This is a genomic window from Sulfuracidifex tepidarius (assembly GCF_008326425.1).
In the GTDB taxonomy this organism is placed as follows: domain Archaea; phylum Thermoproteota; class Thermoprotei_A; order Sulfolobales; family Sulfolobaceae; genus Sulfuracidifex; species Sulfuracidifex tepidarius.
The window spans coordinates 1-461,373 of sequence record NZ_AP018929.1; the positions used below are offsets into that span (position 1 = coordinate 1).

A 461,373-nucleotide genomic window follows, 5' to 3' on the forward strand; every position below is an offset into this window, starting at 1 on the left:
TTTTTTTACTGTAAATTTCTTCCGTTTCCATGTTCTTTAAACCCTAATAGAGAGACCCCAAATTTCGTCTGTTCTTTATTGTCCGTTTTATCTTAATCTTCCTGAAAAACATGGGCTTTATGCATTATTATACAAACAAGTAAGTTCCTTGTCATTTTATTTTTAAAAAACACTGCATATGAGCTCACTGTCTAGTTTTTAAGCGATTATACCAAGTTTTAGTTTCTAGTTCCGTATATCTTTTAACTAAAATTCTCTAAAGATTTTATTTTATTTAAAAAGAATTAGTTAGGGAAAGAAAAACGATAGAAACGACGGAAATTTACAGTAAAAGAATTTGCCGTTTCACGGATATTACTGATAGATCAATTTCCTTTAATAATACCATGTAATATCTTGAAACAGTTTTAACAGAAGAAACATTAGAAATAGTCGTGATCAGAGAAGCGCTGAAAGGTGGCAAAGGAGAGGTAATAAAGGATCCTAAGGTCTTTATAGAGCCTCTCACCGTATTCACTGACATCCCTTTTAGGGAAGATATACTGAGAGACACTGCGATAGCTGTTAGGTACTTTGTTAAGAATAACGTGAAATTTTCTACTCTTTTCCTGGGGCTTACGGGTACAGGGAAGACTTTCGTTACTAAGTACATGTATAATGAAATAGAGGAAGTAAGTAAAGAAGATCCAGAATATAAGGACGTGAGACAAGTATACGTTAATTGCAGAGAAGTGGGAGGTACTCCTCAGGCGGTTCTCTCGGTAATAACCGAGAGGGTAACGAGTGGGATAGTTCCCAGACACGGGATAAATCTGGGGGAATACATGGAGAAAATTAAGAACAGTATGAGGACATGGAGAGCATTGATCTATCTGGACGAAGTGGACACTCTCGTAAAGAGGCGAGGAGGTGATATAGTCCTTTATCAGCTACTTAGATCAGATGCAAATATTTCAGTAATAATGATAAGTAATGATATAAATGTTAGAGACTATATGGAGCCTAGGGTATTGTCTTCCCTAGGTCCTTCAGTTATTTTCAAACCTTATGACGCTGAGCAACTTAAGTTCATTCTTTCAAAATATGCTGAATATGGTCTACACATCGGTACTTATAATGATGAAATTCTAGCTTACATTGCAGCCATATCTGCAAAGGAGCACGGAGATGCTAGAAAAGCTGTAAATTTGCTTTTTAGAGCTGCCCAATTAGCTCTGGGAACTGGCTTCATAAGGAAAGAGCACGTAGATAGGGCCATCGTGGAATACGAGCAAGAGAGGCTTTTAGAGGCTGTGAAAGCTCTTCCGTTCCACTATAAATTAGCGCTTAGGTCCGTGATCGAAACTGAAGACGTAATGACAGCGCATAAAATTTATACTGACATGTGCATGAAACTGAAACAAAGACCTCTTTCTTACAGAAGGTTCTCAGATATAATCTCTGAGCTCGATATGTTTGGAATCATCAAGATAAAAATATTGAATAGAGGACGTGCTGGAGGAGTCAAGAAATATGTAGAAGTGGAAGATAAGGAAAAAGTTATGAGGGCTCTGAATGAAACCTTTGAATATGAGGACGACGTGAGCCCAGATGATTTGGGAGAAAGTTAAGGAATTGGAGGAAAAGTTAGATCAGCTCAATAAGCAGATAAGAGAAATAGAAGAGGAGTTAGAGTCTTTGCCAAGTGGTCATATAGATTCTAAGAAGGTCAAAGGTAAGCAATATTATTATCTTAGGTATTGGGAAGAAGGGAAATTAAAAAGTAAGTATTTAGGTAAGGATCCATCCGAAGAGAGGGCTAAGCTGGACAAAGCTCTAAAGCTTAGACAGCAGTTGACGTCCTTAAAGGAAGAGAAAGTGAGAATAGAAAGAGTTATGCAGAAAATTCAGTCTGCATTATTTTCTATAGTATTTTAGTGAAAATGTATAGCGAAGTAGAATTTCCTTTTTAATAATGTAGAAGGATTAATAGATATATCTTATTTTGTTAAGTACCCCAATACTTTTAAGTTTAAATAAGATTAGCTAGTCATAGGGAATATGTTCTACACGTCCATATCTTCTGCGCTAAACGGGCTAGCCACTAGCATAATAAATGCCATACCGTCGATAATTGAGTTCATCATTATAATATTAATAGGATACATAGTAGCTAATATCGTAGCGTACTCAATAAAAGTTTTCCTAGGAAGACTACCTCAACAGACCCATATAACTATGAGTATTGACTTAGTAGCTGGTGCTGTAAAAGCTCTTATCATTATTATTGCGTTGTCGATTGGTCTTCAGGTCCTCAATCTTGCAGCGGCATCTTTCTATGTTCAGTACATAGCAGATTACTTGCCTAAGTTAGCTGGAGCTATACTGCTCTTAACCCTTGGAATAACGTTAGTGAACATCTTAATTGACTACATAAAAGGTCAAGTAGGAAACGTATCAGACGAATTCACTGGTGCCATCTTCAATATACTAAGGTTTGGCTTCTATGGTATAATCATCACCCTGGCTCTGATCTTAGCTATATTCAGCGTAATACCAGGAGTTAACCCGTATATTTTCTATAGCTTGATTATTGGTTCTATTATAATTTACGCTGGCTTCACGATAATAGACAAAGTACTGCAAGGTCTCCCAACGAGTCAGGAGTTCGCATTCCTCCCGATATACGGAAAGTTCATTCTCTACATAGCTGTCCTCCTAATAGGTATCGCAATTATAGTTCAGCCTTTCGCCAACGTGACTGGAATTATCAACACGATAGCATGGGGAATCGCGATAGCATTTGCAATAGCTCTCATTCCAATAGTAGCCTTCGTAACAAAGAAATTCTTGGCAGAAATAAAGTGAAAAATCTTTTTTTCTATCTAGATGGAATTAAATTTAATTATTAAAATGATTTTTCAATCAGCACTTAAAGGACTCCTCATCGATCGGTCTGGAGAATAGTCCTCATCAGGATAAGGTATTTTTGTGAGATAATATAACTCTTATTATGGCAAAACTATCCGAACAAGAAATAAAGGAAATGGTAAGGCAACTCCCAGAGGGATGGGAGGTAAGAGATCAGAAATTAAGAAAGGAGTTCATTTTCAACGACTTTAAGGGGTCAGTGGATTTTTTAAAGAGAATACAGCCTGTTGCAGACTCCATGAACCATCACCCGGACGTCTGTATTTACTACAGTAAAGTGATAATAGAGCTAACAACACACGATGAAGGTGGGATCACTAAGATGGACTTCGATCTAGCCATGAAGATTGATTCCCTTAGTAAGGTGTCATAACTCTGCTCTTCCAAAACTTCTTGTATAAAACAATAGCAGATATTGCAGTGGGGACGAGAAGTAGCAGTATTGGTATCCTGAAGTAGAGGAATGAGACTAGCACTCCGTAAATAGGAGGTAAAACAGTGAACAGCACGTTATTGTAAGCTATAAAGTAGGAATTTGCTGCGTTCCTCTCTCCAGGTGATGTGGCTCTTGATATCATTACAGTGGTCATTGGAAATACTGAACCGTGAGGAATCCCCAGGATCAACATACCCAGTACCATTACATAGAAAGACGGAGCGAGTCCAACTACAGTAAGTCCTATTGCAGTAAGGAGTATGCTAACCGCTAAAGGTCTTCTCAAAACCTCGAATGGTCTTATAGACATTATCAGTCTTGTAGTAAATGAAACCAAGTAGAACGGTATGAATATAGAGTAAGCCAAAGCCCTCGGTACGTCAAATACCTCTTTAGCATATATTGCAAAGAAGGTTGTTATTATTCCAAACGGCACGTTATACGTGGTTATAGCTAGGATAGCAGAAATCAGACCTTCATTTTTAAATACGGAAGATTTCTTTTCGGTTTTTACCGGTTCAGGGAAGTGGAATTTCCATGATAGCAGAAAGAGAGGAACAGAGAGAGGCAAGAATAGGATAAAGATGTCTCTATATGTAAATCTCGTCAGAAGTAAAGTTTCGAGTACCGGCCCTATTACCAAGCTTAGGCTTAAGCTCATGGAGTAAATATTAAGTAACCTCTCCGACGACCTTCTGTCCTCTCCGAGTGAAGCTATTGTTATTAAATTAGGAAGGATAATCCCGTAAATAAATCCAAATATAACGGCATTTATCCAGATAATAATTGAGTTGGATAAATAGAAAGCTATTAGGAGAGGAATCGCAATCCCTGCCGAGGTTATGAATAGTTTCCTCCTTCTGGAGGAACTGAGGAAAGGGTTGACGAATGATGTAGAAATAAACGTCGTGACGAATCCTAGGGCCGAAAGTGCCCCTACTTCGCTGTTAGTGAACAAAAGTTGATATCTTGACAGTAAAGGTACCGTAGTGGAGATCATGTTATTTACTGATCTAGCCGATATCGTAGCTAGAATTACAATAGCTATTAAGTATAGAGAAGATTTAGCGCTCCTGTTCATGGCTGAAAAATACTTTTCAGGAACCTAAAAAGTTACTTGTTTAATTTTTTAGGTATAGAACTATACATAAGAGAGCTTAGGTCTAACCCATCATTTAGCAGATTAAGCCTTGTTAGTTCTATATATAATAATCTTTAGTTTGTCCTCTTTTTTACATGTATATATTTCTCTATGAGTTATGAACTTACTATATATAAATAATACTAATAGACTCTTTTTTACATAAAAAAGTCATTTTTTTATTTAAAACGAAGTATCTATATAGGTATAAGCCTATTTATACTTTATATTGTTTTTAGTAAATAATGTTTTTTAAGTTAAAGTGAGAAATGTTAATAGAGAACCATGCCAAAACCGTATGTAGCTATAAACCAAGTTATAGTAAAGAACGAACCAAAAACTTTTGAAATGTTTCAGAGCGTAGGACCAAAAGTATGCATGACCACAGCGAGGCATAAGGGATTCGTTGGATTCCAGAACCATATAGAGATCGGAGTAGTTCCTATGGGAACTAGGTACGGAGCAGCTAAGATGGATATGTTAAAAGAGAACACGACAATGGGGTTATTCCAATATACAATGTGGAAGGACTGGAAGGATCATGAGGAGATGCACAAACAGAATTGGAGCTCTTTATTCAGACTCTGCTACTCCTGTATGTCACAAGTCGTATGGGGACCTTGGGAGCCTCTCTACGAGGTAACTATGGCAGATATGCCTCTTAACACTGAGATGACAGACTTCACTGTAATGGTAGGACAGAAGTTCGCGTCTGGAGACGCTTTATCTCTTCCGCCGATCTCACAGCCTTACGGGAAGAGAGTTGTAACTTACGGCGAGCACGTAGTCAAAGAAGGAATGGAGAAAGAATTTGAGGAGACACTAGGAAAGCTTCTACCCATGTTCAAGAGGGCACCTGGATTCCTAGGCTATATGGTACTTAAAGAGATAGGAGCTTCAGCATTGGGTAGCCTTCAGTTGTCAGCCAAGTCATGGCACCAGATGTTGGAGAGTGCTAACGGAATGGACGTACCAGACCCCAACGGGAACTTTGCTCCTGAACAAGCAAGGAACAAGCCTCAGAGATACGTAGTTCACATGGAATGGAGCAGCACTGACGCAGCAATGTTTGGATTAGGAAGGGTATTCCTCTCACCAGAGTACAGGGAAATCCATGATCAAATAGTGGATACGCTCGTATACGGACCATACATAAGAGTGTTGAATCCAGTAATGGAAGGAAGCTTCTGGAGAGAATACCTTAACGAAGTAAATCTACAGAAGGCTACTTGGTAAGCTACAATTTCTTTTTCCTCTTATTTTAATTTTCTATTTTCTTACTTTTAGCAACATATTGTTATCTAGTTTATGTTGGATGTGAAACTTAGATTTTATCACTAAAATGCTATAGAATGGTAGCTTCTTCCACTCAAAGTGATTCTTAAGCATAAGTGAGTAAAACTAAAAACCTCAAATAATAAGAACTATGATATGGATAGTATCCAGGAAGCTAAGCTTCAACTTAAACAAGGAAACTTGAATTATGCATACAAGATTATCAAGGACGAGCTAGAGAGACACGCATCAAAAGAGGCTTACGAAATTTTAGGTGATGTCTTGATGGAGATGGGTGACTTTGAAGGAGCGTTAGACGCATATCAAAACTCTGGAATCAAGTTAAAGATGGGAAAAGCTTTGGTAGCACTTGGTCTTTATAAGGATGCTTTGTCGTCTTTGAACGGAATTGAAGGTAAGGAAGCCCGTAAGTTAAGAGCGTTTTGTTTGTTTAAACTGGAGAAATATGAAGAAGCTCTGTCTGAGATCAGTGACGTCGATGACTCAGACGATCCTTTACTCTACAAGGTGAAGGGAATCGCTGAGTTTAAGTTAGGAAACTTCTCCGACGCGCTAAAGGATCTCTCTAGAGCATTGATGCTTTACCACGATGATGCTGACATTTACTATTATAAAGCTCTTGTGGAAGAGCAACTCGGAGAGAGCAGTAGAGCCGAAAAAGATATCGATATAGCAATAAGTCTTAATCCCTATTACGCTGGGACATACTTAGCAAAAGGAAGGCTGATAGAGTCTAGAGGTAAAATAGACGACGCGATATCATTCTATGGTAAAGCCATATTTCTAAGTCCTTCAATGAGGGAAGCTTACGTCAGAAGAGCTAAGGCTTACATGAAGCTAGGGAAGGAAGAGCAGGCTTTATCTGACATTAAGAAAGTAAACGAGTTAGAAGAAAAAGAAAATAATAGTAGCAACAAAGATAAGGACAGTGATCACAATTAGAGGTTATGTATGTAAGGGACTCATAGAGTAGGAAATGATCATTTAATTCACCTCTATTTGTTTGGCCCTTTCTACTTTAGCCTTAAATTTTATCATAAATATTTCTCTATTCCAGTGCTTATTTTTCCGTCTCCAAATCCTCTTTTAAGTCCTTCCTTTATGATCTCTATATATTCTTTAGATGGGTTTTTCTCCTCTTTCATATCAGAGATGTAAGCCATTGCATAGTATAGTTTCCCTTTCATGTCTCTGATTTCGAATATTTCTCGTTTATATTTAAGCATATGTTGTTCTGCTCTGTCTAAAGAATTTAACTCATGAAGGAAGGTCTTTACGTTGTAACCGTATATTTTTCCTTCAGGGTCTTCCACTAAATTAGCACAAAAGCCGTATTTACAAGGCACGCTAAAGATCATCTTGTACCCATTCAACACCGCAGGGAATTCGTCTAAGATCTTGTTTACACCTCTACCTTGAATTACCTTCGTGTTAGTGTTCTCAGCGTACGAGAAGTAGTTCACGATTTCAGGCATCCCAGCCCACATGGAATAGTTTCCTGATTCGATTAGGTCTCTACAGTTTATGTCCATGTTGTATCTGTAGAAATATACGTCATTTAGTCTGAACCTCCTTCTCTCGTCGAAGAACACTGTAGTCGTTTCTCTGACGTATAAATCGTCTTCCCTACCCATGTAGCCCTCGATTATATCGAATTCCTTTATGAGTTTTTCATCTACCTCATAAACTTCTCCCCAAATAGAATTTTCTCCTTTCACTATCCCCGGGTAACTTCCAAGATCGTACATGTTATAACCTTCTATGTGACCTAGTCCAACGAATCTAGAATCTTTTAGAAAATGGTGAAGTTCGAAACCATATCTAAAGGTTCCATATACGAAAAGGAACATGTTTTTCTCAATTCATATCTACATACTCTAACCAAAAATCTATTTCTTCTGTGACGTCTCTCTCCTCTTTACCGTCAGTTAGTTTACAGGAATATAGGATAGCCTTATCATCTTTGATCAAGAAAACAATGGTATAGATCTTGTTGGATTCTCCCTGCCCTCCTGCTTCTTCTATTGAAGGTGGCAGAAAATTGACAATTATCTTATCTCCTTCCTTTACCCATGAGTAGGAGGGATTTCCATTTAGAAACCTAATTAGCTTGTCTAGTCTTATTTCCTTCAAATGTGTCAGCCCTTTTCACCACTAACTTCAACCCCCGTCTTTCTAGGACTACTACTGATTCTCCTTTATGAATGTTCTCATCACTTATTGCTTCCCAGATTTCTCCTTCAACTCTCACGAAGCCCGTGTGACCAGGAGTTATATCTCTTTCCACTTCCCCGATCTTTCCTATATATGTGTAAATATCACGGTGTCTGGTCTTCAGGATCACGTAAACCATTCTGTAGCTCAGATAGCCTATTATAAATAAACTGGGCAGGGAAACTATAGGATCAAATATATATCCAGTCAAGACTAGGACGATGACTAGAACAAGAATAATTATTACGGGAATTACAGCAGGGTGTGCCATAATTTTAATATAACGCGATCTTAAATATAAACAATGCTCTCGAATAGAGCTATAGCATTATTTATTATAACTCTACTATTTATTCCTTTGTCGTCAGCCTTTATGGTCCACTCTCAAGTTGGTGCCAGCTTTCCTATGGGAATATCTACTTTTCCATTGACCGGCGTACACTACACGAATCAAGTTGAGGGTATCATAAACATTTCTTCTCTCAGCATTGGTCAGTCTTTCTTCTCTAATGGTCAACCATTTCAAACTGGGAATGCCTCGCTTCAGCTTAACTCTATGGTTGATGGACTTTTCTGGGCTCAAGATGTAGCCCTAATTTGTCAAGAAAGCCCGAACACTTTCGGGATAAGAATGGTAGTTAACTTTTGGAACTTAACAGGACCATTTACAATAAAGGTAAATAACGGTACCGTAACCTCCTTCCAAGGATTGGGTGTGATATGTTATTTAGGTCCTAATATAACTGTCAAAACTCCATTTGAGCTTGGTCTGTTCATGACTGAAAATAGCTCTGGAATAAGCTTTAGTTTTTCGTACAACGGACATAATAGAACTTACTATTTCGTTCCTGTTACTGGTTCATTTCAAATAGGAGGTTATTCGAAGTTAAATTTGCCAAACGATCTTGAGTTTGTGTGGGGAGGACCGGGCGGGGGTAGTATCGTACCTCTTTCAATGAACTCAAGCGCGGCGATTCTTTATGAGCAAGGAGGGAAGATGGTGTTGCCAAGAGAAACTTACTCTATTGGTTTCGACACCGGAGAGTCGGCTGAAGGAGTGAGCGTAAACGCTGACCTATCAAGCGTCTTTTCACCTAAGGTAAATGAGGTTTCCGGCACGGATGATCCTAAGGTGTTGTGGCCGGTTCCACCATCAATTTCAATATCCCAGAAGAACAGTACTGTAAACGTTTCTGTTTCCATTGATGGTAAAGTAATTCCGAATCAAAAAGTCGAGATAGAAAGTGGCTTTCCACTTTCTCCCATAGCAGAATCTGTAACAGACAGTCATGGGATTGCTGTTTTTAGAAATATAAGTTCCTCATTGTTTGTGGTGTACTATCCAGGGAATTTTACGCTTTCATATAGCTATGCCTTGTCCTCGCCGGTTCTCAATAGCGTATACTCATCCCTCCAGTCTTATTATCACAAACTCTTGAATTTTCTGCAATCAGAGGAGTATTCCTTCAAGAAAGGTCTAACTTCCTTCTTTAATAACGGGAAGTATGTAAGCCCTCCAACTACGGTAAATTACCTTCTTTTAGAATATATTGCAGCAATATCACTTGGTGTGATAATTTCAGCTCTTTTAGTAAAGCTTAAAACTTAATAAAAAAATATATACGTTATGGCAAGTGGATTACCGGCTACAGATATAATAGGATTGGTTTTCCTGTTAATTGTAATACTAGTATTCGTAGGCCTGTCATTCAGAGTAGTCAAAGAATGGGAGAAAGCTGTTGTATTGAGGTTAGGAAGGCTTCTTGGACTGAAAGGGCCAGGGATAATTTTCTTAATTCCATTTGTAGATAAACCAATTATAGTAGATTTACGCATAAATAGTGTAGATGTTCCCTCTCAGTCTATAATAACTAGAGATAACGTAAGCGTTGCGATAGACGCTGTAGTTTACTATAAGGTTGTAGATGCTCAAAAGGCTGTTACAACAGTGTTCAACTATAATGTCGCTGTTCTAAATTTAGCTCAAACGTCACTGAGAGATATAGCAGGTCAGATGGAGCTAGATGAGATATTAACCAAGAGGGAGAGCATTAACCTGAAGTTACAGGAGATACTTGATACGATTACGGAAGGATGGGGAATAAAGGTCACTCAAGTTACAATAAGGGATATAAGAATCTCACAGGATCTGCTTTCTGCCATTGCTAAGCAAGCAGAGGCGGAAAGGCTTAGACGTTCTAGAATAATAATAAGTGAAGGAGAGAAACAAGCTTCAACAATACTTGCAGACGCTTCTAAGTCATATAGTTCTAATCCCGTTGCAATGCAATTAAGGTTCTTAGAAACTCTATCTGATGTCTCTCAGCGTGGATCCCTTATAGTGGTAGTTCCAGCTGGAAGCGAAATATATCCAACTCTAGGTACAGCGCTTTCGGCTTATGAATTGAAAAAGGGAGGAAATGGACTAGCGGGACAAACTGATATGAATCAGAGGAAATAACTCCTTAAAGAGTTAGTATCATATAAGGTTACTATTTAGAAATTCGCTTAAGTAAAAACTCATCATCCAATAACTCTTTACTGATAATCATATTATATAGTGAGATAAGCCTTTCACTCTCGTTCCTGGAAACGTTAGATAGGTCGTCTGCAAGTTTATTTATTATAGTTATTTCCCTGAGCCCAGGCAGAGCCCATCTGTCCACAAAAGTTAAATCTTTTTCAGGATCCTCTCCCTTTTTTGAGAGGACATCAATCCTCCCTATAGGAGAAGCTAAATCTCTTTGGTAATAGAACGAGGTAATTTCCAGCTCGTCTTGGAAGTACCTCTTATAAGCACTGTACGCCACTTCCAGTGAGTCTAACTCATTCACTCTCCTGTCCCTTAAGGAATCCTCCCATCTTATAGGTCCTAGATATAGTGAAGAATCATACATATTTTTGTACTTGCGATATTTTAAAAATAACATTGACACTATGAAATTTTCTGTTGCCTTAGAGATTTGTTTCAAACCTCTGTTCATGAGGTAATTTATTAAGAACCTCTGTGAAAACCTCTTAGATATTCCAATTATTGCAGAGTTTCTCTTTTTTTGCATTAAAACGTCCGCTCTGAACTTTACATAATCTGAAAGGTCTGGAAAGTCGTCCACGTGAGGATCTTCGTAGTACGTAGGTGGATCTATAAGGGGCCCGTCTATCATTATCACGTCCGAGCCTTCGCATTTGTTCAGGAGCGTAGTCTCTAGATAAAGCATCAACAATATTGACTTATTCCCTATGACGTTTTCGTCATAGTAATTGCTTGCTATCTTGAACTCCTCCTCTATTTGTGGGGGTATGTCTTTCTCTCCTTCCTTGTCTTCGCCCCTGACAGCAACTGCCCTGGCTATCACGAAGACGCTATCTCGTAATGGAACTATGTATCTGCTACCGTCTATTGCGCACGCATTGTGGGGAGTAGATCTCTCCTTGACCTCCCTGAACTCAAGGTCTAAGTTACCGTCCCTGATGTCTTCAAATGCTATTTCAATGAGAGTGTTCACTTTTTCCCTCTCTTTCATGTTCCTTTCAGCTAAGTCCGTAATCCTTTTCACTAAGTCGTCGTTCTTCATAACGACATCTCCACTTGAATCCCTTTCTCTATTAAGAGGCTAATTATCCTCATAATGTCATCATAATTGGATTTATTTACCTTTATCTTACCGTTTTCGATTAAGTCTATCATGATATTAAGACTTCTTTGATCCATGTTCCTTTCCTTTATTTTTTGTATCACGATCTCCTTCACTCTGTTGAGGTGAGCTTCAGCTTCCTTTAGCGTCGAATATAGCTCGGTAACATAAGTTGATGAACTATAGAAAGTCCTTACCTCGACGTCTTCTTCTAGAAATTGGTTCAGTACTCTAGCGTAAACTTTAAGCGCCTTGTTGTTTTCTTCTAATTTTTCCTTTAGGCTGTCTTTCGCTTTCCCCGTGGTCGCCTCGACATCTTTTACCAACTCTAACGCTTCACGATTTACGTAGGCTACCGTGTCCACTATGTTGTCAGGATTATCTAGCCTTGAAATTTTCCTAAGCTCAGAAGTTAATCTCTCCAGTCTTTCAGATAACCTCTTGTCTTCGAAATCTATTTGTTGCAAACTCCTGATCATCTCCCTTGCCTTGCTTAATGCTTTTAACGTGGAATCCAGTTTATCTGAAGTCTCGTGAAGCCTCCCTGCTATGCCCTTGAGTCTTTGGAGTTCCCCTTTCATATAATCAATGTTTAGTGTATCTTTGGTCTCCTTAAGTTTTATATAGAGTTCCTCAATTTTCATATTTACTCACCTTCATTTTTATTTCCTCCATGGTTTCTTCTATTTCCTGGGAGACCTTAGAAGTCTCTTTTCTGATCAAAGGCAACTCTGGCATCGCTTTATTTAAAGAATCAAAGAGTATTTCAATATCAGCTATTATCCTAGACGAGTCCTTCAGTTTATTAATATCGTTGAAAATCTCCATGTCCTTCAAGAAGTCGATTAGGGGTACTCTCATTCCGTTCAATGTGGATCTGAGCACCTTCATTACGAATAGCTTCAGGTGTACCGGTTGGTCCTGTGGCATCGAGATAGCTGATAACGTCTCGTCCATGGCCTCTTTGAACTCCTCTCCTTTTCCTTCATTATATAAATTTCGTATTATTTTCTCTATTTCTCTTGAAATTTCGCCTATGTGATTAACCTTTGCTATAATAGTCTCTATGAGCCTTTCCTCCTCCGTTGGTTCCTCTATCCCGAGGAATTTCCTCACTTTAACTATAACATCAATCTTGTTTAATATTTCAAGTTTAACTTGGTTTTCAGTCTGGTTGTTGCTCTCTTCTGCTAAGGACGATAGCTTATCGTAGATAGAAGAGAGTGCAACGTAAGCTGAACAGAACCTGAGGAAACTTAAATCCTCTTCGGCTTTCATGCACATGTCCTTGTAGCGTAACATTACGTTTCTCATCTCACTTAGGCTTCTAATTCCCGCGTCTCTCCTCTTCGCCGTTAAGAAGTAGTCGTCTATGTTATTTTGGCTGATCTCTGAAATTTTGTTTAAAATAGATTTAATTATCTCATCTTTCTCTAAATTTTTGAAAAGTTCTCCCGAAACTAATGAAACATAAGTTAGGAAGTTCAGGCTCTGGTCTGCCTTGGTCTGAAATAGCCTTGCTACTGTGTTAACGAGCTTCTCGTCAGGCGTGCCTGAAGCCGAGGAAATGAATGAATTGACTAACATGGGAACGTATTCGCCATATTTCTGCCTGATTAAACCGGCAACTATTGAGGAAATTCTTCGGGGTACTTCTCCGTTTAAGTCTCTGAAGTCCAAGAGTCCGTTCTTTTCTTTGATTACTCCGTTTGAGACCAGGTAAGGTACTATTTCCTCTTGAAGTAAGCTCTCGGTCTCGAAGTCCTCCAAATGAAATTGTTTCGATCCGAATATTCTAAACTTCTGGTTAACTATCGAGTCGGTTTTCTCGAAAACGTCCTTTACTTCAGCTACCTCATTCATGGGGTAGAAAATCAACCAATTGAAAGACTGGATGAGCCTCTGTTTCGTTGCTGGGAGCTGAGGAAAGATAAGTGTGTCATAAGCTTTATTAACAGTGTTCTCTATCTCTCTCTTTAATTCGCCCAGCTTTATTTCAATGGAGTCGTATCTTATGTTAGCACCTTCTCTGAGCTTGTTAGCAAATAGCAAGTAGAGAAGCTGTCTTCTAGTAGGGACTGGGATGTCCAGAAGCGTTGATGATATTGATAATTTATCCATAGAGCCCAAGAGTTTTCCAATCATGTCCTGATTATCAGTTACGAAATCGTTCTTTATCACTATCACGGAATGAACTACGTCGTTTTGGGAACGTTCGAGAATGGACTCGTCTACCTCAGAAGTAGGGTAAAGAAGAAGAACATTAATTCTCTTTTCATTTATAGAGATCTGTAATGAAGCTAGCTGTGAGGACATTACGTTAACTTTGTCAACCTTCCATTCTGTTTTTGCAACTTTGATGAAGTTCACTAAAGATTCCATCAACTTCTTGTTGTCAGTTATGTTCTCGTTGACGAATCTCAAAGCCATTTCCTTCTCTTCTCTAGATTTGAAGTCTACTATGAGCCCACCAACGTTTGCGTTAACTATCCTCTCATAAAAGTCCCACCTAAGGGCATAGAACTCTCCTGAAGCTAAGGGCAAAGTCCTTTCTTTAAGTTTCTTCAGGGTGTCGGTATCAGCCGAGATCCCTTCATATACCACCTTCTCTAATTCTTCGCTTACGAATATGTACAGCGAATCCTCTACACTTCTCGATCTACTTATGGTTAGGAGGAAATCCTCCAAGTTTGAAGCCAAAGGTAGATCGGAAGTAGCTTGCAACCACTTACTGTAGGGTATCAAACTTCCCTTAACTACTACCTTCTTTAACGGTTCAATGATTTCATCTTCAGTGAGACCTATTCTCTTCATCAGTGTAGAGTATATTCTCTTTCTCTCACTAACTTCTACTTCATCTTCAAGCTTCAAGAGCTCCTTCTCCTTTACTGTCTCCTCTTCGTCGTTCAGCACGTTTTTCGACGTTCCCCTAGCTATCTCTTGGAATGTTTCCTCAACTGAAGGGAAGTTACTAAGTATAACGTCGTTTATAAGTCTGGTATATTTCCTCCTCTCTGGTTGCGTAACCCAGAACGGTAGATCCATGAACTCTAGATATTTTAAAATATCCGGATCACCGAATCCGTTCTGTTTAAGGGAACAGTTTATCATGAGCAGGAACTCAAGTTTCGATGGAAGGCTCAAGGATACTTTCTTAATTCTTTCAAGGAATGCAGGAAAAGTCTCTTGGAACAAGTATTGGATTTGCCCTCCAACACTGAATATCTTACTGAATGCACTTGGAGTCATAGATAGATAAATGATTGAATTTCCTTGACTATTAGCTAATGTTTTTAGATTAATCCAGAAATCGCTTATCTCCTCTCTGTGCCTAGAGAAAACTATGGGGTCTACTAAGTTCTCTACTTCGTCTATCAGGACGACTCCTTCCTTTGGCGGTACCCATTGGTCGAGAATGTCAGAGAAATTTACCTTTTTTATGTCTATATGATACTCTTTTCCATATTCCTGTATTATATCGAGAAAGAAAGATTTCCCCTGTCCCCAATCTGCCACGAGAGCAATAATTTCAGGCGACTCTCTGTCGCTCTTTATTCTCTTTAACTCATGTTCTACCTCGCTAAAGAATTTCAACCTATTAACGTATCTGATGTTGGAAACGCATCTAAATAGAGAAAACGCAGATTGGCTATCAGCCGCAGTCTCACTGAGTCTCTTTGCCATAGTATTTTAATCTGCAGACAATACTCTTTCAACTCTTTCCACGCTACCTGCGTATGATCCCAACCTAGCATCCCAAGGTATTTTCACCAACACTGGACTACGCATGGCAGACATCAACCCGTTGACTATCACGTATCCTGTGTCGAGCGATGTCAAAGCGTGTGACAAAGACTCTGGTAGACCTCCTGAGGCAGACATTACATACCTGACGTCCTCGTGATAGATCCTGTGGAAGAAGAATGTGTTCAACATGGAAAGGACGTACTTATCTATGAATGCAGGTCTCTGGCTGACAAGGAAGAGGGAGAGACCGAACTTCCTCCCTTGAGTGGCTAAGGTGACTAGGATGTCCTTAGTTAAGTTTGCATTTACGGGATAATCGTTAGAGGGAATATAGTTTTGGGCTTCCTCGATTATGAACGCTAAGAAACGTTGCGAGCCGTTATATTTAGTTCTTGTAAGGTAGTTATAAGTGATTCTAGATATGTAACTCACTATTAGCTGTTTTGTGGTTATGTCTATCCCTGGTGAGGCGTCGGCGGAAAAGTCAACTGTAGCTAATCCACGAGACCTCCACATGACTTCGAGCGTGTTTTCAGTCAAGGATGCGTTGGAGCTCACCAAAGCTAACTTATTTACTACCTTATTTCTGAATATCTCCAGTGCGCTTTGTATGCTTCTAGAGGTACTGTAATTGAAACCCAGCTCCTTGTTGGAGGCAGCTTCATTTATCTCCTGTTTAAGGTTATCCAGACCGGTGGGAGTACCTAGGAGGAAGTTGAAGTCCTTTTGGTCATGGAGGGAAAGTATGTACTCTAAGAAATTAGATTGAAGGGCGTTCCCTCCAGATTGGCCATACTTAAGGGAGGTTATGAATTCTGCAAGATCTCTAGGAGAAAACAGGGAGAGATCTATAGTTAGCCTCTGGTCGTTCGGGAAAACTGGATCTCTGAGGACGTATCTCTTTATCCATCTCCTTCCGGTTAACATGTTTGAATTTGTATATGTAAAGTCAGCATAATCTCCGTTAGCGTCGATTAGCATAACTGGAATAGCTTCATCTTTTTCTCCTATTCGAATGCTAGATAAGTTGTAGAGAAGGTATCTCATGTTGTAGCTCTTTCCGCTACCGGTCTCTCCGAAAATTCCTACGTGCATGGTGATCGAGTTCAGGTCCAATAGAAGCGGTATATTTGAGCCAGCTAGTCTACCGTATTTTATATATCCATTGAAGTCAGGTAGTCCATAGAAATCGGGTAAATCACTGTCGTTTATTTCGGGTAAGGTTTTAATTAATGAACCCGGCTTTGGCGTAGACGAATGCCCATATCTCCTTATGATCGAAAGATCGGCTCTAGTTACTGTCCCTGAACTTAGTAAGCTATAGATCTCCGATGACCCGCTTAAAGGTCTTATAAGCTCGGAGTCCTCCGCGAAGAAGTTATTTATATACTCAAAGGACTCTATTCTTCCTAGTGATATTTTTTCATGATCTTGAACTACTAAAAGTTGTCCCATACTGACGTCTAGGTTCTGAGCTAAAATCGCTCTGACGGCGTTGTTCTGTCCTTTCTGTAATACTATCCCAACAGGTTCGTTCTTGTCCAGATCCATGAAGACAACTCTATAGAGGGAGCTTTTAACTTCATGATCTAAGTTAGACTTCCTCTAACAATTAATTTAAAACAAATATAAAGTATACAAGCCTTTTCTAAAGTGGTCCCTTCATGCGACTCGTTAAGATATAGCAAGAAAATGCAGCAGAGGCTGTGCTCATATCATGTGTTGTTTATCGCATTTATTTCTTTGCCTTTTGTTTCTAAATTTTCTATAGATTCACTGATAGACCTAAATGCCAATTTCCCATATCTCATGAGGTATAACTTTAAGCCTTCCTTCCTCGAGGCTCTGTCGACTATGGAATAGTGATGAGTAGGAAGAACCCCAACTATAACTTTGTGTTGTTTGGCAATTTTTGCTAGAGGCTTTCTGAGCAGTTCAACGAACTCATCTTTTTCCTGCACTGTCATGACCTTTGGAGAATACTCATAGGAACTAAAAGGATAGCATTCCTCGACTTCTCTGGGAACTAACAGCATCGGTTCAGATACCGAATAAACCTGAACGTGGTTATCTAGATTTTTCCTCTTTAAAATAGAATAAACTAGTCTATGTGTAGCTGATCTACTATAAGGTTTAACAGACGTACAAGGTAACAGCAAAGCCAACGGTTTAGTAGACTCATATGATTGAAAGAAAAACTCGTGCCATTTCTTAACTGTTGGATTAATGAAGAGGTCTTCCCCTTCTCTCTTTATAATAGGTTGAAAAGAGTTAATCTTAAGCTGATAATAAAGAGTTTGACAGTTTATCACATTGCTCACCTATTTCGTCTTCCATCTCAGAAAGGTTCATCTCTGGCTCTACCTCTTGCCTTTTAGAGCTATAAGACGATTTAATAAGAACCCACGCGTTTATCAGGCTCCTTTGTTTCCAATGTGATAAGTCTACTCTGAAAGGAAAGCTTGTCTTTTCAAGGAATGAAAGTAACGAGTCCAACTCCTCCTGAGAAGCTCTCTTGACCCTCCATACTATTTTCCTCTCTCCCACATATCGTTCACCTTTTCCAGGTATTATCACCATGCCATGAATGGCTTTTATTCTGTAAGTAGAAGTATCTACGCTGTTTGCGTCATAGAAAATTGTCCTCATATAAGGGGATCCAGCACCGAGAACGTGTATCCATGTAGAAGATAAATGCTTTCTAATTACCTTGTATATCTTCCTGACAAGGTCTCTACTTCCTCTCTGTCCCATCGTTGGAGGGACTATTCCCCCGTAAGCTATCTTCTTTACCCCGTAAGATTTGTAAAAGTCAATTGATTCCATGAGACTCTCTCTGTTGTAGGCGTGGATCACAGGGACTATTTCCCTGTCCTCGAGTTTGTGATAGAGGAACTCGAAGTTCTGAAAGTTTTCCCGCGGAACAGGAGAACAAGGGGGAACGGGTCTGTCCAGACTCATGAAAACTTTTGCATTCAAATAAGTGTATTTCTTATAAACTGTCTCTAAATTTACATCCATCCTTCTCATCATGATCTGGTAACCGCCAGAGTCCACCCACGTTTCGTTCTCCCAGGGGATCTTCTCCCACGTAAGTTGGTTTATCATTAGGGGAACTCCTAGTTCCCAGATAGGCAGCCTACCGTCAGGTATTCCTAAAACGATTTTCATTCAACTAATGATCTGGTAATACTCATTATATCCTATTCCAAGATAATACCCATTAACATCAGGTAAACAACCCATCATCACTCTTCAGGTAAGGTTGGGATCTTCATCGTATAATCATTAGCAAAAAGCTATTTAAGGTTAAGAATTTCTTTCACTCTCTACTCTCTAAGTTTTCTAGATATCTTATCTTTAGTCATGAGGATAGCTGTTTTCATAGGACTAGTTCTGATCTCTTCGTTGTTTCCTCAAATCTCACCTGTAGTTTTTTCTTCTACGTCAACTACACCTAATGTGGATTTCCACATATATGGCGATACCTCAGTTTCTGTATCTTATGGAGAGAATGTAGTACTGGTCTCCAGGAACGAATCCATGTATATACCAGCGGGATCAGTAGTAGGACTTCAAGTAGATAGCGTTAACGAAAACCCATGCATAGAGATCAATGGGATGAAAAGCCAGGGGAGTGTAACGTTCGTGGTGAACGGATCCGAGATCTATAATGTGACTATCGTGATGGAGCCTGTAACGGTTTTCATAAAAGTGATTTATCAGGGGAACGGGTATGTTTCGATTATGTTTCAGAATGGAACAACAAGACGGGTAAATAATGGAACACCTATTTACTTACCAAAGCTCTCCGTGGTGAGACTGGACGCGCATCCGTCAAACGGGTATGAAGCTAATTGGTCAAACGGGCTCTCAACTGATCAGGTATGGTGTTTCATTTACCAGAACCAAACGCTGTTCCTATCATTTCACCGCGACCCATCAAGTCATAGCTTAATAGGAGGCTCAAATCTAATTCTTAACAGTGCTTTGGGACTCCTCTTGTTGGGATTATATCTCCTTCAGAGGCATGAGAAGAAGAAAGAAGGTGAGTTCTAGCCTATAGATCGAAGTTAATAAAAAATAACATGTAAAATCTAATCATTAACAGACTAACGTATTTTAATAGGTAAAACGGAAAATAGAGTGTGGTTAACAGACTTCATAATGCTAAAAGTGCTTTCCTCAGAGAAGCATCGGAACAGCCAGTTGATTGGAGAGAATGGTCCCAGACATCATTGCAGGAAGCTAAAGAGAAAGACTTACCGATACTGATAGACGTAGGAGCAGTTTGGTGCCACTGGTGCCATGTCATGGACAGGGAGACATATTCTAATACTGAAATTGCGAAGATAATAAATGATAATTTCATACCTATTAAAATAGATAGAGATGAGAGGCCTGACCTAGATAGACAGCTTCAGAACGCGGTATCTGCCATCACTGGTGAGAGCGGATGGCCTCTGACTGTTTTCATGACGCCATCTGGAAAGGTGTTCTTTGGCGGAACTTACTTTCCACCCGATGACATGTATGGAAGAATAGGTTTTAGACGTCTACTTATGAATATTGTTCAGCTGTGGAAATCTAAGAGGCAAGAAGTAGAGAAGTCCTCATTTGACCCTTCTTCAATAGCGTTTAAAGGAGAAACCTACGAAACGTCCGCACTTATAGACCAGATTATCTCAGAGTATGACCTAGAGTACGGTGGGCTGGGCTCTTCGTCCAAGTTCCCTCACCCTTTAGTTGATACATTAATGCTCGATTACTCAGCTATATCAGGGGACGATATAGGTAAGAAGCTCGGCATCTTTACTTTAAAGAGAATGTACAGTGGAGGAATCTTAGACCAAGTGGGAGGCGGGTTTCACAGATATACAGTAGATAGAGAATGGAAGTTGCCTCATTTCGAGAAACTGCTTATAGACAACGCTGAGATTTTAGACGCGTTTTTCAAATATTATTTGATAACAAAGGATCAGGACATAATGGACGCAATGGAACTGACATATTCCTTTGTTAAGAGGGAAATGAGTGCTGATTCGAGCTTCGCCAATAGTCTCGACGCTGATAGCGAAGGTGTAGAAGGACTCTTCTATACATGGACAGAGGAAGAGATCGATAGTTGTCTAGGGCAAGATTCACAGTTAGGAAAGAAAGTGTTCGGCTTCTATGAAGGCGCTGACGTGGAAGGGCGAAAAGTACTAATGAGAGGGATGGATAATGAACAGCTATCCAAAAAGTTAGGAAACGAGAGCCCTTTCCCGAAATTGAGGGAACTCAGGGGAAAACTCTTAGAATGTAGAAAATCTAGGAAACCTCCGTTCAGGGACACGAACGACTACACACACCCTAATGCGAGGATGTCGGAGTCTATGATAAAGGTCTCATTCCTGCTTAAGGATCAATACGAGTTACCTTTCGATGTGCTAAGGAAAGTCGGTTCGTCCCCATTTAGGAGGATCAGCGGGAACGAAGATCCTAATTTAGACGACGTCTCATCCTTAGTACTTTCTAACATCACCGCTTATGAAGTGACATCAAGGAGAGAATTTCTAGACAGAGCTCGTGGGCTAGCTTCCACTATGGCTGAGATGTTGAAACAAACAAAACCTAATACATTGGACTCTCCTAATGAGAGCACGGCTTCACTTGTTTCGAAATCGTTAATAAAGCTCTCCGTTCTGGAAGGAAAAGAAATTAAAATTGATGATATTGAAGTCGCAGGGTCTCCTTCCTTTTATGCAGGTATTATAGGAAATAGGCTGTCTGTCGAAAGCGGTAACTTCGCCCATGTAGTTGTCGTAGATGAAAACGACAACGCATCCGAAAATCTACATAGAGAAGCATTTCTTACATATTACCCTTTGAAAGTAGTGGAGAAGGTTACTGACTCTGAGAGAGACTACCTTCCTTCTTACATAAGGTCTATGTTTGACGTGAAGAAAGGTGTGAGCAGAGTCTTCATTTGCAAGGGCAGTACATGTAGTCAGCCTGTAACAGATCCTCAGTCGATTAAACAGATTCTTAAAACTAAGATTTGATAAATTATATCCCATGGATCAGCTTCTTTCTGGCAGGAAGGTGGGAATAATAGGGGTGAGCGAAGGGCTAGGATATGCGTTAGCCTACTTCTTACTTAAAGACGGAGCGAAGGTTCTGATAAACGCTAGGAACAAAGAGAAGCTCGATAAGATCGAGTCTAGTCTTCGAAAATACGGTACGATAGAGAGCTTTGACGCCTCGATGGAAAATCTAGAAAACGTAGACAGACTATTCAATTTCGCTAAAGAGAAGCTCGGAGGTCTTGACGATCTAGTAGTTGCTATAGGAGGATATATTGAGGATGACATAGCAGATCCTAAGGGATTGGATGCAATGATAGATTCCCAAGTCAAGCTTCAGCTCAGAGTGATATCTAAGAGCCTCAACTACCTTCATTCAGGTTCAACTATAGTGATGATATCTTCAATGAGAGGTATAGACAAGGGTCTTTCGAATCAACTCTCTTATGGGGTGGCGAAAGCTGCAGTGGCTAAATCTGTTCAGATTTTGGCTTCTTTCCTCCTAGAGAAAGGAATAAGAGTTGTAGGTATAGCGCCTAGTGTCATAGACGGTAAATTCGAGCCTGAAAGAGAGTGGAGGAAACTGAGGAAACTGGGAGAATGGAAAGCGCCTCCTGAGGACTTCGCCAGTGTAATCTCGATCCTTTTAAGCGATAGAATGGAATGGGTTAATGGAGTCGTCATACCAGTGGATGGAGGTGCGTTCTTGAAATGAATGATAATTTCAGTTACCTTAAGGCAAAGTATGGAGAGCTATGGAAATCCTATATACAACACGAGTTCGTACTGAGAATGAAGGAAGGATCCCTTCCGCGAGATAGTTTCAGATATTATCTGATTCAAGACTCTAAATATGTAGCAGAAATGCTTAAGGCCTTAACAGCAGCCGCAGCCAATGCCATGGACGACAAGGTATCGTCTTTCCTAACCCGTGTACTCATTTCAAAGGATAAAGGCAGAGAGGTACACAACAATCTCTTGGCTAAGCTAGGCATAGAAGAGAACGAGATAAAGAGGACTAGATATTCTCTAGTAAATTTTGCCTATACTAGACATTTACTTCTGAGCTCCAAGAGTTGGGATTCCTTCATCTTTGCTTGGACGCCATGCATGGTAGGTTACCATGAGGTAGGTAAGATAGTTAAGGACAGCGAAGACGAGTTATACAGAGAATGGGCTTCATTTTATGCGTCTGACGAATATCGTGAGAGAAGCGATGCTATATTGAAGGAACTCAACTCTATAACAATGACGGAGTATCTAGAGTCATTTTTCGAAAACAGTGTAAGGCTTGAAATCCTTTTCTGGGAATCTTCACTGAGGCAGAGCGAGCTTCTCTTTAGGTGACTAAATTGTCATGGGTTAATGAAACGAGTTTTACGTTATTCTGCGATGGAGATTCTCTTCTATTTAATTGTAACTCTGGTAGATTCATAATTGAGATAAAAAAAGAGAAAAATAAACTTTCAGTCTTTATATTCTCCAATGGGGTGAGAATGACATTCGATGGAACCCGGCTATTTGATATGCACAATTTAAAGGTGATGAAAGGAGACGATGGGAAAGAAGAGTTAAGGAGAATTCTAAAGGAGGCATCGACGGACCTGAAGGAAGGGATTTCCTCTATCAACAATTATTATGGAGTTCCAGTTAAACTAATAGGAAAAGTGATAGACGAGTTTCTTGAGAGTTGTGACGTAGATCCAGCTAAGTACCTCAGTTTTGACATTAATAAGATAAAGGTCTCTTACGGAAAGGAATTTTCCAAGGACTCTGCTACCTTCGAGAGCAAGAACTTCGCTGAGGTTGTTCTAGGAAATAACGGCTGTATTAAGGCGAAAGTGTATTTCGATTCATCAAAACCCTCTTTTATGGTATCCGAGGATTGCGAAAATTTCATAGAGAATAAATTAGAATTTGAGGAAAAAATAGATAATATAAACACCCTGATCGAGGAATATAAGGAAATCGTTGACTCGCTTAAGAAATGGTTAAATGAATAAACGTACTCTCTATTACTGTTGAATTTGAATCTTCAGCCATAAGGAAGAACTTTAAGATGCTTCTCAGATAAGATGGCTAAATACAAAAGATTCAAACTAATGAGTTTATGATGCAGGAGATGAGCCTAAGAATTTAGTTATATAAAGCGAGAATTATTAAAATCAAATGAATTAAAAAAGATATCTTCATCCAAGACAGTATGCTAGGACTTAATCATGTCATAAGGTGAATAATTTAAACTATCATGAAGATATATCTGTCATGACTAGCGGGAACTCAAAGGAGTTCTATGTAAAGCTCTTGAGTAGTAGTAATCTTTACGACAGATTAGACGGATGGAATAAGATAGATTACTTAATATCAGAGGGTATATTTAAAAGAGAAGAAATATTATCACTAATTAATAATTTTCAGGAATTATTATACAATCAAGACGTAGTTGTTGCACTCCATGCCTTCAAATTGCTAGATAAGTTTATTGCATTGAATTTAATTAAAGTAGATTCTAACCTTAAAGAAAGGATTAAGGAGCTTGTACTGAAACCGGAATTAGACAGTTGGTGGGTAGCAGAGGAGCTTGTATCAAAGAAGATTTTATCGCCCGAGGATGTGTCTGAGAAAATAGACGTCTTTCTCAAGTTCCTTGAATCCACAGGGGCAGATCAAATTGATGCATGGAACCTAGCCAAAAACCTTGTTCACGACGGTGTAGTTTCCAAGTGTTCGCTGAAACCATATGCGAGAAATCTCTTGGTTCTCCTTAAGTCCTCCGACATGCATTTAAGGTTTAACTCATGGCTCATGGCTTCAGATCTGATAAAAGAAGGGATAGCAGATGCAAATGACTTCAGGGAAGCTAAGGACTATTTACTTGAGCTGTTGAAGAGTGACTATTTCGACGATCTATCGAGGATTTACGAGAAATATGCTACGGACTTCATTGATATTATGAGGCAAGTTGGAGTTATAAACAAGGTGTAAAGTAACAAGGTTGTAAAATTTGGATTCCCTTTATGCTCTTTATATTCTTCTAGTTTCTTTAGCTTTTATTTCAGATGTACTCATTGCTTTACAGATTTTATCCGAGAGAAGGCTTTCCGTCCATTACAGTGGGGACAATCCGAAAGCATCAGTTATAATACCGATAAGGGGTTCAGATGAGTGCTTAGCGTCAAACGTTAAGTCTCTCTTGGAGCAAGACTATCCAGATTATGAGGTCATTTATGTTGTAGATACTGACCAGAAGGCTTTAGCCGAGAGGCTAAGTGGAATGGGTGTGAAAGTCGTTTTCTCCGACTTTCAATGTGAAATGTGTAGTGGGAAGATAAGAGCCCAGCTCTCAGGTCTCAAGTCAAGCGATGGAGACGTTATAGTCTTCGGTGACTCTGATACTAGATATGACAGAGGATGGCTGAAGGAAATGGTCGGAGGATTAAAGGAATTCGATGCAACCACGACTTACCCTTGGCCTTCTCCTACCAAGCTAACGTTAAAAAATTTGGTTAGATCAGGGTTCTGGACCCTAGGTTTTGAATCTCAGTTCTCTGAAAAGAACAGATTCCTTTGGGGAGGTTCAATGGCATTCAGAAAGGAATTCGTGTCCAGACCCGACGTTATAAAGGAGTTATCGGAGGAGTGGTGTGACGATTGCACGTTAACTAGGATAATCAAGAGGAACAAAGGTAAAATAGGGTTTCTCATGAGTGCGATGCCACTTAACGTCTTTAACGAAAACGATTTAATTAGGTGGTCTTCAAGGCAACTAATTACGATAAGAAAGTACTCTCCTAAGGGAGCCAAAGCATATTTGTTCGCTGGCACCTTGTTTTTGATTTTCCTGGTTTCGTCTCCTCTCATTCCGTTTAATTTTACACCCTACATTATGTGGGTGATTAAGAACTTGATTAGAGGCAAAAGATACGGTAGGCTCGCAATAGTCCCATCAATCATGACTATCCTTGCAATACCTTATGCATTGTTTTTACTGGTATATAATTGGAACAGAAGCGAAGTTACATGGAGAGGAAAGAAATATGTGGTGAGCAACAGAAGCTAAAAACATACATGATACTCTAACAAGCTTTTAATTAATCAATTAATCCTCAAATGTTCTTGAGAACGACAGTCTCTAGCTACGCTGTTTAAGAACTTGATCTTATTATGATGCATCCATAATAATATCATGAATGATGAAGTTCCACCCGTTTGAGCAATGAAATGGGCGTTGATATACTCTGAACCTTTTTAAGTTACGTTGAAGTGATTATAACGCATGGAATTCTTTAAAGCTACAGTGGATTCAGTGCAAAGAGAAGAGGTAAAGATAGGTGACACTAAAGACACATTCATTCAGTGGCTCGTGACCAAGGCTCAAGGCTCAGAAAGCTATGCGCTGAGGAGGTTTACTATGAAACCTGGGGGCGTAATAACTTGTCATAATCATAAGTACGTAGAAACTGTATATCTTCTGCAAGGAAAACTGGAAGTATCTGTGGGTAACCAAAAATTACAAATGGAGAAGGACTCTTATGTTTTCATCAATAAGTTTGTCCCTCATGAGCTCAAGAACATCGGAAACGAAGAGGTAGTTTTCTTGTGTGTTATCTCATATGAAGACGACATGAAAATCAAAGCTCTTGACAAATGCCCTGAGGACTGATGTTGATGTTGAAAGATTTCTTTTCTACAACAGATAGGATTACCCTTGAGATATATTTCAACCCATATGCCTTTCATGAAAGCATCACGAGATATCAAGTTGAAAGTGATGGGGATTGGACTAAAACTAAGAACGGGTATATGATGAAGGAGTTTGGGAATTACGCTATCATTCTCTATCCTATACTTCCAGAGGACAGTGATCTGATAATTTCGTTGTCACAGAAGATCGAGAACTTAGATAGATTCAGAGAGACGTTAATGAAGCCTGGTAGATTCAAGGACTCTATTACAATTCACATACAAAGTGATGAGCTGAGCACTTCACCCGAGCTAGACCTTGAGGAACTAGTGGGCTTGTCTCTTGTAAACGACGTTCTTTCTCAGAAGGGCATATCATTCAAGGAGAAAGACGGTCTTATTCTGGTCTCAATTAAGATAGAGAGGCCCTTCACTAACAGTAAGCTGAGCGAGTATTTATCCAAGTTAGCGATAGCTCTTAAACTTTACTACAAGATAAAGGAAGAACAAGAAGATATAGCACTGAAGACTTCACTGAACTTTCTTCAGCTTCTTTAATGCGGAGAAGAAAAGCCCGATTATAAATAGAAAGATACCGACGGTCATAGATATATACTCATATTGCATATAAGCTGGTACTACTATCTCCTCTGCTTGGACTTCCTGAGTGTAAGAGTAGTTATTTGTTATAACGAAGGCTGTAGCTGAAGCTATCTTTTCAGTCCTCACATCAAAGACCGGACCTCCATAGTAAGTTACGTTAAGTGGTTTGCTATACTTTATATCAATAAGTGTACTCTTACCTACTGTTCCATAGTAGGTCGAGTGAGGCGATATAGTCACGTTTTGATAAAACGTATTTGAACTTAACGTAAAGTCACTTATCATAATTGTACCTAGCATTAGAATTATACCTATTATCGTTATTAGTTTAGCTGATATTAGCTTCAATCCAATTTATTTGTACGTTTACCTCTATTATAAGCATATCTTTTTAAGAAAGTATGTCTTCCCTTCTTTGATGTTATGGCTTCTGATGACTACTGGTAAATGTAACTTAGTTTGTGATTATTGCGGAGGATCCTTTCCACGGGATGTGGTATCTTGGTCTGTAAAATACGATATTTCAAAGCTCAAATCAACGATAGAGACTAGAGACAGATCTCCCACAGTAATCTTCTATGGAGGAGAACCTTTAATGAATCCCAAATTTATAATGAAGACCATGGACAGCCTGAACGCCACTAGGTGGGGCGTTCAGACTAACGGAACCGCGGTGAGGATGCTCCCTGAATCGTACTGGAAGAGAATGAACGTAGCGCTTCTTTCCATAGACGGACGTGAACAAATTACAGATAAGCATAGGGGTAAAGGTATATATAAGAGGGTAGTTGAAAACGCTTCGTACTTGAAGTCTTTAGGAGTAGAAACCATAGCTAGGATGGCAGTTACTATGGACTCTGACATATACGAGGAAGTTAAACATTTGGTGGAATTAGGAGTTTTTGACAAGATACACTGGCAACTTAACGTGATATGGTCTGAGAGATGGGATTTCGAGAACTGGGCAGAAAAGTCCTATCTACCTGGACTGGAGAAATTGATGGATATCTTCATGCAGAATCTTAGCCAGGGCATACTCATAAAGATAATACCTTTCCTAGGAGTAATCAGCGCTCATTTCACTGGAGGATATAGGGGATCTCCTTGCGGAGCTGGATATTCATCAATAACTGTGACTCCAGAGGGCAGAGTGCTATCCTGTCCGATTGCAGTCAGGGAGAAGTGGGCTGAATTAGGTACTGTGAACGAATTCAGGCTTCTTGAGGACCCTCTTCCAGACTACTGTAAGACTTGTGATGTAAAGAAGTATTGCGGTGGCAGATGTCTTTATGCTTCTAATGAGAAATATTGGGGAGAAGAGGGGTTCCAGCTCGTCGACTCAGTCACTAAGAAATATCTCAGGATGGTGATCTCTAAGTTACCTGAAATAGAGAAGCTAATAGACGAGGGGGTAATCAGTAAATCTAGCCTTATTTACGATCCAGTTCAGGACTCAACAGAGGTAATTCCTTAACACTTACTCTATTTCTATGGAAAGTTCAACCTGGCCCTTGAGGCTGAAATTTTTCTTAATCTTTGGACTTCTTTAGTCCTTCTAAACGGCCGAAAAGACATACTTGCTTTAGAACATCTTTACCTTCTTTTTATTCTTAGATATTATAAAGAATACTAGAGTAATTTCATTTTCTTCTTTTATTTGTTTCTACCTATCTTTGAGCCAAAGCAAACGTTTAATTGAGATAGCATAATATTAACTATTGTAATGGTAAGCGTTGAGTCTTCCAGCAAGATATATGACGGATTATCTTCATCAATAAATAAGGCATCGACAGAGATTATCGTTGTCACACCTAAACTAGACCAAGAACTGGCCGAATCCCTTCTTTCTAGATCTGCCAGTGGGGTTAACGTGAGGTTAATAACCTCTGACAGGGTGTGGTCTAAATGGCTTGAGAATTCTAGAGCGAGTTATAGGGTCGCAGATGAGAAGAAGATAGAACAGAATCTACAGGAATTAGAACATAACATGAGTTTATTTTCAAGACTTCCATATATTATTGCAGTGATTCTTTACGCCATTTCTTCTATTGCCTTTCTGAGAGTCGGTTATATCATCTCTGTCTCGTTATTTGTGATTTCTACTGCAGTTTTTTTATTTTCTTTCTATTTTATTAGAATTAAAAAGCTCAAGGACGTAAGCAATCAATATAACATAAGTAAAGAGAGTCTGAATAGTTTCCATGAACAATCTAAAAGTATAAGGGAAGAGATAGCGAAACATTTGAGAATAGACGAATCAAGAGAGATAGGTTTCTCCGTAGTATGTTCGGATTCCGAATGTTATCTTACTTCCATGCCCTTAACGAGGTCTAAAGAGGATCAATATCACTTCTTCTACAAGGTAAATTACGAGGAAGTTATTTCATTGATCTCGCAGATCTCCATAGCTCAATGAAAGATGTCCAAATTCTTGTTCAAGTATTTGCATTATTTCTACCGAATTAGATTCGAAATTCTTCTTATAGAAGTCAATAGCACCTTCCTCGGCCTTTCTGTTAATAAATTTAACAGCACTTTGTCCTAAAATAGACGATAATATGCCAATTATTAGAAAAGTGTAGAACACAGGGGACTCAAGGACAGATCTCCTGAAATTTTTGAAGTAATTCCAATGACTCTTCTCTTCTTCATAGGCGTGTAAGAAAACCTTGTACCTGAAGCTGAATCCTTTAGCCAGTCCTGTTGCGCCTGCCTCCCCAAGAAGTGCTAAGAAATATTTATCCATGAGAAAAGTGATATTTCCTTATTTTTAAAAAATGTGTTAAGACAACCTCGATAGAGAGGAAAGAATCTCAAGCCCTATCTTTATTCCTCTTTCACCCTCTTTGATTTGTTTAGCCTTGAAGTAATTTGAGATCTCCTCTTCCATACCTATTCCCAGGAGAGGTATAGTATCTGATAAGACTCTACCGAATATCCCTGTTCCACTATATATCTCTCTGATTCTTTCTATATTCAATTTCAACCATGACCAAACTGCCTCCCTTGCAAAGGGATTTGATGAAGCGCGAGGAAGAATTCTCACTATATCCTGCTTCTTTATTTCGCCCGTGGAAAACAGACCTAAGGTTAACGTGACTAGATATCCTTTTCTAAAGCTCAACATTGCATTAAGCAGCCTAAGTTTCTCCTCGTCTAAGTTAGCCTTTCTGAACTTGTTTAAGAGGACTTCAAAAGCGTTGTCCTCCTCTGACACTGCAAATGAGATGGCTACTGGTTGCCTCAAGTCTCCATCTAGGTAGTCGTAGTTATCCATGAGCCTCGACAGACCGAGCGCAAACCCCTCATCTGCCATGGCTAGGGTAGAAGCAACATTGGAGAACGCCATCTTCTCAAGTCTTTCTTTAGGTCTCACCCATAGTTTCAAGGACGTTTGAAGGACTTCCCTTACTATGTCTCCGTATTTAGATGGGTTAACAGCGAATAGAGTCTTCATCTCCTCTGCTATTTCGTTCGATACCAAGGGAGACCTATAGCTTGCAAAAGCTTTCAGTACCTTTTCGTAAGTTTCAAGACCTATTTTCCCGCTGATCAGGAGATAGAAGTAATCGTTAAGTAGTTCCCAAGCTTCTAGGGGAGTCCTTACGCTTTTGATTGCTAGATTCAAATCCTCGTAAACAACTCTATAGAAACCCGTTCTATCTATGTTGACAAGCAACTCATTAGGATACGATTCTAGCTCTCTTTCGTATGTTCTCTCCTCCAGCAGCGACGTCTCTTTCCTTCCATTTAGCCTGAAAGTCAAAGGTACAATGTAGGTTAAATCGTCTTTTCCATTGAGTAGGAATCTGTCCTGTCTGACAGCTAATCTGTAACCTCTTGTTCCCTTTATTATTTGTACCGTCAAGAGAGGATAACCAGGTTTCTTAATCCAGCTATCCATGATCTGGTCAAGTTTCTCTCCAGAAGCTTCTGAGAGGGAATTCCAGAGATCTTGTCCGCTTGCATTGGAGAACTGGAACTTCTTCAAATATGAGGAAATGCCTTTTCTGAAATTCTCTGGAGCTAAGTAAGCCTCTATCATTCTAAGCACGCTTGCGCCTTTACCGTAGCTTATATCATCAAACATTTGCTCTATCTCAGCTTCGTTTTCTACATGAGCCTCTATCGAATGTGTTGTGTTTAGGGCGTCCTTAAGCATGGCAGGAGAAGTCTCACCTATTAAGAAGCTTTCCCACATCCTCCACTCAGGGAAGGTCTCGTTCACCGCTTTATGACTCATGAACGTCGCGAAGCTCTCGTTCAGCCACAGATCGTCCCACCACTTCATTGTCACTAGGTCGCCGAACCATTGGTGTGCAAGCTCATGGGCCACTACTTCAGACACTCTTATTTTCTGTTGTGTGCTAGAGCTTTCATCAGCTAAAAGCGCGTTTTCCCTGAAAGTTATCGCACCCCAGTTCTCCATTGCACCGAAAGCAAACTCTGGTACAGCTATTAGGTGCTCTTTAGGCAGTTGATATTTTATCCCGAAGTAATTCTCGTAAAAGGATATTGTTTTCCTAGCTACCTCGATTGCAAACCTACCCTTGGCCGATTTCCCTGGAGTAGTAGCAACGATGATTTTAGGGGAGGAGGAGTTGTCCTCTACTTCCTCGAAATCTCCTATGCCTAGGTAGAGGAGATAAGTGGACATCTTCGGAGTTTCCTTGAAGGAATACAGAACTTTCTCTCCTGACTTGGAAATTTCAGCATCCATGTTGGAGAGTACCTTCAATCCTTGGTCAACCTTCACTTGAATTCTGAAAATCGACTTGTAGGACGGCTTATCAATGCAAGGTATGAAATCCCTTGCATGAGTAGCCTCAAACTGTGTAGAGATAACGTATTTATCCTGATCGTATTTAGCTTTGTAAATCCCTGTAAGTTGCTTGTCATCAACTTTCTTTGAGAACCAAATCTCTATGATATTTTCCTCTCTTGTTGCATTAATTTTAATTGTTTTTCCATCATATTCAAATTCAGTGGTTTCTCCGTTGACTTTAACTTGATGCAAGTTGAAGTCTACAGCATCCAGCTCTACGTTCCCTTTTCCTTCCAACGAAATCTTTTCGTACCCGTCATATTTTAGATTTTTAAAATCGAAATCGAGGTCTATATCATACCTTTTTACTTGCATGAAATGACTTCATGAGAACAACTAATAAATCTAAAGAAACATATCAGTAGAAACAACCTTAGGTTAGATTTCTAGGCTAATGAGAAGGTTAGGTGGAAGTATTTTCTAATAAGTACACTTTCAGTACGAAGAAAATAGTTATTCTATAAATAGGTTCAAAAATCGTGCAATATATTTACATCGAGATTTTCCTTCTCTTCGCTAGAATGTCATAGGCCTTATTATTAACAGATTCCTAATTTGGTTTTGCACCTCTTAGACAATACTTCTATCAGGGTATATCTAGGAAATTTAAAAACATTAAAAAATACAAATTTTACCAAAGATTGAAAGCCTCGCCCTTTAGGGCGGGGAGGAAGTCAGGTATGTTATCAGCCAAGCTTGACAACTAGTAAGTTTAATTTAGATCTAAAAATATCGTGCCACTCTAATCTATTAGAGTGTATTATGAATAGCCTTTAAACCATAGATAATCAATTTAGCATATGTCGTTATTTAAAATGGTTGCTATAACACTGCTTTTCTTAACATTCTCAGAAGCCGGGCTATTAGCCTCTTCCTTCTCTGTTCAAGTCCAGAGCCCGCAGATGGAGGTATCTAACCATGGTAGTCGAATATCACCAAACTCGTACATTACAATGTCTATCGTGTTTCAACCTAAGAATTTGGACTTGTTACAGATCTTGCTTGAAAACCATACTGTGTTAAATGAAAGCGTGGTGTCGAAGCTTTTCGTTCCTCAGGAAGAGATAAGTTCTGCAATAAATTACCTTAGAACTTACGGTATAAGTGCCAATCAAACTTTAAACGTAATTACGTTCTCTGCCAAAGCTTCTTTAATAGAGAAAGCACTCCATGGAAAGGTCTACGAGTCTAATTTCCATGGCGTATCGTACTATCAGTTCCTCGGAGACTCGCCCTTTCAGAACGCAATAGTCACAGGAACTAACGTTACTGCTTCACTACTTTCTAAACCAATTACCGTGTATAATACAACCCAGCTTTTAGCTTACAACGAGATAAAGCCTTATCAATTGTACGAAGCCTATAACGTAACATATCTTCATTCTATTGGAATAAATGGGGAAGGGACATCAATTGGAATATTGGATTTCTATGGTGACCCCTACATACAGTCCCAGCTTAAAGCTTTCGATTCTAAATACAACATTTCCAACCCTCCTGTGTTTAATGTAGTTCCCATAGGTCCCTATAATCCAGAGTCAGGAGTGAGCAGTGGCTGGGCATTGGAGATCTCTTTGGACGTTGAATACTCTCATTTAATTGCACCTAAGGCTGGAATCTACCTTTATGTCGCAAATCCTAACCTTTCTCTCCCTGCCATACTGGCTAAGATAGTCCAAGACGATCAAGTGAATGTATTGTCGGAGAGCTTCGGAATACCAGAGATCTATGTCTTGCTCGGTATGATTCCATTGAGTTACATACAAAGCATGGAGTATGAATATTGGCTCGGAGAAGTAGAAGGAATAACGTTCCTTGCAGCCTCTGGTGATGCAGGAGGAACTGGCTACAATTTCTACTTATCTTCACAAGGGAATTTGCTCTTTCCGGCCTCAATTCCTTACGTTCTTTCTGTAGGCGGAACCACGCTTTACGTATCTGGGAATAACACGTTACAGACTGCATGGAGTGGGGAGAGCTTATTCGGTGCTACCACAGCAGGGGTTAGCTCTATATTTCCTTCTCCTCCGTATCAAGGTAGCGGATTTCTGAAGGTTCCCGATGTAGCAGCATTAGCAAACCCATATACTGGAGTTCCAGTTTTATACTACTACAACATCAGCGAGATGGTAGGCGGGACGTCTGTAGCTACTCCCTTAACTGCAGGGATAATAGATCTCATGACGGAAGAGTACGGAAAGTTAGGTTACATTAATCCTCTACTCTATCAATTAAAGAACACTGACGTGTTTGGGAAAGTAGACTTCGGTTACAACACACCTCTTGATGCGAGTAACTTCAACATAGATGGTCTAGGGTATATAAACGCTGGGAATCTATTTACTGCTTTGCCATCAGTCCTTCATGGGAAAGAGATCATGGTTTCTACGTATAACACAACCTTCAGCGACGGAGAGCAAGTCACAGTGATTGCCAAGTCTAACTTCCAGACATCAGCAATGGTAGGGGAAGTCTACAATGGGACCTCAGTAATTAGCCATTTTAATCTACATTTCAACGGTACTTACTGGATAGGTCACTTTGACGCTACCGGATCAGGAGTTTATGAGATAACAGTGAACTCAGGCAGTGTGACAGGGTTCTCCTATATCACTGTAGGTTACCAAGCAGTTTTCATATCTCCTGAAGTCGCCATATATCCAGAGCCAGAAAACATACCAGTAATAGTAGAGCTTACTAATGCCAATGGGTCGGTTGTCACTCCGTTTAACAGTATTAACCTAGACATCATGAAGTACTATCCTGAGAATAGTTCATCAATTCAAGTAGCTCAAGTGGGTGCTTCAATATCTCCTATACTAAATATTACAATATTTGGTGAAACATTTCAGCTTAACAGTACTCTTTACCTTGGGTATTACAATCTAAGTAGTTACAGTAAGATAGGCGGGATCTATGAAGCTATGATACCTAATGTCTTCGGAATGGACGAGTTCGTAGAGGGAATTTACGTTGTTCCAGCCGTTTTCCCACCGGTTGCTACAGAACCTTTAGTTGTTTCTCCCGGCCAGAACGTCACAATTGAAGTAGCTCAAGAGTCTCTTGGTTCACCTAATATTACAGTTTCGTTCATAAACAACGATAAGGTCATGTATTCCACTCCAGTGAACATGATCACTTATGATGGAGGAGATTACTACATAGCTCAAGTACAAATGCCAGATATTCCCCCTGGTTACTACACAGTTGAAGCGAAAGCCACTTGTTTCTCCAGTAACTTTACAGCTAGCGGTGTAGGTTTCACACAAATTTATGTGGCTCCACAGAGTTTAGTGCAGAACGTGAAAGTTGAACCTTCCAACGTGTTATTTGAGAACGATACTGCTACGATAGAGGCGAACATAACTTACTTTAATGGTACACCAGTCAAATTCGGGACTTTCGACGCGATATTAGTACCCCAATTCCTTCTAACTCAGGTTTACCAAGACCAAATTGTGGTTCCTCTGCACTACGACAAGGGCGAGTGGATAGGCAACTTTACAGTCCCTGTTGATGCATTCCAGAGCTCACAGTTTGGGAGTGCAGGATATTGGAACGTCTACTTAGAGGGCACGTCGTTTAACGGTTTTCCAACCTTTTCTCCATCAACTTTGAACGTGAGTGAGCTAGAGGTCCTTCCAATTTCCGTTAGTTCAAAGATATATGTATTGCCATATATTCATATAAAGGAGTTTAAAGGCAACTTCACAGCTTATTCCTATATTTCAAATGCGGTTATAAAGAACCATAACGCCACAATAGTCGACAGTATTGTAAATAACCTTACTGTTATAAACGGCACTGTGACCCTAGTTAACACTAACGTCACCCACCTTAACGATAAGCTTGGGAACGTGCATTTAGTAGGTCTTTCAAGCATAAATCCAATACGTCTCTCTTCATCTCATGCTAATGCACCGTCCAAATTACAGGAAAACTACACATCAAATCAGGAAGAAAACTACACTTCGCATCAAGCTTATACTAATACAACTATGCCCACAGGGGTTTCCACTTCACAAAGTAGTACTTCTAGTACTAATATTTACATTATACCTATAATTTCGCTTCTAGTAATTGCTGTGATGATTATAGGTGCTATAGCTATACTTACGAAGAAGAAGTTCTCATAAATTGTTTTTAAGGTATCTTTTTTTAAAAAGTGAGCATATATATATACACACACTTTTCTCTTCTCCTTATTTTATCGATGTTATTATACCCATCCATCCCTGATCATAAGTTACGTTCATGAACTGTACTTGTATTGTAATTTTCTTTATAGAGATCTTGGTCTTAACCTTTATGTCGTATTCAAAGTAGTATATATCGCCTTCTATCTCTGTTCTAGCTCTCTCCGGAAATTCAATTTCGTAACCATATTGAGATGCAATTTCCTCTAGCTTTACAGTTAGCTTCGCTATTATGTCCTTTATTCCATTTCCGTAGAAAGGTTCAAAAGTTATTGCCTTCAGTTCCTTCTTAAATGCGGTTATGCTCTCGTTAACTCTCTTCTTCTGTGTTAGCTTTCTAGTTTTCTGAGTCACGATTAACTTCTCTCAATCCCAAGCTTATAAAGAAGGGGGTTCAAGGCTAAATCATCTCAAGATTTCAAATTAATACAGTAGAATTGATAAAGAACAAAGATTTATGAGGAGAATTAAGTTAAATTTCTAATGAATTTTCTTTTATAATGCTTAATCTACTCCTTTTACATATGGATGACGCGATTAAGCAGTTCCTTTTCAGTAACATGAAACAGGACTTCGTTCCTTTCCCCGTAGATAAATCTATATGTACTGGTTGGGCTGAAGGAGAGAAGAAAGGAGGGGAAACTATCCTTTATACTGGATGTATGTATCAACTTGCACCACTTTCCGCTATTTTCAACAGAGTTTCTCGCGTGGTATCAAGGGTTAGCTCTCCACAGTCAATCTTAAGGATGGCAAAGAGAGTTCATCCCGAAAAAAGGGAATTGGAGAGATCCTACAAGATACTAAGGAACATCTCCTCGATCCTAAGAAAGAACGGAGTTAATTTCGGTTATCTTTTTGAGGACGAACCTTACAGTGGGGCATTTCTTCTAGAGTTAGGAATGCTAGATGAGTTCGAAGAGTACGCTAGGCTAGTGAAGGACAAGCTTCTTTCAATGGGAGTCAAGAGGATAATTACTGTAGATCCGCATTCACAAAATGCGCTTTCAAGATACTCAGAGTTCTTCACTTTTGACATTGAGGTGGTAAGTTATCTAGACTTAGTTAAAGATATAGTGAAGTCGAGCAAGAAGGGAACTTACGTCATTCATGACTCTTGTCTATACTCGAGGTTTATGAACAAGCGTGACGTTTATAGGTCGATTTTGGAGAAGGGCGGGATCTCCGTGAAAGAGGACTACATGGTGACTTCCAGGGAAAACTCCCTTTGTTGTGGAGGACCTCTAGCTCCTATAAACGAGAGCCTCAGCTCCGAGATCGGTAAATATAGAGCAACTCAGTTGAAGGGAGTTTCAGATAAAGTAATAGTTCAATGTCCTTTCTGTTACATGAACTTATCTCCTTACGTAGAAACATATGACATAGCTGAGGTGATCTCTTGTGAGTGAGAGCATCTGGTATGTTGCGATTGAGAGAGCTGTAAATAATAACATACCTAGGGTAAAATCAATTCTAGAGAGACATCAGTACATCTTAGATGCTAGATCAAGGCTTAGGCAAGCGAAGCTTGAGGTGATTCGTAACCTTAAGGAATATGTTGGTATGACCATGGAATCAGTGAGGAGGAATGGTGGAAACGTTTACCTGGCTAAAGACGGCGGTGAAGCCAGATCTATAGTCGAGAAGATAGTAGGAGATAGAAGTACCATAGTCATGGGAAAATCAATGGTGGCTTATGAATGCGGAATCAGACAACATTTGATAAACAAGGGTAAGGAAGTTTGGGAGACCGACCTAGGTGAGTTCCTGATCCAACTATCCAACGAACCACCGTCTCACATCATAGCTCCTGCAATACATATGACTAGAGAGCAAGCTTCGAAGGTAATAAAGAAAATAGACTCTACCTCAAGTGTACAATCTCATGAAGAGATAGCGGGAGAGGCGAGGAAGTTCCTCAGGCAGAAGTTCATTAACGCCGAAGTAGGAATAACTGGAGCCAACGCGATATCCGCAGATACCGGTTCTATTCTCCTCATAGAAAATGAAGGTAACATAAGGATGACCTCTATCATGCCTGAAGTCCATATAGCCATAGCCGGCGTAGAGAAGATAGTTCCTACCTTAGAGCATGCCTTCCTTGAGGTAATGGTACAGTCAGCTTACGCTGGTCTTTATCCTCCCACGTACGTCAACCTCACTTCAGGGCCGAGCTCCACAGGTGATATAGAGATGAAGAGAGTTTCTCCAGCCCACGGGCCTAAGGAATTTCACCTGATTCTTTTAGATAATGGAAGATTTAAGACCGCAGACGATCCAATCCTGTCAGAAGCCCTCCTTTGCATAAGGTGCGGTAGATGTCATTTTCATTGTCCTGTCTATAGAGTTATGGGTCAAAGGTGGGGAGATCCTCCATTTACTGGACCAATGGGAGCCATGTGGTCTTATGTAGTCTATGGAGACTCTAAACCATCCCTATTGTGTGCTCATTCAGGAGGTTGCAGGGAAGTTTGCCCTATGGATATAAACATACCTAAGGTGCTGGAAAGAATCAAGTACATAGCTCAGAAGTAATTGATCTGGGAGTTCACATCTTCTTTTAATTTCCTTATAGATTCGGCGAAAACGTCAGTACCTTCCTCTACGTTCATTAGGGCGCTATGTCCCTCCTGGATGAGGAAATTCAGCCCGTCTCTTATACCATGCTTCATGACAAGTCTGTCGAACTCGTTTGTGAGCACACTTCCTGCAACAATCACAATTAGGAAATTTAGAAGCGTGATCAGTTTCTCTGGATCTCTAGACAAAGAAATAGCCTTAAGTGAGGTCTCTCTGGTTAGCGTCCTAGCCCAAGGATATTTCTCCTTCATTTTCTGCATCTCATCACTGTCGTAGATCGCGTCAGAGAGTATCGACAGATAGTTCATTTCTCTCTCTTTCGACCTCTTCTGGAGGAGATCAGGTATAAGCCCAGAGGCGTCAGTACTTACCGATGTCCTTATGGGATAGTCAGGTATGCCATGTTCCTCTGCAATTTCCTTGATTTTGAGGAAAATTGAGTCGACTTCTCTCTCTATTGAAGACATAGACAACGATTCGCCTGAAATCGAAGAACTCATGCCCAGGATTGCAAACACATCAGTGAAGACCAGCATTTCAAATGCTTCATTGTACTTAGGTCTTGCTAGGATAGGGAAATCCCTAATTATCTTCTTTGTGTACCCATTGGGCCAGTACCTAAGCTTAGCTATCATAGGAGGCCTTGCGTAATAAAGTCTAGTGAAATACCCTCCGTTACAGACCCTGTAAACCTTAGTTGCAACCTCCTTTGGAATGGCTAAATTCCTTACAAGTTTAAAATAGTCCATGACTAGAAGAGAGTAAAGAAAGACAATTAAAAAGGATTTACTTAGGTAGGTATCCCTTTTCTGTAAGGAGCTCTGCTGTTAGAACACCTCCTCCAGCAGCTCCCCTTACAGTGTTGTGAATTAGTGAGACGTACCTTACAGTCTTCTTGTTTACTTGGTTCACTCTACCCACTACTATGCTCATTCCTGGTGGGTCTCCTGCCCATCTATCGAAGAATACCTGAGGTCTATTGTCCTTATTAGTCATTAGAATTGGCTTCTCTGGAGCTGAAGGTAACTTGAGCTCTTGTGGTTCTCCCTTGAACTGATCCATGGCTTCCTTGACTTTCTCAGCGCTTGTCTCTTCCTTGAATGTTACGTAAGCCACTTCATAATGTCCTTGGATAGTCGCTATTCTATGTGTGGTAGCAGAAAGGCTTACCTCCTTTATGTCAGGCTCCTGTACGTTTCTTTTAGTCTCGCTGAGAAGTCTATATACTTCCTTTACGGTTTTAGCGTCGTAAGCATCTCCCAGAGGTAATATGTTATCTACTATGTCTAAGGATGGAATTCCAGGATACCCTGCTCCAGACAAAGATTGTATCGTAGTTATGAAAGCACCTTCCATCTTGAAGTTCATGAAAATGGGAGCTAGGGGTATTGCTGCGCCCTGAGCTGTACATAGAGGAGTTGTAACTATGAATCCCTTCCAATCTCTCCTCTTTCTCTGCTCATCTATTAGGGTTACTGTATGGGAGTTTATTTCAGGAACCATCATTGGGACGTCCGGGTCAAACCTGTGATCGGGAGAGTTACTTATAACTGGGAATCCTTGCTTGGCGAATTCTTCCTCTACTGGCCCAGCTGCTCCTGCTGGTAATGGTGAGAATATCAAGTCAACATCATCCATCATCTTTGGATCCGTGGGCTTGACTTCCATGTCAGCTATTTCCTTAGGTATTTGCCCTACTGTTTGCCACCTTGTAATTTCTCCGTACGGTTTGCCAACAGATCCTTTGCCCGCTAAGTAAGCCGGTTTGATGTAAGGATGCTGTGATAATATCCTAACGTATTCTATACCTACTAGCCCAGTCGCACCTAAAATTGCGGCTTTAAGTACTCTTCTCATAAGTCTCTCCATATACTACTTTAAATTCAGGAATATAAACTTGTTTTAACAATATAAGTGACCCACTTTATACCCATTTTTATTACTATAAATGTAGATAGCTAATATATTATAATTTAGCGTTTTATTTTAGTAAATTAGCCCGAAAAATCAGATCTTTAGCGCTGTTTCTAGGTTTATGAAGCTGGCCTCAACGTAACCGCTTATCAACAAGGTTATTCCTACTCCTATTACTATAAAGAGATAGTTTCTAAGAAGTAGTTTGTTGATATTTCCAGTTAATATGGATTTAGAGAGAATTAAACTTTCTCCCATCATTACTGAGTAGCAGATGAACTCAAACCAGAAGAAAGGGAGGAAAGCTTCATTTGAAACTAGGAAAACTCCGGGTATCTTGTCCATAGCACCTAACGACGCAAAAGCGTATGCAGTAAGAGAAAGTGAGAAAATCCCCCAGAACACTCCTACAAATGGAATAGACATACCTAAAGCAATCAGAAAGTTATGGGCTCCTATGTAAGCTCCTGAGACCAGGTAATCTGATGAGGGAGAAGGTACTTCGGATTTCAGCTCACTATCTATGGTATTTCCAAAGAAACTCGACCCAGGAAGGGAAGATATTAAGGTTGTAAGGAGTATGTTAAAGATTAACACTATGAGAAATATCTTGACGTTATTCAGATTAGGCATAAAATAATTATTTCGCGGAAAGTTATAACCTCATTCGTCAGCTTGTAACACTGCACCCTTTGATGAGGACGACACTAGGCTTGCATATTGAGCTAGCAATCCTCTTCTATAGCGTAGGGAAGGAGCCTTCCATGAGGATCTCCTCTTTTTGATTTCCTCTTCGTCTAGCTCCACTTGGAGAACCCCCTTTTCTCCATCTATTTCAATGACGTCTCCGTCGTTAAGTAACGCTATAACACCTCCTACTGCTGCCTCCGGTGCCACATGCCCTACCATGATTCCTCTGGTGGCGCCACTAAACCTTCCATCAGTTATTAGGGCTATCTTCTCTCCAAGACCTTGACCGACTATCGCGCTAGTTACGGCAAGCATCTCCCTCATTCCTGGTCCTCCCTTAGGTCCTTCGTATCTTATGACAACCACATCTCCTTCGACTATTTTCCTATCCAGCACTGCGCGGAATGCCTCCTCCTCCGAGTTGAACACCTTAGCTGGGCCCTTGTGTCTCTTTACTTTACTCGCTGACACTTTCATTACTGCCCCTTCTTCAGCTAAGTTTCCCTTCAGAATCCTTATTCCACCTGAAGGCAAGAACGGTTCTTTAACGTCTCTTACTACGTGACTGTAACTCACGTTAGGTAACTGAAATTCCTTGAGGTTCTGCTCCATTGTTTTTCCCGTTACTGTCAGAGCGTCACCGTGTAAAAGTCCTGCCTCGAGTAGTTTCTTCAGGATCAGAGGAGCCCCTCCGACTCTGTGTAGGTCGTACATGGCATATTCTCCCTCTGGCTTCAGGAAAGCTATTGTGGGAGTTTTCTTACTAATTCTATCGAAATCGTCTAAAGTGAGCTTCACGTTAGCCTCTTTCGCTATTGCCAGTAAGTGAAGCACGGCGTTAGTTGATCCCCCGGTTGCCATCAACATTGTTATAGCGTTCTCAAACGCCTCGAAAGTCATTATGTCCCTTGGCTTTATTCTGTTCTCTATTAATTTCCCGATCGTCCTGCTAGTCTCCTTAGCGTACCTGACTCTGGCAGAGTCGACTGCAGGGGGAGACGAGCTACCTGGTAACGCAACTCCTAAAGCTTCGGAGAGTATCCCCATCGTGTTAGCTGTGTAAAGTCCGGCACAAGTCCCTGGGCCAGGTATAGCGTTATCCTCCATTATTCTGAGATCCTCAGCTGACATTTTCCCCGCGCTATAAGATCCCACCGCCTCATAAACGTCTTGTACAGTGATAGGCTTCCCTTTGAAAACTCCAGGGAGAGCAGTTCCTCCGTACATGTAAATTGAAGGTATGTTGATCCTAGCCATGGCCATCATCATTCCCGGGCCGGTCTTGTCACAGCCTCCGAACGCTACGAAAGCGTCGTACCCATGTGCATTTGTAACCAACTCTATAGTGTCCGCTATCACTTCCCTACTTACTAGTGAGTACTTCATTCCTTCGCTTCCCATAGCTATGCCGTCTATGACGACAGGGGCAGTAAATACTCTCGGTGTCCCACCGGCTTCCCTTATCCCTTCTTTAGCTACTCCCGACAATCCAAGTAAGTGTATGTTACAAGGTCCTGCCTCGTCCCACGCTATTGCAACGCCTACAAGGGGTTTAGAGATGTCGTTATCGTTTAGGCCCATTGCCTTCAAGAATGCTCTATTGGGAGCTTTCTCGTATCCTCCGTAAATTAGATTCGATCTTCCCTTTATAGAGCTCATAGAGAATTCTTACTTGCAAATAGTTTAAAAGCTCATGATATGCTCGAATCTAAGAATTTTATATTTTAATTTCTAGAAAGAAATAGAACGTTCTTAGAGTTTTTCTATCTGAAAGTACATGAGACATTATATCTTCCCGAAGCTGAGAAGATCTAGGGACAGAAATCATTTGGTCTCATTTATATGTTTAGTTTGGTACGTGTTAACTATCTTGCTAAGAATCCCGACGTAGTCCTTTAATATTGGAACATGGAAATTTAAAAATTCCTGTCCATCTTTTGTTAACTGATAATACTTAGTGCCCTGATTATCGTAGGACGATATTAAACCGTTTCCCTCCATTTTTTTAAGTGTGATGTAGACTATATTTCTTTTAACTTCCTTCTGCAATAGGGAATCCAGATTCTTCTTTATTTCGTATCCGTACATGTCACCTTTGTTCCATAGCAAATACGCTATTAGTATCTGTATTAATCCTTTCAGTATCATCATCTTTGGTTTTTCTCTAAAAGGCATATATGACAGTAAGTCAACCTAATTTAAAAAATAAACTATCTATTCATCCTGACGTGCAGTCATCATTAATTTCAGTTAAGGCCAATTTAATCATCTTTATTTATTTTTCCTATACATCCTAGCTTACACTCGATATTATAGTCATTTCTGAATCGTCTATGCTAAAATTCTTCCATGAATGCCCAGCTACTACTTCGACAGGCTTTAGCCCGGCTTTCTTCACTATAGCAAGGACTTCATGAAGACTGTAAAGGCGTTGACTATACTCTATTTTACCTACTTCTTTGTCGTCCATGAAATAGGTTCTTTTCACAATTAGCCTTGATGTCGTGGGGTCGAAGGTCTCTTTCGACAAAACCAGATAAGGCGGAGCGTAGGTATAGTACTCGCTTGGCTTATTGTATATTGTATAATCTCTATTGTCCAGATTTATTATGACAAGGTTCTTAGTCACCTCCCTTAACTGCTCCAGTATCCTTACATCTTCTTCTTCATTATAGTATCCGAGGCTGTTGTTTATGTTAATCGCGATGTCGAACTTCTCTTCATTAAAAATATTCGTCAGGTATCTCATGTCTCCTATCCTAAATGAAGCCTTACTTGTGTTCTCAGACGCTGTCTTTATCATCTTCTCAGAGATGTCCACTCCCACTACGTCAAAGCCCTTCTTCGATAAGAAATGTGATATTCTTCCTATTCCGCAAGGGACATCTAAGATTTTCTTTCCAGCGTTATACTTGTTCGCAACTTCTGAGATCCAGGAGGCCCACTTCTCGCCTTCGTCCCATAGCTTCATAATCTGCTTAATGTAGAAGTCTGACTCGAATACAAGTTTCTTCTCTGTTTCCATAACTTTAAACTGTGCTCTGACAATAAAATATGATATGAATGTTGGTCTCTCTTTGATTTTGCTAGCGATCTTCTTAGTGTCTTTGACTCCTACTGCTCTATCGCAGGGGAGTAGTTATATTTTAGATGCCACAATAGCAGACGGAACCTCGCTTTTCTCTTATACTTATAATTATACAGTTGAAAAGACGAACCCTCTTGTCTACTCCTTGCAAGTAAGTACACCAAATGGCTCGCCAGTCCTAAATGGAACTTACACTGACAGCTCCAGATGTTTCCCTAATTACATCCCTATAGATGGAGAAAACGTTTCAATGAAATATAAAGGTCAAGTTCAGATAGAAGGGAATACTTACCAGGAATTCGTAGGAGATGCGTACGTGAGAGGAGAGCAGATACCTATAGACGCTTACTTCCTTGGTGGTGTTCTGTTCAAGCTAAATGGATCTTACGAAAACATCACGATTAACATGATAAACATCAGCGTGAACACTCAATCCAAGCCTTCTTCCAGTATAGATTACGTTCCGATCATAGTCGTAGCTGTTGTAATAGTCCTTGCTATAGTAATAATGATAAAATTAGGGAAGATTTAACATCAGAGGTAGGAATATGGGGATGAACACGGTAAGTGTCACTCCGCTGAAGACTGCAGTCATAACGTAGTCGTCGCCCAAGAGCAGAGCGTACAGAGGAAGTGTCGTGTCCATGGAGGTAGCTCCACCGACTGCTATAGCCGAGTAAGGGTTGTATCTTATCCTAAGAAGGAAGGGAAGGATCACGTAGGAAAGCTGTTCCCTAAAGAAGTTTATCAAGAAAGCTATAGATCCGTAATAAGGGGAATAATACGTTGAAACTAAAGGTCCAGTAAAAGTATACCATCCGCTTCCCATGGCTATTATTTCGGTTAGCTTGAGGCTTCCCATTCCTATGAAATGAAATATCACGCCTGCTATCAAGTTCCCTATTATAACAATTAGAAGTGATATACCGCCCTTACTTAGAGACCCTCTTATTACCTTTATTGTCATAGAGTTAGCTGTCGAGTAACCTAAGAAAACTGCTAGGGCTAAAAGTTCCACGTCAATTATTGTGGAATATGCCAAATCAGGTTTAACAATTAACCCCACGATCCAACCTAATAGAAAGGGAATTCCGTATTTATACTGAAGTTGGTTGGTTTTCCTGCTATCAACTTTAACGTTTCCCCTCATTTTCCAGATAGTTCCTATTTCATAAGTCACGACAATGATTATCACTGAACCTAACACTGAATACAAAACTAGGCTAAGTAATTCGTTAATTGAGACCGAAGAACCAGCCCATAAAGAAATAGAGAAAATTAAAATGTAAACGACTATATCATTTACCTTCGTTATGTTCTCGTTTCTCTTTAGCTTACCAATTAAGCCGAAACTCACGTAAAGCGATATGAAAGCGAGAGAGAACTCTACCTCGTCAAGCACATTTTTACTGCATACTTTCCTCACTTAAATATTTCTCAATTGTCTTGATATTTTTAGTTGTTATATATACATTTTTGTGTTTACTGGGTTTCCTAGTTATTATTCCAAATTTCTCTAATAGTTCTAGATGATATTTTACTGTAGAGTAATTTAAACTAAGTTTTTTGGATAATTCGTACGCAGTGCATGGTTTAGTTTCCAATTCAAAAATAATTCTTTTTCTTGTTTCCCATCCTTTATTTTCGAGGAGCTCTTCAACCTTTACTAACATGATTAGAAATTTGGAGACAAACCTCTTAACTCTGAACATTTTAATGAGAGTTCAATGCTTTTTAACTGAATTAAAATACTTATATATTAATAAAATGGTTCTTTTTAGAAAGAAATTATAATGATAGGTTCTTAAAATAGTTTTTTATAAAAATTACTATTATTATGAATGCTGTAATAAAAGACCCTATAAAGTAATAATCGGCTTTCAATCCTAAGATTAATATAAGAATAAAATAGAATGGAATTACTAACTTATAATTAGGACCTGCGAGTAGAAAACTTATAGAGATAGAAGGAATAAGAAATAAAGGACTGATAAATGATAATAAAAGGAATATAATGAATAGTATTATTAAAATAAAGAATATTGTAGAGTGCCTTTGAGCTAGCATTTCTTTCCGTATAATAATCTTGAGTAGTAAAGTAATATATCTAGACAAGATTTCTCCAATTCAGATGGAAAAAAGTCCGAAGTCCTTTGTCGTATAGATTGCTTTATGTCGAAAAGAACCAAGAGAATCAGTAATGATATAAGTATTTATGTAGTTCTTTTCGATGGTCTTTGGCACCAGAGCTGAACCTAGCCCTTCTGTTTTCTTCAGCGTTGATCAAGAAGGTTCTTGTTTCCTCTTTCATGTCGTCCATTTTCATTACCACTTTTCCAGAAGGAGAAGAAATCATGGATCCTCCCCAGAAGTATTCCTCTTCGCCTTGTCCTACCATATTGATGAAGACTATCCATACAGAGTTCATTAGTGAATGAGCAATTATTAGTGATCTCCAACTATCTCTGATATCTATCATGGAAGACCTAAAAGGAGACGCGGATATCACAAAGACTATGTCTGCTCCTTTCCTGGTGAGAAGCTCTATTGGTTCCGGATGCCAAGCATCTTCACAGACTACTGTGCCCATAGTCTCTCCTTTATACTTGAACGTCCTCAGGTTCTTCACGTCTCCTTCTTGGAAGTATCTTTTCTCGTCAAAAAGGTCGTAGTTAGCAAGATATAATTTATCGATGAATAGAGGTTTCTTTCCTTTTCTGAGGACTACAGCGGAGTTCCTCAGTATGCCCTTCCTCACTTCTCTTGGGATTCCTAGGACGACACACTTATCAATATCATCTACTGTAGTCATAAGTTTCTCTAAGGCTGAGTCCACACTGGGAGTAACATTGAAGAAATAATCCCTAGTCGTATACCCGGTCAAAGAAAGTTCTGGGAAGACAACGCAGTCAGCTACGCTTTTCCTCATGATTGACAAATGTTTCTCTAAGTTGTCCTTTACATTACCCGGTTTGACGTGGATCTGAGCAAGTTCTACGTTTATTCCCATATCCTTGGATACCTCCAATCTGAACCTACAGTTCTCCCAGATATTTTAAATATTTCAGGCATCTTCCTCTTATGCTCATTATTTCTGACTAATCTAATCACCTTATCCACGTTCTCTCTTGATGTTTTTACTTCTTGAGCTACCTTCTGCGGGTCCATAAATTTTTCATAGAGAAGATAAAGAATTTTATCTACACTTTCATAATCAATTCCTAATTCGCCCTCCGCAGTCTGTCCCTCCCATAAGGCTGGGGAGCTTGGTTTCTCGATTATGTTCTTGGGTATTCCAATTTGTTGTGCAAGTTTCTTTACTTGAGTCTTATATAGATCCCCTATGGGCAAGACGTCTACTCCACCGTCACCGTATTTTGTGAAGTAGCCTAGCAGAATCTCGCTCTTGTCTCCAGTTCCTATTACTAAGTAATCAAGTTTCTGTGCATATGCGTAAAGTAAGGTCATTCTGACTCTTGCCTTTATGTTCCCAACCAATACCTTGTCGTCGCTGTCCACCTTGGAGGAAAAAGACTTCACTAAGTCATCAATTTTAATCTCAGAGTAAGGCGCTCCCACACTTCTTAGCATCGTGTAGGAATCTTGTATGTCTTTTGCCGGAGTACTTTCAGACGGCATTAGAAGGACGTGAACGTTCCTGGTAGCTTGAGTCAATAGTTTTAGAACTACGGAGGAGTCTATCCCCCCGCTCAGTCCTATAACTCCTCCCTTTTTCCCAGAAGCTTGGATGTACTCCCTAAGTCTTGTTATTAAGTAATTTGAGACGAAATTCCAGTCCATTTCTAACTCTTGCATCATCAAGATATGTTACTGGAAGTAGACATATTAATAGAGGTTAAATTCAACTTATATTCGCTGATATAGTAAGACGAATAAACCTGAACCGTTATACAGGAACCGTTTATCTCTAGAGCGTGTTGATCCGTGTAAGCTTTAATCGTTGCGTTCGATCCGGGTTTAATAGGATAGTTTGGACTATAATTCCAAACCATGTTAAGGTGATCTGGAACCGAGACCCTAACTAATGTTATATTTGTACTAGATTTTCCTATGTTCTCTACTGTTATGTTTAATGAATATATGGGGCTTCCTTTGCTGTCTAGACTGACTGAAACTATTCTAAGCGGGTCTTGTGAAACATATTGAGTATGTGCGATAACACCAAGGCTTCCGGCAACTGTGAATAATAAAAGAAATATTGTGCCTATCTCCTTTTTCGGAAGTCTTATCTCAGGGAAGTTAGTTTGCACAGTACTGAAGTCGTATAGCCTGAAAACTGAAAGGAACATCAGCATAGGCCATATCATGAAATATTCTGTTAAGGTTCTCCAAGAGAACCACATTACAAGCATGGGATATATCCATAACGTCTCTCTTAGGGTCTTAAAAGCCTTGTAATAGAGATAGAGAGAGAATAAGCCTATTGCTCCCATCATTATCGTGAAATACCATGGTTCTACCTCAAAGATTCCCGTGAAGTTTAAAAGCGTCATTCCTGTAAATCCTACTGGAATAGTATTCAAGTCTGTGGTAAAAATGTGAAGAAAAGCTTCAGGGCTCCACAGCATAAAGGGTAGAAAGACTCCAGTTAAGGTTCCTAAAAACCACTTCAGATTAGTAAAGAAGGTACCTCTTGAGGTTCGGAACTTGTACAGAAGAAGGAAAGGTGTGATCAGCCATGAGATCTGGCTGAACGAATTCGCTAGAGCTAAGGCTATTCCGCTTCTCTTATCGTCATATAGGTAGCTTATTGCCAGAAATGTACCCCAGACTGAGGCGGACACGCCGCTAAATCCTGGAACTTCAACGTCTGCTATTATGAACAGAAATATTACAGGAAGCGTGGCTATAGGATCCTCTCTTTTTAAGCCTGCTCTAAAAATGAGAAATACGAGTGCATCCTGGAAAAGGATGTTAACTACATTGCTATAATACAACGGCAACTTTGAGAGGCTAAGCAATAGAGCTATGGGTAAATATATCAAAAATGAGAGTGGAGGATAGACGAAGTTATGCACTACGGTTCCGTATATAGTGTAAGTTGGTCTAGCATCTACGGGATAGTATAAGCCTAAGTACGGGTTTTGTCCCTTCATAAAGTAGGACAAAGCCTCCATTATATACTCTTGGTCATCTGTTCCATAGTTGTGGATCAACCCTATGGAGATTAATGTGTAAATCGTAATTGAAATATAGAATATCACTTTATCGACTGAGCCTATTTTTCTGGTTGAAGATAGAAGGTTTGGGCTGAGGCTGAACATGAAAATTGCTATAACTCCAAAGAACGAAATTGAAATAAGTCCTGCCTCTACTGGGTTATTAAGTATATTGAGCTTGAAGTTGAGGACGAAAAGCGAAGATAGTATTACTGTTCCGACTAATATGTAAACTACGCTTCGCCTCAGCATCATCAGCTAGAATAGTAGAAGAACATGGTTTTAAGCATTATGTGATGTATAGAGTGTTTTTATTTTGTAAAAAATTGATATCCAATTTCCCCAAGTTAATCTACCAGAAACAAAGTTCTGCTGACTGGGATGATATGAAGCCACGACGGTTAATCTATTTGTACTGTAAATTGCCATGTGACTGAACTTTCCATCTATTCCAAGGATATTTGTCGTTGTGTCAAAGGCTATTCTTCCCAAGGTAAGTATGACCTTCAGCTTGGGTAATGATTCAATCTCTTTTTTCAGAAAGTACGAGCAAGATCCAATTTCTTCCTTATTTGGTTTATTCTTCGGGGGTGCACACTTGACTGCGTTAGTTAGGTAAACTCCTTTTAATTCTACTAGGTCGTATCTACTTTCACTTTTAGGGGAAGAACTGAGTCCTATCTCGTATAGAGCTCTGTAAACTCTTTCTCCTGACATGTCCCCCGTAAATACCCTTCCCGTTCTGTTTCCTCCATGGGCTGCGGGAGCCAGGCCTACTATTAAAAGCCAAGCGTTTGGGTCTCCAAAACCAGGTAATGGTTTTCCCCAATATTGATAGTTTCTATATTTTGGTTTTTTCTCTATTGCAACCTTTCGTATATAATCGATAAGCCTGGAACAGCGAGTACAGCCTAATATTTCGTCCTCAAGGTCTCTAATCACAATTTATTTTTATATCGACTTTTATTTAAGTATCCCTGTATTTTCGCTAGTAGGGATAAGGTTTTTCTACTATGTGATGCTATTAAGGTTTAAAGAAGGTTTGATCAAAGTGAAGATATTACAAGTACTTTCCAACGAGAGCGAACCAAAGGTATCTTGTTCTCTACTAGACAAGGAAGGACAGCAGAAGGAAATCCTTCATATCGAGTTGCAGGATAACGGTCTTCACATTTACAAGAGAACTATGGAGGACGAAGATCACTATATTCTTCCTCCAATACCAGAAATAGATTCCTTGATAAAAGAGATCATAGAAGAAGTAGCCGATGAGCTAAGTGTGGAAACGATAATATATAAGTTCGGCCAAGATAATGAGACCGAAGACCTAATTCTCTCTAGCATATGGCATGACCTAGAGAAATTGGCGCTTGCAGCTTCCAAACATGCTGCCGTGTCATCTGAAGTTGAAACGAAGGTCGTCATAGGGATAGTCAAATTTTCCAATTTTATTCAAGCTGCAACGATATTAAGGAAAGAGGACTCTTTCCCTTTAATGCAGATTTTCGCAGACTTCTCTACTGAACCTCATTCAATTAAATTATATAATGAAATGGGCCAATTGATAGAGAACAGGAAAGAGAAGGTAGATGACTTCGAGGAGTATGTTAAGTCATTAGTTAACGAGGACGACTTCATAGTGATCTATAGGGAGTCAATAGGTCGCTCTCCATCGCCTATAGAAGTTAAGTACTCTAACGGAGCTACACTTTACGTTGGGGTGATCTTTAAGTACATTATAGGTTTCAATCCCGACGATGCGCTGATGCCAAAAATTAAGAACAAGAGAAGACTTTCAACGGTCATAAGAGGAACCACGTACGTAGACAGACTTTCAGAGAGCAGTGGAGTTGACGTAGTAATAGGGAACCCGGTAACTCTAGATAAGCTAGATATAGAGACTCAGAAGGTCAAGAAGAGAATACGAAGGACTCTTCTTAAGCTAGGCGTGGCAGATTCTGAGATAGACTACTTCGGAGCAGATCAGACTGTGCTTAGAGAGATAAAGGAGAGCAATCCGTGGATGCTCCTAGTTCCAGTAGGTTTCCTTATCTTAGGTTCTACTAAGAAGGAATTCGAAGATTTCGCTTCTAGAATAATGATGGGTCCTACACCTGACGGGATGGAAATTCTAGACGAGGAGATCAAGAGGAACTTGTCGAACATGTTTGTTGGATATTTAGCAAGCCTTGAAGAAGCTTTAATCCTCTATAGCGATATAGACGAAGAGGTGTCCAAAGACGAATGAAGCATTCATGTATGTCATGTCATTAAAGTTAGATAACTCTTGGTGGTCTAAATCAAAGGAAGAACGCGCATCTCTCATTAACGGATTGGAAGAGACTGAGAAGAGCTTAAAGACGCGTCTTATCTCTATAAAGAGATTTGTATCGATGAGATGGAAATCTGACTTGCTTTATTGGTTGAGCTCTGAGGATACTAGCTCACTTAACGACGCTAAGTTCTCTCTCATTTCCTCGCTTAGGGGTAACGCGTCTGAGAACTACTCCATGATATCAGTATTCAGGCCTTCTCCATACGAAATGGGGAAAGACATGGACGTTAGAAAGATACTGGACTTACCACAGCTAAAGTATTTCGTTGCATATCCTATGAAGAAGTCTCCCGAATGGTATTTGCTGAACTTCGAAGAAAGGAGAGACATCATGATGGAGCATATAAAGATGGCTAAGACGCACCCTAAAAACGAAGGTATAAGGTCGTATACTACTTATTCCTTTGGAATTCAGGACGACGAGTTCGTTGTCTTATATGAGATGCCTTCCCTCTCAGATTGGACAGTTGTGGTAGAGAAGTTGAGAGAAGCTAAAGCTAGAAAATGGATTACAAATGAGGAGCCTATACTTGTAGGGGAAACTGCAGAGCTCACATCACTCTTCTTGAAATGAAATATATTCCTATTATAGTCTTGGCATCAACTATTTCTTTTCTCTCTATCATAGAGAGGGCTTCATTCACTTTTACCTTGATGGGCTCTATAATCTCATATGGTTCTGGTCTTGCCCCAACGTATTTCAATCCTTGAGCTAGGAAGAGATGCATCTCCTCGTTCGTTATACCTGGAGAAGGATAGAAGCTGAGTACCTTCTCCATGGTTTCGGCTTGATAACCTACTTCTTCCTCCAATTCTCTTCTAGCTGTGATCTCTACGTCCTCTCCTTCCTCTACGCTTCCTGCAGGTATTTCGTAGATGTACTTCCCGATTACCGGTCTGTATTGCCTAATCAGGATCATCTCATCGTTCGAGATCATAGGCAGTATTGCAGCTGAACCTCTGTGCTTCACGATTTCAAGCTCCCTTTCTACCCCGTTTGGTAGCGTAACTTTCTCGACCTCCAGATCGAACTTTCTTCCATGATATATCTTCATTTTTATCTTACGATAGATTACTCTGACTATATTTTAATCTGATATGCGCAAGAGAATAAGTCCTACAAAAGAATGAACTTATGTTAAAGCGGATAAAGTCTAATATATCATAGAAATTCTGATTGTCTAGATATAGCTGAAGATTAAAAATATCTTAGAGGGATAACTTTTGATAAGGATATATATTTTATTACTCGAAGAAAATTAATAATAAATGTTTTAGCAACTAAATTTCTATATATCTCCTTATGTATCCGCCATTATTTGTTAATATTTCCAAGATGTTTTTACCTTTTCTAGGAATAGCTCCAATATCCATTATGAGTCTCTGCGAAGTTATCCTTGTTGGAGCAAACGATCTGATATCCTCTCCGTTTAGCCTTACCTCGAGTATTTCACCCTTATACTCGGGATTTTCTAGAATAACTTTCATAGGTTATTGCTTTGCTCTGATAGAACTTTTAAGCGATAAGCCTTAATTATATTAAATGCTATCACTAGCGTTGTTTGTCTTTCTCTTTGCAATCTCTTTTCTGTTCAACGCAACTCCATTCTTCGGAGGACCTTACACCCTGATAGCTGCGACTGCGCTCCTTCAAAACGGAGTGAATCCTTTGTCTTTTCTCTTAGTATGCATCTTCACTGGATTAGGTGCAGCGCTCTCCAAACCAGTAATGTATTTAATAGGGCTATCCGTCAAGAAACCTCTGCAGAAGAACAGAAACGTAATGTTAGTTAAACGTATAGGTGTAAACAGAGGATTTTCGGCTACTTTGTTCATAGCTTCAGTGATGCCATTTCTTCCTATGGACGACTTTCTTTATTTAGCTGGAGGTGCAGCGAAACTTAACGTCCTTTCGATGCTTCAAATCAGTATTGTAGCCAAGATAATTAAAAGTTCAATTGAAATAAGTACCGAGATACTTGGACTTAAAGGAATTTCCGAGGTAACTAACATAAATCCAGTAGAGATAGGAATAATCTCTATCGTGGTCTTCTCAGTCTTAGGCTATATTATTTTTAAAATAGATTGGGAAAAGACATATCAAGAGGCCATGAAGTACGTAAGGCGGTTAACTCAAAAATAAGGTATTACATGATATTCTTATATTCGCGAGCTTGTCGATTACATAGTTAGTGGATTTCATACAAAGGCTTTTATGGAACTAATAAGAAGAAATCATGATATCTTATATGTGTCTATTCTGCGATATTGTGGAACATAGACAAAACGCATTTATAGTCTATCAAGACGATTATGTTACTGCTTTCCTTGACAAGTTTCCTATAAACCCAGGACATACCTTGGTGGTTCCGAACATTCATTCTGAAAACTTTCTAGAAATGGATAAGGACACGATCGGGAGGGTATGTTCAGGTCTTAAGTTAGTAGCGAACGCTGTAAAGACTGCCTTGAAGGCTGATGGAATAAGACTAGTTTCTAATATAGGAGAGAGCGCAGGACAAGTGATATTTCATACTCATTTTCACATTATGCCAGCTTGGTCTGACGATCCCGAATTTCCATCCTTTGTTCCAAGAAAGCAACAAGCGGAAGATTATTATAGATCCATGCAAAACATTATTACTGATACAATTAAATCTATATTATCAAAAAGTGAGATTAGTGGTGAAGTAAATGGGTCTTCGTGAAGAACTTGAAAAACTATTTGGAGATGACTTCCGAGATGATCTAGCCAGCAGGCTTTCTCATTCATCAGACATGGGTTTTGTCCCTGAGCTAGTCTGGAGCGGGATCAAGCTTAACATAGTTCCAGATTACGTAGTTTACCCACAGAGTATAGAGGAAGTGAGTGAGTTAGTGAAGGTAGCTCTTAAGTATAACGTGCCTATAACCCCCTACGGCAGAGGTACAAATAGGTACGGCAACGGTATCCCTGCAGATGGAGGAATACTGATTGACTTCTCGAAAATGCAGAACGTAACTATAAACGAGAACGAGAGGACGGCAATAGCAGATCCTGGAGCAACGTGGAAGATAATTGACATTTACGCCCAACAGAAGGGATTGCAATTGAGGACTTTCCCTTCTAGTTACGATTCAACTGTAGGAGGAGGAATAGCTAGTGATGCTCTAGGTGTTGGATCCTATGAGTTCGGTTTCATTTCCGATAACGTGAGCTTCGTAGACATGATAAACACAAAGGGGGAATTAGCTCATTTAGAGGGGAAGGACCTAGCCTTAGTTTGCGGAGCAGAGGGAATAACTGGTATCATTGTAAAAGCAGGAGTCAAGCTCAAGCCTTCCTCTCCTAACGAAGCGATGGTTATATCGTACGACAACATAGATCAGACTGTTAACGCGATAGGAGAGTTCTACAGAGAAGTCGTACCTGCATGGCACATTCAAGTGAGAGGGCCAGGGATATCGTCCTATATAGCTGAGAAGTTCAAAGCTAAGTTGGAGCCAAACAAATGGAATATGGTCATACTTTACCCCTCAACTAGGTCTACGTTAGTAGAACCCAAGCTATACAGGATAGCCCAGTCTACTGGAGGAAGGATCTCAGAAGGGGAGTGGACGGGTTGGTGGTCTTTCAATCATGGTGTCAACGCTGCTCTGAGGACTAAGGGAATGCTTGTTCATCAGCACGGTTTGATTCACTACACTAAACTGAAGGAGCTCTTGGAAAGCATGGAGAAGCTTTTAGGTAAACTTGGTACAATAACCCCAGACGGAGGGTATGACGTAGATATAGACCTGGAGAAGAGAGAAGTACTTCTAGTTAATGCGTTTACCGAGGTTAGCGTTAGTCCAATAGATAAGAAGGTGATCTATGATCTTGCTAAAAACACTCTTATGATGGAGGAATTCATCAAGGCTGGAGGGTCACTTCTGTCTATAGGAATTTTTGCTCATAAATATACTAAAAACAGACTCAGTGTTATGAGCAAGACGTTTTCCGACTACGGGGTAGATAGGTACGAGTACATCTCCAAATACAAGGAAGAGACCGACCCAGACGAGATAATGAACCCAGGGAAGGTTCTGGATCCTAAGAAGAGGGCCAAGGAAGTATTAGAGATACCTAAGAAACAAAACGAGGCACTGAAGTTGAGGTTCGGCATAGGTTTAGCCAAAAAGCTTGCCCCAGGAGGGGAGGTAGACGGATATAAATTTGTGAGCAATTATTTGGGAGACTTTGCAGACTTCGGGTTGAAATGTATTGACTGTGCGATGTGTGTAACTGTATGCCCTCAGTATAGGCTCATCCCAGAGTGGCCTTATGCTCCGAAGGGTATGTTCGATATGGTAAAAGGTGCAATAGCATACTATTACCTTAAGGGATCTATTGATATACCAGATAGTACTATAGCCGAGATATCTGGATGTCACAAATGCGGACTATGTGACGGCGTATGTCCAGCTAAAATACCCATTTCTACATTGCTCATAAAGCTGAACGCAGCAGTAGCTAAGAAATCTCCAGACGAGCCTCCTGTAGACTTACCTCTGTTAAATGATCCGTCTATTTCTGAGGTAGTGGACAATAATAGCGAAAGTGTGTTATTTGTTGGCAAGAACATAATAGCAAATCCTAGCGTTGCAGTGATTGCATTAAAATTCTTGAAACTACTCGGTCTAAAAGTTCGTCTAATTGGAACTACTGGAGATAGCGGTTTCATGGACTACATAAGCGGGAATGGTTCCCTGCTAATGGATAAGATGAAGAAGAACTTTGATGTATTTTCAAATGCTTTGGAAGTAATAACCTTAGCTCCAGAGGACTACAAAACGATGGCAGTGGCGTATAAAGACTATTCTAACTTTGCGAAAACCGATACAATTTTTGATGTAGTTCCATTCGACATGAGAGTTTTGAAGACTGTGAATATAGATGGTAAGAACGAAGAGGTAAACCTTCATGTAGCGTGCTTCTCAGCAGACTATGCAGACGAGGTAATGAAAAGACTGAGAGATAAAGGTTTCAAAGTAAAGAAGATAGAAGGCTGTTCTGGTGCGATACTTGAACGCAACCTGGGCAGAAGGGCGGATACCATGGCTAGAACATTAGGGGAGAGATATGGCAAAATTGTTACTCTATGTCCATTGGCCGCAGCCAAGTTTAGAAGCGTGGGAATACAGGCTGAGACCTTAATCGAATTCTTGGCCAGAAAGGCTGGACTTACAGTTGACGAGTATACCGTTACCTCGTTTAAATTGTCCGATGAGGATAGAAAGCAACTCCAGAACTTTGTATCTGCATCAATTCTCTCGTCCCTTATGGAGAGAGCAGACGTAATGGCAGAGACATTGAGCTTCTCCTCCTCAGGGATAGATGAATACAAGAAGATAATTGAACCTCTGATTAATGATGCTATAGATGAAGTAGGTTCTTCCATAGCAATGAGATTGACAGACCAAATAACTAAATCTGCGTCGGAATCAAACATGAATAAGGTTTCTGTAGCCGCGTCTTTCGTTAGAGCGTTATCTGATGTGATCTCCTCAATTCAAATGGATCAAGTAATTCAACCATTTCTCTCTACTTTGAGGTCGAAGACAACTGAGGAGTTCGACGATAGAACTGTAATATCATCTATAGTGACCCTGATAAGACAGAACGAGGCAAAAATAAAGGATATAGTTGCACATAAGATAAATATTAGTTAATGTAATTTAATTTATATGTAATTTTTAAGTGAAACTCTATTTTTGAGTACTTGAAAAGAATAATAATTGAAACAGCTGATTTAAAACACATTTCTGGTTTCTCATCTCACGTCAAAGATAACCTTGCTTTATGGCGAAGCCTTCTTGTTCATTCTCATGTTTCAACGCAATCTAGCATAAAGTTAAAACCAAAACTAACTCTAGTAGCTCCATGGCAACGATTTTCCTCGGTACTGCAGGGGTTCCATTCTCAGCTAAGAAAGGAACAACGATTGACGGAGTGAAGGCAATAAGGGAAATGTCCCTCAACGCGATGGAAGTTGAGTTCGTTCAGGGAGTAAGAATGAAAAGGGAGACTGCTGAGGAGACAGGGAAGGTAGCAAAGGAATTAGAAGTGAGGCTATCAGTTCACGCCCCTTATTTCATCAACTTATGTTCGAGCGAAGAGGAAAAGGTTAAAGCGTCTAAACAGAGGATCCTTGATACGGCAGATAGGGCTGAAGCAATGGGTGCGGACGCTATAGCGATTCATGCTGCGTTCTACGGTAAGATGAAACCTGAAGAGTGCTATCAGAAGGTCAAAGCTGAGATGACAGACATTGTAGATAGGGCTAGAGAAGGAGGAATAAAGAACGTCAAGTTCGGGATAGAGACCATGGCTAAGGAGACTGCTTTAGGTACTTTAGACGAAGTCATAGGAATATCCAAGGAAGTGAAAGGAGTAATCCCCTACATAGACTGGGCACACACCTTTGCCAGGCAAGGTGGAAAGATAGACTATAAGGAAATCATAGAAAGGCTAAAGAGGGAACTTAACCTAACTCACATCAATTCTCACTTTGAGTCGTTGAAGATGAGTAAGGGGAAGTACGTTGACGTCCACGTGCCTATAGAGGCTGAAGCGCCTCCGTTCAAACCTTTAGCCGAGGTCTTAATCAAGGAGGACATATCGATCTCTTTGGTCTGTGAGAGCCCAGAATTAGAGAGGGATGCCTTAAAAATGAGAGATATATTAAAGAACTATGGTTACGTCATTAAATAAGGTCCTGGTTGTATCTGACTACGACCGGACCCTTGCCCACGAGAAGGATGGTTTTTTCCTGGATGATAGAGTTAAGGAAAGAGTAGAGAACTTCGCTAAGAACAATTTCTTTGCTGTAGTCTCTGGGAGAGAGAAGAGATTGATAGATGTTTTCGCTAGAGGGTTCACCCCTACTGCATGGGTACTTGAGAACGGGGCTTTGATTTTCGTTAAAGGGGAGGAAAAAGTTAATGCACCTGAATGCTGGTTTCACGAAAGGGAGAAAATTTCGTCAACCCTAAAAGAGATGAATATACCTTACAGCTTAGGTAAAGTGATAATCTACATTAATAACAGGAAACTAAGCCACGAGGAGATCTCGTCGTTGAATGAGCTGTGCGATGTGGAATATAACAGAGGAGATGCCATGTTGCTACCCAAGGGAGTAAACAAGGCAAGCGGGATCTTGAAGTTGAAGGAGATCCTCAAATTCGGTGGGCTAACGGTAGGAGTCGGAGATGGTGAGAACGACCTAAAGATGATGGAAGTAGTTGACGTAAAAGTCGCTGTTAAGAACGCTGTTCCCTGTATCAAGGAGATAGCCGACGTAGTTTTGACACATGAGGACGGTGAGGGTATAATGGAGCTATTAGACATGATAGAGAAAGGAGAGTTGAAGTCAAGTGAGGCCTAGCTCTCGTCCATCTTGTCTATGACTTTAAGCGCCCCTCTCAGGTCCTTAACTTTCTTGCATTTCAGGTCATCGTAAAAGTCATCACGATCTAGGAGGATAGGAGTAACGAAAGACCTCTTAGCCCCAATGTAGTCTATCTCGTAAATATCCCCTATGTGTACTCCATTTCTCCCTCCGACACTACTCATCGCGTAGCTGAATATCTTGGGGTGCGGTTTCATAATACCGAGTTCGTAAGAGGTCACTATAGAGTCAAAGTACTTCTCTATTCCAGTTTCCTTGACTATCCTGAATACGCTATCCGTAGAGTTAGTTACAAGAACGAGTTTCTTACCTCTCTTCCTAACTTCCTCAAGAAAATACAAAGAGTCCTCGAATAGACCCCATTTACTTGATAGGAGCTGTGAACTGTTCAACTTCTCCACAATTCTCGGCTCAGGGTACAGTCCTAACTCTAGGAAAATGTCCCTGAAGTCTGGCTGAGAAAGTCCCCAGATCTCAGGGTGGGGATAGTGATGGTTCCCCAGAACCTTGTACACTGCCCTGAATACCTTCTTCTCATCTATCTTGTACCCGAAATTATTCAGGAGGATCGCCACGTTCTGGTGATACTTAGGATTGAATGAGACAAGGGTCTCTCCCATATCAACTAAAACTGTATCAATAGTCATTTCTGTGATAAGTTACCTTGGAGAATTATTACATTTTCCGTTTGTGGTGCATGAAAAGAACAACTCAACATTAGTATTTTCACAAGATATTTATACTAAATACCTTTGGTCCCTGGTTAATAGCTTACAGAAAAAGGGGGTTAAGGGGGCGGAAAGCCTCGCCTCTCTGAGGCGGGGATGGATAGTCCCCTTTGTTTAAATATTAGTTTTTTTTCGAAATTCTTTTTTTAATGGCTGGGAGGGTTAAAGCGATCAGAGCTACTGTTTCTATGAAGATCGCTCTCTCTGAACCCCTCCTAGCCCTCGTGAACAACTACGTGAAAGCAATATGTTTCACCATATTTTGGTTGAAGGAAAATGTTCCGAACCCAGAAGAGAAGGGAGTGTTAGGAAAAGTCCACGAGGAGTTATACACGAAGTTAAGAGAGGAATACGACCTACCTTCAAAGGTTGCTGAGGACTGTTATAGAGACGCTCTCGCGACGTACAAGGGTTGGTACAATAACCCGAGAAGAGGACGTTTCCCGAGAGTTTATAAGCCCTCTGTATGGCTAACTCCTAAAGCAAGTTATAATGTGGACTTAGATAACATGACTGTTAGGATAGCGAGTGTTGGTGAAAACTACCACTGGGTTATCCCAGAAACCTCAAGACTACATGAGTTGGAGGATGAAGGAGGCTAGGTTAGTAGTCAAGGATGATAAGGCTTTCCTCAAGGTCGTTTTGAGAGACCGTTGGAGAAAGTCGAAGCTAAGTCTAGTGTCGCTGTGGACGTCAACATGAGTGAGATAGTAGTAGGGAAGGACCACAAAGACTACGTCAGGATCCCGACTCGCCTTCATGAGGTTCACCACTGGAAGTCTTTGACCGAGAGGTTGCAGAGTAGTACCCAAGGAGGTGGAAGGAGAACGAGAGGATCCTCAATAGGATTCGCTCGTTTCATCAAAAGGCTAGGCGTATTGTGGAGGACTTCGCCAAGAAAGTTGGGAGGTGGGTCGTCGAAGAGGCTGAGAGGATGGGTGTAAACGTCATCAAGCTCGGGAGTCTCAGGAACCTCATCAAGAACGTGGACAAACTCCCTAAGGAGTACCGTGACAAGTTGTACTTCGTGCAGTACCGTCTTTTGCAGTACCGGATTTCTTGGCAGGCTAGGAAGCGTGGCGGTCGTAGAGTTTGTTATCCCAGTTATTCTTCTGTTTCATGCCCTAAGTGTGGTAAAATGGAGGAGAAAGAATATCGTTGGTTTAGGTGTGCTTGTGGTTATGAGAACGACCTTGATGCTATTGCTATAGTTAATTTGAACAGGAGGGGGTCTCTGACCCTCTCGTCTGCCCCTCAAATGAGGGATGTAAACCCGAACCGATGAGGGGAACCCTCGCCGTGGCGGGGAGGAAGTCAGCGGAAACACTAAAGTTCGCTTTGTATTTCACGACATGCAAATTCACGTCTCTCCTATAGCCTTCCTTTCAAGTAGTTTGAGGAAGTCTTCCCTTCCGTCTATCTTTATTCCCAATGCTCTCAAGAGCCAATCGTCCAGCGAAAGGTCCAAATAAGGCGTTTTTATACTTTCTGCATCATTTCCAAAAAGATCCGTTATCTTTACGCAGAAATCGTAAAGAGAAACTCGTGGGCCCGAGACATTGACGAAACCCTTAATCCCTTTCTTTATGAGCTTTGCTAAAGTAGAGGAGAACGTGTAAACGCTTATAGGAGAAAGATAGATGTCTTGTGAGCACTTTATTCTCTTTCCAAGGAATGACGCCTTAATGAAAGGCTTCAGGACCCCGTCATAAGAAAGGGAATAGAGAGCACCCACCCTCATGATTAGGTAATTTCCAAGTGAAGCTATACCAGTTTCAGCTGCTAGCTTGCTAATTCCGTAGTAGTTTAAAGGATTAGGAGTGTTGTGCTCTAGATAGAATCCCTTCCTTCCGTTGTATACCATGAATGTTGACGGATAAACGTTGACCGCGCCTACTTTGCTTCCTGCTCTCGCTATGTTTATTGCCATCCAAGTGTTTGTACTCCAAGCCCTAGGAGGGTCTAGGTTGCTCTCCCAAAACGGGATCTCTGCTGTGTGGACAATAATGTCAGGCCTTTCCTTTATTACAGAAGCTGGGGTAGGAACTAGGACGAAATTCTCCTCTTTCATTACCTTGGATATCTCTCGGGAAATTTCTCCCTCATCTGTAACTCCTATCTTCACTTACAGCATTCCTCTTCTCATTACGAAGGATAGGTTAAATCTTTTCGTTTCTAGCCTCTTCATAGACCTTCTCAACTTCTCTCATGACTTCTTCCTTCGTGAAACCCATCTTCATAGCCAGCAGGGACAATCCGCCTGCTCCTACTCCTTCCTTAACGTAACCTTTATCATAAGCTTTTAGACCATCTATCTTGGAGCTTGAGAAGTCGAGTTGAGATACGTCTACTTTAACTCCGACCTCGGAAGCTAACCCTATAATATCGGATCTCTTATCTTCAATTATCCATCTGGTAGTCCATATTGACAAGTCCTTCACTTTCCCCGGAGAGAACTCCTTTATCACTGCGGCTACGGCTGTCATCTGCGTTCCTCCCGCCAGCACTACCCTGTTCTCAAAACCCTCAGCCAAGGCAGAAGCCGTGATAATCATTGGGTCAGAGACCCTTGACAGTTTTTCTATTTTATCCTCTGGAAGATCAATTAAAGCTTGTTTTACTACACTTTCCTTTATCTCGACTGGGTTATTTGGAGAGGCTGAGCTGACCTTTCCAAAGGCTTTATACCCTAGAGCGAGGAGGGTGCTTAAGGCTGTCGTAGTCCCTGCAGGAATGGATTCTCCTATAATGAGAGTATCAAAACCTCTGGAGAGCTGCCTCCCGAGTCTCTCAGCGTTTTCTCTCATTCTAATCATGACCTCCTTGTCTAATGCTCCTTCTCTAATGTCCTTCCCTGGTTCTCCTCCCACTTCTATGAAGGGTATGCCAGTTGGTTTAATCCTAGTTCCTCCGTTGACAACTAGAGAGGGTACCCCTGTCAAATTGAGCGAAGCCCTAGATATTATTGCAGGACTAGGTATTCCATCGGGGGTTATAGGTACTCCGTTTATGACTTGACACCTTCCGTTAATTAGGAACTCAGCGTCGGCAGCCGGTGTGAACATGGTAAGCTCCGGAGTTGCCCCTGCTATAGTTATTCCAGGGATTAGGCTCACATCGGTTGTACCTATAATCAAGGTGAAAAGCACTTTGTCCTGAAGCATAACTATTTGTGGAACCTCAGGTATAAGAACCTCATGTTCTGGGACTATTACAGCATGGTAGAGGATGGAACCAAGGTTACTTTGGAAGAGTTTCTGAACAACCCAGAACTTAGAAGAAGAGTGAAAGATGGGATAAGAGGCCTTTTCAACTGCTTCCTTAAGGTCTGTTCTTGGAAAGGAGAAGATCCTCTAGACTTGATATGGAAGTTAGGAAGGAAGGGAGTTTTCCCTGCGTATCTAGTCCAAGAGATGGACGATTTGTATAACTTAATTTTCAAGGACGTTGATAGTGCAGACGATAAGATCGTTTACTCTATGTTAGTGAGAATAATGGAGGACATAGAAGAGGCGATAAATTACGTGAAGGGTGAAGGTCATAAAATGCCTTCGTCTTAATTCATTGCTCCTTACGGGTTCATCTATCTTATGAAAGACTAGTTTCTCGGCTTCGAGGTTTAATTACAATGATCTTGTAGCTTAGGAATGTGAGTTCTCTAGGCAGCAAATGAATGACTCAGTTTCATCAGTACTCTCTCAATGTTCCTTCTCCTTTAGGGCTTCACATGCAAATATTTACTCTAATTTCCTTCATGCATAGTCTCTCCCAATAAAGTTAAAAGCATCAAGATTACATCGCTAAAGTGCAAGACCTGAACAAGCTTGCTATTATAGGCAGTGCAAGAGCATTAGGTACATCAATTGTGTGGCCGTTCATAGGTTTTGCATTGCTCTCAGTATATCATTTTTCACTAGCGTTCATATCTCTCTTTTATTTACTTCAAGGGATAGTCAGCATTTTAGCCTACATAGTTTCAGGTTTCTTCACGGACTTCCTTGGCAGAACGAAAACAATGTTAACATTCTCGTTTCTGTCTTCGGTGAGCTTGCTATCAGCGTATTTCATACCAGTTTCGTTCTATATCACTTTAGCTGTATTGTTACAGACTTTCTTCAATTCTGGGTATAACGTAGCTAACACCTCATTAGTAGGGGATATAAGGAAGAAGGATATTTCTTCCCTGATTAGGGCATTCTCCAGGTTAAGGGTCGGCATAAATATCGGGTGGGCTCTCGGTCCTACTGTAGGCGGCTTCGTCTTTTCTCTATACGGTTTCAAACCCTTGCTTTTAATCTCAGCTTTGATTTCCCTTTTTCCAGCTTTCTTCATAAAATCCCTTCCAGATCTGAAGACTAAGATAGAGTTTTCCTTAAAGGTTGAGAAGAACTTCGTAAAGTTTTTGATACCCAGTTTCTTCACTTTCGTCCTTATGGGCCAGCTTGGGTTCTCATACCTTACGTATTATGCTTCCGTTTTGAAATTTTCCACTTTTCAAGTAGGTATTCTCTTCATGATAAACGGTCTTCTAATCGCTTTAATTCAAGATTTAATAGGGAGAAAGATAGAACCGCGCCATATAGTGTACGGGATGCTAATTTACTTTATTTCTTATTTCTCTATAAGCTTAGTCACAAATTTCATAGAGGCTGCTTTGGATATGATAGCAATAACTATAGCCGAAATGGTAGTCGCACCTCTATCGCAAGCACTGGCTTCATCTTTCTCCGACGATTCAAGCAGAGGAAGAACGATGGGAATATACGGTATGGTTACTTCTCTAGGTAGGGTTTCAGGATCGTCGATAGCAGCTCTTATAATGGACGATTTTCTCTACAGACCTATAGCTTTCTGGGGGATCATATCCTCATTCGGCCTCATCTCATCAATTCTATATTTGGTTATAGGAAACAAGGCGATCTTCTCCTCACGGAAGTAGAGACTTTCTGTATATAAATCAGGAATGATACAAAAGATATTATTTGCGGAGATTCTTTATCTTAATGGGGACACGCGGAGTTGAAGATTCCTTCTGTGAGGGCGGAGTATTTTGCAGTTTGAAAAGTAAATAAGCCTTTCTATCCTCTCTCTCCTTGCTCAGAAAGTTATGACAGCAGAAAACAGACATCTCTTATCGGAAAATCCTTGCAGAGTTACGTGACCTTAAGAATAATTTTATAGTGACGTGATAGACATCAAACAATTAGCTATAGGTTCTAAGATATCCTTACTATAGAATGGATAAAATTTATTTTATCACACTACCAGGTGAAAAACATTTGGACTACAGGAATTCCCGTAGACTGCTAAACACAAACTACTTAACATTTATTTTAATTAGCATTAAGTTAAATCCATTAATTATCAGAATAATTTAACCAGTCTTAAAAGCTTTAATACTAGAAACCGAACATATGTTCGGAATGTCATCCGACCTCATAAAGGAGATACGAGAATTGAAAAAGGAAAGGAACGCTATCATTCTAGGTCATAACTACATGGACTATGGGGTGCAGTTAGTTTCAGATTTCACAGGGGACTCTTATGACCTCGCAGTTAAGGCAATGAAGACTGACGCAGATGTAATAGTGTTCGCCGGAGTGTACTTTATGGCGGAACAAGCTGCAGCGTTAAATCAGAACAAGACCGTTCTCTCTCCGGATCCCAATGCGGGTTGCACACTTTCCGATTCTTTGGACGTGGATACACTAAGCGAGTTCAAAAAGATGTACCCGGACGCTCCAGTAGTCCTTTACATTAACACGAGCATATATACTAAAGCGTTAGCAGACTACATAGTCACTTCATCAACTGCAGTGAAGGTAGTAAGTAGTTTAGACAGTGACGTTGTTCTTTTCGGTCCAGACGCAAACTTAGCCAACTTCGTTGAAAAGAAGACTGGCAAGAAGATCATCAAGGTTCCTCCAAACGGCAGATGTATGGTTCACGCTAGCTATACCAAACAGTTGATGGAGGTAGCTAGAAGGAAATACAAAGGTGCAGTCCTCATGGCCCATCCGGAGTCTCCCTTGGAGATTTTGGAAGCGTCCGACTTCGTAGGTTCTACAAATCAGATGATAGAGTTTGCAAGGAAGTCTGAGTCGAGAGATTTCATAGTAGCTACGGAAATAGGAATGATCAATGCCCTCAAATTACAGGTACCGGAAAAGACATTCTACCCTCTAGTTACTACAGAGGCCTGCGGATGCGCAAGATGTCCGTATATGGCAATGGTAACACTCAAGAAGATAAGGGACTCACTGGTGGAAAACAAGCACGTAGTCAAAGTGGACTTAGAGACAGCTGAAAGAGCTAAGAGGGCCTTCGAGAACACTATGAAGATTCTGGGGAAGACATGAGATAAGTTTCCTCTCTCTTTGACAACAGATTGAAGGGCAAGCAAATACTATCGAAAACAAGGAAGTATGTAAATAGTGGATAACTTTTTGATTATGGATTTGAGAGGTGACTTTATTTGATTATGAAACGTTGCCAAAAGTATTTTTAAAAAAAAGAAAACTCTTTTTTACTTATCACGCCTTGATAGTCTGTTCGTTTCTTCAGTTACAAGTGCTTGAAGATTTCGAGACTATGTCCTTATCTTTAGATATTGCGTGTTCATAATTAGATCCTATAGAGTTAGCTAACCTTACTAGAGCTCGAAGATAGTTCCGTCCCTGGCTATCAAGAACTTGTTACCTATTGCTTCGTAGATCTCCTTTTCTGAGTGGGCAGGAATGTGAGTTAGAATCATCTTTGCCTTGATGTCGCTGAACATAGACATGATTTCCTTGGCTGAGGTGTGCCCGAACTGCTTACAGTTATCCACGCAAGAGGCTTCATGTATCACCAGATTCGCGTCACGGATTTCCTTGACGACATCCTCGCATGGCTCTGCGGTGTCCCCTGTATAAACTATCTTCTTTCTCCCGTCGGTGATGACGTAAGATACAGCGTATATCGCATGACAAGCTTCGACGCTGTATACCTCCAGTTCTCCAACCTTAGCTCTAGGAAGGTCGAGCTCCTCGACGTTAGCACTGACTTGGTTTCCGACCTCCCTAAAGGAGGACAATACATGTCCGAAACCTGGAGGAGAATGCACATACAAGTCCTTCAAACCCTGAACCTTCCTGGATACCATGTAGTCGAAAACTCCGTCGAAGTGGTCTATATGAAGGTGTGTGAAAAACACGTGATCCCCGTGAACGTGAAAATCTTCAACCCTCAGGTTTGATCCAGGCCCCATGTCAAGGAAGACTGAGTCGTACCCGTTACTCACATGTACTCCAGCCTTGAAACGTCTGCTATCCCTAGAGCTTCCAGATCCAGTACCGAGAAAGAGAACTCTCATAAGAGGAATGTATATGCGAGATTCATAAGCTTTCCTAGGTCTCTCGGCTCTAGCCGAAAGTCATTTTGAACCTATACTCTACCCCTGACTGGGGACGGAGTATCGTGAGCCCCATCCCGTTATTGTAAGCGTCTGGAGCACCGCTCATCGGCTCCAAGGCTACGGCACCTTCAACTCCGTTAAATATTTGCAAGTACTTCATGTTGTCGCTCTCCACTTCGACTCTTGACCACTCTGAAGTTAAGGTTACCTTCCCGTCAAACAGAAAACAGTCGTCTATATGTGATGATGCGTCCACCCTCCATTCGTACATCTTGCCGTTAGGTATCTTGTTCTCAAGTTCTAACCTAGTGAAGACCTCTGGATTCAGACTCCACTTACCCTTCACGACGAAGTAAGGATGGGCTCCCACGGTTAAAGGCGCATCGTTATCTCCCACGTTGTTTATCTCTATGGAAACGCTTATTGAGTTTCCTGAGAGGGCGTAGATAACTTTACACTTTAAGGTGGAGGGATACCCCGCGTTCTTTAACGTAACGCTCAACCTAGCCGTATCCACGCTGGCTTCGTCTATGTTCCATTTGACATCTTTAGCGAAACCGTGGATTGCATTTCCCTCAGAATTTACTGGTAAACTGTAGGTCTTTCCCTCAAAGGTGTACTTCCCCTCTTTGATCCTATTTGCGAACGGTATGAGAAGAGCCATTCCTCCTCTCGTCTTTCTTTCCATATTGCCTTGAAGTATCAAGTCTTTGTCCCCGCGTTTCACGCTAAAAAGATAAGCTCCCTCTTCAGATATTTTAGCATTTAGTATATTATTGTATAAATTTATCATAAATGACATATCCGTAGTCTATAACTAAAGTTTATCTTAATGAGGGTTTAAGGGGGCGTAAGATCCTATCCGTGAGGGTGGGGACGGATAGCCCCTTCCTCCTCATTTCCGTAGTAAAAGATAAATACCCTTCTCTCCGCATGATTAATGCCTACCTTGGCGTTCCGTTTCAGGACTTACGTAAACGCCCAAACCATGAGGGAGTTAAAGTCCCAGTTGAAGTTGTCGTGTCAGCTTACAACACGTTAAGGTGGGCTGACTCCTTCTTTTACTCAAGAGATGGGAAAGGTTTAACACACACTGAGTTGAGCAGCTCGCGTTAGACCTGAGGAAACAGGACAAGGAGTTCAAGAGGCTACACTCACAAGTAGCACAACAAGTAGCTGACCGCTTCCACTGCGCCAGGCAAAGGTTCTTCGACAAGTTAGCACGTTACCCCAGGGAGAAGAAAGCCCATAAGTGGTACTCCTTGGTGTACCCTCAGTCTGGATGGAAGGTCACTTACGTCAGGGAAATCAGGAAGGGAAAGAAGAAGTTGATGACCTTGACCCTGTCTCACCTCGGCATCTTCCACGTGGTAGTGCACAGGGACTTCCCCCTAGACAGAGTGAAGAGAGTGGTCGTGAAGCTCACCAAGTCAGAGAAAGTGTATGTGACCTTCATCGTGGAGGACGTCACTATCCCTTCCCTGCCAAAGACTGGCAAGGTCGTTGCTCTCGACGTTGGTGTGGAGAAACTCCTTGTCACCTCAGACGGGGAATACGTGCCCAACACGAGACCTTACGAGAAAGCACTCTGGAGGGTGAAACACCTCCGCAAGGGGCTGTCCAGGAAGAAGTTCCTGTCACATAACTTGTTTTTAGCCAAGGTTAAGGTTGCGAGAGCGTACGAACACGTGAGACAACTCAGGAGAGACCTCTACATGAAGCTAGGTAAGTACTTAGCCACGCATTACGACATGGTAGTCATGGAGGACATCCACGTCAAACAGATGGTGGGTAAATCCCTCCGAAAGACCAGGGCAAGTCTCCACGACGTAGCCTTCCACGAGCTCAGGACGGTGGTCCATTATCAACTACAGAAGTACGGCAAGTCCCTCACCTTGGTCGACCCTGCTTACACTTCCAGAACATGTGCTAACTGCGGTTACGTGAAAGAAGACCTTACCCTTCAAGACCGCGTCTTTTCCTGTCAAAGGTGCGGTTGGGTCGCTGGCCGCGACTACAACGCTTCCCTGAACATTTTGAGGAGATCAGGGTCGGAACGACCCGCAGGGCCTGTGGAGTTCCGCCCTCTACCCTTCGTGGGCAAGGTGGGGGGCGTGAATCAGGAAGCCCCGCCGTAAGGACGGGGTAGTTCACCTTAATAGAGGTGGGATGGAGACCCACCGGTGAGGGTGAGTAGTCCACCCTGAGAAGACCTCGATATTCGCAGGCATTAGAAAATCTGAACGAATTAAAAGTGTGGGCTTTTCATAATGGCTTGTCTGAATTTTAAAGCCTTTGATCGCTACCTGAGGAGACCATAGAGCGTGTCTCTATTTTTCTTTTACTATCCCGTACGTCGCCAAAAGGAAGATACACGCTATCAAGTCGTCTATAGGTATTCCTCTAAAGACGGGATAAAACCAAGCCCAACTATACGGCTTTTCCATAGCTATAACCCAATAGAGAACGTCCTCCAAGGTAGAGGCGTAAACGAAGTACTATAAGGTAGAGAAAGAAATAAGCTTTCCTGATGCGAGCCAAGAAGGGTAAAGGAAAATTACGTCATATATCACTCTGTAAAAGTACAGTGATACTGTGGGCGAGAAGATTCCTTTCATCCAGGAGGTGATAAGGGATCTGTCGAAGGGTCCCATTGCATCCCCAATTCCAGAAGAGCGTAAAAAGCGGAGAAAATTCCCAGTAATAATAACTTCCTTCTCATGTTAAACGCTCTTGGCACTCCTCACGAATTCCTCCACGACTCTCATAGGGTCCTTAGCCTTCATCACAGCACTTGCTACTCCTATTCCTGAAGCTCCTAATTTTATCGCTGTCGCAACGTCTTCCCCACTGGTTATGCCTGCCCCGGCAATTAGCATGACCTCTGGGAACTCCTTGATCTGTTCTACCGCTTCAGTTATTACCTCTGGTCTAGCCTTTGATACAGATATCCCACTACCTATAAGCTCTGGAGGCTCTATCAAGATTGATGTAGGTTTGAGAGTCCCTATAGCCCTAACTAGTTCGTTTCTATCCACGCATACAACTGAATCCAGATCGAGTTTTCTCGATCTGTTGATAGCTTCAGCTATCTCGTCAATCCTTATTCTCCTCTCGCTGTGGTTGAGGAGAGTCCCTTTCCCTCCAGCCTCCTTCACCATTTCAGGTGTAACTGAACCAGTGTAAGCTCCCAAAGAGTTAGAATCAACATGTTCAGCGAAGACCGGTAACGACACCTCGCTTGCTATCCTGTAGATCTCAGTTGGAGGGACTGAAATGATGATCTCGGTGGAGTACTCCATGCTTATTTTCTCTATCTGTTTAGCTATTTCAACGCCCTTCTTCCCGAAAGAGGTGTCGTATGCCTTGAAGTTAATTAGAATTACAGGTTTCTTCATAAAGTAAAGACAAACGTGTAAAATATATGGCTTTCTGCGGGATAGATCTGGCGGTGAAAAGGGAGACCGATGTAGGTCTGATGATCGGTAACTCGGTGAAGGTTTACGAGGTCATGACAGACGAGGAAATCGTGTCAATTTGTATGAACGCTAAGGCATCAGCCCTAGACTCACCTTTCAATTACTACTATCGTGAGATAGACAGAGAAATGCTGAAGCATGGGTATAAAGTCCTTCCTCCCTCTTTCATGAAGTCCCTTGTAGAGAGAGCTATGAGGCTGAGAAATAGCCTTAAGTTAGTCGAAACCCACCCCACATCGTCCTTGAAGAACGCTGGAATAGATTGGAGGTCACTATCCCGCAAAAAAGACGTGATCGACGCTGTGATTTCAGCTTTAACAGCTCGCCTTTACTATGAAGGTAAAGCTCAGGTTATATACGCTCACGATGGAATAATTGCCTTGGCACCTAAAAGTAAGGTGAGCATAATTCCGCTAAGTGATTTTGATTTCATAGTTTTTCCTTGATCAATAGAGGAAATCTTAACATTGTCCAGACTTAGACGGATCTGGGATCAAGACAGTTAGTGGGAATAAACCGGGGAAATATTACTTTTTGCTACATATAATTAAGAAAATTTAATGTAACATGTGAGTTTAAATGCAGTTATGCCCATGTTTTGGGCAATTCAGGTTTCCATTGCAAATTGTAATTATAGCAAAAATAGATCATATATAAGGAAATTGTTAAGCATGAATACCTACCTAGTCCGTAAGAGACCGTTTAATTAAATTCACTCTACCTCAATAAATAAACTGAATTCGCAAAAGAGACGTGAATTACCCCATATTTTTCACAAAGCTAATTTATCAGTTTTTTATGTAATTTGTATCTAAAATATAAAATAAATCAAAGTAAAACACCTGCTCTTTGAAAGAAAGGCTATCCGAAAATTCGTCCTCTTATGAACGGGAAAGTTTTATTATGTGCGGAACGCCTCTTTACAGAACCCAAAATGAAAGTAAGTGAATTGAAGCCCAGAGCTTCAGCTACAGTAACCGTAAAGGTATTGAAATTAGGAGAAGCAAAACAAGTTACAAACAAGGACGGTTCATTGCACAAGGTGTCAGACGTTCTTGTTGGAGATGACACAGGTTCAATCCTTATGAGTTTGTGGGATGACAACATAGGAAAAGTTAGCGAGAACGACGTGATAGACGTAAATAACGGTTATGTATCAGTAGTTAGGGGCTCTATGAGGCTAACCCTAGGTAGGGAAGGAAAAATGGAGAAATCCACACAGACAATAGAGAACGTAAACACTGAAAATAACCTCTCTGATAAGAAAGTTGAGGATACAGGCTATCGTGGAGGAGGCTTTAGGAGAAGTTATAGGAGATATTGAGATCTAAAACAATTTAAGTAATATTTTCCTGTTATATTTATTTTCTCCTTAAAAAGAAATGTAACCTTTTACTTTTTTAAAAAAGTAGTTTTCCATTATTGTTTTGCAGCTTGAGTGAGCGGAGATCCACAGTCGCCGCAGAACTTTGAGCTGGGAGGATTCTCTTTCCCGCACTTAGGGCACTTTATCGATGTAAGTGAGGCTCCACAGTTTTCACAGAACTTCGCGTTATTGTCGTTCTCATAACCGCACTTCCAACACTTCACTTTTTGAGCCTGAGGCTGAGCTTGCGTTTGAGAGGGCTGTGGCTGAGTTGGTTGTGTTTGTGCCTGAGGCTGTTGCGGATGCGGTTGCCCGTACTGAGGTTGCTGCCCATATTGTCCTTGTTGATAAGGTTGCCCTTGATAAGGTTGTGGTGGTTGCCCGTAACCGTAAGGTTGTCCATACTGGCCGTAAGGTTGCCCATAGCCTTGTTGTCCATAAGGTTGAGAATATGACTGTGCACTCATTATGGCCATCATTACAGTGTTCATGAGCTGTTCTTCTCCTGCATAGTCTTTATAGAGCCCGTATGCGTCCACACCTCCGCCTGCAAGAGTTAGAAGTTTATTGTGTAAAAGTTCGTCCGAAACCCCCACTGTAGCTCCAGCAGTAAGTAATTCTTGCATTAAGTTGGCAATCCCAGTTTCCACCATTACGAACTCAGGTCCGACACAGATTCTAACGGTGTAAGATTTGTTCTGATCGGTTAACGTGCCTAATATTGAACTGTGCTGAGCCTGTATTACAGCCATGTTCTGCCCAACCATGGGGAACGTTTGAAAACCTTGCCCCATGAGGTACATTGTAACTTGCTGGACTACCATTTGAAGATTTATTGGCCCGTTTATTGGAACCATTTGCTGCTTTCCGCCTAGACCAACTGACTGCGAACACATCATCATGGTCATCATTGGGTTTCCTGCTGGCTGTCCATACGGCTGTCCATAAGGTGGTTGTCCATAAGGTGGTTGCCCATAGGGTGGCTGAGAACCGTAAGGTCCTCCATATGGATATGACATAAAGATCTCTATAGTCAATTATGATGAACCAACATTTTAAATTTTTAAGATGACTTCTCTTATCTCATTCGATTTTTTTAGAAAAACTGAGTTTTAAGTTGAAATGTCTTCCTCCACATCAATTTTGCTTGTGAGACTATGATAATTCATTTTCTTGTCTAAGGGTGGAACTCCTGATAAAGACTCTGCAAATTCAATGAGCTTAACTGCTTGTTCAGATATTACGTATACCGAGTTTTTGCCAATGCGTTTCTTATTCACTATCCCTGCCTTTCTAAGGGTTGACAAGTGATGAGAAACTAGAGATTGATAGTTGTTGGTTGCCTTGGCTATTTCTCCTACAGAAGCTTCTCTCCTTTGACTTAAGTAAAGAATTATTTTCAATCTGTTCTCATCAGCCATGCATGAAAACAACTTTGCTAGTTCGTTTATCATTACTATATTAGGGTAACCCTAATGTTTAAATTTTTTTCTTAAGAAACTTCGTTTAGGTTATCCCTATATTTTTATACTAGTTGCCTCAATTGAAAGTATTCAGAAATGATATGAAGATAAAAGAAATTGCGTAATGTATAATAAAATGTAGTATACATTAAAAACAAAATATTAGTGCTAAGGTGTTAAGCCGGTAACTTCATTCATAATAAGCATCAAGAAGTTCCTATGGGCTTCCTTCATGTTTGACGTTCTAGAGGCGTGGTTGTAAAGGGAAGCCGAACTGAAGAACTCCTTTCCACATACAGGACAAGTGTTGTTGTTCCTTTCAAGTTCTTTCTCTAGCCTAGAAAAAACAACTTGCTTCTTAAACTCCCTTAAGATGTCGTTCAGTGTAGACCTATCTATGTTCTCATTTTCGTTCTTCTTCTCTTCCTTCATGAAGTCCATGAAAGCTTTAGTGCTCTTTTGTTCTATCTTGTTTATGGTTTTTTCGTAGTTGTCCAGCTCTTCCTGAGCGTAGGTGAAGCCGATTTCAGCCATTTTCTTAAGGTCTTCAACGTCAACAGCGAACCTCAATACCAATGCGTGGAGAGCATCCTTTGAACTAGAGTAAATTCCGCCTCCAAAAGGTGTATCAATGTACCACTTTCCTGTACCATCTGAGAATTTTAGTTGAACTAAGTTATTTCCTCTAGAAAGGGTTCGTGGGGCAACCCTCAAATAACCGACGTGAAGAAGAGCTTTAAAGAGGGTTACCTTTTGGGGGTTCATAGTAATCTCTCTCATGGAGACGTTTTAAAACTAATTTGACTGGCAAATCTGAATGCGGAAAAATATCATGGTTTAGTTTTAGTTTTCTTTTAAAGTAACCACGGTTCTTAATAGAATATTTTCATCGATCTCTCCTCCTTTTTTATTGCTTCCGATTAGATTTTGCCTTAATGTTTAGGTTTATCCTTGCGTTGACTTTAAAAGAGTTTAATTAAAAATAATAATAACCCTAAGAGGGGCGTTGAAGAAAAAAGTTTTACCTTTAGGGGAAGGTTAAAGCCAACTCCTCTATTTCACTTCTTTGAGGGTTGTTGGCTTTCTTTCTTCTCGCCCTTCTTCTTGCCTGCCATTTTTTTAAAACCTAAATTTTAGTTTACTCCTTAATCTTTTAAAGTATTTCTTACTATGATTTCAATCTTTTCTTAAAGATCTAGTTGAAGTGTTAAAGATGTGTAGTAACTGTAAGAAAAATTTAATTAATCTATTATTCATTTAACATTAGTATTCATAAAAAATAGGTATCTCTTTAATATCATACCAAAATAAAGGATAAAACTGAAATTATTAACAATATTCATTATACGGAACAATGAAAATACGTGGCGAAATTCCTCAAATATAAGGAGGAACGCCGAGCTCATTTTGGTGAAAAATGAAAACAAAGCTGTTGGTATCGCTCATAATAGCTTTATTTGCATCTGGATTAGTTTTTTCCAGTGCTGCAGTATCGAGTGGTATAATTCATTTAAATGGAATCAATTCAAATTCAGCCACAACAAGTTCAGCTGCTAATAACTTATCTCAGATAAATAATAATTCTGTAATAGTATCTCATCACAGTCACGAACATGGCAAATCTAACGGTAGAAAACATGGGGTTGCATCAAATCATGAAAGACATGTGTTAAACCTGCTCTCAATGATACCTAACTTCAAGTTCGTTGGGTACAACTCGTCCTTCCTTAAAATAGGTAAGTTCTATGCATACGACCTTTACGGAAAGAATTTAGCATTGAATAAAACCGGCGGAGATCTAGTTCTCATGACTAACGATTCAGTGATAGCATTTGGAGAGATTCCACCATTAAAGGCTCAATACGTCATTATTAACTATTCTTCTGATATGACAGGACCGGTCGGAGTATACATGAAGATATTCAATAAATCTACTCCTGGTACTAATGATATGAAAGATTCAATTGTGATCCCCTTCTACGTTCCATCTAATGTAACTCCTCCCAACTCTACCTTTGTGAGATATGTCTACGCCAACGTTACTATAAATTCCACGTCTGAAGAGATCAAGTTCGCAGAATATGTTAGCGAAGACCACGTGTTTTTCCTGCCAAATACAACCCTGTTTGGGGAAGTTAAGATCCCGCTTAATCTCTTCGAAAGGTACTCTAACTACACGGGAAAATATCAAGTAGGGATCTTCGTACACTCCAAGTTGGTTGGGAACTCAACAAAGGTCTCCTATATGAGGATCAGTGAATGGAAGTTAGTTGGTGTTACTCAGATACACCATTGGAAACGTGATCATGAGGTTGCCATAATTAGGGATGGATGCCTTACTTTCAAGGGGAAAAAGTTAAACGCATCTAATTCCATCATGTTCATCCACGGGAAGAACCTAACGTCAAGGTCATACAATGGCACCGCATATGTTACCTTGAAGTCTAAAGACGTGAAGTTCTCCTTCTTAGTTAAGGGAAATTCTACAATAGGAATAAGGATAAACTCGAATGTATCAGTAGTCCTGCTACTTCACTCTTCACCGAACTTCACCAACTTCATCAACGTGACCATTCACCTGCGTTATGACGGTAAAGAGAGATCGCTTACTTTCCACGAGGTAAAGGAAGGAAACGTGTACTATCTAATTTCAGCTAGGGAGTTCTATAGAGGTACTATAGACGTGAATGCGGTTCAAGTCCTTAAGGAATTGGGTCTGAAAGTACCAGTTGATAGTGTTTCCATAGGCACGCTCCTTCCATCATATGGGACCGTCATGTTTAAGTTATCTTCCTCTATTTTTTCGTAGATAGAACATGGGAGGTCTGGCTTTGTTTTTCTTGCTGGTATTTTCTTTAACTGCAGCTTCAGCCCACGTTCAGGTTATAGACCAGACCTCTCACGAGTTGATAATTCCTAACAACGCTAGAGTGATCTCTTCTAACGTCTCTTTCTCCTTGAGAGGTAATTCAGTCTACCTTTCCTCACTTCCAGCAGAGGTAGAGCTCTCTTACAGCGGAGGATCTGTAGGCCTAGATGAGAATTTTTCGTTCCTAGCATCGGTCTTCCTCCCTGAAAACTCCGATATAGTTTACATGTCGTCCGAGCCTGTAGGATTTTCAGCAAACAGCAGTCTTTATAACATAACTTTCTACGGCCGAAATTTCACGTTGCTTTACTATTATAATAACGACTCTTCTCCAAGGTCTAGTCTGTCGACCTTTTATCTAGGTGGCATGGTAGTTACCTCAATCACAACTGTAGCTCTTTTAGTCCTCTTGTTCAGGAGCAGGGTTAAGAGAGTAGAGGTAAGCGAAGTTCCGCCGAATGAATTAGATGATAAAGACAAGATGATCATAGACAAGATAAAAGAAGGCAACTATAACTTAACTAAGATAGCTGAGCTCACTGGTATACCTAGAACTACTGTGTACAGGAGGATCAGGAGGTTGATAAAGCTGGGCTACTTAGTTGAGGAAAGGAAGGACGGTAAAGTTAGGTACGTAGTTAAAGGTGACGGGGGATGAACGTTAAAGTACTTCTCTTTCTCTTAGTACTGTCATTGGGCGTGTTTACGTTCCTTACTGTAAGTTACATTAACGTTACTCATTTTTCTCAATCGAGTAAGACGTGGGAGTTTAAGAACAGGGTAGTCTTGATAGTTTATCCCAAGGAAAGAGGACTCTATAACTTCTCCTTTACTTCGATTTATCACGGGCGTGTAGTGATTTTGCTTAAGATTGACCATTCTAAATCTACGTTGAATAGAAACGTAATTACCCTTAGCTCCAACTCAAGCGAAACTGTTTTGCTTCACCCTGGCAAATATATCGTGGAGGAATACGTGTTCATAAACTCTAACTCACCTCCATCACCATCCTCTTATAATGTGGAAATATACAAGGTAGGAGATTGAGTTTAGGAATTTTGAATTCTATTTTCTACACAGCCTCTTTATGGTCTGATATAGACTGGTATAGATCGACTCTTTTTTCCTTTCATATTCATCGTATTAGCATCATTCAAAGCTATTCCCTTGATCTTCTGAGTAGATTGACACCTCGTCCTGAGTATACAAGGACTCAGTGAGATGATCAGTTAGATCACCAAGAACGTCATGAGATTACCTCACGGCTATTCTCTATCAACCTTATCACTCGAAACGTGGAAAAACGACTTTCCCTATTACCTTATTACCTTTTTACAAAAGTTTGAAAGCCTCGCCCCTTCTAGGGGCGGGGAGTAAGTCAGCTTAATGTATCAGCTTTCTAGAAAACGCTTCGTTCCTTTTCTCTGTTTCTAATTTTCTAGTTTAACGGACGGGGAGAAAGAGAGACGTTATTAACTTGTTTCTCCTCTTCATCTCCTCACTGTCAAGACGATCGCTGATGCTATCAATGTCATCACTGCAGCGAAAGAATATGAGTAGAAAGGAGAGACCACATACAGGAACCCCATGACTAGGTTTCCTATGGATATTCCTAGTGCCCTTCCTAAAGATAGTGTACCCATCCCAGTCGCTACCTTATCGGAACTTGTGAACTTGGAGATGATTGACGGTTCAAAAGTCTCTATCGCACCTACAGCTATTCCCATCAAAGCACTGAACACGTAAAGCAGTGTTAAGGACACGTCGTAAGTCAACGCAAAACCGAAGCTGGCTATCGCCGCAGTAGCGTAGCCTAGGAAGGCCAGCCCCTTTATCTCTCCTACCTTGCTCCTCCCATAGAAAAAGGCTGATAAAGCAGAAGTGCCGGAGAATATGGCGAAAGCCAATGTACCCAAATATTCCTTATGGGTCAGCTGAGCGACGCTTATTACAGGGAAGCCGAAGCTGAAGAAAGTGAAACCAAAGAAGAGGGTAGATAAGGTTATCGTTACAACTACTTTCACGTTAGTATTTCCTCTCCTTTCCACACGTGCGGTCTTGGTCGTGGCTATCAGCAAGGTCGAGATCGCTAATGGGATCATTGTTCCTAGGAGGGCATATTTCACGGGTAAACCGAAGAGAAGGACTATAGAGATGTACACTATTGCCAGGAAAGCCCCAGTCTGGTCAAGCAAATGCATTATTCCGTACGCCTTTTTCCTCTCTTCTGTGGACGTGACCTCTGACAGGAGCGCTCTCCTTGCGGGAGTCCTGAAGTTCCTTGACCACCAACCCCCCACTATCAGCAACAAGGCTATCAACGGGTTCCCCACTATCCCTGAAAGAGACATGAGTGCAATCAGGGAGTTCCCTACACTTCCAACTAGTCTTCTTCCATACTTGTCAGCTGCCAACCCACCAAGGAAAGACATCACTGCACCTCCTCCGTAATTTACAGCCTCTATTATCCCGTAAACTGCAGGAGAAAGGCCGTAGTACACAGTGATGAGGAGAGGAAGGAAAGACATCACTGCCATGTAACCAAGGTCTGCAAAGAAAGCGGAAAACGACAGCTTGTATACCTCTTTCTTCATGGGAAGAATGAACTTTACCTCATTAAAAACATTTTTAGAGAAGTCACGGGTTCTCTGACCCTAGACTTTTAAGGGTTATCTTGAAGAACCCTCCCTTCCTTTCGACGCTCTCAAGTACGTCTATCTCCCTGGCGATCTTCTCGAACAAGTTTATCAAGTTCTCGGCAGTCTCATCGTCTACGCTGGTCAAGTTCCCCCTCAACACGTTTTTCTCCACCGAGATCTGCAAGTTAGTGAACAACCTAACTAAGGTAGACACTACACCGATGTAGAGTTTATCCTTCCCTGTCCTCCTTTCCTCCTGCATGGAGGAGATCGTGGCTGAAACAACTCTGACTATTTCATCGTTGTCTATCTTCCCGTTGGACTTCAATACCCTGTAAAGTAGAAACGAAGAGGAAATTACGTTGATGCCCGTGAACTCATACCTCCTGCTCTCTTCGCTTATGTCTTCTCCAGACTTTATGAGCTCTATGGAGTACTTAAGGATCCTGTCCGAACATCTCTCTAGCTGTGTTATCCCGAGATCTTGACAGACCTCCTCTAGTTCCTTCCTAGTCTCCTCTCCTATATGCCAAGGTATTCTCTTCCAAGGTTCTTCCCTCATATCAGCTTCAGGGTCATTATATGACCTTTACAAATAACCTTTTCCCTTAGGTTACTTTCTCCCAATATCTCAGATATCTTGTTCCCTATTTCGTTACACTCGTTCTCGATCTGAAACGGAAAAGCAAGCAAAATGTCCTTGTGGTTTATGTTCACTCTCACTCCGGGGTAAATAGACTCTATAAATGCCTTAGCCTTTGGGATATCGTTTATAGACCTCATTTTGAATGCTGGGTCATCGTATCCTTGACACGGAAGCATCGAGTATCCAGCGTCGGAGAAGTCCACGAAAACGCTGAAAATCTGGCTTATGTTTTCCTCCCCCGTCATATCGTATATTCTTATAGATTGAGATAAAGCCGTGCTGGAGAAAGCAGATTTGTAGTTAGCGTCAACGTTGAACTTTCTCATCAACCTATCTCTTGTGTCTGCTACTGTCTCTGATACAGGTACGGTTTTTATGCCTTTAGCTTTAGTCCCTTGATTGTTAACGCCCTCAGCAATAAGGACACTGTGGAAGCCAGTGACGTTGTCTACCTTTAAGGTCAAATGCTCTCCTAGAAGTGACACAACGTAGTCTATCATTAACTTGAACTTTTCCTCGCTGACGTCCGCGGTCTGGCTTATTGAGATAACGCATCTATCCCCTTCAACTTTTGAATTAATTAAGGACGAGTTCCTAGGGAAAATGAAGGACAGTACTGTAGGTAAGTCTTCTGCCCTCACGAAGTCAATGTATCGTGACACGGAATCCCCATGATAAATTAGATCCTCCCTTTTCACGTCCCTCAGTACCTTCACGTAAGGAACGAACCTATAGTAGAACTGGCGAGTTAACTTATGAATTAAAATAAAGGAAGAATCGAGCCCAATATAGCTTCTGTTATATCTTTCTATTGAATTGAAAATTTCTTGGAAGAGCCACGTGTTGAACGCCCTCTCGGATTTCTGTCCACCATTAAGCACTTCATATTTTCTCCTTATGAAATCTAGAAGATTTGCCACTTCGCTGTTCACTGTGGTAAGCGATCCCTTGTCATTGTTGTGGCTCTTCGTCACGACTATAAAACTTGTAAGCATTTTTTTAAAAACTTTTTATCTTAATGGAGTTCAAGGGGGAAAAGGAAGACCTCACATGCAAGGAGATGGATAGCCTCCTTTGTATAAGCTTATGTGGTCACGATTCCGAACTCTCTCAATGCCGGACGTGGGTTTAGATTTAGAGCCTAGATGAGGAGTTAGTCCTTTTGCTCTATCTTTCCCATCTGCAACGCCTTGTAATATTTGCTGTTCCTCAGCATCTCCCTGATTTCCTTTGGTTTCAATCTTTCCTCTATCCCCGTTAAGGCAATACTTATGCCTTCCTTAGCCACCTCCCAATCTACTTCCTCCATGAACGATCTTAAGAGCTTAACGTCGATGTTGAAACCCAACAAGTTTACCGCGTAAGGCAACACGAACTTCTCGAGAGCTAAGTAGTTCGCTGTATCTCTGTTTTTAGTTCTGGATAATGATTCCCTATCCTTATGGTTAACCTTAGCACCTTGGAAGACCACTGAATGTAGACCCTTCTTGATTCCGTTCAACGCTATCAAGGTCTCGTTATAAGCCCCTCTCAACGTGAAGGTTAAGGGGGAATATCCTTCTATCGCTTTCCTCTTCACGCTCATGTTAACTCCCGCTACTGCGAGAGTCCTGTAGGTTCTCAGCGTCACTTCATTATCTTTATCAACAGATAGACCTACCTTCGTTAAAAAACCTTGGTAATCTTCGAAAACATCGCAGTAAGGCTTCATGTATTCCTTATCCCTAAACTTATCGAAGAGCAGGTTGGGGTAATTTACCCACTTCTGTCCCTCTATTTCCCCAGTTGCCACTCCTATCTTATCCTTCTCCATGATTCTTAGGTGGTCCTCTATCCAGCTAGGCGAAACAAAAGCGTCGTCGTCTGACGTCAAATAGACGTCAGCCTTCTCCTTGAAGAGAAGTGCCAGAGCCTCCTCGAAGAGCCCTTCTTTTTGTTCTATCAATTTGACATCAAGGGTCTTGGATAATCTTTCAATAGCTTCAAGTGTCTTCTCATCTCCTTCAGGATCTCCCCTCTTCATGATTATTACAACCCTGAAGTCTGTATAAGTTTGCCTAGTCAAGGAATCCAACAGATTCCCTATCGTAGAACCATTGTTCCTGTAAGTAGGTATTCCTATTATTACCTTCATGCCTCTTCACTTTCATGGGGAATTAAATGTTTTTGTAATGAATTATTTTAATATCCATGATGGTTGCTGTACCTCCTAGATCTTAACAGATATTTAAAAGTCAAAATGATATTATCATTAGCATATCTATTATTGAAAGAGAGCCAGACTTCGTCTACTGTACATGTTGTATATACACGCGTTAGCCTGTCCGACGAAGAAATACTGAAGCGTCCTAGAGTTTCTCCGAAATGTCCTTGTAAGGACATATCAAAGACGAACTTAAGTTTATCCTCACGTTAAGATTTAAGCCCGTTTTCCCTTAATATGTATGGTAATATTGGACCTGATAGACAAGAAGCTAATCTTTTACCTCTTCAAAGACGGCCGAATGTCGCAGAGGAGTATAGCTAACGAGCTGGGTCTCACAGCGCCCAGCTTGAATTATAGATACAAGAAGCTCGAGGAAGACGGTGTAATAAAGGGTTTCAAGTTATACCTGAACCCTAATATCAACTTCAAGTACCAGATGTTCATAGCGTTCAAGAACTATGATGACTTTTCAGCTAACTGGATCTCGTTTAAATTGAAGTGCGTTGAATGGCTAAACGTTTATAACATTATAGGGGACTCTTTACCTGACCTCAAGGATAAGGTAGGGCAAATGACCTCTAAACTTGGAGAGCCGGCTATGTCCTACCTTCCTGTTCAATCAATGATCAAGATTTCATCTCTGTCAAGAAAGATCATTGATTACTTAGCTGAAGACCCTAGGAGGCCTCTTTCCGAAGTCAGCGAAAGGCTCAAGGTCAATACCAAGACAGTTGAGAGGCATGTGAAGTATCTGATCTACAAAGGTATAATAATGATAATCCCCATGATAGACCTACCTAAGGCAGATGTGGTCATGTTCTCCATGTTCAGTAAGCAGATAGACTCCTTAGATGACGTACTTCAGAGGTGCAAGGTGTGGAAGTTCAGCGATGGCACTGCAGGAGTTACCACTTGCGTATCTGAGAACATGGAGCTAGCTAAGAGGTTCATAGACGCTTCCAGACGTGTAGATCCTAAAGCGGATGTGATGATAGTGTACGACTACGAATTCAATTGATATATATAAAAAAGGTCTACATAATCTAGCTTTCACGGATCTTAGTTTAGGATAGGAGATGAACTACACGTAAATATATATGACTGTTTCTAACTACTAGTCAGGCAAGTATAAGCGGTAAATTTTGTAGTGGATTCTCACTTTTAACACTTGCTGAGATAAATAAAATACAGAAAACGAAAATAATATGATACCTTAACTTTTCATGTAGTTAAAATAAAGAGGACTGAATTTTTATTTTATTATATATATAAATAAAAATATTTATTTCTTTCCATTTAGTAATAATACCTTACGATCTTCTTCTTTCTACCTTGTGTCTTGTTCATGTTCTTCAGTGCTCTGTACTCGTCTATTCTGGTGATCGCTTCTTTTACATCAGTAACTCCTTTCAACATCTCTGCTAACCCTTTCTCGCCTATGTAGCCCAACCACGCCACGATATGGCCTTCCCTTAGGTGATACTCGACGCAAGCAGGATCGTTCTTATATAGTCTCGTCATCTCCTCCTTGAGTTCCTCAACATTATGCGCTACACCGACTACTTTCTCATACGACTTGAAGTAGAAAGGTTCCATTTTCCTCATCCTACTGCTTGCTCTAGCTTAGGTAAAAAGGAAAAACGCTTAATCTCTTTCTCAAAAATTGCGAGGACAGTTTCTTCCTCCTACCTTACTCTATAAGCTAGACACGTTTCAGAAAACACGACGAGGAGAGTAGAAAGCTTTTTAATACATTCGTTTGTATACGTCTTTGTATAATTAAATAAATGTTTTTATAGTGGTTCGGTATAATTATTCATGTTGGAGTCAAGCCTGAAGAAAAGGATAGGCGACTACATAAAGTACTCTGAGGTATACTACGAGATAATGAGGGCTGACCACGAGTCAGAGCTGAGGTTGCCCAGTAACGACAAGCTAGGCCAGATATTTCACTCTTTCGTGCAATACACTCTGACCGGAAGGAAGGTTTCCCTTTCCTCTTGGGTCAAGCCCCTCGAGGGTAAAATGGTGAAGGCAGTAGAAATCCTCAAGGAGGAACTTAGAGACCAACCAGTAGACGAGTGCGATAAGCTCACCGAGATAATTCACGGGGTTAAGGTAACGGGACAAGCTGACTTGTGTTCCTCTGAATACGTAGTCGAAATAAAGAGCAAGGAAGACATGAAGAAGGAAGACTTAATGCAGGCATTGATCTATACGTTCCTTTACAAGAAAGACGTCATCCTGTTCATGTTCAACATCTACACTGCAGATTACTGTTTAATTAAGGTATTCCATAACGACGAGAATGCCTCCCTGTTAATTGATGCAATTAGAAGAATGGAATCTGATAGAAATTGTGGAAGATTGTAAGTCGAAAGAGTATAAAAGGATATTAATAAGGGTAACAAATTGTAGTTATGGATGAAATAGACAAGCAGATAATCAAGATCATGTTAAAAGACGCGAGAACACCGCAGAGGAAACTCGCCCAGAAGCTCAACATTTCCCCTCCTGCAGTCAGCTACAGGGTAAACAAACTCATGGGCGACGTAATAAAGAGGCTTGTCCTTTACGTGAACCCTAACTTTTACGGTAAATACCACGGGTATGTGGCTTTCAACAACATCAAGGACTACGAGGGAGAGTACCTTGCGAAGATAAGGTGTATAGAGAGGTTGAACATATACGAAATAGAAGGGAGGAGCAGGGAAGAGCTGAAGGTCAAGATAGAGGGGATGTCAGAGGAGTTAGGGGAACCCCACATGATCTATATACCCTCTCAAACACCTTATAACCCATCCAGGTTTGACCTCAAGCTGGTCAGTATATTGAAGGAAAGACCTCTAGTCAAACCTGTAGAGTTAGCTGAGGAGCTGGGGGTTTCCTCTAAGACAGTGAGGAGACACATGAGGTACATGTTCGGGAAGAACTTCTTCAGGCTGATACCTATAGTCGACCTCGAAAAGGCGGGAATACTGATGTACGCTGTGTTCACAAAGAAAGTGGAAATTGCACAGAAGTTCTTCTACAACACTACGGTAAGGGAGATATCCGATGATAACGCTGGTATCTTCGTTAACGTTGCTGACAACGTAGACGAGATAAATAACATGACTTTGAAGTTCAGGAAGGAGTTCGACCAAGAAGCCGACGTAATGATAACCTCCAAATACGAGTTCCTCTGATTGGCGAGAACTCCCTCACTGAATATATTTCGGAGGAACTTAGAGACAGCTGATTCCTTTTTTGATCGAGAACCCGACTACGTGTGTATTTTTAGCAAAATTAAGATTAATGGTGCGGGCGGAAGGACTTCAGGCGAGGTTAGATCCCTCATGGGATCCTTTCATAGATTGACGGGAAGGTCATCCCTAGCTTCCTTGCGGTGTTGAAGTCCTCTTCTATTACTTTTCCCCGTCTTTATGTAGAGGTATAAACAGCCACTATATTACATCTTATTACGTAAAAAAACAATTAAAGTACAAACACAAAATTAAGCGTGGAGAAAATAAAAATTATTATCTTATCTTGTTAAATAAGCGTGGAACTCGGTGAAGCGTTCAGTTAGAGCTCCTATCAGCGAAGAACTTCTGAAAGCGTTTCGGTTTCAACACTCCTACCAAGTAGTCGAACGCTGCTTGTGGGTCGCTGTTCTCACCGCAAGTATATACGTCTAGAGTAGCGTAGTTGTACTCGTTCCACGTGTGTAACGCTATGTGGCTCTCCTCTATCAGGGCTATCACTGATACGCCTCCCTTATTCCCCTCGAACTTCCAAGCCTTCTCTTCAACTAGATGCATGTTAGCTATCTTAATTGCCTCCCTGACAGCCTCTTCGAGCCTATCTTTGTCGGTCAGAATGCTTTCATCTATTTCGTACAAGTTGCCAAAAACATGCTTCCCGATTATCTTTTCATTTAAGAGCTCTACTTGCATCTCTCTAAAGATACGTGCGTGATGCGTGGGAAATAAAGGTATTCATTCTCGTTTAAAGTGTTATCTGGCTAATAGAAGTCTCCTACCTTAGAAAAAATTTGAAAGTAAAAGAAAGCTCATTTTAAATGTAATAAAAAGGTGCGTGCACTTTAAACCCATTTGTAAATTCAAGGAATGTCATCTAAAAACTTTACAAGAACATTGAGGTTTCTTCACGAGACATTTTTAGCAATAATGAGATAGAAAAAAAGGATGTTGTCGCACTTTCTAGGTTTAATCCAGGAGTCACCACCTTCCTCTTGATGTGCAGGATGTGAAGCAAGTCTTCCGGAATGATGAGCTTTTGACTCACGAAAAGAGTCATATTTATGAACTTTTGACTTGAATTTTGGTATAAGGAGCAGTTCGTCGGCTATCCAAGGTGCTACGCCGAGAAAGTATTAGAAGTAATGGACTCAGGTTTCGTAGCTGATGTCGTAGGGGTCAAGAGGAGGGTAAGTCAACAATTTTCAACTAGGTAGTTCATATCCTAGTGAAGGAAAGGGGGGTTGACCCTCTCTCTACCCTCATAGTTAACTTTGAAGACGCTAGGCTGTCGGAGGTAAGTTACGCAGATAAGCTCTTCGAACTCCTTAAAATATACAAGGAAGAGACAGGGGTAAAGGGGAAGCCTTATATTTTCTTAGATGAGATCCAGAAAGTTGAAGGCTAGGAGGGCTTAGTCCAGTCTTTAGTGGACAGGAAAGAGGCTTAAGTGGCTGTATCAGGGTCAACCCGAATGATTAATAAAGGGGAAGTAAGGGAAGTCCTGTCGGGTAGACATATCTCCCTGGAAGTACTCCCCCTCTCTTTCAGTGAGTTCCTTTCGTTCCATGGGGTTAGGATGGGTTCTACCCTTGATGTCTTAGCTAAAGAGAGAGAAGTGAAGAAGCTCTTCTTGGAGTTCCTCAAGTTCGGCGGCTACCCTTCCGTGGTAGGGAGTAACCTTAAGGAAAAAATTCTTCTGGAGCTCTACAACGATATTTTAACTAGGGATATAGTACAGGCATGCAGGGGTCAAACGACAGGGAAGATCGAGGAGCTTTCGTCTTTTTATATTTCGAACATAGGGAACAGGGTTTCTTTCAGGAGGATATCACGTTCCTTAGACATGCCGTTGAGGATGGTAGAGAGGTTCACGTCTTGCATTTCTGACTCCCTCCTGCTCTACTTCGTGTCGCCTCTGTCCCCTTCGTTTTAAGAGATGGTGAGAGGGGAGAAGAAAGTATACTCAGTAGACCAGGGGTTGTCAAATGGGGTGGGTTACAGACTCAATCAGAATTTAGGCTCCCTCCTTGAGAACGCGGTCTATCTGGAGTTGAGGAGGTATGGGGAGAAATCCATTTTCTATTATTACGGCAAAAACGAGGTCGACTTCCTGATAGTACAAGACAACGAGGTGAGGAAGGCTTATCAAGTCTCCTTCACTCTGAACGACGAAAAGGAGGTGAAAGGTCTGCGGGAAGTCTTGAAGAGGAGGAAAGTTGAAGCATATGTGTTAACCTTCGACGATGATGAGAGGGAAATCGAGGACATCAAGGTCAGGAAGGTATGGAAGTGGATGCTGTCTTTGTAACCTCCTTTCTCTACCTCATGAATCTCGTGCTTCGTGAAGATTTGCTTTCGCAACAATTACTGTAAAATACCTTGTACTCTAGAGGCTCTATAACCGTTCCCCTTTTCCTATATCACGAGAAAAGGAAGGCGGTTCTGTTTATCTAACCTGAGCTGGAAAACCATATATTTCATCTCGCTCTCCATACCACTCTATTAACTTTCCAACAAGTTGGTTAATTCAATTCTAAAATATTATCGCTATAGGGATTATTAAGTGAGGTGAAAGAATCTCTTTAATAGAGACAAATAGATATAATAAAAACATATACTAAAAAATCTCAAGCATTTTATCTTCTATTTTTAACAATCAATTTAGTCTCCTTCAGTGTTTCAACTCCTGTTACGTTTACAGTATATACACAAGGCTATCCGAACAGATGGGCTCTAACCTAGGTATTCCGTGATGTCTCGTGTTTCCCTCCCATTTCATAGCGTTTCCCCATTCTAGAACGCAGAGATGAAAGAGAATACTCATTTTCCCTGACTGAGAGGCTCATCCCTTCTTTACCCTTTCATCTCCTTCATTTTCCTGAATAACTTGTTTACTTCCCTCTGGTTCACTTTCTTTCCGTGTGGCCTCAGTCCTCCGCTGAATTTACTTGGGATATGAAGGAGTTCGTGTATCATTACCTTGTCCTTGGTGTCGTCGTTTAACAAGGAGTACCTTTCCCAGACTAACTCTATGGCGTAAAGAGTACCTAGACCGAACCCGAATGACACAGCACGCGGCACAGACCAGATCCTAGCAATAGCCCTTCCTTTAGAACCGAGCGATCCTACGACTCTGACCTTGCGCGGATCTATATATTCCATTTTCAATAGCCTAACGATTCTCCTCATTCTTTCCTCTTCTTCCTGAACCTCGAAATACCTGATCAAGGAGACCTCACTTATGTTTCCATTAACAAAATAAAATACTTAGGAATCCCTACCTCTAACAGTTTCTGAGATCAAAAGATCAGGTGACGATATGGTTAGCAGAGGTATGAATGCGTCTGGAGTCCTTCCTCACGATTTTCAGCTGACATATCACCTTCAGGTGGAAGATACCGAGCCTCTTGTCATGACCTCTAACCTACAGTGGAAAGTACGTGTCCTCAGTTGAATTTAATCTAACCTAATTGGTCTCATTTTTTTTCTGTCTGTTTTGATATGGAAAATGCCGTTATAGTAAAAGGGAAACGTCAGCAGACCAGCATTTAAACTTGAAAAAAGAGAAAAGATGATAAAGATCAAACAAAGCTGCAAGGGTCTATCCTGTTTACTCTATCGAAATCTTTGTCCGCGGATTACTATAGCTCTAAACCTTTTTACTACATATGCATGTAGCGCGTCGTAAGGTGATAAGGTAGTTGATAAACTCTCTACCACTTCCTCCTTTCTTGGCTCTATCATCTTGATCGGGAGCGACAAGATAGGATTCAGCTCTTCTATGTGCTCGTAACTCTTGAGGAATTTAGCTAATGAGTTAGCCACTTCTAGGAGGACTACCGTATCTATGTATGGATCTACCTCTCCCTCGAAAACCTTTTTGATAACTCTCTTACAACACTCTCCATATTTTTATCTCCAATTTTAGCATAAAAAATACATTGCTGTCTATGAAATACCTATCTTTCTGCAATTTCGTCTACCTTTTCTGGATCTATCTCTAGTTCTATCTGCTCTCCTATCAGAACTGATAGAGGGTCCTTCATTTTCTTAATTTTCCTCTTTATTAAAATTTCATTGTCGCTGACTGCTCGTACCTCAACTTCTTCTCCCGGCTTCAACCCAAGTTGTCTCCTGACTTCTTCTGGGATCGTTACTTGGAACTTCTCTGTTATCTTAACCATGAGAGGGTATACGTATACGTTATTATATAAACTTGAAATGGATAGACTGTGCCCCTATACCGGGAAGAATTATTGATAGAATTATCATAAAATTTCTAAATAAGTGCAAAGTTATGTAAACTATTAAAGGATAGGAAAGAAAGTGATGCGGACTACCACGCCCTTCGGGCTTCCTGCTTCACTGTTGAGGCTTGCCAAGGGTAGAGGCCTCAACTCCACAGACACTGTCGTCTCCCTCAGTAAGTTGAGGGAGCGTTGTAGTCACAATCGGAGACTCAACCGCAATAACACACGGTAAGCCAAAGTTAGGTCTCTCCTCACGTGACCGCACCTAACACAAGTCATGGACGCGAAAGCGAGTTCATGAAACGAGCCTCCTTACCGTAATTCCCTGACTGATACTCCATGAAGCTCCTAAGTTCGTGGAAGGCGTCGTGTAGTATCAGCCTCCGAAGGGACTTACCAACAATTTACTTAACACGAATGTCCTCCGTGACTAGGACGTCGTAATGCTCAGCGAAATACTTACCGAGTTTCATGTACGTGCCCATCCTAATGTTCTTCAAGTGTTAGTAAATAGATTTGTGACCCATTGGACTAATTTGTCCCAGACCCGAGACCCACGTGTGCCTCATCTGAACGATAAAACGCTCAACATCGAAGTGCACATGAGAGACTCTCTTTAGTTAAGCTCTAGAATTCAATGCGAATCAAGGGCACTTATCATCTGAAGGAATTGAAGGATCTACAAGTCAAACGAAACAGAAATCTAGTGCCTTAGTTTTCGAAATTATGAAAGACCCACTTGATTGAGTTCTTATTTCGTATTTATTTCTAAAACTGGATGCGTAGTTAAACGAGAGCGATGTTGATAGAGATGATAGCTATTAGTGCGCTTAAAATAAGATCATACTAAAGTCTGCACGATATTAGATCTTATAATTATTTCATATTTTGAAAGGATTCCTTTGTGTTATAAATAATCCAATTTCCCTTTAAGGCAGATTAAAAACTATTTATCATGGTATTCCACTGGTTAACGGGTTCACCTATTAAAACGTGTGGAAAGAGAGAGCGTAATGTTGCCATCACATATAAAATTACGGGGGAATCTACCACATCTAAAAATCACGTTTTATTAGATGTCCTACCAAGTTTACAGCTTAGCGACAGCACTATGAGAAAGACTTCATCTAAATTTTCCTTAATTTAAGCCTATCCTTGTGGAATCTGTAAGGAAAAATGAGAGAACTCTGTGAATTATTTGCCTTTATTTAAATAAATATTACATATATGACCTCGGCTATTATTTATTCTTTCATCTTAAATTTCTTTTGATTGTTAAAGATTCATAAACTTTAATCAAAAAGCTATAGATATTTAAGAATGTATTTATTTCTTAGAATAGAGTTCAGCTATCATTTATGGCAGGGAAAATCGACTCTTACCTTAAATCTTAGAGAACTACTTTACCTTATAGTTTGTCATATGTGACAAACTTTTTACGTCTTAGTTTGTCACAAGAGACAAAATTCATATTACATGGAGCGTTCCTCTATAAGAGGAAAATGGATGAGAATGAATTCCTTTCTATGATGGTGGAGCGGAACGCTTGGAGAAAGCCTTTAGAGACAGGGAAGCCTAGGGAAGCCTACACGGAATACATCACCCGTCTACTGGAGAACGTAAGGATAGTTGCAATCACGGGGATAAGGAGGGCAGGTAAGTCGTTCATAGCTAGGCAAGTAGTGAATAACCTCATCAAACTAGGGAAATACGAACCTGAAGACACACTGATCATTAGACTGGATGACGAGAGGCTTCTTACTCTGGAGTATGACATACTATTGAAGCTATACCAGACGTATCTAGACAACGTGAAGACGGGGAAAAAGAAACGCTCATAGTGATAGATGAAGCTCAAGAGGTAGGCCAATGGGAACGGTTCGTAAGGGGATTAACGGAAAGGGGAAAGGCGAGAGTAGTGGTGAGTGGTTCCTCAGCTAAGTTACTCTCCTCAGAGTACGCTTCCCTCCTCTCGGGGAGGCACGTCGAGGTGCGCGTCTTTCCTCTGTCTTTCAGGGAGTTACCAAAGATTGAATGCCTCGCCCTTTAGGGCGGGGATGGAAATTTAAATACTTCTTTCTCGAAATTCTTTTAATGGCTAGGAGGAGTAAAAAAGCGATCAGAGCTACTGTTTCTATGAAGATCGTACTCTCTGAACCCCTCCTAGACCTCGTGAACAACTACGTGAAAGCAATACGTTTTTCGTTATTCTGGTTGAAAGAGGACGTGAGAAATCCGGAAGAGAAGGGAGTTTTAGGAAAAGTCCATGAGGGGCTGTACAGGAAGTTAAGGAAGGAATACAATCTACCCTCAAAGGTTGCTGAGGACTGTTATAGAGACGCTCTCGCGACGTACAAGGGTTGGTACAATAATCCCAAGAGGGGTCGTTTTCCTAGGGTATATAAGCCCACTCTATGGTTAACTCCTAAAGCGAGCTATAGTGTAGACTTCGAGACAAGGAGTGTTAAGATTGCTGGTGTTGGTGAACTACCAATTCTGGGTTATCCTAGGAACTTGAAGGAATATGCAGACTGGAGGATGAGGGAGGCTAGGCTAGTAGTCAAGGGTGATAAGGCTTTTCTAAAAGTAGTTTTTGAAAGAGAGGAAGAGAAGGTTGAGGTGAAGGGGAGTATTGCCGTAGACGTTAACATGGGTGAGGTAGTTGTTGGCAAGGATGGTACCCATTATGTTAGGATTCCAACAAGGCTTGAGGAAGCTCACCGCTTCAAGTCTTTAGCTGAGAGGTCACAGAAGAAGTATCAAAGAAGGTGGAAGGAGAATAAGAGGATACTGTATAGGATTCACTCCTTCCACCTAAAGGCTAAGATGGTCATGGAGGATTATGCTAGGAAAGTGGGAAAATGGGTTGTTGAAATAGCAAGGATGATGGGTGCCAACGTCATAAAGTTAGAGAACCTTAAGAACCTCATCAAGAACGTGGATAAATTATCTAAGGAGTTTAGGGATAAGTTATATCTAATGCAATACCGTCGTGTTCAGTACTGGATAGTGTGGCAAGCTAGGAAGCGTGGCGGTCGTAGAATTCGTGAATCCCAGTTACTCTTCCGTTTCATGCCCTAAAAGTAGGAAAAGGATGGAGGAGATCTCTCATAGGTATTTTTCCGCTTTCCGTCTTGTGGTTATGAGAACGATCGTGACGTTATTGCAATTATGAATCTTAATGGGAGGGGTTCTCTGACCCTCTCGACTGCCCCTCAAATGAGAGATGTAAACCCGAAATCGATGAGGGGAACCCTCGCCCTTTAGGCGGGGAGGAAGTCAGTCCAATTTAAGGGAATAGAATTTCAAGGGAAGTTGGACTATTCTCTGCATTTAGAGAAGATAAAGCAGACCTTGGTCGACATGATGACGAACGGAGGGTTCCCAGACGTTGTGCTTCGAAACGAAATTAGAAGGGAAATCCTATCCAGCTATTTTGAAACCGTCGTAATCAAGGACGTTGTCTCTAGGTACGGGTTAAGAAGGGAGGACAAGGTTAGGTCCCTTTCTAACTTCTACTTGTCAGCCACTGCGTCCAAGGTAACTTTCAACAGCACGTCTAAATTCCTCAAGATACCCGTGAAGAGCGTGGAAAGGTACTCTCGTTACTTAGAGAATTCCTATCTCTTGTTCTTCCTGAAGGAGTTCTCTACCTCGCCTAAGGCTTTGGAGACCTCACCCAGGAAAGTTTATGCGGTAGATAACGGGTTTCTTCAACCCTTCAACGTCTCTATAGGGAGGAGGTTGGAGACGTTAGTTGCACAGCACTTGTATCGTCATGCTCTCAAGGAACACTGAGAGCTATTTTACTGGTCACAAGGGAAGAGCGAGGTCGACTTCGTATTCAAGGGTAGGAAGGTCACTGCGATTCAAGTGGCGTACGTACTGGACGAGAAGAACGTGAAGAGGGAGCTAAAGGGTTTCGAGGATTTTAGGAAAATGATCAAGGTCGACAAAGAGTTGCTACTTATATTCACGAATGAAACCAAGGTTGATTCCACACCAGTGTACGAGTTTCTCGCTAAGGACGAAGACATTGACGAGAGTTGACTTGCAATCTCCTTTTCATGAAATCAGTTAGAGTAGATGCGTCCTGTCCTTCAATCCCTGGAGAAAAACGTGTCTTATATGTGTATCCGTTAGTCTGCAAATTTCTATTTATATAAAATCTCTATGAAAAATCCAGAACTTACGTTAAAAAATAATTGGTAAAATGCAATGTAAGATAAAAAGTGTTATATAAATTATAAGATTTCTGGAATAAATTCATAATGTATCCCTTTGGTATAAGTGTTCGAATGAGGTGTTACTTATGGGTAAGTCATAATTAAGCTAGACTTTCGTGCTCTTACCATGATAAACATGTGGTTGAGCATGAAGTCTGGGGTAAAGTATTCGTGTAGGTGAGGTAAGCGTTTAGTGAAAGGTGTAAGTCCTTACATTTACCAGGCCATGGAGATAACTTGACGATCCTGAATGTAAAGATGAGACATCCGAGGTTTTAATGCTCTTGTGTCTTGTTCGCTTGTAAGAATCGTGAAGAGAAGTACGAGGAGCCCGTGAAGGCGTGAGAGGTCGGACTTGGTGAAGGATAGTGTGGCCATTAAGGTAGTTGACGGGTTGACTTTCTTTCACAAGCCACGCTTTCCAGAGATCTTCAGTTGTTACATAATGTTGGGATTTGCTCTATCTCAGTTAAGTAGATGAGAACGGTTTCTGAAGTCTGAAGGTTATATCGAAATTATGAATTAATAATTCAAAGATAATACTAGAAACATTGTATTTCTAGATCAATCTTCTAGCTCTTCGTATTAAAATTTTATATACTACTTCTTCAAAATGCAGTTGAATTGTCAAGTCTTTCTCTTGGAGTCCTAGTAACAGTATACAAAAGATACGACTTCATAAAAGATGCTTTATCCTCTTTGAAATCTCAGGACGTCCTTCCAGATAAGGTTGTAATAATGGCTGACGATAAGAGTAAAGTGCCTAAAATAGACGGGCTTAACGTAGAAATAATAGAAAATATCAGGAAAAAGAATTAGGTCCTGAAATCATGACTGGCGTAGAGGCATTGGATACTGACCTTATATCCTTCCTAGATGACGACGATATTTTCATGCCCTGCAAGGTAAGAGTAGTAAAGGAGATCTTCAACGAAAGACCATACTTGACAGGGGTCCATAACTTCCAGAAGTTTATCACTCCAACTGGAGCGGAGATAAATAAACCCTTTAACAATACTCTAGTAAAGCAGTATGTTAAACTACAACCTTCTAGGGACGTAGAAATCAACAAGGATAATGCACTATCTCTTTATAAAAAATATCCAAGTATTCATCATAATAATAGCTCCTTTACAGTGAGAAGATATCTCATTGAAAAATACAGAGACCTATTTGTTAATCTGTCCCTTATACTTGATTTACTCCTCTATTTCATAACGGCTAAGGAGGGACTCTTTTACAACTTTCTAGGCCATTGACGAAGTATAGAGTCGGGGTAGGTACGAGTAATTCATTCTTAGAAGATCAGCAACAAATATCCATTAGAATCAGGGAAAAGTTAGAGTTTTGTTGTAGAAGCTTACACGATGAATACCTCATTGCCACTTATTTTGATAGATCTTGGCCAGAACTATCCAGTTATATGAAAAAAAATTATCGGCTTATAGAGCTATTTATATCAAAAGAATGGAAAATACTCTCGATAAATTCGAGTGTAGTTTGGATATTCGTCAACTTAATCTAGTTAAATTGTATTTCAGCTACTTATATACTCTAAATATAGTAAGGACATTCTTCTTTATTCTAAGTCTCATCAGTTTGAGAAACAATTGGCTAAGAAATAAGTTGAATTACTACTCATTAAAAAGAGAATTCAAACTAAAATAATACTATAATATAAAATACTTTTTCAAATATAAAACAATTTTAGTATTAACTATAAAAATTTTACTGTTTCGAGATTCTCATTAATAGTCTTAGTCCTCTCGAAACCTACAAGCTTGTTCCTATACTTCCTTGATTTTTAAAAGGCAAGGTGACTGTATAATGATCTTAAACCAATGACCTTGGTGGAACATGTCTATACCGCATATCGGCGAAAGTTCTTGCTCTATGAAGTTAAGAAAGTATAAGATGGTTTAGAGTAATAGATAGAGAGGCCGTGCCTCAATCTTTATAACCGTATAAGTTATTCCTTGCCCCCGTCTAGAGTAAGGAATAACTTGATATGACAGAAAGTTTTCTAGTCTTTATCAACGTTATGTAATCTCACTCGTGTAGACATAACATAGTGAAGGTATAGTAGAGTCACTTGTAAAATATCTTAGCTCTACAAGCAAATCTGTATCTTATCAACAGTCTCAGCAACTTAGTTATAACTATCTCGCAAATCTACATTTAAGAATAATAATTTCACTTCTCACAATGGCTCATTAACAGGACACTATACCTCTGCAGGCTCAGATATCGGGATAAGCTATCATAACTTAAACCACGACAGTTAGATTTTGAGATGTCTCTCACTTTTTCTATCTATTACTATCAAGGATCATCTAAATCTCTGCAGCACATCTATCTGAATCCCGAACTTGGTCATATGGTCACTGAAAGAAGGACAGAGTAAATCTTTCCTAATTATTATCTCTGCTTGTAAGTAATACTTATCGCTAAAATATATCGGTGTGAACGCTTCTAAGAGATTTAAAAAAATGCAAATGAAACAGTCTTATAACAGGATATTATTATAGAAGCTAGTCCATGAAGGAAATAGCTCGTCTGTTTTAAACTTCATCTCCTAACTCTGGAACATGACTCTGATCAGTCTTGCTAGTGGGGATAACCTTTCGGGCAACAACGCATTTATTAAGGTTATCTCCTCTTCCTCTATTATTCCTGCAAGTTTAGTCACAACGATAACTAGCAGGAGGGAGATTATCCATGAGACTAGGGAGAGTGGTGCGATCAGGAGAAGCGAGAATGCTAATGCCTCTTTCTTCCCTAACGTAAAGGTTCTCTGCTTCACGGATATGATGGTAATCAAAGCTGAAAACGTCATATTGCTTACAATCTGTGAGAGCGCCGCTCCAAGTATGCCCATCTTAGGAATGAGCATGAAAGAAAAGAGCACTATCTCCATAGCTATGCCCACACCTAGAAGAAAGAAGAGCATGTAACTCTTCCTAGCTACTACTGTAATTGATGGGAGAAATTGAAAGGGAATTAGGGACATGGTAGTAAGGAATAGGAGCTGAAGTGGTTCTATCCCTTCAACGTAGGCAGGGAAAAGGTAATGAATGATGAAGGGAGATAAGCCGTATCCTAGTATGGCTATGATGACGCTCAATGGCATAATAGTCCTCAGAAATAGTGAGCCCATAGAGGTCAAGTCCCTCCCTTTGGTGGTATGATAAGATAAAGACGACACCAAGGCGTTAGCTATAGAATTTAACAAGAAGGTGGGGATTGTGGCTATGAGCGCTATGAACTGATATAACCCTAATTCGTATGTACCAAGCAAGTACACGGTTACTACTCTGTCACCTTGCCCAGAGAAAAACCAAGAGACTGCAGATGCGTATAGCGGTAAACTTGATCTTATTAACTCCTTTACTTTTCCCCACTCTAAACGAAACCGAAAGGGTATGTGGTGGTTATAGTATAATGCCCTGATCAGGGCTCCCAAAGTCCAGAAAAAAACCAAGAGGGCCACGTTGTCAAGGAAAATCGATATTAGGGATAAACCCCATCTGAAAATGAGGATCAATACATTCCCTATGTTTATCTGGTCGAACTTGCCTAAACCTGAAAGGATAGCCATCTGGTAAGTGGAAAAAGTGAAGACGACGAAGTAGGGGATTGAGATCCATAAGTTTTCAGGCATAAAGAAGACGAAAAGCAGGAATAAAGGTGACTCAAGAACAGAGAAGGAAAGTACTACACTAGAAAGGCTATCCCTTTTCCCCAGAGCTAGATCCCTAGCTATATCCCTGACTATGACGGGTTGTGATATGATACCTAGAAAGCTCTTGCTTAGAACTTCCACCAGTTGTAGGATCGCTATTTCACCCACAAACTCAGGCGAGACTAATCTAGTAGCAAAGAGGAAGAAAACGAAGATAATGATAATGTTGAAGGTACTGGTAGCAAGGAACTTGAGCGACGCTGTGAGCGGGTTCATGGACAATGTACTTCATTTTCCTTTAATTAAAAATTTACTAGAAGAGAGATGTCATGTCTAGATTAGAAAAACCTCATGCATTCTAGCTATGACTTTCATTGCTTTATTATTTAATATAATTATGTAGAAAATTCTATCTCTCTTTTTCTACTTTCTCTTCCTTGATAAGGCATAGCCATTGTTTCACTATTGAGTCTTTACTATACCTCTTTGACTTCATCATCGCATTTATTCTCATCTTTGGGTCATATCCCTTCTTCCATATCTCAATTGCCTTCTTTATCATCTCATCCCTGCTCGCCACAAGCCAACCGCATTTCTCACAAACGCTTTCAGAAGGACCTTGTTTATTATAACTCAGTACTGGAGTACCGCATGCCATACTCTCAATTGGTACGTAGCCGAAAGGTTCATGGTTGAATACCACCAAAGTGAATAGAGCGTTTGAGTAGAGGTCTACCAGCTTTTTCTCATCAACGAAACCCAAGAACTCTACGTTCTTTCCTATCTGTTTCTCAACCTTCATCCTTCCAAATGCCTTCACCTTTACTCCGGCGTCAGAGAGACGTCTAAGTACTTCAAGGTCAGTCTCCTTTCCCTCAACGCCAACGTATGTGACTACGTAATCCCCTTCTGGGTTTGTCGTAGGCCTAAAAAGCGTATCATCAACTGGTGGATATATTACGTCGTCTACCTTTATACTCCAACTTTCGTAAAGTTTTCTAGAGTAGTTAGAATTTGCTATAAAAAAACTAGTCATACCTCTAAGCTTGTTAACATGCTTCATCTCGAGCCTCCTGAAGATGGGCCCGAAAGAGTTATACACAATTCTGTATCTCCAGGGGAAGTCTTTCGCCTTTACTATGTCGTCTAAAGCCTTAGTTATTTGTCCTTGTCCATAGTAAACGGTAGAGTTAACCAACACGGAACTAGAGGAGTTCACCACCACGTCGCCTTCGACCTCAATCTCGGAGGGAAGTATCATAGCCTTCATCCAATCCCTGAGTATAGGTATAGAACTGAATAGAGAGTTACCTACCTTCTCCCTGAGTATAGGTATAGAACTGAATAGAGAGTTACCTACCTTCGTCTTTCGCTTTATTAAGGTTACGTTAGCCCAGCTCAGTTCTTCCTTTGCTTTCTCGCTTATCTGTGTGCTAACAAAAGAAACCTCATGACCCATCTTGTTTAATTCCTTCCCTACGATAACCGCAGGCTTAACAGCACCATAGATAGAGGTGAGTGGGTCAGTTACAAATGTAAATAACATTGACAGTGGAAAGATTTTTCTCTATTTAAATTTTACTAGAATAGGTATATCAAGGAATACTTCACAGATAAATTCAGTGAATATCTGGTATCCTTATACGGAACCATGTGAGAAGTTACCAAAATGACGTGAAGAGAATTATCATCTGCAATCTTGAGCATTGCGATCCAATTAAAAGTAGTTGATAAAAGTCTTAGTTATGCGGGCTATACTTATTTATTCTCCTGGCTGGAGCAACTTTTTTAATAATTTGTTAATAGCAGTATAATTATAATAAAATTGAAAATATAAGTTTTTGAGAGCTTAGACTAAATATCTGTTATTGGGGAATATGGCGAATAATACTTTCTGTTTCATCAAAACATTTACTGAAAAGCAAAGTTATTTAGTAGTGCTTTTTCATTTTATATTAGATGGTTCCAGCTATTTCTGTAATTATTACTGCACATAATAGGAAAAAGTTTATTGTTGATGCAATTAGTTCTGTGTTAAATCAGACATTGCAGAAGAGTTTCTATGAAATTATAGTTGTAAAGAATTTTGAGGATAAGACTATAGATAATTTTATTTATAGAAATAATATTAAAGATATATATTTAAGTGAAGAACCGATAGGTCCGAAATACGTTAAAGGTATTCAGAATTCGACGGGCGAAATAACTTGCATCCTTGAGGATGATGATAAATTTAAGGTAGATAAGTTACAAAAAGTTTATAATAAGTTTAAGAACCAACAATTAGGTTTCTATCATAATAATTTTGAGTTAATAAATGAGAGTGGTAACTTAATGAAGAGTAAATTCTATAATAACTACGAGGGCCCTACCTTATATATAAAAAATAGTGAAAAAAATAAGTATTATAAGGAAATAGTAAATCATGATCAAATTTTTAGAAATAGTAGTTCTATCTGTTTTAGACGTCAACTGGTAGAAGATAGAATGTCTTCTCTTAAACAGATGAGGATTTCCCCTGATTATTTTCTAATGATGTTAGCAATGGATAGCAACCTAGATCTTTTGTTCGATAATGAAATCCTTACTCAATATAGATTTCACACTGAGAATATGTCGATAATTAAAAAATCTAATTTTAATCAATATTTATCCAATTTAATTCAATATTATAGTAATCTTATAGAAGATAACAACGTACTCATGAGATCTCTTAATAAAAAATATCTTATTGATGCAACTAGGTTCAAATCATTTTTATTTGAAATAGAGGTTACTGCATTTAATCAACTTCTTGGGAAGAAACAGAAAGAAAACAAGACAGTAGGTTATGAAAATATTTTATTTCTTTTTAAGAAATCTATAGAAATGAGATATAAACATGGTTTCATCTCATTATTTCTTTATTTAGCTCCTATTTTTATAAAGAGAAGAATAATGGAAACATCGTACAGAAGGTCGTTAGAAAGGTAGAGAAAGATGCTCTTTTTATATTAAAAAGAGTTTTTTCCTATGTGTGATATCTTTAAATGCCTAAGAGGGCACTCTTCATCGAAGAGTTCACCAGACTGGGAGGTGGGCAAATAGCTTTCGTTAACGTGTACAATGCTTTAAAGGAGAGATTTAACACGATATCGCTTTACACGGATAGGGATCATCCTAGGCTCCCTCCGTTACATTTTGATAAGGTGATAGAGGGAGGTTACTCCTACTCGGAGGACGATCCTATCTATAAGGTCGGATTCAGGATCCTCAGGGAAAGAAGGAGGCTATCTAAAGTCAAGGAGGAATTCACTTTCAACAATCACCCTAATGTTTTCGTGTATAACGCCACACTTAACTTCGTACATGAGAACTTTCTTACACCTTTCATGGACGAACATGGCAACCTCAAGAAGAAATTTATGGTATATGCACTGAAGGCATCCAAGCTATATAAGGTATATGACCGCGCTAATATCGTTGTTGCAGGGGAGTACTCTAAGAGCGTGGTGAACAAGTCTCTCTCGATTTTAGGCGTGAAACCAAAGAGGATAGCAGTGGTTAACCTACCCGTAGAACAACCACGTGATGTAGACCTGGAGGGTAAAGAAGGTTTAGTTCTGCTTTTTGGCAGGATAAACAGAGAGAAGAGATTGGAGGTTGGGCTTGAGGTTGCAAGAAGGTCTACCCAGAAGTTCATTATTGCGGGTTCCGTGAATAGAGGGGACGAGACATACCTAGAATTCCTAAAAGCTCACGCCCCCCCTAACGTTAATATCATACCTAATCCTACAATAGAAGAAAAGGATGCCCTTTTTAGGAAAGCCTCAGTTTTCTTACAAACTAAACTATTGGAACACTATGGCTTAGCAGTGGCCGAAGCTGTCTCTTACGGTCTTGTGCCCATAGTGCCTAAGGTAGGCGGGCCTTGGGTAGATATAGTCATGGAAGGTAAATACGGGTTAGGTTACTCGAGATTAGAAGACATCCCAGCTTTGATAACTCAAGCTGTGCACTCACCTCTTTCGATTAGGAAAGAAATATTTGAATCCAGAGAAAGGTTTTCATTTAGTAAATTTAAGGAGAGTATTAATAAAGAGGTAGATGCTGTAATATAAATAAAAAGGAGAGAGGAAATCTCTCTAGGAATAAACTACGATTCTCCGAATGATAAACAAATAACATGTAATAGATCTGCAATTGTTTGCCTTTTCGCTAGTTTCTATTTATCTTTTCCACGATAATTTCAATCTCCTGTTTTTTAGTAGTGCATAAATAATAGAAATATTCCAAAGATTAGTGATGTTGAGAGTCCTACTGGTAACACACGGAGAACTTAGCATAAAAAAGATGGGATACATAGTAAGGGTAAATAACTTGATCCATTGTTTGAAACAGAGAGACGACGTTTACTTAAAAATTATAGAATATCCTAACCTTATGGTGGCAGAAGGGAAACAAGTTCCGCAAGAGGACACAATAAGACTGAATGCCCCAAGGAACTGGTTCGTTTTCGGCCCAAAACTAATTTTTGATTCCATACTTAAAATGCCATTTATAAAAAAATTTGATATAATAGTAATAGAAGGCTCTGTATTTTTCCCTTATGCCTTCATTGGCAGGATATTAGGGAAGAAGGTGGTTTATGACTCCCACGCGTTCATCTCGATGATCTCAAGGAAGACGGCGGGAATATCAAACTTCATTAAAAGGAGAATTATAGGAGAATCACTTGATTGGTTGGCAGTTAAAACTTCACACTATACCATAACAGTATCTAACTATGACCTAGAATATGCAAAAAATTATTTTAAAATAAAACCAAATAAGATTTTTACTATTCCCAACTCAGTGGAAATAAAGGCTTGCCACCCAGTCAATAACGTAGGAAAGTATTGGCTGTTCGTGGGAGACATGACATTTGAGCCGAACTACCTAGCTGTCTTGGAAATATTTAAGATCGCTGAGAGACTTAGAAACGAGAGGTTCGTGATAGTGGGCAGGGGAAATGAGAGGTTCTTACACCACCCTAGCAACGTCGATTTCACGGGAATGGTAGACAGTCTAGATGAACTTTACATGAACGCTAAAGGTTGCCTTATTCCTTTGTTCATAGGCGCTGGAATAAAAACTAAGGTCATAGAATGCATGAGTTACGGTAAAAGGGTACTGACTACAAGGGTAGGCGTGGAGGGTTTAGAGAACTTGCATGAAGTAGAAGGTCATGGTTTGACCGTAAAGGACGATATTGATGGCTTAATCGAAGAGGTCTCGCATGATGATAAAACAAACATCTACTTGGAGTTGATCCAATATGTAAAAAAATACTATTCATTATGCGTAATGTGCAAAAAGCTAGACGAGTTTATAGACGTCGTAAAACAGTGATGAAGTAAAGCATTAGTGATTATAATTCTAGGTTATAAGGCAAAAAGTTGCCACCTTTTAATGCAATTCAAAAAGAATCATGGCTGAAAGGGTATGGCTAGAGTCTGGCTTTAAGGACTTAATAAATACACTTAATAAATACAAAACTGGAGAGAGTGATAAAGAAGGAATTAAGTTGATTTAATTTGGTCTTTATCTAAGTATACTGATAACATTTAATTGACTCATAAATAGAAACTAGGAAAAAATTTAAAGGTAGTGCACTGTCTCTATTTTTGAATGTATTCGATAAGGATTAAGGTTAACTATCTTTTGTTGCTTATGGGCTCCACTACTTTCATGGTCACTCTTAGGTCTTGGTACATGGTTTACCAGACCTTCATGCTTAATAACGGTAACGTAATAGACACTTCAACTTTCATACAGTCGCTCTCAAGCGCGCTTTTCTCTCATCTCCCTTTTGTTAACACAGTCCCTGGTGGATCATTCTTCTCGGTTCACGGATCGCCCATACTCTTCTTGTTGTTACCTTTCTATGCTGTCTTACCCAGTTTCGTGTCCCTTTATATCATACTTAATATAGTGAATTACTTCCCTTCTATACCCCTCTTCCTCATGGCTAAGAAGTCCTTAAGGTCGGAAAAGTTAGCCTTCCTTTACGGTTTTTCATACCTCTTTTACCCGTTCATTTACACTTATCCATTTGAGGTCCTGACTCTCTTCTCAGGACTTTTCATATTCGCCTTCTATTTTTACACAGAGAGGAAGTGGGTACAGTTCTTTATCCTGTTTGCTCTATCCCTTTCCACTATAGAGTTTTCTCCTATAGTGGGAGCATTCTTCACTTTTTACCTTATTGCAGAGAGGATATCTAAGAAGGAACTAGTCTTGAAGAGGAGTTTAGCGTTAATGCTAAAGAGTTACTGGCTTGAGATATCAGTCTTCCTGGTAAGCGTAATTTTCTTTTTGATAGAGAAGGACATGATAAGTTACTTCTCCCTCTCATCCCATTCAGTCTTCTCTAACATTTATGGGACCGACCCGTTCTCACTTAAGAGCATAATTAACGGCATAACCGACGACCCGCAGGGAAAACTAAACTACTTGGTGTTGCTTAACATGCCATTCCTCTTCCTGTCCTTCCTTGACCCAATTCTCATCCTTGAGTTACCGTGGCTTTTAGTGACCTTTATCTCGGTTTTCGGACCTTACTGGGACCCGTATGTGTATTACGCCAGTTATGTAACGCCTTTCGTTGTTTTAGGTTTCCTTAAGGGCGTAGACAGGATAAAGAACATGATGAACTCCAAGGCTATAAAGAAGATATTCCAGCTGTCCTTGGCGATAAACGTGTTGGTGTGGGTAGCGGTAGACGGGTTAACCATGTTCTACAGTTCCCCGGTTTACCCTGTCTCACCTCAAAATCAGGGCGTATTCCAGTTAGCCGATATGATACCTCAAAACTCATCCGTTTACACTTACACTGGATGTTTACCCATTGCAAGTTCCCACTCTTGGAACTCGTGGTTTTACGGTTACACCAACAAGACTTACATCCTTTTTAATTCCTATAGCGGTCCTCCTTCAAACCTCTCAGGCTATGGGTTATACGGGGTTCAGGGCGACTTCATGTTGTACAGGCAGAACTTCACCGGTTCCCCCGTTATCGATAGCTATTACTTGAACGCCAGCGGAGGGCAGACTAGCCCAGGTCAGCCTTATGTGGAGTCGTATTCCTTCTTCATACCTAAGGGTAATTACACAGCTCAGGTCTTCGTAAAGAGTAACGGAACGTACCCGAAGTTGGTTAACTACAATTTCGGTAACGTAGACGCACAGTTCCAAGCTAATGACTCTTACGCCGTTGTGCAAGAGTTCTCCGTTAGCGAGCCAATCACGCTGGGACAAGTTGTGATATTCGGGATACCCACATATGGTTACTATGGGTTTACGGCAGAGATAAGCACGTCATTAGACCCCACCACGGTGATCCAGTCTTCTTCTTTTGCGCAATACGCGTACAAGCTAGACGGCTACGAAGTCTTCTCCTTCAGTAACTTGGAGCTTGAGCCAGGCAGGACTTACTACCTTTGGGTATACACGGGTGGAGATCCCGGAGGTCTGTTTCTACAAGGGAAACATGTAGGCAACGGTCTTTATTACGTGAAGCTGAGCTCTAACGCGGTTTCCCACGTGAGTGGATCAATGAAGTTCTCACTTGTGGCCTCAAACATAATGTGCCCCGTGATACACCCTAGCAATATCACGATCACTATAAACAACGTCTCTCATTTCTTCACAGTACAGCAGAGCAACGTGTTCACGGTCCACTTCAGAGTGCAGAACTCGTCCTTCGTGGGAATAACCCTCCACGTTAACGAACCGTATTCGTATTTCCTTCTCACGCTGTCTGTGCATAACCACGACAAAGAGCTTCATTCCTTCATGTTACAAGAACCTTACGAGGTACTTCTGATCTTCTTGATTCCAAGCGTAGCATTGATGTTCGCTTCGCTAAAGCTTAGGAGACTGTCTATACCCTTCTCAAGGCTTTCCTGGTTATCTCTAGTTGTGCTTTTAGGGATTTTCTACATAACGTTCATGTTAGACTATTTTAACTTGGCTGTAGTCAGTCCCACGTTGTTAGCTTTGGAAGGGATAGCGGTTACCGTGAACTTAGCGTTCTCGTTCTTCTCTTCCATAAGTAAGAAAGAGGTAACTTGATATTTTTAGCGTGAAAAGTGACAATTTATGTTGTATGAAATTGCTGTTAGAGCAAGGAACATGATATGGCGTTACCCTTTAGGTGGAGCGGAGAACGTTACGCTTAACTGGTTGTCTAGATTCAGGCGTATTAAGGTACACATGATTCCCGTGGTAGATGATATTTACGTGAGGATGTGCTTCAATGGTAAGGTAAGTAGAGAGGAGGTCGAAGAGATAGCGAAGGGTCAGCCTTTCTCTTACGACCAAGACATCCTGAGCATGTACTTGGATTGCAAGTTACACCTAGATCCTGGCGGGTATAGAAAACTGGACTACAATTACGTATTTGACCCAGTCCTTTTTCCGGATACATTACCTTTGAGGAAGCAATTCAGTAAAGAAACCGGTAATCCCTTAGTCTCCTACGCGCTTAAGAAAGGATCAATTCTGATCTCATCGCTTATAGGTATAGGTGACATTAACCTGACTAACACTTACCTTTTGAAGAACGCATTCTACATGTCCCTCTACGGCGGTCTAAGCGATAACTTACTCCTGAAATTCCTTTACTTAAGAACGATAGAAAGGCACCTTTTTCTAAACCTCAGGAAATACAAGGACAGAGTGCTGCTTCTGTCAACCTCCGAAGGCGTTAAGGACAAGCTACCTAAGGGTATGGAAGCCAAGGTAGTTTTCCCCCATTTCGCCCTTGATGAGGACGTGAGGAAATACAAGACTAGCGACAAGTGCGACTACGCTGTCTTTTTCGCCAGGGTTACCACACTCAAGGGAATATATGAGGCAATAAGAGCGTTCAAGCTCATTAAGGGAGAGAATATAAAATCGCTCCTAGTTATAGGTGAGAACTTTTCATCCGCACGTTCAGAGGAAGACGTTCAGTTCCTCGGAAGGATAAAGGACCGACAGGAAGTCTATAAAATCATTTCCCATGCTAGGGTAAGCATATACCCCTCCCATTCTGATGCCTTTGGGATTTCCGTGCTAGAGACCTTGGGTGTTGGAACTCCTGTGTCGATGTACTATAATCCTGCAAATTATGAATATTTTTCGAAGTCAAAAATGGTGAAGATTGCAAGAGAATATGACGTCAAGGGGCTGGCTAGGAACGCATTGGAGCTGAATTACAATGACGATGAGTACACGGATTCATTGATAAGCTCTCATCTTAACTGGGAAACAGTAGCACAGAAAATAGAGGGCATAATCACGAAGTGGTTAGAAGGTAAGAGTCAAACCTGGTGACATTAGTTTACACCTTAACCAAGGTAATGCTGCAAGAAAGAGTGGGAGAAAGGGCCTACGCCCGAAGCGTAGGTATAAGGACTGGCTTCTAATTGTTCAAATAATTCAAAGGTCTTAATGAATTAAGAGCGACTAGCCATTAAAGTCAGATTCTACTCTCCCAATAAGGGGAGCCGAGCAAACTCTTATATGCTCCATGGACAGTGAAAAGGATTTTTCTCTTCCTTCATGAATAATATCTAGAACAACCATAGTGCCTATACTGAGCTACTATATTCGAATACTAAATTATCTCAATTTATTATAAAGTTAAGGTTGTAATACTCTATAAGCTCATCACGATGAAATTTTTCTGTAGTTAATCCAAATAAATCCTAGATGGTGGAAATCGTGTAAACCAGGAGAAACCATCATACAGCAGGGAGTAATTCTTTGCATGATTATCTAAATTACATACTTCTATTGAGTTTAAGCCTTTCTCTTTTCCTTAACTCTTGTTACGAGTGTAATTTCAGTTATTTTTAATTCTACGAAAGATATATAGACAAAGCTTTATATAGACAATAAATGAAAGATATGTGTGGTTCAGAGAAAGAATAGAAGGGGTATATCAGGTTCCCTAACTTCTTTTATCCTTATTGCTGCATCAGTTGTGATCTCACTTGTGGTCATAGGTTTCGCCTTTGGGACTCTTACATACACCTCCACGCCAACAGTGAAACAGGACGGGGAAATGTTGATATTGAGCAAAGGTGAAGAGTACTGTCTAACTGGAGTCGTTACCTCCTCTGGGAACGTGATAATAGATTCTGTAAGTGTTAATGGAAATATGGAGTCGATAAGCGTGAAGATAAATCAGGGGCAGAACAACCTTGATATTCCTTTACCTTCAAGTTTCAACCCACAACAAGGGCAGCACTATAACGTGATCCTGGGTTTGAGTGATGGGACTAATCTAAATGCTTACGCTTACTATAGTTAGGATCTTACCACTTTATGGTTTACTTTTTCCGTTATCCACCCTAGTGGTCCGTTAGGATCTTTCACCTTATGATAATCTCAATAAATTAGAAAAATGCGTCTAGCACTTTCCCACTGTTTTCCAGTCTTAGGATTCCTTCTAAATACTACTATGAAATAACTTGATAATCTCTATAAGTTTTAAGGAAATATTAAATGTGTGCAGTCACTTCTTTTATCCATTTAATGATATGTTTCCTCAACACGAAAAGCATCAGGGCTAGCGTTGTGACGCCGTTGAGTGAAAGCTCTAGATCAAGGTGTGACATGCTAGTTGGTTCAGAGAAGCTTCTTCCAAGAAGCGACCCCGAGTTGGGGTAAGACGTAATCGGAACGGCATTCATGGTACCGTTAAGCTTCAGGTTAACCGGTATCAAGATAACACCAGCTAAAAGGGAAATAGAGTCCCCCGTGAAACGTAGCTGAAGCTCTCCGCTGTCCCTGATCTCGCCGGCGCAGTAGAAGTTCAAGTTCATGGAGGAGTTGGTATTCACAGAAACAGAGGTGGTTCCGTTGAAGACGCTGAACACCCCTCCTCCGGGGAGAGAGACGTATTCGAATATGACGCGGTAAACCCCTTGGCTGACGTTAAGGTTAAGGAAAGAGTTGTTTCCTACTTCATAAAAGAAGAGGTAAGGGTATGCGTTCTCCACGTCCAATATCTCATAAGTGGTGTATATAGAATCCGTAAAGTTGGTAGGATAAGGTAGGTGTTTGACTTCGAGGCTAACAGGCTTTATTCCGTACTCTTTGTAGTAAAGGAATGCAATTCTCTCCGCTTGGTTACCTCCCAGGATTCCTCCTAAATACTTGGGACTGATGGAATACATCAAGTATTCAGGCAAAACATTGACGGATTTGTTAAGCCCCAAGAGTTGGTTGAAGCTGGTGTAAACGTAAACTGGTGAGTTTATCTCGTAAGTGAAGTCCATGTTTTTGTACACCGTTATGTTTCCTTCACTCCACACCGGGATCAAGTTAGTGACATTGGGTTTCATTCCTTCCGTAACCACGTACTGGAAACCTAGGGCGTTTAGTTCCTCCGCCGAAACCTGCGTGAAGGGGAGGGAAGCTTGTTTGTGATTCATGAAACCGTACGGATCCAGATCGTGGGGTAGATCGTCAAGATACGAAGAGTAGCCAACTCCGTAACCCAGGAAAGCTACGTCCCCTTGACTTCCCTTCAGGAAGTCAGCTAGGTTCATCATGATGGGAGGTGGGTCATGTGTCACGTATTCCCCGAAGTAATTTCCCGACAGGACTGCTGGGGACGAGAATATCCCCTGAGATACCAGAACCATCACTAGTACCGGTAAAAGTATCTTCCTCTTAGACATCTCCCCTAATACCATGGCTACCAACAAGAATAGGGGAGCCATGACCATCTCAGAGATGTAAGTCGGTAAGATAATCCACAAGTATCCGTATGCGAAGGTGTTCTGTAGCACGTGTAGTAAGGGATAAATCAAATCAAGAGTTATCGTGAACGGACCTAGAGGTACAGTGGACGTGATGAAAAGCACAGTGAAGAGATAAAGGAAGAGAAGGTAAGTGGAGATGGACTTTCTCTTTTTTAAGAAGAGGTATCCCAGGATTCCTGTCTCAATGAAGATAAAGGAAATAGGGTAGAAAAAGAACAAGTTCCCCGTGTAGAACGTCACGTCAGGATTGAATACGCCTATACCCCTCATCGACTCTAGGATAGAATAAGTCTGATAGTTTATCCAAAGCTGACCGCTTTCTATATCAAGACTGAGCTGGGAATAATAACTATGGCCAAGGAGAAGGTAAAGGAAAACTCTGCTCTCCAGGAGGAGGTACGGGATCACCGATTTCAGGAAAGTATAGAAACCTCTTTTATACAAGGTCATGGTCAGTACAATGAAGAGAGTGAAAACGAAACCTCTAGGGTCAGTTGATGAAACTGCCGAAATGATGGCTAGGAGAAGGTAGTTTCCCTTCTCGAGGGCGTAGTCCGCTCCCGTTATTGTCGCTGGTAGGAAAGCGTAGAAGGAGGCGTAGTTATACCAGTGTGAGAAATAGAAAGCCGTAGGTGAGATAGCGTAAAGGAAAGCCAAGGAGGCTGAAATCAGGATTACCCTAATTCCGTAAAGCCCCGTTTTCCTAAGTAAGTATCTCGATGCGAAATACATGGAAGGCACAGCCAAGGCAAACGGGAAAATGAACTGTCCGATGTAATCGAACATCATGAAAGAAAGGATGCCTACTCTCATCAACCCATCCATGAAAAGTATGAACACATCCATGTCTAACGGGAAACACGATAAGGCATATGATGCTCTCTCTGGAGTAGCGTAGAAAGGAGGGTAATAATCTCTATCAAATATGAAACCAGGCTTTCCTACTATCGAGTGAAGCGCAATGATAGGTGTTATCACAGTAAGTACAGTGACGATGGCTAAGTCGAGTTTCAATGAGAGCGTAAAGCGTAGCGTCTGCTTAAGCATGTTTTATCCTCCTAATTACAATAATTAGAGGTATTGCAATTAAATTGAAAGGTATTATGCAATCGCGTATTAAGAACAAGAAGTTCTGGTTTTCTTTGATATTTTCTAGGGCAGAAAAGGGTTTAAGTCCTGGAGGTATTACTGGTTCTTCATCAAGGAAACTTGTTGGAATAAGGTTGTAAGTAGCGTTTCTAATTAGATCTCTTTCATCATTAGTTTGGGTTATTATAATTTTGGATGGAACACCGGAAGAATTTACAAAATATGTGCACTGAATAATTGCTCCACAAAAGCGTTCGGTTCCATAGTATGTAAACACTCCGTTGTCTTCACCATTTAGACTTAAATTTAAAACCCTTTGGAGATTCCCCTTACCTAGCAGGTAAGTAGGTATATAATAGAATGACTTTGGGTATGACAAATTATCTAGTTCTGACGACGTAGGGAATTCTATGGAGTTATTCATGCATATTATGTTAACGGAGAAAACGAAAGTACCGTTGTTATTGATCTTTGTAACGTTTTCTATTAGTAATTTACAAATTATTTTGCTCTCTCCAGCTTCCGGAGAGATCAACGATCTTATCTTGTATTCTACGAATGATCCCTGGCTTAAATGCGGTATTAACGACGGATTTGTTAAGACGGAAATTACCATCAAAGTGACTGTAAGGATGATGGTAATTCGCATAAAATATATAGAAAAACTTGTCTAAAAATCTTTACCTACTATCTTACTAGAAAATAAAAATTATGTTTCTCTTATACTCATTATTAATTTCCTTTTCTAAATATAAAAATAATAATTATAGCAATAATGGCTGTGCCTATGATGTATTCATCTATGCGCTCTTGAGTTGTAACTATTGTATTGACGAAGTTTACGTCTGTAGGTGTCTTAAGTTGATATGAATAAGATGGTATAGAGGCCGACGAATTACCTATATTTGTGGATACTAACGTGACACAAGTCGACGAGACTAAAGCTCCTGAACTGGTTTGATTGAAGACGATCTTGTATGCAACTCCATTAGGCATGAAATAATAAATACCTAATACATTAACATCTTGGATGGAGTTAGAAGATGCATAAATATAATATCCGTCTTTTATATCTTCGAATGTAAGCCCGCTTATATTTTGCCCTAGAAGTGTAGGAGATATATAACGCATACCTATGCAGTAAGAAGAATTCCCAATTGTAAAGATTCTTAATCCAATATGTTGAATTGAAGAACAATCTATATCAGTTGAATTTAAAAGGATAGACCCGTTTTGAAAAACTTGTTCAACCACGTTTATGTAAATATTTGTCAAGTTATATTTATAAGGGTAGTAAATATGATCAGTTGATTTATACACTGTAAAACTACCTTTTTCAAGGTAGGCATTTGGTGTTATGGCTTGCAGATTTAGGTGAACTAACATTGCTAGTAAAAAAAATAAAAAGATACCATATAATTTTCTGTTCATTATTATAATAACTGATTTGCCAGTATTTAAGTCTTGACTTCAAAACAAAGAAAGATAAAAAAAAGAAGACCTATAAAATATTTTTTTAGATAAAAATATTTTTATTGATAGGTTGCTGAGATTGCCACGCTCTGCCCATCAGAAAGGCCTAAGGTTACGGTGTAGGTTCCTCCTGGGTTGAGAGAGGCTGAGGTAGGTAGGGTAATGGTCAGTGATGTAGTACCTGGGCTTATTGGTATGTTGGCAGACTCTAAAGCTCCATTTACTCCCACAGAGTCTATGACTGTATTCCCTGTGGAAGTCAATACTACACTGAGAGTTGTACCACCGTTGGTTATGTATGCAGCTCCGCTCTGTTGTACTGTAGGTGCACCGCCGAAGCTCAGGAAGCCGAAGGCGAAAGCAACGACTATTAGAGCTATCAGAACTGAAGCTATGACTAATATCAGGGCTGTTACAGCGCCTGACAGACCTTTCCTGTTTTTCCTACTCTTTATGAGGAGACTTTTCATGTTCTCTGAATCTTTTCTATACATTTCTTCTATTTAAGCTTTTCTTATTAGTTAAATCCGATACCTATCCATTTAAAGTAATTTATTATTTTATCATCATTAAATGTATTTAATATTTGTATTGGGACTGTCTTGATAGAAACACTTTTTATATCAGCAATAGTTAAGACGAAATTCTCAGAGGGTTATAGAGAATGACGAAAGTGAAAATAGAAAAGACAGGAAAAACAGTGCTCTCTATAGTAAAATATGTTCTTCCATTAACGTTTTACATCACATGGGTTCTCTATTTCCTATACCTTCTGCCTAGTTCCGTCATTTTCCCTTCTGCTCTAGTTACCTTGATTTCCACGTTGTACTTATTCCGCAATCCACTTTACACTTGGCTCAAGAAGTGGCCTACCCTGACTTCTGTAGTATTCCTTTTCACTTTCTTCGTAACGTTGTGGATGTACCTGAAATATCTATCCTTCGAAGTGTACGCCTTTGACCTTGGAACGTTCCAGCAGTCCCTTTATACTACCGTGTTCTCTCACAGGTGGTTCTTGGACAACCCAGACATGGCAACTTTTTACGGCACTCACCCTGAAGGTTACGTTTCCATCTGGAACATCCTTTTCTCTCCCTTCATGTTGTTATTACTCCCTGAATATGCCTTGTTCCCTTCTCCAGTAACTCTCTTCTTCATTCAAGCTTTAGCCATTTCTTCTTCATCTATCTTACTCAGGGAAGTATCTACAGGATGGCTAGGGGAGTCCAAGGCAAGGGTTCTCTCTTACCTCTGGTTCGCCTACCCTTTCACCTACTTTTCAGGCTTTTACGACTTCCACTTAGAGTCTTTCATACCATTCTTCACCTTCCTTACCTTACTCTCTATACAGAGAGGGGGAAGGTTGTTCAGAGCGAGTTCCCTCGTTGTATACCTGACAATAATTAAGGCTACTCCTTTCCTCATGATAGCCTTGTTACCTTGGTTGTACAGGAAGAAGCTCATAGGCAAAAATGTTGTAGCATATATGTTTACGTCTATCTTCTTCGCCTTTTTCGACGTGATAATGGAAAGAATACCTTACGACGGTAAGCTGACACATTTTTACGTGTTAGGAGTTAAAGTTCCCTTGCTGAGTGAGAGTTACGTTTTCCATTACATACCAATATTGTTGTATCACCTTGCCCCGCAACTGGGAGTTACCATCCTTTCCTGGTTCGTGGGGGTTCTCTTCCTCCCCTTGTTTTCCCTGTCAATCCTCCCTGCCTTGGTATGGATGGGTGGAGGGCTCATCACGTGAGACCTGCTTTACGTGAACGGATTTTATCAGTATGGTAACATAATTTTACCATTCATCTTCTTGGGAATCATGGACTTCGCCAGTAGACACGACTTCGATCTGAGGTATCTGATACCTACTTCTCTAATCACCGGGCTCGTGGTACTTACTTTATCCTTCCACTATGGATTAGGTTTCATAACTACTGCATACTCCCTCCAAGTACCTCACTTGAACCAGGAAGATGAGGGGCTCTCTAACTTCCTCTCAAAGATACCCAGCAACGCATCTCTCTTAGTAAGCTCGCGGGTCTTTCCACACGTGGCTGACGATCCTAACGCTTACATCGTTACGCCTCCTTGGGTAGTACCTGAATACGTGGTATTGAACACGACACCTTCCTCTCATACCTTTGAGCAATTAAGGGAGGAAGGTTACGTCGTAGTGTATAACGCTTCGAATTGCCTCGTTATGTATCATGAGAAGTGAAAGGATTGGAGCACTCCTCTACTCGACTCCCTGTTTCGTCACGCTATAGATGGGACGAGGTCAAAAACTCCTTGAGAGTAGTTTCAACAGGGGAAATCAACTTCTTTTTATGATTTCTTTGATGAATTTTCTAATGAAGGAGAGGGATCTATTGATAGTCGGAGGTGACAGTTAGAGGAGGTGACTTACAAAGACGAGGCCCTAGCTTTTTATGATAATAGGTCCTGACACAGAAGTTATATCTATACGTCTCAGCAGGGCGTAACGTAGATGAGATCCAGAGTTCATAACGTAGCTTGAAAACGCGGGTCTGTGTATTACGAATTATGAAAAGCAACAATATCTACAGAGTTATTGAGGCGTTGTAGAAGAATAGTTAAGCGCTTCCACAATTCTCCTTATGTAGGGAAAAAATGCAGAGATTGAGTGCTTAATCTGTGTTTAGATAAAGGTTGAGATACACACTTTTTTAACTTTACGTGGGTTAAGGGGGCGAAAGTCCCCGCTATCAGAGCATCAACATTTGATCTGTCAGCAATGGCTAGACAGTTCGTGTGTGTGATGAGTTGAGCCAATGTTAAGAGCTAATAAAACTATGATGTGAATAGTCGTCTCTACTCTTTGCTGTCTAATGGGAAAAGTATAAACTCACTCTCTCATATTTTTACATAAAGTGAACTACATGGATGACGTAAAGGAGATCATAAATGGTGAGTGACCCTGAACTAATGGATGTCCTGACACAGAAGGTAGGAGAGAGACTAAAGGAAGACAAACTCGTGACGGACGTTGAAGGTTTGAAGAAAGACGTCTCCGAACTCAAGGACATGGTCGCACGCAATGTCAGGGAAACCAATGACCTTAAGGTTCGGGTAGAGACACACAACAAGATACCGAGGAGCACTCAAAAAGCATAGAGGAGAACACTAAGGCAATAAAGGAGATGCAAGCTCAAGTATGGGAAGCAATCAAGAGGATCGACGAGAACTCTAAGAGGATAATAGAGCTAAATGAAAGAATGGATGAGCGTTCCCACGTCATTGAGGAGCACACGAAGGTTATCGCAGAACAATCTCGTAAATAAACATTTCATATGAATTAATGTTATGATAAACCTAGTCATGAGCCAGTTATAATACTTCTTAACTATAGTAAGTGTAAGCGTTTAAGCTAACTCCGTCGCTAAAGCCTAGGATTACGTTATAGTGTTGCCCTTGTTGAGGAATGAAACCAGGAGCAGACAGACGTTTAAGTTGTTCTCTACCTGGATCTCCAGGCTCAGTGTTTCCATTTTTCCATTCATGCTCACAGAGTCAACGTTCACTTTCCTGAAGATGAAACTACTCCAATGAGGAAATATGTTCCGCCTTTTTCACTATTCTCATTGATCCATCCTGTTTAACTGTAGGTGTGGAGGTGTAAGTAATCGTGGAGAAAGTGAAACCTATTACCACAAATGAGATCACGACAGAAGCTGTGATAAGTACAAAAGGTTAAAGGGGCTGATATAGCTTTCTTGGTCTTTCCTTGTTTCATACTAATGCCTCTTCATTTATCCATAGAAGTCTTCTTGGATTATTATCTTTAATAAAATAATTTTTGGCATTACCTGGTGTACAGCTTTAGTTAATTTAGAACTGGAAAAGTAATCGGTTGGAGGTAGTATTTTCAATGGATATCAAAAACTACTATTAGTAATAATATTATATTTTACTTCATCACCCTTCTCTATTCCGATTTTAAACTACTCATTTTTTATAGAATTATGATAACACTAAAATAATATTATAATTTACAATAAAGAATCAAACTACTTATAAATAAAATTAGATAAATTCCTCATTTATTGTCACATAAGTAAACGAATAAGAGCTAATATTCAAGCACGAACTATTCACCTCAATCAGTGCTTGGGTCGCATTGATGAGCTCGGTTCCTTCTACGTAACCAGTGAAGGGTCTAGAGAAACTGATATTGTATACGCCCGGTTCTACTGTAAAGCTTTGGTTATTGTTCGGATAGACGAAGAAGGAAGCATTAAAAGGTAGGAAGGCTAGTACACTCTGCTCAGTCCTAGATAGAGCTACATAAGGTGGAATTTCAGCAATTACATGATACCCGTTTTTAATATAATGATTTATCTGATTCGAATGAAAATAAATGCAGTCAAATACGTAATTAGGAGTGACATTGGGAGGTGCTTCACAGAAAGTGTACATACTGTTCGCTAAATGTGGAAAGATGGAGTTAGAGGCTACGATAACCCCAGACATATGTGAAACCACTTCATTTATACTGGCGATCTTTTGGTCTATGTGAGGTATTTCAAGTGACGCTATGCCCCTATCATACCCGTATACAGATGTTAGTGCTGCAATCGAACTAATAACGAGAAATGATATCACCAAAGATAACTTAAACGAGTTAATATTAATGTTTATATTAGAAACTGAAAAAGCAATGAAAAGGAACGGTATAACGATGAAGTTATACTGGTATAAATCGTTGTAATAAGGAACGTAAAGCGAGAACCATGAATATGCTAGCCATACCCATGCTGGTAGCATTTGTAAAGGTTTACTCAGAGGTAACAGAAGTAATGGAGCTAGGAGAAACAAAAGATACATAGACTCTAAAGGAATGTTATACAAAACATGGAATAAGTTATAACGTAAGCCAAAATAATGGAAAGAGGTCGTAGTAAGAGCATTCTTAACCAAGTACAGCTTACCGTCGTAAGGTACTTTCTCCATGAGTGTAGAGAAACCAAGGTAGAGCAAAGCACCCGCCCCGGAAATCAGAGCTACAATTTTCTCTCTGGTTTCTCTATATAAGAAGGGGATAGAGAAGAGGAAGAGGACTGGTGTGACCTTGATGATGGTGAAGTACGTGACGAGCAAGGGCCACATATACCTCCACCTCATGGTCAGGTAGAAGTAAAGCGTGATGAAAGTGAAGAAAGGTATGAAAGACTCGAGGTGAAAGTCGTAGAACGACGAGAGGTAGAGGAAAGGGTATCCCAAGTAAACGTATGGCACGACCCTAGAGGCGCGTGGGTTCAGGACCTCCACCAGTTTCTTCAGTGGGACTGACGCTGTAGTGACCACTAATGCCTCGACTGTGAAGAGGGTCAGAGGCGATGGGAAGAGAGCGTAAAGCGGTAGGAGGAGCAACATGAAAGGGGAGAACAGAATGTTCCACAGAGACACATATCCCTGAGGATGAGACCCGTAAAAAGTAACCATATCTGGGTTGTCCAGGAACCATCTGTGCGAGAATGCTGTTGTGTATAACGACTGTTCAAATATGCCCAAGTCGAAAGCGTAAGTCTCGTATGAGAGATACTTCAAGTACATCCAAAGGATCATGAAGGACGAAATCGTCAAGGATACAGCGAGGAGCTTCCATTCATACTTCACTACACGGATTATCTTTCTCACGAGCAGAAACGCTGCAGATGACACGGTGACGATCGAAGCAGGGGCTAGGGCAAAGTACGAATCAGGTATGACACGCAGGAAGGCCAGTGCCCAAACCACGTAGAAAGTGGAAGGTATGACATATTTAGCTTTTTCAATCTTCATGAAAAAGAGTATATCTCATGTTTTAAAACTTTATCTTAGTTTTTAAGAGAGGCAGAAGACCTTCAAAAGAGGTAGATAGCCATTGCGTTCGAATAATATTTCTTCTAGTCGTTATAAATTTTGACGGTATTTACTAACTGAGTAATACTCATTGGATGCATTGAGGAGGATCAGTGAGGTATGGCTCTACCTTAACTAATCCCTGGAATGGATAAGGTCACGTGAGATTTAGGATTGGATGACACATTGTGGGGTCACCTCATCGGCAACTATGGAGCATGAAAATCATCACGGTAGAGCCAAAATTGAAATAATCGAATAAATCTATGCAAAAGATCATATGGGATTATTCAAAAGTAAGATCTAATAGAATAAAATTTTGAATTTTTATTTGAGTTAGAGTGGAGGGTAATACTTAACTGTGACAAGAACCGTGTAGAACATATGAATGTGAAACCCTAGATAGATTACCATAAATGTTTGGTCACTTTAGGTTTATCAAGGCATAAGACTCTTATAACTTCTGGGGGAGAAGTATACTTCTGGAGGAGAAGTTGATTTTAGATGAGAGGCCTAAGAGCAGGAAGGAGGACTTGTTCGACAGAGACGAGGAACTTGGTCTGCTGTTGAAAGCGATCAGGGATGGGAAGCCTTTGATCCTCCTGACGGGGATAAGGAGGATAGGGAAGACCTCCGTGTTTCAGGTCGCATTGAACGAGTGGGGAGGGTCCTCAGTGGTGTTGGACTGCAGGAAGCTCAAGGAGAACTACGGCAGGAAAGACCTTTACTCTCTCCTTTCAGGAGCGCTATCGAGGACAGAGAAAATCAGGGATCTGTTGTCAAAAGTCCAAGGGGTAAGCGTGGTGGGGAACTACGTTGAGTTGAAGTGGGGAGGAGAAAGATACGTTAGCCTAGCTGACCTCTTCGACCACCTCAATGAAAGGAAAGTGATCGTAGCTATAGACGAGGCCCAGAAGCTCAGAGGTCCCCTATCCTCGGAAGTGAAGGACGCCATAGCTCACGCCTACGACTACGATAGGAACGTCACTTTTCTCCTCACCGGATCTGAGGTAGGGCTCCTCAGGGAATTCCTGGGGGTAGACGACGAGGGGTCGCCTCTCTTCGGGAGGCATTACGTAGAGGTCGAGCTTTCCAGGTTCACAAGGGAGAAGAGCGAGGAGATGTTGAGGAAGGGTTTCGCTGAGGTAGGCGCTGAGGAGGGAGGAGTGGGGGAGCTGGTTGACGCCTTCGACGGTATCCCTGGGTGGCTCGTATTCGCCGGGTTAAGGTACGTCCAAGGTAAGCCCATAGAGGAGGTAAAGGACTTGGCTTCCAAGTTAGCACTGAACGAGATGAGGGGACTCTCGAGGAGGGAGAGAGAGGTCTTGAAGTGTATCGGGAAAGGAAGGAAGGGCTGGAAGGCAATGAAGGAGTGCGTGGAAGAGATGGAGAGGTCCACTGTGTCCACAAGTGTCCTAGACAGAGCGTTGAGGAACTTGGAGAAGATGAGCCTCGTGAGGGACTACTCGTTCCTTGACCCGGTGTATGAGGAGGCATCGAAAAGGCTGTAAAACGCAGGGCAATAGAGAGGAGATTCGTACTAACGTGAAGATAGACTTGCAGAGTTGAAACTATTCACGGAATAGATAAAAAACCATCAACCACGTGATCCAGCAAGGTTAACAAGTAACTCCTAGGTATTTAAAGCACGGGTTACGCGTCTGCTCACCATCAAGTCGTACAACATTTATCGAAAAAAAGTCAGATCGCTTCTAGTGTAAAAAGAGAAGTCTATCTTGAGGTCGTGAGTTCAAGGGTGCATCGAAAGTGCAAACGTCGGCTCATGGCCTTGTGAAGGTGAACTCTCATATTCTTATATTCGTGAATATATATTCCCCAATATATGTTTGACATAGAAAGGAGAGAATGTGAAGAGATAAAGAACGTAATGGGTTGGAAGCTGATTTACGGAAGGAGGAAGGTCGGGAAAACATATCTAGCTAGGAAGTGTCTTGACTACGATGATTACTACTTAATTTCTAGAAATTTGAGCATAATTCGTGGAGACGAAGAACTTTCCTTAGACGAGGGGATAAGGAGAGTTGTGGGTGAGTTGAAAGGAGGCAAAAAAGTGATATTCGATGAATTTCAAAGGTTGCCCGAAAAATACCTCGATCAGATAGCAACGGCTTATCCTAATGGTACTTTAACACTCTTGGCGAGCTCACTGGGAGCTGTGAGCAAGGTCGTTGAAAGGAACAGCCCCCTTCTTGGATACGTCGTACCTTACAGAATGGGGGTAGTGAAGTTCAGCGACGCCGTGTTAAGCGTTAAAGATCCCTTTAAGGCTTTACTTTTCAGGGATCCTTGGACTGTTCAACACGCAACGGGCTGGAGTGACATAGAGAGAAACCCTCAATCATTCTACTATATTACAAAAGGTCTGATTGGGGAAATCTTTCAGGAAGAGGACAGAAAGCTGACTAAAACGTATGAAGCGATACTTTTAGAGGTAGCTGAAGGTATGTGGAACACCTCAATGATTTCGGCTCGGTTACAGTCCAAGATGGACATGAATACCTCGAAAGCCTCTTCCTACATTAACACCTTGTTTAACCTTGGGCTCATAAAGAAGATCAAGGTATACAAGGGAGGAAAGGGAAGCGAGTGGTACTACGACCTCGATTCACCCATCATGGAAACTACCTTTTACGCCGAAGCCAAGTATAGGGTATCCGAAGGAACCAAGGTGGTATTAGATCTGACTTATCCTATTTCAAAGGAAATGCAATTCTCTATAGGGGAAATGCTGGCTGAGTATTACAACGCAGAGCTAGCTTACACCCCACAAGGCGATATAGACGTGGTTTTGCTGAAGAAGGGGAAACCATTCATCGCTTATGAAGTCAAGAACAGGTTCAGCGATAAGGAAGCGAGGAAAGCGATAGAGAGGATAAAGGATTTCGGAATTCCAAGAGCGGGTCTGGTTGGAGTGTTAGAAGATCCGCCCAGTTCAGAGGACTCAATAGGGCGGGATAGGTTGGTGGAGATTGCAAGAGAAATAAAGGAAGCCAGAAATAGAAACTAACCTGCGCATGCAAGTTAAGGAGAAATTACACTCTTTCTTTTTTTACATACATAGCTTTATCTTAAACGATGCTAATAGAGCTGAAGGTCTTGTGAGGTGATGAATAGTACTAGTGAATTACGAGTTTTCCGATATATCTATCGAAACCGGGACGTACAGAGCCCCGAAGCTAGTGACTACGTAGGTGTCTGTCCCTCAAAAGTCAGATGTTTGCTAGTCGCTAGATGGAGTTGGAAAGACTTAAAGACGTCTGAACTCCTTTGCAAGATAATGAAGTAGGAAGCTTGAGCTAATTTCACCACTTTCTCCGTGTCGAATTCGGTCAGGATTATCTTCACCTTAAGAGAGCTTAACATATCCTCTACCTTGCTGAAAGGGGAGTAATACGGTAGCGAATTTCTAAGCTTTGTTCAACCCTCTCACCCTCTCAGTGAAAACCCTTACACCCTCAAGACTGGGGATATGGTAGTACTTAGTCACTTATACCTAGCTTCACGATCTCTTCACTAGCGTGCTTCTTGGGTAATGCCTTATACAAAAAATTCCTATATTTTGAATTGAGACATATAAAAAGGAGAAAAGAGACCCAAAGTACTAAAAGGTTTCCTGATCTGGTCTGGGACAAATTCCCTTACTGAAATGGACTTTTTGACACGTTAACCTTCCATTATTGCATTCCCTTATAAACAAAGTTTAAATAGAACGAAAACTAGTCAAAAAATAGATAACATGGTGATTTCGAATGGATGATGTAGTAGAGGACATGATAGTCCTCATCGCGGTAGTTATAATTGGCCTGGTGATTGCTTCCTTTGCCTTCAGTTACTTCGTGCCCAAGATCAGCTTCTCTAATGCTGAGTCGCTCTCGAACAGCATGGCGTCCTCAATGAGCGTGTCGAACGGCCCTCTCCTGGTGAGCGGAGGAGAGGGAAGCGCACTCTTCGAGGCATATGACCCGTCTTACAACTATAACTATACCGTGATCGCGTTTGTAGAACCTTCCTCTTATGCTTCCTCAGTTGGGTTAGTAACCCCTTCTACCCCAACTACCTCGTCTTCCTTCCAAGTGATTATGCCTAACGGGAAGGTGGCGTCAACGGTGAACGTGGGGACAGTTTACTCACTTTCGGGAACAATACTTGTCACTTCAGGGGTAGGGTACACAGTGCCTGCTAACACTCCCTTCACAGTGAAAATACCTGCGAACTCAGGGGACATATTGGTAGTCTGGTTCCTCTACCAGGAGGACGGGTACACTTTCAGGGTAGACTACGCTTACAGCGGGGTGCCCTCATGATCGTGAACGTGAGTAAGGTAAAGAGAGGAGTAGCTGTAGCAGTGTTCATGCTGATCATGATCATAGTCCTTGTAGCTGTCCTAGTTCCAGCTTACTTCGTATTCGAGAGCACTCCCTCCTACTACCAGCAGGTGCATTACTCAGGGGAGTCGCAGCTCCAGGGTTACCAGAAACAAGAGGTGTTCAAAGGAGAGCCTTCAATTTACTATAACTCTAGCGAATCCCCTTACTTGGAGTTCAACTACTCCTCTGTTCCCATAGTTTTCAACATAAGCGAGGTATATTACTTCTCGCCTACCTCATCGCAATGGGTTGTAGCTGTTAACAACACGATGGTTGAGGGGAGTGGTGACTTGCCTTTACCCACGTCAGCTTTCAACAATCCAATTTTAATTGTGACAAGCGTCGGTAACATTTTCTTCCTCAACCCCAACTCCTCTATAGCTTCAGTATCGACTGTAGCCCTAGCAGGTAAATCTCCTGTGTATATCCTAGCAGTTGGGTTGAACGGTACCAACGTGATACCCCTCACAGCTGGGATAGTGTTTAACGGTCAGACCGCAAAGACCCCTGAGGTGTTTTACGTGGACCCCGGGACTTACACGCTCTCTGCAGAACAGAGCCAAGTCTTCATTGACGGGCTCACGGGTAATTTCTATCAGTGGACTTCTGTAGGCTCAGGAGGCGTCAGGTCTCCCACGTCTATGTCCACTGGGGTGTCAGTGTCAGGTCCCCTTATAATAACGCTAGAGTACAAGATGGTGTTCACCAAGTATGAAGTGACGTTTAGCGAAAGCGGGATACCTCTCAACGGGAAGATACAGGAAGGAACAGTGAGTATATGTCCCGTGAACTCCACTATCACTCTCGTGGTCGACAATAAGACGTACCAGCTCGGTCCTAACGGGCTTACCCTTGACCTCACATACGGTTATCACGAGGTACAGTTCCAAGACCCAGTTTACGAGTACTTCAACTACGATGCCCCTTCCATAGGGAAAGTCCCTTACGGGGAGATACAGGAGTACAAGATAAGCGGGAATGTTACTAACAGTAACGTCTCAGTTTCGGGCGAATACATTTTCGTTTCCGGGAACGGAGAGTTCTCCGAAAAATACGAATCGAGTGAGGTGTTATACGCTTTGATCACTGAGAATCACTTTTATCTGCCTCAAGGTTCTCTTTTAGAACAGAACAGTACTCCAATACTTGGGGACATTGCTGGTCAACTCATAGAGACAGAAATAGATGGTCAAACTGTAGTGTTAGGTCCTACTAAAAACTTCGAAAATGAGACATTGTACTATCCTTCAGGTACTAATATACAGGTAAATTATGACTATCTAGATTCAATTAGTGGAAAATTTGAGATAGATTTATCATATTATAAGGATTTACTTTCAAATCCTACTCTTATCGAGGTTTACTGCGCCGGAAACATGGTTAGCCATAAAGTAAACATCGCTAATTATCCAGATGTATCTTTTTCCTTTACCCTGTATTCCCCTACCCTCTTGGTAAATCAGGAGGAATGGAACGAAGGAGGTGTTACGTTATGACTCGACTTCCCCGTAGTAGAGGTATAAGTACTTCAATCTCCGTGTTGATACTCCTTGTGGTAGTCCTTTCAGTAGGTATTCCTTTCCTCTTCTACTTGGAGTACTCTTCTCAGTACTCACAAGTATCGTCGGCTATCTCTAACAACTACGTTACTCTGAAGGGAGACCAATACAAGAACGTGTTGGACGGTAAACCGGCAATACTTTACTCTAATGCATCCCTAGTTTTCCAGTTTGTGAACGGTACTTTCTCTTCACAGACGTCTTTCACCATCAAGAAGGTACTTCAATTCACCTCTTCGGGTTTCTGGCAGGAGATACCATCTGCCTGTGTGTCTTTTGAGAACGGTACCAAGGAGTACATAAATCTGGAGGGGCTAACTGTTAACACCGGGACTCAAATACAGTTTAAAGACTTAAGTGGTCCAGTAGCTATCGTAACGACTCTAGGTAACGTGTTCTACCTCACGCCTGAGTCCTCAATAGGTCCTTACGTGAGCGTGGGTAAGGGTGGGTTCACCATCATATCGCAAGCGGTTTCAAAACAGGGGTTAGTGGGGATACAGACTACCGTCGTGTCCAACATTAAGGGTGCCTATGCAGACTACAAGACGCCCGTGACCTTTGCGAACCTGACAGGGTCCTTTGTGGTAAACGAGCCTGAGCAGTACGTGTATTTCACCAACGCATCAGGAATCTACACTGCAGAGTTTCATAACTGGTACGTGATAGGTAACGCCTTGGTGACTGCTCTGAACTCCACTGCTGTGAGGGTTACTTTGGAGGGTTCATCAGCAGTCCTTGTGAGCAACTACACTGTACTGACTTCAAAGGTGACAGTGGACATAGTTAACAAATACTACTCCGAGACCGGTTCAGTATACATCGATGTGGACGGTCATGAATACGAAGTGGGGTCCTCGCTCCCTGTTCAGGTTAGGGCTGGGTACGTGAATATCACCGCGATAACTACCTCAACTTGTTTGAAACAGGACAACGGCGAAGAGAAGAGTTACTTTAACTTCTCTAACTTTACTTATAACGGAGTTACGTACAAGGGAACTGAGGCGTTAATACTCATCCCGCCCACATCATCATCTTCCACTGTTTACCTGAATTATTACAATGGAGTAAACTGCTTCCAAGTTACTATAGTGCAGAAAGTATATAACAACGGCTATCCTAATAACGTGAGTGGAATTGAACCGCAACCTAGCGAATACCCAGAAGAAGCTTATTTCAATGGGACTGGATATTCCTTAAATTCAATACCTAATACCTTCTGGCTAAAGCAGGGTAATTACAGCATTGGAGGTACAGGAAGTCCAGAAGGTGGCAACTCTTTGGACTGTTATATCGTCTATTATAATGATGATACTTATCAGTACTTCTCTGAAATTAATTGGATGTGCTATTACGTTCAAACGAGTTCTGGTGAGAAAGTAGCCAATGGCTACTATTATGTGGACTCCCCAGTTACTCTCTATTTCTATTACTACTTTGGTGTGGGTTATAACCCTATAATAGGTGTTTAACATGTTTCCATCTCCCCGTTTTACTAAGGCTCAGGCTAACCTTATCGCATTCCTCATCGCAATAGTCGTGATCTTGATCTTCGTGTTCGGGATCTTCTTCGCCATCTCAAACGTGTCCTCTCCTGCTCAACACAACTTGGACTACCACTCCGTGATCCAGCAACAAGTGAACGGAGGGGCAGTCCTCATCTACTACAACGCAACGTCAAATCCTTTTCTTTACGTGGTGAACTCCACCTCGGGTTACAAGCTCGAGGCGGTTTACGCGAACGAGGGTGGTGTGTGGGTTCAGGTATATAACACGCCTACACCCCTTTCACCAAAGGAGAAGATCTACCTCCCCGCCCAAGTGGCAGGGGACGAAGTGTCCCTTCTCCTGTTCGCTTATAACACCACCCAGTTCGCGTTCGCTACACCTAATTCAACGGTGGTATCATGAACGGCCCTACTCGTATAATTTTAATAGTAGCAACAGTCTTGATCTCCCTGGTTTTCTTTTCCCTATACTCGTTTTACGGGGCCATGTTCACGGGTCAAGCTAACGTAGAGAACACCTTGGTCTCTGAGGGAAAGAGCATATCGGTCTCTTTCTCTCCTACTTCCATAGTGAATAGCTCTTCATATACGGAACAAGTTAATGGACAGTACCTGAAGTTCGAGATAGACGTGCTTTCCTCTATAGATGGTCCGTTGCCTTGGTACATCGTAGTCCCGTTCGTACAGAACGGTACTTATAACCTAGATACCACATTCCAGAACGGCGGACAGAACGCTACCATACAAGGTATCTCCCCTATCACGCTCACAAAGGAGTACATCCCTCAGACTAACAGCTTCTACTCGTTCACCCTGAAGGGATATAACGTGAGTAACCTGCAGGTGTTCAATATCACAGCTAACATGACCAGGGGAGAGTCCCTTATCCTGTGGGTCTTCACAGAGTATGACGGTAAATTCTACAGGCTAGCAATAACTTACCTTACACCAAATGACGAGTCTATAGTTCCACCAAAGGGTACCGTGGGTCTTGAACTTTGCACTAACATATACGTGATACATCAGGATACCAAGAGTCCCGTGACTTTGCAGTACGACGGAAACACCATCTATTTGTCCAATAATTCCATCATCATAACTCCCATCCAAGTTTTACCAAAGGTAGCATCAGGAGACATTACCTTAAGCCTACCTCAAGGAACAGTGATTTCTAGCGGAGGGATGAAGATCACTCTCTCCTCACCCGCTTCGCTTAACCTTAACGGGAATGCGATTACGGAAGACTGTATTTACGACGCATATCTGCCTTTTTCCTCTTTCTTCACGGGATATCAAAGCGATAATGACAACATAGGAACCACTGTGGAGGATCCTAACCCAGAGCTTGAGTCGCAGACGCTAGCTCAGTGGTTTGTTGCAAGCGGTAACTTAGAGCCTATCACCCTTGTGACGGACAATAACCAATTCGAGCCTAATTACGTGTACATAACGAAATATCCTCCTGCAGGAGGTTACTTAGTATGGACCGGCGACGCTGGACTGATAGTCGGGGCACAATATAATCTGGAGGCCTCGCCTAATGCGCCTGGAACTTACAGTCCACCCTACTATGTTGCTTTCACAGTTCACCTCAGTAATGGGGAATGGGCTACTATAGTTTCCACGCAGCAGATAAGCGACAATGCAGGCGAGGAGAACGGCCAATCTTCCTCACCACTGGAATTAGCAGTTGGAGTTTACAACGCCTCTAACGGAGAGATGACCCTACTGCTCAACAACACTGTTGTTAGCGAGGCTCAAGTTCCATCGTCAATCAACCCTGCACTGCTCATTAACGCCACCAGTATATTCTCAGTAGGTGCTGTGTACAACGGTAGCAACAAACTTATTTCCTACATTCCTGGCATGGCAGGAGACTACTTTGATGGAGGGTCTCCGGTTTATTCCTTTAATGGTGCCCTCGGTCCTACTCTAGTTTACGGACAAGCACTTACTAAATCTGAAGCTCAGTCTATTTATCAGGGCGACGTTCCCGATCCTGCCGAACTTCAAGTCGTGTGGACTCAAAACACGGCACAATACGTGAAGGTGAACCCTCAAGACGGTTGGACGGTTCAACCTTGTTATGATTACTCAGGTAACGGACCCGGCGGAGGACCAGGAGGAGGACCAAGTACCATTGACTATTGTGTACCGAACTTGGCAGATACCTCGGAATACAACGGGCTCTGGGGACTCGCCGGTGCTATACCTACGTCGTTCGCACCATTCAGCGATCTAGTACTGTGGGGAGGAGTGTCTCCCTTAGTGCTTAACCCATCCCTATTGCTTAACACTCCCGTAAATGTGACCAGCGAGTATTCCGGTATCATTGCCCCTCAATCCTCTGGAGTGTACAACTTGAGCGTCAACTTTACAGATCCTCTCCCCGGCGCTACGGTGGAGAGAAGCCAACAAACAATCTCTTACGCTAACGAATACGCTAAGGTCTACTTGGACGGTAAGCTAGTCTTCGTGGGTAAGTTCACTCAACAGAATTTACAAGTGTTATACAGTAACGACCCATATTTCCTTAAGCACAACATCCCAGAGTTTCAGGCTAACCTGTCTGGTCCTGCTAACATATCGATAATCTTCTCCTTCAACATGGATAATTATATGTCGTCTTCACCACCCCCACCCGGTCCACCTTCACCACCCCCAAATCAGCCAGGTTCTTCAGGTTATCCAGTTATATACTTCGGAATGATGTGGCAGCCTCCGGGAGCACCGTGGTTCCAGTATATACCTTTAAGTAATCTGAAACCCCTGCTGGTGTGAAAACTTGGACAGACGATCCCTAATAATTTCAATTTTCCTTTTATTTCTCTACATTTCCCTAGTTCCCGTGTTGACTTCGTCTCAGACCGCAACACAGACTAGCTCAGACACGTCCTTCATACCCCTTAACTTCACACCTGTCTCACTGTCTGTCATGAACGGCAACCTCTTAGTAGCGTCGAACAACGAGGTATACCAGTACCAAGGTGGTAACCTGACTCCTTTCCTTCACGTGAATAACATTCAGGAGATAGCGTCTTCTGCTCAAGGAGTGTACGTGGAGAACTCGTCTGGGCTGTACTACTATCAACAAGGAGTGCTAACCCCTCTGCACGTAATGGCGGGGAAGCTGTTCTTCGATAACTTCACTGGGTCTCTCTACGCTACGTGTGGATATGACGTCTACGTGTTTCAGGGCTCTAAAATGGTACAGAACTTCAGCGTCTATGAGAGCTTTGGCTATGTGACCTTCAACTCCAAGGAAGCCATAGTGGACAGCCAGAACGGATTTGCTATCTATTACTACAATGGTTCATTTCATTGCACTATAGACTACCAAGACGCGCTATGCGCAATGACGTTTTACGGCAACAAGTTCGTAGCTGGCTCCTTCGATCCCATAGGGGTTTTCGTTTTCAATAACATCAATGTTCTGTATGACAAGGTAATTCCGGTGATTTACCTGGACCAGTTGTCCGAGTACAACATGTCATTGGTGTGCACTAACGTACTTCCCCAGTACATGCTTGTCCATAACGGACTGATATATACGGGATCGTCGAGGGGAATAGCTGTGATCAACACTAATGACAGTCAGGTGGTATATTACAGCCCTAGCCCTGCTTATTCGATGGTGGAATACCACGGGAAAGTCTACGTCGCTACAAACGGCGGTATCATGGTTTTGAACGTCAAACCGCTCCCCATTTTTTACGTTACCTTAGTCAGAGAAGGAGGACCTCAGAGCGTCTTCTTCACAGTCAACGGGTCAATGAAGGAAATGAGCTTCTCTTGCACTATCCCGCTTGAGGAAGGGGTCTATAACTTCACCTTCTTCAATGATACGGACTACCACGCTGAGAACTCCACTATGATTGTGAGGGTAGACTACAACACCACTTTCACAGTTAATTACGTAGGAGTACCGGAGGTGTTATATATCAATCTTCCTCAAGGTGTCAAGGGAGACGTATACGTTAACGGTACAGAATATCAAGCAGACGGACTAACTAAGATTATCCTACCTTACGGCGTTTACGATCTGAAGGTCGAAGCTGGAGGAGAGGAGTTCAAGTACACTGTATTCCTAACTGATGACACCGTGATCACTCCAAATGTGCACATTACGTCTAGCGTTAACGTCAACACCTCATCTACAAGCGGAGTTCCTAGTACCCAAACTGTCTCTTCAGTCACATCGTCAAATAGCTTCACTTTTATAGCTATAGTCGCAGTATTCGTAGTAGCTCTGGTCATGATCTTACTGATATATCGTGCTTCAAGAAAGTAACTTTATTTTCTTAATATTCGTATTTTTTATAATTTGATAATATAATTTGTTACTTGATTCTTTTTTAAAGAAACAGAGATAGAAGTTAGACCTCGAATTCAGCATTAGTCCCGTGCGAGGGGATGAAGGTCTCCTCTTACAAGAGGTGAGCCTCATGAAGTTATTCCTGCCCTTTTTAAAAATCCAAGATATTTTTATCTTGTGAATATTTCATGACATTCAGGTCGTATAGGATTATTACTCTTTAATTACATTTAACTCTCAATTTGAGGAGAAGTTGTTAGATTGATAACTAGACAGACTAGACAAATGAGGTCTAAAAAGACTATAATGAGGATCTTGCGGTTCGCAACGGTGACTGAAGCTCTAGAGCGTTGATCCCATCTATAATACGCAAACTTCTATAAAATTCTTTTTTACGTTAGATACTTGGAAGGTATCTCGGTAGCTGATGTCTATTTATCAGCTATACGACCTCTTTTTTTACCTACGTCTTCCCCTTCCTCTCGAATGAAGATCTTACCTCTTTGTATACCCCTAGCGCCTTCTCCCAGAAGTTATCGTCTTTAAGTAGAACTTTCCCCTCTTCCATTATCTGGAGGAAGAAAGGTGAGCCTTCCCTGAGCTTCTTTAGGAAAACCTCGGAGTTGACGAACACCGGGTCAACTTCGCCTGGGAACATCTTAGTTGCTCGAACGTAAACATCCTCCGGTATCATCCTGGGGTCTCTAGGTACCTCGTCACCTACTAGGAGGGCGTCGTAGTCACTGGTCTCTGTGAAGTCTCCCCTTGCTCTGGAGCCGAAAAGTATGACCAACTTCATGATATTTCCCTCTTTACCCATGAGAGGATCTTCTCAGCGCAGGATATACACTCATCAGCTTCTTTCTCTGTATAATACTCGAAAGGAGATCCCTCATCGTAGACATCGGGATATCTTGAAGGTGTGTATTGCTTATCCAAGTACGATGCACACTGGCGTATGTTGTCTGGAGGGTTATCTATGAGGTGGAGTACTGAATTACCCTTTCTTTCCATACCGTGAAACTGTAGGAGTCCCTTTACCGCCTTCTCAGCGGACTGTTGAGAGAGAAAGCAGGAGAGTTCGTAATACCTACCTTGTTTAGAGTACTTCGCCTCCTCTAAGTCCCTCTCTGCCTGCCTCAATCAGTCCTCTACCCTTTTCACTTGTTAAATTCACTTTAAGGGCTAAAATCTCTTTATGAGAATACTCAGGGGAGACGGTTTTCCCTGTGTTGAAGACTTCCTTATTTTTTCTCTTATGAAAACTGTATAATTTTTCTAATTTTTAGATCATGTCATTTTCTGAACAAACCCTCCTTCTCTCTACTAGCTATCATTTCGTGCGTTGTCAGAGAACGCCTAACCCTGGGTAATAAGGTACTATCTAATAAATCGAATGTATCGTTAGGTATACTAAGGGTCGTAACCAGGTAGAATTACTGGTACATTTACGATGTAGAACAAGTTAGAGAAAAGAGCACTATACCTTTCTGAGCGAGACGAAAAGTGTGTTGCTCCTGGGGAACTCCCTTTCTATGGCCTTCTTCAGCTCCTTTGACAAGGTCTCCTTGTCGAGCTCCTTTTCCTCGTTCAAGTATCCCGACTCCTTCATCACGAACTTTGTTTCCCCTACCTTGGCTACGGAGACAGATCTGTCCTTTTTGAAGCTGAGTAGCTCTACCTCGTATCCGTTCTCCATCCTTTGGAGTTGGCTCATCACGTATTTGTGTGCACTTCTGGCGGAGATAGATCCCATGTCCTAACGATGCGAAATTGGGGAAAAATTTCTTTTTCCTCCCTGCAGGAGGTGAAGGCTCAGGAACCCAGGACCTCCTTTACTTTCCTGAAAAGTGAGGGGTTCCCTATCACGACTAAGCTCTCCCCCACCCTCAGGGTAGTGTCCTTGGAGAAGAAAGGGTCAAGGGAACCTTCCCTTACTATCGCCAGTGGAACGATCCCCTGTGGTAGGTCTCCTATCTTCACTTCCCTGCTGACCTGGAAGAAACCGATGATTATGTCGTCCCTTATCCTGCTCGAGAAGATGAGCCCTGACACGTTGTTTGACAGCGCAGCGGACGCTGTTATCCTCCCGAGGATGTCTTCAGACGTTATGACCATGTCTGCGCCAGCTGTCTTGAACTCCTCCACTAGTGAACTGTCCCTGACTATGCACGTCACTGGCAGGGGAGGGTTCAACTTCTGTACCTTGAGGGTCACCAGGAGTGAGTCCATGTCGTTGTTCATGCTTATGATAGCGTTCTTTGCTTCCATTATTCCAGTGGAGAGTATGTCCTTTTCGTCTTTCGGGTTCCCTACGATCACCCTGTCACCCTTGAGGTTCCCCTTGTCGTCTGTGAGGACAACGTAGTCTACACCATATATTTCAAGCCTCCTGATAGCACCCTTTAGGACTTCACCCTCTCCTATGAGGACTGTGTGCTGTCTCATGTGGGACCCCCTCCACCTAGCCCTAGCGTCTATCCATGAGTCCCTCCTCACCACAGTGGAGACCAGGGACTGGATTATGCTTGTGTAAAGCCCCACAGCGAAGATAATTGTGAGGATCAGCACCACTTTCTCCGTGGAGGGCATCTGTGAGATCGGAGGGGCGTAAAGACCTACTGTGGTTACCACGTTCACCCCAGCGTATATAGCTGAGAGCAGGTCTAGGTGTTGAAAGGTCATGAAGACTACCGCGTTCACGTAGACTGCGACCCCCAGGAGGAGGACTTGTGGGAACACCTTCCTCAGGATAGAGTAAGGTGCCATGAATGTCTCCAGTGTGGGAACTATCACCTTGTTCCACACGTCGGTCCAATTCAAAAACACTCAGATTAATAGTAGGCCTCAAGTAAAAATAACTTATTGAGGATTTCCTTCACCTATTTAGAGATAGAGGAAGGATAACACCTCATATATTATTTCAATTGGAGAGGAACAAGGATCACAGTCTACTGCTACGACCAGATAATACGAAGTACCAAGAACTGGTCAGGCCTGGCGTAAGACATGAGAGAGGTGAGAGGAAGTCAGTTCGTCTGTATTAGTAAAAGCGGTGATCAGGAGTTTCCTTAATCTCGTCTGGGGTACACGTGTAAGCCTTAAGCATACAAGGCGATGAGTGCCTTGTGACTCTCCTCGTCTGTTCAGATAGACGAGATGATTTTTCTGAAAATTGAGGCTAGGATAAGGATAAACAGTAGGAACGACAGGATTACGCTCTGTATCGGGCTAATGGTATTCTGCACAACCAAGGTTTTTCCTCCGTCCACTGAGATCGAACCCTCACCTCTACCAAGGTAGTAGTAACTCTGTCTTCCAGTAGTTACCTCAAACAAGTTCCCAACCCTGTGCGTTACCAGGTTAGACGTCCCCTCTGCTGTATCAGAACCGAAGTCGAAGTACGACGGGAAAGAGACGTACTTCCCGTCCTTTTGGTAGTAAAGAGAAAGGAAAGCCTCAAGCTGGTTGAAGCTGACTACCTTTCCGTTCCCTTCTCCTCCGAAGACCAGCTCCGCGTCGTAGAAGGAGAACCCTTGGTACGGTGAACTGTCTGAGAGGTAATTATACCCAGACACGTAAATTGAGGCTCTGTACACGTAAGGGAAGTGGATGACCACGTTATCGAAAAACACTGTCTTACCGTCGAAGCAGTTTCCCTCGATTCCCTTGAAGCCGAAGAGGATTCTGACCTCGCTAGTCGAATGTGTTACATTTATAATAGGTAAAAATGAGAACGGAAGAGAATAATAATAATTTCCTATATAATTAACGTAGTAGCACTGTCCGTCGCTCCCCTGGATGAAGCTTCCGTCTCCCGACACGTTGTGGAGCGGGCTATCGAGCGAGGTGAGGTTCAACACGCTGGAAGACAAGTAGAACTGATCTTCAGAGGGGTTCATGACTACGACGTCCTGCAACCAGAAAGTCTGGTCGTTGACTATTAGCATTACATTTAATTGAATGGAAAAGGGGTTCTCGGAGTTAACGCTATCAACCTTCACGAATCCCACAACTGAGTCCGTCTTGATGAAGTAGGGAATCATGGAGTTGCCCTTCTGGTAAACACCGTAAGAAGCTATCCCTATTGCGTAACTGTGGAAGGGATATTCTTGAGTGTCGACGTAAGGGTTAATTGACGCCATAGAGACCTGAGCGAAAATCAAGGAAAGGAAGACCAGGAACCCCCACTTCATGAACTTCAATGAATACATTTTTCATCACGTAAATAAGGTCTTTCGTACTACGCTGTCCATTTACTACACCTTCTCCGCGTTAAATAATGATATCCTTGTTAATACGGTTCCTTTCGTTAATACGGTTCCTTTCCCTTTTTCGCGTGCCCTAAACCATCTCTAGAGAAGGTGGAGAAATTACACGATAATGTATACAATAAATAGAATAGTTTTAAATCAAACTAAAAAGGGTATGTAGGAGGAGATCTAGCCTTCACTGTCCTTCAAGGAGTCTAGGACAGCTTTGAGCATTTTTCCTATCCAGCAACTTTCGTTCGTTATGATTAGGTCGTATGCCATCCCTTTCAGTAAGTTTAAAAAGGATCCGAAAGTAATCTCGCTGGACTCAATCTTAGTCACTCCTTGGTTCTCTCTAGCTGTGACTGCGAAAGGGAAGGACTGTACAAATAGCAACAGATGTCCTACTTTAGCTACTGGCTCAACCTCAGTATACTCTGTTCTGTCAGCGCTGATAAGCACGGCATATAATAGCGTCTCTCTTCGCATCCCGATCTCCATTCTAGACCACTGTGGATTCTCCATGGGTATTCATTGACGAGTTAGATTAATAAGTATTGCTTATATGAAAGAAATCGAGTTTATGTAAAGAAAATAACATAAAACTGATAAGGAAGTGATATAAGGCAAGTATTACTGTTCAGGCACGAGAATAGTAAAACTCTACATGATTTGAATGAGGACTTTTCTAAAATAATTCTCTAGAAATGATAGATCAAATGGGAAAACTTTATATAGAATCAAAATATAGGCGCTCATAGATATAAAAGATAATATTGAAACGTATATCTAAATATTTAGCATCATACTATGAAATATAATAACTCTTTCATGCTTATTAAGCTATGTGTTTTCATTGTTAACAATAATTTTTAACTGTATATTATAGTTGAGTCGTATATATTTTTAAATTGGACTGGAGAGAGCTAATTAAATTAAAAGTTAGATGAAAGCAATTCTCAAGGCGTAGAATATCAAGTCTATTCCCATACTTTCAATTATATTCATCCGGGCTCGTCTGACTTAAAATTCCTTTAGTGAGGAGAGGAGAGAGTTGTCTACCTCCACGTATCCAGACCTCTTTATCTCATTCATTATCTTCAATCCGTGTCGGCCCGGAAGCTCTTCCCATGGGACGTGTTTGACCTCATGGTGGTAGTTGAACATGATTAAGACTTCACCCTTGTTAGGTCTCTTAGACGTGTCCAGGACCCCGACGACGTTCTCTGACAGTTCAGAGCCGGAGATAGTAGCGGTGAGCATGTCTAGGAAAAGGGATAAGAAGAACCCTTTCTTTCCTCCTATAGGGATGATCCCGCCCTTGAGTGCCAGGTCTGGGTCGTCAGTCTCCTTTCCGTCTGGACCTACTGCCCAGCCTAGAGGTATCCTCTCTCCCCTCCTTTTAGCCTCTAGTATCCTTCCCCTTGAGGTAGATGCGAGGGACATGTCAAGGACCACATCAGGCGGTATTCCTATACTTATGGGAGAAGTGGACAGTATCCTCCTCGATGTACCCGGAGCTACGACAGACGGCTCTGCGTTTCCGAACATGATGGAGGGTATACCTGCAGAAGCTAGTCTGGAAGTGTAATAACCTAAGTAGCCAATGTGGGAAGAGTTCCTGACTGCTATCATGAACACGTCAGAATCCCTCCTCTCCCTGATAAGGAGGTCCCAGACTACTATTCCTATGGAGGAATTGCCGTCTACGAACTTGGAGGAGTCGGTCTCCCTCTCTACCTTGAAGTCTAGGTGACTCTTTATTGTCCCAGCGTCCAGACCTCTCAATAACGGGATCATCCTCTGTATCCCGTGTGAGGAATGCCCCTTCATCTCGGCCTCGAGGAAATGGTCAACTACTACCTCCGACCCTTGGACTCCCCTCTTCTCAAGGAGTTCCAGGAGGAACTGTCTCAGCTCATCAACCTTTACCTTCGTTTTCCTTCACCTTCAGGGGCACGTTGCTCGTGACGCTGTCCACCCCAAGTCTCTTGACCCTCAGGAACTCCTCCGGGTCGTCAACTGTCCACGTCCCAAGCTTGAATTTCCCTTTGCTCTTCACGTCCTCCTCGAAGAGAAGAGTGTGAGAAGGGTGAATCCAGTTAACCTCAAGTTCCTCAGCGATAGGGAGGAACCACTTCACTTTCCCCACGAATATCATCCCTGTCTCAGCGTTGGAAATTTCCCTTATTCTCTTCAGAGAGTCAAAGTCGAAGGAGATTACCTGAAAGTTCCTGACTGAGGAGGCGATGTCGAGTACCTTTTCCTCTATCCCTGGGTATACCTTGTAGGAGTGTTTTATCTCTATCAAGAAATAAGGTATGTGCAGGGAGATGACCTCGCGTAAGGTAGGGATGTGAAATCCCCTGACGTTAATTTTCCTTATTTCTTCCAATGTAAGGGAAGAGATCTTCACTTTAAGGTTGGCTAACCTCGTCAAATCGTCGTCATGAAAGACTACGACTTCCCCGTCCCTTGTGAGGTGCACGTCTAGCTCTACTGGGAGGTTGTGTGACTCAGCCTCTTGGAATGCTTCTAAGGAGTTCTCCAAGGAATTACAGTGGAGACCTCTGTGCGCAACGATCATGGGTAACAGAGAGGCGAATACGTATAAAAAGAGAATTGTTATCTCCTGTCCTTCAAGAGGGTCATGGCTGAGTTGTAACCCGGTATCCCAGTGATCTGACCTCCTGGGTATGCTCCTGACCCACCCACATAAAGGCCTTTTATAGCCGTCCTGTACCCTGAGGGTGTAGGTCTCTGGAAAAGATAGGGGCATCTCATGGGTAGGTGGTTCAAGTCACCAGAGGGCAGGTTGTACTCCCTCTCAGCTTTTCCTGGGTTCATCTCGTCTATGTGTAGGATCTTCTCCTCGTCTATTCCTAGATAGTCTACTGCTGAGTCAGGATCCCCCATGACTGTGATCACGTTTCCTCCTAGGTCGTCGCACATGGAGGGAATTGTGACCTCGCCCACGGGTAAGGTGAAAAGAGTACATACTTCTTCTCTCACGGGTTCTGGGAGACGATCCACCTTAATTTCCGAGGTGAATACTGTGTACCTCCTCCATCCGGGGACTGGAGGTCTCTCCATCTTTATCCCTGCCATGCCCTCAAGGAGTACTGGGCTCCCTGTCATTATAACTGAGTCAGTCTCAATCTCTCCCGACGTAGTTGATACCGACCTTACCATCTCGTCGTAGTTAACCCTCTGTACTTTCGTGGAGAACATGAAGTCTACTCCAAGCTCCCTCGCCCTCCGTGAGAGGACTTCTCCTACAGTTCCGGTGCCTCCTCTGACCATTTTCCACTCCAAACTGAAGAAGTACGCCATGAGGTAAGCCGGCTCTCCCAACATGAAACGGTAAGCGAAGTAGGGGTGGAACTCCTCGTCGAGGTACTCCGAGAGCACTCTCCTGGTCGGCTCCATGAAGACCTCGAGACCGCTGTCCTCCAGTTTTTCCCTGAACTTCTCCTTAGAGGGAGGGTTAGTGGTGAACGTGAGTCCGTTCTTCATCATGAAATTTTTCAGACGGAGAATTTTTTCCTCCAACTTAGGGTAATTAGTCTGGCCCAACCTCGTGAACTCCCTGTGTCTCCTCTCCCTGTCCTTGAAGAACCTTATCACGTTCCCTTCCTCGGTCACGAACGTTCCATTCCTGTCCCTCTCTAAGGTGGGGAATGACACACCGAGGTAGTCCTGCAGTTCCTTGGGGAAGAGGCCCAAGACATATGAAGACCTGGGGTACCTTATCCCGTTCCAGACGTTGGTGTCAGCCATCCCTCCGGCTCTCTCCCTGGACTCTATCACGGCTACCTTGAGGCCGTTCTTAGCAAGAGTGATGGCAGCCACGAGCCCGTTATGCCCCGCACCCACTATGACGGTGTCATATTTCATGATATGATTTAGTGTCTCAGAGGGGAAAAATGTGTCTATAAGAAAAGGGAGGAAGAAGACTTATTGTTTTCTATGACGAGCGATTTTTTAATACATATTTCCTTTCATCTCTAGATGGGTCTATTCAAGATAGTGACGTTAATTGTTCTCGCGTTGGTCATAGCTACCCTCTTCACGGTCCTTTTTTTGATACCAATAGATCAGACCTATCAGGTAACCATGAGGCTTTCTCCACTGCAGAGGCATTTCTTCATATTTAACGATAGTTCAGGTACGACTACTAAAATAAGTGTGGTTGAGAGCGGAGGTTATGTAACGCTAACATTGATCTCACCGACGGGAGAGAAAGTGTTAAATGGGGTGGAAGTGCATTCTTCCTATACCTATACGTTCACCGCGAGAGGGACAGGGACGTATACGCTGTGCGTACTGAACTCCCCGCTTTATAATACCAACATCACATTGAACGTGGTGAAGGAACACAGTCTGATCGATTTCCTGTGAGGAGTGTAGAGATGAAACCATAGATGATTTATCTCGGTGTGGGCTCATTGGGGAGACCCCGTCAGCAATGGGATGGACGTCTCTTTGTAGTGAAAATTAAATACAAAAAGCCGTATGTATTTCAATGATAATCCTTAACTTAGCAAAAATCACCGAGACGCCTTTAAACTAGGGTTTACGTGGTACACCTCTTCTCCGAACAATGTCACCTGAGACACCGAGAAAATTTGAGATCAGTGCCGTGGCTAGTGTGGAGCTCTGCCCTCTGCCATTGGTAATGGGGCTATGAAGCAGGAAGTCGGTGAAGGCGTGGTTCATTCTAGCCTAAAACTTTGTTGTATCCTCGAGATCACTCATCGTAAACTTTTATCTTGCAAGGAGAAAATAATCCTATCGAGAAGGATCTCTATAAGCTTGGAGAAGACTACATTGAAGCTAGAGTAATTGAAACTCTGTCCGACTTACTCCTCTCCCTTACCTTGTGGAAGGAAGGTTATACTAGGAACTCCGCTGGAAAAGCTTTCAGTGCAGTGAAGGCATTGCTAAATGCGCTCATATTAACTAATGAAGAGAAATTAGTCAATTTGGCCAAGGACGACCGGGAAAAGGAGTGAATCAAAGAGAAGGCACATGTAATCCCTACTCATAGTATGTATGGGTTGGCACAAGCACTGAAGGATACAGGGATTGATATTATAAACCTTGTGAAATATGCTCTAGACCTTCATAATTATCAGTATAATGGCTTTAAACCTGACTTCAGCATATACAGTAGAAAGCGGGACGTGTTGAGAGACCTATTTACCGTAATAAAGGAGACTAAGAAGGCAATAGAAACCTATTTCCCTAAGTACGAAGTTAAGGAAATTTCGGAAAAGATTGATGAGGTACTAAAGGATATGGACGATAGAGATGTACATGCTACTTGACGTATTGCCAAATTATAGTTTCAGATAAATGTTGGATATGCAAAGGTTCTTTGCGACCACTCAATTCCTCTAGACGTTATACTCGCTGATGTTAAGGATAAGATGGGATTGCTTAATAACTCCTTTCGAGCTATGGGCTAATCCATGATTGCCTTGGCTTTTTAAGGTCTAAGGAGGCGGATGTCCATTTACCTGGGTCATATGCTTGGCTTATTCTCAAATCTTTTTATAAATATTAAAAAATAATAAATAAATATTTTTATTTTAAAAATATATAAATAAAAATATTTTCTTTCTAGATATTTTTCATACATACATACTAATATAGATTTATTGATCAGTATTATATTTAGCTAAGCTATTTCGGGTCTATCACGGATGGGTCTTCCTCCCCTCAACTCCTGTTAACTTAAACCTCAGGGAGTGAATTTCGCCTTGGGACAGTGACATGAAAACCTTATTGCTAACCAAGTGGATTTCAAGACATGGAGGATCTTAAGGACTGTTTAATGTCAAAGTTCAGCAAGTTAATGGGTGATAAGACAAGTTTACCGGTTCTTACCCTGATTCTCTCCCTTCTTGAGTACAGGACGTGGGGGTGTGTAGACTTCTCGATAAATTCGATAGAAATGTTGCTGTCGTCTGCAAGGAGGAGGATGACCATAGTAGACAGGGAATCGTTCGATTCCTTGATTCAGGAAGTGAAGCAGTGTTTCAAAGACTCTAGATGTGAAGGAATAGACCACTCAGTATGTATCCAAGACATCCGTGACGTTGTACAGCTCACGTCAATGAACTTGAGCAACGTTGAGATTAAATCGATCATGAGAGGGAACGTGGACGACAGGGTCCTGAAGTTACTCAACTCCGGAAGAAAAGAGGAGGGGGAGATCGCGTCAGCGTTCGAGATATTGAAGGAGGACTATGAGCTTAACAACGAACTGATGGAGAGGATAGTAAACGACTTACCGGTGACAGTGGTGAAGCCGGAGTTCACTCTCGAACACTCCACCAACAACGATAGGGTAGTGCACTTCGTAATGCCAAAACAACTTTTAGAAGCCCTTTCCTCTGGAACCAGCAGGAATGAAGTGGGACTGGAGGAGTCGATCTCTTTCCTTTTAAGTAAACTTGGGTTTTCGGTTACTTCCAGGGAAGTTGATGTACCCGGAGAAGGGAGAGTGAGGATAGACCTGATAGGCGAAAGGAACTCTACGAGGATTAAAAACAGGGTATGGGTCTTCACTTCGCCAAAGGACAGGGAGTGCACCGTGAACGACCTAAGAAACGTCCTCAACTCGGTCGTGATAACCAGGGAGATTCCCAATCTAGTGTTCGTGGTGTGTGGAGGTGGGGACGAGAAAGTCCTCTCATTAGCTCACGAAATAGGAGTCCATGTCCTCAGTCGAGAGAACGCTGAGAGGGAGATGTTTTACTCCTTCCTCGACTCCTTGCCTGTCTTCAGGGACCTCTTTGAGAAGATAAGCGACATCTCGGACTTAATCACCATTTACAAACTGAAGTAGATAAAAAACACGTAGGATTTTCCGATAAAAGCTATCCGACAAAAGCTAATCGAGAATAGAGCTGTAGCTCTTATTCTCCTGATGGGTTAGAGGGGACAGAAGGCCCACTTAGTCTTCTTGAAGCCTCCACTATCAGTGGCACAGTCCTTGCTAATAAGGAATTGAAAAGAATAAGTGAGGTCATTGAAGGCGTTTTGATCTACTAGAACTTTTGGCTGGAGATTAGACTTCGGACTGTGGGTCTAGAAGAGACGATCCTCGGTCGAACCTGAACTCTAACGTCTAAAATCTACTGGGGGAAATCTATCATGAAATATTTCAGTTAAAGAGAGAGAAAAATAACATGCATTTACGAGAACTTCGAGGCGTTTCCCTGTCCGCTATACAGCTTGAACTTGAGCTTAAAGGAAACTCTTTTCTAATACTCTGATTAATAGTAGCATGTTAAATCATGCTAAATGACTTCTCAATTTCACTGGAGGACTATTATGATCAATTTCATGATAAGAAATATAAAAACTTCCCTATAGAACTATTAGAAAAAATGCGGGAGTATCTCGTTAAAAAATACGAGGAGAATATCATTTCAATAATGGAATCTACTCTGTCTTTATTAGGAGGCAACGAAGAAGAGGCACCTGAGGTGTTAGACAACGTAAACGAAATAGGAGAAGACATAAAGCTCTACAATTCCATCATAGAGCATAACACCACTATTGGACAATATAGGGATATTATAATAAGAGGGCTTGAAAAACTAATTGAGTCATTAAGCAAAAATGAGGATAAGTTCTGGAAAGAAGTAATGAACTCCTCCTCATTAAACTTTCAAATAACTATATATTATTCTTTGTATCTCAAGTTTTTAACAAAAGCCTATCTGAGACTAACGGAGTTAAAGGTGGATCCTAACATGAAGACTGCAGAGTGTCCAAAGAAGAGGATCCTTGGTGCTGTAAATTCGTTGGTGGGAATTTTAGGAACCCCTCTGATCATGTATGTTAAGGAAAATAGGATATACCCCTACATCTCTGATCTGACAGGGATTCTTTTATATGTGACCAAAGACGAGGTCTTACCCTCAGGAAATTCTCTAGGTTATTATCTATTTTCTAGAATTCATGGTACAGAAAATGAGTAATAAGCCTACTAATACTGCATACATATTTGATACCAATGCAGTGATCACCTGGTTATATTACAATGATGATAAGAAAAGGAAATTGGCTGAGTCCATCGACAAGCTAAACAACTGCTACATTTTAGTCTACACGATTGAAGAGGTTCTAGGAATAATCTCTGATAGCTATAAACTATTCTCTCATATTATCATATGTGAAGTCCTACGAAACGACAGCTGGGATTCCCTGAAAATTTCTGATAGATTAAGAATAATAGAGGGCATTGAAAAGGACTTCGAGGAGCACTATGAAAGGATATGGGAGACATATTACAAAGATAGCATCCCCCACGGTCATATAAGGGTGTATATCTCTAAGTTATTCTTTAAGGCGTATAAAGAAAGAATATTAAGGTATAAAAGATGAGGATATAGAGGAAGAGATTACTACAAAGAGAAATGCAAAGGGTCTAGAAGACTATGCAAATTCAGTGATTAACCTTATCGCAAGTAAGTTTAAGATAATAGGGCACGTTCATTTTAGCACAGATATGCTAGTGGAACTTCAATTAATAGAGGAGGGAATACAGAACAACAGAAAAAATAAGAACAAAAAGCCTAGTAGGTTTGATCAAATAATGTTCAAATTGGTTTATATAATATTAAGAAATTAAATTTTTGATAGAGTAATTTTTGTCACTAACGATGACGATTTCTCGAATATGCGTAACAATATTGTAGAACTGTTAGAAAATATTATAAAAAACAGTTCGAAAATAACAATTAATACATCTGCAGAGAATTGTAAAGATATATTGACTAATGAATTGGAAATATTTGATATCGATAGACTATTTCAAGTCATTAATGCGGGGAAAATCTAAGGTGGGATATCTCATATTTAAAGAATGTCTTTCTAATATTTCTAAGGAATTTATAACCTTCTGCTCGTAACTGGAAGTTATAATCCCTCTTCTTTCAGCTGCAGCTACTAGAAGAGCTGACATACAATTAACCCACCGTATTCGGACAGACATATTTTACTCAAAGTCTCAAAAGCTCTAGCTAAGTTGAAAGATCTTTTGATACTCTAATACTCTAAAAGCCTTACGTCAGAAAAGAACGGCTCCTTGTCGCTCTGTAGCTTATCTTATATATTAAGTGCTTTTTCAAAAGTGTTAGAGAATCGCTGAGAAAGTTTCATTTAGGTCTCCATGGACGATTCGCGTCTCCTTTGCGAATTCAGTTTATTTATAGAATTAGAATGAATTTAATCAAACGCTCTAGTATAGACTGGGTGAGGGTTCGCGCTTAGCAGTTTCCTTTATTTGGTCTATTTTTGCTATAATTACAATTTAAGATGGAAACCTGAATTACCCCATATCTTTCAGACGAAATAATTTGGTGAAACAACAGTGAAAATATCCTCTTGCTATTCCTATATTCGGCTACTAAAGTAGCCCGGCCTACCTTATCTTGATCTAATGAGAGATATCAAGAAAGGAAACATGAGAACATGCAGAGGAAGAGCGAAACGATCACAAAAACGTCTTAAGAGTCCTCTACAAAGAAGACTTTCTTCGACAAGGCTTCACGGCAAGGGGCAACTTCATGCTGGCTGTTCGGCCTCCTGGGTTTGCTGTAGTTCTAATGATCTGACTTTCAATGCTTTCCTCAGCTTCTCTATGAGGATGTCCAAGTCACCGTCTATTATCCTCAGCGCTTCTATTGTACTTAGCTGTATGAAGTTATCTCCGGTCACGTTAGCGTTAGTGATTACAAACTTACCTTCCACCTTGTACTCCTTCTTCTCATGTTCTACCGTGTTCACGGTAAGGAAGCTGTCCACATCTACCTTGTCAGGCAGATTGCCGTCTTTCGACAGCTTGACAGTGCCTATGAAGGCTCTGTCGTCGCTGATGAAGAATATGGACGCTAGGACGCCCCTTCCGTTAGCGTCGAATACCCTCTTACCCCTAGGGTGTAGGTACTTTATGGAGAGCTCCGCTGTGAGAAGCGAAAGGGCTTCCCTCACTCTCTTCTCCATCTTGGACGTTTCCTCTATTGGGTCCTTCAGTGACATCGACTTCTCCACATATCCCCTCAAGCACTCCAGCGAGTTCCCGCATTCCTTTTCAGCCTTCTCGGACTCAGACCTCAGGAACTGCAGGATCGAACTTATGGATGGCAATTCCCTTCCCTTCCACAGTAAGTTCACCATGGGTAGTAGAAGGTCTCCGAACTCACCGCAGTAAGTCTCCACTATCTCCTTGACGTCCTCCTCAGTCACCCCGTCGTCTAGGGATATCCTGCTCTCCTCTATCCTCCTGCGGAGAGCTAAGTCCTCTATCCTGCTGAACGAGTCCGTCGGTATGGCCATGATAATGGGTATGTTCAACCCAGCGTTTATTACACGGTGTATCAAGCTCAGGTGAGTGTCCCTCACCTCGTCTATCAGTAATCCTATCTTGTGGCCTTCCTTCAGGTCCCTGATCAGGGATATCATCCCGTCATAGTTGTGTGGGTAGTTCATGCAGAAGAGCCTCATGTCTAGGTCGTCGGCTTTCCCGCACATCTTCTCCACGTGATCCCAGAACTTGACCCCCATCAGTTTCTTCCAGAAGTTGTATCCTAACTCTTTCTTTCTGTTCTCGAGCTTTGAGATGGACTCTTTCCTTATCTCCGTTACGTCTATCTTCGTCCAGAACTCCGAGGATAGGTCGTCCTTGTTTGCCATATCGAGGAAGATCGGTTTCATCCATTCCTTGGAACTCTCCTCCAGCTTCTTCAGGATCGTCGTCTTCCCCATCCCAGGCTGGCCTATTATGGAAGCGACCTGACCTTCCTTCATCAGGGATAAGCTCTTCTCATAGTATTTCCTGTAAGTTGGCCCGGCTAATACCACGTTCTTGACGCTCCACGTAGTCACGGTTACCTTGGGAATCTTACATAAGGTCATTTCTTCTCACCCTTCTTCCTCTTTATTATGCCGAACAGGACGCCTTTCCTCACGTACCCGTCGTCTCCGCCCGCTATCATTTCGTAGTTCTCCTCAATGTGTCTCCTGAACTTGCTGTAGAAGTCTTCCTTGGACATCCCAAGCTCTATCCTGATCCTCTCAAGGGAAGCGTAACCTAGGGAATCACTTATCCTCTGGTAAGCCTCGTCAAAGGAAGCGTAATCCACCTTTGCTTTGCTCTCCTTCAGTTCCCTCACTTCTTCCTTAAGTGATTTCACCTCGTTCATTAGGGTCTTTATCACGTCGTCCGCTCTTTCTGTCATAACTGGAGAGAAAGATCTGCCTGACCCTGAAGTCTTCTCGCTTACCTTATTTTCGTTCTTGAGCTCAGCCAAGGCTTTAAGTAACTCGGAGCTATCCCTTATCCCTAGCCTCTTCTTAAGCCTGGAGAGAGAGACCGGCTTCCCTTCCTTGTGGTATGTGTCCTTGATGAGTTGTAGAACAGTTTCCTTGTCCATCCAAATCGATTATTTTGCTTCAAGTGTTTAGGTTCAAAAGGATTTGCACCTTATCCGCTTACATTCTCCTTCAAGACTTCAGATATTAGGAAGACGACGAGTAGAGCTCGACGTTTAACCTAATGGGGGAAGGGAGCCCCCTTGTAAAAATGTTTTTTATGTTTAATGTAAAAATTTTCCTAGAATTAGGCTGTAGGAGCTTGGTCATACTCTTAGGGGGACAAGCTTATGGAGAGTAACCCTCCGTACCCTCTCCGCACTGGGTGTTAAGGCGTTTCCGTTCGGTAGAAAGCTGTGGGTGAGGAGGGATCGAGGTTCCTTTGAGAAGTAGGAAGTCTCTGTCGCGAGTTAGAGATACCGTCCGTAAGGCAGGATAGTTCACACGCTAATCGAGAACATGTAAACAGTAAATATAGACATTTATGTCACTTGTGAAACACCTGATACATATGGACGAAACCGAAATCAGAAGGGAATTGAACATAATTGAACTGAAAATAGAGGGGTGTAACCAGGACGAATGCGAGGAAATTGAAGGCAGGCTGAAAGAGCTCATGACAGAAGCGAAGTCGCAGAAAATGAGAGGGTTGGAGGAGAGAATATCGGAGCTTATGAGGAAATTGGAGGAAAAAGAGGCTCTCTGAAATATATATACTTCTCAAGATTTATACATATAAAATTAATAAAAACTAATTATAGTTTTTAGTATTAGTCTTGATTAAAGAAGAAAGTTGTGCTTTCCTGTCCAAGTTTCTCTCATTTCTCACAAAAAAATAAAAGGAACCTAGGTTACATCTATCTCAATGAGGATTCTAGCTTCATCTGATATCCATTCTCCGAAATGGACGGGAAAGTTCTTGATATCACTCAAGCGTAAAATAGTTGACGGGGGCTTCGACCTTTTCGTTTTAGCCGGGGACTTGGCGGAGAGGGGAGGGTATAAGCACTTATACCCAATTTACGAAGAATTAAAAGATAGGAGGTGTGTCGCGGTCTTCGGGAACGAAGACTTTCGTAATTTCAGGGAGAGATATAAGGAGGAATACCCGTCTTTTACGTGGCTTGATGATTCCTCCGAGGTATTCAGGATAGGAACAAAGAGGGTTCTGGTCGTCGGCAGTGAGGGGGTCCTGCAACGCCCAACTAGGTTTCAGAGACTCCTGGGGATAGACGAGAGTTACTTTAAAAAGAGAATGGAAAGGATAGACGAACTTCTCTGCGAGGAAGCTGATTTCAGGATCTTGGTAACACACTATGCCTCTTCTCTCGAGACGGTTTTAGGTGAGAAGGAATCTATTTACCCTTACCTTGGATACCCGTTGGTGGAGAAAGTGAGGTGCGCTCCCGATATAGCTATTCACGGTCACGCTCACTTCGCGAAGAGGACGCTCTACTTTAACGGTAAAACCAAGGTGTATAACGTCGCCCTCCCCGCCAACCAGGACGTGGTGAAAATAGATGTACCGAATATTGTGACGGACAGTAATGATAGAGACGAGAGAGAAAAAGAGGTAAAATGATAGCGTGTATAATATTTAGACGTAAAATAATAAATTCACGATTATTCTAAAAAGATAAAAATATAGATATGGGGGCTGTTAAAAAGAGAGCAGTATTTCACACTTTCTGGTCTGAAGGGAGTTCGTTGTAGTCCTTGAACAGTAGGTACCATGCCTTAGCCTTTGGCATCTTCATCCTCATGGTTGCCTCATCGAAGACGTTTGGTGGAGGCACTATGACGTCCTGACCTGGCTCCCAGTTTGCTGGTAGGACTACCTTTGCCTTGTAGTTCACTATCATCGCCTTAGTTATTCTCAGTAATTCGGATATCTTTCTTCCTGCCTCGAGAGGATAATAAGCCATGAACCTGATTACTCCGTCAGGGCTAACCAGGAAGACTCCCCTTATTGTCTGTCCTGATGCCTCGTCTACTATGTCGAGGAGCCTTGCGAACTTCTTGTCTGGGTCGGCTATGACGGGGAACGGTACCTTTACTCCGTATTTCTCCTGGATGTCCTTGAGCCACTCTATATGGGAGTACACGCTATCAACGCTCAGCCCTACTAACTGTACTCCGAGGTTAGCGAAGTCGTTATACGCTTTGGAGAACTCAACGAACTCCGTCGTGCATACTGGAGTGAAGTCAGCTGGGTGGGCGAAGAGGAACAACCACTTTCCTTTCCCGAATATATCCTTGTAGAAGTCGATTACACCTTGAGTCGTGAGGACTTGTGTCTCAGGGAACTTTTGGTAGAGTTTCATTTTGTATTCACTACAACTTAACACTCACTGTATCCTTTAAGGTTATCTTAAGATTAATGGAGAAAAACCGTTTTTATTGGTCAATGAGACATTGCTCTATTCTCTCTGAATTCCTGAAATCCAGCGTTCCTGATTGCGTTCTCTACCTTGTCGGTGACCCAGTTCATCATGAACCTCCTCACTCCTATCCTCCTGAAGAAGCGGTGAATTGCAGGGACCCTAAGTGCCGCTCCAGCTGCTAGGGGATGCCCCCCACCGCCGAACTCTAGGGCGAACCTCCTAATCTCGTATTTTGAGCTCCTGAATGAAATTGATTTTCCGTTAGCTGACACGAAGACCACTGCACCAGTCCTGGTCATGATGTACTGAGAGGCGTAACTTATGTCAGGAGGGCCGCGCCACCTTATGGCCACGGCGACCTTCTTTCCGTCTATCTCTATGACCTTGAAGTACTTGTTGAGCTTGTTGTACCCTTTGAGTTCCTCGTCCACTTTCCTCTCCAGTATAGACTGGAACTCATCGTTCCAGAGGACTCCTTTGTAGAAAATCTCCATCAGGTGTATTTTCCACGAGAAATCCGGTGAGTACTCTACTACCCTCCTGAGCTTCTCCCCCATTGGATCGTCGTGGAGCCATATGTCCACAGAGCAGTCCGCTGAAGCTAGCTTCGACGAGAAATCATCGTCAGGGTTCATGTTCTTGTGTACGACTCCTGCTCCGCACGTTGAAACGTCGTGATACAGCTTGACTCCAGCCTCTGTGACTTTTGTCTTCCACTCGTCCTTCCAAACGTGATGGTCGAACCATTGAACTTCAACGCCTTGAGAGGTTATCCACTTCAATCTCTCCACTACAGCGTCTATTGTGGAACCGTTAGCTCCGAGGTCAGCCATGACTATTTTCTTTACTCCTCTGAGTTCCAACTTGTTGAGGAAGTTGTGGAGACGAGTAGGTTCAGTGAAAAAAGTGTTTTTAGGCAGTTGACCCACTGCTCTTGCATAGACTGCTGCAGACGCAGTGCCGTCAAAGTCATTGTGGACTATCGCGTAGTAATCTTCCATTTCTTGTTAATCTTGTAGGTTAACTCCTTTAAATGTAGTTATTATGCCCTTGTAAAGGAAATCCACTTGTCTCAGGGTGGAGAAATAATCGAATTCGTCAAGTGCGGAGATCCCCTCTTTCGGGACTATCACGTTGTACCACCTAAGCGCTGCGCTCCCTGCAGTGTGAAGAACGCATATGTTAGCGACCGTACCCGTCACTACGATGTTCTTGATGTTCTTAACCCTCAGGAGGTAGTCCAGTGAAGTACCGAAGAACGCATCGTATCTGTATTTCCTGATCAGGAAGTCGTCCTTGTCTGGAGACAAGTCAGAGTATATCTCAGCTCCCCAAGTCCCAGCTAAGGCGTGCTCTCCCCATATCTTGAACTCCGGGTCGTCCTTCATGTGCCAGTCTTGTGTGTAGATTACCAATGAGCCGGAATTCCTGAACTTCTTGATCAGATCCCTTATTGGCTCCACGGTTTTCTCAGCGTCAGGGACGTAGAGCTTCCCGTCCTTGTGTACGAAGTCGTTCTGCATGTCAACTATCAGGAGAGCCGTTGACGATGGAGGGAGATCAACCTTCTCCTTTTCGTGGATTTCCGGTACTTTAACCTGCATATATACTACTTTTGCTATCTATATTAAAATGGATTCACGTTGTTGATGGCTACTCGTTTGGGGATCACGTCTCCTTTGCGAATTCAGTTTATTTATCTAAATCAAATGAATTTAATTGAACGCTCTCGCATGGACTGGGTAAGGATTCACGCTTGGCAATTTCCTTTATGTGATCTATTTTTGTGATAATTACAATCTACAATGGAAACCTGAATCGCTCAGTTGATTCCTTGCTTTCCCCAATACTGTAATCTGTGTCTCATCTCGCAAAATAGACTATGTCATTTTCCCTTTTCCTTTTCCTTCTTTTTATGTTCCTTGGTTAGCTTGTCCGTCTCTCGAAGAATCTGTGGATAACCCTTTCTTGATAGCTCAACACAGTTATCAAGGTTCGCCTTATTGCCAATGCTGTAGAAATACCTTCCAACCTTCACGCCTTCTCTTCTCCCGTTAACTACAACATAGTTCACGTCCCCGTCCTGGACTATCTCCCCTGTGAGTCTGGACTTTGCTATTCCAATAGTTGGGATATCCAGGAGGACTCCGAGGACTACGGCGATCCCGCTCCTCCTGGGGTGAGCGGTCCCGTGCCCGTCTACAAGGAGAAGGTCGCACTCCATCCCTTCCAATGCCCTCATCATTATCGGAGCCTCCCTCATGAAGAGGTATCCCGAGATGTAAGGGAAGTCCACTTCTCCGGAGTAAACTCGATGTTCCATTACCTCGTCTAACGTCCCGCGCGAAGCAACTGCGAACCCGGTCTTTCCTTCATAGGCAACGTCAACTGCGCAAACTTGGTTCACTTCCTGCAAGTCCAGTCTCTCCTCTTTTATCGATGAGGCGAACATGCCTTGCAGGTACCTCAAGAAGAGGAGAGTATGCTCTTCAACCATTCTGCCTTCTCCTCAACTTCCTTTACGAATAGCTCTTGTTTGTAGCTTTGGACCGCGCCTTCCCTCTTTTCCCTGACGGTTTCTATCGCTTTGTCGAAGGGTAGACCTTCCAACACTAGCAGGGAGCTAAGCACGGTTCCAGTCCTTCCTATTCCGCCCACACAGTGAACCAGTGTAGGAGAGTTGTTTCTTTTTTCTTTAATCCACCTCGCAATTTGAACGAACTGTTCCATGGATGGAGGCATGTTGTCCTCCACAGGGACGTGTATGAAGTCCAAGTTGTATTTCCTCAAGATTGAAAAATAGTAGTCCTTATCTCCCCACGATTCCTCTATTTCCCATTCCTCCGGCAAGACTACGACCCTCTTGATTCCCTCCATGACCCACTGCTGGATTTCAGCCTCCATGTAAGGGATACATGATCCTGCTAACTCGTTCTTCTTAACCCAATACATTCATCACGCACCCTTCAGATGATCCGCTGCTCCTCATAGTTCAGCTTATTATCTTACGGGGGGAGAGTTAAATATTATGCAGGAGGAATTTGAAAGACTGTCTACTGGAGTTCCTGGATTTGATAGACTTGTAGAGGGAGGGATCCCTCAAGGCTTCGTGGTAGCCCTCACGGGAGAGCCTGGGACAGGCAAGACGATTTTCTCCCTTCACTTCATAGCGGAAGGCCTACGAAAAGGTGACCCTTGCGTTTACGTCACTACCGAGGAGAGGAGGGAATCTATAACCAGACAAGCCTCTCAGTTCGGGTGGGACTTCTCCTCACATCTTGGAAAGAAATTGGTGATCATAGACGCCCTCATGAAGGAGAAAGACGATCAGTGGTCTCTGATGAAAGTGACTGCAGAGGAGGTCGTGCAGAAGGTAATAGAGGCTAAGAAGGTTTTAGGTTATGGAAAAGGGAGGCTTGTCATAGACAGCGTCAGTACCCTCTTCCTCGACAAACCTGCAATGGCGAGGAAGATAAGTTATTACCTGAAGCGTTCTCTCGATAAATGGAAGTTCACAACGTACATGACCTCACAGTACGCAGTTACCACCTCGCAAGCTTTCGGGTTCGGAATAGAACACGTCGCTGACGGTATCATAAGGTTCAGAAGGGTAGTCAAGAACGGAAGGTTGAGGAAGTTCATCATCATAGAGAAGATGAGACAGACCGACCACGATAAGCACGTGTGGGAAGTCGATGTGGAGAAGGGAAGAGGGTTCGTACTCCTCGGGAAAGTCGATGAGAGGGCCGAGGACTTCAAGCTTATGAAATGAACTACTTCCCTTCAGATAATGAGAGAGAGGGAGTCTTTTCTGCTCAACATTAGAGAAAAGATCACCTCAAGACTGACGGTAAAAATTCCTTATCTAGAATAAAAGGAATGAGACCCCGGTTTTATAGCTTTCATGGATTTATGGTCTTCATACAGTTTAAAATAAGGCTACTAGAGTGTCTTACCTTCAGATAGAGTTATGCTTTACCGCTCTCAGCTTTGCTCGTCAGAAACCTAGAGAACGAGAGGATAGCTACTATGCCTGCTAGTACTAGAAGGGTAGAGTTGGTTGTAATTCCGTTGAAGACATCTATCAGTATTTCCCTTACTACGAAAGAGATAGAGGCATCTATGACGTAGCTTGCAGTTCTCCCCTTTCCCGACAAGTAGTCCTCAATAGCAAGGTATATCTCCAACAACACTATGATCAGAAGTGCGTCCTCTATAGCAGTTGACACCAATGCAGTTACTCCCACGGTTATGGCTGCAAAAGCTGTGAAGAAAATTGTTATTCCTATCTGTACTATTATTGCAAAAACAACTAAAGCCCTTACAACAATCCCAATTATTTTAAAAAGTAATTTGTCATCAAATTTTATCTTATCGAAAGGTACTTTCAAGCTATAAGACTTAGACCATCACGATTAAAAAAGTACTCAGAGGAGGTCCTCCGTGGTCTGAGGCTCTATTCATGTCAAAGTATTGGCCTCTTCCTAGAGTGTTTTCCCGACATGCCTTTAAACCTCTCCTCGTCCCATACGTTACCTCTCTCGTGATATCCTCTCTCTTCCCAATACCCGTCAATGTATTTGTCCATGAACTGGATCTCCGTCAGCCACTTGGCGCTCTTCCAACCATACAAGTGCGGAATTATCGGCCTAGCAGGGAATCCGTTCTTATCGGGAATTGGCTTTCCGTTCATCAGCAAGGCTACCATGGATTGGGGATCGTTCTTCAAGTCCTCGAACGGTATAATCGTGGTGTATCCATCCAAGCTGTAGAAGTTCACCCACTTAACGTTGTCCTTAACTCCGGCCTTCTCCAATAGGTAAGAGAAGGGCACTCCTTCCCATTCCACATCGAGTACGCTCCACCCCGTGACACAGTGGAAATCAGTCTTCACTTTGGCGTGGGGCAACTCCTTCATTAGCTGATCGTAAGTGAAGGAAAGCTCGTTCTGTACTAACCCAGTTACTTTCAGGTTGTATTTTTGTATCTCCACTTCTGGAATTCCGAACTCCGCGTAAATTATGAAGTTCTTAACTACGTGTTGATTGGGTGGCATTTCTTTAGTTTGCTTTTCCATACATTAGTATAGTTAACGCGGTTAAAAAACAAGAGTTAGGAGAATTCTTCACCTCTTCATGCTCTGCATGTGCAACATGTGATGAAGAGCTATTAGAAGGTCACGTTCAGTTATGATTCCCGTCGCACTTCCTTCTTTATCCATGATTATGAATGATCCCTTCTTCTTGTCCAACAGCTCCTTCGCTGCGTCGTTCACGTATGTTTCTGGATCTATGGAAAGGATGGGGAACTTCATGATTTCTGAGACTTTCTTACCGAAGAACAGTGAAGGGTCTTTTTTCTCAACGAATTTGGCGAACGCTTTTATCGCGTCAGTTGCAGTTATGATCCCTTTCACTTTACCTTCCTCATTAACAACTGGCAACCTCCTGAAACCCCTCTTCATCATTAGGGATACAGCTTCCTCTAGCCTCACCCCACCGTCTATCGTTGCGACTCTTGTAGTGGCGAATGACTTCACTTTATAGAGCCTTGGCAGGTCTTGGTAAAGAAGCAGGAATTCTCTTTCAGTTACTATCCCCTTGGGGGAGTGTGTCTTGTCTACTACCGGCATTGAACCGTAATCATGAGAAACCATGACATTTATGACGTCCAGTGCAATGTCTTCCTCGTAAGCAACAGAAGGAGAACATACCATGTGGTCCTTTACGGGACCGTAAAGTACCTTCTTCATTACGTCTTCTGGGCATTGAGAGGGACACTGTTCAACTATCAGCTCGAGCAGGTCCCTGGTTGTGACTAACCCTTCAACTTTTTCCTTGCCTACTATAACTCTGCCCAGTCCGAACTTGTTCACCTTTGATATTGCCTCCACCAAAGGTTCGTCCTTGTTCAGCGTAGGAGGGTCTGGGATCATCAAAGTCTTTATCAAGATATTCCCGAGTGTCATATGTAACTTTTTATTAGTTTTTATGCTTAAAAAATATCATGAACGATTACAGAAGAACGTGTCTAGCTATAGTTAGGAAAAAAGGGGAGTTCCTGATGTTTCTGAAGAAGAAGGGGTTAGGTGAAGGGTACTACAACTTCCCTGGAGGAAAGGTAGAAAAGGGTGAGAAACCTTGTGAGTGTGCTGTAAGGGAACTGAAGGAAGAGACTTGCCTTAACGGCGAGGAGCTAGAGAAGGTGGGCGAAATAACTTACAGGCTCGACGACGGGGAAATAAGTCAAATGAGCATTTACGAAATCAAGAAGTACAATGGAGAGTTATGTGAATCAGACGAAGGGAGACCGCTATGGGTTAAGGAGATACCTTTAGACAAGATGTGGGAGGACGATAAGGTTTGGATACCGATGGTCATGAGCGGAAAGAAAGTGAAATGTGAGTTCCTTTTCTCCAGCGATTGGAAGCAGTATCATGGAGGAGAGTGCAAGGAAGCCTCATTTTAAATTAGGAGAGAGCCTTACAAACACTATTAAGAGAAGTTATTAAAATTGGTAAGTTGGAGAAATTGAGGAACCTTCAAGTACACATGATGTCTTGTATAACCTGGCTGTCCGTGAAACTTTTCCTTACGGGATATCGTACAATGAAACTTACTACCTCTCGTCTTACCTTGACTAGGTTAAGCGTTATGGTGGGAGGGAGTCATTTTTCATGCGCACCTATGAAGTTATTCAATGTGAATATAGACGCGTTTGTAATTAAGGTAATAAAGAAGTATGGCAAAGAAATAATATGAAAGCAATAGTAGTTAAACCAGGGGAAAAAGGAGCTACTCTAAAAGATGTAGAATTGAAAGAAACTGTAGGTGAGAATGAAGTAAAGTTGAGGACTCTCAGGGTCGGGATCTGCGGGACAGATAGAGGGATAGTGACGGGGAAGCTGAGCTTCGCTAGACCTCCAGAAGGAGCTGATTATTTAGTGTTAGGACATGAGGGTCTGGCCAGAGCCGAGGAAGTAGGACAAAACGTTGACCTTAAAGAAGGGGATCTAGTAGTTCCCGTGGTTAGGAGAGGGTGTAGCAAATGCCTTAACTGCAAGATTGGGAGACAAGACTTCTGCGAGACAGGAGAATTCATAGAAGCTGGGATTAGGGGCATGCAGGGTTTTATGAGGGAAGAGTTCGTGGACGACGCGAAGTACCTAGTAAAGGTACCACGAGACTTGGGTGAACTAGCAGTCCTAGCTGAGCCCTTATCTAACGTAATGAAGGCTTACAACGAATTAGTTTTCGTCCAAAAGCGAAGCGTATGGAACTGCGATGATTCCACGTTTGGGTGTAGGAAAGCCACAATCATAGGTTCCGGACCGATAGGTCAGTTCTTCGCGATGGTCTTCAAGGACAACGGATTTAAGGTCACCGTAGTCAACAGGAGGGATCCTAACCAGATAGAGGATAAAATATCTAGGGTGGTGGGATATTCTTTCGTCAATACTTCAAAGGGTCTGGACGACGTGCCTGAGAGCGACGTAATAGTAGATACGTCAGGCTACCCTTCAGCCTTCATACCGCTCCTCAGGAAAATGAAGCGCAATGGTGTCCTTCTACTCTTCGGGACTGTTGGAGGGGAAAAGGCAGAGATAACCTCAGACCTGATAACGTTCTTTGTGGAATACAACATTTCCGTGATAGGGAGCGTCAATGCGAGTAAGTTGGACTTCGAACAAGGCATGACTTTTCTCTCGGTATGGAAGTCTAGGTATAACGGCGTGCTTCAGGATATGATAACTAAGGTAGTTAAACCTGAAGAAACGCAGGACGCCATACTTGAGAAGGAAAAGGGAAGCATAAAGACTGTCATAGAGTGGAGCAAGTGAACTCTAACAAGAAGACCTAATTCTTTTTCTAAAATCTGATATCTTGGCGATTTCCTAATTTAATAATGTACTGGTGACAAAAATATGAGAATAAAAAGAGAAATAATATAAGAGAACAATAAAGAACGAAAACGGCTTTACTTAGTGGCAGTACTGTTTAGCTGTCTTTTCAGCTCCTCCGATGCCTTCTTTATCTCCTCCATTGAGGCCTCGTCCTCCATTGTCGAGATGTCCCCGGTGCTGGACCCTGTCACTACTGCCTTGATTACCCTTCTCATAACTTTCCCCGATCTAGTCTTCGGCAACGCGTTGACGAAGTGCACCTCAGGGATCACTATTGCACCCATAACTGTCTTCACGTGGTTCTGGATTTCTTTAGCTAACTTCTCAGACGGTTCGTATCCCTGTTTCAGCACGACGAAAGCGTGCGCGGTCTCTCCTTTTTGAGGATCAGGAACTCCTACAACCGCAGCCTCAGCTACGGCGGGGTATGAAGTTATCGCTGATTCGACCTCTCCTGCGCCTATCCTGTGTGCAGCTATCTTCAGCGTCTCGTCAGCCCTGCCTAAAACCCACACGTAACCTCCTTCATCTATCATTGCGTAGTCTCCTGGGTAATACATATTACCGAACTTACTGAAGTAAGTCTTCTTTATCCTTTCGTTTCCGGGATCGTTCCACATGGCTATCATCATGTTGGGCGGGAACGGCGGTTCCATCACAAGGTAACCTCTTTCCCTTGGCGAGGCTAGGCTTCCCTGCTCGTTTACTACCTTTATCTTGTTCCCAGGCAGAGGGAATCCCGAGGAAGGACCTGACTTCATCTTAAGATAGAACAGACCCGGTAGGTATCCCAAGTTAGGTGCGCCAGTCTCGGTCTGCCACCACTGGTGTGACATGTAAACCTTACCTCCTCCGACACTCTCCAGCCCGAACTTCCAGGGGGCATAGTTGAGCACCTCTCCGTTAGTGACTATGACTCTCAGGGACGAGAAGTCGTGCTCTTTAATGTAACTCTCTCCGTACTTCATGAGGTATCTGAGGAAAGTCGCTGACGTCCCGAACGTAGTTGCACGGTAGTGTTCTATCAGCTCAGCCCATTTGTCAGGGTTTGGATAGTCGGGTGCGCTCTCGTAGATTACTACAGTTCTACCCATCACTAGGGGAGAGTATGTGATGTAGGAATGTCCCACGATCCACCCTATATCTGAGGTGTTGAAGAGCACATCGTTCTCCTTGTCAAGGCCATAGCTCCAGAGGAGCATCGCTCCCGTTCCAGTGATGTATCCTCCCGTTGAATGCGTAATTCCCTTAGGCTTTCCCGTCGTACCAGAAGTATAGAGAATGAAAAGAGGATGGTTAGACTCGACCCACTCAGGTTCAACTGGCTTGAATTTACCTACATTGTCAAAGAACACGTCCCTTCCTTCCTTCACTGATATCTCGTTGTTTGACCTTCTGAATATCAACACGTGTTTCACGGTTGACTTCTCTCCCAAGATTTCCAGTGCTTCATCGACTGCTTTCTTAAGCTCGACTAACTTCCCTCTACGGTAATATCCGTCCGCTGTTATCACTACTTTGGATCCCGCGTCCTGAATCCTGTCAGCTATCGCTTGCGGTCCGAAACCAGCGAATATCACGCTGTGTATTGCCCCTATCCTGGCACAAGCTAACATAGCTATTACTCCTTCCGGAGTGAGGGGCATGTATATGGTTACTCTGTCCCCTTTCCTGACTCCCAGCTCTAGGAGGGCGTTAGCCCATTTGTTGACCTCGTAATAGAGGTCTTGATATGTCATTACTTTCCTCTCTCCCTTCTCGCTCTCCCAAGCTATTGCGGCCTTAAACTTCCTTGAAGAGTTAAGGTGTCTGTCAACAGCGTTATAGCAAGCATTTACCTTAGCTCCAACGAACCACTCAGTCATAGGATCTTTCTGAACGAAAACTTCCTTCCAAGGTTCCTTCCAAGTTATGAATTCCTCAGCTACTTTCCCCCAGAATTTTCCTGGCTGTTCCACGCTTTCCTTGTACATTGCCTTGTATACTCTCTCGTTATAGTCGGCAAACTCCTCCAACTCTTTTCCTTCTGAAGAAACGTTCTCCATGTTATATCGTTTAAGTATGCTTAAACAGTACTAAAAAACTTTGCCAGTTACCGTTAAAAACTATCACGTTATATTTCTGATCTTTATATTATAATATCAATATTTTGCTTATATCTAGTTTAGCATCGAGCTAAATGAATATGACTTGAAGAGCGTCATTCAATCAAGTCGAGATTTATCCGCATAGGCTAATAGGAAAGAACGTTTTTCGCTTATCTAAAGACCTACTGTGTCATATATTTCAATTCTTGAGGCTATATATCAACACGCTTACTAAAGTACGCAAAAATTTACTGATTTTTATATTTCTAAAAAAGGAATTTATACTTTTTTATAACATTTTCATAAAACAAATTGCTTAAATATTAGAATAGAAAAAGACAGACTGCTTACGGTGAAAGAAAAGTGAGCATGTCTGGAAATAAATATTATGTCGGAATTCTTGTCATGTTCATCATAGATATAATTCTCTATGCGGTTTTACCAGTCTTCGATAAAGTCAGTCCGGCCATAGGCGGACTACCGTTCTTCTACACTTACCAAACAATAATGTTGGTAGTCTCATCAATACTCTTCCTAATACCTTCTTTGGCAGGTGATAAGAAATGATATCTCCTCACATAGATGACGTAACTCTAGGAGTTTTCATAGCCCTATTCGCTTTATTTTCTTTCTTGGGATTTTATGGTTCTAGATGGAGAAAAGGTGACTTGAACAAGCTAGGAGAGTGGGCATTGGCGGGGAGGAAGCTAGGATTCTTCTTCGTATGGTTCCTGATGGGAGCGGATCTGTTCACGGCGTATACTTTCATAGCAGTACCGTCAGGGTATCTAGTGAACGGATCCCTCTACTTCTTCGCAGTGCCTTACGTTGCATGGGGTTTCGCGGTTGCCCTGCTAACCATGCCTAAGTTGAACGATTACGCTAGGAAGAGAGGTTTCGTAACAGCTTCAGACTTCGTGAAGGAAAGGTTCGGGAGCAGGACTTTGTCTATCTTGGTTGCATTAACTGGGGCAGTGGCTGAGCTACCTTACGTAGCTCTTCAGATAGTGGGTATGGAGGCTGTCCTGGAGATGCTTTTCATAGGGTTAACTGGAAAGCCGCCGACAGAGACAGTGATAGAACTTTCCCTACTTATCTCTTTCTTAGTCCTAGCAGCTTTCACTTTCGCAAGCGGTCTCAGAGGTGCAGTACTGACTGGAGTATTCAAGGATATTCTGATCTGGGTTTCAGTTATAGTCCCAGTCGTTTACATAGCGTACTCCCTAGGCGGCTTCTCTGCAGCACTTCACAATGCAGCTTCAGGCCCTATAACATCCGTCATGATAAACCATGCTCTCTCTGGGAGTTCCAAACCAATAGAATACGGATACCTTATACCCTCAAAGGACTTGATCTCGGCATACTTCTCCCTAGCTATAGGAAGCGCTTTCGCCCTTTATCTCTATCCTCACGCGATAAACGGTTCCTTAAGCGCGCAGGACACTAGAAAGCTGAAGATAGGTACTGCGCTCTTACCAATCTACGGGATAGGTTTAGCTCTCATAACTTTGTTCGGTCTACTCATCTACGCCGTACCTGGAGCCATACATTTAATTTACACTAGCCACAACGGGGCCCTCACTGTACCTGCCTTGATATCTTACACCATGCCCGACTGGTTCGTAGGAATAGCCTTATTGGGTATCTTCATAGGGGGCTTGGTCCCTGCATCTGTCATGGCAATAGCAGTGGCTAACCTAGTCACAAGAAACGTGGTGGGAGAGTTCAAGCATATGTCTCCGTTAACGGAAGCAAGGGTAGCGAAATGGATCTCCACTATATTCAAGTTCCTGGCCTTAGGATTCGTATTCGCAGTCCCTGCTACGTACGCGATACAGCTACAGTTACTTGGTGGAATTTTTATCTCGCAAACTCTTCCGGCAGTCTTCCTCGGCCTCTTCACGAATAGACTCGAAAAGAACTCCACTATACTAGGATGGGTTGCTGGGATGGCCTCAGGGCTTGGTTTAACTCTCTACGCAAACCACTTCTCCAGTCTGAAAACCAGCTTGTTTGCTACCCCGCTAGGACTGATATACATTTCGCTGATAGCTTTAGCTATAAACCTAGCAATCACGTTAATAGGATCAGCCGTAGCAATGGGGCTGGGCTGGAAACCTAGAGAGACAGAGTTGGAGAAGGAGTTACCAGCAGAAGAGAAGAGTTAAAAGACTAATTTATCCTTTTTCCTTTTCTTTTTAATAAAAGGAATTCTATTATGAGATATTTAAATACGTACATTATAATTATTAGTAACACATCACCATTAAGATTGACCAAGTTGTACTTATACCTAAGAGACTTTCGTATTTCCAAAATATTTCCCATGTCTTTTCATATAATCCTTAATTAGGTTCAAGAAGAAATTGAAAGGAGTAATTTCAAATTTAAATGAATGAAACGATATTCCTTTATGGACAAAAAAAGCGGAAACGAGGAAGACAAGGCAAAGGAACTCATAGCCCGCCTTAATAGGCTGGGAGTATGGCCCTTACCTACCTCCTTCATTCTCATAATAGGCGTGGGCTATTTCTTCACTTTTTACGATATAGCCGACATAGGCTTCGCGATGCCTGCTATCGATCAGCAGTTCAACTTAGGACAGTCGCTTTCCCTTTTCATAGCTTTGTCTGTGGGTTTGATAGGTTACGCAATAGGTTCTTACTTGATAGGGACTGTCTCGGACTATTACGGGAGATTTAGAGCAATGATATTGACCATGGCATTAACTGCTCTAGGCTCTTTCGGAGATGCTTTATCCTTCAATGTACCTGAACTTGCACTGTTCAGGTTTATTACCGGTTTAGGCCTTGGAGCAGACCTTAACTTGGTTTCAACCTACCTAAGCGAGCTGTCTCCTCCCAACATAAGGGGAAAAATCACTGTTTACTCCTTCCTGCTAGGTATACTAGGTCAAGCTGTGACTCCTTTCGTGGCCTTAGCTCTTGTTCCAGTATACTATGACGGCTGGAGGTATCTCTTTGCAATAGGCGGAATAATTGCGGTGGTAGCGCTAGCCCTGAGGTTTGAACTACCGGAGTCTCCAAGGTGGCTCATATCGAGAGCTGGAGATCTTAAGAAAGCAGAGGAGATAATTACAAGAATGGAAAATACTGTAAGAGACAAGGTAGGAGAGCTGGCTAAGCCTTCGATTGTAGATGTCAAAATAGGCGAGAAGAAGTTCCCTACGTCTTACGTTTTCAAGAAGCCTTACGTATACAGATTCGCTCTCCTGGTTGTGATGTGGTTCTTCTGGTATATAGGAAACTATGGATTTCTCGGTGACGCTACAACCCTTTTGTCTGCGAGCGGGATATCAATTTCTAGTTCAATAGGATACCTTGCGGTTGGAGCTGTTGGATACCCTGTAGGTGCTGTAGTCATGGCTCTCACAGCTGATAAGTTCGAAAGGAAATACCTGATCTTCGCTGACACTGTGGTTTGGTTGATAGGAATGCTGTCCTTCTCCACCAGGATTCCTTCACTGATATATGTAGGTTCATTCCTAGCATCATTAGCTCTGGGAATGTACTTGCAGGTAGCTTATACCTACACTGCTGAGAACTACCCTACAAGGGCAAGGACTTCCGGTTTTGCTCTCACAGACGGTCTAGGTCACATAGGAGGAGCTGTAGGTGCACTGTTCCTGCCCGTTCTAGTAAGTTTATATAGTTTCCAGTTCGGTTTCACGTTCATAGGGATCACAGGGCTGATAGCTGGAGTGCTAGCTTTGCTAGGACCCAAGGCATCAAAGATAGCTCTCGAGCAAGTATCTTCTTAAAAAGAGACTTTCTTTTTTTTAAAAAAAATAAATAAATAAAAAGGAAAATACTTTTTCCCTAAGCTAATACGAAGGTCATTGATATGGGAGAAAGGTAAAATCTCTACTCCGACGAATTAGAGTTTAAAAGATCGTTATGTCTCTCGTTAAAGTGTTATAAAGGAAATTCTAGAGGAAAGTCTCATGATAATTCTAACTATATTCCAAAGGCTAGTGCAGAGATTTCATGAGGCTTAAATATGATAACATTTCTTTTGGCCAGGGAGGAGATACACTATTTTTTAAACCTCCTTATATTGTTCCGACCTTATGTTCGAAATTTCTTTCTCCTCAAAGCAATTAGATCCTAAAGCTAACATGAATAATCTTAAAAATTCTATCTTACATAAAAACATTGAGTTTTTATTTCTGGATGATGACGACCTTTGGGACTTAATTGTGAAGATGTGGCGGCTGTCTGATTATAGGAGTATTCACTTGGCTGTGGGCAAGCTTAACGTCGACGTTATAATTCGAGGTTTGGAGAAGTTTCCCCAGCCTGACGAACCAGTCTTCGCTGAGGACATCCAGATACTCCCAGGCGGGGCTGCCACGAACTATTCTGTAGCAATTGCCAAGTTTGGCCACTCAGTGAAGTTGCTGAGTAAGGTAGGTTCCGGGCACGCAGTGAAAGGAGTTATGACGTCCCTTGCAGAACAGGGAGTAGGACTGGACTACGTCCAGGAAGACTCAGCTCCTCAGAGTCCAACCTTGGTTTTCTTAAGGAATGATGGATCTATCAGTATAGTCCGAAAGAAGAACTCTATCCCCCCAATGTCTAGAGAGGAGATAGGTCGTTTCGTAGGCCTTTTCGATGTGGTTCATTTCGCCTCCATTCCCCCTTCCCTAGTCCTCAGAGACCCTTATTCCAAGGTTACGTCTTACGACCCAGGTCCCGCTGTTAGGGAAATTAAAGAGCCTGTCCAAGTAGACGTGTTGTTCCTGAACAAGAGAGAGGCTGAATCGGTTAACATGGACTTAGTGAAGACTAAGTACACCGTGATAAAGAAAGGGAAAGAAGGAGCTACGGTGGTCTCTGAGGTTGAGGAGTGTTCCGTGGAAGCTATTGAAGTTAACGCCGTAGACACCACTGGAGCAGGGGACGTCTTCGACGCGGCTTTCAACTTCGGTTTGGCTGAGGAGTGGAACATAGAAGACGTCCTTCAGTTCGCCTCTGTAGCCTCCGGTATTAAGGTAACTAAACTGGGAGGGACGTCGTCTCCAACGTATGATGAAGTAGTCTCGTTTTTAAGTAAGAAGAAACCTAAAGTTAATTGTAGGTAATTCCTGCCCTCAGGATGGTGGGTCTTGAAAAGGAATAGAGTCCTCTTCGTAGACTTCGACTACTTTTACGCTCAGGTAGAAGAGGTTCTCAACCCATCCCTTAGGGGCAAGCCAGTCGCAGTATGTGTTTTCTCAGGTAGGACAGAGGACAGCGGTGCTGTCGCTACTTCAAACTACGAGGCTAGGAGGCTAGGGATTAAAGCCGGAATCCCAATAGTGAAAGCGAAGAAGATCAGTAACGAGGTAGTCCTGTTACCCATGAGGAAGGAGCTATACAAGACTATATCGGATAGGATAATGGAATACCTCTCCACCGTGGGTACGATAGAGGTAGCTAGTATAGATGAAGCCTACGTGGACATAGGGGAGAAAGACGTGGAAGAGTCTCTCTCTATGGCTCGAGAAATAAAGAGGAAGATATTCGAGAAGGAGAAGTTGAAGGTCAGTGTAGGTGTAGCCACAAATAAGGTCTTTGCTAAGGTTGCGTGTGAGATGGGAAAGCCAGACGGGTTAGTAGTCCTAGACGAGAAGCAGGAAGAAGACTTGAGGACGAACGTGAAAGTGGGTGATATACCGGGGATAGGACCGGTGTTGGAGGAGAAGCTGAAGGGGATCGGAGTGATCAAGCTCTCCGACGTCCTTGAACACGAAGCTTCGCTGAGGAGAGCCGTGGGTCAAGCTAAGGCTGAATATCTGATCAGCTTGGCTAACGGTACATATAACGACCCCGTAACTCCTAGGCATAGGAAACACCAAGGTAGGTACGTTACATTGAAGAGGAATACCCGTGACCCGGAGGAGATAAAACCGTTTCTTTATAGGGCTATAGACGAGACTTTCGCCAAGGCTCAGGGTTCCCTCCCGATGGAGATACACGTTGTAGCGATCATGGAGGATATAGACATAGTCAGTAGGAGCAGGACTTTCAGACACCCAATAAACAAGGAAGAAGCTTACAAGGTGTGCTATGACCTTTTACTTACCATACTTAAGGAGGACAAAAGGAAGGTGAGGAGGGTAGGAGCCACTCTGGGTAAATTGAAGAGGGTGGACGGCTCCCTAGACCAGTTCTTTGACTTCAAAATCGACTGATATCCCGTCTACATTAGGCATCCCGTATTTCTTCACGTAGTTGATGAACCCTCTAATTCCCCTCGATTGTGTCTCGTCGGTGAGCTCTATGTCGTATAGCAAGGGAACTCTGTTTGTAGTCAGAGGTCTCTCAATTTTCACCCTTCTGGAGATCACGTCCCATGCTTCTTTCACTCCTTCTGCCTGAACGACGGTCTTCTTTCCCTTTACTAGGAAAGACTTCCCCACATGTAAGATCCCGAAGTTGTCCCTCACCACAACGAACCTGGCTTTCCTGCCGTTCGGGACGTCCTCCCAGAAATTTACGGTGAGAACATAATAGCCTTTCACAGAGATTGGGATCACAGCGTCCTCTTCCTCACCTAAGTAACTTGATATTGAAGGTATTTTCACTAACATATGTGAAATTACCTTGATAGAAGTAGATGGGTCTTTCGGCGAGGGTGGAGGTCAGATCTTGAGGACATTGCTGACGTTCTCTGCATTGACGGGAACTCCGTTCAGGCTGAATAACATTAGGGGAAACAGACCGAAGCCGGGTCTACAGAGGAGTCACCTCTCAGCAGTTAACGCTGTAGCTTCGGTCTGTGACGCGTCAGTGAAGGGGAATGTACTGGGTTCACGGACCTTGGAGTTTCGTCCCAGCAGAATTAAAGAGCCTCTTAAGTTAGTGATAGACGTGGGAACTGCTGGTAGCGCTACGCTTATCCTTCAAAGCTTGATACCCCTCATGATAGGGAGGAAAATCACGGTCACGATCAAGGGTGGGACGGACGTTCCTAAGTCTCCCACCTCTGATTACATGTCTTGCGTCTTCATGGGCATTATGGAGAGAGTCGGGATCAAGGGGGAAATAGGCGTAGTGAGGAGAGGATACTACCCGCGCGGAGGAGGAGAGGTGATCGCGTCGGACTTCAGAGGTGGAGGAGAGTTCTCCATCCTCCGCATGGGAGACGTGAAGAAAGTCGTGGTCATGTCTCATGTGACATGGCTCCCAGTTGAAATAGCTAAGAGGGAGGCTAAAGCTGCGTCTGAAGAGCTCTCCAACTTCCCTGTAGAGGTCAAAATCAAGGAGGAGAAAGGGACGGGTAAGGGTACTGCTACACTGGTCTACCTAGAGGGTGAGAGCGTGATTGGAGCGGACTCTCTAGGTGCTATAGGCAAAAGAGCCGAGGAAGTAGGGAAGGAGGCTGCTTCCCATGTGTTGAGTGACTACAGGACGGGAGGTGCAGTTGACTCTTTTATGGGAGACATGCTGATGGTTTACGCTTCTCTTTTCGGCGGAGAATATAAGGGTAGCTCTCTCACGTGTCACGCAAAGACTAACGCTCAAGTCATAAAGATGTTCGGAGTTGACCTAGAAATCAACGGAGTTTCCCCCTTCACGGTGAAAGTGAGAAGACCTCTGGTCTCGGGAATTAATTGAGAACTGCATTTCTGGGGAAAACTCTTAAATCTCTAACTCACTTTTTTAAGAGTGGTTGAAAAAGAAGAACTAATTGAAAGAATGTTGAGTCGAGGTTTCAGGAAGCTTACCGGACCTCCTGAGGACTGGTTGAAGGCTTTAGTGGACATGGAGTGGGGCTTTAGAGATAAGGATAGGTTGAGGAAGGAATGGGAAAACATCGATGAAGGTGACGTTTTCATATTTCATTCGATGAAGACCGAACACTTAGGAGATTATGATACCCCTACAGGAATAATAGGCGTCGGGATCATCTCTAGCAAGTTCGTAGGTGAGGATAAAGACACGGGATTTGAACCGCCCAATTTGAGGCCTCTAAGGATAAAGTTTGGGGAAATGTGGTGGTTCGGCGACGTAAACAAAATAAATGCAAAAGAGACTTTTCACGAAAAAGTGAGGAAAGGAAAGCTGTATCTGAAGAGAGAAATAGACTTCCTGCTCCTGAATTGCGTAACTTTCTCAGAGATGAAAGCCAAGGGATTCACGATATCCACTCAAGGCGCAATACAGAACGTGAGGCAGGACAAATGGAAGCCTCTTGTAGAGCTCATTTCGCCTAGACTCAGATTTCGCCTTACGAACTCATCGTAAAATTTTCCATCAGTTTTAAAACAACATATCTCTCTATTTACTTGAATGCATATAGAAGTTGCTATACCAACTTGCTGTAATGACGGAAAGACAATAATTTACACTTTGAAGGGACTGATAGAGCAGAGCTACAAGGACTTTAGCGTTCTCGTAGTTTACAAGCCTACTCCTGAAGATAGAACGTTGGAGGCGATAAGACCTTTTTCAGAGAAGCTAGATATTCGCGTAGTTGAACAGGATAAGGGGAAAATAGACGAAGCTATGAATATTATATTTGAAAAGTCAGACGCTGACTTACTCCTTACAACAGACGACGATGAAGTTCCTCAAGTAGACTGGATTAAAGACCATTTGAATTTTCACGAGAAATATCCTGACGCTGGTGCTCTCAGGGGTAGGGTGAAGAGGAAGGCTTCGGATGCAAGCATGAGGGTCAGAAGTAGCACGTTAAAGCAAGTCGCTAAAAAGGTAATTTACACTGAATATTCTAAGGAATTTCATGAGTACAATGGCTATCTGACAATATTTGGATTACCAACTGATAGAAACAATAACATGTCTCCTCCTAGAGGAGGTTTAATGAAGACCATTACCCTGTCATATGAGAATAGCTCATTCAAGAGGTCGGTATATAAAGACTTCAGGGTTCCTAGTTATTCCTTGAGGGGGTTCCACAGTGAAGACTTAATATCACTTCACGCAATAAAGAAGGGATTCTTCACTGCTGAAATTGACGGGGGTTGGACGACTGAGTTGGACAGAGAGGAGTTTGGCACCCCTGGTGAATCTTTATCAACTCCCAGCACTATGAAGGGGAGGATAGCCCTTGTCACGGAGCACTTCCTTTTCCCCTACGGGGCCTTCTTAGAGGGGTTTAAACCAAGGAGGTTATGGTTACTAAAGTCTCTTCTCTCTCTAGGTCGTGACCAAGTTAAGAGAGAAGCGTCTATGCTGGGAGTTTCCTTAGCAGATGAGTCCATTTCTAAGAAATATTCTCCTTCTAAAGTGAGAGAAGAACTTTCCTTAGGACTGGAAAAACTTTACAGAAAATATTCTATTACGTGATATTTTTAAGGAAAGGCCTTTTAAGCTAAGACCACCTCAGGATCTTCATATCATTGAAAGATACTGTAGATAGATATTTCAAAAATTGATTTAAAAAGAATCTCTTCGCCTTTACGACACTTTTGAACCGTTAAGTCGGGATCAGTTTACCTTGTTTCTCGAGCTCCATGAGAAAAACTGCGTTCTTTCTGATCTCATCTTCCCTGAAACTCAGCTCATTTATCACCTCCTTGCAAGCTGAACAGTCAAAGGTAGACTTAGTGTATTTCAATAGAGATCTGACGTATGAGGGGAGGACAGCCTTAGCTAGTCCCTCTGGTACTGGAACCCTCAGCCCGCCTCTCTTCCCCAGTCCTTCCCTCATTAGCTCAAAGAAGCGCGTTACGTTGACTGGATCGCACTCAGTAGCGTAAAAATAAGTGGTTTCCTTCCTCTCTACAAAGTACTCTATCACTTTAGCTAAGTCCGTTGCGCTTACGGCGTTGAACGAGAACGGTAAGGAAGGGATTATGCCTCTCTTAGACATTTTGTAGATGGTTACGAACTGTACGTGGGCTCCATACTTGCCGTAAACCAAGGTAGGCCTTATCAGAATTAACGGGAAACCTTGCTCTCTCGATATTTTCATGAGAACTCTCTCGGCTTCAGCCTTGCTCCTCTCGAAGGGCGTATCTGGGTGCAGGTCTTTCAAGTGAGGTAACTCGGGCTTGACGTTCACTCCAGTGTATCCGAGCATCCCTGTGAGGTGAACCATGGGTTTTCCCTTAACCATCTTAGCTATCGCGGAGGGCACTTCCACGTTTGCCTTCCTTAGCTTATTTTCATCTCCCGCAATTTCTCCAACGAAACTTACTACGACGTCGCTCCAGTCTACCAGTTTCTTGAACTCCTCCTCTTCTGGGCTTACCCTGATTAACTCTGCTCTCCCTGAGAGAACCTTAGCATATGCCTCCTTCACGGGGTTCATGTTTCTGTACGTTATCTTTACCTCATGTCTCTGAAAGAGGTATTCTGCAACATGAGTAGAAATGAAACCGTGACCTACTAGAAGATATCTCATGATTATCAAAATTATTTTCAAGATTTAAAAAAGAGGGTAAAAATTCTTACAGTTTAATGTCCTTGATTTGGCTGTAGCTGAGAAGGGGCGTGTCTTCGTGAATTGTGAGGCTACCCGTAACGTTCTTTGTAGCTATTGCAATTACGTTGTTAATTTCAAACGTGTAATTCCCTCCAGATATTGCCTTGAAGTTATAGGACATTGAGTTCAATACTGCTATCCTCGTTACGGAACCGTTCGGAGAAACTATGTTAAAGAATATAGTCCCTGCCCCTCCTGAAACTTGGAGGTTTATCTGGACCTGAGACCCTTTAGGTATCTTGCAATAGAAGTCTAACTGATGTAGTGGAGGTATTGAAGCGGAGATCTCACGGGATTCGGTGTGTGGTATAGGAACGACGAAGAGAACTGCTGCGATAACTATAAGGAGAATTATCAAGCCTATTACTTTACCTATAAGTCCCTTACCTTCTCTCATTAGCTAAGTGCTAGTTCAATCGCTTTTAAGTTTGCTCGACAGTATCTAAATTTATCTAGGTATAGGGAAACTCATGCGTTCAGGATTCTAGAAATGATGTAAGTTTAATGACTTGAATTTCTGTCTGAGTTAATCGATGATTAGAATGTCATAGAGTAATAAATCAAAATGTAATGAAAACTAATATTTATCTATTAAGTACAACAAAGATATGCACATAAAGCTATCTAGAGAGATACGATATTGACTTTTTGAAAGCCTTCCTAAACCTGAAAGAATGAGGAAACTTTATCTTAACGGGGGTTGAGGGGGCGGAAGACCCCTTCCCGTCAGGGAGGGGATGGATAGCTCCCTTTGTTTAAATACTTCTTTTTTTCGAAATTCTTTTAATGGCTAGGAGGATTAAAGCGATCAGAGCTGCTGTTTCTATGAAGATCGCCCTATCCGATTCCCTCCTAGCCCTCGTGAACGACTACGTGAAAGCACTCCGTTTTTCGTTATTTTGGTTGAGGAGAACGTGAGAAATCCGGAAGAGAAGGGAGTGTTAGGAAAAGTCCACGAGGAGTTATACACGAGGTTAAGAGAGGAATACGACCTACCATCAAAGGTTGCTGAGGACTGTTATAGGGACGCCCTCTCAGTGTACAAGGGTTGGTACAATAATCCTAGAAGAGGACGTTTCCCAAGAGTGTACAGACCTGGTATGGCTAACACCAAAGGCAAGTTATAATGTGGACTTAGAGAGAATGGTAGTTATAGCAAGTGTTGGTGAACTACCACTGGGTTATCCTAGAAACCTTAAGGAGTATACTAGCTGGATGAGGAAGGAGGCTAGGCTAGTGATCAAGGATGGGAAGGCTTTCCTCAAGGTCGTTTTTGAGAAAGACGAGAAGAAGATAGACCCGAACTCTAGTATTGCTGTAGACATAAACATGAACGAGGTAGTTGTAGGAAAGGATGACAAGCACTACGTTAGGATTCAAACTCCTCTCGAAGAGGTTCACCACTGGAAATCATTAGCTGAGAGATTGCAGAAGAAATACCCAAGGAGGTGGAGAGAGAATAAGAGGATCTGTACAGGATTCGTTCTTTTCATCTAAAAGATAAGAGGGTTGTGGAGGACTTCGCTAGAAAAGTCGGGAAGTGGGTTGTTGAGATTGCTAGAGATTTTGGTGCTAATGTTATTAAGTTGGAGAGTCTGAAGAACCTCATCAAGAACGTGGGCAAACTACCTAAAGAGCACCGTGATAAACTGTATTTGATGCAGTACAGTCTTTTGCAGTACCGGATTTCTTGGCAAGCTAAGAAGCGTGGCATGGTCGTAGAATTCGTGAATCCCAGTTATTCTTCCGTTTCTTGTCCTAAGTGTGGTAGAAAGATGGAGGAGATCGCTCATAGGTATTTTTCCGTTGTCCGTCTTGCGGTTACGAGAACGACCGTGACGTTATTGTGATCATGAACCTCAACAGGAGGGGTTCTCTGACCCTCTCGACTGCCCCTCAAATGAGGGATGTAAACCCGAACCGATGAGGGGAACCCCCGCCATGGCGGGGAGGAATTCAGTCTTTTCTAGTATTTCTTACTAAATCGGACTTCGCCTTGATAGACCCCAGCCCTCAAGTTAAGCAAATAGGTGAGATAATCAAGGGGATTGGTTATCCCAGAATATTTTATAATGATGGAGAATTTGTTAACAAACTTAATAAAAATATAAAAGATGAGATAATTGGAACTATTAGGAAAGAGTATAAGGGATAAGAAGAACAAGATAGTCTCTAAGAAACTGGAAAATGAACTGAAACTAGGTAGGGACGTTGCAATACGAAGCGTTCTGAAGTGGGGATTGATGATAGCAGACTACATAGTATCTTCTCCTAGAGACGTCCAGAATTCCTTTTGGGTAGTGATAGACCCTTACGGTAGGCAATGTAATTGGTGAGTAAACATGCTACTAAATATAAAAATACAGGAAAAACAGAAATACTACCAAATCTATCTGGCTTAAGGAATAGACATTTCAATAAAACGCAATTCTAGTTTCACTCATTATGATCTTTTTGTAATTGTTCTTAAAATCATCTAGTGCTTGATTACCTCCTAGAGAAGAAGTCTCTTTATAAAAATCTTTCCAAATCATACATGAAGTACTAATGGCTTGCTGCGTCGTTCTGTGTAATAGATTAGTTTGTGAGTATTATGTGTCTCCTCTATTTAATAGCGTCACGGGGGTAATACTCAATCGTGCAGTTCGTTGTCTTCAAGGACGGTAACAAGTACTTCTTTGAGAATGGTAAGGTAATCAGATACGACGGTAAAATAAAGGTCAAAGGGAACGTTGTAGGCTATGTGGTGTCGGTAGAAGGAGGAAAGGTAAAATTAACTTCTATACCAGTACTCGTCCCATCAAATGAGGTAGTAGATGTCAGATTGTCAGCTTTCGCTCCAGAACTGGGTTTCATATTTGAGTCTAACGACGCAGTTTACTTGTATTCAGGTAAACTGGACTCTCCTACCCTGAACGCACCTTATCAATTGATATACGGAGTTCCAGTCCTCAGGGGGTCTAAGTCCTCAGTCATGAGCGCTGCGAAAGATCCTAAGGTAGCTGAATACGTAATAAGGCTATACAAGGATCAGGACCTTCTGAGGGAAGCCTTCTCCACTCTGGCTTCGTCTGGAGAGTGCGAGAAGGTAGTTAAATCCTACAGGGAGTTGAAGATCACAGACCCCGAGATATCCATGATAGTTGCACCCTGCATGGAGAAGACAGGAGAAGAGTTGGAGGCACTGAAGATATACTCCTTCTTCTCTGAGGAGAAATACAGGGAACTTGAGGCTAGACTCAGGGGGAAGGCCAACTCACTGATTGACAATTTCTACTCCACAAAAAACGTCAAGTTCCTCCAGGAGGCAATGAACGTGCTCCCAACCTACGACGCCCCTTCATTATCCATGGGCTGGTACTTCTTTGACAAGAGGGACTTCTCTGCCGCAAAGGACAACTTCGAGGAGGCCAGTAGGAAGAAACCCACCTTTCACAACCTCCTTATGCTTGCTTGGTCATACATTCAGTTAGGAGATTACAGGAAGGCGTTGGAGGTGATCGAGAGAGCAGAGAAAATAAAGAGGAACGCTGGGTCGGCCTACGTAAAAGGGCTCGCTTTAGAAGGGTTGAACGCCGGCTCCATGGCGGAAAGGGAATTCATGTTTGCTTGCAGAGAAGGAGTAATAGATGCTTGCAGGAAATTCAAACCTTACAAACTCTTCGTTCCTGAGGTATTCGATCCGTCCTCGTGGACAGGCTACGTGATGTATGGCTATGAAATCAAGGGCGTTCTGGGAACAGGGGGCATGGGATACGTGCTCCTGGCCGAGAAGAACGGAAAGTCTTTCGCTATGAAGGTTATGAAGAAGGACTACACGTTCGTGGAGATGCTCTATGAAGTAGCTAAGATGCAGGAGATATCTAAGAGGTCTGATAACTTGGTCAGGGTATACGCGTCGTTTCTGGACGAGAACTGGACGGACTACTTCTCAAGCCCTCCCACGATAGTGATGGATTACATGGAAGGGGGGGATCTCAGGGAAGTCCTCGTAAATGAGGAATACTCCGCGCTTAGGCACTCCGTGAAGTGGCCCCAAGTGGTAGCTCTGATGTTCTCAAGGATCGGAAGGGGGGTCATAGACGTTCATAAAGAAGGATATGTCCACTGTGACATTAAACCTTCTAATATCCTCTTCAATAAGAAACTCCCTAAGATGGGGGAGGACGCTATGAGGGCCCTTTTGTCGTTTGAAGTGACCCCAAAGCTCTCCGACTTGGGCTCAGCCCTGAAGGTAGGTGTACCTGCTGTCCATTACACTCCTTATTACGCCCACCCGATGCAGAGGTTCGGAATGAACGTGGACTATCAATTCGATGTTTACTCTTTCACAGTATCGCTTTATGTTGCGTTGACGAACAACTTCCCGTTCTCCGAGTGGGCTGAGAACGAAATAGAGGACGCGGTTAAGGACAGGAACAAGAGGCAAACAGTACTAAGGGAATTCTACGAACTCACCCCTCGTCTGGACTACGTTCCCCATGAGTTCCACGACCTTATCTTGAGCGGGCTTCGTGGAGAGACTACCATGGAGGAAGCTGTCAGATCTCTCGACTCCATATTACTCTACGACTACGGAATAGAAGTTCCATGGAGCAATCAGAGGAGCGGTGTGACAGTTTTTTAACCTCAAGCGGAACCGTAATTTTTATCTATGACTGTATATAAAAATATTTCTTGAGCTAATTACAAAAAAGGTTGCAAGTAAAAGTGCATTAAAATCATCTTAGGTAGGCTTCTGCTAGGGACGTGTCAATTTAAGGTTGATGTATTTTTCCATATGTCTTTGTCCAATCGATTTCCACAATGTTCTATATAAGAACGAGGAAGAATTAATTGAGGAGCTCTCTATCTAACCTCCTTAAAGTATTCAATTTCTTACCTTTGATTTCCCCATCATCATTTGCATGTATTTCACTGTTTAACCCAAAATTTTTACATCCTTTTGACCCTCATTGGTGGAAAAGTTTAAAAGAGATAAAGAGACACTTATTAGATTAAGTGATCTAGAATGGCGGAATACATCAAAGTGTTCGAAGGCTCGGCATACAGCATAGTAGAAGACGACAAGGCAACTCTAGTAATGTTAGAGGGCAAGCCTATAGCAGGTTCGTGCATACTGCACGGGAACCACGACCTCTACGATATGCAATGCCCATACCTCGAAGAACTAATGAAGAAAGTTTTTTCTTAAGCCTTTTGAGCGATAACACCTATTTCTACTAAAGCGCCTTTAGGCAACCCCTTAACTTCCACTGTTATTCTGGCTGGAGGTTTCTCGTCAGGCGGAAAATATTTTGAGTAGACCTCGTTCAGCTCAGGGAAACGGGAACCACGACCTCTACGATATGCAATGCCCATACCTCGAAGAACTAATGAAGAAAGTTTTTTCTTAAGCCTTTTGAGCGATAACACCTATTTCTACTAAAGCGCCTTTAGGCAACCCCTTAACTTCCACTGTTATTCTGGCTGGAGGTTTCTCGTCAGGCGGAAAATATTTTGAGTAGACCTCGTTCAGCTCAGGGAACTTGGACATGTCAGTGATGTAAACTAAAGACATCACTACATCAGACATAAGGTAGCCAGCTTCCTCTAATATTGCTTTGACGTTATTTAGGGACTGTTCGGTTTGTTCCTTCACTGTGGAGGGCATCTTCCCTTCTTGGTCCACGGGGAGTTGACCTGAGACGTAAAGCGAATCCCCTACTTTGACAGCTTGTGAATAAGGACCTATAGGTTTTGGTGCTTTATTACTATAAATAATTTCTTTCATAGTGGAGTAATGATTCTCCATGATTTAAATTTTGTTGATCATTTCGTGTACGCCTATATTTCAGGGCGATTTTTGTTCTTATTGTTGGATTATGATAATTAGAGTTGAGGTTCTTCATAAAGAATTCCTGAACGACCTTAACCCTAGATCAAGATGAGCAGGTCGTGGTTAATCTTTTTTGAAAAATCTATCAAACTATTTGGAAAAGATAAAATAAAGTGTCTATATTCTAGTTAGGCATGTTTTCCTTCAGTGCAAAGAGGATCTTCTAAGTGTGACGGAACAATTTTCAATCAAAGTAAGATTCAGAAATATTAAAATAATTTACTTAATGGGAAAAAGAATTTTCGATACCTACTTGAATATCTTGAGCCCGTCATAAAGCACTTTCTTGTGTTCCAGCATTTTCTTTATTATCGGGTCTTCTAACTTATCAACACTCAGCACTAAAATGTCCGCTGAGAAACCTCTCTTCATAGAATATAGTTTACCCGCCTCTTCCGTGCTATCTTTCACTTCATCTGCAAATACCATAATGTCGTAATCACTTGATTCCCAGAAATCGCCTCTGGCCCTAGACCCAAAAAGGACTATGGATACTTTCCCGTCGTAATGCTTTATAATTTCGTCAATGAAATCCTCAAACCTCATTATGTTTAAATTATAATGTGTCTTTTTTAAAAAGAATTGTGGTAGAAAAGTTTTGGTTTAAAAAGAGCGAGGAGCTTCTTGAAATAGGGAAGAAACTCCTAAATGACGGATATTTCTGGCACGTATGTTTCAGTAGCCAACAGAGTATAGAATTCGCGCTGAAAGGAATTCTGGTTAAATACAAGGGAAGTTTTCCTTTCACCCATGATCTTGGAGAAATAATGGAGAAGATAGGAAACGAATTATCCGTAAAAGTTCCTGAAAATATTATGCGTGACTGCGACTTTTTAACTCCACACTACACAATGTCTAGATATTCTCAATTTGCTGAATATAATAAAAGAAAAGCAGAAGAATGTATGAGTTCTGCCGTGGAAATTCTTGAATGGCTAAAGAAGAATTTTAACATTTGAACAAATATTTTATTTCTTACTATATTTTGTTCAAACTATATATTATTTCAGAACAAAATATAACGCGAAGCATCACCCCATAACGCTTTCAATATTTCTGTAAGACGTAATCGATCTTGATACTGCTCCATTTTCCTTAATATAGTCACGTTTCTACAGCTTAGCCTCAAAGTTAACTATTTAAACACAAAGATTTATATACAAGCGAAATGTCCGAGATCCAGGATTTAAGGAAAGTTGTAAAAGAAAAGGCTAGTATACACAGCCACGTCTTGGGTCTAGGGCTTGACGAGAAAGGCAAGCCTCTGTTTAAAGGAGACGGCCTCGTAGGTCAAATGGAAGCTAGGGAAGCTGCAGGAATCGTGGTCAAGCTGGTCAGCGAAGGGAAGATGGCCGGAAAAGGAATCCTTCTAGTGGGGCCGCCGGGAACCGGAAAGACCGCTCTTGCCGTAGCTATAGCTAGAGAGTTAGGTGAGGACACTCCGTTTAATTCCCTAAATGGATCTGAGATATACTCCACAGAGCTTAAGAAGACCGAGATTCTGACGCAGGCAGTGAGGAAATCCATAGGAGTGAGAATAAGGCAGAGGAGGACTGTATACGAGGGAGTTGTAAAGGAGATCAGAGTGAAGGTAGCTAAGAACAGGATTAACCCCTATTCACAAGTTCCAAGAGAGGCCGAAATAAGGATAGGGACTAAGGACGAGGAGACCACGTTAAGGGTGGGAGAAAGTATTGCGGAACAAATAGTAGGTAAAGGTGTAAGGAAAGGAGACGTGATATGGATAGACGCCGAGACCGGCGAGCTGGTCAAGGAAGGAAGGTCGAGCGATGCAGAGAAGTTGGACATTTCAGGGGTGAAGACAGTGGAGATCCCCAGCGGTCCTATAAAGAAGGAAAAGGAACTGACTACCACCTTGACGCTTCACGACCTGGACTTAAACCTGGCCGCTAGGAACCTTTCCATTACCGCGATCTTCTCCATATGGTCGGAGAGGGAAATCAACCAGGATATTAGAAAGGAGGTGGACAGAATAGTGAAGGAGATGATAAACAAGGGCAGTGCGGAGCTGCTACCGGGAGTCCTTTTCATAGACGACGCTCACATGCTGGACATGGAAGCTTTCTCATTCCTTACTAGGGCTCTAGAGAGCGATCTATCTCCGATCCTGATTTTAGCAACCAACAGGGGAGTTACTAAGATAAGGGGAACTGATGTAGAGTCTCCTCACGGGATGCCGTTAGATCTTCTGGACAGGCTCCTCATAATACCCACGAAGCCTTACTCTACAGAAGAGATAAAGGAGATATTGAAGATAAGAGCCGAGGAACTAGACGTAATGATAGAACCCGAAGCGCTAGACGCTTTAACGAAACTCGGAGTCGAGAACAGCATGAGATACGCTGTAGAGCTAATAGAGCCTTCGCTGGTGATAGCCCAGAGGGAGGGAAGATCCACGATAAAGGTAGACGACGTGAACAAGGCTTCCGGGCTCTTCAGTGACCTAAAGAGAAGTGTTAAATACGTGAAGGAGTATGAGAACGTATTATTGAAGTGACCCTTGCCTAATGACCATGATGACTGGCAAACGGCACTGAACAGTGATGTATCGTTGCCTGGCTGACTTCAATTTTCATTATGGCTGTCTTGGACTCTATTCTTTGCTTTCTTACAGGTTACCTCGTGCTTGAGACTGTAATTAACACGATATATATATATAAAAAAAAAACGCATATGCTACAAAGTCGAGATTAAGGAGCGAGAGGCCTAGAGTTGCGACTATAGCTTCCTTCGTTTAGACGATCATTATTCAAATTACTCTTTAACGATGATAACACTTCTCGTAGCCCATGAGGACTTAATGAGCCTGTGAGAAGAGAACCGGACTAATGTTCCATCTATTCCGTGAGACAAGGGTGATGTGAATGATTAACCATTTTCGTGGGCATCTGAATATCCACTTCCCTACGAGATTTTCTGGGTTAATGACGAAAACGACGAATTAAGGAGGAATCTTTGTGCCCGTATGGAAAGTTAGGGACTCTGTTGATCTGCGTTTAATATTCTCTGTCTGCTCTTTCTCATAATGAACGATCCAGAGTCTCTAGCAGAGTACGTGTACGTCCTAGTTAGGGAAGTCGCTAGAAGGATTTCACTTCATGCACAGTTGGAGGAAGACATAACAGGGTACATCATGGATCAATTTCTCTCCAAGCTTAAGCCCGAAGATAGGCTTGTAGCGATGAAACACATAAGCAAGGTGAAAGTGGACAGAAGGGAAGTCCAATTTAGAGTGAGGAGCCTCACGGCCAGAGCTGAGAGAGAATTCTCCGAGCTGATTACCGAACCTCCCCCAATCTTCTTTGTAGACATAATTAAGCTCATAAGGGAAGTAGACAAGTCCGTTACCTCCATCATGAAGTTAGACAACGTTTACAATTCCATCTTAGGTAAGGACATTTATGGAGGCGTTCTGATGACTGAGGAGTCCATTGTTAAGTTCCTAAGTTCCATGAACGTATCCCAACAGAGGACAGATGAATTCCTCAAGTTCATTCGCGATTCTGCCTTTTCCATCTCTTTCACGGTCGGAAGGAAGAACTTCCATTATTTTCTACCGTTCACGCTTACCGATGAGGGAATTAAGACAGTTCTCTTCAAGGACGGAAAGACTCACGCAGTAGGACAATGGGACTCCTCCCTGTGGATAGGAAAGGAGATAGACGTACTTTACACTGTGGAGGAGATTATCGCTAAGGGAGGTAACTCATACGTATTGAAAGCTAGGGCCGGTTCGTCTGAGGTAGCACTGAAGGTACCCGTAATCACTCACGATCCAGGGAGGACTGTCCTCATAACGGGTAACACGCTCATGGATATGTTCAGGGAAGTCTCTGCAGTTAAGGTCATCTCAGAGAACAACAAGGAATACCTTGTAGAGATAACTGGAGTTAACTTCTCTAAGGAGCGAATTCTCAGGAGCATCAGGGATCCTTCCTTCTATTACGAGAATCCCCCTTACATAGCAATGGAATTCATGCAGGGGACTCTGAGGTCACTGATGAACGAGAAGCTCATGTCCTCCAGGGTGTGGGAAGAGATAGTGAAGAGGGCAATGTTCTCAGTGGCGAAGGGTCTCTCGTTCCTTCATGAAGGCGGTTTCGTACATCTGGACATTAAGCCGTCAAATATCCTCATATCCTCTCAGCCGAGAGGAGGAGGGGAAGACGTTCTCTACGACATGAAATCTGGAAAGCTTAAGGTGAAGGTAGGCGACCTAGGGTCAGTGACAAGGACAGGGGAAAAGGTAGTTCATGCTACACCTTGCTACGCACCAGGAGACCAAGTAATTGCTGGTTTGAAGGGAGAACCTTCCTCGCCTTACATGGACGTTTACGCCTTCGGCGCAACTTTCTATGAAATGTTGACGGGTAAGATGCTTAACCTAGGGATAGCGGAGAAGTTTAACGAGGCTATAACTCTGCACGACCCTGATGTGGCTAGAGAAGTCTGGAACCAGTTTACTCCAGATCGAATTGAAGGTGAAATAGGAAGTTTAATAATGAAGTGTGTATCGAAGGATCCAGAGAAGAGACCTAAAATGACTGATATCTTGAATGAGGTTGAAGCGATGCTCGATCCACTCCCATGACCTAAATGTTGGATGAAACCGTGAATAGTAAGGAGGTATAAGTAGTAATTTAAGTTGATACTGGAACTGGTGTCCGTTTAGGCCAGGTGAATATGGAGATAAATACCACCGAAACTGCTATTCCCTCCAAACCGTCGATGAAGAAAGGTAACGTAGACATTCCGAAAGCCTGAATGAAAACACCCAGAAGTGCTGACACGACTCCTCCCCATACAGCACCTAAGTTGTATGAAGTTCCGGTTATGAAAGCTCTGACCTCAGGAGGTACAGACGAGACAACAAGCGAGGATATTAGAGGCCAGAAACCTATGGAGAAGGCATAAAGTATTATGCCGGAAGACATTACCGGTATTGCCTTTATTGATGGTAATAATGGCATGGATAGAAATGCAGCAATTATTATTCCAATGAGTCCAAAGTAAATTAACCTGGAAGTGGAGGCAAAGGAGGTCAGCCTTGCAAAAAGGACATAGGAGAAGGCTTGTATACCGTTAGCTATAGCCATTACAGTACCCAGTTCAAAGGAAGAGAACCCGTTTAATGACGCGTAGTCTGGATAAATGCTGAATACTGCCATGTAGGCTATGAACATTCCAGACATAGCTAGAGACGCCTTTATCAAGTAACCGTAGTAGTCCTTGACGTTGACCTTCATGAACATGTTATTAGTGGGTACGAATCTTTCCTGTACCATTAATGCAATGTAAGGTACTATCATAAGCGGTATCGCTCCGGTGATCATGAACATCTCGTATTGTTGAAAAGAGCTTATCTGTCCTACTAAAGCGTAAACTACCCCGGTCATTGCGTAACCCATAGCGTAACCCGCCTGAACTACGCTGTTTACAAGTTGGAGCTTTTTGGGTGGGGCACTTTCCACGGCGAGCACGGTTCCAGACGTCCACTGTGCCCCCATGAAAATTCCTTCTATAGCCCTGAGCAACAACATAGCTGGAAGGAAGAAAGTGAACGAAAAGGCTAACTGTGACAAAGAGTAACCTGCAGTCCCTATCATGGCTACCGTCTTCCTTCCCTTGATGTCGGCGAGCTTGCCGAAATAGAATGCTCCTATAGCCCTCCCCGCAAGGCCCAGAGCAAATAGGACAGTCAGATAAGCGTAAGGTATATCTAGATGACTATGAAGAAAGGTATATGCATAAGTTATTATTACAAGGTCATATATATTTCCAGCCCATCCTAAACTCGAAGAGAGAACAGCATGGACGTAACTGCGCATACACTCATATTTAAATAAATTTAAAAAAATTTAATCTTCTTATTTCTGTATAAGTGTTCATTCCTCAATCTAAATCTGACGTCGGATCATGTAAAAGTAATAAGAATACTTATATTTTGATTGAACGGTATTCATAGTCTCTTTATAGAAAAAGAGAAGGAATTTAAAAATAAATGTACGAAAGAAGAGATACCCCGTAAAGTGATATTAGTCCGCTGAGAGTAGGATCTTTGTAAATATTTATAATTTAATAATAAAGTCCATATATTCGTGATAAGATACAATATAAAAACATATTAGAAGAGTGTCTTCGTCTCTCACATTGAAGGCTCAAAAAGGAGAAGTAGGAGAGACGAGGGTAATTCTCCAATTTCATGAGAGTTATACCTTCTTAGGAAGGAGTGGAGTCATCACTAAGGAGAGAAACGCTAAAACCATCAAGACGATGAAGGAGGTTGACAAAGGTATGTTGTAAGCTAGAAATGCAGTCACTACCGCATTGCCTAGAGCACCTCCTACAGTCACTCCTATACCCCAGACGTAAGAATTGGCTACAGTGACGAAAGTCTTCGGAAACACTTGTGAGACGTATCCTAGAAGGACTGGGAAAGAGCTGAAAGCCGAGAAAGTGAAGAAAGTGTATATGATTGCCGAAATGTAGAACTGCTTTAGGTAAAGGAAAATCACGAAGAATATCAAAGACATCACACTTGACAGTATAAAGGAGAACTTCCCTCCCCTTTTTTCGGTGAGGAAACCGAAAAACGGTTGGCCGAAAATCGAGCCTATAAACCCTATTGTAAGGAATATCCCGGCTAGGAAGGCCGAATGATAAATGGAGAAAACGTATTTCCCTGTAAATGTGGTGACTCCTGTGATGAACATACTTCTGAGGAAGACCATCACTCCAAGAAGTATTATAAACCTCACGAACTGCCTCTCCAACTTCTCCTTGGGTTTCCTTAATCTGGTCGCTTTGCTGTATCCCTCTAGTCCTAACCTGATCACGACAGCTCCTACTATCATTATGACGCCGTATATCAGTAGACCGTAAATGGCTGTGAAGAGGAGAATTAGGAAAGATACCAAAGAAGGCATTAGAGACCTTCCGACGCTTCCTGCAGACCCGTTTATTCCCAGAGCTCTACCGGAGGATTTCCCAAACAAGTTTGAAAGGATGCTTCCTCCTATTGGGTGGTAGAAGGCTTGTCCTATGCCCAGTAAGATAGCACCCAACATCATTAAGGGATACGTTAACGTCCTAAATGATACGGCGAAGGAAACCATTGCTATCCCTTCCAGGAGGATCCCAGTCATGATCAGGAGAGAGTCCTTCTCGCTCTTATCGGCGAAGTCCCCTATGAAAGGTGAAAGAATTCCAGAGAGAAGAGTATAAAGTACAGCGACTGTACCCAAGATTACGTCGCTGACATGTATTTCTTCATAGTACACTATTAACAATGGGAAAATGAGGAACGTACCGTCATTTAGGAAATGTGCCATGGAAGTGAAAGTTAGCCCTCTGATTCTCGATAGCATGATATATTAGTTAACTAAAAAGTTAAAGAGTTAATTTTGGTCGTAACTTAAAGTAGCGTTATAATTGATTTTGGTTTAGCAGGGAGAGGTAACCTTGAGTCTTTCCCATGAGCAGGAGAACGCGTTTACGTTATGGGTCATGACATTCCTTATATATTTCAAAATTCCTTACATTGTTGAATGAGGCTTGGAATAGTCTACAACAACCTGATAGCTCCAACTTTCGCCGGCGGGGGATCGGTACACTCATATGAGGTAGTGATGAGGTTGAAGAAAGAATTCGAAGTAATTTATTACCCCTCAAGTCCATCACTCAAGTGGCCTAAAGAAAAGCTCATCGAAAAGGCAAAAGAACTGGAGTCATCTGGTATAAGGCTGGATCAGGGATTTTATTCTATTCTAGATACAAACTTAGCTCTGAAAAAGTCATTTTTAAATCCAGATAAAATCTCAGAGGTCTTATCCAAGTATTACGACGTCGATAAAGTGGACTTCCTGTACGAGCCAGACCACACTTCTTTCGATATTTATTACCTAGGAGCCAAGCACGGAAATTACGGGTTAACCATACACGAACCTCTATATTATTCTAATTCTTTCACTTACCTGAAAAGGCTGATTAAATTCTATGGTGTAAACCCCAGGACGGGTAAGGGGTTTCATACTAGGTTTCTTTACAACGAGCTCGTATCGAAGAGGATCAACAGGAAACTCATCTCTAGGTATCCACCGAGGTTCATAGCGTCTGTAAGTAAAGGCTCCCTAGAGTGGAGTGGGATAGACGGGGATGTAATAAACCCTGGCAACGCTTTCGATAGCTCCCTTTTGAAATACCGAAACAGAGGGAAAGAAGACTACGTAGTTTTCTGGAGCAGGCTCAATCAGGACAAGGGGATCAGGGAAGTCCCGGATATCATGAGGGTAATAAATTCTAAAAGGAAGGCTAAACTATTGCTTATGGGTAAGTTCTTTGATAAATATAACGAGGAAATATTTTGGAGAAAAATAAAAAAATATGATATTGATGTAGAATACCTCGGTTTCGTTGATAGAGATAAACTAAATGACGTGGTGTCTAAAGCTAAATGCTTGATTTACCCCAGCCACGTTGATGGTTTCTCTTTAGTTGTTCTTGAGTCCTTAGCTTTGGGCACTCCAGTAGTTGCTTATGACATACCCACAGTCAAGAGCGTCTATTCAGGACTCCCCGGCGTGACCTTTGTGCCAGAGTTTGACGTGAAAGCTGTAGGAGAAGCTACGCTAAAGTTCCTTCAAATGGATGAGGCAAAATACAATGATATGATGAACGACGAAAGGTTACTTGAATTCCTCGAAATTCACTCCTCCTGGGATAATGTAGCTAGATCAGTTAAGGAGATCATATCTAGGCATATAAAGGGATAAAGCGTTCCCTGAAAGAAACAAAATATTAAATTTCACATGATAAATGTCAATTTTGTTATCTATCGTTCCAATCATAAACTTAAATCGCAAATATGGATAAAAAAGCTTAAAGTTGTCCGAACATATGTTCGGACATGGTCGTTATAGTAGGAACGGGCGTTGCGGGACTATCAGCTGCGGTTTCGCTGAGGAGAAACGGATACAAGGTCAGGCTGATCACTAAAAAGATAACCGGAGGTTCTACTTACATAGCTAAAGGAGGTGCAGCAGCTTCACTTACAGGGGACGATTCGCCGGAGCTCCACGCACAGGACACGATCAAAGTAGGAGACGGAATGTGCGATTTGAAAGCCGTGAACTACGTCACAAAAGAGGCACCCTCCGCGATACATGAGCTGGAGAAGTGGGGGTTTCAGTTTGACCCAGATCTAAGGCTAGAGGGAGGTCATTCGAGGAGAAGGGTCGCGCACAAAACGGACGAAACAGGTAGGGAATTCTATGAATTCTTGATGAGCGAGGCAAAAAAGGAGGAGATACCCATTCTAGAGGACAGAGTTAAGGCCCTAATGGTGAAAGATAACGAAGTGAGGGGAGTTATCACGGAGGGAAGTGCGATAGAGGACGACAAAGTCGTTCTGGCGACAGGGGGATATGCTTACCTCTTTAAGTTCTCATCAACTCAGCCTACAAATGTTGGAGATGGTATGGCTATTGCTTTCGACGCAGGGGCTCTACTGGGAGACATGGAGTTCGTCCAGTTCCACCCCACGGTAACTTCAATCGATGGAGAAGTGTTTCTTCTCACAGAGACCTTGAGGGGAGAAGGAGCAGTGTTAGTTAACGATAAGGGGGAGAGGTTCGCATTTACCTATGATAAAAGGGGAGAGTTGGCTCCTAGGGACGTCTTGTCGAGGGCGATTTATGATCAGTACAGCAAGGGTTACAAGGTCTTCATGGACCTGAGAGGTATAAAGGACTTGGAGAGAAAGTTCCCCGTGTTAATCTCGTTCCTGAGGAGGCACAATAAAACTCCTTCCGATTTATTGGACGTCTTCCCTGGAGCGCATTTCGTAGACGGAGGGGTGAGGGTAAACACAAGGGGCGAGACGAACTTGAAGGGGCTCTACGCTATAGGTGAGGTCAGCGATTCAGGGCTTCACGGAGCTAATAGGCTTGCCAGCAACTCCCTCATCGAGGGTCTCGTATTTGGAATGAACTTGTATAGGTACATAGACAAGTGGGAGGGGTTCTACCCCGACGACGGGACTATGGTGAGCGTGACAGAATGGAAAGGCAGGAAAGCTTCGATCGACGAAATAAGGGAAATGAACTGGAGTAACGTTGGAATAGTGAGGAATAAGGAAAGGCTGGAAAAGGCAATCGCGTACTATAAAGAAGTAGATACTTCGTCTTCATGTGAGGAATCCAAGGCATCTCTGATCTCCTATTTAACTGCTTATTCCGCGTTGATGAGGGACGAGAGCAGAGGAAATCACTTCAGGGAGGATTTCCCATTTCATAAAAAAGAATGGGAGGGTAAGAGAATATATTTCAGGCTGACTAGAAGTTGAAAATATTTTGTGTCATTTGATATTTTTTAGATTTACTATCCAATCATGTGTCTAAGGCTTAGCGGTCCGGAGTAGAGACCGAGAGGACTTCGAGGGAGGAGACGCGATTTAGTTTCCATTTTTCGTTGGATAAACAGTTAAATAGCTATTTTCATTATTCTGGCACCTACATTTCTCACGACTAGGTTTTTCTGTATGGTACAACTTTCATACGCTATATCTATAGTAATGCAATCTACGCTTCTGAGGAATTATTTGTGAACGCGAAATTCAGTTTCTCCTCAATTAATGTAACCCATTCTTTATGTATATATCTTTTATCTGAAATAGTATATTCTGTCCACCGTTATATTTTCCTTGATATTTTCCTTGCGTATCTTTTTATCTGACTCCTCCCCGCCACGGCGAGGGTTCCCTTCCAGAGTGGCTCATCGTTCCCACCATCTATTCGGGATTACATCTCTCATTTGGTGGGCAGTCAGGGGTAGCCAGAGAGCCCCCCACTTGAAAAGAGGGGACTTTCATTGCCGAGCTCTAGTCCCTTAAGAGAGAGAAGATGATGATTGATCCTCCCACAGTTCCATTAAGCCCTCGATCGAGCTGAGGAGGAGCGTCATTAGCATTACTAAAAGAAATTTAAAAAAAGGATTATTTAAACAAAGGGGGCTATCCATCCCCGCCTCACAGAGGCTTTCCGCCCCCTTAACCTCAAACTTTGTAATATAATTTTTCATGAAATCTATTTCTCCTTTGAGGCGTTCTCCATGGCTCTTTCGTATGCTTCATCGAGCTCGTCATTTATAAAGAAGTCCTTTACTTTCACCCCTTGTGTAATGAGAATTTGAGAGAGCTCTTCTCTCCTGTCTTCCTTCAAAGAGAGAGTAAACCTGTAGTCTTGCCCCCTCTTCTTAACGTCGCTGATAGTAACATACTCGACGTTCTTCACCACTTCCTGAAGTTTTTCCGGTGTACTTGTGTCAACTATAACTACAACTCCCAAGAACTTCTTTATCATGTCCTCAACGCTCCCCCTGAAGAAAACTCTCCCTCTATAAATTAGGTAAACGGTATCTGCCATTTTCCTGACGTCGTCAAGTTGATGAGACGTCATGAACACTGAAGTGCCTCCTCTCTTGAGCCCCTCAATGATCTCCCTTATTTTTAGGTTTATAATAGGATCTGTCCCTATGTTAGGCTCGTCCATGATTAGGAGAGACGGGTTACCGAGAAGTGCCTCAGCTATAGCTATCCTTTGTGTCATCCCTTTGCTGTACTTGGCTATCTTCCTGTCTGCGAACTCCTTCATCCCTACCAGCTCTAGAACCCTGCCTACTTCAGCCTTGTCTATCCCCTTTATGGAACAGGACATCTCCAAGACTTCCCTCCCACTCATAAATGGCGGTAAGTTAGGCAATTCCTGGACGTAACCTATTTCCCTGAATATTTCCTTTCTAGAGAAGGGGTTCTGACCTAGAACTGATACCTTGCCCTCGTTAGGGTAAATCAACCCCATTACTATCCTTATTGAAGTGGTCTTTCCTGAGCCATTGGGGCCAAGGAGGGCACTGACTTCGCCTTTACTGACCTCAAACGACACCCCGTTAAGTGCAGGTTTCTTTCCCTTTCTATCATAATACTTTACTAGCTGCTCCGCAACTATTACACTCATTACCTAATGATGAAGACGGTCGATTAAAACTTTGAGGAAAACGCCGTTTTTACAGTGAAGAGCTCTACGGCAGACATCATCTTTTTCCCATATTTTTAACTTTATGATGGTTAAGGGGGCGAAAGTCTTGAGCGAGGGTGTAGTTCACAGTCCTTCAGTTCTCTGTAAAACGAAGGTTCTACACTTTATAGACATCAAATTAGACTCTAAAACGTTTAAAGTCACCACAACAATTAAGGAAATTTTTTAACGGCAACGATTGTTTCCTACCTTATGATCTCTCCGTTAATACTTATCTTAATAGGCATAGCTGTTGGAATCCTAACTGGAGTCACTGGGTCCAGCGGTGTCCTCATAGTCGTACCTGCTCTCTCTCTGCTGGGACTCTCTTTTCAGGAATCTGTAGGATCCAGCCTCTTAGTTGACGTGATTACTACAATTTCAGTCATAATAGCTTACATGCGAAATCAGAACGTGGATGTGAAACTATCGCTTCTTCTCGGCATAGGTGCAGTAATTGGAGCTCAAGTGGGGGCAAGGGTAGCCTTGTCAGTACCTCAGGAACCTTTAGAAGCTATATTTGCAGTTTTCGCCATAATTATGGCGCTGAGGTCATTCTCGAAAGCCAGAAACACAACCGAACCGAAGGACGAGGGAGGATATGTAAGGACTAAACCCTCGTTGGTGAGGAGGGTAGTTGGTATACCTTCAATGAGTTTTCTGATCGGGATAGTAACAGGTACTCTGGGAGCCAGCGGAGGGATCATGTTCATAGCAGTCATGATGATATTGGAGCCAGGTTTACCAATAAAGAGGATGATTGGAACTGCTACGCTCGGAATGATGATGTCAGCTATTAGCGGAGCTGCAGCTTATATCTACACAGGAGTAATAGACATTTATGCTTCGATAGTAATAGGACTGATAGCTCTCGTTTCGGGCTATTTCTTCGCCAAGTTAGCAAACAAGGCTAACCCGCGTTACATATATGCTTTCCTTGGCGCCGTATTTGTGGTCACAGCTATATCTGAAGGATTGAAAATAATTCATTGATCTTCCATCCTCCAATTTCTTACCTAGAAAAAATATAATTGATAAGAGATGGGTAAGTTGACCTCAATTCTTGAATTTTATTTTACTAAGGAGGTTATTCTCGCTCAGGCTATAAAGGCAGGATGTAAATTGCCTAATAATTTTCGAGCTCATAATTCATGAACCGACCTTTGTCTATCTTGGCTTTTAAGATCTGACGAAGTATAAAAGACTTATAATATTTTGTATTCAATTATATTTTGCAAAATAAAAATATCATTATATATAGCAGCAAAATATTACGCTCAAAGTTATAAGCTCGATATTACCTTTTAGTCCAGTGTCAGCATTGAAGTTCGGAACGGGCATGGGAATTCTCGTCCTAGCTATAGGTTTATCTATAATTGCGTCTCCGTTTGTAGCGAGTTTCTCACAGAGCGGATTTCACTTCTATTCTCCATCTCAAGACTATCAATCATATAGAGATGGTCAGAGCGTAATTTTGGACTTTACATCTCCGTATCCTAACTCAGAGTTTACAGTAATAGTTAATCAAGTAATAGTTAATCAAACCACACATAAGGAGACCATTAAACTCTATAATTCATTAGGAGAATTTACTAATTCCACGGGAGGATTCTACGGTCCTATAATAAGTGGAGAGTATCCAATCGGACAGTACTTAATACTTATAGAGGATCCGACCTATAACGCATACTCATCCTTTAATATCTCCATTACTCCATCTTCATATCCTGCTTACATAGAGGCAAACGTGGAAGCTCAAAATGGCACTCCAATATCAGGAGCTAACGTTCAGGCAAAGGCCCCTAATGGAACAATTGTTGCAAATAACGTGACCGGAAGTAATGGAGTAGCGTATTTGCAAGTTCAATATCCACTTTCGCCTATAAATTACACCTTGATTGCTTCTGCTAATGGATATAAAACTGAGTCTGCAGTAGTAGATGTCAATAGTAATACTACTTTTCCAGTCACATTGAAGTTACCTTATATCGGTCTCTATGTAAACTTGACTGGAATATTCCAGAACGGTAAGCAAATCACGAATTATAGTCTAATAGAGGGACAACCAGTTACCTTAGAATATCAAGTGATCTATCAAGGTAAATCGGTCTCGAATGTAGAAGTAGGAGCTTACATTCCTTATGTAAACAAGACTTTAACAGCCCTCACAAACTCTAATGGGTTAGCTAACATAACTTTCACTCCGCCCCTAGTAGGAAAAGTATCTGTTATGGTTAATGCTTCAGCAGTTTACAATAATACTGCAGGTCACACTGAGGTAAAGTTGAATTTTGAGCCAACCTACTTTAAGGTTCCCATCAACGTCAAGGTTACAGAGGAGAATGGATCTGCTTTATTCTCCAACATAAGCTTAGTTTACACTAATGGGACTAAGGAGACTGCACAAGGATCTTCAGTGGTCTTCAACGTCAGTTATGACGGAACGCCTGAGAAGTTCATGATATACGCCTCCTCAATGGGATTCGTAAGTGAGAACAAGACCATACTGGTTAACGGAACTCAACCCGTAAATGTGACGTTAGCTCTGCCAAGGGAATACATGAACGTGAGCATCTCAGTTGCACAGAACGGAACCACTCTATTTCCACCTTACCACTTAGTCGGGGGAGTTCCATTCTTGATTACAGTGAACTCAACCATGAACGGGGAACCAGTACCTGCTACTCTATCAGGTACACTGATCTTCTATAACGGAACTACAAAGAGCTTTTCAACTACGTTATCGTCTGGGTCAGGTCAGGTGAAGCTTGTTTTACCCAAGACTAATACAACGGCAGAAGTTGAGTTAAAACTCTCATATGATGGAGTTCAGTATTCAAAAATGTTCAACTTATCCTCTTTAGTATATCCGACGGTAACAACTTCAAGTATTCCGCCAACCACTACGACTACACATCCGTCAACGAACTACCTTCCTTACATAATCATAGGTATCATAATAGTTATAGTAATAGTAGCAGTTCTAGCCTTCACTAGAAGGCCAAAAACGACTAAATAAATCTTTTCAGAGACTACCTCATGGTCTTTCAAGGCTAAGATAGGATTTTTTTAAAAAAAGGAAGAAAGAATTTTCTTAACTACTTCAAACCATAAATAGATAGTTTTCTTCATTCCTCATAGGATAAGATTTAATTCCTCATACTAAGAGCTAGAAATAAATTGAGACCTTGTCCGCGTTGTGGTCATCCGAACGAAGATGATGCTAACTTCTGTTCTAACTGCGGTTACAGATTGACTTCAGGTAAGGTTTCCAGCTCAAAATTTGCCTTGTCTTACTCTCTCTATGTAGTTTACCTTATTTTTAGCTTTCTCTCTTTAGATAGCTCAGGTAAAATACCGCACCTGATGAACGCAGAGTCGGTTCTTATCTTCACTCAGAGTAACGTGTTCATTCCCTTGTATATTTACTCAATTATTTCGTTTATTCTCTTCATTACTTTCTTGATTACCTTCAGAAATCTGTTGGATGGTTTTCAGAATAGAGCTATCTCTTTTGCCTCATCTCTCTTGAGCTTCGGCTCGAAGACGCTTTTAATGGTAGTACTATTTGGTTCCCTGTTAATTTTCGTCTTGGATACTGACAACCTCTTCTCCTTTTTCTTTCCTCTTGTCGTAGGTTTAGGAGTGTTAGGTTTCATATCATCGATTTTAGGCCTCTCTATATCGTCGTTTATGATCGGCAGGATCTGTAATAAACCTTTGATTTCTCTAACTGTGGTCCTCTACTTGATCCCTTTGATAGGATTTGCTATAACGTGAAGACCTAGCAATGGTACTCTCAAATGAATTTAAAAAGCAAGAGGATAAAATTGAAACTAATGGTAAAGATCTGTCCCAGATGTGGCTATCCAAACGATGACAGCTTTTCGTACTGTCAGAGATGTGGATACAATCTCAAGAGGAGGAGTCTGAGCGAAAATGAAAAGAACCTTCTAAGGGGATTTAGATCATTTAGTATTATAAATTTGGTATCATTGATCTACCTTTCCGTGACTTTAGGTCTAGCTTATTTACTGGATAAAGGGGTCTTCTTCAACGACTTCTACTCTTTTCTGGGTTTCCTTGGAGCAGTCGCTGTAGGTACTATTTTACTGTTTATTTCAGTGATGAAGTTAAGGAAAGGATATTCCTCTGTGATGAGAGACAACTTAAAGTATAAAATACCTTATCTAGGAACTACCATATTCATTATATCTTTCCTGTTCATAATTGTCTTTTCGGTGTTTTTCCTGTCTACCTCTGTCATGGGCCTCTTCATTCCCTCATCCACCATACCTTTCGCAACCTTGTCTGTAATGGGCTTGTTTGTAATAGGATCTACTCTTTCACTTTTTCTTGGGATTTTTAGGGCATATGAGGAATTTAACGACAAAGTATTTCTATTATCGTCCTCTGGGTTCATCGTGTCTACTGTCATGTCTTGCGTAGCTCCTTTCTATCCAATCCTTTTGATCCCGTTATGGCTCGTTTATTTGATTTCTGTCACGTTGCTTTATGCAGCTAGTGATTTCAATCTTTCCTTAAATAGAGAAAACTAAAAATCTCTCTAGCAAGCACAAAAGAAAGAACCCTCTGTGACAAGCTTTAAAAAAGATAAGAGGTTCAAGAGATGTATATAAGAATTTTACATTAAATTATGAAATAAATTAAAATAATAAGATATCAAAAGGGGTCTCTATAAATTTATCATGTAATTGTAGATCCTAATCTATATATATCGCAATTAACATTTATCAAGTCATTTATAGAGAAATGAACGAACATGAGCTAAAAATTAAACCTTTCTCTAGATAACGTTTTTTATACCAATGACTTGGACTTGCTTATGGAATTAGAAGATCTTCTAAAGAGGGGAGAGAAAGGAAAGATTCTAAGCATGAACCCTCGAGAAATAGTGCCTAGACTGATCCAACTTTTATCGTCAAACGACAAAGACGTAAAACACGCCTCTTGGGAGGTAATACAGGAGATGATCGAAAAAGGAAGTTTTAATGATAAAGAGACATTCCTCTCCTTACTCTGCTATCCAGACGAGGGTAGTAGGTATAGAGTATGGAATCTTGTACCTAAGGTGCTAAACAACATGATTAGTGAAGGGGAGCTATTAAGTCGAGCGGATTGCCTTTCCCAACTACTTAAATCAAATAACCTTGAGGTTAGGGCATTAGCTTGGTATCAGACCCTTCCACCGTTATTACATGTTTTAAGGAAAATTCCATGTAGTATCATTAACTATTGTGAATCAATAGGGGGAGAATGGAAGGAGCTGGTATCAGAGAGTTGTAACGAAGTCAGGAAGGTATGTAGCGAGAATTAGGTCAAAGCAATAGACCAAGTAGTTTCCTCCTCAGAGAGGTTCGTAAATTTCTTCCTTTTTTGGAAAGAGGAATGGAGAAATCCAGGCAACCTCGTGGTTTCTTTAGACTCTTGCCAGAAAGCTTTCGTTTCCCTTATCTAAAGTAGAGCCTAATTACACCCGTATTGTGCTTATCACTCTTTTAATCCTTTGCCTTTCTGTAGAATTGCTTTTAACCAGCATGTTTAAACATATATGATGGAATTTCCTGAAAATTTCAAGTTCGGTTGGTCTCAATCCGGGTTCCAATTTGAAATGGGCGGAGGTAGTCCTCTGGATCAGAACTCGGATTGGTTCAAGTGGGTCCACGACAAGGAAAACATAATCTCAGGATTGGTGAGCGGAGACTTACCTGAGAACGGAGTAGGCTACTTGAAAAATTACGCTTTCTTCCATCAGGAAGCTAAAAGGATGGGTCTAAACGCTGTCAGAGTCGGGGTAGAATGGTCTAGGTTGTTCCCGGAAAAGGGAAGTTTCAATGAAGATGTAATAAACACCTATGGACAGATTCTGAAGGACCTGAAAGACAAGGGATTCCACGTCATTCTCAACTTATATCATTGGTCTATGCCGTTATGGTTACACGATCCAATAATGGTCAGGAAGGGGAAGTTTGAGAGGTCTGGTTGGCTCATGGAAAGCACGTTAGACCACTTCCAGGAATTCGTGGAGAGTTCCGTAAAGAGCTTAGACGACCTTGTTGATGAGTACGTGATCGTGAATGAGCCGAACGTAATTTGGAAGGCCGGTTTCGTGTTAACGAGAATGGGTTTCCCTCCGTCTTATCTGGACTTCGAGAAGGCTGAGATAGTCAAGGAAAACTTGATGAAGGCATGCAACTTAGCTTACAAGTCCATTAAGGGGATCACGAAGAAGAAAGTGGGAATCGTGTACGCTATGGCTGACATCCAAGGTGATGAGGAAGTAAAGGAAAAGGCGAAAATGGAGGAGGAGTTTTCCTTCCTAGACGGAGTTAATTGGGATTGGCTAGGAGTGAACTATTACACCAGAATAGTAGTTGAACCTATTGGAGAGAATTTCACCGTTAAGAGGGGACTAGGTATGTATGCACAAGGTTATTCAACTAGCCTCGAGGGAAGGGTTGTTTCTGATAATGGATGGGAAGTATACCCTGAGGGGATCAGAAACGTCCTTCTTGAGTCGTGGAGGAGGTACGGTAAGGAGATTTACGTTACAGAAAACGGTGTCTCAGATTCTAAGGATATGATAAGACCATGGTACATAGTGTCCCACCTTTACTATGTAAGGAAGGCGATGGGAGAAGGAGTTCCTGTTAAAGGGTATCTTCACTGGTCTCTAGTGGACAATTACGAATGGTCTTCGGGATTTTCCCAACGTTTCGGTCTCATGGGAATGGACTTCAAGAGCAGGAAAGCTTGGTGGAGGCCGTCAGCTTATCTTTATAAAGAGATTGCTACATCTAGGGAAATTGACAAGAGAATGCTAAATTATTTAAATCTGTCTGATTCCGTCGAATGATCTATGACCAGAAACAGTAGCCTGCCTTAGATTAATGAGAACTAGAATTGGTGGGAAAATGTGAAGTCTAGATAATATAAAATCTAAGAAAATGTTTTTAGCCTGACGAAGGAAAAAATACTCTCTTTATCTTCTCCAAATAGCGCAAATTCAGATAATTTAGAAAATCTTGAAATTTTATTCAGCTTTTATGTTAGCTTTTATCTTGTCCACTAGGTCCTTCGGTGGGTTGTTGATACCATGACTGAGCTTAGCGTGAAGAGCTATTTGTTGCATTAACTCGTCTTCATTTCCAGCATTCTTTATCTCGAAACCACAGTTCTGCCCTATACTTGCACACGAAAACGAATACTTTCCTGATTTCTTTATGTTAGCTTTTATCTTGTCCACTAGGTCCTTCGGTGGGTTGTTGATACCATGACTGCTCTTTGCATGAACCGTAATTTGTTGCAGGAGCTCGTCCTCAGAAGAGGCATTAACTATCTCGAAACCACAGTTCTGCCCTATACTTGCACACGAAAACGAATACTTTGCCATATGAATGATTGTTCACTTGATATATTAAGACCTCGTTAGAACTTTTCTGACACTTCCTTATTTGTTTTCGCATTTAATGAAGATCATGCAGTTATTTGGTAAGAAAAAGAAACTATATTTCTCGTGTTCAAAGATAGGAATGAACTGTGGGTTTGAAGTGAAAGGAGCATCGAACGAAGATGAGCTAATGGAGATATTGAAGATTCACGCCTCGAAAGCTCACGGAATGACATCTATACCACAGAGTACAATAGACGCAATAAAGAGTAACGTGGAAAAGAAATAGAATTATCTTACCTTTTTCTAAAAGGGTCACTTTGAGAAATTAATGGAATAGAAAGGTGTACAAACTCTACGTTTAAATCAATGTTTTTTATTTAAGTTTCCTATTATTTATTCCGATGGAAGTAAATGATTTTTTAAGACACATTTCATTGATGAGGGACAACGTTTACTCTACCCTCTTTGGATTAGAAATAAATAGAGCAAAACTACGTTATATTCAAGAGAATTGGAGTTCCTTGGTTAGGGCTTTAGAGCGGACAGACAGAATTTCACTGGAATTACAGCTAGACTTCCAGACCCCTATAGGGAGAGTTACCGGGTCTTTCATGTCACACGTTTCTATAAGGGAAGGAATGCCTCCAGAGGAAGGGTTGATGGAGGTCCTAGAAAGGACAAAGAGGATAATAAAGATGGATGAGGACTTCCTCCGCAGGACCTACATGAAGGATTACATTTAGAAGATTCTAACTATTAACTAATAGTAACTTTATTCTAGAAACGTTTATATATTAAGGCGAGATATTCATCTTAAGATAAAAATGAAAAGCATGAAAGGTACACAAACGGAGAAGAACTTCAAAGAAGGTTTTATAGGAGAATCAATGGCTAACAGGAGGTATCTTTATTTCGCAAAGAGAGCCGATGAGGAAGGGTATCCTGAAGTAGCCGGGTTGCTGAGAAGTATATCTGAGGGAGAGACCGCTCACGCTTTCGGACACTTGGACTTCATAAGACAAGGCGACTCAGTAGACCCCGCAACTGGGAAACCGATCAAGACAATAGAGGAGATGCTGGAGTCAGCAGTAGCAGGAGAGACCTACGAGTTCACACAGATGTACCCTGGCTTCGCTAAGACAGCTAGAGAGGAAGGTTTCGATGAGGCAGCTGAGTGGTTCGAAACCTTAGCAAGGGCTGAGAAAAGCCACGCAGAGAAGTTCACCAACATCCTTAAGCAAGTAAGGGGAGAGTAACATTTGTATTCGTTAAATAAAGACAATCCATCCTTTTTTGATAAAAATAAACTTCAGTCGGAGTTCATCCGTCAAGCTTCTGTCTGTCATGGTTGCAGAAGGTGCTTCAATTACTGTCCCGCTTTCCCTACACTCTTTAAGTTCACTGATTCTAAGGGGGTGAAAGCCTTAACTTTGGACGATCTTTACACAATAGCTTCAGAGTGTTTCCATTGTAACATGTGTTACGTCAACTGCCCTTTTACTCCTCCTAATGATCTAAACATGGACTTTCCCCACCTCTTGGAGTGGGGGTGGCTACTCATGAGGAAAGAGAGAGGGATACCGCTGAAGGAGAGGCTTTATGAGATGCTCGACTTCGTCGGGATAGCTAGGCCAATTGCGCCTGCTATGGTCAATTTCCTTGAGAGCGAGGACGCTCCCAAACTCAGAGTGTCGGAGAGAAGCTTCAAGCAGTCCTTCAGTGCTCCTAAGGTACCAAATCCCGTGGCGAAGGTGATCCTGTTTCCAACCTGTTTAGTCGATAATTTCTTCGTCGAGATAGGAAAGGACTTAGTTGAAGTCTACTCCAAACTGGGAATCCAAGTAGAGGTGGGTGACTTCGTCTGTTGTGGTGCTCCGATGCTAGACGCAGGAGACGCCGACGCGCTCAAGAAGAACGCTGAAAGGAACTATTCCAAGATCAAGGATTACCTTGAGAAGGGATACGACGTGGTGTCTCCAGTGCCCACTTGTACCCTCATGTTGTCCAAGGAATACCAATACGTGTTAGACAAGGAACAGATCAAGGTTTACGATGCCATGGAGTACCTAATGAAGTTGAAGAAGGAAGGCAAAATAAAGCTGGACTATAAGCTACCCTTGTCAGCTTTCTATCACGCTCCGTGCCACCTGAAATACTTAGGAGTTGGCTATCCTGGAGTTCAGACTTTAAGGATGATCAAAACGAAAGTGGAGCTTGCAGATAAAGGATGTTCTGGAATAGACGGGGGATGGGGTTTAAGGAACTACTCTAAGGCTAAGGTTGTCGGTTCAAAGATGATGGAGGCATTCTCGCAGAGCACGGCCGACGTCTTTGTGACTGAGTGCCCCTTGGCGGGAATGCAGATAGAGAAAGCGTCAGGAAAGAAGCCTTTACACCCGATCCAGATGCTCAAGAGGGCGATGGAAAATGATAAGAGTTGAAGAAGTACTCCCCTGGAAAGAATACGAACCCAAGAGGAGTGAAAGGATATCTAAGGCAGTAGAGATCAAGAAGGAGAGGAGGATAGAGCTGGGTGACAGGATGTCGATCCTGTTCGAGAACAAGGATACAGTCCTGCACCAGATTCAGGAGATGGTCTATCTGGACAGGTTGAGCAGCAAGGAGGACATCGAAAAGGAAATAGAGGTATACAAGAGTTGGCTACCTTGTGGGGGTAAAGTTAAGGCAACCCTCTACATTTACGCTAAGGATAATGCAGATCTCTTGAACGTTTTCAAGACCCTACCTAAGATATACGACTCCATTTTCCTGAAGGTAGGAGACAAGGTAATTCAGGGAGACCCTGAGAACGGCATAGACCAAGGAGAAGCGTTCTCTACATTACAACCCCTGACCTTCGATTTGCAGGGAGAGAGGTCATCCGACATAGAGATTCACGTTATACATGAGAACTATAAATTCAAGACCAAGATTCCAGAAACACTGGCTAAGAAGCTAATCGATGAAGCGTACGAGAAGTGCGGCTGACACTCTACAAAGATTTCAAGAGCAGAGAAAGTAAAGTAAATGGTAAAATCTTTTTTAAACCTTTTTATAGAAATTATATTAAAACGACGCTGGGTTCTCTTGGTCACATGAAATAATAGGTGAACTATTCTACTCTGTTTTTAAGTTACAGCGCATTATACACGCTTTTTATTAAGAATACATTTAATTTTAGAGAAAGAATCAAAAAGAACTCTGTTTCTAAATTCCTTTCTTCCTTACCTCTCCTTCATTTCATGAGAAATAAAAAAGATATATCGAAAAGCTTTTTAGGTATACCTTAAATCTCCTTATATGGATGTGAAAACAAGAACGTTAATTCTACTCTCTGCTATGCTCCTTATAGTGAATTACGTTGAGACCATGGTTGTTCCAGCTTTACCTACAATCGAGAGGGACTTCTCAATCTCCGCTACTCTAGCAGGCTGGGTAACTTCTGCTTACATGATTGTAGCAGCTGCAGCTTCTCCTCTGATGGGAAAGTTAGCTGATACTTACGGTAAAAAGAAAATATATACTATCGCTGTAGGGTTTTACATTCTCGCTGTGGCGATGGCAGGTTTCTCTCCCAACATTTGGTTCCTGCTGATAGCTAGAGGGATTCAAGGCATAGGCTTCTCCATGTTCCCTATCTCCATAGCCTTCATCACGGACTTATATCCCAGGGAAAGGGTAGCCTTCGCTCAATCTCTGTTGAGTGCAATGATAGGAATAGGACCGGCTCTTGGACTTCTCTTGGGGTCTTACGTTGTTGAGGATCTCGGATGGCCTTATGCTTTCCACACTGCCGCGATTCTCTCATTGATACTCTTCGCTCTCTCCCTGATGTATTTACCTCACACTGGGAACAGGAAGAAGGAGAAGGTGGACTACGTAGGAGCGTCCCTGATAGGAGCAGGAACTGTGATGACGTTAGTATATGTAACTGAAGGACCTACCTTGGGATGGACGTCGATTGAGAACTTCGGCTTCTTGTTCCTAGGCTTGATACTTTACGTAGCTTTCGTGTTCTTCGAGAGGAGAGTGAAGGAACCTTTACTGAGACTCGATCTTTTCAAGATAAGGAACTTCTCAGTAGCGAATCTGGTTGGTTTAGTTTCAGGAATAGGTATGTTCATGGTCTTCATCTTCCTGGTGTACTACGCTCAGATTCCGTCTCCCTATGGGCTAGGACTTACCATAATACAGTCTGGACTCATAATGTCGCCAGTAGCCTTGGGTATGATAATCTTCGGCCCTATCATGGGTAAGTTAATGCCTAAGATAGGTCCTAAGCCTATAATAGTAGCTGGAGCCACTCTATCGATCATATCTTACCTGATGCTCTGGAAGTTCAGAAGCACTCCTACTGAATTGCTGGCAGACGGGTTCGTTTCTTCCATTGGTTTAGTAGCGGTTATCCTCCCATTAGTTAACATAGTGGCATTATCCCTCCCTGACGAGTACAGAACTACTGGACTGGGAATGAACACTCTGCTGAGAACCCTAGGTGGATCTGTAGGTCCTGTAGTAGCAACAGCAATGATGGAGACCTATCAGGATCCTATAGTGATGCTCATGAATGGACAGCCGATGGTATTAGGCTTCGTCCCGTCGTCTCTTGCCTTCGATTACATCTCGTTCTTCGGAGTCGGCATCATGGTGATCACCCTGATCATTTCCCTATTCCTCAAGAATTATACCTTCAGTGCTAGGAAGGTACAGAGGCAGGAGAAAGAAGAAACAGTTACGGCCTAATGGTTTTCCTTTCTCTTTATAAAAGGAAGGAAAGAAAAATAAGCTTAATTTAGTCTTTTTAAGAAAAGGCTGGAGAATACCATGAAAATTTCCTGAGCTATTTTTCAATTCTCTTATAAAATTCCTTTTCGTTCACTATAACTCTTTCGTGGATCCCCTCAGCGATCTTCTTCCCCTTCCAATATACCTCAGCCTTAAATCTTATCTTTCTTCCGTTTACAGAGTCCACAGTAGATATTACTTCCACCTTTTCTCCTATGGGGACAGGTGAAAGATGGTAAACGTCGATATGAAAACCTACAGTTGTGCTTCCCTCTTCAAGCGTGTTTTGAACGAGGTGAAAAGACACGTTCTCTATGAACGATATTACTGATGGTGTTGAAAGAACGTTCACAGCACCACTTGCTACGCTCGATGCAGAATCTGAGCTTTGAACTTGAAATTCCTTCCTTGCTGAGACCCCTGTATTGATCATGGTAGTCAATTCGCGTTTACAAGTTATATAAGGAACTCTTGACTTCATGAAGTTGCTTCAAGGTGATGCTAAGGGAATTAAAACCAGGTAATATCACGGTTATTAAACACTAAATTAGTAAAAAGGCATAAAACATGAAAGAAAAAATTCTTTACTTAAGTATCAAGAGTAAATCTCCCTTCTTTACACCCTGACCTGGTTTCACCATTATCTTCTCTATTACGCCGGCAATCGGAGCAGAGATCATTGTTTCTGACTTCATTGCCTCAATCGAGAGCAGAGGTTGACCTTTTGTTACCGCATCACCTTCCTTCACTCTTATAGCTACTACCCTTCCTTGTAGAGGTGAGAGGACTTCTCCCTCCTTTCCTTTCATTAACTCCTCTATTGATTGACCTTCCTTCACAGGTAGCTCATTAACTCTGTCTACTTTGTATTCTTCCTCCTGGTCTAAGATCAGGAAACCCTCGTCCAAGGTTATGCTGTGTATTTGGTCTCCTACCTTGAACAAGTACTCGTTCTCCCTTGTCCCCTTACCCAGGAACTCAACTACCATCTCTCCCTCTTCGCTCTTCACCGTGTCCTTGTTGTCCTTTTGATCGTAGCTTACTACGTAAGTTTCCCCTGTGTCCATGTAGACTCTGAGCAGTTTCATTACCACATCACCCTCGCGTTTGCTTGAGCTTGCACTCCGTATGTCTTCCACGCTGACTTAGGCTTCGCATTTCCCTCTTCTTGCGTTCTAGTGTTGCCTCTCATTAGACCTCTGTTGTACACTGAAGCTGCTAACGCTGTCTTCAACATTTCCTTCTCCTTCAACTTCTTCACGAATAATTCACTCTTGTCTGCTATGTATGCTGTTGTGAAGTTCCCCGTCTGGTAGTCCTCATCGTCCATGATGAGTTTGTAGAGTGGTATCGTTGTCTTTATACCTCCTATCTTGAGGTCTCTCAGAGCTCTCCTTCCGGTCTCTATGGCACGTGCTCTGTTCTCGCCGTACACCATTAACTTAGCTACCAGGGAGTCGTAGAATGGGGGTACCCAGCTCCCTCTCTCGATCCCACTGTCGAGCCTTACGTTAGGACCGTTTGGTTCCTTGTAATAAGTTACGTAACCTGAGCTTCCGGTGAAGTTGTTCAACGGGTCCTCAGCGTTTATCCTGTACTCTATGGCGTGTCCTCTGATCTTCAGTTCCTCTTGGGTAAATGGAAGGTGTTCTCCTGCAACTAGCCTTATCTGAAGTTTAACCAGGTCTATCCCCGTTATCAGCTCCGTAATTCCGTGCTCCACCTGAAGCCTCTTGTTGAGTTCCAGGAAATACAAGTCCTTGGTCACGTCTGAGTAAGCGAACTCCATGGTTCCTAAGGCGAAGTACCCAATTCTCTTGCCGAACCTGACTGAAGCATCGATGAACTCTTGCCTCTTCTCCCATGTTAGAGCAGGTGAAGGAGCTTCCTCAATGAGCTTCTGGTTCCTCCTCTGTATTGTACATTCCCTCTCGAAAGCTACAACGTAACTCCCGTATTTGTCTCCTATGAGCTGAGTCTCTATGTGCCTCGGCCTCACTGCTGCTTTCTCTATGTAAAGATCAGGTCTACCGAAGGCCTCCTTTGCTAACCTCTTATTTCTTTCCCATATATCCATGAGCTGGTCTGCGTTATCTGCCCTTGTTATTCCTATACCTCCACCGCCGTAGGCTGCCTTCACCATGACCGGATATCCTATTTTCTCAGCTAACTTCAGTGCTTCATCTAGCGAACCTACTGGTCCATCCGACCCTGGAGCTATAGGCGTTCCTGCTTCCTTTGCTACCCTCTTTCCGTCCAGCTTACTCTTCACTCTGTTGATTACCTCTGACGAGGGCCCAATGAAGGTCATTCCGGCTTTCTCCACTGCTTCGGCGAAGTCTGCTCTCTCCGACAGGAACCCGTATCCCGGGTGGACAGCGTCAGCGTGAGCCTTCTCCGCAGCGTCTACTATCCTTTGAATGTTCAGATAACTCTCGATAGACGGAGACGGGCCTATGTAATAGGCTTCGTCAGCGTATTTCACGTGAACAGCGTATTTGTCTGCCTCTGAGTATACTGCTACAACTTTCATTCCCATCTCTTTTATTGCCTTCATTACCCTTACTGCAATCTCTCCTCTATTTGAAACTAGAACTTTTCCAAATGGTGGCATGTCATTTTAGAATGTTTAGTCTAGTTTAAAAAGCTTTTACTTTTCAATATTTGCACTCAGCGTTCGAATTTGTCTTCACAGATCGGTTCCCGGATTCGTCATCACACGGGATAGAAGTTATCGGTTTTCTAATGTATTAACTTTAACGCGATTCAGGATACGTCTCTATTAATTATTTTTAAGAAAATTTCATCTTCAATGAAGAATTAATAAGATATAACGGATATAAAGTTTTTAAGCAACTGTATTCATTCTCTATCGGGGATGTCATATTTCATTTGAAAAACCACCTATGGATAAGCTCATCGAGGAAATGAGAAACATAAAAGGTAAAGCGATGGCAGGAGGAGGAGAGGACAAGATAAAGGCACAACATGAGAAGGGGAAGATGACAGCTAGGGAGAGGATAGCACTTCTCTTCGACGAAGGGACGTTCAGTGAGGTCATGACTCTTGCGAAGACCCAGAGCACTGAGTTCGGCCTCGACAAAACCGAATACTACGGTGACGGTGTGGTAACGGGATGGGGAAAGATTGACGGAAGGACTGCTTTCGTTTACTCCCAGGACTTTACCTCTATCGGAGGAACTCTCGGAGAGATGCATGCGAGCAAGATAGCTAAGGTATACGAGTTAGCGTTGAAGGTAGGCGCACCAGTCATAGGGATAAACGACTCCGGTGGTGCCAGAATTCAGGAAGGGGCGGCATCACTAGAAGGGTATGGTGTGGTCTTCAAGAATAACGTCATGGCATCTGGAGTGATTCCTCAAATAACGATCATGGCAGGGCCTGCAGCTGGAGGTGCAGTGTACTCTCCTGCTTTGACTGATTTCCTCATCATGGTCAAAGGAGAAAGCTACTACATGTTCGTCACCGGACCTGAAATAACCAAGGTCGTCTTGGGAGAAGACGTTAGTATGCAGGACCTGGGAGGTGCAGTAGTCCACGCAAGTAAGTCTGGAGTAGTTCACTTCATGGTAGACAGCGAGCAGGAAGCTTTGAACACGGCTAAGAGACTCCTCTCTTACTTACCGTCAAATAACATGGAGGAACCTCCCTTCATGGACACGGGTGATACTAATGACAGGGAGGTCAAGGACGCTGAGAGTATAGTTCCGACAGACCCCGCTAAGACCTTTGACATTAGGGATCTACTTTACGCTGTGGTTGACAACGGAGAGTTCCTTGAGGTCCACAAGCATTGGGCACAGAACATGACTGTAGGGTTCGCCAGGGTGGCAGGTAACGTAGTAGGGATCGTTGCAAACAACTCGGCCTACGCTAGCGGAGCAATAGATATAGATGCGTCCGATAAGGCAGCTAGATTCATAAGGTTCTGTGATGCCTTCAACATACCACTCGTTAGCATAGTTGATACCCCCGGGTACGTGCCGGGTACTGACCAGGAATATAGAGGGATCATAAGACATGGAGCGAAAATGCTTTACGCGTTTGCAGAGGCTACCGTGCCTAAGGTAACAGTAGTTGTCAGAAGGTCTTACGGAGGAGCCCACATAGCCATGAGCATAAAGAGCCTAGGTGCAGACGTCATTTACGCATGGCCTTCAGCAGAGATAGCAGTCACTGGTCCTGAGGGTGCTGTAAGGATACTTTACAGGAAAGAGCTCCAGTCAGCGTCTAATCCTGACGACGTCCTAAAGCAGAGGATAGCAGAATACAAGAAACTTTTCGCCAACCCGTACTGGGCAGCGAAGAAAGGCTTGATAGACGACGTGATAGAGCCTAAGGACACTAGGAAAGTGATAATGAGTGCACTTTCAATGCTAAAGAACAAGAGAGAATACAGATATCCTAAGAAGCATGGAAATATTCCTCTCTAACTAGTGTTTTTTTTAAAAAAAAACAAATTTTCTTCTCCTCCTCTTTATCTGAGTTGTAGGAGTTTCTCTCTATTTTTAGTTCAGAGAACTATGTTGTACTTCATTTCCTTTTTAACGGGGGTATTGGGGGAGAAGACCAGAGTGAGCTGGGTAGTTCACTGTTCTTGCTTGACGTCTACAGATGATCCCCTCAGTGTTAATTAGACTTAACTAACGTTAGTGTATTCTTCTCAAGGAGCGGTTTTTCCCCTAACGACTCTAGTAATAAAGCTAAAGCTTTAAGTACGTCCTCGTCGTCATGGAATGTAATCGTATCCCCTTTCTTCGCCATGATTACCTTTTCCAAGTATTCTTGCAGCCTCATGGACTGTCCTCTCTCCCAATTTTTCGCCTAGGATACGCTTAACTTTTTCTGGTTCCATGACCACGTCAGCTAAACTGCGAATATCTTCATTCCAAAGCTGTCTTGCCCTTTTTCTTCCTATACCAGGAATCTGGACTAATTCTACCAACTCCTCTTTAACTCCGTCCTTGACTCTCGTGTTCAACCTCCTCAGAGATTCCTCATGCGTTTCCTCTTTCATCACCTGCGCTATCATGTATCCGCTGTACGTTAGCCAATCCATTGACTCCACCATGTTTCTCAGATCTCCTGACCCTATGCCGTATCTGGACAGGATTGTGTCCTCGTCCACTTCCTCTATCCAGTCGTGGATGATGAACGCTATTTTCATTGCAGAGAGGTACAGCGACATTTCCAACTCGTCGAAGGGTTCGTCAATAAACATCTTGCAGTCCACATCGTAAAGGAGTGACTCGTCCATGTTTGAGGTCCCAACTATCGGTGCGTCAGGGGTATAAGCTAACATGTGAAGGTAAGCTAAATCGCATGAAGGAGCCTTCCCTTTTAATGAGTCCTTTACCGTAACAGCGGTGAACGGGTTCACGTATATGTCCGCGACTTTCTTTCCAAACTGAGTTAGCTTGACAGTGTCTTCCTCGATTATGAACTCGTGGTCCTTCAGCCACTCAACTCCTTTGTCGAAATGGGAATCTATCATCTCGTCACTCAGGAGTGTCTCCTCCACGTAAGTCCTCAACGCGTTTCTCGTCATCTCTCCGTCAGCTGAAAGTGTGCCTAAGAGGAAGGAGTAAAATGCGTTCTCAGCACCGAGTTTAGACTCTATCGGCTCCACATCGGACGTCAGATACTTCTCGAAGATTTTTTCGAAGTTCCTCTTATCCCTCAAGACAATGATGGATTCACCCTCAGAGTCGAAGCCAGGTCTTCCTGCCCTCCCACTCATCTGCTTATACTCCATGACCGGTATCTCTTCCCTAAACCCGGTCACTTTCCTGTTATACCTGAACACGTCCCCCACTATTACTGTCCTAGCGGGCAAGTTAACACCGGCTGCCAAAGTAGGTGTTGCCACTATCACCTTTATTTTCCTTTCCTTGAACCCCCTCTCTATGATCTCTCTCAGTCCCCTCGAGAGACCCGCGTGATGATAAGCTACACCTCTCCTCACCAGAAGGGAGAGGTTTTCCCTCTCTGTAGCGCCTGCGTCTTCTACTTCCTCTATCTCCTTAGAGAGTTCAAGGAGCTCCTGGGTTTCCTTGAATTTACCTGACAACGACTTCGCAGTCCCCTCGGCATACCTCCTCGAATTTCTGAACACTAGGACTTGCCCTCCCCTGGAGATGCTGTCCAGAGTGTAAGCCTCTATCGGATCGTCTCCTTTGACCCTCTTAGTAGTCCCGTCCTTAAAGGTGACCAAGTAACTCTTGCCTGACGGATACATGACTCCCTCTACCAGCTTAACGGGTCTCCACGACGTGCTCACATACTCTGCGTGGAGCCACCTAGATATCTCTTGGTAGTTTGATATAGTTGCACTGAGAGCTAAGAGCCCTCTCCTCTTTGCTCTAACAGCCACGCTCTCCACCACCGGGCCCCTTGACGGGTCGTTCAGGTAATGAAGCTCATCGAGGATGAAGTAATTAACCTCTTCAAGCCACCCAGGTCTGTGTCTCCAAAGCGAGTCAAGTTTCTCATATGTTGTGACTATGATGTCGTAGTTCTTCAGGTAATTGTCTTCACTGTCGTACTCTCCTGAGGTCATCCCTACTCTGAAACCTAAAGGCTCCCACTCCTTGAAGGTGGAGTACTTCTCTGTGGTCAAAGCCCTGAGCGGAGTAACGTAAATTACCTTTCCTCCTTCCTTCTTGAGGTGGCTTATCGCACCAAGTTCTGCTATCAATGTTTTCCCGGAGGCAGTAGGTGACGCTATTACGAGTCTCTTCCCGTCCAAGAGACCTTTCCTTATAGCCTCTGTTTGAGGTGGATTAAGCTTAGTAATCCCCCTCTTCTTGAGTATCGTTTTGGCTTCGGGAAATTGAAGCTGTTCTATATCAAGAAAAGTGTACTCCATGAAATCATATATTCTTCTTACGGTTCAGCTTAAAAGCACTCCGGCTCATATTAATTCTAGATTTTTAAACGGTAGTTAGGAAAACTTTAAATCTGACGTCTCTTACGCTTCACAAAAATCCTTATAAGTCTATATAAACTATGATGACGGTTTAGCGTCGGAAGGTTTATGTATGTCAACCCCGTATATCTTAAGATAGCCATGGAAGAGATTCGCAAATTGAATGAAACAACCTACCTTATAGACGTCACGGGAACTGTGACTGTGTCTTTCAAGCTTGAAGATTCATTTATAAACGAGATAGATAAGGTCGTGAAGAGCCTAAACTACACGAATCGAAGCGATCTTATAAGGGACGCGATAGAAGCTTATCTTAGGTATCTGAAGCAGAATGAACGGTCAATCAATACTTGATTTGCTCCTGTTCACAATAGGTCTGGTAGCATCCTTCGTAGTAAGTGGAAACAATAACGCGACTTCGTTGGGAGTGTTGTTTGCAACTAATGCTGCTAGGAGAAAGAGCTCTTACATCATTAATACTGTAGCTATGTTTCTAGGTGCGTCCCTTGGAAGCGTGACGATGTATGGGAGCATTTTCTCCATAGTACAGGGAGAAAAGGAGTATGTCGAAGCGTCGGTTTTCTCTGTCCTCTTCTCTTCAATTTTCTCGTTCTATTATCTGAATAGAGTAGGAGTGCCTTCCTCTTTGAGCCAGATGATTTACCCTTCATTAGCGATACTGGTCTTGGTATCAAAGGGAGAGATTCTGTTCAACTGGTTTAAGTTCTGGTTCACCGTGTCCTCTTGGATCATCTCTCCTATCGTTGCCATAGTTACTTCGTTACTCATGTACAGGTTCATGAAGTCCAGGGTGAAAGGAGAGAAGAATTTAAGCAGGCAAATGAAGGTCTATCGTTACATGATAATGGTTTCCTCAGCATTCACTTCCTTCGTTGTTGGAGCTAACGCGGTAGGAATAATCATCTCAGCAGGGCTATTGTCAGCACCTCTGGTCATCGTGGTCTTCTCGTATTCTATAGCTGCTTCCCTTGGGATATTCTTCTCCAAGAAGACAGCAATTACTGTTGGTTTCAGGCTCACTAAGCTGGGTTATGTTGGAGCGTCTTCCTCGATCATAGGAAGCAACATCGTTAACCAAGTCTTCACTGTCCTAGGCATACCTATTTCGATAACTCAAACTATCCTGGGAGGAATAATAGGCTTGAGCTTGAGGGCTATGACCAAAGACGTCGTGAAACAGATAAGGCAGGTTGCGAAGGGATGGGTAACTTCCCCGTTCTTATCTATAATAGTTTCGCTAGCTTCTTATGGTATAGTAAAAAGCGTCCTCGGGATCTAGTTTACTTCAACCGTGTTCCGAGACGGAGCCTCTAGATTCCCTCTTTTCGGTCTAAATTTAGTATAATAGGATATTTTGTTTTTAAAATAAGATACTAAAAACAGAAAAACAAAAAGACAGAAAGTAATGATAGATCTAAAATTACAATTTATAAAGAAAGCTTCAAATCAACCTATAACGGGATCTGAAATCTAGTAACGGAAGCCAATTTTTGAAACCACGAGACGCTCAGATAGACGAAAAAAAGGATCAGACTGTCCTCCGAAGTAAACCGTTAAGTACACATCCATGTATTTAGTAGTTTTGTACAACTTTTTCAATTAAATTTGATACGGTTATTTAGATAAATTAAGCCAAGCTATGATAATAACCTCTACAGAGTAGAAATACTGCGTCTTAATAGTTGTTGTGTTAGTGTCTCGATTACATGGAAATTTAGCTAGGTAACAAAAAATTTATAAGAGTTAGAAATTTGAGTCTAGCTCTTAAGTTCACTTAATCAGCAAACTAATCTTTAATAATTTTTTCTTTAATGTAATTTTCTGTGCTATCCTCTCCTATTTTTAAGGCAAAGAATATAGCGCCTATGACGAAGAATAGTTGATACGAAGCCCAAAATAAGTTAACGTAGATTGAATACTTTAGAATAACATCTCGAGACGTCAAGCCCAAGTATATTCCGTGAATAATAGAGATCACGAGGAGTACTGTGACGATGATGTGAGGAATGACCACTCTCAAGGAAAGGGCAGATCTTCCCTTGGGGGTCACCTTAAACGGGACTTTCCTTCTTGACAGCCACGCTATAAAAGACGATGTTACCCCGAAGAACTCGAGGTATTCAACGAACTGGTGATAGAGGAACCCCTTGACGCCGTACTCTCTCCCTTTCATAGAGTAGAAGAAGAGAGCCATGGAAACCACGATGTAAGACCCATAAGCTAGAGCATAGAGCACGGGGTTTATGACAAGAAAAGGTAAGCCTGACAAAAGGAAAATCACTGGAGCTATGAGTTCCGCCGCAGTTAAAGGCCCTTCTTTGAGCCAGTAGAAGAACCCAGCTATGAAATCGAAGAAGACAGAGAAATTCAACCTGTATTTTAATATCTTTCTCGTCAACTGAAAGTATCCTAGAGCCCACCTAGACTGTTGAGAGACGAATGCTGCGGCGTCTCTAGGAGGCTCTCCGTACCAGATAAGAGGCACGTTCACGTAAACCACTTGGTATCCCTTCTCGTAAAGCTTGAGCGATGTCGCAGCGTCCTCAGTGATGCTCTCTTCATCCATCAATCCTACATCCTTCAGTGCTGATATCCTGAACGTCGACCCAGAGCCTAAGGAGAACGCTGATCTCCTGTTCCTCCCTTTCATGATGACGTTGAGAAAGGGGACTTGCTGGTAGTAGGACCCCAACGCCACCGGGGATCCTAGTTCGGTGTAGTTTTGGGGGACTTGTACCATGGCTACGTTAGGATCTTGGAAATACTGCAATATATCATGAAAGTAGCTTTTCACGGGCCTCTGATCGGCGTCGAAGATCGATACTAAATCGTATCCATGTATCATTCTCAGTGCGTTGTTTATTGCGCCTGCCTTGAAACCCTTCCTGTCAGTCCTATGGATATATGTGATTCCAACAGACTCGCAATATTTCTTCAGTTCGTTAGAGACCCTCTCGTTTGTGGAATCGTCTAGCAGGAACACGTCCCCGTAACCTTTTGTAGCTTTCACAACTGAGTCTAGCGTGCCTTTCACTATCTCTGGGTCCTCATTGAAAGAAGTGACGAAACTCGCCACTCTCAGCCTAGTCGACTCTGAAGTTAAAGTGACCTCTTCTCTTTTATTTGAAAAGGATAAAATTATAAAATTAATAAAAATCACTGTTCCGACAGCTGAGGACAACCAAATCAGGTAGTTTAACCACGCTAACCAGGGGATTCCTAAGGTAAGGATGGTCAGGATTCCCGCTCCCAAGAATGTAAGGGCGAACACTATTTTGTTGATCATGGAATCACTCGACTGGATTTATCATGTAACCGTTAGGATCAGTTTTGATTGACGTATCAACGAGAGGTTTTAGGGTTTCACACTCACCTTCGTTCGTTTCGTCGCATATGAGGATTACCTTTTGGAAGGAGCCTATCAACGACCCTATAATGGCGTTCCAGAACTCGTAACGTTGGGACCCAATCTCACAGCAATTCGATGCGGGAGATATGTCATTAACACGGTAGAAAACTGCGGTGGACTCGTCTTTCCTCACCTTCAATATTTCCTTCGAAAGCGATCTGGCAAGCTTGAGGACGTCCTTGATATCCCTAAGCTCGAACCTCTTCGTCCTATAGTCTTCAGTTATTCCTATTTTCCTATACTTTTCGAACTTGTCGAGAATTTTCTCGTTAGTGTACACTATTAGCGGATTTCCTTTTACCAGAGCTTTAACTATATCCGTCTTCTTGGTATCAGCCTTTCCGTAGACTAGGATAAGCCTTCCTTCAACGTCCTCTAAGGAAGAGTAAGAGGGGAGTATAAGCCCACCAGAGTAATCGTTCTCGACTATCTTGTTTGAGAGTTGCTCTATGGGAGGTAAAATAGGCACGTCGATGATCCCTCCTGAGAAGCTCTCAAGCTCGTTTTCATTTTTCTCTATAACCCCGTAAATCACACCTAACCTTCTGGTGATGTCTTCTAGTTTGGATCTAACGTAGGAAAGTTCCTCTACGTTTGCCCTAACTTTATTAACTATAAAAAAGGAGTACGCACTTCTAACTGGTGCCTCTATTTCTATCTTTTTCATGTAATTAACTGTATTTTCTATATCATACCTTGACGGAGTAGAAACGTAAGTCCTATAGACCTTCGCTGACGGGAATATATCACTGAATATTTCGGCCTCGTGTTTTACAACGTCAGATGAGTAATCGATCGCGGGAGGGTTATCCACTATGAAGTAGTTGTATTCGTCACTCCTCAGAATCTTGGAATAGGCTTCCCTAAAGAGTTCCTTGAATTTATCATCCTTGTGGACTCTTTTCAGGAGCTCCTCAGTGTTTTCCTTGCTGAAAAGTCTTACAACTGTTATTTTACCTATACCGAAATTTATTTCCTTTATGTTCCTCCAATAGTCCTCTCCATTAAATATTGAAGATAGGACACCGTCCCCAGGGATACCGGCTAAATCTGATGCGTAACCTATAATGTCGCGGTCCACCAAAAGTACCTTATGCTTTCTCGCAAGGGCCTTCCCCAGCGATACGGCTATGGTTGACTTTCCTACACCGCCTTTTATCCCCATCATCACTATCTTAGTCTTGTCCAAGACAGTTTGACTTCATCATGGAAGATTTTAAGCCTATTTAATGGAAGAGAATTTATATAGACAATCAACGATCAATTTAACTAGCTTTAGTCCTTTTAAAAATCTTGTTTATATATATAATTTAGATATTCAAAGTAATTTAATTAATAGATTTTATAAAAATCTAACCATAGCTGTTGTAAAGACGACAAGTTAAAACTGTAGCTGAGTTAAGATCACGTGAGCTATTCCCTCACCAACGGACCCAAAATCTGTCCTCAGAAATAATAACAATAACAAAATATCATAACGCTTTTGTTGTTAAAGTTTGTAACTCTTTGGCAAATAATAAAAATTTAAGGTGAGACCCTCATCATTTACTCAAATGTATATATTTCTCGTTAAGGAACTACATCGTAATTCTTGAAATCTTTCCTATAATTTCTCTTAGATGTTAGAAAATAATAATAAAAAATAATGATAATAAAAAGAAATATAATTATTTCACAAAAATTTAGATAAAATCGTTTCCTTTCGTTGCGTTTTACTGTGTATAACACGTCAGAATTTTGTTAAATAGTCATTGTTATATTTAGTGAAGTGATTTTGGGTCTACCGTCAGGGAAGGGGAGAGTTCCGGCCCCTTAACTCCCATCAAGTTAAAACCTTGATGTCATACTTCGTATTTCAGGAGCTGTTGAAAACTATCACGTAGATTTAGACGGCGTTAGTCTGGAGAGATAACTTTAAAAGACAATTGTTCCTTTTACCATTAGGGTTACCCTAATGAGTAAGGCAGAGAGTGTTCCAAGGCTAAAGAGAGGCGTGGTCGGAACTCTGGAAGCTATAGGTCAGGAGATAGCTGCAATGGCTCCCGCGTGTGACACGGTAGCTTTCATAACTTCAGCTGCCGCGTTCGCTTTCATCCTGACCCCATTAGCTTTCCTGTTGGCAATGCTGACGATGTACCTTGAAGTCAACACACTTTACCATCTATCTAAAAGACACGCTAGTGCTGGCGGTTACTACGGATACATAGCTACAGCCTTCAGTCCCATTCCAGCTGCGGTTTCTGGGTTTCTATACGTCCTGTACCAAGTAGCTAGCACTGCTGCTATTCCAGTGTATGTTGCAGGTGTCGTGCTACCTGGAGTTCTCAGTTACTTCTTCGGAATTACGTTGCCTGGGTGGATTTGGATTCCCTTCATACTCACGTTCATTATAGTCCCTATAGGTCTAGCCATGGTGGGAATAAGGCCTCAGATGAAGTACATAAGGTACGCTGCCCTTGCTGAAGTTGCGTTTCTCGGTATCACAGGACTGATAGTGATCCTGAAGGCTCCTGATAACACACTGCAGGTGTTCAACCCCTACGCATGGCCCCAGTTTACGGGTAAGTTCGCACCGGAAGGCGGACCAGTAGCAGGGTTAGGACTCGGAATGATATTCGGTATTACGAGTTTCATCGGATATGGTGGGTCAGCTCCATTAGGAGAGGAAGCTAAGAGCAGCAAGAGCATAACCAAAGCCTTGATATTCGGAGTATTAATAGTAGGAATAGTATTAACAGAGGAAGCCTATGCTACCATAGTGGGGTGGCCCGGAGGACTCACACCTAAAGGTATGACTGCATTCGTGAATAACCCTATACCAGGGATCATAGTTTACTCCACGTATCTGACTGTTGCAGGAGGCTTGTTGTTAGCTCTATTTGCGTTCAACTCGGCGTTCTCAGATTCTGTCGCTATGCAGTCCAACGCTGGAAGGGTTTACTTTGCCATGGCTAGAGACGGACTACTGCCAAAGTCTTTCGCTGAGGTTCACCCGAAGTTTGTCACTCCTGTGAAGTCATTGGCTTTCATAGCTATTGCATCATCTATTCTCTCGATATTGGCAGGATTCGTTATAGGCTACTATTCAGGCGTTAGCCCGATACAGATGTTAACACTTCCCGCAACTTCGTCCCAGATTTACGGTGCTCTCAGCAACGTGTTCGACTTCTTAACTACCATAGCTCTGGTAGGTCTGGTCACAGTACACCTGATGCTCAACACAGCAGTAATTACACTTTACAGGAGACTAAAGGAGAACCATTTCGGGCTGAACAAGATACTTCATCCTATACAGCACTATGTGCTCCCTGGTGTGGCCACGGTAGTATTCGGGTATGTGCTCTACGCTTCCATATGGCCTCCAGTGTTCCCGGTGACACAAGCAGTCGTAGCTACTTTCCTTTACATCCTTGCAATGAGCTTGTACACACTTAAGCTATGGAGAGATAAGCCCGAGGTGCTGAGGAACGCAGCTAGGAGGGTGAACATAGTCGAGGAGGAACTTCGCGAAGCTGCAGGCCAGAAGAACGATAACGGAAGTTAGAGTGTGATTTTCCCCATCTTTTTATCTAGAAGTAAATATTTTTAGCCTCCCAGTTCCGACCACGTAAACACCTATTTTTAATTTTTCACTCTTTTTATTACACATGATATGTACCACAGTAGACAAGGATATGAGAATTCAAGTTTTCAGCAAGGGAGAGTTGATGATACTCTACGACCCTGAAAAGAAGGAGGTCGTCTACAAGGAAGATAACGTGGCTTTGAAGTCCAAAGCTAGGAGACCGGAAGCTACGAAGGAATGCATAAAGTTGAAGGCTGATACCATATTGGGAGCACATGGGTCGTTCTGTTTCCCGTCTTTCATGATGGGTAGGAAAGCAGGGAAGAAGTTGATTTACGCCGATCCAGGGACTCCCGTGTTTGAGGTAAAGGGTAAAGAAGTCACGATATCGGAGGTCTTATACTCGTCTTTCACCGCCATGAAGGAGAGATTGACAGAACATCACACCTGACACGACAAGGAGTTATTCCATTTCACGGCGACTTTCCCCAATATCCTAGGAGTAACTCACTTCAATGGGTTTACCTCCTTTCCAGCAAAGACTTACTTTTATGTTACTAATATCCCTAATCCTGCTCAAGAGGAGGGCAATTGTTATAATAGACATATATCTTCGACCTACGTCCTGAACGACGTGCTTATCGATGTCATGTGAATATCTCTTAACACCCTCCTGGTACGTCAAAGTCGGCACCTTAATCAACAGAGGTTCGGTGTACTTGCCTATGGTAGACTTCCTCCACCTTTCATAGGCCTTTTTATCGCCGGTCAATAAATACGCACCTTCAATCAGGTCTGGGTCAATCTTAGGTATGGCAATGTCGCACCATAAGTCCTCGCTAGGTATTAACCTGGCATGGGACAGGACCGAGTTTAGAACGTCCTCCACTATCTCGCTTAGTGCTGATTTTAGGGGGCTACCTCTAGATTTAGTCTGTACGGAGTTAATCGTCACTTCGTTCCTGACACATTTCGGAACGATCAGGTCCCTGAGCTCATAGTTATGTATTCCGTAAAAAAGCAGGTTAGTGTCGATTAGTACCTTTTCTCTAGTCAAGCTAGATATTGTGTCTTCTTTGTTCCCTTTAGTGATCTTCAATTCAAAAGCTCCAGAAAGCAGAAGAGCTTCGTTGATAGTCTCCTCGCATCCCCACCTATTGTGGATCTTGTTCAAGAAGTCGTTCAAATTAAACGTATCTGAGCTGAGGAGCAGTTTGTCTTGAGAGTTTCTATCCTTCTCCTTGACGTGTAGTTCCAGGACGTCGCTAGAAGTTTTCTTGTTCAGCTCCACTACTATTTTCTCTACGTTCATATTGAAAGTCTTATCAGATAGATAACCCGGGAAACCATCAAGTTTAGACGGGTTCAAGTTAGTTTTAATTTCCCCGTTGATTACTCTCATCGTCTCCAGCGGTCTAGGTACGTATGGGTAGAAATAGTTGGTCCACGGTCCAAATGTGAAGACGTAACTCACAGTAGCTAGCTTTTCACTTTCTACCCTTCCGAGGAGGTAAGCAGTCAGAGAAGCTGAGGTAGTAGGCACGACGATCACCTTTCCGCACTCCATTGTCTTCTCATCTATCCATTTCCTGAAGGCATCTACATCCACTGGAGCTGATGCCTCCTCCAATACTACCTCCGTTCCTTTTTCTTGAATCCATCCGAATAGCTCTTTGAGTCCCCTAGGGCTCTGTGCGTTAAAGAGATTTCTCGTGAATCCGGCGTAAAACACTAGTAGCAGGTCTATATCGAAGGTCTCGAAAGTCCTCACTATAGACGACATGGTACTTTCGAATATGTAGTCAGACCTATTGACTATGAACAGTGCACAAGTCTTTGTTGACCTTTCCATACTCTAATTTGACGCTGTATCCTTTAGGCTTATTCCTCGGTCGTAGCGCTTTTTGACAGAATAAGCCTTATTTCCTCCCCTACATTTCCATGTAGAGATGAAGTACACAGAACATGCACCAAAACTCTTCATGAACACCGGAACAAGGTTTCCAAGGAAGATAATCTGGGGCATAGGCGCAGTCAAGTGGGCATGTGCTAAGGCTAACGTATCGCTGGGCCTTCTCGACAGAGAGAGGGGAGACTCGATCATGAAAGCTTCAATGGAACTCATGGAAGGTAAGCATGACGACAAGATAGTTTTGGACGTATTTCAGACCGGCTCAGGGACAGGGCTGAACATGAACGTGAACGAGGTAATCGCGGAGGTAGCCTCTTTCTATAGCGGGTTGAAGGTCCACCCGAACGATCACGTTAACTTGGGCCAGTCGTCGAATGACGTGGTTCCCACGAGTATCAGGGTGGCATCTGTCAGTCTAGCGGAGGAATCCCTGATACCCTCTCTAGAACACGCAGTCTCTGTGATATCCTCAAAGTCCAAGGAGTACGCAGACTACGTAAAGGCTGGAAGGACGCACCTGAGGGACGCTCTCCCCGTGACTTTCGGTCAGGAGTTAGGAGCTTACGCCGACGCTTTAACTCACGATGAGTACCTAGTTAAGTCCGCTCTTGATTACGTAAAGGAGCTTCCCATAGGCGGGACAGCTACTGGGACGGGGCTGAACACTCACCCTGATTTTCAATCCAAGGTGATTTCAGAGTTAAATTCACTAACAGGATTGGGTTTCAAACCAGCCAACACTTTCAGAGGACTGAGGTTGCTCACTGACATGCTCTCCATGAGCTCGTCCATGAGGACTATAGCAATCGATCTGTACAGGATGGCACAGGACTTCAGGCTCATGTTCTCCGGTCCTTTCACCTCGATAGGCGAGATAGACATACCTTCGCAGGAAGAGATAGCAGGATCCTCAATAATGCCCGGAAAGACGAACCCCGTGACCGCAGAGGCTATGATGCTGATCTCAGCTCAGGTGGTGGGTCTAGACCACGCAGTACAGTTCGCTTCAATGTTAGGAGAGTTCGAGCTAGCTATGGGCGTACCCCTTGTTGGATATGATGTAGTCACGGAGATCTCCCTCCTGTCGGAAGCTTTGGGGAAGTTCTCCGACCTGGTAGTGAATGGATCTGTCCCTAACAAGGAGAAAATGTTACGCTACGCCGAGTCTTCGCCCTCTCTCATCACAGTACTGTCCCCTATCATAGGTTACGATAAGGCTGCAGAGATAGGCAAGAAGCTCAATAAGGGTATGTCGATCAGGGAAGCGTTGAGGGGTCTAGGTTATAAGGACGAGGAAATAGACAAGATCCTCGATCTCAAGAAGCTGGTGAAACCTGGGACTAATCCTTTGTCATGAGCAGCTCAAGCAGACGGCAATTTTTATTCTGTTCTTTTTTAATTAATTTAGTTTCTTGGATATAGTATTATTTCTTCAGATCTAGAGCAGACATATAAATTTATTCTTGATGTAGGTAAGTCTAATCTTCAACCTATATAAGAGATTACACAAATTCCATATTGATGGAGAAAAAGAAATCTTTGAAAGTAGGCAAAACAACAGTTTTCGCCGGGAGTCCTAACACCTTGGCCTATGAAGGCATTGTTATAGATCTAGGCGGAAGAAACTCCGACCTTGAAATTGAGGCAGAATCACAAATAGCTACCCATGGGCACTCAGACCACATAGCGGGGCTCTTCCTCGACGCCAAGAAGAAATACCTTCCTCCAGAGGACATGTGGGGAGTATCCCTCATGGGAAGGAGGATGGCGGTCTACGGCTTTTCCTGTGCTGATTCTCCGCTGTTCACTTACGATCTGATCAAGGAGGATTTACAAGCTACTTTCAGTAATCCCGACGTGCAGATACTGAAAACTCCTGGTCACACACCGGGACATACAGCTTACCTTGTAGGCGATGTTCTGTACGCTGGGGACGCGTTCTTCGGTCAAAGGGTTCTCGAAAGTTTCGTATTTCCCTTTTATGTAGACTTCTGGAGAGCTATGGAGTCTCTCAAGTTAATAAAGGAGGAATCTAGATCCGTTGAAGGCATAGTCATCTCTCACGGTCCAGTTTACGAGAAAAGGAAGATGGTAGAACTGATAGACTTCAACCTGAAATACGGTGAGAAGCTAGTTTCTTACGTCAAGGAATCCCTTTCGGATTGGGTAACTTCACAGCAAGTCGTGGTCAGAGTCATGGAGAGTTTAGGAAAGAGAAAGGAGGAGATAACCCCCACGTCAGTGATAATGAACGAAAAAACTGCGCTCTCTATAATATCAGGACTAAGGGTAGAATATCAAACCACAGAAGAGGGAGTGAAATACAAGATATCAGGGTGAGTAGTGAAAAGATCTAGACTCTTTCATCAGGAGATTGTAACGGTTGGGATTAGAGAAGTTTTTTAGAGTGAAAAAGAAAAAAACGCTAAAACTACATATATGCACGTGTTATTCTCCCTTTAGCCCTTTCATGTTTATCCTGAAGTGCTTCTTTAACATCTCTCCTTTCTCTCCTCCTATGTCTAGATCTTCTTCAGTGACGTTGAACTCTCCTTTGTTGACCAAGTTAAGATATTCCTCCAGGAATTTCCCGTCCACTATACCCCCGTGGGATAACCCCACTGAGAAAGGGGAAAGGGATATCTGCTTCTTTATGCTTTCCTTGTAACCTTCTAGGTCTATAGGTGGGGGAGTAGTTGGCATCATGACCCCGTTGAGGACTGCTCCAGCTGAGTCGCCGGCGAAAAGCATCCCTTCGTAGAACAGGGAGATGTGGTGCTTAGCATGACCTGGAGTGTAGATTACACTGATCTTTTTTCCGCCTAAATCAACCGTGTCCCCATCTTCAACCTCTATTACGTCATCTCTGGTCTTCTCCACCTCTCCGTAGACATCTACCAAGTCTCCCAGGACTTCCCTGGCGCTCTCGTTGAGCCTCCTTACCCCTTCGTCTGTGGTGAGGTACTTCCTGTAACCCGACTTCATCACAATCTTAGCTTCCTTATATCTTTCCATAGTTTCCTTCACAAGCCCCACGTGGTCTATATGAAGGTGAGTCAGGATCACGTAGCTCGCTGTGTCCACGAACCCTAGGTCTACCACAGAATTAGAGGGGCCAGGGTCTATTATAGCAGTCTTCTCCCCGCATATTACGTATGTCGTCATTATCTCGGGATACTCGGGTGGACCCGAAGGTATGGCGTGCATTCCTTTACATGGCATTTTGACCTTGTTAATCTCTTTCTAAAGTTTTTAACTTCTCTGCTCTATACTTTTTAACATATAATCGCAATTCAATAAATTCTATATACCCTGTACCGTAAAAGTTATAATAAACTTCCTTTCTACTTATACCGATGACGACTGAAACTGAGGTAAAAAATCCGGATAAATTGCTCAGGAAAAACCTGAATCTGTTGGACCTCACCTTTTTGTCCATGGGTGGAATAATAGGTTCCGGGTGGCTCTTTGCTGCCCTGGACGCTGCGAGCACAGCTGGTCCTTCTGCGATTCTCTCCTGGTTGATAGCTGGAGTCTTAGTGATGTTCGTGGGTCTGTCTTACGCTGAGATAGCCAGTGCAATACCTAGGACAGGAGGTATCGTAAGATATCCGCATTACACCCATGGAAGCTACACGGGATATATCCTGGGCTTCCTGTATCTACTTTCCGCCATAACCGTTCCAGCAATTGAGGCTGAGGGAGCAATAGAGTACATATCCAGCGTGAATCCAAAGTTCGTCCTCTCCTACACTACTACGGTGGACGGCTCCAGCGTTACCGTGCTCAACTATGAGGGAATAGGATTAGCCTTCCTCCTCATGTTGTTCTTCTTCTTCCTGAACTACGCCGGTATAAGAGTTCTTGGAAAGTCTAATACAGGAATCACTGTCTGGAAGATCATAATACCTACAGCTACGTTCCTCCTTCTGTTCTTGGCATATCATTCAGCCAACTTCACAAGTTATGGAGGATTGTTCCCCAGCAATGTAGCAGACGCATCAACTGGGATAGTTGGCCCTGCAGCAATGCTCTATGCTATACCAAGCTCTGGTATAATATTCTCTTACCTAGGCTTCAGGCAGGCCGTGGAATACTCTGGAGAGGCAAAGAACCCCCAAAAGGACGTTGGGAGGGCAGTTATACTGTCACTCATATTGGGTATAGTCATTTACACCATGCTTCAGGTCTCCTTCATTGGAGGACTTGACTGGGAAAAAGCTGGCATTACTCCAGGAGACTGGGGTGCACTACTGAGCAGCAACTTTGCATCTTCTCCGTTCTATTCAGAGTTCACGTCTTCAGGGATAGCTCTTCTGGGAGCATGGGGTACACTGCTCTTGATTGACGCAATAGTATCTCCTAGTGGGACAGGTTTAGTTTACACCGGAACATCTACGAGGACGATCTATGGTCTAAGTATGGACTCGTATTTCCCTAACATATTTAGCAAGGTAGGTAAGACGGGAATCCCATTCTTCGCGTTATTAGCCTCCTTAGTGGTAGGAAGTATATTCCTCTTACCGTTCCCAAGCTGGTACCTTCTAGTGGGATTCATCTCTTCTGCTACAGTATTTACCTATATAATGGGAGGGATAGGTCTGGAATCGTTAAGGAACCATGCTCCGGATCTGAAGAGACCTTACAAGGCAAATCCAGCTAAGGTGATAGCGCCTATAGCCACAACAGCTGCAATCCTAATAGTTTACTGGTCCGGTTTCACCACACTGTTCTACATACTTAGCGGTCTTTCCATAGGTGTCCCAATATTCTGGCTTTATTACGCTGTAAATCACATAAAGATGAACAAAGCTCTAGCTTATACAATGGGAATAGTCCAGCTTTTGACATCCCTCGGCTTGATATTCTTTGGTTACTTCAACGTAGTGACGAACTCATCACCTTCCTTAGAACCTTCATTCATTCTATATTACCTTGCTTTCATAGGAATGCTGGTAATTCCTACAATTATAGGGTATTCTTTCACTAGCGATGAAGGTAAAAAGGAGATAAGGAGCGGGTTCTGGCTTATAGGGCTAATCATAGTCATGTATGGGATAAGCTTCTTCGGTGGGTTCGGTCCACTCAGTACTCCTCTTATACCGTTCCCTGAGGACACCATTGTAGCCGCGATAGTAGGATTAATATTCCACTATGGTGGAGTGAAGAGCGCGTTTAGAACTGAGGAAATAGAACGTATAATTGAAGAACAGAGAGGGTAAGCCACACTTTTTCTCTTCTTTTTTAAATGCAAATGCATCATAATCTCTTTCTTAAACTCTCTTCTTTAAAAATAATAAAGAAGAAAATATTTAGATCGAAGGAATTCACGTAAACTGCTACCTAGATCTACGAGTCCTGACGTAAAACACGGTCTATCTGAGAACGGCAAAAAGAGATAAAAACGATACATGAAGATTCATAATCATGTTCCAGATAGCAATAGCTGCACATAGTTCTAACCCTTCCGAAGAGATGGCGAGGAAAGCCGAGAAGTTCGTCTCAGCAATAAAGAGAAACGACGTGATTATATTGCTAGGAGGTTACTGGGGCCTTATGAAAGTTGTCGCTGACAGAGCGTTAAGTGAGGGAATCCCAGTTGTCATGGTTCTCCCTATGGAGAGAGACGTTCCAGTACCTGAGAAAGTAGTCAGGATAGACAGCGGAAGCGAGTATAGGTCGAGATCGATCCCCCTTATAAGGTCTTCTGACGTGGTAGTTGCACTTGGAGGAGGGGCTGGTACCATCATAGAGATCCTTTTGGGTTACGCTATGGGAAAACATACTTTCGTTTTGAAAGGGAATGGGATGAGCTCTGACAACCTAGAAAAGGCATTCCCAGACTTCATTGACGAGAGAAAAGTGACCAAGGTAATGTATTTCGATAACGTAGAGGAGATGGCTAAGGAAGTTCTCTCTTCAATGGATCACAGAAAGGTTGAGGAGAGATTCGGGTGAAATTTATCCATTCTCACAGTGTCATAAAATAAATTTTATCAATTTTATAGTAAGAAAATTTTAGAACTTATAGCCAATTATTTATAGCAGTTGTTCTATTTTAATGTAATTTAAAGGTTTCATCAGACTTGGTGTACCCATAAACGTATTTTTAACGAACCTGAGGAGCTCCTCCATGTTCCTCAGGTTAAGGTAGCTGACCAGCTCCCTGACTACATTGACCAACGTCACGAAGGGGAGGAAGTGAGCTTGTGGTCTCCTTACGCTAGTGAGCGAGATGAAAAACTCTTAGATGACGTGGTATATATCATAAGGTAACTTCTGAAAGTCATTTTTTAAAAACTTCTATCAAAGGGAATTATAATTTATATATATAAATAAAAAAAGGCTTAAAATAACAGAGTACAAAAAATATATGTGTATGCTACTTATTTTTTACTTTTAAATCTCCTAGATCGTGATGAGTTGCTCTACGTCTTTCATGGCTTCGTAAAAGTTCGGGAAACAACCTACCACAGCTTCCTCTATTAATGAATCTCCTAGGTTCCTCATGAACGTGCACTGGTCACATGCCTGAATGTACACTCCCTTCTTGTAAAGAGACCTAATCCTTTCAGCGGTATCGGTTCCTTTCACCAGCATATACACGTTGTCGTGAACGAAGAATATTCCCTTCACGTCAGCGACGTGTTTTCCCTCCTCTAGCTGTGGTATCACCATGTTGACCAGGATGTATTGTGCCAGGTTAGTCAACGCTATGTAAGCTACTTTCATATGTGCTTCACTCTCTTTCATTCCGTGATCGTGTTCATGACCTCTCTTGTGAGATCCTCTACGTCTTTTGTGACCTTGAATCCCCTGATTTTAGATAGTTTTTCTATAGCATCTCCCACTCCTTTAACTTGGCCGTTGTTTACCCATTCACATAACGCTTCTAACACTATCTTGCTCGTCAGACACGGGTTCCCTGAGTACATGACGTTTACTTTCTGGTTCTCCCTTAGCCACAACAACTGAATTACACCCTTGGGCGTCACCAGCGTTTTCATTTTGTAACCTTCTTTCATCTTGTTAGTCCTGTACATCGGTCTCATCAGGAAGTCAGACGCTGAGTTCCTGTTTACCTTACAGCAATCATGTTCAAATTCTTTCATATTAGGGTCACCCTAATACATCGTATCTTAATAAATAAAGTTATTGTACATGCGTAAGGAAGGATAAGGCTTTTCATGAGCTATTTAACGGGAATCACTAAATTTTGGAGAAGAGGGAGAAAAACTAACTGTTTTAAATCCTCGTCTCACTCTATCCATTATGTTGGGTAAAATAGGGAAGAAGATATTTGATGAGGTTATCTACCCTAACTTGGGCGAGGTCAGGAAAGAGGTTATAGTGCCACCGAGGAACGGAGTTGATGTTGGAGTTGTGGATTTAGGAGACGGGAGGGTACTCGTCACGAAAACTGACCCTGTTTTCGTGGTAAAAGAATATGGGCTCAGGAAAGCCGCATGGTTCGCAGTTCACATATTAGCGAGCGACTTAATGACTTCTGGAATCCCTCCACAGTACGCCCTGATTGACCTTAACTTGCCCCCTTCAATGGAAGATGAAGAGTTGAAGGAGATGTGGGAAGGGATCAGCGACTCACTCAAAGAGATAAACGTCATGGTGATCGGAGGACACACAGGGAGATATGAGGGAGTGAACTACCCAATGTTGGGAGGTTTCACGATGTTGGGAATAGGCGAGAAGGAGAGGCTCGCAAATCCTTCCAAGGTGAAGGTCGGAGACGAGGTTGTCGTAACGAAGGGGCCTGCGATAGAGGCCACAGCGCTCCTAGTCAACACGTTCCCCGACGTTTTCAAGGAGGAGATGTCAGAAGACTCCTTCAGGGAGGCAATGGACATGTACTGGAAGATGTCGTGTTGGAAGGACGGACTAGTAGCTTCCAAGGTAGGAGTGAACGCGATGCATGACGCCACAGAGGGAGGGTTGTGGAACGCTCTGGTTGAAATGAGCGAGTCCTCTGGTAGAGGAATGGCGATTGAGAAGGAGAAGGTACCGATACCACGTTCGGTGAGAGAAGTGACCGACCTAGTAGATATAGACCCCTTTACCTCAATAAGTGAGGGGACCATGGTGATAATTACGTCTAACGGTGAAGAGGTAGTCAAGTTGTTAAAGAGAGAGGGGATAGGGGCTGAGGTAATAGGGAAGGTGACGGAAGACAAGGCTGTTAGGGTAGATGGGAATGTGATAGGGAGACCCGATTACGATCCCTTTTGGGTCGCTTTCTCTGAGGTAGGTAAGAAGGGAAAAGAAGCACTCAAGAAAAGAGGCAAAAACAAGACATAGGTGACCTCATGTATCTTGAGCCTATAGCGAGATCATGGAGGGAATAGGGAAAAAGACACAATAATAATTTGTAGATATTCATTAACAATGTTAACATTATGGTCGTTTATTAATTCCAGTTGCTGAATTTCATTCATGGAATTAGAGAAAGCTACTGTGGACGACGTCCTTTCATACCTTTCAACTTCAAGGTCAGGTCTGACTTCTGATGAAGTTAAGAGGAGGTTAGAGAAGTACGGATATAACGAAGTCAAAGAGAAGAAGGTAAGTCCGATCAGGAAGTTCTTGGAGAAGTTCAACGCTCCAGTCCCTTGGATGCTGGAGGTTACTTCTCTAGTGACGTTCATCCTCAAGAAATACGACGATATGGCTATCATTCTCTTCCTTCTTGTCTTCAACGCTATAGTCAGCTTCGTCCAGGAATCCAGAGCTGAGAACGCGGTAGAGCTCCTTAGGAAGAAGCTCTCCGTCCAGACCTCCGTGCTAAGGGACGGGAAATGGGTCAGCGTTCAAGCGAGGGAATTAGTACCTGGCGACGTGGTACATGTGAGGTTGGGAGACATAGTCCCTGCTGACGTTAAGGTAATTGAAGGCGAAGTGGAGGTAGACCAGTCCGCCTTGACAGGGGAGTCCTTGGCTGTGGAAAAGAGGAAAGGCTCTATCCTTTACTCAGGCTCAATAGTAAAGAGAGGAGAGGCCGAAGGCGTAGTAGTCACGACTGGAGCTAAAACGTACTTTGGAAAGACAACCGAACTGGTTCAGAACGCCAAGGTAAAGTCTCACATAGAAGCCTTGATACTCGGAATAGTGAAGTACTTGATTACCATAGACGTCACTTTAGTACTACTAATTGTGATATACTCTTTCTTCACCAAGGTTCCTTTATCTAACGTGATACCTTTCGCTTTAGTAGTCCTCATCGCTTCGATACCAGTTGCCCTCCCCGCAACTTTCACCATTGCAATGGCTATAGGGGCTCTGGAGATGTCCAAAAGGGGAGTCTTGGTCACTAGGCTAAACGCTATAGAGGACGCTTCCTCTATGGACGTTCTATGCATGGATAAGACAGGTACAATAACTGAGAACAAGCTTTACGTAGTAGACCCCATAGTCATGCAGGGAAGTGAAGAGGAACTCATTAGATGTGCGGTGTTAGCATCTGAGGAGGCAGGAGAGGACCCGATAGACAAGGCAGTAATAAACTACGCTAGAGAGAAGGGAGTAAATGTAGATTTCTCGATTAGGAAAAGCTTCACGCCTTTCGACCCTTCCACTAAGAGAAGCGAGGGAATCGTAGCGGAGAACGGAAGCGAGGTTAGAGTCGTGAAGGGAGCACCTCAGGTAGTAGGATCCTTGTGCGGAATGAGTGATGAAATAAAAGACACTATAGATAAACTTGCAATGAGGGGCTTCAGGGTAATCGCTGTAGGTAAAGGTAAGGGAGGGAATAACCTCACTCTACTTGGACTGCTCCCGCTTTACGACAGGCCCAGAAAGGACTCTGCAACCTTGATAAGTGAGCTTAAGGACTTAGGAGTCTCAGTGAAGATGATCACCGGAGACAACAAAGCGATAGCGGGAGAGATAGCGAAAGAGGTGAAAATAGACGGTCCTCCTTGTTCGATATCGGACGTGAAAGAAGGGAAAGAGAAAGTAGATGAATGTGGAGTACTAGCTGAGGTTTTCCCGGAGGACAAGTTCTTCGTTGTAAAATCCCTTCAGAAAGAAGGACACGTGACAGGGATGACGGGAGACGGAGTGAACGACGCTCCGGCGTTGAAACAAGCTGAGGTCGGGATCGCCGTGAGCAACGCTACAGACGTGGCCAAAGCGGCTGCGAGTATTGTCCTCACACATGAGGGTATAGTAGACATAGTCGATGCGGTGAAAAGCGGAAGAAGGATATACCAGAGGATGCTTACCTACACTCTCAATAAAATTATGAAGACTATACAAGTAGTCTTCTTCCTTACTACCTCGTTCTTTGTGTTCAGGTTCTTCGTTACCACACCCTTTGATATAATCTTGCTTCTCTTCGCTAACGATTTCGTGACCATGTCGATAGCTACAGACAACGTAAGGTACTCCAAGTCCCCTGAAAAGTGGAAAGTGAAACCCTTAGTCATGAGCTCCGCGGTCCTCTCTACCATGTTAGTCCTAGAAGGCTTCGCTGGCGTCTTCCTTTCCATGAGGCTGGGCTTCTCTCAGGGGGAGATACAGACTTTTGTCTTCGACCTGCTGGTCTTCTCAGGGCTATTCACAGTCCTCATGGTGAGGGAAAGAAAGAGGTTCTGGCACTCAGCTCCCAGCAGATGGCTCCTTCTCTCAATCTTGGGTGATATAGTGGTGATAAGTGTAATTTCAATCCTGGGAGTTCTCGTGAGCCCTATCCCTCCCCTGAGCGTCGTGTACGTTATACTTCTGACGTTTGGTTGGATGGTATTGATGGACTTCGTGAAGAATCTTGTTTTCAGGAGATACGGTCTGTAACCAATAGTCGGACTCTTGATAGCTTATACTTTAATTTCTAGTTTCTTTTTAGTGTTTTCACATTCCGCGTCAAAGAAGTATGTAACTTACATGAAGAGTTTCATGAACTTCATGACTCTCATAAGGGCTATTGAGCTACTTTTTATTTGTCCTACTTCTAGTTTTAGCCGTGAGAGTAAACCTGCCTATCGCGTCGTCGTGGTTCCTCTGGGGTTCGTCTTACTACCTTTACTACCCCTATCTTTCAATTTACCTGCAAAAAGTCCTGGGAGACAACTTCTCCTTCTCTTTTGTAATATTTACCTTGGCTGCTATTCCATTTTCCTTGTTAGGAGGTATCTCCCATAGGCTGATAGGAGTTAAGGCATCAGCCTTTTTAGGGATGTTCCTCAGCGGAATAGGCCTATTTCTAATTCGATCTTCGTCAGCTCCAATTCCATTGCTTTTGTCTGGGATTCTGACCTATTCTTTCTTCGTCTCTCTGCCGAACTTTTACTCCATGATGTCTTCCCTTGATAGTAAATGTATAGCTAGAGTCTGGTCCATCTCGATCATTCCTTCCCTCTTCATGCCTTTAGTGGGAGGCATGATATCGCAGTATTTAGGTATCTCTGCGGTTTTCTTGATAGCCTCCATCATCTCATTTGCGTCCGGTATCCCCGTTCTCTTGTTGAGAGTAACCCTGAGGGGTGGGAGGGGAGAATCAATGAAGCTTCTTCCCTTCCTTTCAATGATACCGATAGCCATGGTATTCCCTTACGTTTACGTTTACCTGAGGTTGAATTTCGGATTCTCATTAGAGGAAATAGGATTGATCTCTACCGTAGCTGAAGCGATAGGCATGATCTCGTCTTTCCTGTCTACAAAGAATACAAGTAGGACGGCAATGATAGCTCTCCTAATTCTCTTCTCTTTTTTAGGCTTAGAAAGCGAGATACCTTATTTCTCCATAACCTTCGGCTTATGGGAAGCAATAATACCTGTTTCCCTAGAGGGTAGCAATTCAGTTACCCCTCAGGACTTCGGTAAAGTGAACGCTGCCCAGCAAAGTGGTTGGCTGATTGGATTCGTTCTGTCCTATCTGTTGGGGGAGAAGTCGCTTGTCTTCTCCCCAATTATTTCCATTATACTCGCACTACTCGTAGTCAAGTCCAGAAGGCTGATTTAGAGGAAGATTTTTTATAAAAATTAAAAAGAATAGAATAAAAAAGAATGAGATTTTCCCTTTCTCCTGAAACGATAAGCTTTGTCTCATTCGTGATGACCATATATTGGAATTTCTCATTGATTTGGAGTTTAATGAAGATATCTAATTGTACTCCTAAGCTGTCTAGATGTATATAAATAGATAATATCAAACAGAAGAAAAATAAAATAAAACAGGTTTATGAGGACCTATGCCTTTATCTTGAGTTCTATGCTAAAACGTATCTTGCCTTTACTATTATTTACTATAAGGCTGGTCAAGTATGGCGATTAGTTCACCATCTGCTTAGAGGCTTTATGTTCTTAGCTTCAGACAAGTCTACTATAGAGTACCCGCTCATTTGCTTTAGGTATTTGATTACTCCCTCCTTGTCCGTTAGTATGTAGTCAGTTCTTACTGCATCTTTCTCTGGGGACGTTATTTCTATTCTGTAACCACTAACTGATTTTCTTATAACCACGGAACTGTATTTCCCTTTCAAGCATAGTAGTCCCTTATCTAGAAGTTCCTGCATTGTACTGTCTATTTCCATGCTATAGCTATTTGCAGTGGAGTTTTATGCAGGTTTTCCTAAATGAAAATGGTACTACTGAATGCCAAACCTCTTTTAAAAAAATGTCTGATACAAATTGCCGAAGCCTAATATGTTTTAAAACAACGTATTTAAAGAGGTACCTGAAACCAGTAGTTATAATAACCTTGGTTGCCTTGTGAATTTTGCACCTTGGTTAAACTGAAGGAGGTTTTAGTTTCTCTAAAACTGAACTTTTACGAATAACTTTCCTGAAATCCTTAATGTCCTGAAATCCCTAATGATTAGTTTCTCTCATTTTTCTATCGTCTCAATACTAATCAAGTTAAGTAAGTCAAATTTTAAGAACTTGAACCATTATGATAAGGTATGACAGACTGGAGGGATATCCCCCTAAGACCCGGAAACCCTTACCCTCTCGGCGCAACTTGGATCGAGAATGAGGACGGAGTAAACTTCTCAATATTCTCGGAGAACGCTACGAAGGTAGAGCTCCTACTTTTCTCACACAACAAGAACTATCCTAAAGAGGTAATTGAGGTCAGGAACAAGACAGCTGATCTGTGGCATACTTTCGTCCCTGGGACGAGGCCGGGACAGTTCTACGCTTACAGAATCCACGGTCCCTACAAACCGGAGGAAGGGCTCAGGTTTAACCCAAATAAGGCTGTAATAGACCCTTACGCTAAGGCAATTTCAGGGCAGGTAGAATGGGATGATTCCCTTTTCAGCTACAAGATAGGAGATCCAAACGGTGACTTGTCATTTGACGAAAGGGATTCTTCCTCTTTCATCCCGAAGAGCGTCGTCATAGATCCCCACTTTGACTGGGACGACCATCACTTCAGACGTACGTCATGGAACAGGACTGTAATTTACGAGATGCACGTCAAGGGGTTCACCAAATTAAGGGAAGACCTCGACGAGAAGGTTAGGGGGACTTACAAAGCATTGGCTTCGGACAAGGTCACAGGTTACCTGAAAGACCTCGGTATAACTAGTGTGGAGCTAATGCCCGTGCATCACTTCGTTGACGACCGTTTCCTGGCAGAGAAAGGGCTCAGGAACTACTGGGGATACAACACAATAGGGTTCTTTGCCCCGGAATGCAGGTATTCCAGCTCAGGATGCGACGGAAACCAGGTGAGGGAATTCAAGGAGATGGTCAACGCCCTTCATAACGCAGGTCTTGAGGTAATCCTAGACGTGGTCTTCAACCACACTGCAGAAGGAAACCACATGGGACCAACTCTTTCCTTCAAGGGGATAGACAACTTGTCTTACTATATGCTTGACCCAAAGAATAAGAGGTATTACCTAGACTTCACCGGAGTCGGAAACACTCTGAACATGAGTCACCCAAGGGTCCTTCAAATGGTCCTCGATAGCCTGAGGTATTGGGTTACGGAAATGCACGTGGACGGTTTCAGGTTCGACCTAGCTGCTGCGATGGCCAGGGAGTTGTACAGCGTGAATATGTTGTCCACTTTCTTCATAGCGATACAACAAGACCCAATTCTTTCAGTAGTTAAGTTGATTGCAGAACCTTGGGATGTAGGACCAGGGGGATATCAAGTAGGAAACTTTCCGTCATTCTGGGCTGAGTGGAACGGGAAGTACAGGGACACTGTAAGGAGGTTCTGGAGAGGGGACCAAGTGACTTACCAGGAAATGGCTAACAGACTTATGGGATCCCCCGATATCTACTTGGGGACAGGGAAGACACCTTACGCCTCCATAAACTACGTCACGTCGCATGACGGTTTCACTCTTCAGGACCTTGTAAGCTACGAGACTAAACACAACGAAAACAACGGTCTCAATAATCAGGACGGGACTAACGACAACTACAGCTTCAACTGCGGTCACGAGGGAGAGACCGACGATCCTAACGTTATTGCTTGTAGAGAAAGAATGAAGAGGAACTTCATTATAACTCTCTTCGTAAGTCAAGGGATACCGATGCTTCTAGGTGGAGACGAGCTTAGCAGGACCCAAAGGGGGAACAATAACGCGTTCTGTCAAGACAACGAGATATCTTGGGTGAACTGGAAGATAAGTGATGGACAATATGACTTCCTTAATTTCGTGAGGACAGCGGTGAAATTCTACGACGCCCACCCTCTCTTCAGGCGGGCTAAGTTCTTCCAAGGTAAGAAGCTCCTCGGGATGCCGTTCAAGGACGTGAGCTGGTATAAGGTCAGCGGTGAAGAGGTCGACGAGCATATGTGGAATTCACCCACCAAGGTCGTCATTTCCATTTTGGAGGGCGGAGTAATGGACGAGCACGACGAGTTAGGCAATAGGATAGCAGACGACACTTTCATGATAGTGTTAAACGCTGACGTTAACAAGGTCAGGGTAAAGGTCCCCGGTCACGGTAAGTGGTCAATAGTGGTCCACTCTTACCAAAGGCAGCTATCCGACAATGAAAGGGAGGTATCTAGCGGTGACTACTTGGAGGTAGAAGGCAGGGCAGCTCTAGTTTATAGGAGGACTTCATCGTGATCGTAATGTTCACCAGTACATACAGAATTCAAATGAGGGAAGATGGACCCGGCTTTCTAGACGTAGCAGACTTGGGGGACTACCTTTCGTGGTTAGGGATCTCCCATGTCTACCTATCTCCTTCTTTCAGAGCAAGGAAGGGAAGCACACACGGGTATGACGTTGTGGACTACGTGATCAGTGAAGCTCTAGGAGGTATGGAAGGTTATCAGAAGATGACCAAATCTCTTCAAGAGAGGGGAATAGGGGTAATACAGGACGTAGTCCCTAACCACATGGCTGTGAGCACTGAGAACTGGAGGCTCATGGACGTGTTGAAGAACGGAAGGGGAAGTCAGTGGAGCTCTACATTCGACTGGTGGGGAGACAAGATGACCTTACCTATACTCGAGGATGAACTAGACAAGGTTAAACACCTCATCAGTATAGATCAGGAAAGGAGGGAGCTAGTGTACAGAGACTGGAGGCTCCCACTGTGTGATGACGTGAACACCGTGGACGAAACCCTTGAGAAGTGTTATTCTCTGACTTGGTGGATCAAAGGCCCTTCCTATAGACGCTTCTTCTACGTCAACTGTCTGATAGGGGTGAACGTAGAGAAGGACGAGGTGTTTCAAGACCAGGTGAGGAACCTACCCAGAGTTGAAGGAGTCAGGATAGACCACATAGATGGGCTCTTAGATCCTTTTAATTACGTGGAGAAAATGAAGCGAATCTTTCCGCTAGTTCTTGTGGAGAAAATCCTTACCTTCGGGGAGGAACTTAAAATCCCCGCCCACGGCACGACCGGATATGACTTCCTGAATTACGTGAATCACCTCCTCATAGACGAGGAAAATGAGGGAGAGGTCGAAAAGGTCTATGAAGAGTTCACGGGGAGGCATGACGATCTGGAGACCATGATAAGGGAGAGCAAGAGGAAAGTGATAAGGGAGTACATGAGGAACGAGTTCTCCCACGTCGCAGGACTCGCTTCAAGGTCGTTGGGAAGGGATGTGAGCGAGGAGATATACTCCTTTACTGAGTGCCTTCCCGTTTACAGGGTTTACGGAGAGATCCCGTGCGACCCCACAGGGGTGATTCATGAATTGAAGGAAAGGGACCCATGGGTCTACGGCAAACTCCAACAGATACTCCCCGGAGCCTTCGCAAAGGGAATAGAAGACACGGTGTTTTACCGCTTCATGAGGCTCATGTCAGTTAACGAGGTGGGAGGCTTCCTCTCAAAGTTCGGTATCTCACAGGAGGAGTTCCACTCCTTCATGAAGTCCCGTCCCGAGACCACTATGAACGCTACGTCAACTCACGATACTAAGATGAGCGAGGACGTGAGAGCTAGGATAGACTACTTGTCGGAGATACCTAATGAGTGGGGGTCCAGGATCAAGTATTGGAGAGACCTACTCAGACCCAACGTTGACCCCGTGGACGAGTATAGATTTTACCAAGCCTTGGTGGGTTCCCTTGAGGACTTCACTCCGGAGTACGAGGAGAGGATTACCTCTTACATGATCAAGGCAATGAGGGAGAGCAAGGAAAGGACTACGTGGGAGAAGCCTAACGTGGGGTATGAGGAAAAGGTAATCTCTATGGTTAAGGACGCTTTCCATAACCGCTCTTTCAGGTCCGATGTCACCTCCTTTCTGACGGATGTGGACTTGAAAGGGAAGGAGAAGTCCCTCACCATGGTTTCCTTAAAGGTCATGTCCCCAGGGATAGCGGACTTCTATCAGGGGACTGAGGTATGGAACTACTCCTTGGTCGACCCTGACAATAGAAGGAAGGTAGACTTCTCCAAGATGAAGCAGATGATGGGGAAGGAGTCACTGGACGTTACAGACCCGTTGACTAAGGTGACATTGATCAGGAAGCTGTTGAAGATCAAGAGGGAAGTGATGGGCAAACCTTACGAGCCCATGAAAGTGGAAAGGGGGTACATAGCGTTCAAGAGAGGAAACTATGTGCTGATAGCCAGGACCCTTTCCAAAGCTAGAGGCCTTTCATTGAAGGTTTCTGGCACTGACGTGATCAAGGGCCAAGAGGTTCAAGGAGTTACCGACGACGACTTAAGCTTCCCCGTGTTAGTCCTTAAGAGTTTAGCCTCATCGTGACTAATAGCCACTTTTCGTGACTACTAGTCACCCGGCTTCATCACTCCTCTTATCTCCCCGTGCCTAGGTGATGCTGTGAAGATACTTTACAGAAAAAGGGGTTAAGGGGGCGGAAAGCCTCGCCTCTCTGAGGCGGGGATGGATAGTCCCCTTTGTTTAAATACTTCTTTTTTCGAAATTCTATTGATGGCTAGGAGGGTTAAAGCGATCAGAGCTACTGTTTCTATGAAGATCGCTCTCTGAACCCCTCCTAGCCCTCGTGAACAACTACGTGAAAGCAATACGTTTTTCGTTATTTTGGTTGAAGGAGAACGTGAGAAATCCGGAAGAGAAGGGAGTGTTAGGAAAAGTCCACGAGGAGTTATACACGAAGTTAAGAGAGGAATACGACCTACCTTCAAAGGTTGCTGAGGACTGTTATAGGGACGCTCTCGCGATATACAAGGGTTGGTACAACAACCCGAGAAGAGGACGTTTCCCGAGAGTGTACAAACCTACAGTGTGGCTACCCTAGAGCGAGCTATAGCGTGGACTTCGATAACATGACTGTTAGGATAGCGAGTGTTGGTGAAAACTACCACTGGGTTATCCCAGGAACCTCAAGGACTACATGAGTTGGAAGATGAAGGAGGCTAGGCTAGTGGTTAACCATGATAAGGCTTTCCTCAAGGTCGTTTTTGAGAGACCGAAAGAGGAAGTCGAAGCTAAATCAAGCGTTGCTGTTGATATCAATATGAACGAAATAGTTGTTGGCAAGGACGATACACACTACGTCAGGATTCCGACTCGCCTTCACGAGGTTCACCAGTGGAAGTCTTCAGCTGAAAACCTTCAAAAGAATTAACCCAAAGAGGTGGAGGGAGAACGAGAGGATTCTTCACAGGATTCGTTCTCTTCATCAAAAGGCTAAGAGGATTACGGAGGATGCTAGAAAAGTGGGAAAGTGGGTTGTTGAGGTTGCTGAGGATTTCGGTGCCAACGTTATCAAGTTAGAGAGAACCTCAAGAACCTGATTAAACGTGTTAACAAACTACCACTTGAATTCGGGGATAGGTTGTATTTGATGCAATATCGTAGGATTCAATATTGGGTTGAGTGGCAAGCTGAGAAGCGTGGCGGTCGTAGAATTCGTGAATCCCAGTTACTCTTCCGTTTCATGCCCTAAAAGTAGGAAAAGGATGGAGGAGATCTCTCATAGGTATTTTTCCGCTGTCCTTCATGCGGTTACGAGAACGATCGTGACGTTATTGCGATCGTAAACCTAAATAGGGGTCTCTGACCCTCTCGACTGCCCCTCAAATGAGGGATGTAAACCCGAACCGATGAGGGGAACCCCCGCCATAGCGGGGAGGAAGTCAGAGACAGATGACTAATTTTTATAAAAAACTCTTTTAGAAAACCTCAGAAATCACATCCACATCCTTTTGCAACAGAATAGACGTTCAGTAAGGACGTGAAGTCCTTTTCGGCATGTGAGATATCTAATTGCTTGTCAATTGATTATTTATTATATATTAGATTTATCTATTTTTCTTTTTTTAAATAAGTAAAATTCTCGTTTTTTTAAACAACTTTTAAAAAGGAACTGGCAGAATTATTTCTGTGAAGATAGGTCTGCTAAAGGACGTTAACGGAAATCTAAGCAACCTGGCTAATAGCGTGAGCTTCGTTACAATAAACGGGAGAGAAGAGGATGTCCATCTGACTTACGAGAAGCTTGAGAGAATTAGGAGAACCGACGTGTTGATAGGGCGAAGCTTTCTGGGAGGAGAGAGGGAACTACTTAGCCAATGCACGGATCTCTTGGTAGACTTGGATCCTTTGAAGGACATTGAGATAAAAGCCGGGAAGGTACAAGTGGGGAAGTTCGGGCTCTGCGTTGAGGGATCATGCGTGAAAGTGTCACACATCATCCCCATCAGGGATGGAGTATTCAGCGAAGTTAGTGTCGTTGATCTTCTTGACCTCGGGATAATGAAGGAGGTACATAGAGTTATCAAGAAGAGAGGGGTAATGAGGCTTTTTATCAGGGACAAATCCTGGGGTGGACCGGAGCCCAAGAGGGTAGTTGGCTACATAGAGGCGGCTAAGTTCGTTGTCATGAACGTTAAGGCTCACGGGATAGTCTGGGAATACGTCTGCAAGTCTTTATCTTGATGTTGGATTAGAATAAAACACGTCACTTTTCTAATTCTAGATATTCTCTATAATATGCACAGATATATTCTTGTGTTCAATTGAGCTCGCTTTATTTCCAAGAAAGAACCGCTTACGTAAACGCACTTTCTTATTAAAGCAGGATAATTTTTTTTAAAAGAAAGACAGACACTAATATTGAAGAGACCCACGGTACACCTACTGATATCATTTCTCAATTGTCACTGTACTTGATACGGCGAGAGTTTAGAATTTCCTTCTCGTCCTTATCTCTTCTATCCGAGCTGAGAGGTCAGATTCACGTAGTCTGGTAGGAAACGACTTTCCACCTTCACGTCCTTTTGTACTAGGATAGAGATGATTCTATTCAATTCTTTGCTTACCATAGAGAAATACATATCGTCTTCGGGTAACGGTAAATCAGCGTCGCTGTGATACACTGGGATCATGTCGTCGTTATACAGAGTGACAGATGGGACTCCCTTCGACAGGAAGGTCCATCCATCGGAGAAAGGGGTGGGCATCTCTATTCTCTTGACCTTGATGGACGAGCTCATGGCTAAATCCCACATCTCAGGAGGGGATGAGAATACTACTCTCATTGGATACAGCGAGTCCAGGACTACAGCAGAGCTCACTTTCCTAACGTCATATTGAAACGACCCAGTACAGCACCTCGGTCCCTCCTCGGACGGGAAGAAAACCAGTTTGACACCTCTTTTACCAGCTTTCGGTTGAATGGAAAGTAACGTGGACACTGAGAAAATGTTATCGTGAAAACCTGATAGCCAATGGTCATAGTGTGCCGAGACCACCACGTATTCGTCCTCTTCCCCTTCGAAACTAACCTCATATATGAAAGACGTAATATCGGTCAAACTCGACTTAACGTCAATTTCAATATCACCCTGAGGCTTGAAAGGTAAAGAGATCACAGGGATGTCGCCAGGGACTCCGATCCTCCTAGTTCTTCCCTCCTCGTAAAATATGACAGCCTCTGCTCCGTTCTCTTTCGCTACGTTGTAGAGGTCCTTTACCTTGAATGGGTGGTCTGGAAACCTAAAGGAAGCTATCTCCCTTCCAATCCTTCCCTTCGCGCTTCCCTTGGAGTAAGGCATGACAGTAGCTTTAACCTCTTTACCTCCTATGACCACGTTGGAGGAGAACTCCCACTTCTTAGTGGATATGGGCAGTCTCTTCCCTGAAGGGATAACGGACTCTATGAACTCTAGGACTTTCCTTTCCTGCTCTGATCCGTGGATCGCTTCTCCTATGCCGTAGATAGATGAGGCATACTTAGAGAACATAAGTCTTAGAACAGGAGAAAAAGGAAAAAAGTATTGATGAGATGAAGGTTCCGACTTAATAAATAAGTTTGCCTGATTCCTGGTATCTGACCTTTTACGTCTCCCCCCGACCCGTTGGATCAAAGGGAAGGAAGTACTTTAGCTATGTCAGTTATTGCGAACATTCCTATTATTTCTCCTTCCCTGTTCTTCACTGGGAGATGTCTTATTTTGTTTTTACTCATCATCGCGACAGCTTCGAAAACTTCCATGTCTTCATTTGCGGTAAGTAGATTCCCTAAAGATGAGGCTAACCTTACTTCGTCGTTGGGGCTTAGACCTAGCGACATTGCCCTGGTTGCGTCCCTGTCGGTGAATATCCCCTTAGGTACTCCGTCTTCCGTCACTATGATAGAGCCAACTCCTCTCTCCATCATTAGCTTGCATGCCTCTTTTAGTGACGTGTTAGCCTCTACTTGAAAGACGGGGGTAGTCATGACTTCTTTTACTTTCATGAATTAACGTTCTCTTCGTTGTACTTAAATTTGTCTATATCTCAAAATTGCATGTTAAAATACTCCGTAATAGCTCATCAGAAGTTCTGTAACGGCAAAAAAGGATCAAGTCGCTTCCTGTAAGTTTTGGATTCAGACAAAAGATCACTTTTCCCAATAAGCCTTGAGCTCTGTCTCTCTCGGCTCTCCGTTCTTCAAAACGTCATTTATCACGCTTCTTATCTTTTCTTCCTCAGGAACTCCCCTGATTAACCACTTGTCGTTCACCAAAATCGCCGGAACTCCTCTTAGCCCCATCGCATGAGCTTCCTCTTCATCTTCTAAAACTTCGAGTTTAGCCTTCTTAGACTTGTACTCTTCCTTGAATTTGTTCATGTCGAGTCCAAGGCTCATGGCCGTTGACAGAAGCACGTCGTCTTGGGTGACGTCCTCACCTTCAAGGAAGAATTTGTCCTGTAGAGCATCAAAGTACTTCCAGTGCATGTCCTCTCCTCCCTGGTGTTCAGCTGCCTTACATGCCATCAGGGGAGGGAGAGACCAGACCCACTTTATCTTACCCTTAGACAACACCTTATCAGGGTCGTAATCCTTAAGGTAGTTCTTCAGGATGGAGAACTCGCCTCTGAACAAATTCACAGCGCTCTCCTCATCAGGCGCAGCTGCTTTCAAGTCCTCCAGTGAGGAAATGATCATGAAGGCCTTGTGGACTACTCTAACCTCCCCTTGGTATTCCTTTACAATCTTCATGAGCCTTTTCGAAGTTATATAACAAAAAGGACAGAGAACGTCATGAAAGAACGTGAATTTCACTGTCATTGATACCACCTTTCATATAGATCACCTCCTCAGGTTTAAGGTTTGCTTCAGATTTCAGGTTCTGATACTGATATCCGAGTTACAGAAAAAGGGGTTAAGGGGGCGGAAAGCCTCGCCTCTCTGAGGCGGGGATGGATAGCCCCCTTTGTTTAAATACTTCTTTGTGAAATATCTTTCAGTGATGCTAATGACGCTCCTCCCCAGCTTGACCGAGGGCTTAGGACTGTGGGAGGAGCAATTAATATCTCTCCTTTCCTTTAAGGGACTAGAGCTCGGCAATGAAAGTCCCCTCTTTTCAAGTGGGGGGCTCTCTGGCTACCCCGACTGCCCACCAAATGAGAGATGTAATCCCGAATAGATGGTGGGAACGATGAGCCACTCTGGAAGGGAACCCTCGCCGTGGCGGGGAGGAAGTCGGATCAAACCTATTAGTGCTCTCTCATGCAGGATTCTTAGGATTAATGAAATATTCTTATCGCAGTAAGCTGTACTCCCCTATCACTGATTCCTTGGAGTAAACTGTTAGAACTAAGGTGAGGCTTTTAGGTGAGTTCATCATCTGTGCATCAAGATTTCTCTTGGTATTTATCTTAACAGGCAATTCAAATGGGGCGGAAATTCCTTCCCTCTTAGGTTGAGAGTTTACTCTTTATGAACTCTACTATGAGGAGTATATCCTTCTTCACTAACTCTTCCCCAGTATACCTAGAGATCTCTGCATCCCTATCATACCCGTTATATTGAAAGTCGTGAAGATCTAACGCTATCTCGGTTACTAGCCTAAGTTCATCATCACCCATAATTGACACTATCTCCCTCAACTTACTGCTCGGCATTATTGCAATTATCCAGTCCACTCTATCTACGACCTTATTTGGAGAAATTCTTCTTTTCCCAGGGTAATATTTTGAAAGTGAATCTCTATGATTTACGGAAATTCCTGCAATGTAAGCTTTTACTGCCTGATAGACCTTACCTGCTGAATTCCTAATGAGACCATCATTTAGAAATCTCTCAGCTAAGTCTGCCTCATATAGTGCCTCTTTGAATCTATCCATCTGATATCTTTTAGTGTCGGTCCAAGGTTTTGTAATCGATTCCGTCATAGTAGAATATATACGTTAATCAAATAAACGCTTTCTTGGTGGAAAACGGAGCCGAACCACTTTACTATATAAGTGGGAATAAGGCCTTATGTCTACCATGATTTATCACTATGCAGAAAATTTAGAACAAGATGATTACATGAGTAACGAATATCATGTGCTTTGTGGGTAGATTCATCTTTTAAAGGATCAACTATATGCTTACTTTTTAAATTAAGGTCTTGATCTTGAAATTAGGAGTATATAATAAGCTCAACGCTTAGAAGAGTTGAAATAAATCATAGACCAGATCCACGAGGGTTATCATTCGAGAAGTTATTATTCTGTCTGACTAAAACTTGCTCTATAATAGATCCTCACAGAAGCCTTCTAGAAAAGCTAGTTACGACCTTGTTAGAAGCTCTAGTCATGGACTAGACTCTATGGTGGTTATTGATATTCTTTAACTTGGTAGGAGTTAATGGGGCGAGAGTCTCCTTCCTTGAGGGAGTATATAGCTCCCCACTACAAAATAAATATTTTTATAGTTATATTATATATCGTGCATTTCTTAGACCTTGGCTGTAAGAGCTGGGTAGGACCCCAGGACTGCGGAACCTTAGGCTTGTGGAGAAACCTCTGTAACCTCTCTACACGGTGCAATAAGGCGGTTCTGTTCGATGGAACCTCTGCTGTTAGTGAGGACGGATCTATGTTCCTCCGAGAAGCAGGAAATTTTCACCATGAGGTGGATTCAAGCCAGGAGACGGGGTAGTTCACTGATCATAATTCTCTACATCTTTAATCGTTTCAATTAAAAAGATTTTTAACTAAATATTAGACGTAATTGTCTATGAAAGAAAAACCTCTAGTTTCGAGCCTCCTCATAACTTTCTTCTTAGGAGGTATGGAACTAACGGTAAGTGGATCTTTTAATTTGTTGATTGCAACCTCACTGGGATATCCTGCAGGAGAGGAGTTAATACTCTCCTCTTATCTGGCGGGGACGGTAATTGGATCTTTCGTCTTCGGGCTGTTAGTCGACAGACTTGGTAGGAAGAGGGTTCTGGAAGCGGGACTTCTCATCTTTGCACTGGCATCTCTTCTCATCTCACTTTCAAACAACATAATGATATTTCTCCTCATACTTCTCTTCCAAGGAATGTCAATAGGAGGCGACTCAGTTGCAGGATCTGTTATGATAGTAGAGATGATATCTCAGAAACTTAGGGGAAAGATGTTCGTGATTCTCTCGACAATATGGTTCGCGGGAGATCTGGCAGCTTCAATCCTCGGACTGGTCCTCCTTTCTCACTTCCCTTCATACTTAGCTTGGAGAGTGGCATACGCCATAGCGGGCGTGATCGTGATTCCATTTGCGCTAATTAGGTTCTTCCTTAGGGAGAGTGAGGTCTGGGCAGAGAGGGGGAAGGAAAGAGTGAGTTTAACGGAAACCAAAGGGTTGATATTATCTTTGACTATCATCTCCTCCCTCGATTCAATTATCACTTATGTCTTTCCATTCATAGTGATTCCAGATTTCGTTGGGCCTTATTTAGGTCTGAACCAAGTGGAGGCAGCATCGTTCACTGACGAAGCATTCATTTGGGGTACCCTAGCTTCAATAATAGGAGGATTCACGGTAGTTCCTCTCTTGATAGACAAGCTGTCTAGGAAGAGATCCGTAATACTTGGTCATGGGTACATGGCGCTTGCTTTCCTTTTCCTCGTTTTCTCGATAGCAGCGAAGAACCAGATGGCGATTTTCATAAGCTTCGGAGCCCTCTCCCTCCTGTCACCTTTAGGTCTGTTCGCCGTGTCACTCTTGGCAGTTGAAGTTTTTCCCGCATCTGCTAGAGGGAAAGTGAACGGGTTGATATCCGGAGTCTCCAGCATAGTTTCTGCAGTTATCCCGCCGGGCCTCTTCGCTTTAGGTTTTCTCCTTGGGGCCATTCCGGAGACCGCTTTAATGGGAGGTTTAGCTATGGTTAATGTGTTGACAATTTCGCTGAATAAGATTACCGATACAAGGAAATTAAGAATGGATGAAATTGAAAGGATGTATCACGAGGTTTAACTGAAAAATCAAGATTAAGGCGGTTTTTGAGTTTTTCCGTATTATTCCCGTGTTTCAGATGACATTAGTAAGAAGCTTACTGCATCAATCGAGAAAAAACATGTGATAAAGATCGTGAGGCATTTCACGTATATCCTCTACCTAAGGGAATTTAATCCTGAATTGAAAGTCTTCATCATATTACCTAAAACTAGACTTAGTGCATTTATCTCTATTTTTATCCAAACTTGAAAAAATGTAAATATTTTAGAAAATATACAAAACATTTCCTTCATTAAGGAATCTTCTTTACAAAGACATGGCAGCTATCATTTCTCTCTCGCTCAAGCTACCCAATAACGTTCTCGGATCAACCACGGGCAGGAAACCTATGTTGTGTTCCACCATGATCCTGCGGGCTGTCTCCAGTGTTGAATCTGGGGTTACTTTAAAAGGGGAGACAGTCATGAACCCTTCAACCTTCACCTCAAGTGATCCCTTGCTTAACATAGCTCTGGAAATGTCTCTCACTGAGATTATACCTACGGGGAGGCTGTCCTCAACTATTACGGCATGTCTTACCCACTTCTTCTTCATGAAATCGACTATTTCCTTTATTGTTGCGTCCTTGCCCGCTATAATAGGATCTATGTTCATTACGTCGCCTACATTGCTGGAAGGGGGTTTACAATACCTTATCAGGTCTCTCTCAGTCACTATCCCTTCAACTTCAACTCCGTCACCTACTAGGAGGGAGCCCAAAGCTTGTGATGTCATGATCCTACATGCCTCTTTCAATGTTGCCGTAGGCATGACGAACTGAACGTCCTTGGATGCCACATCACCGACCTTCTTATTCAGGTCTCCGTTGTAGACTATGTCCCTGATTGTGAGTATACCAGTTAACTTTCCGTTCCTCACCAGCAGCCTTCTCATGTTCATTCTTAACATTATATCTAGGGCTACTTTCAGAGTAGTCTCCTCTGAAACGCTTGCTACCTCCTTGGTCATTACCTCTGAAACTTTCATGGTTTCACTATCTGGAAACCCTTACACCTTTGAAGACATTCGGTCAGGGTTACGGTTGATCCCCACTTGCCGTCTTTATTTACCAGACACTCCTGTATGCATGGGTCCTCTATTTTTGCTTCTACCACTTTCAATCACCAATTCATTATGAGGTTTACAAAGGAAAAAATTTTTCTCATTCATTTTATATAGATAAACATGGATAGTGTTAAAGTGAAAGTAGGTAATTTAGAGTTAGACGTGGCAGGAAAAGTCACGCTTGACAAAGAATACACGGTAGTGAACGTTCCTGACGCGGACGAATACAAGGGATTTCCTCCATCATGGGAGTTCGTCAAGTCACATATGCTTACGTGGAGACCTTACTTTAAGGGCAAAATAATGGAAGTTGGAGAGGACAGGATACCTATCCTTGGGGACTTCATACTGAACCTAACAGAGGAGATGCACGACTTCCTCCTGGCAATTTACGATACCTTCAAAGCAGGCAGGCCTAGCATAGAGACAAACATAAGCACTGTAATAACCGAGCAGTTGAACGAAGTAGAGCGAAAGCTAGGAAGGTCATTAACGTCAGACGAAAGGACCGAGATGTATGTAAGGTATGGCGTGGAGGCAGCTATCCTTCGGGACATAGGTGTTATAAATTGATGACATTCACGGCTGAAGGGAAGGTTGAGGGAGACCATGTAAGTGTATGTGCAGGCGGAAGCGAGATAAAGATAGGTCTAATGGGATCTGATTACCCAACTCCGGAGGAGGTGTTACTTGCCTCTTCCCTTTCATGTCTGATGCTCACAGTGGTTTACGTCGCAAGGGAGAAGGGAGTTAAGTTGGACGAAGTGAGCGGATGCATACAAGGCGACATGGACCCGCGAGGTTTTCAGGGAGAGCCCGGGATACCTCCAGGAGTGCTGGAGGTGAGGTATAACGTGAGAGTAAAGGGTAATGACGCTAGAATTAAGGAAATAATTGAAGAGTCTGAGAGGAGGTGCCCCATGAAGGACACATTAGTGAGGAGTGTTAAGGTGAAGGTCAACTGGGATATTGAAAGTTGATTTTTTAAATTTAGTCAAGAAAATATAATCAGGTGAAATTATGAGTGAAGAACTTGTAAAACCAGGAGAGAGGGCAGTAGAGGAAATGGAGGGATACATTAGAGATTTGCTAGACGTCATGAATGATATTTTAGCTAAGAACAAGAGAGCGTTAAGCGACGCGGGGATATCTTCCAGGCTAGGAGTTCTCTTAGGTGTGATGACTATGCATCGTTACAATCCCGATCTTTTCATGCAGTACTGGAACGAGTTCAAGTCCCTCGTGGAGAAATGCAAGGCAGTACCCACAGTGAAGGACAGGGTAAGTAACGAGGTAGATCCGCTCATAGCTCAAATAGAAGCACTTAAGAGCGGTGCTGGATTATAAGTGACGGTAACTGGTTTTCTGCATTCGCTAGATGTTTTTCAATCTCTCCTTTGGCTAGTGAGGAGAAAGGTCCAGAATACCATTCCTTTATCTTGATATCGCATTTTTCCTTGGATATGCCGAAAATCAGGAAATCGAATCCAAACGACACCTTGGCTATTGCGATCTTCTGAGAGGCGTTGTACTTGACGGTGAAGGAGGTCTCCTTCAAGGATACGGTGTTCACGGTGAGAGGTGTATCCCAACTTAAAACCCATTTTATTCTGAGTGTGTACGTGTTCTCTCCCATCCTGGTCACCGACTTTATTTGAGGGATGATTGCAATTAGGATAGTAGGATCCTTTATTACGTTGTACGCTAACTTGGGATCTGTGTCAACCTCTATCAGGGTTGCCTTTGAAACTGCGTCTTTCATCTTAGGGTAAACTGTTATCTTTAAGACGTCCCCTTCTTTTACCTCGTTCTTCTCCATTTCCAACTCCTCAGCGATCTCCTCAACTATTCCCTTCAGTTTATCATCAACTAAGAATGTAGCGGATTCGCTTTCATTCAGAACCTTCATTATGGTTATCTTCGCCATTACTTCGTTAAAGTTAAGTAGATTATACTCAGTCATTGTGATTAGTGTTTTCTCAGTAAATATTAAAACTAATGATCATGACTTGATTTAGAATTATTTTTATATTTTCTTTATTTTAGCTTAATAATATTACTAATTTCCTATTCTATTTAGGCAGCTACGCGTTAACTAACAATGAAATTTGACGAAGTCGCTATGCGTTGAAGTGGAGGTAAAGACGAGAGCTCTTCAGGTGGAGTATCGATATCTAGTAGACATATATTCTCATAGGCGTAGTTTGTCCGTCAGCCAAAACATGACTAGGATAGCTCCAAGAAGTTCCTCAAACAATCCCTTCAGGTTTGAATGGACATCTAGCCTGAATTCTCTTAGATTCCCCTACTTTTCCCTCGGATTCATCACTCCTTTAGTCGTCTATACGAGCTATTTTCTAGGTGGGTTAAGCTAGTTGGTTTTCATCTCACATGCATCAGTTAGCGTGAGCATGAATAACCGTAGAAAATACTAAGAAAAATCTACATAAAGAAAGAGAGAGAAGAAAAGATTAAATTATTTCAAATATAAATAAGATAACATAAAGAAAGAGAAAGCAATCTCTTATCACTATCTTCATCACCTCCAATTAAAAAAGAAGGGTCATGAAATTCTTACAACTAAATTATTTCCTGTATTTCTGGTTTGTTCATCAATTCGTTGAAGACCTTCACTAAGTCCTCTTGAGTAAACCCGAATATTACGGGCTTCTCCTTTTCAAAGAACTCCTTTATCTTCGTTTCGACCATGGAAGGAACAGTCCCCTTCAGGAAGTCCTCTAACCTCTCGAGGAAACCTGGGGGTGACATGACGAAGAAATCTCCGGAGATAGATACTTCATCGATCACCTTGTTGAAGACCCTTACGGTAACCCTCAGGAGTTTCCTAGCCTTGTAATCTATGTGACATAAAGCCAGGGAAGAGTTTATCTTAACACATCTCTCAGTCCTCAAATCTGGATGTCTGTTGTCCTTGAAGTATACCCAGCTCTCGTTCACCTTCTCTATAGCAAGCTTTTCCCACTCCTCTATCTCCTCAGGGGTAAGGTTTGAGTCCTCAAACTTCACGTTCAGCTCTCTCTCAAATTCTTCCTTGATCTTTCTGGAGATCTCTTCCTTCGGCGGAACGTATCCTATTTCGTCCTTGATAGACGTTAACCACTCCCTCATGTCTTTCGCCATTTTATCCCTGAATTTCTCTGACGGTACTCTTATGCACTTGCTCATGAGTTCCACGTCCAAGTTCAGGAGTATGTTTCCAGTCACGACCACTGCCTTTCCTCTCGACATTGCACCATTTCCACTTATCTTCTTTCCTTTCACTACTATGTCCTGGTCTTTTAACGTAGCCTCTATGCCGTAGCTTCTTATTACGTTTACTATGGGAGTGAGGAACTTCTGATATAGTGCAGAGGGGGTTGAGGGAGCGTCTTCCTGCCTGACTACAAGGAAGAAGTCCTGCTCCCCTGGAGTTATGACTACAGTTCCTCCTCCTAAATCCCTCCTGACAACCGGTATTCCCATTTTCTTAGTGTACTCAAGGTCAACCTCAAGCCAAACCTCTTGATGAACTCCTACGTTAACGAAAGGTTCCTTAACGCCAAAAAGAAGTAGGGTGTTCTTGCCTCCACCAGAAACGTAATCAGCTACGGAAACGAAGGAAGTGACCATGTGGTAGCCGTCTTGTGGAGGCAGGTTAACATACCTCCAGCTCATCTTAGAGCCTCTTGCACTGGAGCTTCTCTCCGTTTATGATCTCACTCATTTTAGCTACTGCGTCTGATCCAGTCAGCAGCTGCTTTATTTCCTCTGGATTGCTCACCTTCATCTTGACTAACCATCCTTTTCCGTAAGGGTCTTGGTTAACTAGCACTGGACTCTTCTCGACTTCAGTGTTTGTTTCTATCACTTCCCCAGTGACAGGTGAAGGTACTGGTCCAGCCCACTTTCCACTTTCCATTGTAGAGACTGGTTTCCCTTTCTCTATCTTCATTCCCTTTTTCTTTATTCTGACCTTAACTACTTTACCTGCCATGGTCTGAGCCACGTCAGTTATTCCAACCAATATTGTATCTGAACCTTCTACCTTTGCCCACACCGTGTTCTTTCCCTCTATAAAATAATAGAGGTCCTCCGGGATCTCACAGTTTGAAACGTTTGCCAAATATATCCCCTGTTTCTCTATATCTAATAAAAAACTAAAAAACTTTCCTATGAAGATGTACTTTATTAATAAATTTTAGAGTATGCGGTGTGTTGAAGTCTTAAGCGAAATTATAAGGCAGTGAAGTCAGGACTCGAGGAGGACATGATTCAAGAAACTTAAAACACGCAGCGACTAGGTTATTGTATAATCTCCTTTGAAAGTCCAGACCTTAAGATTTAAACACTCTTTTCCCTTATCATAACTTTGATGCAACTGAGTTCCTGTCCAGACTCGAGTGTAAAAATTATTACCTCGCCATGATGACTCTTCGCTCCTTCTCTCATGTTAACAGTTAAATTTCAAACATACGGTTTGTTCCATATTATTTACCAGATCTCTAAGATATAAATAATATTTGTATAACTCTTCCATACCTAGGTCCGTTATCTCCAGAATTACGTCCCCTTCGATCAGGACTTTCTTCTCGACTAATCCTTTATTCTCCAATGACCTCACTGCCCTGATTAACGCTCCTTTGTTCATCCCTGAATAATGTCTGATCTCCTTTACACTCAACTCTCCCTCTGATAGTAACGTAAGCACTGTGAGTTCAGTTACATCCATCACCATATTATAGCAAGAGGAAATAATAAACGCCTTTCACCAGCTAGAAGGGTGGAAGATTTTTAGTTTCATGTTTCCTTAAATTCCATCACATAATTTACACTCATGCCTCTCGTCGGAATAATCATGGGTAGCAAGTCTGATTGGGAAACCATGAAGGGAGCTTCTGATGTCCTGAAGGAGTTCCAGGTGGACCATGAAGTCAAGGTAGTCTCAGCCCACAGGACCCCAGACCTCATGTTTCAATACGCGAAGGAGGCCTCCTCTAGGGGGATAGAGGTTATCATAGCCGGAGCAGGAGGAGCAGCCCACCTCCCTGGAATGGTAGCCTCCTTGACTACGTTGCCCGTGATAGGAGTCCCCGTTCAGTCCAGAACTCTTAACGGTATTGACTCGCTCCTCTCTATAGTTCAGATGCCATACGGGGTTCCAGTTGCTACTGTGGCAATAGGGAATGCGAGGAATGCAGGGCTGCTTGCCGTGAGGATACTCTCTATAAAACATGAGGAGTTTAGGATTAAGTTGGAGAAGTTCTCAGAGGAAATGAGGAGAGACGTCCTGAACTCGGTGTTAGAGGGATGAATATAGGTATACTTGGAGGAGGACAGTTAGGTCTGATGATGATAAACGAAGGGAGGAGACTTCCTTTCAAGTTTTACGTTATGGACGAGCGTGAAGCCCCAGGGTGCGGGATAGCTGACAAGTGCTTCGCCCCGTCAGACTACAAAGAAATTGTGGACTCCTCTGATGTGGTTACGTTCGAGTTCGAACATGTAAGCGAGGAAGCCCTTCAGTACGCTCAGGACGAAGGCAAACTTTTACCTTCAATTAACTCTGTAGAGCTGAAAAGGGAGAGGTATAAGGAGAAAGAGTACTATCGTGATCACGGTCTTCCAACGCCTAGGTTCGTCGTTGTCAGGGGAGGAGAGGACGCCCTCAGGACTCTGAAGGACGAGTTCAACAACTATGGAGTGATAAAACAGTCAAGAGGGGGATATGACGGAAAGGGACAGTACTTCGTGAAGGGAGATCCCTCAGTTGCATCTCAAGTCAAGGACATGAACTGCACGTTCGTGGTAGAGGAGTTCGTGGACTTTGACTTCGAGGCCTCAGTCATAGGAGTGAGGTCGAGGAGAGGAGAGTTCTCAGCTTATCCTCCGACCTTCAACCTTAACTTGAAGGGAATCCTGGTTTACAACTACGGGCCCTATGGAGACCCTAGGATGCAGGAAATCGTGAGGAAGTTAGCAGATTCCCTAAACTATGTGGGGACGATAGGGGTTGAGTTCTTCGTGAAGGGATCATCAATCCTAATAAACGAGTTCGCGCCGAGGGTCCACAACACGGGCCACTATACTCTGGACGGTGCTATGTTCTCTCAGTTCGACCAGCACGTTAACGCTATAACAGGAGGGGATCTACTACCCACTGAATTAACCTCGCCTTCAGGTATGTTGAACTTGTTGGGAATAGAGAAAGTGCCCATCACTAGGACTGGAAAAGTCTATTGGTACAACAAGAAGGAAGCTAAGAAGAGGAGGAAGATGGGCCACGTGAACGTGGTAGGCAAGGACTTAGAGGACGTGAAAGGAAAGATTGATATTTTAATGAAACAAATTTATGATAAAGGATTGGACTTATGAGGTTTAACTTTAAGCTATGGGTCGAGACAGACGAAGGTAAGCCAATACTGGGGAAGGGAGGAATAGAAATACTGAGAGCCATAAAGAAGACTGGGTCGCTCACAAACGCGTGCAAGGAAACGGGAATGTCGTACAAGTTCGCGTGGGAATATGTGAAAAGAATAGACACTGCAATGGAAGGGGTTAGCATGAGGAAGGGAGGAAGAAATGCGGGCGGTTCTTCTCTTACACCGGAAATGGAGGAACTGATGAAAATTTACGAAGAGGCTCGGCAGGAAGTGGAAGAGGTTTTAAAGAAATACGAAAATAAGCTGAAAACAATTAGAAAAGATCCCCAATCAATTTAAAAAGCGAGGAAAATAACACGTTCCTTATCTAAAACAATATAAATTTTTTCATTAATCAGAGAGTTCGTAGCATGAAAAGATATAAAAGTAACTTAAGGGATTATAAACTTAAGGATCGAGGTGACGTATTTGCAGAGGCTAGATGACGTGTTTGCTGATATCTTTATGATTGTAGCTGTCCTTTTTGGTGTAACCTTGATAACAGCTGGTGTAGAACTTTTAATGAAATCTCCTGTGCTCTCTTATTTGATTACTGCTTTAGAGATAGAAGGAGTAGCTCTTCTAGTTTCTTTCTTAGCTAATGCATTCATTCCACTTAGTGAAGATAACCAGTTTGAAGAGCCAGAGAGTAAGCCTGAAATTAAGCAGAGCGTGAGCACGAAGAGAGTTTCGCCTGATGAAAGAGGGTATCCAATGGATTCAGACTTAATACCAATAGATAGGTGGTACGACGATGAGAAAGGTATGTGTGTAAAAGCTATGTCAAAGGATGGAGGAGATAATTTCACACTTTGTTATAAACAGATTCCAAACGAAATAGATAAACAAGGCGGAAAGAGTAATGATAAAAGGAACTGAATGTAAAAAATGCACTTTTTGAAGTAAAAAATCAAAAGTTAATAAACTAAGTGCCTTTTAAAGTTATAAATAGAACCCGAAAGATCCCATTATTCATACATTAATTTCTAACTAGATACTACCTCTCTTCTAGCCTCTTGTTTTAAAAGTTTTTCTCAAGAAGTATGATATCATGTTAATGAAGCCTAAAGATGAAATTGAGGTCATGCAGATTCTTGGAGAATATTCAAAGACAGGGAAGAAGATAAGGATAGTAGGTACTGGAACCCACGACGCAAGGTCTATATCTAAAGCCGAAGACGTCATGTCTACTACAGAGATGAGCGACTTTTCAATTCATGAAGGTGTAGTTGAATCTTATGCGGGAGCTCTAGTTCCTAAAATAAGGGAAGAGGCTGCGGAAGAAGGAATGCTCTTCCCTGTAATATATGACGGAACTGTAGGAGGAGCGCTAGCTCAGAACACTGTTAGCTCCCTTTCCACCGGGTTCGGTACACCCTACGACCTGACTGAGATGGTGAGGTTTGTCACCCCAAGGAGAACGTTTGCGTGGAAAGGTGTAATAGGATCCAAGGGGATGCTGGGAGCTATAACTTATTCAAGGATGAAGACCTATGCAAGGCCTAACCACGTTTATATCTATGAGAGGACTACTCCTGACCCGGGTTACTTCATGTTATACTCCTTCATTCTCTCTAAGTTCAAACCTATCGCCTTTGTCATGGAGTATGAGGGAGGGAAATACAACGTCCATGCATCTTTCATGAAGTCAGACCTTCCGATTGAGGGCTTCTCCGTGGATGAAGGGATACCTGCAGTAGAAGAGAGCGGGGGACCAAGTGCTGTAGTACAAGTCGATTCTCTCATTAGTGACTTCAGGAGAATCACGGAAGAGACGAACCCTGCTTATGCCTATGCGGTCTACGGATACAACTACGTTTTCGTGTACAGTAGCGAGCTAGAGCAGATATCTGAGATGGGGTACAGGGTGTTTCATAGAGGATCTGTACACCCAGCACAGCTTAAAGTGAAGAAGTTTCTTGACTTCACTAATACAATTCTATAATGACCCCCAAAGCCAAACTAAGACTCATCTATGGAAAGAATTTATCTTGATAGAGTTAAGGGGGAAAGACCCTGATTAGGGATGGTAGTCCTTACAGTGAAAGTGGATGGAAAAAGCCTTGTATTTCAATGGCAGTTGCAGGTAAGGCAGGAGTCACCGAGACACCTCCAAGCGAGGGTCTTGTATACGCTCCTGTTCATTAGTAGTCTTCAGGACACGTGGAATATTCACTCAAGGTCAGGTAGGAACGACCCTGCTCTGCCTCTACCAGTCCTAGGCAAGGTAGAGCCATGAAGCAGGAAGCCCCTCTTAAGGGCGGTGCAGTTAACAAAGAACATATTCCATTCTGGTATTTTACACAATTAACAGTCTTCGCAGAATCAAATTCATTATTACTTTCTAATGAAAGAGTTACCTCCTCACTTCATAATCTGAGAAGTACTTATCAGCTACATGAAACTTTCTCATCAACTTTAGATCTCCAGTTTATGGAATTTACTATTTTATCTTAAATATGATATCTTTAAAAAGAATAAATTTCTAGATTAGAGAATTTTAATTTAAATTAGCAGGAATTTTCCTTTTAAAATCCTTATCTACGAGAATTTTTCTATAAAAAACGAAATAGTTTTAATCCTCTTTTTATATAGATCTTTTGATGGGATTATTCAGTCGAAGAAGATATGATAAGTACCAAATTGCGATCTACTTATTACTTTGTTCCTCCATTGGGCTGTCCCCTACTGCGCTTCTTTACCTCTTTTACATTTTAGACAAGGAATACAAAATAAAGACCGGAGTCAAATTCAGGAAGTGGTTCCACGGGTTCTACTCTAAGGACGTCAATGAAGTCCTATTTGATTTAGAAGAGAGAGGCTTGGTTATCCAAAGTATGAGGAAGAACGAATACCATGAATGGCTGTATAAGATCAATCCCGATTCAATTGATGAAGCTAGAGAACAAGTGAAGGACTTAGAGCAGTTTGAGGAGCTTTTCCAGACTATTTCAAACATGCCGTTGATAGTAATGATGGATAGAGTAGACAGGATAAATCAGCGCAGATTAGGCTGGTTACATCTCTAATTTTAAACAGGATTTAGTTAAATTATATATCTATATTGATAAATTCTAGGTGGGTAACTTTATTATTTAAAGCATGAGAACTAAGGATTAAATGAATTTCAAGAGGTTAGCCTCAATCGTTTTAAGCTTCCTCGTGTTGTTGTCTTTCGTGTTTTTCGTCCCAACCGTGGGCTCACAAGGGATGAATGGAGCCCAAGCACATGTCTATTACTCTAGTTATACAGTTGAGCTCCATTCTTCTTCCAGCCCGATCGGGGGCTTTGAAACACTGAGAATTACCAACTCTACCTTTAATGGTACGGTTAAAGGAGAGTTCACAGTTCAGGAGCAATCAACCACTTACATCCTTCATACTGGAAGCCTCAAGGAATACAAGGGTGTCTTGAACGTGACGTTAGGTACGAACGGAACTGTGTATGTGTCCTCTCCCGCCCCTATCATGGAGGTTAAGGTGACGTCTGGATCGCAACAGGAAATAGCTTGGGCTGGAACTCCTTCTACTAAAATAGAAGGTTACGCTTACATTAACGGGTCAGGAGAGGTAGAGCTAATATTCCTCAACGGAACTGAGACTACCTCTGAGTCATTCAATGTCTCAGTGGGAGGGAAAGAAACATACAATATTGACGTTTACCTTAACGTCCCATCATTCCAGGTGAAGGAAACGAACACAAGGGAGGTTGGAGTTAACATACAGGGATTTGAGAGATATCATGAAGGAGAGTTCGCTTACGTAAACTCGAGCGTGGAGATCAAGGCAAATAACTCACCTTTCTCCGTTTCGACCTCTTACTTCGACGGAATGGAAGTCCCTTCCATGATCTGGAGGGCCATGGTAATGAACTCATTCTCTGGGTTAGGACAATACAACGCATCCTTCATGACAGTAGAGTTCTTCGGAGTTAACGGCACTGAGGCGGGAATGGTGAAGTCCACTTACGTCTCAAACCAAGTTGGTCTTGGAGGAGGCCTAGGTCATTTTGGAGTACAGAACTCAATGGAGCACTCTCGTCTATTGATAGTTCAATTTGAGGGAGTACATGTAGCTCAGGGTAAGTCGTTCTTGGTCGAAGTAGATGGTATGCCACTGATGGTACAATACGATAATGGGAACGTATCTACGACAGCTTACGTGAACATGACCCACCAAGTTCATAGGGGAGCACTTGTAGAAGTCTTCTTAAACGGAACACACTTCGTCTTCGTCAACTCAAGTAATGTGACAACTGTTCAACAAGTGAAAGCCACAGTGAAACACACGGTCATTAACGTTAACTCAACTCAGAGAGGTGCTATAGAAGCTGACATAAATTTCACTAGTTACGCTGTTTTCAATTTCAGTGTTGCAAACTCCTCATTTGTTATCTACAAGAACGTGAGCGGTCACTTGGTTTTGCTCAACTCTAAGGACTACTTCATCATTGACGGCAATGTCACTGTATTCTCAGATCCTGCTCAACAGTACTACCTTGTTTACACTTCCTACAATTCTGGATTAAGTGCACAGTCCATTAATGCTTCATCGTCCAGCACTTCATCATTAAGCACAAGTACACAGTCTACCGGTACTTCTTCTCAACAGAGCACTTCGTTACAGAGTTCTTCCCCTTCATCCCAAACACCTCAAGCTACCTCAACACCTCAAACGAATTACGCTATTTATATTGTTGCCATAATCGTAGTTATCGTGGTTGCAATAGGTATAGCTTACTTATTGAGGAGGTGAAAAAAAGAGTTTCATTCAAACTTTTGATAATTTTTTCTTTCAATTATAGGTTTTCAATTTTATACAACATTTATGTTGATTATTGTGAATAGCTTACAGATAAGCTTATCCTTAATTCATTTAACATGCTTTGGGTCGAAGGTGCTAAACCAAATAATTTTCCTTTTTTAAAAAAGAGATTTGGTTATAATTATTCAGATTTTTACTAATAGCTCCAAATTTATTATAATATTATTCCAGGGAAGTTAAAAGGAAGCGTAATTACTTAAAATCATGCTTAGACCATTATCTTTATGGATAAAATTCTCATGCACGTCGGTCCTGTGACGATAAAGGACGACGTTCTTTTGGCAGGAGTTAAGAACAACGTGGGGTTCACGTCAAAGGAATTCGTGGACGCTTTCTCCTCGTCCTTGAAGGGCTTGAGGTATATCACGAAAGCGAAATCATATCAGCCGTTCATAATCCCTGGTGGTGGCACGTCAGCTATGGAGAGTGTCACTTCCCTTCTGAGGAAGGGAGACAACGTCCTCGTGGTCTCTAACGGAGTCTTCGGGGACAGATGGGAATACATTCTAAAGAGGTACCCTGTGAACGTAGACGTCCTGAGGCCGAAGCCGGGATACTACGTTAAGCCAGACGAAGTGAAGGAGATGACTGAGAAGAAAGAGTATAAGGTCGTCACGTTAACTCACGTGGAGACCAGCACGGGTGTGAGGGAACCAGTCAAGGAAGTGATCAGCAAGGTCAGGGACAACGTAGACCTGACAGTGGTGGACGGAGTGTCGGGAATGGGAGCAGAGGAGGTCAACTGTGAAGACTGGGGAATAGACGTTTACCTTTCAGCTAGTCAAAAAGCTTTGGGCTCCACACCCGGTGCAGGCCTCCTCGTATTGTCTGATAAGGCCGTGAATTCCATATCAGAGGACTCTGTTGCGGGCTATTATCTGAACTTGAAGAACTGGTTACCAGTCATGAGGTCAATGGAGGAGGGAAAGGCATCGTATTTCGCCACTCCTCCGGTTCACACTATCCTCCAGCTCAGCAGAGCTCTGGCTGAAGTAGAGAAAGAAGGAATAGACAACAGAGTGAGAAGGCATCAGGTAGTTTCCGGGGCGATCAGGGCCGGAGTAGAAAGCATGGGCTTCAGCACGGTAGCTAAGTTACCTGAAAGCTACAGCAACAGTGTGACCGGTGTTGAGTTGAAGAAAGCCGACCCTAAGAAGGTTATGGAGATGAGCTTGTCAGAGGGAGTTGAGTTCGCCCCAGGCGTGCACCCAGCCTTCAAGTACTTCAGGATAGGCCACATGGGATGGGTTACTCCAAACGACGCTGTGGTAACCATCAGTGTGCTGGAGAGAGTCCTGAAGGAACTAGGAGAGGACATCAGGCTGGGAGAAGGCTTGAGGGCTGTGCAGGAGTTCTTAGACTCCAAACAAGAAAGACATTGACTAATCACAGATCAATAAGTGCTATGTCTTATAACATAATACCACATAAGTATATATACATGGCAGATTTTCAAGATATCCTGAATTACACTATCATGAGGAAGAGGATGTCACAGTTTGAGGAAGAGCTGAAACTCAACAGGGAAAGTCCTAGGTCCTTGAAGGAGGTAGTGAAAGAGTTTATCTCATTCACCAAGGGAGTCCTCAGGGAGATAAATGACGTAAGTTTCAGGGAGGTCATGGGGAAGCAGTTGAGGATAGCCAAGAGGTTACTGATGACTATCAACTTGAGATGGGTCCTCATTTTCCTGTACAAGAGGGTAGTGACGAGCTTAGTGAACGCACTGTTGAGTTTAATAAACACAGCAATAAATCAAATAAAGTTATGACCACTCTCCTATTCTCCTCAGGGACATTCTTTTTTTTAAAAGGAAAACTGAGCCAGTCGTATAGCGGTACTGCCTACGCTCTCCAAGGCGGGGGTTGTACCGCTGGGTGTGCCTTCTGTGCACAGTCCAGATTTTCCTCTTCTAGGGACATGCTTTCCAGGGTTAAATGGTACCCAATGGACTTGGACGAAGCGAAGGGAAGGATGGGGGCTTTCAAACGCTTTTGTCTTCAGACCGTCTACAGACCCGGTTTCAGGGAAGAAGCACTTGAGGTAATGAAGAAGGTTAACACCAAGGGTAAGTCTTTGACCACTGTCCCGGTGGAGGGGTTAGAGGAATTCGCAGAAGCCGGGGTGGACTACATAGGTGTGGGGTTGGACACTACTGAAGATATGTTTACAAGGATAAGTAAGCCATTCCCTTTCTCTAGATATATGGAGTTCATTGAGGAGGCAGTGGAGGTCTTCGGAAAGAGGAGAGTATACGTACACCTTGTGTTCGGGCTCGGGGAAAAGAGTGAGGACTTCCTCTCTTTGATGGAGAGGATCTACTCCATGGGAGCTGAAGTAGCTCTTTTCGCCTTCACCCCGGTTAAAGGGACGTTAATGCAGGACATGAGTCCCCCTTCAATTCAGGATTACAGAGTGGTTCAGACTGTGAGGTATTACCTTTCCAGAGGCTATCCTCTGTCGAGGATCATCAAGGACGGGAAGCTGTTACTCCCCTCCGAGAGGTATCATTTCAACACCTCTGGGTGTCCCACATGTGACAGGCCCTTCTATAACGAGTCTCCTAAGGACAAGGAGCTTTACAACATACCCAAGGTGATGAGGGATTAAGAAGGGATTCGTACAGATGAGGAAGTTCGCAACCTTGAGCCTTACTGGAGGTTCGTGTGCCCTTTCGTGTTCATACTGTTCGTCTCACTACATCTCCTCCATGGAGGGGGTGATGTCGGTTGATGAGTTCGAGAAGACCATTCGAAAGATGAACGCTCGAGGTGTGAAAGGCTTCCTCGTCAGCGGCGGGTTTGACAAAGAGGGTTCACTTCACGTCAGGAAATACCTACCAGTCATGAGGAAGTTGAAGAATGAACTGGGGGTCATCTTCAACGTCCACCCAGGGGTTCAGGGAAAAGACGTGGTTGAGGAGATGTCAGACGCGATTGACATAGTCGATTTCGAGTTCACGTTCACCGAAGCGGAGATAAAGGAGAAGGGATTGAAGAGGTCGCCTGAGGACTACGTCCAGATGTTAGAACTCTTGACTTCTCTCGGGCCTAAATACGTCGTCCCCCACGTAATGGTAGGTTTACCCAACGATGACCCGTCGTTAGCGATAAAGGAGGCCTCCTCTTTTCACCCTTACATGATTAACATCCTTGTCATGATCCCCACTAAGGGTACTGCGTCAGAGAGGTACGAGATGCCTAAGGTCGAGAAAGTGATGGAAATGGTAAGACTTTCCTCTACGCTCAACAGGACTTCCCTCGGATGCATGAGGCCTTTTCCACTGAAGAAGGAGCTTGATGCCCGAGCTATGGAGTACGTAGACAGGATAGCTAACCCTCACCCTTCACTCAGGGATAAGATGGAGATCTATGACGCTTGTTGCTCACTCCCTGAGGAGTTCCTCGATGAATTCAGGGCGAAATCATGAGGCTGGTCATCTCCGGCGGGGATAGAGGGGAAAACCAGATGGCTTTAGACGAGGCCATGCTGATCTTAGCTTCCCACAAAATCATCCCGCCTACAGTGAGGCTCTGGAACTTCTCACCTACCACACTTTCCATAGGTAGGTTCCTAGCCTATCAGGACTGGGTAAACGAAGAGGAAAGGGTCAGGTTGTCTATCCCCGTGGTCAGACGTTTCACCGGAGGAGGTCCTGCACTCCACGACGAACGAGGAGAGATAACCTGGTCTATAGTGGGGGAGTTCTCTATGGAGGAAGGATACGAAATCGCGGGGAGGGGAATAGTCAACGCTTGCGAGGTGTTAGGTATTGAAGCGACGTTCACCCCGATAAATGACGTCGAAGTGGACGGTAAGAAGATAACAGGGATGGCGGGAGCTACCAGGAGGGGGTTCACGTTAGTGCACGGGACCTTTATGTTCGACACTGACCTTGAAAAGTTAGCTGTAATAAGACAACCGTCGGCGAAAGAGAACGTGAGGGGAAAGCCTTCGGTTAGAGTCACCACGCTCTCGAACATCCTCGGAAGTAAAGTGAGCAGGGATGAGGCAACGAAAGCCTTGCTGGAGGGTTTCTCCTGGTTGGGGCTTCAGGAAGGAGAGATATCCCACTTGGAGAGAGATCTAGCTAAGGAACTTTCTTTTAAATACTCGAATGAAAAGTGGCTCAAGATCAGGTAAAGGAGTCACGCTAGGAATTAACAAGTTAGTGTGATTCATGATAAAGAGAAGAACTTGTGCTATATACGACGAAATGAACAGATCTAATCATCTCTGCAAAGGCGTGTAAGTCTCCGCTAGAGACCCTTGGAGGATAGGGATGAAAGAAGGAGGACGACGGAAAGACCTCTTGAGTCTTATGGTTATCACTTTTTTGGTATTGAAGGATAGTTGATTCTGAAGGCTAGGGGAAAACCTTACTTGAAGTTTAAGAGAACACAATGAATCCACTATGATCGAAGAATCATTAAGACGAAATGGTTTTTGTCCAAACTGACAAGTTTAAATGTAACTTGTCGAAAGCATTTAACTCGAGCTTACCACTTTTCATATATGGATGGGATTATCGTTAGCGATATCGTTAAGGTATACAAGGCTAAGGGAAGGGAAATTCGTGCACTTGACGGGGTTTCATTCAGGGCTGAGAAAGGAGAAATAACTTCCATCGTGGGTCACAACGGTGCTGGTAAGACAACCATGTTGAAGATCCTCTCAACTCTGGTCATACCCACTTCCGGTACAGCCACCGTGAACGGCTACGACGTGGTGAAGGACGAGAAGAGAGTGAGGGAAAACATAGGCCTTGTCACGGTGAGTGATAGACTGTTCTATTACAGACTCACCGGCATGGAGAACTTGGTGTTCTTCGGTTCACTTCAGGGTCTCTCTATCTCCGAGGCTAAGAGGAGAGCCAAGGAAGTGCTTGACATAGTAGGCTTGACCGAATGGAGAGACACCCCTTATATGAAGTACAGCACCGGGATGCAGAGGAGGTTAGCCTTAGCCAGGGCAATACTCACCGACCCCCCTGTGATCCTCCTCGACGAACCTACCCTCGGTCTAGATCCTGTATCAGCTAGGATATTTAGGGAGAACTTGCAGAACCTGGGTAAGACCGTCTTGATGACATCCCATTACCTCAAGGAAGTGGAGGACTTGTCGAAGAACGTGATAGTGTTCAAGAGAGGAAAGGTAGTAGCCAAGGGAGATCCGGAACAGCTCAAGAGTTCGATAGGTAAGGTATACGAAGGAAAAGTTTACGATCTCCCTCACGGAATGGAGAAGTTCGTCGTCAGAATGGAGAAAGAGTATGCTGTGTTGAGGTTGCCTGAGAGGGAAATGGGGAAGGTTGAGTTGTACGACTTGAAGGAGGTCACTCCTACCATGGACGATGTGTACGTCTTCTTCGTGGAGGAAGGGATAGATGTAGCGAGGGAAGGAAGGAAAAGGGGAGGAGCGAGATGGAGAGAGTGAAAGCACGCTTCAAGTGATGAGACATGAAAGGGAACTTCTTGAGCGCAGCCTTCGCCTTCATTTACCTCAGGGGATTCAAGGTATGGATATCTTACAAGACACAAGTTATCCTCACTGTCCTCTCGTGGACTTTGCCTGTCTTTACGTATTACTTCGTAGGCACATCCCTGGGGGAGAACGTAGTCTCTGACATCGGCGTTCACAACTACACTCAGTTCTTCGTTATAGGGTTAGCCTTTCAGGGCTACGTCTCTTCAGTGATCTCCACCATCAGCCAAAGGCTCAGGAATGAGCAGCTTTACGGCACTATTGAATACTATGTCATTTCCAGGTCAGGGGTTACAGGTTTCCTCACTTATTCAGCACTCTGGGGCTTCCTCCTGAACACGATAAACGCAGCTGTTATCCTGTCCGTAGGTTTCGCGTTAGGGGCACACTATGACGTGAACTTGACCTCCACACTAGTCTTGTTAGCAACTCTCCTCCTATCTACCTTCGGCTTGGCGTCCCTTTCGGGAGCCTTTACGATGGTAGTTAAACAAGGAAACCCGGTGTCGTTCTTCTTCTCTACTTTCACCACTTTAATGAGCGGAACGGTCTTCCCTGTAGCGGTTCTTCCTTTCGGGTTGAAGTATGTAAGCTACCTTATCCCACTGACGTGGGCTCTAAGCGGGCTAAGGGAATCCATGCTAGAGGGAGCTTCTCTGTTCCAGCTATGGAACGTGATTTCGATCCTCCTCGTCTTTGACGCGGTTCTAGTACCTCTAGGAGTGCTGGCATTCAGGTACGCGTTCAGGAGGGCCAGGGAAAAAGGAACGTTAGGTGAATATTGAGATACAAAAAAGGGAGAACTATGTTTTTTCCCATTCCTTTTGTTTTTAGTACTCAAAATGAAGTGAAGGGATAGATGTGAAAACTTTTGATATATCCTTTCGGGTCCTTAACACGAAAACGAATTAACTAAACCTAAATCATGAAAATTTTTACTTATTTTTGTTATTCTCTTTGTATGCCCTTAAAATTGCTAGCCTAGTTTTATTAGTCAAATACTGTACTTCATACTTGTGTTTAGTTGATATATGTCTGTCTATGTTATCCTCATTCACTCTTTCCCCGCATATGGTACAGACTCCATCTTTCACTATAGGTGACACATCAACTAGGTTTTGGGCAAGTAGCTTAGCTATCGCCTTGGCTCTTTTCTCTCCTCCACTCTTCTCTATGAACCTAACTATGTTTCCTCTTATCCTGTGTTTAGTTACGTTGTGCTCTGACGCCAATTTGCTTGGTCCCTCTCCCTCTACTAGATAGCTATATATGGAGTCTAAAACGTACTTCTTCCCTGCTAGAAGTTTAACTATGACGTACCTTATAGCATCAAGTGACGAATTGCTTAGATTGGATTTCTCCACACTTTTAATTAGATGGTGAAGGTTAATATCCTTTTTCCAAATCTTGTTTCGACCTATTCTTTTAATGAGACAGAGCTTCTCTGAGGGTAGCGAAGCTGCGCACTTATGTAAAAGCTTACCACTTAACGGATGTTAGAATATCGTTAAATGTGGTTTGATATCTATTGATATAAAGAGAAAATGAAGAAACGCTGCCGCAAGCCTAAATGAGATAAGACTTGCTTTTGAACCTCTTTTTCCACAAATGCAGTTGAGACATAGAACGCGACTTCAGAGCTTACCTGAACTTAAAGAGATCAGGTCGACTACTCTAATGTCTAGCCTTGTATCTTGGCAAGGGTATTCCGAAGCAGGAGGTTACTATAAGGATAAAGTTAGCTTCGGTACTATCTAAGGAAGTTTAACTATCCCAATACATGTTGAATGACGTAAAGAGTTAATGAGGATTCTATGAATGCTAGTGAAAGTGTGGAGTATCCTTTAAATAAATAATTAATGTACCTGCCTCTAGATCTGAATTTCTGTCCAGTGTAAGCAAAGAAGCTGAAGCCCAAGATCTCCAAAACGCCGTGAGGTAGAATACCAACTAAACCTATAAAGAAATCAGTAGTAATACTATTTCACTTAGCAGTTACATAGGCTGACTCTGTAATTTCGCCTGAAGCTACTGAACTAGCATATACTTGTGCCCTAAGCGGTACAAACGCTAACTTTACCAGTGCAACCAGAGCTAAAAATGAATGTACATGGCTTCTAGCTACTCCTCTTACTTTCATTTCTTTCACTTACTATTAACTTTGAATAGTTAGTTTTTTTAACTATTTATATTTTTATGCCATAAAGATAATGTACTAACTATTATTCCTTTATTATCGACTCTACTTGAATAGATATTTAATAAAAAGACATTCATTTTAATTATTTTCTCTCGAACTATATAATATAAGCTAAAGTCTTATAATGGGATTTTTGCTCTCTTTAATTATAATAACATACTATATCTTTATTTTTCAATTAATCGTTCTATTATTTCATCAAACTGAAAGAGAAAGAGAGAAAAAACTTGTTAAGCAAAATCACTTCATGGAAGAAAAGTTCTCGGAATTGGAGTTCAGAGCAATAGAGGCGTTAAGGAGAAACCCAAGAATCAGCGTGAAAGACCTTGCTAAGGAACTGAACGTGAACAGGAACACTGCGTCACGTATTCTGAGGTCATTATTCAACAAGGGGGTGAAACTCAAGGTCACGGTGGAGAGCTTTCCCACGGTCTTCATACTGGGGAAATGTGTTAGCTGGTGCGAGGAATGTTATCCTTTAGTGGATGGTAAGGAACTTTGTGTTGTCAGAAGCAATGACGTCTCCTCTATTCTCAACAAGGCAGAGGAGGCTCAAGCTAAGGAAGTGCTCATCTCAATGAAAGGTAATGTAAAGGACATCCACGTTAGGCCTTCATTGACTTGCGATTATTGCGGAAAGGAGATTCATCAAGGCGAGAAATACTTTACATACACGAGAAACAACAGAACTTATTACGTGTGCTGTTCATCATGCCTGAAGGAGTTGAAGAGGAACATGGAGAGGACTGAGAGACTGTAAGGGACTCGTGTTCCATCACCTCCCCTCTCGATTTCTTGTAGGTCAAATTAATATATCTGTATAAAGTTCAAAGACGGAGAGAAGGAAATCAGGTAAAAAACGGAAAAACTCCATAAAAGTGATCTGACACATGATTTTAACGTTCACTTTGCATTTCAGAACGCATTAATCTGAAACCTGACGTAAATATCATTTAAGATTACGTGCAACCTGCACGAAGAAAGGGTAAAATATAACCTTTCGTATAATTTATGTATGGCAACTTGTCCAGTTTGTGGAATGGATGTGGATGAAGGGAGTAACCTCAAGACAATGTATAAAGGGAAGGTTTACTATTTTTGTTCAGACGGTTGTAAAAGGGCTTTTCAGTCCAACCCTGAGGAATACATAACTGGAGGGCCTAAAGGGATGCCCTCTTCTGGTCATGAACATCATGAGCACCATCACGAACATCACGAGCACCATCACGAACATCACGAGCACCATCACGAACATCACGAGCACCATCACGACTGTTGTTGAGCTTAGTTTCATTCTATTTTTCCAACCGTATCTTTCTTTTTAGGTGATTATCATGGAGGACAGAACCGAAAATAAGGAGACTGAAAATAAGGAAAGTGAAGATAAGAAGGTGGAGAAGGAAGCCAAACTCAGGATAGGGGGGATGCACTGTGCTTCTTGCGTTAACACTGTATCTCACGCTTTGAAGAACGTTAGAGGAGTCGAGGACGTAGACGTTAACTTAGCTACGTCCTCGGCAAAGGTGATAATGTCGAGCGACGTGAGACTGAAGGACGTAGTGAGGGCAGTGAAGAAGGCAGGATACGACGTTATAACGTCGAGGGGTACGATCAGAGTTAACGTGTTACCCGAGGACATGTCTAAGGTCAGAGCGCTGGTGGAGTCCATGGACGGGGTCGTGCAAGTGTTAGATAACCCCGGTCTGGGTACACTAAACGTGGAGTTCAACCCAGAGGAGACCTCGATTCAGGGGATAACGCAAGCCCTTTCTCTATCGGGCTATCGCGCTACAGTGATGGAGTCAGGGAAAGAGGAGGACGTTTTGAAGAAGGACTTCAGGGAAAGGTTAATCAGGTTACTTGTAGGGGTAGCAGTGCTCCCCGCCGTCCTTCTCACACACGGGGTAGTTCAGTTAGTCCTATCCATTCCGGTCCAGTTCTACTCAGGGTTGACCTTTCATAAGGGGTTCCTGAGGGCACTGGAGAACAAGAACGCCAATATGGACACACTTGTCTCACTTTCTTCCAACATACTCTGGTTCTCCAGCGTCTACTTCCTGTTCATGGGGAAGCAGACCTTCTTCGACGTAGCGTCAATGTTGATAACCTTCGTCTTGGTGGGAAAGACATTGGAGGCCTACCTGAAGTACAGGATTTCCTCTCAGGTAAAGGTACCGGAGATCAAGGCTGTGACGAAGGACGGTAGGACTGTGAATGCAAGGGAACTTAAAGAGGGAGACATAGTGGTGGTCAAGTCCGGAGAGACCATACCTGCTGACGGAGTGCTGGAGGACGGAAAAGGTGTAGTAGACGAATCCCTCATGACGGGGGAGAGCGAGCCCGTGTTCAAGGTAAAGGGAGACAGACTCATAGCTGGTTCGATCCTGGTCTCTGGGTACCTAGAGGAATACGTGACTACTCCTTTCGAGAGGAGCTACATCAATACCGTGGTGGAGACCCTTCGCGAGGCTTACAATGCCAAGGTGTCTATTCAGAGGACCGTGGACAAGGTCTCTTCCTGGTTCACTCCTTTCATTTTACTCATCTCTGGAATTACGTTTGGGATCTGGTTTAGGTTGACTGGAGATGTAGTTGCATCAATGCTCTTTGCGGTCTCAGTCCTCGCAGCTGCATGCCCTTGTGCGCTCGGCTTGGCCACTCCCATGGCTATCCTGGCTAAGGTAAACCGGGCAATGAGGAGAGGGATCATCATCAGGAACGGGTCGGCTCTGGAAGAGCTCAACAAGGTTAGGGTGATAGTCTTAGACAAGACAGGTACTTTAACTACCGGTAACTACAAGATAAGCTATTTCAAGGAGTACGTACCTAATGCTATGGAGATGGCCTCAGCCCTCGAAGGGAGGAGCTCTCATCCTATAGCGAAGGCATTTCCTAAATCCTCCATGAGAGTAGAATCATTCGACGAGTTCGTCGGCAACGGAATTTACGGTAGAGTTGGAGGCCACGACGTGATAGTGGGGAAGCCCTCCTTTGTGAGGCAGAACTGTGATGTAGTAGAAGGAGTTGAGGGGGATCTTTTCGTCTGCGTCGATGGAAAGATCGGAGCTACGGTGAGCCTGAAGGAGGAACTCAGGGATGGAGCTGTGGAGTCAATTGAGGCGTTGAAGAGGCGCGGATTCAAGATCGTGATAGCGACCGGAGACTCAAGTAAGTCCGCTGACGAAATAGGGAAGCTTCTAGGTGTTGAAGTTCATAAGAGTCTATCACCAGAGGAGAAGGGCGATTTAGCTAGGGACGCCCTATTCGTAGGTGACGGGGTCAACGACGCATATGCGATGAGGGAGGCTAAGGTAGGGGTTGCTGTATCAACTGGTTCTGACATCGCTAAGTCGGCGGGGGACCTAGTGATAAGGGACATAAGCCAACTTCCAGACGTGATTAAGCTAGGAAAGAGTACTGAGGGCAAAGTGAAACAGAACTTAGGCTGGGCATTCGGTTACAACGCTGCAATGCTTCCCCTGGCGTCTGGAGTACTCTACCCGATTTGGCTATCCCCTGAATACTCTGCGTTGGCTATGTCGTTCAGTAGCGTAATAGTTAGTCTATGGTCTTTGATTTGAATTCTCGTTTTAGACATGTCTATCCTCTCTCTTTCTTTTTTATTATTTTTTATTTTTCAATAAAAATAAGTATATTCAGCACTCGATGTATTTTCAGAGTTATCGGAAATAACCAAACGACATTTTCGCCTTAATGGAGAACTTTAATAGGGTTCTTCTCATCAAAGGTCAAAGAATAGGTGATTAAGATGAAGGGATATTTGATTCTATTCCTCTGCAAGGAAGGAGTTTTGAAGTCAAGAACAAAGGAATTTAGAATTTCTAATGGATTATATTGTTACGTAGGATCTTGTGGAAGAAACTGTGCAAAGAGGATCTCGAGGCATCTGTCGAGTGAGAAGAACAAGTTTTGGCATGTAGATTTCCTATCTCAACTATGCGTCCCAGTCCTTGCTTTAGTGATAGAAAAACACGAAAGAGAAATAGCTAGGATCATGAGGAAGTTCCCTTCGATAAGTGGGTTTGGAAACAGCGACGACAATGAAAATGAGAGCCATTTGTTCCTCGTTAGTTCCTTCCGTGATGTGTTAATTCCTCTGACTTCACTTGTCGGAAATTCGTCTTAAAGCAGGAGAACGGGACATTTCTTTCACAATGATCATCTTATCTCAGCTTTGGTCTTTAGAAATTATCTAGGTTCACAGTTGTTGAGCGAAGTATCATTTGAAGTCTCGGTCAAAGTAAGGTTAGCCAGAAGTATCCTTCTTATTCTTCTGATATCAGGTTTCATGTGATTAACTGGACATACTTCTTTGCCATCTTAATTGCAGGCAATAGGAATTGATGAGGCAGGCGCTCAGAGAGGATGAGTCATATCCCTTCCCTGTCACGGAAAACAACATAAGAGGCTGAAATTTCTCATGAGTTTACTAGCTTAGAAATTGTTTTATATGATCTAAAATATGTTCTGGCTCAATGTAAGGAGTTTTACCGAACACTCCGCCACCTTTCTTCCCTATTACCATGACCGTTAGACTGTTACCTGAGTTCATGAACGTTATCTTGTAATAGTTTCCTCCCTTTCTGTTTTCTTCCATGATGTAAGAAATCCCCATGGGTTCTTCCTTAACTGTCATCCTGTACAGCACTAAGTCCTCCTCAACTCTGAACTTTGACGTCGTTTCCCACTCATATAAAACTACACTGTACTCTCCTTTTCCGTCTTCTCCTATGACGTGGAAATGCTTAGTTGAAGCTATTGCAAGATAGGGATTTCTTATCACTCTCTTTATTCCCTCAGAATTTAGGATCTTCTCAGACACGGACATTTGCCTTCCACCACGTCAAAATCGATCCTCCCAAAAGGACGAAGTCTAACACTAGAGCAGGGAATACCTCAGGGATTATCGGAAGTGTTCTTCCCAGTATTGGAGCCGGAGCGACATGAGACTCTATAAGCAAGCCTGTGTTTATTGTGAACAGGAATATTATAAGGGGTAATAATTTCCTAGTCCCCTTTAATATTTCATAACCTGCAAAGATGTAAAGAGCAGAGTTGAACCCGAAGTATTCCGAATAAATAGCGAATGATAGCACAGCTTCTCCCGTGGCATGCGCGGCTAGACTAGCTGCCCCATATCCGACCACTAAATGAAGTAATGACCATAGGAACGATGCGGTTCCAGTAAGAAGCCTAAAGATTCGCTCAGACTCCATAGTGAATAGTGATTACTAATTAGCTATTTAAATATTTCTGAGAGAAAGATATAAAAAGAAGAAAAAAACTGATAAATTTTTTCAGGATCTAACAGTCTCTAAGACTCTGATCTCCTTCTTCATGACGGTTAAAACTCCGAACTCTCTGTCTATCCTTTGATGTGAAGGAACGAATCCATGTTTGCGATAGAAATTCACAGCAGAGTCTAAAGCTTCGAGGATCACTCCCTTCTTGTTCATGTTTCCAGCTAATTCTTCTACTTTGTTTAGCAACTTAGATCCCACTCCTTGTCCGTGAAATAGTGCATGTACAGCTATCATGTCGAGGAGAAGATAGTCGCCCTTAACTACTACGTCAGCAATTCCCTTTATTATTCCGTTGTCTTCTATGACTAGCACTATGTCGCCTTTTCTCTTCCAGTTGTAATAGTCCTTCGTTGTATACTTGTCCATCCTAGGATCCCCAGAGAAGAAGGGACTCCCAACATCCCTTCTCTCCATTTCTCTTATTATCTCAGCGCGATTTTGCTTTCAAAAAGAGTCTTATACCTTTTTGATGCATTATTCTCTTCCCTTACCTTTAAGTAGATTTTATACTTTAATTTTAAAAAACTTACTGTTGCTTCTGTTCTTGGTCATTTCCCCTCAAGTTAACTCTAATCAAGTTGTCAGGCAAGTTAACCAGAGTAGACAAATTGGGGTAGTAAGGTATCCCAAGCGCCATGTTGACGGAAGCGGGGTCGTTCTTAGAGGTCAGCGATCCAGCCAAGTAGAGCCTTATGGCCTTCTCCACGTCTAACCCAAGATCCCTCAACTGTATTATCCTCCTCAGTTCATCGTCCTGTGGTAGCAGCCTGATCACCCTGACAGATATCAACTCTACACCTATCTCCGTGAGGAACGGTTTAAGTCCAGCAGAGACCGCGTTAGTTACGTCAGTAAGCTTCTTGAATATCTCGTACAGTTTAACGTAATTTATGATGGAACTGACTTCCTGGTCTATCATGGGTGAAACGTATCTAGCCAAGTCTGCGTCCTTGAACACGTTTCCTCCAAACTGGACGTTGAATACCAACTTCGACGGATCGGTGACCCTGTAGTAAACAGCGACTTCGTAAGTTAATGGAACTAGATCTTGAGTCTGAGAAACACCTACTATTCTCACTTCATGTCTAGTAGTGGAAGCGTAGAAGACAATAGTATCAAATGGTAAAGCGTTATACCTGAACCTTGACAGGAAGGAGGAGAGGGGGTTCTGCGGGCTCTGCACGTTATGAGTCCCGGGTGGTAACACGGCTTGGACTTGTCCCTGAATTACGACCACTGCGGTCTCGTTGGGCTGAACGAATATGATCGACTTTGACGTGACCTCTTCCTTAGGGTAACGAAATATAATCACATCTTCTGCCATCATAGAGGTGCCATTTTCCCTCTCCGTGGAAATTACGGAACCTCTGATTTGGAGTGACATTTAAGAAAGGTTAAGGAAGATAAGCTGAAAAAGTTTTTGATAAATTATACATTCATATAGAAGGTAAGTTTTCTCAAATAAAAAGTTTAGATACAAAAAATGGAAATCTAGAAGAGTTTGCGGATAGTTAGTCCGTGCTCGTTAAATGTTCCATAATGAAGTCTAAGCATGAGTTCCAAGAGAACTTTTCCCATTTCTTTGGAAGCTGTAACCACAAGCTAATCCTTCTTATTACAGTACCTGAGGAAAGATTAAACAGGTAACATCAGACAAAAAACCAAGTACTATACTTCCTCAGACCTTAAAAGCCAAGGCGGGCATATGTCAGTTCGTAATTATGAGCTAGAAAGGAATTATTATGCAATTTCATCTTGCTCTTTATAATCTAAGCTAGTGTAAATAACATGATATATTCTCTTATTACAAAAAACTAAGTTAAAAAGTATTTAAGAGACTTTAATTCCTCATTTACAGTAAGTTCATTGGAAAGAAGGGAAGAACAAGTTTTGTCTTTGTGCTAGAACCAATCTCATCTCGTCTAAAATTGAGTTTATAGAATTTATATCACCAAGATTTGCATTATCATAAAGTAAATTCGCCAAGCTTACTAATCTAACGTCGTTTTGAACTATGGTCTCCAACGCCTCTGAGGTTATTTTATACCTCGCATAAACGTCAGCTCCTCCACCTTGCATGGTAGCCATGTCGGCTACAAGCGACCTTATCTTCGAATTTAATAACTCTATTTGTTTTATGTTTGGAGAGAATGGATTATTTTGTGCTATTAGCGACTCCTTCTCTGAAAGCTTTGAAAGCGAATTTTCCAGGTGTTGTCTAACGTAGTTTCTTATGAGCATGTCGTCTTGTCTTATGAGATCCTTAACCTTGTAACCTCTATAGCCAGGCACTAAAAGTTGTAATTTCTCAAGAGGAGTTAGTTCTTTTGACATGAGTGATAGTCTTTTCCCCTAAAATAAAAATCTTTTCCGTCAAATACAGAAAAACATTGCTAGAAAGAAACAATGCTAAATTCAGAAGTTACCTTCGGTGTATTTTCGGGAAGTTCACGAAAAGATTCCTGACTCATCTCTCTTTACCATCAGTTTCTCCTTAAATTCAAGTTAGTTTTAGATTGACTTTCCTCCTTTTTGCTGAACATCAGTGTGGCTAATGACCCAGAGAACAGCCCGTTGAAAAGTATCGATACTATGATCAACCCTATGAAAGTCTGTATGTAGGGAGTGTGTACAGCATAAGGTAAGAGAGAGAATATCAAATATCCTATTATTCCAAAAATTGAGAGATATCTTACCTGACCTAGCTCGCTGTTGAGAGACTTTACAGTTATAGGATATGCAAACAACAACATTAATCCGAGTACGACTAGTTCCACTAAAGCGAGAACCGGATACGAGAAGACTATCAGCAAAGGCGATATTAGGATAGGGAAGGGAGGGTAGAAAAGCTTAGCAATAAGGTCGAAAACAGTAATAACTATTGTCAAGAGTAAGGCATATATTATTCCTGCGCCCACATTCCATGCGAATCTCCTCGACTCCATTCCGTCTCACTATGAATATTTAGAAAACCAAAGGTAAAAAACATATTCATCCATACACTATAAATGTTTAGTGAGGGAGAATAGAGGAATTTTCATCTCTCAGGTATATCGGAAGACTTGCCTTGATTCCAGGTAGAGAGTAAAGCCACGTATGTTATGAAATTGAAAAACTAACATTGTGTTGAATTAGAAATATAACAGTTGATGAATGTTTTAGCGAAAAAAATAAAAGGTTTATTATCTTCTAGTCAAGAAAAATATTACTGCAAGCACTCCGAACCCTAAACACACTATTCCCGCTACAAAAGAATATTCCTTTCCTACAGTGGAAGAATGTGCATACTGAACGTCGTAGTAAATTGTAGATGAAGCGTTGTTTATATTGTGAACTAATATCTCTCCTCCACTCGATGAAATGAAACAATACACGTAGACTATGCTGTCGTTCTCGCTAGTAGCCCCTGGCGGTAACATAGAAACTGAGAGAGGAGTAGTGGAGTTTAGACTGATTATCACTTGTGAATCGGAAGGGTATTTAATTGGAAAGCTAGAGTTAGCGGGGACGTTCACCTCGTTAGAAATTGATGTAAAAGACGATGAAGATACAGAAAACGCTATTAAAGCAACTCCTATCGCTATCAATGCTATAGATGATAACATCTTAGCTTTTCTTCTCATTTTCACCATTTCCCCTCAAGTTAACTCTAATCAAGTTGTCAGGCAAGTTAACCAGAGTAGACAAATTGGGGTAGTAAGGTATCCCAAGCGCCATGTTGACGGAAGCGGGGTCGTTCTTAGAGGTCAGCGATCCAGCCAAGTAGAGCCTTATGGCCTTCTCCACGTCTAACCCAAGATCCCTCAACTGTATTATCCTCCTCAGTTCATCGTCCTGTGGTAGCAGCCTGATCACCCTGACAGATATCAACTCTACACCTATCTCAGTGAGGAAGTTCTTCAGTATTGCTGTGACTCCAGTAGTTATGTCGTTAAACTTGCTGTAGATTTCAGACAGCTTGGCGAAGTTCATCACTTGGCTAACGTCCTGGTCTATCATGGGTGAAACGTATCTAGCCAAGTCTGCGTCCTTGAACACGTTTCCTCCAAACTGGACGTTGAATACCAACTTCGACGGATCGGTGACTCTGTAGTAAACAGCGACCTCATAAACCAAGGGGACTAGGTCCTGAGTCTGACTGTTTCCAACCACTCTGATCTCGTGTCTGGTGGTGGATGTGAAGTACACTATTGTATCGAATGGCAAAGCGTTGTACCTCATCCTTGACAGGAAGGAGGAGAGGGGGTTCTGCGGGCTCTGCACGTTATGAGTCCCGGGTGGTAACACGGCTTGGACTTGTCCCTGAATTACGACCACTGCGGTCTCGTTGGGCTGAACGAATATGATCGACTTTGACGTGACCTCTTCCTTAGGGTAACGAAATATAATCACATCTTCTGCCATCATAGAGGTGCCATTTTCCCTCTCCGTGGAAATTACGGAACCTCTGATTTGGAGTGACATAATCCTTTATTTATATTTTGTCTTTATTAAGGTTATTCATTTTTAAGTGTTTTTTATTTTAGAAATGCTAGATAATCTCTCAAATCTGGACTGAGTCATAGAAATAACTGATAGTTAAGAAAATAATACCGATTTTTCATTTCTAGAGATACTTTTTAATTTCTCGAGGGTGAATTAATGAACATAACAGACACAAGTAGTGCTTTTTAGAGAAAATTTAGCTTAAGTTTCTAGTTAGCGTTGATAACTTTCTTATATTACATTAAAAATAATATATCTCTCTGGGAAGCTGATCCAAAAAGGAGACGAAAACGGAAGGAGCTCAACCTTCCTGCAACTTAGAAAAGAGTACTGCGTCTATTATCAATATTGATCCAGCTATGCCGAAATCTACTCCGTATCCTAAGAAATGAGTGATGTAGCCCGAGACCAGAGAGCCCACTAGGAGTGCTATTCCTACCACAGTGCTGTAAACTCCCAAGCCCTTACCTTGGCTTCTCTCTCCCACGATCTTGAATATCATAGTTGTTGAAGACGAATAATAGAGGGAGTAAGCGAAACCTGCTGCCAAGGGATAGAAAAGGGAGTTTACCACTACTATGACGCCTAATGTTCCTAACGTGGATAGACCCATCACGGTATAAGAAAGTCCTCTAATCAAGAGAGACATGGAAGCTACGAGCTTCTCTCCCCTCTCCTCAATCGTTTTCCCAGCGATGTAAAAAGTGACCGTCTGTGCTACCATTCCCAACGAGATTATCCCTAGCACCACGGAGCTGTTGGCTCCCAGAGTGTAGAGCCCGGCAGGGTATACTGTGTTGAAGAGCCCGCTACTGAAGTAGAAAGCAATTATCCCGAGGTACAACATAGGAACGTAGTTCACTGGGCTCTTCCTCAACCTCTTCAGAGAGAACATCTTGAAGTGACCAGCCTTGGGTAGATGGAGGAAGAACAGGGGGAGCATCCTTATCCTTGTTGAGAAAGATTCTCTTTGATGTACCATGGCTACCCTTTCTACATGAATGGGGGATCTCGGTATCAGCTTAATTCCTAAGCCTAGGGATACTAGAGACAGGACGCCCATGATCTGAATTACGAGAGTCAGAGGGACGAAGTTGATGGTAAAGCTAGATATGATCAGGCCAGTGAGCATCCCAACTGAGGAGACCACGGAAAGTCTGGAGAAAGCCGACGCCCATTTCTTCTTCTCAGTGGTAGCCATTATCAACAAGTTCATCGGGGTAGTGGAAGCTGTGCTGAAGAAGACCGCGATTGCGTAATCCACGGAAACTAGAGGGATGGTATTGAGGAAAGTTATTAGAATTAAAGCGAGCCCCGTACCCGCAAAGCTGGTGATGATGAGGAATTTCCTGCTGTATCTGTCAGCTAAAATTCCCCAGATTATGGATGCAGGTATCAAGATCGCATTACCTAGAGAGATGGCTAGACCTACATCTATTGCGTTACCGTTTAAGTGAAGTATCTCCAAAGTGATGAGCGTGGATAAAGGTCCGGTGGACGCGTTGAAAGGCAGGGCGGTATACATCCATTTGAAGTCAGACTTTTGCTGAATTGTCATCTAAAGGAAAGGTCGAAGTTTACTATTTAAAATTATTTAAGGCTAATTAAACGTTACAATTTATGTTTAAACAACAAAGACAGTAGAAATCGCCGTGAGTTGCCACCTTGATATAATTGCTTCGTTGATTTCAAACTTTTTTCATGTGATGGCGTTTTTGTCTCCTTTACTTTTCCTGTGAACAAACTTGTATTTGGGAAAACAGTTTTACGTCCTCGTGCATTCTCTCTGACTAATATCTGAGTTAATCACAAAATTGGTGAAGACACTTATCTAAACCCAGTTCATGAGGATTTAAAGACGGTTTCGAGATTTCATGTGCACTCATGAGAGGACATAAACGATGTGCAAAGCTCAAGTTCGGCTCATGTGCTCCTCCTTTAGGCATTGCTCTATTAGCTTTCCGTCGATATCAGGTATAGGTCTTTTCATGTTGGCTGGAGCGTTCCTCAGATATTTAGCCATCTGGGACTTATCTTCGATGAAGGTCAAGTCATCCAAAATTACCTTGAAATCACAAACTCCTATTACAGTAGGTTCTACCTTCACCCTGAAGACGAAAATTCCTTTATTTCTTATCTTCTCTTCTGGGTATAAGGGAGTCTCGTCCTTGAACCAATCGGATGTAACCTTTACTACTCCAACCATCTTTCCTCCGTATTTCTTTGCATAGTATTTACTCACATATATAACGAGGTAATCTCCTTTCTTTATGAAACTGCTAATGTCCTCTTTATATCCGTAAATTCCTTCGGAGAGAATTACGTCCCACATATCTTCTTGGATTGGTACTATCCAGTAAGTCACAGTATGAGATATAAGATGTTAATTATAAAAATAATGTATGAGGTTGGCTACCCATTACGTCTTCACTACAGGAGTGCTTGCCTTGTTCTTCAGCTATTTCACCTCTTACTACCTGGTCCTTGCAGGGGTCTTGGCTGTCGCGGGGAACCTCATCATAGACGGACTTGGCCATAAGGAAATACACACCAGACGGGGGACGATACCTACCAGGACTCCGTTGACCCACACTGTCCCTAGGTCTGTGGTCTGGGGCATGTTACCGTCTATACCTTTCTTCGCTCTCGGTCTCCTCGTCGGTGACTTCCCGTGGTTCCTCCTCCTGTCTATGGCGATAGGTCCTTCACATATGCTCCTGGACGTCTTCACTGAGGCGGGGATATATGTGAAGAGGGACGGGAAATGGAGGAGGTATGCTTTAGCTCACTTCAGGTACAACAACCCTCTAGCTAACGGGGTGGCTATCCTCCTGGGGTTCCTCATGTTGGTCCTTTCCCTGCATGGAAGCTATCATTATTATAGTGTATATAAATATTTTTTATAATATAGTTTTAATAAGAAAAGACGACTAAAGCGTTAGGGATTTGGACTAGCTTAATTTTATACATTTTAGAAGGCACACGAAGAGATTACACGTATACGTACCGCTCCCAGAAGCACTATAAATGAAGAAGTGAAAAGAGAAACCTAATAGGGGCTTAGGATAGACTATATTATATTTTAACTTCAATTTTTGAGGAAAGTGGGTTTCATGTTATACATGTTCAAGATATATAGATAGACAAGACTAGCAACTTTGGTGAGCTTCCTCCCCCGACCACGAACAAGACTCGTCCTTAACTTTACCCAGCAGGTCATATGGGTTCTTCTTCAACATGTAGTGAACCCCTTCTCCCCCTCTAGATACGGCAACAATCTGCGATGCTATGCTCAGGGCTATCTCTTGCGGAGTTTTAGAACCTAGATCTAGACCTGCAGGAGAGTAAAGCCTTTTCTTTATTTCCTCCTCACTCAGACCGTCGTTTATCATTCTCTGTATCGACGCAGCAGCTCTGTTTCTGCTTGCCATTAGAGAGACGTACCTAGCTCCTGATCTAATAGCGGTCTCCACTCCCGTTATATCATAATGTTTCCCTCCTTCGTTTGCAACTACTACAAACGTGTTTCCATCTATTAACGAAGAGAGTAAAGATATATCGTTAACAACGTTAGCATCTATGTCCTGAATGTCATGGTCGCCAACTACCGTTACTGGATAGTTGAGGAACTTCATCAACTCAACTAGGTGCCTAGCGACCTTACCGTTGCCTATTACTATGACGTTAGGGTTGCCTTGTACACAGTCCATCATTACCTTGACCTTTCCATTGGGGGTGTCTATTTCTTCCTTTTCTGAGAAGGCAAGCTCGTCAAGGTTCCCTACTACCACCTTACCTTCCGAGATCACTCCCCTCTTTACCTTTCCGTCGGGGAAAACCTCAGTTACTATGCAGAAGCTCTTCCCCTTAGATGAGAGCTCGTCTACAATTGGATAGATCTCGCAACTGCTCATCTATAATATATTCTTCTCTTGGTATTTATGTCTCCATCACTAATTCCCTCATCTAAAATAGGGAATAAGGACGGGGAGAGTGTTTCCTATCTCACTTCAACCTTGTTAGCTCCTCTGTTCCAAGTAATTAGGGTTGCCAACACAACTGTGAGAGCTGAGTAACACAAGACGTTTCCCCAAAAGGAAGCGCTGTTCAGTCCAAAAATTGTAACTAAGGTACCCATTGTGATTGAACCGACCCCTCCCATAACGGATCCCAAATTATATGACAAACCCGTCAGAGCAGACCTGACCTCAATGGGAACGGACTCTATCACTAGGAGAGGAGCTATAGGCCAGAATCCGGTGGAAACCGTGTACACGATCAGCCCGGCTACCATTGAAGGGTAGTTCTGGAACACGTGAAGTAAGGGTAACATTAGGGGTACTCCGATCATCTCTCCGATCACTCCTCCTATGATTAATTTCCTCTTGCCTATCCTGTCTGCGAGCCTTCCGAAAACTACAAATGAGATTGCAAGGGCTATGTTCGACACAAACATTATCTCTCCCACCAAGGAACTTGGCGTTCCCAAGTTCTCTATGAAATCTGGATATATTGCGAAGATTGAATAATATGAAAAGAACATTCCTGAAATAACCAGCGAGGCTCTAACCAAGACTCCTAGATATTCCTTCATATTGATCGCAGGTCTCTTCTCATTTTTGAAGGTCTTTACATCCGAAACCTTAGCTAATATCAGGGGGATTATGACCAGAGGAACGCTCCCTGTCAAAAGGAAGAACCTCCAGCCCATTCCGCCCATGTGAGGTGAGAACAACAAGTAGGCTGCTCCCGTCATTGCGTAGCCCACTCCGTAACCAGCTTGTACTATCCCGTTAATCAGCCCTCTCAATTTCAAGGGAGCATTTTCGTAAGCTATCACCGTACCAGCAGTCCATTGTGCTCCCATCATTAGCCCTTGAATAGAACGGAATAAAAGGACGAGGGCAATAGACGGAGAGAAAGCTATTACAGCTTGGGTTATAGAATAACCTGCAGTGCCTAGGGCTAAGACTGCTTTTCTCCCGTGAGAATCAGCGTACTTACCAAATACGTATCCACCTATAACTCTGAAGATCAGGCCTAACGCAAAGAGCAACGTCCCCTCCACCGTGTCCATTCCCAGATACTTCGAGAGGTACGCATAGACATATGTAACGATGAGAAGGTCGTATATGTTTCCAGCCCAAGATGAGAAAGATGCCAGTGTAGCGTAAATGTATTTCTCCACACAAAGATAAAGACATGAAGGGTAAAAAAGAATTTCTTTGTTTAATCTTTGTTTAGTATAAAATATTTTAAAGAGAGAGGAGGCAAAAATCTTCGGAGATTCGCTCTATTTCATTATTTAGGAGATTTGTCTAGAAGATATTACATAGATTAATTTACCAATTGCCCTGCTAAATCTTGCTCTATGTCAAATCGGAGAGATAGAGTCTATGAAAACGGAAAGAAAGAGAAGACGAAAATGGAAAGAGCATTCTAACTCATTTAACCATGCATGGGAATGAAGAGGAAGCCTAACTGAATCCCAATGTCCCTCTTTTTCGAACATATGTTCGGAAGTTTTTTTATTTCAAAAGAAGTCAACGCTACTATGCAGTTCGTTAGAAACAGCTCTGGACTTGTGAAGAGGGTTTCGCTCCTCGACGCTGTAATGCTGAACGTTGCTAACATGGGAGCCGGGCTGGCAGTGTTCACTGGGATCTCTCCTTATGTAGAGCCGGGCTCGCTTCTTTGGCTTTCGTCTATCATCACTTTCCTCGTTACTTTACCACTGGTCATTCTCTATACGTTTCTCCTCATCATGACCCACAGGACAGGTGGCGATTACGTTTGGCTGTCCCGTTACCTGAACGGTAAAATAGGCTCAATCATGGGAATTGCGATAGCCTTTAACATGCCTCCTTACTTCGCTCTCTCAGCTTTCTTCTCAGTAGCTGCAATAAATTCAGTTCTCACCGTAATGGGGATCACAGACCATTCTGGAACGCTCCTTTACTTGGCAAACCATGTTTTCGTGAACCCTTACAACTCCCTCACTCTTAGTCAAGAGCTCTTCATATATGTTCTGTCAGGTTTGATTTTCTCAGCAATAGTTATGGTGAACGTAGTGAAGCCTAAGTGGGGTTTCAAGATAGTCTCTGTCTTCGGATTGATTTCGTTGCTTGGCCTTCTCGTAGGCATTTTAGCAATCGCTACTGCGACACACTTTCATGCTGATGTCTTGAGCTTCCTAGAAAAGGACGGAGTTACTCCCACTCCTTATACTGGGCCATCATTCAGCCTGGCGTCTACATTGTTCATGATACCCTACTTCGCTTCCTTCGCTTACATATGGCTCTACGCCGGTCCTGCAGTGTCAGGAGAGATTTCGAGTTCACGCGGAATAAAGTATAACATAATCATAGGTAGCTTATTGACTTTGGCGATGATCACACTGCCGTTTTACGTCATGGACCTTAAGGGAGGATACTCCTTCGACATGTCCCTTTACCCTTCAGGGACCTACAACTTCTGGAGCGCATCGATGGCCGTGAGTAGTCCCCTGGTTCAAACCGTGATAGGGATTGGACTAATATCGTGGGAGTTCTTCGTCATGTCCTTCGGGATTGTCGTGTTCGCTAGGTACGTTTTCGCGTTCTCTTTTGACAGACTCTTCCCGGAGGTCTTTTCAAGGCTGAATAAAGAAGGTTCCCCGGTGTACGCTCATTTCCTGGACTTGTTAGTGACCTTGATATTCCTTTCCTTCCCTATCATAAGTCCGGAGGGAGTTCAGGCACTTTATAGCTACACTCCCCTCGCAATAGCTTATCTGTTCTTGATAGGGTTAGTGGGTGTGAAGTTAGGAGTGAAAATCCACAATAAACTAATCAGCGTTCTGGGTGTTCTGTCATCTGCTCTAATGGTCTTCATGGGATACGAGGCTTTCACCAATCCCTACTTCGGTGTAATAGATGACGGTAAGCCTTTCATACCTGGGATAATCTACATTGTGTCGTTAATAGGTACTGGAGCTCTGATCTACTCTTTGTCTAGAGTGATTCACGAGAGGAAGGGAATTAATATAGACCTCTCTTTCAAGGAGATACCTCCTGAATGAGCTCGTATGGTTTCCTTCATTTTGATTTTTTAAAAAATAGTTAGATCTAGAAAATAGGAAAAGTTGATAGGCGTGTTAAGGATCAAAGAGAAGGCGAAGTGTGTTTTCATATTTATGTATAAATTTTTTTAACTCTAATCATTTTTATAATCAAAATGAAAGGCTATAAGACTATTTTATCTCATCTCTTATTTGATGCTTTTACTGAGGCATCCGTTAAGGTGTAGGAAGCGTAAAGTAACACTAAAAAAGAGACCAGCTCCATGAAAGGTATTACGAAAGTCAACGCTCCAAGTACAAATGAGATTAAAAAGAACTCTCCAGCTCTTTTGAATTGGGGACCGAACTCCCTGCTTAACTTAAACTGAGTTGAAACCACCGAAATTATATTTCCTACTAGAAATCCGGCTATTCCTGAAATGAAAAGGATAGATCCTACTATCACTTCCTTGTCCGTTATCAAGTTCACTGTTTCGTTACTCTTCACGTAAGGTAGAATGAAATATCCTCCAGCTCCGACCAGGAAAGTTGAGAACACTGAGATTATTACTCCTGCCCTGTTCAAGACGCCCTTGTCTCTTCTTATGAGGAAGTTTATAGCCCTATACAAGTTCATCATGGAGGAGATCATCAAAGCTTCGCTTGCAACAGCTACTCCTTCAGCTATAGGTCTGCTTATGTCGAGGATGGAAATGGATGCCTGAAATATCAGGAAAGCCAGGACATAATATGAGGAGAAAAGCCTGAGGCTCGTCATTCCTTGGAGTACCTCAGGCGGTACTTGTTCCTTCCTCTCTTCCACTTTCACTACGGGGACGAAGAGAGGATACCTGCATTTCTCGCACAGTTGCGCGTTAGGCGGATTCTCGTATCCGCATCTAGGACACCTCGAGGACTGTGAAATAGGCTCGGCGAAGAGAGGATACCTGCATTTCTCGCACAGTTGCGCATTAGGCGGATTCTCGTATCCGCATCTAGGACACTTCATTGATTACATGTCTTATCTAAGGTAAAAAACCATTTTCAAGTTAACTTGGTGCAAGGGGGATATTCCTTCTTCACGATTTCATAGAGCTCCTCCATTTCTACGCCCAAGATTTTCTTATCGGGCTTCTCGCACCGAGACAGTGAGTTTTCTATGAGTGAGAGGTCTTCCTCTGTGCAAAAGAAATCTCCCGTTACCATAACTCCATTATTGAAATATAGAATCACTGTTTTTCCTCCCTTAGATCTATAAGTTATTTTCTTCACACATATCACCCTTCATAGAGCACGTAAGTTATTATGGGGACAGAGATATTAATCTTCCTCGTTGTGTTGTCGCATGTGAGGTCTATAGAGCTTTCTAGTCGGAGAAGTTAATTATTACAATATTTCATAAGTTTCAATTTAATGACATTTACTTCTTCCTATTCACGTGTCCAAACTTAATTATAAAGTATAAAAATTTGTTGTAATTTAGACATAAAGAAGAGTTATTTTTCGGATATAGATCCTTCTAAGAAGTAGAAAAGAAAAAAAGATAAGTAATTAGCATTTTAAAATTTTAAAAAAAGATATGTATAGTGTAGATTAGGTGTAGATTAGATCGGGTTTGGTGGATATATGTTTGGAGTGCTGAAGTAGAGTACTACGTTAGTGTTTGAAGTGTTCATTAAGTCTGCTGGGCTGCTAACGCCGGGGACTATTACTTGAAGTCCTCCTACGTGGAATGCATCGTTCAGTGTCTGCCATATTGGGTTATTTGAGTTAGCTGCTATCACTGCGCTGTCATATGTAGTCATTGCGTGCTCTAGAGAGGTTACGTTAGTCAAGCAGTTAGCTGTTGGATCAGTTAAGTTGCTTGGAACTACCTCCTGGCACTGTCCAGTGATTGGGTTTGGCATAATGTTTGGATCCATTACTAAGACTACTACTAGATACCATCCTATAGAAGTGTTACCGGTAGATTGAGCTATTAGGTGAGTATGTGCTGGAGTGAACAGTACACCTTCATCTGCGTGTACGGTCTGTCCGTTGCTTAGAGTTACGTTAAGTCCGTTGTCTATTCCTAGGTGTTGCTCTACTGCGGTGAAGTATGGTGAGTACAGCAGGAATGGATGGTCTACGCACATGAGTGCTGGGTTTTCTGCTCCCATACCTGGGCAGTTAGTCAATACTACATGAGAAGTCCCGTTGTAAGTGAAGGTTGGGAATCCCTCTGGTGTTGCTCCCAGCGGTGCGTATCCGAATATTGAGAGTCCTGCATATGCTGGAGTTAAGACGAACAGTGGTAACGTACCTGATGGAATTACTCCTGCACCAACTTCGCAGTCAGTGCTCTGAGCCTCTTGTCCTGGAAGTCCCATGAATAGTGACTGAACTGATGAAGTGTTCTCACAAGCGTAGTTCGCAGTGTAGTGCTGAGTTATGACTTTGTTATTGTATATAGTTCCTGAATCGTTTAATAATATCTCATCGTTTGGAGGAAGTGCTGTAACTGTACTGGTTTGAGTAGTGGTTACAGTTGTAGCGGGAACAGTGGTCGTGGTAGTTGAAGTAGATGTGACTGTAGTCGGAACGGTGGTCGGTACTGTTGTCGTGGAAACACTTGTGGTGGTTGATGTGACTGGAGAAACTGATTTAGTTGCGTACAACCCGAAACCTATTGCAGCTATTATTATCAGAACAACTATGACAGCTATATACACTGTTGTTGAAGCTGCCACTCTCTTCTTGTCCTTTAACGTTTTTTTAGACTTCATTGAGATATAAGATTAAAATAGGTCTATAAAAGCCATTAAAAGGATAAATTTTTAAATAAAAATGAACGTGGATATTCTTAAATAACAGGATTGAGATATAATAAACGAGATTTAATGTTTGTTTACACGACGGTGAAGAAGAAGGACATTCATATATTCTCAGATCCTCTGAATCAGAAGATGATTGAGCTCTTGATAAGGAACGATATGACTCCATTAGATCTCATGAAGAAGCTTAACAAGCCGATCCTCTCTGTCTGGAAAAGAGTTAATGACATGGAGAACGCTAACATAATAAAATTTATAAAACAGAAAAAGAAAATTGGCGGTCCTGTCCTCAGGGTATACAGAGCCTCGGCTGTAATATATGTGGATGAGGATCTATCCTTCCTGAACGGAAGCGTTCCAGTGATGCATGTTTGGAGAGAATTGAACAGTGAGATATTCAAGTTAATAGATGAGAACAACGATATTCCCCCGGGTGTAGACCCAATTAATTACGCTTCTCTCGTTTTCCTTAAGTCACTCAAGACAGTGATAAGTAACTCAGACGAAATATTAAAGAAACTCTCTCTCATGGAGGACGATATTCAAAAGAATGTGAAGAATATAAGATTAAAGTGAAAGAAAATAACTCTAAATGAGACTTAACTAAATTATTAGGTAGTGGGAAAGAGTAATTAGAGATCCAGGAATAAAGTTCACCTTATATTTTATAAACACTAACTTTCTAAGTAATTTTTGAAAATTGAGATATAACCAGAAAAATATTACATTGCTCATGAAGCTTTTAAAGACATAAATTATCTAGGTGACAATATCTTATATCTATATCCTAGCTCTCTTTCGTTTTAAGATCGTAGGAGAAATTGACCAGATCTTCATTAATCATTTATAGATAAATGCTCAGATTATATCCAACTAATAGAATTTAAGGTATGACTTTCATAATTCCCCTGTTTCCGTCATGAAAGGGTTTCCGAGGTGAATAGAGAATCGTTAGCGTATATGACACCTTTCTCCAATTACTAGTATATAAGTACAAGTTTTAATGTATATACACATAAAAAATATTGAGCCTAGTAATATTATTAATTAAGTCCTACTTAAATTTCATAATCCTATTTGAAAGACGAAGATCAAAGAAGGGGGATCTATCCTCTCCTCCGCTTGTATCTATTTTCATAACTTAAATTAAACCTCATAATCTGTTAACTATTAACCAGAAATTTCTATTTATAATTATCCTGCTATTTAACCTTTAAATGATCATTTCGAGAAATGTTTTATGGACAAAAGAGTAACGAGAACTCTAGTTTCCCTTTCAATAATCACAGGAATGCTGGCTTTCACTCGTTTTCTTTGGGTTTATGACATCTTCGCATCTATAGTTGTGGGATTAGTTCTTGACTCAGCCTATAGAAATAGGAATAAGGACTCAGGAGAGGAGGTAAAGTATCTTCTGGTTCTAACCACGTCCTCCATCTTGACGTTATTCTCTTACGTAACTCCCTTTATATCGCTAGTTAACATTCCTCTTGCAACAATACCTTTCTTGATCAACATGAGGGCACCGAGTTATGTGAGAAGCCCGAAGCTGGCTACAGGAATGATGCTCTCATCCTTTGTGTCTTTCCTAGCTCTATCCTGGTCTTTCGGATATTCCCTGGGCAGTCCTCCTTCACCTGCTTTCGGTATTTATCCTATATATCTGTTTCCTTTGGACATAGTATCTGTAGTAGCGGGTATAACTGGAAGCTCCTCTTTCTCTGTAGTATTTGGGGCCGGACTGGTATCCTTAGTGTTGCTTAAGATGAGAGAGACAAAGAAGTTAGGAAACAGAGTAAGGATGGGGTTAATGCTTTTGGCTTATTTCGTCTACTCTACTTATATTCCCAACTACTCTCCAATAGCATCTCAGGTACAGTATATTCCTTACATGTGGTTTAACGGTCTCGGGACATACGCCGGAGTAGAGACCCCACTCTTGATAGGTATACTGGGAACTTTCGTCGTGACGGCCGTGATCTCCTACATGTTCGGATCCAGACAGATATGTTCCGTGACTTGCACCGCACCTTACATGCTTCAGGGGAACTTCATGGACAGCATGAAAGGGTTCAACAGGACATCTAAGCTAGGCAGGAAGACGCTTACGTCTAAGCTTTCATCTTGGTATAAAGTGGCCATGTGGGCAACTTGGGGATCCCTCCTTGTAGCTGCTGTAATATCTTATCTTAACTACTTAGGGATAACTAACTTCACCATACTAGGAAGTGATCCCACAATGTTCTACGCTGCGATCTACTTCAACTTCCTTTGGTACCTCCAATTCATCTTCATGCCTTATCTCGGTAACTACGCATGTGTTAATCACGGCATCTGTACTTGGGGGTCTTTCAATCAATTGTTTGGTTATCTAGGCCCGTTCAAGCTAAAGGTGAAGGACCCCACAACTTGTTTGACGTGCAAGACTGTGGATTGTGCAAAGGCTTGCCCCGTAGGTCTAACTGACATGAGGTCATCATTCATTAAGAAAGGAGAGTTCAAGTCGTTCAAGTGCATAGGAGTAGGAGAGTGCATTGACGAATGTCCTCATGATAACATCTTTATTTACGACATTAGAAAGGTGATAAGAGAGAAGATTGTTAAGGAGGCCAGAACAAGGGAATAACATATCAAGTCTCAAAGAGGAGGAACTGAAGCCCGAACTGATATTCTTTTCTTGATCTCTAGTTTAAATGTTTCTTTATCTTCATAGGGGGGTTCAAAGGGGGCGGAAGTCCCCTCCCGTCAGGGAGGGGATGGATAGCCCTCATATTTAAATATCGGCCCTTCAAAAACCTCCTAATGCCTGACGTAGGATTCAGGTTTCGAGCTTACACAAATTCGCAAACGTTGAGGGCGTTAAAGGCCCAGTTGAGGGTGGCGTGTGAGGTGTAAAACACCCTGCGTTGGGCAGACTCCTATTTCTACCAAAGAGATGGAAAAGGTCTGAATCAAACCCAGTTGAGGCAACTCGCCTTGGACCTGAGGAAGCAGGACGGGGAGTATCAACAACTTCACTCTCATGCTCAGAACGTTGCGGATCGCTTCTACGATGCTAGGGAGGGGTTCTTCAAGGGATTAGCGCGTTTCCCCAAGGAGAAGCCCCACAAGTACTCTTCCCTGGTCTATCAGAGCGGATGGAAAGTCTGAGCGTGAAGATAATCAGGAAGAATAGTAAAGAAGCGAGAACCACCCCAAGGAGTTGGTGAAGCTGAGCCTCTCCCACCTGGGAGTCTTCAAGGTCCTCGTGCACAGGGACTTCCCCCTCGATAAGGTAAAGAGGGTAATCGTGAAGTTAACCCTTCGGAGAGGGTCTACATCTCCTTCGCGGTCGATTACGAGTTCCCCAAGCTGCCTAAAGTCAACAAGATCACGGCACTGGACGTGGGCATCGAGACCCTCATCATGACGTCCCATGGGGAGTACTTCCCCAACGTGAAGCCTTACGAGAATGCCTTGTGGAAGGTGAGGCACCTACACCGAATCCTGTCCAGGAAGCAGTTCCTATCCAAGAACTGGTTCAAGGCGAAGGTCAAGTTAGCCGAGGCATACGAACACCTCAGGAACCTGAGGAAAGACACATCTACATGAGGCTGGGCAAACACTTCGCAAGGAACTACGCCCTCGTGATGGAGGACATACAAGTCAAGGAGCTCGTGGGCAACTCCCTACGAAGGATGAGGCTCCACGACGTCGCCTTCCACGAGCTTAAGAACACCTTGAAGTACCAGATGGAGAAGCACGGTAAGGCACTCATCCTTGTGGACCCACCCTACACTTCCAAAACCTGCGCCAAATGCGGTTACGTGAGGGAAGACCTAACCCTCCGATAGGATCTTCTCCTGTCCACGATGCGGTTGGGTGACTGACCGTGATTACAACGCCTCCCTGAACATCTTGCGTAGATCGGGGTCGGTGCGACCCTTAGATGTGGAGCTCCGCCCTCTACCGGTATCGGTACTGGCAAGGTGGAGCCGTGAATCAGGAAGCCCCGTCCGTAAGGGCGGGGTGAGTTCACTTCAAGTGGATCTCTTCCAATTCAAGTAACAATCAGCACGAGATAGTGACCATATAAAAAATTATCCCATCTGCGAAGCTTAAAAACTTGCTGAATTATAGATGATATGCCACGAAGGCAGAGCAAGAAGAAGTTTTATCTCACCGGTTTCCTGATAATTGCTGTAGTAATAGGAGCTTACATCTACTCAGGATATGCGTCTGAACAAGCGCTTTTGGCTGAGATAGGCCAACCAGTACCTTCATCTTATTATTCTACGTTTAGTTCTGTCTCCTCTTATTACGGGATTGTAAACACTTCCTACGACTCAATCTTTTACAGGATAAACGGGTCAACTGTCTTCCATAACCAGACACTCCCACTTACGGTTAATCACAAACTGCTCATAGTTTACATAGGTGCTGAATGGTGTCCCTTCTGTGCAGCTGAGAGGTGGGCATTAGTGATAGCGTTATCCCGGTTCGGCAACTTCTCAAACTTACATTACATGATGTCCACATCTAAAGACGTCTTCCCGGACACTCCAACATTCACCTTTTACAATTCCACATACAGTAGCCCATACATTTGCTTCCAATACTACGAGTATCAGAATAGGTCTCACGGGGAATTAATGACAGTCCCGTCCAACTACTCCGCATTGTGGAAGGACTTTCATTCCTCTATTCCATTCATTGTGATTGGCGGATTGCTAGTTCAAAATGGGAGCTCAGTTAACCCAGGTCTCATAAGCGGACAGTCATGGTCTTATGCCATTTCGCAGTTACAAGGAAACACTCAGTTTAGGCAGGAGGTTATAGACTCAGCAAATGAGATAACTGCGGCAGCGTGTTCCATGGATGGTAACCAACCTGCAAATGTGTGTAATCAGTACACTATTCACCAATTAGAAGGACTTCTTGAAGTGGAATATTTCCCTGAAACGGTTCAATGAGTAAATATCTACGTTATACATTTTATATTAATAATAACAAGTGAGGAAAAACTATTTATATCTATAAAGAAAGCTGTAAAAAGAGATGTTAAAGTAGGATATACATCAACATAGATAAAAATAGAAAAGAAAAACTATATATAAATAAATAAAAAAATGCTTCTTATAATTCATGATCTAGATCACTTAATTGCTAACTTCTTATGTAATAGCATCACGCTTTTATGTCTTGAGTAAAGAGATTACCTAATGTTAGATCTCACTCTTGATGGCTTTGACTTGGTTCATGACTTGTACGGAAGAATGTCTGGAGTGAAGTTCTTCGCTGCTGGAAACCAGTGGTTCGCACTTGAGGAGGTCCTTCCGAAGATGGGTGACGTCTTCATGGAGACCCTTCCTCCTGGAGTCGTAATGAAACAGGTCATGGGAGAGGAAGTGAGAATTGGGAACTTGGTGATAGACGTCAAGCCAGACGTGGTGTCTCTCCCCTCCTCTATGATGGAACAGGTAAAAGACTTAGTGCTGGAACCAGTAGTGTACGTTGAAAACGAGGTCGTCATAGCTACAGACTTGAGAGTAAGGGATATATGTGACTTGTCTGGCCTCAAGTTAGCCCTACCTAACCCCGAAAATGAAGGTATAGGGGCTGTTTTCAAGGAGGCTTATGAGAAGCAGTGCGGGGATTATTCCTCCCTTAGAGAGAGAAGTTACGTGACCAAGGTACACCACAGGGAAACTCCCTTCCTCATGAGGAAAGGTATAGTGAACGCTGGAGTAATGTGGAACACCGAAGCAGTCAAGTGGGGTTTCAAGAGTGTAGGGACGGGGAGAAAAGGTAAGTTGTCTATAGCAGTCACTAAGTTCGGCGACAAGGAAGGAGGTAGGAGAGTGAAGGAAGTAGTTCTCTCCCCCGAGTCGCGTTCAGTTTACGAGAAGTATGCCTTCAAGTGGATGATGAACCGTGTTTCACGTGAAAGGTGAAGAGAAAGACGCTTCTGACTTGAAGGTAGTCGTGCAGATAAGTGAGGACCCTGAGAGGGGAGTGAAGTCAGTGATCAATCTCCTCAGGGAGATGAAGTTAGGCGAAGTTGAGGTAGTTTTCCATCAGGAAGCAATAAATGCAGTCCTAGACCCTTCATTGGTGGAGAAGCTTCGTCCAGCTAAGGTAGTTGCATGCAGGAATTCACTTAAAGCTAAGGGCATAGACGAGTCCAGCTTACCTCGAGGTACGGTCGTGGTGAACGCGGGAGTTGCAGAGATAGTGAGGAGACAAGCAGAAGGATGGATTTACCTCAAAGTATAAATACAAGAGGGCGAGGAGTGGAGAAGAAGAAGGAAAAAAATCTACAACCCCTCACTTCTTAGACTACTTAGCGTTCTTGTCGTTATCGAACTTGAACTTCACCCTCCCATCTTCTACGAAAACCGTCGCAGAGAACTTCTTACCGCTCTTGCTCACGAACCCCTTCATTTTGACCTCCTTTCCTTGGAAGAGAAGTGAGGCTTGCCTCCTGGTTATCCTCTTTCCTAAGATGGTCTTCCACACGACCGAGTTACATGAAGAGCACCTCCATCCCTTGAAGAACTCCCTTACTTCTCCTCCGCATTTGCACTTCATGACATCGTTTTCTTTTCCTTTCACTTCGTCGTCTTCTTCCTCCTCTCCTCCTTTACCTATGTCCTCGAGCTTCGGCATAAGCCCTTGAATTTCTTGAGCTATGAACTCCCTTATTTTACTCACGAACTCTTCATATCCCTGCCTTCCTCTGTGGTTCAGGTAAATTCCTTCCAGCAGTTTCTCCCACTCCCCTGTCATCTCCGGGCTGACAACTCTGCTGTCCTTCAGCTTCTGAATTAGTTCCCTTCCCTTCTCAGTTGAGACCAGCAACTTCTCCCTCCTAGTTAGATACCTCCTCGAAAGTAATGTTTCTATGATAGACGCCCTCGTAGCCGGAGTCCCCAGGGAGAGCCTCTCCATCTCTTTGAGAATAGAAGAGTCCGTGAAGTGGGAAGGAGGCTTCGTAGTCCTCTTAGAGGCCTCGACGCTCAACTTCTCTACTGCGTCTCCTTCCTTCAGGTCTGGAAGGGGGTTCTCCTTGCTTTCATAGAGTGACATCCAACCCAGGGAGATGTTCCTCTTACCGTGAGAGACGAACATCTCTCCGTTCAACGCAGTGATTACTTTCACGACTTCGTATACATAGTCCTCCATGAAAGCCCCCACGAACTTCCTGTAAACCAGTAAGTACACTTTCTTCTCCATGTCGTTCCCCCCGTCGAACTTATCTAAGGGAATTATTGCGTGGTGGTCAGTGAGCTTTGACGAGTCGAAAACTCTCTTTCCAACCTTATAGACTCTCGGTACTAAGTCGTCTTTTCCTAGCTTCTTGAGTATTGAGACTACCAAGCCCTTATTGCTGTCCCCCATGTATCTAGCGTCGGTTCTCGGGTAGCTTATCACTTTATATTCCTCGTAAAGTCGTTGTGCTATGTCGAGAGTCCTCTTAGCAGACAGACCGTAGAGCGCGTTAGCCTCCCTTTGCAGAGAAGTAAGGGAGTGTAGGAGTGGAGGTCTCTCTCTCCTTATCTCCTTCTCAACTTGTTTGACTTTCCCGTTCTTGATTGAGGAAAGTTTCTTCACTACTGCTTCAGCCTCTTCCTTGGTCATCCTTGTCGCAACCCTCTCGTCCTCCTGTTTTTCCTTTGCTTCATCTTTTTCGCGTTCGTCTTTCCCTTTTTCAGATGGTCTTATCAGGTAACCAAGATAATCTCCTCCATTCCCGTTTCCGTTCCCCTTTCTGAATTTAGCTATGACCACGTAATATTCCTGAGGCTTGAAGTCATCTATTTCCTTATCCCTTTCGACTATCATAGCTAAAGTTGGTGTCTGTACCCTTCCCACGCTCCAGACCTCCTTGTTGTTCGCCTTGAGTGTGACCAGCCTGGTCAAGTTTATTCCCACTATCCAGTCGCTGTGTTGCCTAGCTAAGGCACTGAAGTACAAGTCGTCGTATTGTGAGGAAGGTTTCAGTGAGGAGAATTCCCTCCTGACCACGTCTGGAGTTAGAGCTTCTGACGTCCACAGACGGAGGACCTTTCCCTTGTAGCCTGCAGTCTCAAGGATTTCCCTCACTATGAGCTCTCCCTCCCTTCCTGCGTCCCCGCAGTTAACTACCACTTCGCTCCTCTCCAGGAGCTTCTTCACGAGGGAGAAATGGGATCTCTTCCCTTCAATCACCTTATACCTGAACTCCTTGGGGAAGATCGGAAGGTCCTTCAGGTCCCACTTCCTCGGTGCTATTGAATCGTCTATTTCGAGTAGATGACCGTAAGCCCAAGTGACAACGTAGTCGCCCGCGACCACGTACCCTTCCTTCCGCTCCACTTTCCCTAAGCTTCTGGCTATGTCCATGGCAACAGATGGCTTCTCGGTGATCACGAGCTTCATGGGGATTGTTAAAAGTTAGATTATAAAAGGATAATGATGTATGAAGGTAGTCGGAACACTTCATTCTTAACGGGATTCTCAAAGGAAGATCTCAGCGAGTATGGAGACTAAGAGCTCTCCATACAGTAGAAGGTAGGTTTATGTCTTCAACTTGTTTTTGTGATAGCATGACCCTTACTCTCTACATTTACAAAAACCTCCTTTCTAACTGTCTCAGTTTTATATCTTGGCAATACGTTCTATTTCAGATTTAAAGGCAACTATATACATCATTTAAATAAAAATGATAATCAGTGGTCTCAAGACGTGAGGACATATCTTCCTGTATACCAATTATTTAGAGTGGATTAGCTCTCTGAAACCAAAATAGACATGAGTTGACTTCTCATTCAATATTTCCTGAAAGCAAGTGATCTATTACAGTAGATGTTCATACATCACTTAAAAGCAGTTCTCCCTCCAATTCTTCCCTTTTTTAATCGTAAGCTAGCCCATAAGGTTAACGGCAAAAACCGTCATAAACTCATTTCTGACTTATCCTCTGTCCTGAGTGACGTGAACTTCAATCTTTTAAGGAAAACTTTTCTCTTTTCGTTTGAAAGGGTTCGTGTATCACGTATAACCTTTCAGCGCCAGGTTCTCGGTAATCCTCTCGTAGTACCCTTTCCATTTAGTGAGCCATAATGTCAATGAAAAGAAGACAGCGAACTCGCTTAACATGACCTCTGCAAAGGCTGCGGTTGAGAGAAAGGGAACAAGGACAGAAATATCAGTTGTCACTATATAAGGTATGAATTGTAATAAGGGCACTACAAATCTGTTCTTGACCGTGGTGAATCCCGGTTGCAGCCCTTCCATGATCAGTTGTAGGTTGGGAGATGTAGAAACGGTCATAAGGAAACTTATCATGTAAGCAAAGGATGTTATTGGCAAAGTGGGAAGCAGGAACATGAGGATTTCACCCCACGAGATTTCATATCTTAATACAGAGTGTGAAGAGAGGACCACAGACGCTGAAAACGTCCCTATCAGGACTGAATCCGTGATAACGAAAGAGGCGAAAATTATCCAGGAGAAGGTCAGGTTTAGGAGGTTGCCTTTCTGGATCGTTCTCAGGTACGTGTACACCCCGAAGATCTGGGCCCCTATCCAAGGCCTCTCGAAGGTCAGTGTACCAATTACCAGAGACTGAGTCTGAAGCATGAAAACAAAGAAATAGATCATGCTAATGGAGAAGAACATGAAGTATGCAAAAGGTGAGCCTTTGAGCACAACGGAGGTAACGATCACGAGGGAACCAGCTAGGACGGATATCAGTATCATGAAACTTCTCGGTTTGATTCTGGGACTCACCCTGTACGACTGTCCCGATGATAGACTCGCTATTGCCATAGGAGGGCTCCTCAGGAACCTCGACATAAGCTGTTTCTCGCCCTTGGATTCAATACTGACTTCGTCAGATAACGTCCTAAGCTTCCTCCCTTCTCCGCCTTCAAATGTCGAATACATGAGCTCTAGAAGATAATTCCTCGATCTGTACCTTAGAAAGACTCCTAGAGACACTAATGTTGAGGCTGTCAATAGGAGGAACGCTTGGTAAATTGTTAACCACCCTTCAAAAGAGGATAGGAGAGTCAGGATCTCACCTGTCTGCAGGCCATACGACGCACGTACCATTGTCCTATCAGCCATGGCCGCAGAGGCGAGAAATCCGCACGTGAGTGAGTTCTCTATCAAGAACGGAAAGTTGAACGGTGACATAACGGGGAAAAAGCCAATAGAGGAGATGAAGCCTACGAATAGAAATTTGTAAATGGACTGGAAATAGAACCATGAATCATAAATCATCTTGGGATGGAGGGGGAGTGAGATCACGTTGAACACATCTGACTTGTTAGGCCTGAGTACAATCGGGACGTATACTAAGAGCACGATAAGGACGACTAAGAACGAGAGGAAATCATCTCTGAAGATATTCATGAACCTAAAGCTCAGAGCGAACTCGACTACTGAGAGGACGGAGAAAATTGAGTAAATTAAGAGGAGAGGAGTGCTCATCCTTGACTTCAGCAGGAAGACCGTGAGAGTTAACTTCTCGCCCATAGAGAAACCATCACTTGTAATCTTAAAAGCATTTTTCTTTCTAATGCTTTATCTATTGCACGATTTTTATCAAGTCTAGATCAAATCTTATTTTTTAATAATATGATGGTTCTTTTATTTCTCACAGCTCTTATCGGAAAATCCTACAGAGTTACTTAGCGTTAAAAATAATTTAATAGCAACAAGATAGAGATTAGATAGTTAGCTATAGATTCGAAAATCTACTCACTGTAAAATGGATAAAATTTATTTTATGAGACTACATGATGAAAACATTTAGACTGCAGGAATTCCCGTAAACTGCTATCTCGTTCGGGGGAGATACCACGTCCGTGACGGCGTGTAGTTCACTAATGTAGAAATAATAATAAGATGTATATTCATGGCACTTGCCTTTTAGCTCTAAAAGAAATATCAAACCACTTGAGAAGGCGTTGCAACTACGCTTATTTAAATTTTATTCTGTATTAAAATAAACTATCGTCATAGGTAGCCCTTTGTTGATAACACCTTAAGGGAATAGTTATTATATGCTCCATTATTCAGAGCTAATGCGGCGACTACTCCCACCACGATAGCTTCGATTCCGCTCATCTCGATGAATGTTATTGTAGGAATAACAGAGGCTAGCGACGACGTGATAAGCAGAACAAAGAACGGGATCACACTGAGGAAAGATATACCAACAACGTTTCTGACGTTCCCCATGTAAGGCTGGTTCTCGTCCGCGATTAGCTGCACGTTAGGCATGCTTGACGACACGCTCAGGAAAAGTATGACGTAAAGTAGCCATGAAGACGGGAGGGACAAGACTGCGATCATAAATACCTTAGGACCGCCGAATATGGAGGCTACTGCAGAGAACGCGCCCAGTAATCCCCAAGACATAGTTAGGACTAGCAAGTTGCTCAGGTGTACTTCCCTGAAGTATCTGTTAACTCCTAAGGCTTGAGCCCCTATCCAAGGCCTCTCAAAAGCCAGCGTACCCATTACTAGCCACTGAGTCTGAAATATTATTGCTATATAAAATAATAACCCTATAAAATAGTATAATCCAAAACCTAAAGATGTTGGTCTTGTAAGGACGGAAAGCACAAGTTCCACTACACCTAAAGCCCCTGAGATAATGAAAAGGACGTATTTAGCGTTGATCTTAGGCTTGATCACCTTCAACTGCCCAGACACGTTAAAGGTTAGGACTATCTGAGGGTTCTTAATCCTGTTAATAAGTAGAGCCCTCTCACCTTTCTCGCCAGTCACTATCTTGTCCTGAGCTACGTCGCTCTTCTTCTCCTGGAAAAGGGATGAGAGGAACTCTATCGGGTCATATGATGACCTATACTCCATGTAAATTCCCGCTGATGCGAGCGTTATTCCTCCAGATACAGCGAAGAGCATGGCGGGGGAAAGGAAAGGTAAAGTTAACACTTCTGCAAGCTGGAACACGTAGAAAACCCATCTCATTTTCCTTCCTAGCATGTTAACCGAGCTCAGAGTCGCTCCAGTCAGGGAGTACTCGACCATGAAGGGGAAATAGAAAGGTGAGGAAAGGTCAATCGTCGTCACGGACGAGATGAAACCCAGGAACAGTAACCTATACACAAACTGGAAGAGGAACCAATAATCGTAGATCTTCTCCGTAGAGATGGGGAGGGAGAACACGTTGAACGCGTCAGCTTTGTTTGGAGTTGGCGTCAAGAAAGCCATAGGGATCATCGCGACGAGCAAGTAGTATAACAGGAACTTGTCTCCCTTGTAAATGCTCAAAGGGGCATTGAAGCTGTAGACGAACTCCGCTACAGCCAGAAATGTGGTGATTAGATAAATTACCAGAAGCGGAGTGCTGAGTCTGGACTTCAGCAAGAATTTAATGAGAGTTCCAATCCTTTTATCCATGAACTATTATGGTCTGTTTACTGTCAAATATGTTTCTAAAGCTGAATCTGTACAGAAGGATAGAATCTCCTTATATCGAGAACGCTTTTGATCACTTTGTAAATTTCTCTGGATAACATGAAGTCTTAATTATTGGTGTGATCATTTAAAGGCATGTCGTGAACAGAGAGTTTTAACAATAATAATTATTCTCAGACCTTGAGGAGACAGGGGAGAACTGAGAGAAGGAGAATGAAAGTTCTCTTCCATATAGCTCTCTACTCCTTTAATACAAAATAAAAGTGATTTTTATATTTAAAAAACATTTAATATTGAAAATTTTCTCTTAGTGAAAAGTAACAAAGAATTAAAGTTAATTTATATTCACTTGCATAGTAATAGACTTATTTAAATCTACTTAAATTATGAGTGGAAGAACTAATTTTTTATATAGTAAAAACATACAGTATTACGGGTATATATATGAATAAGAGAATTATGAGAGCATTGGGGAGAACTGCTCTCATAGGAATCTTAGTGCTGGGTATATTGGTAGTGGCAGCAGGAGTCGGATATTACTATTACAGCAGCCATTCGTCGTCAAAGAAAGTTGTAATCAATTATTACGACGACCTGGCTCCGTCAGAGGCTAAGGTGTTCGACAACTACATAATACCTCAGTTTGAGAAAGAGTATCCCAACATTACGGTAGATCTTCACGTAGAGAGTGCAGGCAAAATGGTTGGCACAATTAAGGCACTAGTTGAAGGAGGCGACGTGGGATCTACAGTAATAGCTGAGGATAACATGATAATAGGAGAGTTAATTTACGCTAATGATCTCATGAACTTGCAACCTTACATGTCATCCCTTCCTACGTCTGACCTGATACCTTCCATGACACATCTCATGAACTACGAACAGAGTGTGTATCACTCAGTATACTTCATTCCATTCCGGGGAAACATACCCCTCGTTTGGTACAATGAAAGCGTAATGAAGGAGGCAGGGATAACTTCTCCGCCGTCAAACTGGTCACAGCTGATGACTGATGCTAAGTTGATATACCAGAAGACCGGTGTAGGTCCCATCATGTTCCAGGGGCACGGAGGAGCCAGCACCTCGACAGAGCTATATCAATGGATGGTACAAGCTGGAGGAAACCCGTTCGTGTTTAACGATTCAGGAGACGTAAAGGCATTCACCTATCTAGACCAACTCTCTACCTACTTCAACCCTGATTATATCCACGGCTATTGGGGCAATTACAAGGGCTTAGCTGACGGAAAGTACTACATCCTCGATTATCAATGGCCTTATATATACTCGACCATGAAGAGTGAAGGAATCAATGTGAGCGGTATCGGGTTTTATCCTGGCCCTACAGGACCGGTGAATAATGACCACTTAGTAGGAGGTGACGTCCTAGCGATACCAAAGGGGGCTACTCACATACACTCGCTATTGCTCTTCATAAAGTTCCTCTTGTCATATAACGTTCAGAGAGATATTATCATGATATTAGGAGAGCCTGCAGTGAACTCGCAAGCCTATAACAACCTTCCATCCAATATCTCCTCCCTGTTCAAGGCAGAGGAGAGCGCATTCCAGACGGCGTTCTTCAGGGAGCCTGTACCGTGGATAAGTGAGTGGAACAACATTGCAGATTCAGCTTTCGTGAAGATAGTAGAAGACCATGCTCCGGCATCGCAGATACCCTCTATACTGAGTAGTGCGAACCAGGAAATGTACACTTATCTGCTGACAAACTATAACTCCACAGTGGCACAGGAGTACGAGCAGGGCTACTTCGCACCCTTGTATGGGTGAAGTGGCTTGAAGTTAAGATACATCTTTTTTGTTTTACCTTCCTTGGTATACGTGTTGGCATTTGCTTTCTACCCTTCTGCTAGGGCTGTTTATCTCAGCTTCTTTACTTCTCAGGGAAAGTTTACGTTAGACAACTACAAGGAACTCTTCTACTTCAACTTATACGGGACAATTGAAAATACTGTGATTCTGACAGTAGGCGCCCTTATGATTCAGCTCCTCTTAGCTCTGGGTATATCTTCCATACTTGTGAGGGAGTTTAAGGGTAAGAGACTGGTCTCGACCATTTCCATAATTCCCATGGGGGTTGCTACTGTAGTCGCAGCGATCACTTTCGCTTTCATATTTCAGACTTCAGGAGGTTACGCTAATACCTTCTTGCATTACCTCGGGTTAAGCGGGATAAACTGGTACTTCAACAGTTACATTTCCCTTTTCATAGTGATGATAGCAGACTCGTGGAAGAACACTCCGATAATGACTCTGATAATCCTGGCTGGAATGTATTCCATCCCCAGAGATCTCTATTACGCGGCCGCACTAGACGGTGCAGGTCCTCTCAGGAGGTTCGTCCATATCACGCTTCCTAACCTGAAGAAGTTCATTGCCATTGCTTTGATAATAAGGGGAGTCAGTGAATTCAATATCTTTGCGCTTCCGTTAATTCTCATAGGCTATTCACCTTCAATCCTCACCACGTTAGCTTACAGTTTATACTCAACGACCACGGAGAACTTGGCTTCCGCAGCTGCAGTTATCATCCTAATATTCGTGTCAGTGTTGATAGCGCTGAACATAAAATTGGGAGGAAAGAGGTGATCTGATGAGGAGAAACTTATTAGTTTATGCTGGCGCAATCATCTTCACTCTGTATTTCCTGGTACCACTTTACATTCTCATTCTGATAGCTTTCAGTCCGGCTAAGTTCACACTGGAGTCCCTTTACCCACCGTTATACTTCAAGGGTTTCACGTTAAACAACTTGGTTTACGCTTTCACGCAATACGACTTCGTTCATCCCTTCCTGAAGAGCTTCTTCGTGGCGTCACTCGTAGGAGTTATAGCTATACTTCTGGGAATCCCCGCAGGTTATGGTCTAAGTAAGCTTCCAGGCAAGATAGCTTACGCCTTCATAGTAGTTCTATTGATAACTAACATGGTTCCCGGTTTAGTGGTAGCTATTCCTATTAGCGTTGAGTTCATAAAGCTACATCTCTTCGACTCCATCCCTGGGTTGGCCCTAGTTCAAGAGCTTGTAACCCTCCCATTGGCAGTCTTCATACTTCAGGGAACTTTCTCCGCAGTACCTAAGGAAGTCGAGTACCAGGCTAAGATAGATGGAGCCTCGACCTTGAGCTACTTAACTAACGTATTGATTCCCATAGCTCTCCCCGGTATAGTTGCGGCTTTCCTCATCTCCTGGATGTTCTCATGGGACGAATTCACTTACGCTGTGCTCCTCTCCCCCATCCATCCTACGCTTCCAGTTGAAATATACTTCAATATACAAAGAGGGAACGAGTTAGCTGCGGTTGCCTTCTCCTTGGTCTTCACAATCCCTGTCATAGTGCTTACAGTGATATTGCAGAAGTATCTGAAAGGTGAGTATTTAGCGGGAGGTGTGAAGTATTGAATGATAGAAACATTTGTTTGATTAAAGGTGATAGTTTATGATAGAATTAAAAGAATTAGTTAAAAGTTATGGGAAGAAGTTAGTCCTCAATGGGATAAGCGAGAAAATAGAGACAGGAGAGTTCTTCGTGATACTGGGCCCCAGTGGCGCTGGAAAATCCACCATGTTGAAGGTTATAGCTGGGATAGAGGAACTGGATTCAGGATCCATAGTTGTGGACGGAAAGGACATCTCTAGGTTACCCCCAGAGAAGAGAAACCTAGCTATGGTCTTTCAAAACTACGCTCTCTACCCTAACATGACAGTCTTCGACAACATAGCTTTTCCCTTGAAGATGAAGGGAGTGAGCCGGGATAAGATAAAGGAGAAAGTGGAGAGGGTCGCCAGACTCCTCGGAATTCAGGACTTGTTGAAAAGTAATGTGACTAAGATAAGTGGAGGCCAACAACAGAGGGTAGCTATAGCTAGGGCAATAGTTAGGGAGCCGTCCTTCTACCTTCTCGACGAACCGTTGTCAAATCTGGACGCTAGAACCAGGTTTAAGGCTAGGGGAGAACTGAAGAGGATACAGAAGGAGCTCGGGGGAACGTTCATCTATGTGACACACGATCAGAAAGAAGCTATGAGTTTAGCTGATAGAGTAGCTGTCCTTCACGAAGGTAAGTTTGAGCAGGTTGGAGTTCCAATGGAACTTTATGAATATCCGAGGACTAAATGGGTGGGAGAGTTCATAGGCGATTTTCCGATGAACTTCATACCGGGAGACTGGTTAGGAGCTCAAGGCGTGGAGATAGGATTCAGACCGGAATGGGTTAAGCTGGACGGGAATGACTTCAGGGGGACTGTCAGCTCCATGGAATCTGTAGGCGAATATACTTATCTTTTCCTCGACGTGAAGGACACGAAGGTGATAGTGAAAGGTAGCGGTCAATTCGACGTCGGAGACGAAGTGAGCTTCAGCATAAATAAGTGCAGGAGATTCAAGGACGGTTTTATAGTGGATCAGAAGTAGCACACATAGGAATCAGAAAAATCGAGTAATTCTTTTTTTCCTGAAAAGAAAACAAAGATTAAAAGAGTGGAAGAAAAACTGGAAGACTCATAATTAGGTCTTAGAACGCTTAGACTTCTCGATCCTGGAGTCAGTTTTCTCGTCAACTATTTCATCCGAGATGTCCTCTAATTCCCTTCCTTCTACCTTGATCTTTCCATAGAGAGTGAAAAGCGCTATGAAGAACGCTACGAAGTTGATCACACCGTAAACTAGGAGGAGACCGTGAGTCCCGTAAGCTGCGGAGATGAGAGAACCGCCGAATATTCCTATAATTCCCGCTATTCTAATTGCAAGTATTCCCATTCCTTGTGCTGTTCCCCTGATCTTGGTAGGAAATATCTCGGTGCTTAGTGAATAGATCACGGGCAAATAGAAGGAAGCGAAGATCCCGGCTACTGCCAACAGAACTACCAAATAGTACGCAAATGAGGGTTTCGCAAGGAAAGACATTAGAATCAAAGACGCACCTGTGACTGCAGAGCCTAGCAGGAGCATTCTAATTCTTCCCACCTTGTCGTAAAGGGGATAAGCTAGGACTGCTCCGAGGGATTGACTTCCGAGGAACGCTAAACCTGAGAACACTAACACCAGATTTGAAGGTATCTTCAACGCGGACAGTATGATAGGGTTAAGTGCAACCAGTCCAGAGAGCGGAAGGTTCAAAAGCAAGTTGATTGCAAATATTGAAACCAAAAGTGGTAAGAATATCCTGAACAACCTCGCCTCCTTCACCTCCTGTTCCCTTTTAGTGAACTGTGAGATGTCGGGCTCTAGCCCCATCTCTTCCATGGAAGCCTCTGCCTTGTCATGCATACCTTTTGTAGCATACCATCTTGGAGATTCCGGAAGTTTCCTCCTCAAGATGAGTGCTATCATGGGAGGTATTGCTCCAGTGAGGAAAAGCAACCTCCACTGGAGCAGCCCGAACGGAAGTAATGCAGTAGCTACGAAATATGATGTCATCCCTCCTAGGCTGAACACTATGAGGAACTTTATGAGATACCTTCCTCTCTGTTCCTTGGAAGAGTATTCCGATAACATAGTTAAGGCAGGGGGGTAGTCTGCACCTATTCCAAACCCTACCAGAAGCCTCAATGCTAACAGCTCTACGTAACTTGTTGAAGCTGAAATGAGCAGTTCGGAAATGATGAAGACGAGGAGAGTTATCACGAAGGTCTTTTTCCTCCCTATTTTGTCGGAGATTAGACCGAAGCTGAACGCCCCTACAGCTCCTCCTATGAAGGTAGAAGCTCCAAAGAGCCCGAACTGAGCACTTGTCAAATGGAGGGTCTTAATGAGAGTTAATGATCCTCCTCCCACTATAGCCGTGTCATAGAGATCCGTGAAACCTCCTAGAGCAACTGAGAGGAAGAGCAGTCTCATGAATCTTTCGTATTTTTGAACGTTCTGAATTGATACCATAGCACAAAGAAAAAAGAGAGAAAAGTAAAAAAGCGTTTCTTCCTAGGATAGCTAAATTAATCTAAAGAGAGTTACAAGAACTTGTACAGAAGTTGAGATCTCCTAAATACAAGGAATTAACTACATTGTAAGGTGAGCATTATGTCACAATAAGACGATAGATAATTCTTTGATTGTTTTTAGTTTGACGGCGAAGAGGTTGTAATTCATATAAACGTATAACACTTAACTACAGATATACTATGATAGACATTATAACGATTCTGAATACTCTTTGTATTTGTGACTCTATCTAAATCAAAACACAAGAATGCTGTTTCAGTTTTCTGAGATAGAATATAGCCATGGTATAGGTATACTTTCTCTCTGTAGTAATTAATATCTCTAGCATTTTCATCTTCAAAGAAAGCTTCTCAAAAGTGTAGAAACATAATGTTTTTTAAACTTGGAAACTATTTTTACAAATGGGACTAGAGGACGTAATAGAGAAGCTCATGAAAGCTCTCGCTGAAGCGTCAAAGGACGAGCCTTACTTGGGCGTTATGCAGAAAGTAGACGTTGTCGACTCTACTCCAGTTTATGAGGACGGCGAGTTGGGGGAGTGCGAGCCTTTAAACGAGTTCGCTTACCTTGATACTTCCTCTCGAGTGATACAAGTGAAGGGAGCTAACATTTACATGGCATCACTTTACGGGAACGACAACGGGATACATGTGATGGTTCCCTCGGATTCCCTGGTTCCCTTCATCGCGGTTAAGGGTTCAAAGAAAGCCTTAGAGAAGGTCAAAGCTGCGCTCGGGGACCTACTGGTGACGGAGAACGTGAACGGGGTAGAGTACGACTTGGAGTACAAGGACGATAATATCCTGGACGAACTTAGGATCTCCTTGGAGAACCACTTCATAGAGACGTCAAAGAACGTGGTAGTGGTCGACGGTCCCGTGGTTCCAGGTCCTTACCTCGAGATGGTGGGTGAGCCCTACCGTTCTGCATTCGAGGAGTTAGCCTCGAGGAGACGGAGGGAGAAACTTGTGGGGGTAGTGAAGAGGCTTTCATTCACTAGGAAATTATCAAGGGAAGAGAAAGTGGGGAGTAAATTCCCCCGTCTGTTGGGTTCCACAGACGACGTAATAGTCCATGAGATGTCCAAGTCAGTGAAGTCAGACGTCTTCTTTACGCCGGTCTACAAGGAGGAGGTTAACCTGAAGGGAGGGAAAGTGACCAGATACATGGTGTACGTAAAGGTCAGGGACAGCGTATTTCGCGTTGAAAGCACAGACAGGGAACTCCTTTGTAGGGGAGTCTTTACCTCAGCCAGGAACGCCTCTATCAGGGGGATACCTACTTTCATAGAGGTCGCAGACAAGATGTCCAAGAGGCTGAGCGCTTCCACTTTCGTGTTGTCCTTCGTTTACGCTAAGACCATGTTGGGGGTAAACTATGAGGACTGGAACTCCTTCGTGGAAGCCAAGAGGGACCTAAACGAGTGAGGTGAGGTAAACTTGTCTCTTCATGACATGATAGAACAAGCGAGGGAGAGGGCGTCCAAGAACGGGGAAGTGGTGGGTTTAGCTTCAAGGGTGATACCTCTCACCCACGGTGACGAGGAAAAGGAGATCAGGGCTGAGATCCCCTTTGAGACTTACCTTAAGAAGAGGTTTCTAGTGGGGAGCTACCTGGGGATCTCCCTCCCGGTCTCAGGCACCCTGATACTCAGCAGGATAACCGCGGTGGAGAGGAGTGATATCCTAGCTCTGTCCAAGGTACCCGCCCTCACTCCCGTGGAGGACCCTTCAGGCATGACTACCTCGTTGGCTGTGAACCTAGAATTGCTTTCTGAGGAAGTTGACGGAGAGGTTGTACCTCCGTCTTCCCCTGTGGACCCTCAGAGCCCCATCTTCATTCCTAGCACGGACTTCGTGAAGAGGATGTTGGGTATACCAGATCAAGGGGTTGAGATAGGAAAGGTCATGGAGGGTTACAAGGAGATGGACGTTCCGGTGAAGTTAACTCACGACATAACGAGGCACCACGTCTTGGTAGTTGGGACCACGGGGGCGGGGAAGACCAACCTTTTGAGGGTATTGTTGAAGAGGAGCCAGACCCCTGCAGTCGTCTTCGACATCCAAGGTGACTACGTGAAGACTGCTGCCAGGATAGGAGGCAACGTAGTCCTCCCTTTACCTAGGGAGTACGCTACTAAGGTCACTGACTTCGTTAACCTCTTCCTCAAGAGGAGTAACCTGAAAGGTTCCATAAAGGACGTACAAGACGGAAAGTTCATCATTGAAGGAGAAGAGGGGGAGTTCTTCCTTTACCTGACGGGTTTTCAACTGAGAAAGACATACAACTTCCTACCAGAGGTCTCGCCTTTCTTCACCTTACAAGGAGCAATGTTCTTCAAGTCCATATCAGAAGAGTGTCTCTCGACGGTGGACAAATGGGAGGAAGAGTGCTCCGAGTTAATGGATGAGATGAGGATCCATAAGACTACTCAGGACAACATAATCAGGTCCGTGAACCTCCTCAAGAACACCGGGGTGATAGACGTTAAGTTCAAGGACAGCAAGTCGCTACTTGACGAACCTAAATACGAGGAAATCATGAATGGCAAAACCGTGGTTGACTTGAGGTGGGCGCTCGAGAGAGGTGTTTCAACTGCTACCATGTCAGCGTTCATCATAGCTCAGAGGATCTTTGAGATAGTAGACAAGAGGTACAAAAGCGAAGGGGAGGAGACCCCGTACTTGATGATATTTGATGAAGCCCATGAGTACTTCCCGCAAAGCAGGAAGGACGACGAAAAGGAAGGGTTAGAGAGGCTCATCAACAGGATCATGAGGCTGGGCAGAGTAAGGGGGATAGGTACAATACTGGCTACTCACCGCCCTACAGACTTGAACGACTTGATACTTACCCTCGCGAACACTAAGGTCGTTATGAGGGCCGATGAGGACGCGCTGAAGAAGATCGGGATGGAGGAGTTCAGCTCAATGCTGCAAGCCTCGCCAGCAGGTTACAGCATAATGAGGACTTTCTCGCTTAAGGTACACGACCTAATATTCAGAACGGTGAAAGACAGTTAACAGCGATCTGTAACTAAAAAGTAACTGTTTCGAAAGATCCGGCGCGATGTAATACAGTGTAAAGACATTTTGGAGTAAAAGCTCAGTTTTCATTAGGTTAACTGTCACTGGAATTAGTCAGAACTATGATAGAAATTTGTGATAATTTAAACATAAGTTATCATAAAAAAGATTCAATATAGTAAAAATACTACTTGAGAAACATTTAATGCTTTCACGTGATAGTGGGATTACCTTCTCCATCATCTAGCAGGAGTTTTAACGTGTCGATCACTGAAATTGCTACCTTCTTTCCTATGGGCGTGGAAGGTCCCAAGAAGGTCTCCGTCTCTCCGTATGATATCCCTATAGCAGTCGCGTCACTGGCAGTCCCTGTTATGTCGAACTTCATTAGGTATGAGCACTTAGCTTCACTGACTGTCCTCACCATGTCTACCATTGCGTTGATGTATGCCTTTCTCCTCAGGAAAACGCCGACGTTAATGGTCTTTCCTGCGTGATCACCGCTTTTCCCAATTCCGGCGCTCATGAAAAGCAGGAAATCCCCTCGTCTTTCATTATGTGTTTCCTTGCAGCTGTCATGAAGACGAGAGAACTTCGACAATCGCATACTGACATCACGTCTTTGACGGGAGTAACGCTGTCGTAATTGTGGGGCACTATACCTAAGACTACCTTGTTTACTTTAGAAATCCCTTCAGGATAGATAGCTGACGAGATAGTCAGGTACTCCCTATCCAAGGGAAATTCCAAGATATCCATAGGATATCAAAAGGACGAAACATAAAAATACGCCTGACCATTCCATTACGTGAATTACCGCTCTCACTAGAGGCTTCATACCTCCACCTTGTCAACAGTGAACTGGTGGAGGGCGAAGCTCCGCACAACCGTCCCGACTTGACTTCAGTGAATATTCCACGTGTCTTGGAGACTATTGGTGAGCAGAGACGTATATGAGATCCTCGCTTACAATTGTCTAGGTTACGCTCGCCCCGTCCTTGACGTCATTGAAGCGCATATCTTTTCCATATTTAGCCTTCATTTGAAAGCGGGGTGTCCATATACTGGGGTCCTTCAACTCCCTTCAACCTCATAAGGATAAAACAGCTTCAAGGCTAAACTACGTGCCTAAAGAACGACTCAGCTACCAAAATATTACAATTGACGTAAGAAAATAAATGTATATAGAGTTCTATATATTAATATAAAATAATAAAAGACTTATATAGAAAAATTTTTTTAAAAGATAAAGATAGTGAGCTTCGATCAATATGAAACCTTTCTCCTATATTGACAATTTGAAGTGGAACAAATTCATAAGCAAAAACGCTTTCGTCACGGGAATGGGAGTTTTCACTGTTGGATATGAGGGCACAGCCATATCACTCACTTTGCTCATAACTTTGTCTTCTCTTCACGTCGTGAGCTCAGAGAAACCCATCTTAGAGGGACTACTGGTCTCCTCAGGCTATTTCGGTATGGTAATAGGAGGAGTGATCTTCGGGATTCTCTCCAACAAAGGTAGGAAGAAATACTACGGAATAGACGTCCTGCTCATGGGTATAGGCTCTGCAGCCCAGTTCCTTGTGAACAGCCCCATCGAACTCGTCCTCCTCAGGATAGTGATAGGTGTGGGAGTAGGTGCCGACTTAGTCCTTTCTCCCGTGATAATACCGGAGAACTCCAACTCCAAGGATAGGGGAAAGGCCATAGCCATAGGGAGAGTTGTAATGATAACGCTAGGCGACATAGCTGCGTCCCTAGTTTTCCTGGGACTTCTGTTAGCTCACGTTAACCCTCACTTATGTGGAGAATCACCTTATCTCTGGGGGTGATCCCCGCACTGAGCACGTTTTACTTCAGGAGAAAGCTTCCAGATACGGTCAGGTATCTGGGTAGGGTTAAAGGGGATTTGAAGGAGTTAAACGAGGCTGTGAAGCAGATAACCAGCGAAAACGTAGAGGTAGATAAATATCACTGTGGATAAAACACCAAGGACAGTGTACCTTAAGAGGAACTGGAAGCTCTTTCCTCATTTCCGCATTGATGTGGTCCATGTTGGACTTTAACATAGGTATAAAGGAGTTCAGCCCTACCTTAATAGCCCATCGCATAGGGATAACTGATCCTGCTGTATACAAGATAGTAACTGACCTGGGGTTCGCCTTACCCGGTGCCTTCGTGGACGTGGTTGATAGACAAGGGAAGGAAACTGTCCCAAACTCTTTCGTTGGTATCCCTTATCCTTGTGCTTTCCCTGTTCGTAGCGTTGAGGAACGTTATTCCAGACACGAGTTTGTTCGTCCTTATTTCCACTTACTACTTCGTGTACAACATAGGTACACATACGATAATTGGGACAGGTTTACCTGCCATTGAACTAACTCCTTCCAAACTCAGGGGAATGATACAAGGGTTCGTGGTAGCCATAGCCAAGACTGGAGGGGCGATAGGGACATTGATATTCCCGCTGTTAGTACACGACTATGGATTAATAGGAGCTTTCATAACCCTCAATAACTATTTACTTGGTGATGTTGCTCCTATTCTTGTTGGTCTTGCCTGAGACTAAAGGTTTGTCCCTAGAAGAGACGTCTAAGGAGATCGTGTGATGAGGGTTATGTGGTAAAGTAACGCATAACGTAGTAAGGCATTTTTGGAAATACTCTAATTTAGTTTGCAAAGGAGAAAGATATGTTTTTAAGAAATCGTGGGAAACACTTAAAAAATTAATATTGAGTTCTCATCAGACATAACCTCTTAGTATTCATAAAGTCTAACTCCATATTTCTCCGCCACTTTATAGAGATCCTTCTTTATCACTGTCCCAGCAAGGATAGCGACCTTGTTCTTCTCCGAGATTAGGTTGGCTGTCTTAGACGCCAGAGAGCTTATATCGTCCCTCCTCGGGCGAACCTTCACTTCTACTATGTAAAGAGATCTGCTAGTTTCCACTACTAGGTCGACTTCCCCGTTCGGTGTTTCAACCCTTCTCTTCCTGGATATTATCTTGTCTCCTTCGTCCCTTATTTCCTCCTTAAGGTCGTCTAAGAAGAATCGGGAGATCGTAGCCTCGGTCAAATCTCCTAGGGTCTGTTCTATTCTCGAAAATCTGACCTCGTTCTTTCTGTTCTGCTCCTCGAAATCTATTCTCAGCTTCTTTATTTCCTCCTCATGTCTATCGAACTTCTCGTTCAGTTTCACTATCTCCTCGTGCTGTCTATCGAACTTCTCGTTCAACTTCTTCAGCTCCTCCCATATCTTCTTTATTTCCTCCTCATGTCTATCGAACTTCTCGTTCAGTTTCACTATCTCCTCGTGCTGTCTATCGAACTTCTCGTTCAACTTCTTCAGCTCCTCCCATATCTTCTTTATTTCCTCCTCATGTCTATCGAACTTCTCGTTCAGTTTCACTATCTCCTCGTGCTGTCTATCGAACTTCTCGTTCAGTTTCACTATCTCCTCGTGCTGTCTATCGAACTTCTCGTCTAATTTGTTCAGTCTGTCTATTATCTCCTTAAATCCTAGATACCCCATCACGGTCAGTCTGAATTCGTTGTCCTTCTCTAGAAGTTCCAGGAAGTCCTTCTTCAGGCTCTCCATCTATTATCACTCTCTTTTCTAGAAAATAGACTTTTTCCTTCTTCTTCCCTATTATCTAGTGTAACGTCTTCAACCATGTAACACATCGTTATCTTTCTTTTTAAGATGATTTTTATAAACGGAGCCTTTACAGAAACTAAAGAGAACTCAACTAATCCGATCCTTTCGGTAATTAAGGGGACACTCACGTCTCCTTTGTGAATTCAGTTTATTTATTGGAATAAAATGAATTTAATTGAGGGCTCTTTTATGGACTAGGTAAGGATTCATGCTTGACAATTTCCTCTATTTGATCTATTTTCGCCATAATTACAATTCACAACGAAAACCTGAATCATCGTAATTAAGAAAGCCTAACTCTTCTGTATATCCTTTAAAAACACTTTCAGTGTTGAAGCTGTAGAGAACTTATCTAAATTTAAATTTTCTCCACATGTCCAGTTTTTAACAATATAATAAAATGATATAAATAAATTTCAATACTACTGTAAGTACATGGAGTCTCGGTTTTTTGGCAGTATATACATGAAAGGTAAAACGTGTATAGCAGGAACGTGAGAAATCAAGCCAATCTGCTAGATTTTCCTGATCTTTACCACATTTAGGGACTGTGCTATACTACCAGATATTGGGTCGGTTATTTGATCGCTGATCAGTTTGTTTACGTCGAATCCGTGTGACCGTACGCTACCTTTTCTTCTTTAGAGTGCCTCCCGAAACCGAAGTATGCAAACGCAGTGTCTTTCCTGATCCCGTCTGTCACTTTTACCCTGCTCTTAACCTTCTGACTTGTAGTGAGTGAGACTACCTCAACTTCGTCGTTGTCGTTTATGCTCAATTTCTTGGCAACTTCAGCGTTTATAATCAATGGGTTGTCAGGCGCTATCCTCACTAAGGTAGGTATGTCGAAGGTTATGCTGTCCTGAGTGTGATAAAGCGTGTGTCCAGTAGTGAGGAAGAACTCATCTTGGTCTCTAGGGGCTACGTTCTTCTCCACGTAAGTGGGAATCGGGTAATAGCCGTGAATCTTGAGGGTCTCGGAGTAAATCTCTATCTTTCCTGATGGGGTATTCAGGGGTTTACGATAAGGATAGACCTAGTATACATTATCTGCAAGTTTCATACAACCCTTAGAGTAAAGTTCTTCTCTATTCACGTGGAGTTGATCTAACACTTGTTTCTCTAAAGTTTCGAAAGTGTCGTTTGACAACCCCAGCCTGTGTTCAAGCTCAAGGACGATCCACCATAGAGGCTTGGTGTCATAAATTGGGTCTATCACCTTTTGATGTATATCTACCCAAGACTCCAGCGACAAGCCCACAAGTAACGGGAGCTCGTCCCTCTCTAGGTATGTGGATTTCGCTAACACCAAATCAGCGTACTCCGTCACGTCTGACGGCATCACGCCCACAACTACCATGAAATCAACCTTGGATAACGCTCTCCTCACCATCTCAGAGTTGGGGTCTCTTCCATCTAAGTTAGTAGCAACTACCATGAGGACGTTGATTGGATAAGGCGACCTGTGAGTATGCTTCTATATACTTCCTGAAAGGAAGCGTATGACAGAGGATTCACCAAGTAAGGTCCTGCTGCACCCCTATCGCATATCCCCGGTTGAGGGTGTTCTCTGTTCGCCGACACCCTGACTGTTTTTCCATCTGTAGTTCCTATTACCCCACACATGTTCTTGCACATGTAACATCTGAGAAATGCCATGAGTTAATTCACCACAATAGAATTTAAATTAATTAGTGATTCTTCAAGGCAAAAATAATGGAAAGATAGTAACTAACAACTACATGCTGGTGGAAATCGAATTCAATTAATCCCCATTTTCTTGTAACACTCTTACTTAAGTAAATTAGATATAGCGTGTAGGTAAAATAGGAAGAACTATTTTCCATGTCTTTTAAATTCAAACTTAAATAGGTCATTTCTATACCTATATCTATGAACTCGAAAGCTCAATTCCTGCAAGTACTTTTAGTTATAGTTACCATGACCTTCGCTGTGAGAGCATCCAACAACATGATATCTACTACTGTACCTTTGCTTTCACGTTATTATTTCCACTTCACGCAAACTGAGGTAGGTTTAATCTCTGCAGTATTTTCACTCGGAACTTTCGTGACCAGCGGTCTCCTGAACTCCAGATTGCCTTCCTCCACCAGGAGAAAGGTATTCATAGCGTCTTCAATAGCTTACGCTGTGGTATTACCCCTTTACTACTTAGTGGGTCCCCTCACTTTGTGGCTATTGACGGGGGTCGCAGGACTTACGTTAGGTTCCGTGATGCCTAACATCATAACTTCCGCTGGTCTACTTGAGGACAGAAGAGCTAGGGAAAGGTTGCTCTCAATTTATACGTTGGCGTTAAGCGCAAGTCTAGTAGCAGGTCCGGCAATAGAGACTGCTATACTTTCTTCCTTCAGTTTAGCTGATGTCTTTCTGTTTTTCACTCCTCTCGGTGTTCTAGCGGCTTTACTGTCCTTCTTTATAAAGTTCCCGCCAGAGAGCAGAGTAGAACAGGGAAAGGTGCACGTTCTGGGTAACGTAGGCTTCAAGACTGCAGTGTTGAACATCCTAGCTTACAACATACCTTTCGCCGTGATACTAGCTTTCGGAGGAATTTACGCCGTCAGCGAGTTCCATGTTTCCTTCGCTGAGGTAACTGGACTCTTCACTCTCTTCTTTGCAACTTCACTTGCGTCAAGGATCTACCTTTCAATAAGACCCCCAGATAGCGTTAGGCTACACGCTACTGCTGCTGTTTCTATGACAGCAGTCGGATTAAGCCTAATACTGTTTGGAGGAAACGTTTACTCCTTCGCCTTGGCACTGCTCGTACTCGGAATACCTCACGGGCTCACCTACCCCCTGTCGGTAATATCAATAAGCAGGACATTTTCACCTTCAGAGAGGAACGCTGCAAATAGCGTCTTCTTTGCTACCATGATGTTAGTGGGAGTTGTGACGCCCTCAGCAGCTGGAGCTCTGGCTCAGATCATAGGGTTAAAGGACCTCTTCGGAGTTTTAGTTCCAGTTTTATTGTTCCTCCTAATCCTGTTAAATAAATACGCCAAACCAGTTGACGAAATTGTGAAAAAAGAGGTAAAAGCTAGTACTAGGGCTTGAAGGAGAAAAAGAGAGGAGAGAGAAAGAAAAAGAAAGATGGATAATCGTGTATATAGGACGTATTTTCCGAAACTCCTTTTTTGTTTACATTTTTACATAGATTGGATCTCCACTTTTCATAAGGAATGCTATAACGAAAAGCGAAGTTGTCTCAGTGTTCACGTTCCCTTCAGGTATAACGTGACCGTTAAAGACCTCGTAACAAGTGAAGAATCCCCCTATGGAGGACTGAAGATGGTACGATATGTTATATATTTCGCTCATTTCTGGTTCAAAGGATGACGCAAAAGAGGAATTCGTTGAGTTGATGTATTTCCACGCTATGATAGCCAGAGCTAGCTTATAGGAGGAATACTTACCGTTATAACTATCGTCCATGAATCCGTAACCGTTCCAGAAGTTCATTCCGTCTGAGAAGGCTTGTTCTGCTAAGGTCAGGTTTCCGTTCTCTACCTCGTAGATCGAGTAAAGGAAGCTAGTGTCAGCGTACTCGTACCAGGAAAGATAAGGCATGGACGAGTTCGAGAAAGAGCATGTAACCACGTTTCCGTTAAGTATCTCTAGAGAAGGGTCATGGAATTTCCAGGTGAAGTTGTGGATCCCGTCTAAAGGAAGATAAGGAGATAAACTCACTTTTCCGTAAAAGTTAATTTGAGGTGACTGGTTAAGATATCTCAAGGCAATGTCAGCCAAGAAGTTGTCACTTTCTAGATAATAAGTTGATGAATACGGACATTCAGCGTAAATGTGAAGCGTTTTATTGTAAACTGTCGAATAGTAGGTCAAAGTTAACTTCATGAGCGAGTCTATCTTAGAGACATCGCTAATCTCAGAGGAGTTAATTGTCTTCGGAGTTTGTTTCATGTTGGTGTTTGTATTGGTGACTGTATCAGTGTTTCCATTTATACTGTTCTTAGGAACAGAGGCGATGGCAATTAGTGCAATTATTAATATTATTAGAACAATAAAATATTTCTTCATCAGTTTAGTGTCCATAAATCGATTTTAGTTACAACTTTTAAAAATCGAGCCTCGAGTCTCTTGATAGGAATAAGACGACCTTCCGTGGATGTCCTCTACCTCTCTCTTTCACTTCTTTAGCGGTTTAAAAAGGAAAACTCAGGGTTACGACTCTAGTTAAAACTCAGGTCATTTAAATCCTTAAATTTCCAATTAAGTATAATGAGGTGAAAGACATACATATATATAGTAATGAATAGGAAAACTGCGTTTTTAGTTAGGCCATGGAAACTCACATTATCGAGTGTATGTCTCAATTCTCTATTAAGTGAAAGTATACGGTAGCGTCTTCTTATCTCTCAACTATCTTCCTCACGTTCTTCTCGAAAGGCGGGTAAATTATTCCGTTTTCCGTTATTATTCCAGTAACATATTTAGGAGGGGTGACGTCAAAGACGGGGTTATAGACCTCTACCTCGGCTGGGGCCACAGGGACGCCCCTTATGTACCTTACCTCGTTTGGATCCCTCTCCTCTATTTTGACATCTTCAACCCTGTTCTTCATGTCGAACGTAGACGTTGGAGCTAAAGCAAAGAAAGGAATCCCCATCTCATGCGCTATCACTGCTTCCTTGAAAGTGCCTATCTTGTTGTAAACGTGGCCGTCGCTCAGTATCCTGTCTGCTCCCACCATGACAGATTGCACCATTCCCTTGTACATGACCAGACCTACAGCTGTGTCAGTGATGAGGGTCGTCTTCACACCGTCTGTCATCAGCTCGTACACCGTGAGTCTGCTTCCCTGCAGCCAAGGTCTTGTCTCTGGGGCGAAGACGGATACGTCCATACCCAAGGCGTGGGCCAACTTCACTGGCGCGAGCGCAGTACCGAGACCAGTACCGGTAGCGAGCCCTCCAGCGTTGCACTGGGTTAGGACAGCGTCCCCGCTATTTATTTTCTCGAGGCCGTAAATTCCCATCTTGAGTTCAGCTTCTAGTTCCTCCTCGAACACGGAGTTGGCCTCTCTCTCCATGAGCTCCCTGAGCTCGTTGACGTCCTTCACCTCTCCCTGCTCAACAGCCAAGTTCGCCTTCTCGAGCATCCTAGATGTGGCCCAGGACAAGTTAACTGCAGTAGGTCTGGCAGAATCTAGAACGGCCTTAGCTTTCCTCATGGAGGAAATTGCCTCATCTAAGTTGTCCCCCCTCACTGAGAGGACCATTCCGTAGGAAGCCGTAATTCCTATAGCCGGTGCGCCCCTAACTTGCATGTTCTTTATACTCGAAGCCACTCCCTCCGGGTCTGTCAGTTTCACCCACACGGTCTGAAAGGGTAAGAGGGACTGGTCCAAGAGCAGAAGAGAGTCCTTTTTCCATTCTATTGGTTTTAGCTTTGGCTTGAAGGCGTTTTTAGCCTCTTCTAGAGTAACCACAGAGAGTAAAGGGAAAATGAAACAAAAAAGTTTTTGTAACTATAGAGAACGGTTTTACCTTTATCACTTACTTTCTCGAGGACAGTTAGCAAGAGAACCGAAGATTTTACACCTTCGTTTAATAGGAAGCACCTCCTGTAAATATACTTCATCGGACTTTAAATAGTAAAGCAGCTTCATTTAGTATTGGCGTCTAAGGCTTATCATACCTCCCACATTGTTAGATCGTTAGCTCTCCTAGACATGGGACGTAGGGACCTCTTTGTGTCTCACGTTAATGTCTCAAGATCTGTGTAGACCTGAGATACAAATCTTGTCTTTTAAGGTCTGACGAAGTATAATTGCAAGATTAGTTGTTTAGGACGAAATGGCAAGAAATGAGACGAGAAGCATACACGAAGATAGTTCAGAAAATTTTGCAGAAAATATAGAAGAACTGAATACAGTTGAAGGGTTTTTAATTTTCTCCTTAATATTAATCCTGTGAGACTTTCTATAATTTACTTCGTATTAATAACCTCCTTAGTCCTGATTGCGATGTCGTTCTTTAGCTTGGCTCATACAAACAAGTATTCCGTAGTTGCAATAAAAGACAATGATCATATTGTAGGATTAGTGTTAGACGGAGATGAACCAGCAGACGGGGTTTCTGTCATAGCTGGTAACACCACTAATGTGACTCATGATGGGTTCTTTTACCTCCCTTACCATAGAAACTTCACAGTGAAGAGCCCTTTTCTGTCCAAGACCTTCTCGCTTTCTAACGGGAACTCTCTATACGTCATCAAGGTATATGCTGCATTTAACGATTCTAAAGGAACTGTAGCTGTTGTTACTAAGGGAGACCCACTTACTTTGTTCGTGGTAACGAATGAGAGTAAGGCCGTGGTAGACGAGTGTGATTCCGGATTCGTAGAGCACTCATCAAGTACTTTTTCGGTTAGTCTTTGTAACGACGTGAGAGAAGTGAAAGTAGATAACTTAACCATTAACGTCGGTTATTTCGATCTAGTCCTGTATCAAAGTGTAAGACTTCTAGGCCCTTTCCCTCTTTTAGTTCCGCTCCTGGTTTTCTTGACTTCTTATGCTACGGACTCTAAGGTCAAGATAGTTCCTACGATCATAGGGTCTATCACACCGACCTTATCAGCGTTGTTTCCCCTTATCCTTTTCAATATCGGATACGCTAAAGTTTTCACTATAGAGGTCTTGGTACTGGAAACGCAGCTATCCTCCGTCATGTCTTTATTGCCGTCAAAATTGAAATTTATGTCCACCATATTAGCTACTGCTCTTATATCCCTTTTTGCCTTAGTCCCTAGTTTCGCTATCTTCAATATGAATCAAGCATATCTCCTTATACCGGGAATGATATACTTCTTCCCCGTAAACGCTGTAAATCTGGAGTTAGCTGTCCTGTCAGTTATCCCTTGGATTTTGATATATTTCTCTCTAGAAATGTTTAAAGGGACGAGAAAGAGGGCGTAGTTCCTTTATTTATGGGAAAAGTGAAAAAACGTGTTTTTACTGATTTCCAGAAGGACTTCCCCCTTACATGTATCCGGACAGATAACCTTTCGTGAATTACGTCAACTCTTCTCCTTTAAGAACTCTCTATATCTCTCCAAATACTCGAGGTAAGTCATTATCAAGTTGGCTCCTTCCTCTGTTATCCTTATGCGCTTCTTTGGACGTCCTTCGAATATTGTAAAGCTCTTGATTAACCCCTCCTCCTCTAGGCTATCTAAAGTGAGAGACAAGGTAGATTTACTCACTCCTAAGACGTCCTGAAGCTCCGAGAATGACGCTTCTTTCGCTCCAACTAAAGCTAAGAGTATTCCTACCTTAGTTGTAGACGCAAAGATCGGTCTAGAAAGGAAGTCAATTATCTCCCTTATTCCACCTTTTTCCACGAGTGTATCACCATCTTAATCCCTATTGAAGCCCATACGAGTGAAAACCCGATCAGGGAGTATGCACATATCAATGAGAATGATATGAATAAAGGAGATATCAGTAATACATAGTCAACTAGACGCGCTCTAATCTTTAGTCCTACTATCGTATATAAAGCCCAAGTCTCAGCTAAGGACATTATCAGAAATGACCTCTCTATTGGATTTATTATGGTGAAGACTGAAACTACGTTCACAGCTATCAAGAAATATAACGAGTTTCTGAGCCCTTCTTCCATATCGTTTCCATCAATTTTTTCCATTTTTAGAATTAATTTATACGAATCTCTTATTTTAAAGAACGAATATGCTGTTGTTATAATGAGTGATATAAAAATTAAAGACATTGTTACAGAGAAGGCTTCAGACTCAAATGACATCCCAAAGTAGAGCGAGCTGTAGAACGAGGTTAAAAGGTATACCAGACCTATTGATAGTTTTATCTTCTTTATCAGTAGTTTCCTTGCTATCTCTTTGCTCTCAGCGAACCGCATTAGGTCCTCGATCATGTCATTTTCATGTTAATTTACTAAAATAGAATATATACTTTTCTAAAAGTAGGAGTGACCATTTCAGAGTCAAAGTCGTACAAAGGACAGCAATGGCAATGGAGAAATGAAGAGGGTAAACGAGAAACCATGCCATATTAAGGCTCTCTCTCGAACCTTAAGGATAGGACAAAGTTAATATAGACTTTAAGATATAATAATTATAGCAAAAGTTATAGTATAAAGTATATTTGAACTTCAAAATCTACTAAATATATTACATTCATGTATAGTAAATCTAAACATCAACTTGTTAGGGTAAGTTTAGGGATAGAGCTCGTCTATTAACTCTACAAAATTATATACAGATAAAATAAAAACACTCAAGCTAGGACTTCGAAGTTTTCGAGTATTCTCCCTTTCTCCATGAAGACTATTCTGTCCGCGATTCCTTTCAGCCATTTAATGTCGTTGCATAGCAGCAGGATCGATCTACCGTCAAATGACCAATCCTTGACAAGTTCTCTCAATAATGCCACGTTTTCCTCGTTTAACTTAGACTCTATCCTGTCAAAAACAATGTTATTTGGTTCCTTCAGCATTATGAGGGAGATCATGAATCTAGTGCGTATCTCCTCATCTACCTCTTCATATTTCATGTCCTCAAGTCCTCTGAGCTCCAGGAGCTCAAAGGAGTCCCTTTCCCTTGCCTTTATCTCCCTCTTTGGGACAGAGTTCTTTCTCCCTATTTTCTCAAATATTTGATGCAAAGTTAGACCTTTCGCCCTGAACTCTCTAGGTATGAGGCATACCCTAGATATCACTTCCCTTTTGCCTCCCTTCACTTCAATGTCATCCACTTTCACTGTCCCTTTGTCATAACCAGTTATTCCGGCAATTATCCTCCCTAGAGTATCTACCTCAAAACCTCTCCCTACTACCCCCACCACTTCACCGTCATTGACCGTCAAGGAAACGTTATCTAGCAATTTCTTATTCTTGAAAATTTTCGTTACTTCATTAAGATTTATCATTATAACAGTATTTATCGATCTCCTATAAAAGAGGTAATCTTAGTTCGGTTCATAAAACCAATTAAATTTTTCATTCTAGTTAAAATAAAAAGAAAGAGTTATAAAGATAAAAAATAATTTTAGCATATAACACAAAGTGAGTTTCCGTATAACTGATAGTTAGCTATAGCGTTATACCACTCGACTTTCTTAACGTAAGACCTCAATAAGTCGAGTTGACTCGATGACCTCTTGCCATCTCCATTTAAATCGACTTTTGCCATTTGTTTTTCCCTACATTATACTTATTTGGGTAAATTATTAAGTCTTTCTTCTGAGAATTTCTTGATTATTATTAAGACTAATATAAATAGTTAAATAAAACTAAAATTATTAAAAACATGTATAAGATTCTAGGTTAAATTACGAACCTTTTTAATTTCAAAATCGATTGTTACACAAATGAGGAGAAAGCAATTCCACTTGATCCTGATGCCTACAGAGAAGTGCAACTTCAGGTGTGTTTACTGTTACGAGTCCTTCACGATACCCAAGATGTCCCCATTGGTCGTGGACAGAGTAAAGAGATACACGGACTTCCTTTTCAAGGAGGGATACGAACTTTTGATAGAGTTCTTCGGCGGGGAACCGATGGTAGCGTATGACGTGATCACGGAAGTGTTAGATCACGTGAGGGGAAATGAATATGAAGGGATGATGACTACTAACGGGTACTTGTTGTCAAAGGAGAAATTCGTCAGGTTAGTGGAGATGAGAGTGAAACAGTATGAGATCACGTTTGACGGAGAGCGAGAGTTTCACGATAAGGTGAGACCAACTGTGGGTGGAAAGGGCACCTTCAATACTATACTCTCTAACCTGAGGTCGGCGATGCAAACTGACCTGGACTTCGAAATCCTGGTTAGAATGCACCTTCACGGAGGACAGGTTAACTCCATCAAGTCTTTGATAGACGTGATGGAGGAATTCAACGACGACCCGAGGTTCAAGTTCATGTTGAGACCTATAGCGCACTTGGGCGGACCTTTAGACCGCATGATCAAGTTGCCTACCAAGGAGGAGTTCGAGGAGGCTTCACAATACGCCAGGAAGCTGAAGAGACTGGACTCCTTCTTCACATTGAAGGACGAAGACATTCCCATGTGCTATGCGTCGTCTCCTAGGTCTATCGTGATCAGGTCTGACGGGACTCTAGCTAAGTGTACTGTGAAGCTGGACTCTGAGGTCAACAAGATAGGTTACCTAGGCGAGGACGGGTTACCCGTGATAGACATGAAGAAGATGATGTTCTGGACTAGAGGTCATCTGTCCGGAAGAAAGGAGGAGCTCTCCTGTCCTGCAAGTGAGTGATTATGAAGGTCAGCTTTCTCGACCTAGGGGCCCTGAACATAAAGGCGGGTAAGTTAGATGTGGAGGAAAACAAGTGCGAAGTTTACACGTTACCAGTGCTCACCTTAATGGAAATGATGGACGTGGATATGGAGGACGTTCAGAGGCTATTCAAGGTCTACGACGAATCAGAGATCAAAGGTAAAACCAAGGAAGTCCTGGAGCTCATGAGCAAAGTTGTATCTCCTTTCCTAGACTCGGAATACGTGATCCTGAGCGGGAGTTCTCTTGGCAAAGACATGAAGCTAACCTTGGAGAACAGGTTGCTGATCACACGTCACTTAACGAAAGCTCAAGTGGTGATTTACACCTCAGATAGAAGGTTCACGGGACCGGAACCTACTAGGGAGGCATTAGTCTCGCATAAGGGAGGTGTTAAAGCAATAGCGGAGCACTTCTCTTCTTCTCCTGTGAGCGAAATGGGAACTTCGTCTCTGGCTGTGTTTTCCTCCAAGGGAAAACAGGAGATATTAAAGCTAGGTCTGTTCAGCTCACTTTTCGGAATGGACTTGTCCTTCAGACTGTGGGGGCACCTCCACCTTTACAAGGAGACCAATTCCCTCCTCATAGACCTGATGCAGACATTGTCAGTTTCGAGTAAGGAGTACAGGGGGATCTACGAGTCTACATGGGAAAAGCTCACTAAGGGGATTCCCTCACTGAGGTATGTAAAGCCCAGGGAAGACATAGAGGAGAGAATGATGACGGAGATTTACGGAGACACTTACGCCGACTCCTCGATGGTAAACAAGCCCACCCTGAGGGTGATCTTCAGGAAGTTCATGAAAGAGATCCAAAATCGTATTCTAGAATACGTAGTTGATAATTCGACTTTAGATAATATTGACGACGATTCTATCATTGTAGCAGGTTACGGGGAAGACCTTCTATCAGACACGTTAAAGGGTGTGTTTGACGTGAAGACTCTGACATCTCTCCACAGTGTTGAGATGTCTATCTACGCGAGCGAGGTAGGTTCACTGGTGGACTTCCTGAAATACAAGGGAATCAATGTGGACTTGAAGGGAATGAAGGTTCAGGTTAGGAGCGACTTCGCCTAAAGTCTCAGAAGATATTACGAAAAATGTAACTGAATTCTCTTTTATTCTCGGTGAGCACATGAACTAGTTTCTATTTGGAAGTATCTATTTAGAAAAGATAAGGTTTTAAACTATGAAAGACGAACATGAGACACTCTCCTTAACAATTAAAGGTGTAAAAAAGATATTAATTTTCCTTTAAATTAAGTTAAAAAAGAAAGTTTCTGAGATTAAACTTTTAAAGTATAAATCTTATTAAAATAACATGATTAACGTGGGTTTCTATTACAAGGTAAGACCCGGTCATGAAAAGGAATTCGAGGAAACATTCTACAAGGTTGATTCTTTTCTTAAATCCTTTAAAGGATTCAAGAAAGCAGTACTTTACAGAAGAGTCGACCTATCGAATGAATACATGATTTACACTGAATGGGAAGATCTAGATTCATTCAGAAGATTCACTACGTCGAGGGAATATCAAGACACTACAACCTACGGTAAAACAATCTTAGAGGGAAGACCTTTCCATAGAGTGCTTCACGAGATAAATGACGACTAAATCATCTGTTTGTCTTAAGAGGAGACACCTCTCGATTTTCGTGTATTTTCAACCCTTCAAAGCAACCTTACAAATCAACGAAAAATTACTTCACAATAGTAAGTTGAAACTGTCAGATGACTTCGGTGGGGTCATTCAGGGATCTATTGTGAATTCAGTTTATTTATCGAAATAAGATGAATTTAATTGAACGCTCTTATATGGGCTGGGTAAGAATTCACACTTAACGATTTCCTTTATTTAGTCTATTTTTGTCATAATTACAATTCTTAATAGTAACCTAAATCGCCCCTTCGGTGATGTAAGGCTGTTAAAGACTGGAGATTGCCAAATTCTTAATCCGTACAAAAACAAGGATCTCATGCAATCTTTTTCCTCATGTGAACAGCACATGAGTCTCTTTTTTACTAGTAGTTGAAGTATTTTTGTACGTTTTTCATCAGGAGGTAGCCTAGATATAGTGAAATGAACAAAGCTATTCCTAAAACTGCATAGAAGGCGGGTCCATTCTTTATGTACAGAATATCAAAGAGGTATAGAAACACGAAGACGAAGACTATCTCTACAGCATAAACTAAACTTCTGAACCCTTCAGTGGTCATTTCCATCACCCTTAGGTAACAACATAAGTAGAAGGTAGGGCACGGAGTCAAGTGAGACCAGAATTCCGTTTGTGTACAAAGTGAACCCTTCTAGCACTCCTAGGAAAATGACGTAAAATGTCACAATGAAAAGTAACCTCAGCTCAAGCCTAGGTAACTTGAAGAGTTTGGTTGAATCCACGACTTCGTTCTCAGCTACACCCAAGACTACCAAAGTCATAATCCCAGCCAAAACGAAAGAGAACACCATCAAGGTGAAAATAGCGTAAATTTCAAGCATATGCGGTCTGCCTCGTCCTCTCTCTAAAAGAAGAATAGTAAGAGAGCAGTTGAGGGTTCACTGTAGGTTTTATCATTGATATTGACTGTTCTAGATCTTCCTGTTTAAGTACAGGTCTGTCCCCCTCAATTATGCTTCGCCTGATCGCCAATAGCACTGCTCTATTCACTGCTCCCCTTATGTCAGCCGGGGTGTACATCTGCGTTAGTCTAGCTAACCTCTCGTAATCTATATCTCCATGCGAGTGTTTCGATATCATAAAGGCAAAGAGCTTCTTCCTACCGTCTTCATCCGGAGGGGGTATGTAAATTAGTTTCTCCAATCTCCCGGGTCTCAACAGAGCTAGATCAAGCATGTCAGGTCTATTTGTGGCTGCGATCACAACGACTTGTTCGTCTCTCTTGCTCAACCCGTCCATTTCAGTAAGGAGCTGACTCACCACTCTCTCGGTTACCCTATTAGGGTCGCTTCCTCTAGCTGAGGCTAATGAGTCTATCTCGTCGAAGAACACTACCGTAGGGGAGTATTGTCTGGCCTTCTTGAAAACCTCCCTGATTGCCCTTTCACTCTCTCCCACCCACATGTTAAGAAGTTCTGGCCCGTTTACCGCGATGAAGTTGGCTCCACTTTCGTGTGATACTGCCCTTGCTAACATGGTCTTCCCTGTCCCAGGAGGGCCGTAAAGGAGAACCCCACTTGGCAGTTCAGCATTGATGTAGTCGTAAATTTCCCTGTTCTTTAGAGGCCATTCAACGACTTCTTTCAACTCCAGCTTAACATCTTCCAGTCCCACAACGTCCTCCCAGGAGGTGTTGGGTATCTCCAACCTGAACTCCCTCAAGGCTGACGGTTGAACGGTTTTAAGTGCATTCATGAAATCGGATTCGTTTAACACTAAATTCTCGTAGTTAGACTCCCTCTTTAACGCGATCATCATAGCTTCTCTAACTACGGCCTCTAGATCCGCCCCGACGTAACCGTGGGTTATCTCGGCTATTTTCTCCAGGTTAACATCGCTTCCGAGCTTGAGCCTCCTGGTATGTATCTTCAATATGTCAAGCCTTTCTTTAGCCCCTGGGACAGGAATCTCAATTTCTCTATCGAACCTACCTGGCCTTCTCAAGGCAGGATCTATAGCGTTAGGTCTGTTCGTGGCTCCTATCACAAGCACTCCTGACCTGGAGCTTACTCCATCCATTAATGTTAGGAGTTGGGCAACGATTCTCCTGTCTGCCTCAGAGGAGGCTACATCTCTGCTGGGAGCCATTGCGTCTATTTCGTCTATGAAAACTATGGAGGGCGAGTCATGGAAAGCTTGTTCGAATATTTCCCTGAGTCTTTTCTCGCTCTCACCGTAGTATTTTGACGCTACTTCCGGTCCACTAATGTAAAAGAAGCTAGACATCATCGAGTTTGCCAACGCTTTGGCTATGAGGGTCTTCCCTGTCCCAGGAGGGCCGTAAAGGAGAACCCCCTTCGGTGCCCTCAAACCAAAGAGTCTAGGTATCTCAGGTTTCAATAGTGCTATCTCAGCTATTTCCATGAGGGTTGACACTTGGTCTGAAAGCCCTCCAACTTCATCTAAGGTAACGAAGGAGATGTCCTTCTGTGTCAGTCTGAGACTAGAGCTGGCTACGTTGATCTTGGTATCTCCCGTAATCATTCCGACTTCCCCTCTAGGTGACATAGATACTACCACGAACTCTCCTTCCTTAGTGTTGATCATGTTCCTCAACATTATCGGCCTGCCTCTGAGCTCTAAGCTAATTTTCCTTTCGTCGAACTGTTTTTGGACAGTAGGTGAGATTGAGACGTAGTCCAAGTCAACAGGAGCGGATTTCTTTATCAACACTTTCTCGCCGCTGTTAACCGCAAGCGCTTTCAAGTCTTCTTCGTTTACCTCCATATCCCTTGAGTTACCTTCCATTACGGTGAGAGGAATTATTCTCTCACCATATACCACTATCACGTCGCCTGGGAGAAGTGAGAGTCTTGACATTTCTTCTTTCTGCATCCACGCTATCCCTCTCCCTTTTCTCCTTGTCGAGAAGATAGTTATCACGTGAGGCTCTGTTCCCATAATTAAATTTCCATTCTCATGTTTATTAGGTTTAACTCTTTATTTTTTATTTTTTGAAAAGGAAAATAAGTAAAAAAGATTATATATTATTTGAACTTATTTCGAAATGAGACTGTTTATAAGTTACCTTTTCCCTAAACATCTGGCTTTAACCTTGAAGTCCCGTCCTCATGGGTTGTCTCTCCTCTACCAAGGGCTATCTCTCTTCCGTCTGCCTCTGCTATCTTTGCCTCTTTCATGTTCACAGACCCTCCCTGAACTACTCCTGAACCGGACCGTGTGATTTCCCTCTCCGTCTCCGTGGATATTTCCCTTATCATTCCGTCGGCTGGAAGAGCAAGAGGCATGTCTTCTTCCTTGTACCCTTCCCTCCTCATTCCGAGTCTCTCTAACGCTATGACCTGAACAGCCCACATCGGGATATCAGTCTCCTTTACTTTCTCGCCGTAAAGTAGAGTCAGGATCAAGTTGTATGCGAACAGTATTGTAGCGAATCCCGCAAGCCATCCCCCTATCATTGCCATTTGATAGTATACTTCATAGAACGCAGGCCAAGCTACTTCCCTTCTGATCGCACCGTAAAATCCGGCTATGGCGAAAGCTGTAACGAGAAGCCCCATTCCGCCCTGCCATCCCCAGAAGTGTAACCATCCTAGCTTTTGACTATACCATTTCCTTCCCCAGAGTTCAGGTCCTACAACGTAGAGTACTCCCAACAGACCTCCGACCGAGTAAAGTGCTAGCATTATGTGGAAGTGGCTTGGAAGCCACAGTGTGTTGTGAACCGTCGGATCTACGCTCGGAGTAGGCTGTGTGGGCTCCGCTTGTATACCTCCTATGATGTTCCATATTGCAGCTGCATATATGAAGGCAAGTCCAACATCCCACTTCAACTTTCTTGGGTCTCCCAAGGTTATGAAGAACAGCAACCAGAGTGCTGCGAACGGTATCGCAATGAGGGCAGTGGAAGTCTGAGCGAATATGTCCCTAAGGATCAGAGGCCAGGGATCATCGACCAAATGGTGGACGTAAACACTGGCTCCTAGTACGAAGAGCACTGGTATTAACCACCTTGTGAACCTCACGCTGTATACGGGTCTCTTAGCGTACAGAGGTATAATTGCTATTATAGCTCCAGTCAAGGTATAAGGTGCGAAATAAACTAGCGGATGATCCGCAAACCAGAACAGTCCCTTCCATATCTCTGCATTGGGTACTCCGAAGATGTTGATTCCAAGCCCTCCTATCGGTGACATGAGACTCCAGAGAGTGTCAAGGAAAACCGATATGTTTGCTAGAGCCATCATGATCATGTCCATTACTATGAATCCCACAGAAGTTGGTATTAGCCTTCCAGGAATTCTTCCAAGGAAAGATGTACCCAGTACGGATACCATCTCCATCCATTCTCCTATGACCATAACGATGTATCCTATGTACCAAGTGGGCGATGCCTTCAAGGGATTCAGGAAGGTAAACAAATACTGATTCTCTACTCCTCCCAAGTTCATCATGAAGAGTCCTATGGTAGCTATCCACAGTCCAGCGTTAGCTATTTTAGGCCACTTCACAAGTCTAGAACCGTTCAGCGCAGGTATCATGTAGAAGGATACTGCAAACACAGTGGAGAAAACCGAGCCGAATATCATGTCCATAACGTGGTTCGTCATAGACTGGAAATAATAGTATGGAGCGATTACCACAGGAACGCCGGTTGAGGTTAACCCAGCTTGACTCCTCAGGAAGAGAGCGAACGCACCTCCTATGAAGAGCCACATTACCGCAAAAAGTACGTTCTTGATGGCCAGCATCCTATAGTCCTCAGTATAGAACACTTTCAGGATTGCAGACCTCTTAGCTTCTCTCTCCTTTACTTGATCGTACTCAGAAGCCCATTTTGAGAGCTTTTCGTAATCCCTTCTATTCAGTTCCCTAGCAGTCATGGCTAAGTAAATTATCTTGAGCAAAATATTTAAAGTTTTATATCAAATTATTTATTAAAAATAAGTTAAAATTAAATAAGTTATAAGTTATTATTGTTATTCTTGATAGGAGTTTCCAGCTTACAGTTCCTGTTTCTAACAGCGAGAATCAGAGCTAACAGCAGGAGGGCATCAGAGGACAGTGATACTATGAGTTCATCTGAAAGTGTGAACAGTGCCGATATTCCAAGTGACAGTGAGACAAAGCCGAACACGTAAGTTGAGAGGAAACATGCAGGACAAACTCCCAGAGCGCCTAATCCTAACGTATAGATGTTCCCTTTGTTTCTTGACTGTTTGAGCAGTGAAATCATGTAGCCTCCCATTATGGAGACTCCTATCACTTGAAGTAACTCGATGGGATTTACGTATATTCCCGCAAATGGAGGAAGGTAAACTAAGAAGGAAGGATCAAGCATCGGAACCCCGAAGCTGAAGAAGTAAAACGTTGGATAGGTGAACCCTGAGACCCCGAAGTGTACCAAACCTCCTAATATGCTAACCAAAGCAGCGTAAATTAAAGAGTAAATCGCTAGATCTCTTCTTTTTACCTTCGGTAGCGTAAACTTAGACTTTATCAACTCGTAGACCCCATACGCAAAGGTTATTGATCCCCCGACCATGATGGATGTAGATATAATCGTCATAACAGTCAGGAAGAAGTAATCGAACCCGTTGTAATCTACGAAATAATCAGCGTGAGTTGTAAAGAAGGCTATTTGAGTCACCAAAGCGATGACTCCCAAGGAAATCCACGTGAGCCCTTTTCTCTCTCCCTTATTCATGAGCCTCACCGTGACTAGGGAGGACATGTTCTTCCTAATGTACCTGAGGTAATAGATCCCTGCGAACCACGCTATCGGTGTTCCTGCTATCCAAGAGAATACCCACATTTGAATAAGATTTCCGGCGCTGAAATTGAAGAAAGGTAACGGATAGCCTATGATCAGGGATATCGGACCAGGCATTATCATGGTCCAGGCTAAGGTGTGCATTATGCCCAGTTTGGCCCATCTCTGCATGTCCTGGAAACCTAAATTCCCCATGAATCCAGATAGGAGCGAGATCGGTATCAAATCAAGGCTAGAGTAAAAGTGAGGATAGAAAGCTATCAACAGGAACACAAGCAAGGCTGAAGGTAAAAGGAGATACTTTGATCTGAACTTCAAGAGTGTTGATGCTATTCCGCCTGCGAACGTGAGGGCAATGATTTTCACCAAGGAGAAGGAAACTGTAGTAGGAAGGAAAACTGAGAATATCGCGAGTCCTAAGATTAAAATGATTCTCATCCCCTTGCTGAAGTTCACCTTAATGTCCCTTCCGGATACCTCAGAATAGAGCACAAATGAGGACAACGACAGGAGGAACACCGCTAGAGCTACCAGACCCTCCGATAAAGTGTCCATGAAGGCTATGGACGACAGGAAAGGAAGGGAAGAAGTTGCAGACCCTATAAGCGCTGTGAACAGTTCACACGAGCAAGATAAAGAAGTCGCTATCAAACCTAATGAACCCGCTATGGTTCTTTTCGCTCCGGCCCTAATCATAGAATAATAAAACACGTACAAGACTACGTTAGTTGAGACCAGAAGCGAAAGAACGAAGGAAATTATCAAGGATAAAGGCGTCATAGCCCACGTAAAGGAAGACGAATTCAATGATAGGAAAGGACCCCAAAGGGGAAAAGGCATTTGGGACGGATTAGCGGGGGGAGAGTTGCTCACAATCAGCCCTAAACCTGGAGGAGAGGCAAAGTTGAAGAATATGAGCAGTCTATCTGCTATTTGATAGAAAAAGAAATAAGAAAGGAAAATGGTGAAAAAAATATAACGATATGGCTTTGCCTTGATTACGTCAAAAATTTCCATTTACTCACCCATCTCTTGTTTCGCAACTTGAAGCGGGTCGACTTGAGGATCCTTGTCCGCCTTAACGATTAGCAAGATGAACACTACAGGGTAAATCACAGCCATCAATAAGAATCCGATTGCCCATAGGTCGGCCTCACTTTCGAATATTGCCGTGGTTGATCACCAATTAAAACTTAATTAATTACCTTTAAAAAACTTACCTAAAAAAATTGTAGCTTAAAATAAATCAAGGTCTTTTAGCCACTTCACCATGTAGAAAGTTGAAGGTGCGAAAGCCATGGCAAACAGGAAGTATGCAGTGTCCGTGAACTGCTGGAGGGAATACGAACTGTAAAGATTGGTGTTGTAATAAGCTCCAAGTTCTAGAAATATCTCAGCCATGCTAGCCATCATGCTGAATAGCGAGAACATGGAGATGCTCTTCCAAGTATTGGTCATTCCGTACCATCCAACTCCTCCTATTACTCCTGCCACCAGGAAGGAAAGTAATTGTGCTGTCCTCATTATGCTTGAGATCACTGAAGCATCGAAAGGCCCGGGGAAGTACCAGTACGATATTATCACTCCAGCTATTCCCCAAGCTAAGACCAGCCCTCTCGTGGAGAAATTGAACGATAAAAGACTCTTCATTTTCCCTTGTCTGAAGAGGTAATCAGCTATCCAGATTCCGATTAAACCGGCACCCCACACTAAGGTCATATCAAACGAGAACCTCACTATCTCAAGCTGTGATGCTAGTATCAGTGAAGCTGGGTTCACCGAAGCTACTATCATTGCAATTCCTATAAAGAGGTATGGTTTCTTATCTTTCAATTCCACAACCCCGCCAGGAGACCACCGGCGACTAGGACGGCCCCCGAAATGGGAACTAAAGCGACCAGTGCGTCGTCTCCGTAGAGGGAGTAAGGCAAGGTGAAGACCAGCATGATGTCCGCTATCCACATGCTAACTCCTATACCCGCTATCACTGCACCTATCACTCGTCTTGCAAGTCTAATTCCAGCCATTGTGGGTCAATTTAAAGATTAATAAAACCTATTTAAAAAACTTTTTATGCTTGATTTCTCATTATTTTAAATAATTTTATTTTTATGAGTTATCTCCTCCTCTGTGGCCTTATCAAGCCTGGATTTATGAAGAACGTATAGATAATGCTTAAGTATCAAATAAAAATTTTTTACTTAGTAATAATGTAAAAGACCTTTTTGTTAGACTAGCGACTCTCCTTGACGATCTTATCGCTAATCTCCTTTTTACTGGAAGAGAAGATAGAATAATAGTAATATATCATAGAAACTGACAAAGAAATTCCAAAGGGAATCCCAGTTCCTAGAAAGGTCGAAACGATTCCTATCCCTATGAGCGCATACAGTACTCTCCATGATGGTATTGACGACGAAATCATTCCATAACCTAGGAACGCTATGTCAATGAAAATGGAGTAATATCTCCATAAGGGAACTTGAAGTAGGGTTGGAGGCATAGCCGTCACAACAATGACCGGAAGGAGGTAAAGGGGAAGCTTGTTTCCTGAAAGTCCATTCAGCTTGACTAGAAACAAGAACAACATCTCCGTCATCATAGGGTAAAAGAACCAAACGCTGTTCAGTGATGAGTCGATACCTTGAATGGGGGAAACGAACTTCCCGCTCTCAGCTAGTTGAAAGGTGCTCCCCATGAGAATCTCGTCTATGACTATCGATAATGAGATTAAAGGAAAGATTCTCTTGTCCTTTATAGGTCTTGAGAGGTTATCCACTACAGAGAAGAACGCTGCCAGCGCAATGATCATAGATACCATGTTTATGCCAACTCCTATTCCCAAGGAGAACGTGGAGGGATTATAGAGGTAAATCATGGCACCTACGAACATGGTAGCCATCATTAACATGAAGAACTCCGCCATGAACACATGAGTGTAAGTTTGCATTTTCCTTTCGACAAAGTAAATCACTCCTATAATGGCCAATACCATGAGGGATGCAATTACAACAAGTGTTACAAGGGATACCATGTTTTAAATGTAATTTTCATTCTTTTAAAAATTTAACTTATATTAACTTGAAAATAATTTCCATCGCTGAAAACTAGAGTGTAAACTCCAGGGGATAACTTGACCGGGATCACTATAGTCTCCTCACCTATGAAGACCTCTCCTTCCTTCATGAAACCCGTTGACAAGTCGCCCTGATCGTTAATGACCTGCTGTTTCACATAAACGTAATTGATGTGGATCACGTTGGTGGAATTCTCTATGCAAGAGAGGTTCAAGCCTTTATCGTTTTCGTTGTTTATAGTTAACATTATTCCCGTGACGTTCTTTAGGTGTCCACTGGTTCCGTCTGAGGAGTAAACGCATAACGGGAAAGTCCCGTAGCTGGACTTGGCCACTTGAACCTGCTGTGGACTCACCAGGGACTGAATCACGGGATAAGTTGTAAGAACTATTCCAATTATTGCGATGGATGAAATCAAAAAAATTACTATTTTCTTTCTGCTCATTTCTTAAATACCCCACCTATCATGACTAGAGCTAGACCTACTACGTTTAATGACATCCCAAGGTAATCCGCCCCAGCGTAGCTGAAGGCGAACGCAGTGGGATGGTTCATGAACGAGAATCCATAGCCTACTAACAACAGTATTCCAATGGCTATAACTACTGCTCCAGCCAAGATAGGCCCCCACATCTTTATGTTCATAAACTAAAACTCTTAAGCCAGCTTTTAAAAAGTTTTCTTTTTTAACTAATATACTGTTAAAACTAAAAGAATATTTTATAATATTGTTTACTAAATCTTTGATCTAATCAATAATTGCTCTAGATTATTTAGCTAACTATTTTACTGTGTCTACCGTTAATAGTGTTAAATACTTGATTGATTCTAACCTTATTTTAAGATTATGGAAAATTATTTATACTTTTCTGTCTTCATTTTAAGTTTCGTATATCTTTCTCTTACTCTTCTAGGGAACATGCACCCATACATTACGAGACGTTATTTCCTTTGTGCTTAGGAGCAACAATTTATCCTTTTGTCTCACTGGCACATGTCTCACATTGTTCTGTATCATGTATCCTATGACCTCGTGTAATGGGTCGTCACTTTCGAAATGCTTGAGCCTCCTGGGCTTGACGTGATCATCCTGAGACTTTCCATCCGCGAATCCCTTGGTTATGTCCCTGATAGATACTACACCGTCTCCTACAATGGTAGCCTTAATTCTGTTCCTCATGAGGACGTCGTAGACTTGGGCATATGTAGAATCTACAGGAAGAGTTGGAACTTCCAAAGCGTGCGATCCAGCTTTATCCTCTTTCTTGACGCTTCTGAGCTTCAAATCCTCACTAAACGACGTCACAGACATTGACCTCAATGCGTCCCTAATGGAGAACATCCCCACCATGGAAGACCCTTCGACTACAGGGAGATGTCCTATATTGACACTGTTCATTATGTAGAGAGCTTCATCTACGGTTGATTTACCCTGTGTTGTTATTGCCTCCTTTGAAACTTCTTTAACCATTGTGTAACCTGAGAACCAGCCGTTCAGAATATCAGTCTCAGTGACAATGTAATTCCTTATCATGAGAGATCCTATTCCTTCCTTCTCCATAACCTTCGAGGCTTCCCTTAAGGTCGAGTTGTCGTTTATCGTTATCAATCTCCTTGACATGTTTCTCCTCACTCTGGACAGTGTTACTCTGGCCCTTTCTGAAACGTTGACACCGTAATTTATAACGTTGATGCATGAGTAAGGGCAAGCCCTTTCACAAGCTCCACATCCAGTACAGTCTTCCGGTCTGACCAGTTCAGCTAACCTAGAGTCAACGTTAACTTCTATTGCCTTAGCTAGGGCGCACGCTCTCTCGCACATGAAACACCCTACGCATCTGTCTACGTCTATGTATACAATCGGTTCCATGGACATCACCTAGAATGGAGGTTGTGCTTGAAGGGGATTGTAGAGGAGGTTTCCTACCAAGGGATTGTAGAAAGGCAAACTAGGAGACGCTGGAGAAGACATCCAGTATGTTATTATCATGAATACGATTCCGAAACCGAGTACCAAGGAATAGTAAGTTTTCTTGCTCACCCCATCCGCTTCGCTCAAGCTTCTCGAAGCCCTCATGCCAAGAAAGGTTCCGAAGACTATGATGAACTCCATGAGCGGAAGAACCCACCACTCTGCAGTAGCGTTAATCGGATTACTTCCCAGGGAATGAAGTACTCCTCCCCAGAAAGTCGAATAGATCCCTTTACTAGTGAGTCCTCCTCCCATGGGGTCTGTGATTTCATTCATTATCAACAGAGCTCCCCCCATGAGTTTGGGCAGGTTCCTCGCTAGAATCGTCGAGGCAAATATCGGTATCAGGGAATAGGACAAGCTTGTGAAAGCTAACTTGAAAGGAACAACCCTTTGAGCCCTCGCGGCCATGTAAACTACCACTATAGGTATTACGTTTATGACGGCGTAGTCTATAGGGTTCGGATAACCGTCATTAGAGTATCCATACCTTGATAGCCCTGGGGTCAACGCTTTAGACAAGTACGCCCACCCCATGAAATGGTTCAGCCATTGATCTATCATCGTATAGATAGGTAACGCATTCACGAACTGGAATAGGACAACTCCAAGCAATATGAGAACCGATAATCCGAGATCGAATCTCTTTCTACTGGCGTTAAGGTCGCTCAACCACGGAAACCTCTTGACGTTCCAATCTATGTTATCGTGAGGACACGCCTTGTAACAGTCTGAGGCTAAACCACACATAGGAGCAGTTTCCTTACTTCCTGGTGAAGCAAACCAAGGGCATCCGTGGCTCTCCTGGTTTCCCTTCATGCAATCCTTTGTAGTGCACGTCCTGCATTTCTCAGGATCCTTAGCTCTGAAAGTACCCAACGGAGAAATCATGGTAGTTAGTGCCAGAGGAGCACTCAGGGGACACATAGTCCTACAGAAAGTCCTATCCTGAAAGACGAGAGTAATGAAAAGCTCTAACGCAGCTATGTATATCAGGACTACTGAAGTTAACTCAGGTATACCCGGACCGCCGATGTTATAGAACTCCTCCACCCACGTGAGAATTGAGAACCCTATCGCTGAGTAAAGGATAGTAGAATACTTTAGAGGCCACCTCAGGTTGAGTCCTAGTTTTCTCCCTATCTTCCATGGATGTCCTCTGTGAAGCCATTCAGCCTGCCCGCTGAAAGGACAAGTTTGGCACCAAGTCCTCCCGTTTGCTACCCAGGTCAATGCCCATAACAGGGGAAACCACAGGAACCAACTTATGTCGGAGGCGAAGTTGACCAAGCTTATTCCTGCAGGGTCAATTCCTTGATATCCGACAATGCCCACTACCATCACTACGTAGAACACCAAGAAGCTCGGAAATACGATCAAGAAATGTGCCCACTTCTTCTTGAAGAACTTTCCCAACTTGCCTTGTAACATGGATGGCTTATGTTCGCATGTTTCCCTCCTCAAGGTAGCTCTTGACCTCGATGGTGCAAATATCCACGAGTTACTGTTCGATTTCACTGTCAAATCCAAAGTCAGGTTCACTCCCAGTATGGTCAGTGCAGTGGTGAAAACTAACATGCCTGACTCGATCATCAACACGTTGCTCAGTAAGGTTGAAATCCAAGTGAACAAACCTGCAAAGATTGTGAATATTGCAGTGAAAAAATTGAACTTTCTTTGATGATTTTTTAATCTATTTAAAGATTTATATTCAACTTTCTCCATTTTATCACCATATTTATGAAAAATTTATACTGTTTATACATGACAGGTCCTATCGGTTACTGATGATTACAGTATAAAAAGATTTCGATACTTTATTAATTTACCTTAATAATGATTATAAGTATTTTTTTGACTAAAGTCTAAGAAGGATCTAGTTCTACGTAAAGTTTTGAAGAGACCGCAGAACCCAGTTAAAGTAAATAAAGTGAGAACCTGCAAAATCTTTTACTTCAGTCTAAACAAATAAAGAAAATTTCTTTTATTTTTTTAAACTAAACAATGTAAACATGTTTTCATAAAAAACGCAAATCTTTTTAAGAACAAGTCCAACGTTTATCTTAAGGTGAAAAGGTGAAAAGAGGAACAGTAATAGCTCTATTTTTCGCACTTGTTATAATAGCGGCGTTATCTCTAGAAATACAATATAGCTCGTATGATTATATAGGTTACAATCCCACTAATAATGCAGGTGAGGGGGTTGTCCACGCTGCTTACGACAACGCACTGGGTTCTTATAAAGGGCCTTACGTGGTAATTTACGTAGAGGCTCAACAGTGGCACTGGGACTTCAATCCTCACCAAAGAACTAACACGAATATGACTGTAGTTCCAGTTGATGAACCAGTGCTGTTCGAAATACACAGTGTGGACGTCTTCCACGAGTTCTTCATTCAGTCAGCTGCAAGCAATTTCTCCCTAGGCTTCAACTTCGGTGCTGAGGCAGTACCGGGATATTATTCTTACATTGTGTTAGTATTTCCTAAACCAGGCTATTACCATGTTGCATGTGCTGAGTTCTGCGGACTTGCAGGAGTCGGTCTAGGGCATTCTTGGATGGTCGGTACTATATATGCTACTTCAAATGCAACTTTGGCTAGCGAAATAACAGGAGGGGTAATGCCTACAGGCCAGTGGGATCCCCACGTGGTTAACGGTACAATTTGAGGTGATAACGATGAACGGAAATAACTTTCTAAAATTCGTATCTATAGGTCTAGTTGTGGTTGGAATAATCCTAACAGTGTTCGGAACTACTACCTATATTTACCCAAGAGAACAGTTCGATGTGAACGGAATGATAGAAATAACTGGGAACAGCACACCCAATTATTTTGTCAATTTCATAGGACTAGCTATTCTTCTTTTCGGAGTGGGTGGTTTGATATCAGTAGTAGAATTACAAAGAATTGGAAAAGGGGTGGCGTAAATGGCTAACGGATACACGAAACTTTTGGCTCTAGGAGCTTTAGTTGTAATAGCAATACTTCTAGCTTCTTACGGTGCAGACTTCGCTCTCAACTCTGCCGCACAAGCTTCCAGCACTGTAACTGCTTACTACGTTCCTAATGCGTCTCCAGATCTAGGATCCCCCGGTTCAGCGTCTTTCTGGAGCACAATCCCTTGGACTAGTGTTCCTTTAGTTCCAACTATACCAGTTCCAGGAGGAATCGCAGGACATACCCATTTCGTTTACGTCAAGGCTGCGTGGACTTACGTTGATGGTACACCTTACATAATGATATTAATGAAGGCTAGGAATCACGGGTACATTTCCTGGATGGCGTGTGCAGAGAGGACTCCTAACGGGAGAATATGGCAGCCCTTCTCCGAACTTCCTGCTGGTTGGTGGGTAGTGAACGTGTCCTACACGGAGAGCAACGAAAGTGTGGCTTCGTTGAGTTATATACCACAGTCTCAACAAATACAATACCCACCGGGACAAGCTCTAGGTAACCCAATTCAGATCATAGTGCTTAACGAGAGCGGAAAGCTTGTAGGAGAGATTTTAGGTGCAATAGGGCCTAAAGGAAACCCCTTGAATAACGGGAACCCAATCATGATAAAGTCGCTCAGCTTGAACTACAGCGGAACTATGATAACTTCACTATCACAATTCGTAAAGATGGGGCTCAATGGTACTACTTGGGCCCAAGGAGCTTACAATGAGTTTTATCCTGAGGACACGGCGAAGTATGTATCTCTGTTCTATAATTCCACTTATATGTATCCTGAGAGGTTCGCTATTCTATGGTCCCTCGGAGGAGCACCGAGTCAATGGTATCAAGTAGCATACACACCTCACATGATGCCCGGTACCACGGGTGCTATATCTGCAGGTTATGATGAGCTTTGGGTTCTTAACGATAATCCAAGGGCAAACAACACTCAAGACTTTGGATATCCCGGTCCTACTCTGTTCAGCAGAAACTCAACGCCTCCCTACACACATTACGCCTCTTACAGAGATCCGCTCAACTTGGGATATCTCCAGAACCAGGGGTTAATAGCAGACGCTTATGTTAATGGATCGTCAATCTACTACATTGGAGGAACTCCATTCGTAGGATTCCCATACCTTAACAATCCAGATTACAGTGCATGGAACCTCATGAACGGAAACTATAACGCCTCTAAACTCTGGGATCCATCTATAGTTGCTACAGGTTTAACATACAAGAACACACAGACAGGGACTTACTGGTACGCTGAGTTCGTAAGGACCTTCTCTACCGTTGGAGTCTCTGACGGTCAGGGTATGTCACATTATCAAGTGCAACTATCTCCTGGGAAAACGTACCACGTAGCATTTGCAGTGTTCCAAGGAGGTGCAGGAGAATCTGTTGACTTCAAGTCCATATCGTTCTGGTATAACCTCTACATACAGCCGGCATCTTCGTCGTCATCCTACGTTCCTCTACTACCGTTGCTCGTATCTCTTGCTATAGTTCCCGTCATTCCCGTGGCGATGAAGTCTCTGGGATTCTCCTTCATAAGGGCGTTCAAGAATGAGAGAAATAAATTCTAATTCTTTTAATATATCCCTTTTTTTATCCGTTTACATTATAGCACAGTTTCTAGAATTATTCTTTAATAGAGAATTTCTTGTCTCAGTTCTTCCTTTCGGGCTCGCCGGAATCTCGGTAACTACGGTAGAGCCTTACCTACACTTCGCTTATGTGGTAGGAGGAGCTTCTTACGTCATTCTCTTGATCCTTCAGCCGGTTCTCCTAGCCTACTCTGTAATCTACCTCAAGGGGTGGGGTAGGGCTCTCTTAACTTCAGTCTTAGCTTCTACCGTTGGTCTAGACTTGATTCATATCGCTGTAGGCATAAACAACACTTCTTTCAATGTGCCTTATATCTTTTCACTGATTTATGTTGCTCTCATTGTAGCGTCGAGCTTTTACCTAGTGGAGAAGAGCGGTAGAAGGAGTATCTATCTCCTCATGGTTCCGGACGTCATAGCGTTTTCCTTCCTCTCCTTCGCGTGGATGGATCAGATGGTAGGAAACTCCATCGCTGGAATCATATCGGGATATAGCGGATTCATTCTCGCCTATGCGGTAATTTTTGCCGGAGCGTCATTCGTCATAATGGAGAGTAAGAAGACGAGTTGGAAGAGTGTTATACCCTTCTTCTTGGTTGGTGCATTAGTGTCGATAGCTACCGTGTTAAACATCATACCTGGGTGGGGCTTCGCTATTGGGGTAGCTTTCCCTTACATATTCGGAATTTTAGGAGTTACTGACTGGATGCCCCCGGTGATTTTCTTCCTGGCGTTCCTCACCTTGGGAGTAGCCATTGGCTTGAGGAAGAACGACTACCCACTCTTCCTCGGATCTGTGTCACTTATGGCAGGAACTGTGATTTTCGACTCAATACCATTGACAGTCTACATGTTAGCCCCTCTAATGGCATCACTTATTATGATGATATCGAAAGCTAACATGGAGAAGAAAGCGGAAGTTCAACTCTCCAAATAGATCCTCTTCCTTTCTTTCAATTCTACGCTTAAAATGGGTAAAAGCTTAAATCCATTTATTTTAGGCTTTTCATAATGCAAATTAAAAAAAGTATTTTATTATATATATTGGTAATTATGATCGTTGTTGCCGCTGTTGCAGGTTTTTTAATAGGTGAGAGGGCAACAACGTCACCTCAAGCTTCCACTACTATTGTTACTTCGTCTACAACTTCCACAGTAACTGAAAGCGTGGGATATATAGGAGACCCGCCCGCCAGTGTAGGAAACGGAGAAGATTACCTGATTAATCCCGTTTTCCCTGCGCACACAATTGCGTCACAGTACGGTTACGTAACTTACGGGAACGGAAGAGTCTTCATAGGAGGGCTGTATTCGTCGGGAAACGGATACCTTGCAGGGGCTAAGGGAGCTGCCGTCATAGCTTCCATGTTTGCAGGTCAACCTCTAACTTCTTACGATTATTATTTGTATATCACAGCCCCGTCTCCTATAAACGTTGGAGGAGCAGTGAAGACTGATTCCGCTACAGTGATGTTCTTAGCATCCATGCTGGGACAGGAGTCCTATCTGAACAAATCAATGTACTTCCTAGGCGACGTTGGTCTGGAAGGGTATATGTATTCAACAGGAGTAGTTTATCAAAGGATAGTGCAACTAAACCAAGGCGGGATATACTATCTAGTTGTCCCTAAGATGATGGCCTTGGCTGAAGGGCAGAACTATCAAATGGCGCAAGAGTATGCTAAACAACACAACGAAACTCTGTACACCGTCTGTGACATACCTCAGATCTATGAGATAGAGACGTCCCAACAAGTACCCCAAGCTCACGGATATATCGATTTTCAGGCAAACCTGAGCTCAGGTTATGAAGCTATGGTCCAAGTATATAACGAGTTCTACGCTCATGCTAATTCGTCTGAGAAAGGAAAAGCGAACCAATACTATCAAGAAGCCCAGAAGCTTGCATCTGAAGGAGACTACTTCCAGTTCTACGTCCCTAATAACCCCATGGTGATGGCGTTGGAGAGCGTGTATAACGGTTCCCCTATTGGACTCATAAACGAAGCAGAGACCCACGCAGAGGAAAGTTATAATTTGTGGGCAATAGAGACCTCAGCTGAGGCTGAATACCTCTATCATGGAAACCTTAGCGACATGATGGACTCTATAGCGTGGGCTGGTCTCAGCATTTCACTGAGTGCAGGGCCTACCATAACTCCCTATGGCTTATACCAAGGAGTCTACAACGCGTACGTGATGGACATGTATGCTGCTGAATACTATGACGCTATAACGGGTTCCTCTTACGGTAATGTGAGCCTCCTGACCGACGTGATGAATAACCCTAACCTACTTTACGATTACGGTTTCTTAGCGAACTACTATGCCACACTAGCTATGAACCTGAGCAATTACTTCATTAAACAGCTTAACTCTACGGCACAAGGAATTGTGGAATCTTCTATACAACATTACATGGAGAATGAGGTCTCGTCCTTACAGAGTCAGGCTGCATACTTTGATGGACCATCCTTAGTCGGTTACATATTAATGAACGATGGAAGCACCTATTCACTGTATCATGCAATGCCTTTCATCAGAATGAGCGAAAACACCGAAGAGCTAACATGGTACAATGCAGTATAGGGGAAGAAGACTTTTCTTTCTTGAAAACATAGAGAGGAAAGATCTCATATCATTTTTCCCTTTCTTTTTAAAATGTGTAGGACGACTTTATTTATCTCTAAGCCTAAAGATTTTTCCCTTAATTTAATGAATGAATCAATGTATATGCCTTTCTTTACTCATTTAATTTATAAAATAGAGATACATAGAAGGAAAAGAAAACAGAACTTTACTCTATTTCTCTCGATTACAAAATCATCATCAAATTAATGAAAAAAGAAAAATGCATATAAATAGCGTTAGAAGAGCCTGTACCCGCAGGATGGACAGAACCTAGCATTAGGTGGTAAAGGAGATGAGCATGAAGGGCATGTTGACTGACGGTATGGCTGTTGATAGGATGGTTGATAAGGGTTTTGCTGATAAGGCTGCTGATAAGGGTTTTGAGTTCCGTAACCGTAAGGGTTATTGAACTGCTGATTGCTGCCGTAAGGGTTATTGCCGTACATGTTTACCTGTCCAGAATACACAAGCCTTTCTATTTCACTCATAACTTGTCTCTCTATCTCCAAGTTCCAAATCTCTTCAATTCCCTCGACTACAGCAAGAGGGGTTAAGACTAGGTACGCTATAACGTCTTCTGCCACGTCAGTGCCTACTATCCAGTCAGCTAAACCTATGTTGACGTTCAAAGATCCCATCCCACTGCTCATCCTTACGGTGAAAGCCCTATTAGCTCCAAATATAGTCCTCAGGATCCCGGTCTTCTTAGCTTGAACCACGGCAGAGTTCCCGCTTACGAAGTTCTGAGTGTGGTAGCCTTTTCCCTGCAGATAAAAATCTATGCTTTGAGCCAAGGCTTGGAGGTTAACATTAACTCCGTTGAATGTCTTGTCCATGAGTACCTTTCTGCTCTGACTATAATTTATCTCTATGGGTTCTTAAAATTTAGCTGTAATGGGAGATTCAATCCGGAGCGCTTCCTTGTGCACTTCTTTGTAAAATCAATGACTTTCGCTGAGGAGATCATGTTACGATTAGGTTTACATGCCTCAAAGGGAATAGTTGAGAGATGAAGGAGATCTTTAAATAAGACAACTTGTTTATCCCCGAGCCTGTAGCCGAAACTGATACCCCACTCAAGAGTTGAAACCCTTTTAACACACTGATGATGCGTTCTAGGAAGGAAGAAGGTCGTTATAAAGAAAAGTGCAAAAACAAAAATTAATATAGGTTGTCCTAATCAAAAATACGCAACTACATATGATCTCTCATCATCAAATGATATTATATAGCATGTAAATAGATTAATTTGCATGGACATTGCATATATAGAGGATCTGGTCTATTACGGGAAATACGACGTAGCTCTACCCTTGATTCTAAGGGAAGAGAAAGAGGAGAAGTCGGCAGAGCTGGAATTCTTGAAAGGCATTTGCCTCAGAGAGACAGGGGACCCCATCGGAGCTATTTCCTGTTTCAAAGAAGCCGAGTCCATGGGTATGGAGAACAGGAAGAGGCTCTACCACGAAATAGCTTGGACTTACCTTAAGATGGGGAAAAGGGAAGAGGCAATAGAAGCGCTCAAAAAGGTAGAGGACCCTGAAGTCTTGGTGGAGGAAGCCGAGATTTTCGAGGAGTCGGGAGACGTGAACAAGGCAGAGGAAATAGTAGATTCTTTGCTGAGCTCTTCACCGTCCCTTAATGCATATCTCAAGAAAGCACAGATCATGGTGAGGCGTGGAGACATGGACGGGGCAATAAAGTTGCTCAGGGAGGTGAAAGACGAGAGGGCTGACGTAATAGCTAACTTCCTCGAGATAGTTTCAGGGAGATCGAGCTCCATGAAGGGAAACGAGAATTTTCTACCATACGTTGTAGGACTGTCTATCTCTTACGCTATGAGGGGAGAGCTTGATAAAGCAGAGGACGAGGCTAAGAGGGCAGTCTCACTCGATCCTTACTCTCCTCTTTTGCACACAGTTTACGGGGTAATCCTCCTCCTCCGCGGTAAAGACGGGGACGACGAGTTAAGGAAGGGAAAGGAATGGAGGGAGCCCTCTTACATGAAGGAAGGAATTAGCATGGAAGGAATTAAGTTTCTAATTGACGAAATGATGAGAGACTTGGTCGGCTGACCTAGACCTGGTGACATGTAGTGTCAGCCAGCTTATAAGTCATGGAAAGAGAGACGTTGGTGAAAGTTTGCAAAAAGATGGAATCGGGAGGGTTAGAGAAAAATAGTAAAGGAAAAATCCACACAATACTAAATGAGGAGAAAAAGCTAATGAAAAAAGTTTCTTAGAAGTTAAGTACTTCGTATCCCTTAGACACTAAATCAGCTAGGACTGGTCCTATCATTGTCACATTGAGTGTTTGAACTTGCTTTAACTTATCAGTTATCTTCATACTATCTCCAACTACTTGGCACGCCATTGGTTTCTCCCCTAGATCTGAGAAGTTCTTGATCATATCCATGATCTCCTTGTCGTTCTCAGCTATCATTTGTTCACTAGGACCGAAGAACATGACCTTTATGTCATCAAAAAGGTGTTTCTGTTTCCCTACTACTGCTAGGTTTAGACCAGCTAACACTTTGGCTTTCTGGTCTTTACCCGAGTTTATCATGATGAGGATATTTTTTGCCATGCAAAGGAAATGTCTTGGACATTGAAAAAGTATCTTATCATGAATATGGCTAGAAAAGCTCTTTAACTAGCTTACGTAAATTATTAGGTCATTAAAATTAGATTTCACGGTAAAAATAGAGGATTTGGATACTTAACTGAGAGGTCTGTAAATATTAAAGTGAACAATATGAGACTTCAGAACAGTTTTTTATCTGATAACGGCATAGAACAATAGAACAAACAGAGTCCTTTTGATTCCCTCGAGTATTTCCATGCAAAAATACCTTTCATTTTTAAGCTAGTGTACAATCAATAACTCATGAAGGTAATAGTTTTCGGAGGAGATGGTTATTTAGGATGGCCGCTGTCATTGAGGTTAGCTTCCAGAGGGCATGAAGTCTTAATAGTTGATAACCTTTTCACCAGGAGAGCTGTCACAGAGGTAGGCTCCGACTCGGCCTTTCCCCTTCCGTTACCAGACAAGAGGGTTGAGAACGCAAAGAAGGAGTCCGACGTGGAGGTTTCCTTTCAGACAGGGGACGTACGCGACTACGAGTTCGTTGAGGACATGATAAGGGAGTTTAAACCCGACGCAGTGGTGGACTTCGCTGAGCAGAGGTCCGCTCCGTACTCCATGATAGACGTTTATCACGCAGTACACACCGTTGAGAACAACGTGAGAGGGACCATCAACCTGATATACGCGATCTCAAAGGTCAACCCAGACATACATTTCCTGAAAATGGGAACCATGGGAGAGTACGGAACACCTTCTTACCCCATTCTTGAGTCCCCCGAGGTAGAAGTTGAGATAAAAGGGAAGAAAGGGGAGGTCATGTTCCCCAAGAAAGGAGGGAGTTACTACCACTGGAGCAAGGTGTTCGATACTTACTTGCTTTACTGGTCGCTGAAGGACTTAAACGTGCTGTCCAGAGTCACCGACATAATGCAAGGCCCGGTTTACGGAACGAGGACTGAAGAAATAAAGAGCGAGGGAGTTAGGACTAGGTTCGACTTCGATGAGGTGTGGGGGACTGTAGTGAACAGGTTCTGTGTCGAGGCTGTGCTAGGTATGCCTCTCACTCCTTACGGCAAGGGAGAACAGAGGAGAGGATTCCTTTCCCTCGAGGACAGTATGAGGGCGTTAACGGCTCTCCTTGAGAACCCTCCAGAGGGATACCGCGTTGTGAATCAGATACACGAGGTATACTCGGTGAACCAGATAGCGGAGATGGTGAAGAAGGCTGGAGAAGACCTAGGTATGTCAGTTGAAATAGAACATGTTAAGAACCCTAGGGTAGAGGCCGAACAACATGAATATGACGTGGAGAGCAAAGTTCTGCCTTCCCTGGGGGCAACTCCAGTGAAGAAGATGCAAGACGAGGTGAAGTTCATGATAGAGGACTTGCTGCCTTACAAGGATAGACTATCGAGGTATAAAGGAGCGATCTTACCTAGGACGGACTGGAGGAAAGGAAGGTAACAGTAGAGGGGATAAGAAGGAGGGAAAAATCTAGTGCGTGTGAGTGCATAATAACAAGAGACATGTTCCTCTCTTCTATCTATATTTCTACACACAAAATGATTTTTTCTCCCATCTATACTTGTTCAACTAAAAAGGGAGAAGGCGTGAAAATGAGAAAAGAGCTGTTATTATAAAATTGTTATTATAATATAGAAAATAATAACAATAGTAACTATGATCACAATGATAATAATAGCAAGAAAATAAAAATAGTAACAAGTCTTCCCTTTAATGATCGAACTCTGCTTCCTTCACTTCCTCAGTTATCGCCTCAAGCTCCTTCCCGTTGACCTTCCTGCCTTTGACGAGCATGAACCCCGAGATCATTGAGACCAGACCCATTAACGCTATTGCGTAATACGGTGACGTGCTGTATGCCAGGGAAACTAGGAGAGGTCCCACGGCACCGCCTAAATGACCTATTCCGTCAGCTATTCCCATTCCCAAGCTCCTTACCCTAGTGTTCAAGTTCTCTGACGTGTAAGCGTACATCGTGGGGAACTTGAACCCTTGGAAGAACATGGAAATGAAGCCAGCAACCAGGAAGGGCAACCCTGAGAGGAAAGCCCAGGAGAGGATAGCAACTCCGCTTAGAACGTTGCTAAAGGACGAAGACCATTTCCTCTCTATCCTGTCGTTAAGAATTGAGGACAGAGTAACACCTAGCGGATCGCCGTACAGAATGTAAGTGAAGTAAAGGGAAGAGTTAACGAAGCCTTTCCCATCTATGATCGAGAAAATAGTCCCTGAGAACAAGGAATATCCGGCAAAGTAGCTGAAGAACCACACTAGAGTGAAATAAATGATGGACTTGCTTATTCTGACCTTCTCACCCCTTGTCTTGTTCCATCTCTCGCTCTCGGGTAAGGTAACCCTGAACACCGCCGAGAACAAGGCCATGGAAAGCCCCGCGAGGAAGAGCAGTCTCCAGTAACCACTTCCGAGGAAGATCGCTACTGGCCCGACCACCAGTGTCATCAGGAAACCACCTAGGTTTACAAGTCCAACCGCCCTGCCCCTGAACGAAGCTGACGTCATCTCGCTCACGTAAGAGGGTATCACAGCGACCTCCCCCTCTATGCCAAACCCAATGAGTAGTTCCGCTATGGATAACTCCAGGAAGTCCTGAGATGAAAGCCCGATCAGGGAACCTATTGCGATTATCAGCATTGTTAAAACTAACCCCTTCTTCCTTCCGAGGTACGTTGAGACCAGCCCGTTAGTAGCACCTCCCAGAAAGTACCCTATCATCTCCGTAGTCAAAGGTAGGTTAGCTACGGGAGAGGAAGAAGGCACGTGGAACTGTTGAGCAGAATAATCGATTATGTAAGGAACGTTAAATATATCCCAGAACGAAAGGGACGTTCCTACAGAGAGTAAAGCCAGTTGTTTCCTTGAGAGCATGACTGAGTATATACTGTTTAAATAATTTAAACTTAGCATGAGTGTGGTTTCATGACTATAATTTATTTTTCTAAGATGAAAAATTTTTTACACGTGTTTGGTAGTTAACGTCAATGCTGGAACCCGAAAAGAGGTGATAGAGTACGACCCTTCTTGAGATATTCACTTATTAACCGAGCTTGACTCTATTTTTTATGGATGTCTGTAAGGTAAAGGAAGTGTATATAGTAGGGATTCCCCATGTAATAGCAGGGTACCTCCAGGACGTGGCGGTAGTGTATAACAAGGGAGATAAGTGGATAGCTCAGAAGGCAGAACATTTTAGGACTAACGATAAGGAAGTATCTTCCGTGTTAAAGAACGTGATGTATGCAACTACAGAGGACGATTTCGAGGAGGGAATAGAGAGGGCAGTCTCTCAGGGGGCTAGAGTCCAAAGGATAGAGGTTAAGAAATGGAACCTGCCTTTCCCTAAGAACTTGGTGGAGGGTAAAGTCAAACTTCAAAAGGAAGTTGACTGATACGCGATAAAAATTATGGAAGCTAAATGAATAGAGTTTTCAACTGCTTAAAGCTCTCCTTTCCTATCAACGAAAACATTGCTAACATGGAGGTTATGAACATAAGTGGGAAAGCGACCAAGGAGTAAATCACTTCTTTTGATTTAATCTTCATGGAATACGACATGGACAGGAGCATGGATACTTCCATCAAGCTATACACGGTCTTTATAGTAGTATTGAATTGGAAGAGATCTACATTTCTCATTAGCCTTATCCCGTGGAGCAGTGCTATCAACATAGCTCTCCTGAATGCAAATACGTCGTTCAGTAAGGGTATCCCAAACTGTTGTCTCTCCATCACGTGATCCAAGATCCTGAGGAAATGGAGGGAGAAATCCATGGTTAGGATAGAATTCTCAGCTAGAACCAGCACTGGTAACAAGTACCAGTAAGTGAGGACGTAAAAGTACACTGGGTTCCTCGTGGTCCTCTCCTCAATTTCTTTCACGTAATAGTAGTACCCAGCCTTGAACCACCTCGTCATTTGGTTGATGAGGTCCTTCAAGTTTGACGGAGGTGCTGTGAGAGCCCTCACACTTTCCTCCATCTTCACTTTGAGACCTCTGGATTTCAGGAACATTGTGATCTCCCTGTCATCACCGTAGAACCCTTCCTTGGGCTTTAAGAATTCTTCTGAATTTATGAACTGAGACACGGCGTCGGTTCTGTACATGGAGCACTGCCCGTTAAGGACCATCAGACCACCGTTCTTCTGTAGAACTCTGGCGTTTATCTTCCTGAAGAAGTCCATGACCCTTGATGAAAAGTAGACTATAGAATTAGGGGAATGCATGACCTCAACGTTGGGCGTTATTCCCCCTGTTTCATCATCGAACCTCGACGCCAGCTCCTCTATCCCGTTTTCCTCAATTACTGTGTCGCTGTCCAACAACATGATAAGTGGAGTCTTCACCTCTCTTACTCCCCTGGATACTGCAACCTTCTTTCCGGAATGCGGGATTTCGATGAACTCCCCGCCCAGCGACTTAGTGATTTCCTTGTAAGGGAAGGAACAACCATCTCCTACTACGATGAATTTCACACCTTGCTTCGCCACAGACTTCACTGTTTCCAGGAAGGTCGACTCGTCCTCCCTGTAAACTGGGATCACCACAGTAACGTCTTTTGCGTGGTACTTCCCGAGTTTCTTCGCAGTCACAGGCTTTCTCCCGTAGATGAAGATTATCAGAAAATACACGATTGAAACAAAGGTCAGCCCTTCGTCCATATATATATAGTCAATAGATAACATTCCTACCTATAGTAAGTATGTATTTGCGTAGAATAAAAAGGTTCACTTAAAAAATGAAGTATTTTCTTTCCCCTCCTTTGCTCGTTAGAAGCAGCTCACTTCTGGAGCTGAGGAAGAGGAAGCCATTGAGATGACCCTTTCAAGGTAGTTGGCTGCGTTGACTATCTCAGTTAAGTTCCCTCCTCCGTTGTTTAGTTGTTCCCACACTCCTTGCACTGACATCCCTTGAAGGTAGGTTGGATTGATCATTGGAGTAGTCATTACCCAAGTACCGTTCGGACCGGTAACTATCAACCCGAAGTTGAGGTGGGGAGGTTTGACTATGTATGCAGAGGCGTTATGGTAACCTTTCACCGGTACTTCGGTTTCATATTTGATAAACAGGGAAGCTATGTCAGAGGAGAGGCTATCGTTTAGTATAGCCTCTCCTTTGTACACGAGTTGACTCGTCAGTATGGGAACGCCTGAGACGTAAGTACCGTTACTCAGAGTCGCGCTTGCGTTGAGGTATTCATTGTATACATACACTACCTTGAAGAGAATGGTGGAATTAGGCGTGAAATTAAGGAATATTAAGCCAGGTATGTTAGAGGCTACCTTGTCGAACGGGTCTGAGGTGTGGTTGTAGTAAGTGAACTTACCGAAATGTGCGAGAGCACCGTATATGGCCCACGATGCAGTAGCTCCGACGGGACATCCTACCCAGGATTGTTCTATTACTTCAACCTTTCCCGCTGGAGCGTAGTCCTGATTGCTTACCTTAACGAACTGGTACATGGGGATAGAAGTCACGTTATATTGGGACGTGCCGTTTGACACTGTCGAGCTCTGGTCAGGTTTAGAGGAAGATGAAGTTGAACCTCCATGATAATGCGGCATTACAATTATCAGAGAAGCCGCAGCTATCAACAGGATCAGCACTCCGATAATTACGAGTTTATTCATATTAGCTTACTCTTTTCTTTGTTAATTTAAAAGTTATTCATAATTTAGGTATAAAAGAAAATAGTGTCTGATTATCGAAAAGCCCTTTCAGGAAATCTATAATAGGTAATAGCTCAGACCTACCACGGATTCCTCAGCGACCTCTGTAAGCCTTACATGGATTTGAACTCCAAACCTTAACATAAAAGTTGTGGAATACAATTCCATAGGTAAAAATGGATATATACATAAGGTATAGAAAAGATTATTAGATATAACAGCTTTAGGACGCTAAAATGACATAGCTAAGGCAATCATCGAGTTAGTAATGTTTCACTAATTAAGTTCATCTAGATAATATATATGTAGTTTGTACTTTTAATTGTTAATTAATATAGAGTAAATAGTAATTAGAAAAGTGAAATACAACACGTTTATGGTCGTTCATGTGTCCATTCTGAGTTCAGTTTATTTGAAGAAGTATAATAGAGGTTCAAAAAGAAAAAAAGTAGATAGGAGAAAAAACGAAAGTTTGCTTTTAAATAATATCTCTTAGTAATACCCTCCGCTTCCACTTCCGCTTGTAGTCGTTGAACTGGTAGTTGTAGACATGTTCAGCTCTGGTAAAGTTATTACCCAAGGTACTGGCTTAAAGAATGTCAGGTTTATCATTACTCCGTTGCCCAATAGGATTGGATCCTGGAATAGGTAGCCAGACTGACCGTAAGTCCACATCTGAGCGTTCATGTCGGGAGTCATGACTAAGGTTATGAAGTGGTTTGTCGCTGAGTACTGGAAGCTCACTACACCGTTTACAGCATAAGCGAAGGCTATGAACGGTACTTCCCCGTCAGGGGCGTCCTTAATCCCTTGCACCGAGTAGTAGACTACGGAGAAGTTGTACACCTTCAACTGACCCGACGTCGTGTTCACATATGTCCCTGGAGGTATCACGACCATTATGTTTCCAGCGTTTATCACGCCTCCCACTGTTCCGTTCACCTGGTATGTGTAGGCATTGAGGGTAGTCAGGTTGAACGTCGGCTTCACCGACGCTATCACGGGCATTGGAGGAGTCACTACTGGCGTGTTAGAGGACTCGAAAATCCATATGACGGGCTTGAAGAACTGGATATTCACCATCATGTTGTCTCCGTATACCCAGTGGTCGGGGAACTTGTATTGCCCTCCAGTGTAAGTCGTTCCGTTGAACGTCCCTCCGAACCAAGTCCAGCTCGTCCATGTGTCTGGGGCGTAGACGAATGTCACTACTGCTGATGGAGACTTGGACGCGTTAACTAGAGAGTAAGCGGGGGAGATATGTCCGTTTATAGCGAAAGCAAATGCGTAAGTCGGAGTCAGGTTAGTCCCCGGAGGAGAGTATACCGCGTTCACGCTCATCAGGATCAACGAGAAGTTATACGTGGACTCGAGACTTCCGTTGGGCAATTCAGCATACGTCCCTGGCTTCAGGACGCTCACTAAATTGCCTGCCTGGACTACAGCACCCTTTGACGCGTTAACTGTCACTGTAGTCTCCTTTGCCACGTTGAATGTAGGCGTATTGAGGTTGTAGTAAAGTGTGTCGCTCTGAGTACTGACTGGAGTGACGTTCCACACTTCGTTAGTTATCTCCCAGGAGGAGGTAGTTGAGTTGTACACTAGTTCAGCCTTCAAAGACACGTGGAGGTCGTATATCGCGGGGTAAGTCGGTTCCCCTTTGTTCACGAAGAGTAGGAACGGAGTTACGTTAGCGTAGAACGTAGCGTTTGCTTGTTGAGGAGACAGCTGTACGCTCACACTAGGCGTCACTGCAGTACCGTTGGGCAACAAGTTCTGCGAGTATTCTGCCGCGAAGATGAAGTAGTTGTCCCAGGACGTGAAGAAATTCTCTATAGAGGATAATCCGCTGTAAGTCCCGTTCTTCAGACCCGCGGGTAGCTGTCCGTTTATCTGCAAGGTAGCGTCAGGGGAGAAGGAGGAGGCTATGACGTTAGCTGGGAACTCTGCACCCAGAGCGTTGATCTGTGACAGCACGGTGGAGGTCACTTGGTTCTCCTGTAGGTCGTGCTGTGAAGGATATCCCGCTATGACCGCTGAAGGCGGTATCTCATTTCCGTTCCATTGTAAGGAGGTTATCAACAAGGCTCCGTTGACCTCAGCTATTGTGAACGTCACTGAGGCGTTGAAGACTTGAAGGTAAACTGGGTCGGAGGAAGGAGCTACGAAGTACTGGACTACAGCACTCACGTAGTATGTAGACCCGGAGGATGTGACTGTAGGCAATGCGGTGGTGTAGAAGTAGACAGTCTCGTACTGGCTAAAGAAGTCTGAAAGCCAAGTGGAGTTAAAGGTATTGAAGTCGTATTCACCAGGGAACGGGGTTCCCTTCACTGTGGCGGTGAAGTTGCTAGACAGGAACGGAGTTACGTCTGAAGGGGACTCTATAGCTACTCCGTCCAGGAATTCAAACACCGGCGTCAAGGGACTCTTGCCTTCATGGGAGAGAGCCATGTACATCTGCATTAAGCTTTGGTACTTACTCTGGAGAGAGCTGTAGTTCCCCTGCAGGGCCTGATACTTAGAGTAGTTCCCTTGGGCCAGCTTCATGTAGTACGATTCGTTAGCAGATGCCTGAGATAAAGCCTTGCTCAGGGAAGACTGGGCTTGTGACGCTGAAGAATATGAGGAAGAAACTGAGGAATATTGGGACTGCACAGTGGAGTATTCAAAAAATCCCACTGCTGCTATTATCAATAGAATCACAATTACTATTGAAAGACCTACTGTCTTACTGTCCATTAAGCCTATCGAAGGGATAGACTTAAAAAGGTTTTACCCAAATCTCTTTTTCTTCAATAAAAAAGGATAAAATTAGTCAATAATGTCTACCGGGTCTTGGGTGGAAGGCCTGTATTCAAGTTCTTGTTTCACACACTTAACCTTAGAGAGGAACCCCTTACTACAAGTATCTTCCTTCAGTTTTTCACCTTGAGGGGAGAATAGAATATACCTGAACTCGTTATCTTCCTCCACTTTCACTACGACGCCTTTGTCTTTGTATCCGGCTGAAATTACATGGTTGAACTTTTGCGCTCCTATCAAGGACGACACATCAACCACGTCTAATGTTCCCTTGACCTCTCCCTCTTCGGATAACTTCACCAAGTGATGTTTTCCATTACAAAGAAGATCCACTATGACGTGGTCTCTTCTGACTACCTTTTCAGAACATCCTGACACTTGCCCCATGGTCTTGTATGCTAGCTTAACAGCGTAAGAGTCGGTGATGGAGTCCCTCCTTTCCTTCACTTTCCCTTCCAACGACAGCACGACTACGTGATCCATGTTTCCGTCGCTGACAGAGACTTGGATAGAGTCTTTCATTAGAGTTGATTTCACCTCGCACCCAGGGAACTCTTTTCTTCCCCATAATTCCCCGAACTTCTCGTTTACATTGATGAACTTAGGTTTCACCGAACTTCCATCGTGTTTCACGATGAACTCCATTACCCCCGTCTCACCTGAACCTTTCACGTTCCATCCTTTCTCACTGAATTCAACGTTAATTACACTCGGGTTCGAGAGCATGTTGTTGAGGAAGAAAGTTTGGGCATCCTCCTTCACCTTTGCGGAAGGAATTCCGATCCTTTCACATGAGGCGTCCCCCGTGTGTGGATCAACCTTACACTTGTAGAGAGTAGTGTTGTCCTCGGCGTATACGATGAACTCACCCTTGGTGAGAAGTGCCCTTCCGTTCACCTTCTTCTCAACTATAGATACCGCATGCCTCTCCGTGATCTTCAGCTCCTTGGAGACGATAACTCCGACCTTGTTCAGCTCAAGGATCCCGTTCCAGTTTTCGTCTGAATAAGTCACAACGTAACCGTCTCCCCTGTCCTTTATCTCTATTTTTGACTCGTCATCTAAGTTAAACTCTGACTTAACCAACGAAAATACGCTGTCCCTTTTCAACGGGGCTATGTTCACCTTGGTTTGACCATTAACGTTCACCTCGGCAGTTGTTATCCCCACAGAGAAGAGGAACGTAAAGGAGGATGGATACCAAAGCTGTTTCATTTCCTCTATTTTCGAACTGAGAAGTTCGGCAGAAGAAGGTATCTCCCTCTTAGCTGTCTCTATCACCTTGGGCTCTGGCGGAGCTCCTTGGTTAACATACTTCACCGAGAACGGGACCTCAAATGAGGGGTCTCCCTTAACTTTCACTTCCTCCCCCTCACTGTTTAAGTAAAGTGTTGTTGTAAGAGTTCTCGTTCTCTTGTCATTAGGGAAGTCGTATTCAAGGGTCACCTTATAGGCGTAAAGAGGGAAAAGAGTAGCTGAGCAATCCTGTAATACGGGCTTAGCTCTGAACCCTGAGACCTGAGAGAGAGCTCTATTGATGGCCTCCTCATAACTCGTTGAGAACAGGACGCCCTCGTTAACTTGGGTGTTCATAAAAGTCGTTTCGAACTAACCTAAAAAACTCTTTTCGTTTTATTTCTAGCCTCAAAAAGAAAATGTTTTCTAGAAATAGAGTGGTTTAAGAAAGTCCGATCTTTATGATATTTATGGTATTTGAAAGAGAGGTCGCGAGAGTCTAGTGATGAGGTAAGACAGACGATGTGGAATGCATATATGAATTGGAGAAAGAAAACATGGGAGATTGTTAAGCGAAAAAGGAAAGGAGAAAGAAAAAAAGGATTAGAATGAACATGATGGGATAAATATAGGTAAACATCACGTCTTTTTCATTTAGGTTTGCCAAGTCTAGACTCCGGAAACTGACTATAGACAGCAGCTGCTATCACCAACAGCATCACCGTAATTAACCCCACTGTGGCTACTTGAGCTCCTGTCAAAGGAGCTGTAGCGGAGTCGTTAGTTACCCATGCAGCTAAGGCTATTTGCAACAGGAAAGCTATCAGAAATATGACCTTGAAAGCTCTGTCCATGCGTTCCAATCTGTCCTGAGAGATCGCCATTCCGATCACCTATAAAGGAAGTGTGCAACTAACAGCATTGCTGCGAAGACCGCAAATGCGAACTCCCATCCGCTGAGGGCCATCTGTATTCCTCCACTGAGTATGTGTCCAGACGCACATCCACCTGCCATTCTGGCCCCTAGCAACATCAAGTAAGCTCCTCCGAAGGATCCCAAGAACCTCACGGCTTGGTTATTTCCGAACTTCGCTGCCCAGCTTGGAGGAATGATGTTCCTGAACGAGGTGAACCTCCTAGTGATGAAGATTGACGCGAAGAAAGCCCCCATCAACGTTCCGATATCACTGAAAGGTTCCCATCCTATACCCTTGAACACTATCTCGCTGTACTTGTAGTCAGGGAGGAAGAGCTGTCCTGCGAGCCAAGACATGGTGGTTGACTCCCCGAATATCTGGTGAAGGAACATCTCTAAAACGACAGTAAGTCCAACTACACCCGCAACAGATATCATGAACCATCTAGTCACGTTGTCCTCAGTAGCGTAGTACTCGTTCACCTTCTTTGCGATAGTCTTCTCCCCGTAAGGCAAACCTCCGTCGGTTAAGTACTCAGCTGTGTCCATGTGTTTCTGAACTTCTAATGGAGTCATCCTCTTTTCTACGTTAGCTCTCAAGCACGATCTCGCTCCTCCCTTGTATCTCGGCATATAGTAAGCTATTGTGAACAGAGCCGCGGCGTAAACTAGGGATATGAGGAATAAATCAATCCTAGTCAATCCAGCGAAAGGTTGGATCACGTAAGTTGATACTTTCTCTCCCCCTATTACAACGCTACCGAAGTTCAGTGTGTGAATCAACCAATAACCGGCAGGTGTCTGGTAAATGATAGTCCATGTTGCTGCGCCTAGAATGGCACCCAGAACAGCGTATATAGCGTCCCTCCTTCCTTCTCCGAGGGCCATCCATATGGAACCAGGGAAATATCCAGAAATCGCTAAGCCGGCACCGAAAAGGACTCCCCCTAGCCCAACCCCTATGACATAGAGGGGCTTAGGAGACCAGTGGAAACCCACGCCTGCAGCGTAAAGTCCAAATATTACTGGGGTCGCAATAGCGAAACCTATGAGGATGCAGTCCAAGAACAGTCTGTCCTCCCACTTAGCTAGCCTGATCAGGGTCTCTGGGTTGGAGATGCCCCAGGCTTCTGCAGCTCCTCCTATTATGAAGCCTATGAGGAGACCCACCCACATGGGTGCGGTAAATGTTATCATTTTTCTTTTCACCTAAAGATCTCTTCTTCCATTTTTCAACTAAATTTTTTATTTACTATATTTGTAATGAAGTTCAATAACACTGTGAAGATTAGTTTAGAAACTAACTAAAAATATAGTGAACTGTCTGAGGAAAATTGATATTGCCTGATCATAGGAAAAAAACCTCCTATCCACCCGTTAGTCGTAAAGACGATTTGAAACGACACGTCGAAGAGTCTTCAGATCTCTCAACTTCACAATTTTATGTCAAATCCTATTTTTCAGCTCTCTTCACTCCCTTACACTTACACCCTCCTTCTCTATCATTCCGAAACCTTGGCTGTTCTTGCTTCCCAAACCAGCTTCATATACTATTTTTATAAGAGACAATGGACCGCTCAACTTGAACTTCCCTTTCCACGCCATGACACTATTGTTCTTATAGGACACTTTAACGCTCTCAGCTTCCAGCGTGACCACCTTGAGAGGTGTCGTAGGTTTGGGCTTTTGAAGGCTCATCAACTTCCTCTCAGCGTTTAACGACACTAAGTGTTGAAATTCTATTTGATAAGGGGACAGGTACTTTATCCCTTGAGCGTGTTTGTAGACCGTGACGGGGGAGAGAGTATAGAACACTCCTTCCTCGACCTTACTCTCGCTTACCTTGACGCTTTCCACCACGAACTCGCCTTTCCCCACCCTGAAGCGGGGGTTATCCATAAATTCCTTAGCTAAGGAAGTCACGATTAACTCCACTGGAGAGGAGAAACAGAGGGACGCGTCGGACTTAAAGACCAGGGTTCTGTCCTTCCTCTGGAAGTCTCCCAACAGTCTAGAGAAGGTGAACAATTTGAACCTTCTAGGTCCTTGTTCGAATCCTTTGTCGTGAATGGTCTGAGATATGATCTGTGGCATCTTGTTGTAGAACGCAGACTGTACGTAATAGTTATAGTGGGAAGGGACTTCTCCGCCCAAATGTTTCAGTTTCATACATAATCTCATGCTCTCACAAGAGAGAATCTCCCCACTTCCTTCCCCATCTGCCTAACTCGTCGAAGACAGGTTTCAGATCGTAACCTTTCTCAGTGAGTCTATACATCACCTTGAACGGCCTAGTGCTCACCACTTCCCTCTCTACTATGCTCTTGGACTCTAAGAACTTGAGGGTAAGGGAGAGAGTCTTGGAGCTCAATTTGGTAGCACGCAGGAGCTCGTTGAAGCCCTTCTCACCGTCGAAGAGGTAATGAAGCACGAGAAGTCTGGCTTCCGTACCGACAGACTCTATTGCTGAAACTACAGGACAGATTTCCTCGTTTCCATCTTGTTGATTAAACGCCATGTCATTTATTCTACTATACAAGTAGCTTAAATACTTTACATAGTACAGTAAGTGCATGGCAAGGTTCGTAAAACACGAGGAAAGAGGTCCGTATCAAGTGAAGGCTTCCAACGGGGAGGTTTTTTACGTCTGTGGGTGTGGGCTTTCGAGGAACAAGCCTTACTGCGACGGTAGCCATAAGAGAACGCAGGACGAGCAGGGAATATACGTCTACGAAGGGGAGACCAGAGTGAAGTTAGCGTAAGGAAAGAGCAGATATGAGACGTCTTTTTTACCTTTATTCTCTCATAATAACAAGGAAAGGAAAATTTTTTAAAAATGTATATAATTCTTAATACGGGAAGAGGAATTCTTCTCAAGGAAATGTGGAGAGATAGAGCGTAGATAAGTAGGAGGAGGAAGAAAAGATCATTGTTACTATATTATTTATCTGAACGTCTGGTACTAGTTTCTTCAGTTCTTCCTTTATCTCCCTGGATTCTTGCCTTGCTGAAATATTTTCAGAATCTACTGTAGATATTGTAGCACTAGTGCTACGATTTTGTTCATCTATATTATCTTTTTTCAGTCTCTTTTTCATTTCATGAATTTTATCATTTAGTAGTACTAGCTCGTCCTTAGTTAAGTGCTTCCTCTTTAAGTTCAAGCTTGCAATGATATCAAGTTCTTCCTCCCTCCCGCTTGTCTCGTAGACCTCGGCTGGGATTTCCGCTATTCCTAATTCTCTAGCAATTCTGAGCCTCGTATAACCGTCTAGCAATTCGCCGTTCTTATTTACAATAACTGGAAATAGAAAGCCATGCTCTTTTATAGCCTTCTTTAATTCCTCGTATTGATTATTTTCTGGAATAAGGGCTTTATAATCTTCGACTTCCTTAATATAGTCTATGTTAAGCTTAGTCCTAGATATGAACCTAGCCATTATACATTCACCGTCTCCTTTAACCTTTCAATTTCCTTAATGAACTCGTCCAGCATTTGCTTACCTTTCTCAGTAATTACATATTTTCCATCTTTGGTCTCTATCGCTCCTAGTGCTAATAATTTGTATATATTATCCCTAACGGTATTGTATATCTGCCTCTTCACTAATTTCAGCTATTGTTTTAGCTTCCTTCTTTTTCTTTAGAAAAGCGAGGATTTTATACATAGGGATTCCTTTTGGATCTCTTTCTACTGTCATATTTATGGTGTAATGTTATACCTTACACGATATTTAAATCTTTCTGTATCTCGTTTCACATTACAAATTACATAACATTATATGAAGAGTAGGCTGAAAGTATCATGTAGTGGTTAGCATGACAAGTGAAAAGCCGTTTGCATTAAGCGAAGTCGCCCAGAGAGTTTTAATAGTATTAGGAAGGGAAAATCGGGGTTTAACTGTAAGGGAATTAGTAGAGAAGACAGATACTAATAGTGGGAGTATAAAGAGGGCGTTAGAGGAGTTAGCGGAACTTAAGCTGATAAAAGAGGAAAGGGAGAACGTTTTCCCTTACAGGAGGCTAATTAGTTTAACAGAACTCGGAAAAGAAGTAGCTAAAAGAGTTATAGAAATAGAGGAATTAGTTAAGAAAGTGCGGGCTAATGACTGAATAGTGGAAAGTAGTATTTCATATTAAAATGAAAAAACTAGCGAGAGACTTTCAGCGTGGTGAATTAGATAGAATAGAGGAAACTTTGGATAAGCTTACTAAGATGGAACTAAATGAGCTTAATATGAAGAAATTAGAAGGATGGAAAGATAACAAAAATAGGGATATTTATAGGATAAGAGTCGGGAGAGACATAAGAATACTTGTCTCTTTTGACAATGATAAATAAGGAAATTCATGTATGGAGAATCACTAGGAGGGAATCTGCTTACGATGAATAACATCACTCTCTTTCTTAAGCTCTTCGAACAGCTTATGTAATTCTTCACTATTATTAATTACAATAATCTCATCGGTCTCTGGCTCTATTATTTTGATTTGCATCTTTTTCATAAGTAATAGTTTGGATACGCCACTTAAAAAAGTATAATGGCCCGTATACTGTGTTCTGTTTAAAGTTGCACAGAAAAATTTAAATATTGTGTAATGTATAACATTACACAGAACAAACACGATTTCCACCCAAATCCCCAAAAGTTATGTAGAGAGAACCTCAGTTTTTTACACATTGGGAGAAGGGATTGTTATTTCAGCAGATATACAAAGTAAGTCCAAGGCTAACCTAGTTCATTATACCAGAGTAGTATTGGATCCCCTAACTATGAAAGTTATGAAAAGTGGTTGTGACTGCGAGGGATATACATTTAGAAGACATTGCTGGCACATTGAAACACTAAAACAGTCAGTAGCTTCTGATGAGAAGGTTAGAGAAGAGGTAATGAAGGCTAAAGAGGAGCTGATGAGGATAGAAGAAGACATTGCGAGGTGGGGAGAGATGATATGACTGAAGTCCTGCAGACTCAGAAGAATTTAGAAGAATTAGTTAAACTATTACGTATCTACTTCCAGCTTGATGAAATCCTCAGTTTCAGTTTAGAGGAATTAGGCGATGATGAGGTAGTAGTAGAGATATCAGCAGTTAAGGACAGGATAAGAATGATTATACAGAGGATGATAAGCTGAGGTGATTAAAATTGAAAACAGCAGAAATCCTTATATCTTTAAATTCTAAAAATAGAAATATGGAACAAATAGTTGATTTACCAGATCCAGCAAGATACAGTACCCGGACGAGATAAAACTACCCGACGGGACACTTTTAATGGGAAAGACTTATGCAGAAAGTGGAATTATTATGAATAGAAAAAAGTGGAGGTTGTATATTACTTATCAGAGACTCGATAACGACCCTGATAATCCTAGACCTATATTGAAATCGACACAAAACGGGGTAATATACAGACTACCAGACGACCCGATTACACAGATGATATTGGGATATATCAAAGAAACCCCGGTTGTACACCTGAAGAGGTAATGGGTATAGTTCTCTCTTGGTATCAGGAAAACGGTGTAGATCTCCTTTCAAATGAGGATAGAATGTCACTTGGTCTAGCTATATATACACGATACAATTAGTTTACTGGCATTTTATGCGCTACTTAGGATAGAAAAGTGAGAATGGAAAAAAGTTATGACTTATCTTAATGGGGGTTCAAAGGGGGCGGAAGACCCCTTCCTTGAGGGAGGGGATGGATAGTCCCCTTTGTTTAAATATTAGTTTTTTTCGAAATTCTTTTTTTAATGGCTGGGAGGGTTAAAGCGATCAGAGCTACTGTTTCTATGAAGATCGCTCTCTCTGAACCCCTCCTAGCCCTCGTGAACAACTACGTGAAAGCAATACGTTTTTCGTTATTTTGGTTGAAGGAGAACGTGAGAAATCCGGAAGAGAAGGGAGTGTTAGGAAAAGTCCACGAGGAGTTATACACGAAGTTAAGAGAGGAATACGACCTACCTTCAAAGGTTGCTGAGGACTGTTATAGGGATGCTCTAGCGACGTACAAGGGTTGGTACAACAACCCGAGAAGAGGACGTTTCCCGAGAGTGTACAAACCTACAGTGTGGCTACCCTAGAGCGAGCTATAGCGTGGACTTCGATAACATGACTGTTAGGATAGCGAGTGTTGGTGAAAACTACCACTGGGTTATCCCAGGAACCTCAAGGACTACATGAGTTGGAGGATGAAGGAGGCTAGGCTAGTGGTTAACCATGATAAGGCTTTCCTCAAGGTCGTTTTTGAGAGACCGAAAGAGGAAGTCGAAGCTAAATCAAGCGTTGCTGTTGATATCAATATGAACGAAATAGTTGTTGGCAAGGACGATACACACTACGTCAGGATTCCGACTCGCCTTCACGAGGTTCACCAGTGGAAGTCTTCAGCTGAAAACCTTCAAAAGAATTAACCCAAAGAGGTGGAGGGAGAACGAGAGGATTCTTCACAGGATTCGTTCTCTTCATCAAAAGGCTAAGAGGATTACGGAGGATGCTAGAAAAGTGGGAAAGTGGGTTGTTGAGGTTGCTGAGGATTTCGGTGCCAACGTTATTAAGTTAGAGAGAACCTCAAGAACCTGATTAAACGTGTTAACAAACTACCACTTGATCGGGGATAGGTTGTATTTGATGCAATATCGTAGGATTCAATATTGGGTTGAGTGGCAAGCTGAGAAGCGTGGCGGTCGTAGAATTCGTGAATCCCAGTTACTCTTCCGTTTCATGCCCTAAAAGTAGGAAAAGGATGGAGGAGAAAGGATATCGTTGGTCTAGGTGTGCTTGTGGTTATGAGAACGACCGTGACGTTATTGCGATCATGAACCTAAATAGGGGTTCTCTGACCCTCTCGTCTGTCCCTCAAATGAGAGATGTAAACTCGAATCGATGAGGGGAACCCTCGCCGTGGCGGGGAGGAAGTCAGATGTCTCCAATATATATAGAACTACAACGAGATATTCCTTGTGTTAAGATCTCTTTTGATGGACATCTTAATCCTAACCTCCTTGATAACGTTAACTGGGACTGTGAGCAACAGTACGGACTACGGTTATGAGTTCGGATACGTATACATGAACGGAATACAATCCATAATCAATGTGTATAATTGCTCCGTATCCCCTGGGTCTCCTCCAATATCGATACAGGAGAACACTTGCCTTAACGCTGATGGGACTTACCTTTTCGTACAGAACGTGGTCTATTACTACCTAGGTGAAACGTGCTGGGAGACTAGCATAGAAGAGAACGGGAACTATGTGACGAGTTATCAAAGGGTAGAGGGGAACACGTTCAACTTGACCACGACGTGGGACAACGAGTCAGGGAAGCTGGAAATAACTTTCATGTTCTCTAATTTCACATGGTCCTCCAAAGTGACCCGTGTGGTGGACGTCCCTCTGACGTCTGTGGTTTACGTAGGTAGGAACGCAGGTACGGTCATAGGCGGATACGGGAACTCGCTCACTTCTACTCTAGGGAAGGGTTTCAACGTGTCGATCAGAGAGTACTTCGAGTGGAACGGGAAGTGGTACGTACCTCCGGTCGCCTTCAGTGGGTATCAAATCACGGGAGAGAGCGCTGAGAATGGGTCAGCTACTTTCTATGACGGGAAGGTCTGGGTCACCCATGGGGACGCCGGAGTTCAGGAGCTCTATAACTATAGCGTTGTGGTAGTAAACGGTACCTTCTTCACCTTCCCTCCTGGAAGCCTCTGGTATGCGGACGGAATACCATTCGTGAACTCCACCTCGCTGGGAAGCGTGGCTCCGTTCTGCTTCTTCAACCATTCCTTCAGCGGGAGGGAAATCAGAGTGGTCTTCTCTGCTCCCGTCATGATAGACGGTGTAGTCTCGAGGGTGTTTTACCTTCCCTCACCGGAAACGGTTTACTTGAGGAACGGAACCAAATGCGAACCTATGTACTTCTCTTCTAACGTCACCGTCAACCCCATTTCAAACGCTTCGTCCAGTAGCTCAACTCGTGTATCCAAGGCCAGCGTTGACGAGAGTAACGTTAGCGTGAAAGGAGGAGGGATCTCCCTTCCTGTGAAGGTCTTGATATTTATTCTATTCGTGGGAGTAAACTTGGCAGGCATAATAGCAGTGAAGAGACCTAAAAAGGGAGAGTGAATCCGAATTTTCGGTGTCACTTTGGCAAGCGTCCTTGTCTTCATCTCTCTCGATATTTAAGTAAGGCAGTGTGAAACCGAGACACTACACAGTCTCCCATCCGTTTTCTGTCCTTATGAGTCCCTCTACTCTTTTCATTACTAATTTTCTTACTCCACCCACTTTGAGAGGATCGCAAATCAACTTACCATCATAAAAAGCGTCTATTACTACCAAGTCGAAATCCCTTACACACCTTTCCAAGGAGGAGAGATCTACGAAATGAATGTCTACAGCACTAGAGGAAGGCGTAGGAGGGCATCTCTTACCTATTACAAGTAGGTCATAGTCGCTTTCAGGTCCGTTCGTATTTCTAGCCCTGGAACCGAAAAGTATCACAGAATACCCCCGGCACAAGATTGACGTATATTCCCTGACTTCTTCGGATTCCCTTTCTTCGGAACGTTTTTCCCTTCCTTGTTGATAATTTTTCATGTGACTTATCGGCTCTTCCAAGTTATTATTTTGTCTCTTTAATGACATCCTAAAGAAGAGCCTAACAGAGGTCACCTATGTTAACTTTTGCGAGCTACGTCGAAAGCGATGAGGTAAACTTCACTTTCTAAATCGTTTTCACTGGGAGACACCGAGAATCAAGGAGACAAAGAGGAACATGTGAAAGACAAGGTCACCTATTTTTCAATTAATCTAAAATCCTCTTGCCTAATAAAAACTTATAATAGAATAGAAAGCTAATTTAATTTATCGCATACTATTTAAACTAACTCTTACTAATTCATGAAAGTTTAAATCATATGTAACACTATATATTACTCGGTGTGAATCGTGTCTAACGGTAAAACTAAGACAGACATTCCGTTCAGGTTGGATCGTCTACCTTGGTCGAGGTGGCACGTGCTCGTGGTCGTGGCTCTAGGGATAACGTGGATCCTTGACGGTCTGGAGGTCACAATTGTGGGCGTAATCAGCGACGTGTTGCAGAAGCCCACTACGCTGGCACTGTCGTCATTTGAGGCAGGTTTCCTGGGTACTGCCTACTTAATAGGGGCAGTCGTGGGAGCTATCGTTTTCTCCTACCTCACCGACAAGTACGGGAGGAAGAGGCTCTTCATGATCACCTTGGGAACCTACATAGTGGGGACGGTGCTGTCAGCGTTCTCCTTCAACTTCGCCAGCATCGCCGTGTTCAGGATAATAACGGGTCTCGGGATAGGAGGAGAGTACTCAGCAATAAACTCAGCAATCGACGAGCTGATACCCGCTAGGGTGAGAGGATGGGTCGACCTCGCAATAAACGGGAGCTGGTGGGTAGGAACAATGGTAGGTTCGGCTCTGTCCCTCTACCTGCTGAACCCGGCGTTCTTCCCCATCGACTTGGGCTGGCGTCTGTCCTTCGCTGTAGGGGCTTCCCTGGGCCTCGCAGTCCTCCTCATAAGGAGATATCTGCCGGAGAGCCCGAGGTGGCTCCTCGTGCACGGAAGGGAGGAGGAAGCGAAGGAGGTAGTATCTGAGATAGAGAACAAAGTGAGTCATCAGACAGGGAAGGAGCTTGAAGAGCCCAACAAGACGCTGGAGATAAACCCGATAGGAAGCGTGGGCTTCGGGACGGTGTTCCATTCAGTATTCGGCAGATACCCGAAGAGAGCAGTGCTGGGGCTCTGGCTGATGGCAGGACAAGCTTTCCTGTACAACGCAATATTCTTCACCTACGCTCTCCTACTATCCAAGTTTTACGGTGTCCCTGTAGACCAGACCGGGTTGTACATATTCCCGTTTGCTATAGGGAACTTCGTGGGACCTCTTCTGATAGGGAAGCTCTTCGACACCTTCGGTAGAAAGCCCATGATAGCGTTCACTTACATCTTCTCGGGTGTACTCCTAGCAATCACGGGATACCTCTTCATGATAGGAGTGTTAAGTGCCATCACTCAGACTTTAGCTTGGGTAGTGATATTCTTCTTCGCTTCAGCTGGAGCCAGCTCAGCTTACCTCACTGTCAGTGAAGTGTTCCCTCTCGAGATAAGGGCTATGGCAATAGCGTTGTTCTATGCCGTCGGAACCGCAATAGGAGGAGTAGCAGCTCCCTCCATATTCGGTGCTCTGATAGGGTCGGGAAGCCCGGTGAACGTGTTTTACGGCTACTTAGTGGGCGCTATCCTGATGGCAGCTGCAGGAGTTGTGGAGATAGCGTTCGGCGTTAAGGCTGAGAGGAAGAGCTTAGAGGAAGTAGCAGCTCCTCTAAGCGAGGTAATTGAAAACCCCTACTGATAAGGGACGGGAAAAGTCCCTTTTTTCTTTCCTTCTTTTTCTTTCCCCATGCCCATGGTCGTCTTTCTTTACTTCGTTGGTATGAAGACCGTTCAGAGATATTTCTCATCTCATTTACAGAGGCATTTTTTAGAACCTAGAAGATGAATAGCATTGGTCTTAAGAACATGGAGACACTACCATCTTCTCTCAGTCCTGCGAGTATATCTCCTGACAAAAAGAAGAGACCTTAAACGAAAATCACGAACTGTTAGCGGGAACATTTGAATCATTACGTTTCACAAAATTCTCATATACCTTTTATTTAACTATTTATGAACTTTTTCTAGATAATTGAAGAAAGTCAGTTTTTTTAAACTTTGAAGACACACATAAACTCTAGTGGGCGAAAATCCTTGAGAAACATGTCGTGGAGCAAATGGTTCAGCTATACCTTACTGATGGTTGCGATTCCCTCTCTCCTCATATCGTTGGTAGTTGAGGACATGGCCTCCTTCGCGGGGCTCGAGGAGGACTATTCCCTGATGCTCTACACGGTTTCCTTGATAATGTCGTTCTCACTCCTGTCAGCTGTAATGAGGAAATTCCTGGTCTCAAAAGGTTTAACTCCTTCTTTCTCGACGAAGACTTACATTGATAACAAGACAGTTATATCCAACTCTTTCCTTAAGGAGATGGAGAAGAAGCTTTCAAAGGTGGACAAGGAGGAGGAGCCCGAGAGGTACGTGCATTTAGCGTCTATGTTGGGGATGTCCTACTTGCAGAACGCCATCGCGTTTCAGGACAGGGAAATGTTCACAAAGGCATTGTCGCTGAAAGAGGAAATAGAGAAGTTCCTGAAGTCTCACAAGGTAAAGCCCGAAGCTAGAACCATGTTCGAAGGGTTCAAGTCTAAGATAGAGCATTCCAAGGGAAACTTCAAGTGAGGTTTCCCCATGTCTGTGTGAACCAAGTGAAGGTTGATCTAAACTTTCATTTTTTCAAAAATAGTTTGTTATAATTCTATTATAAAATTTGCTAACTTAAATTTCTCTCTAGATCTTAAGAAGAGAAGTGAAACAAGGGTGAATTAGGACTTTTAAAAGTGTCTTGGCAGACCTTTTTAAGTGGTGTTCGCCTAAAGTCATTGATGATAGAAAAGGTAATTACTTATGAAATGAAGCGGGCTGTTGCGAGGAGGAAAGTCATTACTCTGGTTGCTATAACACTCGTGTTTGAGATAGGAATTTACGGGCTCCTAGCTTACGCTAATACTGCGAGGGTCTCACAACTCCTCGACCCATTTCACCCATACCTTTGGCTTGTAGGAATACTCCTACCGCAGTCGCTCTTACTTCACTTCATTGCCATTTCAGTGTCTTCAGGGTCAATGAGCGAAGAGTACGAACAGGGCACGGTGGACTTCTTCATGACAAAACCCATAACTAGGTTCACCTTCGTTTCGGGGAAGTACGTGGGTGGATTCATCCTAGTTAGTGTGATCTACCTCTTGATGGTAGCTATTTCCTTAGTCATGTCTTTCTCTCTCTTCGGGGCTCAGAAGTACGTTTACTTCCTTCCTACCATAGTGGGGAGCGTGATCCTCTCAGCTCTGGTCTTCTACTCTATAGCCTTCATGTTGGGGGAAGCGTTAAGGAAGAGTAGTTTAGCCTTTCTCGTCTCTAGCTCCATCCTGATAGGATCTATCCTAGTTACGACTATCCTTATATTCGTGGCTACAATACTCAAGGACCCGACGTATTCGTCATACGCTCAGTACTTACCCAGCTGGGGAGCCGAGGAGTTACCCTTCTTTGTAGCACAGAAGGTACCTAACGTTTACTTATTACTGAACTTCCTCTCAGTGTTTCCGATAGGGCAAGGGACCATAGCCCAAGCCGCAGTCTCGATCTTCGGTTTCTCATCCATCCCTACAGCTTTGAGTTACATCTCCTTCCTAAGAAGGGACGTGCCAAAGAAGGTCAGCTGAGGAGTATCAGGGAAGACGTGGAGATAAAAAATAAAAAACCTCAATCTATATTTGCTCAACTAACACGTAGATCGCCTTGATTCTTTTTTTAGTATAAGAGAAGTCCTAAATTCATTTTTAAATTCCCAGTTAGCGAAGGACTCAACCACGCTTAAACAAGCGTGGGAAAAATCTAAAATTCGGCTTGGGCTTTAGAGTTTCAAGGAGCGAAAGACGACACTCCCAGTCATGTCTGCACTCCCCTTGAAGACTTCCACTCTCTTGAGTTTTTGACCCTCATGAATAAACAGATTTGGAACGTCTTTTTAACTCACGAGGAATCACTAAGAATATGCAAGTTAAAGTAACAGACATATTTGTAATTGCTCTTCTCATAGCTCTGACCATATCCTTTGCTTACGCAGCTTCTCCATCTCAGACTCAACAAGTAACAACGTCAACGCAGAGGGGAAACGCCCCCCCTGCAGTGGCGGAAGGACAGTTCTCGAACTTCTCTCAAGCCTTCATGGAGCTAGGGACCGTTATCAAGGGTCTACCCACCAACGAGCTGAACTCTGGGATTGCAGGCGCTCTGTTCTCAGAGTTCTCAGGAAAATTGGGGACAACAGAGGTTCTAGTTATAAGGAACCAAACCCAAGATTCGATAGAAGGTAAAATAGTGGTCGACACTACTTCTAACTTCGGGCCCACTTACAAGGAGATTCAGAGCGGTCTGGTTCTGTTTGCAAACTTCACATCCAATTTCACAACTACTTTCGGAGACCTGGACGGCTACGGTCTGGCTTTCCAGTATTTATCGGGCTCTACCAACCTTTGTATCTCAGTATACAAGGGAACAGGGACACAATTTGAGGGAGCGTTGAGTGCGTTATCACTCCCCATGGTCATCTCCTACAACCAGACTATGTCTCCTTCACTGTCTGGTCTGAACAACACCGGCATACTCTTCGTTAATGTGACAGCGTTAGAAGAGATGTCGATAACTCCCACCGTCAACGTTAAGGGAGACTACTGGATACTCACTTACGAACCTTATAACGTGAGCGTGATCATAACTCACGGGAATGATACTTCCTCCCTTCTATCAGGTTACAGCTTCGTCGGTTACAGGGGAGGTTATCCTACCTTCTCGGACTCTTCAATGATAGCGTCGTATACCACAATTCAATCGGGGTTCTGGAAGGGTGACACTGCAGTAGTCTTCGCCTCTTCCTCTTACTCTCAACTGTCAAAGACGATGAAGGAGCTGGAGTTTTCGTAGATTGTCAAAGTCGCAAGAAATGAACACGGTAGACAAAATAAATGATATTTTCTAATTTCTCCTGGTCGTATAGTTAAACGAGAAACAACAACTAGGTTTGAACGTTTCTTCATGAGCTGTAAGGACGGAAAATTCAGAATGTCTTAGTAGAGCAATGAAATCGCGGATTGGCCTCAAGGGTCTCCTGGTAAATATCATTGATGATGTCTCCATATTGAATCACAAAATGTCTAATCTAACCCCTCCTAAAAATAAATTATTATCATTCCATCTTATTACCATCTGAGTTTTTGTCACTCTAGACGTGAATTATGATACCTTATCGCTAAACTTTTTTAAAGTTCTTTAAAAAGGTAAAGAACGAAATATTTAAATTTTGCCAATCTAAGACTATCTGGGAACATGTTCAGAAGAATTCTGGTTGGTTTCGACGGGTCATCTCAGTCAGTGAAGGCACTGGAAATGGCTTTGGCTTTAGCAAAGTTACACGGCAGTAAAGTGAAGGTTGTAGAGGCTATACCCGCAACCCATCCCTCAGGGCTGTACTTGCTTAAAGAGGAATTGAAGGAGAAGGAAAGGATATTAAGGAACAGGGAGTTGACCAGGCAGAAAGCTGAAGAGACAAGGGTTGAAGTGGAATACGTACCCTTGAGAGGAGAACCGGGATACGTTATCTCAAGGGTAGCGGAAGAGGAGGACTTCGATCTAGTTGTTGTAGGGAACCGCGGCCTGAGAGGCTTCAAGAAGCTTTTCTCGGAAAGCGTTTCCTCTAGCGTGATAGAAAACTCTAGAAGAAACGTGTTAGTAGTTAAGACCTAAGACATCTCTATGGAGTTACAGGGTAGACAGACCGACTTCTCCCAAAACAAGCTAATTATCATCCGTGTTATTTGTTTTGATGACCCTACGTTTTTGATTTGCCAAAATTATCTTATTTATAAATTAAAGTTAAAGAGTAATGGAATCGCTAACTTGAGGCCTCTCGTGATGGTTTTTCAGATGACAGAAATTTTTTGTGTTTCCTTTTTTATCTATTAGTGATGGTAAAGAAGAAGAGCGTCGCCTTCCTCATGATGACCAGGTACAGCAAGACGTTGATCGTTGTGTTGAGTATCTCCTTGGTTCTATCCGTTGTAGAGTTATCCCTCTTTTTCATCTTAAAGGGTAACCCACTCTTTCAAGCCTTTTTATCTTCCTCTTTTGTCGGGTACTACGCCAAGTACTACTTCGTGTTCCTGCTGGTTCCGCAGATCTTCTTCATCTCCACACCTACCAAGGCAGATGCGTTTAACTTCTTCACTCTCCCCTTAAGTAAAGAGGAGATATACGACTCGTGGGCTTCATTTCAATTTATATCAAGATTCACGTTCACCTTGTTCTTGGCTACAGCAGTTTTCCTGACGGCCAGTTCACCACTCTATCCGCTCTTCTCCTTAGAGTTCTCAGGGATCGGTGCGTGCCTTAGCTCAGTCTCGATGATAGGGAGGAAGGCGAAGGTCCTGCTCTACGTCACACAAGCGGTAGAGGTCGCGTTGCTCTTAATCTCGCTCAGGCTGTCAGTGGTAGTCTCCTTTCTACTTTTGATAGGGTCACTATTCGTCTTCGTGTTCTATAGGTCTAGGTACAGTCCTGTGGAGTTCCTGTCGTCGATTTTCGAGGTAGAGAGGAAGGAGGTCAAAGAAGACAACAAGATCACATTGAAAGGACAGAGAAGTCTACTCCTCACCAGACTCTATCACCCTCTCATAGGGATCACGTTCAACGCGTCGGGACAGATCAGGATAGTGAAACCGAGAATTGACGGGAGGGTAGTCCTCTTGTTAACCTCTGTCGTTACGGGGGGAGTAGTTTACGTCATGTCTCACTTCATCAGAGCGAACGGGTTCATCGGTGATGAGACGTTAAGCATAGTAGTCTTGTTGGCAATGTACTTCTCTTTGTTGATCCAGTCTCAATGGATCGTGGTAGGTACCCTAGCGTATGAGAGACCTTGGATTTTGGCCCAGACTTTGGGGATACGCTTCATCAGGGACATACACGTGGCTAACTTGGCCAACCTGACTCTCTCCTGGGCTTTGCTCTTCCTTGTAGTAGGGATAACCTCGCCTAGACTTTGGGAGCTCGTCCTGCTGGTCCTTCCCGTGTCGTGGTTCGTATACTTACTTCTCTTCCCATTGACAGCTTTAGTTGCGCCCAACCTTGTGGGTGTAGCTGACGGCTCTCAGCCTTATCAAAATAACGTAAGGAACTTGTTTGGGTTATCTACAGTCATGATGTTTCCTTTCATTTTGTTGGACGTGACCGGGATCTTATATGCCTTTCTGAGTAACCCTACTCCATTGATAGAGGTCGAAAGTGTAGCTTTGACTATCTTGGTAGCGTCACTTTTCATAAGCGGTAATTTCAAGGATTTCACGATTAGGGCCCTCAGCGAAAAAGGTTACTTATAGGAAAGACCACGGCTACCTCCGAGCTCGATATGGTAAGCACGAAGTTGAACCTTTACAGAAAAAGGGGTTAAGGGGGCGGAAAGCCTCGCCTCTCTGAGGCGGGGATGGATAGTCCCCTTTGTTTAAATATTAGTTTTTTTTTCGAAATTCTATTGATGGCTAGGAGGGTTAAAGCGATCAGAGCTACTGTTTCTATGAAGATCGCTCTCTCTGAACCCCTCCTAGCCCTCGTGAACGACTACGTGAAAGCAATACGTTTTTCGTTATTTTGGTTGAAGGAAAATGTCCCGAACCCGGAAGAGAAGGGAGTGTTAGGAAAAGTCCACGAGGAGTTATACACGAAGTTAAGAGAGGAATACGACCTACCATCAAAGGTTGCTGAGGACTGTTATAGGGATGCTCTAGCGACGTACAAGGGTTGGTACAACAACCCGAGAAGAGGACGTTTCCCGAGAGTGTACAAACCTACAGTGTGGCTACCCTAGAGCGAGCTATAGCGTGGACTTCGATAACATGACTGTTAGGATAGCGAGTGTTGGTGAAAACTACCACTGGGTTATCCCAGGAACCTCAAGGACTACATGAGTTGGAGGATGAAGGAGGCTAGGCTAGTGGTTAACCATGATAAGGCTTTCCTCAAGGTCGTTTTTGAGAGACCGAAAGAGGAAGTCGAAGCTAAATCAAGCGTTGCTGTTGATATCAATATGAACGAAATAGTTGTTGGCAAGGACGATACACACTACGTCAGGATTCCGACTCGCCTTCACGAGGTTCACCAGTGGAAGTCTTCAGCTGAAAACCTTCAAAAGAATTAACCCAAAGAGGTGGAGGGAGAACGAGAGGATTCTTCACAGGATTCGTTCTCTTCATCAAAAGGCTAAGAGGATTACGGAGGATGCTAGAAAAGTGGGAAAGTGGGTTGTTGAGGTTGCTGAGGATTTCGGTGCCAACGTTATTAAGTTAGAGAGAACCTCAAGAACCTGATTAAACGTGTTAACAAACTACCACTTGATCGGGGATAGGTTGTATTTGATGCAATATCGTAGGATTCAATATTGGGTTGAGTGGCAAGCTGAGAAGCGTGGCGGTCGTAGAATTCGTGAATCCCAGTTACTCTTCCGTTTCATGCCCTAAAAGTAGGAAAAGGATGGAGGAGAAAGGATATCGTTGGTCTAGGTGTGCTTGTGGTTATGAGAACGACCGTGACGTTATTGCGATCATGAACCTAAATAGGGGTTCTCTGACCCTCTCGTCTGTCCCTCAAATGAGAGATGTAAACCCGAACCGATTAGGGGAACCCTCGCCGTGGCGGGGAGGAAGTCAGCACGTGTAAAAAATAAATTAAGTGTAATTTTCAAACTTCTAATGATCTCTAAAAGGTTGGGTATCCCCCTCTCCTTCTCTTTCCTCAACCTTTCGGGTTACGTTCTTCTCTCCTCCCCATTTCTGGTTTCAGCCATGACACATGAGAACGGACAAGGCAGTTCAAGACTTGACTGTACCTCTCTCCCCACTCGTCTCCTCTATGGGGACCATATTCGTATCGTAACCCTTGCCTAACCACAGGAGAGAGCCAGCTAAACCGAGAGACCATAAAGCCAAGTTGAAACCTACGAACTGAACCTCACTGAAAGAGCTGGTCAGCTGTATTGATGCAGCGTAGGACAACATGGGAGCTACTCTCACAACACCGATGAAGAGTGCTCTGGCTCTGATAGGCATCAGGGTAGGCTCGAACACCGTCCTGACGGCCCACCCGAACTCGCTGAAGAACATGTTAGCTGTGAGCAGGACGTAGAAAGTGACCATGGAGAAGGGGATAAGCGACGTGACTAACATCAGGATAGGTATCATGCTTACTGTCCCTCCTAGGAAGGAGAGAAAGGCGAACTTCCTAGAACCCAGTTTACTGGCTAGGGCGGAAGCTATTAAACCAGCAGACGACGCTCCCACGTTAGCTACTAACGCTATCAAGTCTACCGTTAACCCCTTAAAGTAGAAGTCTGCTATCGTGTACGCCATCAGTCCGTACGTCAAGTATTGGGACACGCTGATCAGGATCAGGAACATGAACCTGGTCAGGAGGGAGGCCGTTCTATCCACTTTCTTCTCCTTTTCCTCCATGACAGGGTGGAACTCCTCAGCTACCTTCCTCGCGTCGTCCTCTTTCCCTTCCTTAACGAGCCACCTTACGCTCTCAGGGAGGGCTCTCCTGAGGACTATAGCTACCCCCACCAGGACGATGGCAGTGAGCCCGAGGACCCTGAGCTCGATGAGGTAAGAGTCAGAAACGTAATAGGTCAGGTAAGCTATAGCTGAAGCGAAAGCAGCCCCTACGTTATCGAAGTTGGGAAGGAGGATCAGCATGGTTTCTCTGAGCCTCAGGGGCATAGTTTCTGCAGTGTAAGACAAGGACGTAGGCACCTCCCCCTCTATACCCAGGTCAGCTAGGACTATCCCCAGGACGATCATGGGAAGGAAGAAAGGTGATTTCCCTGTCATCGCAGCCAGGAAGACGACCATGGCGCCTGACCCGTAGAGCGTCATGGTGAGGAAGAAGGTCGTCTTCCTCCCGAGTTTCACATCTGAGAGAGCCGAGATCACTAGGTCTCCCACGAGTTGGGCCAAGATGGGGACTATAAGGAACCATATTGCGTTAACTGAAGGATAGAACAGAGGCGCTATGCTGGATATGACCCCCCACATGAAGAAACCTAAGGCTAAGGAAGAGAATAGGGTCCAGTGGGGCTTCGACCACGAGGAAAAGTCAATGTTTTTTGTAATGTCCACGTGAGAAAAGGAAATTACCAACTTATAAACTTAGTTATACACACTCACATGCATAGCTGACTTATCATGCCTTAAGCCTACTGAGGTCACGTTACAAGCCCTAGGACTAGCTCGCTTCTAGGGAGATTAGATCTCATTATTACACTCGGAAAAAGCTAGGTGACTAAGATCCAGATCTTTAGATTTAGAGGGATAGAGAATGAGAAATGCTTATAAAAATGTTTTGTTGATTCTCCAAAGCCATGAAGAGAATCTTTATCATGTTTTTCTATTTCTTTTCTTGATATCATCAGCTAACGTCCTTCCATCTTTAGAGTCAACTCATGTGATAAAATCAAGTACAGAATATTATCCTGTAGACCAGCCCAAAGGAAGTGTTTTTTACAAAAGATTGAAAGCCTCGCCCTTTAGGGCGGGGGAGGAAGTCAGACTAATCATGACGTCTCCTTGCAGTACTCCACAACAGGAGGAGTAGGGGCCGTGATATATTACGTGTACCTTAACGGCAGAGAGATCTACACCGGGTCTTCTCCTCCAACTACCATGACCTTAGAGCAAGGTGAAAACAACGTCACTGTGGTCGCGGTAGATTCCCTGGGGGTTAGATCTGTGGCCGAGTTCACTTCCTACTCCTCCCTTCAGTATCTCCCGTTCCTGATCGTGCTAATTCTTGTAATAGCGATTGTAGTTGCAGTAATATTGAGAAGGGGGAGATGAAGAACTCCCTCTTCTCTTTTTTAAAAAAGAAATAAATTGAAAAAGAAATACCCTATATTTATACATTTCTGTCCTTTTTTCAAAATACTGGAGCCTTGTCAGGCCTTCAGTTATGGACACTGACAAATAGAGCATCATTTCTAGTGGTCTGAGCTTTGAGACCAATCTTCTAGAAGAAATAAATGGGGATAAGAGACTGTAACTTATGTTGAAGTTTTACCAAAAATTCACCATAGGAATCTTACTCGGATTTACTCTCTTTGCAATTAATATAGTAATCTTAGAGAAAAATCTTCTGCCTACCATTTACGAGACTGCCTTGAAGGCTTCGAGCATAGTAATAGGAGGAATTTACTTCACCATCATCTTTTCAGACGGTATTAGGGAAATTCTAATTAAAGAGAAGAACTCTTCCCAAGTATCAATAGTCATCCCCAACGTGGTAAAATACGTCGGTTACATCTTAGTTTTCATCGGAGTGCTTGCAGTCTTCGGAGTTACCTCTGCCGAAGCCCTCGCCGGAGGGACTTTCGCAGGGCTCATATTGGGTCTAGCTTTACAGCCCGTGCTGGAGAACTTCTTTGCAGGGATATTAATAATTTCAACCGGTTTTATCTCAATAGGAGACCACGTAAGGGTTCTGAACTCGCAGATACCTTACGTACCTGCTAACTTGCCTCCTTACAAGTTCTTCTCAAGGGAATACATAGAACAAGGGCTTGAAGGGACTGTGGTTGAAATAGACTTGTTTTACTCCAGGGTTCTACTGGAGAACGGCAGGGAGCTCAGGATCCCTAATTCCCTCCTCTTGAAGTCATCTGTCATAGACTACACGTCAAAGTTATCCAAGAACATATACGTGAGCTTGAGGGTCGAATTCCCCTTGGATAAGGTAGACCTGAGCACTCTAGAGGAACAGGTGAAGGACTCGTTGAAGGAGTTCGAGATCGAGGAAGGTCCTTATTTGAGTGAGCAGAGCGACAAAGACAACGTGATAGTGTCCTTGAGGATAGTTGCAGACGTAAATTCATGGAAGAGGACTAAGTCAGACGCTCTGAGAGAACTCCTGTATTTAAGGAGTAAGATGATAAAAGGGCAGACACTCAGATAATTTAGGTTAGCCGAAAACAGATAGAACGACTTAGAGCTTAGTTCAATGTGCTTAAAAAGTAATGAGGTCCATTTCCTTTCGTTAAAATTCAAAGCTAATGTTTTCTCTTTCCACACTAAACCTATTTATAGTATTAAGTTATTACCTGACTTTACGCTATCTTTGTATATTTTATCGAAGATGAAGGTTCGACTTAGCTATAGATATAGTATCTGAAAGGATGCTATTACTTATAACGGAAATCAAGCAAGTTCATGATTCTCTTTCTTACTTAGCACTGCATTCCCTGCTCAGCGCTCAGAAACCTGCAGGATTCTCCGAGCCTAGTCACCAGGTTAAGCCAGAACCTTAGGAACTCTTCCATTCCTTCACTTCCGCCAGAGAGCACTCTGGGATAAGAACCCTTCACGTCTCCGTTGAATATAGACTTCACAAACTTAAGGTACTCCTTGTAGTTCCCCGACATGAACTTGATCGTGAAGCCTATTTGAACCAACTGCCTCAAGAGTTCCTCTTCGTCTACCTCCCCGAGGAAGGAGGAGTAATACATGATCAAGAGTGATGGCACTATACTGTATCCTAACTCTCCCACCATGTCCATGGGTCTGTACACTACTCTTCCCGTCAAAGGCGAAACGTTCACGCTCTCTATGGACTTACCCATGGATCTGAGGGAAGGCGCAGTGACGTCGTATACCAAGATCACCGGTTCGTTACCCTTGGAGTGGGAATACACTATGAAGGAGGGCTTATCTAAAGCCAACTTAGTGTACCTAGACATCATCAAGGAGAGACCGTAAATTGACGGGTTCAGGTTCTTCCTGAGGATGTTGACTCCGAACTCGTTGGTAGCCTTCTTCCCTCCGTAGACTAGGACTCTCCTGAAGCTCCTCTCAGCCTTGTTTTCCCTTGTGATCTCTTCTCCTTGTAAAGACTTCATGAACCTATCGAAGAGGTACTCATGTGATCGGGTTAGCTGTTGCGTAAGCGAGTATGGGTCAGCTTCTCCTACTACCTTCATAGACGAAGCCTCGCTCATCGGGAAGTCCAATGCGTCTCTGCACGCGTTTATCAACGACTTTCTCTCCCCCCTTCTCACGCGTTCTACGCTCGCGTCCAGTACAGTCCCAGCTATTTCCCTCGATCTGTCAGACAGCGAAGAAAAGTAGTAATCTAGGTACTCTTCTTTTTTCTTCACGAAGTCCTCTTCTACCAGAGCCCACGCGACGGGCTCCAGGAGCACTGATATCATGGAAGGGTAATAGAACGATAGGAAATAGCTGTGCTTGACTAAGTCCTCGAAAAGGGAGACCGCGTCTTCCCTCATCATGGCCCCAACTATCTCGTCACTGTTCTTCTTTATTAACTCCAATGTGTTCTGGTTAACCTCTCTAGGGACCCCCGTAAGCTCGTGGACCATCTCAGAGAACACCGCTTGATCCAACTCAACCCTCCACGAGACGGCGTCTATAATCGATCCCGCGGACGTGCCCTTCAAGGTCCTCCAGTGGAGGTGTTCGTGAGTCAGGGTCCTGACAGCATCTCCTTTAACGTCAGTTCTCAGTTTAGAGGCTAACTCGGTCACGTTCTCACCGTCCTCTATTCCTTCCATCAAAGAAATACCTCCTCTCTTAAACCAGTCGTGAAAGCCCACCTCCATTGACCCTACCGTGTCGGTATTTATCCCCATGCTCTCCAACGGGATACCTCTCCTTATCACCACCGACTCTCCTGTAAATATGCCTGCGTCAGACTTCAGGTTAGTGTCGTTGATGTGTGTGAGCCCTTTCCCTTCCATGAGATGGTGTTCGACCTTCATGGACTTACTGTCGTCGTATAAGGAACTAGTTAGCCAAACTATCAACTTGTCCTTCACCATGTCCGGCATATGTGACAAGACCTTGTAGTTTAAGGAGAAGAGAGACTTGCCCAAGTAAAAGTATGTTACCTTAGATAGAAGTAAATCAGCTTTCCTCACCATCTCCATGTAAGCATCTCGGTCTCAAAGGCCATATGAGAGTTAATCATTCATCTATTAAAAGTTTTTCTTTATATTAAGAAACAGCTTTTCGTTTTTAAAACTAAAATAAGTTAAAACTTTATCACGTATCTTTTCTGATCTCCTTCTCTAACTTCTCAAGGGTGTCTATCTCGTCCTCGTCTATCTCGTCTACGTGTCTGGCTATCTTAGCTGCTAGGTACCTCATCTTCATCTTCTTATCGCTCTTAAGCTGGGCTACTGCTTCCTTGCCTGACTCGGTAATCGAGTAGACGTCGAACTCGTCCTTTACGACCATTCCCGTCTCGGTCAGACGCTGTAGAGACTGCCAGACAGTCTTGTTGTTCAGCCCGGTAGCTCTAGAGATATTGGCCGCCCTGTCCCTACCCTTTACGCTCAGATACTCCAAAACTTCTAACTCAGTTGATTTAGGATCCAAGTTATAGTTAGTCATTTCTTTACCTCTATCTATTATTAGATTCTATGATATATAAACCTTTTTTCTTAGTTAGAAAAAAACTGAAATAGAAGAGATAACGGGAGGCAAGTTTTTGTGACGTTTGTAGCTTCAACGTGAGAGATGATGAGGTATGCCTTACGTCATTTTCGGACCGTGATTGAAAGAGGGATGGAAGATCCTCTGAGGAGATTTCATGGTAACAAACTTCGAAGATAGGTAGGGCTGGCGCGTTACGGGATCAGAATCCAACCGTAAGTGATTTCCAGTGATCTGGTTCCTCGTCATAAAGATTTCTCGTCTAAAAGGTGAGGAAAAATATTTCACGTTGAAGACAGAGTAAAGAAAGCGAAGTAAAGTAAAAAAGCTAAACAGAATATTTATACTACACGTCATATGTATGGAGAAGATCTGAAGACGGGGTTTAAAGAGAAGCGAGGAATTCGAACTCGTCTTCATGAGTTACTCATGCAATACAGGAAATAATCAAGGCATAAACAACCTGGCTATGGAAGGCTCCACATACGTGAAAGCGAGTATTCCCACCAACGCTAAGGTCAATCCTACTATGGATATAACAGTGTTAGCTATAGTTCCGCTTGACGCCTTTCCTAGGATTAACCCCACAAAGAAGGAAGAGAGTTCAATGAAGACATACATCAGTTCCTTGAGCTCCTGAGAGATATGTACCCCTTGAAAAGTGTAAACCCCCGTGGTGGAGATGGTAGGGGAAACCCCAGTTAAATACCCTCCGAAGGAGCTCAGGAGCACAGTAGTTATCAACACGACGAACGTGAGAAGGATAGGTGTCATAACTCCCAGGAATTGGTACATCCTTATCCTGCTCAACGCCTCCCTCTTGTACTCAACGTACTTCCTCGTGAAGTCGTTAAGTTCCTCGAGTAACATGGTGGAGACGTTCCCGCTTTCGGAGATCAATCCGAGCATGAAGAAGGTGAACTTGCCCATCCAGCTCGAGGACGATATTGATACCTCATTTAGAGGAATTCCTGACTTCACCTGTGAGCTTGCTTTCCCTAAGATCTCCTTGAAGCGACCCGTGTAGGACTCAGACAATGATACCTTAACCAAGGACTTGTTCACGTTATATCCTATCTTCCTATACTCAGTTAGATCCCTCAAGAATTGGGGTAAGTTGTCCTCAACGTTCCTGACTTCACTGATCTTGTTCTTGACTTGCAAGTACATGGAGATCGATGCAATGACTAGGGACACATAAACATCCACGAAGAGCGGTGCGTGTGAGATAACCCCCACTAGGAAAGACATCACTCCTAGCGCCAACGGTACGGTAGAGTTGAAGCTCAGATCGTCGAAGGTCTTAGGTCTCCACTCCCTGACCATAGCGTAAAGCGCGACCATAAAGAAAGGAGGCATCAAGATCAGGAGGTAGAGAAGGCTTATCCCGCCAAATATAGACAACACAAGGAACAGTGTAGGGAAGACCAGGAAGGAGATAATTATCGTCTCTCCAACGGATGAGATCCTGTCTGCATAAAAGGACCACCTGAAGTTTAGGACGTTCACGAACTCTTTAGCCTTGTCGTTCAGGTAGTCCTGTATGCCTCCCCCAGCCCTGAAAACTGAGGAGTATGCGTAAAGGAAGGATGCATACTCCTTTAAGGGGTGAACCCTGGCTCTGTAATCCACGAATTGAATCAACGACTTCCCGTGGTTCCTCATCTCCCTGATGAAAGCCTTAGACTCCCTACCGAAACCCCTAAACACACTCTTCTCATATATCCTCTTGTAAACGTAGGACAAGTTAAGTCCGGAGGAGGAAGCCACAGAGGAAAGGAAGACGAAGAACGGAAGCTCGTAACTCACGTCCTTGGACTCCTTCTTAGACTTTCCTCTGTAATATATTGCGGGATATTCGTACATCAGGAAAGGAACTATCCAGATAGCCTGAACCAGGAGAAGCGAGAATAAGGGTAGCCTAGCTATGAGTAGGGAGAGGACCGACACCGCGTCAATTCCTCCGCAGAGCAGTGTATAGGAAATAGATCTACCCACGAAATCAGAAACGAATGACAAGCTGTTGTCGTTCTCGGAGCTCAAGGTCATGTCCCTCTCTACCTTGGACATGTAAGACCTAACAAGGGAGTTGAACCTCTCCCTCCCAAATATCACCTTCCCCAAGACTTCTCCTTTCGTCCCGTGATACCTCTTTCCCTTTCTCCAAGGTTTAGTGAGGGCTGAACCCGCGAGGAGGACAGAACCAGCCACTAGAAATAGCTCGTAGTAAGGCAGGAAAAAGGGGAGCGATAACCTCATGTAAGGAAACAAGGCCATGAAGAGGGAAGCTACCAACAAGGCCATGGAAGCTACGAATAGTGGGGACCTACTCATGAGGTAAAAGCCGAACTCAATTTCCATGAAAGGATCTTCGCGTCTCTGTTTCATGCTTCCATCCTCCTCTCCATTGCTTCAGGGTAGAGATAGAACTCGCTTAACGTCGAGGAAATCTCATGGTAAGAACTCATGTTTCTCTTTACCATGAAGGAGAGTAGCTCCCCTCTCCTCTTCACTTCCTTCCAGAGTATGTTCTCGTCCCACCCCATCAGGTTCATCGCGTCCTTGAGCTGTGGTGAAAGGCTTACCCCTCCGCTCTCGTAAGACATGATTTGTTCGAACCCTTCTCCCACGCTTTCCCAAATTCCGGTGACCTTCCTCACCTGCTTCTTGCTCAAGTAGTCAGTAGTGTTCTTGATGACGACCACGCTGGATAGCAGGTTCTTGAACTCCTTAGACACGGTGTCCGACAAGAGAGAGACTATCCTTGTCTTCACGTCCTCCACATTCCCTCCATGAAACGTGGTTAGCCCTCCATGTCCAGTTGATACTGCTTGTACCAGATACTCCATTTCGGATCCCCTGATCTCGCCCACGATAATGTAGTCCGGCCTATACCTGAGCGACAGCTTCACCAGATCCGCCATATCGATTTCTTTCCCCGTGTCGAAATTGAGCGTCCTGGTGAATAGACGAACCCATACCTCGTTGGACAACTTCAATTCAGGCGTGTCCTCTATGGTCAGGAACTTAGCGTTAGGGTTAAGTAACATTAAGACGGAATTCAAGAGCGTCGTCTTACCCGAACCAGTAGGTCCCACTATGAGCATGAACTTCCTTGCCTCAGCTATTATCCACATGTAGACGGCCTCAGGGATTGTGATCGTCCCGAACCTCAGTAGGTCAACTATTGTGAATGGTTCCTCAGGATGTTTCCTTATATCGAGCGTAGTTCCAGGGAGGGAGACTTCGTTTCCGTAAGTCACCGCGACCCTGTGTCCTTCCTTAAGTATGAAGTCCTGCATTGGGTTTGCGATGCTCACGTCTCTGCCTCCGAAGTCTGAAATCTTCTCCACGAACCTCATGAGGTCCCTCTCAGACGAGAAACGAACGTTAGTCTCAAGCCTGAAGAACTCGGTGAAGTCACGGTGAACTACTGTCACGGGCTTCTCAGATGAGGTGACCTCTATCTCCTCCACTAACGGATCGAAGATCATCGGAGATATCCCGGAGTAACTCATCTCCCTCAGTACGAAGTAAGTTACCTTGGATACGTCAAGGGAATTGTCTACTAATTCCATCTCTTCTTCAACTTCCTTCACGTAGTCCATTATCTTCCTCTTCTGCGAGAAGAAAGTTCCCCTGTCTTCTTCAATAGTGGGCATTGAGGAATAAACGTAATCTACTATTGTGCCTACCACCTTGACGTCATCGGGGCTCATTGATGGCTCTGAGATCAAGTAGTATCCCTTTCCTCCGCTGCTCACAACCGTTACGTTCACCAAAGAAAGGATTGGATCAACGTCCTTAAGCGTGTACTCCTTTAACACCTTTCCCTTCACCTCGAGGAACTCAGACACCGTGGTTTCCGTCGGAACTACCTCCGTGGAAGACCCAAGGGACTTTCTGTTAGCAGAATTATTCTTAAAGAATATTTCTTTCATCATAGTCTATAGCTCTCTACTCAGTTTATAAGTTAACATGAAAGATCCGAACTTCCGTGGGCCTTTCTGTGTTGAAGAGCACGGTAGTTGAAGCAATGTATAAGGTGGCATTCATCTTTTTTATGTACAAGTTCACATATCACCCTTATCCAGTCTTGAACGACGCTCCGTCTACCCTAAGAGGAGGAACGCTTACACTAGAGTGAAGCGGATGCATTTCATTATTAGTTCTAAAAAATAGTCCTAGTTTGAGGTTGCAAGTTCTTCGAGGATTAAACGTATTATTCTCTTTTTTGCAATTTTTAATGTTCTCTTGAGTTTTGAACATCGCTAACAGACATACATGTTCAGGATGCCAAGCTCAAGATGCTAAGTCTATTCACGTGACTTTCTTTGGTTCATTGCTGATCCTCTTCTCTTCTAAATTGTAGATTCTGTAGATAGATAGATTTTCTAGACAGAAAAACTTAATAGCCAAAAAAGATAGTCCTTTAGTAGGAAGACATGAAAAACTTTAAGTCGTTAAAACTGAAAAGAGGAGAGTCGAACATTATAGGGAGCCTTTTTCTGATCCTTATAGTGGTTGTAGGTGCAATTCTTGTTGGTTATTACGTCTTCGGACTCATATCCAACAACCAGGCTAAGACCACCATGGAGATCTTGAACGAGAACTACGTCGGTGGCACTCTGTATTTGACATTGAAGAACGTAGGGAACGCGTTAGAGGACGTGAACAGTGTACAAGTATATCACGGAAATACAGTCATAGGGAGCTATTCGTCATCTGGAGTGACTGTAATGCAGCCCATCAATCCAAATCCCACAACCAGCTCAACTTCATCCTTACAGCCGGGTCAGGAAACAGTAGTTCAGATACCATTAAGCGGTGCTGAGCCTGGTCAATCTGTGACCGTCATCGTAACGGTAGGATCTGGACAGTCCGAAAACACGGTGTCTCAGGACTTCACTCTCAACTGAAAATTTTCTTTTTATCTTTGTTTTTCTTTTTTCAAAAAATCATTATCATTATTTATAATTATCATCTTTATTTATGATTTTTACTTGTTTACGTGTTTATCCTTTGTACATTCTCTTATCTTTCCTCCTCTATTTTCGCTGAAAACTGACTGAACTTTCGTCTCTTCGCGTCGATGGTAGGGATCCTTGGTAAGTATCCAGTTTGAAACGGGTTCTCTGGGTTACGTCAGTGATGCTTTCAGGTAATAGATGAGACCGTGACGGTTGAGGCGGGGCATGCGTGATACATTCCATTCCCAATAGCTATGATTGATGCGCCTCCTACCTCTCATCCAATCCTCGGATTCGGAAACGATCCGTAGTTTAGTCCTCTTCTGCAAGCGAAGCAAGAAGTCTATAAGGCAGGTAACCTATTGATGGACTCTCTGCTTGTCACATACAGCTTCAACTAGCGAGCGTTTTACTATCACGATGAAGCCGTTTGAAAGAGGAGTGAAATATACCACGCATGTTATCTTATCACCTTAGGGACTATTTCTCCTAGGGAAGAATTTGAGTATCGTAGTAACTCTCACTATTCCAAATTTTATGATCTAAAACTCACATAGAGATAGTTCTCTTAGAGAAATTACGATCTATTTTCCACAAGGCTCTCATCGTCCATGGTTAACACACGGTTTCGTATTTCAACGCTTATTATGAATTAAGAGATACCATCTATAAGAAGAATTATTCTTGAAGGAAAATTCTTTCATTATAACTTTTAACTTCTCTCTTACTATTTAGAATGAGAAAATGAATGCGAGAAAATCAAGAAAAGGAGTATCTGAGGTTGTGGGGGCAGTCCTTCTGATACTGATAACTCTAATCGCAATGGTTTATTTGGTGGAGACTTACCTTAGGCAGTCGGGCTTCGCAGACCAAGGGTTCGCTGAAGAAGCCCATTACCAGGAACTTAAGGCCGGGCAAATGGTCGATACAGTTTACTATGCTAACCATAAAGTTACGCAGGGCTACTTGGATTGTTTCATAATAGTGAACGTTGGAGATAACATAGTCTTGTCTAAACACGGTGTGTTGAGCCAAGACTCGGGCACGCCTTGTCCTTACTATGTGGAAGTGTCGAACTCTTCGGGGAACACGCTCCTTGGAAGCAACAGCTCGATAACCCTGACCCATGGGATGACCTATAAGATCATGGTATTAAGCAAGACCGAGCTTTCCTCCATATACTTAAACGCGTCCGGAGAGAATATCATCGAGGTGAGCTCATGAGGAAAGGATTAGCGTCCCTATTCGTGGTCATGGCAGTCATGGTGATTGTAATTGCGTTTCTCGGTTTCCTGGGATACGTGTTCTTGATCAACTCTCAGGTGGATCAGGAGTATCAGAACTATAGGGCTGTTCAACAAGTGAGGGAGCAACAAGAACTGTTCGTGAATGAGGTCTTGAACGGAGATGGGCAAGTAGCTTACCTGAACGTCACGAACGACGGGAACGTCCAAGTGAAGATAGTGAACGTGATACACGTGGTTAACGTAAGTGGTTATTACAGCGTAATTTTACAATACGAAAACGTGAGTATACCCCCCGGAGGAAACGCCATGATATCCGTTAAGTCCTATCCGCATGAAACGACGCAACTGATAGTGGTGACCAGCTTGGGTAGGACTTTCACGGCGTAATCTTTTTCCCATTTCTTTCTATTCCATTATAAAATCTTTTCCCTCTCTCTTTGCTTCCCTACTTCATCCCTTTTTCACTCTCCCAAACATAACCACTGCTCCTCATCTCTCATCATACCTTTTGTATCTATGTAGATGTCAGATAACAATCTATCTTCTGTCATCATGTGACCTGCATCGACGTGTTGTCTCGGGGTCTTTAGAAGTTCTAAACCCTTATCTCTCAATCCGTTGGCTATACGATATTACAGTGAGTAGTTTATACTTATAGATAGATGAAGTTTTTTAACTCTCAGTATCTATTACTTCATAGAATGAATGAATTATTAGGTTTAATAGCCTTAACGATGGTAATCATAGTGTCTGTAGGAGTGGTGTCATACTTCTTCATACTTTACGATCAGAGCCAGGAAGAATACATGAACCAGATCAAGGAGACAGCCCTATCCTCTCCCTTGAGGGCCGACAGTTGGTCTAACGGAACTATAGCCTACTTCGTGAATAACGGAACTGAGAAGACAGTCACTGGGCTCGTATACGTCCTAGGAGGAAAATTCTTCACGTTGTCTTTCTCCGACATGAAGGTACCAACTTTCCTCCAGGGATACATGAAGTACTTGCCATCTTGCTACTCCAGAGTGGACTTCAACGGGTTCGTCCTAGGTACTACTGGAACTCAGGTGAACAACGGAATAACCTTGGATACAGGGCAGAGGTTAGCTGTACCATATCCCGGGGGTTTCGTCGGGTTAGTCACTACTGGATCTGCAGAGTGGTACCCTTATTACCCAACTCAAGGGTTTTACAACATGGCTAACCAAGACTCTAACGTCAGTGAGGCTCTCCTGAAACAAGTGTATGGAGAGAACAGTGTCGCGTCGAACCTCCTCTCACAGGACGAGGCGAACCTCACGATAGAGGTGAGTGGTGGAGGAGAAGTAGGAGTTGTAGCCTCCAACGGCCAATGGCAGGAGTTCACCCAAGGGGACTGGACCATGACATTACCGAAGTACGTGAACGTGACCCTCATCGCGATCACGGGGTATGATACTACCATGGACGGGTTTAAGGTGAGCGGTTCCTTCCAGGGGATTTCCTCCTCCTATCTCTTTGAGGAGATAAACCTGACGGGGGACGCGGTGGTTCAAGCCCAGTTCTCCTATTACAGCTCCTCGGAGTTCATGAATTCCTCCTCCACTTGTCCTATGAAAGTATATGTGAACTTCAATGATGCCGGTTATCCCTTCCCAGGGGGTTACGCTGTGGCGAGCGGCGACGGACAGTCAGTGGTCTTTGACAACACCCAGTATTTCGTTATAAACTACACTCAGTCCCTGAACGTGACTTTCCATAACTTCCCCTTCTCAGGATACGTGGACAACAAGCAGACACTGTCGTCAGGGGACCAGGAGGTTAACCCTAAGTTCCCCTTCCTGGCTTATGAGCTGAGCTTCGTGAACATTCAGACCGGACAGTCAATATATGCTCTCTCCTTGTTGAACACGACCTTCTTCGGGGTAGGAGTCCAGTGTTATTTCCTGATTTACGGTAACTATTACCCTGGATCCCTCCCCGAACACGTTACCTTGACCTATCCTGGATACAGACTTTCCTCCTCAAACAGCTCCAGTTTGCTCTTCCTGGGAATACCTAGCCAGATAGGGGAGAACGGAAGTGCGTGTTGCCCCGCTCAATGCCAGACCTACAGTTACCCCGTCCTAAATGAGACCGCCTCTATGAACGGAGTCTTCGTCGCACCAGGGTTCTCCGTAAACGAGAGCGTGATAAACGTCACAGTAGGAGAACATAACCTCACCACAGACACCGAGGAAGGTTTCCAGGACCTCAAGATTTACATGAGACCAATCGTGGACGTATTCATCATACCCAACGGGTCTGGTCTCCTCATAGCCAACTTCACCAACGCGGTGACAGGGGACCCTCAGTATCAAATCATCAACCCCCTCTCATTTTATGAGGCAACCGTACCTTGGGGATCGACTGTGAACGTTTCAGCTGACTCCTTCGTTAACGGAGTCACCTTCCAGGGGTGGAGGATGAACGAGAGCGGGAGCTTGGTGCTGTCTAACCTCATGGAGAGACCTTACTCCGGGTTGATCTCCGTTAACGTATGCCTCACGACCGGGGACTGGGTCGTGATCTGCGGTTCCTTCTCAAGATATGATGTAGTGAACGTGTCGGTGGTCAACGGTGTGGGAGGAATCCTCCAGGGAGTGAGCCCTCCCTCAGACCAGGTAGTATATCTGTCCCAGAACATCCCGGTGTCGGTGAACTCCATCATGTGTGTTGAAGCATTCCCATACTCTTCCTATCTGTTCTCCAACTGGTCGGGGAACGTGAGTTACGTTACCTTCCACAACTACACCCTGCTGGAACCTAACGGGAAGGAGGGGAGTTACCTCAGTGGCACTAACGTGCTCTTCAATCCTACCATGGACGTCCTCGTTACTAAGCCATTCTCTCTGACCTCAAACTACGCTCCCGTCCCTAAGGACTCCTACCTTTCGCTGGGATTCGACATCAACGGGTCTGTCCAGGGGAACTACACGGTTTTCCAGGACGGGAACTACACCACTTACAACATGTCTAACTACAACCTCATACGGCTACACGTGGGTGCGGGACACTACCCCCTCAACGTCTACGACGTGAACTTCTCGTTCGTGGTCTACAACTGGCAGGGAGGAAACCAGTTAGGCGTGTCCCTATCAAGTGAGAACTCGAGCTACGTTCCGATCCCGCACACACATTTCCTTCACTTGTTACATAACTCTTCCACGATATCGAACACGGAGTACTCCTTCCCCGGGAACGTGATAAACGCTACGGTCAGGGCTAACGTCGCTGTGACACCCGTTGTTATATGGGTTAACGGAAAGCCTCACCTTTACGGCATATATCAGACCACCATGGAGGGACTGACGTTCTACAACAAGCCCACACCTTGGTACGACTGGTTGCTCTACGCTGTAGGGTTGACCATAGGGATCGTGGTGCTGATAGCCTCAGCAGGGGGACCGAGCGAGATCATAGAGGGAGTTGAGACAACCATATCCCAAGCCATAGACGAGGGAGTTTCCCTGACCACAGTCAAGTTCTTCTTCAGGGGTTTGCTCAAGGTTGCAGGACTCGACTTTTTCGACCTAACAGAGGGACCATCAAACACGTTGCTCAGGATAAAGACCGTCCTCCTTGTCGCCTACGACGCTGACACTTATATTGCTCTCATATTGAGCAAGGAAGGTATAACCAACAACGCAAACATAAAGACCTTCGTCATGGCTTGGTACGGGTTTGGGACTGAGGCCACTTACCCGTCTTTCTCCCGGAATGACTCCAACAGTGTGGCAACTTACTCAAGCGTCCCTTCAAGTGACGTGTCCATAGTGAACCTGAACTACGCCGGCAGTCTGGAAACACCTCCAACTCAGAACGAGGAGCTCCTGTCGCTTTACGAGTCTGACTCGTCCTCCTCCAATTACCTCTACAAGGGGACCATGTATCAGGTAACCAACCCGGTGAACTACGTGAACTATGGAAACACCTCACTGACTGACTTCTCAGGTACCTTCAATGGGGTCTACCTGACTTGGGACCAGTTGAGCTACTTGGAGATCGTTAAGTCCTCAGGGGGCTCACTAGCTGGAGGGCTAGTATCGTCCTTTTTGGGAGGTTTCGGTCTGTTGACCGGAGTGGGGACACTCCTCTCCCTGATACAAGGGAGCACAAGGTACGCGTTCTTCACGTACTACAGCGAGCCCTTCTTAAACCAGGGGAACGAGGCGATCCAACCAAGCTCGTGGTCCTATAATGTAGATCTCTATTGATCTGTCTACAAGCCCTAGAAAAGCGTTGTCTGAAACGAAGGACGGAAAAAGAGAACATATTTCTGAAATCTTTTTTATTTTGACTGTATTTTATTCTTCTTTAAGAAAAGTAAAGAATTGACTAAATTTTCAGTTAGACATCTTTAAAATTGCTGCCAGGAGATATGTTTCGCGTAGTACTTCGATCTGTTCTATCTAATATAGTATAGCATTAAAGAGATGTGCTTCGCTAAAACTATCTTGCTCTAGTTCAGACCTCGATTCCATGAGTCTGCCCACCAAGGCTATGCAGATTATTCATGTAGAGAGAAGGGAAAGTTCGAAATTGCTCCTCGGATCTCTCCCCGCGGCCAAGTACTTGACTGGCACGTCACGACAACAAGTTCCCTGAGTTAGGTCGTCTACATCAAGCCAGTTTTTGGCTTACCCTTGAACATAACCTGCTTCCACGTAAATGAGGTAGAGAATTGAGGTAAAGCTTAACATAGTGGAACACTACTGAAGCATTTATTTTACATGGAGACACTCTTCTACAACATTATTCTATCGATATATCTAGTTCTTCTATAGTTAGAAGTCTATAATTAGAAGAATACTTTAAATAGATGATAGAGTACATTAACCTAAATGAAAAAAGAAATTAGCGAGGAAAAGGATGCGATCAAAGTAAAATGGGTCACTCCGAGAGGAGTGTTAGCCCTTGTTATCCCCATTACAGGGCTCATTACAGCGTATGTGCTGAACGATATCATTTTACTTGATTATGTCCACGTGATGTCCGGTCTGCTTTGGACGGGCATCGATATCTTTATGGGGTTTGTTTTATCTTACACGTTGAAGTCTCTTGATCCGAAGGCGAAAGCCGACGTAGCGAGGAGTTTAACTCCCACCATGCTCTTCCTCATGCCGAGCATAGCAACGGTAGCCGTTACTAGCGGGTACATTTTAGCAAGTGAAATGGGAATTTTTAGCTTAAGCTCTCCGTTGATAATATCTGCCGTAATAATAATAGCTATATTGATGATACAAGGTTTCGGGATATTCTTGCCAAATGAGGTCAGAGTAGTGCTTGAATTGAACAAAGATGAACCTAGCTACGGAAAAATTGGAAAGTTAATGATGATAAACTTCAAGCTATCTGGAGTACAAGGGATACTTCAGTTATTGTTAATTTTCGTCATGGCCCACCTAGCTATTTAAGAACTCAGTGTCTTTCTTTTCAGGATCATGCAAGGCACTTATTTTTCTTTTATGCGAGTCCGTGGCTCATGATAAGTTCTAATCAAGCGCCTAGCTAAAGGGAGTCACGTAAGCTCTAGATTTGAAGAGATCCAAAGAGGGAGTCTGAACTTGTTTAAGGTATGGTAAGTGTATTCCACGTGGTGCTGATAATTGAAATGTTCCGAAAAGAACTTGATGACAAGAAGGTCTGCTAGTCTAAAGACGCAAAAAGCGTTCGTATCTATCTGCACTACTTAGAGTTACAAAGTGGAAAAGGAAAGATTTCTATCTAAGAGATTACATGATGCGATCTGAATTATCTATCCTTCTAGTTTATCTATTGATAGATTCTTTCTTAATTTAGATAGACTTATTAACTAGTAACGCATATTAGATTATCATGGTAAAACTATTCGAAAAGAAGGAAAGAGAAATGTACTTATGTGAATATGCTCTCCAATACCTTAGGGACGAGTTTCCTTTGGAGTACGACAAAGCGATAGAGCTCAGAAACAGGAGGAATCCTTATTTATCTTGGCGATATTAAAAAGGCATTAAAGCAGCACTGAGGATCAACCTAAGTTCTTATTCATGGAAGTGATAAAGGTCGATCAGAGCAACCGTTTTTAATGAAGATTGGACTAATAGACTCGCCATAGTCTTGCAGAAATCTGCGTGAAAGCGTTGAGGTGTCGTGTTCTGATTAAGAGATTTAAATGGACACGAACTGACAAGGTAATTCCTCGACTTATTCACAAGGAACTTCCCTAGAAGACAGATGATTTTTATCTATCTCCAAAGATCAGGACTACTATAACGTTATCGTGAATAAGAGATCGCTCAGTTTTTCAGTGTGTCATGCGCCTTAATCCAAGTCTAGTGTACACCGAGTTATGAGATTTTCACGATGAGGAGGAGATACCCGTCTGTAATGTGATAGGAAATTACGTTATTCAAAACTACTTTTACAGCGTCGATGGTGACGTTTCGATCCTTTCAGACCAGAATTCATGGACTAAGATCTCTTATTGCTTATCACATATCTCTACATGAGTTACTGTGAAAGCCTGATCTAGATCAATTCCTTTTAATGGTCTTTCACACGCGTGCTGAGTCCACGTTGAACGGATGATCCAAGATACCCTATGGGAACGCCAAAAACGCATTATCGCCTTCCCTTCCTTGAATCTTTTCCTATTCAAGACCACACTGTTTAAGTTCCAAAAATAAGTCTTCATGGTGAGACATGAAGTCAGTTGCAGAGACTGAAAGCATCCTCCCCGTGGTTCACCCTAATCTCGGTTCAACGTATTTAGTGAGGAGATAATTGACTCCCTCTACTATGATGACTCCAGTTATGATAGGGTGTACAATGTAAAACAAGTGGACTCTCTCTAACACCCCCAGGAAAGTTGCGAGGACTGCTGGAGGGTGCTCTATGTTCATCAAGACACACAAGGAAAAAGAGATAAAGGACGCTATGGACGCCATGATTATACCGTGTAGGCCTAGGAGGGAGAACGCTAACCCTATTACGCTACAGAGGACATATGAAAACAATATCACAACGCTCCTGTTCATCCTCCAGTCCGGGTCTGGATATTTAGTTGCAGCTGTAGCTAGGAAAGGAGGGAGTATGAACTCGGTCTTCGTCGTGACCGTGACTGCGACCAGGACGGAGATTGAAATTACCAGGTTCAGGACGGAAGCAGCTTTCTTTTTCTTTGAAGGGAACTGCATCATATCACATTCAGGGCTCTCTAATTTATGATTGTTTGTCATTTAATTAATTTATATATATATGTATAAACGAACTACATATATATATATAAAAAAATTAAAAAACTATTAACTGCTAAAAAGAAGTAGGCGATTCTTTCACCTTGTCCTCCTGGTCGTGGACGACACTCACGACCACAAGCTCTACGCTAGTCATGCTGGCCTGCGTAACGGGACGTAGGTCTCATACTCCAGGGAGCGGCCCTCCCATCGTAGTCCAGAGATAAGCGAAGAAAGCCCGTCTCCCGATTTTCCCGCCAGAACAGAGAGGGCACGAAAAACGATATATATTTTCCGTGTCCCATTTTCCTCATGGGAAACGACTTCGTTGAGTCCATGATCTGCCGTCCTGTAGGGATGGGAGGGAAGACCTTGTGGTTAGACGTGAGCAAACCATTAGTCATGAAGCAGCTGTCCCAGGACTTGAAGATGCTATTCAGGAGCGAAGGGATGACCGTGACCTCCACCTACTCCCCCAACATCTTGGTCCTCCAAATCCATGCCAGGGGGATAAGGGGCCATTACTACACCGTGAAGGTATGCCAGAACCAGGGGAAGGTATTGATAGAGACCGGGATCACGAGCGCGAGGCAACAGCTGGAGTGGGCGTCTGCTGAGACGGGGATAGGCGTCGCTTCGGACGAGTTACTGCACAACAAGTTCCTCACCCTCCTCTCAGGGGCTTTCGCTGGGATCGACGTTGCCAGCGTTCTCGGGAGCTACCAGCAGGAGAGTTCTATCCTTCAGCAAATACAACAAGTGATTACGTCTTACGGTGGACAACCCCCTTCCGCACCGGGCCATCCAGTTCAGTACCATCGCTTCTGTCCAAACTGCGGTAATCCTCTCTCAAGACCTTCCTACTTCTGTCCTAACTGCGGTCATAGATTGTGACGATGAACCAGACGACACGCCGGCGCACTGTCTCACTCTAAGAGAGGCATGACTCTATAACACGACATGTGCCTAACGAAATGGGATATCCCCGAAGAGGATCGGGTAGAGGGCGGTACCAGACGATACGCTGTTGCTTATAACTTTAGGATCAGCATCGTGATGATGTGGAGTGAATTTCATTACCTACTAAGCCTTGTTAGGTCGAGATCGTGAAGATTTAGAGACGGCTTCCATCACGTAGTTCCTCCTTAACTTTCAACGCTCTCTCCTCTTTTATGACATCCAACTGCTACCCACGTTACTCTGCTTTCGTCTGCGTCTTCTTTCCCCGTGAAGCAGAAGTCCTGGATAGCGTGTAGACTAGAAGCTAACTACCATTCAAGTAAACGACTTTGGTAATATCTCTCGTGAGAGAGGTGTTATTTACAACTTAGCTTCATCGTGATTGTGAAGAACACGATAATCTTTTTCCATTACCACAGAACAAGTGTGAATTCACTTCGATGTCTTTCTCTTCCCTGTTTCATTACACTATCCTCATGAATTTCTCCTTTTCTTCTCTAAATAATTTAGGTGCAGACTAAAAACTAAGGGAAAATCCAATTAAAAAAGGGAAACTCTTAGAGAATAAAACATTATTAAATTAAAAAGATTTTATTTTATTCATCTCCTTGGCTATCCTCACAGCCTTCAGGGCACTGGCTTCCTTATCCTTTATCTCCAGCATGACGTCTACGTCTTTCACAACTTTCAGGAAATCCCTGAAGTCCGTTTCAGACAAAGTGGAGGCGTGGACGCCTCTCCTCTCCCCTGGCTCCTGGGAGCTGTAGTCCATCATAGGCGTACCCCTCCAAGTTCCCCTCACTAAGTCCAGCGCTTCTTCCAAGCTCTCCCCGTCGTTGTTCAGGGAATGGTGTAGGTTGTCCAGCACTATCGGTATCCCAGTTCCCCTCCATACCTCTAAGCAGTCCCTCACTGTGTACACCCTGTCGTCGTTCTCCACCACCAGTCTGTTCCTCAAGTTCTCAGGCAACAGGGAGAAGTTCTCAACGAACCTCCTGACCCCTTCCTCCTTCCCTCCCTTGGAACTACCCACGTGTATCTGTATCTTTCCTTCAACGCCCATCAAGTCCAACAAGTCGGCGTGGTACTTCAGTTCCTCTATAGAGCTCCTCACCACTTCACCCCTCTCAGAGTTCAGGACGGTGTACTGCCCTGGATGCATTGAGATCCTGATGGACTTCTCCCTTATCACTTCCCCGACCTCCTCCAAGAGTCCCCTCATTTCCTTCCTCCAGTCAAAGGTCATCTTGGGATGGGACGCGAACGGTATCGTGTTGGAGCTTATCCTGAAGAAGAGAATGTCGTGTTCCACGTTCCACTCCAAGGTCCTCTTCAGACACTCCAGGTTACTGTTAGCTACACCCTTCACTCTCTCCAGATGATCGAGTTTCACCGTAGAGTCTGCCTTGCACAGGGAGCGGTTTGTGGACACGTAGCCTATCTTCACAGCGAGAAGGAGGAGGGTAAGAAAATAAAGGTGAGTTCCAAAAGGTGGAAAGGCGAGCACGTGACGCAAGTTGCCTTACGAACGTCAGAAGAGTTTGAAAAGGTGAATTCATCCCTAATTCGTCCTTCAAGAATAGGTGAACTCGTAAATATTGATTTCTGTCTTAAAGTTCTTCTCATCGAATGAATACTGTTCTAAACCTGACATAAGTGACTAAAAAGACTGTAATACTTTTGCAAAACTATTCGTTATTTTCAATTACTTTTAAATACCGTTTTTCGGTCAAGTAACGTTTATATAGTATTACAGCACGTCATCGACTGATGACCTACGAGAAAGGTAAGAAGGTGTATTTAGGCACACTTAAGGATAGGACGGTTATAGATAAGATACGTTATATAGGCTTATACTTAGATCAGCTTAGTGATGAGGAGAAGAACGAATTTTTGGAATGGGCTAACGAGTTGTATAATACGCTAAACTCCATTTTGGGTAAAAATATTGGTCAATCTAATTCCAGTTTGGAAAAAAGTTAGATGATGTTTTAAAAACCCTCAAGGAGATTAAGGGTAAAAAAAGACTCCTAAAGATTTGGATAGGTTGTATGAGGAGATGAAGGACTCGTTAGGATATGTAACTGTTCAGGATTTAAGGAAAGAACTGGGAATGACTCTTGAGGAATTTATGGACACTTTTTACGATTACGTTAAGAGTAATTATGAGTTGATACCAGGCGGAAAGGAAGGGTTTGTAATAGGCGGTGAAATGTACGGGATTATAAGACGCAAGAAGTAACGTTTTCATATACGCGTTAGCGGAATATTTTATAAAGACGGTATACACACAAATATGCTAACGTGCAACATTTACGTATTGTATATCTCGTTAAAATGCAACTATTTAACCCCTTAAGAGGGGTGACCGTGGCGGAATTAGAAGTAATTAAAAGTAAGGAGAAGTTACGCCACGGGTAAACACTGATTACTCGGTTTCAGAACTCCAGCATTTACTAACAAGGTGAGGGTCGTGAACTGTTCACACAGTTTCACACTTACTTCAATTTACGGAGAACCACATTGGGATACCCTCGATTGTCTCTTTGTAGTTTCTCATTAACGGCTTTGTAATTTATTGTCCATACTAAGTCATGAAAGAAATTCTTTACCCCCCTGCGGTCCGAGGTGAGGAACCCGAAGCTCATCCATCTTCCGATCCTAACAGGTGATACGGGGTCATACTCTGGCTTTATGGTGATTCGAAACTCGTCACCGCAATGAGGACACCTAACGGTTCTCCCTTCTAGGAGTTTAGGATGTTTACGGATCTCAATTTCGTTGACTTCCATTCCCCAAACTCTGCCGCATCGCGGACAAAGGAGTTGAGGTGCTCTCCCGGAGGTATATATCCATGTGGGAACTTTCCCCCTAGTTACAAAAACGTATGAAACCAAATTTCCTTTATAAAACCACAGATCTTTGGTTACCTTCTGTGCTGCGATCAGTAAGTTTTGGTCAAGATTAATCCCCTTTTGTAACGACGTGTATCCCTTCATTACATGATAAGCTACGGGATTTACATCTATTCCGAAGGAACTGAAGCCGTATATTGAGGCTTCCCCTACTCCCGTCCCTCCCCCCGCTAGAGGCTCCAGAAATGTCTTACCTTCCCCTCCACTAGGGGATGTGAGTAACCTAGGAAATGAATCATGGTCTCCCAAGAATGCTGAAAATATTCCATCATATATAGCTAAAAATCTTCTAGACCATCAACGATGAAGTCTCAGCTGAGGCTTTCTCCTTCCTCTCTCCTCGTCTATCCTCTTTTCTATTAAGTCTAATTCCTCTTGAGTTAATTCATCAATTATCACGTTTTACTACCTCGTTTCTTAGTAGCTAAGAGATTCTCGATATTAATTTTTGAGTCTACATTGAGTGAATATATCTTTGGTGCTACCGCTTCACGGTTTAGACCTTATTTAGGTAATGCTACGATTTCTCAGCACATATAGTTCTTTCTGGAACTGAGAAGAACGTTAAGGATATTTCCTATCTTATTACGGAAAAAGTTTGAGGTAAAACTTGTTCAATGATGATCAAGGCTAATGAAGAACCTTTCCTATACTACGAATGCGTTTAATTTTGCCCTTGAGTTTCCTGGAAAGAAAGAGCTCAGTTCTACCAAGGTTATTTCCCCAGCAATTGGCTTAATTTCTTTACCTTCTTGGGTTTATCGAAGTCTGTATCATCTGCTAGAGACAGAATAACGTTAGTATCGAGATACTGACTTCCTCCCCGCCACGGCGAGGGTCCTCCCTCATCGATTCGCTCTTATATTAGCAGTTGTACTACTTTAACGTAGCTTAAACGTTTTCATCAAGCCTAGGGCACCTCCTAAACGAATTTCAACGAACCTGAGGAGGTCTTCCACGCTCCTCAGGTTAAGGGAGGCGACCAGGTACCTGACCGCGTTGACCACCGTGACGAAGAGGAGCAGGTACCCCTGGAGCCTGCTACTCAGGAAGGAGTCCTGGAGACCCGGGGCCTTGACGTCCCGGTGGAACTCCTCTATCTCCCACCTGACCCTCCACGTCTCCAGTACATCCCCCCGGTCCAGGTCCAGGTCGGTGCTGTACAGGTTCAACCTGTTACCTTTATATTCCAGGACGAACAACTTCAGGGGCTACCAGTTATAGTTGTGGTAGCCAAAGGTGAAAAATAATGTCGAAAAGTAAAAATAACCCCGGAAGGGGTAATATAAGGGAGGGTAATACCATGAAGGTAAGGGAGGAAGTGAGGGAGACCATAAGGAAGGCAGTCAACGAAGGAGTCAGCCTAAGGGAGATCGGGGAGATGATACTACAGGAGGCCATGATGGAGGAGAGGGAAGCGTATCTTGAAGTTGAGGACGACGAGAAGAACGGGACGTACTTCAGGTATCTGGGCACTGGAAACGGGGTGTTGAGGCTCAGGGTTCCGAGGACCAGGAAGGTGGATTCAGGCCGAAGATCCTCCCCGAGAAGTACGAGAGGATGGACCAGGGCTACGAGGAGTTCCTCCTGGGACTTGTCCTTTCTGGGATGACTCCAGGTCAGGTTAAGGCTGTTCTCGCAGCCAAGGGTATACCGTACAGTGAAGTGGTGATGGACCGCGTCGCGGAGAGGATATCCAACAAGCTCAGGGAGTTCAAGAACCGCGAACTACCTCACGACCTCCTTGCGCTCTACGTGGACGTGAAGTTCGTTAAGGTCAGGATCAACGAGGCCATTGTGGAGAGAGCGGTTTACATTGCCATAGGAGTTGACCTTGATGTCAACAAGTCCGTGCTGGACTACGAGGTCAGGGATAGGGAGGACCTGGACGGTTGGAAGTCCTTCTTGGGAGGTCTAGTGAGCAGGGGAGTCAGCAGAGTAGACGTGATCGTAAGCGACGACTTCTCGGGTCTAGATCGCGTGGTGTCCACTCTCTTTCCCTCCTCAGAACACCAGCTCTGCATAACCCACTTGATCAGGAACCTCATAAGGGTTCTTCCTGACAAGGAGAAGGACGAGCTGATGGCTAGGGTTAGGGACCTCAAGTCCTCGAGGAACGTTGAGGAGGAAAAGAAGGCAATCTCGTCCCTCAGTCAACTCGTTGAACCCTTCTCTCCAGCTCACGCCAAGAGGCTTCTAGACGCTGCTGATAAGTACCGCGCCTTCCTCAACTTCCCCAGGGAAGTCAGGCACTACCTATACACCAACAACACGTCGGAGAGCTTCAACTCAACCTTAGCCAGGTTCGAGGAGGAGCTCGGAGGTTACTTTCCATCCCTTCGCTCCCTGCAGGTCTACCTCTACGTCTCGATCGAGGAGAGCAACTCACGTTGGAAGTCGAGGCCCATGTCGGTGATAAGGCATCACTCCTATCACCTGAAACAGCTCCACGCCTCCAGGTTCCAGGTGAGCTTTGATGAAGACTTTCAAGCTACTGCTTATATATTTTCTTACACATCTATACCCGGTAGCCCCACCGAGGCGTTGGTTTCTCCCATGAGTGCCCATGCAACTGCACCTCCCTTTATCACCATGTAAGGTCTAACGGCGAAGAATCTTGGGTCCCAAAGTACTATATCGGCTATCTTCCCTGGCTCGAGGGAACCCACGTATGAGGATATGCCGTGGGTTATGGCTGGGTTCACTGTAACCTTAGCTAAATATCTCAGGACTCTCTGATTATCATCCATCGCGTTAAGGTTCAACGTTTTCATTTTATGAGCTAGTTGAAACGTCCTTATTCCACTCTCTCCAACTCTCCCCATGGCCTGGGAGTCAGAGCTCATCATACTGATTGCTCCTAGATCGTGAAGATAATCTTCTGCAGCCATTGTCTCGTCCCTTATCCTCGACTCGGCGTAGGCAACGTCCTCGGGAATCTTTGGGTTAAGGTGATGCACAGCCATTAACATTTCGAGGTGTTCCTTATAAATGTGAACCGTGAAAGGTTTGGTAGGATTAGTAGAGGAAGGAAGAACGTTAAGTTCTCCAACAATTCTTATTATATCAGGCGCATGACCTCCGCCTGCACCCTCTACATGATACGCGTGAATTGTCCTACCTCCTATGGCACTCACAGTGTCCTCGTAGTAGCCGCTCTCGTTTGACGTGTCGGTATGTATTGTGACTTGAACGTCATATTCGTCGGCAACCGTGAGGGTCTCATCTATCACCCTGGGCATGGCTCCCCAATCCTCATGAACCTTGAAGCCAAGGACACCAGACTCAATCTGTCTCTCCAGCTCAGGTCTTGAAGAGACACCTTTCCCAGTCAAACCCACGTTTATTGGCATCTGATCCAATGCCTTCAACATCATTTCAATGTTCCATTTTCCCGGCGTTGCTGTGGTAGCCTTAGTTCCCTCGGCTGGACCGGTTCCTTCACCTACTATAGTTGTGAACCCAGCGGATATAGCATCGTAGGTCTGTTGCGGGGCTATCCAGTGAACGTGAGAGTCTATGAAGCCCAGCGTGGCAATCAAACCTTCTCCAGATAGCACCTCTGTTCCTCCTCCAACTACCATAGTTACTCCATCCATAGTGAATGGATTTCCTGCATGTCCAATTCCAACTATTAAACCGTCCTTGATTCCCACGTCTGCCTTAATAATTCCGATCACAGGATCCATTACTATTACGTTAGTTATTACAAGATCCTTTCCTCTTCCTTGGATGCTAGGGGATAAACTCCTATTCCGTCTCTGCTCGTTTTTCCCGCTCCAAATACTAGCTCATCACCGTGTGAGATTAGATCCTTCTCTAGTGTTATCCAAAGGTCTGTATCGGCTAACCTCAAGGAGTCGCCCACTGTAGGACCATATAGGTCGAAGTATCTTTTTCTCTCTATCTTCACGCAAATCCCCTCTCTCTAGCTCTCCTCATAACTTCTCCCTTGTTATGATCAGGGGATCCCTCAGTTAATCCGTTCAATCCTACTATCCTCGTCTTACCTTTAATTCTAGTAAGTTTCACCTTTTTCTCTTCCCCCGGCTCAAACCTCACTGATGTTCCCGAGGGAATGTCGAGCCTCATGCCTAGAGCTTTCTCCCTATCAAAGAAGAGGGCTTTATTAACCTCGAAGAAATGATAATGAGAACCCACTTGAATTGGTTTATCTCCCGTGTTTCTCACGGTTATCTCCACTTCACCTTGTTCCTGAACCTCAATGTCATCGTCTCCTAACTTCACTCTCTCTTTACCTTTACCCTTAATTGGGTTCCTCACTGTAACCAACTTAGTTCCATCTGGGAACGTTGCCTCTACTTGCAGAATATCTATCATGTCTGGTACCTCAGGCATTACGTCTTCTTCGCTGAGGAGGTTTTGTGATTCTGATATTATTTCATCCATTCTCTTCCCTTCTCTTGCTGATTCTATGATAAAGTCGCTGATTAACGCTACTGCCTCTGGATAATTCAACTTAATTCCCTTAGCTTTCCTTCTCCTGGCTAATTCAGCAGCCCAGGAGAGAAGGAGTTTTTCTATCTCACGTTGTGATAGGAACATTGAAGAGAATTAACATGAAAATAATATAAAGATTCTCGGTAGTGTGATAAAAAATTATTAAACATTATCATATTTCCTTGACGTAAAATGAGTTCTTTGTTGATTATATTAACGTTTAAAATGTTTACTTTAAAATAGTAGCATGAATCATCTATTCCTTTGTTTTGAGATATAAAAAATTAATAAGAATAATTTTATAGAAAAGAAGTAAATACACTATATGTATTACCTTAATAGTACAGTGGTATAACTAGTGGTATTTTGCACGGCATTGAAGTCAAGATGGATGACGGATCTTCATTTAGAAGAAAGTTTTGTTATTTTGGAGTTAAGGGAGCTGAAGACCAATCCTTGAGGGAGAGGAAGGATATCTCTTATAGTAATATTTTATATTTATACATATAAAATAACTAATCATTTTTAGACATTGGATGTAAGGGCTAAGTCGTATCCTCGGGACTGGTGGAACTTACGTTTATGGAAAGCAAACCTTTCGTAATCCCTCTTCCACACGAGGCATTATAGAACGGTTCTAGTAGATAAAACCTCCGCTTTTGATGAAGAGAGTAGAAATTGCTCTGAGAAGCATGAAATCCTTATAGTGAAATGAGAATGCATCGTCCGTAAGGGTATCATAGTTCACTATCTAGAAAATGGAGAAGTATTGATAGTCGAAATTCTTTGGAACATTAATCTAATTCAATGACAATAACTTTTATTTAGAATATTATAGTCTTATTCATGGGAACAAAATTCAACAATATCGCTACTGATATTGTAATAATAAACTATTTTCTAAATAATTTAAGCTATATAAGTGAAGTTAAAAGAGATAGAAGCTAAAATGAAGATAAATTAAAAATAAAGAATAATTATATTTATTTTATTTAAGTTTCATAAATTAGATATATTACTAATTATTATTGTCAAACCTATTTTAGACACAACAGCTCATTCTCTGTACATCTCCTCTGAATGAAATTGCAGCTATTCTGATCGCCTCACCCATTGTAGGGAACAGATGTATAGTATCTATTAAATCATCTACGGTTACCCTCATCTTGATTGCTAATGCAGCCTCGTTTATTACGTCAGCGGCATTCTCACCTACCATAGATACTCCCATTACTCTTCCTTGTTGGGTTACCATCTTTATGAACCCTCTACTGTTTACAATCCTACCTTTTGCAATGTCCTTCATCATAACTTTTCTGCTCTCAGCCTGAGGAACATCCATTTCCCTGAGTCCGACGCTGGCTATGTTAGGTTGGACGAAGACTGCTCTCGGAACGCTGAGGAAATCTATTCCCTTTCTGGACCCTGTGATCGCGTTCTCCGCTGCTAAGGAACCTTCCCTCCCAGCTACGGCCTCCAGCATTGGTTCACCTATTACGTCACCTGCGGCATAAACGTTAGGATTTGATGTTTGAAGAGCGTCGTTCACCTTCACACCTCCCCTATCATTTAGCGACACGCCTGCAACTTTAAGGTTAAGATCGACATTAGGTTTCCTTCCAGTAGCCATGAGTATCTCGTCAGCTTCTACCTCACCCTTATCAGTCACCACTACCTTCTCTAACCCTTTCCTCACTTCCTTCACCCTGACGTTAGTAGCTACAACTACACCGTCGTCTTCTAAAATATTCCTAGCTTCGATTGACACTTCAGGTTCCCAGTCAGGTAGAAGCACTGGACTTCTCTGCAGCAAAGCAACGTCTATACCCATTCTGGCGTACATCTGAGCAAACTCTACGCCAAGAGCTCTTCCTCCTACCACGATCAAAGAGTTAACTTTCCTTGATGAGAGAGCCTCAACGTTAGTCCAGAATCCTACTTCCCTCAAACCGGGGATGTCTGGAATTGAAGGAGATGAACCAGTTGCTATGATGAATTTGTCGCCTTCCACAACTTTGTCCCCTACCTTCACTGCTTTAGGGGAAATGAAATGAGCTTTGCCTTCCACTAGCTCCACGTCATAGGAGGACAGCACGTCCTCGTATTTCTTCTTCCTCATCTCCTCTACTATGTTATTCTTGATCTCCATGGATTTGGAGAAGTCCGCGTTCTTACCGCATTGTTTTGCTATCTCTCCCTCGTGGAGCAATGTCTTAGATGGGACGCAACCCACGTTCACACATGTGCCTCCTAAAGGACCACTACCTATGAGAACGGGCTTCACTCCCAGTTCGTTAGCTTTTATCATGGCTGCAAAGCCTGCAGCTCCGTAGCCTAGTATGACCAACTTCATGACGTATCACTAACAACAATGTGACTCGTTCTCTTTTTTCTCAAAAGCATCTGCACAATGAGAACAGCAGAAGTAGTGTACCTTACCTTTCATTTCTCTAGAGTACACGTTCTCTGGAGTTAGAGGTTTCCCGCAATATTCACACTTATTTTCATCTTCTTTCTCTATTCTAAGGTTCAATTTCATCTTTCATCAATTATACTTCTCTTCTTATCATATATATACATATGTTTATATGTATAACTATTCAACTTAAAAAGGCTGAAGATGGATAGAGTAAACATGGAAAAAGAGAAAACTGAAGACTTCGCGTTGATGGCAGAGTTGGAATCATTCTTCTCAGCCCTTTCAGATTCCACTAGGCTTAGGATAGTCATGTTCCTACTGAAGAACGGTGAGGCCTCGGTTCAGGAGATCTGTAAGAGGGTAGGGAAATCACAGCCATTGGTCTCACACCATATGGCGTGCCTAAAGAACTGCGGGGTGGTGAAGTGGGAAAGAAAGGGGAAAAATGTAATATATAAGCTGAACGATGAACACGTAAAGGAAATAATTAATGAAGCCTTGAATCACGTAAGTTTGTTCAGTAATTCCATTTTATCATGTGAGATCATCAAGGAAGAGAGAGAAGACGGGAAGGAATAGAGGAATGTAGGAATGAAAAACAAGGCTTTTGCATGAAATATAAATATTTCAATTAGTTTGCTAAAAAATTTATACGAACTTCTTTCTAGGAGATTTTTCCTTATTTAAAGAGAACTTAACTCTTTACATATGCACCCTTAACTTTCCCACGAAATGATCCCCTTTTCCTCATCAAATAATACAAAAGTATCCTTTTTATTAAACAAAAAAGTAGCGAATACCTTAAAAATATAATTAGATATCTTTTTCCTGCTTTTTAATATTATATTCATTTTCTAGATTCTTAAATACTTTGTCCGATATTTCATCTGGAATTAATATTATAAATCCCTTATCTCTTATCTTCATATCCCTCAAACTAGATCTTATGAAATATTGACAGAGAGTTACTCGAATCTATCATGTCTCTATTTATACTAGGTACCAGTATCTAATTGAATATAATAAGAATATTTTCTATCTATTAAATTGAGAAGTTATAGCTAAAAATTTTAGAGAAAAATACTAAGTATTATATCAGACTTGGAGGACTTCTGACCTTTCGTTCAAAATTTTTATTAAATTGCTCTAAAAAGATAGAGGTAAATGTACTCCGATTGGTTTAGTATTAGGAACGAATTTAAGCTCATTGAAAGTGTAGAAGGAATCAAGGATTATTTGTCTCATGAGAACTCTGAAATTGTTCCATGTATTTTTAGAGATAGCTCAGATTCACCGTTCGACATGGATGCATCTTTAATTTATTCCATTCTCGGAGAACCAGGTTACTTAATTTGGGGAGATAGCAAAGGTTCGGTGAAGATCAGTGTCAGAGGGAATGGAAGTGAGCCAGTTGGGTATCCTTTTTCAGCGCTTTTCAAAAGATACTTCTTATCTTATCTTAAAAATGATGGGTCCAGAATAGATATGGTACCCTCCCTCAACAAGATTATGATAAGCTTACTTTACGTACCATCGGATGAAAAGAATAAAAGGAGATTTATAGGAGCTGGAATAATAACAGATATTAATATAGATTCAATCAGAAATTTCAGATATTGGAAGGAGGAATCTGGCTCAAACGAGAAGTACTGGATTCTTAGATTCAGAATGAAGGTAATATGGTTGTCCAGATCCGTGAGAAACTCAATCCGTGAAAGCATACCTGAGATACGAGAGTGGTTAAGAAAGGGAGGAAACCTTCAAGACCAAGTCCCTTCTATCTTGAGAAACGCAGTAGGAGAAGAAATAGAGGGTGTACAAGCTTCTCAGTCTAATAACTGTTACAATGATTCGAAATACATAAACGGTGTGAAAGATTTCATCATGTCCAAGATTGAGAGCGGAGAGGTAGAGGAAACTTATAAATTCTATAAACAGATAACAAATGAACTTGAAGATCTATCTCAAGGTATCATTACAGAAGAAGTAAATAATGCGAATCCCCAATGTAAATCTGTGGAAAAAGCACTTGAGGAAGCTAAAGATTTAATTTCTAACAATCTCTATCTGCAGAATCCTAGAATTTTAGACTTCATGTTTGCGTCCCTGAGGATAGGAAACATTTTGCTTGTAGGACCGCCAGGAGTAGGAAAGACTGAAATAGCTACCACCATAGCAGATTCACTTTGTTCTAACGGCGAGAAGGCTACCGCTAACGCGCTGTGGACGAGAAGGGATTTAATAGGAGGAGAGACCCTGAGGGAAGGATCAATCTCTTGGAAGCCCGGAGTAATTCTCAGAGCTTACGTGAAGGCATCTAGAATACCAGATAATGCATTGTTTCCCGTAGTATTAGAAGAGCTCAATCGTGCAGACATAGACAAAGCTTTCGGTGACTTTTTTACCATGTTTTCATCCGCTGACGCCTCTAAATGGAGAATTCCGTCCTCTTTGATGGAAGAAATAAGGTCTTTTCCGCCCGATCCTCAGCTATCTCAGCTCCTTAAGGTAATAGAGAACGAGAAGAACACTGGGAAAAGTCCCCTAAGTAAGTTGAGGGTTATAGCGACAATGAACTTGAAGGACTTAAGGAACCTATATCAAATAGGCGACGCCATTACCAGAAGATTTTCCGTCTTTTATTTGGATTGCCCTAAGGGAGACTCAGACGTTGAGGTAGTGATGAAAGCTAATGGATTTAACTTTACTCAGGAAACGGTAAATGACCTTAAGGAAGTGATATCTAGAGTTAGGAAAGGGTTAGGATCAAAGTTCTGCCTTTCTACATCTACGGTATCAAAGGTAATATCGCAGATGTCCATAATGCAGAAGGAGACTCATAAAATCGAAAAACAAGAAATAATAGAGCTAATAAAGATACATGCAGGAACTATAGATAATGGAGTAATGAAGAGGATAGACAAGATGCTTGAAGTAAGTTCCGAAACTCATTAAAAAACATGAGATTCGTGTATTAAGTTCGATCCATATTCATGTACACCAATTCTAGATTTAGAGTACAACGTGAAAGTGAGTCTCAATTCTTTAACACTAAAGTATACATATGGACTATCAGCATAATCATAGAAATATCTATTATTTTCAGTCAAGAAGATAGTCGTTTTATGATTATGCGATAATAATTAACATATATAATTTTCTTTTACCTATCAATGATATCTTGAAGGGAAATCAAAACCAACGGAAATCACTTAACGCTAGAGATAAACGTCTTATAGAGCTTACATCCAGATTCTATTTACAATATAGGGGAATGGACTCTTTCTCTAAGCTAAGTAGGATCCTGGATAAAGTTGACGCGATGAACTTAGATGATGCTCAACAAGTCATTTCAGCGTACTTAACTTACTCGGCTCTGAGGACAGTTAATAGAGCTATCAACTCAGGGTTAAGGGATCAGTGGGTTAGAAGGGAATACCTATCCGAAACTGGAGAAGATGTGTCTGGAATCCTAGATGTTTCCAGGTCATTAACTACCCTTCCCTTCAATGTAGCTTATCTCCAGCCAAATCTAAGGTCTAAGGAGCTATCTTTTCTGGCCTGGATAGCAAGGGAGACATTGAGAAACGCTAAAGACAAGTTGAACTATTCGGCTATTGAGCCCTTCAGCTTCCATCATGAAATGAGAAGGGAAATCAAAAAGGCGTATGAGAGAAAAAAGTTGCTTCCCGAGCCGTCAATTCCCTCAATAGACGAAAACTCTCCCGACTGGCTGAGAAACAGTTATCGTGCCTACTTGATCTCGAAGAGGAGCAAGATGGGAATCAAATCCAGAGGAGGGAGGAAAGACGTTAAGATAGTAATAAGCAAGCTTTACGAGCTCTTCGTATATATGGTAGTCATGAAAGTCCTAAAGGAGAAAGGGTTCACTATTAAGGGAAAGGAAGGTTTCATGGAAGGGAGCTTAGGAAACGAACTTCTTCATTTAGCGTTTAACGTAGATCCTACGTCTTACGGTATAAAAGACCTGATAGAGAGTGTTGATGCCATGGACGAGAAATTCACTAAAAGCGTACTAGGAAGACCCGATCTCTCCATAATAAAGGAGAGCGAAAGTAAAAGGAAATTAATAATAATTGAATGCAAGTATTCCCTCAGTCCAACGTACATTACGGAGGGCAGATTTAAGGCAATGGCTTACACTTACGAGTTTAGTTCTGATGCTACATTACTTGTGTTTCCTGGTTTACTGAATAGAAAGGCTAAACAGGGAGAGGAGGAGAGCACTATCCGGATTTATGAGGAAATGATGAAAAGAAAGATGAACGGACAGTTAGTAGGATGGATAGACCTGAAGCTCAGGGATGGAAGAAAGGTTTACCTAGTTTCCATAGACCCAATGGAGGAAATGGAAGAGAACTTTGAGAGAATGAAGACGGTGATCTCTTCAATTATCTAGTATCTAGTAAGGAAAGAGAGGAAGAGATAATTGAAATTAAATAGAGTTAGCTCAAAGTTTATCCTGGAGCGTATTGTAACGCATTTATGAGCAAGTTCTGGATACTCCAAAACTTAATGCGGAGATCTTACAGCTCATTATGAATTGTTAACGTAGGGGAAAAAGAAAGAAACATGGATGAGGATAATGGATGACATTACTGTATACACTTTTGGAAAATAGAATCAAAATATGGGAATATATTTCGTTAAAGGGAAATTAAATATGAAATGAATTCCTCGTTAAAGTCACAGGAGGGAACGTTCAAGTTACTACGCAGACATTATAAACGAGAGAGCCGGCTTTAACGAAAGCCTCTTCACGTTAGGCCTATACTAGATTAAAAGTCCACTCTGGTGGAAGAAGACCAGAAGGGCAAACATAACAGATGAGTTAGTGAAGGTGTAACTAGATCATGAACGAGAGATTTCATAACCAAGAGTTTTCTCTGAGGTTCTCCTCAACATAGATGTAAACCATGAAGATCCTCTTTGGAAACCAAAAAACCCTATGTGATTTTATACACCTGTTTAACCTCTTATATCAGGCTAATTCTTTTTACCATGAGAACATTAGCTTTCATGTGTCTTCATTTCAAAATGCAGTGCTTCTTTGCAAAAGGTCTTTAAATTACCTGAAAGCTTCAAAGGAATCGTTCAAGGAGGGTTTGTATGACGTTTCCTCCACAAACTGTCAGATCTCCGCCGAGCTTCTCATAAAATCAACGTACCTTCTGTTAGGATACTCCTTTCCCCAAACTCATAACATAAGGAAATTGCTTTCAGGATTGGCTGAATTAACTCTTTCTGAGAAAATTAAAGACTTCGTGAAGAATAAAAGAAAGGATTTAAACATGGTGGAGCTAAACAGATTTGAAGGACAGTACTCGCTAATAGACATAGATTCAGAGACAGCGTCTGACTGTCTAGATACGGTGGAAAATCACCTCCTTCCTTTAATGAAGAGCGTTTGGGGTGATAAATGGTGTGGGGATTAGAATATATTCAATATCTAGAAAATAATTGGCGCAAAATAGCCGAGAGAGTCAAAGAAGTGGCCAAGACCTTAGGTAAAGTCGATAAGGTTGTAGTGTTTGGTTCTGTCATTAAAGGAGAAGTGACAGGAAGTAGCGACCTAGATATAGCAGTATTTTATGACGAGGATCTTACTGACAAAGAGAAAATAAGGAGGACTCTAGAAATACTAAACAGAGTAGACGAGGAGATCGCCGACATAAACCTACAAGTGATGAACAGAGATGAGGAGGACTTCTTCCTGAATAAATTCGTGGACAAGTACGTGGAAATCGATTAAAGTGATCTGAGACGTTTTTACATCATGATACCCTTTTCATGCTCAAGAGACATGAACTCTGGAATCGCGTAAATGGTGCTATAAACATTATCTTTTACGAGGTTTTACAGAGATCAGGCATCCAAAAAATTCAGAACGAAGAAATTGAAATAGAATTATAACTGCGTGTAAGTACATATGCATATATATATTTTTCTCATCTTTTAAATCAAAAAAGGAACACGTGATCTTGTTTTGTAATGCGTTAGCATCTGAGAGTTGACATTGACCCCCAAGTTTTCTTTTCCGTCTGCTTCGCTTTTTAACGTTAGGAACCTAATTAACTTGTGCTTGATCACGAAGAATTTAACAGATGGTTTAGATCAGCTCAGCTGACCTTAGAAAGTGCCAAGCATGATCTCAGCGGTGGTTTCTATAATTGGTCTTGCTTCAAGTCACAGCAAGCTTCCGAACTTTCAGTTAAGGCTTACCTTTACGGTATAGGACAACCGAAGACCGGGCATGTAGTATCTCAATTGTTGATCTTTCTGAGAGCTCCTCAAGACCTCGTGGACAAGGCAAAGTATCTCGATAAGTTGTATATCCCCACCAGATATCCAGACGCATGGGAGAATGAAAATCCTTCATACTATTACACTAAGAGAGAAGCCGAGGAAGCTATTAAATACGCCGAAGAGATAATTAATTACATAGAGGAGAAATGGAGGACGTTATCTCAAGAAGAGAAAGAGAGAGGAGAGAAGTCATAGAGAAAGCTATGACATACGTTAACTCTTTGCAAGGTCGCTACACATCTTTCCTGATAGGTTCGTATTCAAGGGGAGACTTCAACGTATGGAGCGATGTAGACATTCTTTTGATAGGGGAATTTAATGGAAATCCAGTAGAAAGGTTATTGAGGCTGGACTTTCCCCCAGGTTTTGAAGTCATCCCCATAAATGAAGGGGAGTTCGATAAGGCAATCAGGAAGAATAATCCCGTGATTTGGGACGTTAAAAACAAGGGAATAGTTCTAAGAGATGATCTAGAGATCTGCAAAAAGTACGCTAACGTGATAAAATGTACTTTTGTGGAGTAATCTAGCTTCCTATCATTCTTCACTCTTAAGGGTTCGACGTTTGTCTAGAATGGTACTTAAAATCTTCCTAGATTCTTTATCGGTAACTAGTCACTTATTTCTTGAAATTACACGTTATCAACCTTCAAGACACAAGGTTAACACTTACGCTTGTATCACTAACTTTGCTATTTTCCTATATTAAGTTCTACAATGGTATATGACTAAGATTAGCCTTTGACTGCTCTAGTTTATGTTTTTACCGTAAACATTTCAGCATTTAGTTATAGAAAATACTATGTTCATGGCTTTTTAACTGCGCTAACGCTTAACTATCCCATAAACAATTCTTAATCTTATCTTTTGTCGTAGTTCTATTTATAATCTAAGTTAACTACTTTGATCCCAGTGTAATTTTCCACTATTTCTTTCTTGTTAAGTATATCTTTATCAAAGGTTACAAACAGGGACGATTCACTCAACACAGCGTAGGTAATCTGAAGTATGTCTAGCGTTTTTAGCTGCAACTTAGATGATAATTCTTGACCCTTTTTTAATTCTATGGTTCAAGGTTGCCCTTTCATAGTATGCCACCACGACATAAACCTGAAGCAAGGTCATGAGAGAGACTGTATCCCATTATAGAAAGTCTCTATCACCTCCTTTCCCTTCATCCTTAACTATTGGTATTATAGTTACTCTCTTCTGGGATTGCAAGGTATTGTATACTCTTGCATATGGATAAGATCTAGTTCTCTTGGGTGAGACCCACCAGCTCACCGCTAAGTTTTGACCTTCGTGTGAATAATTGAAGAAAGCCCTTCTCTTGATCCCATCCTCAAGGTCTTCAAAGGTCTCAAGCTTGGGTAACCTGAATGTAGGCTGATACGTATTCCCTCCACAACACCCTCAAATCTCAAGTCAACTCACTTTCTTGTTCTCCAATTTTTCATTAATCTTGGCACGCATATTAGAGGATAATCTCTTCGCATCCTCTCGTTCTAGGAACTCTACTTTTTCTTCTCCGAAGAGTGTGCTAACCGGGATCCTCGCCTTGATTACGTCTTTCAGCTTCAGATCAATCTCATATCCCACTGCGTTCCTCCCCATCTCTCTGGCGACCTTCAAAGTAGTGCCAGTGCCAGTAAACGGGCCTAGAACTACGTCTCCCACGTATGAGTACAAGGTGATAATTCTCCTGGCAAGATCCTCGGGGAAAGGAGCAGTAAACTTGGATAACTTGTTGTTAGGTAGAACGTTAGTTATCTCCCAAACGTTAGAGTACCATTTTTCCCTTTGAAACTTGGTAATATCTATCTTACTCTCCTCTTTATTCCGGGGAGTGAAGTTACCTTGTTTCTTGAATATTACAATATCTTCGTAAATGTTATCTGGATAGAAATACAGAGGGTAAGGGTGTTGAATTAGTACACCACTCCTCCTGCTTATGCGTATATAACCCTCGGGTTTCTTCCAGATTATCCTCTCCTGATATTTGAAGCCTAAGTCTTGCATGATCTTTATGAGGTCTGCAACTATAGGGTAAAGTACTCCGTCGATCCTCACGTCTGCGGTAACGAAAACCGCAGCTCTACCTTTTTCCAAGACTCTGTGAACCTCCTTTCCTACACCCTTCAGGAGGTCTAGGTAGGCGGATTAACTGGGAAAGAGATCTGGAAAATCGAAAGGAGCGTTATAATAGGGAGGTGAAGTTAGTACTAAACCCACGCTTTCATCAGTGATCTCGCTCATGTCCCTCGAATCGCCGAAGATTACTTTGATCATGGAAACTTCTCCTTAGATCAAGATAAAAACTTTCCTGGCATCTTGAGTTTAGATTTAGGTTATAATCAACGAAAGTAGTACTGAAAAACCAGTTATCAGTAAATATAAGAGATCTAAAAAGGATTTTTATTAAGAATTACTACTTTATATAAAAAATAATTAATTAGTCGAATTCTTAGAATCTTTGAGGATTTTATACCGTTGAGGTTTTACGTTCAGATTTCAACACTTGACATATACGAGTAGTCTTTTTCCATGATCGTCATATATTTCTATTAAAAAATGATCCTCAGCAGTATTGAGGGCTTCCTTAAGGTTTCTTACGTTCTTTTCATCCCTTAATTTTCCATCGCATGAGTAAAATTTAGCCTTCACATGGAGAGCATATCTAAGCTAAGCGGAGAGTGATGAATGAAAGAGTCTCTTTGGAGTCAAATTCATGCATTTACAATACCAGTCTGTCTTCATACCTTGGAATTCTCTGGTTTGATGCCTCTTTTCTTCTGTTTTCTGAATAAAAAAGTCTAGATCAAGAGTATCTTTCAATACTTATCATTTTTGTAAAAGAAATTCATATAAACCTAAAGGATCTAAAAGATAATTAAGAAAGTCTACGACTTTACCTTCATTACCCGCTAATAGATATAGTGAGAGAAACGCAGAAGAAAACATAATGTCTTTCCTCAATCTTTCTTTCCACAATAATTATAACAGATTTTAATAAATAAAAACTAAACTTATATTATTATAATCATTATTTCTAAAACTATAAAAAATTAGTGAAATATTTTCCAATAAAAAGCTCTATTCCTATATGAAGGCTAAAATGATCTAATGAAATGAAAAGAAAAGATAATAGTGTCTTATGGTACACTATGACTACCTCTTAGATACCTATATTGGAAATAATGCTAACTCCTACACAAAAGTTTTCTTTTGTGTTTAGATGGATTTCCTCGCGTAACTAGAGATTATCTCTTATAGATAAACGCATGAGTTAACACATAAAGGTTCGTAGTATATCCATTTGATATAAACTAGTTGAAAAAGTTAAAGTGATAGTCTCTTGAAACTCGGACCTAAATTATCCTTATCAATAATATTGAACAAGAATATATTACTATCGAAAAACGAACTAACCAATAACGACGTAAATCCGAAGGAAGAGTATCTCATTCCTTATTCAGAAAATATCCTAAACTAATATAAAAAATAGCAAGAAAAAGTTAAAACCCGAGGAAACTTTCCATTGTTCTATGTAGAAAGCTCTACTTGAATGTCCGAGAGCCATGAAAGAGGAACATAAAAATTGCAGAGTATAATTAAAAATGGGTTATCGTTTTCATTATCATGTGCTTAAACTTATAATTAAGTAGTAGATATGAGAATAATAAAATTAGTATTATAGCTATTATTTTAGGATGTAAAAGTCTAGCTGATTTCAATTCGTTGTCTAAGTAAATAGTAATACTTTAAAAAATTTAACTAGAACTACAGAGCCTGCCTCTGGCTTCAATACTTGGACAAAATACTGACTTCAAAGAGTCTATCTTCAACTTAACGTTAGAAAATAAGCCGTTTGTAATCTCGCAGAACTACTCGCGCTATACTAATGCAGCATTAATATACATATAATAATACATCATGATAACTATTTAATAATTACATTTTAATAATGAATTATCTTAAGAAAAGATTTTATTGAAAAAAATATTTTAGAAATTTATTTGTTTATTATAAAAAAGGTTTTTAAAGTATGAAGAAGAATATATAATTTAGATACAAAATGACTAAGGTATTAGTTATAGGAGGAAGATTTGGAGCTTTGACACCCGCTTATACGCTGAAAAGGTTAGTTGGAAATAAAGCTGATAGTGAACTACCCCGCCCTAACGGACGGGGCATCCCCACCTCGCGATGGGGATTTCCTGCTTCTTCCAGGAAACTTACTATACACACCCTCAGAGAAGGGTATGTATAGCAGAGGTTTCCTGTCCACAGGCTTTAAGGGCAGTCCCGACCCCGCATGGAAAATATTTAGAGAAGCATTATAATCCCTATCTGCAACCCAACCACATTTAGGGCAAACGAATATACGGTCGTCTAATGTTAGGTCTTTCTTTACATATCCGCATCGAGCACACGTCCTCGAAGTGTACGCTGGGTTTACTTTCACTACCCTCCTACCAGCTCTTTCAGCCTTGTAGGAGAGGTAGCTCATGAATTTGGAGAAGTTGGAATGAAGAATATGTTTCCTCAAAGTCTTACTTTCGTTATTCTCAACCATTTCCTTCACATCAAGACCTTCCATATATATCTCGTCGTATTGTTCAACAAGCCACGAAGTCACCTTATGAATATAATCACTCATCAAATTCTTCACATGCTCATGTAGCTTAACTAATTTCTTTCTGATCTTCTCGTAGTTTCTTGATCCTCTCTTCTTCCTTGTTAGTGACCTTTGCAAGATCTTTATCTAAGATTCACTCCAGAAAGTTATTATCTTCTCTCCGAGGATTTCCCCCATACATCTAGTTAAATTTGTCATGAAAATATTGTGTTTTTCATTGAGTTTTCGTACGAAAACGGGAGTCGAGTAATCAGCTTGACCGCAGTTGGTCAAGAGTTGATACCTCATCATAGGGCAAAGGATAGACCATGAAAGCGATGTAGCAGTGAGCTTACAGGACTTCTAATTTTCTTTCGCTGATTTTGACGCAACCATCCTTGGTACAGTTAATAGAGGAGTACTCCCAGTCCTGTATGACGACAATGTAGACGTTATCATTGTCTTCAATAATTCTTTCAGCTCTTTCGGACACGAGGGACGCCGTCTTGTAGCTGCCAACTCCAGCATAGACTGACTTGTTAACCATTGAGAGACCCATAGACCTGAGGTATCTCCTGAGTTTCCCCCTGATTTTCTCTGAGGAGATGTCAAAGGCCACCTCTATGTACATATAGAATAGGACGTACTGGAGGATAAAAGTTTTGTACTACGAGTCAGAGAGGTATAGACGATACACATTCGACAAGGACGAAGACTGTCCCAGTAAGCCCCTAACCCGGTCGTGGTAGTAAAAGAGTACTAGATAAGCGTTTTAGCCTTAGGCCCCTAATCCGATTGTGTTCCTAAGGGTCTATTTCCGCTACGCCAATAGAATCGGGTTGAAATAAGCAAGAACTGAAAGTCCTTTTGTGAAGGTCCCTTTTACCCTATATTCTAAGTGATTGAAAGGAAAAAGATGAAAGAACCAGCTATAAAAAATGTAATAAAAGTAGTATATGAAAACGTAATGAGTAAGACAGAAAATTAAAAAGGGAGAGAAGGATGCTTTTGAACTGAAATAGGAGGAAAAGGAGAAGAAAAAGAGGAGACAAGAAAGAGAGGAAGAAGAAAAATATGAAAAGGCATATAAAAAATAGAAAAATATGAAAAGAGGAGGAAAAGGTAGAAAAAGGAGATAGAGAAAGGCTGGGGAAAAAGACTTCTTGAAATCCTCACACTGTCTCTCTCACATCACGATTTAGACCACAGGAATTTCGTCAGCCCGTCCCACTTCACGTCCACCCCGTCAACCTCTCCTACCTTGCTCTCCTCTACGTCGAGGGTGAGGTGCCCCAGTCCCCTGCTCTTGGATCCTCCCACGGCTATCCCCATCTTCTCCACGTACCTCAAGGTATATTTCCACAGTTGAACGTCACCTTCAGGCCTCAGCACTACCTTTAGGCTGATGATAGAAGGCTCGACCACTTCTTCCTCGAAGAGGTGTTTCTCCTTTTGGGCGCCGAAAGTCCTGTCCAGCACCACGTGTGGCTGGAAGGAGACGTTCCCCTCGACAAGGGAGTCAGAGAAGGATATGGAGGACGCGAAGAGCTTGGAGCCGTAAAGCCTCTCCACCGGACACATATAATAGTAAACTGCTCTGGCTGTGAGTTCCTCTAGGTCTCCCCACGTGATCTCGGCTGCGGGAACGTTAGACCTCACGATAGTCCATACCTCGTCGTCTATGTCCACCCCCTTCAGTTGGGTCCCATTTACCTCGTTTCTCTCATTGTCGATCGTCTCCCTAACTCGTTCTAAGATACGTGTAACCCTCTCGTCAGCCTCTTTGTTTCCTCTCAATTCCTTAGGATGATCGTCGTTGTCATGCGATAACGCAGTTCCCATCCCTTTACCCTTAGATATTTCCTCACTTATCCTCTTGAACACTCCCTTCCAAGAGGAGTTCGGGATCACCGGTACTTCCCTTGCCTTCACCTTGTACTTCAACTGGTACAAGGTAGACCCTTCCCTTTCTCCTCCCACCCTGAGGGAGTCCCCTTTGAAGCTCAGTTTGAAAAGACGTATCACTTTCTCGCTCATAACCTCACCTTAGATAAGAGCTCTCCCAACGAACTGAGGGAGAAGGCGAAGTTCAAACCAGCAGTCTTAAGGGGGTAAAGGTCTCCCTTCACCTTAACCAGAGACCCCTGCGTGGCTACCTTGAGGAATGGTTTCGTCCCCCTCAAGTCGTCTGAGGTGAACCATCCAGTGTAGTTCGTGACCTTCCCTATCCCTGTCTCTACCTCCGTGTAACACGGGGACAAGCAGTAAGCCCACCCGTCCCTCGCGTCCTTCAGCTCTACCTCTCCCTTCTTTTTCAACACCGCTTCGCCGAAACCCCTGTTCCTAGACCTGCCTATATTGAGCCTGACCTCGTCCTTGGGAAAGTCGTTCGAGAGCGCCCAGAACGTGGTCGGCATCTTATACTCGTAGTGGTATAGCATTCCAGCCTCCTTGTTCATAGTGACCTTGTTGATTGCTACGTGGCCTTGTATGATGGAAGGTACCTTGACTTCGTTGTAGAAGAACAACCCGTTCCCTGAATTCCCGCGGAGGGCTACAACGGTACCGGTCTTAGACTTCAACGATTCTACTCCCACACTCTCCTTCATCTCTTCCCTTTTCCTGTCGACCACTTCCTCATCACCGTTCATGAGCAGGGAGTCTTTCCTCTCCACGAACTCCTCCGACTTCCTCCCCATGGCGAAGACGAACGGATGAGCCGGGGCCGAGTTGACGGGATACCCAGGAGATACGTAGACGTCCGCGAGTTCGTGAACGTCATATCCTTCCTTGATGAGGGCGTCTATTATGGCACCTCTCAGGGTCTGTGACGGGATGAAGTCCTCAGTGGAGAGGAAGTAACTCTTCACGTTCCTGGCGTGTATGAGGGCTGGTGTGACCACCTTCACCTCAAGTAGCGTGTACTTCATGTCGATCACCACACCCACTTCAGGTCTAAGGGGACCCTCCCAGTTTCCACCTCCTTCCCGTTCCTGACCACCTTGTCCACATTGACGTCTATCATTCCTCCCCTGCCTAACCTCAGAAAACGTAAGTAGTGAAGCGACGCCAAGGCTAGGCAGAGGTCCTCCTCTTCGCCTATAACCTGAACGGTGAAGGGGAACTCCTCCTCCGGCGGGACCACCTCCTGTTTGAAGAGCGCCCTTTCCTTGGCCGTTCCCTTTTCATCGTCTATGCTAACGTGAGTCACCACGTGTGTCGGGGGTTTCGTCATCCCGTCCTTGTTAGGGCCAGAAGATACCCTGAGCTTTCCCTCATGGTCGGGGTACCCGAAGAGGGAGCACACGTCGCAGGGTTTACCCCCGTGGGCTTTAGCTATCCTGGAAGGCTCTATCTCGTCGCATGAGGTCCCCCTCACCATACCGTTCCTGATTGCCCAAGAGATCGCAGTCCTCATTGCCCCTTTCAGGGTGGAAGGGACGAGACCTAGCTGGTTGAACTGGACGTCTATGAAGAACCCGTCAGTCCCTATAGTGAACGAACTGACGGTCTTGATTTTACCTTTGATCATGAAGACGGATTTACCCGTGTTTTTAATTCCTTCACATAACGTGTTTAATCACCTTTTGAGAGATCGAGAGAGAGAAATGAGGAAAAAACAGAGAGAAAGGAAAAAAACGAAGAAAAGAGAGAGACACGACACGACACGACACGACAAAAGAAAAAAACTTGAAGGAGTCGGGAAGGGGAGCTTCCGCCTCATCAGCCTTGACGTGCCGCGTGTATCTTGCTCGGCGTGTGGTTGGTGACCCGCCTCATTAGCCCTGACGTGTGGGGAAACCTCTCCCCCTAGGGTCCGCTCATTCCTGTCCTCACTAATACAGTGAACGGCATCTGCCTTCACCTCTGGTCCGCCCACTCTAAGCTCGTTTACTTTCTCCCTTCTTTTCCCGTCTCCCTCAGTTTTGGCCAACTCGTTCGCGTGAGGTTTGAGGTACTCCCCCTTGAGGCGAGACACCTCCGCACCAGGGATCGACGAGAAGTCAGCCGCAGGTAAGGTTCCTCCACCTGAGTGTTTTCCGCTCTTCATTTCGTCGAGGTTTGAGGTAGCGTATCGCAGAGGAAGACGTACCGAGAGGCGTGGCTCTTTCCATCTCACTACCAATTGTGTCCAACGTCCATCCCCACAGCCGCTCCCTTCGGAACTGTGCGTGATCCCATTCGTGTTGTCGAGACAGGGGTTAACGTGGAGTACCTCGTTCAACACTATCCACCTCATGTTACTCAATTTCAAGGACTTTCACCCTTATCTCCTGCCTCAGCTAACGCTGTCTTCAACATGAAGAACACGTCAGCTAGAGGTACACTCGCCACCTTGTCATTTCCGCTAGACTCCTTCGGCTCGCCTTTTTCACCCGACTTTCCTTCTTCGCTAGACTTCTTTCCCTCCTCGCTCCATTGGTTCAGCAAGGTCAACATTAGCTTTGACGCTTCCTTGTGTCTGGTGGCCTGCCTCATCATGTAAATTACGGTATAGTAAATGTCCTTGTTCCTTTGGAAGGCCTCCACTACGTCCTCCATAACCCTCACGTGACTCTTGAACGAGTCAACCCTCTCTTCGTGTTCTTTTCCCTGACCGGCACTCCTCAACAATGCCCAGAATCCCTCAGACGAATCCATGACCTTTCTCCAGAAAGAGAAGTTAGTCTTCATCTTGTAAAGCGACCCGACTTCAGAACTCTGCGACGTAGCCGTCCACTCCCTCTTAACTTCCTCCACTGAAGACTTAGTCACCAGGGAGGAGGCGAAGAGGAGAGTGAGCGTGTTCCTTCCTTTCTCATTCACAGCACCTGCCTCGTCTTTGGTCTCCCTCCTTATCTTACCGTCTTCCATTAACTTCTCTGCAGCCTCAATGGCGAACTGGATAGGCGTATCGTATTTCAGGGTCACTACCCCTACCTTGAAAGACATCCCCAGCTTGTCTGAAGCCTTGCTCAACGCGTTCATGGTAATTACCGGTGCGGTCATCGCTGGGCCGATGAGGAGGATGTCGTCCCCTCCCATGTATTGCACTCCCAAGAGGGTCCTCATTACCATACCCTTGTTCAGTGTACCGTCCCGTTCAGCTTCGTCAGTTGCCTCAACGAAGCTCTTCTTGACCCAATAGTCCACCTTGAAACTCTTGTCGATGTATTCGCCGAAGAACAGGGAGTTGCTGAAGTACTCTCCCGCGTCGTTTCCGTCACTCTTCACAACTGACAGGTAGCGTCTGGGGGCTTTCACGGGCTCGTACAGCTTGTTCTTCTCGTCTATTATGTCTCCTGATAAGTAAGGCATGGGTTCCTCCACTTTCATGGGATACATTACTGTTGACCCTACCTTGAAGTAGGTTTCCAGCTTCGAGCTGAACCCCTTACTCTTGGATAGCTCGTGGACCGTGTAACATCTGGTACATAGGCGCTTCCCCCTATCGTCGCTTCTCACTGCGGGGTAGACACCGCAACTCTCGCAGACAGCGTGAAGTCCGGGGGAGATCATCTTTAGTGAGGAGGGAGGTATCATCAATCCCTTCACTCCGTCCTTCCCGAAGAGCTCGCTGACCGTCTCATATCCCCTCATTCTGTACGTCCCATTTCCCACGATGAGCGGGGTAGAGGAGACCGTGAGGCTCACGTCCAGGTCGCGCAACAGCTTCACGTCCCTCAGCTCTTCCTCTATCCTCTCCATCACTCTAGACGTGTCCCTCCTCGTCACGATGAAGGAGTGACCTCCGCTACTTATGAGGAGTGAATCTAAGGGTAGATATGTCTTTTCGTACATGCTATCTATTACCACGAAAGGTATTGTAGTCACGCTCATGTCCACCAGCATGCTCGCTGTGGAGATGTCCCTCAAGTCCGAGAACGACTTTATGAATGATTGAACGCCGGGGAAGTTGAACATGTTCAGGTCTGCCACGACGTTCTCAGACGGAGTGTCTCCTCTTCTCTTCTTTCCCTTGCGTTTCTCCTGCATTTTCTTGTACACTTGCCTGGAGCACTCCTCGTATTTTTCCTTCAGCGAGCCCCTCTTCTCTATTTCGTTGATGTAGTCCTCAGCTTCCTCTGCAGTCATGTGGAGTGTCTCGAGGAAAGGAGAACAGGACTGGATGGAAGAGTAGAGCTGTTCCAGCTCGCCCCTCTCCACTCTCCCCTCACCTGAAGAGATCAGGTCGCCCTCTATGTTCACTAAGTGGTGATTACGAGCCCTCTCCCTAGCCTTGCGTAGGACGTCTACAATCCCTGACCTCAACCTCTGATTCAAGTCACCGATTCTCTGGATGCCGTCGATCAGTCCGTCGAAGAACGCTGTTGAGGACTCCCAATGTCTCCCGAAATCCGTTAGCTTCCCTATGTCGTGTAGCACTGACGCTAACCTCAAGAAATGAAGGTCTTCCGAGTCGCGGAAGATCGCCCACTCCGCCATCGAGGTGAGCGAGAGGTGGGACGCGAGTGAGCCCACGTTGTTCCCGGGCCTGCTGTCAGCGGGTACCATCATGAGGGCTTCGTAAATTGAATAGATCTCGTCTTGGTATAGGGAGATGAACTGCAAGAAGGGATTCTTCCTTCCCCAACTTCCTTTCACCACGTCGGTTACTTTGTCAGGACTGACTTTCCCCTTCACGTGTCTCTGCAACACATAGTTCGCTAACGTTTCGAAGTTGTTGGCGTTCTCCGGCGCGCTTCCTTTCGTTACATCTCTCGTCCCCGCGTAACGTAAAGGAGGAAGGAGCATAGGGGCTTTCAGGACGAGCGAGATCAAGTCCGACAATGCGAGGGCTACCTTCTTCTCGTCCACGTCAAAGTCAGCAAACATGATGCTAACTCCTTCAGAGAGCACTTTCTTGAAACCGTCGAAGGCTCTCTTCGCCTTTTCCTCGTCTACTTCCTCCAATCTCCCCGTGCTGGGGTTGTAAACTCCCCTAATCACGTTTATCACCTAACAAGGATTTCGACAGGGTGTGGATGATGAACTCTGATTGCTCGTCTTTCCACACCATCCTTTCACCCTGAAGTTCCACTTCGACTATCTTGAAGCAGTTCCCCTCTTTCAAGGTAACGCTCAAGTCTTTCTTTATGCACAACTTCAAGGTATACCTCACCTTTTCTCCGTCACTTCTCCTATCGCTCTCACGTGTCCCTTGTGGGCATCCAGGAACGCCTTCAGGTACTTCCCGGAGTCCACATCGGGGATGCTGAACTTAACCCTCCCCCATGAGGGATCGGAGAACTTGAACCTCCCCATGAGGACTACGCCGTTTCCCCTCCCTATCCCTAAAGCGAAGAGTATTGCCCCGAGGTCAGCGTCGTCGTAGTTCCTGATCGTGAACGAACCCACGAACTTGGAGCCCTTCTCAACCGTCTCGTAGGTAGACCTCATCTCGGTGACCAGGTTGACCCTTCCGCTCTCAAATGTCAGGTCGGTGAACGAAACCCTGCTAGCTAACCCCATGTTACCCATCAAGTCGCAAACGAAGCACATTTCACGGTCTCCCAGAAACTTCTCGAAGGGTTTCCTCTGTGGCTTAAACAATGACTGATAGACTCTCGACACGGTCCTCGAAGGCCTCACCGCTAGGGATGAGTAGCACGCACAGTCCACCAAGAGCTCCAGCCTGGACCTCACGAGTCCCTTCACAGTACCCCCGGGGATGACCAAGCCCTGAGAGGTCTGCATGAACTTCGCGAACTCTCTGGAAGCGTGGATCCCCTCAGGCAGGGAACCCGTCCTCAGGAACGCCTCAACGTCACTGTCGCTGATCGCGGCCTCTTGTTCAAACCTGCTCCTCCCCGACGAAACGTGGAGATGGTCGCTCACCACAGTCATCTCCAGTTGGTACTTCCTAGTGTTTCCACCGTTCCTGTCCTTAACCTTCACCTTATGGTTTAACGTATTTTAACACCTCGAGGAACTTGTCGTCACTCAACGGGTCTATGGGGAATTTAGCCTCGACTTTCTCGTCCTTAGGGTCCATTTCAGGAAGCTTGTATGGGACGTATTCCTTCATGTCGAGCTTCAAGTCTCTGAACTTCATGACTCCGAAACCACGGCTCTTGTTCCCTCCTACCTGGGTCAACCCTTGGTCTATCTCCCTGATTATCGATATAATGTACCCAATCACGTAGTTCGTGGGGTTCATCATGTTTATCCTGAACGTGAAGACAGACCCAGGCTCCACGTAGTCCATTGTGACCAACGCTCGTTCTGATACGCTTCCGGTCTCCCTGTTTATCGCTATCATAGGTCTCGTGCCTATCTCGTAAGACGTAGGGGTCTTGGGATAGGAGTCGAAGAAGGAAACCGACGCTCTCACGTGGGGAGCACCGAAGACCTTGCAGTTAATACACGTGCCCTCCCAAACTAGCCTCACCGCATCGTCGTAATTCCCCCTCTTGAGCAATGACTCTAGTTCGTCCTCTATCTTGTCCACGCAAGTCTGTTTGGTGAGCCCCGTACAAACGCTCACGCCCCTACCCCTCATTAACCTCTCCCCGGTGGAGCGGAAGACTCCCTTCCATGAGGATCCGGGGATCACGGGGACCCTGTCCTCACCCATCCTCACCCTCAGCAGGGCTTGGTTTGCCGTCGACAACAAGTCCAAGTTATCCCTTCCTACGCCTATCCTCAGCGGAGTTTCGTTCACCACTTCCCCGCTTATCACGGCTTCCCTCACTAGGACGTCCTTCCTTATCAGGATGTGACTTAACGAGTTCTGAGACACGGCTTCACACCTCCACGTCTGAGAGCCCGAACTGGGTACACTTGACCTCGGTCAACCTCATCAACCCCAGCCCTGTGCTCTTCCTCCCGCCTATCTGAAATCCCGACTTCATGGTTTCGATCACCTGAGATATGACTTCTCCCCTCTCGTCGTTACCCTTGCACTCCTCGTTCAGCTTGACGCCCCAGAGAAGAGCGGTGAACTTGAACTTGTTACCCTTGTCCACCAAGTCGAGAGAATACAAGTTCGATGGGTACTGTCCGTTGAAGACCCTATCTATTGATACCATAGTCCTGGTGTGGACCGTAGGGGTCTCCAAGGGCATCGCGTCCATCACTTCCACAGCTGAGGCGTTGGACTTAGACCCGAAGAGCTGAGAGACTATATCGTTTGGTTTCCCTTTCTTTTCGTCCTTCTCGTCCTCTTCATAAGGGTATACCACCTCACCTCCCTTGGTCTTGACAATACTCTCAACTAACCCCCTCATGAAACCCTTCAACGTAGAACCCGGTATGAAGGGTACTCCCTTCCTTGTCATCATGGCCGAGTCCGTAGTTTGTTGGAAAGCGTTCTTCGACACGCTCGTCTTCCCTCCTCCTATCCTGAAAGGAGTGTCGTTGACCAGAACTCCTTGTACCTTAGTTCCCTCTATCACGGATGTCCCCTACCGTAATTGGTGTGGTGTTCGTAAGCCCCTCTTCCCTGTCCCTTACCTGACTCGGTGTTGGTGGAAGTCACGAACGAGTTCACCATGGAGCTGAAGTTGTCGAAATTGGACTGTGTTTCGTTGAGGGCCTCGAAAGACCACTTGAACAAGCCGAGGAATTCCCTAGCCTTCATTATGTCCTTGTCTTTCAAGTACTTGACTAAGATCTTCGCGGTCTCGACGAAGTGGTTCCTGGAAGCCTGCCTCATTATGAAGATGAGGAGATCGTTTACGTTATCGGTAGATTGAGAGAACTCGAGCATGTTGTTGACCTGCGTGGGGTTCAATCTCTCCCTTTTAGCTTGCGAAACAGCTTTAGCTATAATATCGTATAAAGATACGGACTGAGACATTTCGATCTGCCCATTTGGACAATTAATATAGAGCTAGAGCACATTTAAATATATTACGTAACGTAAAAATTAGGCTAAACATTAGGTTTTTTGGTCTGTTCTTCACAACTGAAGAAAGCCGATTGGCTAATGTCCTGATATGGATGAAAGCCCCTCATTTTACTTGAAGAGATCTGGGAAAGTTGGAGAGGGATGGATATACGCTATGTGTATGTGTATACATTCACGTATACATATATCCTCTCATGTACCGCGTTTATAAAGGAATAAATACCACTTTGTGACTTATAAAAGCCGGTAAGTCTTTCCCTTTAGTTTTCTACAAAGAGAAGGTTCATGATAAGTTGATCAACTGAACATTTAGCTTTAGTTTTCCGCGACGAGAAGGTGGTGATTACCCCCTCAGGTAGCCCCTCGTTTTAGTTCTCCACAATAGGGGACATATCCACATTTCAAAGCGTGAAGATATCCTTGTGACCGTTTTACGAGTTCATATTGAGTTTCCGTATCCCTCTTTTCTTGAGGAAGGAAGGACATTCCCGTTCAGACTATATCTTGATTAAGTTCCCATTAAGGGATTTATAATATATTTCAGTTATAACTATTAAATATTTATTTTTTAAAAAAACTCTCATACAGGGAACATGTCTAGAAATAAAACCGAACAGACTAAATGTTGTCTATCAGTTCATAGACGACGGATCACACTACAATACAACTATGCAAGTACAAAAATCTTTTGTGATTAAAATCTTTTATGTCGGGCGAAACTCAGTGTACAGAGTTTAACTTTGCATCACCTGAAAGTATAAGGAAAAGCTTTTAAACTATAAAGAGAAGCTCTTTATAGTCTTGAAATGAAATCGAACAGCCTAAGGTTAAAATACTTCATTCTATCCAAGATTTTTTTAAAAGTGAGTGTAAGTAGCGTGTCAGTGGAGACTCCAAGGGGCTGGAGGAGACAAGTGATTATCTCCGTTTCTAAGGGGTGTCCCGATGAAGATCAGTAACCTTCTTGAGGTTTACGAAGTGGACTTCATCACCAACCTTAAGCTTGAGATACCGTGGCGCAATTCCTCGCTGACCTCTTGCAGCACGGGCAACCTCACTTTCGTGAATAGGACTTACACGGTTAAAGAGCTCGTGAACTTGATTTTAAACGTCCACGAGACCCCTCACGAAACTTACTCGGTGGAACACGCGGCTATCCCGCTGATAGAAGAGATCTTAGGTAGAGGTAGAAGGCACGAGAGACTTCAAGTCACCCTTCCCTTACACGGGCAGGAAACGACGGTGGCGGGTAAACCAGACCTCATAATTGAAAAGGGTGACTTCAATGTAGTGGTTGAACACAAGGGAATTCATCTCGAGATGAGCGAGAGAGAGTTTCAGACGAAATCTCGGTACAGGTGGTGGTGGGAGAGCGTAATCCCCTCAAGGAGTTTTGAGCGTCATGCACTTCAGTCCCTGATATATGGGTCCATGGAGTCCTGCTTAAGGAAAGTCCCCACAGTCCCCGTCATAGCTTACACCCCCTACAAGATGGTCGACTCTAAGGCGGAAATCTACGCCGTGGTCGTTGTGTACCCTAGCACGTCATTTTCTCCTAGCTCTTACCTGCTCTATAGTATGCCGAGCCCATTCGGGAACGTGAGGATGGAATGGCTTTCACCTGAAGGATACCTTGTGAGTATACTTGAGGAGGTAAGGGGAAGGGCAGGATGAAGGTAATCTGTAGGGTCAAGGTAGTCCCATCTACGGACGCCGTCATTCCTCCCTTCTCCGCAAAGGTTGGAAAGACGTTGTTGGGAGGGACTAAATCCAACGTGTCGATATCTCCGTTGTGGGACGGGAAGAGGTACCTATTCAAGTCTGGCGATGCCCCTATCCCTATGACAGTTTACGCTGGAGACGAGTACTGGTTCAGGATCGGAGGGGACGAGAGGGAAGTAGCTACGGCGATTGCGGGGCTGAGAGACACTAAGGCGTTCAACACCTTGTGGCACGTTGAGGACGTGGAGGTGAAAAGGGTGGGCGACCTTCCTTCAGACACCAGGAGGATAACCGTGGAGACATTGACCCCAGCCATACTTCCCGACCCTTTCAGCCCGAAGAAGAGGAAGAGGTTCTCCAATGAGTTCGTAACGGTTTTTGCCGTTAACTTCATGGACGAGTTGAGGTTCACAAGGGAGGACGTAAAAGAGAAGTTGGCCACCATAGAGGAAGTGGTGACGGAAGAGCCTTCGTGGATGAAGTGGGTCACCGTGATCTACGCCGGAAAGAGGGTGGTTGGTGTCGTGGGGAAGTTCACCTACTCCTCTGAGAGGTTCGGCGAGATGATGCCAGTAATAGGGAATGCCGTAGTTAAAGGGATAGGGAGTTCAAGGAGAAACGGATTCGGGATAGTGAAAGTTACTTTAGATAACGGAAACCAGAGGATACCGTATTTTTAGGAAGAGCTTAATTTTTAAAAGCGAAGAATACAGTTAGAGGTAAGAAGGTAAATACGGTGAGACAAATCGGAAACTTACTTATTCGCACGAAGGATAGAAGAGAGAAGCTTCGCCGTGTATAACGACATGCGGACACAAACTCCAAATGCGGTACGATGTTTCACAATGTCTTCTCAAACTAACACGCCCTGCGTTTTACAGCCTTTTCTATGCCTCCTCACACAATGTCTTCTCAAACTAACACCGATGTATGAGAGAGTTATCCATCATGTCCCAAGCTTCCCTATGGCCCTCTCTCCTCGAGCCTCTGATCAACTTTCTCACAACAGGACGTGAAGGCATTCTAGTAGATGTGAGAAGAGTCCAGACTCGTGTTTACTACGTGAATCAAGAACGTTCATGTGATACCTATCTCTTCATGATCATGGAACGTATAGCAACAATAGTAGGAAATAAAAGTAAAAGTAAAATATCAACGAGAATATGTTCTTCAGCGACTCTTTGCATTCAGTTTTTAACAAATAAGGAAAAAAAAGAAAAAAGAAGAGACGAAAATTCCTCATGAAGGTTTCAGAGACTAGGTCGTGATAGCAGACGTGGAGTTCAATGTTATGGAGAAGAAGATCCTTCCCTTTCACCTATAAAAAGGGCGCTACCTAAGATACCTGAGCGGGGTTTCTCTATCCTTTATCCAAGAGAAAAGGATTTGTGTGTTTTTTTTTCTCCCGCTTTCATCTCCTTCTCAACACCGCTATCACAATTATCATCACCACCATGCCCACTATCAAGAGGGGAACGTAATCAAGCGATGAGTAGATCGTAAATTCAGCCGCTGATCTAGCCCCTAGTGAGTCCTTTGCAATCACGGTGATGTTGTTATCACCCTGTGTTAGAGTTAAAGTATAAGGTGGAGAAGACCCGTGATAGACCTCCTCACCGTTGAGGTAAACGCAGTAGGTCACGTTACCCACCCCTCCTGTCGTGGAGTATTGCAAGGACACGCGGTGGTTAGTGAAGAGGAAGTTGTTTGTCTCCTGATGTGTGACTGAGAGTTCAAGGTGAGGCTTGACGTTCACCGTGAAGTTGTAAATCCCAGTGAACCCCGCTGAGTCCGTCAGCTTCACAGTGATTTCAATGGTTCCCACCCTAGTTCCATTGACGACGACCGCGTCCCCACTGGAGGCGGACCCTTGCAAGGACCAGGAAACTTCAAATGGTGGAGTCCCCCCGCTCACGTTAACTCTCTCCGTAACGGGTATCCCAACCTCGTCCTCCTGATATATCAAGTTCAGGGTCGGGTCCGGGTTCACAGTCACCGTCTTGGAGAAGGACGTGGTGAAGCCCAATGAGTCCTGCACCAACACAGTAACGTTGTAATTACCCTCGGAGTAGTTCAGCGTTATTGACTTTCCGTGTCCCACGACCTCTCCGTTCACGAGCCAAGTGTAATTGTAAGGCGGAGTCCCTAAGGTAGCGCAGGCTTCCTCTGAGATGGTCAAGTGTGCGTCTGTCACGTTCTCTCCTCTCACATCCACCTCGGGGTCAGGGTTTACTGTGAGGTGACCATTGAATGAGGAGGACTGTCCCAATCCGTCGGTCACAGTCAAGGTGTAGGAGTAATTCCCCGAGTTCAGGTTAACCTGTTCTACCCCGCTGTAGTTCCCCGGGAAAGGTTCCAGGAAGAGGTAGGACTGCGTACCTTCACTAGAGGTCAGCGTCAGGTTAGCCACGTAGGGTCCCTCTCCTCCGCTCTCCTCCCAGTTGACAGGGATGCCGAAGTCCGCGTCAGCTACACCCGCGGAGAAGCGGGATTCCAGACTTGAAGTCTGCGATAGGAGGGATTGGGTCATCTCACCCGTTGTCACTTCCCAAGCACCGTTCAAAGGAATTGTGTTCAAGTCGTCCGCAGACTCTTCCGTGTCAAGCCCGAAAGGCGTCACGTAACGCGGTGAGAAGAAGTGGTTCCCGTCAAGGAAGAACATGTCTAACGTAGCATTCAAGGAAAGGTACTGCGTGAACTCCCCGTTGTCCTCACCGCCGAAGACCAGCTCGGCGTCGTAAGCTTGTCCACCGCCGGTGGAGTTGTAACCTGAAACCAACATGTACGCCCCTTCGTTGGGTATCAGGAGAGTCACGTTGTCGTACCAGAAAGTGCCTGAGGAGTTAATGAAGCCGAAGTGAATGGTGAAGGAAGTGAGGTTATACGTCACGTAATCCGTCAAACCAAGAGAGAAAGGTAACGAGTAGTTATGTGAAGGCGTGCCGAAGGCGTAGTTTTCCTGCAACCCGTACGGGTACACGGATCCTTCACCCCGGACGAGGTACCCGTTCAGCTCGCTCTGTGTTGAGGTGAAGTTCCACACGTTATCGTACACACAGTAGCTCTGTCCCTTCGTGTTGAATTCTATCACGTCCTGAGCCCAGTATTGTTGGCTTCCTGAGGGAGTGTTTACCTGAACCACTGTGTTGAGCTGTAACGAGGCGCCGTACTGGGAGGTCCCGTTCGGTGGAGTCGTATTGAAAGCTGAAATGGAGTACACTTTCACGTAACCGAAGGCCTCGGTGAAGTTCTGAACGAAAGGCACGAGGCCGTTGCCCTGAGGTTGTACCCCCACCTCAGCTATCCCCGTGGGAGCCTTCTGTCCCACCAGGTGGACGTTGCTTATTAGTGCTGTGCCTGAGGACACGTTGTTGTAAACCACGAGGTAGAGTTCCCCTGCCACGTTCACCCTTTCCAGGAAGAACTTCCCTTCTTGATGGAGAATCACACCTCCAAAGTTTCCGTATGAAGGAGGCTGTGACAACACCATCAGGTAAACAGTTGTGTTTGAACTCAACATGACGGTGACTCCTATCACGCTGTTGAATTGAATGCAATCATAGTAACCTTGAGGTAGTGTATCACTGCTGTAATAAGCTTCCGTGGGGTTATCCTTGTACACATAGCTCGCGTGTAAGCGATCAACACCGTGGAACGTCCATGAGAAAGACAGAAGATTGAGAGGAGGTGCGAAAAATAGAAGCAGAAAAATGATCATGAAGATTCTTTTCATCAGAGGAGGAAATATCACGACATTTAAAAGATTTCCTTGGTTTCTTGTTCTCTATGTTGGAATCATGTAGGTCCGAGGGCGTGTGAAGTCCTTTTCGGATTCACGTTAGTTACCACAGACAGTCCGACCACTTGGTGAGACCGCTGGCGGAGACAGGCGAGGACGATTCGGTGACGAAGTGAGTAGACCCGCTATTGGGGTATCAGAGCGGAGTTCCTTCTAGATCCTTTCATTAAATACGACGTGAGCGTGGTGAAACTTCGTCGATTCCTTTCACGAAAGGCTTACGTGAAATTACGTGATTCTTCAAGCAAAGTCCGACAAAACGTGCTGACGGTTTCGCCTTTTCAGGAAACGCGTGATATACAAGTTCGGGAATCTCTTACAATGTTTAAACGATTATAGTCCATCTAGAGAGAGGAAGCTCTCCTCAATATCTCTTCGATTGAAGGTCTCTTCCTTTTCTCGCAGTTCACCATCATCAGGATCAACTCATCGAGTTTGCTCCCGTCCATAGTTACTTCTCTGTGCTCACATAATTCCATGGCCTCACTCATGACGTCATTGTAAACGTTGAGGAAGTTACTCGAATTCACGCTCTTGAAAAGGTCATAATTTTTAGCGACCCACTTGTCTATATCGATGCTAATCCCGTTTAAGTTTACACTGTTTAACGCTTTTTGGTTCACCAGGAAGTAGAGCGTTGATCCGAACGCGTAAATATCGTCCTCTGGGAACACCCCTAACTTGCTCACGTTAGGAACTTTCACGGATGTCATAGACACTGACACCATTTGGTCGAAGGAGGAGTATAAGGAATACGTGAGAGCGCCCTCACCCTTCTTCACAACGCTACCTAGATCTCCAAGCTTAACCTTGATTTGACCGTCCATTATCTTCGTAACTAAGTTACCCGAACTTGGAGGAGAGCTCAGGAGAATATTTGATGGTTTCACGTCGCTGTGTACCAACCCCATGTTGTGGAGAGACTTCAACGCGTTTCCCAAGTATAGGATCAGTATCTTCGCTAATTCCTTCCTCTCCTCACGAGGCAATGAACGGGTGTAATTGTTCAGAGACCCTCCCCGCATCAGTTCCATCACGAGATAGGGAGGGCCGTTTATGAGTCTTGGAATATTCTTTTATAGCGGAAAGTCAAGAAAAATTGTTTTCCCTTATTTCTGTGGGATACACCGTGATATTGCGATAATATATAAGGTGCAGACTTGACGTGATGCCTATATCATGTTTAACTATTGAAACAACTATAAAACTTGATAAAGATAATAAAATCACGTGCATGAGCTTCATAAATCCCTTTGTAGAAGGGCTCTGGAATACCTTAAAGCGTCTGAGAATGCGTTAGACGGTGGTCTCTACAACGCCTCAAGCCTAATGTCTCAAATAGCCGCTGAACTGGCAATAAAAGCTACCATCTCATTCCTAGGCTATTCCTTTCCTGAGACCCACGAGATAAGGAAACTCCTGTCAGTTCTATCCACGCTCTCGTTGAAAGAGGAAATAACTAACTTCGCTAAAGAGAAGAGAGGAGAATTAATTCTTTTAGAAGATGCATGGCAAAGGGGACAATATTTCTCTTACGGGCTAAAAAAGAGGATGCTGAAATCTGTTTAAATGTGACTAAGGAAATAATTAACTTGGTAAGGAAGATTTGGGGTGAGAAGTGGTGTTCGGAACAGAAAGAATGAAATATTTGGAGGAAAATTGGAGTAAAATCGCCTCTTTAGTGCTGAATGAAGCTAGAAAGTTCGCAGATGTAAAAGAGGTAATAGTTTACGGTTCTGTGGTAAAGGGTGACACTATGGGTAGTAGCGACTTAGACATAGCTCTGATAGTCAGAAATCTTGACTTGACACACCTTAGAGATCTTTTATTGAAAGTCTATTTCTCTCTGCCCGATGAAGTATCCCAGATCTTGGATTTAAACATCATTGAAGAGAGAGATGAGAATGAGCTATTGAGATTTGCTGGTAAATACGTAATAGTTAAGAGTTAGTCCTTTCTATCCAAGACTGTAGGTTTAGCAAGATTTCACTGGAGGTTTTTAAACTAGACTCAGGTACTAAGGGAAAACTAGATGGAACTGGTGTTGCTTCCATTTCCTTCACGCTTTTAACAATACTAATAGTTTTTATAAAAACTCTTATTCATTTAAATAGCGTAAAACAAGAAATATTAAGACGAAGTAAAATACTGACGATATGTGCCCAAACATTCTGCTAAAATTCTCTTATATACTATATTATAACCTTAGAGTTTTTATAATATAGATGCACTTAATTTATGAAAGGATATCTGAACTACAGTAAAGACTCTAAAGCGTATATTTACGCTATTTATATGATAGTTTAGGGTAAATTAACTTTACAAATGCTAGAAAGAGGAACTCTACAGAGTGCTTCAGCAAAGGACCTTTCTGAGCGTTAAGTCGGCTCTTAGTATACTTGTAGTAAAAAATTAATGAGATTATTATCAAGCCTAATAACGAGAAAGGAGGAAAAGTACTGATACGAGAACGTCGGATCTCCTCTTACTAAGGGATTATAGAAATTTCAAAAGACCTTGAGAAGTTGGGCGTTAACGCTGAAAACGCAGTTAGGATAGCTTTGTCTCTACACAAGTTTCGTGTAATGGTTTCGACATCAATTTTGTTGATTACAGGATTTCAGAAGAGGTAATAAGTAACGTGATGGAGGTAGTCGAATGATTATATTAACCTTAAATGAACACTTTAAGAGTTTATAGGATGAAAAGTTAGGAAAAAGAGATAAGGGGAAGAATTAAAGAAGATGTTAGAGAAGGTGCAGGAAAATTATTAATTATCAATGAATTGATAAGGATCCTCTTCATTTTCATTTAAACACTCTTTCAGCTCGTTTCCCTCTACTTCAAGGCTAACTCCCTCCTTTCGAGCTTCTTCATATATAATTGCTAATATACTTTTTTCTAATTTAGAGTTAAAATAGAATTTAATTTCATCTGAGCCTTGGGAATAGTCTATTTTTACCTTGTAATTACTTTCAGGAGGAGTAAATTTATAGTAAAGATTTTGAATAAATTGGTTGTCCTGCGACCCTACGATAAGTACTTCTTCACCGTTTTCATTATAATTCCATCCCTCCTTGACCATAGCTTTAGGTCGAGAATTTCCTACGTTATGGATGACGCGAACGTTAGGCTCAGGTCTGGATTCTGGTTTTTCACTCTCTAACACCGGAGGTGATCTAGATTCTTGATTAAAATTCTTCATATCTAACTTTTTTGATTACTAATATAAAAATATTTTCTTGATATTACATGAAATACTTCAATTTCTTAAGGTTAAGTATATTGGCTTAATCTGTTCATGAGATAAAGACCGGCACATTCCTTGGGTATAAGAGATCACCACTCCTGAGCCTTTTCAGGTGGAGTGAAAAAGAGTAAGAGAACCTAGTTGAAACTCAAAACCAGGATATGACGTACCTTAATGCTTTTACATAATGATTTGAGAGGGCTAGAGGGAGTCTGATGAACCGACTTCATTGATACAGTTGCTCTTATTGGATTTTTCTTCTTCCTAGCCATCAAATATTAGTTAGAAAAAGAAGTATTTAAACAAAAGGGGCTATCCATCCCCGCCTCAGAGAGGTGATGCTTTACGCCCCCTTAACCCCCCATTTTTGTAAAGCTTTAGAACAAATATGAACTAGAGACAGCACTAAAGAACCTATCCCTACTAAGCCTACTAGAGGCATATCATGTGGAGCCTCTTCACCTGTCTTTATAGGTAAGAAAATATAGTACTACAAAATATTTATTACCTTATAATTCAAGAATGTAATTATCGGCGAATGGGTTACTACGTCAACGAAGGTTAGGAGAGAAATTTTAGAAAAAGCAAAAGAGTATAACATTAATGTAAGTGAGGTTTTAAGGAAAGCATTGGAAGAAGAGGTTAAAAAGAAGGAAGAAGAGCATGCAAGAAGATTATTAGACTTAGCATCTAAGGAGGTAGCAAAAATCGATACTGACGAAGTATTTGAGGAGTTGAAGAAATGGAGGAAAGAAAGATAAAATACCTTTTTGACTCTAGCGCAATCTTCGACTTGACAAAATTGGGAGGAAAAGCGTTAGATTTCCTAAAGAATAATTATACAATAACGTTAGCGTATTATGAATTAGGAAATATGCTATGGAAATACAAAGATAAGTTAGACATAGAAGTTATTTTTAATGCGCTTTCCGCTGCGTTATCTTTCGTTAATATAATAGAAGTTAAACTAGATAAAGAAATATTAGAAGAGGCGATAAAAAAGAATCTAACTTACTATGATTCAGCTTATCTCGTTACTGCTAAAAGAATAGGAGCTAAATTGATAAGCTTAGATAAGGATTTAATAAACAACGGTGCTATAACTCTGAAGGATTTATAAAAAATTAACTGAAATTAAACGAAATATGAATTCTTTAGTTTAGGATTTAAAAATTAAAATATACTTAATGAAAAGAGTATTCATAAATCTGCAACACTTCTACGTTTTGAGCTAAGTTAGTTTTCTCTCAAAAATTAAATACGATTATAGTAACACTTTTAACATATTTAAATAGCATATTAGTTGATTTGTGGATTTTTTTGAATTTTTATAGATTAGCAGTTGTTCTAGTTTCCCTCCTAGAGGCATCGCTGGGCATCTGTGTCCGTGGAATTGGAACGCCCACTAGTATTTCGTGTATTTTCTCTTGTTCCATTTACGTCAATATAGATTGAATAGTCAGTCAATAATTTAAACCCTTTCCTATGAAGTGGTTTGTAGATAACATATGCCTTGTGTACGGCTTTAATTCCCTTGAATTTCAGGTTAAATGATCAACATTGGATTCTTTATTAAACGTTAAGTTAAAAGAAAGTTTTATGTAAACTTTGATAAGAATTGAGATCACGTATAAAGTTATTAATAAGGGAAATGTTAAAAATATGTATCCTTTTCCTACGGTGTTTAAAATCGGCCCGTGTTTCCTTAGACAAACTCGAAAGGTAAGTTAACATAAAATCTAGATGTGACGTGAGACGATCTCTCTTTCTTTTTCCCCTTTCTTTTTCTTCCTCCTCTCTATCTCCTACTTTTCTTCCCTTTTTTACTCCTCTCCTAACACCTCCTTGAGACGCTTTGCGTGGTTCTCCCAAGAGAGGGACTTAGCTGTCTCCCACGCGTTCCTACCAAGGGGTAGGGGATCGTCCAGGATCTCGTTTAGCCTCGACGACGCTTCCTCCACGTCCTTCACCACGAACCCGTTCTCACCTTGTTTCACGAGCTCCTTGCTCCCAAGCCCCTCGTTCACGACCACCGGGACACCGTAGCCCATAGCCTCCAGGACTCCCATGCCGGGTCCCCTCTCGTTGAAGCCGAACCTGACCAAAGCAGAGGCGCGTGAGTAAAGGGACATGAGCTCCTCGTCTCTCAGCTTCCCCGTGATCGTGACGGTGTCGCCGTACTCCCTCTCGAACTGTCTGCGGGTGTCCTCCCTAGCCCATGACCCTGCCATGATGAACTTACCTTTCACGCGCCGGGACATCTCCCCGTAAAGGCAGGGTTTCCTCCCGGAGTCCCACATGGACACGCTTATCACGAGCCTCTCCCTAGTGTCGCTTATGGTGCGAGCCGGGTAACATCCTGGGTAGACCACGTGAGCGTTGAACCCCTTCTCTTTAAGGACGTCCCTATTCCACTTGGAGTTCGTGATCACCGTCCTGGCTTCCCGGAGTATCCTCCTCTCCATCTCTCTGGGGAGAAGGTACTTCAATTCCTTGCCTATGAGTGTGGTCTCGTGTAGGTAGAGAGCATACTCCTCCCCTGTCTTCCTCTTCCTCAGGTACCCCGTGATCCCGGCGAACTGGTCGTGGAAAAGGGTATACCCCTTTATGGAAGTAGCCTTCAAGATGAGGTCGAGGTCCACCGTTGCCTCCTTACCGCGGTGGCCTGCGTAAAAAGAGGTAATGAGAGTGGAGAGCCTAGGGAGGACACCACGGCCTTTCTCCCCCTTCTTCCTGAGGACTATGTAATCTACTCCACTCAGGTCGTAATTTCCTCCCGCGTCTCTGAAGATGAACAGCTTCCATCGTGTGTGCTTGGCCTCTTCTACTGCCATCCTAGGTACCCCACTGTTCCAGAGAAGCCTTACCGCGATGTTCATCTCCTACAGACTAGTGTTCTGGGTAATAAGAAAATATGTATAATAATGAGGAGACCGTGGAGTTGAGTAATTTGACCCTTCTACATGTTAGCAGTAATTATCTTTCGGCATATTTTCCCTGTTTTTATCTATTTCTGTCTTAAGGAGTGGAGATGAGATAGTATAGTTTCCTTACTTAACTTATTTTACCTTTCACTATGGTGTAGGAAGTCACGAAGAGGTTTCCGTGGGCAATTCAGGTTTCCATTGCAAATTGTAATTATGGCAAAAATAGATCAAATAAAGGAAATTGTCAGGCATGAATCCTCATCAGCCCATACAAGGTTTTTCAATTAAATTCATTCTATTTCGACAAATAAACTGAAATTGCAAAGGAGACGTGAATTGCCCGTCCTTTTAAGTCAATATCCTTAATATGGAAGATATGAAACTTAGCCTTTTTGGCAAAAATCCTTCCACTATCTGAACTTCTTCTTTACTGATTATCTTGAATGCCTTGAAAGCAAGGAGAACTACTAAGATCAATATGAAATCCAGGAAGGGAGGATCTATAGTTACCTCATAGATTCCGATTAGAGGAAACATGGAAAGGATACCTATTTCCTTCTTTCCAGGTAGAAATACTGAGGTTCTGATAGCGTAGAAGATTGTGAAGGAAGAGGATATCGTAGCCACTATTACCTGGGATATTGCACCTCCTATTATCCCCATCCTGGGGATCAAAAGGAAAGAGGTCAGTAAAACAAGACCCCCGTTAAGTGCAGAGAGGATTAGGAACGGCCTTAGATCCTTCTTGAATGCAACGATGAAGTTTGTGAGTGAGGTCACTGAAAATGGAAGGGTAGTTGAGATCAACAGTAAGATGAAAACATCAAGTCCAAGTCTATACTCTGGGAAGAAGCGATCAATTACCATTTCTCCTACTGGAATTGATATGATCAAAGTTAAGAAATTCAGAAGAGAGAAGAACCTGAATGAGAGCGATGACATCCTCTTCTCGTCCTTTCCCAGGGCCTTGTAGAAAGATGCTGTGGGAAGAAGAACGTTACTCAAAGAGTCCAATACCATGGAAGGAACTCCTCCTACTAAAGCTGCGAACTGATAAATGCCTAGGTAGTAGGAACCCAAGAGATAGGATGTAGTCACTCTATCTCCCTGTGACGAGAAGAAATTAGCCACATTCGATAGATACAAAGGTGCTCCTTCCCTCATGCTCTTGAAAACGAAAGGTATATCGAACACAGGATAAACTAAACCTATCTTCCTTGAGAGCCAGAAATAGTTCAATGAAAAAGCTATTACTCCTCCGAGTGTCCATATTCCTATGAAGAGATAGATGTTGTGAAGTATAACTGCTACTATGGAAATTCCCCATCTTATTATCAGGAAAACTATACTAGTGGCTGACGACTCACTGTACATATTCATTCCATTTAGAATAGAATTAAGTAGCCCTACCATAACGTACAAGAAAAGGTAAGGTATGGATAACATAACGTAAGTGGGAAAGACGAGTAGCACTAGAAGGAAAGGGAAAACAAGGAAAGGAATAGAGAAGAATTTGCCGACTAATTTCTTATCGACTTCTTGCTTGGCGTAAAGATAAGCCGTTTCTCTGGAAATTATTTGCGAAGGTATTAAGAAGAAGAACGCGTAAACGATAACTTCTAGTAATTGAAGGATTGCAATTTTCCCGAAGAAAGCAGGGTTAGATATCTTAGCAGAGACCACAAAGAAGACCAAGGCAACCAAAACATTAACAGTAGCGACGCTGAGGCTCTTCAACCAGTTCCTAATAGGATTCATTCGTTTTCGTTGTAGGATATGACGCATTAAAGTTTTTCCCAATATGATCTACATCGTTTTACTTTATCTAAATACTTTAAAAATCATGATAGGTCCTTATTTATAGTAGTAACACAATAATAAAATGTATACATTTAATTAATATATAATAAAAGTAACTGTAACATTAAATTCTCTTAAAAAGGTAAAAAATTCATTTAGACTTGATACAATAAAATATCTTGGTATCATTATCAATTTCCATTGTCTCTTCACACTTGTAGTTTTGTTCTTCTAGTTTCCTTATTAGTTTTTTGTGAGATATTTTAGTTATTCTTTGATGTGATTCAAGGAATATCTTATCAAAATCTAGCTCTGACGACATAATTATATCTGCTTCACATCCTTCACAGTCTATTTTTAAAAGATGGTGGTCTTTGACCATCTTTGTGACATTGTTGAAGGATAACATAGGTATCTCAACATCTCCTTGGTCTGTTATGGAGAATCCGCCAGATTCTTCGGTATTGATATTTAATGGAACCTTAACTTTTCCCTCTTTAGAACCCACTGCCGCATTAGCTAGAGTAATTTTATTCTCTAGATGATTTATTTTAATATTTTGTAAAGCTATCCCATAAATGTCTGGCAACGGTTCGAATGCATAGACGTGTGATGCTCCTTTTAAAGCGAAATAAATTGCTGAATCACCTATATTAGCTCCAATATCTACTACTTCGCCCTCTATTTCGTTGTTATATTGTTTTATTGAAAAGTTTTCAAATAAACTTGAATTTATTCTATTAATAAATCGAATATTATAAGTTCTGTTATACCATAAATTACCTTCCTTTTCAAAACCTCCAGCAGAAATCAAGGTTGATAAATAAGAGTCTTGAACAATGAAATTATTATTATAGTATAAACCTCTTTCCTTAAAATGAAGTTTTAACGGATCAAAATCAAACTTATTGACTAAATCTACTACTGCAACTATGCAATTTATGGTACATATCCCCTTGGATTTATCCTTTAATTTAACTTCAATTGATCTCTCTCCATTGCGTACTTTCGTCACTACATAGAGCCAGTTATCAAAAATTCTTCTATAAGTATTTATTCTAGCTATAGCAGACGTTAGACTCTTCATACGAGGTCTCTATTTAAGGTGAAGTTTAAAGCCTTATAATATTTAGTATTGAATAGGGAGGAAATGATAGGAATAGTTTTGCCTATAAGAACATTTATTAAATTTTCTAGAGGAGGATGACGTTCATTCCAAAGAAGTTTTATCGAGGCTAGATAAGAGAACTGATATACTTTTACTTCCTCCTCTACGCGAAATAATTAATAATTACAATAAAATTTTTAATTATACATAGATATAATAATCTTTAATTTTCTAGTTTTATAAAATTATAATAATAAAAAATTTTTATTATTTATATATATTCTGCAATATAAATATTTAGTGTATATTATATGATATAAATTAGTATTAATCTAATTTTCCTCTTATAATTCTTATATATCAGATAATTCATTATAAATCTAAGATGTGCAGAAAGCTTTATAAATACTATTAGTTCTAATAATATGACGATATGAATTGCTGACAATAACGTTCGTAACTAACAATATCTCATTAACTGGAGGATTTTATTATACGTTTTTGATAGCTAATAAGCTTTATGAGAAGGGTTATGATGTGAAAATTGTAGCTCCAGGAGGAGTACCTTGGTTTTTCCCCAAAAACAAAGTGAATATCATTTATCCTAAAGAAGATAAGGTTAAGGTTTTTAAGATTATTGAAAAATTATTAAGATTTAAGTATAGACAGATAAATAATTATAAAGGTCTAGATTATATAAGAGCATTTGGTTGGAAGTATGGTTTCGATGTCGATATTACATCAGAAATGTCTAAAATTATTCCAGAGTCTGATCTCATAATTGTAGGCGAGCTATATCCATACATCTGGGCATTTGAATCAAGAAAGTTCAAGAAAATAGCCTTATTTCCTCAAGGATATCCTTCCCATAGAATACTTTATGAAAAGAGCATCAGAAATTTACTTTTATATATGTTAAAATATAATTATTATATTTCATTAAGTAAAATAGAAACTAAAATGGTAAAATCGGTAAATCCTTATAATGATACTAAATATTTTTTAGTAAATGCAGGTGTAGACTTAAACTTATTCAGATCAGGAAATGAAAAGAGAGAAAACACAATAATGGTAATTCTAAGAGACGAAAAGATTAAAAACCCAGAGCTTGCAATAAGAACTTTAAACATAGTAGCATAAAAAAAGAATAAAGGTAATATTAGTTGTAAATAATAAAAATTTTATTAATAAATATAAGTTAAACTTTGATTATGAAGTTTATTATAGGATATCTTATGATAAAATGGCTGAAATTTATAGAGCATCAAAAGTTTTTCTATATACTTCAAAGTTGGAGGCTTTTCCGCTGCCGCCTTTAGAGGCCATGGCGAGTGGTACGGCTGTTGTGAGTACAGATAACATAGGTATCAGAGAATACGGATTGCACAGATATAATTGCTTACTTGACACGCAGCATAATGAAATAAACTTATCCAGATATACTTTAGAGTTACTAAACAATGAAGATTTTAGGCTGAAATTGGTTAGAAATGGTTTATCAACAGTCCAAAAATATTCTTGGAATGTTATAGTAGAAAATTGGATGAAAATGCTAGAAGAAATAACAAATGATTTTAATAAAAATATTAGAATTTAATTATAATCGAAAATATTATATATTAATAAAAAAATACAGAATTTTATTTAATATTATTAATTTAATATGTCTATAATCTATATTATATTAAAAGAGATCTAATATAAAATTTCTTTTAATATATAGTAATAATATTTTATCTTATACTAAATTATCATAAATTCTTATTAGATTTTCAAAAGAGTTCCTCCAAGAGAACTTATTCATTTTATTTCTTAGTATATCATGATATTTTTCACTAAAAGATAGAATATAGTCTAAAGAAGGAAATTCGTCCTTAATCTTTATGCAACTCTCACATATTTCTGGAGGAATCTTAGCATCTTTAAACACGATGACTGGAACTCCTCTGGATTGCGCTTCAACTATTGGTAACCCAAATCCTTCCTCTTTTGTAGGAAAGAAAAAGGCGTCAAAAGAATCGTAAATCTCTAAAAGCCTTTCGTCTAGTGCAGGCCCCATAATTCTTATTCTTGGATCTTCTTCACTCTCCTTTTTTATCTCCCTGAATATTGTGCTGTTAGGATCATAAATCCCCCAAAGCTCAAGTGTAACGTTCATCCCTTTCAGTTTTCTGAACATCTTTACTCCTCTAATAACGTCCTTCCTTTCGGTATCAAGCCTCCCGATGTACCCAAGTTTTATTATGTCCTTTTTCTCGGGCTTTTGTGGAGGTATAGTAAAAAATTTCTCTTCAACTCCTGGATTCACCACGAAGATCCTTTTATGATAACCTAATTTCTCTATGTCTTTCTTGATTATGCTTGAAACCGCTATCACCGCATCTGAATTTAATATACTTTTCAGGTAGGCTTTCTGCATTAACGGTGATGGCTTTGATTCTCTGTATTTTAAGAAGAACAAGTCATGAACCGTAGTAACCCATTTTGCTTTGCCTTTTCTTATCGAAAAGAAGGGTTTCGGAGATAATAAATGAACAATGTCGTAGTCCGAATAACTGTGGAAAGTCCCCTTAAGCGTGGTGGTGAATGAGGACAGGATAGAAGAGTAGTCGAAAAGCGGATAATAACTCGTGTCGATCTCCTTTTTTAATCCATTATACACTTCCCTAACGTATCTACCTATCCCTGTTACTTTGCTGATGTCATTGTCAAAGTCGTTCTTAGAAGCTATTAAAAGTACTTTCATCGATTTTATTATTAGCTGTAATCATTAAAGCTATTTGTGAAGATAACAGTAGTGACGTCAGGGTTAGGATCAAACTACTCTGGAGGAAGCGTGCATGTTAGTAATGTGATTAAAAGACTTACAAACTACTTTGATGTTGAATTCATTCCGTCTATAAACTTTTTTGTGTCAAACCGAAACGCAAATACAGAGATTGAAAATATAAGAAAGTTTAATATAAAGATTCCAGATATTTATAATTCTTTAGATTTTAGTAAATTAAAACCGTCTTTCTTGCCCTACTCTTTCTCTATATATAAAGAGTATTCTGAGAAAGTCAATTTAGACTCTGATTTTATCTACGACCCAGACTACACGACCCCAGAGAGCGTTTTTTTGTCTAACAGAAGTGGAATACTTCTGGGCATAACTCTTCATGAACCACTTTATCCTCTCAATCAATCGATTCTTTATACTTACTACACGTTAAGACCCTTCTTTTTTCAATCAATTGATTATTTTGTAAAAAGATCTATAGGTCTTTACTTATTAACTAGAACTAAGGAAAAATATATTCGTGATGCTAGACATCTGAATTTTATTGCAGGTGTAAGTGAAAGTACCTTAAGTTCTGTTAAGGCTCAAAGAATTAGAAAATATATTCTTTATCCAGGCAACGGAGTAGATAAGGAGTTATTAAGTTATAGAACTAAAAACAAGGAAGACTATGTTGTTTTCTGGACCACACTGATACCTCCTAAAGGCATTTTAAATATTCTTTATATCGTAAATCTGCTTAAAAAGAGAGGGATTCAGGTTAAGGTAAAAATAATGGGAAAATTTCTCTATGAAAAATTCAAAAAGTTCTTTTTAGAATATATCAAAGAAAATTCCCTAGAAATAGAATATCTAGGCTTCTTAGAAAAAAGAGAGTTATATAAAGTTGTGTCAAAAGCTAGACTCCTTCTATATCCCTCTTTAGCAGACGGATTCTCTATTACAATCTTAGAATCTTTAGCCTTAGGCACTCCAGTAATAGCTTACTCCCTTCCTACAGTTTACTCCGTATATAAGGATATTCCTGCAATAAAATTTGTCAAAGAAGGAGATGTGAAGAGTATGGCTAATGAATTGGAAAACGAATTGAAGAGCTACAAATTACTTAATGCAGTTTTCGATGAAAAGACTACGTCATTTATTGAGTTTCATAATTGGGATAAGGTAGCGGAAAACGTGGCTAGTATCATTAAAGAGTCATTGAGCTAGACCACCACCCAATTTTTTAGTAAAGAAAGAGAATTGTCTTGATGAAGATTCTGATCTCACCACCAATGAGGTTCGGCGAGGAGTTAACTGGTGCCGCTCGGAGAACCCTTGAAGTCTACAGCAGAATAGGTGAGGAGGTCTACTTATGTGTAGATAGACACACTTTGACTAAAGTAGACCCTACTATTTCACCCCTTTTAAAGAAGTTTAAACTTGTGGAGAGTAGTAGTACCTCAAGAAAGGACTATATCCAAGGCTTATTGCGCTGTTTATCTGTGGCCAGAAAAGTGGACGTAGTGCTAAGTTATTCTGAATTTTCGCTAAGCATGTCTTACTCTTATCTTCTCTCCCTTCTCTCAGGTAAACCCCTTTTAATCTTCGTTCATCATGTCACCGAAGAGCTTAGGGGAGACTCTAGACTGTATTTCCTTATCAAGTTAGCATTTATGAGAAGTAAAGGGATAATTTGTTTGGATAACCCCGAAGTCTTTGATGAGACGAAGAGGATGTTTCCGAAAAAGAGAATATTAATGTCTACCAACGGTATCGACGTAAAGGAGTATTATACTTCCGACGAAAAGATATGTGACGGCCTCTTCATAGGTAATTACGGTGAAAGGAAGGGAGTCGACTACCTTTCAAAGATCTGGGATCTTGTTTCTGAGAAAGAAAGAGATGCTAGGCTTTGCATAATTGGAAAGGGTTGGAAGGAAATTCCGAGAAACGCAGTATATTACGGCTTTGTGAGCGAAGAAAGAAAGAAGGAAATTTTGGCTAAGTCTAAGGTCTTCATATTCCCCTCACTTTATGAAGGGTTTTCTTTAGTTACCGCAGAGGCCTTGGCTTCTTACTTACCAGTAGTGACATGGGACTTACCTTGGGCTAAGAGGTTCTTGACTGTAAAGATATCGCCTTATGATGTAGAAAAGTTTTCAAATGCAATAATTGACCTTCTTAAAGGCGAGGAGAAAAGGAGAAAGTTAGGGGAGGAAGGCAGGAAATTTGCTGAGACTTTAACTTGGAATGTGGCAAGTGATATGGAAAAGAAGGCATTATATGAAATTCTTTATCATTGAGTCTATAGCGTTAGTCACGTTGTCTCATGAAGAATGCAGTGCAATAAACTCATTCAGCTTAGCGTCGGAAAACATGTCCTCAATCTTTTTATTATCCAGCTTGGCTACCTCTTCGGTTTTTCTTACTAAAGATGCGATATCGAATTCCCTTACAAAGGATACAGGTTTGAATTTATAGACAGAAGTTAGGGAAGGTAGGTCATAAGTTATCACAGGAGTTCCGACAGCCAACGCTTCAAGTACCGTTACTGAGAAAGCCTCTTGATGTGAAGGTAAAATTAAGGCCTTAGCCTTAGACAAGATTTCGTATTTCTCCTCTTCAGATATATTCTCAATTACTTCTATTTTTAGGTCTTTAGCTTGTTTAACTATGAATTCTTGTTCGGAGTAACCAATCATTTTCAGTCTAACCCGTTTGCCTACTTCCAACGCTTCATTAGCTCCTTTAGCGGTATTTATTCTTCCGAGAAAGACAACGTAATCCTGTTTATTAAAATTCCTATATTTTAATGCTAGAGGGTTAAAAGCATGAGAAGGAGATAAAACTTGTAGGTTGAAGTGCCTCGGTAAGTCGGTATACTTAAACACTCCATTATTCATTACTGCTATGAAAGATGGTTTTCTTCTTAAAGATTTTGTTAAAAACGTAATATTTTGGAATTTTTGAGCACTACAGAATTCTATTGCACGTTTTCTATTGAACCATATTTTACTCCAGATTTCTATACATTTCAAAAATAATTCTTTTTCTAGCAATGAATTATGCGGGTCGGTCATCAGTAACATTCCATACTTTTCCCCTAAATCTGATAGCAATAAAGATGACATTAATTGGATCCTGTAATTATGAGGAATATAGATGAAATCTAGACTATCTATCTCCTTCCTATATTCTGCTTTTAATTCTTTAGCTAGAGGAGAGAACGTGAATAATTCTCTTTGTAAAGATATTTTCGGCCGTCTGTCTAAGAGACTTTCGAAAGATGAAGGAAGAGTTGTATATTTCTTTATCTCTTTCAATTTGTACTTTGATATATTATCTAAGAAAGTATGGGTGGTTGGTAAGTAGTATAGTTTATAACGAGCAGAAAGTCTCTTGATAACTTCCCTTACATGTTTCTCTGATCCTCCATTAGATTCGCTAATTGCTCTTGAGTCTACTAAGCCTAATGATAACATTGTTATAGACCCGTCCGATACTTTTCTTAAAAGGACTGCTATAAATAACAAGGTATATGAATAGAGCATAGAAAAATATATTCATTGTTAATATCAATAAGTTAGTAATAAAACCTAGTTTTATTGAAACCGTTAACTTTCCATTCGATATCAGAATATACTGACCAAATCCGTTAGTACCTAATAGCTTCCCACCATTTACTTGTATTCCTCCATAAGGTAGTGGTAAGGAAGTTTCTACAAGGTAATCAGAGTTACTGTCAATGTTAAATTCTGCTTTTAATTGATCAAACGAGAAATTAATTGGTGTAGATATGAATTCGGTAAGATTTAAGTTTTCGGGAATGATCATAGACCAGGATTTCACACTTAATTTCTCATTATTTAATACATTCAAATGGCTTATATTTCCTTTATGATCTATAATATAAGCTCCTTGAAGAATAGTAATATTCATAGTTTTATTAAATAATGACATGTAATTTTCGTCATCGATAGTAGGATTCAGCAACATTGTTACAGTATTACTAGTCTTTATTGGAGTAATTATCGCAGGGGTATCATGAAGTAGCGGATAAAGTAAACATTCGGCATTAAACAAAACTTTTTCGTTAGACGTATTAATATAAATACCTATCTTAGCCTCTCTAAATACTGAAGCGTTAGATTGTTCTAGTAAGTATACTTCACCTTTAGCATAAACTAATTTCAATCCTGAGTTATTTAGATAAGAATAGATAAAAGAGTTACTTATAGGTGTGTAAGAAGTATTATCTATGAAAAGATATTTTATTCCAGCTATATCGTAAGCTAATGGAGTCTGATTAACGTAAGTTGTCTGCGGAGAAGATATCGTTTCGTAACCCGGCATAAGAGGGGGAGAAAGTGAAATAAATTGGTAATTTGTCCACTTTTCACTGAAACCTCCTTCACCTACGTATGCTACTCCTGCAGTAGATGTTGATAATAAGTTCATTACGTGAACCCATTGTGAGGGAGGATTCAATGGATAATAATATCCTTCCAAAGAAACTCCATTACCAGGGAAGGCTCCGTCGTGTTGGCTTGGGTAAAGGGTTCCGTCAAAATACTGCCAACTAGCGAAGCTCATAATTAAGATCAGTGTGATTCCAATTATATATTTAGTACTAATTCTTCTAAAAATATTTATTAGATAATTTAACCCTATTGCTGCTAATATAAGTGATATTGAGACGTTAGTCCATTCCGCATAAAATGGAATCGCAAAAGCTGTTGACATTATTCCTCCAATCATTGGCAGCTTTGACGGGAAGACATCAAATATATAAGTGAACTCTCTGAAAGGGAAGTTAGTCCCACTTTCTATTCCTATCATAAATAAGAGAATTAATAATAACTCTGCTGATATCTGCCTCCTAGCTTTATCAAAAACACTTATAAATACTATGAATATAAAAATAAAGAGAGAAGAGATCCAAAGATGTGAAATGAAGTCATCAGGTAATAACATTTGATCATTGAAACCGTAAGCTGGTAAGTAAAACCATTTCTCTCTAGGATAAAGAAGTATAGAGGGAGAGGACGGGATAACAGGTGGCCACCAGCTACTTATGAATGTAAAGAGGTTGAAGAAGCCTGCGTTCTGAGAAAATCCTGCAATATAAGACAAGCTATCCGGCCTTAATGCACTGAAACTAACAGCTTTAGATACTGAAGTTGTAATCAGAGATGGGTATATAAAAATATAATAAACGTATAGCAGGAAAGGCAAAGACGTAAAGAATATACCTACTAGGCTTTTAATAATTTTAAAAAATGATTTTCTATATTCAAAAACAGAAAATAGTAGGAATATAATCATGATGTAAACAAACCAAATGTAGAACCTAGGATCCATCATTGCGGAAAATCCCAAAGCTATACCAGATAGTATGACGACTTTTTTGGAGAGGTTAACGTTATTTAATAGTAGATTAACAAGATTTATTAAAATAAATGTTAATGTAAGTATTCCTAATATTACATTGAACCAGTCAGAAGCTATAAGCTGCATATAAAGCGGTAATAAATAGAAAAATAGAATTAATAATATCTTTACACCAAGATTATATATCTTTAGAATATCAAGAATTAAGTCAGTTAGTTTCCATAATATAACATATACAACGCTAAACATTAATATCAGATATATCTTAGCAAGTAGAATTACATTGTCACTTGGTACAAGATACATAAAAGAATATAGAACACTTTGTACACTAGGTGAGATTCCGGTCTCTGGCGAGTATGTAAAAAGAGTGTAGAGATATTTAACTTCATATCCAGAGAAAAATGGGAACTGAGGGCCGTAATAGTTTAAGTATCTATTACCAAACAAATATCCAGATATAGGAATAAAGGAAAAGAACCAAAGCAATAAGAACGTCAGTTTTCTGGTTCTGTTATTTACATAGAGCAGTGTATTCTCTCCTAACTTTTCCTTTTTAATTTTTTCCTATTAGACGTTCAGTTAACTGTTCTAGAATATTTCATTATCTAGACTATAGATAAGATTTAGGTACTTATAAATTATAATTACAGAATATTTATAATAATAATTTTAAAATTAGCATAATTTGTTATCTGCTATCCTTCATTTAACGGGGTACTTATGTTCTCTTGGTATTGACATTTCATATAGTTTTATATAATTAATATATATTTTCCTATTATTTCACTATCTATAATATTATATTCTCTTAGATAATTGTAAATGTTTCTAGATAGAGTAGTTTGAGCATCTTCTGTGTTCACATTAAAATATTTTCTTGGATTACTAATAGTATTCATTATTTTTTTATATAGAAGTAAATAATTATTTATATCACCGTTCTTATATTTACCCTTAATTCTACTAATAATGTCCATTAATATTAGAATTGTAATATACTTTTTAGTATATGGATACATAAATATAAGATCCTTATAAGTTATATTTAAACCACGATAAATATCAATGATATTTTTTAAAACTCTAATTTTCCATAATCTTGAATATCTTCTCTCTCTCAATATGAAGGTCCTTTATCCCTATTTCTTCATTTCGGCCTATAAATAGAGGGAAAGTAATGGATATTTTCTGTCTGCTTAAAAACTCTATATCTTCTCCATAATTGAGATCTCGCCAACTACCTGTCTTGATGACTTCACCCTTAGACTGTATGAAGGTCATAGTTGGACCAAATAGAAGTAATTCTTTTAATCCAGATTTTATTGCTTTATGAAAATTTTCATTATAACTTACATCTAGATCAAAGTATGCTGTTAAAGAATTTTCTGGGCATTGTGCTAATGCATAAGCTCTTCCTTTTCCTCTACTTGATCTTTGCCGTAAAAGACTTAGATTATATTCCTTTTTAACCTCCTGTAATTTTTCCCACGTTCCATCATTAGAATAGTTATCAACGATAATTATAGAATAGGAAGGATCAAATACTGATTTAATACTATTTTCCACAGTTTTAATATTATTGAATATAGTACCATAGATACATGTAGCACTCATAATAATTATTAAAACTTTGTAATAACGTTTTGGCTGTCATTATGCAAAAATTATAAAGTATTTGAAATTGTTTATATAAACTGTATAAATTAATATAAATATCTTCACAGTAATTAGTATTCAAAGTTTATCTAAGTACATAATAAAAGCCTAAAGGGTTGTTTAAAGTTCCTTCGTTAATTATAATTTATGAATACTATGAATTCAATAAAGTACACTATTAAGTATTTATATTTCTAAATAATATGAAACTGTTAAATTAAAAATCTATCGTAACTTTTAATTGAATAAACTTTGGCTCGCGATCACACGAATAACTATATATTAACATCTTTAGTTTTCGTTCTTCTCTCATTCAAAAGCTATCAAAGTTGTGGCAGCTATTACTCTAGATGATACGAAGGGGTATGAAGTAGATAGCCTTGTGGATCTCTTCAATTTATGTCGCGACCTACGCCTAACTCTCTTTTAGCTAAACTATAGATTTAGAATTTTAATGCAAATTGAGGTTTAAAATCTAAAGAAACTAGACCACTTCATAAAGTAGAGGCAAATTCTAATAGCTAAATATATGTTGGATTTTAAAAGAAAGAGTGTTATTAAATTCGAATAAAGAAAAAGGTCTTTTAAATGTCTCTCATCTTAATCTTACAAAATGAAGGTAAGTGTAGTAATTCCGACGTTAAATAATGAGAATACTATTGCAATTCCAGTTAGTTCGGCATTGGGCATAGCAGATGAGGTAATTGTAGTTGACTCTTTTTCAACCGATAATACAGTGAAGATTGCTGAAAAAGAGGGAGCGAAAGTAATTCAAGTTAGAGGAAGCAGACTAATTGCGAGAATTGAAGGAGCTAAATCTGCCAGCGGTGATTACGTAGTTAACCTTGACTCTGACATGTACTTTTCCGAGAATTTTAAGGGTTTTGAAGAGAATGTCATTGCTTTAGGTGAAATCACAGTGGGGAGAGGTATAATTAAGAAGATAATATCGTTAGATAGGGAGATGATGCATAAGCAATGGAAAGATAATTTACATGTGACTAGAGGTGGCATTATCCCCAGAATGTATGATAGGCAACTATTGTTAAAGGCTTATGAAAATATACCTTCTAACCTGAGAGAAAACCTTAACGCCTTTGAGGATAGTATAATCTATTATGAAGTATTAAAGATCTATAAAGGGAATGTACAACTAATTCTAAACGCTGTCTATCACATAGAGGATGATCCATTCTTTTCTTTCATCAAGAAGTGGTATAGATACGGAAGGAATGCAAAACTCCTCAAAGGCACAGAATATGAAAAGATAATTTATCAGAGAAAGATGAGACCTGGACTCACTACAAAAGAGAAAGTTAAGGCTATAATCCCCACACTGATTAAGGGAATACCATTCTTGTTTGGATATTATTTATGATATTCTAATGCAGAAGAAAGAGTAATGAAGTAAATCTTAAACGAGTATATAAAAATAAAAATTGTCTTGTTCTAATCTCTTACTCTTTCTCTTTCATAAGATTAATTAATAAATCGATGATTTTAGAAAACTAAAGGCAATTGAGAATTTAATTATATATTAAACAGTCACTAAAAAAGGTAGAATAAGATCTTATTGTTTCCATAAAATTTATTTATTATAAAATTTATATTATTTAGCGTTAAATTTATTTTATAAGTTACTAATATGTTTCGTTAAAATGTATAGTGAGAAAATTATTTTAATAAAAAATGATAGATTCTCCAAATATTAGCATTTTAAAATATAATCTCAACTCAGTTAACCTTATCTATAGCTAAGCTATATCGTTAAAACGTGATCTCAAGTAGTATAGAGATACTCTTATAGGTTATCTCATTGAAAGTTGTAGTGTAATTATCAAGGTTGTGCATGAATATCTCGGAGAGATGTTCTTATATAAGAGCCATAAGAATTTTAGATGAGGAGACTAACCTTACGGTACTCGTATAATCCATAACCTTAGTTATGAACAAGCATTAAGGTAAGAAAGTAAGACTTAATAGAGATTTAGATGTGGCATACTGAGTTTTGAGATTGTCCCTAATGAAAGTCGACATACTTTTACTCTCTACTATTTGAGGAAATTGGCAGTGATAAGGAAGGATAAAGCTGAGCATTACTGTTCCAGAATCGTTAAGGTAAGAGTAAATAGACGGACCAGTAAGTTGTATATGAGATGTGTCTATGAACATATATTTTGTACCTTTTTATCATGTGTTAGAGATGTTGGTCAACATATTTATAGGAGTAGGGACAATTGAATGTTCTAGAACGGTTAACCAATAGAGTAACACGAAAAAATTAAAAAGGAAAAGCCAGGAGAGTATTTGGTGCTTGATGTTAATAACAGATATAGAAAATTAATGTTCTTATTGTTTTGGCTATTTTCTTTTATTCCTATATCTGGATATTTATTTGGTAATGGATACTTAAACTACTACAACCCAGAGTTTCCATTTTTCTCTGGATACGAAGTTAAATATCTCTACCCTCTTTTTACGTACTCGCCTGAGACTGGGGTCTCGCCTAATGTACAGAGCGTTTTATATTCTTTCATGTATCTTATACCAAGTGACAATGTTATCGTGCTTGCTAAAATATATCTGATATTAATGTTTAGCATTATATACGTTATACTTTGGAAATTAACTGATTTAATTCTTAGTGTCTTAAAGATATATAATTTTAGTATAAAGATATTATTAATTCTATTTTTCTATCTATTTCCACTTTATATACAGTTTATAGCTTCTGATTGGTTTAATGTAATATTAGGAGTACTTGCATTAACATTTGTTTTAATAAATCTTACTAATGTACAATTAAATAACGTTAACCTTTCTAAAGAAGCGCTCATACTTTCAGGTATAGCTTTAGGATTTTCCGCAATGATGGATCCTAGGTTCTACATTTGGTTTATTTATATCTTGATTATATTAGTGTCATTTTCTGTTTTTGAATTCAGAAGATCGTTTCTTAAAATCATTAAAAATCTAGCGGGCATTTTCCTTACATCTTTGCCATTTCTACTATATACTTATTACATCTTCATATATCCTTCGCTAATTACTAAATCACTAGCTAAAGCTGCGAGTTTTAGTGCATTAAGGCCTGATAGCCTATCCTATATTGCAGGCTTTTCTCAGAACGCAGGCTTCCCGAACCTTTTTGCATTTATAAGTAGTTGGTGGCCATTTGTCATTCCTTCATCTCCTTCCATACTTTTTTACCCTAGAGATGAATGGTTCTACTTGCCAGCTTACGGTTTCAATGATCAAATGTTATTTCCAAATGACTTTGTTTCGTATCTTTGGGTCTCTTCTCTCTTTATTTTTATATTTATAGCTGTTATATCTCTTTTTGATAAATCTAGGAAATTGATATCAGCAGAGTTATTATTAATTCTCTTATTTATGATAGGAATAGAAAGCGGGACTAACTTCCCTTTTAAGGAGTTCACTTACATATTCGATGTTCTTCCATCAAAGCTGCCAATAGTTGGAGGAATTATGTCCACGACATTTGCAATTCCATTTTATGCAGAATGGACTAACGTTTCAATATCACTTATATTAGGAGCTATAGGTTTAAATTATATATTAAATAAATTCAAGCAAATCAAAATAAAATATATAATTGGAATAGTATTAATTTTAATTATGAGCTTCGCTAGTTGGCAGTATTTTGACGGAACCCTTTACCCAAGCCAACACGACGGAGCCTTCCCTGGTAATGGAGTTTCTTTGGAAGGATATTATTATCCATTGAATCCTCCCTCACAATGGGTTCACGTAATGAACTTATTATCAACATCTACTGCAGGAGTAGCATACGTAGGTGAAGGAGGTTTCAGTGAAAAGTGGACAAATTACCAATTTATTTCACTTTCTCCCCCTCTTATGCCGGGTTACGAAACGATATCTTCTCCGCAGACAACTTACGTTAATCAGACTCCATTAGCTTACGATATAGCTGGAATAAAATATCTCTTTATTGACAATACCTCCTATATACCTATAAGCAACTCCTTTATCTACTCTTACCTTAATAGCTCAGGATTAAAACTAATTTACGCTAAAGGTAACGTATACTTACTAGAGCAACCAAACGCCTCAGTATTTAGAGAAGCTAAAATGGGTATTTATGTCAACTCATCTAACGAAACTATTTTGTTTAATGCAGAATGTTTACTTTATCCGTTACTTGATTATACTCCAGCAATAATTAGTCCATTAAAGACTAACGATACTGTTAACATGTTATTGAACCCCTGCATCGATAATGGAAATTACATTTCACTATTCAATGAAAGCGCGAACCTCACTGTTCTTCATGGATCTTATATTATAGATCAGAAGGGGAATATAAGTAATATAGACATTTTAAATAAGGAGAAGTTAAATGTTAGGCCTTGGACTATTATTATTCCAGAAAACCTAAACCTTGCTAACTTAGTATCTAAACCAATTAATTTCTCTTTTAATCAATTAACAGCACAATTTAGTATCAAAAGCAGTCCAGATTACTTAGTGGAAACTTCTTTACCTCTACCCTATGGAGGAGTACAAGTGAGTAACGGGAAAACATTGGGTACTAATGTCTTCGGCCAGCACGTTCTTATATCGAAAGGAAAGTCAACTGTCTCGCTAAAACTAGGTTTTATTACTAATCTACTAATAATAACAGTAGACATATTTTTCTATGCATTGTTTATATACCTTATCATTTATAGGAACCTTTTTAATGGAAGTATAGAACGGATCATCAATAATGTTATCATTAGGCTTGGTAGACTCAAGAGCAATTAGTAAATTTAATGCGGGATCAGAAAAACATGTTAGGGAGGTTATTAAGAGAATTTCAACCCACTATAAGCTCTATTACTTACCAACTACTCACGCCTTTTTAGACGGTATTTCTGATGATAGATTGAAAGAGATTAAGAAATACGCAAACGTTCCTTCGTTTTTCGAAAGTGTATTAGATAGACGACCTCGTGTAACACTAGGTAGAGAGCTATTCACGTTCTCTCCTCTATCTAAAGAATTAAAAGACGGTTATGAGAAAGAGATAGGCGGTCTGGATTTCATTTATGTTCCTCATAATTATAGGATTCAATTAATGTCGTCCTTGTTACTGTCAGAATTAGGGAGAAAATATGGAATGTTGCTGATGACCGATCCACATAATTCATTACTAGAAAAAGAATCGTTTCTAAATTGTATAAAAAATTGGACTAAAATATGGTCTAATAGAAAAAGTGCAATAGAGTTCTGCAGCATTCAACGGCTCCAAAATATTATATTTTTAACTAAATCTTTAAGGAAGAAACCTTCTTTCATTGCAGTTATGAACGATGGAGTGTTCAAGTACACGAACTTACCAAAATACTTCAACTTGCGTGTTTTATCTCCTCCTCACGCTTTTAATCCCCTAGCTTTAAAATATAGGAACTTTGAAAAGGATAATTACATCGTCTTTCTCGGAAGAATAAATACCGCTAAAGGAGCTAATGAAGCATTAGAAGTAGGTAAACATTTCAAATTAAAAATGATTGGTTATTCCGAACAAGAATCCATAGTTAAGCAAGCCAAGAACCTAAGTATAGAGGTAATTGAAAACGCATCTGAGGAAGAGAAGTATGAAATACTGTCCAGAGCCAAGGGTTTAATTTTACCTTCGCATCAAGAGGCTTTCTCGGTTACCGTACTTGAAGCTTTGGCTGTGGGAACTCCCGTGATAACTTATGATCTACCTTCTCTGACTTCTGTCTATAAATTTAAACCCGTGTTCTTTGTAAGGGAATTCGATGTTGCGTCTCTAGCTAGAAAAGTTGAAGAGATAGTCACGTTTAACAATGAAAAGGTTGAGAAGATGTTTACCGACGTCCAACTGAACGAGTTTATCGCGCTGCATTCTTCATGGGATAACGTGGCTAATGCAATAGATTCAATGATAAAGAATTTCATATAACGCCTTCTTTTCCATGTCACTTGCAGCTTTCCAAGTTAAAGTCTCAGCAAATTTCCTGCTTTCTTTCCCTAACTTTTTTCTTTTCTCCTCGTTGTCGAGAAGGTCTATTACTATATGTGAAAACTTTTCTACGTCATAAGGAGATATCTTTACAGTTAAGAACCTCTTAGCCCAAGGCAAGTCCCATGTTACTACTGGTAAGTAAGAAGCTAAAGCTTCTGCAGTAGCTAAGGAAAACCCTTCGTAAAGTGAGGGGAATATGAAGACCTTAGACTTAGCTAAAATTTCCTTCTTTTTCTCTTCGCTTACAAATCCATAATAGACTGCGTTTTTTGGAAGTTCCTTCCAACCTTTTCCTAATATGCAGAGTTTTACGTCGCTTTTTCTCTCGGCAACGAGACCCCAAATCTTTGAAAGATATTGAATACCCTTCCTCTCACCATAATTACCTATAAAGAGACCATCGCATATTTTCTCATCAGAACTATAATACTTCTCGGTATCAATACCGTTAGTAGATATCAAAATTTTCTTCTTTGGAAATATTTTCTTTAACTCGTTAAAGACCTCAGGACTATCTAAACAAATTATCCCTTTACTCCTTTTGAATGCTAATTTTATAAGTAAATGCAGTCTCGACTCCCCTCTAAGCTCTTCGGTCACATGATGGACAAAGATTAAAATGGGTTTACTGGAGAGAAGAGAAAGAATATAGGAGTAAGACACACTAAGCGAGAACTCAGAATAACTTAATATTGCGTCAACTTTTCTAGCTGCAGACAAACAGTGCAATAAACCTTGGATATAATCTCTCTTCAAAGTGCTACTACTCTCCACAAGTTTAAATTTCTTTAAGAGAGGTAAAATATCAGGGTCTACCTTGCTTAAAGTATTTTTATCTATACATAAATAAACTTCCTCATCTATTCTACTATAAACTTCTAGAGTCCTCCTTGCTGCACCAGTGAATTCTTCGCCGAATCTCATTGGAGGTGAGATTAGAATCTTCATCAAAACAACTCTCCTTTTTTTAATAAAAAACTTGAGTGACGAATTTCTCGATCATACTTTAGTTACTACAAATTTATTTCAATTTATAATATATTTAATAATAATTTTATATAAAGAAAATTATTTGGGTAAGATAATATAAATCTTAAATGGATTTACTATCCTTGCTTTAAGATCCGTTAAAAACTTATTCTTGCTGAGTTTAGATGATACTATTAGTTCGAAATGGCAGATACAATAAATTTTGACTATAAGATAATTAAGGGGAAGCTGTCAAAAATACCTAATGGAAGTAGAATATTAGACTTATATTCCTATAATAATGAATTGTTATTTGAGATATGGCCGTTTTATAAGATTATTGGCATAGATACCAACGTAGATATATATATAATCAAAAATATTATTGGAAAATTCATTATATTAATACTGATATTTTCAATATCAATTTTCCCCCTAACTTCTTTGATGCAGTCATAGGCATCAGAATCAATAGACATGTAAGTAATTTTAAACAGCTAGCAGAAAAACTCTCTACGATAATAAAGAACTATACTCACATAATGCTTACTTTAGATAGTACTGTTAATGTTGATGAAATTATATCACTATTTGAACAGAAGGGGTTGTTCTTAGAAGATTCTATAAAACTAGAAGATTTGATTTTTCTAAATTTTATATCAAATAAGAAGAATATTAAAAAGAAAGAAATTAATGAAATATATATTTATCATCCTAACGTAGATGGAGAGGGGATTACAGAATATTCTAAGATTCTTAAGAAAAGATTAGAGAAAAGAGGAATAAAGGTATTTGAAGGAGTCGCAAAAACGGGTTGCGTTCAGCTCATCGAATACGAAAGTTCCTTAGATATAGATCTAAACTCTTTTGAAAGAGGTTCTTACGTAGAAATCCATTCTAATCTAGCAAATGTCAGAAAGGATCTAGTATATCTAACTCATACTTTCCCAATTAACCTCCCAATAAATTGGTTTTACACTCCTCATATTGGATATGATATAGAAATGCCGAAAGTCGAGAAAAAATATGATTGGTGCTCGTTTGGGTTTTCCATGGTATTTAAACATTATGAGAAAATTATATTTCTAAAAGGTCATAAAAAACTCGTAATATCAATAAATAAGCTACTACCAAATAAGTATTATACTGCTTTTCTTAAAAGTATTGGAATATTATCAAAAAATTTAGACGTAAAAATAAAAGATTATTTTACAGAAGATGAGCTAATTAATGAATTGGCGGAGTGTAAAGCTTTTGTATTTTTTCAGGATTCAAAACGTCAAAGCTCAGGTACTATGAGACTTGCTGCGGCATTTAATGTTCCTGTTTATGCTAAAGATTCATATCAAGCTAGAGATTCTCAAGTAATTAGATTTAGAAAAATAAGCGAACTGAGATCATTAAATCGTATATATGATACGATTAATATAGATGATGGGTTAGATTATATGCTTGCTACTTTGGAATATGCTTAAATAAAAAACAATTATCTCCGAAATAATTTTCAGCTTATCGCCGAAGTGACAAACATGCTATCTACATAATTAGCTTTAACAATTCACAGTAAATAACAAACTGGATGAAATTACTCTTAATATCAAGCAAGAATGATGTCATCGAAGATATAAGCAAAGTAACAGGGGTAGGGAGATATGTTAGGGAAATATATGAAGGATTAAAAGGAGAGAATGACGTAAGCCTTTATCCGCTTTTTGACTATTCCTCTAACTTGTCTTCATTTGTTAGCGTAGGTAAGGGAATAATTCGTAATTATTCAGACTACGATATTATCCATCTATTGTCACCAAAACCCTTCTTTCCGATAAGGAGAGGCAAGGCAAAATGGGTAACTACAGTCCATGACCTATTCTTTCTGAGGTATAAGGAGTCAAAGCCATCGCCTTTGATGCAGAAAGTTTACCTAAAAAGCATACTAAGTTCAGATGCGGTGATAGCGGTTTCAAGCATAGTTAAGGAAGATATAGAAAAGTTGAGTTATAATAAAAGGATCTTCGTAGTGAATCCCGGAGTCGAAGAGAAATTCTTCACGACGCCCTCACATAAGACCAGGAAAAGCGACGTGATAAGATTTGGATACATTGGGAGACTTGACGCCGAAAGAAAGGACATTATTAGGGGAATTAAGATGTTTAGAAAAATAAGGGAGAGGAAAATCATATTTGAGCTATGGGGGAGTTATGATCCTAATAGCGAGATATTCAAGGAAATAAAAAAAGAGAGCAAAGAAGATCCGAGAATAAGGATCATGGGGCCTGCTCTGGATGAAAAACTTATTGAGATTTATGATACTTTTGATGCCTTTTTCTTTCCTACGAAAGAGGAAGGATTTGGATTACCTATAGTTGAGGCACAAACTAGAGGAGTTCCGGTCATCGTATTCAATGATGCTAGAATTCCTCAAGAAGTATGCAAAGACTGTATAAAAATTAGGAATGAATTTCCTTCTCTAGAATATATTCTATCTTTTAGTGAAAAATATTGTAATAGATTAAAAAATAATATGACTAGATTTTATTGGAGAAATTCTATTAAAAGTCTAATAAGCATTTATAATAGTCTAATAATATAGAAAATACTAGGTTTTATTAAACAAGGCATTTAATTGTGCAGAAGGACAGGAAACTGATCTCATAAAAGGTTTAAGGTGCAACTTTTATAATTATAGCGAACATAGTGGATTAGGAAATAACTGATCATTAGAATTCAGCACATTTTTCATCTTATTAAACAAGAAATTTATAAATATAATAAAGAAATAAATAATTAATTATCTAAATATTAAAGAATCTTATATATAAAAGCTTAAAGAGAATCAATACTATTATAAATTTTATAGATTAAGAACAAGTATTTTAGTTATATTAAGAATAAAATATTGTTCGAATTCTATATTATAAAAATTAATTTCAAAAATAAAGTATAACACATGAGAAGTCTTTAAATTGATTTTAAGAGCATATTATTTATTAAGATATGTTAAGATTTCATCAGTTACTTTATCCCAACTATTATATCTCTCAAGGAACTTGTCTAGCATCTCATTATATATTAAAAAACTAAAGTAGTCTTCGTCTTTCATCTTTAGAATATCTAATACATTAAGTGCCATTCTATCTATATCAAACTCTCTTACAAATCTTACTGCTTTTAGATCTCTATATATGCTCTTTGGTCCTGGAAGGTCGTAAGCTATTACAGGAGTGCCTAGTGCTAGAGATTCTAAAATTACTAGCGAAAAGGAATCAACATGAGATGGGTATATTAAAGCTCTCGCTTTGCTGACTATCTTATACTTTTCTTCGTCTGAAATGAATCCCAGCCATTTTATATGTTTCTCTAGATTAAAGTTTTTAATTAGATTAAAGAATTTTTCTTTTTCAATATTATTAATAAATTCACCAAAAATTAAAAGTTTAACATCTCTATGTCTCTTAACTATCTCCCTCATGATATAAGGGATCTCAAAGATTCCTTTCAAATAATACAATCTAGCCCAGAATACCAGATAGTTCTCCTTATTTTTGGTTCTAAACCGCAAAAGATCAGGATTGAACGCGTTTCCTGGTTTAAGAACCTTAATTTTTTCGCTCTTAAGTTTTAATCCCTCTAGGCTACCTTCACTTACTGCTAACACATACTTAACTATTGGATCGTTTAAAATCCTTCCAAATTTAGCTATATTAAGGAAGTTGTATCTTTGCTTAAACCCAAATAATGGGTCTCCTATCTTATACTTCGTACTGCCATACAAAAACCTTATAGATTCACCATAACTCCTTATTTCTGACTGAAGTGTAGTAACTAGAGGTTTATTTGTTATCTTAGCAATACAATAAGCATCAAAAGATACCATTTCATTGCAGTATATATCTCTGCTTAGAGACTTTATAAAAAGCTTAGCCTTGCTTCCTTTAGAGGTCATATCTAAGTGTATATAACTTATAAAATCATATATGATTCTAACATTATTTAAATATAGTGAATATTTATGTAAAATATCTGAATAACTAAGATTTTCATTTTTTAAACCATTTATAAAATCTGGAAAGTTGAATGGTATTTTATCTAAATAATTATAAATTTCACTATAATTATTAATTATTTCACTTGGGGGAGGAAGCAGAAGTATATCAGTTCTCTTGGCTAATCTTGATAATACTTCTTTAGAGTGAACGTCTCCTCCTCCAGAGAACTTAATGAATGTTCTAATGGGTAAAACTACTCCTATCATTCTTTCATCTGCGATACAAATATTAAAAAGCTTTAAATCTCTTTTTTATGCTACATCAAATGGAAAGTTTGACGTCTATGTTATTTAGGAAAAAATAATAGAGAAATTTATAATGATTAGATTTCTATAATGATAGAAATGATTGAATTACTATAAATATTAGAGAATAAGTCTAAATGCGAGTCCACATCGAATTATATCACAGCTTTAGTTGATCTAGCTTAGTTATAATTCTAATCCTTAAAAATTTTGATATATAAAAAATTTATATTTAGAAATAATAACACTTTTTAGAGATTTTTTAATAATAATTTATAAAAATAAAAATAGAAAGTTTATATTATAATAAAGAATATAATAACAACTAAAATCTCATAAAAACTAGCAAGAAAAACTAGAAGAACGAAAGTACAAATATAGAGAAAAAATCATAATAATAAAAGTAAGATATTTTTATTATATTAAATTTAAATGGAATTCTCTATCTGAAATATTAATATTATAAATAGCTTTTAAATATATATTTTAAATTAAATATATAATATTTTAGTATTATATCTCCATCATAATAGAGGAAATCAAAATAATTTTAAAATTATTTTGATAAAGTAAAACTATATAGAGCATATTAGAGAAAAGCTTTAATATAACATATCTTAAGGTCAAACCGAATGAATCCTATTGAGAACTGGTTGAAGAGCCTCAGCGTTACCACAGTTAATGTTATAACTGCGTTGATCTTCTTTGTTGTCTCTGCTAAGATTTCTAACCCTGCATTCTTCGGGAAAATTGCAATTCTTCAGTTGCTTGAGGTTATCGTCACAGCGTTCTTTCTCCTAATTCCCTCACAGATAATTTCTAGGGAGACGGCTTACCTTTACGCTAGACAAGAAGTTGATAGGAAATTAATTGGAAAATTCTTTTCAATTCCTTTTCTTGTTTCTCCTATCCTTCTAATCTTACTCCTTTTTCCTGCTTACATTAAGCTAGCTATACCTTATCTTTTCCTATATTTAACTGTAGGACTATTTAATTTAATTTTGAATGGAATGAATATGTACACCGAAGGGTCAACTACTGGCATAGCTTTCCTAGTAATTAGATGGGGGATTTCAATAGTAGCCGTTATTCTCCACAACATCTATCTCTTCGTGGAAATATGGATAATCGGAGGATTACTAGCTTTTTCATTGAACTATTTCTGGCTCTCAAGGAAGATAGGTTTAGTTTATCCTGTGTTCGATATACCTTTCGTTTTCAAGAGCATGAGGGAAGGAGCACCTTTGTATCTATCGAATGTGGCTAATTTCTTCTCTTCACAAGGAGATAGAGTAACTACCTCTTATCTCTTAGGTTCTTACTATTTAGGCATTTACCAGTTCGCAGCTCTAATCGGAGGAGTTCCTTCTATGATCTTGGGATCTTTGAGTAACGTTCTTCTTCCTGCAGCATCATTTTACAAGGCCGTTGAAAAGGATGAGAGGAGAATGTCATCACTCTCTTTCAGGTTTCTCTCTCTCTCCTAAATTTTTTGACAGTGATTATATTAATTCCCGTGGGAGAAGTAGTGATCAATAACTTCTTTCCTGAATATGAATCCGGACTTCAAGTTTTCATCTTGCTCTTAATCTCAACTACACTTCCATTTTCGGTGATGTCGCTTACAAACTTTATCGTGACATTCAAGAAAGATCTGAGGCCGTTCCTGATTCTCTCGACGCTCAACGGAGGTCTTGTTTTACTAACCTCTTTTCTCCTGATTCCTAGGATGGGAATTATGGGAGGCGCAATATCTCAGGTAATAGTAGCTGCAGTCTCCTCCTCCTTCACGGTATTTTATGCAATAAGAACCTCAGTATTTTTACCCAGAAAAAAGGATATAGGTATCCTTTCCATGTTCCCCTTAATCGGGATCTATGAGGTCACTATAGATCCTCCCTTCCTGGATTTCATATTGATCTTAGTAATTCTCCTTGCTTTCAAGGGATTCAAGATAATTAGCAAAGAAGAAGTTCAGATAGTGGAAGGATTTTTACCAAGACGACTAAGTTTTATATCCTCCATTTTAAGGATATTGAGTTAAATTAAATTGTACCTTTTTATCCCATAAAAGAAGATGATAAATTCTTCAAAAGATCAAATAGATTTCGTATCTCATAGGAGATTTTCTCTTTGTATATTTTGATATCTTGAGGGATTGATTTTTAGGTGTAATCGCTAACCGCGTTACTAGAGCAAGTTGCAGTAATTCATGTTTTTCTCAATTACTATAATCAAAATAGATATAAATTATCTATAGATATAGATAAATATTTAGATTCGTCACAGGAGGTCATGAACTTCGCTAGGTGTAGCTAAAATGCAAGAGTTGAAAATCGATATATTTAAGGATCTCTCCACTGCTAGGGTAAAAATAGTTGGTTCTGAGCGCCTAATATACTGTCTTTATAGGGCCTCTTGTACTAAAAACACTTTGCCCTTATTTTCCTTAACTTCCTTTGAACCTTATGTTTCGACTTAATAACTCGACTTATTAAAATGAGTTATTTGTACTAATTCCTCAGGTTAACTTGAAATTAACTCCTCCTTAAATGGCTTGACCATAGTATTAGTTTAGATATACCTACTAGTAGAAATCTTAAAGCTCGTCTTACAGTCTTTTAATAACAACCTGATCTATTTCCTTTATATGACTTAAATCTCCTCGAGACTTTCTCTACAAGAGTGAAAAAATAAAATAGATGGAGTTTGTAAATGATTATATTTTCATATCTCTATCCTTCTGAAGACTGACCAGATACGAGGATAAGTAGAGAGATGGGCCCACGCTTTAGAACACATAGAAGAACGTCAAGTTACTCAAATCCTGGCTATCATTCATTACTATATAATTTCTTATTACCCAGAACACCATTTTGTAGAAGATGAATATCGCGGTAAGGCTTCTCTGGAACAGCGGAGTACCAAGGATGGCGGTAGAGGAAGCTAGACACACGGGTTGGAAGTTGTTCGTGTATAGGGACGCTGGAGGAAACTATGACTTGAGCGGGATAGATTACACTGTATTTAGGAAGAGGGGAGAGAAAGGCCGCGGTGTGCTCCCGTGGCTCTCCTCTCTCATCACCTCGTTCTACGCAGGGCACCGCGGGAGAGAAGCAACAGTGGACATGGACCTGATCATGAAGGCTACTTCCATAAAGGGCTACACTCTCTTTCACGACCAGTTCGCGGGGATCACAGGTTACCTGAGGAAGAGGAAGACCGGGGAGGAGTATGCACTTTACCTCCACGAGACTACCCTCACAGCCACAGGCTTGAAGTACTTCCTCCCCAGGGAAATGGAGAGGAGGATCCTCAGGGAAGCTAAGACTGTGATCACGAACTCAATGTGGAACAGAGAAGTCCTCAGAGAGAAGGGGTTTAACGCTCATGTGGTCTACCCCGGGTGTTACCCTGCTAAGACTATAAGCGACACGAGGGAGAGGCTCGTCATCAGTGTTTCCATGTGGGACTCAGGGAGAAAACCTTGTCTTTACGGCGAGTTATCGAGACGCATGAAGGGAAAGTTCATCATGGCTGGCTCGTGGGCTAGGGAGGACACCCGAAGACAGTTCGAGAGGGAGTACGGCGACACAGTGACTGTCACGGGGAAGCTCAAGGACGAGGAACTCATGTCCCTTTACTCACGCGCCTCAGCTCTAGTCAGGTTCGGCTTCAACGAGAGGGGACCCGGCATGGGAGTCCTGGAGGCTATGGGCTACGGTGTCCCGGTGGTCGTGAACGAGGGGCTTGGGAGCAAGGAGCTCGTGAAACAAGGTGAGAACGGGTTCGTGGTGAAGGACTTGGAGGAAGCGTCGTCGAGGCTAAACGAGATCCTGGACGACCCCCTGCCCTTGGGTAGGAACGCGTGGGAGACCGCTAAGTCACTCTCCTGGGAGAGCCACGCGAAGCGCCTCATGGAAGTGTTAGGAGAGCAGTGAAACGGGGAGGGGAAGAGAAACTGAGGAGGGGAAGAGGAGGAAGAGGAGAAAAAGGAAGAGAGGGGGAAAGGAATGAAGAGGACGCGAGGAAAATAAAGAGAAGAAGAGAGGACGCTTTAAGGAGAGGAGAAGAAGAGGTCTTCCTCCGTTCCATTTGCTTTTTACATTCACGTATCGCTATGTCTTAAGAAAAATGTGCAACCTAGTCGAACAACACACCGTGGTCATGTTACATCTTTTTTATATCTGTATAGAGTTAAGTTGACGAAACCCAGTGTGAGGATGAATAGTCCCGTTTGTAGTAAAGGATAAATGCAAAAAATCGTGGTGCTCTTGAATGACAGTCACAGACGGGGCAAGCGTCATCCGCTCCTCTTCGCTGCAGGGGGAGAAATGAACACGATCATGGTAATGAACCACGAGATAATGCCTAACAGGCACAGGAGCAAGACCATGTACTTGGAGGTCAACTTCATCAACTTCGGGGGCCTCCTCCTCGCCGCGGTGGCCCTCAGCAGCGCTTACGACAGCATCTCCTTCCAGAGGCTTATGGTAGGGGTCACAGCGATCGTAATCCTCGTGGTCCTAGCATATGCAAGGATGAAGATACCTGAGTCCATAAGGTGGTTGGAGGAGAAAGGGGACGTGGAAGCGGCGGAGAGGGAGGTAGCTAAGTACTTCAAACCCGGGGAGGAAGTACCGACGGGGAGTGTGGAGAGGATGCCTTCAATTCCCCTGAGGCTTGTACTCTCCACGACCATGGCAGCTGCGAACACCATAGGCTTCGATCTCATGACTTACGTAGCAGGCCCGTATTTCTTCCCACAGCTCACTGCCACCATCATCCTAGTGGCGAGCATAGCTGAGTTCCTAGCCGGTCTGGGCATCTCGCCTTTCGCCGACTCACTGTCTAGGAAAGTGATGCTCCTCCTCTCCTTCGTGGGCACAGCTTTCACGACCGCGGTGATATACTTCACTATCCCTTACTGGTCGTCCGACATGATCCTGTTCTGGGTTCTCCTGATCGTCCTGAACTTCTTCACCAGCGTGGGGTGCCTCACTGAGGACACGTTAAAGGGGGAGCTGTGGCCTACCTCCAGGAGGGGGACTTACACCGCAATCGTTAGGTTCCTGTCAATAGGGGCTTACATCCCCGTGATATTCCTGACCTCTAGTCTGTCGATATACCAGTACATGCTGTTCAACATGTCGGTGTGGACGATCGGGCTCGTCGCTTCCTTGGGTGTGGTTCCTCAGAGGTGCTGAGACCGGTAAAGGGAGGAGCTTGAGCAACATCTCTTGATGCTGAAACTTCACGTCAAGGCTATTGTGAAGCCTCACTGGACAGATAGAGAGATATTATTTAATCCTGACTTTCAAACACTTGAGCAGATTTTCATCACGAGAAATGATATCTCCCTAAGATGTTTTGACGAACCTTCATTGATAAATCTTTCAATTGAAAGTTACACTCTTTCCTTATTTTCTCACTCAAAAAGATATAACATGAGTTTTTTGCATCTTATAGAAATTAATGAGACGTTAGATTTAGCCGTAACGCTTTAGACTTCATGAACTTAGGTGAAGGCGTATGTTCCTAGCCTTATTTTAGGCAGAGAAGACTTCCTTTCAAGAACGATGATATGCTTTGATAGGAAAGTTAGATTGACCGTTAAGGCTAATGATTTTTAACCAACTCAACTGCCATACCTTACAGGACGAGAATTTTGTACTTAGCAAGTGAAAAATACTATCAAGTCATCTAGCTCAAGTGCTTTTATTGGAAAACCCTTATAAGGGAGGCGAACCGTGAAAGTTTTTTAAAATTATGGTGCTTGATTTGGGTATGATCAAGGAGCAGGCGAAGGAGGAGTACTACAGAGCGTTGGAGGAAGCTGTCAACTAAGTCATGCAGTCATTGACTGAGGTGAGGAAGGACGTGGCTAGGAGGCTCGTGCTGGGAGCTGTCGCGGGAGGGAACTCAACGGAGATAGCCCAGGAGGTGGGGATGGACTACGAGACCGTTCTGAATGGGTTGGACAAGGCATCTGGGGTTAGCCTGATTGAGGTAGTGAAGAGATTGGTGGAAAACCATCCCGTCCTCCTGATCGTGGACGACACTCACAACCACAAGCTCTACCCTGATCATGCCCGTCTCGAGGAACGGTACACAGGTGTTCTACTGCAGGGCTCACAAGAGGTTCGAACTAGCGATTCAACTCCTCGTGGTAGGGATGAGGGACCTTACCAACGGCGAGCTGTACTTGTGGACGTCACTCCTTACGTTACCAGAAAGGTGGAGGAGGAGTTACGGAGGAGGGGTGAGGAGGTGGAGTTCAAGACGAAGATCGACGCGTTCCTTGAGTTGTTACCCTCCCTAGCTGACTTCAACGTGAAGGCTACTGTCTTCGACTCGTGGTACGTGAACTCTAGGACTCTCCTTGCGAACACGGTGGGGGAGCTCAAGTCCAACGCGCGAATCACCGAGTGCGATAGGCTTGTACCCGTTGGCGAGTTCCCCCAGGGGGAGTACCTAGTGGAGTACTTGGGAACCCCCATCAAATTACTTGTGATAGACGACTATGTAACTATAACCAACTTCTTATCCTATAAATAAGGGGAATTTTCATTCTAACCCATAGGATTAAGTAAACACGTTAAGCTATCTACAAAACATTTCGTAAGAAAGATTTAAATTATTGACTGACTATTCAATCTATAGTAACGTAAATGGAACAAGAGAAAATACACGAAATACTCGGTGGGCGTTCCAATTCCACGGGCATAGAGACTTATTCCAATCAAGTATTATGTTTACCCGTGGCGTAACTTCTCTTTGATTTTTAATACTTTCAATTTACGCATGGATTTACATGCATCCGTGAAAGGTTCGAGTCATCCCGCTAAAGGAGCAGAGGGATAACGGTAGTTACACTGGTGAAGCTCAAGGGCTAAGGATTGATATGAAATATTATGAAATCCTATGAAGCCCAAACCCGTGACTGAATTAAAAATAAGGAAAAAGTTACGCCACGGATAAACAATGCATATGGAAGCATTGTAGGCCTCTTAATGAGTTACTTAATAGGTTCTGTTGCCTCAGAAGAAGAGAAGATAATAGGTGAAGGACCTTGTGATAAAAAATAGACTATTTTAATAGAAATAATGAAGTTTGATTAACTTAATTAGATATATACTTTACTAGTCTAATTGTGTAATAAGTTACACATGGCGGAAAAACAAAAGTTGGCAAAAGTCCTCTCAACCTCTTTAAGTGACTCAGAGGTGCTTAACCTCTTAGGACAGCTTAAGGAGAGCGATAGTGAGTTAGAAAGAGAATGCGGAATAAGCAGGAAAAAATATAATTGGAAGAAAGGAAAAGTAAGAGAAACCAGCAGAGAAACTAAAGAAAAGCTAATCTCTTTCGTGCTAAATAAATATATAGTACGTATTTGTGCATCAAATCCTCTACCTACTAGGTCTTGAATGAATTGTACGTGAGGAAAACTATCATTTCTCTTACCTTTACCCTTTATTCCTTTACAAATATTTTTTATAGACCAGTAGTTAAATAAAGAAAAGTATACAGCACTAATCATTCTCCTTATAAATACTTCATCTAATAAATTATCATTCAAAATATTCTCAAAGTAACTTATCAATTTATGAGGTTTTAAATCGCCTGTATTGCTTGGTCGCATACTATTATCACTTTACTAGCAATGTCATGTATACCTTCTCTATTTAGAGTATCCTTAGTAGACCTTGCTATTTCCTTCCATTCATCCCATCCGCAATTATCTAAATGAATTTCTACGAAAAGTGGCTGTGAGGACTCTATATCTTCTGCTAAATCAATAGAGGATATCCTGATCCAATTAAAAGTATTAAGTAGCCAAAGGACAAGCGACGCCAAGTTCTTAATATCTATGAACTTCTTAATTTCATTTATACAATCGTCTGTCGCATAACGTTTTAACAATTCAAGAGCGTCTTTCTCGCTAATGCCAATAAGTATAATAGTATAAATGTTATTGGAAATAGTAATATTAGTTTGCAGTTCAGTGGAGGAAATACCGAACTGCATACTTTCTTGATGAGAACAAGTAATGTAGTTAGGTGTCAAGTTTTTCACCCATTTTACTCCAGCTTATTTTAGGGACCCATCTTACTGCATACAGTGGACCTTGTGGAGTCTTAAATTGAATATTTTTAGATATCATCAAGGGCTCTACTTCAGCCCTGATTAAATATTCTCCAATTTTTCCATCCTTATAAACTGCTTCTTCATAAGATGAAGATTTCTCGACTATCTCCAAACTAGTCCACCCTTCATTGATCTGCTTGCCAGGTTCTAGAATGGGCTTATCCTTGACCTCATTTAGAGCGCTTTCAGAAGGGTGAGAAGAAATTCCAACGATAAAATTAACATTAAATTCGACTCCAAAAGAAGATTGCAAAGGTATAGCGTTTATAATTGCAACACGTAAAAAGATTAGACTGCCGTCACTAACTTTTACATATCCCCTAGTTGAGTTCTTAAAACTCAAATTTTCTTGCACTCCAATCATCATAATCAGTCATGAGTATCTAATACAATTATATATTAAAAAATCATCATTAATAAAGGAGTATTTAACTCGCACTCAAAAATTATAAATCTGCACGTTTTAAGATAGGCTTCCCTAGTTAGTGTTTTCAGAAAATTTATAGCTTTAGACCAAGGATATACAACTAAATCGTATTCTAAGAACTTTTCCAAAACATTAATCTATTCATTCTTACACTTAACTGAAACTGGAGATGTCATTAATGATAAAGACGAATAGCACAAATACTGCTTCGCTAAACTGATATTTCAACTAGTGGTATGCGTAGACTCTTATACTTTTTCTTTGAGTTTCTTCTTGAGAGAATTGCAATGAATATTAGGAATGAAAAAACCTATCTGCAGGGCATAACAACTTGCTATCTTAATCACTGGTTAACTCCGTATCGTTCCTCTCCGTTTCACTCTCTCTAATGAGTAAGAGTTTCGTGAACTTTTTTCATTTATTGCACGTTACTAACTAGGCACTCCATGGCTATGATCCAGATCAAGGGACGTCTGGGAACGCGTGAGAAATTAATATTAGCATACGCAACTCAAGATGTGAGTGGAAAAAAGAGGTGGATAATCCCTATCTTACTCATAATTTTATCCGTGTCATTTCTCTCCGTGTACCACAATAACGCGTTGACAACCTCTACGACTACAGAAGGGGTGAAGATAATCAAGGTTCTCAACGTCACTGCTCTCAGTGAAAGCGGAGGAGACCCTAACCAAGCTTATTACGTTTACCTCAGCGTCAACGGGACTCTGTCACCTTCCAATGTCCTCCTCAAAACCAGCTCAGGAGGCGTGTTCCCTCCCTCCTCATTCCCAGGTTCCAACTACACCGTGGGGGAAGTGAGAGGTGACGGAGTGCTCCCGTTCGTCATTCCCTCAGGAGAGGTTCCTACGTGTCTTCAGGTCAAATTTCAGAATCGCACAATACCCATGGAGTTACCCCACCCTTCATACTCGGTCTCCATAGTGAAACTCACTATTCTCTTTGACGAGAAAATGTATAACTTCACGGTCGTAGGTTCAGGAGAAAAGGTGCTAACCCTGAACCTCACATCTCCAATTCCCTTGAACGTGAGCGGAAACGTCCAAGGGGAGGCAAACGTGAGCGTACCTGAAACGTTGGTGTTCGGGAATACCGCGGTCCCTGTCTACCTTCACTCCGAGCAAGGCCATTATGCAGATATCACGTTAACCCTGAACGTGAGCGACGGAGTAGTCATGGAGGCTTTCCCTGTGAGGAACTATGAAGGCTTGTCCATATTCAACGTCACAGTGAAGGACATTTCCACCGCCAAGGCTTACGTTAACTCTTCCTCTTTCTATGACGGGGTGTACTCAGTTCCCTTCAAGGTGGACGGGCTGAGATCGGTCACCCTCTCCCCTGGAGAGAGCGAGTGGGGGCTCATCTCTTTCCCTGGGAACGCGACCCGCCTCTATTACATCACGGAGGGATTCCCCTTCCCCGTCCCGGTGGGAGAGCCAACCTCTTCCCTCTCGTCCTTCACGGTGAAAGTTCTCCCTTCTCCGGCAACTACAAACCAGACCTCTGTGGATTTGACCGGTTTTCAGGGGGAGGAGTTCAACTTCACCGTTTTCCTTTACAACCCGACTAACGTCCCTCTATCACTGGAGAACGTGAGCTTTCCATTATCACTGCATTACATACACGCCCTCCTCCTTCCCGACAGCGGTGAGAACGTGACTTTTCAAGGAGTTTTCCCCGACTACGTTCTCTATCAGGAGATAAACATGACCTTCACTTTCCTGAAAGTGTAAGAAAAGCGTCAAAGGAAGCTAACTCTAAACACAAGAGGTCTCACACGGAACTGGGCGTGATACAACTTCATCTTTATATGCTAGAGTGATGAACGGTCTCAAGCTTGGCTACAAAACGAGATCGGTCTTAGAGGTTCGGGGGACCGCGATATAACGCCTTATTGGTGTAACAATAAACCTTTATAAAGGAAAATTTCTTAAATATTACGAAAATGATAAAAGCCTCTTTCGCTCAGTTCCTCGGTTACTTACTTGATGCGTACGATTTTACCCTTATCACAATACTCTCTACATTTTTCGCTAAGCTTTTCTTCCCTCCTGGAATGACTTTCATCAACGTCATCCTTTCCTACGGTTTTACGGTGGCATTTAGACCTTTAGGTGGGATAATCTTAGGTGATATAGGAGATAAGTTAGGGAGGAGGACCGGTCTGGTTTTATCTATGTTATTCATATCGCTCTTCATAGTTGGA

General features: G+C 42.3%; 438 protein-coding genes and 15 pseudogenes (1 of these 453 only partly in view). 242 read left to right on the forward strand and 211 right to left on the reverse strand.

The window, feature by feature from the left end; translation table 11 throughout:
- The first annotated feature begins 428 nt into the window (after positions 1-428).
- From IC007_RS00005 to IC007_RS00020, 4 genes are all read left to right on the forward strand, one after another.
- Positions 429-1,610, forward strand: a complete 1,182-nt coding sequence (locus IC007_RS00005) for a Cdc6/Cdc18 family protein (protein ID WP_149528162.1) — start codon at positions 429-431, stop codon at positions 1,608-1,610.
- Positions 1,591-1,917, forward strand: coding sequence for a DUF6788 family protein (locus IC007_RS00010; protein ID WP_149528163.1), 327 nt, complete (start codon positions 1,591-1,593; stop codon positions 1,915-1,917). Before IC007_RS00005 ends, IC007_RS00010 begins: the two co-directional genes overlap by 20 nt.
- A gap of 123 nt (positions 1,918-2,040) precedes the next feature.
- Complete coding sequence (locus tag IC007_RS00015; RefSeq protein WP_054845317.1) at positions 2,041-2,847, forward strand: mechanosensitive ion channel family protein; 807 nt, start codon at positions 2,041-2,043, stop codon at positions 2,845-2,847.
- A 145-nt stretch (positions 2,848-2,992) separates the two neighbouring features.
- Positions 2,993-3,283, forward strand: coding sequence for a 4a-hydroxytetrahydrobiopterin dehydratase (locus IC007_RS00020; RefSeq protein ID WP_149528164.1), 291 nt, complete (start codon positions 2,993-2,995; stop codon positions 3,281-3,283).
- On the opposite strand, the gene IC007_RS00025 is transcribed toward IC007_RS00020, so the two are convergent.
- On the reverse strand, positions 3,267-4,427 hold the full coding sequence (locus IC007_RS00025; protein ID WP_054845318.1) for an MFS transporter: 1,161 nt from the start codon (positions 4,425-4,427) through the stop codon (positions 3,267-3,269). The two genes, IC007_RS00020 and IC007_RS00025, sit on opposite strands and share 17 nt — an antisense overlap.
- Positions 4,428-4,772: 345 nt before the next feature.
- Between IC007_RS00025 and sor the strand changes: the two genes are divergently transcribed.
- On the forward strand, positions 4,773-5,723 hold the full coding sequence (gene sor, locus IC007_RS00030; RefSeq protein WP_054845319.1) for a sulfur oxygenase/reductase: 951 nt from the start codon (positions 4,773-4,775) through the stop codon (positions 5,721-5,723).
- A 195-nt stretch (positions 5,724-5,918) separates the two neighbouring features.
- Entirely contained in the window at positions 5,919-6,725 is an 807-nt protein-coding gene (locus IC007_RS00035; protein ID WP_054845320.1) for a tetratricopeptide repeat protein, read from the forward strand.
- A gap of 92 nt (positions 6,726-6,817) precedes the next feature.
- Here the strand turns inward: IC007_RS00035 and IC007_RS00040 are convergent, their stop codons facing one another.
- The 3 genes from IC007_RS00040 to IC007_RS00050 are packed head-to-tail and all read right to left on the reverse strand — an operon-like array spanning position 6,818 to position 8,268.
- Positions 6,818-7,633: a gamma-glutamylcyclotransferase family protein gene (locus tag IC007_RS00040; RefSeq protein ID WP_054845321.1), complete on the reverse strand. Its 816-nt coding sequence runs from the start codon at positions 7,631-7,633 to the stop codon at positions 6,818-6,820.
- Positions 7,634-7,640: 7 nt separating this feature from the next.
- Positions 7,641-7,916, reverse strand: a complete 276-nt coding sequence (locus IC007_RS00045) for a hypothetical protein (RefSeq protein ID WP_054845322.1) — start codon at positions 7,914-7,916, stop codon at positions 7,641-7,643.
- On the reverse strand, positions 7,885-8,268 hold the full coding sequence (locus IC007_RS00050) for an NfeD family protein (RefSeq protein WP_054845323.1): 384 nt from the start codon (positions 8,266-8,268) through the stop codon (positions 7,885-7,887). Before IC007_RS00050 ends, IC007_RS00045 begins: the two co-directional genes overlap by 32 nt.
- A 33-nt stretch (positions 8,269-8,301) precedes the next feature.
- On the opposite strand from IC007_RS00050, the gene IC007_RS00055 reads away from it, so the two are divergent.
- Positions 8,302-9,606, forward strand: a complete 1,305-nt coding sequence (locus IC007_RS00055; RefSeq protein WP_084739627.1) for a thermopsin family protease — start codon at positions 8,302-8,304, stop codon at positions 9,604-9,606.
- 18 nt (positions 9,607-9,624) lie between these two features.
- Entirely contained in the window at positions 9,625-10,458 is an 834-nt protein-coding gene (locus IC007_RS00060) for a slipin family protein (RefSeq protein ID WP_149528165.1), read from the forward strand.
- A 31-nt stretch (positions 10,459-10,489) separates the two neighbouring features.
- On the opposite strand, the gene IC007_RS00065 is transcribed toward IC007_RS00060, so the two are convergent.
- The 6 genes from IC007_RS00065 to IC007_RS00090 all read right to left on the reverse strand — a co-directional run bounded on the left by IC007_RS00065 (position 10,490) and on the right by IC007_RS00090 (position 18,550).
- Positions 10,490-11,572 carry a DNA double-strand break repair nuclease NurA gene (locus IC007_RS00065; protein ID WP_054845325.1) on the reverse strand — a complete coding sequence of 361 codons (1,083 nt, stop codon included), beginning with the start codon at positions 11,570-11,572 and terminating at the stop codon, positions 10,490-10,492.
- Positions 11,569-12,276 (reverse strand): hypothetical protein, encoded by a 708-nt coding sequence (locus tag IC007_RS00070; protein ID WP_054845326.1) that lies wholly within the window; start codon positions 12,274-12,276, stop codon positions 11,569-11,571. The genes IC007_RS00065 and IC007_RS00070 overlap by 4 nt, the downstream gene beginning before the upstream one ends.
- Positions 12,266-15,316, reverse strand: coding sequence for a hypothetical protein (locus IC007_RS00075; RefSeq protein WP_149528166.1), 3,051 nt, complete (start codon positions 15,314-15,316; stop codon positions 12,266-12,268). The genes IC007_RS00070 and IC007_RS00075 overlap by 11 nt, the downstream gene beginning before the upstream one ends.
- Before the next feature lie 6 nt (positions 15,317-15,322).
- On the reverse strand, positions 15,323-16,930 hold the full coding sequence (locus tag IC007_RS00080) for an ATP-binding protein (RefSeq protein WP_149528167.1): 1,608 nt from the start codon (positions 16,928-16,930) through the stop codon (positions 15,323-15,325).
- Between the two features lie 164 nt (positions 16,931-17,094).
- Complete coding sequence (locus IC007_RS00085) at positions 17,095-17,691, reverse strand: DUF5591 domain-containing protein (RefSeq protein ID WP_232048941.1); 597 nt, start codon at positions 17,689-17,691, stop codon at positions 17,095-17,097.
- Positions 17,657-18,550, reverse strand: coding sequence for a tRNA guanosine transglycosylase family protein (locus IC007_RS00090; protein WP_149528168.1), 894 nt, complete (start codon positions 18,548-18,550; stop codon positions 17,657-17,659). Before IC007_RS00090 ends, IC007_RS00085 begins: the two co-directional genes overlap by 35 nt.
- Before the next feature lie 195 nt (positions 18,551-18,745).
- On the opposite strand from IC007_RS00090, the gene IC007_RS00095 reads away from it, so the two are divergent.
- The 9 genes from IC007_RS00095 to IC007_RS00135 all read left to right on the forward strand — a co-directional run bounded on the left by IC007_RS00095 (position 18,746) and on the right by IC007_RS00135 (position 26,685).
- Complete coding sequence (locus IC007_RS00095; RefSeq protein ID WP_054845329.1) at positions 18,746-19,438, forward strand: hypothetical protein; 693 nt, start codon at positions 18,746-18,748, stop codon at positions 19,436-19,438.
- Between the two features lie 89 nt (positions 19,439-19,527).
- Positions 19,528-21,423, forward strand: coding sequence for a thioredoxin domain-containing protein (locus IC007_RS00100; protein WP_054845330.1), 1,896 nt, complete (start codon positions 19,528-19,530; stop codon positions 21,421-21,423).
- Between the two features lie 13 nt (positions 21,424-21,436).
- Positions 21,437-22,159 (forward strand): SDR family NAD(P)-dependent oxidoreductase, encoded by a 723-nt coding sequence (locus tag IC007_RS00105; protein WP_054845331.1) that lies wholly within the window; start codon positions 21,437-21,439, stop codon positions 22,157-22,159.
- Complete coding sequence (locus IC007_RS00110) at positions 22,156-22,791, forward strand: thiaminase II/PqqC family protein (RefSeq protein ID WP_054845332.1); 636 nt, start codon at positions 22,156-22,158, stop codon at positions 22,789-22,791. The genes IC007_RS00105 and IC007_RS00110 overlap by 4 nt, the downstream gene beginning before the upstream one ends.
- A gap of 149 nt (positions 22,792-22,940) precedes the next feature.
- On the forward strand, positions 22,941-23,447 hold the full coding sequence (locus tag IC007_RS00115) for a hypothetical protein (protein WP_149528169.1): 507 nt from the start codon (positions 22,941-22,943) through the stop codon (positions 23,445-23,447).
- A 262-nt stretch (positions 23,448-23,709) separates the two neighbouring features.
- Positions 23,710-24,429, forward strand: coding sequence for a hypothetical protein (locus tag IC007_RS00120; RefSeq protein ID WP_054845334.1), 720 nt, complete (start codon positions 23,710-23,712; stop codon positions 24,427-24,429).
- Positions 24,430-24,448: 19 nt separating this feature from the next.
- Positions 24,449-25,504: a glycosyltransferase family 2 protein gene (locus IC007_RS00125; RefSeq protein ID WP_149528170.1), complete on the forward strand. Its 1,056-nt coding sequence runs from the start codon at positions 24,449-24,451 to the stop codon at positions 25,502-25,504.
- A 216-nt stretch (positions 25,505-25,720) separates the two neighbouring features.
- Positions 25,721-26,107: a cupin domain-containing protein gene (locus tag IC007_RS00130; RefSeq protein ID WP_054845335.1), complete on the forward strand. Its 387-nt coding sequence runs from the start codon at positions 25,721-25,723 to the stop codon at positions 26,105-26,107.
- Between the two features lie 5 nt (positions 26,108-26,112).
- Positions 26,113-26,685 (forward strand): hypothetical protein, encoded by a 573-nt coding sequence (locus IC007_RS00135; protein WP_149528171.1) that lies wholly within the window; start codon positions 26,113-26,115, stop codon positions 26,683-26,685.
- Here the strand turns inward: IC007_RS00135 and IC007_RS00140 are convergent.
- Entirely contained in the window at positions 26,659-27,078 is a 420-nt protein-coding gene (locus IC007_RS00140; RefSeq protein ID WP_054845337.1) for a hypothetical protein, read from the reverse strand. The genes IC007_RS00135 and IC007_RS00140 overlap by 27 nt on opposite strands.
- Positions 27,079-27,148: 70 nt before the next feature.
- Between IC007_RS00140 and IC007_RS00145 the strand changes: the two genes are divergently transcribed.
- On the forward strand, positions 27,149-28,204 hold the full coding sequence (locus tag IC007_RS00145; protein WP_054845470.1) for a TIGR04084 family radical SAM/SPASM domain-containing protein: 1,056 nt from the start codon (positions 27,149-27,151) through the stop codon (positions 28,202-28,204).
- Between the two features lie 249 nt (positions 28,205-28,453).
- On the forward strand, positions 28,454-29,146 hold the full coding sequence (locus IC007_RS00150) for a phospholipase D-like domain-containing protein (RefSeq protein ID WP_054845338.1): 693 nt from the start codon (positions 28,454-28,456) through the stop codon (positions 29,144-29,146).
- On the opposite strand, the gene IC007_RS00155 is transcribed toward IC007_RS00150, so the two are convergent.
- Together IC007_RS00155 and IC007_RS00160 are read right to left on the reverse strand one after the other, a co-directional pair.
- Entirely contained in the window at positions 29,114-29,476 is a 363-nt protein-coding gene (locus tag IC007_RS00155) for a hypothetical protein (protein ID WP_054845339.1), read from the reverse strand. The genes IC007_RS00150 and IC007_RS00155 overlap by 33 nt on opposite strands.
- A gap of 36 nt (positions 29,477-29,512) precedes the next feature.
- Positions 29,513-31,870, reverse strand: a complete 2,358-nt coding sequence (locus IC007_RS00160; protein ID WP_054845340.1) for a M1 family metallopeptidase — start codon at positions 31,868-31,870, stop codon at positions 29,513-29,515.
- Between the two features lie 485 nt (positions 31,871-32,355).
- Here IC007_RS00160 and IC007_RS00165 point away from each other — a divergent pair, with 485 nt between their 5' ends.
- Positions 32,356-35,691, forward strand: a complete 3,336-nt coding sequence (locus tag IC007_RS00165) for a S53 family peptidase (protein ID WP_149528172.1) — start codon at positions 32,356-32,358, stop codon at positions 35,689-35,691.
- A gap of 66 nt (positions 35,692-35,757) precedes the next feature.
- On the opposite strand, the gene IC007_RS00170 is transcribed toward IC007_RS00165, so the two are convergent.
- Positions 35,758-36,105: a hypothetical protein gene (locus tag IC007_RS00170; protein WP_054845343.1), complete on the reverse strand. Its 348-nt coding sequence runs from the start codon at positions 36,103-36,105 to the stop codon at positions 35,758-35,760.
- Positions 36,106-36,275: 170 nt separating this feature from the next.
- On the opposite strand from IC007_RS00170, the gene IC007_RS00175 reads away from it, so the two are divergent.
- Together IC007_RS00175 and IC007_RS00180 are read left to right on the forward strand one after the other, a co-directional pair.
- Complete coding sequence (locus tag IC007_RS00175) at positions 36,276-37,160, forward strand: heterodisulfide reductase-related iron-sulfur binding cluster (RefSeq protein WP_149528173.1); 885 nt, start codon at positions 36,276-36,278, stop codon at positions 37,158-37,160.
- Positions 37,153-38,286 carry an LUD domain-containing protein gene (locus tag IC007_RS00180; RefSeq protein ID WP_054845345.1) on the forward strand — a complete coding sequence of 378 codons (1,134 nt, stop codon included), beginning with the start codon at positions 37,153-37,155 and terminating at the stop codon, positions 38,284-38,286. The genes IC007_RS00175 and IC007_RS00180 overlap by 8 nt, the downstream gene beginning before the upstream one ends.
- On the opposite strand, the gene IC007_RS00185 is transcribed toward IC007_RS00180, so the two are convergent.
- From IC007_RS00185 to IC007_RS00210, 6 genes are all read right to left on the reverse strand, one after another.
- Complete coding sequence (locus IC007_RS00185; RefSeq protein WP_149528174.1) at positions 38,277-39,080, reverse strand: hypothetical protein; 804 nt, start codon at positions 39,078-39,080, stop codon at positions 38,277-38,279. The two genes, IC007_RS00180 and IC007_RS00185, sit on opposite strands and share 10 nt — an antisense overlap.
- Before the next feature lie 37 nt (positions 39,081-39,117).
- Positions 39,118-40,188 carry an aspartate-semialdehyde dehydrogenase gene (gene asd, locus IC007_RS00190; protein ID WP_054845471.1) on the reverse strand — a complete coding sequence of 357 codons (1,071 nt, stop codon included), beginning with the start codon at positions 40,186-40,188 and terminating at the stop codon, positions 39,118-39,120.
- A 150-nt stretch (positions 40,189-40,338) separates the two neighbouring features.
- Positions 40,339-40,878 (reverse strand): hypothetical protein, encoded by a 540-nt coding sequence (locus tag IC007_RS00195; protein WP_149528175.1) that lies wholly within the window; start codon positions 40,876-40,878, stop codon positions 40,339-40,341.
- A 30-nt stretch (positions 40,879-40,908) separates the two neighbouring features.
- On the reverse strand, positions 40,909-42,594 hold the full coding sequence (gene ilvD, locus IC007_RS00200) for a dihydroxy-acid dehydratase (protein ID WP_054845349.1): 1,686 nt from the start codon (positions 42,592-42,594) through the stop codon (positions 40,909-40,911).
- A gap of 165 nt (positions 42,595-42,759) precedes the next feature.
- Positions 42,760-43,110 (reverse strand): PadR family transcriptional regulator, encoded by a 351-nt coding sequence (locus tag IC007_RS00205; RefSeq protein ID WP_054845350.1) that lies wholly within the window; start codon positions 43,108-43,110, stop codon positions 42,760-42,762.
- Between the two features lie 118 nt (positions 43,111-43,228).
- On the reverse strand, positions 43,229-43,960 hold the full coding sequence (locus IC007_RS00210) for a class I SAM-dependent methyltransferase (protein WP_054845351.1): 732 nt from the start codon (positions 43,958-43,960) through the stop codon (positions 43,229-43,231).
- A 34-nt stretch (positions 43,961-43,994) separates the two neighbouring features.
- Here IC007_RS00210 and IC007_RS00215 point away from each other — a divergent pair, with 34 nt between their 5' ends.
- On the forward strand, positions 43,995-44,555 hold the full coding sequence (locus IC007_RS00215; RefSeq protein WP_054845352.1) for a hypothetical protein: 561 nt from the start codon (positions 43,995-43,997) through the stop codon (positions 44,553-44,555).
- On the opposite strand, the gene IC007_RS00220 is transcribed toward IC007_RS00215, so the two are convergent.
- From IC007_RS00220 to IC007_RS00245, 6 genes are all read right to left on the reverse strand, one after another.
- Positions 44,541-45,425, reverse strand: a complete 885-nt coding sequence (locus IC007_RS00220; protein WP_054845353.1) for a LysO family transporter — start codon at positions 45,423-45,425, stop codon at positions 44,541-44,543. The two genes, IC007_RS00215 and IC007_RS00220, sit on opposite strands and share 15 nt — an antisense overlap.
- A gap of 4 nt (positions 45,426-45,429) precedes the next feature.
- Complete coding sequence (locus tag IC007_RS00225; protein WP_054845472.1) at positions 45,430-45,696, reverse strand: ArsR/SmtB family transcription factor; 267 nt, start codon at positions 45,694-45,696, stop codon at positions 45,430-45,432.
- A gap of 521 nt (positions 45,697-46,217) precedes the next feature.
- On the reverse strand, positions 46,218-47,051 hold the full coding sequence (locus IC007_RS00230; RefSeq protein WP_232048942.1) for a nitrilase-related carbon-nitrogen hydrolase: 834 nt from the start codon (positions 47,049-47,051) through the stop codon (positions 46,218-46,220).
- A complete protein-coding gene (locus IC007_RS00235) occupies positions 47,024-47,842 on the reverse strand; it encodes an NAD+ synthase (protein WP_149528176.1) in 819 nt (272 codons plus the stop codon). Before IC007_RS00235 ends, IC007_RS00230 begins: the two co-directional genes overlap by 28 nt.
- Positions 47,842-49,458 (reverse strand): hypothetical protein, encoded by a 1,617-nt coding sequence (locus IC007_RS00240; protein WP_149528177.1) that lies wholly within the window; start codon positions 49,456-49,458, stop codon positions 47,842-47,844. Before IC007_RS00240 ends, IC007_RS00235 begins: the two co-directional genes overlap by 1 nt.
- A gap of 27 nt (positions 49,459-49,485) precedes the next feature.
- Entirely contained in the window at positions 49,486-50,145 is a 660-nt protein-coding gene (locus IC007_RS00245) for a uracil-DNA glycosylase (protein WP_232048943.1), read from the reverse strand.
- 109 nt (positions 50,146-50,254) lie between these two features.
- Here IC007_RS00245 and IC007_RS00250 point away from each other — a divergent pair, with 109 nt between their 5' ends.
- Complete coding sequence (locus IC007_RS00250) at positions 50,255-51,451, forward strand: hypothetical protein (protein WP_232048944.1); 1,197 nt, start codon at positions 50,255-50,257, stop codon at positions 51,449-51,451.
- Positions 51,452-51,458: 7 nt separating this feature from the next.
- Positions 51,459-52,112, forward strand: a complete 654-nt coding sequence (locus tag IC007_RS00255) for a chlorite dismutase family protein (protein WP_054845358.1) — start codon at positions 51,459-51,461, stop codon at positions 52,110-52,112.
- Here IC007_RS00255 and IC007_RS00260 read toward each other — a convergent pair.
- A complete protein-coding gene (locus tag IC007_RS00260; protein WP_054845359.1) occupies positions 52,090-52,593 on the reverse strand; it encodes an NUDIX hydrolase in 504 nt (167 codons plus the stop codon). The genes IC007_RS00255 and IC007_RS00260 overlap by 23 nt on opposite strands.
- 226 nt (positions 52,594-52,819) lie before the next feature.
- On the reverse strand, positions 52,820-53,026 hold the full coding sequence (locus tag IC007_RS00265) for a hypothetical protein (RefSeq protein WP_054845360.1): 207 nt from the start codon (positions 53,024-53,026) through the stop codon (positions 52,820-52,822).
- 55 nt (positions 53,027-53,081) lie between these two features.
- Here IC007_RS00265 and IC007_RS00270 point away from each other — a divergent pair, with 55 nt between their 5' ends.
- From IC007_RS00270 to IC007_RS00290, 5 genes are all read left to right on the forward strand, one after another.
- On the forward strand, positions 53,082-53,681 hold the full coding sequence (locus IC007_RS00270) for a hypothetical protein (RefSeq protein WP_054845361.1): 600 nt from the start codon (positions 53,082-53,084) through the stop codon (positions 53,679-53,681).
- 106 nt (positions 53,682-53,787) lie between these two features.
- Complete coding sequence (locus tag IC007_RS00275) at positions 53,788-54,246, forward strand: HIT family protein (protein ID WP_054845362.1); 459 nt, start codon at positions 53,788-53,790, stop codon at positions 54,244-54,246.
- Positions 54,233-57,229, forward strand: coding sequence for an FAD-binding and (Fe-S)-binding domain-containing protein (locus IC007_RS00280; RefSeq protein WP_149528178.1), 2,997 nt, complete (start codon positions 54,233-54,235; stop codon positions 57,227-57,229). The genes IC007_RS00275 and IC007_RS00280 overlap by 14 nt, the downstream gene beginning before the upstream one ends.
- A 211-nt stretch (positions 57,230-57,440) precedes the next feature.
- Complete coding sequence (locus IC007_RS00285) at positions 57,441-58,271, forward strand: TIM barrel protein (protein WP_149528179.1); 831 nt, start codon at positions 57,441-57,443, stop codon at positions 58,269-58,271.
- Complete coding sequence (locus IC007_RS00290) at positions 58,252-58,944, forward strand: phosphoglycolate phosphatase (protein WP_149528180.1); 693 nt, start codon at positions 58,252-58,254, stop codon at positions 58,942-58,944. Before IC007_RS00285 ends, IC007_RS00290 begins: the two co-directional genes overlap by 20 nt.
- Here the strand turns inward: IC007_RS00290 and IC007_RS00295 are convergent.
- Positions 58,941-59,615 (reverse strand): HAD family hydrolase, encoded by a 675-nt coding sequence (locus IC007_RS00295; RefSeq protein WP_232048945.1) that lies wholly within the window; start codon positions 59,613-59,615, stop codon positions 58,941-58,943. The two genes, IC007_RS00290 and IC007_RS00295, sit on opposite strands and share 4 nt — an antisense overlap.
- A 230-nt stretch (positions 59,616-59,845) precedes the next feature.
- On the opposite strand from IC007_RS00295, the pseudogene IC007_RS00300 reads away from it, so the two are divergent.
- Positions 59,846-60,981 (forward strand): annotated as a pseudogene (locus IC007_RS00300) (IS200/IS605 family accessory protein TnpB-related protein).
- Between the two features lie 75 nt (positions 60,982-61,056).
- Here IC007_RS00300 and IC007_RS00305 read toward each other — a convergent pair.
- Both IC007_RS00305 and cobT read right to left on the reverse strand, forming a co-directional pair.
- Positions 61,057-61,821 (reverse strand): sugar nucleotide-binding protein, encoded by a 765-nt coding sequence (locus tag IC007_RS00305; RefSeq protein ID WP_054845366.1) that lies wholly within the window; start codon positions 61,819-61,821, stop codon positions 61,057-61,059.
- A gap of 34 nt (positions 61,822-61,855) precedes the next feature.
- Positions 61,856-62,860, reverse strand: a complete 1,005-nt coding sequence (gene cobT / locus IC007_RS00310) for a nicotinate mononucleotide-dependent phosphoribosyltransferase CobT (RefSeq protein ID WP_149528181.1) — start codon at positions 62,858-62,860, stop codon at positions 61,856-61,858.
- A gap of 6 nt (positions 62,861-62,866) precedes the next feature.
- Here cobT and IC007_RS00315 point away from each other — a divergent pair, with 6 nt between their 5' ends.
- The 3 genes from IC007_RS00315 (at position 62,867) to nadA (ending at position 66,055) form a co-directional block, all read left to right on the forward strand.
- Positions 62,867-63,256, forward strand: coding sequence for a hypothetical protein (locus tag IC007_RS00315; RefSeq protein ID WP_054845367.1), 390 nt, complete (start codon positions 62,867-62,869; stop codon positions 63,254-63,256).
- Positions 63,257-63,501: 245 nt separating this feature from the next.
- On the forward strand, positions 63,502-64,635 hold the full coding sequence (locus IC007_RS00320; protein WP_054845368.1) for an MFS transporter: 1,134 nt from the start codon (positions 63,502-63,504) through the stop codon (positions 64,633-64,635).
- Positions 64,636-65,119: 484 nt separating this feature from the next.
- Positions 65,120-66,055, forward strand: coding sequence for a quinolinate synthase NadA (nadA, locus tag IC007_RS00325; RefSeq protein ID WP_054845476.1), 936 nt, complete (start codon positions 65,120-65,122; stop codon positions 66,053-66,055).
- Between the two features lie 293 nt (positions 66,056-66,348).
- On the opposite strand, the gene IC007_RS00330 is transcribed toward nadA, so the two are convergent.
- Positions 66,349-67,050: an MBL fold metallo-hydrolase gene (locus IC007_RS00330; protein WP_054845369.1), complete on the reverse strand. Its 702-nt coding sequence runs from the start codon at positions 67,048-67,050 to the stop codon at positions 66,349-66,351.
- A gap of 49 nt (positions 67,051-67,099) precedes the next feature.
- The gene (locus IC007_RS00335; RefSeq protein WP_054845370.1) at positions 67,100-67,885 is read right to left on the reverse strand and encodes an aldose 1-epimerase; all 786 of its coding nucleotides are present in this window, start codon (positions 67,883-67,885) and stop codon (positions 67,100-67,102) included.
- A gap of 147 nt (positions 67,886-68,032) precedes the next feature.
- Between IC007_RS00335 and IC007_RS00340 the strand changes: the two are divergent.
- A pseudogene (locus IC007_RS00340) lies at positions 68,033-69,230 on the forward strand (RNA-guided endonuclease InsQ/TnpB family protein).
- Between the two features lie 192 nt (positions 69,231-69,422).
- Here the strand turns inward: IC007_RS00340 and IC007_RS13565 are convergent.
- From IC007_RS13565 to tpiA, 3 genes are all read right to left on the reverse strand, one after another.
- Entirely contained in the window at positions 69,423-69,569 is a 147-nt protein-coding gene (locus IC007_RS13565; protein WP_232048946.1) for a hypothetical protein, read from the reverse strand.
- A gap of 21 nt (positions 69,570-69,590) precedes the next feature.
- Positions 69,591-69,746, reverse strand: coding sequence for a hypothetical protein (locus IC007_RS13570; protein ID WP_232048947.1), 156 nt, complete (start codon positions 69,744-69,746; stop codon positions 69,591-69,593).
- A gap of 69 nt (positions 69,747-69,815) precedes the next feature.
- Positions 69,816-70,490, reverse strand: coding sequence for a triose-phosphate isomerase (tpiA, locus tag IC007_RS00350; RefSeq protein WP_054845371.1), 675 nt, complete (start codon positions 70,488-70,490; stop codon positions 69,816-69,818).
- Positions 70,491-70,516: 26 nt separating this feature from the next.
- Here tpiA and IC007_RS00355 point away from each other — a divergent pair, with 26 nt between their 5' ends.
- A complete protein-coding gene (locus IC007_RS00355; RefSeq protein WP_054845372.1) occupies positions 70,517-71,017 on the forward strand; it encodes a DUF429 domain-containing protein in 501 nt (166 codons plus the stop codon).
- A 488-nt stretch (positions 71,018-71,505) separates the two neighbouring features.
- On the forward strand, positions 71,506-71,895 hold the full coding sequence (locus IC007_RS00360) for a single stranded DNA-binding domain-containing protein (protein ID WP_054845373.1): 390 nt from the start codon (positions 71,506-71,508) through the stop codon (positions 71,893-71,895).
- A 95-nt stretch (positions 71,896-71,990) separates the two neighbouring features.
- Here IC007_RS00360 and IC007_RS00365 read toward each other — a convergent pair whose 3' ends face one another.
- The 3 genes from IC007_RS00365 to IC007_RS00375 form a co-directional block, all read right to left on the reverse strand.
- Positions 71,991-72,956, reverse strand: a complete 966-nt coding sequence (locus IC007_RS00365) for a zinc-ribbon domain-containing protein (RefSeq protein ID WP_149528886.1) — start codon at positions 72,954-72,956, stop codon at positions 71,991-71,993.
- Positions 72,957-73,049: 93 nt separating this feature from the next.
- On the reverse strand, positions 73,050-73,391 hold the full coding sequence (locus tag IC007_RS00370; protein WP_054845374.1) for an ArsR/SmtB family transcription factor: 342 nt from the start codon (positions 73,389-73,391) through the stop codon (positions 73,050-73,052).
- Positions 73,392-73,568: 177 nt separating this feature from the next.
- Positions 73,569-74,165: a hypothetical protein gene (locus tag IC007_RS00375; protein ID WP_149528182.1), complete on the reverse strand. Its 597-nt coding sequence runs from the start codon at positions 74,163-74,165 to the stop codon at positions 73,569-73,571.
- Between the two features lie 652 nt (positions 74,166-74,817).
- On the opposite strand from IC007_RS00375, the gene IC007_RS00380 reads away from it, so the two are divergent.
- Genes IC007_RS00380 through IC007_RS00390 form a run of 3 tightly spaced genes read left to right on the forward strand, consistent with a single transcriptional unit; the run spans position 74,818 to position 77,316 of the window.
- Positions 74,818-76,209, forward strand: coding sequence for a hypothetical protein (locus IC007_RS00380; protein WP_149528183.1), 1,392 nt, complete (start codon positions 74,818-74,820; stop codon positions 76,207-76,209).
- Between the two features lie 7 nt (positions 76,210-76,216).
- Entirely contained in the window at positions 76,217-76,927 is a 711-nt protein-coding gene (locus IC007_RS00385; protein ID WP_054845377.1) for a helix-turn-helix transcriptional regulator, read from the forward strand.
- On the forward strand, positions 76,924-77,316 hold the full coding sequence (locus IC007_RS00390) for a hypothetical protein (RefSeq protein ID WP_054845378.1): 393 nt from the start codon (positions 76,924-76,926) through the stop codon (positions 77,314-77,316). The genes IC007_RS00385 and IC007_RS00390 overlap by 4 nt, the downstream gene beginning before the upstream one ends.
- 443 nt (positions 77,317-77,759) lie before the next feature.
- Here IC007_RS00390 and IC007_RS00395 read toward each other — a convergent pair whose 3' ends face one another.
- The 4 genes from IC007_RS00395 to IC007_RS00410 form a co-directional block, all read right to left on the reverse strand.
- The gene (locus IC007_RS00395; protein WP_232048948.1) at positions 77,760-78,863 is read right to left on the reverse strand and encodes an MFS transporter; all 1,104 of its coding nucleotides are present in this window, start codon (positions 78,861-78,863) and stop codon (positions 77,760-77,762) included.
- Between the two features lie 43 nt (positions 78,864-78,906).
- A complete protein-coding gene (locus tag IC007_RS00400) occupies positions 78,907-79,470 on the reverse strand; it encodes a hypothetical protein (RefSeq protein WP_054845381.1) in 564 nt (187 codons plus the stop codon).
- Positions 79,467-80,528 carry a hypothetical protein gene (locus IC007_RS00405; RefSeq protein WP_054845382.1) on the reverse strand — a complete coding sequence of 354 codons (1,062 nt, stop codon included), beginning with the start codon at positions 80,526-80,528 and terminating at the stop codon, positions 79,467-79,469. The genes IC007_RS00400 and IC007_RS00405 overlap by 4 nt, the downstream gene beginning before the upstream one ends.
- 179 nt (positions 80,529-80,707) lie before the next feature.
- Positions 80,708-81,688 (reverse strand): glycosyltransferase family 2 protein, encoded by a 981-nt coding sequence (locus IC007_RS00410; protein ID WP_054845383.1) that lies wholly within the window; start codon positions 81,686-81,688, stop codon positions 80,708-80,710.
- Between the two features lie 310 nt (positions 81,689-81,998).
- Here IC007_RS00410 and IC007_RS00415 point away from each other — a divergent pair, with 310 nt between their 5' ends.
- Positions 81,999-82,778 (forward strand): Lrp/AsnC family transcriptional regulator, encoded by a 780-nt coding sequence (locus IC007_RS00415; protein ID WP_232048949.1) that lies wholly within the window; start codon positions 81,999-82,001, stop codon positions 82,776-82,778.
- A gap of 278 nt (positions 82,779-83,056) precedes the next feature.
- Here the strand turns inward: IC007_RS00415 and IC007_RS00420 are convergent, their stop codons facing one another.
- Positions 83,057-83,356: a hypothetical protein gene (locus tag IC007_RS00420; RefSeq protein WP_054845478.1), complete on the reverse strand. Its 300-nt coding sequence runs from the start codon at positions 83,354-83,356 to the stop codon at positions 83,057-83,059.
- Between the two features lie 222 nt (positions 83,357-83,578).
- Here IC007_RS00420 and IC007_RS00425 point away from each other — a divergent pair, with 222 nt between their 5' ends.
- Both IC007_RS00425 and IC007_RS00430 read left to right on the forward strand, forming a co-directional pair.
- Positions 83,579-84,133 carry a hypothetical protein gene (locus IC007_RS00425; protein WP_054845384.1) on the forward strand — a complete coding sequence of 185 codons (555 nt, stop codon included), beginning with the start codon at positions 83,579-83,581 and terminating at the stop codon, positions 84,131-84,133.
- A gap of 47 nt (positions 84,134-84,180) precedes the next feature.
- Complete coding sequence (locus IC007_RS00430; protein ID WP_054845385.1) at positions 84,181-84,948, forward strand: Lrp/AsnC family transcriptional regulator; 768 nt, start codon at positions 84,181-84,183, stop codon at positions 84,946-84,948.
- Positions 84,949-85,323: 375 nt separating this feature from the next.
- Here IC007_RS00430 and speD read toward each other — a convergent pair whose 3' ends face one another.
- Entirely contained in the window at positions 85,324-85,698 is a 375-nt protein-coding gene (speD, locus tag IC007_RS00435; protein WP_054845386.1) for an adenosylmethionine decarboxylase, read from the reverse strand.
- A 532-nt stretch (positions 85,699-86,230) separates the two neighbouring features.
- Here speD and IC007_RS13575 point away from each other — a divergent pair.
- The 3 genes from IC007_RS13575 to IC007_RS13585 all read left to right on the forward strand — a co-directional run bounded on the left by IC007_RS13575 (position 86,231) and on the right by IC007_RS13585 (position 87,313).
- A complete protein-coding gene (locus tag IC007_RS13575; RefSeq protein ID WP_232048950.1) occupies positions 86,231-86,410 on the forward strand; it encodes an AAA family ATPase in 180 nt (59 codons plus the stop codon).
- 66 nt (positions 86,411-86,476) lie between these two features.
- Entirely contained in the window at positions 86,477-86,938 is a 462-nt protein-coding gene (locus IC007_RS13580; protein WP_232048951.1) for a DUF8612 domain-containing protein, read from the forward strand.
- A gap of 3 nt (positions 86,939-86,941) precedes the next feature.
- The gene (locus IC007_RS13585) at positions 86,942-87,313 is read left to right on the forward strand and encodes a DUF4143 domain-containing protein (protein ID WP_232048952.1); all 372 of its coding nucleotides are present in this window, start codon (positions 86,942-86,944) and stop codon (positions 87,311-87,313) included.
- Between the two features lie 545 nt (positions 87,314-87,858).
- Here IC007_RS13585 and IC007_RS00445 read toward each other — a convergent pair.
- Positions 87,859-88,233, reverse strand: coding sequence for a putative metallopeptidase (locus IC007_RS00445; RefSeq protein WP_054845387.1), 375 nt, complete (start codon positions 88,231-88,233; stop codon positions 87,859-87,861).
- Positions 88,234-88,324: 91 nt separating this feature from the next.
- On the opposite strand from IC007_RS00445, the gene IC007_RS13965 reads away from it, so the two are divergent.
- Positions 88,325-88,459: a hypothetical protein gene (locus IC007_RS13965; RefSeq protein WP_256202515.1), complete on the forward strand. Its 135-nt coding sequence runs from the start codon at positions 88,325-88,327 to the stop codon at positions 88,457-88,459.
- Between the two features lie 161 nt (positions 88,460-88,620).
- On the opposite strand, the gene IC007_RS13590 is transcribed toward IC007_RS13965, so the two are convergent.
- Both IC007_RS13590 and IC007_RS00455 read right to left on the reverse strand, forming a co-directional pair.
- Positions 88,621-88,830 (reverse strand): hypothetical protein, encoded by a 210-nt coding sequence (locus tag IC007_RS13590; protein WP_054845388.1) that lies wholly within the window; start codon positions 88,828-88,830, stop codon positions 88,621-88,623.
- Between the two features lie 134 nt (positions 88,831-88,964).
- Positions 88,965-89,189: a type II toxin-antitoxin system PrlF family antitoxin gene (locus IC007_RS00455; RefSeq protein WP_054845389.1), complete on the reverse strand. Its 225-nt coding sequence runs from the start codon at positions 89,187-89,189 to the stop codon at positions 88,965-88,967.
- Between the two features lie 1,568 nt (positions 89,190-90,757).
- On the opposite strand from IC007_RS00455, the gene IC007_RS13970 reads away from it, so the two are divergent.
- From IC007_RS13970 to IC007_RS00480, 8 genes and pseudogenes are all read left to right on the forward strand, one after another.
- Positions 90,758-91,096, forward strand: a complete 339-nt coding sequence (locus IC007_RS13970) for an AAA family ATPase (RefSeq protein ID WP_256202516.1) — start codon at positions 90,758-90,760, stop codon at positions 91,094-91,096.
- Positions 91,096-91,305, forward strand: coding sequence for an ATP-binding protein (locus IC007_RS13975; RefSeq protein WP_054845391.1), 210 nt, complete (start codon positions 91,096-91,098; stop codon positions 91,303-91,305). Before IC007_RS13970 ends, IC007_RS13975 begins: the two co-directional genes overlap by 1 nt.
- 44 nt (positions 91,306-91,349) lie before the next feature.
- Positions 91,350-92,522 (forward strand): annotated as a pseudogene (locus IC007_RS00465) (RNA-guided endonuclease TnpB family protein).
- A 48-nt stretch (positions 92,523-92,570) separates the two neighbouring features.
- On the forward strand, positions 92,571-93,053 hold the full coding sequence (locus IC007_RS00470) for a DUF8612 domain-containing protein (RefSeq protein ID WP_149528185.1): 483 nt from the start codon (positions 92,571-92,573) through the stop codon (positions 93,051-93,053).
- A gap of 75 nt (positions 93,054-93,128) precedes the next feature.
- A complete protein-coding gene (locus IC007_RS13075; protein WP_156303729.1) occupies positions 93,129-93,305 on the forward strand; it encodes a hypothetical protein in 177 nt (58 codons plus the stop codon).
- Positions 93,306-93,839: 534 nt separating this feature from the next.
- Complete coding sequence (locus IC007_RS13980; RefSeq protein WP_256202517.1) at positions 93,840-93,962, forward strand: hypothetical protein; 123 nt, start codon at positions 93,840-93,842, stop codon at positions 93,960-93,962.
- 143 nt (positions 93,963-94,105) lie between these two features.
- Positions 94,106-94,300, forward strand: a complete 195-nt coding sequence (locus IC007_RS00475) for a glycosyltransferase family protein (RefSeq protein ID WP_054845393.1) — start codon at positions 94,106-94,108, stop codon at positions 94,298-94,300.
- 11 nt (positions 94,301-94,311) lie between these two features.
- Positions 94,312-94,740, forward strand: a complete 429-nt coding sequence (locus IC007_RS00480; protein ID WP_054845394.1) for a hypothetical protein — start codon at positions 94,312-94,314, stop codon at positions 94,738-94,740.
- 1,316 nt (positions 94,741-96,056) lie between these two features.
- Here IC007_RS00480 and IC007_RS00485 read toward each other — a convergent pair.
- Both IC007_RS00485 and IC007_RS00490 read right to left on the reverse strand, forming a co-directional pair.
- Entirely contained in the window at positions 96,057-97,439 is a 1,383-nt protein-coding gene (locus IC007_RS00485) for an oligosaccharide flippase family protein (protein WP_149528186.1), read from the reverse strand.
- A gap of 133 nt (positions 97,440-97,572) precedes the next feature.
- Positions 97,573-98,709 carry a glycosyltransferase gene (locus tag IC007_RS00490; RefSeq protein WP_054845397.1) on the reverse strand — a complete coding sequence of 379 codons (1,137 nt, stop codon included), beginning with the start codon at positions 98,707-98,709 and terminating at the stop codon, positions 97,573-97,575.
- 413 nt (positions 98,710-99,122) lie between these two features.
- Here IC007_RS00490 and IC007_RS00495 point away from each other — a divergent pair, with 413 nt between their 5' ends.
- From IC007_RS00495 to IC007_RS00520, 6 genes are all read left to right on the forward strand, one after another.
- Positions 99,123-100,136, forward strand: a complete 1,014-nt coding sequence (locus IC007_RS00495; RefSeq protein WP_149528187.1) for a glycosyltransferase — start codon at positions 99,123-99,125, stop codon at positions 100,134-100,136.
- A 56-nt stretch (positions 100,137-100,192) separates the two neighbouring features.
- Positions 100,193-101,263, forward strand: a complete 1,071-nt coding sequence (locus IC007_RS00500) for a glycosyltransferase (protein ID WP_149528188.1) — start codon at positions 100,193-100,195, stop codon at positions 101,261-101,263.
- Between the two features lie 184 nt (positions 101,264-101,447).
- Entirely contained in the window at positions 101,448-102,533 is a 1,086-nt protein-coding gene (locus IC007_RS00505; RefSeq protein WP_149528189.1) for a glycosyltransferase family 4 protein, read from the forward strand.
- Between the two features lie 279 nt (positions 102,534-102,812).
- Positions 102,813-105,257, forward strand: a complete 2,445-nt coding sequence (locus tag IC007_RS00510) for a DUF2079 domain-containing protein (protein ID WP_149528190.1) — start codon at positions 102,813-102,815, stop codon at positions 105,255-105,257.
- 27 nt (positions 105,258-105,284) lie between these two features.
- Positions 105,285-106,502, forward strand: coding sequence for a glycosyltransferase (locus IC007_RS00515; RefSeq protein ID WP_054845404.1), 1,218 nt, complete (start codon positions 105,285-105,287; stop codon positions 106,500-106,502).
- Between the two features lie 580 nt (positions 106,503-107,082).
- Positions 107,083-107,484: a hypothetical protein gene (locus tag IC007_RS00520; RefSeq protein WP_054845405.1), complete on the forward strand. Its 402-nt coding sequence runs from the start codon at positions 107,083-107,085 to the stop codon at positions 107,482-107,484.
- Between the two features lie 190 nt (positions 107,485-107,674).
- Here IC007_RS00520 and IC007_RS00525 read toward each other — a convergent pair whose 3' ends face one another.
- From IC007_RS00525 to IC007_RS00540, 4 genes are all read right to left on the reverse strand, one after another.
- A complete protein-coding gene (locus IC007_RS00525) occupies positions 107,675-109,990 on the reverse strand; it encodes a hypothetical protein (protein ID WP_149528191.1) in 2,316 nt (771 codons plus the stop codon).
- Positions 109,983-110,648, reverse strand: a complete 666-nt coding sequence (locus IC007_RS00530; RefSeq protein WP_149528192.1) for a hypothetical protein — start codon at positions 110,646-110,648, stop codon at positions 109,983-109,985. The genes IC007_RS00525 and IC007_RS00530 overlap by 8 nt, the downstream gene beginning before the upstream one ends.
- A gap of 116 nt (positions 110,649-110,764) precedes the next feature.
- Entirely contained in the window at positions 110,765-111,163 is a 399-nt protein-coding gene (locus IC007_RS00535) for a hypothetical protein (protein ID WP_149528193.1), read from the reverse strand.
- A gap of 401 nt (positions 111,164-111,564) precedes the next feature.
- Positions 111,565-111,999, reverse strand: coding sequence for a DUF973 family protein (locus tag IC007_RS00540; RefSeq protein ID WP_232048953.1), 435 nt, complete (start codon positions 111,997-111,999; stop codon positions 111,565-111,567).
- Positions 112,000-112,169: 170 nt separating this feature from the next.
- On the opposite strand from IC007_RS00540, the gene IC007_RS14245 reads away from it, so the two are divergent.
- From IC007_RS14245 to IC007_RS13080, 4 genes are all read left to right on the forward strand, one after another.
- Complete coding sequence (locus IC007_RS14245; RefSeq protein WP_149528194.1) at positions 112,170-113,264, forward strand: DUF2079 domain-containing protein; 1,095 nt, start codon at positions 112,170-112,172, stop codon at positions 113,262-113,264.
- Positions 113,265-113,276: 12 nt separating this feature from the next.
- The gene (locus IC007_RS14250; protein WP_054845410.1) at positions 113,277-113,732 is read left to right on the forward strand and encodes a DUF2079 domain-containing protein; all 456 of its coding nucleotides are present in this window, start codon (positions 113,277-113,279) and stop codon (positions 113,730-113,732) included.
- A 707-nt stretch (positions 113,733-114,439) separates the two neighbouring features.
- Positions 114,440-114,649, forward strand: a complete 210-nt coding sequence (locus IC007_RS00555; RefSeq protein WP_054845411.1) for a hypothetical protein — start codon at positions 114,440-114,442, stop codon at positions 114,647-114,649.
- Between the two features lie 26 nt (positions 114,650-114,675).
- Positions 114,676-114,816, forward strand: coding sequence for a hypothetical protein (locus tag IC007_RS13080; protein WP_156303732.1), 141 nt, complete (start codon positions 114,676-114,678; stop codon positions 114,814-114,816).
- 256 nt (positions 114,817-115,072) lie between these two features.
- Here IC007_RS13080 and IC007_RS13985 read toward each other — a convergent pair whose 3' ends face one another.
- Positions 115,073-115,198 carry a hypothetical protein gene (locus IC007_RS13985; protein WP_256202521.1) on the reverse strand — a complete coding sequence of 42 codons (126 nt, stop codon included), beginning with the start codon at positions 115,196-115,198 and terminating at the stop codon, positions 115,073-115,075.
- 360 nt (positions 115,199-115,558) lie between these two features.
- Complete coding sequence (locus IC007_RS00560; protein ID WP_149528195.1) at positions 115,559-117,316, reverse strand: DUF2079 domain-containing protein; 1,758 nt, start codon at positions 117,314-117,316, stop codon at positions 115,559-115,561.
- Between the two features lie 554 nt (positions 117,317-117,870).
- On the opposite strand from IC007_RS00560, the gene IC007_RS00565 reads away from it, so the two are divergent.
- Positions 117,871-118,887: an AAA family ATPase gene (locus IC007_RS00565; RefSeq protein WP_054845413.1), complete on the forward strand. Its 1,017-nt coding sequence runs from the start codon at positions 117,871-117,873 to the stop codon at positions 118,885-118,887.
- A 332-nt stretch (positions 118,888-119,219) separates the two neighbouring features.
- Entirely contained in the window at positions 119,220-120,404 is a 1,185-nt protein-coding gene (locus tag IC007_RS00570) for an AAA family ATPase (RefSeq protein WP_054845414.1), read from the forward strand.
- 176 nt (positions 120,405-120,580) lie between these two features.
- On the opposite strand, the gene IC007_RS00575 is transcribed toward IC007_RS00570, so the two are convergent.
- Positions 120,581-120,760 carry a hypothetical protein gene (locus tag IC007_RS00575; protein ID WP_054845415.1) on the reverse strand — a complete coding sequence of 60 codons (180 nt, stop codon included), beginning with the start codon at positions 120,758-120,760 and terminating at the stop codon, positions 120,581-120,583.
- A gap of 386 nt (positions 120,761-121,146) precedes the next feature.
- Here IC007_RS00575 and IC007_RS00580 point away from each other — a divergent pair, with 386 nt between their 5' ends.
- From IC007_RS00580 to IC007_RS00605, 6 genes are read left to right on the forward strand one after another with little or no spacing between them, the layout of a single operon-like run.
- Entirely contained in the window at positions 121,147-121,701 is a 555-nt protein-coding gene (locus IC007_RS00580; RefSeq protein ID WP_149528196.1) for a hypothetical protein, read from the forward strand.
- The gene (locus tag IC007_RS00585) at positions 121,698-123,260 is read left to right on the forward strand and encodes a hypothetical protein (RefSeq protein ID WP_054845418.1); all 1,563 of its coding nucleotides are present in this window, start codon (positions 121,698-121,700) and stop codon (positions 123,258-123,260) included. The genes IC007_RS00580 and IC007_RS00585 overlap by 4 nt, the downstream gene beginning before the upstream one ends.
- The gene (locus tag IC007_RS00590) at positions 123,257-124,795 is read left to right on the forward strand and encodes a hypothetical protein (RefSeq protein WP_149528197.1); all 1,539 of its coding nucleotides are present in this window, start codon (positions 123,257-123,259) and stop codon (positions 124,793-124,795) included. The genes IC007_RS00585 and IC007_RS00590 overlap by 4 nt, the downstream gene beginning before the upstream one ends.
- A 1-nt stretch (position 124,796) precedes the next feature.
- Complete coding sequence (locus IC007_RS00595; protein ID WP_054845420.1) at positions 124,797-125,234, forward strand: hypothetical protein; 438 nt, start codon at positions 124,797-124,799, stop codon at positions 125,232-125,234.
- The gene (locus IC007_RS00600) at positions 125,231-127,612 is read left to right on the forward strand and encodes a hypothetical protein (RefSeq protein ID WP_149528198.1); all 2,382 of its coding nucleotides are present in this window, start codon (positions 125,231-125,233) and stop codon (positions 127,610-127,612) included. The genes IC007_RS00595 and IC007_RS00600 overlap by 4 nt, the downstream gene beginning before the upstream one ends.
- 4 nt (positions 127,613-127,616) lie before the next feature.
- Positions 127,617-129,122 carry a hypothetical protein gene (locus tag IC007_RS00605; protein WP_149528199.1) on the forward strand — a complete coding sequence of 502 codons (1,506 nt, stop codon included), beginning with the start codon at positions 127,617-127,619 and terminating at the stop codon, positions 129,120-129,122.
- Positions 129,123-129,609: 487 nt separating this feature from the next.
- Here IC007_RS00605 and IC007_RS00610 read toward each other — a convergent pair whose 3' ends face one another.
- The 9 genes from IC007_RS00610 to IC007_RS00650 all read right to left on the reverse strand — a co-directional run bounded on the left by IC007_RS00610 (position 129,610) and on the right by IC007_RS00650 (position 137,335).
- Positions 129,610-129,945, reverse strand: coding sequence for a nucleotidyltransferase domain-containing protein (locus tag IC007_RS00610; protein ID WP_084739650.1), 336 nt, complete (start codon positions 129,943-129,945; stop codon positions 129,610-129,612).
- A complete protein-coding gene (locus IC007_RS00615) occupies positions 129,942-130,289 on the reverse strand; it encodes a HEPN domain-containing protein (protein ID WP_232048954.1) in 348 nt (115 codons plus the stop codon). Before IC007_RS00615 ends, IC007_RS00610 begins: the two co-directional genes overlap by 4 nt.
- A gap of 337 nt (positions 130,290-130,626) precedes the next feature.
- A complete protein-coding gene (locus IC007_RS00620; protein ID WP_054845424.1) occupies positions 130,627-130,902 on the reverse strand; it encodes a hypothetical protein in 276 nt (91 codons plus the stop codon).
- A 59-nt stretch (positions 130,903-130,961) separates the two neighbouring features.
- On the reverse strand, positions 130,962-131,915 hold the full coding sequence (locus IC007_RS00625; RefSeq protein ID WP_370685239.1) for a potassium channel family protein: 954 nt from the start codon (positions 131,913-131,915) through the stop codon (positions 130,962-130,964).
- 377 nt (positions 131,916-132,292) lie between these two features.
- Entirely contained in the window at positions 132,293-133,360 is a 1,068-nt protein-coding gene (locus tag IC007_RS00630; RefSeq protein ID WP_054845425.1) for a thermopsin family protease, read from the reverse strand.
- A gap of 228 nt (positions 133,361-133,588) precedes the next feature.
- The gene (locus tag IC007_RS00635; protein ID WP_054845426.1) at positions 133,589-133,924 is read right to left on the reverse strand and encodes a hypothetical protein; all 336 of its coding nucleotides are present in this window, start codon (positions 133,922-133,924) and stop codon (positions 133,589-133,591) included.
- A gap of 498 nt (positions 133,925-134,422) precedes the next feature.
- A complete protein-coding gene (locus tag IC007_RS00640) occupies positions 134,423-135,316 on the reverse strand; it encodes an Ldh family oxidoreductase (RefSeq protein ID WP_054845427.1) in 894 nt (297 codons plus the stop codon).
- A gap of 4 nt (positions 135,317-135,320) precedes the next feature.
- Positions 135,321-135,986, reverse strand: a complete 666-nt coding sequence (locus IC007_RS00645; protein ID WP_054845428.1) for a glycerophosphodiester phosphodiesterase — start codon at positions 135,984-135,986, stop codon at positions 135,321-135,323.
- A 38-nt stretch (positions 135,987-136,024) separates the two neighbouring features.
- Positions 136,025-137,335, reverse strand: coding sequence for a phytoene desaturase family protein (locus tag IC007_RS00650; RefSeq protein WP_269472373.1), 1,311 nt, complete (start codon positions 137,333-137,335; stop codon positions 136,025-136,027).
- A gap of 75 nt (positions 137,336-137,410) precedes the next feature.
- On the opposite strand from IC007_RS00650, the gene IC007_RS00655 reads away from it, so the two are divergent.
- The 5 genes and pseudogenes from IC007_RS00655 to IC007_RS00675 all read left to right on the forward strand — a co-directional run bounded on the left by IC007_RS00655 (position 137,411) and on the right by IC007_RS00675 (position 141,802).
- Positions 137,411-137,800, forward strand: coding sequence for a p24 family protein (locus tag IC007_RS00655; protein ID WP_149528201.1), 390 nt, complete (start codon positions 137,411-137,413; stop codon positions 137,798-137,800).
- 392 nt (positions 137,801-138,192) lie between these two features.
- A pseudogene (locus IC007_RS00660) lies at positions 138,193-138,729 on the forward strand (PaREP1 family protein).
- 485 nt (positions 138,730-139,214) lie between these two features.
- Positions 139,215-140,255, forward strand: coding sequence for a hypothetical protein (locus IC007_RS00665; RefSeq protein ID WP_149528202.1), 1,041 nt, complete (start codon positions 139,215-139,217; stop codon positions 140,253-140,255).
- 544 nt (positions 140,256-140,799) lie between these two features.
- Positions 140,800-141,396: a hypothetical protein gene (locus IC007_RS00670; protein ID WP_149528203.1), complete on the forward strand. Its 597-nt coding sequence runs from the start codon at positions 140,800-140,802 to the stop codon at positions 141,394-141,396.
- Positions 141,389-141,802 carry a hypothetical protein gene (locus IC007_RS00675; protein ID WP_149528204.1) on the forward strand — a complete coding sequence of 138 codons (414 nt, stop codon included), beginning with the start codon at positions 141,389-141,391 and terminating at the stop codon, positions 141,800-141,802. The genes IC007_RS00670 and IC007_RS00675 overlap by 8 nt, the downstream gene beginning before the upstream one ends.
- A 1,182-nt stretch (positions 141,803-142,984) precedes the next feature.
- Here the strand turns inward: IC007_RS00675 and IC007_RS00680 are convergent.
- Both IC007_RS00680 and IC007_RS00685 read right to left on the reverse strand, forming a co-directional pair.
- A complete protein-coding gene (locus tag IC007_RS00680) occupies positions 142,985-144,334 on the reverse strand; it encodes an ATP-binding protein (RefSeq protein WP_149528205.1) in 1,350 nt (449 codons plus the stop codon).
- Positions 144,331-144,852 (reverse strand): hypothetical protein, encoded by a 522-nt coding sequence (locus IC007_RS00685; RefSeq protein ID WP_054845435.1) that lies wholly within the window; start codon positions 144,850-144,852, stop codon positions 144,331-144,333. Before IC007_RS00685 ends, IC007_RS00680 begins: the two co-directional genes overlap by 4 nt.
- 449 nt (positions 144,853-145,301) lie before the next feature.
- Here IC007_RS00685 and IC007_RS00690 point away from each other — a divergent pair, with 449 nt between their 5' ends.
- Positions 145,302-145,496: a hypothetical protein gene (locus IC007_RS00690; protein ID WP_054845436.1), complete on the forward strand. Its 195-nt coding sequence runs from the start codon at positions 145,302-145,304 to the stop codon at positions 145,494-145,496.
- A gap of 159 nt (positions 145,497-145,655) precedes the next feature.
- Positions 145,656-146,372, forward strand: a complete 717-nt coding sequence (locus IC007_RS00695; RefSeq protein WP_149528206.1) for a metallophosphoesterase family protein — start codon at positions 145,656-145,658, stop codon at positions 146,370-146,372.
- Between the two features lie 97 nt (positions 146,373-146,469).
- On the opposite strand, the gene IC007_RS00700 is transcribed toward IC007_RS00695, so the two are convergent.
- The 5 genes from IC007_RS00700 to IC007_RS00720 form a co-directional block, all read right to left on the reverse strand.
- A complete protein-coding gene (locus IC007_RS00700) occupies positions 146,470-147,114 on the reverse strand; it encodes a peroxiredoxin (protein WP_149528207.1) in 645 nt (214 codons plus the stop codon).
- 80 nt (positions 147,115-147,194) lie between these two features.
- A complete protein-coding gene (locus IC007_RS00705; RefSeq protein WP_054845438.1) occupies positions 147,195-148,175 on the reverse strand; it encodes a DHH family phosphoesterase in 981 nt (326 codons plus the stop codon).
- 6 nt (positions 148,176-148,181) lie between these two features.
- Positions 148,182-148,778: a cysteine hydrolase family protein gene (locus IC007_RS00710; RefSeq protein WP_054845439.1), complete on the reverse strand. Its 597-nt coding sequence runs from the start codon at positions 148,776-148,778 to the stop codon at positions 148,182-148,184.
- Between the two features lie 281 nt (positions 148,779-149,059).
- On the reverse strand, positions 149,060-149,671 hold the full coding sequence (locus IC007_RS00715; protein WP_149528208.1) for an endonuclease V: 612 nt from the start codon (positions 149,669-149,671) through the stop codon (positions 149,060-149,062).
- Entirely contained in the window at positions 149,641-150,126 is a 486-nt protein-coding gene (locus tag IC007_RS00720) for a protein-tyrosine phosphatase family protein (RefSeq protein ID WP_149528209.1), read from the reverse strand. Before IC007_RS00720 ends, IC007_RS00715 begins: the two co-directional genes overlap by 31 nt.
- 76 nt (positions 150,127-150,202) lie before the next feature.
- Between IC007_RS00720 and IC007_RS00725 the strand changes: the two genes are divergently transcribed.
- Positions 150,203-150,946 carry a KaiC domain-containing protein gene (locus IC007_RS00725; RefSeq protein ID WP_054845441.1) on the forward strand — a complete coding sequence of 248 codons (744 nt, stop codon included), beginning with the start codon at positions 150,203-150,205 and terminating at the stop codon, positions 150,944-150,946.
- Between the two features lie 196 nt (positions 150,947-151,142).
- On the opposite strand, the gene IC007_RS00730 is transcribed toward IC007_RS00725, so the two are convergent.
- The 3 genes from IC007_RS00730 to IC007_RS00740 all read right to left on the reverse strand — a co-directional run bounded on the left by IC007_RS00730 (position 151,143) and on the right by IC007_RS00740 (position 153,142).
- Positions 151,143-151,565, reverse strand: a complete 423-nt coding sequence (locus IC007_RS00730) for a phosphate-starvation-inducible PsiE family protein (RefSeq protein WP_054845442.1) — start codon at positions 151,563-151,565, stop codon at positions 151,143-151,145.
- A gap of 74 nt (positions 151,566-151,639) precedes the next feature.
- Positions 151,640-152,251 (reverse strand): sulfite oxidase-like oxidoreductase, encoded by a 612-nt coding sequence (locus IC007_RS00735; RefSeq protein WP_054845443.1) that lies wholly within the window; start codon positions 152,249-152,251, stop codon positions 151,640-151,642.
- A gap of 48 nt (positions 152,252-152,299) precedes the next feature.
- Positions 152,300-153,142 (reverse strand): CBS domain-containing protein, encoded by an 843-nt coding sequence (locus IC007_RS00740; protein ID WP_054845444.1) that lies wholly within the window; start codon positions 153,140-153,142, stop codon positions 152,300-152,302.
- 38 nt (positions 153,143-153,180) lie between these two features.
- Between IC007_RS00740 and IC007_RS00745 the strand changes: the two genes are divergently transcribed.
- Positions 153,181-153,642 carry an 8-oxo-dGTP diphosphatase gene (locus IC007_RS00745; RefSeq protein WP_054845445.1) on the forward strand — a complete coding sequence of 154 codons (462 nt, stop codon included), beginning with the start codon at positions 153,181-153,183 and terminating at the stop codon, positions 153,640-153,642.
- Positions 153,643-153,931: 289 nt separating this feature from the next.
- The gene (locus IC007_RS00750; RefSeq protein ID WP_149528210.1) at positions 153,932-155,014 is read left to right on the forward strand and encodes a glucose 1-dehydrogenase; all 1,083 of its coding nucleotides are present in this window, start codon (positions 153,932-153,934) and stop codon (positions 155,012-155,014) included.
- Positions 155,015-155,151: 137 nt separating this feature from the next.
- Here the strand turns inward: IC007_RS00750 and acs are convergent, their stop codons facing one another.
- Positions 155,152-157,122, reverse strand: a complete 1,971-nt coding sequence (gene acs, locus IC007_RS00755) for an acetate--CoA ligase (RefSeq protein WP_149528211.1) — start codon at positions 157,120-157,122, stop codon at positions 155,152-155,154.
- Between the two features lie 411 nt (positions 157,123-157,533).
- Between acs and IC007_RS00760 the strand changes: the two genes are divergently transcribed.
- From IC007_RS00760 to IC007_RS00780, 5 genes are all read left to right on the forward strand, one after another.
- Positions 157,534-157,731, forward strand: coding sequence for a DUF3311 domain-containing protein (locus IC007_RS00760; RefSeq protein WP_054845446.1), 198 nt, complete (start codon positions 157,534-157,536; stop codon positions 157,729-157,731).
- Positions 157,728-159,332, forward strand: a complete 1,605-nt coding sequence (locus IC007_RS00765; protein ID WP_054845447.1) for a sodium:solute symporter family protein — start codon at positions 157,728-157,730, stop codon at positions 159,330-159,332. The genes IC007_RS00760 and IC007_RS00765 overlap by 4 nt, the downstream gene beginning before the upstream one ends.
- 245 nt (positions 159,333-159,577) lie before the next feature.
- Positions 159,578-160,945, forward strand: a complete 1,368-nt coding sequence (locus IC007_RS00770) for an MFS transporter (RefSeq protein WP_149528212.1) — start codon at positions 159,578-159,580, stop codon at positions 160,943-160,945.
- A gap of 483 nt (positions 160,946-161,428) precedes the next feature.
- Entirely contained in the window at positions 161,429-162,268 is an 840-nt protein-coding gene (locus IC007_RS00775; protein ID WP_370685240.1) for a PfkB family carbohydrate kinase, read from the forward strand.
- A gap of 24 nt (positions 162,269-162,292) precedes the next feature.
- Entirely contained in the window at positions 162,293-163,360 is a 1,068-nt protein-coding gene (locus IC007_RS00780) for a Y-family DNA polymerase (RefSeq protein WP_054845448.1), read from the forward strand.
- Here IC007_RS00780 and IC007_RS00785 read toward each other — a convergent pair.
- Complete coding sequence (locus tag IC007_RS00785; protein ID WP_054845449.1) at positions 163,328-163,759, reverse strand: hypothetical protein; 432 nt, start codon at positions 163,757-163,759, stop codon at positions 163,328-163,330. The two genes, IC007_RS00780 and IC007_RS00785, sit on opposite strands and share 33 nt — an antisense overlap.
- A gap of 13 nt (positions 163,760-163,772) precedes the next feature.
- Between IC007_RS00785 and rtcA the strand changes: the two genes are divergently transcribed.
- Genes rtcA through IC007_RS00800 form a run of 3 tightly spaced genes read left to right on the forward strand, consistent with a single transcriptional unit; the run spans position 163,773 to position 166,481 of the window.
- Positions 163,773-164,786: an RNA 3'-terminal phosphate cyclase gene (gene rtcA / locus IC007_RS00790; RefSeq protein ID WP_054845450.1), complete on the forward strand. Its 1,014-nt coding sequence runs from the start codon at positions 163,773-163,775 to the stop codon at positions 164,784-164,786.
- 51 nt (positions 164,787-164,837) lie between these two features.
- Positions 164,838-165,416, forward strand: a complete 579-nt coding sequence (locus tag IC007_RS00795; RefSeq protein ID WP_149528213.1) for a hypothetical protein — start codon at positions 164,838-164,840, stop codon at positions 165,414-165,416.
- Positions 165,417-165,461: 45 nt separating this feature from the next.
- Positions 165,462-166,481 (forward strand): glycosyltransferase family A protein, encoded by a 1,020-nt coding sequence (locus tag IC007_RS00800; protein WP_054845453.1) that lies wholly within the window; start codon positions 165,462-165,464, stop codon positions 166,479-166,481.
- 130 nt (positions 166,482-166,611) lie between these two features.
- Here IC007_RS00800 and IC007_RS00805 read toward each other — a convergent pair whose 3' ends face one another.
- Positions 166,612-167,541, reverse strand: a complete 930-nt coding sequence (locus tag IC007_RS00805) for an NAD-dependent epimerase/dehydratase family protein (RefSeq protein ID WP_054845454.1) — start codon at positions 167,539-167,541, stop codon at positions 166,612-166,614.
- 46 nt (positions 167,542-167,587) lie between these two features.
- Positions 167,588-168,019 carry a p24 family protein gene (locus IC007_RS00810; protein ID WP_054845455.1) on the reverse strand — a complete coding sequence of 144 codons (432 nt, stop codon included), beginning with the start codon at positions 168,017-168,019 and terminating at the stop codon, positions 167,588-167,590.
- A gap of 389 nt (positions 168,020-168,408) precedes the next feature.
- Here IC007_RS00810 and IC007_RS13595 point away from each other — a divergent pair.
- The 4 genes and pseudogenes from IC007_RS13595 (at position 168,409) to IC007_RS00835 (ending at position 172,816) form a co-directional block, all read left to right on the forward strand.
- A pseudogene (locus tag IC007_RS13595) lies at positions 168,409-169,549 on the forward strand (RNA-guided endonuclease TnpB family protein).
- Between the two features lie 196 nt (positions 169,550-169,745).
- The gene (locus IC007_RS00825; RefSeq protein WP_054845457.1) at positions 169,746-169,958 is read left to right on the forward strand and encodes a hypothetical protein; all 213 of its coding nucleotides are present in this window, start codon (positions 169,746-169,748) and stop codon (positions 169,956-169,958) included.
- A 302-nt stretch (positions 169,959-170,260) separates the two neighbouring features.
- A complete protein-coding gene (locus IC007_RS00830) occupies positions 170,261-172,249 on the forward strand; it encodes a protein kinase domain-containing protein (protein WP_054845458.1) in 1,989 nt (662 codons plus the stop codon).
- Between the two features lie 384 nt (positions 172,250-172,633).
- Positions 172,634-172,816 (forward strand): hypothetical protein, encoded by a 183-nt coding sequence (locus tag IC007_RS00835; RefSeq protein WP_149528214.1) that lies wholly within the window; start codon positions 172,634-172,636, stop codon positions 172,814-172,816.
- On the opposite strand, the gene IC007_RS00840 is transcribed toward IC007_RS00835, so the two are convergent.
- The 3 genes from IC007_RS00840 to IC007_RS00850 all read right to left on the reverse strand — a co-directional run bounded on the left by IC007_RS00840 (position 172,813) and on the right by IC007_RS00850 (position 174,046).
- Complete coding sequence (locus IC007_RS00840; protein ID WP_149528889.1) at positions 172,813-172,983, reverse strand: RidA family protein; 171 nt, start codon at positions 172,981-172,983, stop codon at positions 172,813-172,815. The genes IC007_RS00835 and IC007_RS00840 overlap by 4 nt on opposite strands.
- Positions 172,984-173,014: 31 nt before the next feature.
- The gene (locus IC007_RS00845) at positions 173,015-173,395 is read right to left on the reverse strand and encodes a RidA family protein (RefSeq protein ID WP_054846785.1); all 381 of its coding nucleotides are present in this window, start codon (positions 173,393-173,395) and stop codon (positions 173,015-173,017) included.
- A gap of 354 nt (positions 173,396-173,749) precedes the next feature.
- Positions 173,750-174,046, reverse strand: a complete 297-nt coding sequence (locus IC007_RS00850; protein ID WP_054846777.1) for a nucleotidyltransferase domain-containing protein — start codon at positions 174,044-174,046, stop codon at positions 173,750-173,752.
- A 38-nt stretch (positions 174,047-174,084) separates the two neighbouring features.
- Between IC007_RS00850 and IC007_RS00855 the strand changes: the two genes are divergently transcribed.
- The 3 genes from IC007_RS00855 to IC007_RS00865 all read left to right on the forward strand — a co-directional run bounded on the left by IC007_RS00855 (position 174,085) and on the right by IC007_RS00865 (position 178,112).
- Positions 174,085-174,459: a HEPN domain-containing protein gene (locus IC007_RS00855; RefSeq protein ID WP_054846778.1), complete on the forward strand. Its 375-nt coding sequence runs from the start codon at positions 174,085-174,087 to the stop codon at positions 174,457-174,459.
- A gap of 209 nt (positions 174,460-174,668) precedes the next feature.
- Entirely contained in the window at positions 174,669-176,018 is a 1,350-nt protein-coding gene (locus IC007_RS00860; protein WP_054846779.1) for a RuvB-like helicase, read from the forward strand.
- A gap of 528 nt (positions 176,019-176,546) precedes the next feature.
- Positions 176,547-178,112: a serine/threonine-protein kinase gene (locus IC007_RS00865; RefSeq protein ID WP_054846780.1), complete on the forward strand. Its 1,566-nt coding sequence runs from the start codon at positions 176,547-176,549 to the stop codon at positions 178,110-178,112.
- A 49-nt stretch (positions 178,113-178,161) separates the two neighbouring features.
- Here the strand turns inward: IC007_RS00865 and IC007_RS00870 are convergent, their stop codons facing one another.
- Both IC007_RS00870 and IC007_RS00875 read right to left on the reverse strand, forming a co-directional pair.
- Positions 178,162-179,349, reverse strand: coding sequence for an MFS transporter (locus IC007_RS00870; RefSeq protein WP_149528215.1), 1,188 nt, complete (start codon positions 179,347-179,349; stop codon positions 178,162-178,164).
- Positions 179,350-179,730: 381 nt separating this feature from the next.
- Positions 179,731-180,888, reverse strand: a complete 1,158-nt coding sequence (locus tag IC007_RS00875; RefSeq protein WP_232048955.1) for an MFS transporter — start codon at positions 180,886-180,888, stop codon at positions 179,731-179,733.
- Positions 180,889-181,068: 180 nt separating this feature from the next.
- Between IC007_RS00875 and IC007_RS00880 the strand changes: the two genes are divergently transcribed.
- Positions 181,069-182,292, forward strand: coding sequence for a glycosyltransferase family 4 protein (locus IC007_RS00880; RefSeq protein ID WP_054846783.1), 1,224 nt, complete (start codon positions 181,069-181,071; stop codon positions 182,290-182,292).
- Between the two features lie 134 nt (positions 182,293-182,426).
- The gene (locus IC007_RS00885) at positions 182,427-183,863 is read left to right on the forward strand and encodes an L-aspartate oxidase (protein ID WP_054846784.1); all 1,437 of its coding nucleotides are present in this window, start codon (positions 182,427-182,429) and stop codon (positions 183,861-183,863) included.
- A 739-nt stretch (positions 183,864-184,602) separates the two neighbouring features.
- On the opposite strand, the gene IC007_RS00895 is transcribed toward IC007_RS00885, so the two are convergent.
- A complete protein-coding gene (locus IC007_RS00895; RefSeq protein ID WP_054846381.1) occupies positions 184,603-185,532 on the reverse strand; it encodes an ABC transporter ATP-binding protein in 930 nt (309 codons plus the stop codon).
- A gap of 273 nt (positions 185,533-185,805) precedes the next feature.
- Here IC007_RS00895 and IC007_RS00900 point away from each other — a divergent pair, with 273 nt between their 5' ends.
- The 6 genes from IC007_RS00900 to IC007_RS00925 all read left to right on the forward strand — a co-directional run bounded on the left by IC007_RS00900 (position 185,806) and on the right by IC007_RS00925 (position 192,469).
- Positions 185,806-186,585 (forward strand): sulfite exporter TauE/SafE family protein, encoded by a 780-nt coding sequence (locus tag IC007_RS00900; RefSeq protein WP_054846382.1) that lies wholly within the window; start codon positions 185,806-185,808, stop codon positions 186,583-186,585.
- 319 nt (positions 186,586-186,904) lie between these two features.
- A complete protein-coding gene (locus IC007_RS00905; protein ID WP_054846383.1) occupies positions 186,905-188,611 on the forward strand; it encodes a carboxypeptidase-like regulatory domain-containing protein in 1,707 nt (568 codons plus the stop codon).
- A gap of 161 nt (positions 188,612-188,772) precedes the next feature.
- Complete coding sequence (locus tag IC007_RS00910; RefSeq protein ID WP_162205007.1) at positions 188,773-189,372, forward strand: zinc ribbon domain-containing protein; 600 nt, start codon at positions 188,773-188,775, stop codon at positions 189,370-189,372.
- A gap of 59 nt (positions 189,373-189,431) precedes the next feature.
- Positions 189,432-190,151 (forward strand): zinc ribbon domain-containing protein, encoded by a 720-nt coding sequence (locus IC007_RS00915; RefSeq protein WP_162205008.1) that lies wholly within the window; start codon positions 189,432-189,434, stop codon positions 190,149-190,151.
- A gap of 287 nt (positions 190,152-190,438) precedes the next feature.
- Positions 190,439-190,930, forward strand: a complete 492-nt coding sequence (locus IC007_RS00920) for a hypothetical protein (protein ID WP_149528217.1) — start codon at positions 190,439-190,441, stop codon at positions 190,928-190,930.
- 234 nt (positions 190,931-191,164) lie between these two features.
- Positions 191,165-192,469 carry a glycoside hydrolase family 1 protein gene (locus IC007_RS00925; protein WP_084739843.1) on the forward strand — a complete coding sequence of 435 codons (1,305 nt, stop codon included), beginning with the start codon at positions 191,165-191,167 and terminating at the stop codon, positions 192,467-192,469.
- A 177-nt stretch (positions 192,470-192,646) separates the two neighbouring features.
- Here IC007_RS00925 and IC007_RS00930 read toward each other — a convergent pair whose 3' ends face one another.
- On the reverse strand, positions 192,647-193,006 hold the full coding sequence (locus IC007_RS00930) for a DUF1059 domain-containing protein (RefSeq protein WP_054846388.1): 360 nt from the start codon (positions 193,004-193,006) through the stop codon (positions 192,647-192,649).
- Positions 193,007-193,091: 85 nt separating this feature from the next.
- On the opposite strand from IC007_RS00930, the gene IC007_RS00935 reads away from it, so the two are divergent.
- The 6 genes from IC007_RS00935 to IC007_RS00960 all read left to right on the forward strand — a co-directional run bounded on the left by IC007_RS00935 (position 193,092) and on the right by IC007_RS00960 (position 197,749).
- Positions 193,092-193,292 (forward strand): DUF1059 domain-containing protein, encoded by a 201-nt coding sequence (locus IC007_RS00935; RefSeq protein ID WP_232048956.1) that lies wholly within the window; start codon positions 193,092-193,094, stop codon positions 193,290-193,292.
- Between the two features lie 115 nt (positions 193,293-193,407).
- Positions 193,408-193,749, forward strand: a complete 342-nt coding sequence (locus tag IC007_RS00940; protein ID WP_149528218.1) for a hypothetical protein — start codon at positions 193,408-193,410, stop codon at positions 193,747-193,749.
- Positions 193,750-193,830: 81 nt separating this feature from the next.
- Positions 193,831-194,262, forward strand: coding sequence for a rubrerythrin family protein (locus IC007_RS00945; protein ID WP_054846390.1), 432 nt, complete (start codon positions 193,831-193,833; stop codon positions 194,260-194,262).
- A gap of 3 nt (positions 194,263-194,265) precedes the next feature.
- On the forward strand, positions 194,266-195,447 hold the full coding sequence (locus tag IC007_RS00950; RefSeq protein ID WP_054846391.1) for a heterodisulfide reductase-related iron-sulfur binding cluster: 1,182 nt from the start codon (positions 194,266-194,268) through the stop codon (positions 195,445-195,447).
- Positions 195,434-195,994: a DUF3501 family protein gene (locus IC007_RS00955; protein ID WP_054846392.1), complete on the forward strand. Its 561-nt coding sequence runs from the start codon at positions 195,434-195,436 to the stop codon at positions 195,992-195,994. The genes IC007_RS00950 and IC007_RS00955 overlap by 14 nt, the downstream gene beginning before the upstream one ends.
- A gap of 312 nt (positions 195,995-196,306) precedes the next feature.
- Positions 196,307-197,749, forward strand: coding sequence for an MFS transporter (locus tag IC007_RS00960; RefSeq protein ID WP_149528219.1), 1,443 nt, complete (start codon positions 196,307-196,309; stop codon positions 197,747-197,749).
- 97 nt (positions 197,750-197,846) lie between these two features.
- Here IC007_RS00960 and IC007_RS00965 read toward each other — a convergent pair whose 3' ends face one another.
- The 3 genes from IC007_RS00965 to IC007_RS00975 all read right to left on the reverse strand — a co-directional run bounded on the left by IC007_RS00965 (position 197,847) and on the right by IC007_RS00975 (position 200,405).
- Positions 197,847-198,272 carry a thioesterase family protein gene (locus tag IC007_RS00965; protein ID WP_232048957.1) on the reverse strand — a complete coding sequence of 142 codons (426 nt, stop codon included), beginning with the start codon at positions 198,270-198,272 and terminating at the stop codon, positions 197,847-197,849.
- A 103-nt stretch (positions 198,273-198,375) separates the two neighbouring features.
- A complete protein-coding gene (locus IC007_RS00970; protein WP_054846394.1) occupies positions 198,376-198,879 on the reverse strand; it encodes a biotin/lipoyl-containing protein in 504 nt (167 codons plus the stop codon).
- Positions 198,879-200,405, reverse strand: a complete 1,527-nt coding sequence (locus IC007_RS00975) for an acetyl-CoA carboxylase biotin carboxylase subunit (RefSeq protein ID WP_054846395.1) — start codon at positions 200,403-200,405, stop codon at positions 198,879-198,881. The genes IC007_RS00970 and IC007_RS00975 overlap by 1 nt, the downstream gene beginning before the upstream one ends.
- 292 nt (positions 200,406-200,697) lie before the next feature.
- On the opposite strand from IC007_RS00975, the gene IC007_RS00980 reads away from it, so the two are divergent.
- The gene (locus tag IC007_RS00980; protein ID WP_149528220.1) at positions 200,698-202,245 is read left to right on the forward strand and encodes an acyl-CoA carboxylase subunit beta; all 1,548 of its coding nucleotides are present in this window, start codon (positions 200,698-200,700) and stop codon (positions 202,243-202,245) included.
- Between the two features lie 296 nt (positions 202,246-202,541).
- Here IC007_RS00980 and hel308 read toward each other — a convergent pair whose 3' ends face one another.
- Positions 202,542-204,680, reverse strand: coding sequence for an ATP-dependent DNA helicase Hel308 (gene hel308 / locus IC007_RS00985; RefSeq protein ID WP_054846396.1), 2,139 nt, complete (start codon positions 204,678-204,680; stop codon positions 202,542-202,544).
- A gap of 201 nt (positions 204,681-204,881) precedes the next feature.
- Here hel308 and IC007_RS00990 point away from each other — a divergent pair, with 201 nt between their 5' ends.
- Positions 204,882-205,094, forward strand: coding sequence for a ribbon-helix-helix domain-containing protein (locus IC007_RS00990; protein WP_084739851.1), 213 nt, complete (start codon positions 204,882-204,884; stop codon positions 205,092-205,094).
- Positions 205,072-206,040: an inorganic phosphate transporter gene (locus IC007_RS00995; RefSeq protein WP_054846398.1), complete on the forward strand. Its 969-nt coding sequence runs from the start codon at positions 205,072-205,074 to the stop codon at positions 206,038-206,040. The genes IC007_RS00990 and IC007_RS00995 overlap by 23 nt, the downstream gene beginning before the upstream one ends.
- Positions 206,041-206,547: 507 nt before the next feature.
- Here IC007_RS00995 and IC007_RS01000 read toward each other — a convergent pair.
- Together IC007_RS01000 and IC007_RS01005 are read right to left on the reverse strand one after the other, a co-directional pair.
- Positions 206,548-208,047, reverse strand: a complete 1,500-nt coding sequence (locus tag IC007_RS01000) for a glycosyltransferase family 2 protein (protein ID WP_149528221.1) — start codon at positions 208,045-208,047, stop codon at positions 206,548-206,550.
- A gap of 4 nt (positions 208,048-208,051) precedes the next feature.
- Entirely contained in the window at positions 208,052-209,359 is a 1,308-nt protein-coding gene (locus IC007_RS01005; RefSeq protein ID WP_054846402.1) for a tyrosine-protein kinase family protein, read from the reverse strand.
- 765 nt (positions 209,360-210,124) lie between these two features.
- On the opposite strand from IC007_RS01005, the gene IC007_RS01010 reads away from it, so the two are divergent.
- Positions 210,125-211,714 (forward strand): APC family permease, encoded by a 1,590-nt coding sequence (locus IC007_RS01010; protein ID WP_054846403.1) that lies wholly within the window; start codon positions 210,125-210,127, stop codon positions 211,712-211,714.
- A gap of 103 nt (positions 211,715-211,817) precedes the next feature.
- Complete coding sequence (locus tag IC007_RS01015) at positions 211,818-212,186, forward strand: hypothetical protein (RefSeq protein WP_054846404.1); 369 nt, start codon at positions 211,818-211,820, stop codon at positions 212,184-212,186.
- A gap of 45 nt (positions 212,187-212,231) precedes the next feature.
- On the opposite strand, the gene IC007_RS01020 is transcribed toward IC007_RS01015, so the two are convergent.
- The gene (locus tag IC007_RS01020) at positions 212,232-213,587 is read right to left on the reverse strand and encodes a hypothetical protein (protein ID WP_149528222.1); all 1,356 of its coding nucleotides are present in this window, start codon (positions 213,585-213,587) and stop codon (positions 212,232-212,234) included.
- Between the two features lie 97 nt (positions 213,588-213,684).
- Here IC007_RS01020 and IC007_RS01025 point away from each other — a divergent pair, with 97 nt between their 5' ends.
- On the forward strand, positions 213,685-215,004 hold the full coding sequence (locus tag IC007_RS01025; protein WP_054846407.1) for a class II fumarate hydratase: 1,320 nt from the start codon (positions 213,685-213,687) through the stop codon (positions 215,002-215,004).
- Positions 215,005-215,168: 164 nt separating this feature from the next.
- On the forward strand, positions 215,169-215,987 hold the full coding sequence (locus IC007_RS01030) for an MBL fold metallo-hydrolase (protein ID WP_149528223.1): 819 nt from the start codon (positions 215,169-215,171) through the stop codon (positions 215,985-215,987).
- Between the two features lie 108 nt (positions 215,988-216,095).
- On the opposite strand, the gene IC007_RS01035 is transcribed toward IC007_RS01030, so the two are convergent.
- The gene (locus IC007_RS01035) at positions 216,096-216,869 is read right to left on the reverse strand and encodes an MBL fold metallo-hydrolase (RefSeq protein ID WP_149528224.1); all 774 of its coding nucleotides are present in this window, start codon (positions 216,867-216,869) and stop codon (positions 216,096-216,098) included.
- 134 nt (positions 216,870-217,003) lie between these two features.
- On the opposite strand from IC007_RS01035, the gene IC007_RS01040 reads away from it, so the two are divergent.
- A complete protein-coding gene (locus IC007_RS01040) occupies positions 217,004-218,869 on the forward strand; it encodes an APC family permease (RefSeq protein WP_149528225.1) in 1,866 nt (621 codons plus the stop codon).
- A 205-nt stretch (positions 218,870-219,074) separates the two neighbouring features.
- A complete protein-coding gene (locus IC007_RS01045) occupies positions 219,075-219,605 on the forward strand; it encodes an SLOG cluster 4 domain-containing protein (protein ID WP_054846409.1) in 531 nt (176 codons plus the stop codon).
- A gap of 81 nt (positions 219,606-219,686) precedes the next feature.
- On the opposite strand, the gene IC007_RS13085 is transcribed toward IC007_RS01045, so the two are convergent.
- From IC007_RS13085 to IC007_RS01055, 3 genes are all read right to left on the reverse strand, one after another.
- Positions 219,687-219,836, reverse strand: coding sequence for a hypothetical protein (locus IC007_RS13085; protein WP_156303815.1), 150 nt, complete (start codon positions 219,834-219,836; stop codon positions 219,687-219,689).
- Positions 219,837-220,055: 219 nt separating this feature from the next.
- On the reverse strand, positions 220,056-220,379 hold the full coding sequence (locus IC007_RS01050; RefSeq protein WP_054846419.1) for a DsrE family protein: 324 nt from the start codon (positions 220,377-220,379) through the stop codon (positions 220,056-220,058).
- Positions 220,380-220,396: 17 nt separating this feature from the next.
- Positions 220,397-220,759 (reverse strand): hypothetical protein, encoded by a 363-nt coding sequence (locus IC007_RS01055; RefSeq protein ID WP_054846410.1) that lies wholly within the window; start codon positions 220,757-220,759, stop codon positions 220,397-220,399.
- A 160-nt stretch (positions 220,760-220,919) separates the two neighbouring features.
- Between IC007_RS01055 and IC007_RS01060 the strand changes: the two genes are divergently transcribed.
- From IC007_RS01060 to IC007_RS01070, 3 genes are all read left to right on the forward strand, one after another.
- Positions 220,920-221,960 (forward strand): AIR synthase family protein, encoded by a 1,041-nt coding sequence (locus IC007_RS01060; protein WP_174861564.1) that lies wholly within the window; start codon positions 220,920-220,922, stop codon positions 221,958-221,960.
- A gap of 135 nt (positions 221,961-222,095) precedes the next feature.
- Positions 222,096-224,450 (forward strand): plasma-membrane proton-efflux P-type ATPase, encoded by a 2,355-nt coding sequence (locus IC007_RS01065; RefSeq protein WP_054846412.1) that lies wholly within the window; start codon positions 222,096-222,098, stop codon positions 224,448-224,450.
- A gap of 169 nt (positions 224,451-224,619) precedes the next feature.
- Complete coding sequence (locus IC007_RS01070; protein ID WP_149528227.1) at positions 224,620-225,618, forward strand: MFS transporter; 999 nt, start codon at positions 224,620-224,622, stop codon at positions 225,616-225,618.
- 313 nt (positions 225,619-225,931) lie between these two features.
- Here IC007_RS01070 and IC007_RS01075 read toward each other — a convergent pair whose 3' ends face one another.
- A complete protein-coding gene (locus IC007_RS01075; RefSeq protein ID WP_054846415.1) occupies positions 225,932-226,189 on the reverse strand; it encodes a hypothetical protein in 258 nt (85 codons plus the stop codon).
- A 369-nt stretch (positions 226,190-226,558) separates the two neighbouring features.
- Here IC007_RS01075 and glgX point away from each other — a divergent pair, with 369 nt between their 5' ends.
- The 4 genes and pseudogenes from glgX to IC007_RS01105 all read left to right on the forward strand — a co-directional run bounded on the left by glgX (position 226,559) and on the right by IC007_RS01105 (position 232,965).
- Positions 226,559-228,697: a glycogen debranching protein GlgX gene (gene glgX / locus IC007_RS01080; protein WP_149528228.1), complete on the forward strand. Its 2,139-nt coding sequence runs from the start codon at positions 226,559-226,561 to the stop codon at positions 228,695-228,697.
- Between the two features lie 5 nt (positions 228,698-228,702).
- Positions 228,703-230,808: an alpha-amylase family glycosyl hydrolase gene (locus tag IC007_RS01085; protein ID WP_149564583.1), complete on the forward strand. Its 2,106-nt coding sequence runs from the start codon at positions 228,703-228,705 to the stop codon at positions 230,806-230,808.
- A 186-nt stretch (positions 230,809-230,994) separates the two neighbouring features.
- Positions 230,995-232,134 (forward strand): annotated as a pseudogene (locus IC007_RS13605) (RNA-guided endonuclease TnpB family protein).
- Positions 232,135-232,410: 276 nt separating this feature from the next.
- Positions 232,411-232,965: a hypothetical protein gene (locus tag IC007_RS01105; protein WP_054846914.1), complete on the forward strand. Its 555-nt coding sequence runs from the start codon at positions 232,411-232,413 to the stop codon at positions 232,963-232,965.
- A 275-nt stretch (positions 232,966-233,240) separates the two neighbouring features.
- Here IC007_RS01105 and IC007_RS01110 read toward each other — a convergent pair whose 3' ends face one another.
- From IC007_RS01110 to IC007_RS01120, 3 genes are all read right to left on the reverse strand, one after another.
- Entirely contained in the window at positions 233,241-234,272 is a 1,032-nt protein-coding gene (locus IC007_RS01110) for a M28 family peptidase (RefSeq protein ID WP_054846913.1), read from the reverse strand.
- Positions 234,273-234,391: 119 nt separating this feature from the next.
- Positions 234,392-234,766, reverse strand: coding sequence for a CBS domain-containing protein (locus tag IC007_RS01115; RefSeq protein ID WP_054846912.1), 375 nt, complete (start codon positions 234,764-234,766; stop codon positions 234,392-234,394).
- Between the two features lie 144 nt (positions 234,767-234,910).
- Positions 234,911-235,582: a DsbA family oxidoreductase gene (locus IC007_RS01120; RefSeq protein WP_149528231.1), complete on the reverse strand. Its 672-nt coding sequence runs from the start codon at positions 235,580-235,582 to the stop codon at positions 234,911-234,913.
- A gap of 181 nt (positions 235,583-235,763) precedes the next feature.
- On the opposite strand from IC007_RS01120, the gene IC007_RS13400 reads away from it, so the two are divergent.
- Complete coding sequence (locus IC007_RS13400) at positions 235,764-235,940, forward strand: hypothetical protein (protein WP_167747972.1); 177 nt, start codon at positions 235,764-235,766, stop codon at positions 235,938-235,940.
- A 271-nt stretch (positions 235,941-236,211) separates the two neighbouring features.
- On the opposite strand, the gene IC007_RS01130 is transcribed toward IC007_RS13400, so the two are convergent.
- Positions 236,212-236,688 (reverse strand): PaREP1 family protein, encoded by a 477-nt coding sequence (locus tag IC007_RS01130; protein ID WP_054846644.1) that lies wholly within the window; start codon positions 236,686-236,688, stop codon positions 236,212-236,214.
- Between the two features lie 832 nt (positions 236,689-237,520).
- Here IC007_RS01130 and IC007_RS01135 point away from each other — a divergent pair.
- Positions 237,521-238,744, forward strand: coding sequence for an MFS transporter (locus IC007_RS01135; RefSeq protein ID WP_054846646.1), 1,224 nt, complete (start codon positions 237,521-237,523; stop codon positions 238,742-238,744).
- A 288-nt stretch (positions 238,745-239,032) separates the two neighbouring features.
- Here IC007_RS01135 and IC007_RS01140 read toward each other — a convergent pair whose 3' ends face one another.
- Both IC007_RS01140 and IC007_RS13990 read right to left on the reverse strand, forming a co-directional pair.
- Entirely contained in the window at positions 239,033-239,752 is a 720-nt protein-coding gene (locus tag IC007_RS01140; protein ID WP_054846647.1) for a CBS domain-containing protein, read from the reverse strand.
- Positions 239,749-239,880 carry a hypothetical protein gene (locus tag IC007_RS13990; RefSeq protein ID WP_256202713.1) on the reverse strand — a complete coding sequence of 44 codons (132 nt, stop codon included), beginning with the start codon at positions 239,878-239,880 and terminating at the stop codon, positions 239,749-239,751. The genes IC007_RS01140 and IC007_RS13990 overlap by 4 nt, the downstream gene beginning before the upstream one ends.
- 70 nt (positions 239,881-239,950) lie before the next feature.
- Here IC007_RS13990 and IC007_RS01145 point away from each other — a divergent pair, with 70 nt between their 5' ends.
- Genes IC007_RS01145 through IC007_RS01155 form a run of 3 tightly spaced genes read left to right on the forward strand, consistent with a single transcriptional unit; the run spans position 239,951 to position 241,177 of the window.
- Complete coding sequence (locus IC007_RS01145) at positions 239,951-240,403, forward strand: hypothetical protein (RefSeq protein ID WP_054846648.1); 453 nt, start codon at positions 239,951-239,953, stop codon at positions 240,401-240,403.
- Positions 240,403-240,810: an OsmC family protein gene (locus IC007_RS01150; protein ID WP_054846649.1), complete on the forward strand. Its 408-nt coding sequence runs from the start codon at positions 240,403-240,405 to the stop codon at positions 240,808-240,810. The genes IC007_RS01145 and IC007_RS01150 overlap by 1 nt, the downstream gene beginning before the upstream one ends.
- 40 nt (positions 240,811-240,850) lie before the next feature.
- Positions 240,851-241,177: a hypothetical protein gene (locus IC007_RS01155; protein ID WP_054846650.1), complete on the forward strand. Its 327-nt coding sequence runs from the start codon at positions 240,851-240,853 to the stop codon at positions 241,175-241,177.
- Here IC007_RS01155 and IC007_RS01160 read toward each other — a convergent pair.
- The 4 genes from IC007_RS01160 to IC007_RS01175 all read right to left on the reverse strand — a co-directional run bounded on the left by IC007_RS01160 (position 241,155) and on the right by IC007_RS01175 (position 244,559).
- Complete coding sequence (locus IC007_RS01160) at positions 241,155-241,793, reverse strand: hypothetical protein (RefSeq protein WP_054846651.1); 639 nt, start codon at positions 241,791-241,793, stop codon at positions 241,155-241,157. The two genes, IC007_RS01155 and IC007_RS01160, sit on opposite strands and share 23 nt — an antisense overlap.
- A gap of 617 nt (positions 241,794-242,410) precedes the next feature.
- Positions 242,411-243,505: a lipoate--protein ligase family protein gene (locus IC007_RS01165; RefSeq protein ID WP_054846652.1), complete on the reverse strand. Its 1,095-nt coding sequence runs from the start codon at positions 243,503-243,505 to the stop codon at positions 242,411-242,413.
- A 1-nt stretch (position 243,506) separates the two neighbouring features.
- The gene (locus IC007_RS01170; protein WP_054846653.1) at positions 243,507-243,953 is read right to left on the reverse strand and encodes a glycine cleavage system protein H; all 447 of its coding nucleotides are present in this window, start codon (positions 243,951-243,953) and stop codon (positions 243,507-243,509) included.
- Positions 243,954-244,280: 327 nt separating this feature from the next.
- Positions 244,281-244,559, reverse strand: coding sequence for a MarR family transcriptional regulator (locus IC007_RS01175; protein ID WP_054846677.1), 279 nt, complete (start codon positions 244,557-244,559; stop codon positions 244,281-244,283).
- A gap of 105 nt (positions 244,560-244,664) precedes the next feature.
- On the opposite strand from IC007_RS01175, the gene purE reads away from it, so the two are divergent.
- The 16 genes from purE (at position 244,665) to IC007_RS01255 (ending at position 257,342) form a co-directional block, all read left to right on the forward strand.
- Complete coding sequence (gene purE, locus IC007_RS01180; protein ID WP_054846654.1) at positions 244,665-245,141, forward strand: 5-(carboxyamino)imidazole ribonucleotide mutase; 477 nt, start codon at positions 244,665-244,667, stop codon at positions 245,139-245,141.
- Positions 245,138-246,202 (forward strand): 5-(carboxyamino)imidazole ribonucleotide synthase, encoded by a 1,065-nt coding sequence (locus tag IC007_RS01185; RefSeq protein WP_054846655.1) that lies wholly within the window; start codon positions 245,138-245,140, stop codon positions 246,200-246,202. Before purE ends, IC007_RS01185 begins: the two co-directional genes overlap by 4 nt.
- Complete coding sequence (locus IC007_RS01190) at positions 246,199-246,549, forward strand: winged helix-turn-helix domain-containing protein (protein ID WP_054846656.1); 351 nt, start codon at positions 246,199-246,201, stop codon at positions 246,547-246,549. The genes IC007_RS01185 and IC007_RS01190 overlap by 4 nt, the downstream gene beginning before the upstream one ends.
- Positions 246,550-246,678: 129 nt before the next feature.
- The gene (locus tag IC007_RS01195; RefSeq protein ID WP_149528232.1) at positions 246,679-247,128 is read left to right on the forward strand and encodes a hypothetical protein; all 450 of its coding nucleotides are present in this window, start codon (positions 246,679-246,681) and stop codon (positions 247,126-247,128) included.
- 178 nt (positions 247,129-247,306) lie between these two features.
- Positions 247,307-248,194: an FAD-binding protein gene (locus tag IC007_RS01200; RefSeq protein WP_054846658.1), complete on the forward strand. Its 888-nt coding sequence runs from the start codon at positions 247,307-247,309 to the stop codon at positions 248,192-248,194.
- 81 nt (positions 248,195-248,275) lie between these two features.
- Positions 248,276-248,488 (forward strand): hypothetical protein, encoded by a 213-nt coding sequence (locus tag IC007_RS01205; RefSeq protein ID WP_054846659.1) that lies wholly within the window; start codon positions 248,276-248,278, stop codon positions 248,486-248,488.
- The gene (locus IC007_RS01210) at positions 248,485-248,706 is read left to right on the forward strand and encodes a hypothetical protein (RefSeq protein WP_054846660.1); all 222 of its coding nucleotides are present in this window, start codon (positions 248,485-248,487) and stop codon (positions 248,704-248,706) included. The genes IC007_RS01205 and IC007_RS01210 overlap by 4 nt, the downstream gene beginning before the upstream one ends.
- Positions 248,707-248,852: 146 nt before the next feature.
- Positions 248,853-249,278 carry a hypothetical protein gene (locus IC007_RS01215; RefSeq protein WP_054846661.1) on the forward strand — a complete coding sequence of 142 codons (426 nt, stop codon included), beginning with the start codon at positions 248,853-248,855 and terminating at the stop codon, positions 249,276-249,278.
- Between the two features lie 91 nt (positions 249,279-249,369).
- Positions 249,370-251,004, forward strand: coding sequence for a hypothetical protein (locus IC007_RS01220; RefSeq protein ID WP_054846662.1), 1,635 nt, complete (start codon positions 249,370-249,372; stop codon positions 251,002-251,004).
- A 293-nt stretch (positions 251,005-251,297) separates the two neighbouring features.
- On the forward strand, positions 251,298-252,455 hold the full coding sequence (locus tag IC007_RS01225; protein WP_054846663.1) for a pyridoxal-phosphate-dependent aminotransferase family protein: 1,158 nt from the start codon (positions 251,298-251,300) through the stop codon (positions 252,453-252,455).
- Positions 252,456-252,514: 59 nt separating this feature from the next.
- A complete protein-coding gene (locus IC007_RS01230) occupies positions 252,515-252,844 on the forward strand; it encodes a hypothetical protein (RefSeq protein WP_149528233.1) in 330 nt (109 codons plus the stop codon).
- Positions 252,841-253,683 (forward strand): radical SAM protein, encoded by an 843-nt coding sequence (locus tag IC007_RS01235; protein ID WP_054846665.1) that lies wholly within the window; start codon positions 252,841-252,843, stop codon positions 253,681-253,683. The genes IC007_RS01230 and IC007_RS01235 overlap by 4 nt, the downstream gene beginning before the upstream one ends.
- Positions 253,684-253,699: 16 nt before the next feature.
- The gene (lipS1, locus tag IC007_RS01240) at positions 253,700-254,503 is read left to right on the forward strand and encodes a LipS1 family lipoyl synthase (RefSeq protein ID WP_149528234.1); all 804 of its coding nucleotides are present in this window, start codon (positions 253,700-253,702) and stop codon (positions 254,501-254,503) included.
- Complete coding sequence (locus IC007_RS01245) at positions 254,500-255,216, forward strand: lipoate--protein ligase family protein (protein ID WP_054846668.1); 717 nt, start codon at positions 254,500-254,502, stop codon at positions 255,214-255,216. Before lipS1 ends, IC007_RS01245 begins: the two co-directional genes overlap by 4 nt.
- A 372-nt stretch (positions 255,217-255,588) precedes the next feature.
- A complete protein-coding gene (locus IC007_RS01250; protein WP_054846669.1) occupies positions 255,589-256,509 on the forward strand; it encodes an ABC transporter ATP-binding protein in 921 nt (306 codons plus the stop codon).
- A 23-nt stretch (positions 256,510-256,532) separates the two neighbouring features.
- Positions 256,533-257,342: an ABC transporter permease gene (locus IC007_RS01255; RefSeq protein ID WP_054846670.1), complete on the forward strand. Its 810-nt coding sequence runs from the start codon at positions 256,533-256,535 to the stop codon at positions 257,340-257,342.
- Between the two features lie 150 nt (positions 257,343-257,492).
- Here the strand turns inward: IC007_RS01255 and IC007_RS01260 are convergent, their stop codons facing one another.
- Both IC007_RS01260 and IC007_RS13090 read right to left on the reverse strand, forming a co-directional pair.
- Entirely contained in the window at positions 257,493-257,921 is a 429-nt protein-coding gene (locus tag IC007_RS01260) for a hypothetical protein (protein ID WP_149528235.1), read from the reverse strand.
- Between the two features lie 620 nt (positions 257,922-258,541).
- Positions 258,542-258,697, reverse strand: coding sequence for a hypothetical protein (locus tag IC007_RS13090; protein ID WP_162302083.1), 156 nt, complete (start codon positions 258,695-258,697; stop codon positions 258,542-258,544).
- Positions 258,698-259,004: 307 nt separating this feature from the next.
- On the opposite strand from IC007_RS13090, the gene IC007_RS01265 reads away from it, so the two are divergent.
- The 4 genes and pseudogenes from IC007_RS01265 to IC007_RS01280 all read left to right on the forward strand — a co-directional run bounded on the left by IC007_RS01265 (position 259,005) and on the right by IC007_RS01280 (position 262,904).
- Complete coding sequence (locus tag IC007_RS01265; RefSeq protein WP_054846672.1) at positions 259,005-259,517, forward strand: TRASH domain-containing protein; 513 nt, start codon at positions 259,005-259,007, stop codon at positions 259,515-259,517.
- 255 nt (positions 259,518-259,772) lie between these two features.
- A pseudogene (locus tag IC007_RS13610) lies at positions 259,773-259,931 on the forward strand (YHS domain-containing protein); the annotation flags it as partial.
- A gap of 160 nt (positions 259,932-260,091) precedes the next feature.
- Positions 260,092-262,338, forward strand: coding sequence for a heavy metal translocating P-type ATPase (locus IC007_RS01275; RefSeq protein ID WP_149528236.1), 2,247 nt, complete (start codon positions 260,092-260,094; stop codon positions 262,336-262,338).
- 188 nt (positions 262,339-262,526) lie between these two features.
- Complete coding sequence (locus IC007_RS01280; RefSeq protein WP_054846678.1) at positions 262,527-262,904, forward strand: GIY-YIG nuclease family protein; 378 nt, start codon at positions 262,527-262,529, stop codon at positions 262,902-262,904.
- A 303-nt stretch (positions 262,905-263,207) separates the two neighbouring features.
- Here the strand turns inward: IC007_RS01280 and IC007_RS01285 are convergent, their stop codons facing one another.
- The 10 genes from IC007_RS01285 to IC007_RS01330 all read right to left on the reverse strand — a co-directional run bounded on the left by IC007_RS01285 (position 263,208) and on the right by IC007_RS01330 (position 270,931).
- Entirely contained in the window at positions 263,208-263,600 is a 393-nt protein-coding gene (locus IC007_RS01285) for a hypothetical protein (protein ID WP_149528237.1), read from the reverse strand.
- A complete protein-coding gene (locus IC007_RS01290) occupies positions 263,593-263,994 on the reverse strand; it encodes a hypothetical protein (RefSeq protein WP_054846675.1) in 402 nt (133 codons plus the stop codon). The genes IC007_RS01285 and IC007_RS01290 overlap by 8 nt, the downstream gene beginning before the upstream one ends.
- Positions 263,995-264,075: 81 nt before the next feature.
- Positions 264,076-264,495: a GNAT family N-acetyltransferase gene (locus IC007_RS01295; RefSeq protein ID WP_054846676.1), complete on the reverse strand. Its 420-nt coding sequence runs from the start codon at positions 264,493-264,495 to the stop codon at positions 264,076-264,078.
- A 112-nt stretch (positions 264,496-264,607) separates the two neighbouring features.
- Positions 264,608-265,465, reverse strand: coding sequence for an SPFH domain-containing protein (locus tag IC007_RS01300; RefSeq protein WP_149528238.1), 858 nt, complete (start codon positions 265,463-265,465; stop codon positions 264,608-264,610).
- 479 nt (positions 265,466-265,944) lie between these two features.
- On the reverse strand, positions 265,945-266,415 hold the full coding sequence (locus tag IC007_RS01305; RefSeq protein ID WP_054846919.1) for a hypothetical protein: 471 nt from the start codon (positions 266,413-266,415) through the stop codon (positions 265,945-265,947).
- Between the two features lie 149 nt (positions 266,416-266,564).
- Complete coding sequence (locus tag IC007_RS01310; protein ID WP_054846918.1) at positions 266,565-267,026, reverse strand: hypothetical protein; 462 nt, start codon at positions 267,024-267,026, stop codon at positions 266,565-266,567.
- Between the two features lie 237 nt (positions 267,027-267,263).
- On the reverse strand, positions 267,264-267,704 hold the full coding sequence (locus IC007_RS01315) for a hypothetical protein (RefSeq protein WP_162302157.1): 441 nt from the start codon (positions 267,702-267,704) through the stop codon (positions 267,264-267,266).
- A complete protein-coding gene (locus tag IC007_RS01320; protein ID WP_149528240.1) occupies positions 267,688-268,545 on the reverse strand; it encodes an SPFH domain-containing protein in 858 nt (285 codons plus the stop codon). Before IC007_RS01320 ends, IC007_RS01315 begins: the two co-directional genes overlap by 17 nt.
- A 322-nt stretch (positions 268,546-268,867) precedes the next feature.
- Positions 268,868-270,118 carry an MFS transporter gene (locus IC007_RS01325; protein WP_054846776.1) on the reverse strand — a complete coding sequence of 417 codons (1,251 nt, stop codon included), beginning with the start codon at positions 270,116-270,118 and terminating at the stop codon, positions 268,868-268,870.
- Between the two features lie 360 nt (positions 270,119-270,478).
- Entirely contained in the window at positions 270,479-270,931 is a 453-nt protein-coding gene (locus IC007_RS01330; RefSeq protein WP_149528241.1) for an EVE domain-containing protein, read from the reverse strand.
- A gap of 37 nt (positions 270,932-270,968) precedes the next feature.
- On the opposite strand from IC007_RS01330, the gene IC007_RS01335 reads away from it, so the two are divergent.
- On the forward strand, positions 270,969-271,472 hold the full coding sequence (locus tag IC007_RS01335) for a DUF1286 domain-containing protein (RefSeq protein ID WP_054846775.1): 504 nt from the start codon (positions 270,969-270,971) through the stop codon (positions 271,470-271,472).
- A gap of 243 nt (positions 271,473-271,715) precedes the next feature.
- On the opposite strand, the gene IC007_RS01340 is transcribed toward IC007_RS01335, so the two are convergent.
- Together IC007_RS01340 and IC007_RS01345 are read right to left on the reverse strand one after the other, a co-directional pair.
- The gene (locus IC007_RS01340; protein WP_149528242.1) at positions 271,716-272,480 is read right to left on the reverse strand and encodes an XdhC family protein; all 765 of its coding nucleotides are present in this window, start codon (positions 272,478-272,480) and stop codon (positions 271,716-271,718) included.
- Between the two features lie 86 nt (positions 272,481-272,566).
- The gene (locus IC007_RS01345; protein ID WP_054846773.1) at positions 272,567-273,754 is read right to left on the reverse strand and encodes an MFS transporter; all 1,188 of its coding nucleotides are present in this window, start codon (positions 273,752-273,754) and stop codon (positions 272,567-272,569) included.
- A gap of 366 nt (positions 273,755-274,120) precedes the next feature.
- Between IC007_RS01345 and IC007_RS01350 the strand changes: the two genes are divergently transcribed.
- On the forward strand, positions 274,121-275,626 hold the full coding sequence (locus IC007_RS01350; protein WP_149528243.1) for an APC family permease: 1,506 nt from the start codon (positions 274,121-274,123) through the stop codon (positions 275,624-275,626).
- Positions 275,627-275,807: 181 nt separating this feature from the next.
- Here the strand turns inward: IC007_RS01350 and IC007_RS01355 are convergent, their stop codons facing one another.
- The 3 genes from IC007_RS01355 to IC007_RS01365 form a co-directional block, all read right to left on the reverse strand.
- Complete coding sequence (locus IC007_RS01355; protein WP_054846772.1) at positions 275,808-276,614, reverse strand: zinc ribbon domain-containing protein; 807 nt, start codon at positions 276,612-276,614, stop codon at positions 275,808-275,810.
- A gap of 35 nt (positions 276,615-276,649) precedes the next feature.
- The gene (locus IC007_RS01360) at positions 276,650-276,877 is read right to left on the reverse strand and encodes a hypothetical protein (protein ID WP_054846771.1); all 228 of its coding nucleotides are present in this window, start codon (positions 276,875-276,877) and stop codon (positions 276,650-276,652) included.
- A 332-nt stretch (positions 276,878-277,209) separates the two neighbouring features.
- Positions 277,210-278,370, reverse strand: coding sequence for a hypothetical protein (locus IC007_RS01365; RefSeq protein WP_054846770.1), 1,161 nt, complete (start codon positions 278,368-278,370; stop codon positions 277,210-277,212).
- Positions 278,371-278,484: 114 nt separating this feature from the next.
- Between IC007_RS01365 and IC007_RS01370 the strand changes: the two genes are divergently transcribed.
- From IC007_RS01370 to IC007_RS01395, 6 genes and pseudogenes are all read left to right on the forward strand, one after another.
- Positions 278,485-278,994, forward strand: a complete 510-nt coding sequence (locus tag IC007_RS01370) for a hypothetical protein (protein WP_149528244.1) — start codon at positions 278,485-278,487, stop codon at positions 278,992-278,994.
- 664 nt (positions 278,995-279,658) lie between these two features.
- Positions 279,659-281,044: a 4Fe-4S binding protein gene (locus IC007_RS01375; RefSeq protein ID WP_054846767.1), complete on the forward strand. Its 1,386-nt coding sequence runs from the start codon at positions 279,659-279,661 to the stop codon at positions 281,042-281,044.
- A 176-nt stretch (positions 281,045-281,220) separates the two neighbouring features.
- Positions 281,221-282,465, forward strand: a pseudogene (locus IC007_RS14150) (RNA-guided endonuclease InsQ/TnpB family protein).
- Positions 282,466-282,542: 77 nt separating this feature from the next.
- Positions 282,543-283,370 carry a DUF929 family protein gene (locus IC007_RS01385; RefSeq protein WP_054846703.1) on the forward strand — a complete coding sequence of 276 codons (828 nt, stop codon included), beginning with the start codon at positions 282,543-282,545 and terminating at the stop codon, positions 283,368-283,370.
- 249 nt (positions 283,371-283,619) lie between these two features.
- Complete coding sequence (locus IC007_RS01390) at positions 283,620-284,351, forward strand: molybdate ABC transporter substrate-binding protein (RefSeq protein ID WP_054846704.1); 732 nt, start codon at positions 283,620-283,622, stop codon at positions 284,349-284,351.
- Positions 284,332-284,673 carry a DsrE family protein gene (locus tag IC007_RS01395; protein ID WP_197736430.1) on the forward strand — a complete coding sequence of 114 codons (342 nt, stop codon included), beginning with the start codon at positions 284,332-284,334 and terminating at the stop codon, positions 284,671-284,673. The genes IC007_RS01390 and IC007_RS01395 overlap by 20 nt, the downstream gene beginning before the upstream one ends.
- A 63-nt stretch (positions 284,674-284,736) precedes the next feature.
- On the opposite strand, the gene IC007_RS01400 is transcribed toward IC007_RS01395, so the two are convergent.
- From IC007_RS01400 to IC007_RS01410, 3 genes are all read right to left on the reverse strand, one after another.
- The gene (locus IC007_RS01400) at positions 284,737-286,818 is read right to left on the reverse strand and encodes a type IA DNA topoisomerase (protein ID WP_149528245.1); all 2,082 of its coding nucleotides are present in this window, start codon (positions 286,816-286,818) and stop codon (positions 284,737-284,739) included.
- Between the two features lie 612 nt (positions 286,819-287,430).
- Entirely contained in the window at positions 287,431-288,921 is a 1,491-nt protein-coding gene (locus IC007_RS01405) for a hypothetical protein (protein WP_054846705.1), read from the reverse strand.
- 483 nt (positions 288,922-289,404) lie between these two features.
- Positions 289,405-290,817, reverse strand: coding sequence for a hypothetical protein (locus IC007_RS01410; RefSeq protein WP_149528246.1), 1,413 nt, complete (start codon positions 290,815-290,817; stop codon positions 289,405-289,407).
- 462 nt (positions 290,818-291,279) lie between these two features.
- Here IC007_RS01410 and IC007_RS01415 point away from each other — a divergent pair, with 462 nt between their 5' ends.
- From IC007_RS01415 to IC007_RS01430, 4 genes are read left to right on the forward strand one after another with little or no spacing between them, the layout of a single operon-like run.
- Positions 291,280-292,626 carry an ABC transporter substrate-binding protein gene (locus tag IC007_RS01415; protein ID WP_054846718.1) on the forward strand — a complete coding sequence of 449 codons (1,347 nt, stop codon included), beginning with the start codon at positions 291,280-291,282 and terminating at the stop codon, positions 292,624-292,626.
- 6 nt (positions 292,627-292,632) lie between these two features.
- Complete coding sequence (locus tag IC007_RS01420; protein WP_054846709.1) at positions 292,633-293,445, forward strand: carbohydrate ABC transporter permease; 813 nt, start codon at positions 292,633-292,635, stop codon at positions 293,443-293,445.
- A gap of 4 nt (positions 293,446-293,449) precedes the next feature.
- Positions 293,450-294,259, forward strand: coding sequence for a carbohydrate ABC transporter permease (locus IC007_RS01425; RefSeq protein ID WP_054846710.1), 810 nt, complete (start codon positions 293,450-293,452; stop codon positions 294,257-294,259).
- A 37-nt stretch (positions 294,260-294,296) separates the two neighbouring features.
- Positions 294,297-295,271 (forward strand): ABC transporter ATP-binding protein, encoded by a 975-nt coding sequence (locus IC007_RS01430; protein ID WP_054846711.1) that lies wholly within the window; start codon positions 294,297-294,299, stop codon positions 295,269-295,271.
- Between the two features lie 93 nt (positions 295,272-295,364).
- On the opposite strand, the gene IC007_RS01435 is transcribed toward IC007_RS01430, so the two are convergent.
- Positions 295,365-296,735, reverse strand: a complete 1,371-nt coding sequence (locus IC007_RS01435) for an MFS transporter (protein WP_054846712.1) — start codon at positions 296,733-296,735, stop codon at positions 295,365-295,367.
- A gap of 464 nt (positions 296,736-297,199) precedes the next feature.
- Here IC007_RS01435 and IC007_RS01440 point away from each other — a divergent pair, with 464 nt between their 5' ends.
- Together IC007_RS01440 and IC007_RS01445 are read left to right on the forward strand one after the other, a co-directional pair.
- Positions 297,200-298,225 (forward strand): DNA double-strand break repair nuclease NurA, encoded by a 1,026-nt coding sequence (locus IC007_RS01440; protein ID WP_232048960.1) that lies wholly within the window; start codon positions 297,200-297,202, stop codon positions 298,223-298,225.
- Positions 298,226-298,237: 12 nt separating this feature from the next.
- On the forward strand, positions 298,238-299,821 hold the full coding sequence (locus IC007_RS01445) for an ATP-binding protein (RefSeq protein WP_232048961.1): 1,584 nt from the start codon (positions 298,238-298,240) through the stop codon (positions 299,819-299,821).
- A gap of 214 nt (positions 299,822-300,035) precedes the next feature.
- Here IC007_RS01445 and IC007_RS01450 read toward each other — a convergent pair whose 3' ends face one another.
- Together IC007_RS01450 and IC007_RS13095 are read right to left on the reverse strand one after the other, a co-directional pair.
- On the reverse strand, positions 300,036-300,350 hold the full coding sequence (locus tag IC007_RS01450; RefSeq protein WP_054846713.1) for an adenosylcobinamide amidohydrolase: 315 nt from the start codon (positions 300,348-300,350) through the stop codon (positions 300,036-300,038).
- Positions 300,347-300,583: a hypothetical protein gene (locus IC007_RS13095; protein ID WP_054846714.1), complete on the reverse strand. Its 237-nt coding sequence runs from the start codon at positions 300,581-300,583 to the stop codon at positions 300,347-300,349. Before IC007_RS13095 ends, IC007_RS01450 begins: the two co-directional genes overlap by 4 nt.
- 512 nt (positions 300,584-301,095) lie before the next feature.
- Here IC007_RS13095 and IC007_RS01455 point away from each other — a divergent pair.
- From IC007_RS01455 to IC007_RS01460, 3 genes are all read left to right on the forward strand, one after another.
- Entirely contained in the window at positions 301,096-301,659 is a 564-nt protein-coding gene (locus tag IC007_RS01455) for an MFS transporter (protein WP_054846715.1), read from the forward strand.
- Positions 301,656-301,811, forward strand: coding sequence for a hypothetical protein (locus tag IC007_RS13100; protein WP_156303844.1), 156 nt, complete (start codon positions 301,656-301,658; stop codon positions 301,809-301,811). The genes IC007_RS01455 and IC007_RS13100 overlap by 4 nt, the downstream gene beginning before the upstream one ends.
- A 186-nt stretch (positions 301,812-301,997) precedes the next feature.
- The gene (locus IC007_RS01460; protein WP_149528247.1) at positions 301,998-302,390 is read left to right on the forward strand and encodes a hypothetical protein; all 393 of its coding nucleotides are present in this window, start codon (positions 301,998-302,000) and stop codon (positions 302,388-302,390) included.
- A 194-nt stretch (positions 302,391-302,584) separates the two neighbouring features.
- Here IC007_RS01460 and IC007_RS01465 read toward each other — a convergent pair whose 3' ends face one another.
- The 4 genes from IC007_RS01465 to IC007_RS13120 all read right to left on the reverse strand — a co-directional run bounded on the left by IC007_RS01465 (position 302,585) and on the right by IC007_RS13120 (position 305,146).
- The gene (locus IC007_RS01465) at positions 302,585-303,427 is read right to left on the reverse strand and encodes a PDDEXK family nuclease (RefSeq protein WP_149528248.1); all 843 of its coding nucleotides are present in this window, start codon (positions 303,425-303,427) and stop codon (positions 302,585-302,587) included.
- A 661-nt stretch (positions 303,428-304,088) separates the two neighbouring features.
- Complete coding sequence (locus tag IC007_RS13110) at positions 304,089-304,424, reverse strand: molybdopterin dinucleotide binding domain-containing protein (protein ID WP_162205004.1); 336 nt, start codon at positions 304,422-304,424, stop codon at positions 304,089-304,091.
- A 99-nt stretch (positions 304,425-304,523) separates the two neighbouring features.
- Positions 304,524-304,925 carry a molybdopterin-dependent oxidoreductase gene (locus IC007_RS13115; RefSeq protein ID WP_156303801.1) on the reverse strand — a complete coding sequence of 134 codons (402 nt, stop codon included), beginning with the start codon at positions 304,923-304,925 and terminating at the stop codon, positions 304,524-304,526.
- Positions 304,919-305,146 (reverse strand): hypothetical protein, encoded by a 228-nt coding sequence (locus IC007_RS13120; RefSeq protein WP_156303802.1) that lies wholly within the window; start codon positions 305,144-305,146, stop codon positions 304,919-304,921. The genes IC007_RS13115 and IC007_RS13120 overlap by 7 nt, the downstream gene beginning before the upstream one ends.
- 234 nt (positions 305,147-305,380) lie before the next feature.
- Between IC007_RS13120 and IC007_RS01475 the strand changes: the two genes are divergently transcribed.
- Positions 305,381-306,565, forward strand: coding sequence for an MFS transporter (locus IC007_RS01475; RefSeq protein ID WP_054846299.1), 1,185 nt, complete (start codon positions 305,381-305,383; stop codon positions 306,563-306,565).
- An 84-nt stretch (positions 306,566-306,649) separates the two neighbouring features.
- On the opposite strand, the gene IC007_RS01480 is transcribed toward IC007_RS01475, so the two are convergent.
- Positions 306,650-307,561, reverse strand: coding sequence for a hypothetical protein (locus IC007_RS01480; RefSeq protein WP_054846300.1), 912 nt, complete (start codon positions 307,559-307,561; stop codon positions 306,650-306,652).
- 316 nt (positions 307,562-307,877) lie between these two features.
- Positions 307,878-308,975: an S-methyl-5-thioribose-1-phosphate isomerase gene (locus IC007_RS01485; protein WP_054846301.1), complete on the reverse strand. Its 1,098-nt coding sequence runs from the start codon at positions 308,973-308,975 to the stop codon at positions 307,878-307,880.
- 465 nt (positions 308,976-309,440) lie between these two features.
- Here IC007_RS01485 and IC007_RS01490 point away from each other — a divergent pair, with 465 nt between their 5' ends.
- The gene (locus IC007_RS01490; RefSeq protein ID WP_054846302.1) at positions 309,441-310,445 is read left to right on the forward strand and encodes a hypothetical protein; all 1,005 of its coding nucleotides are present in this window, start codon (positions 309,441-309,443) and stop codon (positions 310,443-310,445) included.
- A gap of 101 nt (positions 310,446-310,546) precedes the next feature.
- Here the strand turns inward: IC007_RS01490 and IC007_RS01495 are convergent, their stop codons facing one another.
- The 4 genes from IC007_RS01495 to IC007_RS13125 form a co-directional block, all read right to left on the reverse strand.
- Positions 310,547-310,870, reverse strand: a complete 324-nt coding sequence (locus tag IC007_RS01495) for a MarR family winged helix-turn-helix transcriptional regulator (RefSeq protein ID WP_054846303.1) — start codon at positions 310,868-310,870, stop codon at positions 310,547-310,549.
- Positions 310,852-311,421, reverse strand: coding sequence for a hypothetical protein (locus tag IC007_RS01500; RefSeq protein WP_149528249.1), 570 nt, complete (start codon positions 311,419-311,421; stop codon positions 310,852-310,854). Before IC007_RS01500 ends, IC007_RS01495 begins: the two co-directional genes overlap by 19 nt.
- Positions 311,422-311,783: 362 nt before the next feature.
- The gene (locus tag IC007_RS01505; RefSeq protein WP_054846305.1) at positions 311,784-312,434 is read right to left on the reverse strand and encodes a P-loop NTPase family protein; all 651 of its coding nucleotides are present in this window, start codon (positions 312,432-312,434) and stop codon (positions 311,784-311,786) included.
- Between the two features lie 119 nt (positions 312,435-312,553).
- Entirely contained in the window at positions 312,554-312,697 is a 144-nt protein-coding gene (locus tag IC007_RS13125; protein ID WP_156303803.1) for a hypothetical protein, read from the reverse strand.
- A 178-nt stretch (positions 312,698-312,875) separates the two neighbouring features.
- Here IC007_RS13125 and IC007_RS01510 point away from each other — a divergent pair, with 178 nt between their 5' ends.
- The 3 genes from IC007_RS01510 to IC007_RS01520 all read left to right on the forward strand — a co-directional run bounded on the left by IC007_RS01510 (position 312,876) and on the right by IC007_RS01520 (position 315,422).
- Positions 312,876-313,784: a radical SAM protein gene (locus IC007_RS01510; protein ID WP_054846306.1), complete on the forward strand. Its 909-nt coding sequence runs from the start codon at positions 312,876-312,878 to the stop codon at positions 313,782-313,784.
- A gap of 2 nt (positions 313,785-313,786) precedes the next feature.
- Entirely contained in the window at positions 313,787-314,884 is a 1,098-nt protein-coding gene (locus tag IC007_RS01515) for a hypothetical protein (RefSeq protein WP_054846307.1), read from the forward strand.
- A 244-nt stretch (positions 314,885-315,128) separates the two neighbouring features.
- Complete coding sequence (locus tag IC007_RS01520) at positions 315,129-315,422, forward strand: antibiotic biosynthesis monooxygenase family protein (protein WP_054846308.1); 294 nt, start codon at positions 315,129-315,131, stop codon at positions 315,420-315,422.
- 407 nt (positions 315,423-315,829) lie between these two features.
- Here the strand turns inward: IC007_RS01520 and IC007_RS01525 are convergent, their stop codons facing one another.
- The 12 genes from IC007_RS01525 to IC007_RS01580 form a co-directional block, all read right to left on the reverse strand.
- Positions 315,830-316,024 (reverse strand): hypothetical protein, encoded by a 195-nt coding sequence (locus tag IC007_RS01525; RefSeq protein WP_149528250.1) that lies wholly within the window; start codon positions 316,022-316,024, stop codon positions 315,830-315,832.
- Positions 316,014-316,304 carry a hypothetical protein gene (locus tag IC007_RS01530; RefSeq protein ID WP_054846310.1) on the reverse strand — a complete coding sequence of 97 codons (291 nt, stop codon included), beginning with the start codon at positions 316,302-316,304 and terminating at the stop codon, positions 316,014-316,016. The genes IC007_RS01525 and IC007_RS01530 overlap by 11 nt, the downstream gene beginning before the upstream one ends.
- On the reverse strand, positions 316,297-318,384 hold the full coding sequence (locus IC007_RS01535; RefSeq protein WP_054846311.1) for an AAA family ATPase: 2,088 nt from the start codon (positions 318,382-318,384) through the stop codon (positions 316,297-316,299). Before IC007_RS01535 ends, IC007_RS01530 begins: the two co-directional genes overlap by 8 nt.
- Before the next feature lie 134 nt (positions 318,385-318,518).
- On the reverse strand, positions 318,519-320,327 hold the full coding sequence (locus tag IC007_RS01540; protein WP_149528893.1) for a cbb3-type cytochrome c oxidase subunit I: 1,809 nt from the start codon (positions 320,325-320,327) through the stop codon (positions 318,519-318,521).
- An 80-nt stretch (positions 320,328-320,407) separates the two neighbouring features.
- Entirely contained in the window at positions 320,408-322,234 is a 1,827-nt protein-coding gene (locus tag IC007_RS01545; RefSeq protein ID WP_149528251.1) for a hypothetical protein, read from the reverse strand.
- Positions 322,235-322,453: 219 nt separating this feature from the next.
- Entirely contained in the window at positions 322,454-323,056 is a 603-nt protein-coding gene (locus IC007_RS01550) for a DUF1404 family protein (protein ID WP_232048962.1), read from the reverse strand.
- Positions 323,047-323,244 carry a hypothetical protein gene (locus IC007_RS01555; protein ID WP_054846314.1) on the reverse strand — a complete coding sequence of 66 codons (198 nt, stop codon included), beginning with the start codon at positions 323,242-323,244 and terminating at the stop codon, positions 323,047-323,049. The genes IC007_RS01550 and IC007_RS01555 overlap by 10 nt, the downstream gene beginning before the upstream one ends.
- 206 nt (positions 323,245-323,450) lie before the next feature.
- The gene (locus IC007_RS01560; protein ID WP_054846315.1) at positions 323,451-324,251 is read right to left on the reverse strand and encodes a hypothetical protein; all 801 of its coding nucleotides are present in this window, start codon (positions 324,249-324,251) and stop codon (positions 323,451-323,453) included.
- A 32-nt stretch (positions 324,252-324,283) separates the two neighbouring features.
- The gene (locus tag IC007_RS01565) at positions 324,284-324,739 is read right to left on the reverse strand and encodes a hypothetical protein (RefSeq protein WP_054846316.1); all 456 of its coding nucleotides are present in this window, start codon (positions 324,737-324,739) and stop codon (positions 324,284-324,286) included.
- Positions 324,736-324,939, reverse strand: a complete 204-nt coding sequence (locus IC007_RS01570) for a hypothetical protein (protein ID WP_054846317.1) — start codon at positions 324,937-324,939, stop codon at positions 324,736-324,738. Before IC007_RS01570 ends, IC007_RS01565 begins: the two co-directional genes overlap by 4 nt.
- A gap of 265 nt (positions 324,940-325,204) precedes the next feature.
- The gene (locus IC007_RS01575) at positions 325,205-326,164 is read right to left on the reverse strand and encodes a CBS domain-containing protein (RefSeq protein ID WP_084739829.1); all 960 of its coding nucleotides are present in this window, start codon (positions 326,162-326,164) and stop codon (positions 325,205-325,207) included.
- Between the two features lie 9 nt (positions 326,165-326,173).
- Positions 326,174-327,991, reverse strand: a complete 1,818-nt coding sequence (locus IC007_RS01580) for a 4Fe-4S binding protein (protein ID WP_149528252.1) — start codon at positions 327,989-327,991, stop codon at positions 326,174-326,176.
- 351 nt (positions 327,992-328,342) lie between these two features.
- Here IC007_RS01580 and IC007_RS01585 point away from each other — a divergent pair, with 351 nt between their 5' ends.
- The 5 genes from IC007_RS01585 (at position 328,343) to IC007_RS01605 (ending at position 333,407) form a co-directional block, all read left to right on the forward strand.
- Positions 328,343-328,936 carry a cupredoxin domain-containing protein gene (locus tag IC007_RS01585; protein WP_054846319.1) on the forward strand — a complete coding sequence of 198 codons (594 nt, stop codon included), beginning with the start codon at positions 328,343-328,345 and terminating at the stop codon, positions 328,934-328,936.
- Positions 328,937-328,946: 10 nt separating this feature from the next.
- Positions 328,947-329,198: a hypothetical protein gene (locus IC007_RS01590; RefSeq protein WP_054846337.1), complete on the forward strand. Its 252-nt coding sequence runs from the start codon at positions 328,947-328,949 to the stop codon at positions 329,196-329,198.
- Positions 329,199-330,797 carry a DOMON domain-containing protein gene (locus IC007_RS01595; RefSeq protein ID WP_174861565.1) on the forward strand — a complete coding sequence of 533 codons (1,599 nt, stop codon included), beginning with the start codon at positions 329,199-329,201 and terminating at the stop codon, positions 330,795-330,797.
- A complete protein-coding gene (locus tag IC007_RS01600) occupies positions 330,778-331,755 on the forward strand; it encodes a hypothetical protein (RefSeq protein ID WP_054846320.1) in 978 nt (325 codons plus the stop codon). The genes IC007_RS01595 and IC007_RS01600 overlap by 20 nt, the downstream gene beginning before the upstream one ends.
- Before the next feature lie 116 nt (positions 331,756-331,871).
- Positions 331,872-333,407, forward strand: a complete 1,536-nt coding sequence (locus IC007_RS01605; RefSeq protein ID WP_054846321.1) for a hypothetical protein — start codon at positions 331,872-331,874, stop codon at positions 333,405-333,407.
- Positions 333,408-333,685: 278 nt separating this feature from the next.
- On the opposite strand, the gene IC007_RS01610 is transcribed toward IC007_RS01605, so the two are convergent.
- The gene (locus tag IC007_RS01610; protein ID WP_054846322.1) at positions 333,686-334,285 is read right to left on the reverse strand and encodes a zinc ribbon domain-containing protein; all 600 of its coding nucleotides are present in this window, start codon (positions 334,283-334,285) and stop codon (positions 333,686-333,688) included.
- Positions 334,286-334,702: 417 nt separating this feature from the next.
- Between IC007_RS01610 and IC007_RS01615 the strand changes: the two genes are divergently transcribed.
- Positions 334,703-335,524, forward strand: coding sequence for a tetratricopeptide repeat protein (locus tag IC007_RS01615; RefSeq protein WP_054846323.1), 822 nt, complete (start codon positions 334,703-334,705; stop codon positions 335,522-335,524).
- A 163-nt stretch (positions 335,525-335,687) separates the two neighbouring features.
- On the opposite strand, the gene IC007_RS01620 is transcribed toward IC007_RS01615, so the two are convergent.
- A complete protein-coding gene (locus tag IC007_RS01620) occupies positions 335,688-336,035 on the reverse strand; it encodes a DsrE family protein (protein ID WP_054846324.1) in 348 nt (115 codons plus the stop codon).
- A gap of 300 nt (positions 336,036-336,335) precedes the next feature.
- Here IC007_RS01620 and agl3 point away from each other — a divergent pair, with 300 nt between their 5' ends.
- Complete coding sequence (gene agl3 / locus IC007_RS01625) at positions 336,336-337,499, forward strand: UDP-sulfoquinovose synthase (RefSeq protein ID WP_054846325.1); 1,164 nt, start codon at positions 336,336-336,338, stop codon at positions 337,497-337,499.
- A gap of 270 nt (positions 337,500-337,769) precedes the next feature.
- Here agl3 and IC007_RS01630 read toward each other — a convergent pair whose 3' ends face one another.
- Positions 337,770-338,945 (reverse strand): MFS transporter, encoded by a 1,176-nt coding sequence (locus IC007_RS01630; protein ID WP_054846326.1) that lies wholly within the window; start codon positions 338,943-338,945, stop codon positions 337,770-337,772.
- A 194-nt stretch (positions 338,946-339,139) separates the two neighbouring features.
- Here IC007_RS01630 and IC007_RS01635 point away from each other — a divergent pair, with 194 nt between their 5' ends.
- Positions 339,140-339,466, forward strand: a complete 327-nt coding sequence (locus IC007_RS01635; RefSeq protein ID WP_054846327.1) for a hypothetical protein — start codon at positions 339,140-339,142, stop codon at positions 339,464-339,466.
- A gap of 22 nt (positions 339,467-339,488) precedes the next feature.
- Here the strand turns inward: IC007_RS01635 and IC007_RS01640 are convergent, their stop codons facing one another.
- The 8 genes from IC007_RS01640 to IC007_RS01675 all read right to left on the reverse strand — a co-directional run bounded on the left by IC007_RS01640 (position 339,489) and on the right by IC007_RS01675 (position 349,219).
- Positions 339,489-340,736, reverse strand: a complete 1,248-nt coding sequence (locus IC007_RS01640; RefSeq protein ID WP_162205005.1) for a glycosyltransferase — start codon at positions 340,734-340,736, stop codon at positions 339,489-339,491.
- 108 nt (positions 340,737-340,844) lie between these two features.
- Positions 340,845-341,705 (reverse strand): DUF929 domain-containing protein, encoded by an 861-nt coding sequence (locus IC007_RS01645; protein WP_054846329.1) that lies wholly within the window; start codon positions 341,703-341,705, stop codon positions 340,845-340,847.
- Between the two features lie 531 nt (positions 341,706-342,236).
- A complete protein-coding gene (locus IC007_RS01650) occupies positions 342,237-344,486 on the reverse strand; it encodes a hypothetical protein (protein ID WP_054846330.1) in 2,250 nt (749 codons plus the stop codon).
- A 72-nt stretch (positions 344,487-344,558) separates the two neighbouring features.
- Positions 344,559-346,142 (reverse strand): hypothetical protein, encoded by a 1,584-nt coding sequence (locus IC007_RS01655; protein ID WP_149528253.1) that lies wholly within the window; start codon positions 346,140-346,142, stop codon positions 344,559-344,561.
- A 293-nt stretch (positions 346,143-346,435) separates the two neighbouring features.
- Positions 346,436-346,669 (reverse strand): hypothetical protein, encoded by a 234-nt coding sequence (locus tag IC007_RS01660; protein ID WP_232048963.1) that lies wholly within the window; start codon positions 346,667-346,669, stop codon positions 346,436-346,438.
- A gap of 5 nt (positions 346,670-346,674) precedes the next feature.
- Positions 346,675-347,898 (reverse strand): YeeE/YedE thiosulfate transporter family protein, encoded by a 1,224-nt coding sequence (locus IC007_RS01665; protein WP_054846339.1) that lies wholly within the window; start codon positions 347,896-347,898, stop codon positions 346,675-346,677.
- A 273-nt stretch (positions 347,899-348,171) separates the two neighbouring features.
- The gene (cas6, locus tag IC007_RS01670) at positions 348,172-348,870 is read right to left on the reverse strand and encodes a CRISPR-associated endoribonuclease Cas6 (RefSeq protein ID WP_054846333.1); all 699 of its coding nucleotides are present in this window, start codon (positions 348,868-348,870) and stop codon (positions 348,172-348,174) included.
- Between the two features lie 16 nt (positions 348,871-348,886).
- Positions 348,887-349,219, reverse strand: coding sequence for a winged helix-turn-helix transcriptional regulator (locus IC007_RS01675; protein WP_054846340.1), 333 nt, complete (start codon positions 349,217-349,219; stop codon positions 348,887-348,889).
- A gap of 55 nt (positions 349,220-349,274) precedes the next feature.
- Between IC007_RS01675 and IC007_RS01680 the strand changes: the two genes are divergently transcribed.
- Positions 349,275-349,463: a CDGSH iron-sulfur domain-containing protein gene (locus tag IC007_RS01680; RefSeq protein WP_149528254.1), complete on the forward strand. Its 189-nt coding sequence runs from the start codon at positions 349,275-349,277 to the stop codon at positions 349,461-349,463.
- 111 nt (positions 349,464-349,574) lie between these two features.
- On the opposite strand, the gene IC007_RS01685 is transcribed toward IC007_RS01680, so the two are convergent.
- Both IC007_RS01685 and IC007_RS13630 read right to left on the reverse strand, forming a co-directional pair.
- Positions 349,575-350,141, reverse strand: coding sequence for a ParB N-terminal domain-containing protein (locus IC007_RS01685; protein WP_232048964.1), 567 nt, complete (start codon positions 350,139-350,141; stop codon positions 349,575-349,577).
- A complete protein-coding gene (locus tag IC007_RS13630; RefSeq protein WP_232048965.1) occupies positions 350,141-350,308 on the reverse strand; it encodes a winged helix-turn-helix domain-containing protein in 168 nt (55 codons plus the stop codon). Before IC007_RS13630 ends, IC007_RS01685 begins: the two co-directional genes overlap by 1 nt.
- A 212-nt stretch (positions 350,309-350,520) precedes the next feature.
- Here IC007_RS13630 and IC007_RS01695 point away from each other — a divergent pair, with 212 nt between their 5' ends.
- The 7 genes and pseudogenes from IC007_RS01695 to IC007_RS01725 all read left to right on the forward strand — a co-directional run bounded on the left by IC007_RS01695 (position 350,521) and on the right by IC007_RS01725 (position 354,834).
- Positions 350,521-350,814 (forward strand): helix-turn-helix domain-containing protein, encoded by a 294-nt coding sequence (locus IC007_RS01695; RefSeq protein WP_054846341.1) that lies wholly within the window; start codon positions 350,521-350,523, stop codon positions 350,812-350,814.
- A 28-nt stretch (positions 350,815-350,842) separates the two neighbouring features.
- Positions 350,843-351,043, forward strand: coding sequence for a hypothetical protein (locus tag IC007_RS01700; protein ID WP_232048966.1), 201 nt, complete (start codon positions 350,843-350,845; stop codon positions 351,041-351,043).
- Positions 351,044-351,382: 339 nt separating this feature from the next.
- Positions 351,383-351,658: an SWIM zinc finger family protein gene (locus IC007_RS01705; protein ID WP_370685800.1), complete on the forward strand. Its 276-nt coding sequence runs from the start codon at positions 351,383-351,385 to the stop codon at positions 351,656-351,658.
- Entirely contained in the window at positions 351,655-351,837 is a 183-nt protein-coding gene (locus tag IC007_RS01710; protein ID WP_054846342.1) for a hypothetical protein, read from the forward strand. The genes IC007_RS01705 and IC007_RS01710 overlap by 4 nt, the downstream gene beginning before the upstream one ends.
- A 172-nt stretch (positions 351,838-352,009) precedes the next feature.
- On the forward strand, positions 352,010-352,192 hold the full coding sequence (locus IC007_RS13635) for a hypothetical protein (RefSeq protein ID WP_232048967.1): 183 nt from the start codon (positions 352,010-352,012) through the stop codon (positions 352,190-352,192).
- 266 nt (positions 352,193-352,458) lie between these two features.
- Positions 352,459-353,594: pseudogene (locus IC007_RS01720) on the forward strand (IS200/IS605 family accessory protein TnpB-related protein).
- A gap of 91 nt (positions 353,595-353,685) precedes the next feature.
- Positions 353,686-354,834: a hypothetical protein gene (locus IC007_RS01725; RefSeq protein ID WP_054846847.1), complete on the forward strand. Its 1,149-nt coding sequence runs from the start codon at positions 353,686-353,688 to the stop codon at positions 354,832-354,834.
- An 84-nt stretch (positions 354,835-354,918) separates the two neighbouring features.
- On the opposite strand, the gene IC007_RS01730 is transcribed toward IC007_RS01725, so the two are convergent.
- Complete coding sequence (locus IC007_RS01730) at positions 354,919-355,308, reverse strand: nucleotidyltransferase domain-containing protein (RefSeq protein ID WP_054846855.1); 390 nt, start codon at positions 355,306-355,308, stop codon at positions 354,919-354,921.
- 351 nt (positions 355,309-355,659) lie between these two features.
- Between IC007_RS01730 and IC007_RS01735 the strand changes: the two genes are divergently transcribed.
- From IC007_RS01735 to IC007_RS01765, 7 genes and pseudogenes are all read left to right on the forward strand, one after another.
- Complete coding sequence (locus tag IC007_RS01735; protein ID WP_232048968.1) at positions 355,660-357,102, forward strand: MFS transporter; 1,443 nt, start codon at positions 355,660-355,662, stop codon at positions 357,100-357,102.
- A 395-nt stretch (positions 357,103-357,497) separates the two neighbouring features.
- Positions 357,498-358,028, forward strand: coding sequence for a hypothetical protein (locus tag IC007_RS01740; protein ID WP_149528256.1), 531 nt, complete (start codon positions 357,498-357,500; stop codon positions 358,026-358,028).
- Between the two features lie 203 nt (positions 358,029-358,231).
- Positions 358,232-359,071: an ABC transporter permease gene (locus IC007_RS01745; protein WP_054846849.1), complete on the forward strand. Its 840-nt coding sequence runs from the start codon at positions 358,232-358,234 to the stop codon at positions 359,069-359,071.
- Between the two features lie 331 nt (positions 359,072-359,402).
- Positions 359,403-360,332 (forward strand): hypothetical protein, encoded by a 930-nt coding sequence (locus tag IC007_RS01750; protein ID WP_054846850.1) that lies wholly within the window; start codon positions 359,403-359,405, stop codon positions 360,330-360,332.
- A gap of 402 nt (positions 360,333-360,734) precedes the next feature.
- Positions 360,735-361,151 carry a universal stress protein gene (locus IC007_RS01755; protein ID WP_054846851.1) on the forward strand — a complete coding sequence of 139 codons (417 nt, stop codon included), beginning with the start codon at positions 360,735-360,737 and terminating at the stop codon, positions 361,149-361,151.
- A 221-nt stretch (positions 361,152-361,372) separates the two neighbouring features.
- On the forward strand, positions 361,373-362,782 hold the full coding sequence (locus tag IC007_RS01760) for a hypothetical protein (protein ID WP_149528257.1): 1,410 nt from the start codon (positions 361,373-361,375) through the stop codon (positions 362,780-362,782).
- A 155-nt stretch (positions 362,783-362,937) separates the two neighbouring features.
- Positions 362,938-364,115 (forward strand): annotated as a pseudogene (locus IC007_RS01765) (IS200/IS605 family accessory protein TnpB-related protein).
- A gap of 152 nt (positions 364,116-364,267) precedes the next feature.
- On the opposite strand, the gene IC007_RS01770 reads toward IC007_RS01765, so the two are convergent.
- A complete protein-coding gene (locus tag IC007_RS01770) occupies positions 364,268-365,572 on the reverse strand; it encodes an MFS transporter (protein WP_054846487.1) in 1,305 nt (434 codons plus the stop codon).
- A gap of 447 nt (positions 365,573-366,019) precedes the next feature.
- Here IC007_RS01770 and IC007_RS01775 point away from each other — a divergent pair, with 447 nt between their 5' ends.
- Entirely contained in the window at positions 366,020-366,289 is a 270-nt protein-coding gene (locus tag IC007_RS01775) for a hypothetical protein (RefSeq protein ID WP_054846488.1), read from the forward strand.
- A 205-nt stretch (positions 366,290-366,494) separates the two neighbouring features.
- Positions 366,495-367,400, forward strand: a complete 906-nt coding sequence (locus tag IC007_RS01780; protein ID WP_054846489.1) for a mechanosensitive ion channel family protein — start codon at positions 366,495-366,497, stop codon at positions 367,398-367,400.
- Positions 367,401-367,671: 271 nt separating this feature from the next.
- On the opposite strand, the gene IC007_RS01785 is transcribed toward IC007_RS01780, so the two are convergent.
- From IC007_RS01785 to IC007_RS01800, 4 genes are all read right to left on the reverse strand, one after another.
- Positions 367,672-369,387 carry a hypothetical protein gene (locus IC007_RS01785; protein WP_054846490.1) on the reverse strand — a complete coding sequence of 572 codons (1,716 nt, stop codon included), beginning with the start codon at positions 369,385-369,387 and terminating at the stop codon, positions 367,672-367,674.
- Between the two features lie 115 nt (positions 369,388-369,502).
- Positions 369,503-369,853 (reverse strand): winged helix-turn-helix transcriptional regulator, encoded by a 351-nt coding sequence (locus IC007_RS01790; protein WP_054846491.1) that lies wholly within the window; start codon positions 369,851-369,853, stop codon positions 369,503-369,505.
- Between the two features lie 489 nt (positions 369,854-370,342).
- The gene (locus tag IC007_RS01795) at positions 370,343-372,283 is read right to left on the reverse strand and encodes a type II secretion system F family protein (RefSeq protein ID WP_054846492.1); all 1,941 of its coding nucleotides are present in this window, start codon (positions 372,281-372,283) and stop codon (positions 370,343-370,345) included.
- Complete coding sequence (locus tag IC007_RS01800) at positions 372,280-373,839, reverse strand: type II/IV secretion system ATPase subunit (protein WP_054846493.1); 1,560 nt, start codon at positions 373,837-373,839, stop codon at positions 372,280-372,282. Before IC007_RS01800 ends, IC007_RS01795 begins: the two co-directional genes overlap by 4 nt.
- Before the next feature lie 53 nt (positions 373,840-373,892).
- Here IC007_RS01800 and IC007_RS13130 point away from each other — a divergent pair, with 53 nt between their 5' ends.
- The 7 genes from IC007_RS13130 (at position 373,893) to IC007_RS13135 (ending at position 382,115) form a co-directional block, all read left to right on the forward strand.
- Positions 373,893-374,042, forward strand: coding sequence for a hypothetical protein (locus IC007_RS13130; RefSeq protein WP_156303828.1), 150 nt, complete (start codon positions 373,893-373,895; stop codon positions 374,040-374,042).
- A gap of 298 nt (positions 374,043-374,340) precedes the next feature.
- Complete coding sequence (locus IC007_RS01805; RefSeq protein ID WP_054846494.1) at positions 374,341-374,814, forward strand: archaellin/type IV pilin N-terminal domain-containing protein; 474 nt, start codon at positions 374,341-374,343, stop codon at positions 374,812-374,814.
- Between the two features lie 795 nt (positions 374,815-375,609).
- Entirely contained in the window at positions 375,610-376,089 is a 480-nt protein-coding gene (locus IC007_RS01810) for an archaellin/type IV pilin N-terminal domain-containing protein (RefSeq protein WP_054846495.1), read from the forward strand.
- A complete protein-coding gene (locus tag IC007_RS01815) occupies positions 376,086-376,499 on the forward strand; it encodes a hypothetical protein (RefSeq protein ID WP_054846496.1) in 414 nt (137 codons plus the stop codon). Before IC007_RS01810 ends, IC007_RS01815 begins: the two co-directional genes overlap by 4 nt.
- A 314-nt stretch (positions 376,500-376,813) precedes the next feature.
- A complete protein-coding gene (locus IC007_RS01820; RefSeq protein WP_149528258.1) occupies positions 376,814-380,347 on the forward strand; it encodes a hypothetical protein in 3,534 nt (1,177 codons plus the stop codon).
- Between the two features lie 627 nt (positions 380,348-380,974).
- Positions 380,975-381,547 (forward strand): hypothetical protein, encoded by a 573-nt coding sequence (locus tag IC007_RS01825; protein WP_054846500.1) that lies wholly within the window; start codon positions 380,975-380,977, stop codon positions 381,545-381,547.
- Between the two features lie 421 nt (positions 381,548-381,968).
- A complete protein-coding gene (locus IC007_RS13135; RefSeq protein ID WP_156303830.1) occupies positions 381,969-382,115 on the forward strand; it encodes a hypothetical protein in 147 nt (48 codons plus the stop codon).
- A gap of 740 nt (positions 382,116-382,855) precedes the next feature.
- Here the strand turns inward: IC007_RS13135 and IC007_RS01830 are convergent.
- A complete protein-coding gene (locus IC007_RS01830) occupies positions 382,856-383,350 on the reverse strand; it encodes an HPP family protein (RefSeq protein WP_232048969.1) in 495 nt (164 codons plus the stop codon).
- Positions 383,351-383,420: 70 nt separating this feature from the next.
- On the opposite strand from IC007_RS01830, the gene IC007_RS14155 reads away from it, so the two are divergent.
- Together IC007_RS14155 and IC007_RS01840 are read left to right on the forward strand one after the other, a co-directional pair.
- Entirely contained in the window at positions 383,421-383,528 is a 108-nt protein-coding gene (locus tag IC007_RS14155) for a hypothetical protein (protein WP_149528895.1), read from the forward strand.
- A gap of 131 nt (positions 383,529-383,659) precedes the next feature.
- The gene (locus IC007_RS01840; protein WP_054846501.1) at positions 383,660-384,241 is read left to right on the forward strand and encodes a zinc ribbon domain-containing protein; all 582 of its coding nucleotides are present in this window, start codon (positions 383,660-383,662) and stop codon (positions 384,239-384,241) included.
- 646 nt (positions 384,242-384,887) lie between these two features.
- On the opposite strand, the gene uvsE is transcribed toward IC007_RS01840, so the two are convergent.
- Positions 384,888-385,754 (reverse strand): UV DNA damage repair endonuclease UvsE, encoded by an 867-nt coding sequence (uvsE, locus tag IC007_RS01845; RefSeq protein WP_149528259.1) that lies wholly within the window; start codon positions 385,752-385,754, stop codon positions 384,888-384,890.
- A 323-nt stretch (positions 385,755-386,077) separates the two neighbouring features.
- Between uvsE and IC007_RS01850 the strand changes: the two genes are divergently transcribed.
- On the forward strand, positions 386,078-386,290 hold the full coding sequence (locus IC007_RS01850) for a hypothetical protein (RefSeq protein ID WP_232048970.1): 213 nt from the start codon (positions 386,078-386,080) through the stop codon (positions 386,288-386,290).
- A 55-nt stretch (positions 386,291-386,345) separates the two neighbouring features.
- A complete protein-coding gene (locus IC007_RS01855) occupies positions 386,346-386,549 on the forward strand; it encodes a PepK (protein ID WP_232048971.1) in 204 nt (67 codons plus the stop codon).
- 256 nt (positions 386,550-386,805) lie between these two features.
- Here IC007_RS01855 and IC007_RS01860 read toward each other — a convergent pair whose 3' ends face one another.
- Positions 386,806-387,471, reverse strand: a complete 666-nt coding sequence (locus tag IC007_RS01860; RefSeq protein WP_054846502.1) for a TFIIB-type zinc ribbon-containing protein — start codon at positions 387,469-387,471, stop codon at positions 386,806-386,808.
- 632 nt (positions 387,472-388,103) lie between these two features.
- Positions 388,104-388,430 (reverse strand): annotated as a pseudogene (locus IC007_RS01865) (IS701 family transposase); the annotation flags it as partial.
- Positions 388,431-388,471: 41 nt separating this feature from the next.
- Between IC007_RS01865 and IC007_RS01870 the strand changes: the two are divergent.
- A pseudogene (locus tag IC007_RS01870) lies at positions 388,472-389,709 on the forward strand (IS256 family transposase); the annotation flags it as partial.
- Between the two features lie 23 nt (positions 389,710-389,732).
- On the opposite strand, the gene IC007_RS01875 reads toward IC007_RS01870, so the two are convergent.
- The 5 genes from IC007_RS01875 to IC007_RS01890 form a co-directional block, all read right to left on the reverse strand.
- A complete protein-coding gene (locus IC007_RS01875) occupies positions 389,733-390,911 on the reverse strand; it encodes an urease subunit alpha (protein WP_256202693.1) in 1,179 nt (392 codons plus the stop codon).
- A 17-nt stretch (positions 390,912-390,928) separates the two neighbouring features.
- Positions 390,929-391,135 carry a hypothetical protein gene (locus IC007_RS14005; protein ID WP_256202694.1) on the reverse strand — a complete coding sequence of 69 codons (207 nt, stop codon included), beginning with the start codon at positions 391,133-391,135 and terminating at the stop codon, positions 390,929-390,931.
- Positions 391,132-391,788 (reverse strand): urease subunit gamma, encoded by a 657-nt coding sequence (locus IC007_RS01880; protein ID WP_149528260.1) that lies wholly within the window; start codon positions 391,786-391,788, stop codon positions 391,132-391,134. The genes IC007_RS14005 and IC007_RS01880 overlap by 4 nt, the downstream gene beginning before the upstream one ends.
- Positions 391,789-392,725: 937 nt before the next feature.
- Positions 392,726-394,036, reverse strand: a complete 1,311-nt coding sequence (gene merA, locus IC007_RS01885) for a mercury(II) reductase (protein ID WP_149528261.1) — start codon at positions 394,034-394,036, stop codon at positions 392,726-392,728.
- Positions 394,037-394,045: 9 nt separating this feature from the next.
- Positions 394,046-394,222 carry a TRASH domain-containing protein gene (locus IC007_RS01890; RefSeq protein WP_083477041.1) on the reverse strand — a complete coding sequence of 59 codons (177 nt, stop codon included), beginning with the start codon at positions 394,220-394,222 and terminating at the stop codon, positions 394,046-394,048.
- Between the two features lie 96 nt (positions 394,223-394,318).
- Between IC007_RS01890 and IC007_RS01895 the strand changes: the two genes are divergently transcribed.
- The 7 genes from IC007_RS01895 to IC007_RS01925 all read left to right on the forward strand — a co-directional run bounded on the left by IC007_RS01895 (position 394,319) and on the right by IC007_RS01925 (position 400,953).
- Complete coding sequence (locus IC007_RS01895) at positions 394,319-394,681, forward strand: ArsR/SmtB family transcription factor (RefSeq protein WP_232048972.1); 363 nt, start codon at positions 394,319-394,321, stop codon at positions 394,679-394,681.
- 723 nt (positions 394,682-395,404) lie between these two features.
- Positions 395,405-397,057, forward strand: coding sequence for an AAA family ATPase (locus IC007_RS01900; protein ID WP_162302159.1), 1,653 nt, complete (start codon positions 395,405-395,407; stop codon positions 397,055-397,057).
- A 319-nt stretch (positions 397,058-397,376) separates the two neighbouring features.
- On the forward strand, positions 397,377-398,522 hold the full coding sequence (locus IC007_RS01905) for a hypothetical protein (RefSeq protein ID WP_149528263.1): 1,146 nt from the start codon (positions 397,377-397,379) through the stop codon (positions 398,520-398,522).
- A 622-nt stretch (positions 398,523-399,144) separates the two neighbouring features.
- Entirely contained in the window at positions 399,145-399,558 is a 414-nt protein-coding gene (locus IC007_RS01910) for a HEPN domain-containing protein (protein WP_054846510.1), read from the forward strand.
- Positions 399,543-399,875, forward strand: a complete 333-nt coding sequence (locus IC007_RS01915; protein ID WP_054846511.1) for a nucleotidyltransferase domain-containing protein — start codon at positions 399,543-399,545, stop codon at positions 399,873-399,875. The genes IC007_RS01910 and IC007_RS01915 overlap by 16 nt, the downstream gene beginning before the upstream one ends.
- Positions 399,876-400,201: 326 nt before the next feature.
- Positions 400,202-400,624 (forward strand): HEPN domain-containing protein, encoded by a 423-nt coding sequence (locus tag IC007_RS01920; RefSeq protein ID WP_054846512.1) that lies wholly within the window; start codon positions 400,202-400,204, stop codon positions 400,622-400,624.
- Positions 400,576-400,953, forward strand: a complete 378-nt coding sequence (locus tag IC007_RS01925; protein WP_054846513.1) for a nucleotidyltransferase domain-containing protein — start codon at positions 400,576-400,578, stop codon at positions 400,951-400,953. Before IC007_RS01920 ends, IC007_RS01925 begins: the two co-directional genes overlap by 49 nt.
- Positions 400,954-401,306: 353 nt before the next feature.
- Here the strand turns inward: IC007_RS01925 and IC007_RS13140 are convergent, their stop codons facing one another.
- The 15 genes and pseudogenes from IC007_RS13140 to IC007_RS01990 form a co-directional block, all read right to left on the reverse strand.
- Positions 401,307-401,459, reverse strand: coding sequence for a PIN domain-containing protein (locus IC007_RS13140; protein WP_156303832.1), 153 nt, complete (start codon positions 401,457-401,459; stop codon positions 401,307-401,309).
- Positions 401,460-401,853: 394 nt separating this feature from the next.
- A pseudogene (locus IC007_RS01930) lies at positions 401,854-402,573 on the reverse strand (DNA-methyltransferase); the annotation flags it as partial.
- A gap of 15 nt (positions 402,574-402,588) precedes the next feature.
- Positions 402,589-402,717 (reverse strand): hypothetical protein, encoded by a 129-nt coding sequence (locus IC007_RS14010; RefSeq protein WP_256202696.1) that lies wholly within the window; start codon positions 402,715-402,717, stop codon positions 402,589-402,591.
- A gap of 1,879 nt (positions 402,718-404,596) precedes the next feature.
- Positions 404,597-405,190, reverse strand: a pseudogene (locus IC007_RS01935) (RNA-guided endonuclease InsQ/TnpB family protein); the annotation flags it as partial.
- 208 nt (positions 405,191-405,398) lie between these two features.
- The gene (gene cas2, locus IC007_RS01940) at positions 405,399-405,677 is read right to left on the reverse strand and encodes a CRISPR-associated endonuclease Cas2 (protein ID WP_054846611.1); all 279 of its coding nucleotides are present in this window, start codon (positions 405,675-405,677) and stop codon (positions 405,399-405,401) included.
- 560 nt (positions 405,678-406,237) lie between these two features.
- A complete protein-coding gene (locus IC007_RS01945) occupies positions 406,238-407,083 on the reverse strand; it encodes an RAMP superfamily CRISPR-associated protein (protein ID WP_054846612.1) in 846 nt (281 codons plus the stop codon).
- Positions 407,080-407,976 (reverse strand): hypothetical protein, encoded by an 897-nt coding sequence (locus IC007_RS01950; protein ID WP_149528264.1) that lies wholly within the window; start codon positions 407,974-407,976, stop codon positions 407,080-407,082. Before IC007_RS01950 ends, IC007_RS01945 begins: the two co-directional genes overlap by 4 nt.
- 5 nt (positions 407,977-407,981) lie before the next feature.
- The gene (locus IC007_RS01955; protein WP_054846614.1) at positions 407,982-408,578 is read right to left on the reverse strand and encodes an RAMP superfamily CRISPR-associated protein; all 597 of its coding nucleotides are present in this window, start codon (positions 408,576-408,578) and stop codon (positions 407,982-407,984) included.
- A 48-nt stretch (positions 408,579-408,626) separates the two neighbouring features.
- On the reverse strand, positions 408,627-409,271 hold the full coding sequence (locus tag IC007_RS01960; RefSeq protein ID WP_149528265.1) for a hypothetical protein: 645 nt from the start codon (positions 409,269-409,271) through the stop codon (positions 408,627-408,629).
- Positions 409,272-409,297: 26 nt separating this feature from the next.
- The gene (locus IC007_RS01965) at positions 409,298-411,976 is read right to left on the reverse strand and encodes a hypothetical protein (protein WP_149528266.1); all 2,679 of its coding nucleotides are present in this window, start codon (positions 411,974-411,976) and stop codon (positions 409,298-409,300) included.
- Positions 411,969-412,136 carry a gap junction protein gene (locus tag IC007_RS01970; RefSeq protein WP_149528267.1) on the reverse strand — a complete coding sequence of 56 codons (168 nt, stop codon included), beginning with the start codon at positions 412,134-412,136 and terminating at the stop codon, positions 411,969-411,971. The genes IC007_RS01965 and IC007_RS01970 overlap by 8 nt, the downstream gene beginning before the upstream one ends.
- 8 nt (positions 412,137-412,144) lie before the next feature.
- Complete coding sequence (locus tag IC007_RS01975) at positions 412,145-412,924, reverse strand: RAMP superfamily CRISPR-associated protein (protein ID WP_054846619.1); 780 nt, start codon at positions 412,922-412,924, stop codon at positions 412,145-412,147.
- Between the two features lies 1 nt (position 412,925).
- Positions 412,926-413,768 (reverse strand): type III CRISPR-associated RAMP protein Csx7, encoded by an 843-nt coding sequence (csx7, locus tag IC007_RS01980; RefSeq protein ID WP_054846620.1) that lies wholly within the window; start codon positions 413,766-413,768, stop codon positions 412,926-412,928.
- Between the two features lie 4 nt (positions 413,769-413,772).
- Complete coding sequence (gene csx7, locus IC007_RS01985) at positions 413,773-414,423, reverse strand: type III CRISPR-associated RAMP protein Csx7 (RefSeq protein WP_054846621.1); 651 nt, start codon at positions 414,421-414,423, stop codon at positions 413,773-413,775.
- The gene (locus IC007_RS01990; protein WP_054846622.1) at positions 414,420-414,827 is read right to left on the reverse strand and encodes a hypothetical protein; all 408 of its coding nucleotides are present in this window, start codon (positions 414,825-414,827) and stop codon (positions 414,420-414,422) included. Before IC007_RS01990 ends, csx7 (IC007_RS01985) begins: the two co-directional genes overlap by 4 nt.
- A gap of 996 nt (positions 414,828-415,823) precedes the next feature.
- Here IC007_RS01990 and IC007_RS01995 point away from each other — a divergent pair.
- Together IC007_RS01995 and IC007_RS02000 are read left to right on the forward strand one after the other, a co-directional pair.
- Positions 415,824-416,552, forward strand: a complete 729-nt coding sequence (locus IC007_RS01995; RefSeq protein WP_149528268.1) for a hypothetical protein — start codon at positions 415,824-415,826, stop codon at positions 416,550-416,552.
- Positions 416,549-417,280 (forward strand): CRISPR-associated endoribonuclease Cas6, encoded by a 732-nt coding sequence (locus IC007_RS02000; protein WP_054846625.1) that lies wholly within the window; start codon positions 416,549-416,551, stop codon positions 417,278-417,280. The genes IC007_RS01995 and IC007_RS02000 overlap by 4 nt, the downstream gene beginning before the upstream one ends.
- 731 nt (positions 417,281-418,011) lie before the next feature.
- Here IC007_RS02000 and IC007_RS02005 read toward each other — a convergent pair.
- Complete coding sequence (locus IC007_RS02005) at positions 418,012-420,333, reverse strand: thermopsin family protease (protein ID WP_149528269.1); 2,322 nt, start codon at positions 420,331-420,333, stop codon at positions 418,012-418,014.
- 410 nt (positions 420,334-420,743) lie between these two features.
- A complete protein-coding gene (locus IC007_RS02010) occupies positions 420,744-421,469 on the reverse strand; it encodes a protein kinase domain-containing protein (RefSeq protein WP_306344640.1) in 726 nt (241 codons plus the stop codon).
- Positions 421,470-421,629: 160 nt separating this feature from the next.
- On the opposite strand from IC007_RS02010, the gene IC007_RS02015 reads away from it, so the two are divergent.
- Together IC007_RS02015 and IC007_RS02020 are read left to right on the forward strand one after the other, a co-directional pair.
- On the forward strand, positions 421,630-421,968 hold the full coding sequence (locus IC007_RS02015; protein ID WP_232048974.1) for a HEPN domain-containing protein: 339 nt from the start codon (positions 421,630-421,632) through the stop codon (positions 421,966-421,968).
- A 52-nt stretch (positions 421,969-422,020) separates the two neighbouring features.
- On the forward strand, positions 422,021-422,350 hold the full coding sequence (locus IC007_RS02020) for a nucleotidyltransferase domain-containing protein (protein WP_173569933.1): 330 nt from the start codon (positions 422,021-422,023) through the stop codon (positions 422,348-422,350).
- Between the two features lie 819 nt (positions 422,351-423,169).
- Here the strand turns inward: IC007_RS02020 and IC007_RS02030 are convergent.
- On the reverse strand, positions 423,170-423,568 hold the full coding sequence (locus IC007_RS02030) for a hypothetical protein (RefSeq protein ID WP_149528270.1): 399 nt from the start codon (positions 423,566-423,568) through the stop codon (positions 423,170-423,172).
- A 680-nt stretch (positions 423,569-424,248) separates the two neighbouring features.
- On the opposite strand from IC007_RS02030, the gene IC007_RS02035 reads away from it, so the two are divergent.
- Positions 424,249-424,410, forward strand: a complete 162-nt coding sequence (locus IC007_RS02035; protein ID WP_232049066.1) for a hypothetical protein — start codon at positions 424,249-424,251, stop codon at positions 424,408-424,410.
- Positions 424,392-424,769 carry a type II toxin-antitoxin system VapC family toxin gene (locus tag IC007_RS02040; protein ID WP_054846633.1) on the forward strand — a complete coding sequence of 126 codons (378 nt, stop codon included), beginning with the start codon at positions 424,392-424,394 and terminating at the stop codon, positions 424,767-424,769. Before IC007_RS02035 ends, IC007_RS02040 begins: the two co-directional genes overlap by 19 nt.
- Positions 424,770-425,472: 703 nt before the next feature.
- On the opposite strand, the gene IC007_RS02045 is transcribed toward IC007_RS02040, so the two are convergent.
- The 3 genes from IC007_RS02045 to IC007_RS02055 all read right to left on the reverse strand — a co-directional run bounded on the left by IC007_RS02045 (position 425,473) and on the right by IC007_RS02055 (position 429,463).
- On the reverse strand, positions 425,473-426,528 hold the full coding sequence (locus IC007_RS02045) for a glycosyltransferase family 4 protein (RefSeq protein WP_149528271.1): 1,056 nt from the start codon (positions 426,526-426,528) through the stop codon (positions 425,473-425,475).
- A 396-nt stretch (positions 426,529-426,924) separates the two neighbouring features.
- A complete protein-coding gene (locus IC007_RS02050) occupies positions 426,925-428,334 on the reverse strand; it encodes an oligosaccharide flippase family protein (protein ID WP_054846634.1) in 1,410 nt (469 codons plus the stop codon).
- A gap of 193 nt (positions 428,335-428,527) precedes the next feature.
- Positions 428,528-429,463 (reverse strand): FkbM family methyltransferase, encoded by a 936-nt coding sequence (locus tag IC007_RS02055; protein ID WP_054846635.1) that lies wholly within the window; start codon positions 429,461-429,463, stop codon positions 428,528-428,530.
- Between the two features lie 522 nt (positions 429,464-429,985).
- Between IC007_RS02055 and IC007_RS02060 the strand changes: the two genes are divergently transcribed.
- The gene (locus IC007_RS02060; RefSeq protein WP_054846636.1) at positions 429,986-430,624 is read left to right on the forward strand and encodes a glycosyltransferase family protein; all 639 of its coding nucleotides are present in this window, start codon (positions 429,986-429,988) and stop codon (positions 430,622-430,624) included.
- Positions 430,625-430,667: 43 nt separating this feature from the next.
- Complete coding sequence (locus tag IC007_RS02065; RefSeq protein WP_256202712.1) at positions 430,668-431,081, forward strand: glycosyltransferase family 4 protein; 414 nt, start codon at positions 430,668-430,670, stop codon at positions 431,079-431,081.
- A gap of 141 nt (positions 431,082-431,222) precedes the next feature.
- Here IC007_RS02065 and IC007_RS02070 read toward each other — a convergent pair whose 3' ends face one another.
- Positions 431,223-432,230 carry a glycosyltransferase gene (locus IC007_RS02070; protein WP_054846638.1) on the reverse strand — a complete coding sequence of 336 codons (1,008 nt, stop codon included), beginning with the start codon at positions 432,228-432,230 and terminating at the stop codon, positions 431,223-431,225.
- Between the two features lie 36 nt (positions 432,231-432,266).
- Between IC007_RS02070 and IC007_RS02075 the strand changes: the two genes are divergently transcribed.
- Both IC007_RS02075 and IC007_RS02080 read left to right on the forward strand, forming a co-directional pair.
- Positions 432,267-433,475, forward strand: a complete 1,209-nt coding sequence (locus IC007_RS02075; RefSeq protein ID WP_054846639.1) for a glycosyltransferase — start codon at positions 432,267-432,269, stop codon at positions 433,473-433,475.
- Positions 433,476-433,516: 41 nt separating this feature from the next.
- The gene (locus IC007_RS02080; protein WP_054846640.1) at positions 433,517-434,551 is read left to right on the forward strand and encodes a glycosyltransferase family 4 protein; all 1,035 of its coding nucleotides are present in this window, start codon (positions 433,517-433,519) and stop codon (positions 434,549-434,551) included.
- Positions 434,552-434,575: 24 nt separating this feature from the next.
- Here the strand turns inward: IC007_RS02080 and IC007_RS02085 are convergent, their stop codons facing one another.
- The 3 genes from IC007_RS02085 to IC007_RS02095 all read right to left on the reverse strand — a co-directional run bounded on the left by IC007_RS02085 (position 434,576) and on the right by IC007_RS02095 (position 439,256).
- Positions 434,576-435,730, reverse strand: a complete 1,155-nt coding sequence (locus IC007_RS02085; protein ID WP_149528272.1) for a glycosyltransferase — start codon at positions 435,728-435,730, stop codon at positions 434,576-434,578.
- Entirely contained in the window at positions 435,693-437,765 is a 2,073-nt protein-coding gene (locus tag IC007_RS02090; protein WP_232048975.1) for a hypothetical protein, read from the reverse strand. Before IC007_RS02090 ends, IC007_RS02085 begins: the two co-directional genes overlap by 38 nt.
- A 960-nt stretch (positions 437,766-438,725) precedes the next feature.
- Complete coding sequence (locus tag IC007_RS02095; protein WP_054846881.1) at positions 438,726-439,256, reverse strand: glycosyltransferase family 2 protein; 531 nt, start codon at positions 439,254-439,256, stop codon at positions 438,726-438,728.
- 655 nt (positions 439,257-439,911) lie between these two features.
- On the opposite strand from IC007_RS02095, the gene IC007_RS02100 reads away from it, so the two are divergent.
- The 3 genes from IC007_RS02100 to IC007_RS02110 all read left to right on the forward strand — a co-directional run bounded on the left by IC007_RS02100 (position 439,912) and on the right by IC007_RS02110 (position 445,251).
- On the forward strand, positions 439,912-440,676 hold the full coding sequence (locus IC007_RS02100; RefSeq protein WP_054846882.1) for a glycosyltransferase: 765 nt from the start codon (positions 439,912-439,914) through the stop codon (positions 440,674-440,676).
- A 932-nt stretch (positions 440,677-441,608) separates the two neighbouring features.
- Positions 441,609-444,086 (forward strand): hypothetical protein, encoded by a 2,478-nt coding sequence (locus tag IC007_RS02105; protein WP_232049068.1) that lies wholly within the window; start codon positions 441,609-441,611, stop codon positions 444,084-444,086.
- A complete protein-coding gene (locus tag IC007_RS02110) occupies positions 444,049-445,251 on the forward strand; it encodes a glycosyltransferase (RefSeq protein WP_054846861.1) in 1,203 nt (400 codons plus the stop codon). The genes IC007_RS02105 and IC007_RS02110 overlap by 38 nt, the downstream gene beginning before the upstream one ends.
- Here the strand turns inward: IC007_RS02110 and IC007_RS02115 are convergent.
- Complete coding sequence (locus IC007_RS02115; protein ID WP_149528275.1) at positions 445,228-446,262, reverse strand: glycosyltransferase family 4 protein; 1,035 nt, start codon at positions 446,260-446,262, stop codon at positions 445,228-445,230. The genes IC007_RS02110 and IC007_RS02115 overlap by 24 nt on opposite strands.
- A 563-nt stretch (positions 446,263-446,825) precedes the next feature.
- Between IC007_RS02115 and IC007_RS02120 the strand changes: the two genes are divergently transcribed.
- Positions 446,826-447,758 carry a hypothetical protein gene (locus tag IC007_RS02120; protein ID WP_054846863.1) on the forward strand — a complete coding sequence of 311 codons (933 nt, stop codon included), beginning with the start codon at positions 446,826-446,828 and terminating at the stop codon, positions 447,756-447,758.
- Positions 447,759-447,862: 104 nt separating this feature from the next.
- Positions 447,863-448,873 carry a glycosyltransferase gene (locus tag IC007_RS02125; RefSeq protein ID WP_054846864.1) on the forward strand — a complete coding sequence of 337 codons (1,011 nt, stop codon included), beginning with the start codon at positions 447,863-447,865 and terminating at the stop codon, positions 448,871-448,873.
- Positions 448,874-449,263: 390 nt separating this feature from the next.
- Here IC007_RS02125 and IC007_RS02130 read toward each other — a convergent pair whose 3' ends face one another.
- Positions 449,264-450,535 (reverse strand): glycosyltransferase, encoded by a 1,272-nt coding sequence (locus IC007_RS02130; RefSeq protein ID WP_149528276.1) that lies wholly within the window; start codon positions 450,533-450,535, stop codon positions 449,264-449,266.
- 671 nt (positions 450,536-451,206) lie between these two features.
- Here IC007_RS02130 and IC007_RS02135 point away from each other — a divergent pair.
- The 6 genes and pseudogenes from IC007_RS02135 (at position 451,207) to IC007_RS13145 (ending at position 458,001) form a co-directional block, all read left to right on the forward strand.
- Positions 451,207-452,618 (forward strand): annotated as a pseudogene (locus tag IC007_RS02135) (oligosaccharide flippase family protein).
- Between the two features lie 841 nt (positions 452,619-453,459).
- Entirely contained in the window at positions 453,460-454,515 is a 1,056-nt protein-coding gene (locus tag IC007_RS02140) for a glycosyltransferase family 4 protein (RefSeq protein ID WP_149528277.1), read from the forward strand.
- On the forward strand, positions 454,512-454,703 hold the full coding sequence (locus IC007_RS02145; protein WP_054846451.1) for a hypothetical protein: 192 nt from the start codon (positions 454,512-454,514) through the stop codon (positions 454,701-454,703). Before IC007_RS02140 ends, IC007_RS02145 begins: the two co-directional genes overlap by 4 nt.
- A 145-nt stretch (positions 454,704-454,848) precedes the next feature.
- Positions 454,849-455,781 carry an MFS transporter gene (locus IC007_RS02150; protein WP_162302160.1) on the forward strand — a complete coding sequence of 311 codons (933 nt, stop codon included), beginning with the start codon at positions 454,849-454,851 and terminating at the stop codon, positions 455,779-455,781.
- A gap of 643 nt (positions 455,782-456,424) precedes the next feature.
- Positions 456,425-457,132, forward strand: a complete 708-nt coding sequence (locus tag IC007_RS02160; protein ID WP_439646436.1) for a hypothetical protein — start codon at positions 456,425-456,427, stop codon at positions 457,130-457,132.
- Between the two features lie 611 nt (positions 457,133-457,743).
- Positions 457,744-458,001, forward strand: coding sequence for a hypothetical protein (locus IC007_RS13145; protein ID WP_054846448.1), 258 nt, complete (start codon positions 457,744-457,746; stop codon positions 457,999-458,001).
- Positions 458,002-458,188: 187 nt separating this feature from the next.
- Here the strand turns inward: IC007_RS13145 and IC007_RS02170 are convergent, their stop codons facing one another.
- On the reverse strand, positions 458,189-458,602 hold the full coding sequence (locus IC007_RS02170) for a hypothetical protein (RefSeq protein ID WP_232048976.1): 414 nt from the start codon (positions 458,600-458,602) through the stop codon (positions 458,189-458,191).
- Positions 458,603-458,630: 28 nt separating this feature from the next.
- Positions 458,631-459,089, reverse strand: coding sequence for a hypothetical protein (locus IC007_RS02175; RefSeq protein ID WP_149528279.1), 459 nt, complete (start codon positions 459,087-459,089; stop codon positions 458,631-458,633).
- 578 nt (positions 459,090-459,667) lie between these two features.
- On the opposite strand from IC007_RS02175, the gene IC007_RS02185 reads away from it, so the two are divergent.
- Together IC007_RS02185 and IC007_RS02190 are read left to right on the forward strand one after the other, a co-directional pair.
- A complete protein-coding gene (locus IC007_RS02185) occupies positions 459,668-460,900 on the forward strand; it encodes a hypothetical protein (protein ID WP_149528280.1) in 1,233 nt (410 codons plus the stop codon).
- 212 nt (positions 460,901-461,112) lie between these two features.
- On the forward strand, positions 461,113-461,373 hold the 5' end (the start) of the coding sequence (locus IC007_RS02190; protein ID WP_054846446.1) for an MFS transporter. Its footprint extends 876 nt past the window's final position; only the first 261 of its 1,137 coding nucleotides appear in the window; its start codon is at positions 461,113-461,115; the stop codon falls past the right edge of the window.

Coding starts and splice junctions, on each gene's coding strand:
- IC007_RS00690 (WP_054845436.1), top strand. CDS start 145,302: ATGGACGAAACCGAAATCAGAAGGGAATTGAACATAATTGAACTGAAA.
- IC007_RS00670 (WP_149528203.1), top strand. CDS start 140,800: ATGCGGGAGTATCTCGTTAAAAAATACGAGGAGAATATCATTTCAATA.
- IC007_RS01390 (WP_054846704.1), top strand. CDS start 283,620: ATGTTAGATCTCACTCTTGATGGCTTTGACTTGGTTCATGACTTGTAC.
- IC007_RS01535 (WP_054846311.1), bottom strand. CDS start 318,384: ATGGGAACAGAGCCTCACGTGATAACTATCTTCTCGACAAGGAGAAAA.
- IC007_RS01355 (WP_054846772.1), bottom strand. CDS start 276,614: ATGAAGTGTCCTAGATGCGGATACGAGAATCCGCCTAATGCGCAACTG.
- IC007_RS00080 (WP_149528167.1), bottom strand. CDS start 16,930: ATGGATCTGGACAAGAACGAACCTGTTGGGATAGTATTACAGAAAGGA.
- IC007_RS00980 (WP_149528220.1), top strand. CDS start 200,698: ATGGATAAGCTCATCGAGGAAATGAGAAACATAAAAGGTAAAGCGATG.
- IC007_RS01685 (WP_232048964.1), bottom strand. CDS start 350,141: ATGGCTAGGTTCATATCTAGGACTAAGCTTAACATAGACTATATTAAG.
- IC007_RS00360 (WP_054845373.1), top strand. CDS start 71,506: ATGAAAGTAAGTGAATTGAAGCCCAGAGCTTCAGCTACAGTAACCGTA.
- IC007_RS00750 (WP_149528210.1), top strand. CDS start 153,932: ATGAAAGCAATAGTAGTTAAACCAGGGGAAAAAGGAGCTACTCTAAAA.
- IC007_RS01925 (WP_054846513.1), top strand. CDS start 400,576: ATGGAGGACGTTATCTCAAGAAGAGAAAGAGAGAGGAGAGAAGTCATA.
- IC007_RS00735 (WP_054845443.1), bottom strand. CDS start 152,251: ATGGAAAAGCAAACTAAAGAAATGCCACCCAATCAACACGTAGTTAAG.
- IC007_RS00155 (WP_054845339.1), bottom strand. CDS start 29,476: ATGGATAAATATTTCTTAGCACTTCTTGGGGAGGCAGGCGCAACAGGA.
- IC007_RS01650 (WP_054846330.1), bottom strand. CDS start 344,486: ATGGACAGTAAGACAGTAGGTCTTTCAATAGTAATTGTGATTCTATTG.
- IC007_RS02050 (WP_054846634.1), bottom strand. CDS start 428,334: ATGAATCCTATTAGGAACTGGTTGAAGAGCCTCAGCGTCGCTACTGTT.
- IC007_RS00525 (WP_149528191.1), bottom strand. CDS start 109,990: ATGCTTAAGCAGACGCTACGCTTTACGCTCTCATTGAAACTCGACTTA.
- IC007_RS00625 (WP_370685239.1), bottom strand. CDS start 131,915: ATGGCACCTTACTCTATCCTGAGGAAGGTGTTCCCACAAGTCCTCCTC.
- IC007_RS01500 (WP_149528249.1), bottom strand. CDS start 311,421: ATGATCGAGGACCTAATGCGGTTCGCTGAGAGCAAAGAGATAGCAAGG.
- IC007_RS01075 (WP_054846415.1), bottom strand. CDS start 226,189: ATGGAAATAGACAGTACAATGCAGGAACTTCTAGATAAGGGACTACTA.
- IC007_RS01610 (WP_054846322.1), bottom strand. CDS start 334,285: ATGGACAAGACATTCAACGGAGTTAATGTTAACCTCCAAGCCTTGGCT.
- IC007_RS01525 (WP_149528250.1), bottom strand. CDS start 316,024: ATGACCACTGAAGGGTTCAGAAGTTTAGTTTATGCTGTAGAGATAGTC.
- IC007_RS00070 (WP_054845326.1), bottom strand. CDS start 12,276: ATGAAAATTGAGGAACTCTATATAAAACTTAAGGAGACCAAAGATACA.
- IC007_RS13965 (WP_256202515.1), top strand. CDS start 88,325: ATGGTTAGCAGAGGTATGAATGCGTCTGGAGTCCTTCCTCACGATTTT.
- IC007_RS13585 (WP_232048952.1), top strand. CDS start 86,942: ATGGTGAGAGGGGAGAAGAAAGTATACTCAGTAGACCAGGGGTTGTCA.
- IC007_RS01990 (WP_054846622.1), bottom strand. CDS start 414,827: ATGTCTCAGTCCGTATCTTTATACGATATTATAGCTAAAGCTGTTTCG.
- IC007_RS01425 (WP_054846710.1), top strand. CDS start 293,450: ATGAGGAGAAACTTATTAGTTTATGCTGGCGCAATCATCTTCACTCTG.
- IC007_RS02100 (WP_054846882.1), top strand. CDS start 439,912: ATGAAGGTAAGTGTAGTAATTCCGACGTTAAATAATGAGAATACTATT.
- IC007_RS01190 (WP_054846656.1), top strand. CDS start 246,199: ATGAGGTTTAACTTTAAGCTATGGGTCGAGACAGACGAAGGTAAGCCA.
- IC007_RS01890 (WP_083477041.1), bottom strand. CDS start 394,222: ATGAAATTGAACCTTAGAATAGAGAAAGAAGATGAAAATAAGTGTGAA.
- IC007_RS01335 (WP_054846775.1), top strand. CDS start 270,969: ATGAGGTTGGCTACCCATTACGTCTTCACTACAGGAGTGCTTGCCTTG.
- IC007_RS00850 (WP_054846777.1), bottom strand. CDS start 174,046: ATGAGGTTTGAGGATTTCATTGACGAAATTATAAAGCATTACGACGGG.
- IC007_RS01750 (WP_054846850.1), top strand. CDS start 359,403: ATGCAAGTTAAAGTAACAGACATATTTGTAATTGCTCTTCTCATAGCT.
- IC007_RS00500 (WP_149528188.1), top strand. CDS start 100,193: ATGCCTAAGAGGGCACTCTTCATCGAAGAGTTCACCAGACTGGGAGGT.
- IC007_RS01900 (WP_162302159.1), top strand. CDS start 395,405: ATGGATGCATCTTTAATTTATTCCATTCTCGGAGAACCAGGTTACTTA.
- IC007_RS01165 (WP_054846652.1), bottom strand. CDS start 243,505: ATGAGCTGGAGGTATGTTAACCTGCCTCCACAAGACGGCTACCACATG.
- IC007_RS00960 (WP_149528219.1), top strand. CDS start 196,307: ATGGATGTGAAAACAAGAACGTTAATTCTACTCTCTGCTATGCTCCTT.
- IC007_RS00095 (WP_054845329.1), top strand. CDS start 18,746: ATGAGGATAGCTGTTTTCATAGGACTAGTTCTGATCTCTTCGTTGTTT.
- IC007_RS00150 (WP_054845338.1), top strand. CDS start 28,454: ATGGTAAGCGTTGAGTCTTCCAGCAAGATATATGACGGATTATCTTCA.
- IC007_RS01315 (WP_162302157.1), bottom strand. CDS start 267,704: ATGAGAAGAAAAGCTAAGATGTTATCATCTATAGCATTGATAGCGATA.
- IC007_RS00945 (WP_054846390.1), top strand. CDS start 193,831: ATGAAAAGCATGAAAGGTACACAAACGGAGAAGAACTTCAAAGAAGGT.
- IC007_RS00365 (WP_149528886.1), bottom strand. CDS start 72,956: ATGTCATATCCATATGGAGGACCTTACGGTTCTCAGCCACCCTATGGG.
- IC007_RS01050 (WP_054846419.1), bottom strand. CDS start 220,379: ATGAAAGTAGCTTACATAGCGTTGACTAACCTGGCACAATACATCCTG.
- IC007_RS01115 (WP_054846912.1), bottom strand. CDS start 234,766: ATGAAAGTAAAAGAAGTCATGACTACCCCCGTCTTTCAAGTAGAGGCT.
- IC007_RS01020 (WP_149528222.1), bottom strand. CDS start 213,587: ATGGAAAGGTCAACAAAGACTTGTGCACTGTTCATAGTCAATAGGTCT.
- IC007_RS00015 (WP_054845317.1), top strand. CDS start 2,041: ATGTTCTACACGTCCATATCTTCTGCGCTAAACGGGCTAGCCACTAGC.
- IC007_RS01450 (WP_054846713.1), bottom strand. CDS start 300,350: ATGAGCGCCGGAATTGGGAAAAGCGGTGATCACGCAGGAAAGACCATT.
- IC007_RS00020 (WP_149528164.1), top strand. CDS start 2,993: ATGGCAAAACTATCCGAACAAGAAATAAAGGAAATGGTAAGGCAACTC.
- IC007_RS00560 (WP_149528195.1), bottom strand. CDS start 117,316: ATGAAGATTGAAAAAGCTAAATATGTCATACCTTCCACTTTCTACGTG.
- IC007_RS00215 (WP_054845352.1), top strand. CDS start 43,995: ATGAATGTTGGTCTCTCTTTGATTTTGCTAGCGATCTTCTTAGTGTCT.
- IC007_RS00425 (WP_054845384.1), top strand. CDS start 83,579: ATGTTGGAGTCAAGCCTGAAGAAAAGGATAGGCGACTACATAAAGTAC.
- IC007_RS01305 (WP_054846919.1), bottom strand. CDS start 266,415: ATGTCAAAAGAACTAACTCCTCTTGAGAAATTACAACTTTTAGTGCCT.
- IC007_RS01680 (WP_149528254.1), top strand. CDS start 349,275: ATGGCAAGGTTCGTAAAACACGAGGAAAGAGGTCCGTATCAAGTGAAG.
- IC007_RS01570 (WP_054846317.1), bottom strand. CDS start 324,939: ATGAACATAAAGATGTGGGGGCCTATCTTGGCTGGAGCAGTAGTTATA.
- IC007_RS00335 (WP_054845370.1), bottom strand. CDS start 67,885: ATGATAAATTTATACAATAATATACTAAATGCTAAAATATCTGAAGAG.
- IC007_RS01640 (WP_162205005.1), bottom strand. CDS start 340,736: ATGGACGAAGGGCTGACCTTTGTTTCAATCGTGTATTTTCTGATAATC.
- IC007_RS00895 (WP_054846381.1), bottom strand. CDS start 185,532: ATGAGTGTAATAGTTGCGGAGCAGCTAGTAAAGTATTATGATAGAAAG.
- IC007_RS01250 (WP_054846669.1), top strand. CDS start 255,589: ATGGATGGGATTATCGTTAGCGATATCGTTAAGGTATACAAGGCTAAG.
- IC007_RS01265 (WP_054846672.1), top strand. CDS start 259,005: ATGGAAGAAAAGTTCTCGGAATTGGAGTTCAGAGCAATAGAGGCGTTA.
- lipS1 (WP_149528234.1), top strand. CDS start 253,700: ATGAGGAAGTTCGCAACCTTGAGCCTTACTGGAGGTTCGTGTGCCCTT.
- IC007_RS00025 (WP_054845318.1), bottom strand. CDS start 4,427: ATGAACAGGAGCGCTAAATCTTCTCTATACTTAATAGCTATTGTAATT.
- IC007_RS01415 (WP_054846718.1), top strand. CDS start 291,280: ATGAATAAGAGAATTATGAGAGCATTGGGGAGAACTGCTCTCATAGGA.
- IC007_RS13120 (WP_156303802.1), bottom strand. CDS start 305,146: ATGGCATTTCTCAGATGTTACATGTGCAAGAACATGTGTGGGGTAATA.
- IC007_RS01085 (WP_149564583.1), top strand. CDS start 228,703: ATGTTCACCAGTACATACAGAATTCAAATGAGGGAAGATGGACCCGGC.
- IC007_RS01035 (WP_149528224.1), bottom strand. CDS start 216,869: ATGCCATGTAAAGGAATGCACGCCATACCTTCGGGTCCACCCGAGTAT.
- agl3 (WP_054846325.1), top strand. CDS start 336,336: ATGAAGGTAATAGTTTTCGGAGGAGATGGTTATTTAGGATGGCCGCTG.
- cobT (WP_149528181.1), bottom strand. CDS start 62,860: ATGCTTCAGGACAAAGTGCTTTTCACCTTGATTATAGGTACAACCGAT.
- IC007_RS00375 (WP_149528182.1), bottom strand. CDS start 74,165: ATGAACCCCCAAAAGGTAACCCTCTTTAAAGCTCTTCTTCACGTCGGT.
- IC007_RS00285 (WP_149528179.1), top strand. CDS start 57,441: ATGGCAACGATTTTCCTCGGTACTGCAGGGGTTCCATTCTCAGCTAAG.
- IC007_RS00195 (WP_149528175.1), bottom strand. CDS start 40,878: ATGCCTAATCTGAATAACGTCAAGATATTTCTCATAGTGTTAATCTTT.
- IC007_RS01160 (WP_054846651.1), bottom strand. CDS start 241,793: ATGACTGAGTATAATCTACTTAACTTTAACGAAGTAATGGCGAAGATA.
- IC007_RS01660 (WP_232048963.1), bottom strand. CDS start 346,669: ATGGCGATCTCTCAGGACAGATTGGAACGCATGGACAGAGCTTTCAAG.
- IC007_RS01830 (WP_232048969.1), bottom strand. CDS start 383,350: ATGACAAACAATCATAAATTAGAGAGCCCTGAATGTGATATGATGCAG.
- IC007_RS01130 (WP_054846644.1), bottom strand. CDS start 236,688: ATGACGGAATCGATTACAAAACCTTGGACCGACACTAAAAGATATCAG.
- tpiA (WP_054845371.1), bottom strand. CDS start 70,490: ATGAAGAAACCTGTAATTCTAATTAACTTCAAGGCATACGACACCTCT.
- IC007_RS01410 (WP_149528246.1), bottom strand. CDS start 290,817: ATGGATAAAAGGATTGGAACTCTCATTAAATTCTTGCTGAAGTCCAGA.
- IC007_RS01545 (WP_149528251.1), bottom strand. CDS start 322,234: ATGGAAATTTTTGACGTAATCAAGGCAAAGCCATATCGTTATATTTTT.
- IC007_RS00355 (WP_054845372.1), top strand. CDS start 70,517: ATGGCTTTCTGCGGGATAGATCTGGCGGTGAAAAGGGAGACCGATGTA.
- IC007_RS01205 (WP_054846659.1), top strand. CDS start 248,276: ATGGTAGTCCTTACAGTGAAAGTGGATGGAAAAAGCCTTGTATTTCAA.
- IC007_RS01235 (WP_054846665.1), top strand. CDS start 252,841: ATGACCACTCTCCTATTCTCCTCAGGGACATTCTTTTTTTTAAAAGGA.
- IC007_RS01185 (WP_054846655.1), top strand. CDS start 245,138: ATGAATATAGGTATACTTGGAGGAGGACAGTTAGGTCTGATGATGATA.
- IC007_RS01945 (WP_054846612.1), bottom strand. CDS start 407,083: ATGAGCGAGAAAGTGATACGTCTTTTCAAACTGAGCTTCAAAGGGGAC.
- IC007_RS01350 (WP_149528243.1), top strand. CDS start 274,121: ATGCAGTTCGTTAGAAACAGCTCTGGACTTGTGAAGAGGGTTTCGCTC.
- IC007_RS00040 (WP_054845321.1), bottom strand. CDS start 7,633: ATGTTCCTTTTCGTATATGGAACCTTTAGATATGGTTTCGAACTTCAC.
- IC007_RS01800 (WP_054846493.1), bottom strand. CDS start 373,839: ATGATGAAAGAAATATTCTTTAAGAATAATTCTGCTAACAGAAAGTCC.
- IC007_RS01280 (WP_054846678.1), top strand. CDS start 262,527: ATGAAGGGATATTTGATTCTATTCCTCTGCAAGGAAGGAGTTTTGAAG.
- IC007_RS00225 (WP_054845472.1), bottom strand. CDS start 45,696: ATGTTAGTAAAGGTTGAAGAGCTCCTCGAAAATAAAGGATGGGAAACA.
- IC007_RS01505 (WP_054846305.1), bottom strand. CDS start 312,434: ATGATAAATCTTAATGAAGTAACGAAAATTTTCAAGAATAAGAAATTG.
- IC007_RS01210 (WP_054846660.1), top strand. CDS start 248,485: ATGAAGCAGGAAGCCCCTCTTAAGGGCGGTGCAGTTAACAAAGAACAT.
- IC007_RS02120 (WP_054846863.1), top strand. CDS start 446,826: ATGCTTACTTTAGATAGTACTGTTAATGTTGATGAAATTATATCACTA.
- IC007_RS02170 (WP_232048976.1), bottom strand. CDS start 458,602: ATGCAGTTCGGTATTTCCTCCACTGAACTGCAAACTAATATTACTATT.
- IC007_RS14010 (WP_256202696.1), bottom strand. CDS start 402,717: ATGATCAAAGTAATCTTCGGCGATTCGAGGGACATGAGCGAGATCACT.
- IC007_RS01810 (WP_054846495.1), top strand. CDS start 375,610: ATGAATGCGAGAAAATCAAGAAAAGGAGTATCTGAGGTTGTGGGGGCA.
- IC007_RS01560 (WP_054846315.1), bottom strand. CDS start 324,251: ATGGTATCCCTTGTAACACTTGTTGTAATTGCATCCCTCATGGTATTG.
- IC007_RS01145 (WP_054846648.1), top strand. CDS start 239,951: ATGGATAGTGTTAAAGTGAAAGTAGGTAATTTAGAGTTAGACGTGGCA.
- IC007_RS00600 (WP_149528198.1), top strand. CDS start 125,231: ATGAACGGCCCTACTCGTATAATTTTAATAGTAGCAACAGTCTTGATC.
- IC007_RS02140 (WP_149528277.1), top strand. CDS start 453,460: ATGAATATCGCGGTAAGGCTTCTCTGGAACAGCGGAGTACCAAGGATG.
- IC007_RS00050 (WP_054845323.1), bottom strand. CDS start 8,268: ATGGCACACCCTGCTGTAATTCCCGTAATAATTATTCTTGTTCTAGTC.
- IC007_RS00845 (WP_054846785.1), bottom strand. CDS start 173,395: ATGAAAGAAATTATTTATAGTAATAAAGCACCAAAACCTATAGGTCCT.
- IC007_RS13080 (WP_156303732.1), top strand. CDS start 114,676: ATGCAAGCTCAAGTATGGGAAGCAATCAAGAGGATCGACGAGAACTCT.
- IC007_RS00295 (WP_232048945.1), bottom strand. CDS start 59,615: ATGACTATTGATACAGTTTTAGTTGATATGGGAGAGACCCTTGTCTCA.
- IC007_RS00075 (WP_149528166.1), bottom strand. CDS start 15,316: ATGGCAAAGAGACTCAGTGAGACTGCGGCTGATAGCCAATCTGCGTTT.
- IC007_RS01575 (WP_084739829.1), bottom strand. CDS start 326,164: ATGGAACCGATTGTATACATAGACGTAGACAGATGCGTAGGGTGTTTC.
- IC007_RS13145 (WP_054846448.1), top strand. CDS start 457,744: ATGGCGGAAAAACAAAAGTTGGCAAAAGTCCTCTCAACCTCTTTAAGT.
- IC007_RS00480 (WP_054845394.1), top strand. CDS start 94,312: ATGACTGGCGTAGAGGCATTGGATACTGACCTTATATCCTTCCTAGAT.
- nadA (WP_054845476.1), top strand. CDS start 65,120: ATGTCATCCGACCTCATAAAGGAGATACGAGAATTGAAAAAGGAAAGG.
- hel308 (WP_054846396.1), bottom strand. CDS start 204,680: ATGGAGTACACTTTTCTTGATATAGAACAGCTTCAATTTCCCGAAGCC.
- IC007_RS00290 (WP_149528180.1), top strand. CDS start 58,252: ATGGTTACGTCATTAAATAAGGTCCTGGTTGTATCTGACTACGACCGG.
- IC007_RS00135 (WP_149528171.1), top strand. CDS start 26,113: ATGTTGAAAGATTTCTTTTCTACAACAGATAGGATTACCCTTGAGATA.
- IC007_RS01955 (WP_054846614.1), bottom strand. CDS start 408,578: ATGATCAAAGGTAAAATCAAGACCGTCAGTTCGTTCACTATAGGGACT.
- IC007_RS02085 (WP_149528272.1), bottom strand. CDS start 435,730: ATGTTATCATTAGGCTTAGTAGACTCAAGAGCAATTAGCGAATCTAAT.
- IC007_RS00970 (WP_054846394.1), bottom strand. CDS start 198,879: ATGAAACTGCTCAGAGTCTACATGGACACAGGGGAAACTTACGTAGTA.
- IC007_RS02000 (WP_054846625.1), top strand. CDS start 416,549: ATGAAGGTAATCTGTAGGGTCAAGGTAGTCCCATCTACGGACGCCGTC.
- IC007_RS01435 (WP_054846712.1), bottom strand. CDS start 296,735: ATGGTATCAATTCAGAACGTTCAAAAATACGAAAGATTCATGAGACTG.
- IC007_RS02005 (WP_149528269.1), bottom strand. CDS start 420,333: ATGAAAAGAATCTTCATGATCATTTTTCTGCTTCTATTTTTCGCACCT.
- IC007_RS01455 (WP_054846715.1), top strand. CDS start 301,096: ATGAAACCTTTCTCCTATATTGACAATTTGAAGTGGAACAAATTCATA.
- IC007_RS13115 (WP_156303801.1), bottom strand. CDS start 304,925: ATGGTAGTTGCTACTAACTTAGATGGAAGAGACCCCAACTCTGAGATG.
- IC007_RS01790 (WP_054846491.1), bottom strand. CDS start 369,853: ATGACTAACTATAACTTGGATCCTAAATCAACTGAGTTAGAAGTTTTG.
- IC007_RS00900 (WP_054846382.1), top strand. CDS start 185,806: ATGATCTCTCCGTTAATACTTATCTTAATAGGCATAGCTGTTGGAATC.
- IC007_RS01655 (WP_149528253.1), bottom strand. CDS start 346,142: ATGAACACCCAAGTTAACGAGGGCGTCCTGTTCTCAACGAGTTATGAG.
- IC007_RS00035 (WP_054845320.1), top strand. CDS start 5,919: ATGGATAGTATCCAGGAAGCTAAGCTTCAACTTAAACAAGGAAACTTG.
- IC007_RS01430 (WP_054846711.1), top strand. CDS start 294,297: ATGATAGAATTAAAAGAATTAGTTAAAAGTTATGGGAAGAAGTTAGTC.
- IC007_RS00805 (WP_054845454.1), bottom strand. CDS start 167,541: ATGAGATATCTTCTAGTAGGTCACGGTTTCATTTCTACTCATGTTGCA.
- IC007_RS00655 (WP_149528201.1), top strand. CDS start 137,411: ATGGGTCTATTCAAGATAGTGACGTTAATTGTTCTCGCGTTGGTCATA.
- IC007_RS00990 (WP_084739851.1), top strand. CDS start 204,882: ATGGAAGAGATTCGCAAATTGAATGAAACAACCTACCTTATAGACGTC.
- IC007_RS01200 (WP_054846658.1), top strand. CDS start 247,307: ATGAAGCCTAAAGATGAAATTGAGGTCATGCAGATTCTTGGAGAATAT.
- IC007_RS01745 (WP_054846849.1), top strand. CDS start 358,232: ATGATAGAAAAGGTAATTACTTATGAAATGAAGCGGGCTGTTGCGAGG.
- IC007_RS00330 (WP_054845369.1), bottom strand. CDS start 67,050: ATGAGAGTTCTCTTTCTCGGTACTGGATCTGGAAGCTCTAGGGATAGC.
- IC007_RS00760 (WP_054845446.1), top strand. CDS start 157,534: ATGTCTGGAAATAAATATTATGTCGGAATTCTTGTCATGTTCATCATA.
- IC007_RS00265 (WP_054845360.1), bottom strand. CDS start 53,026: ATGAAAGTTATTCTAGAAAATCCCGAGTATAAGGGTGAAATACTCGAG.
- IC007_RS00965 (WP_232048957.1), bottom strand. CDS start 198,272: ATGAAGTCAAGAGTTCCTTATATAACTTGTAAACGCGAATTGACTACC.
- IC007_RS01695 (WP_054846341.1), top strand. CDS start 350,521: ATGACAAGTGAAAAGCCGTTTGCATTAAGCGAAGTCGCCCAGAGAGTT.
- IC007_RS00390 (WP_054845378.1), top strand. CDS start 76,924: ATGAACGTTAAAGTACTTCTCTTTCTCTTAGTACTGTCATTGGGCGTG.
- IC007_RS00770 (WP_149528212.1), top strand. CDS start 159,578: ATGGACAAAAAAAGCGGAAACGAGGAAGACAAGGCAAAGGAACTCATA.
- IC007_RS01065 (WP_054846412.1), top strand. CDS start 222,096: ATGGAATTAGAGAAAGCTACTGTGGACGACGTCCTTTCATACCTTTCA.
- IC007_RS00530 (WP_149528192.1), bottom strand. CDS start 110,648: ATGGTAATTTCCGTCTTAACAAATCCGTCGTTAATACCGCATTTAAGC.
- IC007_RS00400 (WP_054845381.1), bottom strand. CDS start 79,470: ATGAGGGAAGAACCTTGGAAGAGAATACCTTGGCATATAGGAGAGGAG.
- IC007_RS01515 (WP_054846307.1), top strand. CDS start 313,787: ATGAAGGTCAGCTTTCTCGACCTAGGGGCCCTGAACATAAAGGCGGGT.
- IC007_RS00920 (WP_149528217.1), top strand. CDS start 190,439: ATGGAATTAGAAGATCTTCTAAAGAGGGGAGAGAAAGGAAAGATTCTA.
- IC007_RS01895 (WP_232048972.1), top strand. CDS start 394,319: ATGGAAAAAGAGAAAACTGAAGACTTCGCGTTGATGGCAGAGTTGGAA.
- IC007_RS01480 (WP_054846300.1), bottom strand. CDS start 307,561: ATGGACACTAAACTGATGAAGAAATATTTTATTGTTCTAATAATATTA.
- IC007_RS00115 (WP_149528169.1), top strand. CDS start 22,941: ATGACATTCGATGGAACCCGGCTATTTGATATGCACAATTTAAAGGTG.
- IC007_RS00635 (WP_054845426.1), bottom strand. CDS start 133,924: ATGGAGAATCCACAGTGGTCTAGAATGGAGATCGGGATGCGAAGAGAG.
- IC007_RS00705 (WP_054845438.1), bottom strand. CDS start 148,175: ATGGAAGATTACTACGCGATAGTCCACAATGACTTTGACGGCACTGCG.
- IC007_RS01025 (WP_054846407.1), top strand. CDS start 213,685: ATGAAGTACACAGAACATGCACCAAAACTCTTCATGAACACCGGAACA.
- IC007_RS01915 (WP_054846511.1), top strand. CDS start 399,543: ATGGTGTGGGGATTAGAATATATTCAATATCTAGAAAATAATTGGCGC.
- IC007_RS02040 (WP_054846633.1), top strand. CDS start 424,392: ATGGAGGAAAGAAAGATAAAATACCTTTTTGACTCTAGCGCAATCTTC.
- IC007_RS00725 (WP_054845441.1), top strand. CDS start 150,203: ATGCAGGAGGAATTTGAAAGACTGTCTACTGGAGTTCCTGGATTTGAT.
- IC007_RS01000 (WP_149528221.1), bottom strand. CDS start 208,047: ATGATCAACAAAATAGTGTTCGCCCTTACATTCTTGGGAGCGGGAATC.
- speD (WP_054845386.1), bottom strand. CDS start 85,698: ATGCAAGTAGAGCTCTTAAATGAAAAGATAATCGGGAAGCATGTTTTT.
- IC007_RS01060 (WP_174861564.1), top strand. CDS start 220,920: ATGTTGGGTAAAATAGGGAAGAAGATATTTGATGAGGTTATCTACCCT.
- IC007_RS02070 (WP_054846638.1), bottom strand. CDS start 432,230: ATGAAAGTACTTTTAATAGCTTCTAAGAACGACTTTGACAATGACATC.
- IC007_RS00590 (WP_149528197.1), top strand. CDS start 123,257: ATGACTCGACTTCCCCGTAGTAGAGGTATAAGTACTTCAATCTCCGTG.
- IC007_RS01015 (WP_054846404.1), top strand. CDS start 211,818: ATGATATGTACCACAGTAGACAAGGATATGAGAATTCAAGTTTTCAGC.
- IC007_RS01880 (WP_149528260.1), bottom strand. CDS start 391,788: ATGTTCCTATCACAACGTGAGATAGAAAAACTCCTTCTCTCCTGGGCT.
- IC007_RS02045 (WP_149528271.1), bottom strand. CDS start 426,528: ATGAACATCGCGGTAAGGCTTCTCTGGAACAGTGGGGTACCTAGGATG.
- IC007_RS00620 (WP_054845424.1), bottom strand. CDS start 130,902: ATGGGATCTATCTCCGCCAGAAGTGCACACAAATACGTGATGAGCCAA.
- IC007_RS00930 (WP_054846388.1), bottom strand. CDS start 193,006: ATGGCAAAGTATTCGTTTTCGTGTGCAAGTATAGGGCAGAACTGTGGT.
- IC007_RS00430 (WP_054845385.1), top strand. CDS start 84,181: ATGGATGAAATAGACAAGCAGATAATCAAGATCATGTTAAAAGACGCG.
- IC007_RS02090 (WP_232048975.1), bottom strand. CDS start 437,765: ATGCAGCTTATAGCTTCTGACTGGTTCAATGTAATATTAGGAATACTT.
- IC007_RS00235 (WP_149528176.1), bottom strand. CDS start 47,842: ATGATGCAAGAGTTAGAAATGGACTGGAATTTCGTCTCAAATTACTTA.
- IC007_RS00785 (WP_054845449.1), bottom strand. CDS start 163,759: ATGTTAGTGAAAATACCTTCAATATCAAGTTACTTAGGTGAGGAAGAG.
- IC007_RS00740 (WP_054845444.1), bottom strand. CDS start 153,142: ATGACACTCGGGAATATCTTGATAAAGACTTTGATGATCCCAGACCCT.
- IC007_RS01785 (WP_054846490.1), bottom strand. CDS start 369,387: ATGGAGATGGTGAGGAAAGCTGATTTACTTCTATCTAAGGTAACATAC.
- IC007_RS01875 (WP_256202693.1), bottom strand. CDS start 390,911: ATGGATCCTGTGATCGGAATTATTAAGGCAGACGTGGGAATCAAGGAC.
- IC007_RS00975 (WP_054846395.1), bottom strand. CDS start 200,405: ATGCCACCATTTGGAAAAGTTCTAGTTTCAAATAGAGGAGAGATTGCA.
- IC007_RS02110 (WP_054846861.1), top strand. CDS start 444,049: ATGTTATCATTAGGCTTGGTAGACTCAAGAGCAATTAGTAAATTTAAT.
- IC007_RS00885 (WP_054846784.1), top strand. CDS start 182,427: ATGGTCGTTATAGTAGGAACGGGCGTTGCGGGACTATCAGCTGCGGTT.
- glgX (WP_149528228.1), top strand. CDS start 226,559: ATGACAGACTGGAGGGATATCCCCCTAAGACCCGGAAACCCTTACCCT.
- IC007_RS00090 (WP_149528168.1), bottom strand. CDS start 18,550: ATGAAAATCGTTTTAGGAATACCTGACGGTAGGCTGCCTATCTGGGAA.
- IC007_RS01220 (WP_054846662.1), top strand. CDS start 249,370: ATGAATTTCAAGAGGTTAGCCTCAATCGTTTTAAGCTTCCTCGTGTTG.
- IC007_RS01010 (WP_054846403.1), top strand. CDS start 210,125: ATGAGTAAGGCAGAGAGTGTTCCAAGGCTAAAGAGAGGCGTGGTCGGA.
- IC007_RS00595 (WP_054845420.1), top strand. CDS start 124,797: ATGTTTCCATCTCCCCGTTTTACTAAGGCTCAGGCTAACCTTATCGCA.
- IC007_RS00515 (WP_054845404.1), top strand. CDS start 105,285: ATGTTGTATGAAATTGCTGTTAGAGCAAGGAACATGATATGGCGTTAC.
- IC007_RS01135 (WP_054846646.1), top strand. CDS start 237,521: ATGAAAGAAAAACCTCTAGTTTCGAGCCTCCTCATAACTTTCTTCTTA.
- IC007_RS00925 (WP_084739843.1), top strand. CDS start 191,165: ATGATGGAATTTCCTGAAAATTTCAAGTTCGGTTGGTCTCAATCCGGG.
- IC007_RS01725 (WP_054846847.1), top strand. CDS start 353,686: ATGGACATCTTAATCCTAACCTCCTTGATAACGTTAACTGGGACTGTG.
- IC007_RS01635 (WP_054846327.1), top strand. CDS start 339,140: ATGGATGTCTGTAAGGTAAAGGAAGTGTATATAGTAGGGATTCCCCAT.
- IC007_RS01780 (WP_054846489.1), top strand. CDS start 366,495: ATGTTGAAGTTTTACCAAAAATTCACCATAGGAATCTTACTCGGATTT.
- IC007_RS01825 (WP_054846500.1), top strand. CDS start 380,975: ATGAAAAAAGAAATTAGCGAGGAAAAGGATGCGATCAAAGTAAAATGG.
- IC007_RS02055 (WP_054846635.1), bottom strand. CDS start 429,463: ATGAAGAGTCTAACGTCTGCTATAGCTAGAATAAATACTTATAGAAGA.
- IC007_RS01760 (WP_149528257.1), top strand. CDS start 361,373: ATGGTAAAGAAGAAGAGCGTCGCCTTCCTCATGATGACCAGGTACAGC.
- IC007_RS02095 (WP_054846881.1), bottom strand. CDS start 439,256: ATGAGTGCTACATGTATCTATGGTACTATATTCAATAATATTAAAACT.
- cas6 (WP_054846333.1), bottom strand. CDS start 348,870: ATGAAACTGAAACATTTGGGCGGAGAAGTCCCTTCCCACTATAACTAT.
- IC007_RS00065 (WP_054845325.1), bottom strand. CDS start 11,572: ATGAAGAACGACGACTTAGTGAAAAGGATTACGGACTTAGCTGAAAGG.
- IC007_RS00745 (WP_054845445.1), top strand. CDS start 153,181: ATGAACGATTACAGAAGAACGTGTCTAGCTATAGTTAGGAAAAAAGGG.
- IC007_RS00675 (WP_149528204.1), top strand. CDS start 141,389: ATGAGTAATAAGCCTACTAATACTGCATACATATTTGATACCAATGCA.
- IC007_RS01140 (WP_054846647.1), bottom strand. CDS start 239,752: ATGAAAGTTTCAGAGGTAATGACCAAGGAGGTAGCAAGCGTTTCAGAG.
- IC007_RS01555 (WP_054846314.1), bottom strand. CDS start 323,244: ATGGCTGGAATTAGACTTGCAAGACGAGTGATAGGTGCAGTGATAGCG.
- IC007_RS01300 (WP_149528238.1), bottom strand. CDS start 265,465: ATGTCACTCCAAATCAGAGGTTCCGTAATTTCCACGGAGAGGGAAAAT.
- IC007_RS00940 (WP_149528218.1), top strand. CDS start 193,408: ATGGAAGTAAATGATTTTTTAAGACACATTTCATTGATGAGGGACAAC.
- IC007_RS13090 (WP_162302083.1), bottom strand. CDS start 258,697: ATGAAAGTAAGAGGAGTAGCTAGAAGCCATGTACATTCATTTTTAGCT.
- IC007_RS00665 (WP_149528202.1), top strand. CDS start 139,215: ATGGAGGATCTTAAGGACTGTTTAATGTCAAAGTTCAGCAAGTTAATG.
- IC007_RS01520 (WP_054846308.1), top strand. CDS start 315,129: ATGATTAACGTGGGTTTCTATTACAAGGTAAGACCCGGTCATGAAAAG.
- IC007_RS00810 (WP_054845455.1), bottom strand. CDS start 168,019: ATGAGAGAAGGTAAGGGACTTATAGGTAAAGTAATAGGCTTGATAATT.
- IC007_RS01245 (WP_054846668.1), top strand. CDS start 254,500: ATGAGGCTGGTCATCTCCGGCGGGGATAGAGGGGAAAACCAGATGGCT.
- IC007_RS00120 (WP_054845334.1), top strand. CDS start 23,710: ATGACTAGCGGGAACTCAAAGGAGTTCTATGTAAAGCTCTTGAGTAGT.
- IC007_RS02160 (WP_439646436.1), top strand. CDS start 456,425: ATGCAGTCATTGACTGAGGTGAGGAAGGACGTGGCTAGGAGGCTCGTG.
- IC007_RS00490 (WP_054845397.1), bottom strand. CDS start 98,709: ATGTTATTTACATTTGTAACTGACCCACTCACCTCTATCTATGGTGCT.
- IC007_RS00955 (WP_054846392.1), top strand. CDS start 195,434: ATGATAAGAGTTGAAGAAGTACTCCCCTGGAAAGAATACGAACCCAAG.
- IC007_RS01120 (WP_149528231.1), bottom strand. CDS start 235,582: ATGACAGTGAAATTCACGTTCTTTCATGACGTTCTCTGTCCTTTTTGT.
- IC007_RS00270 (WP_054845361.1), top strand. CDS start 53,082: ATGCTATCACTAGCGTTGTTTGTCTTTCTCTTTGCAATCTCTTTTCTG.
- IC007_RS00060 (WP_149528165.1), top strand. CDS start 9,625: ATGGCAAGTGGATTACCGGCTACAGATATAATAGGATTGGTTTTCCTG.
- IC007_RS01290 (WP_054846675.1), bottom strand. CDS start 263,994: ATGGAGTCTGAGCGAATCTTTAGGCTTCTTACTGGAACCGCATCGTTC.
- IC007_RS01405 (WP_054846705.1), bottom strand. CDS start 288,921: ATGGGCGAGAAGTTAACTCTCACGGTCTTCCTGCTGAAGTCAAGGATG.
- IC007_RS00645 (WP_054845428.1), bottom strand. CDS start 135,986: ATGATCGTTGCGCACAGAGGTCTCCACTGTAATTCCTTGGAGAACTCC.
- IC007_RS00485 (WP_149528186.1), bottom strand. CDS start 97,439: ATGAACCCGCTCACAGCGTCGCTCAAGTTCCTTGCTACCAGTACCTTC.
- IC007_RS00380 (WP_149528183.1), top strand. CDS start 74,818: ATGAAAACAAAGCTGTTGGTATCGCTCATAATAGCTTTATTTGCATCT.
- IC007_RS00630 (WP_054845425.1), bottom strand. CDS start 133,360: ATGTATTCATTGAAGTTCATGAAGTGGGGGTTCCTGGTCTTCCTTTCC.
- IC007_RS01815 (WP_054846496.1), top strand. CDS start 376,086: ATGAGGAAAGGATTAGCGTCCCTATTCGTGGTCATGGCAGTCATGGTG.
- IC007_RS01540 (WP_149528893.1), bottom strand. CDS start 320,327: ATGACTGCTAGGGAACTGAATAGAAGGGATTACGAAAAGCTCTCAAAA.
- IC007_RS00865 (WP_054846780.1), top strand. CDS start 176,547: ATGAACGATCCAGAGTCTCTAGCAGAGTACGTGTACGTCCTAGTTAGG.
- IC007_RS01600 (WP_054846320.1), top strand. CDS start 330,778: ATGAGAGAAATAAATTCTAATTCTTTTAATATATCCCTTTTTTTATCC.
- asd (WP_054845471.1), bottom strand. CDS start 40,188: ATGAGAAGAGTACTTAAAGCCGCAATTTTAGGTGCGACTGGGCTAGTA.
- IC007_RS01595 (WP_174861565.1), top strand. CDS start 329,199: ATGGCTAACGGATACACGAAACTTTTGGCTCTAGGAGCTTTAGTTGTA.
- IC007_RS01730 (WP_054846855.1), bottom strand. CDS start 355,308: ATGAAAAATTATCAACAAGGAAGGGAAAAACGTTCCGAAGAAAGGGAA.
- IC007_RS13970 (WP_256202516.1), top strand. CDS start 90,758: ATGGATGAGAATGAATTCCTTTCTATGATGGTGGAGCGGAACGCTTGG.
- IC007_RS00680 (WP_149528205.1), bottom strand. CDS start 144,334: ATGACCTTATGTAAGATTCCCAAGGTAACCGTGACTACGTGGAGCGTC.
- IC007_RS01275 (WP_149528236.1), top strand. CDS start 260,092: ATGGAGGACAGAACCGAAAATAAGGAGACTGAAAATAAGGAAAGTGAA.
- IC007_RS00175 (WP_149528173.1), top strand. CDS start 36,276: ATGGATGACGCGATTAAGCAGTTCCTTTTCAGTAACATGAAACAGGAC.
- IC007_RS00695 (WP_149528206.1), top strand. CDS start 145,656: ATGAGGATTCTAGCTTCATCTGATATCCATTCTCCGAAATGGACGGGA.
- IC007_RS00535 (WP_149528193.1), bottom strand. CDS start 111,163: ATGCGTTATATATCTCCTACACTTCTAGGGCAAAATATAAGCGGGCTT.
- IC007_RS01110 (WP_054846913.1), bottom strand. CDS start 234,272: ATGTTCTCTAAGTATGCCTCATCTATCTACGGCATAGGAGAAGCGATC.
- IC007_RS01580 (WP_149528252.1), bottom strand. CDS start 327,991: ATGGAGAAAGTTGAATATAAATCTTTAAATAGATTAAAAAATCATCAA.
- IC007_RS00275 (WP_054845362.1), top strand. CDS start 53,788: ATGTGTCTATTCTGCGATATTGTGGAACATAGACAAAACGCATTTATA.
- IC007_RS02130 (WP_149528276.1), bottom strand. CDS start 450,535: ATGATAGGAGTAGTTTTACCCATTAGAACATTCATTAAGTTCTCTGGA.
- IC007_RS00420 (WP_054845478.1), bottom strand. CDS start 83,356: ATGGAACCTTTCTACTTCAAGTCGTATGAGAAAGTAGTCGGTGTAGCG.
- IC007_RS01590 (WP_054846337.1), top strand. CDS start 328,947: ATGAACGGAAATAACTTTCTAAAATTCGTATCTATAGGTCTAGTTGTG.
- IC007_RS02175 (WP_149528279.1), bottom strand. CDS start 459,089: ATGATGATTGGAGTGCAAGAAAATTTGAGTTTTAAGAACTCAACTAGG.
- IC007_RS13095 (WP_054846714.1), bottom strand. CDS start 300,583: ATGGATATCTTGGAATTTCCCTTGGATAGGGAGTACCTGACTATCTCG.
- IC007_RS00575 (WP_054845415.1), bottom strand. CDS start 120,760: ATGTTAAGCTCTCTTAAGGTGAAGATAATCCTGACCGAATTCGACACG.
- IC007_RS01175 (WP_054846677.1), bottom strand. CDS start 244,559: ATGGATGTAACTGAACTCACAGTGCTTACGTTACTATCAGAGGGAGAG.
- IC007_RS00570 (WP_054845414.1), top strand. CDS start 119,220: ATGTTTGACATAGAAAGGAGAGAATGTGAAGAGATAAAGAACGTAATG.
- IC007_RS01045 (WP_054846409.1), top strand. CDS start 219,075: ATGTTCCAGATAGCAATAGCTGCACATAGTTCTAACCCTTCCGAAGAG.
- IC007_RS00720 (WP_149528209.1), bottom strand. CDS start 150,126: ATGTATTGGGTTAAGAAGAACGAGTTAGCAGGATCATGTATCCCTTAC.
- IC007_RS00255 (WP_054845358.1), top strand. CDS start 51,459: ATGTATGTCATGTCATTAAAGTTAGATAACTCTTGGTGGTCTAAATCA.
- IC007_RS01340 (WP_149528242.1), bottom strand. CDS start 272,480: ATGAGCAGTTGCGAGATCTATCCAATTGTAGACGAGCTCTCATCTAAG.
- IC007_RS01850 (WP_232048970.1), top strand. CDS start 386,078: ATGACCTACGAGAAAGGTAAGAAGGTGTATTTAGGCACACTTAAGGAT.
- IC007_RS00205 (WP_054845350.1), bottom strand. CDS start 43,110: ATGCCTTTTAGAGAAAAACCAAAGATGATGATACTGAAAGGATTAATA.
- IC007_RS00505 (WP_149528189.1), top strand. CDS start 101,448: ATGTTGAGAGTCCTACTGGTAACACACGGAGAACTTAGCATAAAAAAG.
- IC007_RS00870 (WP_149528215.1), bottom strand. CDS start 179,349: ATGCGCAGTTACGTCCATGCTGTTCTCTCTTCGAGTTTAGGATGGGCT.
- IC007_RS01400 (WP_149528245.1), bottom strand. CDS start 286,818: ATGAAGCTCGTGATCACCGAGAAGCCATCTGTTGCCATGGACATAGCC.
- IC007_RS00370 (WP_054845374.1), bottom strand. CDS start 73,391: ATGATAAACGAACTAGCAAAGTTGTTTTCATGCATGGCTGATGAGAAC.
- IC007_RS00455 (WP_054845389.1), bottom strand. CDS start 89,189: ATGGTTAAGATAACAGAGAAGTTCCAAGTAACGATCCCAGAAGAAGTC.
- IC007_RS01465 (WP_149528248.1), bottom strand. CDS start 303,427: ATGGAGAGCCTGAAGAAGGACTTCCTGGAACTTCTAGAGAAGGACAAC.
- IC007_RS01030 (WP_149528223.1), top strand. CDS start 215,169: ATGGAGAAAAAGAAATCTTTGAAAGTAGGCAAAACAACAGTTTTCGCC.
- IC007_RS01620 (WP_054846324.1), bottom strand. CDS start 336,035: ATGGCAAAAAATATCCTCATCATGATAAACTCGGGTAAAGACCAGAAA.
- IC007_RS01905 (WP_149528263.1), top strand. CDS start 397,377: ATGGACTCTTTCTCTAAGCTAAGTAGGATCCTGGATAAAGTTGACGCG.
- IC007_RS00835 (WP_149528214.1), top strand. CDS start 172,634: ATGGCGGAATACATCAAAGTGTTCGAAGGCTCGGCATACAGCATAGTA.
- IC007_RS00010 (WP_149528163.1), top strand. CDS start 1,591: ATGATTTGGGAGAAAGTTAAGGAATTGGAGGAAAAGTTAGATCAGCTC.
- IC007_RS00210 (WP_054845351.1), bottom strand. CDS start 43,960: ATGGAAACAGAGAAGAAACTTGTATTCGAGTCAGACTTCTACATTAAG.
- IC007_RS00710 (WP_054845439.1), bottom strand. CDS start 148,778: ATGCAGGTTAAAGTACCGGAAATCCACGAAAAGGAGAAGGTTGATCTC.
- IC007_RS01615 (WP_054846323.1), top strand. CDS start 334,703: ATGGACATTGCATATATAGAGGATCTGGTCTATTACGGGAAATACGAC.
- IC007_RS14245 (WP_149528194.1), top strand. CDS start 112,170: ATGACGAAAGTGAAAATAGAAAAGACAGGAAAAACAGTGCTCTCTATA.
- IC007_RS13135 (WP_156303830.1), top strand. CDS start 381,969: ATGGTAAAACTATTCGAAAAGAAGGAAAGAGAAATGTACTTATGTGAA.
- IC007_RS01365 (WP_054846770.1), bottom strand. CDS start 278,370: ATGAAGTCTAAAAAAACGTTAAAGGACAAGAAGAGAGTGGCAGCTTCA.
- IC007_RS01710 (WP_054846342.1), top strand. CDS start 351,655: ATGACTGAAGTCCTGCAGACTCAGAAGAATTTAGAAGAATTAGTTAAA.
- ilvD (WP_054845349.1), bottom strand. CDS start 42,594: ATGAGCTCTATAAAGGGAAGATCGAATCTAATTTACGGAGGATACGAG.
- IC007_RS00280 (WP_149528178.1), top strand. CDS start 54,233: ATGGGTCTTCGTGAAGAACTTGAAAAACTATTTGGAGATGACTTCCGA.
- IC007_RS01820 (WP_149528258.1), top strand. CDS start 376,814: ATGAATGAATTATTAGGTTTAATAGCCTTAACGATGGTAATCATAGTG.
- merA (WP_149528261.1), bottom strand. CDS start 394,036: ATGAAGTTGGTCATACTAGGCTACGGAGCTGCAGGCTTTGCAGCCATG.
- IC007_RS13635 (WP_232048967.1), top strand. CDS start 352,010: ATGAATAGAAAAAAGTGGAGGTTGTATATTACTTATCAGAGACTCGAT.
- IC007_RS01150 (WP_054846649.1), top strand. CDS start 240,403: ATGACATTCACGGCTGAAGGGAAGGTTGAGGGAGACCATGTAAGTGTA.
- IC007_RS00765 (WP_054845447.1), top strand. CDS start 157,728: ATGATATCTCCTCACATAGATGACGTAACTCTAGGAGTTTTCATAGCC.
- IC007_RS00110 (WP_054845332.1), top strand. CDS start 22,156: ATGAATGATAATTTCAGTTACCTTAAGGCAAAGTATGGAGAGCTATGG.
- acs (WP_149528211.1), bottom strand. CDS start 157,122: ATGGAGAACGTTTCTTCAGAAGGAAAAGAGTTGGAGGAGTTTGCCGAC.
- IC007_RS02115 (WP_149528275.1), bottom strand. CDS start 446,262: ATGAAGATTCTAATCTCACCTCCAATGAGATTCGGCGAAGAATTCACT.
- IC007_RS01565 (WP_054846316.1), bottom strand. CDS start 324,739: ATGAGCAGAAAGAAAATAGTAATTTTTTTGATTTCATCCATCGCAATA.
- IC007_RS00800 (WP_054845453.1), top strand. CDS start 165,462: ATGCATATAGAAGTTGCTATACCAACTTGCTGTAATGACGGAAAGACA.
- IC007_RS13570 (WP_232048947.1), bottom strand. CDS start 69,746: ATGGGACCCTTCGACAGATCCCTTATCACCTCCTGGATGAAAGGAATC.
- IC007_RS01665 (WP_054846339.1), bottom strand. CDS start 347,898: ATGATAACATTTACCGCACCCATGTGGGTGGGTCTCCTCATAGGCTTC.
- IC007_RS01645 (WP_054846329.1), bottom strand. CDS start 341,705: ATGAATAAACTCGTAATTATCGGAGTGCTGATCCTGTTGATAGCTGCG.
- IC007_RS00510 (WP_149528190.1), top strand. CDS start 102,813: ATGTATTCGATAAGGATTAAGGTTAACTATCTTTTGTTGCTTATGGGC.
- IC007_RS01040 (WP_149528225.1), top strand. CDS start 217,004: ATGACGACTGAAACTGAGGTAAAAAATCCGGATAAATTGCTCAGGAAA.
- IC007_RS01375 (WP_054846767.1), top strand. CDS start 279,659: ATGGACAAAAGAGTAACGAGAACTCTAGTTTCCCTTTCAATAATCACA.
- IC007_RS00165 (WP_149528172.1), top strand. CDS start 32,356: ATGTCGTTATTTAAAATGGTTGCTATAACACTGCTTTTCTTAACATTC.
- IC007_RS01475 (WP_054846299.1), top strand. CDS start 305,381: ATGAACTCGAAAGCTCAATTCCTGCAAGTACTTTTAGTTATAGTTACC.
- IC007_RS00915 (WP_162205008.1), top strand. CDS start 189,432: ATGGTAAAGATCTGTCCCAGATGTGGCTATCCAAACGATGACAGCTTT.
- IC007_RS00395 (WP_232048948.1), bottom strand. CDS start 78,863: ATGAAGAAAGAGGTATACAAGCTGTCGTTTTCCGCTTTCTTTGCAGAC.
- IC007_RS01630 (WP_054846326.1), bottom strand. CDS start 338,945: ATGCTCTCAAGGAAACAACTGGCTTTACTCTCTGTAGGAACGTCCCTT.
- IC007_RS00875 (WP_232048955.1), bottom strand. CDS start 180,888: ATGCTATCGAGAATCAGAGGGCTAACTTTCACTTCCATGGCACATTTC.
- IC007_RS13125 (WP_156303803.1), bottom strand. CDS start 312,697: ATGGCAAAAGTCGATTTAAATGGAGATGGCAAGAGGTCATCGAGTCAA.
- IC007_RS02125 (WP_054846864.1), top strand. CDS start 447,863: ATGAAATTACTCTTAATATCAAGCAAGAATGATGTCATCGAAGATATA.
- IC007_RS00130 (WP_054845335.1), top strand. CDS start 25,721: ATGGAATTCTTTAAAGCTACAGTGGATTCAGTGCAAAGAGAAGAGGTA.
- IC007_RS00240 (WP_149528177.1), bottom strand. CDS start 49,458: ATGATGCTGAGGCGAAGCGTAGTTTACATATTAGTCGGAACAGTAATA.
- IC007_RS01510 (WP_054846306.1), top strand. CDS start 312,876: ATGAGGAGAAAGCAATTCCACTTGATCCTGATGCCTACAGAGAAGTGC.
- IC007_RS00260 (WP_054845359.1), bottom strand. CDS start 52,593: ATGAAGATATATCATGGAAGAAAGTTCGATCTGGAGGTCGAGAAAGTT.
- IC007_RS01440 (WP_232048960.1), top strand. CDS start 297,200: ATGGGACTAGAGGACGTAATAGAGAAGCTCATGAAAGCTCTCGCTGAA.
- IC007_RS01530 (WP_054846310.1), bottom strand. CDS start 316,304: ATGCTTGAAATTTACGCTATTTTCACCTTGATGGTGTTCTCTTTCGTT.
- IC007_RS01055 (WP_054846410.1), bottom strand. CDS start 220,759: ATGAAAGAATTTGAACATGATTGCTGTAAGGTAAACAGGAACTCAGCG.
- IC007_RS01385 (WP_054846703.1), top strand. CDS start 282,543: ATGCCACGAAGGCAGAGCAAGAAGAAGTTTTATCTCACCGGTTTCCTG.
- purE (WP_054846654.1), top strand. CDS start 244,665: ATGCCTCTCGTCGGAATAATCATGGGTAGCAAGTCTGATTGGGAAACC.
- IC007_RS02080 (WP_054846640.1), top strand. CDS start 433,517: ATGAAGATTCTGATCTCACCACCAATGAGGTTCGGCGAGGAGTTAACT.
- IC007_RS01605 (WP_054846321.1), top strand. CDS start 331,872: ATGATCGTTGTTGCCGCTGTTGCAGGTTTTTTAATAGGTGAGAGGGCA.
- IC007_RS00160 (WP_054845340.1), bottom strand. CDS start 31,870: ATGCAAGTAAAAAGGTATGATATAGACCTCGATTTCGATTTTAAAAAT.
- IC007_RS13580 (WP_232048951.1), top strand. CDS start 86,477: ATGATTAATAAAGGGGAAGTAAGGGAAGTCCTGTCGGGTAGACATATC.
- IC007_RS00385 (WP_054845377.1), top strand. CDS start 76,217: ATGGGAGGTCTGGCTTTGTTTTTCTTGCTGGTATTTTCTTTAACTGCA.
- IC007_RS00995 (WP_054846398.1), top strand. CDS start 205,072: ATGAACGGTCAATCAATACTTGATTTGCTCCTGTTCACAATAGGTCTG.
- IC007_RS01225 (WP_054846663.1), top strand. CDS start 251,298: ATGGATAAAATTCTCATGCACGTCGGTCCTGTGACGATAAAGGACGAC.
- IC007_RS00715 (WP_149528208.1), bottom strand. CDS start 149,671: ATGGTTGAAGAGCATACTCTCCTCTTCTTGAGGTACCTGCAAGGCATG.
- IC007_RS00105 (WP_054845331.1), top strand. CDS start 21,437: ATGGATCAGCTTCTTTCTGGCAGGAAGGTGGGAATAATAGGGGTGAGC.
- IC007_RS00610 (WP_084739650.1), bottom strand. CDS start 129,945: ATGAAGTTGGTCATACTTTTCGGCTCCAGAGCAAGGGGAGACTTCACA.
- IC007_RS00580 (WP_149528196.1), top strand. CDS start 121,147: ATGGATGATGTAGTAGAGGACATGATAGTCCTCATCGCGGTAGTTATA.
- IC007_RS00055 (WP_084739627.1), top strand. CDS start 8,302: ATGCTCTCGAATAGAGCTATAGCATTATTTATTATAACTCTACTATTT.
- IC007_RS01310 (WP_054846918.1), bottom strand. CDS start 267,026: ATGGAGTCGAGGAGATTCGCATGGAATGTGGGCGCAGGAATAATATAT.
- IC007_RS00840 (WP_149528889.1), bottom strand. CDS start 172,983: ATGGGCATTGCATATCGTAGAGGTCGTGGTTCCCGTTTCCCTGAGCTG.
- IC007_RS00860 (WP_054846779.1), top strand. CDS start 174,669: ATGTCCGAGATCCAGGATTTAAGGAAAGTTGTAAAAGAAAAGGCTAGT.
- IC007_RS01700 (WP_232048966.1), top strand. CDS start 350,843: ATGAAAAAACTAGCGAGAGACTTTCAGCGTGGTGAATTAGATAGAATA.
- IC007_RS01805 (WP_054846494.1), top strand. CDS start 374,341: ATGAAAAACTTTAAGTCGTTAAAACTGAAAAGAGGAGAGTCGAACATT.
- IC007_RS01295 (WP_054846676.1), bottom strand. CDS start 264,495: ATGGAGAGAAGGGATGTTGGGAGTCCCTTCTTCTCTGGGGATCCTAGG.
- IC007_RS00495 (WP_149528187.1), top strand. CDS start 99,123: ATGGTTCCAGCTATTTCTGTAATTATTACTGCACATAATAGGAAAAAG.
- IC007_RS00415 (WP_232048949.1), top strand. CDS start 81,999: ATGGTAATATTGGACCTGATAGACAAGAAGCTAATCTTTTACCTCTTC.
- IC007_RS00185 (WP_149528174.1), bottom strand. CDS start 39,080: ATGGACTATTTTAAACTTGTAAGGAATTTAGCCATTCCAAAGGAGGTT.
- IC007_RS00880 (WP_054846783.1), top strand. CDS start 181,069: ATGAGGCTTGGAATAGTCTACAACAACCTGATAGCTCCAACTTTCGCC.
- IC007_RS01215 (WP_054846661.1), top strand. CDS start 248,853: ATGGGATTATTCAGTCGAAGAAGATATGATAAGTACCAAATTGCGATC.
- IC007_RS01840 (WP_054846501.1), top strand. CDS start 383,660: ATGGGAAACGACTTCGTTGAGTCCATGATCTGCCGTCCTGTAGGGATG.
- IC007_RS01675 (WP_054846340.1), bottom strand. CDS start 349,219: ATGGCGTTTAATCAACAAGATGGAAACGAGGAAATCTGTCCTGTAGTT.
- IC007_RS00145 (WP_054845470.1), top strand. CDS start 27,149: ATGTTATGGCTTCTGATGACTACTGGTAAATGTAACTTAGTTTGTGAT.
- IC007_RS00555 (WP_054845411.1), top strand. CDS start 114,440: ATGGTGAGTGACCCTGAACTAATGGATGTCCTGACACAGAAGGTAGGA.
- cas2 (WP_054846611.1), bottom strand. CDS start 405,677: ATGTACATAGAGGTGGCCTTTGACATCTCCTCAGAGAAAATCAGGGGG.
- sor (WP_054845319.1), top strand. CDS start 4,773: ATGCCAAAACCGTATGTAGCTATAAACCAAGTTATAGTAAAGAACGAA.
- IC007_RS00540 (WP_232048953.1), bottom strand. CDS start 111,999: ATGTATAGAAAAGATTCAGAGAACATGAAAAGTCTCCTCATAAAGAGT.
- IC007_RS01320 (WP_149528240.1), bottom strand. CDS start 268,545: ATGTCACTCCAAATCAGAGGTTCCGTAATTTCCACGGAGAGGGAAAAT.
- IC007_RS01370 (WP_149528244.1), top strand. CDS start 278,485: ATGTTTGTTTACACGACGGTGAAGAAGAAGGACATTCATATATTCTCA.
- IC007_RS00585 (WP_054845418.1), top strand. CDS start 121,698: ATGATCGTGAACGTGAGTAAGGTAAAGAGAGGAGTAGCTGTAGCAGTG.
- IC007_RS01995 (WP_149528268.1), top strand. CDS start 415,824: ATGAAGATCAGTAACCTTCTTGAGGTTTACGAAGTGGACTTCATCACC.
- IC007_RS00935 (WP_232048956.1), top strand. CDS start 193,092: ATGCAGTTATTTGGTAAGAAAAAGAAACTATATTTCTCGTGTTCAAAG.
- IC007_RS00700 (WP_149528207.1), bottom strand. CDS start 147,114: ATGAAACTCTACCAAAAGTTCCCTGAGACACAAGTCCTCACGACTCAA.
- IC007_RS00685 (WP_054845435.1), bottom strand. CDS start 144,852: ATGGACAAGGAAACTGTTCTACAACTCATCAAGGACACATACCACAAG.
- IC007_RS01155 (WP_054846650.1), top strand. CDS start 240,851: ATGAGTGAAGAACTTGTAAAACCAGGAGAGAGGGCAGTAGAGGAAATG.
- IC007_RS01950 (WP_149528264.1), bottom strand. CDS start 407,976: ATGAAGTACACGCTACTTGAGGTGAAGGTGGTCACACCAGCCCTCATA.
- IC007_RS01255 (WP_054846670.1), top strand. CDS start 256,533: ATGAAAGGGAACTTCTTGAGCGCAGCCTTCGCCTTCATTTACCTCAGG.
- IC007_RS00410 (WP_054845383.1), bottom strand. CDS start 81,688: ATGAAGGTAATAATAGGAATACCTACTTACAGGAACAATGGTTCTACG.
- IC007_RS01755 (WP_054846851.1), top strand. CDS start 360,735: ATGTTCAGAAGAATTCTGGTTGGTTTCGACGGGTCATCTCAGTCAGTG.
- IC007_RS13400 (WP_167747972.1), top strand. CDS start 235,764: ATGCTAATGACGCTCCTCCCCAGCTTGACCGAGGGCTTAGGACTGTGG.
- IC007_RS01795 (WP_054846492.1), bottom strand. CDS start 372,283: ATGAAACAGAGACGCGAAGATCCTTTCATGGAAATTGAGTTCGGCTTT.
- IC007_RS01230 (WP_149528233.1), top strand. CDS start 252,515: ATGGCAGATTTTCAAGATATCCTGAATTACACTATCATGAGGAAGAGG.